The organism is Brevibacterium sp. W7.2, assembly GCF_018137945.1.
Taxonomy (GTDB): domain Bacteria; phylum Actinomycetota; class Actinomycetes; order Actinomycetales; family Brevibacteriaceae; genus Brevibacterium; species Brevibacterium sanguinis.
The window spans coordinates 1150433-1611805 of the sequence record NZ_CP073089.1 but is presented as its reverse complement, the minus strand read 5'-3'; the positions used below and the strand labels follow the sequence as shown (position 1 = coordinate 1611805).

The 461373-nt window shown below is 68.0% G+C and carries 408 protein-coding genes, 6 tRNA genes, 3 rRNA genes and 5 pseudogenes (2 of these 422 only partly in view); 137 read left to right on the top strand and 285 right to left on the bottom strand.

What is annotated here, in order from left to right:
- Window positions 1–155 carry the 5' end (the start) of a division/cell wall cluster transcriptional repressor MraZ gene (gene mraZ / locus J9315_RS07185; protein ID WP_040342214.1) on the bottom strand. Its footprint begins 277 nt before the window's first position, so only the first 155 of its 432 coding nucleotides appear in the window; the start codon lies at window positions 153–155; its stop codon lies off the left edge, out of view.
- A gap of 397 nt (window positions 156–552) precedes the next feature.
- On the opposite strand from mraZ, the gene J9315_RS07180 reads away from it, so the two are divergent.
- The 3 genes from J9315_RS07180 to J9315_RS07170 are packed head-to-tail and all read left to right on the top strand — an operon-like array spanning window position 553 to window position 5265.
- Complete coding sequence (locus J9315_RS07180) at window positions 553–1542, top strand: MoxR family ATPase (RefSeq protein ID WP_198499010.1); 990 nt, start codon at window positions 553–555, stop codon at window positions 1540–1542.
- A 4-nt stretch (window positions 1543–1546) separates the two neighbouring features.
- Window positions 1547–2695: a DUF58 domain-containing protein gene (locus J9315_RS07175; RefSeq protein WP_198499011.1), complete on the top strand. Its 1149-nt coding sequence runs from the start codon at window positions 1547–1549 to the stop codon at window positions 2693–2695.
- A complete protein-coding gene (locus J9315_RS07170) occupies window positions 2692–5265 on the top strand; it encodes a DUF3488 and transglutaminase-like domain-containing protein (RefSeq protein WP_232623620.1) in 2574 nt (857 codons plus the stop codon). The genes J9315_RS07175 and J9315_RS07170 overlap by 4 nt, the downstream gene beginning before the upstream one ends.
- Before the next feature lie 816 nt (window positions 5266–6081).
- Here the strand turns inward: J9315_RS07170 and J9315_RS07165 are convergent.
- Together J9315_RS07165 and dinB are read right to left on the bottom strand one after the other, a co-directional pair.
- Window positions 6082–6495, bottom strand: coding sequence for a DUF3040 domain-containing protein (locus tag J9315_RS07165; protein WP_198499012.1), 414 nt, complete (start codon window positions 6493–6495; stop codon window positions 6082–6084).
- A gap of 295 nt (window positions 6496–6790) precedes the next feature.
- A complete protein-coding gene (dinB, locus tag J9315_RS07160; RefSeq protein WP_198499013.1) occupies window positions 6791–8026 on the bottom strand; it encodes a DNA polymerase IV in 1236 nt (411 codons plus the stop codon).
- A 58-nt stretch (window positions 8027–8084) separates the two neighbouring features.
- Here dinB and J9315_RS07155 point away from each other — a divergent pair, with 58 nt between their 5' ends.
- Together J9315_RS07155 and J9315_RS07150 are read left to right on the top strand one after the other, a co-directional pair.
- Window positions 8085–8603, top strand: coding sequence for a hypothetical protein (locus tag J9315_RS07155; RefSeq protein WP_232623621.1), 519 nt, complete (start codon window positions 8085–8087; stop codon window positions 8601–8603).
- The gene (locus J9315_RS07150; protein ID WP_198499014.1) at window positions 8600–9778 is read left to right on the top strand and encodes a polyprenyl synthetase family protein; all 1179 of its coding nucleotides are present in this window, start codon (window positions 8600–8602) and stop codon (window positions 9776–9778) included. The genes J9315_RS07155 and J9315_RS07150 overlap by 4 nt, the downstream gene beginning before the upstream one ends.
- A 5-nt stretch (window positions 9779–9783) precedes the next feature.
- On the opposite strand, the gene J9315_RS07145 is transcribed toward J9315_RS07150, so the two are convergent.
- Complete coding sequence (locus J9315_RS07145) at window positions 9784–10134, bottom strand: Rv2175c family DNA-binding protein (RefSeq protein WP_137826473.1); 351 nt, start codon at window positions 10132–10134, stop codon at window positions 9784–9786.
- A gap of 128 nt (window positions 10135–10262) precedes the next feature.
- Here J9315_RS07145 and J9315_RS07140 point away from each other — a divergent pair, with 128 nt between their 5' ends.
- Window positions 10263–11378 carry a LysM peptidoglycan-binding domain-containing protein gene (locus J9315_RS07140; RefSeq protein WP_232623622.1) on the top strand — a complete coding sequence of 372 codons (1116 nt, stop codon included), beginning with the start codon at window positions 10263–10265 and terminating at the stop codon, window positions 11376–11378.
- Window positions 11375–13594 carry a PASTA domain-containing protein gene (locus J9315_RS07135; RefSeq protein ID WP_198499015.1) on the top strand — a complete coding sequence of 740 codons (2220 nt, stop codon included), beginning with the start codon at window positions 11375–11377 and terminating at the stop codon, window positions 13592–13594. The genes J9315_RS07140 and J9315_RS07135 overlap by 4 nt, the downstream gene beginning before the upstream one ends.
- 154 nt (window positions 13595–13748) lie before the next feature.
- Here J9315_RS07135 and J9315_RS07130 read toward each other — a convergent pair whose 3' ends face one another.
- From J9315_RS07130 to gcvH, 4 genes are read right to left on the bottom strand one after another with little or no spacing between them, the layout of a single operon-like run.
- Window positions 13749–15143, bottom strand: a complete 1395-nt coding sequence (locus J9315_RS07130; RefSeq protein WP_198499016.1) for a 3-deoxy-7-phosphoheptulonate synthase class II — start codon at window positions 15141–15143, stop codon at window positions 13749–13751.
- Between the two features lie 13 nt (window positions 15144–15156).
- The gene (locus tag J9315_RS07125; RefSeq protein ID WP_232623623.1) at window positions 15157–15609 is read right to left on the bottom strand and encodes a bifunctional nuclease family protein; all 453 of its coding nucleotides are present in this window, start codon (window positions 15607–15609) and stop codon (window positions 15157–15159) included.
- 40 nt (window positions 15610–15649) lie between these two features.
- On the bottom strand, window positions 15650–16573 hold the full coding sequence (locus J9315_RS17610) for an FHA domain-containing protein (protein ID WP_344258049.1): 924 nt from the start codon (window positions 16571–16573) through the stop codon (window positions 15650–15652).
- Window positions 16573–16977, bottom strand: coding sequence for a glycine cleavage system protein GcvH (gcvH, locus tag J9315_RS07115; protein ID WP_198499018.1), 405 nt, complete (start codon window positions 16975–16977; stop codon window positions 16573–16575). The genes J9315_RS17610 and gcvH overlap by 1 nt, the downstream gene beginning before the upstream one ends.
- 232 nt (window positions 16978–17209) lie before the next feature.
- Here gcvH and J9315_RS07110 point away from each other — a divergent pair.
- Window positions 17210–17283, top strand: a tRNA-Pro gene (locus J9315_RS07110).
- A 182-nt stretch (window positions 17284–17465) separates the two neighbouring features.
- On the opposite strand, the gene J9315_RS07105 is transcribed toward J9315_RS07110, so the two are convergent.
- Window positions 17466–18668, bottom strand: coding sequence for an MFS transporter (locus tag J9315_RS07105; protein WP_198499019.1), 1203 nt, complete (start codon window positions 18666–18668; stop codon window positions 17466–17468).
- A gap of 338 nt (window positions 18669–19006) precedes the next feature.
- Between J9315_RS07105 and J9315_RS07100 the strand changes: the two genes are divergently transcribed.
- Window positions 19007–20428 carry a sugar porter family MFS transporter gene (locus J9315_RS07100; RefSeq protein ID WP_198500992.1) on the top strand — a complete coding sequence of 474 codons (1422 nt, stop codon included), beginning with the start codon at window positions 19007–19009 and terminating at the stop codon, window positions 20426–20428.
- An 82-nt stretch (window positions 20429–20510) separates the two neighbouring features.
- Here J9315_RS07100 and J9315_RS07095 read toward each other — a convergent pair whose 3' ends face one another.
- A complete protein-coding gene (locus tag J9315_RS07095; RefSeq protein ID WP_198499020.1) occupies window positions 20511–21194 on the bottom strand; it encodes a VTT domain-containing protein in 684 nt (227 codons plus the stop codon).
- A 119-nt stretch (window positions 21195–21313) separates the two neighbouring features.
- Complete coding sequence (locus J9315_RS07090; RefSeq protein WP_198499021.1) at window positions 21314–22528, bottom strand: amidohydrolase family protein; 1215 nt, start codon at window positions 22526–22528, stop codon at window positions 21314–21316.
- A 199-nt stretch (window positions 22529–22727) separates the two neighbouring features.
- On the opposite strand from J9315_RS07090, the gene J9315_RS07085 reads away from it, so the two are divergent.
- Together J9315_RS07085 and J9315_RS07080 are read left to right on the top strand one after the other, a co-directional pair.
- The gene (locus J9315_RS07085; protein WP_211979136.1) at window positions 22728–26663 is read left to right on the top strand and encodes a Pls/PosA family non-ribosomal peptide synthetase; all 3936 of its coding nucleotides are present in this window, start codon (window positions 22728–22730) and stop codon (window positions 26661–26663) included.
- The gene (locus J9315_RS07080; RefSeq protein ID WP_232623624.1) at window positions 26611–27981 is read left to right on the top strand and encodes a M1 family metallopeptidase; all 1371 of its coding nucleotides are present in this window, start codon (window positions 26611–26613) and stop codon (window positions 27979–27981) included. Before J9315_RS07085 ends, J9315_RS07080 begins: the two co-directional genes overlap by 53 nt.
- Here J9315_RS07080 and J9315_RS07075 read toward each other — a convergent pair.
- From J9315_RS07075 to J9315_RS06940, 28 genes are all read right to left on the bottom strand, one after another.
- A complete protein-coding gene (locus J9315_RS07075) occupies window positions 27952–28656 on the bottom strand; it encodes a GNAT family N-acetyltransferase (protein ID WP_198499023.1) in 705 nt (234 codons plus the stop codon). The genes J9315_RS07080 and J9315_RS07075 overlap by 30 nt on opposite strands.
- On the bottom strand, window positions 28653–29969 hold the full coding sequence (locus tag J9315_RS07070; protein WP_198499024.1) for an MATE family efflux transporter: 1317 nt from the start codon (window positions 29967–29969) through the stop codon (window positions 28653–28655). Before J9315_RS07070 ends, J9315_RS07075 begins: the two co-directional genes overlap by 4 nt.
- A 50-nt stretch (window positions 29970–30019) precedes the next feature.
- A complete protein-coding gene (locus J9315_RS07065) occupies window positions 30020–31219 on the bottom strand; it encodes an acetyl-CoA C-acyltransferase (RefSeq protein WP_137826483.1) in 1200 nt (399 codons plus the stop codon).
- Between the two features lie 90 nt (window positions 31220–31309).
- Window positions 31310–32053 carry an SDR family oxidoreductase gene (locus J9315_RS07060; protein ID WP_198499025.1) on the bottom strand — a complete coding sequence of 248 codons (744 nt, stop codon included), beginning with the start codon at window positions 32051–32053 and terminating at the stop codon, window positions 31310–31312.
- Window positions 32054–32643: 590 nt separating this feature from the next.
- Window positions 32644–33270, bottom strand: coding sequence for an L-threonylcarbamoyladenylate synthase (locus tag J9315_RS07055; protein WP_198499026.1), 627 nt, complete (start codon window positions 33268–33270; stop codon window positions 32644–32646).
- Window positions 33271–33549: 279 nt separating this feature from the next.
- Window positions 33550–34755 (bottom strand): AI-2E family transporter, encoded by a 1206-nt coding sequence (locus J9315_RS07050; RefSeq protein WP_211979135.1) that lies wholly within the window; start codon window positions 34753–34755, stop codon window positions 33550–33552.
- A complete protein-coding gene (der, locus tag J9315_RS07045) occupies window positions 34756–36267 on the bottom strand; it encodes a ribosome biogenesis GTPase Der (RefSeq protein WP_198499028.1) in 1512 nt (503 codons plus the stop codon). It lies immediately after the preceding gene.
- Window positions 36264–36923: a (d)CMP kinase gene (gene cmk / locus J9315_RS07040; RefSeq protein WP_198499029.1), complete on the bottom strand. Its 660-nt coding sequence runs from the start codon at window positions 36921–36923 to the stop codon at window positions 36264–36266. Before cmk ends, der begins: the two co-directional genes overlap by 4 nt.
- Window positions 36920–38017 (bottom strand): prephenate dehydrogenase, encoded by a 1098-nt coding sequence (locus J9315_RS07035; protein ID WP_198499030.1) that lies wholly within the window; start codon window positions 38015–38017, stop codon window positions 36920–36922. Before J9315_RS07035 ends, cmk begins: the two co-directional genes overlap by 4 nt.
- Window positions 38014–38853: a pseudouridine synthase gene (locus J9315_RS07030; protein ID WP_249121053.1), complete on the bottom strand. Its 840-nt coding sequence runs from the start codon at window positions 38851–38853 to the stop codon at window positions 38014–38016. The genes J9315_RS07035 and J9315_RS07030 overlap by 4 nt, the downstream gene beginning before the upstream one ends.
- An 18-nt stretch (window positions 38854–38871) precedes the next feature.
- Window positions 38872–39483 (bottom strand): SMC-Scp complex subunit ScpB, encoded by a 612-nt coding sequence (gene scpB / locus J9315_RS07025; RefSeq protein WP_198499032.1) that lies wholly within the window; start codon window positions 39481–39483, stop codon window positions 38872–38874.
- Complete coding sequence (locus J9315_RS07020; RefSeq protein ID WP_232623626.1) at window positions 39480–40352, bottom strand: ScpA family protein; 873 nt, start codon at window positions 40350–40352, stop codon at window positions 39480–39482. The genes scpB and J9315_RS07020 overlap by 4 nt, the downstream gene beginning before the upstream one ends.
- A gap of 83 nt (window positions 40353–40435) precedes the next feature.
- Window positions 40436–41293, bottom strand: coding sequence for an AAA family ATPase (locus J9315_RS07015; RefSeq protein WP_198499033.1), 858 nt, complete (start codon window positions 41291–41293; stop codon window positions 40436–40438).
- Between the two features lie 40 nt (window positions 41294–41333).
- Window positions 41334–42281: a site-specific tyrosine recombinase XerD gene (gene xerD / locus J9315_RS07010; RefSeq protein ID WP_198499034.1), complete on the bottom strand. Its 948-nt coding sequence runs from the start codon at window positions 42279–42281 to the stop codon at window positions 41334–41336.
- A 6-nt stretch (window positions 42282–42287) separates the two neighbouring features.
- Window positions 42288–43004 (bottom strand): NUDIX hydrolase, encoded by a 717-nt coding sequence (locus tag J9315_RS07005; protein WP_198499035.1) that lies wholly within the window; start codon window positions 43002–43004, stop codon window positions 42288–42290.
- A 12-nt stretch (window positions 43005–43016) separates the two neighbouring features.
- The gene (locus J9315_RS07000) at window positions 43017–44696 is read right to left on the bottom strand and encodes a CTP synthase (protein WP_198499036.1); all 1680 of its coding nucleotides are present in this window, start codon (window positions 44694–44696) and stop codon (window positions 43017–43019) included.
- Window positions 44693–45841: a group 1 glycosyl transferase gene (locus tag J9315_RS06995; RefSeq protein ID WP_198499037.1), complete on the bottom strand. Its 1149-nt coding sequence runs from the start codon at window positions 45839–45841 to the stop codon at window positions 44693–44695. Before J9315_RS06995 ends, J9315_RS07000 begins: the two co-directional genes overlap by 4 nt.
- Window positions 45842–45860: 19 nt before the next feature.
- Window positions 45861–47015: a glycosyltransferase family 4 protein gene (locus J9315_RS06990; RefSeq protein WP_198499038.1), complete on the bottom strand. Its 1155-nt coding sequence runs from the start codon at window positions 47013–47015 to the stop codon at window positions 45861–45863.
- The gene (locus tag J9315_RS06985; protein ID WP_198499039.1) at window positions 47012–48754 is read right to left on the bottom strand and encodes a lipid II flippase MurJ; all 1743 of its coding nucleotides are present in this window, start codon (window positions 48752–48754) and stop codon (window positions 47012–47014) included. Before J9315_RS06985 ends, J9315_RS06990 begins: the two co-directional genes overlap by 4 nt.
- A complete protein-coding gene (locus J9315_RS06980; RefSeq protein ID WP_198499040.1) occupies window positions 48751–49638 on the bottom strand; it encodes a hypothetical protein in 888 nt (295 codons plus the stop codon). The genes J9315_RS06985 and J9315_RS06980 overlap by 4 nt, the downstream gene beginning before the upstream one ends.
- A 1-nt stretch (window position 49639) precedes the next feature.
- Window positions 49640–50590 carry a copper transporter gene (locus J9315_RS06975; protein WP_198499041.1) on the bottom strand — a complete coding sequence of 317 codons (951 nt, stop codon included), beginning with the start codon at window positions 50588–50590 and terminating at the stop codon, window positions 49640–49642.
- Window positions 50587–51837 (bottom strand): putative cytokinetic ring protein SteA, encoded by a 1251-nt coding sequence (gene steA / locus J9315_RS06970; protein WP_198499042.1) that lies wholly within the window; start codon window positions 51835–51837, stop codon window positions 50587–50589. Before steA ends, J9315_RS06975 begins: the two co-directional genes overlap by 4 nt.
- A gap of 15 nt (window positions 51838–51852) precedes the next feature.
- On the bottom strand, window positions 51853–53556 hold the full coding sequence (gene recN / locus J9315_RS06965; RefSeq protein ID WP_211979133.1) for a DNA repair protein RecN: 1704 nt from the start codon (window positions 53554–53556) through the stop codon (window positions 51853–51855).
- Window positions 53557–54498, bottom strand: coding sequence for an NAD kinase (locus J9315_RS06960; protein WP_211979132.1), 942 nt, complete (start codon window positions 54496–54498; stop codon window positions 53557–53559).
- Complete coding sequence (locus J9315_RS06955; RefSeq protein WP_211979131.1) at window positions 54495–55382, bottom strand: TlyA family RNA methyltransferase; 888 nt, start codon at window positions 55380–55382, stop codon at window positions 54495–54497. The genes J9315_RS06960 and J9315_RS06955 overlap by 4 nt, the downstream gene beginning before the upstream one ends.
- Complete coding sequence (locus J9315_RS06950) at window positions 55379–55543, bottom strand: hypothetical protein (RefSeq protein ID WP_211979130.1); 165 nt, start codon at window positions 55541–55543, stop codon at window positions 55379–55381. Before J9315_RS06950 ends, J9315_RS06955 begins: the two co-directional genes overlap by 4 nt.
- Entirely contained in the window at window positions 55536–56564 is a 1029-nt protein-coding gene (locus tag J9315_RS06945) for an HAD-IIA family hydrolase (RefSeq protein ID WP_211979129.1), read from the bottom strand. Before J9315_RS06945 ends, J9315_RS06950 begins: the two co-directional genes overlap by 8 nt.
- The gene (locus J9315_RS06940; protein WP_211979128.1) at window positions 56561–57715 is read right to left on the bottom strand and encodes a hypothetical protein; all 1155 of its coding nucleotides are present in this window, start codon (window positions 57713–57715) and stop codon (window positions 56561–56563) included. The genes J9315_RS06945 and J9315_RS06940 overlap by 4 nt, the downstream gene beginning before the upstream one ends.
- A gap of 12 nt (window positions 57716–57727) precedes the next feature.
- On the opposite strand from J9315_RS06940, the gene J9315_RS06935 reads away from it, so the two are divergent.
- From J9315_RS06935 to J9315_RS06920, 4 genes are all read left to right on the top strand, one after another.
- On the top strand, window positions 57728–59422 hold the full coding sequence (locus J9315_RS06935; RefSeq protein ID WP_211979127.1) for a hypothetical protein: 1695 nt from the start codon (window positions 57728–57730) through the stop codon (window positions 59420–59422).
- A gap of 52 nt (window positions 59423–59474) precedes the next feature.
- The gene (locus J9315_RS06930; protein ID WP_211979126.1) at window positions 59475–60959 is read left to right on the top strand and encodes an aldehyde dehydrogenase family protein; all 1485 of its coding nucleotides are present in this window, start codon (window positions 59475–59477) and stop codon (window positions 60957–60959) included.
- 11 nt (window positions 60960–60970) lie between these two features.
- The gene (locus J9315_RS06925; RefSeq protein ID WP_249121052.1) at window positions 60971–62533 is read left to right on the top strand and encodes a GMC family oxidoreductase N-terminal domain-containing protein; all 1563 of its coding nucleotides are present in this window, start codon (window positions 60971–60973) and stop codon (window positions 62531–62533) included.
- A gap of 448 nt (window positions 62534–62981) precedes the next feature.
- Window positions 62982–63515 carry a hypothetical protein gene (locus J9315_RS06920; RefSeq protein ID WP_211979124.1) on the top strand — a complete coding sequence of 178 codons (534 nt, stop codon included), beginning with the start codon at window positions 62982–62984 and terminating at the stop codon, window positions 63513–63515.
- Window positions 63516–63762: 247 nt separating this feature from the next.
- Here J9315_RS06920 and J9315_RS06915 read toward each other — a convergent pair whose 3' ends face one another.
- Complete coding sequence (locus tag J9315_RS06915) at window positions 63763–63954, bottom strand: hypothetical protein (RefSeq protein WP_211979123.1); 192 nt, start codon at window positions 63952–63954, stop codon at window positions 63763–63765.
- Between the two features lie 289 nt (window positions 63955–64243).
- Between J9315_RS06915 and J9315_RS06910 the strand changes: the two genes are divergently transcribed.
- Window positions 64244–65032: a helix-turn-helix domain-containing protein gene (locus tag J9315_RS06910; RefSeq protein ID WP_211979122.1), complete on the top strand. Its 789-nt coding sequence runs from the start codon at window positions 64244–64246 to the stop codon at window positions 65030–65032.
- On the opposite strand, the gene J9315_RS06905 is transcribed toward J9315_RS06910, so the two are convergent.
- Window positions 64980–65999: an amidohydrolase family protein gene (locus tag J9315_RS06905; RefSeq protein ID WP_211979121.1), complete on the bottom strand. Its 1020-nt coding sequence runs from the start codon at window positions 65997–65999 to the stop codon at window positions 64980–64982. The genes J9315_RS06910 and J9315_RS06905 overlap by 53 nt on opposite strands.
- A gap of 114 nt (window positions 66000–66113) precedes the next feature.
- Entirely contained in the window at window positions 66114–67403 is a 1290-nt protein-coding gene (locus J9315_RS06900) for an MFS transporter (RefSeq protein WP_211979120.1), read from the bottom strand.
- Window positions 67404–67617: 214 nt separating this feature from the next.
- Here J9315_RS06900 and J9315_RS06895 point away from each other — a divergent pair, with 214 nt between their 5' ends.
- The gene (locus J9315_RS06895) at window positions 67618–68073 is read left to right on the top strand and encodes a GNAT family N-acetyltransferase (protein ID WP_211979119.1); all 456 of its coding nucleotides are present in this window, start codon (window positions 67618–67620) and stop codon (window positions 68071–68073) included.
- Window positions 68074–68168: 95 nt separating this feature from the next.
- Here the strand turns inward: J9315_RS06895 and rrf are convergent.
- The 3 genes from rrf to J9315_RS06880 all read right to left on the bottom strand — a co-directional run bounded on the left by rrf (window position 68169) and on the right by J9315_RS06880 (window position 73458).
- Window positions 68169–68288, bottom strand: a 5S ribosomal RNA gene (gene rrf, locus J9315_RS06890).
- Between the two features lie 134 nt (window positions 68289–68422).
- Window positions 68423–71533 (bottom strand): 23S ribosomal RNA (locus J9315_RS06885).
- A gap of 395 nt (window positions 71534–71928) precedes the next feature.
- Window positions 71929–73458, bottom strand: a 16S ribosomal RNA gene (locus tag J9315_RS06880).
- The 16S, 23S and 5S rRNA genes sit together here, the layout of an rRNA operon.
- 629 nt (window positions 73459–74087) lie before the next feature.
- On the opposite strand from J9315_RS06880, the gene J9315_RS06875 reads away from it, so the two are divergent.
- Window positions 74088–74930 carry a formate/nitrite transporter family protein gene (locus J9315_RS06875; protein ID WP_211979118.1) on the top strand — a complete coding sequence of 281 codons (843 nt, stop codon included), beginning with the start codon at window positions 74088–74090 and terminating at the stop codon, window positions 74928–74930.
- A 9-nt stretch (window positions 74931–74939) separates the two neighbouring features.
- On the opposite strand, the gene J9315_RS06870 is transcribed toward J9315_RS06875, so the two are convergent.
- From J9315_RS06870 to J9315_RS06860, 3 genes are all read right to left on the bottom strand, one after another.
- The gene (locus J9315_RS06870) at window positions 74940–75341 is read right to left on the bottom strand and encodes a YccF domain-containing protein (protein WP_025780405.1); all 402 of its coding nucleotides are present in this window, start codon (window positions 75339–75341) and stop codon (window positions 74940–74942) included.
- 280 nt (window positions 75342–75621) lie between these two features.
- Entirely contained in the window at window positions 75622–76908 is a 1287-nt protein-coding gene (tyrS, locus tag J9315_RS06865; RefSeq protein ID WP_211979117.1) for a tyrosine--tRNA ligase, read from the bottom strand.
- A 154-nt stretch (window positions 76909–77062) separates the two neighbouring features.
- Window positions 77063–78619, bottom strand: a complete 1557-nt coding sequence (locus J9315_RS06860) for a helix-turn-helix domain-containing protein (protein ID WP_211979116.1) — start codon at window positions 78617–78619, stop codon at window positions 77063–77065.
- Window positions 78620–78936: 317 nt separating this feature from the next.
- Between J9315_RS06860 and J9315_RS06855 the strand changes: the two genes are divergently transcribed.
- The 3 genes from J9315_RS06855 (at window position 78937) to J9315_RS06845 (ending at window position 83454) form a co-directional block, all read left to right on the top strand.
- On the top strand, window positions 78937–80028 hold the full coding sequence (locus J9315_RS06855; protein ID WP_062861863.1) for a Zn-dependent alcohol dehydrogenase: 1092 nt from the start codon (window positions 78937–78939) through the stop codon (window positions 80026–80028).
- Between the two features lie 90 nt (window positions 80029–80118).
- Window positions 80119–81624, top strand: coding sequence for an aldehyde dehydrogenase family protein (locus J9315_RS06850; protein ID WP_211979115.1), 1506 nt, complete (start codon window positions 80119–80121; stop codon window positions 81622–81624).
- 123 nt (window positions 81625–81747) lie between these two features.
- A complete protein-coding gene (locus tag J9315_RS06845; protein ID WP_211979114.1) occupies window positions 81748–83454 on the top strand; it encodes an AMP-binding protein in 1707 nt (568 codons plus the stop codon).
- Between the two features lie 13 nt (window positions 83455–83467).
- On the opposite strand, the gene J9315_RS06840 is transcribed toward J9315_RS06845, so the two are convergent.
- The 8 genes from J9315_RS06840 to argC form a co-directional block, all read right to left on the bottom strand.
- A complete protein-coding gene (locus J9315_RS06840) occupies window positions 83468–83707 on the bottom strand; it encodes a hypothetical protein (protein WP_211979113.1) in 240 nt (79 codons plus the stop codon).
- Window positions 83708–83819: 112 nt separating this feature from the next.
- Window positions 83820–85241 (bottom strand): argininosuccinate lyase, encoded by a 1422-nt coding sequence (gene argH / locus J9315_RS06835; protein WP_211979112.1) that lies wholly within the window; start codon window positions 85239–85241, stop codon window positions 83820–83822.
- 133 nt (window positions 85242–85374) lie between these two features.
- Complete coding sequence (locus J9315_RS06830) at window positions 85375–85896, bottom strand: arginine repressor (protein ID WP_211979111.1); 522 nt, start codon at window positions 85894–85896, stop codon at window positions 85375–85377.
- Window positions 85896–86816 carry an ornithine carbamoyltransferase gene (gene argF / locus J9315_RS06825; protein ID WP_211979110.1) on the bottom strand — a complete coding sequence of 307 codons (921 nt, stop codon included), beginning with the start codon at window positions 86814–86816 and terminating at the stop codon, window positions 85896–85898. Before argF ends, J9315_RS06830 begins: the two co-directional genes overlap by 1 nt.
- Before the next feature lie 30 nt (window positions 86817–86846).
- Window positions 86847–88130: an acetylornithine transaminase gene (locus J9315_RS06820; protein WP_211979109.1), complete on the bottom strand. Its 1284-nt coding sequence runs from the start codon at window positions 88128–88130 to the stop codon at window positions 86847–86849.
- On the bottom strand, window positions 88127–89155 hold the full coding sequence (gene argB / locus J9315_RS06815; RefSeq protein WP_249121051.1) for an acetylglutamate kinase: 1029 nt from the start codon (window positions 89153–89155) through the stop codon (window positions 88127–88129). The genes J9315_RS06820 and argB overlap by 4 nt, the downstream gene beginning before the upstream one ends.
- On the bottom strand, window positions 89152–90327 hold the full coding sequence (argJ, locus tag J9315_RS06810) for a bifunctional glutamate N-acetyltransferase/amino-acid acetyltransferase ArgJ (RefSeq protein ID WP_211979108.1): 1176 nt from the start codon (window positions 90325–90327) through the stop codon (window positions 89152–89154). The genes argB and argJ overlap by 4 nt, the downstream gene beginning before the upstream one ends.
- On the bottom strand, window positions 90324–91433 hold the full coding sequence (gene argC / locus J9315_RS06805; protein ID WP_211979107.1) for an N-acetyl-gamma-glutamyl-phosphate reductase: 1110 nt from the start codon (window positions 91431–91433) through the stop codon (window positions 90324–90326). Before argC ends, argJ begins: the two co-directional genes overlap by 4 nt.
- Before the next feature lie 44 nt (window positions 91434–91477).
- On the opposite strand from argC, the gene J9315_RS06800 reads away from it, so the two are divergent.
- Together J9315_RS06800 and J9315_RS06795 are read left to right on the top strand one after the other, a co-directional pair.
- Window positions 91478–92452 carry a quinone oxidoreductase gene (locus J9315_RS06800; protein WP_211979106.1) on the top strand — a complete coding sequence of 325 codons (975 nt, stop codon included), beginning with the start codon at window positions 91478–91480 and terminating at the stop codon, window positions 92450–92452.
- 1021 nt (window positions 92453–93473) lie between these two features.
- A complete protein-coding gene (locus tag J9315_RS06795; protein ID WP_211979105.1) occupies window positions 93474–94733 on the top strand; it encodes an SHOCT domain-containing protein in 1260 nt (419 codons plus the stop codon).
- Between the two features lie 274 nt (window positions 94734–95007).
- On the opposite strand, the gene J9315_RS06790 is transcribed toward J9315_RS06795, so the two are convergent.
- Entirely contained in the window at window positions 95008–96318 is a 1311-nt protein-coding gene (locus J9315_RS06790) for an ISL3 family transposase (RefSeq protein ID WP_036316278.1), read from the bottom strand.
- Between the two features lie 449 nt (window positions 96319–96767).
- On the opposite strand from J9315_RS06790, the pseudogene J9315_RS06785 reads away from it, so the two are divergent.
- The 3 genes and pseudogenes from J9315_RS06785 to J9315_RS06775 all read left to right on the top strand — a co-directional run.
- A pseudogene (locus J9315_RS06785) lies at window positions 96768–97075 on the top strand (integrase core domain-containing protein); the annotation flags it as partial.
- Between the two features lie 343 nt (window positions 97076–97418).
- The gene (locus tag J9315_RS06780; protein ID WP_249121050.1) at window positions 97419–98471 is read left to right on the top strand and encodes a plasmid recombination protein; all 1053 of its coding nucleotides are present in this window, start codon (window positions 97419–97421) and stop codon (window positions 98469–98471) included.
- 20 nt (window positions 98472–98491) lie between these two features.
- Complete coding sequence (locus J9315_RS06775; protein ID WP_211979103.1) at window positions 98492–99415, top strand: hypothetical protein; 924 nt, start codon at window positions 98492–98494, stop codon at window positions 99413–99415.
- 263 nt (window positions 99416–99678) lie between these two features.
- Here the strand turns inward: J9315_RS06775 and J9315_RS06770 are convergent, their stop codons facing one another.
- Window positions 99679–100005 carry a hypothetical protein gene (locus J9315_RS06770; protein WP_211979102.1) on the bottom strand — a complete coding sequence of 109 codons (327 nt, stop codon included), beginning with the start codon at window positions 100003–100005 and terminating at the stop codon, window positions 99679–99681.
- Window positions 100006–100303: 298 nt separating this feature from the next.
- Between J9315_RS06770 and J9315_RS06765 the strand changes: the two genes are divergently transcribed.
- Window positions 100304–100666: a DUF5655 domain-containing protein gene (locus J9315_RS06765; protein WP_211979101.1), complete on the top strand. Its 363-nt coding sequence runs from the start codon at window positions 100304–100306 to the stop codon at window positions 100664–100666.
- A 70-nt stretch (window positions 100667–100736) separates the two neighbouring features.
- Here the strand turns inward: J9315_RS06765 and J9315_RS06760 are convergent, their stop codons facing one another.
- The 9 genes from J9315_RS06760 to J9315_RS06720 all read right to left on the bottom strand — a co-directional run bounded on the left by J9315_RS06760 (window position 100737) and on the right by J9315_RS06720 (window position 112557).
- Window positions 100737–103889, bottom strand: coding sequence for a type I restriction endonuclease (locus J9315_RS06760; RefSeq protein ID WP_211979100.1), 3153 nt, complete (start codon window positions 103887–103889; stop codon window positions 100737–100739).
- A gap of 10 nt (window positions 103890–103899) precedes the next feature.
- A complete protein-coding gene (locus J9315_RS06755) occupies window positions 103900–105120 on the bottom strand; it encodes a hypothetical protein (protein ID WP_211979099.1) in 1221 nt (406 codons plus the stop codon).
- The gene (locus tag J9315_RS06750) at window positions 105117–107000 is read right to left on the bottom strand and encodes a class I SAM-dependent DNA methyltransferase (RefSeq protein WP_349251977.1); all 1884 of its coding nucleotides are present in this window, start codon (window positions 106998–107000) and stop codon (window positions 105117–105119) included. Before J9315_RS06750 ends, J9315_RS06755 begins: the two co-directional genes overlap by 4 nt.
- A gap of 485 nt (window positions 107001–107485) precedes the next feature.
- Window positions 107486–107896 (bottom strand): hypothetical protein, encoded by a 411-nt coding sequence (locus J9315_RS06745; protein WP_249121049.1) that lies wholly within the window; start codon window positions 107894–107896, stop codon window positions 107486–107488.
- A gap of 89 nt (window positions 107897–107985) precedes the next feature.
- Window positions 107986–108624 carry a DUF6308 family protein gene (locus J9315_RS06740; RefSeq protein ID WP_211979098.1) on the bottom strand — a complete coding sequence of 213 codons (639 nt, stop codon included), beginning with the start codon at window positions 108622–108624 and terminating at the stop codon, window positions 107986–107988.
- An 84-nt stretch (window positions 108625–108708) separates the two neighbouring features.
- Window positions 108709–109356, bottom strand: coding sequence for a hypothetical protein (locus J9315_RS06735; RefSeq protein WP_211979097.1), 648 nt, complete (start codon window positions 109354–109356; stop codon window positions 108709–108711).
- Between the two features lie 244 nt (window positions 109357–109600).
- Window positions 109601–110311 carry a hypothetical protein gene (locus J9315_RS06730; RefSeq protein WP_211979096.1) on the bottom strand — a complete coding sequence of 237 codons (711 nt, stop codon included), beginning with the start codon at window positions 110309–110311 and terminating at the stop codon, window positions 109601–109603.
- A 52-nt stretch (window positions 110312–110363) separates the two neighbouring features.
- A complete protein-coding gene (locus tag J9315_RS06725) occupies window positions 110364–111167 on the bottom strand; it encodes a hypothetical protein (RefSeq protein WP_211979095.1) in 804 nt (267 codons plus the stop codon).
- A 331-nt stretch (window positions 111168–111498) separates the two neighbouring features.
- Entirely contained in the window at window positions 111499–112557 is a 1059-nt protein-coding gene (locus tag J9315_RS06720) for an ankyrin repeat domain-containing protein (RefSeq protein WP_211979094.1), read from the bottom strand.
- Between the two features lie 362 nt (window positions 112558–112919).
- On the opposite strand from J9315_RS06720, the gene J9315_RS06715 reads away from it, so the two are divergent.
- Window positions 112920–113981, top strand: coding sequence for a 2,3-butanediol dehydrogenase (locus tag J9315_RS06715; RefSeq protein WP_211979093.1), 1062 nt, complete (start codon window positions 112920–112922; stop codon window positions 113979–113981).
- A gap of 127 nt (window positions 113982–114108) precedes the next feature.
- Here J9315_RS06715 and J9315_RS06710 read toward each other — a convergent pair whose 3' ends face one another.
- Together J9315_RS06710 and J9315_RS06705 are read right to left on the bottom strand one after the other, a co-directional pair.
- Complete coding sequence (locus J9315_RS06710) at window positions 114109–116124, bottom strand: AarF/UbiB family protein (RefSeq protein WP_211979092.1); 2016 nt, start codon at window positions 116122–116124, stop codon at window positions 114109–114111.
- 56 nt (window positions 116125–116180) lie between these two features.
- Complete coding sequence (locus tag J9315_RS06705) at window positions 116181–117140, bottom strand: LysR family transcriptional regulator (RefSeq protein ID WP_211979091.1); 960 nt, start codon at window positions 117138–117140, stop codon at window positions 116181–116183.
- Between the two features lie 149 nt (window positions 117141–117289).
- On the opposite strand from J9315_RS06705, the gene J9315_RS06700 reads away from it, so the two are divergent.
- Both J9315_RS06700 and J9315_RS06695 read left to right on the top strand, forming a co-directional pair.
- Window positions 117290–117997, top strand: a complete 708-nt coding sequence (locus J9315_RS06700) for an amino acid racemase (RefSeq protein ID WP_211979090.1) — start codon at window positions 117290–117292, stop codon at window positions 117995–117997.
- 246 nt (window positions 117998–118243) lie between these two features.
- Window positions 118244–119797 carry a sodium:solute symporter gene (locus J9315_RS06695; RefSeq protein ID WP_211979089.1) on the top strand — a complete coding sequence of 518 codons (1554 nt, stop codon included), beginning with the start codon at window positions 118244–118246 and terminating at the stop codon, window positions 119795–119797.
- A 55-nt stretch (window positions 119798–119852) separates the two neighbouring features.
- Here J9315_RS06695 and J9315_RS06690 read toward each other — a convergent pair whose 3' ends face one another.
- The 7 genes from J9315_RS06690 to pheS all read right to left on the bottom strand — a co-directional run bounded on the left by J9315_RS06690 (window position 119853) and on the right by pheS (window position 129368).
- A complete protein-coding gene (locus J9315_RS06690; protein ID WP_211979088.1) occupies window positions 119853–120533 on the bottom strand; it encodes a hypothetical protein in 681 nt (226 codons plus the stop codon).
- Between the two features lie 67 nt (window positions 120534–120600).
- On the bottom strand, window positions 120601–121911 hold the full coding sequence (locus J9315_RS06685; protein ID WP_036316278.1) for an ISL3 family transposase: 1311 nt from the start codon (window positions 121909–121911) through the stop codon (window positions 120601–120603).
- Window positions 121912–122103: 192 nt separating this feature from the next.
- Window positions 122104–122340 (bottom strand): DUF2188 domain-containing protein, encoded by a 237-nt coding sequence (locus J9315_RS17605; protein ID WP_211979087.1) that lies wholly within the window; start codon window positions 122338–122340, stop codon window positions 122104–122106.
- Window positions 122341–122589: 249 nt separating this feature from the next.
- Window positions 122590–124806, bottom strand: a complete 2217-nt coding sequence (gene pabB / locus J9315_RS06675) for an aminodeoxychorismate synthase component I (RefSeq protein ID WP_211979086.1) — start codon at window positions 124804–124806, stop codon at window positions 122590–122592.
- Window position 124807: 1 nt separating this feature from the next.
- Window positions 124808–125689, bottom strand: coding sequence for an SDR family oxidoreductase (locus J9315_RS06670; protein WP_211979085.1), 882 nt, complete (start codon window positions 125687–125689; stop codon window positions 124808–124810).
- 55 nt (window positions 125690–125744) lie between these two features.
- Window positions 125745–128321 carry a phenylalanine--tRNA ligase subunit beta gene (gene pheT, locus J9315_RS06665; RefSeq protein WP_211979084.1) on the bottom strand — a complete coding sequence of 859 codons (2577 nt, stop codon included), beginning with the start codon at window positions 128319–128321 and terminating at the stop codon, window positions 125745–125747.
- Between the two features lie 3 nt (window positions 128322–128324).
- Window positions 128325–129368 (bottom strand): phenylalanine--tRNA ligase subunit alpha, encoded by a 1044-nt coding sequence (gene pheS / locus J9315_RS06660; RefSeq protein WP_211979083.1) that lies wholly within the window; start codon window positions 129366–129368, stop codon window positions 128325–128327.
- A gap of 168 nt (window positions 129369–129536) precedes the next feature.
- Here pheS and J9315_RS06655 point away from each other — a divergent pair, with 168 nt between their 5' ends.
- A complete protein-coding gene (locus J9315_RS06655) occupies window positions 129537–131174 on the top strand; it encodes an acetolactate synthase large subunit (protein WP_211979082.1) in 1638 nt (545 codons plus the stop codon).
- 101 nt (window positions 131175–131275) lie between these two features.
- Here J9315_RS06655 and J9315_RS06650 read toward each other — a convergent pair whose 3' ends face one another.
- Window positions 131276–131935, bottom strand: coding sequence for a pentapeptide repeat-containing protein (locus J9315_RS06650; RefSeq protein ID WP_211979081.1), 660 nt, complete (start codon window positions 131933–131935; stop codon window positions 131276–131278).
- Window positions 131936–132008: 73 nt separating this feature from the next.
- Here J9315_RS06650 and J9315_RS06645 point away from each other — a divergent pair, with 73 nt between their 5' ends.
- A complete protein-coding gene (locus J9315_RS06645) occupies window positions 132009–132428 on the top strand; it encodes a VOC family protein (protein WP_211979080.1) in 420 nt (139 codons plus the stop codon).
- 518 nt (window positions 132429–132946) lie between these two features.
- Here the strand turns inward: J9315_RS06645 and J9315_RS06640 are convergent.
- The 4 genes from J9315_RS06640 to infC all read right to left on the bottom strand — a co-directional run bounded on the left by J9315_RS06640 (window position 132947) and on the right by infC (window position 135396).
- On the bottom strand, window positions 132947–133768 hold the full coding sequence (locus J9315_RS06640) for an RNA methyltransferase (protein ID WP_198499095.1): 822 nt from the start codon (window positions 133766–133768) through the stop codon (window positions 132947–132949).
- 146 nt (window positions 133769–133914) lie between these two features.
- Window positions 133915–134304, bottom strand: a complete 390-nt coding sequence (gene rplT / locus J9315_RS06635) for a 50S ribosomal protein L20 (protein WP_137825246.1) — start codon at window positions 134302–134304, stop codon at window positions 133915–133917.
- A gap of 102 nt (window positions 134305–134406) precedes the next feature.
- Window positions 134407–134613, bottom strand: coding sequence for a 50S ribosomal protein L35 (rpmI, locus tag J9315_RS06630; protein ID WP_063250542.1), 207 nt, complete (start codon window positions 134611–134613; stop codon window positions 134407–134409).
- A 96-nt stretch (window positions 134614–134709) separates the two neighbouring features.
- Window positions 134710–135396, bottom strand: coding sequence for a translation initiation factor IF-3 (gene infC, locus J9315_RS06625; protein WP_249121075.1), 687 nt, complete (start codon window positions 135394–135396; stop codon window positions 134710–134712).
- 263 nt (window positions 135397–135659) lie between these two features.
- Here infC and J9315_RS06620 point away from each other — a divergent pair, with 263 nt between their 5' ends.
- On the top strand, window positions 135660–136031 hold the full coding sequence (locus J9315_RS06620) for a DUF1844 domain-containing protein (RefSeq protein ID WP_137825247.1): 372 nt from the start codon (window positions 135660–135662) through the stop codon (window positions 136029–136031).
- A gap of 199 nt (window positions 136032–136230) precedes the next feature.
- Here J9315_RS06620 and J9315_RS06615 read toward each other — a convergent pair whose 3' ends face one another.
- The 4 genes from J9315_RS06615 to J9315_RS06600 form a co-directional block, all read right to left on the bottom strand.
- Window positions 136231–136980: a TetR/AcrR family transcriptional regulator gene (locus J9315_RS06615; protein ID WP_211979079.1), complete on the bottom strand. Its 750-nt coding sequence runs from the start codon at window positions 136978–136980 to the stop codon at window positions 136231–136233.
- A gap of 534 nt (window positions 136981–137514) precedes the next feature.
- On the bottom strand, window positions 137515–137976 hold the full coding sequence (locus J9315_RS06610) for a hypothetical protein (protein WP_211979078.1): 462 nt from the start codon (window positions 137974–137976) through the stop codon (window positions 137515–137517).
- A 273-nt stretch (window positions 137977–138249) separates the two neighbouring features.
- Window positions 138250–139893 (bottom strand): AbgT family transporter, encoded by a 1644-nt coding sequence (locus tag J9315_RS06605; RefSeq protein WP_211979077.1) that lies wholly within the window; start codon window positions 139891–139893, stop codon window positions 138250–138252.
- A 227-nt stretch (window positions 139894–140120) separates the two neighbouring features.
- Window positions 140121–141392, bottom strand: a complete 1272-nt coding sequence (locus tag J9315_RS06600; protein WP_211979076.1) for a M20 family metallopeptidase — start codon at window positions 141390–141392, stop codon at window positions 140121–140123.
- Between the two features lie 178 nt (window positions 141393–141570).
- On the opposite strand from J9315_RS06600, the gene J9315_RS06595 reads away from it, so the two are divergent.
- The 3 genes from J9315_RS06595 (at window position 141571) to J9315_RS06585 (ending at window position 145496) form a co-directional block, all read left to right on the top strand.
- The gene (locus J9315_RS06595) at window positions 141571–142893 is read left to right on the top strand and encodes an MFS transporter (RefSeq protein ID WP_211979075.1); all 1323 of its coding nucleotides are present in this window, start codon (window positions 141571–141573) and stop codon (window positions 142891–142893) included.
- Window positions 142894–142938: 45 nt separating this feature from the next.
- Window positions 142939–144168, top strand: coding sequence for a PucR family transcriptional regulator (locus J9315_RS06590; RefSeq protein ID WP_211979074.1), 1230 nt, complete (start codon window positions 142939–142941; stop codon window positions 144166–144168).
- A 68-nt stretch (window positions 144169–144236) separates the two neighbouring features.
- Window positions 144237–145496, top strand: coding sequence for an amidohydrolase family protein (locus J9315_RS06585; protein ID WP_211979073.1), 1260 nt, complete (start codon window positions 144237–144239; stop codon window positions 145494–145496).
- Between the two features lie 89 nt (window positions 145497–145585).
- Here J9315_RS06585 and J9315_RS06580 read toward each other — a convergent pair whose 3' ends face one another.
- The 8 genes from J9315_RS06580 to J9315_RS06545 form a co-directional block, all read right to left on the bottom strand.
- Window positions 145586–146932, bottom strand: a complete 1347-nt coding sequence (locus J9315_RS06580; RefSeq protein ID WP_211979072.1) for an amidohydrolase — start codon at window positions 146930–146932, stop codon at window positions 145586–145588.
- Between the two features lie 40 nt (window positions 146933–146972).
- Entirely contained in the window at window positions 146973–147719 is a 747-nt protein-coding gene (locus J9315_RS06575) for an SseB family protein (RefSeq protein ID WP_211979071.1), read from the bottom strand.
- Between the two features lie 4 nt (window positions 147720–147723).
- On the bottom strand, window positions 147724–148452 hold the full coding sequence (gene priA, locus J9315_RS06570; protein ID WP_211979070.1) for a bifunctional 1-(5-phosphoribosyl)-5-((5-phosphoribosylamino)methylideneamino)imidazole-4-carboxamide isomerase/phosphoribosylanthranilate isomerase PriA: 729 nt from the start codon (window positions 148450–148452) through the stop codon (window positions 147724–147726).
- A 93-nt stretch (window positions 148453–148545) separates the two neighbouring features.
- Complete coding sequence (hisH, locus tag J9315_RS06565) at window positions 148546–149256, bottom strand: imidazole glycerol phosphate synthase subunit HisH (protein WP_211979069.1); 711 nt, start codon at window positions 149254–149256, stop codon at window positions 148546–148548.
- Window positions 149256–149855 (bottom strand): hypothetical protein, encoded by a 600-nt coding sequence (locus J9315_RS06560; protein ID WP_211979068.1) that lies wholly within the window; start codon window positions 149853–149855, stop codon window positions 149256–149258. Before J9315_RS06560 ends, hisH begins: the two co-directional genes overlap by 1 nt.
- Complete coding sequence (hisB, locus tag J9315_RS06555; RefSeq protein ID WP_211979067.1) at window positions 149852–150448, bottom strand: imidazoleglycerol-phosphate dehydratase HisB; 597 nt, start codon at window positions 150446–150448, stop codon at window positions 149852–149854. The genes J9315_RS06560 and hisB overlap by 4 nt, the downstream gene beginning before the upstream one ends.
- Before the next feature lie 150 nt (window positions 150449–150598).
- On the bottom strand, window positions 150599–151732 hold the full coding sequence (locus tag J9315_RS06550) for a histidinol-phosphate transaminase (RefSeq protein ID WP_211979066.1): 1134 nt from the start codon (window positions 151730–151732) through the stop codon (window positions 150599–150601).
- A gap of 9 nt (window positions 151733–151741) precedes the next feature.
- Window positions 151742–152053 (bottom strand): LysM peptidoglycan-binding domain-containing protein, encoded by a 312-nt coding sequence (locus J9315_RS06545; protein WP_249121048.1) that lies wholly within the window; start codon window positions 152051–152053, stop codon window positions 151742–151744.
- Window positions 152054–152296: 243 nt separating this feature from the next.
- Between J9315_RS06545 and lexA the strand changes: the two genes are divergently transcribed.
- Complete coding sequence (lexA, locus tag J9315_RS06540) at window positions 152297–153052, top strand: transcriptional repressor LexA (RefSeq protein ID WP_211979064.1); 756 nt, start codon at window positions 152297–152299, stop codon at window positions 153050–153052.
- 583 nt (window positions 153053–153635) lie between these two features.
- On the opposite strand, the gene J9315_RS06535 is transcribed toward lexA, so the two are convergent.
- Genes J9315_RS06535 through hflX form a run of 3 tightly spaced genes read right to left on the bottom strand, consistent with a single transcriptional unit; the run spans window position 153636 to window position 157380 of the window.
- On the bottom strand, window positions 153636–153890 hold the full coding sequence (locus J9315_RS06535; RefSeq protein WP_211979063.1) for a hypothetical protein: 255 nt from the start codon (window positions 153888–153890) through the stop codon (window positions 153636–153638).
- 32 nt (window positions 153891–153922) lie between these two features.
- Entirely contained in the window at window positions 153923–155908 is a 1986-nt protein-coding gene (locus tag J9315_RS06530; RefSeq protein WP_211979062.1) for an ATP-dependent DNA helicase, read from the bottom strand.
- Entirely contained in the window at window positions 155905–157380 is a 1476-nt protein-coding gene (hflX, locus tag J9315_RS06525; RefSeq protein WP_137825264.1) for a GTPase HflX, read from the bottom strand. The genes J9315_RS06530 and hflX overlap by 4 nt, the downstream gene beginning before the upstream one ends.
- A gap of 92 nt (window positions 157381–157472) precedes the next feature.
- Between hflX and J9315_RS06520 the strand changes: the two genes are divergently transcribed.
- Entirely contained in the window at window positions 157473–158087 is a 615-nt protein-coding gene (locus tag J9315_RS06520) for a methyltransferase (protein WP_211979061.1), read from the top strand.
- A gap of 48 nt (window positions 158088–158135) precedes the next feature.
- Here the strand turns inward: J9315_RS06520 and dapF are convergent, their stop codons facing one another.
- From dapF to J9315_RS06460, 12 genes are all read right to left on the bottom strand, one after another.
- Window positions 158136–159113, bottom strand: coding sequence for a diaminopimelate epimerase (gene dapF, locus J9315_RS06515; protein ID WP_211979060.1), 978 nt, complete (start codon window positions 159111–159113; stop codon window positions 158136–158138).
- On the bottom strand, window positions 159110–160048 hold the full coding sequence (gene miaA, locus J9315_RS06510) for a tRNA (adenosine(37)-N6)-dimethylallyltransferase MiaA (protein ID WP_211979059.1): 939 nt from the start codon (window positions 160046–160048) through the stop codon (window positions 159110–159112). Before miaA ends, dapF begins: the two co-directional genes overlap by 4 nt.
- 1 nt (window position 160049) lies before the next feature.
- Window positions 160050–160703, bottom strand: a complete 654-nt coding sequence (locus tag J9315_RS06505; protein WP_211979058.1) for a hypothetical protein — start codon at window positions 160701–160703, stop codon at window positions 160050–160052.
- Between the two features lies 1 nt (window position 160704).
- Window positions 160705–162201, bottom strand: coding sequence for a tRNA (N6-isopentenyl adenosine(37)-C2)-methylthiotransferase MiaB (gene miaB, locus J9315_RS06500; protein ID WP_211979057.1), 1497 nt, complete (start codon window positions 162199–162201; stop codon window positions 160705–160707).
- 46 nt (window positions 162202–162247) lie between these two features.
- Window positions 162248–162997, bottom strand: a complete 750-nt coding sequence (locus tag J9315_RS06495) for a regulatory protein RecX (RefSeq protein ID WP_211979056.1) — start codon at window positions 162995–162997, stop codon at window positions 162248–162250.
- Between the two features lie 79 nt (window positions 162998–163076).
- Window positions 163077–164162: a recombinase RecA gene (recA, locus tag J9315_RS06490; RefSeq protein ID WP_211979055.1), complete on the bottom strand. Its 1086-nt coding sequence runs from the start codon at window positions 164160–164162 to the stop codon at window positions 163077–163079.
- Window positions 164163–164404: 242 nt separating this feature from the next.
- The gene (locus J9315_RS06485; protein WP_137826353.1) at window positions 164405–164632 is read right to left on the bottom strand and encodes a DUF3046 domain-containing protein; all 228 of its coding nucleotides are present in this window, start codon (window positions 164630–164632) and stop codon (window positions 164405–164407) included.
- Window positions 164632–164961, bottom strand: a complete 330-nt coding sequence (locus tag J9315_RS06480; RefSeq protein ID WP_137826352.1) for a helix-turn-helix transcriptional regulator — start codon at window positions 164959–164961, stop codon at window positions 164632–164634. The genes J9315_RS06485 and J9315_RS06480 overlap by 1 nt, the downstream gene beginning before the upstream one ends.
- A gap of 175 nt (window positions 164962–165136) precedes the next feature.
- On the bottom strand, window positions 165137–165712 hold the full coding sequence (locus tag J9315_RS06475; RefSeq protein WP_211979054.1) for a CinA family protein: 576 nt from the start codon (window positions 165710–165712) through the stop codon (window positions 165137–165139).
- Window positions 165702–166466, bottom strand: a complete 765-nt coding sequence (gene pgsA / locus J9315_RS06470; RefSeq protein WP_211979053.1) for a CDP-diacylglycerol--glycerol-3-phosphate 3-phosphatidyltransferase — start codon at window positions 166464–166466, stop codon at window positions 165702–165704. Before pgsA ends, J9315_RS06475 begins: the two co-directional genes overlap by 11 nt.
- 140 nt (window positions 166467–166606) lie before the next feature.
- On the bottom strand, window positions 166607–169357 hold the full coding sequence (locus J9315_RS06465) for a DNA translocase FtsK (protein WP_211979052.1): 2751 nt from the start codon (window positions 169355–169357) through the stop codon (window positions 166607–166609).
- 281 nt (window positions 169358–169638) lie between these two features.
- Window positions 169639–170271, bottom strand: a complete 633-nt coding sequence (locus tag J9315_RS06460) for a winged helix-turn-helix domain-containing protein (protein WP_211979051.1) — start codon at window positions 170269–170271, stop codon at window positions 169639–169641.
- Between the two features lie 160 nt (window positions 170272–170431).
- Between J9315_RS06460 and J9315_RS06455 the strand changes: the two genes are divergently transcribed.
- Window positions 170432–171841: an MFS transporter gene (locus J9315_RS06455; protein ID WP_211979050.1), complete on the top strand. Its 1410-nt coding sequence runs from the start codon at window positions 170432–170434 to the stop codon at window positions 171839–171841.
- 668 nt (window positions 171842–172509) lie between these two features.
- Here J9315_RS06455 and aceB read toward each other — a convergent pair.
- Complete coding sequence (aceB, locus tag J9315_RS06450) at window positions 172510–174114, bottom strand: malate synthase A (protein WP_211979049.1); 1605 nt, start codon at window positions 174112–174114, stop codon at window positions 172510–172512.
- 212 nt (window positions 174115–174326) lie between these two features.
- Entirely contained in the window at window positions 174327–175142 is an 816-nt protein-coding gene (locus J9315_RS06445) for a DUF899 family protein (protein WP_211979048.1), read from the bottom strand.
- A gap of 298 nt (window positions 175143–175440) precedes the next feature.
- On the opposite strand from J9315_RS06445, the gene J9315_RS06440 reads away from it, so the two are divergent.
- Window positions 175441–177246, top strand: coding sequence for an L-lactate permease (locus tag J9315_RS06440; protein ID WP_211979047.1), 1806 nt, complete (start codon window positions 175441–175443; stop codon window positions 177244–177246).
- A 744-nt stretch (window positions 177247–177990) separates the two neighbouring features.
- Here the strand turns inward: J9315_RS06440 and J9315_RS06435 are convergent.
- Window positions 177991–179637 carry a ribonuclease J gene (locus J9315_RS06435; RefSeq protein ID WP_137826361.1) on the bottom strand — a complete coding sequence of 549 codons (1647 nt, stop codon included), beginning with the start codon at window positions 179635–179637 and terminating at the stop codon, window positions 177991–177993.
- 34 nt (window positions 179638–179671) lie between these two features.
- Window positions 179672–180595 carry a 4-hydroxy-tetrahydrodipicolinate synthase gene (dapA, locus tag J9315_RS06430; RefSeq protein WP_211979046.1) on the bottom strand — a complete coding sequence of 308 codons (924 nt, stop codon included), beginning with the start codon at window positions 180593–180595 and terminating at the stop codon, window positions 179672–179674.
- A 136-nt stretch (window positions 180596–180731) separates the two neighbouring features.
- Here dapA and J9315_RS06425 point away from each other — a divergent pair, with 136 nt between their 5' ends.
- Window positions 180732–182027, top strand: coding sequence for an AAA family ATPase (locus J9315_RS06425; protein ID WP_198499110.1), 1296 nt, complete (start codon window positions 180732–180734; stop codon window positions 182025–182027).
- Window positions 182028–182045: 18 nt separating this feature from the next.
- Here J9315_RS06425 and J9315_RS06420 read toward each other — a convergent pair whose 3' ends face one another.
- From J9315_RS06420 to J9315_RS06410, 3 genes are all read right to left on the bottom strand, one after another.
- Window positions 182046–182681: a TetR/AcrR family transcriptional regulator gene (locus J9315_RS06420; RefSeq protein WP_211979045.1), complete on the bottom strand. Its 636-nt coding sequence runs from the start codon at window positions 182679–182681 to the stop codon at window positions 182046–182048.
- Window positions 182678–184657, bottom strand: coding sequence for an FAD-dependent oxidoreductase (locus tag J9315_RS06415; RefSeq protein WP_211979044.1), 1980 nt, complete (start codon window positions 184655–184657; stop codon window positions 182678–182680). The genes J9315_RS06420 and J9315_RS06415 overlap by 4 nt, the downstream gene beginning before the upstream one ends.
- Before the next feature lie 149 nt (window positions 184658–184806).
- Complete coding sequence (locus J9315_RS06410; protein WP_211979043.1) at window positions 184807–185685, bottom strand: neutral zinc metallopeptidase; 879 nt, start codon at window positions 185683–185685, stop codon at window positions 184807–184809.
- Between the two features lie 56 nt (window positions 185686–185741).
- On the opposite strand from J9315_RS06410, the gene J9315_RS06405 reads away from it, so the two are divergent.
- The gene (locus J9315_RS06405; protein ID WP_211979042.1) at window positions 185742–187097 is read left to right on the top strand and encodes a heparan-alpha-glucosaminide N-acetyltransferase domain-containing protein; all 1356 of its coding nucleotides are present in this window, start codon (window positions 185742–185744) and stop codon (window positions 187095–187097) included.
- Window positions 187098–187142: 45 nt separating this feature from the next.
- Here the strand turns inward: J9315_RS06405 and J9315_RS06400 are convergent, their stop codons facing one another.
- The 20 genes from J9315_RS06400 to J9315_RS06305 form a co-directional block, all read right to left on the bottom strand.
- Complete coding sequence (locus J9315_RS06400) at window positions 187143–187592, bottom strand: tetratricopeptide repeat protein (protein WP_137826337.1); 450 nt, start codon at window positions 187590–187592, stop codon at window positions 187143–187145.
- Complete coding sequence (gene dapB / locus J9315_RS06395) at window positions 187592–188332, bottom strand: 4-hydroxy-tetrahydrodipicolinate reductase (protein ID WP_211979041.1); 741 nt, start codon at window positions 188330–188332, stop codon at window positions 187592–187594. The genes J9315_RS06400 and dapB overlap by 1 nt, the downstream gene beginning before the upstream one ends.
- Window positions 188333–188489: 157 nt before the next feature.
- Entirely contained in the window at window positions 188490–189095 is a 606-nt protein-coding gene (locus tag J9315_RS06390) for a GNAT family N-acetyltransferase (protein WP_211979040.1), read from the bottom strand.
- Between the two features lie 133 nt (window positions 189096–189228).
- Window positions 189229–189855 (bottom strand): superoxide dismutase, encoded by a 627-nt coding sequence (locus J9315_RS06385; protein WP_009378466.1) that lies wholly within the window; start codon window positions 189853–189855, stop codon window positions 189229–189231.
- Between the two features lie 123 nt (window positions 189856–189978).
- Window positions 189979–191145, bottom strand: coding sequence for an acyl-CoA dehydrogenase family protein (locus J9315_RS06380; protein WP_211979039.1), 1167 nt, complete (start codon window positions 191143–191145; stop codon window positions 189979–189981).
- A 55-nt stretch (window positions 191146–191200) separates the two neighbouring features.
- Window positions 191201–192838 (bottom strand): thiamine pyrophosphate-binding protein, encoded by a 1638-nt coding sequence (locus tag J9315_RS06375; protein ID WP_211979038.1) that lies wholly within the window; start codon window positions 192836–192838, stop codon window positions 191201–191203.
- Window positions 192835–195006, bottom strand: a complete 2172-nt coding sequence (locus J9315_RS06370) for an acetate--CoA ligase family protein (RefSeq protein WP_211979037.1) — start codon at window positions 195004–195006, stop codon at window positions 192835–192837. The genes J9315_RS06375 and J9315_RS06370 overlap by 4 nt, the downstream gene beginning before the upstream one ends.
- A gap of 8 nt (window positions 195007–195014) precedes the next feature.
- On the bottom strand, window positions 195015–196190 hold the full coding sequence (locus tag J9315_RS06365) for a Glu/Leu/Phe/Val dehydrogenase dimerization domain-containing protein (protein WP_211979036.1): 1176 nt from the start codon (window positions 196188–196190) through the stop codon (window positions 195015–195017).
- Between the two features lie 91 nt (window positions 196191–196281).
- The gene (locus J9315_RS06360; RefSeq protein ID WP_211979035.1) at window positions 196282–196884 is read right to left on the bottom strand and encodes a TetR/AcrR family transcriptional regulator; all 603 of its coding nucleotides are present in this window, start codon (window positions 196882–196884) and stop codon (window positions 196282–196284) included.
- Window positions 196885–196893: 9 nt separating this feature from the next.
- A complete protein-coding gene (locus tag J9315_RS06355; RefSeq protein WP_282959873.1) occupies window positions 196894–198198 on the bottom strand; it encodes a pitrilysin family protein in 1305 nt (434 codons plus the stop codon).
- 35 nt (window positions 198199–198233) lie between these two features.
- Window positions 198234–200465: a polyribonucleotide nucleotidyltransferase gene (locus tag J9315_RS06350; protein WP_198499124.1), complete on the bottom strand. Its 2232-nt coding sequence runs from the start codon at window positions 200463–200465 to the stop codon at window positions 198234–198236.
- Window positions 200466–201782: 1317 nt separating this feature from the next.
- Complete coding sequence (gene rpsO / locus J9315_RS06345; protein WP_137826052.1) at window positions 201783–202052, bottom strand: 30S ribosomal protein S15; 270 nt, start codon at window positions 202050–202052, stop codon at window positions 201783–201785.
- Between the two features lie 93 nt (window positions 202053–202145).
- Window positions 202146–203084, bottom strand: coding sequence for a bifunctional riboflavin kinase/FAD synthetase (locus tag J9315_RS06340; protein WP_211979033.1), 939 nt, complete (start codon window positions 203082–203084; stop codon window positions 202146–202148).
- 65 nt (window positions 203085–203149) lie between these two features.
- Window positions 203150–204064 (bottom strand): tRNA pseudouridine(55) synthase TruB, encoded by a 915-nt coding sequence (gene truB, locus J9315_RS06335; RefSeq protein ID WP_211979032.1) that lies wholly within the window; start codon window positions 204062–204064, stop codon window positions 203150–203152.
- A 30-nt stretch (window positions 204065–204094) separates the two neighbouring features.
- Window positions 204095–204853, bottom strand: coding sequence for a ligand-binding protein SH3 (locus J9315_RS06330; RefSeq protein ID WP_249121047.1), 759 nt, complete (start codon window positions 204851–204853; stop codon window positions 204095–204097).
- 336 nt (window positions 204854–205189) lie between these two features.
- Window positions 205190–205627: a 30S ribosome-binding factor RbfA gene (gene rbfA / locus J9315_RS06325; RefSeq protein WP_211979030.1), complete on the bottom strand. Its 438-nt coding sequence runs from the start codon at window positions 205625–205627 to the stop codon at window positions 205190–205192.
- Between the two features lie 105 nt (window positions 205628–205732).
- Window positions 205733–208612, bottom strand: coding sequence for a translation initiation factor IF-2 (gene infB, locus J9315_RS06320; RefSeq protein ID WP_211979029.1), 2880 nt, complete (start codon window positions 208610–208612; stop codon window positions 205733–205735).
- A 134-nt stretch (window positions 208613–208746) separates the two neighbouring features.
- A complete protein-coding gene (locus J9315_RS06315; RefSeq protein WP_211979028.1) occupies window positions 208747–209022 on the bottom strand; it encodes a YlxR family protein in 276 nt (91 codons plus the stop codon).
- Window positions 209023–209192: 170 nt separating this feature from the next.
- Window positions 209193–210155, bottom strand: a complete 963-nt coding sequence (gene nusA / locus J9315_RS06310) for a transcription termination factor NusA (RefSeq protein WP_137826046.1) — start codon at window positions 210153–210155, stop codon at window positions 209193–209195.
- Between the two features lie 230 nt (window positions 210156–210385).
- On the bottom strand, window positions 210386–210862 hold the full coding sequence (locus J9315_RS06305; RefSeq protein WP_232623634.1) for a ribosome assembly cofactor RimP: 477 nt from the start codon (window positions 210860–210862) through the stop codon (window positions 210386–210388).
- A 143-nt stretch (window positions 210863–211005) separates the two neighbouring features.
- Between J9315_RS06305 and J9315_RS06300 the strand changes: the two genes are divergently transcribed.
- Both J9315_RS06300 and J9315_RS06295 read left to right on the top strand, forming a co-directional pair.
- Window positions 211006–211965 carry a hypothetical protein gene (locus J9315_RS06300; protein ID WP_198499130.1) on the top strand — a complete coding sequence of 320 codons (960 nt, stop codon included), beginning with the start codon at window positions 211006–211008 and terminating at the stop codon, window positions 211963–211965.
- Entirely contained in the window at window positions 211962–212981 is a 1020-nt protein-coding gene (locus J9315_RS06295) for an aminoglycoside phosphotransferase family protein (RefSeq protein WP_198499131.1), read from the top strand. The genes J9315_RS06300 and J9315_RS06295 overlap by 4 nt, the downstream gene beginning before the upstream one ends.
- Before the next feature lie 637 nt (window positions 212982–213618).
- Here the strand turns inward: J9315_RS06295 and J9315_RS06290 are convergent.
- Together J9315_RS06290 and J9315_RS06285 are read right to left on the bottom strand one after the other, a co-directional pair.
- On the bottom strand, window positions 213619–214428 hold the full coding sequence (locus J9315_RS06290) for a TSUP family transporter (protein ID WP_198499132.1): 810 nt from the start codon (window positions 214426–214428) through the stop codon (window positions 213619–213621).
- A gap of 10 nt (window positions 214429–214438) precedes the next feature.
- Entirely contained in the window at window positions 214439–216349 is a 1911-nt protein-coding gene (locus tag J9315_RS06285) for a proline--tRNA ligase (RefSeq protein ID WP_198499133.1), read from the bottom strand.
- A gap of 331 nt (window positions 216350–216680) precedes the next feature.
- Here J9315_RS06285 and J9315_RS17430 point away from each other — a divergent pair, with 331 nt between their 5' ends.
- Window positions 216681–217538 (top strand): NUDIX domain-containing protein, encoded by an 858-nt coding sequence (locus J9315_RS17430; RefSeq protein ID WP_249121046.1) that lies wholly within the window; start codon window positions 216681–216683, stop codon window positions 217536–217538.
- Window positions 217528–217920: an RNA-binding S4 domain-containing protein gene (locus J9315_RS06270; protein WP_198499135.1), complete on the top strand. Its 393-nt coding sequence runs from the start codon at window positions 217528–217530 to the stop codon at window positions 217918–217920. Before J9315_RS17430 ends, J9315_RS06270 begins: the two co-directional genes overlap by 11 nt.
- Window positions 217921–217934: 14 nt before the next feature.
- Here the strand turns inward: J9315_RS06270 and J9315_RS06265 are convergent, their stop codons facing one another.
- A complete protein-coding gene (locus J9315_RS06265) occupies window positions 217935–218813 on the bottom strand; it encodes a DUF4081 domain-containing GNAT family N-acetyltransferase (RefSeq protein ID WP_249121045.1) in 879 nt (292 codons plus the stop codon).
- Between the two features lie 10 nt (window positions 218814–218823).
- On the bottom strand, window positions 218824–219972 hold the full coding sequence (gene ispG, locus J9315_RS06260) for a flavodoxin-dependent (E)-4-hydroxy-3-methylbut-2-enyl-diphosphate synthase (RefSeq protein WP_198499137.1): 1149 nt from the start codon (window positions 219970–219972) through the stop codon (window positions 218824–218826).
- A gap of 305 nt (window positions 219973–220277) precedes the next feature.
- On the opposite strand from ispG, the gene J9315_RS06255 reads away from it, so the two are divergent.
- Window positions 220278–221687, top strand: a complete 1410-nt coding sequence (locus tag J9315_RS06255) for an APC family permease (RefSeq protein ID WP_211979026.1) — start codon at window positions 220278–220280, stop codon at window positions 221685–221687.
- Window positions 221684–223129, top strand: coding sequence for a serine hydrolase domain-containing protein (locus tag J9315_RS06250; RefSeq protein ID WP_211979025.1), 1446 nt, complete (start codon window positions 221684–221686; stop codon window positions 223127–223129). The genes J9315_RS06255 and J9315_RS06250 overlap by 4 nt, the downstream gene beginning before the upstream one ends.
- Before the next feature lie 37 nt (window positions 223130–223166).
- Here the strand turns inward: J9315_RS06250 and J9315_RS06245 are convergent, their stop codons facing one another.
- Complete coding sequence (locus tag J9315_RS06245; protein ID WP_211979024.1) at window positions 223167–224723, bottom strand: site-2 protease family protein; 1557 nt, start codon at window positions 224721–224723, stop codon at window positions 223167–223169.
- Window position 224724: 1 nt separating this feature from the next.
- Window positions 224725–226014, bottom strand: coding sequence for a 1-deoxy-D-xylulose-5-phosphate reductoisomerase (gene dxr, locus J9315_RS06240; protein WP_232623636.1), 1290 nt, complete (start codon window positions 226012–226014; stop codon window positions 224725–224727).
- 96 nt (window positions 226015–226110) lie between these two features.
- On the opposite strand from dxr, the gene J9315_RS06235 reads away from it, so the two are divergent.
- Window positions 226111–227310 (top strand): acyl-CoA dehydrogenase family protein, encoded by a 1200-nt coding sequence (locus J9315_RS06235; RefSeq protein WP_198499141.1) that lies wholly within the window; start codon window positions 226111–226113, stop codon window positions 227308–227310.
- Between the two features lie 292 nt (window positions 227311–227602).
- On the opposite strand, the gene J9315_RS06230 is transcribed toward J9315_RS06235, so the two are convergent.
- From J9315_RS06230 to rpsB, 8 genes are all read right to left on the bottom strand, one after another.
- A complete protein-coding gene (locus tag J9315_RS06230; RefSeq protein ID WP_198499142.1) occupies window positions 227603–228286 on the bottom strand; it encodes a hypothetical protein in 684 nt (227 codons plus the stop codon).
- Window positions 228279–228839 (bottom strand): DivIVA domain-containing protein, encoded by a 561-nt coding sequence (locus J9315_RS06225; RefSeq protein WP_137826032.1) that lies wholly within the window; start codon window positions 228837–228839, stop codon window positions 228279–228281. Before J9315_RS06225 ends, J9315_RS06230 begins: the two co-directional genes overlap by 8 nt.
- Before the next feature lie 105 nt (window positions 228840–228944).
- Entirely contained in the window at window positions 228945–230258 is a 1314-nt protein-coding gene (gene rlmN, locus J9315_RS06220) for a 23S rRNA (adenine(2503)-C(2))-methyltransferase RlmN (RefSeq protein ID WP_332839527.1), read from the bottom strand.
- Between the two features lie 101 nt (window positions 230259–230359).
- Complete coding sequence (locus J9315_RS06215; protein ID WP_198499143.1) at window positions 230360–231346, bottom strand: phosphatidate cytidylyltransferase; 987 nt, start codon at window positions 231344–231346, stop codon at window positions 230360–230362.
- The gene (gene frr / locus J9315_RS06210; RefSeq protein WP_137826030.1) at window positions 231346–231903 is read right to left on the bottom strand and encodes a ribosome recycling factor; all 558 of its coding nucleotides are present in this window, start codon (window positions 231901–231903) and stop codon (window positions 231346–231348) included. Before frr ends, J9315_RS06215 begins: the two co-directional genes overlap by 1 nt.
- A gap of 168 nt (window positions 231904–232071) precedes the next feature.
- The gene (pyrH, locus tag J9315_RS06205; protein WP_137826029.1) at window positions 232072–232824 is read right to left on the bottom strand and encodes a UMP kinase; all 753 of its coding nucleotides are present in this window, start codon (window positions 232822–232824) and stop codon (window positions 232072–232074) included.
- Between the two features lie 164 nt (window positions 232825–232988).
- Window positions 232989–233816, bottom strand: a complete 828-nt coding sequence (tsf, locus tag J9315_RS06200) for a translation elongation factor Ts (protein WP_137826028.1) — start codon at window positions 233814–233816, stop codon at window positions 232989–232991.
- A gap of 33 nt (window positions 233817–233849) precedes the next feature.
- A complete protein-coding gene (gene rpsB, locus J9315_RS06195; protein ID WP_198499144.1) occupies window positions 233850–234815 on the bottom strand; it encodes a 30S ribosomal protein S2 in 966 nt (321 codons plus the stop codon).
- Between the two features lie 768 nt (window positions 234816–235583).
- On the opposite strand from rpsB, the gene J9315_RS06190 reads away from it, so the two are divergent.
- Entirely contained in the window at window positions 235584–236543 is a 960-nt protein-coding gene (locus J9315_RS06190) for a D-alanyl-D-alanine carboxypeptidase family protein (RefSeq protein ID WP_232623637.1), read from the top strand.
- 12 nt (window positions 236544–236555) lie between these two features.
- Here J9315_RS06190 and J9315_RS06185 read toward each other — a convergent pair whose 3' ends face one another.
- The 18 genes from J9315_RS06185 to smc form a co-directional block, all read right to left on the bottom strand.
- Window positions 236556–237491 (bottom strand): tyrosine recombinase XerC, encoded by a 936-nt coding sequence (locus J9315_RS06185; RefSeq protein ID WP_198499145.1) that lies wholly within the window; start codon window positions 237489–237491, stop codon window positions 236556–236558.
- A gap of 64 nt (window positions 237492–237555) precedes the next feature.
- Window positions 237556–238824 (bottom strand): DNA-processing protein DprA, encoded by a 1269-nt coding sequence (dprA, locus tag J9315_RS06180; RefSeq protein ID WP_249121044.1) that lies wholly within the window; start codon window positions 238822–238824, stop codon window positions 237556–237558.
- The gene (locus J9315_RS06175) at window positions 238821–240494 is read right to left on the bottom strand and encodes a YifB family Mg chelatase-like AAA ATPase (RefSeq protein ID WP_198499146.1); all 1674 of its coding nucleotides are present in this window, start codon (window positions 240492–240494) and stop codon (window positions 238821–238823) included. The genes dprA and J9315_RS06175 overlap by 4 nt, the downstream gene beginning before the upstream one ends.
- Complete coding sequence (locus tag J9315_RS06170; protein WP_198499147.1) at window positions 240491–240877, bottom strand: YraN family protein; 387 nt, start codon at window positions 240875–240877, stop codon at window positions 240491–240493. Before J9315_RS06170 ends, J9315_RS06175 begins: the two co-directional genes overlap by 4 nt.
- Before the next feature lie 175 nt (window positions 240878–241052).
- Complete coding sequence (locus tag J9315_RS06165) at window positions 241053–241370, bottom strand: DUF2469 domain-containing protein (protein ID WP_137826023.1); 318 nt, start codon at window positions 241368–241370, stop codon at window positions 241053–241055.
- A gap of 30 nt (window positions 241371–241400) precedes the next feature.
- On the bottom strand, window positions 241401–242168 hold the full coding sequence (locus J9315_RS06160) for a ribonuclease HII (protein ID WP_211979023.1): 768 nt from the start codon (window positions 242166–242168) through the stop codon (window positions 241401–241403).
- The gene (gene lepB, locus J9315_RS06155; protein ID WP_211979022.1) at window positions 242168–242869 is read right to left on the bottom strand and encodes a signal peptidase I; all 702 of its coding nucleotides are present in this window, start codon (window positions 242867–242869) and stop codon (window positions 242168–242170) included. The genes J9315_RS06160 and lepB (J9315_RS06155) overlap by 1 nt, the downstream gene beginning before the upstream one ends.
- A gap of 54 nt (window positions 242870–242923) precedes the next feature.
- Window positions 242924–243490, bottom strand: a complete 567-nt coding sequence (gene lepB, locus J9315_RS06150; RefSeq protein WP_211979021.1) for a signal peptidase I — start codon at window positions 243488–243490, stop codon at window positions 242924–242926.
- 85 nt (window positions 243491–243575) lie between these two features.
- The gene (rplS, locus tag J9315_RS06145; protein ID WP_137825202.1) at window positions 243576–243917 is read right to left on the bottom strand and encodes a 50S ribosomal protein L19; all 342 of its coding nucleotides are present in this window, start codon (window positions 243915–243917) and stop codon (window positions 243576–243578) included.
- Between the two features lie 172 nt (window positions 243918–244089).
- Window positions 244090–244893: a tRNA (guanosine(37)-N1)-methyltransferase TrmD gene (gene trmD / locus J9315_RS06140; RefSeq protein ID WP_211979020.1), complete on the bottom strand. Its 804-nt coding sequence runs from the start codon at window positions 244891–244893 to the stop codon at window positions 244090–244092.
- Between the two features lie 8 nt (window positions 244894–244901).
- A complete protein-coding gene (gene rimM / locus J9315_RS06135) occupies window positions 244902–245402 on the bottom strand; it encodes a ribosome maturation factor RimM (protein ID WP_211979019.1) in 501 nt (166 codons plus the stop codon).
- 140 nt (window positions 245403–245542) lie between these two features.
- Window positions 245543–245773 carry an RNA-binding protein gene (locus J9315_RS06130; RefSeq protein ID WP_009378338.1) on the bottom strand — a complete coding sequence of 77 codons (231 nt, stop codon included), beginning with the start codon at window positions 245771–245773 and terminating at the stop codon, window positions 245543–245545.
- A gap of 1 nt (window position 245774) precedes the next feature.
- Window positions 245775–246239 (bottom strand): 30S ribosomal protein S16, encoded by a 465-nt coding sequence (gene rpsP, locus J9315_RS06125; RefSeq protein ID WP_198499153.1) that lies wholly within the window; start codon window positions 246237–246239, stop codon window positions 245775–245777.
- A 155-nt stretch (window positions 246240–246394) separates the two neighbouring features.
- Window positions 246395–247996, bottom strand: a complete 1602-nt coding sequence (gene ffh, locus J9315_RS06120) for a signal recognition particle protein (RefSeq protein ID WP_211979018.1) — start codon at window positions 247994–247996, stop codon at window positions 246395–246397.
- Window positions 247997–248203: 207 nt separating this feature from the next.
- Entirely contained in the window at window positions 248204–249424 is a 1221-nt protein-coding gene (locus J9315_RS06115) for an ammonium transporter (RefSeq protein WP_211979017.1), read from the bottom strand.
- Between the two features lie 185 nt (window positions 249425–249609).
- Complete coding sequence (gene ftsY, locus J9315_RS06110; RefSeq protein WP_211979016.1) at window positions 249610–250752, bottom strand: signal recognition particle-docking protein FtsY; 1143 nt, start codon at window positions 250750–250752, stop codon at window positions 249610–249612.
- A gap of 123 nt (window positions 250753–250875) precedes the next feature.
- Window positions 250876–251277: a hypothetical protein gene (locus J9315_RS06105; RefSeq protein ID WP_211979015.1), complete on the bottom strand. Its 402-nt coding sequence runs from the start codon at window positions 251275–251277 to the stop codon at window positions 250876–250878.
- A gap of 181 nt (window positions 251278–251458) precedes the next feature.
- Window positions 251459–255019 (bottom strand): chromosome segregation protein SMC, encoded by a 3561-nt coding sequence (gene smc, locus J9315_RS06100; RefSeq protein ID WP_211979014.1) that lies wholly within the window; start codon window positions 255017–255019, stop codon window positions 251459–251461.
- 155 nt (window positions 255020–255174) lie between these two features.
- Here smc and J9315_RS06095 point away from each other — a divergent pair, with 155 nt between their 5' ends.
- Both J9315_RS06095 and J9315_RS06090 read left to right on the top strand, forming a co-directional pair.
- Window positions 255175–257112, top strand: coding sequence for a BCCT family transporter (locus J9315_RS06095; protein ID WP_249121043.1), 1938 nt, complete (start codon window positions 255175–255177; stop codon window positions 257110–257112).
- A gap of 265 nt (window positions 257113–257377) precedes the next feature.
- Window positions 257378–258364: an Abi family protein gene (locus J9315_RS06090; RefSeq protein ID WP_211979013.1), complete on the top strand. Its 987-nt coding sequence runs from the start codon at window positions 257378–257380 to the stop codon at window positions 258362–258364.
- Window positions 258365–258522: 158 nt separating this feature from the next.
- On the opposite strand, the gene J9315_RS17425 is transcribed toward J9315_RS06090, so the two are convergent.
- From J9315_RS17425 to merA, 6 genes are all read right to left on the bottom strand, one after another.
- A complete protein-coding gene (locus tag J9315_RS17425) occupies window positions 258523–258615 on the bottom strand; it encodes a zinc finger domain-containing protein (protein WP_249121072.1) in 93 nt (30 codons plus the stop codon).
- A 702-nt stretch (window positions 258616–259317) separates the two neighbouring features.
- Window positions 259318–260211, bottom strand: a complete 894-nt coding sequence (locus J9315_RS06080) for a cytochrome c biogenesis protein CcdA (RefSeq protein WP_092107228.1) — start codon at window positions 260209–260211, stop codon at window positions 259318–259320.
- Between the two features lie 3 nt (window positions 260212–260214).
- Entirely contained in the window at window positions 260215–260742 is a 528-nt protein-coding gene (locus J9315_RS06075; protein ID WP_092107226.1) for a TlpA disulfide reductase family protein, read from the bottom strand.
- The gene (locus tag J9315_RS06070) at window positions 260739–261035 is read right to left on the bottom strand and encodes a hypothetical protein (protein WP_092107224.1); all 297 of its coding nucleotides are present in this window, start codon (window positions 261033–261035) and stop codon (window positions 260739–260741) included. Before J9315_RS06070 ends, J9315_RS06075 begins: the two co-directional genes overlap by 4 nt.
- A 29-nt stretch (window positions 261036–261064) precedes the next feature.
- Entirely contained in the window at window positions 261065–261727 is a 663-nt protein-coding gene (gene merB, locus J9315_RS06065) for an organomercurial lyase MerB (RefSeq protein ID WP_092107222.1), read from the bottom strand.
- 49 nt (window positions 261728–261776) lie between these two features.
- Window positions 261777–263198: a mercury(II) reductase gene (gene merA / locus J9315_RS06060; protein ID WP_211979012.1), complete on the bottom strand. Its 1422-nt coding sequence runs from the start codon at window positions 263196–263198 to the stop codon at window positions 261777–261779.
- Between the two features lie 104 nt (window positions 263199–263302).
- Here merA and J9315_RS06055 point away from each other — a divergent pair, with 104 nt between their 5' ends.
- A complete protein-coding gene (locus tag J9315_RS06055; protein ID WP_144588261.1) occupies window positions 263303–263692 on the top strand; it encodes a heavy metal-responsive transcriptional regulator in 390 nt (129 codons plus the stop codon).
- A gap of 327 nt (window positions 263693–264019) precedes the next feature.
- Here the strand turns inward: J9315_RS06055 and mutM are convergent, their stop codons facing one another.
- From mutM to J9315_RS06030, 5 genes are all read right to left on the bottom strand, one after another.
- Window positions 264020–264859, bottom strand: coding sequence for a bifunctional DNA-formamidopyrimidine glycosylase/DNA-(apurinic or apyrimidinic site) lyase (gene mutM / locus J9315_RS06050; RefSeq protein WP_092107218.1), 840 nt, complete (start codon window positions 264857–264859; stop codon window positions 264020–264022).
- 191 nt (window positions 264860–265050) lie between these two features.
- A complete protein-coding gene (locus J9315_RS06045; RefSeq protein WP_249121042.1) occupies window positions 265051–265806 on the bottom strand; it encodes a DNA-formamidopyrimidine glycosylase family protein in 756 nt (251 codons plus the stop codon).
- 19 nt (window positions 265807–265825) lie between these two features.
- Window positions 265826–266530 (bottom strand): ribonuclease III, encoded by a 705-nt coding sequence (gene rnc / locus J9315_RS06040; protein WP_144588257.1) that lies wholly within the window; start codon window positions 266528–266530, stop codon window positions 265826–265828.
- A 3-nt stretch (window positions 266531–266533) separates the two neighbouring features.
- Window positions 266534–266737 (bottom strand): 50S ribosomal protein L32, encoded by a 204-nt coding sequence (gene rpmF / locus J9315_RS06035; protein ID WP_144588255.1) that lies wholly within the window; start codon window positions 266735–266737, stop codon window positions 266534–266536.
- 2 nt (window positions 266738–266739) lie between these two features.
- Complete coding sequence (locus tag J9315_RS06030) at window positions 266740–267258, bottom strand: YceD family protein (protein ID WP_144588252.1); 519 nt, start codon at window positions 267256–267258, stop codon at window positions 266740–266742.
- A 236-nt stretch (window positions 267259–267494) separates the two neighbouring features.
- Here J9315_RS06030 and J9315_RS06025 point away from each other — a divergent pair, with 236 nt between their 5' ends.
- The gene (locus J9315_RS06025; protein ID WP_211979011.1) at window positions 267495–267950 is read left to right on the top strand and encodes a hypothetical protein; all 456 of its coding nucleotides are present in this window, start codon (window positions 267495–267497) and stop codon (window positions 267948–267950) included.
- A 3-nt stretch (window positions 267951–267953) separates the two neighbouring features.
- On the opposite strand, the gene J9315_RS06020 is transcribed toward J9315_RS06025, so the two are convergent.
- The 5 genes from J9315_RS06020 to J9315_RS06000 form a co-directional block, all read right to left on the bottom strand.
- Window positions 267954–269141, bottom strand: coding sequence for an MFS transporter (locus J9315_RS06020; protein WP_211979010.1), 1188 nt, complete (start codon window positions 269139–269141; stop codon window positions 267954–267956).
- Window positions 269142–269144: 3 nt separating this feature from the next.
- Window positions 269145–269633 (bottom strand): pantetheine-phosphate adenylyltransferase, encoded by a 489-nt coding sequence (gene coaD, locus J9315_RS06015; RefSeq protein WP_144588246.1) that lies wholly within the window; start codon window positions 269631–269633, stop codon window positions 269145–269147.
- A gap of 36 nt (window positions 269634–269669) precedes the next feature.
- The gene (locus tag J9315_RS06010; RefSeq protein WP_198499168.1) at window positions 269670–270131 is read right to left on the bottom strand and encodes a hypothetical protein; all 462 of its coding nucleotides are present in this window, start codon (window positions 270129–270131) and stop codon (window positions 269670–269672) included.
- On the bottom strand, window positions 270128–270643 hold the full coding sequence (locus tag J9315_RS06005) for a hypothetical protein (RefSeq protein WP_211979009.1): 516 nt from the start codon (window positions 270641–270643) through the stop codon (window positions 270128–270130). The genes J9315_RS06010 and J9315_RS06005 overlap by 4 nt, the downstream gene beginning before the upstream one ends.
- A 78-nt stretch (window positions 270644–270721) precedes the next feature.
- Entirely contained in the window at window positions 270722–271468 is a 747-nt protein-coding gene (locus J9315_RS06000; RefSeq protein WP_211979008.1) for a GntR family transcriptional regulator, read from the bottom strand.
- Between the two features lie 102 nt (window positions 271469–271570).
- Here J9315_RS06000 and J9315_RS05995 point away from each other — a divergent pair, with 102 nt between their 5' ends.
- From J9315_RS05995 to ehuA, 4 genes are read left to right on the top strand one after another with little or no spacing between them, the layout of a single operon-like run.
- On the top strand, window positions 271571–272455 hold the full coding sequence (locus J9315_RS05995) for a transporter substrate-binding domain-containing protein (RefSeq protein WP_211979007.1): 885 nt from the start codon (window positions 271571–271573) through the stop codon (window positions 272453–272455).
- A 15-nt stretch (window positions 272456–272470) separates the two neighbouring features.
- The gene (ehuC, locus tag J9315_RS05990) at window positions 272471–273262 is read left to right on the top strand and encodes an ectoine/hydroxyectoine ABC transporter permease subunit EhuC (RefSeq protein WP_211979006.1); all 792 of its coding nucleotides are present in this window, start codon (window positions 272471–272473) and stop codon (window positions 273260–273262) included.
- Window positions 273259–273918 carry an ectoine/hydroxyectoine ABC transporter permease subunit EhuD gene (ehuD, locus tag J9315_RS05985; RefSeq protein ID WP_211979005.1) on the top strand — a complete coding sequence of 220 codons (660 nt, stop codon included), beginning with the start codon at window positions 273259–273261 and terminating at the stop codon, window positions 273916–273918. The genes ehuC and ehuD overlap by 4 nt, the downstream gene beginning before the upstream one ends.
- Window positions 273905–274717 (top strand): ectoine/hydroxyectoine ABC transporter ATP-binding protein EhuA, encoded by an 813-nt coding sequence (gene ehuA, locus J9315_RS05980; RefSeq protein WP_211979004.1) that lies wholly within the window; start codon window positions 273905–273907, stop codon window positions 274715–274717. The genes ehuD and ehuA overlap by 14 nt, the downstream gene beginning before the upstream one ends.
- An 86-nt stretch (window positions 274718–274803) precedes the next feature.
- On the opposite strand, the gene rsmD is transcribed toward ehuA, so the two are convergent.
- The 4 genes from rsmD to thiL form a co-directional block, all read right to left on the bottom strand.
- The gene (gene rsmD / locus J9315_RS05975; protein ID WP_211979003.1) at window positions 274804–275388 is read right to left on the bottom strand and encodes a 16S rRNA (guanine(966)-N(2))-methyltransferase RsmD; all 585 of its coding nucleotides are present in this window, start codon (window positions 275386–275388) and stop codon (window positions 274804–274806) included.
- 72 nt (window positions 275389–275460) lie between these two features.
- Window positions 275461–277608 (bottom strand): ATP-dependent DNA helicase RecG, encoded by a 2148-nt coding sequence (locus J9315_RS05970; protein ID WP_211979002.1) that lies wholly within the window; start codon window positions 277606–277608, stop codon window positions 275461–275463.
- The gene (locus J9315_RS05965) at window positions 277605–279236 is read right to left on the bottom strand and encodes a DAK2 domain-containing protein (protein ID WP_211979001.1); all 1632 of its coding nucleotides are present in this window, start codon (window positions 279234–279236) and stop codon (window positions 277605–277607) included. Before J9315_RS05965 ends, J9315_RS05970 begins: the two co-directional genes overlap by 4 nt.
- A gap of 6 nt (window positions 279237–279242) precedes the next feature.
- Window positions 279243–280295: a thiamine-phosphate kinase gene (thiL, locus tag J9315_RS05960; protein WP_211979000.1), complete on the bottom strand. Its 1053-nt coding sequence runs from the start codon at window positions 280293–280295 to the stop codon at window positions 279243–279245.
- 34 nt (window positions 280296–280329) lie between these two features.
- Here thiL and J9315_RS05955 point away from each other — a divergent pair, with 34 nt between their 5' ends.
- On the top strand, window positions 280330–280923 hold the full coding sequence (locus J9315_RS05955; RefSeq protein ID WP_211978999.1) for a DUF3515 domain-containing protein: 594 nt from the start codon (window positions 280330–280332) through the stop codon (window positions 280921–280923).
- A 29-nt stretch (window positions 280924–280952) separates the two neighbouring features.
- On the opposite strand, the gene J9315_RS05950 is transcribed toward J9315_RS05955, so the two are convergent.
- The 7 genes from J9315_RS05950 to leuC all read right to left on the bottom strand — a co-directional run bounded on the left by J9315_RS05950 (window position 280953) and on the right by leuC (window position 288048).
- The gene (locus tag J9315_RS05950) at window positions 280953–282074 is read right to left on the bottom strand and encodes a D-alanine--D-alanine ligase family protein (RefSeq protein ID WP_211978998.1); all 1122 of its coding nucleotides are present in this window, start codon (window positions 282072–282074) and stop codon (window positions 280953–280955) included.
- A gap of 72 nt (window positions 282075–282146) precedes the next feature.
- A complete protein-coding gene (locus J9315_RS05945) occupies window positions 282147–282680 on the bottom strand; it encodes a YbhB/YbcL family Raf kinase inhibitor-like protein (protein ID WP_198499180.1) in 534 nt (177 codons plus the stop codon).
- 46 nt (window positions 282681–282726) lie between these two features.
- Window positions 282727–283740 (bottom strand): NAD(P)H-dependent glycerol-3-phosphate dehydrogenase, encoded by a 1014-nt coding sequence (locus tag J9315_RS05940; RefSeq protein ID WP_211978997.1) that lies wholly within the window; start codon window positions 283738–283740, stop codon window positions 282727–282729.
- Complete coding sequence (locus J9315_RS05935) at window positions 283737–284498, bottom strand: lysophospholipid acyltransferase family protein (RefSeq protein WP_211978996.1); 762 nt, start codon at window positions 284496–284498, stop codon at window positions 283737–283739. The genes J9315_RS05940 and J9315_RS05935 overlap by 4 nt, the downstream gene beginning before the upstream one ends.
- On the bottom strand, window positions 284495–285811 hold the full coding sequence (murA, locus tag J9315_RS05930) for a UDP-N-acetylglucosamine 1-carboxyvinyltransferase (RefSeq protein ID WP_198499183.1): 1317 nt from the start codon (window positions 285809–285811) through the stop codon (window positions 284495–284497). Before murA ends, J9315_RS05935 begins: the two co-directional genes overlap by 4 nt.
- Before the next feature lie 110 nt (window positions 285812–285921).
- Window positions 285922–286521, bottom strand: coding sequence for a 3-isopropylmalate dehydratase small subunit (leuD, locus tag J9315_RS05925; RefSeq protein ID WP_211978995.1), 600 nt, complete (start codon window positions 286519–286521; stop codon window positions 285922–285924).
- A 9-nt stretch (window positions 286522–286530) separates the two neighbouring features.
- Window positions 286531–288048 (bottom strand): 3-isopropylmalate dehydratase large subunit, encoded by a 1518-nt coding sequence (gene leuC, locus J9315_RS05920; RefSeq protein WP_211978994.1) that lies wholly within the window; start codon window positions 288046–288048, stop codon window positions 286531–286533.
- Window positions 288049–288236: 188 nt separating this feature from the next.
- Here leuC and J9315_RS05915 point away from each other — a divergent pair, with 188 nt between their 5' ends.
- The 4 genes and pseudogenes from J9315_RS05915 to J9315_RS05900 form a co-directional block, all read left to right on the top strand.
- Window positions 288237–288953 carry an IclR family transcriptional regulator gene (locus tag J9315_RS05915; protein ID WP_009378215.1) on the top strand — a complete coding sequence of 239 codons (717 nt, stop codon included), beginning with the start codon at window positions 288237–288239 and terminating at the stop codon, window positions 288951–288953.
- A gap of 7 nt (window positions 288954–288960) precedes the next feature.
- Window positions 288961–289764, top strand: a complete 804-nt coding sequence (locus J9315_RS05910) for a hypothetical protein (protein ID WP_198499186.1) — start codon at window positions 288961–288963, stop codon at window positions 289762–289764.
- A 152-nt stretch (window positions 289765–289916) separates the two neighbouring features.
- Window positions 289917–290963: a DUF4282 domain-containing protein gene (locus J9315_RS05905; RefSeq protein ID WP_211978993.1), complete on the top strand. Its 1047-nt coding sequence runs from the start codon at window positions 289917–289919 to the stop codon at window positions 290961–290963.
- 94 nt (window positions 290964–291057) lie between these two features.
- Window positions 291058–292191 (top strand): annotated as a pseudogene (locus J9315_RS05900) (IS1249 family transposase); the annotation flags it as partial.
- A 121-nt stretch (window positions 292192–292312) separates the two neighbouring features.
- Here the strand turns inward: J9315_RS05900 and J9315_RS05895 are convergent.
- From J9315_RS05895 to J9315_RS05875, 5 genes are all read right to left on the bottom strand, one after another.
- Window positions 292313–292385 (bottom strand) — tRNA-Glu (locus tag J9315_RS05895).
- A 41-nt stretch (window positions 292386–292426) separates the two neighbouring features.
- Window positions 292427–292498, bottom strand: a tRNA-Gln gene (locus J9315_RS05890).
- A gap of 125 nt (window positions 292499–292623) precedes the next feature.
- The gene (locus J9315_RS05885; RefSeq protein ID WP_232623640.1) at window positions 292624–293931 is read right to left on the bottom strand and encodes an alpha/beta fold hydrolase; all 1308 of its coding nucleotides are present in this window, start codon (window positions 293929–293931) and stop codon (window positions 292624–292626) included.
- Entirely contained in the window at window positions 293928–295394 is a 1467-nt protein-coding gene (gene gltX / locus J9315_RS05880; RefSeq protein WP_198499189.1) for a glutamate--tRNA ligase, read from the bottom strand. Before gltX ends, J9315_RS05885 begins: the two co-directional genes overlap by 4 nt.
- Window positions 295395–295463: 69 nt before the next feature.
- Window positions 295464–296270 carry a fumarylacetoacetate hydrolase family protein gene (locus J9315_RS05875; protein WP_198499190.1) on the bottom strand — a complete coding sequence of 269 codons (807 nt, stop codon included), beginning with the start codon at window positions 296268–296270 and terminating at the stop codon, window positions 295464–295466.
- A gap of 50 nt (window positions 296271–296320) precedes the next feature.
- On the opposite strand from J9315_RS05875, the gene J9315_RS05870 reads away from it, so the two are divergent.
- Genes J9315_RS05870 through J9315_RS05855 form a run of 4 tightly spaced genes read left to right on the top strand, consistent with a single transcriptional unit; the run spans window position 296321 to window position 302158 of the window.
- Complete coding sequence (locus J9315_RS05870) at window positions 296321–297373, top strand: FAD-dependent monooxygenase (protein WP_198499191.1); 1053 nt, start codon at window positions 296321–296323, stop codon at window positions 297371–297373.
- A gap of 50 nt (window positions 297374–297423) precedes the next feature.
- Window positions 297424–300150 (top strand): ATP-dependent helicase HrpB, encoded by a 2727-nt coding sequence (hrpB, locus tag J9315_RS05865; RefSeq protein WP_211978992.1) that lies wholly within the window; start codon window positions 297424–297426, stop codon window positions 300148–300150.
- Window positions 300147–301088: a 3-methyladenine DNA glycosylase gene (locus J9315_RS05860; RefSeq protein ID WP_332839528.1), complete on the top strand. Its 942-nt coding sequence runs from the start codon at window positions 300147–300149 to the stop codon at window positions 301086–301088. The genes hrpB and J9315_RS05860 overlap by 4 nt, the downstream gene beginning before the upstream one ends.
- Before the next feature lie 5 nt (window positions 301089–301093).
- Window positions 301094–302158, top strand: a complete 1065-nt coding sequence (locus J9315_RS05855; protein WP_198499193.1) for an alcohol dehydrogenase catalytic domain-containing protein — start codon at window positions 301094–301096, stop codon at window positions 302156–302158.
- Between the two features lie 31 nt (window positions 302159–302189).
- Here the strand turns inward: J9315_RS05855 and J9315_RS05850 are convergent, their stop codons facing one another.
- The 11 genes from J9315_RS05850 to J9315_RS05800 form a co-directional block, all read right to left on the bottom strand.
- Entirely contained in the window at window positions 302190–302768 is a 579-nt protein-coding gene (locus J9315_RS05850) for a hypothetical protein (RefSeq protein WP_198499194.1), read from the bottom strand.
- A 38-nt stretch (window positions 302769–302806) separates the two neighbouring features.
- A complete protein-coding gene (gene thyX, locus J9315_RS05845) occupies window positions 302807–303592 on the bottom strand; it encodes an FAD-dependent thymidylate synthase (protein ID WP_198499195.1) in 786 nt (261 codons plus the stop codon).
- 47 nt (window positions 303593–303639) lie between these two features.
- Window positions 303640–304074, bottom strand: coding sequence for a hypothetical protein (locus J9315_RS05840; RefSeq protein WP_198499196.1), 435 nt, complete (start codon window positions 304072–304074; stop codon window positions 303640–303642).
- Window positions 304071–304811, bottom strand: coding sequence for a peptidase E (locus tag J9315_RS05835; protein WP_198499197.1), 741 nt, complete (start codon window positions 304809–304811; stop codon window positions 304071–304073). Before J9315_RS05835 ends, J9315_RS05840 begins: the two co-directional genes overlap by 4 nt.
- Window positions 304790–305869, bottom strand: a complete 1080-nt coding sequence (locus tag J9315_RS05830) for a biotin/lipoate A/B protein ligase family protein (protein ID WP_198499198.1) — start codon at window positions 305867–305869, stop codon at window positions 304790–304792. The genes J9315_RS05835 and J9315_RS05830 overlap by 22 nt, the downstream gene beginning before the upstream one ends.
- 49 nt (window positions 305870–305918) lie before the next feature.
- Window positions 305919–308159, bottom strand: coding sequence for a prolyl oligopeptidase family serine peptidase (locus tag J9315_RS05825; protein WP_198499199.1), 2241 nt, complete (start codon window positions 308157–308159; stop codon window positions 305919–305921).
- A gap of 80 nt (window positions 308160–308239) precedes the next feature.
- The gene (locus J9315_RS05820; RefSeq protein ID WP_211978991.1) at window positions 308240–308884 is read right to left on the bottom strand and encodes a GNAT family N-acetyltransferase; all 645 of its coding nucleotides are present in this window, start codon (window positions 308882–308884) and stop codon (window positions 308240–308242) included.
- 181 nt (window positions 308885–309065) lie between these two features.
- On the bottom strand, window positions 309066–310682 hold the full coding sequence (locus J9315_RS05815) for an HNH endonuclease signature motif containing protein (protein WP_198499201.1): 1617 nt from the start codon (window positions 310680–310682) through the stop codon (window positions 309066–309068).
- A gap of 209 nt (window positions 310683–310891) precedes the next feature.
- On the bottom strand, window positions 310892–312478 hold the full coding sequence (locus J9315_RS05810; protein ID WP_198499202.1) for an MFS transporter: 1587 nt from the start codon (window positions 312476–312478) through the stop codon (window positions 310892–310894).
- Window positions 312479–312671: 193 nt separating this feature from the next.
- Window positions 312672–313763, bottom strand: coding sequence for a branched-chain amino acid aminotransferase (locus tag J9315_RS05805; RefSeq protein ID WP_198499203.1), 1092 nt, complete (start codon window positions 313761–313763; stop codon window positions 312672–312674).
- Between the two features lie 199 nt (window positions 313764–313962).
- Entirely contained in the window at window positions 313963–315003 is a 1041-nt protein-coding gene (locus J9315_RS05800; protein WP_198499204.1) for a 3-isopropylmalate dehydrogenase, read from the bottom strand.
- A 233-nt stretch (window positions 315004–315236) separates the two neighbouring features.
- On the opposite strand from J9315_RS05800, the gene J9315_RS05795 reads away from it, so the two are divergent.
- Together J9315_RS05795 and J9315_RS05790 are read left to right on the top strand one after the other, a co-directional pair.
- Complete coding sequence (locus tag J9315_RS05795) at window positions 315237–316088, top strand: CoA ester lyase (RefSeq protein WP_198499205.1); 852 nt, start codon at window positions 315237–315239, stop codon at window positions 316086–316088.
- 116 nt (window positions 316089–316204) lie between these two features.
- Window positions 316205–316828 (top strand): phosphatase PAP2 family protein, encoded by a 624-nt coding sequence (locus J9315_RS05790; RefSeq protein WP_198499206.1) that lies wholly within the window; start codon window positions 316205–316207, stop codon window positions 316826–316828.
- 10 nt (window positions 316829–316838) lie between these two features.
- Here the strand turns inward: J9315_RS05790 and J9315_RS05785 are convergent, their stop codons facing one another.
- Complete coding sequence (locus J9315_RS05785) at window positions 316839–317441, bottom strand: TetR/AcrR family transcriptional regulator (RefSeq protein ID WP_198499207.1); 603 nt, start codon at window positions 317439–317441, stop codon at window positions 316839–316841.
- Between the two features lie 62 nt (window positions 317442–317503).
- Here J9315_RS05785 and J9315_RS05780 point away from each other — a divergent pair, with 62 nt between their 5' ends.
- Window positions 317504–317962, top strand: coding sequence for a nuclear transport factor 2 family protein (locus J9315_RS05780; RefSeq protein WP_198499208.1), 459 nt, complete (start codon window positions 317504–317506; stop codon window positions 317960–317962).
- 14 nt (window positions 317963–317976) lie between these two features.
- Here the strand turns inward: J9315_RS05780 and J9315_RS05775 are convergent, their stop codons facing one another.
- From J9315_RS05775 to J9315_RS05765, 3 genes are all read right to left on the bottom strand, one after another.
- Window positions 317977–318582, bottom strand: coding sequence for a DUF805 domain-containing protein (locus J9315_RS05775; protein ID WP_198499209.1), 606 nt, complete (start codon window positions 318580–318582; stop codon window positions 317977–317979).
- Window positions 318583–318760: 178 nt separating this feature from the next.
- A complete protein-coding gene (gene serA, locus J9315_RS05770) occupies window positions 318761–320353 on the bottom strand; it encodes a phosphoglycerate dehydrogenase (RefSeq protein WP_198499210.1) in 1593 nt (530 codons plus the stop codon).
- A gap of 138 nt (window positions 320354–320491) precedes the next feature.
- Window positions 320492–321784 (bottom strand): GNAT family N-acetyltransferase, encoded by a 1293-nt coding sequence (locus J9315_RS05765; protein ID WP_198499211.1) that lies wholly within the window; start codon window positions 321782–321784, stop codon window positions 320492–320494.
- 207 nt (window positions 321785–321991) lie between these two features.
- On the opposite strand from J9315_RS05765, the gene J9315_RS05760 reads away from it, so the two are divergent.
- The 4 genes from J9315_RS05760 (at window position 321992) to J9315_RS05745 (ending at window position 327455) form a co-directional block, all read left to right on the top strand.
- Window positions 321992–322996 (top strand): ABC transporter permease, encoded by a 1005-nt coding sequence (locus J9315_RS05760; RefSeq protein ID WP_198499212.1) that lies wholly within the window; start codon window positions 321992–321994, stop codon window positions 322994–322996.
- The gene (locus tag J9315_RS05755; RefSeq protein WP_198499213.1) at window positions 322993–323991 is read left to right on the top strand and encodes an ABC transporter permease; all 999 of its coding nucleotides are present in this window, start codon (window positions 322993–322995) and stop codon (window positions 323989–323991) included. The genes J9315_RS05760 and J9315_RS05755 overlap by 4 nt, the downstream gene beginning before the upstream one ends.
- A gap of 67 nt (window positions 323992–324058) precedes the next feature.
- Complete coding sequence (locus J9315_RS05750; protein WP_198499214.1) at window positions 324059–325729, top strand: ABC transporter substrate-binding protein; 1671 nt, start codon at window positions 324059–324061, stop codon at window positions 325727–325729.
- Between the two features lie 4 nt (window positions 325730–325733).
- Window positions 325734–327455, top strand: a complete 1722-nt coding sequence (locus J9315_RS05745; RefSeq protein ID WP_198499215.1) for an ABC transporter ATP-binding protein — start codon at window positions 325734–325736, stop codon at window positions 327453–327455.
- 66 nt (window positions 327456–327521) lie between these two features.
- Here the strand turns inward: J9315_RS05745 and ilvC are convergent, their stop codons facing one another.
- The 3 genes from ilvC to J9315_RS05730 all read right to left on the bottom strand — a co-directional run bounded on the left by ilvC (window position 327522) and on the right by J9315_RS05730 (window position 331122).
- The gene (gene ilvC, locus J9315_RS05740) at window positions 327522–328553 is read right to left on the bottom strand and encodes a ketol-acid reductoisomerase (protein WP_137826545.1); all 1032 of its coding nucleotides are present in this window, start codon (window positions 328551–328553) and stop codon (window positions 327522–327524) included.
- Between the two features lie 122 nt (window positions 328554–328675).
- Entirely contained in the window at window positions 328676–329188 is a 513-nt protein-coding gene (gene ilvN / locus J9315_RS05735; protein WP_137826546.1) for an acetolactate synthase small subunit, read from the bottom strand.
- Window positions 329185–331122: an acetolactate synthase large subunit gene (locus tag J9315_RS05730; RefSeq protein WP_198499216.1), complete on the bottom strand. Its 1938-nt coding sequence runs from the start codon at window positions 331120–331122 to the stop codon at window positions 329185–329187. Before J9315_RS05730 ends, ilvN begins: the two co-directional genes overlap by 4 nt.
- 341 nt (window positions 331123–331463) lie before the next feature.
- Between J9315_RS05730 and J9315_RS05725 the strand changes: the two genes are divergently transcribed.
- Together J9315_RS05725 and J9315_RS05720 are read left to right on the top strand one after the other, a co-directional pair.
- On the top strand, window positions 331464–333275 hold the full coding sequence (locus J9315_RS05725) for an ABC transporter ATP-binding protein (RefSeq protein ID WP_198501002.1): 1812 nt from the start codon (window positions 331464–331466) through the stop codon (window positions 333273–333275).
- Window positions 333272–335143 carry an ABC transporter ATP-binding protein gene (locus J9315_RS05720; RefSeq protein WP_198499217.1) on the top strand — a complete coding sequence of 624 codons (1872 nt, stop codon included), beginning with the start codon at window positions 333272–333274 and terminating at the stop codon, window positions 335141–335143. The genes J9315_RS05725 and J9315_RS05720 overlap by 4 nt, the downstream gene beginning before the upstream one ends.
- A gap of 185 nt (window positions 335144–335328) precedes the next feature.
- On the opposite strand, the gene J9315_RS05715 is transcribed toward J9315_RS05720, so the two are convergent.
- Together J9315_RS05715 and J9315_RS05710 are read right to left on the bottom strand one after the other, a co-directional pair.
- Entirely contained in the window at window positions 335329–336135 is an 807-nt protein-coding gene (locus J9315_RS05715; RefSeq protein ID WP_198499218.1) for a hypothetical protein, read from the bottom strand.
- A gap of 406 nt (window positions 336136–336541) precedes the next feature.
- Window positions 336542–337132, bottom strand: coding sequence for a protein-L-isoaspartate O-methyltransferase (locus J9315_RS05710; protein ID WP_198499219.1), 591 nt, complete (start codon window positions 337130–337132; stop codon window positions 336542–336544).
- Between the two features lie 190 nt (window positions 337133–337322).
- On the opposite strand from J9315_RS05710, the gene J9315_RS05705 reads away from it, so the two are divergent.
- From J9315_RS05705 to J9315_RS05690, 4 genes are all read left to right on the top strand, one after another.
- Window positions 337323–337544 carry a helix-turn-helix transcriptional regulator gene (locus J9315_RS05705; protein WP_198499220.1) on the top strand — a complete coding sequence of 74 codons (222 nt, stop codon included), beginning with the start codon at window positions 337323–337325 and terminating at the stop codon, window positions 337542–337544.
- A 13-nt stretch (window positions 337545–337557) separates the two neighbouring features.
- Window positions 337558–338148 (top strand): hypothetical protein, encoded by a 591-nt coding sequence (locus J9315_RS05700; protein ID WP_198499221.1) that lies wholly within the window; start codon window positions 337558–337560, stop codon window positions 338146–338148.
- Window positions 338149–338206: 58 nt separating this feature from the next.
- Entirely contained in the window at window positions 338207–338725 is a 519-nt protein-coding gene (locus J9315_RS05695) for an adenine phosphoribosyltransferase (protein WP_198499222.1), read from the top strand.
- A gap of 226 nt (window positions 338726–338951) precedes the next feature.
- Window positions 338952–339773 carry an aldo/keto reductase gene (locus J9315_RS05690; protein ID WP_198499223.1) on the top strand — a complete coding sequence of 274 codons (822 nt, stop codon included), beginning with the start codon at window positions 338952–338954 and terminating at the stop codon, window positions 339771–339773.
- A gap of 137 nt (window positions 339774–339910) precedes the next feature.
- Here J9315_RS05690 and J9315_RS05685 read toward each other — a convergent pair whose 3' ends face one another.
- The 11 genes from J9315_RS05685 to cysK all read right to left on the bottom strand — a co-directional run bounded on the left by J9315_RS05685 (window position 339911) and on the right by cysK (window position 350969).
- Window positions 339911–340453, bottom strand: a complete 543-nt coding sequence (locus tag J9315_RS05685; RefSeq protein ID WP_198499224.1) for a MerR family transcriptional regulator — start codon at window positions 340451–340453, stop codon at window positions 339911–339913.
- 2 nt (window positions 340454–340455) lie between these two features.
- A complete protein-coding gene (locus J9315_RS05680) occupies window positions 340456–341391 on the bottom strand; it encodes an SDR family NAD(P)-dependent oxidoreductase (protein ID WP_198499225.1) in 936 nt (311 codons plus the stop codon).
- A 92-nt stretch (window positions 341392–341483) separates the two neighbouring features.
- Complete coding sequence (locus J9315_RS05675) at window positions 341484–342425, bottom strand: D-2-hydroxyacid dehydrogenase family protein (protein ID WP_211978990.1); 942 nt, start codon at window positions 342423–342425, stop codon at window positions 341484–341486.
- On the bottom strand, window positions 342425–344137 hold the full coding sequence (gene ilvD, locus J9315_RS05670; protein WP_137826555.1) for a dihydroxy-acid dehydratase: 1713 nt from the start codon (window positions 344135–344137) through the stop codon (window positions 342425–342427). The genes J9315_RS05675 and ilvD overlap by 1 nt, the downstream gene beginning before the upstream one ends.
- Before the next feature lie 146 nt (window positions 344138–344283).
- A complete protein-coding gene (locus J9315_RS05665; RefSeq protein WP_211978989.1) occupies window positions 344284–345231 on the bottom strand; it encodes a 2-hydroxyacid dehydrogenase in 948 nt (315 codons plus the stop codon).
- 58 nt (window positions 345232–345289) lie between these two features.
- Window positions 345290–345769, bottom strand: a complete 480-nt coding sequence (locus J9315_RS05660) for a MarR family transcriptional regulator (protein ID WP_198499229.1) — start codon at window positions 345767–345769, stop codon at window positions 345290–345292.
- 2 nt (window positions 345770–345771) lie between these two features.
- Entirely contained in the window at window positions 345772–346479 is a 708-nt protein-coding gene (locus tag J9315_RS05655) for a CE1759 family FMN reductase (RefSeq protein WP_211978988.1), read from the bottom strand.
- A complete protein-coding gene (locus tag J9315_RS05650) occupies window positions 346476–347705 on the bottom strand; it encodes an LLM class flavin-dependent oxidoreductase (protein WP_137826559.1) in 1230 nt (409 codons plus the stop codon). Before J9315_RS05650 ends, J9315_RS05655 begins: the two co-directional genes overlap by 4 nt.
- Window positions 347706–347985: 280 nt before the next feature.
- A complete protein-coding gene (locus tag J9315_RS05645) occupies window positions 347986–348843 on the bottom strand; it encodes a hypothetical protein (RefSeq protein WP_211978987.1) in 858 nt (285 codons plus the stop codon).
- 429 nt (window positions 348844–349272) lie between these two features.
- A complete protein-coding gene (gene epsC / locus J9315_RS05640; protein ID WP_211978986.1) occupies window positions 349273–349938 on the bottom strand; it encodes a serine O-acetyltransferase EpsC in 666 nt (221 codons plus the stop codon).
- A 101-nt stretch (window positions 349939–350039) separates the two neighbouring features.
- Window positions 350040–350969, bottom strand: a complete 930-nt coding sequence (gene cysK, locus J9315_RS05635) for a cysteine synthase A (protein WP_211978985.1) — start codon at window positions 350967–350969, stop codon at window positions 350040–350042.
- Between the two features lie 423 nt (window positions 350970–351392).
- Between cysK and def the strand changes: the two genes are divergently transcribed.
- Entirely contained in the window at window positions 351393–351965 is a 573-nt protein-coding gene (gene def / locus J9315_RS05630) for a peptide deformylase (RefSeq protein WP_211978984.1), read from the top strand.
- Between the two features lie 21 nt (window positions 351966–351986).
- On the opposite strand, the gene J9315_RS05625 is transcribed toward def, so the two are convergent.
- The 11 genes from J9315_RS05625 to J9315_RS05575 all read right to left on the bottom strand — a co-directional run bounded on the left by J9315_RS05625 (window position 351987) and on the right by J9315_RS05575 (window position 367229).
- Entirely contained in the window at window positions 351987–353045 is a 1059-nt protein-coding gene (locus J9315_RS05625) for a hypothetical protein (protein ID WP_249121041.1), read from the bottom strand.
- Between the two features lie 161 nt (window positions 353046–353206).
- Window positions 353207–354688, bottom strand: a complete 1482-nt coding sequence (gatB, locus tag J9315_RS05620) for an Asp-tRNA(Asn)/Glu-tRNA(Gln) amidotransferase subunit GatB (protein ID WP_211978983.1) — start codon at window positions 354686–354688, stop codon at window positions 353207–353209.
- Window positions 354685–356184, bottom strand: coding sequence for an Asp-tRNA(Asn)/Glu-tRNA(Gln) amidotransferase subunit GatA (gene gatA / locus J9315_RS05615; protein ID WP_211978982.1), 1500 nt, complete (start codon window positions 356182–356184; stop codon window positions 354685–354687). Before gatA ends, gatB begins: the two co-directional genes overlap by 4 nt.
- Window positions 356184–356423 (bottom strand): Asp-tRNA(Asn)/Glu-tRNA(Gln) amidotransferase subunit GatC, encoded by a 240-nt coding sequence (gatC, locus tag J9315_RS05610; protein ID WP_332839529.1) that lies wholly within the window; start codon window positions 356421–356423, stop codon window positions 356184–356186. Before gatC ends, gatA begins: the two co-directional genes overlap by 1 nt.
- Window positions 356424–356595: 172 nt before the next feature.
- The gene (locus J9315_RS05605; protein ID WP_211978981.1) at window positions 356596–358944 is read right to left on the bottom strand and encodes a molybdopterin-dependent oxidoreductase; all 2349 of its coding nucleotides are present in this window, start codon (window positions 358942–358944) and stop codon (window positions 356596–356598) included.
- A gap of 13 nt (window positions 358945–358957) precedes the next feature.
- Window positions 358958–359431: a hypothetical protein gene (locus tag J9315_RS05600; protein WP_211978980.1), complete on the bottom strand. Its 474-nt coding sequence runs from the start codon at window positions 359429–359431 to the stop codon at window positions 358958–358960.
- Window positions 359432–359493: 62 nt separating this feature from the next.
- The gene (ligA, locus tag J9315_RS05595) at window positions 359494–361656 is read right to left on the bottom strand and encodes an NAD-dependent DNA ligase LigA (RefSeq protein ID WP_211978979.1); all 2163 of its coding nucleotides are present in this window, start codon (window positions 361654–361656) and stop codon (window positions 359494–359496) included.
- 33 nt (window positions 361657–361689) lie between these two features.
- Entirely contained in the window at window positions 361690–362829 is a 1140-nt protein-coding gene (locus J9315_RS05590; RefSeq protein WP_211978978.1) for a hypothetical protein, read from the bottom strand.
- The gene (locus tag J9315_RS05585) at window positions 362786–364771 is read right to left on the bottom strand and encodes a prolyl oligopeptidase family serine peptidase (protein WP_211978977.1); all 1986 of its coding nucleotides are present in this window, start codon (window positions 364769–364771) and stop codon (window positions 362786–362788) included. Before J9315_RS05585 ends, J9315_RS05590 begins: the two co-directional genes overlap by 44 nt.
- Before the next feature lie 56 nt (window positions 364772–364827).
- Window positions 364828–366003, bottom strand: coding sequence for a tRNA 2-thiouridine(34) synthase MnmA (mnmA, locus tag J9315_RS05580; protein WP_211978976.1), 1176 nt, complete (start codon window positions 366001–366003; stop codon window positions 364828–364830).
- Window positions 366000–367229 (bottom strand): cysteine desulfurase family protein, encoded by a 1230-nt coding sequence (locus J9315_RS05575; RefSeq protein ID WP_211978975.1) that lies wholly within the window; start codon window positions 367227–367229, stop codon window positions 366000–366002. The genes mnmA and J9315_RS05575 overlap by 4 nt, the downstream gene beginning before the upstream one ends.
- Before the next feature lie 138 nt (window positions 367230–367367).
- Here J9315_RS05575 and J9315_RS05570 point away from each other — a divergent pair, with 138 nt between their 5' ends.
- The gene (locus J9315_RS05570; protein WP_137826071.1) at window positions 367368–367718 is read left to right on the top strand and encodes a hypothetical protein; all 351 of its coding nucleotides are present in this window, start codon (window positions 367368–367370) and stop codon (window positions 367716–367718) included.
- A complete protein-coding gene (locus J9315_RS05565) occupies window positions 367715–368167 on the top strand; it encodes a hypothetical protein (protein WP_211978974.1) in 453 nt (150 codons plus the stop codon). Before J9315_RS05570 ends, J9315_RS05565 begins: the two co-directional genes overlap by 4 nt.
- A 5-nt stretch (window positions 368168–368172) precedes the next feature.
- On the opposite strand, the gene J9315_RS05560 is transcribed toward J9315_RS05565, so the two are convergent.
- From J9315_RS05560 to J9315_RS05550, 3 genes are read right to left on the bottom strand one after another with little or no spacing between them, the layout of a single operon-like run.
- The gene (locus J9315_RS05560; protein ID WP_249121040.1) at window positions 368173–369897 is read right to left on the bottom strand and encodes a hypothetical protein; all 1725 of its coding nucleotides are present in this window, start codon (window positions 369895–369897) and stop codon (window positions 368173–368175) included.
- A 47-nt stretch (window positions 369898–369944) separates the two neighbouring features.
- The gene (locus J9315_RS05555; RefSeq protein ID WP_249121039.1) at window positions 369945–370889 is read right to left on the bottom strand and encodes a tetratricopeptide repeat protein; all 945 of its coding nucleotides are present in this window, start codon (window positions 370887–370889) and stop codon (window positions 369945–369947) included.
- Between the two features lie 22 nt (window positions 370890–370911).
- Window positions 370912–372504 carry a hypothetical protein gene (locus tag J9315_RS05550; protein WP_211979267.1) on the bottom strand — a complete coding sequence of 531 codons (1593 nt, stop codon included), beginning with the start codon at window positions 372502–372504 and terminating at the stop codon, window positions 370912–370914.
- A 200-nt stretch (window positions 372505–372704) separates the two neighbouring features.
- On the opposite strand from J9315_RS05550, the gene orn reads away from it, so the two are divergent.
- Window positions 372705–373370, top strand: a complete 666-nt coding sequence (gene orn, locus J9315_RS05545; protein WP_282959872.1) for an oligoribonuclease — start codon at window positions 372705–372707, stop codon at window positions 373368–373370.
- Here orn and J9315_RS05540 read toward each other — a convergent pair.
- The gene (locus J9315_RS05540; protein WP_211978973.1) at window positions 373367–374287 is read right to left on the bottom strand and encodes a hypothetical protein; all 921 of its coding nucleotides are present in this window, start codon (window positions 374285–374287) and stop codon (window positions 373367–373369) included. The genes orn and J9315_RS05540 overlap by 4 nt on opposite strands.
- Window positions 374288–374403: 116 nt before the next feature.
- On the opposite strand from J9315_RS05540, the gene J9315_RS05535 reads away from it, so the two are divergent.
- Entirely contained in the window at window positions 374404–375120 is a 717-nt protein-coding gene (locus tag J9315_RS05535; RefSeq protein ID WP_211978972.1) for a DUF2993 domain-containing protein, read from the top strand.
- A gap of 1 nt (window position 375121) precedes the next feature.
- On the opposite strand, the gene J9315_RS05530 is transcribed toward J9315_RS05535, so the two are convergent.
- Window positions 375122–376696, bottom strand: coding sequence for an MFS transporter (locus tag J9315_RS05530; RefSeq protein ID WP_211978971.1), 1575 nt, complete (start codon window positions 376694–376696; stop codon window positions 375122–375124).
- Between the two features lie 109 nt (window positions 376697–376805).
- Between J9315_RS05530 and J9315_RS05525 the strand changes: the two genes are divergently transcribed.
- From J9315_RS05525 to J9315_RS05505, 5 genes are all read left to right on the top strand, one after another.
- A complete protein-coding gene (locus J9315_RS05525; protein WP_211978970.1) occupies window positions 376806–378065 on the top strand; it encodes a histidine kinase in 1260 nt (419 codons plus the stop codon).
- Complete coding sequence (locus tag J9315_RS05520) at window positions 378062–378724, top strand: response regulator transcription factor (protein ID WP_211978969.1); 663 nt, start codon at window positions 378062–378064, stop codon at window positions 378722–378724. Before J9315_RS05525 ends, J9315_RS05520 begins: the two co-directional genes overlap by 4 nt.
- Window positions 378725–378825: 101 nt before the next feature.
- Entirely contained in the window at window positions 378826–379188 is a 363-nt protein-coding gene (locus tag J9315_RS05515; protein WP_211978968.1) for an antitoxin, read from the top strand.
- A gap of 153 nt (window positions 379189–379341) precedes the next feature.
- Window positions 379342–380676, top strand: coding sequence for a glutaminase (locus tag J9315_RS05510; protein WP_211978967.1), 1335 nt, complete (start codon window positions 379342–379344; stop codon window positions 380674–380676).
- Window positions 380677–380771: 95 nt separating this feature from the next.
- Window positions 380772–381584 (top strand): siderophore-interacting protein, encoded by an 813-nt coding sequence (locus tag J9315_RS05505; protein WP_211978966.1) that lies wholly within the window; start codon window positions 380772–380774, stop codon window positions 381582–381584.
- 38 nt (window positions 381585–381622) lie between these two features.
- On the opposite strand, the gene J9315_RS05500 is transcribed toward J9315_RS05505, so the two are convergent.
- The 5 genes from J9315_RS05500 to J9315_RS05480 all read right to left on the bottom strand — a co-directional run bounded on the left by J9315_RS05500 (window position 381623) and on the right by J9315_RS05480 (window position 386684).
- Window positions 381623–382066 carry a MarR family transcriptional regulator gene (locus J9315_RS05500; protein WP_211978965.1) on the bottom strand — a complete coding sequence of 148 codons (444 nt, stop codon included), beginning with the start codon at window positions 382064–382066 and terminating at the stop codon, window positions 381623–381625.
- Entirely contained in the window at window positions 382056–382457 is a 402-nt protein-coding gene (locus J9315_RS05495; protein WP_211978964.1) for a transporter suffix domain-containing protein, read from the bottom strand. Before J9315_RS05495 ends, J9315_RS05500 begins: the two co-directional genes overlap by 11 nt.
- Before the next feature lie 42 nt (window positions 382458–382499).
- The gene (locus J9315_RS05490; RefSeq protein ID WP_211978963.1) at window positions 382500–384704 is read right to left on the bottom strand and encodes a choice-of-anchor I family protein; all 2205 of its coding nucleotides are present in this window, start codon (window positions 384702–384704) and stop codon (window positions 382500–382502) included.
- Between the two features lie 199 nt (window positions 384705–384903).
- On the bottom strand, window positions 384904–385803 hold the full coding sequence (locus J9315_RS05485) for a dihydrodipicolinate synthase family protein (protein ID WP_211978962.1): 900 nt from the start codon (window positions 385801–385803) through the stop codon (window positions 384904–384906).
- Window positions 385800–386684 (bottom strand): ribokinase, encoded by an 885-nt coding sequence (locus J9315_RS05480; protein WP_211978961.1) that lies wholly within the window; start codon window positions 386682–386684, stop codon window positions 385800–385802. Before J9315_RS05480 ends, J9315_RS05485 begins: the two co-directional genes overlap by 4 nt.
- Before the next feature lie 99 nt (window positions 386685–386783).
- On the opposite strand from J9315_RS05480, the gene J9315_RS05475 reads away from it, so the two are divergent.
- Window positions 386784–387455, top strand: a complete 672-nt coding sequence (locus tag J9315_RS05475; RefSeq protein ID WP_198499256.1) for a DUF1345 domain-containing protein — start codon at window positions 386784–386786, stop codon at window positions 387453–387455.
- A gap of 12 nt (window positions 387456–387467) precedes the next feature.
- Here the strand turns inward: J9315_RS05475 and J9315_RS05470 are convergent, their stop codons facing one another.
- The 3 genes from J9315_RS05470 to J9315_RS05460 form a co-directional block, all read right to left on the bottom strand.
- On the bottom strand, window positions 387468–387881 hold the full coding sequence (locus J9315_RS05470) for a VOC family protein (RefSeq protein WP_211978960.1): 414 nt from the start codon (window positions 387879–387881) through the stop codon (window positions 387468–387470).
- Window positions 387882–387922: 41 nt separating this feature from the next.
- Window positions 387923–388561: a hypothetical protein gene (locus J9315_RS05465; RefSeq protein ID WP_211978959.1), complete on the bottom strand. Its 639-nt coding sequence runs from the start codon at window positions 388559–388561 to the stop codon at window positions 387923–387925.
- A 265-nt stretch (window positions 388562–388826) separates the two neighbouring features.
- Window positions 388827–388899 (bottom strand) — tRNA-His (locus J9315_RS05460).
- A 225-nt stretch (window positions 388900–389124) separates the two neighbouring features.
- On the opposite strand from J9315_RS05460, the gene J9315_RS05455 reads away from it, so the two are divergent.
- The 6 genes from J9315_RS05455 (at window position 389125) to J9315_RS05430 (ending at window position 394247) form a co-directional block, all read left to right on the top strand.
- Complete coding sequence (locus tag J9315_RS05455; protein WP_211978958.1) at window positions 389125–390915, top strand: hypothetical protein; 1791 nt, start codon at window positions 389125–389127, stop codon at window positions 390913–390915.
- 109 nt (window positions 390916–391024) lie between these two features.
- The gene (locus tag J9315_RS05450; RefSeq protein ID WP_211978957.1) at window positions 391025–392635 is read left to right on the top strand and encodes a hypothetical protein; all 1611 of its coding nucleotides are present in this window, start codon (window positions 391025–391027) and stop codon (window positions 392633–392635) included.
- Between the two features lie 3 nt (window positions 392636–392638).
- Window positions 392639–393376 carry an ASCH domain-containing protein gene (locus tag J9315_RS05445; protein ID WP_249121038.1) on the top strand — a complete coding sequence of 246 codons (738 nt, stop codon included), beginning with the start codon at window positions 392639–392641 and terminating at the stop codon, window positions 393374–393376.
- A gap of 95 nt (window positions 393377–393471) precedes the next feature.
- On the top strand, window positions 393472–393759 hold the full coding sequence (locus J9315_RS05440) for a DUF3618 domain-containing protein (RefSeq protein ID WP_137826388.1): 288 nt from the start codon (window positions 393472–393474) through the stop codon (window positions 393757–393759).
- Window positions 393752–394072 (top strand): co-chaperone GroES, encoded by a 321-nt coding sequence (locus J9315_RS05435; protein WP_140954658.1) that lies wholly within the window; start codon window positions 393752–393754, stop codon window positions 394070–394072. The genes J9315_RS05440 and J9315_RS05435 overlap by 8 nt, the downstream gene beginning before the upstream one ends.
- Before the next feature lie 102 nt (window positions 394073–394174).
- Window positions 394175–394247, top strand: a tRNA-Lys gene (locus tag J9315_RS05430).
- 138 nt (window positions 394248–394385) lie between these two features.
- Here J9315_RS05430 and J9315_RS05425 read toward each other — a convergent pair.
- From J9315_RS05425 to J9315_RS05390, 8 genes and pseudogenes are all read right to left on the bottom strand, one after another.
- A pseudogene (locus tag J9315_RS05425) lies at window positions 394386–395519 on the bottom strand (IS1249 family transposase); the annotation flags it as partial.
- 543 nt (window positions 395520–396062) lie between these two features.
- Window positions 396063–396749: a hypothetical protein gene (locus J9315_RS05420; RefSeq protein ID WP_211978956.1), complete on the bottom strand. Its 687-nt coding sequence runs from the start codon at window positions 396747–396749 to the stop codon at window positions 396063–396065.
- A 56-nt stretch (window positions 396750–396805) separates the two neighbouring features.
- Window positions 396806–397264, bottom strand: coding sequence for a hypothetical protein (locus J9315_RS05415; protein ID WP_198499262.1), 459 nt, complete (start codon window positions 397262–397264; stop codon window positions 396806–396808).
- A gap of 229 nt (window positions 397265–397493) precedes the next feature.
- Window positions 397494–398186 (bottom strand): FCD domain-containing protein, encoded by a 693-nt coding sequence (locus tag J9315_RS05410; protein WP_211978955.1) that lies wholly within the window; start codon window positions 398184–398186, stop codon window positions 397494–397496.
- Between the two features lie 114 nt (window positions 398187–398300).
- Window positions 398301–399122, bottom strand: a complete 822-nt coding sequence (locus J9315_RS05405) for a fumarylacetoacetate hydrolase family protein (protein WP_211978954.1) — start codon at window positions 399120–399122, stop codon at window positions 398301–398303.
- Window positions 399123–399210: 88 nt separating this feature from the next.
- Entirely contained in the window at window positions 399211–399750 is a 540-nt protein-coding gene (locus J9315_RS05400; protein ID WP_211978953.1) for a DoxX family protein, read from the bottom strand.
- Window positions 399751–399772: 22 nt separating this feature from the next.
- Window positions 399773–400687 carry a hypothetical protein gene (locus J9315_RS05395; protein WP_211978952.1) on the bottom strand — a complete coding sequence of 305 codons (915 nt, stop codon included), beginning with the start codon at window positions 400685–400687 and terminating at the stop codon, window positions 399773–399775.
- Between the two features lie 490 nt (window positions 400688–401177).
- Window positions 401178–401816 carry a GntR family transcriptional regulator gene (locus J9315_RS05390; protein ID WP_198499267.1) on the bottom strand — a complete coding sequence of 213 codons (639 nt, stop codon included), beginning with the start codon at window positions 401814–401816 and terminating at the stop codon, window positions 401178–401180.
- Window positions 401817–402203: 387 nt separating this feature from the next.
- Between J9315_RS05390 and J9315_RS05385 the strand changes: the two genes are divergently transcribed.
- From J9315_RS05385 to J9315_RS05355, 7 genes are all read left to right on the top strand, one after another.
- Entirely contained in the window at window positions 402204–403376 is a 1173-nt protein-coding gene (locus J9315_RS05385; RefSeq protein WP_211979263.1) for an NRAMP family divalent metal transporter, read from the top strand.
- Between the two features lies 1 nt (window position 403377).
- Complete coding sequence (locus tag J9315_RS05380) at window positions 403378–404148, top strand: 5-oxoprolinase subunit PxpA (protein WP_211978951.1); 771 nt, start codon at window positions 403378–403380, stop codon at window positions 404146–404148.
- Window positions 404145–404981, top strand: a complete 837-nt coding sequence (locus J9315_RS05375; protein ID WP_211978950.1) for a putative hydro-lyase — start codon at window positions 404145–404147, stop codon at window positions 404979–404981. Before J9315_RS05380 ends, J9315_RS05375 begins: the two co-directional genes overlap by 4 nt.
- Entirely contained in the window at window positions 404978–406603 is a 1626-nt protein-coding gene (locus J9315_RS05370) for an urea amidolyase family protein (protein WP_211978949.1), read from the top strand. Before J9315_RS05375 ends, J9315_RS05370 begins: the two co-directional genes overlap by 4 nt.
- 3 nt (window positions 406604–406606) lie before the next feature.
- The gene (locus J9315_RS05365) at window positions 406607–408361 is read left to right on the top strand and encodes a biotin carboxylase N-terminal domain-containing protein (RefSeq protein ID WP_211978948.1); all 1755 of its coding nucleotides are present in this window, start codon (window positions 406607–406609) and stop codon (window positions 408359–408361) included.
- Between the two features lie 142 nt (window positions 408362–408503).
- Window positions 408504–408980: a thioredoxin-dependent thiol peroxidase gene (gene bcp / locus J9315_RS05360; RefSeq protein ID WP_198499273.1), complete on the top strand. Its 477-nt coding sequence runs from the start codon at window positions 408504–408506 to the stop codon at window positions 408978–408980.
- A gap of 49 nt (window positions 408981–409029) precedes the next feature.
- Window positions 409030–409111, top strand: a tRNA-Leu gene (locus tag J9315_RS05355).
- Between the two features lie 177 nt (window positions 409112–409288).
- Here J9315_RS05355 and J9315_RS05350 read toward each other — a convergent pair.
- Window positions 409289–409525 (bottom strand): WYL domain-containing protein, encoded by a 237-nt coding sequence (locus J9315_RS05350; RefSeq protein ID WP_211978947.1) that lies wholly within the window; start codon window positions 409523–409525, stop codon window positions 409289–409291.
- A gap of 69 nt (window positions 409526–409594) precedes the next feature.
- Between J9315_RS05350 and J9315_RS05345 the strand changes: the two genes are divergently transcribed.
- The 6 genes from J9315_RS05345 to J9315_RS05320 all read left to right on the top strand — a co-directional run bounded on the left by J9315_RS05345 (window position 409595) and on the right by J9315_RS05320 (window position 412035).
- On the top strand, window positions 409595–409930 hold the full coding sequence (locus J9315_RS05345; protein ID WP_211978946.1) for a metalloregulator ArsR/SmtB family transcription factor: 336 nt from the start codon (window positions 409595–409597) through the stop codon (window positions 409928–409930).
- On the top strand, window positions 409923–410357 hold the full coding sequence (locus tag J9315_RS05340; RefSeq protein ID WP_211978945.1) for an SRPBCC domain-containing protein: 435 nt from the start codon (window positions 409923–409925) through the stop codon (window positions 410355–410357). The genes J9315_RS05345 and J9315_RS05340 overlap by 8 nt, the downstream gene beginning before the upstream one ends.
- Window positions 410358–410444: 87 nt before the next feature.
- The gene (locus J9315_RS05335; protein WP_111437581.1) at window positions 410445–410801 is read left to right on the top strand and encodes a nuclear transport factor 2 family protein; all 357 of its coding nucleotides are present in this window, start codon (window positions 410445–410447) and stop codon (window positions 410799–410801) included.
- Between the two features lie 49 nt (window positions 410802–410850).
- Window positions 410851–411198 (top strand): TfoX/Sxy family protein, encoded by a 348-nt coding sequence (locus tag J9315_RS05330; RefSeq protein ID WP_211978944.1) that lies wholly within the window; start codon window positions 410851–410853, stop codon window positions 411196–411198.
- Between the two features lie 61 nt (window positions 411199–411259).
- Window positions 411260–411724, top strand: a complete 465-nt coding sequence (locus J9315_RS05325) for a GNAT family N-acetyltransferase (protein ID WP_211978943.1) — start codon at window positions 411260–411262, stop codon at window positions 411722–411724.
- On the top strand, window positions 411721–412035 hold the full coding sequence (locus J9315_RS05320) for a hypothetical protein (protein WP_211978942.1): 315 nt from the start codon (window positions 411721–411723) through the stop codon (window positions 412033–412035). Before J9315_RS05325 ends, J9315_RS05320 begins: the two co-directional genes overlap by 4 nt.
- A gap of 7 nt (window positions 412036–412042) precedes the next feature.
- On the opposite strand, the gene J9315_RS05315 is transcribed toward J9315_RS05320, so the two are convergent.
- Complete coding sequence (locus J9315_RS05315) at window positions 412043–412504, bottom strand: ASCH domain-containing protein (protein WP_211978941.1); 462 nt, start codon at window positions 412502–412504, stop codon at window positions 412043–412045.
- A gap of 31 nt (window positions 412505–412535) precedes the next feature.
- On the opposite strand from J9315_RS05315, the gene J9315_RS05310 reads away from it, so the two are divergent.
- Window positions 412536–413240, top strand: coding sequence for a hypothetical protein (locus J9315_RS05310; RefSeq protein ID WP_119296932.1), 705 nt, complete (start codon window positions 412536–412538; stop codon window positions 413238–413240).
- Window positions 413241–413413: 173 nt separating this feature from the next.
- Here J9315_RS05310 and J9315_RS05305 read toward each other — a convergent pair whose 3' ends face one another.
- Together J9315_RS05305 and J9315_RS05300 are read right to left on the bottom strand one after the other, a co-directional pair.
- Window positions 413414–413998, bottom strand: coding sequence for a hypothetical protein (locus tag J9315_RS05305; protein ID WP_211978940.1), 585 nt, complete (start codon window positions 413996–413998; stop codon window positions 413414–413416).
- A gap of 68 nt (window positions 413999–414066) precedes the next feature.
- Window positions 414067–415320, bottom strand: a complete 1254-nt coding sequence (locus J9315_RS05300; RefSeq protein ID WP_211978939.1) for a methyltransferase — start codon at window positions 415318–415320, stop codon at window positions 414067–414069.
- Between the two features lie 111 nt (window positions 415321–415431).
- Between J9315_RS05300 and J9315_RS05295 the strand changes: the two genes are divergently transcribed.
- The 3 genes and pseudogenes from J9315_RS05295 to J9315_RS05285 form a co-directional block, all read left to right on the top strand.
- The gene (locus J9315_RS05295) at window positions 415432–415836 is read left to right on the top strand and encodes a universal stress protein (protein WP_211978938.1); all 405 of its coding nucleotides are present in this window, start codon (window positions 415432–415434) and stop codon (window positions 415834–415836) included.
- 334 nt (window positions 415837–416170) lie between these two features.
- On the top strand, window positions 416171–417340 hold the full coding sequence (locus tag J9315_RS05290; RefSeq protein WP_211978937.1) for an RtcB family protein: 1170 nt from the start codon (window positions 416171–416173) through the stop codon (window positions 417338–417340).
- A gap of 183 nt (window positions 417341–417523) precedes the next feature.
- A pseudogene (locus J9315_RS05285) lies at window positions 417524–417676 on the top strand (universal stress protein); the annotation flags it as partial.
- On the opposite strand, the gene J9315_RS05280 reads toward J9315_RS05285, so the two are convergent.
- A complete protein-coding gene (locus J9315_RS05280; protein WP_211978936.1) occupies window positions 417654–418310 on the bottom strand; it encodes a TetR family transcriptional regulator in 657 nt (218 codons plus the stop codon). The pseudogene J9315_RS05285 and the gene J9315_RS05280 overlap by 23 nt on opposite strands.
- Window positions 418311–418412: 102 nt before the next feature.
- Here J9315_RS05280 and J9315_RS05275 point away from each other — a divergent pair, with 102 nt between their 5' ends.
- Together J9315_RS05275 and J9315_RS05270 are read left to right on the top strand one after the other, a co-directional pair.
- The gene (locus tag J9315_RS05275) at window positions 418413–418790 is read left to right on the top strand and encodes a VOC family protein (RefSeq protein ID WP_249121036.1); all 378 of its coding nucleotides are present in this window, start codon (window positions 418413–418415) and stop codon (window positions 418788–418790) included.
- Between the two features lie 96 nt (window positions 418791–418886).
- Window positions 418887–419111, top strand: a pseudogene (locus tag J9315_RS05270) (RtcB family protein); the annotation flags it as partial.
- A gap of 44 nt (window positions 419112–419155) precedes the next feature.
- Here the strand turns inward: J9315_RS05270 and J9315_RS05265 are convergent.
- The 4 genes from J9315_RS05265 to sucC form a co-directional block, all read right to left on the bottom strand.
- A complete protein-coding gene (locus tag J9315_RS05265) occupies window positions 419156–420217 on the bottom strand; it encodes a beta-eliminating lyase-related protein (RefSeq protein WP_249121035.1) in 1062 nt (353 codons plus the stop codon).
- 166 nt (window positions 420218–420383) lie between these two features.
- Window positions 420384–421811 (bottom strand): collagen binding domain-containing protein, encoded by a 1428-nt coding sequence (locus tag J9315_RS05260; RefSeq protein ID WP_211978933.1) that lies wholly within the window; start codon window positions 421809–421811, stop codon window positions 420384–420386.
- A 602-nt stretch (window positions 421812–422413) separates the two neighbouring features.
- Window positions 422414–423316 carry a succinate--CoA ligase subunit alpha gene (sucD, locus tag J9315_RS05255; protein WP_198499292.1) on the bottom strand — a complete coding sequence of 301 codons (903 nt, stop codon included), beginning with the start codon at window positions 423314–423316 and terminating at the stop codon, window positions 422414–422416.
- 19 nt (window positions 423317–423335) lie between these two features.
- A complete protein-coding gene (gene sucC / locus J9315_RS05250) occupies window positions 423336–424505 on the bottom strand; it encodes an ADP-forming succinate--CoA ligase subunit beta (protein WP_198499293.1) in 1170 nt (389 codons plus the stop codon).
- Window positions 424506–424719: 214 nt separating this feature from the next.
- Between sucC and J9315_RS05245 the strand changes: the two genes are divergently transcribed.
- From J9315_RS05245 to J9315_RS05235, 3 genes are all read left to right on the top strand, one after another.
- Entirely contained in the window at window positions 424720–425214 is a 495-nt protein-coding gene (locus J9315_RS05245) for a MarR family transcriptional regulator (protein ID WP_137827097.1), read from the top strand.
- Between the two features lie 5 nt (window positions 425215–425219).
- A complete protein-coding gene (locus J9315_RS05240) occupies window positions 425220–425933 on the top strand; it encodes a GNAT family protein (protein WP_198499294.1) in 714 nt (237 codons plus the stop codon).
- Between the two features lie 175 nt (window positions 425934–426108).
- Complete coding sequence (locus J9315_RS05235) at window positions 426109–426819, top strand: hypothetical protein (protein WP_198499295.1); 711 nt, start codon at window positions 426109–426111, stop codon at window positions 426817–426819.
- A 7-nt stretch (window positions 426820–426826) separates the two neighbouring features.
- Here J9315_RS05235 and J9315_RS05230 read toward each other — a convergent pair whose 3' ends face one another.
- The 5 genes from J9315_RS05230 to J9315_RS05210 form a co-directional block, all read right to left on the bottom strand.
- Complete coding sequence (locus J9315_RS05230; RefSeq protein WP_232623648.1) at window positions 426827–427264, bottom strand: hypothetical protein; 438 nt, start codon at window positions 427262–427264, stop codon at window positions 426827–426829.
- Window positions 427261–428367 carry an adenosine deaminase gene (locus J9315_RS05225; RefSeq protein WP_198499296.1) on the bottom strand — a complete coding sequence of 369 codons (1107 nt, stop codon included), beginning with the start codon at window positions 428365–428367 and terminating at the stop codon, window positions 427261–427263. Before J9315_RS05225 ends, J9315_RS05230 begins: the two co-directional genes overlap by 4 nt.
- 41 nt (window positions 428368–428408) lie before the next feature.
- Window positions 428409–429554, bottom strand: coding sequence for a BMP family ABC transporter substrate-binding protein (locus tag J9315_RS05220; RefSeq protein ID WP_211978932.1), 1146 nt, complete (start codon window positions 429552–429554; stop codon window positions 428409–428411).
- 148 nt (window positions 429555–429702) lie between these two features.
- Entirely contained in the window at window positions 429703–431121 is a 1419-nt protein-coding gene (locus J9315_RS05215) for an amidohydrolase (RefSeq protein ID WP_249121034.1), read from the bottom strand.
- Window positions 431122–431365: 244 nt separating this feature from the next.
- Entirely contained in the window at window positions 431366–432004 is a 639-nt protein-coding gene (locus tag J9315_RS05210) for a helix-turn-helix domain-containing protein (protein ID WP_211978931.1), read from the bottom strand.
- 347 nt (window positions 432005–432351) lie between these two features.
- On the opposite strand from J9315_RS05210, the gene J9315_RS05205 reads away from it, so the two are divergent.
- The gene (locus tag J9315_RS05205; RefSeq protein ID WP_211978930.1) at window positions 432352–433560 is read left to right on the top strand and encodes a globin domain-containing protein; all 1209 of its coding nucleotides are present in this window, start codon (window positions 432352–432354) and stop codon (window positions 433558–433560) included.
- 267 nt (window positions 433561–433827) lie between these two features.
- Here J9315_RS05205 and J9315_RS05200 read toward each other — a convergent pair whose 3' ends face one another.
- The gene (locus J9315_RS05200; RefSeq protein WP_198499300.1) at window positions 433828–434937 is read right to left on the bottom strand and encodes a mannose-1-phosphate guanylyltransferase; all 1110 of its coding nucleotides are present in this window, start codon (window positions 434935–434937) and stop codon (window positions 433828–433830) included.
- A gap of 338 nt (window positions 434938–435275) precedes the next feature.
- On the opposite strand from J9315_RS05200, the gene sdhC reads away from it, so the two are divergent.
- The 7 genes from sdhC (at window position 435276) to J9315_RS05165 (ending at window position 442065) form a co-directional block, all read left to right on the top strand.
- Complete coding sequence (sdhC, locus tag J9315_RS05195; protein WP_137826173.1) at window positions 435276–435653, top strand: succinate dehydrogenase, cytochrome b556 subunit; 378 nt, start codon at window positions 435276–435278, stop codon at window positions 435651–435653.
- A gap of 1 nt (window position 435654) precedes the next feature.
- Complete coding sequence (locus J9315_RS05190; RefSeq protein WP_198499301.1) at window positions 435655–436104, top strand: succinate dehydrogenase hydrophobic membrane anchor subunit; 450 nt, start codon at window positions 435655–435657, stop codon at window positions 436102–436104.
- Between the two features lie 9 nt (window positions 436105–436113).
- Window positions 436114–437874 (top strand): succinate dehydrogenase flavoprotein subunit, encoded by a 1761-nt coding sequence (gene sdhA, locus J9315_RS05185; RefSeq protein ID WP_198499302.1) that lies wholly within the window; start codon window positions 436114–436116, stop codon window positions 437872–437874.
- The gene (locus J9315_RS05180) at window positions 437874–438665 is read left to right on the top strand and encodes a succinate dehydrogenase iron-sulfur subunit (protein WP_137826170.1); all 792 of its coding nucleotides are present in this window, start codon (window positions 437874–437876) and stop codon (window positions 438663–438665) included. Before sdhA ends, J9315_RS05180 begins: the two co-directional genes overlap by 1 nt.
- Window positions 438666–438810: 145 nt before the next feature.
- The gene (locus tag J9315_RS05175) at window positions 438811–440001 is read left to right on the top strand and encodes a serine hydrolase (protein ID WP_198499303.1); all 1191 of its coding nucleotides are present in this window, start codon (window positions 438811–438813) and stop codon (window positions 439999–440001) included.
- A 398-nt stretch (window positions 440002–440399) separates the two neighbouring features.
- Window positions 440400–440564: a hypothetical protein gene (locus J9315_RS05170; protein ID WP_198499304.1), complete on the top strand. Its 165-nt coding sequence runs from the start codon at window positions 440400–440402 to the stop codon at window positions 440562–440564.
- A gap of 376 nt (window positions 440565–440940) precedes the next feature.
- The gene (locus tag J9315_RS05165; RefSeq protein ID WP_198499305.1) at window positions 440941–442065 is read left to right on the top strand and encodes an aromatic acid exporter family protein; all 1125 of its coding nucleotides are present in this window, start codon (window positions 440941–440943) and stop codon (window positions 442063–442065) included.
- A 39-nt stretch (window positions 442066–442104) separates the two neighbouring features.
- Here J9315_RS05165 and J9315_RS05160 read toward each other — a convergent pair whose 3' ends face one another.
- The 7 genes from J9315_RS05160 to nrdH all read right to left on the bottom strand — a co-directional run bounded on the left by J9315_RS05160 (window position 442105) and on the right by nrdH (window position 448978).
- Window positions 442105–442308 carry a hypothetical protein gene (locus tag J9315_RS05160; protein ID WP_198499306.1) on the bottom strand — a complete coding sequence of 68 codons (204 nt, stop codon included), beginning with the start codon at window positions 442306–442308 and terminating at the stop codon, window positions 442105–442107.
- 117 nt (window positions 442309–442425) lie between these two features.
- On the bottom strand, window positions 442426–444123 hold the full coding sequence (locus J9315_RS05155; protein WP_349251976.1) for a multicopper oxidase family protein: 1698 nt from the start codon (window positions 444121–444123) through the stop codon (window positions 442426–442428).
- A 236-nt stretch (window positions 444124–444359) separates the two neighbouring features.
- A complete protein-coding gene (locus tag J9315_RS05150) occupies window positions 444360–444911 on the bottom strand; it encodes a hypothetical protein (protein ID WP_198499307.1) in 552 nt (183 codons plus the stop codon).
- Between the two features lie 206 nt (window positions 444912–445117).
- Window positions 445118–446089 carry a class 1b ribonucleoside-diphosphate reductase subunit beta gene (gene nrdF, locus J9315_RS05145; protein ID WP_137826161.1) on the bottom strand — a complete coding sequence of 324 codons (972 nt, stop codon included), beginning with the start codon at window positions 446087–446089 and terminating at the stop codon, window positions 445118–445120.
- Window positions 446090–446179: 90 nt separating this feature from the next.
- Window positions 446180–448306, bottom strand: coding sequence for a class 1b ribonucleoside-diphosphate reductase subunit alpha (nrdE, locus tag J9315_RS05140; RefSeq protein ID WP_198501017.1), 2127 nt, complete (start codon window positions 448304–448306; stop codon window positions 446180–446182).
- A 5-nt stretch (window positions 448307–448311) separates the two neighbouring features.
- On the bottom strand, window positions 448312–448725 hold the full coding sequence (nrdI, locus tag J9315_RS05135) for a class Ib ribonucleoside-diphosphate reductase assembly flavoprotein NrdI (protein WP_137826159.1): 414 nt from the start codon (window positions 448723–448725) through the stop codon (window positions 448312–448314).
- Between the two features lies 1 nt (window position 448726).
- Window positions 448727–448978, bottom strand: coding sequence for a glutaredoxin-like protein NrdH (gene nrdH / locus J9315_RS05130; protein WP_137826181.1), 252 nt, complete (start codon window positions 448976–448978; stop codon window positions 448727–448729).
- A gap of 615 nt (window positions 448979–449593) precedes the next feature.
- Between nrdH and J9315_RS05125 the strand changes: the two genes are divergently transcribed.
- From J9315_RS05125 to J9315_RS05095, 7 genes are read left to right on the top strand one after another with little or no spacing between them, the layout of a single operon-like run.
- Window positions 449594–450589, top strand: a complete 996-nt coding sequence (locus J9315_RS05125) for an AAA family ATPase (RefSeq protein ID WP_211978929.1) — start codon at window positions 449594–449596, stop codon at window positions 450587–450589.
- Between the two features lie 12 nt (window positions 450590–450601).
- Complete coding sequence (locus tag J9315_RS05120) at window positions 450602–451486, top strand: DUF58 domain-containing protein (RefSeq protein ID WP_137826157.1); 885 nt, start codon at window positions 450602–450604, stop codon at window positions 451484–451486.
- Window positions 451473–451925, top strand: coding sequence for a hypothetical protein (locus tag J9315_RS05115; protein WP_249121033.1), 453 nt, complete (start codon window positions 451473–451475; stop codon window positions 451923–451925). Before J9315_RS05120 ends, J9315_RS05115 begins: the two co-directional genes overlap by 14 nt.
- A complete protein-coding gene (locus J9315_RS05110; RefSeq protein ID WP_198499310.1) occupies window positions 451916–452890 on the top strand; it encodes a VWA domain-containing protein in 975 nt (324 codons plus the stop codon). The genes J9315_RS05115 and J9315_RS05110 overlap by 10 nt, the downstream gene beginning before the upstream one ends.
- Window positions 452887–454098 carry a VWA domain-containing protein gene (locus J9315_RS05105; protein ID WP_211978928.1) on the top strand — a complete coding sequence of 404 codons (1212 nt, stop codon included), beginning with the start codon at window positions 452887–452889 and terminating at the stop codon, window positions 454096–454098. Before J9315_RS05110 ends, J9315_RS05105 begins: the two co-directional genes overlap by 4 nt.
- Window positions 454095–454901: a hypothetical protein gene (locus J9315_RS05100; RefSeq protein ID WP_211978927.1), complete on the top strand. Its 807-nt coding sequence runs from the start codon at window positions 454095–454097 to the stop codon at window positions 454899–454901. Before J9315_RS05105 ends, J9315_RS05100 begins: the two co-directional genes overlap by 4 nt.
- A 20-nt stretch (window positions 454902–454921) precedes the next feature.
- Complete coding sequence (locus J9315_RS05095) at window positions 454922–456031, top strand: histidinol-phosphate transaminase (RefSeq protein ID WP_211978926.1); 1110 nt, start codon at window positions 454922–454924, stop codon at window positions 456029–456031.
- An 89-nt stretch (window positions 456032–456120) separates the two neighbouring features.
- Here J9315_RS05095 and J9315_RS05090 read toward each other — a convergent pair whose 3' ends face one another.
- A complete protein-coding gene (locus J9315_RS05090; RefSeq protein WP_211978925.1) occupies window positions 456121–457530 on the bottom strand; it encodes a PucR family transcriptional regulator in 1410 nt (469 codons plus the stop codon).
- 150 nt (window positions 457531–457680) lie between these two features.
- Here J9315_RS05090 and speB point away from each other — a divergent pair, with 150 nt between their 5' ends.
- The 3 genes in view from speB to J9315_RS05075 are tightly spaced (at most 42 nt apart) and all read left to right on the top strand, a layout consistent with a single transcriptional unit that may run on beyond the window.
- Window positions 457681–458691 carry an agmatinase gene (gene speB / locus J9315_RS05085; protein WP_211978924.1) on the top strand — a complete coding sequence of 337 codons (1011 nt, stop codon included), beginning with the start codon at window positions 457681–457683 and terminating at the stop codon, window positions 458689–458691.
- Window positions 458684–460345 (top strand): thiamine pyrophosphate-binding protein, encoded by a 1662-nt coding sequence (locus J9315_RS05080; protein ID WP_211978923.1) that lies wholly within the window; start codon window positions 458684–458686, stop codon window positions 460343–460345. Before speB ends, J9315_RS05080 begins: the two co-directional genes overlap by 8 nt.
- A 42-nt stretch (window positions 460346–460387) precedes the next feature.
- Window positions 460388–461373: the 5' portion of a sodium:solute symporter gene (locus J9315_RS05075; RefSeq protein WP_249121032.1), read on the top strand. 514 nt of this gene lie beyond the right edge of the window; 986 of the gene's 1500 nt are visible here — the first part of the coding sequence; its start codon is at window positions 460388–460390; its stop codon lies off the right edge, out of view.

Genomic DNA, 461373 nt, shown 5'->3' with positions numbered 1-461373 from the left:
TGCTCGGCTTCGAACTCCGTGGTGGGGAACAGGGTGAGGCAGTTCTCCTGGCCACGTGTGAGAACGAGTCCGGGCGAGAGCTCGTCGCGGAACTTCGCGGGCAGGATGAGGCGACCCTTGTCGTCGAGCTTCTGCATATGAGTGCCCAAGAACATGTCGTCTCACCCCTTTCGAAACCAATCGGCTCCGATAGCAACCACAGTACTCCACTTCCCTCCACCCATTCCAGCACCTGACCCCACTTTCGCCTGTGAACCCTATAAAAGCCCAGGTCAGACCCGTGGAGGAAAGTGGAAGAAATCTCCCGTCCGCGCGTCTCCGGGGGTCCTGAACTGGGCGATCTCGGACTCGGACGACCGCCTCGGCGCGCACCTCTGCCCCGAGAATCCGGGGATCGTCGCCGAGGTGGGGCGACGTGGGGAGGAATGTGGGGAATCCGGTGGGGCGAAGTGGAGGAGGTGGTGGAGGGCGGTGGGGAGGGAAGTGGGGAGGCCGGAGATCCTGAGAGGCGCCCGTGTGCGGACCGGGCCCCTAATAAGGGACAATGGACGCATGTCGACGAGCCAGGAAGCCACACAGACCAATTCAGTCATCGGTGCCGAGCACATCGAGTGGGTACAGCAGCTGACATCACGGGCGCGCACTGCGATGAACTCAGTGCTCGAGGGCAAGGACGAGGCCGTGGGCCTCTCCCTCATCGCCCTCCTCGCCGGCGGCCACGTGCTGCTCGAGGATGTGCCGGGCGTCGGCAAGACCCTGCTCGCGCGGGCGATGGGCAAGGTCGTCGACGGCTCGGTGCGCCGCATCCAGTTCACTCCGGACCTGCTGCCCACCGATGTCGTCGGCGTCAACCTCTTCAATCAGGAGACCCGGCACTTCGAGTTCCGCCGCGGTCCCGTGTTCGCCAACATCATCATCGCCGACGAGATCAACCGCGCGTCCCCGAAGACGCAGTCGGCGATGCTAGAGTGCATGGCCGAGGGCCAGGCGACGATCGACGGCGAGACGCACATGATGCCCTCGCCGTTCATCGTCGTCGCCACTCAGAACCCCATCGACATGGAGGGCACGTACGCTCTGCCCGAGGCCCAGCGCGACCGCTTCATGACGCGCATCTCGCTCGGCTACCCGTCGACGGCCGATGAGGTCGACCTGCTCGACAACCAGATCGAGCACGATCCGCTCACCGCGGCGCAGGCGGTGACGAGCCTCGAGCAGATCAAGCAGGCCCGCGACATCGTCCGCCACGTCTCGGCGAGCCCGGCGCTGCGCGAGTACATCGTCGCGATCCTCCAGGCGACGCGCAATGACCAGGCGATCGTGCTCGGCTCCTCGCCGCGCGGCGGCGTCCACCTGCTGCGCGCCGCGAAGGCCAGGGCCGCCCTGTCGGGTCGAACCTTCGTCACGCCCGACGACATCCAGGCGCTCGCGCCCTTCATCCTCGCCCACCGCATCATCCCGCGCGACGGCGACGACTCGGAACTCGCGGCCGACCTCATCGCCCGCGTGCTCGCGCGAGTGCCCGTCTCGACGAATCAGTGACGGCATGCGGCTTTCGACCTCGGGAATCATCTTCATCATCGCCGGAGCCGCGCTCATCGTCGGCGCCTACCGGTTCGCTCTGCCCGGCCTTCTCCCGGCGGGACTGCTCCTCATCGGGCTCGTCGGCCTCTCCGCCGCCCTCATCGGCTGGGGCACGCGCCGGATCTCGGTGACCCTGCACACTCCCCTGCCCGAGGTCCGGCTCCAACCCGGAGACGAGCGCTACCCGCTGGCGCCCGAGGGCAAGGAGGTCGAGATCGACGCCGTCGTCCGCAACACCGGTCACCTCGCGGTGCCTGCGTCGACGATCGACTTCGTCGCCGCCGACGGCTTCGGCGACTCGACCGTCGGCGAGGTGCCGCCGCTGGCCGGGGGCCGCTCGCAGAACGTCGTCACCTCCTTCACCCCGAACCGTCGCGGCCTCAGCGGCATCGAGGCGGTGCTCGTCACCGTCGCCGGTCCCTTCAGCCTCGTCACGGCGAAGAAGAAGGTGCTCGGCGCGCAGCCGATCGCCGTGGCCGTGCCCTCCCTCGGCGCCCGGATCCCCGGGGACACCGCGAACCGACCGGCGCGCCTCGACGAGGGCAAGATCCGCTCGGGCCACACGACCCGCGACTTCCACACCCGGGAGTACGTGCCCGGCGACGATCTGCGCCACGTCCACTGGCCGACGACGGCGAAGTCGGGTGAGCTCATGGTCCGCCACGAAGCCGAGGAGGAGACGCTCCACGCGCTCATCGTCGTCGATCTCGTCGGCGCCGAGGAGCCCCCGGACGACCTCGAGCAGGAGTTCCTCCTCGCCGCGGCGGCCGCCGCCGGTGTCGCCTTCCTCCGCGCGGACTACGAGGTCTGCATGATCACCCCCGGCCATGAGCTCCGGTTCCGGGGCCCGCGCGACGTCGACCGCCTGCGCCTGCTCACCGCGCTCGTCGAACCGGGACCGGCCCACCTGCCCTCCCACGACAACCCCAACCACGTCGTCATCTGCGCCGCCGATGACGCCCGCGCCCAGGCGATGGCCGCGCAGTTCACGCGCCGGATCCCCATCACCGTCCGCAGCCTCTCGGAGATCGATGACATGACGATGCTCGGTTTGAGCGAAGACCTGCCCGAATCCTGGACGACCTTCGACTCGAAGCGGGTCGTGCGATGAGCGCCGACGTCATGCAGCCCGACGTCGGGCAGCCCGGTGCTGTGCAGGAGGAGCGGCAGCGCTCCTCGACGTGGCTCGAGTCGCTGTCGGTGTTCGTCGCCATGGTGCTCACCGCCATCGGGCTCTCCGCGGTCTTCTCCGACTTCGACTGGCTGCTGCCGGTCCTCGTCGCCGTCTTCCTCATCGTCCTCGTCGGGGCGGTCTTCCGCAGCATCCCGGGGCTCAAGGCCACCGGCACCGCGGTCATCGCGCAGTGCATCGTCGGCGTCATCGCCGTCCTCGTCCTCTGCGCGCCCGACACACTGCTCGCAGGGATCATCCCGACCGGTGAGTCGTTCGTCGCCGTCATCGACCTCCTCTCGGCCGGGGTGAGCGACCTCTACGCCTCGACCCCGCCGGCGGAGAGCACGCCCGGCTTCACGGCGATGCTGACGATCGCGTTCACGCTCATCACGATCCTCATCGACGGACTCGTCTCCGACCTCGGCGCCCCGAAGGTCAGCGGCGTCCTCCTCCTCGTGCTGTGGATGATCCCGGTGTTCTTCGCCCCCGCCCAGGTGCGGTGGTGGCACATCGCGGCGATCCTCGCCGCGTTCCTCCTCCTCATGCTCAGCCCCTACTTCCCGCAGGCGAAGTGGCGGGGTGGGCTGACCGCCGTCGTCGCCGGCGCGGTCGCGATCATCCTCGGGATCGCCCTGCCGATGCTCCTGCCGCAGGTCCCGACGCTGCCCAACCGCGCGTCGAACAACCAGGGCGACCTCACGGTGACGAATCCGTTCCTCGACCTGCGCGCCGACCTCGGCGCCCGGGACGATTCGACGCTGTTCACGTACACGACGACGGCGGAGAACCCCGAGCCGATCCGCCTGACGTCGATCAACTCCTTCGACGGGCAGACCTGGGCGCCGACGCCGTTCGGGCTCGACCAGTTCGCGATCGCCGCCGAGGGCCTGCCGTGGCCGCAGGGTCTGCCGCGCAACCAGGGCTACTCCGAGCAGCGCATCGACTTCTCGATCGGCCAGTACGATCAGCAGTACCTGCCGACGCCCTACGCCCCGCAGCAGCCGGAGGGACTCGACCGCCGGTGGATCTACGACGAGTCCTCGCTGACGATCGTCGGCAACGGGGAACGCTCGGGCGGGCTCGACTACTCGATGGACTACCTGTCGATCGAACCCGATGTCAGCGTCATGCAGTCGGCGACCCCGGTCAACTCCGCGGAGTTCGAGACCGAGCTCGAAGTGCCCGAGACCCTGCCGCAGAGCGTGCGCGACACCGCCGACGAGGTCACCGCCGGGGCGAGCAACCAGTGGGAGGCGGCCGTGCTGCTCCAGGCGTACTTCCGCAGCGGCGAGTTCGAGTACTCGCTCGACGCCCCGGAGGAGGCCAGCGGGGACGCGATCTCCGACTTCCTCGTCGACAAGCGCGGGTACTGCGTGCAGTTCTCCTCGGCGATGACGATCATGGCCCGGACCCTGGGCATTCCCGCCCGGATCGGCGTCGGCTTCGCCTCCGGCACGGAGAACGGCGGCGAGTACCAGGTCTCGATGCAGGATTCCCACGCGTGGCCCGAGCTCTACTTCGACGGTGTCGGCTGGGTGCGCTTCGAGCCCACTCCGGGCGGACCGGCCGGGGCTCCCCCGGCGTGGACCGTCGCCGACGGCAGCGCCGATGAGGCGAACGAGGAGACCACCGAATCCGCCACCCCGACCGCGGAGCCGACGGAGAGCGCGTCCGAGGCCGCCCCGGCGACCGAGGAGGGACAGACCACCGAGGCGACGGATGCGGCGGCGGAGCCGGCGAACTCGAATCTCGGCACCGTGATGTGGGCCGTCATCATCGCCGTCCTCATCCTCCTGCTGCTCGCGATTCCCGCGCTGTGGCGGGTGCTCCAGCGCCGTCGCCGCACCGGTTCTCCGGTCGACCTCGAGAACGTGTGGACGGAGATCAGGGCACTGGCGACCGATTACGGTCAGAGCCTCGATCCGAGCCGCACCCTCCGCCACAACGAACTCGTCCTCGCCGGCGGTCCTGCCGTCGCCGAGGCGGGTGCTCGCGCCGCCCGCGGCGAGACGGGTGCCGGGACTTCCGGTGGGGCTGGGGACACCGGGTTTGACCGGGCCGGGGTTGCCGGGGTCTCGAGCGCCGGTGCTGCAGGCGCCGGTGCCGATGTCGGAGCCGGTGCCGGGACGCTGGGACCGTCTGGTCCGGGTCACGGCCGCACCGAGGACGGGCGCGTGCCTGCAAGTCAGGCGGCGGCCGGTTCGGACAGCGCAGGCGCGCCCGGCGGCTCGGCTGCGGGACGGCCCCCGTCGGCGCTCGGCCTCGACGCTCTGCGCAGCCCGGTTCCGTCAGCTTCCGGCATCCGCCGCCACGACGACACGGCGCTGTCGGCGTTCATCGACGCCCTCGAGGCGCAGCGCTACGGGGCGCAGGCCACGGACCTCTCCCCCGCCGAGGCGCAGGCCGTCATCGACGAGGTGCAGACGGATCTGTCCGAGCATGCGACGCCCGGCAGCCGGATCACCGCGAAGATCTGGCCGGCGAGCATCTTCACTCCCCCGAAGTGACCGCCCGCCGCGCGTCGACCGACCATAACGGCGATCGACCACTACCCGGAGCGCCGAATCATCCCTGTGCACGGCGATGATTCGGCGCTCCGCGGAGGTCAAGCGCAGCCGCGCGGAGTCCACGACGCTCCGCAGCGGACAAGCCGCTCCGCGTAGGGGTCAGCGCTTCCGCGCCGCCGCCCGCCTCCCCGCCGTTCGGCCTGCCCCGTCCGGCTTCCCGCCACCGTTTGGGCTCACCTGCGTTTCGAGGGCTCAGTTCTTTACCTGAGCCCTCCGGCCCGGACAGAGCTGCCGACGAAAGTCAGCGTGTCGGACCAGCGGCATCTGTGCGCGGAGTCGGCGGCATCTCTCCGAGACCTCCCCGCAGCCACTCGACTCGCCCACCTCGACTTTGCGCCAGGCCAAACCGAGATGGCCATGACAAGGACTGGCCATTTCAGCCTCAACTGGCGCACACCGCGGTTCGGCCTGACCCGTCCGGCTTCCCGCCACCGTTTGGGCTCACCTGCGTTTCGAGAGCTCAGTTCTTTACCTGAGCCCTCCGGCCCGGACAGAGCCCGAGTCCGCCGGGACCTGCATGAGGGCGGTGAGTATTCGTGCGCGCCGGGCGACGGAACGCACTGTGCGCTGGCGGCGGTGCGTTCCACCGCGGGCGGGTCGGGTAGGTCCATCTGCCCACGGGCGGCGACACGTCAAACTGCATGCGAGAGGGCAGGCGACGGCGAGTGGGGGCATGCGAAAGGGCACCGGGATGATTGCTCATCCGCAGTGCCCTTCGAAACTCAGAGGCTCACGACACTCACTGGTGCCGGACGCTCATTCCCCGCGCTGGCGCTTCTCCCAGCGGTCCTCCATGCGACTCATGAAGCCACCGGAGCTCTTGCCGTTCGACTTCGGCGCCGCCCCCGATCCCGAGGAGCTCTTCGCGCCATCGCCGACGCGTCCGGGACGGCTGAACGCCCAGTACATTCCCGCGACCATGAGGCCGAAACCGACGACGCCGAGGGCGATCCACGCGACCGCCTGATTGACCATCGAGATCGCGAAGATCGTCGCGGCGAGGCCGGCGAGGGCGACGAGGATGCCGACGACGAAGCGCTTCGCCGAGAAGCCCGGACCGCTCACGGCCGCCTGGGATTCCGAGATGTTGCGTGCGAATCGGGGGTCTTCGCTGCGCAGCTGCTTCTCCAGCTGATCGAGAAGCTGCTGTTCGTGATCGGAGAGTGGCATGTCGAACCCCCGTTTCCTTACTCTGGCCTATTGCCCCAATCATAGTCTCTGAACACTGAAAAAACATCTTCGGAACGGGGCAGGCGGGGGTATTCCCACCCCGTCCTCAGACTCACTGAGCGCGGCTGAACGCGCGCCCTGTGCGCAGTCCGTGACGCAGCCTCCGACTCCCGTCCCTCCGGGCGAACAACGGCCCTGGCCAGAGCCCCCGCGAGGGGCGATGACCTCCCTCTCACGCCATGTCCGAAACCCGCTGGTCGCGCCTCGGCGCCCCCGTCCCGGGCTCCCGTGAACGTCAGCGCTTGGGGTGCCGGCGCAGGAGGGAGGCCTGTGAGATCGCCTCGGTGCCGAACCGGCGCCGCACATCATCGAGGGCCACCTCTGCTTCGCGTCCGGCGTGCTCGGGTTCGTCCAACCGGGCTTGCCGGCCGCTGACGGCGAAGTCCATGAGCCCGGCAGCGCGGACTCCGAGCAGCCGGACGCCCTTGGTCCGCTGCGCCCGCAGTCCGCGCAGCGCCGGGCCGAGCGCCTCGTACATCTCCCGGGCCAGATCGGTGGGAGCTTCGAGGGTGATCGACCGGGACAGCGTCGTGAAGTCGTCGAGTCGGTACTTGAGCCCGAGCGTCGTCGCGACCTTCCCCTCGGCCCGCACCCGGTGCGCGACCTTGTCGCAGAGCCGCAGCAGCTCATGCTCGAGCTCCGAGAGGTCCCAGACGTCAGCGCCGAACGTGTGCTCGGCGCTGATCGACCGGTCCTTGACCTGCCGATCCATGCCGTGGGAGTCGAGTCCGTGCGCGCTGCGCCACAGGTGGTGCCCATGCGCCCCGAACACGCGCCCGACCCATGCTTCGTCCATCGCCGCGAGATCGCCGATGAGGCGGATGCCGTACTTCGCGAACCCCGCCTGCGTCTTCTCCCCCACGCCGGGCAGCGCCTCGATCGGCATCGGGTCGAGGAAGTCCCGGGTCGCGGCGAGCGGAACGAGCAGCTGGCCGTGCGGTTTCGCCCGCGCCGAGGCGAGCTTGGCGACGACCCGCGACCCGGCGATCCCGACGGATGCGCTCAGTCCCGTGCGCTCCTCGATCTCCGCGCGCAGCTGTGTCGTGATGTGGACCGGGGACCCGAGCCTGCGCACCGCCCCGGAGACGTCGATGTACGCCTCGTCGACGCTGACCTGGAGGACATCGGGGGTGACCTCGGCGACGAGGTCGAAGACCTGCTTAGAATACGCGGAGTACAGGCCATGGGAGGAGGGGATCACCTCGGCGATCGGACACAGACCGATGGCCCGGGACATCGGCATCGCGGCGTGGACCCCGAACTCACGGGCCTCGTAGCTGGCGGAGACGACGACGCCGCGACCGGCCCTGCCGCCGACGATGACGGGCCTGCCGACGAGTTCGGGACGCGAGAGCAGCTCGACGGAGACGAAGAACGAATCCATGTCGAGATGGAGCATCGTCGCTCCCGTGTCATCCGTTCCCAGGTGCTCGAGGTCACCGCCGGAACGGGCCAGCTGCTTGCGGCTCATGTCCCACCCACGGATCGAACTTTTCGGCTCCCGCACGGTCTGCGGGTAATCTGTGACCATGGTATCGCGCAGCACTGTCACGACGATGACGCTTGCCCTCGGCCTTGTCCTCGCCGGATGTTCGGGACCCAGCGACCCGACGTCCCAGTCGACGTCGACCCCATCGGAGTCCGCGACGCAGACCGACGCCACTGCCGCTCCCAGCGATGCGGGAACCGAGAGCCCGACCCCCACCGAGGCGGCCCCCACGCAGGCCGAGCTCCCCGACTTCATGGCCCCCTATGAGGGCGCCGAGGTGATCTCGAGTTCGCGCGCGCAGGCGGAGTCCGGCACGCTCGACCAGGTGAGCATCGTCATGCGGGCGGAGGCCGAACCCGACGACATCGTCAAGTCCTACACCGAGAAGCTGGAGCAGGCCGGGTTCGAGACGTTCGGCGACGGGTCGCTGACGAAGGCAGCCCAGGTCGTGAACTTCCGTCACAAGGACAACGACGGCATGCTCGTCCTCACCGTCAGCGACGACCCCGCCGACCCGAAGGCCTCGATCGTGTCGCTCGGCGGGACCATCGCTCCGTGACCTCGCCCGACCGCGTCGAGTCCCTCGACGCTCCCGCGGACATCGCCGCCGAGGTGGCGGCCGGCATCTCCTCCTTCCTCACCGCGAAGGCGGCTGAGTTCGAGGCGATCTCGCCCGATACGGCGGAGATCGGCACCGCGCTCATAGACTTCACCCGGGGCGGCAAGCGGATCCGCCCGGTCCTCCTGTGGTGGGGCTATCAGCTCGCCACCGGAGGCGGGCGCCGTCTCGGTGACGGGACGGACACCACGCGTTCGGCACTCGCCGAGGCGGCCGCCTCCCTCGAGCTCCTCCACGCCGCGGCCCTCATCCACGACGATGTCATCGACCACTCGGACACCCGGCGCGGCGAGCCGGCCCTCCACCGCCGCTTCGAGTCCCTCCACGCGGCGCTGGGCTATCAGGGCGAGGCGGAGCCGTTCGGGGTCGCCGCGGCGATCGTCATCGGCGACATCTGCCTGGCCCTGAGCGAGGAGATCTACGAGACCGCGTGCGACGCCCTCTCCGGGTCGGTCACGGCGCAGGCTCTGCGCGCGCAGATGCGCCGGGACGTCATGGTCGGACAGTTCCTCGACGTCCGCGCCGAGGTGATCCCCCTCGACGATGACCGCATCAGCGAACGGGCGTGGGAGGTGCTGAGCTTCAAGTCGGCGAAGTACTCCGTCGAACAGCCGCTCCTCCTCGGCGCGGCTCTCGGCGGGGCGAGCGACGAGCAGCTCGCCGCGCTCTCCCGCTTCGGCCTGCCGCTGGGACAGGCGTTCCAGCTGCGCGACGACGTCCTCGGCATCTTCGGCGACCCGGCAGCGACCGGCAAGCCCGCCGGCGACGACATCCGTGAGGGCAAGCGCACCGTGCTCATCGCCGAGAGCCTGCGCAGGATGCCCGCCGAACGGCGGGAGATCCTCGCCGCGCGCCTCGGGGTCGGCGACCTCAGCGACGCCGAGGTGGCCGAGACCGTGACGATGCTCGCCGAGGCGGGCGGACTCGCCGCCGTCGAGGAGCTCATCGCGATCAAGCACGGGGAGGCGCTGAGCGAGCTGCGCCGGTGGTCCGACGATGGGCAGGCGCTCGACGCCGCAGGGTCAACCGGTGCCGGGACGGCGTTCCGCCTCGGCGAGGGTGCCGTCGAACGGCTCGAGGACTTCGCGACGAAGCTGAGCTATCGGCAGCGCTGAGGCAGTCAGAACGCGAGCGCCTGGGCGCGGCGGCGGACTTCCTTGCGGTTGCCGGCGCGGAGCAGGTCGATCGGGCGTCCCGGCAGGGAGTCGTCGGGGGTGAAGAGCCATTTGATCGACTCCTCGGCGTCGAAACCGGCGTCCTTGAGAGTGCTCAGCGTGCCCTTGAGCGGGGTGAGCACCGCGCCGTCGACGAAGAACGCGGACGGCACCCGCAGCACCTTGGGGTCGCCGTGCTTGTACCCGCAGATCGCGCCGTCTTCGAGGAGTCTGCGCACCTGGGAGATGCCGAGACCGGTTGATTCCGCGATGTCCGGCAGGGTTTCCCAGTCCTGGACGAGTTCTTCCGTATTCACCCCTCAAGCCTAGCAAAATCGGGAAGAAACACGCCGCCATGCGGGCGGCAATCCCGGGTCCGGAGCGGGGTACTCGATACGCTGGTGGTTGAAACTTCCCCAGAGAAATGAAGCCGAACAGGTGACAGATGACTAGCACGCGACGGAAATCGCAGATTCCCATCACCGCCGCCCCTGACATCCGTGCTGCCTCACGCGTGAGTTCGACCGGCCCGATCCCCCGCCCTGCGGGAGCGGATGCCGACACCGCCGAGGCGGCCCCGACGCCTGCCCCGGAAGCGCCGTCCCAGCGGGGTGCGTCCCAGACGGGCACCGCAGCACAGGCTTCGACAGCGCCGACTTCGGGACCGCAGTGGACCGCGGGCACGCAGAGCGAGACCGTGCCCGTCACCCACGGCGGTCGCACCTACAAGGTCAAGCAGGGCGACACGCTCTACGCGGTCGCGAGCCGTCACGGCGTCTCCGTGCCCGCCCTGGCCGACCTCAACCGGATCTCGCCGCGGCAGAATCTCAGCCAAGGGCAGGTCCTCTCCCTGCCGGAGAAGAACGAACTGCCCGACACCGACCCGTCCCACGTCGTCACCCCGGGCGAGACGCTTGCCGGGATCGCCGCGACCCACGGGATCTCCCCGGGCACGCTGCGCCGCGCGAACGCGATGAGCGATGACTCGCTCATCCGCGTCGGCGAACTGCTCCTCCTGCGCGACGGCGCAGCGCGTCCGCGCCGCCACGCACCGGACGTCCCCAAGGCGCTGCCGCAGGTCGCCGGTGCCGAGGGCATCCGCCCGAGCGTCGTCCATGCCGCCCGCCTCAACAAGGCCACTCTGCTCGCCCGCACCCATCCGACCCCGGAGCAGGCGCGGTTCCTCGTCGCGCAGATCGCCGAGGAGCTCGGCGCCGACCCGGCCCTCATGCAGTCCGTCGCCGCCCAGGAGTCCGGTTTCCAGCACGCCACGGTCTCGGCCGGGAACGCGATCGGGATCATGCAGGTCACGCCCCGCTCCGGCCGGTGGGCCAGCGACATCGTCGGACGCAGCCTCGACCTGCTCGACATCGCCGACAACATCGTCGCGGGAACCGTCATCCTCGGCTGGCTCGTCGAGACCGCCGAATCCGAGACCGAAGCACTCGCCGGCTACTACCAGGACCTGCGGACGGTGCGCGAGGACGGACTGCTGCCGGAGACGAAGGCCTTCGTCCGCGCCGTGCAGATGCAGCGGGGCCGCTGGGAGGAGGCACGATGAACGCGCTGCCCGATCCGCTCATCGGCGTGGTCCTCAACGACCGCTACCGGATCGACGCGAAGATCGCCCGCGGCGGCATGGCGATGGTCTACCGCGGAACCGACCTGCGCCTCGACCGCGAGATCGCGATCAAGGTCATGCACGAGCACCTCATCTCCGATGAGACGTTCGTCGAGCGGTTCCGCCGGGAGGCGATCAACGCCGGTCGCCTCACCCACCCCAACCTCGTGGCCATCCACGATCAGTCACGCGACGGCGACATCGTCTACCTCGTCATGGAGCACCTGCCCTCGGTGACGCTGCGCCGGGAGCTCAAGCACCGCGGATCGTTCACCCCGCGGCAGGCGATCGTCGTCCTCGACGCGATCCTCGCCGCCCTCGAGGCGGTCCACTCCACGGGCATCATCCACCGCGACCTCAAACCCGACAACGTCCTGCTCGGCACCGACGGCCAGGTCAAGCTCGCCGATTTCGGGCTCGCCCGCGCCGTCACCTCGGCGACGACGACGAAGACCCTCATCGGCACCGTCGGCTACGTCGCCCCCGAGCTCGTCACCCGCGCCGGTGCCGACGCCCGCACCGACCTCTACACCGTCGGCATCATGTTCTACGAGATGCTCACCGGGACGCAGCCCTACACCGACGACGTGCCCATCCAGGTCGCCTACCGGCACGTCCACGACACGGTGCCGCCGCCGTCGGAACGGGTGCCGGGGCTGAGCCCCCGCCTCGACGCCCTCGTCCTCTGGGCGACGTCGAAGGACCCCGACGACCGGCCCGCGGATGCCGCTGAGTTCCGCAGCGCCCTCGCCGAGGCACGAGCCCACATGAGCGATGCCGAGCTCGATTTCGGTGACCCCGAGGCGGTCGCCGGGGAGCACTCCCCCGCCCTGACCGCGAGCATCGACCTCGGCTCGGATGTGCCGAAGGAGAAGAAGTCCCGCACCGACGAGATCCCCTACCTCGAAGACGACGAAGCCGACGAGGCCGCCGAAGAGGAGACACCCGACGAGGCGAGGGCCGGATTCGACGAGACCGCGAACCGACGCACTGCCGTCGGTGCCGGAGTCGCAGCCGGTGCCGTCGCCGCATCCGGCAGCGCAGGATCGGCCGGTGCCGGCGGTACCGCCACCGCACTGCGCGATGAATCGCCGACCGGTGGCGACGAGGCCTCCGGGGAGTCGTCCGCTGGGGACTCCTCCGATACGCCCGACCACGAGACTTCCGACGCCGACACCCCTGACCGCGACGCTGAGTCGACGGCGGCTCCTGTCCGCACGTCGAAGACGAAGAAGTCGAAGACCGGCGCGAGAACTGCGGTCGCCGCTGTGGCCGGATCCGGGTCCGGCACCGGCACCGCGTCTGCGCAGGCCGATCCGTCCGGGGGCGACGCGGACGAGGCGGGTGCCCCCGTCACGGCGGCGGCCGCCTCGACGGATCCGAAGCGCCGCAGGCGCCGTCGCCTGGCCACGACCCTCGTCGCCGTCGCAGCGGTCATCGTCCTCGTGGCCTGGCTCGTCATCGCCAACCTGCCGACCCCGACGTCGATCGTTCCCGGTCAGCTAGCCGGCAAACCCGTCGCCGAGGCGACCGCAGCCGTCGAGGACAGCGGGCTGACGACGGAGCGGCAGGAGGTCTTCGACGACCAGGTCCCGGCCGGCACCGTCGTCGGGTCCGAACCGGTCGGAGGCACGGAGCTCTCCCCCGAATCGACGGTGACGCTCGTCGTCTCGAAAGGCGTGGAGATGTTCGCGGTCCCCGAACTCGTCGGCCAGACCGGCGATGAGGCGAAGTCGGCGCTCGAGGACACCGGCCTCGCCGTCGGCGACGTCAGCGAGGAGTACAGCGACTCGGTCGACAAGGGGCGCGTCATCAGCGCCTCGGAGGACCAGGGCAAGGAGCTCACGCACGACACGGCCGTCGACCTCGTCGTCTCGAAGGGCCCCGAACCGATCGCCGTGCCCAACGTCGAGGGCCTGTCTTACGATGCGGCCTTCGCCACGCTGACGAAGCGCGGATTCCGCGTCGGCAAGGAAGAGGTCTTCTCCGACACCGTCCCCAAGGGCGACGTCGTCTTCCAGTGGCCCAAGAGCACCGAGGCGAAACCGTACAACTCCCTCGTCATCGTCCGCGTCTCGAAGGGCAAGGAGGAGAAGCCCGCCGACGAGAACAAGGACGAGAAGCCGCAGGACGAAGCCGACAAGGACGGCAAGTGACCGAAGCCCTGGCACAGCTCACGGGCTGATCCGGCGGCGACACAACAAGGGCGCCCCTCGCAGATGGTGATTGCGAGGGGCGCCCTTGTGTCCCGCAACCTGAGGTTGGGACGGGCCCGCGTCGGCTGGGCCCCGCGGTCGAGACCGCGCGGACTCAGCCCCGGCGCGTGAGGTACTCCGCGACCTGGAACGCCATCTCGAGCGACTGGTCGTGGTTGAGGCGCGGGTCGACGAGCGTCTCGTAGCGGCGGCGCAGGCCTTCGTCGTCGATCTCCGTCGCCCCGCCCATGATCTCGGTGACGTCGTCACCGGTGAGTTCGATGTGGAGACCGCCGGGGACCGTGCCGGCTTCCTGGTGAGCGGCGAAGAAGCCCTCGACCTCGGCCATGACGTCTTCGAAGCGCCGGGTCTTGTATCCCGTGCTCGAGGTGATCGTGTTCCCGTGCATCGGGTCGCTGACCCAGGTGACGTGCGGCAGCTGGTCGCCGATGCCGGCGAGGAGCTCGGGGAGGACGTCGTTGATCTTGCCGGCGCCCATGCGGGTGACGAAGGTGAGGCGTCCGGGCTCTGCGTCGGGGTCGAGCTTCTCGGCCAGCGCCATGGCGTCGGCGGCGGTCGCCGTCGGGCCGAGCTTGACGCCGATCGGGTTCTGCACCTTCGAGAGGAAGTCGACGTGGGCGCCGTCGATCTCCCGGGTCCGCTCCCCGATCCACAGGAAGTGGCCGGAGACGTCGTAGGGCAGTCCGGTGCGCGAGTCGATGCGGGTCAGTGCCCGTTCGTACTCGAGCAGGAGCGCCTCGTGGGCGGAGTAGAACTCCGTGGTGCGCAGCGCATCGAAGTCGGCGCCGCAGGCGTCCATGAACCGGATCGCCCGATCGATCTCCCGCGCGGTCTGCTCGTAGCGCTGGTAGCCGGGGTTCGACGTGAGGAAGCCGCGATTCCATTCGTGGACGAGCCGCAGATCGGCGAAGCCGCCCTGCGTGAAGGCGCGGATGAGATTGAGCGTCGAGGAGGAGACGTGGTAGCCCTGGAGCAGGCGGTTCGGGTCGTGCCGGCGCGACTCCTCGGTGAACTCGTAGCCGTTGACGATGTCGCCGCGGAACGACGGCAGCGTGACGCCGTCGCGGGTCTCCATGTCCGCGGACCGCGGCTTGGCGAACTGTCCGGCCATGCGGCCGATCTTGACGACTGGCATCGAGCCGCCGTACGTGAGCACGGCCGCCATCTGAAGCACGGTCTGGACGCGGGCACGGATCTTGTCGGCCTGGGCACCGGCGAAGGATTCGGCGCAGTCGCCGCCGGCGAGGACGAACGCCTCACCACGGGAGGCCGCGGCGATCCGCTGCTTGAGCACGTCGGCTTCTCCGGCGAAGATGAGCGGCGGGTAGCTGCGCAGCTTCTCAAGGGAGTCTTCGAGCGCTTCGGCATCGAGATACGTCGGCTGCTGCTTCGCATCCATCGTCCGCCAGTCGTCGAGACCGCTGAGGTCGTCGGTGCCGGCTGCGGCGATGTCGGTGTGGGCGAAGACCGGATCGATATGAAGGCTCACTGCAGTTCTTTCGTTACGTTTCTTCACCGGTCTCGAAGTCCTCCGCGGAGACGTTGTCGAGGAAGTCGCGGAACTGGGCGACTTCCTCTTCGTCTGCTTCGGGAGCTTCGATGCCGGCGTCTTTGAGGAGATCGGAGTCGACGTAGACCGGGCACTCTGCCGTCAGGGCCAGGGTCACGGCGTCCGAGGGGCGCGCGGAGATCGTCTTGCCGTCCTCGGTGTGGAGTTCGGCGAGGAAGATCTGTCCGTCGCGACCGGTGATGGTCACATCGGCGAGTTCGTCGTCATGGGCGGCGAGCACGTCGAGGAGCAGAGCATGGGCCATCGGCCGCGGCGGGGTCAGGCCCCGCTGCGCGATCGAGAGCGCATTCGCTTCGATCGCACCCACCCAGATCGGCAGGTAGTAGGCGGGCTCATTGGCCTTGAGCAAAAGGATCGGTTGGTTGGCGGGCATTTCGATGCGCACACCGACAACCTCAACTTCGACGTTTGACATTATCCCCCGGTCAGGAGCGCGGGCGCTGCTGGAAGATCATTCTGAACTTCCCGATCTGCACGTCCGCGCCGTTCTGCAGTTCGATGGAGTCGATGAGCTGACGACCGACATAAGTGCCGTTGAGCGACCCGGTGTCGCGCAGGGTGAATCCGCTCGGGGTGCGAATGAACTCAGCGTGCTTGCGCGACACGGTGACGTCGTCGAGGAAGATGTCGGCGTTCGGGCTGCGGCCCACCGTGACGACATCCGTGTCGAGGAGGATCTGCGAACCGGAGTCCGGTCCCGACACAACGACGAGGAGGGCGTCGGTGTCCTGGAGTCCGTCGAGGTCCGGCACGGGGTGGATCTCACCGGTGTGCGGGTCGAGGATTCCCTGGAACGGCTGCTGACCCGAGTCGCCGGCATTCTGCGCGCCCGGATACTGCTGGCCGCCCTGGTACTGCTGACCACCCTGGTTCTGCTGGTCATAGCCCTGCTGGCCGCCGGACTGCTGGCTGTAGCCCTGCTGATCGTACGAACCCTGCTGGCCGCCCTGGTTCTGCTGGTCATAGCCCTGCTGGTCGTAACCCTGCTGAGCGTACTGACCCTGCTGGTCATAGCCCTGCGGCTGATACTGACCCTGCTGGGTGTAGTCGTCCTGCTGGCCGTATCGGCCGGGAGGCTGCTCACCTGTGGGGTGATCGGCGTGCCGGCCGTGTCCGCCGTCGCCCTGGTTCTGCTGCGGCTGGTTCTGTCCGAAGTTCGGCGCGGCAGGCGCATCCTCAACCGGCGGCTGCCCGTAGGCAGGCGTGTTGCCACGACCGTCACGGCCCTGATCCTGGTCGGCGCCATCGTTTCCGGTGCCGAAGGGGAACTTCTTCGACTGCGGAACTTCTCCGTTGTCGTACCACGGCTGCGAGGGATTCCGGCGCCCTTGGTCATTGTTCTGCGACATTATGCCTCCTCGCTCTGCACGAGCTTATGGTACTGCTCCTCGTCCAACAGGCCCATCACCTGTTCGGGATCGCTCGCCTCGACGAGGTACATCCAGCCGTCCTCATAGGGAGAGGAGTTGACGGTCTCAGGTTTGTCGGAGAGCGCCTCGTTGATCTCGGTGACGGTGCCGGACAGAGGCGCGATGAGATCGGAGACGCTCTTCGTGCTCTCCACCTCTCCGCAGGAGTCGCCCTGGGTGATCGAATCTCCGACTGCGGGCAGGTCGACATAGACGACGTCGCCCAGCTGGGACTGGGCGAAATCGGTGATACCCACACGGTAGACGACGTTGTTCTCCGTGGTGTGGACCCACTCGTGGTCCCGTGAGTATAGGTAAGAGACTGGAAAATCCAGTTCCGCCATGTCGACTCCTCCAGCTTGTCGGTGTTCCAAGCATAGCCGCCTGGAGTGCTTACATAACAATCACGAAACAGAAATGTTACTGACCCTCTGACGACAAGTCAGCAGACCCCTGTCTCTCAGGTGACTACCTGGGATGATACTAGTTTGTCGAAGGTCACGAACCGCAATTTTGGAAGTTCGGGAGCGATCGTTATAGGCTTGACCACGTTGCCCCGGCACGGGTGCTGAGCAACGGGCTATGGCGCAGCTTGGTAGCGCGCTTCACTGGGGGTGAAGAGGTCGTGGGTTCAAATCCCGCTAGCCCGACCGATCGAATGTGTCGCGACTGATGTCGCGGCACATTTTTCATTTCCTTTCGATTCCCGCAGCACCCTCGCCGCCTGGTGCGCCCTCGGTGCGCCGCCCGGTGCCCCCTCGGCGCCGTGTGCGCAGCGATGCCGGGTCCGTTCTCGGCGTCGCCGGAACCGCGAACGAGCTCTCCTGCGCGGTCAGTCCTCCCGCTGCCGCTCACCGTCGAAGCGGCCGGCGAAGACGACGGTCGCCGCCCCGATGACCACGAGCAGCCCGAGGCCCCAGCGCAGGTTGGTCGCGGTGGCGATGACCCCGACGAGCGGACTCGTCGCCATGAACCCGATGCGCATGATCCAGTTGACGAGCGTCACTCCGGCCGCCCGCCCGGCACCGGGAAGGCGCGAGGCGGCACTGAGCGCCCCGGGCACGAGCGTCGCCGAGCCGTATCCGAGCGCGGCGAGCGAGACCAGCAGCTGCACCGGCTCGACCGCGGTCGCCGCCCCGAGACCTCCGAGAGCGATGAGGACGCCGCCGAGGCGGGCGATCCGTCCCGCCCCGAACCGGCCGACGAGGACATCGCCGGTGAAGCGGCCGACGCACTGGCTGCCGATGACGATGCTGAATCCGATCCCGGCCATCGTCACCGGCAGACCCGCGATGTCGACGGCGGCGAGCGCCGCCCAGTTGTTCGCGATGTCCTCGACCGCGGTCCCGCAGACCGCGACGATCGCCAGCGGCAGCGCGGCGATGAGGATCCGGCGCTTGCGCCCGGGTCCCGGGGCCGGTGCACGGGCCGCCTCGGCGTCGTCGATGATGTGCCTGCCCCACTGCCGGCCCTCTCCCCCGATGAGCCACCGCCCGACGATGACGAGGACGAGGCAGCCGACCGCGACGAGGAGGAGATGCAGCCGGATGTCCATGCCCGCCGCCGCGGCCGCTGTGGCCAGGGCACCGCTGAGCAGACCGCCGAGGCTCCACAGCGCATGCATCGAGGAGAGGATGATCCGCGACCGGTTCTCCTGGACGCCGATACCGACGACGTTCTGTGCGACATCGACGATGGCGTCGCAGACTCCGACGAGGAAGAGGCAGCCGGCCATCATCCAGCCGCTCGTCGACCATCCGGTGAGCGCGACGAACGCGACGAGGAGGACGGTGCCGCCGACGACGACCGCGTTCGCGCCGAAGCGGCCGATGAGCCGGGCCGGCAGGATGGAGGAGGCGATGGCCCCGACGGCGAAGGAGGCGACGACGAGCCCGAACTCCCACGCGCTCAGACCCAGCCGGGTGATGAGGAGCGGGTACCACGGCAGGAGGGCGGCGAACGCGGCGCCGTTGGACGAGAAGTAGATTCCCGCTCCCGCAACGCCCGCGAATCCCGGCGTGCTCCGCTGTCCCATCGTCTCTCCCTCCCGTGCTCTCCGGACTGCTGCGCCTCGGCCTGCTGTGCCTCGGCACGCTGTCCTCCGGGACCTCGGCGGTGCCGGGCGAGTCGCTGCGGTCCGTCACCGGCCGGCACAATGGTCCCCACCCTATCGATCCTGTCCGCCCGCGATCGCGAGCCACGCGTGCGGCCAGGTCGGCGGACACGGCAGCGCGGCAGTCGCCCGTGCCCGCCGACCTGGCGTACCCTGGGTGACGCACAGCACCCGGGATGATCGGTTCCGGGCGACCGAATCACCCAAGGAGACCTCCCGTGTCCACGTCTCAGAACCCAGCCGACAACCGGCTGCACGGAATGGAGCGGGTGTCCTCCCGCATCATCGGCATCTCGATCGCCGCCGCCCTCGGCGGGTTCCTCTTCGGTTTCGACACGGCGGTCATCAACGGCGCCGTCGACGCCCTGGCCACCGACTTCGGTCTCGACGCGTTCCTCAAGGGCTTCGCCGTCTCCTCGGCGCTCATCGCCTGCGCCGTCGGTGCATGGTTTGCGGGATCGCTCGCCAACCGCTTCGGTCGCCTTCCCGTCATGGTCGTCGCCGCGATCCTCTTCTTCATCTCCGCGATCGGCTCGGGACTCGCCTTCGGCGTCACCGACCTCATCATCTGGCGCATGGTCGGCGGCCTCGGCGTCGGCGCGGCCTCCGTCATCGCTCCCGCCTACATCGCCGAGGTCTCCCCCGCCCGTGTGCGCGGACGCCTCGGATCCCTCCAGCAGCTCGCGATCGTCTCCGGCATCTTCGCCGCACTGCTGTCCAATGCGCTGCTCGCCACGGTCTCCGGTGGCGCCTCGGCCCCGTTCTGGTTCGGCATCGACACGTGGCGGTGGATGTTCATGGTCGAGGCGATCCCGGCCCTCATCTACGGTCTCTCCGCCCTCGGACTGCCGGAGTCCCCGCGCTTCCTCGTCGCCCGTGGCCGCGAGGAGGAGGCGGCGAAGGTGCTCCGCGACTTCACCGGCGTCGTCGACACCGACGCCCTCATCGACCGCATCCGCCAATCGCTCAAGCGCGAGGAGCGCGAGTCGTTCCGCGACCTCATCGGCAAGCGGTTCGGCCTCAAGCCGATCGTGTGGATCGGCATCCTGCTGTCGGTCTTCCAGCAGTTCGTCGGCATCAACGTCATCTTCTACTACTCGACGACCCTGTGGAGGTCCGTCGGCTTCGACGAGTCGAGCGCCCTGCTCACCTCCGTCATCACCTCGGTGACGAACATCGTCGTGACGATCGTCGCGATCCTCCTCGTCGACAGGGTCGGGCGCCGCAAGATGCTCCTCGCCGGCTCCCTGCTCATGGGCGTCTCACTGGCGATGATGGCGATCGCGTTCTCCTTCGCCGAACTCGTCACCGCCGCCGACGGCACGACGAGCGCCGAGCTCGGTGCCCCCTGGTCGGTCATCGCCCTCATCTCCGCGAACGTCTTCGTCGTCGGCTTCGGTGCGACGTGGGGTCCGCTGACCTGGGTCCTCCTCGGCGAGATGTTCCCCAACCGGATCCGCGCCGCCGCCCTCGCCGTCGCCGCGGCAGCGCAGTGGGTCGCGAACTTCGCGATCTCGACGACGTTCCCGATCTTCGCCGACATCAGCCTCACCTTCGCGTACGGCTTCTACGCGTTCTTCGCCGTCCTCTCCTTCTTCTTCGTGTGGTGGAAGGTTCCGGAGACGAAGGGCATCGAACTCGAGGACATGAGCGAGGACGTCTCCCCCACCCACAAGCCCTGACCCGACCGCTCTCACCTCTCGCCGTAGGCGGTCGGTGGTCACCCGCGCCGAGGCGGTCGGAGCGTCACCTGCACCGAGGCGGTCAGGCGTTGTCGTCGGAGGCGCGGGACGACCGTGCCTGCCCGGCGCGCGCCTCACCGGAGCTGCCGGAGTCACTGAAGTCGCCGACGTCACCGGCGCCGGCGGCACCGGCATCAGCATCGCCGACGTCACCAGTGTCGGCGTCGGCACCGTCGGCGTCCGCGGCATCACCGGAGTCGGCCGCGTCAGGGTCGCTGGCATAGTCCATCTGAGCAGGGTCGTCCTTGCGCTTGAGGCCGATGATGAGACCGGCGACCGCGAGCGCGAAGCACGCGACGAGTCCGACCGTCAGGCCGGGGGCGAGCGCGTAGGCCTTCGCCAGCGCCTGGAAGCCGAGGAAGCCGACGGTCGAGTAGACGAGCGCCCACGCCGAGCCGCCGATGATGAGCGCCGGAATGTATCGGCGCGCGCTCATCCCCGAGGTGCCCGCAGCGAGGTTGAGGACCGTCTGGAGCCCGACCGTGAGGAAGCTCAGCGCGATGACGGGAGAGCCGTAGCGGTTGATCATCGCCTCCGCCTTGCGGTACTTGCGTCCCGACATGAGCCGGTCGACGCGGTCAATGCGGCGGATGCCGTTGCGGGCGAGACGCCCGAGCAGGTAGGTGCCCCCGGCGCGCGCGAGGATGATGCCGAAGAGGATGAGCCACGTGACGGCGACGGGGAACGACCAGTCGAGGGGGTTCATCGGCGCTGCGCCTCACCGTTCCGGGTGCTCTTCGTGCTCACCCTTCGAGTCTACGGCATCCCAGGTTAGTCCGCCCTAACCTGGGATGCGGCGAGACGAGGAATCTCAGCCGCACCCGCTCACACGCGCACGCCGCCGAGCCACACCTGGCTGACCCGGTCCTCGATGCCGCGGACGTCGTCGGTGCTGAGGTCCCCGTCGATGAGGACGAGGTCGGCGAGGAGGTCGGGAGCGATGCGCCCGCGGTCCTCGTGGCCGAGGAGGTCGGCGGCCACCGAGGTGCCGGCGGCGAGCGCCTCGGCCCCGGAGAGCCCGGCCCCGGCGAGCAGGCTGATCTCCTCGAGGTTCTCCCCGTGCGGGCCGACTCCGGCGTCGGTGCCCATCGCGATCCGCACCCCCGCCTCGTGGGCGCGCACGATCGAATCGTGGTGGGCGTCGATGACGGTCTTCGCCTTGTCGATGACCGACTGCGGCATGTTCGCCCCCGCCTCGGCGGCCTTGATGACGGCCCGCGGCGCCTGCAGGGTGGGGACGAGGAACGTGCCGTGCTCGAGCATGAGGTCGATCGCCTCGTCGTCGAGGTAGATGCCGTGCTCGATCGAGCGGACACCGGCGCGCACCGCGGCCTTGATGCCCGGTGCGCCCTGCGCATGGGACATGACGTGCGCTCCCTGGGCGGCCGCCTCGGCGACGATCATCGCGATCTCAGCGTCGGAGAACTGGGAGTGGCGCGGATCGTCCCGCGGGGAGAGGACCCCGCCGGTCGAGCAGATCTTGATGTGGTCGGCCCCGGCCCGGAGCAGCTCACGAGCCTTCCTCTGCACCCCCTCGACACCGTCGGCGACGCCCGAGGGGCGACCGGGGTGGGCGGCGAGGAACGGGGACTCGGCGCCGGAGACGAGGTGGTTGTCCCCGTGCCCGCCGGTCTGGGACATGATGTTGACCGCGATCGTCAGCCGCGGCCCGGGCACGACCCCGGTCTCGACGGCCGTCTTCGTCCCGAGGTCGGTGCCCCCGGCGTCGCGGACCGTCGTCACCCCGCCGGCGAGCGTGTCGGCCATGTGCCGCACGGAGTTGTAGAACTGGAGGGAGAACGGGTCGTGGAATGCCGAGACATTCGCCGCGCCCGCGCTCATGAGATGGACGTGGCAGTCGATGATGCCGGGCACGAGCGTGCGGTCGGTGGCGTCGACGAACTCGTCGCCGGCGTTGTGGGACCCCTGCCCCTCCTCGGTGATCGCGGTGATCCGATCGCCGTCGACGACGACATCGCGCCGTCCGGGGACGAACCGGGTGCCGTCGAAGACCTTCGCGTTCGTGAAAACCGTGACCATGGGCGCTCTCCTCAGCATCGTGGATGGGTGTCGCAGCGGGACCGGCCGACCGATCCCCGTGATCCTTCACATCTATCACGTCACCGTGTGCCACGTCATACCGGCGTTCACGTGCCCGACACCTTCTCCGGCTAAGATCATCAGCGAATACTCAGTCGGCGCTCACGGCGTCGACCTGGCAGCTCGATCCGGAAGTACTGTGACAGAACACGCCGCGCAATTCCCTGCCCAGCCCCGCCCCCGCGAGGATCGCACCCTCATCGATGTGCTCCTGGAGACCGCGGGCGCCCACGGCGACCAGCCCGCGATCGACGACGGCAGGACCGTGCTCAGCTACTCCGAGCTCATCACCGACATTCGCGACCTCGCCCTCAGCCTCGCCGAGGCGGGCATCGGTCCCGGTGACAAGGTCGGGGTGCGCGTGCCGTCGGGCTCCGTCGATCTCTACGTCGCGATCCTCGCGACGATGATGCTCGGTGCCGCCTACGTCCCCGTCGACGTCGACGATCCCGATGAGCGGGCCCGCACCGTGTTCGCCGAGGCGGCCGTGACCGGAGTGATCACCGAGGGCCGGGCGATCGAGGCCCGCACCGCGCGGGGGCCGCTCGAGCGCTCCGAGATGCGCGGGCCGACCCCCGACGACGACTGCTGGGTGATCTTCACCTCCGGGTCGACAGGCACCCCGAAGGGCGTGGCCGTCTCCCACCGCTCGGCTGCCGCGTTCGTCGACGCCGAGGCGGCCCTCTTCCTCACCGAGGAGCCGCTCGGTCCCGGCGACCGCGTGCTCGCCGGCCTCTCCGTCGCCTTCGATGCCAGCTGTGAGGAGATGTGGCTGGCGTGGCGGCACGGCGCCTGCCTCGTCCCCGCCCCGCGCGCGCTCGTCAAGTCCGGCATGGACCTCGGGCCGTGGCTGTCCTCGCGCGGCATCACCGTCGTCTCGACGGTGCCCACCTTGGCCGCCCTGTGGCCGGCCGAAAGCCTCGACGCCGTGCGCCTCCTCATCTTCGGCGGCGAGGCCTGTCCCCCCGAACTCGCCCGCCGCCTCAGCGACGAGGGCCGCGAGGTGTGGAACACGTACGGCCCCACCGAGGCGACCGTCGTCGCCTGCGCCGCCCTCCTCGACGGGACCGAGCCGATCCGCATCGGCCTGCCGCTCGACGGCTGGTCGCTCGCCGTCGTCGACGCCGCCGGCACCCCCGTGGCCGAGGGTGAGACCGGCGAGCTCATCATCGGCGGCGTCGGCCTGGCCCGCTACCTCGATCCGGCCAAGGACGCGGAGAAGTACGCGCCCATGCCGAGCCTCGGCTGGGAGCGGGCCTACCGGTCCGGCGACCTCGTCGTCAACGATCCCGCCGGCCTCATCTTCGTCGGCCGCGCCGACGAGCAGATCAAACTCGGCGGTCGCCGCATCGAACTCGGTGAGATCGACGCCGCCCTCCAGGCGCTGGCCGGCGTCGAGGGCGCGGCGGCCGCGGTGAAGACGACCCCGGCCGGCACGGACATCCTCGTCGGCTACCTCGCGAGCGCCGCCCCCGACGCGCAGGATCGGATCCCGGCATGGGAGGAGGCTCTGCGCGTCGAACTGCCGGCCGCTCTCGTCCCCTGCCTCGCCCTCATCGACGAGCTGCCGACGAAGACCTCGGGCAAGGTCGACCGCGCCGCCCTGCCGTGGCCGATGGGCGGGGAAGCGGAGACCGCGGACAGCACCGAGGTGTTCGACCCCGCCACCGAATGGATCGCCGACCAGTGGACGGCGGTCCTCGGGTCCCGCCCGGGTGCGGACACGGACTTCTTCACCGTCGGCGGCGGCAGCCTCGCCGCCGCCCAGCTCGTCTCCCGGCTGCGCGGCCAGCACCCGAGCGTCACCGTCGGCGACATCTACGCCCACCCGCGCTTCGGTGCGCTGGCCACCCTCTGCCTCGGCGATGACGGGGCCGCCGCCCCCGGACCGATCCGGGAGATCGGGCGGACGTCGAAGGGCATGCAGGCATTCCAGACGCTGCTCGCGATCCCCGTCCACATCCTCGGCGGGGTGCGGTGGGTCGTCATCGCCATGGTCCTCGCCAACCTCGCGAACCTCCTCGGGGCCGACGTGCCGCTGACGCCGTGGCCGGTCGTCATCACGCTCTTCCTCGTCTTCGTCACCGCGTGGGGGCGGATGCTCATCTCCGCCGGTGCCGCCAGGCTGCTCCTCGCCGGGCTGAAACCGGGCGTCTATCCGCGGTCGGGCTGGGTGCACAAGCGGCTGTGGCTCGCCGAGCACATCGCCGACCTCGCCGCGGCCGTCTCCGTCGCCAGCGCCCCCTGGGTGGGGTGGTATGCGAAGCTGCTCGGCAACCGCATCGGACCCGACGCCGACCTCCACTCCGCCCCGCCGGTCACCGGGTTCCTCACCCTCGAAGGGGGTGCGGCGATCGAACCCGAGGTCGACCTCAAGGGCTGGTGGGTCGACGGTGACCTCCTGCGCATCGGCACGATCGTCGTCGGGGAGAATGCAACTGTCGGTGCTCGGTCGACGCTCATGCCCGGCACGCAGATCGGCGCCGGGGCGCTCGTCGAGGCTGGGTCCGCGGTGACGGGCAAGGTGCGCCGCAACCAGATCTACTCGGGCTCCCCGGCCGTGCGCATCGGCAAGGCGAAGAAGACGTGGCCTGCCCCGCCGCAGCGCCGTCGCCTGCCGTTCCTCTTCTACGCCGCCGGCTCCCAGTTCAACGCCGCCCTGCCCTACCTCGCCGCGGTGCCCGGGCTCCTTCTCATGGTCGCCGTCTCCGGGATCGCCGTCGTCGAGAACCCGTGGCTCGTCCTCGCGTGGTCACCGCTGCTGGCGTGCGTGTGGTTCGTCTGCACCGCCCTGTTCATCCTCATCTCCGTGCGCGTGCTCGCCATCGGCATGGAGGAGGGCGAGTTCCCCGTCCGGTCGGCCCGCGGCTACCGGGTGTGGGCGACCGAGCGGCTCCTCGACCTCGCCCGCGATCTCCTCTTCCCCCTCTACGCCTCGATGCTCACCCCGTGGTGGCTGCGGGCGCTCGGGGCCAAGGTCGGTCCCGGCACGGAGATCTCCACCGTCGTCTTCGTTCCGAAGATGACGACGATCGCCGCCGGCGCGTTCCTCGCCGATGACACGATGGTCGCGAGCTACGAACTCGGCCACGGGTGGATGCGCGCGGGCCGGGCGAAGGTCGGCAAGCGGGCGTTCCTCGGCAACTCGGGCATCGCCTCACCGGGCAGGCGGGTGCCGAAGAATGCGCTCGTCGCCGTGCTCTCGGCGGCCCCGGCGAAGGCGAAGAAGGGCTCCTCGTGGCTCGGGTCTCCCCCGGTGCAGCTGCGCCGGGCCGCCGTCGACGCCGACGAGTCGCTCACCTACGCCCCGAAGCTCGGCGTGAAGATCGCCCGCGGCATCTTCGAGACGCTGCGGATCACCTCGGTGATGGTCGGCGGCGCGCTCGTCGCCGCGGTCATCCTCACGATCATCGCCCTCCTCGGCGTCCCCGGCGGACCGGCCTCCCCGGCCGGCGGCTTCCTCGCCTCCGTCGGGCTCGCCCTGCTCACGTCCGGGGTCGTCATGATGGTCGCCGGCGCCGTCGCCGCGGGCCTGGCGGTCATCGCGAAATGGGTCTTCGTCGGCCGCATCAGCCCCGGGGACCACCCGCTGTGGTCGTCGTTCATCTGGCGCGGAGAGGTCGCCGACTGCTTCGTCGAACTCGTCGCCGCCCCCTGGTTCACCCGCAACGCCGTGGGCACCCCGGCGATCGTGTGGTACCTGCGCGCGATGGGGGCGTGGATCGGGCACGGCGTGTGGTGCGAGTCCTACTGGCTGCCCGAGGCCGACCTCGTGCGCCTCGACGACAATTCGACGGTCAACCGCGGCTGCGTCGTCCAGACCCACCTCTTCCACGACCGGGTGATGAGCCTCGACGAGGTCACCCTCGAGGCCGGGGCGACGCTCGGACCCAACAGCGTCATCCTGCCCGCGGCGACCCTCGGGGAGAACGCGACGGTGGGGGCGACCTCGCTCGTCATGCGCGGCGAGTTCGTGCCGCCCCATGCGTACTTCAGCGGCAATCCTGTCATACCCTGGGTGGATGCACCTGAACTCCCTGAGCGCGCCCCGGTCGAGCACCCCGTCGATGCTTGATCCCTATACGCCGGGCGTCGGCAGTGCGGATCTGCTCATCGACCACTACGACATCGACCTCGACTACCGGATCGGGCCCAACCGGCTGGCCGGGAAGGCGCGGCTGACCGGCCGGGTGCTCACGGAGACGTCGACGATCGTCCTCGACCTCACGGGGATGCGTGTGACGAAGGCGAGCGTCAACGGCCGCAAGGTCCGCTACTCGCTGCGCGGGAAGAAGCTGCGGCTGAGCACCGAGGCGCTGGGGAAGAACCAGCCGGTGCGCATCGACATCGCCTACGAGGGCAACCCGCAGCCGGCGATCGGCACGTGGGGCGACATCGGCTGGGAGGAGCTCGAGGACGGCGTCCTCGTCGCCGGTCAGCCCGTCGGCGCCTCGACGTGGTTCCCCTGCAACGACCATCCCTCGAACAAGGCGAAGTTCCGGATCAGGGTGCTCACGGAGTCCGAGTACACCGTCGTGTCCAACGGCGACCTCGTCGAGAAGGTCCGCAAGGCCGGGCGCACGGCGTGGACGTTCCAGTCGACGACGCCGCTGGCGACCTACCTGGCGACCGTGCAGATCGGCCGGTACCGCAGCGCCGAGCTGCCCGCCCCGCCAGGGGTCGCCCCGAGTCCCGTTCCGCTGACGGTCTTCGCCGGTGAGGCCTGGCACACCGCCGTCGCGCGCCTGCCCGTCCAGCACGCGATGATGACCCTCTTCGTCGATCGCTTCGGGCCCTACCCGTTCGACCGCTACGACGTCGTCGTGACGAACGAGGAGCTCGAGATCCCGCTCGAGTCGCAGCCGCTGTCCGTGCTCGGGCCCAATCACCTCGGCCCCGAATGGGAGGCCGAACGGCTCGTCGCCCACGAGATGGCCCACCAGTGGTTCGGCAATTCGCTCACCCCCGGCAGCTGGTCCGACATCTGGCTCAACGAGGGCTTCGCGTGCTACGCCGAGTGGCTGTGGTCGGAGGAGACGGGGCTGATGAGCGCCGACGAGTGGGCCCGGACGTGGCATCGGGCGCTCAGCGCTTCCCCGCAGGACATCGTCCTCGCCGATCCCGGCGGCCCCGACATGTTCGACGATCGCGTCTACAAGCGCGGGGCGCTCACCCTCCACGCCCTGCGGCTGACCCTCGGCGACGACGTGTTCTTCGCGTGCGTGCGCGAATGGACGACGCGGCACCGGCACGGCAACGTCACGACGCGGGACTTCATCGACAGCGTCTCGCGCACCTCCGGTCGTGACATCGCCGAGGTGGTCCGTCCCTGGCTGACCGAGACCGCGCTGCCCCCGCTGCCGCTACCCCAGCTGCCGCACGAGCAGGTCTGAGTCGCCGCTGCGGCCGACGGGTTCGAATCCGCGGCCGCGGTAGAGGTGGGCGGCCCCGTTGCCGTCCTCGACGGCGAGGCTGACCGCGCGGACCCCGGAGAGCCGGGCGAGCGTGAGGAGGACGTCGAGGAGGGCCCCGCCGATCCCCTGCCCCTGGTAGGCGGGGAGCACGGCGATCGCGAGCTCCGGGATGTCGGCGGAGACCCACCCGTAGCCGGCGAAGGGGGCGGGCGCCTCGTCACCGGCCTCGGCGACGAAGTCAGCCTCCCCGGATTCGTCCTCGACCACCTCGGCGACGATCTCCCCGTCAGCGGACTCCTCGTCGACGACGGTCGAGGCGATGACGGTGGAGTGCGGTTCGAGCCCGGCGATGAACGTCGCGTCAGCGGGTTCCTCCTCGTCGCCGGTGATCGCGGCGGGGTCGGCATAGCGCAGCCACGCGAGGCCGACGATCTCCTCCCCGGCTTCGTCGTAGCAGGCCACGGCGAGGTCGCCTCGGCGCCCCCAGTCCGCGAAGTACGCCCGCGCATCGGGCCGGTCGACGAGGTCGGCGCGGGGAATCGTCGGCTTGTCCATCGACCAGTTGAAGGCGAGGTCGACGAAGGGGACGAACACCTCGTCGGGGGTGTCGGCCGGCAGGGGCCGGATGCGGGTGGCCAGATCGTGCTCGCTCATGTCAGTCCCTTCTCTACCGCGGTGCGGATCCAGGTGTGGTTGCGCACGCGCCAGCCCAGGGTGAGTGCGCGCAGGCCGATGAAGCCGAGGCAGAAGGTCGCCCACAGTCCCAGCGCACCGGGCCACAGCGCGGTGACGGGGATGAGGAGGAGGGCGTAGCCGATGACGGCGAGGAGCTGGGCCAGGGCGAGGTAGCGGGCGTCCTCGGCGCCCATGAGGACCCCGTCGAGGACGAAGACGTACCCGGCGATCGGCATGCCGAGGGCGAGGATCGGCAGGAGCCCGGTCAGCGTCGCGATGACGGCGGGGTCGGAGGAGAAGACGCGCGGGATGAGGCCGGAGCCGGCGAAGAGGACGAGCCCGACGATGATCCCGAAGACGATGCCCCAGAGGATGAGGCGGCGGTTGATCGCGGCGACGGCGTCGACGTTCCGCGCTCCGAGTTGGAGGCCGATGAGGGCCTGCCCGGCGATCGCGAGGGAGTCGAGGGCGAGCGCGAGGGCGAAGAAGAGGCTCTGGGCGACCTGGATCGCCGCGAGCTCCGTCGTACCGGCCGCGGTGGCGAGGACGACGAGGACGATGAGGGAGGCGCGCAGGCTCGCGTTGCGCACGAGCAGCCAGCCGGAGGTCTTCGCCGAGGAGAGGACGCCTGCCCAGTGGGGGCGGAAGCTCGCGTGGAAGCGGCGGGCCGCGCGCAGGCTGATGAGGAGGTAGACGGCGCACATGCCCGCCTGTGCGACGACGGTGCCGAGCGCAGAGCCGGCGACGCCGAGGCCGAGGCCGTAGATGAAGAGGGCGTTGAGGCCGATGTTCGCAATGCAGCCGACGGCGGCGACGACGAGTGGGGTGCGGGTGTCCTGGAGTCCGCGCAGCAGCCCGGTCGCGGCGATGACGACGAGCATGAACGGCAGCCCCCACCACGAGATCGCCAGATACGTCTGCGCTCCGGCCGCGACCGCGGCTCCCGGTCCGAACGCGGCGATCGCGGTCGACAGCAGCGGCAGTCCGGCGACGAGGAGGAGCACCGAGGTGACGAGGGCGAGCCAGATGCCGTCGAAGCCGGCGCCGACGGCACCGCGGGTGTCGCCGGCGCCCATCCGCTTGGCGACCCGCGGAGTCGTCGCATAGGCGAGGAAGATCATCAGTCCGAGCACGGTCTGGAGGATCGTCGAGGCGATCGCGAGCGACCCGAGGGCATCGGCGCCGAGGTGGCCGACCATGGCCGTGTCGGTGAGCAGGAAGATCGGTTCGGCGATGAGCGCGCCGAGAGCCGGCAGCGCCAGCCGAAGTATGTCCCTGTCGATCGCTGCCACGCCTGCGAGTCTATCCAATCGCAGGCGCGGCGGCGATGAACGGGGCGGCCTCAGACGACTTCGAAGAGACCGGCGGCGCCCTGCCCGCCGCCGATGCACATCGTCACGACGACGTACTTGACGCCGCGGCGCTTGCCTTCGATGAGGGCATGGCCGACGAGGCGGGCCCCGGTCATCCCGTAGGGGTGGCCGACGGAGATGCCGCCGCCGTCGACGTTGTAGCGCTCCGGGTCGATGCCGAGCCTGTCCCGGCAGTAGAGGGCCTGGACGGCGAAGGCCTCGTTGAGCTCCCAGAGGCCGATGTCGTCGATCGTCAGACCGTGACGCTCGAGGAGCTTCGGCACGGCGAAGACGGGACCGATGCCCATCTCGTCCGGGGCCACCCCGGCCACGGCCATGCCCCGGTAGATGCCGAGCGGGCTGAGTCCGCGCCGGGACGCCTCGGTGTCGGACATGAGGACGGCCGCCGAGGCGCCGTCGGAGAGCTGGGAGGCGTTGCCGGCGGTGACGCTCGGATGCTGCGAGGCAACTCCCGGATCGAGGACGGGCTTGAGTCCGGCGAGCCCTTCGAGGGTGGTCTCGGGGCGGTTGCCCTCGTCCTGGGTGAGCGTGACCTCCTCGGTCGAGGTCTCCCCCGTCGCCTTGTCGACGACGACCTTCGTCGTCGGCAGCGGCACGATCTCCGCGTCGAAGCGCCCGGCGGCCTGCGCAGCGGCGGTGCGCTTCTGCGATTCGAGGGAGTAGGCGTCCTGCTCCTCACGGCTGACCCCGTAGCGTTCGGCGACGATCTCCGCGGTCGCGAGCATCGGGTAGTAGATGCCGGGGACGTTCTCCTCGAGCCACGGATCCTTCGCCCGGAAGGTGTTCATGTGCTCGTTCTGGACGAGCGAGATCGATTCGACGCCGCCGCCGACGGCGATCGACTGCCCGTCGACGATGATCTGCTTGGCCGCGGTCGCGATCGCCATGAGCCCGGAGGCGCACTGGCGGTCGACGGACATCCCGGCCACGGTGACGGGCAGGCCCGCGCGCAGGGCGGCCTGGCGTCCGATGTTCGTGCTCTGGCTGCCCTGCTGGAGGGCCGAGCCCATGATGACGTCGTCGACCTCCGCGCCGTCGACGCCGGCGCGCTCGACGGCGTGGGCGATCGCGTGGCCGGCGAGCTCCTGGGCCTGCGTGTCGTTGAAGGCGCCGCGGTAGGCGCGTCCGATCGGGGTTCTGGCGGTGGAGACGATGACGGCGTCGACCATGACTGTCCTGCTTCCCTCGTGGCGATGGATGGTGGGGTGGTGCGGTTGCTGTGCGAGTGCTCTGACTGCCGGGCGGTGGCGGGTGCCCGCTCAGTTCCGGGGGCCGCCGGCGACGTAGATGACCTGGCCCGAGACGAATCCCGCACCCTCGGAGACGAGGAACGACGCGGTGTTCGCGATGTCGTCGGGGGTGCCGGCGCGGCCGACGGGGATCTGGCTGATCGCCGCCTTCTTGAAGTCGGCGAAGTCGACGCCCACCCGCTCTGCCGTGGCCTTCGTCATGTCGGTCTCGATGAAGCCGGGCGCGATCGCGTTGGCGGTGACGCCGAACTTCCCGAGCTCGATCGCCCACGTCTTCGTCATGCCCTGGATGCCGGCCTTCGCCGCGGAGTAGTTCGTCTGGCCGCGGTTGCCGAGCGCCGAGGTCGACGACATCGACACGATCCGCCCGAACTTCTCGGCGACCATGTGCTCCTGAACCGCCTTGGCCATGAGGAACGCCCCGCCGAGGTGGACGGAGAGCACCTTCTGAAACTCCTCGTAGCTCATCTTGAACAGGAGGTTGTCGCGGAGGATGCCGGCGTTGTTGATGAGCACGGTGGGTGCGCCGAGGCGGTCGGCCACCTCGGCGACGGCGGAGTTCACGGACGCTTCGTCCGAGACGTCGGCGGCGAGTCCGATCGCCTCGCCCCCGGCTGCGGTGATCGCGTCGACGGTCTCGTCGGTCGGCCCCATGTCGAGGACGGCGACCTTGAGTCCGTCGGCGCTGAGCTTCTTCGCGATCGCGGCGCCGATGCCGCGTCCGCCGCCGGTGACGATTGCTGTGCGTGCCATGGATGACTCCTTCAGTGACGGAACATGGGACGGTCAGTGGCGCAGCGTGAGGCGATCGTGCGCTGTGATGCACACCTCACTGCCGCTTCCTCCCACTCTAGACCATCACTGAACGAATGATTGCTCACCGGTGGACCACCTCGGCGCATACAGGGTCGTGGAGGACGTCGACGCGAGCCCACCGCTCACCTGTCCCACCGACGCCCTGGACCGGCAATTACGCCGCCACCCGACAGCCGACAGCCGCCACGCCATCGACGCCCCGAACCGACAAATACGCCGTCACCCGACGGCCGCCACGCCATCGACGCCCCGAACCGGCAAATACGCGCTGAGCAGAGGGCGTATTTGTCGGTTCACCGCGTCGAAGCCCAGTACTGGCCCGCACCTCGCACCGAGGCGGCCGGACCGACGCACCGAACCGCCACCAACTCCCCGACCCGGCAATTACGCCGTCACCCGACAGCAGCCACGCCATCGACGCCCTCGACCGACAAATACGCCGTTAGCAGAGGGCGTATTTGTCGGTTGACCGCGTCGAAGCTCAGTGCCACGGCGACGCCACCGCCACCAGCTCCGGCCGAACGCGCCTATTCGTCGAGGAAGCGGGAGACGTCGCCGGCGCCGACGCGGGCGACCTCGGGGTGCTTGCCGGTGAAGTCGATGACCGAGGTGGGCACGACACCGGGGGTGCCGGAGTCGATGACGACGTCGACCTCGTGGCCGATCTGGTCCATGACGTCGGCGGCCTCGGTGAGCGGATCCTCGTCACCGGGCAGGAGCAGGGTCGAGGAGAGGATCGGCTCGCCCATCGCCTCGACGAGCGCGAGTGCCGTCGTGTTCTGCGGGATCCGCGCGCCCACCGAGTGCTTCTTCGGGTGCATCATCCGCCGCGGCACCTCTTTCGTCGCCTTCATGATGAACGTGTACGGGCCCGGCGTCATCGACTTGATCGCCCGGAAGTCCGAGTTGTCGACGATGACGAACTGCCCGAGCTGCGCGAAGTCATGGCACATGAGCGTGAAGTGGTGCTTGGAGTTCAGCTGCCGGATGCGGGTGATCCGCTCGATGCCGTCCTTGTTCTCCAGGGCGCACCCGAGCGCGTAGCACGAGTCCGTCGGATAGGCGATGAGTCCGCCGTCGCGCAGAACCTGCGCGGCGCGCTCGATGAGTCGGGGCTGCGGGTTGTCAGGATGGATCTCAAGAAGTGTCGCCATGCTTCATGGTAACCATGGCCGGCCGCCCGTGTGAACGGCGCGGTCGACGATGAGATGCCCATCCGCCGAGGTGACTGCCCGTATCCGCGGACGTGCAGTGCCCGTCCGGGTGCGAGTCCCGCCGAGGAGGCCGCCCATGTCCGCGACCGTGCAGTGCCCGCCCGGGAGCGACTCCCGCCGAGGCGGTCGCCCGTGTCCGCGGACGTTCACTGCCCGTCCGGGTGCGACGCGCGCCGAGGTGACTGCCCGTATCCGCGGGCGTGCAGTGCCCGCGGGCGTTCAGTGACCGGGCCGGGTCTTTCGCGACAGCAGCCGAGCGCCGGGATCCGTCGGCCGCAGCGTGTTCGGGGTCTTGCCTGCCTCCGGGGTCGCGCGCGGACCCATGACCGTGCCGGGGTGGGAGTCCTTCGCCGTGTGCGGATCGGAGGCCAGGAGGATGTTCACCCACTTCGCGCGCGGGTCCGCGTCGACGAGGAGGGCCTTGACGAGCAGGGTCGCCGGCAGGGCGAGCAGAGCACCGAGCCAGCCGAGCACCCACACCCAGAAGAGGAGGGAGAGGAACGACACGAGCGGGGTGACGCCGACGGATTCGCCCGTGAACTTCGGCTGGATGATCGCCTGGATGACGAAGTTGAGGACCGAGTACGCGGCGATGACCCAGAGCGCGGACTGCCACCCGCTGTCGACGAGGGCGAGCAGCGCCGGCGGGACGAGGCCGATGATGAACCCGATGTTGGGGATGTAGTTCGTGAGGAACGCGAGCACACCCCACACCCACACGAGCGGAACGTCGATGATCGCCAGTGCCACGACGTCGAGGATCGCGACGATGAGACCGAAGATCGTCGCCACCACCCAGTACCGGCGGACGCCGCTGGCGAAACCGCCGAGTGCGGCGGCCAGGGACGGCTTGGCGTCGGCGAGCATCGTCATCCGCTGACCGATGCCCATCGAATCCATCGCGACGAAGAACACGGCCATGACGACGGTCGTGAGCAGGCCGGCGACGACGGAGACGTTCGTCAGCAGCGGAGTGACCGCGTCGATGACCGACCGCGCGTTGAATCCCCGCAGCTGCTCTTCGAGGACGTTCGAGGTCACCCCGAGCTGCGACAGCAGCGACATGAGGCTGTGATAGGTCGTCGTGATCTCCGTGCTGTAGCTCGGGATGAGCATGACGAGTTCGGCGATCGACCAGGCCGTGAGCCCGAAGAACGCGACGATCATGCAGAGGACGAGGACGACGGAGATCACTGCGCCGATCGCCCCCGGAACCCGGTGCCGGGTGAGGAACTTCTGCAGCGGGTAGACGACGATGTAGAAGTTGAGCGCGAGGAAGACGGGCGCGACGATGTCCTGGAGTCCCCGGAAGAACGTCAGGGCGTACGCGATGCCCGCGATCGTCAGGGCGATGACAAGGGCTCTGGCCGTCGGGCGCGCATGCCATGGCTGCTGCTGACCTCGAGCCTGGGTGTCATCGCTCAACTACCGACCTCGTCTCTTCTCCCTGATGCGCATCGACAGCTCGATGGGGGTTCCCTCGAAGCCGAATGTCTCGCGCAGTCGCCTGATGATGAAACGACGATACCCCGGTTCAAGGAATCCTGTGGTGAAAAGCACGAATTTCGGCGGCCGGGACTGCGCCTGGGTGCCGAAGAGGATGCGCGGCTGCTTGCCGCCGCGGACCGGGTGGGGGTTCGCGGCGACGAGTTCGCCGAGGAACGCGTTGAGACGTCCGGTCGGGATCCGCTTGTCCCAGTTCTCCAGTGCCGTCTCCATCGCCGGAACGAGCTTCTCTGCGTGCCGTCCGGTCTTCGCGGAGATGTTGACCCGCGGCGCCCACGAGACATGGGCGAGGTCGCGTTCGATCTCGCGTTCGAGGTAGTAGCGGCGCTCCTCGTCGAGGAGGTCCCACTTGTTGAAGGCGAGGACGACGGCCCGACCCGCCTCGGCGGCGGTCGTGACGATGCGGACGTCCTGCTCGCTCAGCGGCTCCTGCGCCTCGAGGAGGACGACGGCCACCTCGGCGCGCTCGAGAGCCGTCTGCGTGCGCAGGGCCGCATAGAAGTCGGCCCCGCTGGCCTGGTGGGCCCGCCGGCGGATGCCCGCCGTGTCGACGAAGCGCCACTGCTTGCCGCCGAGCTCGATGAGCTCGTCGACGGGGTCGCGCGTCGTGCCCGCGACGTTGTCGACGAGCACGCGCTCGGAGCCGACGAGCTTGTTGAGCAGGGAGGATTTGCCGACGTTGGGGCGCCCGACGAGCGCGACCCGACGCGGACCGCCCTCCTCGACGCGCGTCTCGACGGCGGAGACCTCGGGGAGGGTGTCGATCGCCTCGTCGAGGAGGTCGGCGACACCGCGGCCGTGGAGGGCCGAGACCGACCACGGCTGTCCGAGGCCGAGACCCCAGAGTTCGGCGGCCATGAGCTCGCCGCGCTCGTCGTCGACCTTGTTCGCGGCGAGGATGACCGGTTTCTTCTTCTTCCGCAGCATCTTCACGACCATCTCGTCGGTGGCCGTCGGGCCGGTCGTGGCGTCGACGACGAGGACGACGGCGTCGGCCATGTCGACGGCGACCTCGGACTGGATGGCGATCCGCGAGGCCATGCCCTTCGAATCGGAGTCCCAGCCGCCGGTGTCGACGAGGGTGAAGTCCTTGCCGTTCCACTCCGCGCGGTAGCTCACCCGGTCGCGAGTGACCCCAGGGACGTCCTCGACGACGGCTTCGCGCCGGCCGAGGATGCGGTTGACGAGCGTCGACTTCCCGACGTTGGGCCGTCCGACGATCGCGAGGACGGGATCGGCGCCGCGCTCCTCCTCTTCCTCGATGTCGAAGCCGAGGGAGTCGAGCAGCGCCCGGTCGTCGTCTTCGAGCTCATAGCCCTCGAGCCCGGCCTCGAGCGCGGTCGCCCGCTGCTCGGCCTCCTCGTCGCTGATCTGCTCGAGACGCTCGGCCAGTGCCTCGTCGGGGGCCTCGTGGAATTCCTCTTCGGTCATCGTGCTTCCTTCACCAGGTCGAGCACGGTCGTGACGACCTGCTCGAAGTCGAGATCGCTCGTGTCGAGGGTGTGGACGCCGTCGGCGGCGGTGAGGAAGCTCGTCGTCGCCGAGTCCTTCGCGTCACGGCCGGTCACCTGGGACTGGGTCGCGGCGACCGCCTCGGCGTCGTCGCTGCCGTGGAGCTCCTTGGCCCGGCGGGAGACGCGGACGTCGTCGCGGGCGGTCATGAGGAGGCGGACCGCGGCGTCGGGCGCGACGACGGTCGTGATGTCACGGCCCTCGACGACGACGCCCGGGCTCGCGGCCGCGATGATGTCGCGCTGCCGTTCGATGAGCTCGCTGCGGGCGTCGGGGACGGCGGAGACTGTCTGGACGTTCTCAGAGACCTCGGGGCTGCGGATCTCCTCGGTGACGTCGATGCCGTCGACGGACACGGAGAAGTCGTCGGGGTCCGTGGAGATCTCGAGATCGGCGCCGCGGACCTGTTCGAGGACGTCGACGGGATCGGTGACTCCGCGGTTGAGCGCCAGCCACGCCATCGCCCGGTACATCGCACCGGTGTCGAGGTAGGCGTAGCCGAGCCGGCGGGCGACCTCCTTCGCGGTGCTCGACTTGCCGACTCCGCTGGGTCCGTCGATGGCGACGACGCTCATGTGGTTCCTTCCTTCTCGATGGCGGATTCGGGGATCCGCCATCCCAGTGACTGCAGTCCGTGTTCGAGTTCGTTCGCGTTCGCCGGCATCACCGAGACGTCGACGATGCCGAGCCGGCGCCCGGGCGCGTGGTCCATCCGGAAGTCCTCGACGTTGATGCCGAGGTCCCCGATGTCCTTGAACAGGGAGGCCAGCGTCCCCGGGGTGTCGGGGATGAGGACCGTGACGACAGCATATGCGGTCGGCGCCTGTCCGTGCTTGCCGGGGATCCGGTCGTGACCTTCGTTGCCGAAGGCGATCGTCCGCGCGATCACCCCGGTCGAGCCGGGACCGAGCGCGAGGGCATCGATGACGGCGTCGAGTTCGCCGCGCAGGGCGACGAGCACGGCCCGGACCTCCTCGGCGTTGCCGGAGAGGATCTGCGTCCACAGGCCCGGGTCGGAGGCGGCGATGCGGGTGACGTCGCGCAGTCCCTGACCGGCCAGGGCCACCTCGTCGAGCGGGGCGTGGCGCAGCTGGGAGGCGACGAGGGAGGACACGACCTGCGGGACGTGGGAGACCTTCGCGACCGCGGCATCGTGGATGCGGGGGTCGAGGTGGGTGACCGAGGCGCCGGTCGCCTCGGCCATCTCCTCGACGGCGGTCAGCCGGCTCTCCGGGGTGTCCTCATCGGAGCAGATGACCCACGGACGGGCGATGAAGAGGTCGGGCCGGGCCGCGATCGCCCCGGACTTCTCCCGCCCGGCCATCGGGTGGCAGCCGATGTAGCGGTCGAGGGCATCGCCGGTGACGAGCTCCCGGACGGTCTCGAGCAGGCGGGTCTTGATGCTCGCGACATCGGTGACGGTGGCGCTCGGGTACGCGGTCAGCGCCCCGGCGATGACGCCGGCGGCGACGTCGGGCGGAGTGGCGACGACGACGATGTCGGGATCGGGTGCCGTGCCGGGTGCGACCGGCTCACCGGCGCCGAGGTCGGAGGCGAGCTGCTGCGCGGTCGGGGACGTGTCCTCGAGCGTGACGCTGTACCCGCGCCCGCGCAGGGCAAGGCCGAGGCTCGCACCGAGCAGCCCGGTGCCGATGATGTGGATCCTCACAGGTCGACGGCTTCGAAGAGCTCCCCGACCTCGTCGGAGCGCAGCGGACGGATCTTCCCCTGCCGCTGTTCGGCGAGCGAGATCGGCCCGAACTTCGTGCGCACGAGCCGTTCGACGGGATTGCCGATCGCCGCGAGCAGGCGGCGGACGACGCGGTTGCGGCCCGAATGGAGGGTGAGTTCGACGACGGAGCGGCCCGGGGTGGAGTCGACGAGACGGAACTCGTCGACCTTGACGATGCCGTCGTCGAGTTCGATGCCGGCCTTGAGCCGGGCCGAGGCGTCCTTCGCGAGCTGCCCCTTGACCTGCGCGAGGTAGGTCTTGGGGATCTCGTAGCGGGGGTGGGCGAGCCGGTTCGACAGCTCTCCGTCGTTCGTCAGGAGGATGAGGCCCCGGGTGTCCGTGTCGAGGCGTCCGACGTGGAAGATCCGCTCGGCGCGGTTGCCGACGTAGTCGGCCAGGGACTTCCGCCCTTCGGGGTCCTTCATCGTCGAGACGACGCCTGCGGGCTTGTTGAGGGCGAGGTAGATCTTCTGCGGGCTCGTCGAGATCCGCAGGGTGTCGACGTAGACGGACTGGGTGTCCGGGTCGATGCGGGTGCCGAGTTCGGTGACGACGCTGCCGTCGACCTCGACGCGACCGTCGAGGATGAGCTGCTCGCACGCGCGCCGGGACCCCAGCCCCGCCTCGGCGAGGACCTTCTGCAGCCGCACTCCCCCGCTGACATGGGCGTCCGAGGTCTCCCCGCCGCCCTTCGCGCCGGTGCTGGCGCGCTGCTTGCGGCTCGGTCGGTTGCTGCGCCCGCCGGGCGCCCTGGGATCGCGGTAGGGACTCATGGGGTCCATTGTCTCAAATCAAACGTCGTCTGGTGACATCTCGTCGCCGACTGTGGCGAGGACCTCGGTCTCGTCGGCGCCGAGTTCCTCGAGGTCGGAGTCCTCGGGCAGGAACGGGGCGATGTCGGGGAGGTCGTCGAGGCTCTGCATGCCGAGCGCGTCGAGGAACTGGTGGGTCGTCGTGTAGAGGAGCGCCGAGGTGGTCGCCTCCTTCCCGGCTTCGACGATGAGTCCGCGCAGCAGCAGGGTGCGGATGACACCGTCGACGCTGACCCCGCGGATCGCGGCGATCCGCGGCCGGGAGATCGGCTGCCGGTAGGCGATGACGGCGAGCGTCTCGAGGGCGGCCTGGGAGAGCTTCGCGCTCTGCCCGGCGGTGAGGAAGTCCTTGACGACGTCGTGGTAGTCCCCGCGGGAGAAGATGCGGAACCCGCCGGCCACGGCCCGGATCTCGAAGCCGCGCTGCCGGCGCTGCCCGTCGCCGTCGTAGTCGCTCGAGAGCTCCTCGATCGCCGTCATCACGGTGTCCTCGTCGATGCCGAGGGCCGCGGCGAGCTCCGCGGGCGAGACCGCTGAGTCGCTGACCATGAGGACGGCTTCGATGCCGCCGAGGATCTCGTCGTCGATCATTGCTCGTCCTCGCCTTCGTCGTCCGCCTCGTCCGCAGCGTCGTCCTCGTCATCGTCCGCCGAGGCGGGGCCCGGCTCGTCGCCCTCGTCGGCGCTCCATGTCCCCTCGGTGCGCAGGTCGACCCCGTCCTCGGGTGTGTCGGTGCGGGTGATGAGGAGCCGGCCGAGCGGTTCGTCCTGCTCGAAGTCGCAGAGGCCGACCTTGAAGAGCTCGAGGAGGGCGAGGAACCGCGCGACGACGACGAGGGTGTTCTCCGCGGTGTCGAGGAGCTCCTGGAAGTCGAGCTCGCCGGCGCGCAGCAGCCCGAGGATGTGTCCGCGCTGTTCGGAGACGCTGACGAGCGGCAGGTGGATGTGGTCGACGGCGACCGTCGGCGGCGTGTGGTCGCGCTGGAGGACGGTGGCGAAGAGTCCGGCGAGCTCACCGGGACCGATGCGGATCTCCAGCGGCGGCAGCACGTCCTGGAACTCCGCGTCGAGTCCGACGTCGCGGGGCACGCGGATGGCCCCGGCGGTCATCGCCTCGGCTAAGTGGGCGCTGACGGACTTGTACGCCCGGTACTGGAGGAGCCGGGCGAAGAGGAGGTCGCGGGCCTCGAGGAGTTCGAGGTCGAGCTCCTCCTCTCCCTCCTCGTGCGGCAGCAGCCGCGCGGTCTTGAGGTCGAGCAGGGTGGCGGCGACGAGGAGGAACTGGGAGATCTCCGCAAGGTCGGCGGCCCCGTCGCGGTCCCCGCCGGAGCGCAGACTCGTCGTGTACGCGATGAACTCATCGGTCACCTCGGCGAGGGCGATCTCCGTGATGTCGAGACGGCGCTTCGAGATGAGACCGAGCAGCAGGTCGAAGGGACCGGAGAAGTTCTCCAGCTCCACCTGGAAGCCCGTGGGCGCGTCCTCGGCACCGGTTTCCCCGGGGAGGTGATCCCCGGGGACGGCGTCCGCGGTGACGGTCTCGCTCAGGGCGCGCCTCCGCGGGCGATGAGCTCGCGGGCGAGCCTGCGGTACGCCTCGGATCCGGGGTGCTTGGGGGCGAAGCTCGTGATCGGCTCGGCCGCGACGGAGGCGTCGGGGAACTTCACGGTGCGGTTGATGACGGTGTCGAAGACCTTGTCCTCGAACGCCTCGGAGACCCGGCTCATCACCTCTTTCGAGTGCAGGGTCCGCGAGTCGAACATCGTCGCGAGGATCCCGTCGACCTCGAGGGAGGGGTTGAGGCGGTCCTGGACCTTCTCGATCGTCTCGACGAGAAGGGCGACGCCGCGCAGGGCGAAGAACTCCGTCTCGAGCGGGATGATGACCCCGTGGGAGGCGGTGAGCGCGTTGACGGTGAGCAGGCCGAGCGAGGGCTGGCAGTCGATGAGGACGACGTCGTACTCGCCGGCGACCTTCGCAAGGACGCGGGAGAGGACCTGTTCGCGGGCGACCTCGCCGACGAGCTGGACTTCGGCAGCGGAGAGGTCGATGTTCGCGGGCAGGACGTCGATGTCGTCGAACTCGGTCTCGACGATGACGTCGTGCGGATCGAGTCGCGGGTTCATCAGCAGGTTGTAGATGCTGATGTCGAGGTCGTAGGGGTTGATGCCGAGTCCCACCGACAGGGCGCCCTGCGGGTCGAAGTCGACGAGGAGGACCTTGCGGCCGTACGCGGCCAGGGAGGCGCCCAGGTTGATCGACGACGTCGTCTTCCCGACACCGCCCTTCTGGTTGACCATGGCGATGATGCGTGCGGGCCCGTGCGAGTCCAGCGGGGCGGGTTCGGCGAAGTCGTCGACGCTCTTCGCTGTGGGGAGATCCAACGCCTGTTGCGGATTCATCACTCGGTCGGCCACCTTTCGTTGCGTGCTGTGCATAACCCTACCGCGCTCGGGGGTGCGAGGTGGCGTAGACCTCGCGCAATGTTTCCTCCGACACCTTCGTGTAGATCTGCGTCGTCGTCACCGAGGCGTGCCCGAGCAGCTCCTGGACGACGCGGATGTCCGCCCCGCCGTCGAGGAGGTGGGTGGCGAAGGAGTGGCGGAACGTGTGCGGGGAGACCTCGGTCTCCAAACCGGCGAGTTCCCCGGCGGCGACGACGATCTTCCATGCCGTCTGCCGCGACATCCGCGTACCGCGGGCGTTGAGGAAGAGGGCCCCGGCGGGCGCGCCGGAGGTCGCCTTCGCCGCCATCGTCGGGCGCACGCGGGTCACCCAGGCCCCGAGGGCGGCGGCGGCATGGGATCCGAACGGGACGATCCGCTCCTTCCCGCCCTTGCCGTAGAGGCGGATCAGCCCGGTCTCGAGGTCGAGGTCGTCGAGGTCGGCGCCGACGGCCTCGGAGATGCGGGCCCCGGTCGCGTAGAGGAGTTCGAGGAGGGCAGCGGCCCGCAGCTGCGCCGGCTCCTCCCCCGCCGTCGTCGCGAGCATCGCCTCGACCGCGGACACGGACAGGGCCTTCGGCAGCCGCAGACCCTCCCGCGGCGGACTGACCTCGGAGGCGGGATCGGCGTCGGTGAGCCCGTCGGCGTGGGCGAAGGCGTGGAAGCGGCGGACCGCGACGAGGGCGCGGGCCCGGGTCCGCGGGGCGAGACCCGAATCCTGGAGATGGAGCGCGAACTCCTCGATATGGGTGCGGGTCACCTCGCCGAGGCGGCCGATCCCCGCCGTCGCCAGCCACGTCCCGTACCGGCCGAGGTCACGGGCGTAGGCGTCGATCGAGTTGAGCGAGAGTCCGCGTTCGAAGCGCAGCGCGCCGAGGTAGCCGGCGAAGGCGCGCTCGAGCGCCGCGGGCAGTTCGGGAAGGAGTTCGGCACCGTGCCTGGCCATGCCGGCTCAGGACTCAGCCGAGGGCGGGGCGCCTGAGGCCGCCGCGTCCGACGGCGGGGCCGAGATCGACCCGGCCGGAGGTGCGTCGCGGCCGTCGACGAGGAGCCGGGGCGCGCCGATCGGACGCGTGTGCGCGTTCTCGCCTGCCGCCTCACGGCGAACGACGTCGGCGACCTGGAGGATCGCGAGCTGGGCCACGGAGTTCGTCAGGCGGCCGTCGGCGATCGCCGCGAGCGCCTCGTCGAGGTCGACCCAGCGGTAGACGAACCCGGCCTCCTCGTCGCTGCGCTCATGCCGGTCGGCGGTCGGCACCGGGGTGAGGTCGCGGGCGAGGTAGAGCCGCATCGTCTCGCTGCTGCCGCCCGGGGAGAGCACGGAGTCCGAGAGCACCCGCCAGGAGCCGGCGCGCAGGTCGGCCTCCTCGGCGAGCTCCCGCTGGGCGGCCGTGAGCGGGTCCTCGCCGGGAATGTCGAGGAGTCCAGCCGGGACCTCCCAGAGACGGGCCCGGACGGGATGGCGGTACTGCTGGACGAGGAGGATCTCGTTGTCCTCGTTCAGGCACGCCACGGCCACGGCACCCGTGTGCACCATGAGGTCGCGCACGAGTCCCGTGGCTTCGGGCAGGTCGAAGGTCTCGCGCCGGATCGACCACACGGCACCCTGGTACGCCTCGGTGGATGCGGTGATCTCCGGGGTGAACGGGATGTCGTGGAGGTCATTCACCGGCGCGGTCCCTCACCGGTTGGCCAGGGCGGCGGCGACGAGTCCGGCGAAGAGCGGATGCGGCTTCGTCGGGCGCGACTTCAGCTCGGGGTGCGCCTGCGTCGACACGTAGTACGGGTGGACGTCGGCGGGCAGCTCGACGAATTCGACGAGCTCACCGTTGGGTGAGGTGCCGGAGAACTGCAGCCCCGCCTCGGCGAGCTCATCGCGGTAGGCGTTGTTGACCTCGTAGCGGTGACGGTGGCGTTCGCTGATGTCGGTCGCCCCGTACGCGCCGGCGGCGACGCTGCCCTCGGTGAGCTTCGCCTGGTACGTGCCCAGGCGCATCGTGCCGCCGAGGTCGCCCTCGCCGTCGACGATCGACATCTGCTCGGCCATCGTCGCGACGACGGGGAACTGCGTGTCGGGGTCGAACTCCGACGACGACGCGCCCTCGATGCCGGCGGCGTTCCGGGCGTACTCGATGACCATGCACTGCAGGCCCAGGCACAGGCCGAGCGTCGGAATCCCGTTCTCGCGGGCGTAGCGGAGCGCACCGACCTTGCCCTCGATGCCGCGGACGCCGAAGCCGCCGGGGATGCAGATCGCGTCGAGACCCGACAGCGCCGCGGCCGCACCGGCCTCGGAGTCGCACTCATCGGACTGGATCCACTCGATCTTCACGCGGGCGTCGTTGGCGAACCCGCCGTGGCGCAGCGCCTCGGTGACGGAGAGGTACGCGTCGGGCAGGTCGATGTACTTGCCGACGACGCCGATGCGCACTTCGTGCGCCGGATTGTGGACGCGTTCGAGGACCCAGTCCCACTTCGTCCAGTCGACGTCGCGGAAGGGCAGGTTGAGACGGCGGATGACGTAGACGTCGAGACCGCCGTCATGGAGGACCTTGGGGATCTCGTAGATGCTCGAGGCGTCGACGCAGGGAACGACGGCTTCGAGGTCGACGTCGCTGGCCGAGGCGATCTTCGCCCGGATCGAGTCCGGCAGGTCGCGGTCGGAGCGGAGCACGATCGAATCGGGCTGGATGCCGATCGAGCGCAGGGCGGCCACGGAGTGCTGGGTCGGCTTCGTCTTCAGCTCCCCCGAGGGCCCGAGGTAGGGCACGAGGGAGACATGGATGAAGAAGACGTTGTCGCGGCCGACGTCGTGGCGGACCTGGCGGGCGGCCTCGAGGAACGGCTGGGACTCGATGTCGCCGACGGTGCCGCCGATCTCGGTGATGATGACATCGGGACGGTCCTCGGCGGGACGTTCGGCCTGCGCGCGCATCCGGGACTTGATCTCGTCCGTGATGTGCGGGATGACCTGGACGGTGTCGCCGAGGTAGGCGCCGCGGCGCTCCTTGGCGATGACCGAGGAGTAGACCTGTCCGGTGGTGACGTTCGCGGCACCATCGAGGTCGATGTCGAGGAAGCGCTCGTAGTGACCGATGTCGAGGTCGGTCTCCGCTCCATCCTCGGTGACGAAGACCTCACCGTGCTGGAACGGATTCATCGTTCCCGGGTCGACGTTGAGGTAGGGGTCGAGCTTCTGCATGGCGACCTTGATGCCGCGCTGAGTGAGCAGGTGTCCGAGGCTCGATGCCGTCAGACCCTTGCCGAGAGAGGAGGCGACGCCTCCGGTGACGAAGATGTGCTTGACTGTGTTCGGCTCTTGGGCCCCGATACGATTCACCACGGAATTTGATTCTATCAAACCGGCTGTCGGGAATTCGACGCGGCGTCGGCCTCGGCGTAGACGCCGAGGAGGCTCGAGGCGATCTGACCGGGGTTGTCGACGTCGATGACCCGCTTCTTCGCGGCGATCGCCTGCGCGCCGCGGGCGGCGGGGTCGTCGAGAAGATGATTGATCTCACGCAGCAGGCCGTCCGTGTCGTCGGGGGCGACGATCGGCGCCGAATCGCCCCAGATGCCGGCCCGACGCTCGTTGCCGATGAAGATCGTCGGCTTCGACAGCTGCATGAGGTCCTCATGGCTGAGCCCGGTCATGGACTCCGCGGCGATGACGACATCGGCGGCGGCGACGACGTCGACGAGGTCGTCGGCCGGGGCGACGATGACGCCGCGGTCGGCGAACGAGTTCGCCACGGTCCTCCGGTCCCGGCCGGTGCCGGTGAGCACGGTGACGGCGCGGCGGTCGCGGCGGCGGGAGTTGATCTGGCCGGCGGCGTCGAGGACGGTGGCCAGTGCCGTGTGGTCCTTGAGCGCGATCGGGCTCGCGATCATCCACGTGCCGTCCTTGATGCCCAGCTGCCTGCGCACCTGCGCCCGGGACATCGTCACCGTGAGGTCGGTGTCGATGTCGGGGGTGACGAGTTCGGCGCGTTCGACGAGCGGGACGGAGCCGGCGAACCATTCGACGACGGGTTCGGTGGTGCCGAGCACGGCGGTCGCGGTCCGGGCGACCACCTCGGCGCCGGTCTTCTCGATGACATCGGCGGGGTCGAAGTTCTCCACCGTGGCCACGGCCGTCGGGTGGAGCCGGGAGGGCAGTCCCGTGAAGCCGAGACCGGCCAGGGTGGCGGCGTGGAGGCCGTGGGCGTGGACGATGTCGACGTGCGGGTAGTGCTTGTGGAGGATGAAGGCCGAGTTCGGGTCCGAGGGGCTCAGCCGCCGCTTGGCCGTCAGCGGGATCTCCCGGTAGTTCTCCCGCAGGTCCGCTGGCACGTCGATCGTCTCGAGGAGGTCCGGGTGAGCGGCGAGTCCGACCTTGAAACCGGCCTTGAGATGGCCGATCACGGCGATCTTCGCGACCTCGGCGACGGGTCCCGTCGTCTCGGCGAGCACGTGGAGGATCCTCGTGGCGGTGCTCAGCGGCTGGATCTCGGCGGTGTGGCTCATTCCCTCATCCTCTTTCTACTCAGTTGCCTTCAAGCCTACCTGGGGCGACGGGCGCTTCAGCGTAGACGGCCAGGATCTCTGCGGCGACCGCGGCCTCGTCGGGGAGTTCGGCTCCCCGCGCCCGCGCCCGGTCCCCGAGCTCGGTGCGCCGGCCGGGGTCGGCGGCGAGGTCTCCGATCGCCTCGGCCAGTGCCGCGTCGTCGTCGGAGGCGATGAGGATCCCGGCGTCGCCGACGAGCTCCGGGGTCCCCCCGGTGGCGGTCGCGATGATCGCCTGCCCGGAGAGCAGAGCCTCCTGGAGGACGAGTGCGCGGGCCTCCCAGCGGCTCGTGAGGACGGAGATGTCGGCGGCGGCGATGAGTTCGGCGATGTCGTCGCGGGGTCCGAGGAAATGGAGGGCGGGCAGCGCCGAGGCGGTCGCCGCGGTCGCGTACTGTGCGCGGATCTCGGCGAGCACGGTCTCATCGGCGGCACCGGCGACGAGGACGACGAGGTCACCCGAGTGCTTCCCGAGGCGGGCGAGCGCGCGGACGAGCATGGCGTAGTTCTTCTGCGGGGCGACGCGGCCGACGGCGAGGACGATGGCGGCGTCGGCGGGGAACCCGTACTCGGCGGCGAGCGCCTCACGGGTCGCGGTCGCCTCGGCGGTGCTGACCTCGCGCACCGGCGGTGCGGCGGCGGGCGCGAACCGGGCGTCGCGGGCACCGAGGTCGTGGGCGCGGATGACGAGGTCGGTACTCGCGGCCAGCGTGACGTCGGCGCCGCGGGCGAGCAGCCGCTCAATCCCGGTCTCGATGCGGCCGCGCAGTCCCGTGCCCGCCGCCTGGTTGTGGAGGCTGACGATGAAGCGCGGGCGGGGGCGCAGCAGGCGGGTCGCGAGAAGGGCGAGGAGGCCGGCGCGGAAGCCGTGCGCGTGGACGACGTCGGGGCCGAAGCGGCGGAGGATCCTTCGCAGCGCGGTGACGAGCCCGGTGTCGCGGGGGCCGACCCCGGTGCCGACGTCGAGGGCGGCGAAGCGCACCCCGGGCAGCGCGGAGAACCCGAACTGCTCGTCGGTGGCGGCGGGGCCGACGACGCCGACCTCGTGACCGGCCGCGGCGACGTCGCGGGCCAGGGCCCGCACGTGGGTGCCGACTCCTCCGGTCGAGGTGCCGATGACGTAGACGATCCTCATGGGTTCTCCTCGTTCGGGGTCGGTGAGGCGCCGGGGACGTGGTCGGTGCCTGCGGGCGGACCGGTCACCGGCGGCGTGGGCGCGGTGGAGCGGCGGGAGGCGAGCAGGCCGCGCACCTCGGCGAGGTAGCTGCGGTCGAGGAGGACGATGAGTCCGAAGACGAGGCACCCGATGAGGGCGGCGAGGATGCCGACGACGACCGAGGGGGCTGCCGTGGTGCCGAGGAGCCCGGCGAGCCAGCGGGCGGCGAGCGTGCCGATGACCGACGCGATGCCGGCCGCGACGAGGGAGAGGACGCTGCGGCGCAGCACCCCGGTGAGTCCGCCGGGGCCGAGGACGCGGCGGATCGAGATGAGCAGGGACACGGCGGCGGCGGTCATGCCGAGGACGTAGCCGAGGCAGATCGCGACGAGGGTGCGGTCCGGGTTGCCCTGCGCGTTCGTCACGGCGATCGCGGCGATCATGCCGACGATGACGAGGACCCAGCCGATCGTCGTCGCCACGGCGGCGTGGCGGGAGCGTTCGAGGGCGTAGAAGATCCGCGAGCCCCACGCGATGAACGACCAGCCGGGCACGGCGAGGGCCATGACGACGATCGCCGCGCTCATCGCGGAGAACGGGGCGGAGTCCTCGCCGCCGACGGCGTCGATTGCGGTGAAGAAGTACTCGAGCGGTCCGGCCGCGCTCATGAGGATGACGGTGCCGAGCAGTCCGATGGTGATGATGACCGCCGAGGTGGTCGCCGTGAGCGAGTGCAGCCGGGTCCGGGCGGCCTCCCGGTCGCCCGCGGTCGCCGCGGGGTCGCCGGCGCGGCCCACCCACGTCGAGATCGTCGGGAACATCACCGTGACGACGGGGATCGCGAGGACCGCGTAGGGCAGGAGGTAGACGGCGTTGATGTAGTTGAAGAGGACGAACGTGCCGGTGCCGCCGGAGCGGTTGGACAGGAGCATCGTGACGAGCACGGCCCCCTGCTGGGCGAGCAGGGCCGCCATCCCGGCGCCGGCCAGGCGCAGGGCGCGCCGGGCGACACCGGGCGGGAACGTCCACGTCGGGCGGATCCGCAGACCCGTCGAGCGCATCGGCAGGGCCAGGGGCAGCGCGAGGGCGGCGACGCCGGCCGTCGTTCCCCAGCCGAGCCATCCGATGTGGGTCTGCCACGTCGCGTCCGTGCCGCCGACACCGGCGTAGGTGATGTAGGAGCCGATGACGACGAGGCTGGAGAGCAGCGGGGCGAACGCGGGCCAGAGGAACTTCCGGTGCGCCTGGAGGACGCCGGTGAGGACGGCGCCGATGCCGTAGAGGACGAGCTGCGGGGCGAACATGAGGAGGAGGACCGCCGTCGCCGTCTGCTGGGTGCCGGCGCCGTGGTCGCCGGGCGGGATGAGCACGGCGGCGATCGGCTGGGCGAAGACGGCGACGAGGAGCGTCAGCGGCAGCGTCACGCTCACCGCCCACGTCAGCAGCGCCGAGGCGATCCGGCTCGCCGTCTCCCGGTCCGCCCGGGCCAGGGGCACGGCGAGCAGGGGGATGACCGCGCCGGCCAGGGCGCCGCCGGCGACGACCTCGAAGAGGATGTTCGGGACCTGGTTGGCCGTCTGGTAGGCGGTGCCGACGGTGCCGGCGCCGACCGAGTTCGAGAAGACGAGCCAGCGGAGGAACCCGACGAGCCGGGTGATCAGGGTGATGATCGAGACGAGCAGCGCCGCCGAGGCGAAGAGCCGGACGAGCCTGTTCACTTCACCTCACGCCCGAAGGCGTCGATCTCCCGCAGTCCGGGGGTGGATTCGATGATCGACGTGAACGAGACCTTCTCGCTGAGCAGGGTGAGGCCGACGAGCACGCCGAGGACGACAGCGCGCTGACCGGCCGTCGAGTTCGCCGCGACCGTCGTGCCGAGGGCGGCGCCGAGGGCGTTGGCGCCGGTGTCGCCGAGCATCGCGGTCCCGCCGAGGTCGTCGGGCCAGGCCGCTGCGGTCGTTCCGGTGACGACGGCGGTCGGCACCCAGGTGACCCCGCGGCGGTGCGGCATGAGGCCCGCCACGAGGAGACCGGCTTTGAGCGCGCGTCCCGGACGGAGGTCGAGGAGGTTGAAGAGGTTCGCCGATCCGGCGATGACTCCCCCGGTGACGACGGTGTCGACGGTCGCAGCGATCCACGAGCGCTCGTGCGCCGGCTGCGCCCACTGCGGGAGTGCCGCGGCGACGATGTTCCGGCGGCGATGGGCGTCGGGGCCGAGGACGGCCGCGGCGATGATCGCGGCGGCCGGGATGCCGGTGACCTTGAGCGCCCCGGTCGTGACCTCCCCGCGGGCCAGAGCGCTGAGGTGACCGCGCAGGCCCTTCGAGCTGCCGGATTCCATGAAGTCGTCGACGGCGCCGAGGGCACCGGAGGCGGCAGTGGCGAGCAGGGTCGCCGCCCGCTGGCGGGGGTCCTCGATGAGGACGCTGCCGGCGAGCAGGCCTGCGGCCACGGCGGGGCCTTCGAGGAGGGTGACGTCCTCCCCGGCGTGGTTGGTGCGGACGACGCGCGGGTGCCTGCGCAGCGGGGAGGACAGCAGGGCCTTCGTCACGCCGTACCCGAGGAGTCCGGCGACGGCGGAGGAGACGATCGTGCGGATCATGTCAGACCTTTCCGGGCAGGACCGCTTCGGCGTCCGAGGCGAAGCCCCAGTGGCCGTGGGTGCCGTTGTTGGCCGCCGCGATCGCGCGGACGGTGATGATGGGTCCGGCGCCGAGGCCGAGGCCGTCGACGGTCGAGGCCCGGGACTTCTCGGTGCGCAGGACGTTGACGAGCCCGTTCTGGGCGGAGCCGGCGTCACCGGCGACGACGACGGCCTTCGATTCGGCGGTCAGGGCGTTGACGAAGTCGGTGATGACCTCGCGGGTGGCCTTGTCGCCGGTCGCCTCGGGGCTCGGCTGCGTCTCGTCGGCGAGCTGGGAGTTCTCGTCGTCGATGATGACGAAGAGCTCGGTCGTGCGGTGGTCGGTGTCGCTGCGCAGCCGGCCGGCGTCGATGAAGGCGTTGTAGAGGTCGGTGGCCTTCGCCTCGGCGTCGTCGCGCTCCTGGCCTTCGGTGATCATCGAGGCCCGGCCGGTGAGGGCGATGACGAGCGCCGAGCGCAGCGCGGTCGCATCGTCGGCGGGCAGACCCGGGACGATGCCGCGCAGGGTGGTGAGGAAGTCACCGGAGCCGTCGACGGTGAGCGTGTCCACGACGAAGGCGACGTCACCGGCGATCTGACCGCCGGCCTCCTGGATCCGGTTGGTCACCTGTTCGACCTGCTCGGCGTTCGCCTCGGGGCCGGTGATGACGCTGATCTGCGTGTCGTTGAGGGTGCCGCCGATGAGTTCGGGGGCCGCGGCGGAGACGAACTCGTTCTGCTTCTCGATGTTGCCGCCGGCGGCCTCGAGCTGGGTGCGCAGGTCGTCGCGGTCGGTGCGCAGGGCGTCGACCTGGCTCTGCAGGGACTCCCCGATGGGCTCCTTGAGGGGGCCGGCGCCGAGGACGATGCCGACGGCGAGGGCGAGGAACACCGAGACGAGGGAGACGAGATGGTAGCGGAAATCGATCACGAGGCAGTCCTTGAGTCGAGAACGGCGCGCAGGGCACCGGAGGATTCTGTCGCAGCGGTGGGGTCGCCGCCGAAGAGGGAGCCGATCCAGCCGAAGACGCCGTCGAGCTGCGCGGCGATGAGACCGAGGAAGGTCTGACCGGCCGCGGTGGCGGCCATCGCGACGCCGAGGGCGACGAGGCCGGCGATGATGAGGACGGTGAGCTGGAGGCTCGAGATGCGCTGGCGGTAGAGGAGGGAGACGCCCTTGGCGTCGATGAGCTTCGACCCGACACGCAGGCGGGTGAGGAACGTCGAGGCCATGCCCTTGCGGCCCTTGTCGAGGAACTCCATGAGCGTGTCGTGGGTGCCGACGGCGACGATGAGGTCGGCGCCCTTGTCGTCGGCGAGCAGCATCGCGATGTCCTCGCTCGTGCCCGAGGCGGCGAAGGCGACGCAGTCGACGCCGAGGGCCTTGACGCGCTCGGTGCCCGGGGCGTGGCCGTCGCGGTAGGCGTGGACGACGATCTCCGCGCCCGAGGTGAGCGCGGAGTCGGACACGGAGTCCATGTCGCCGACGATCATGTCGGGTTTGTACCCGGCCTCGAGGATCGCGTCGGCACCGCCGTCGACGCCGATGAGCAGGGGCCGGTATTCGCGGATGTAGGGGGCGAGGATCGCGAGGTCCTCTTTGTAGTGGTAGCCGCGGACGACGATGAGGGCGTGCCGGCCGTCGAAGTCGGTGCGGACCTCGGGGACGACGAGTTCGGCGGAGAGGAGGTCGGAGTCCTTGCGGATGTACTCGATCGTGTTGTCGACGAAGTCGACGAGCACGGAGTTCATCCCGGCTTCGGCCTCGTGCATGTCCTCGGCGATCGTCTCCGGGGTCTGTGCGACGCCTGCGGCGACCTCCTTGCCGTCGAGGTAGACGGTGCCGCCGTCGATGCTGATCTCATCGCCTTCGGTGATCGCGTCGAAGATCTCCGCGCCGGTGGCGTCGATGAGCGGGATGCCGGCGTCGACGATGATCCCGGGCCCGAGGTTCGGGTAGCGACCGGAGATCGACTTGTCGGCGTTGATGACGGCGACGGGGCGGCAGGCGACGAGGGCCTCGGCGGAGACGCGGTCGATGTCGGAGTGCTTGATGACCGCGATGTCACCGGCGGCCAGGCGCTTCGTGAGGTCCTTCGTCCGGCGGTCGAGTTTGGCCGGAGCCGGGTCCGATCGGGTCGGGACCGTGGGGGTCTCCCTCATTCTGCGCGCTTTCATGGTTCGCCCATTCTCTCACGAAGGCGTCGGCGCACCGGCTTTGACCTGCCGGGCGGAGTCGAGGAGCTCGGCGGCGTGGGCCTTCGCCGAGGCGGAGTCCTCCATGCCTGCGAGCATCCGCGAGAGTTCGCTCACACGTTCGTCCTCGCTCAGTTCGCGGACCCCGGAGCGCACGGTCTCCGCGTCGTCGTCCTTGACGATCGTCACGTGCGTGTCCGCCCACGCCGCGACCTGCGGGAGGTGGGTGACGACGATGACCTGAGCGTGGCGGGCGAGGGCGGCGAGCCGCCGGCCGATCTCGACGGCGGCCTTGCCGCCGACGCCGGCGTCGACCTCGTCGAAGACGTAGGTCGGCACCCCGTCCTCGGCGGCGCGGACGACTTCGATGGCGAGCATGACGCGGGAGAGCTCACCGCCGGAGGCGACCTTGCCGATGTCGTCACCGGGCGAGGAGTCGTGCGGGGCGAAGGTGAGGCGGATGTCGTCCATGCCGTGACTCGTCGGTTCCCGTTCGGAGATCTCGAAGGCCACGGCGGCCTTCGGCATCGACAGGGCGGTGAGCTCGCGGCTGACCGCGGCCGAGAACGTCTCAGCGGTCGCCTCGCGCAGGGCCCGCAGGGCCAGGCCCTTCTCCCGCATGGCCGCCTCGGCGGCGGCGAGTTCGGCGTCGAGCTGGTCGAGGTCGCGGTCCTCGGTTTCGAGTTCGGTGAGTTCGGCGGCAGCGCGGGTCTCGAAGTCGAGGACGTCGGCGACGGTCTCCCCGTAGGGGGCGAGCGTGCCGAGTTCGGCGCGGCGGGCTTCGGTCTCCTCGAGCGAGGTCTCCCCCAGTTCGTCGAAGCCGGAGAGGTAGGAGCTCAGTTCGGCGGCGGCGTCGGAGAGGCGCAGCACGGTGTCGGAGAGGCCCTCGCGGATGCGGACGAGTTCGGGGTCGGAGCTCTCGACGTCGGTGAGTGCGCTGATCGCTTCGTGGACCCGGTCGACGGCGGCACCGGTCTCGTCGAGTTCGGAGCCCAGCAGGAGGTCGTGGGCGCCGCCGACGGCGCGGGTGATGTCGGCGGCGGCACCGAGCTTTGCGGCCAGGGCGGTGAGCGCCTCGTCCTCGCCGGGTTGGGGGCGGACGGTGTCGATCGCGTCGAGGCAGCCTTGGAGCCAGAGGATGCGTTCGCGTCTGGCGGCGGTGGAGTCCTTGATCCGCTGGACGCGGGCCTCGGTCTCCCGCCAGTGGCCGAACGCGGTCCGGTACGCCTCGGCGGCGTCGGCGAGTGCGGGTCCTCCGGCTGAGTCGAGGAGGCGGCGCTGGGCGGTCTGGCCTTTGAGTCGGAGCTGTTCGGACTGGCCGTGGAGGGTGATGAGGTCATCGGCGATCTCGGAGAGCACCCCGATGGGCACGGTCCGGCCGCCGGCGGTGGCCCGGGCTCGGCCTTTGCTGGCGACGGTGCGGGAGATGATCGCTTCGTCGTCGGCGCTGCCCCCGGCCTCTTCGATGCGGGTCTGGACGGGTTCGGGCACCTCGGTGAAGATGCCTTCGACCTCGGCCTTCTCCGCGCCCGTGCGGACGACGCCGGCGCCGACCTTCTCCCCCATGAGCAGGCTGAGGGCAGAGACGAACATCGTCTTGCCGGCACCGGTCTCACCGGTGACGACGGTGAATCCGGGGGCGAGTTCGACCTCGGCTGCGGCGATGACGCCGAGGTGGGAGATGCGCAGTTCGGAGATCATTCAGCCTCCCTCGATCGGTCCCCGCCACCCGGAGACGGGGAGACGGAACTTCGCGACGAGGCGGTCGGTGAAGGGACCGGTGTGGAGGCGGGCGAGCTTGATCGGGGACTCCGAGCGCTTCGCTTCGACCCGGGCCCCGGCGGGCAGTTCGAGGGCCCGGCGGCCGTCGCACCAGAGGACGGCGGCGAAGTCGGGGTTCGATGGGGTGATCTCCACGCCGAGGCGGGAGTTCGGGTTGACGACGAGCGGTTCGGTGAACAGCGCGTGGGCGGAGATCGGGACGAGGAGGAGCGCTTCGACCTCGGGCCACACGATGGGCCCGCCGGCGGAGAACGAGTACGCGGTCGACCCGGTGGGGGTCGCGAGGATGACGCCGTCGCAGCCGAACGCGGAGACGGGGCGGGAGTCGACGCCGAGGACGACGTCGATCATCCGTGACTTCGAGGTCTTCTCGACGGTCGCCTCGTTGAGCGCCCAGGCCGAGTAGATCTGCTCGCCCTCATGCCAGACGCTGACGTCGAGGGCGAGCCGCTCCTCGACGAGGTAGTCGCGTTCGGAGGCACGGTGGACCGCCTCGGCGAGGTCCTCCTTCTCGCTTTCGGCGAGGAATCCGACGTGGCCGAGGTTGATGCCCATGAGCGGGACCCCGGAGCCGTGGAAGCGTTCGGCGGCGCGCAGAATCGTACCGTCGCCGCCGAGCACGATGACGAGTTCGCACTTGGTCTTCCACGTCGCGAGCTGGCTGGCGCTGATGATGACGCAGCGGGAGAGGAGGTCCTGGTGGACGTCGGGGTAGGAGCTGCGGGAGGCGACGTCGAGGATCTCCTCGTCGAGGACGACGGGGGTGATGCCGTCGTCGAGGAGGGCCTTCCACACCTGCACCGCGGCGACCGCGGAGTCCTCGCGCTGCGGGTGGAGCAGCACCATGATGTACCGGCTCACGACTCTCCTTCCATGATCTCCTCGAGGCGGGCGCGGACCGCCGCCGTATCGAGCCTATCGGACGCAGGTGGGGTGGATTCGGGTCGAACACGCAGGAAGTACTCCCGGTTTCCGCTGGGTCCCGGAAGCGCCGAGGCGGCGATGTCGGTGACGCGGGCCCCTGTCGCGTTGATCGCGTCGAGGACGGAGGTGATCGCGCGGCGGCGGTCGGCGGGCTTCGTGACGACGCCGTGCTTGTCGAGGACGGAGCGGGCGAGTTCGAACTGGGGTTTGACCATGAGGAGGAGTTCGCCGCCGGGGCGGACGGTGGCCAAGAGGGGTTCGAGGAGGAGGCGCAGGGATATGAACGAGACGTCGGCGACGACGAGGTCGAGGCCGTGGGCGGGCACATCGGAGCCTGCGAGGGCACGGAGGTTGAGGCCTTCGCGGACGTGGACGCGGTCGTCGGTGCGCAGGGACTCGGCGAGCTGGTCGTGGCCGACGTCGACGGCCCAGACCTCGGCGACGCCGCGGCTGAGGAGGACCTGGGTGAATCCGCCGGTCGAGGCACCGGCGTCGAGTGCGGTGAGCCCGTCGAGGCGGTCGATGCCGAAGTCGGTGAGGGCGCCGAGGAGTTTGTGGGCGCTGCGGGCGACCCACGGGTCGGGGTCGTCGACGGTGAGGGTGTCTGCGGCGGTGACTTCGACGGCGGGTTTGACCACGGTGGTGCCGTTGACGCTCACGCGGCCGGCGGCGATCTCGCGGGCGGCGCGGGAGCGGGAGGGCAGCAGGCCGCGGTCGACGAGTGCACGGTCGAGGCGGGTCCGGGGCTGGGGTCCGTGCGGTGGAGCGTCGCCGGGGCCGGGGTTTGGCTGGCCGGGAGGGGTCGGGCCGGGGTGGCTCACAGAGCACCCACCTGGGTGTCGAGGTCGTCGAGGAGGGCGGAGATCGCGGTGTGCCGGTCGGCGGCCGGGGCCTCGGCGGCCGCCGCGAGATCACGCTTCCACGCCTCGGCGGGGACGTCCTTGTTGATGCTTCCCGGGGTCGGGGCAGGGGTCTCAGTCATCGATCCTCCTCGGCAGATTTCCCGGCTCAATGCTCTCACCGGCGTCAATCGCCTGCCACGCCAGACGCAGGGCGTCTTCGATCGCAGCCGGGTCGGTGAATGCCGCCTCGGCGAGGTGGAGCTCCCTGCCGCTGACGGTGGGGGCAAGCTCCACGTCGTGTCCCTCTGCGCCCTGCGGTCGCACCGTCGCTGAGTCGAGCACGCGCGGCAGGTCGTCAAGCGTCGGCAGGATGACCGTGGGCCTGCGGATCGGGTCCGCGGCCAGCGCGTCGTGGAGGTCGTGGACGCCGGTGAGGACGAGGGCGGTGTCGAAGCCGGCCCGGTTGCCGCCTTCGATGTCGGTGTCGAGGCGGTCGCCGACCATGAGTGGGCGTGCGGACCCGAGCCGCTTCCCGGCGTGGTTCATGACGTCCGGGGAGGGTTTGCCGACGATGCGCGGACTTCTGTCGGTGAGGCGGGAGAGCATGTCGAGGAAGGCGCCGTTGCCGGGCACCCTGCTCGCACGGCCGACCATCGAGAAGTCGGGGTTCGTCGCCCACCAGTCGAGGCCGGTGGTGATCGCCTCGGCGGCGCGGACGATGCCTGCGTAGTCGATGTGCGGGTCGAGTCCCTGCGCGAGGGCGACGGGAGAGTCCTCGAGCGAGTCGACGATCGTCAGGCCCGCTTGGGTGAGCGCCTCGGAGAGCCCGGTCGTGCCGACGAGGAGGATCTTCGCGCCCGTGCCGTATTCCTCGCTGAGGCGGGCCGCGAGGACCTGCGGTGAGGTGATGACATCGGTGGGGGCGGTGGGGATGCCGAGGTCGGAGATGTGGGCGGCGACGACCTCGGCGGTGCGGGTCGCATTGTTCGTCACGTAGCCGACGGGGATGCCGCGGTCGTGGAGTCCGGTGATGCCGGTGACCGCGCCGGGGATGGCCTCGGGGCCGTGGTAGACGACGCCGTCGAGGTCGAAGAGCACGCCGTCGATCGGCGTCCCCGCGGGGACGCCGTGGTCTCGGGCGTGCTCAGCGGCCTTCGTCACCGATCTCCGTTCGCCGAGTCCGATCCCTCCGGCTCGTCGGTCCCGGTGTCGGTGGTAGCAGTGTCATCGGCCGCGGTGTCGCCAGCGTCGCTCGGCGCTTCGGCGGAGTCGGCGATCACGTCACCGTCGGTCGCATCGGAGACGCCCGCTTCAGCGTCGTCTGCTTCGGCGTCATCTGCTTCAGCGAGGAGCTCGTCGAGTTCGGCTTCGATCTCGTCCTCGGAGACTTTGACCTTCTTCAGCTCCTTCTCGGAGACATGCGTCTTCGAGGCGGGCGCAGCAGCGGCCGGCTCATCGGGGTCCGCGGCGGGAGCAGCGTCCTCGGCCGGAGCAGCGTCCTCCGCGGCGACAGCTGCTGAGTTGTCGGCAGCGGATTCCGCGCTGGCCGCCTCACCGGTCGAGGTCGGAGCTTCGTCGTCCGTCGAGCCGGCCTGCCCGGCATCTGCGTACAGCGTGCCCTCGTCGGTCGTCGTAGTCTCGTCCGACACCGTGCCGTTCGACGCGGTGTCGTTCGACGCGATGTCATCCACTGCCGCGTCGCCTTCCGCGTCGGTGTCGGCATTCGAATCCACCTCAACGTCGGCGTCAGCATTCGAGTCAGCGTCTGCGTCGTCGGGGCCCTCGAGATCCTCGTCGGGGATCTCTTCGACGGTCTCGATCTCGACGCCGAAGTTCGGGTCGGGCTCTTCGTCTCCGAACAGTGTTCCCGTGGCCTTCGCGGTGCGGCGGGAGAGCTCTTCGTACTTGTCGGCGAGTTCGGTCTCACCGTGGAGGCGCAGCACCTCGGCGTAGGCGGACATCAGGCGGACGAGCGCACCGCTCGGACGCTGGGTGAAGTCCTCTGCCTCGATGAGCGCGCGGGCTGCATCGATGTCGCCGAGGTCGGACTTGGCGCCGGCGGCGACGATGACGAGCTCGGTGCGGGTGTCATTGTCGAGTTCGGCTTCCTTGGCCCATTCGAGCAGTTCGAGGGCCTTCTCCGGCTTGCCGCGGCCGCGTTCGGCGTCGGCGATGAGGGCGATGTTCTCGTTCGACCCGGAGATGCGGCGGTGCGTGCGCAGTTCGCGCACGGCCTCGTCATACTTCTCCACGTGGTACGCCGCGATGCCGAGTGCTTCACGGACGAGGCCGACACGGCCGGCGCGGGCCATTGCGGCCTTCGCGTGTTCGTAGGCGCGTTCGGGGTCGACGTCGAGGAAGCCGCCGGTCGCAACGAGGTGCCTGGCGACGGTCTCGGCGTTCTCCTTGTCGAGAGAGCGCAGCTGGCCGCGGATCTCCTTGTCGAGTTCCTTGCCGGTGATGTCCTCGGGGATCTCGGGTTCCTGGAGGCGGGGGCGGCGAGCGCGCTGCTCGCGTGCGTAGTCGCCCGTGTCGGTAGCGCGGGAGGCGCGACGGTCGTTGTTGTTGCGGCCGTAGCCGCCGCGATCGCTGCCGCGTCCGCCCTGGTAGCCGTCCCGGCGATCGTCGCCACGACGGTCGCCGCGGTAGCCACCCTGACGGTCATCGTCGCGGTTCCCGCGGTAACCACCACGACGGTCATCGTCGCGACGGTTGCCCTGATACCCACCACGGCGGTCACCGTCGTTGCGACGATCTCCGCCGAAGCCGCCTCGGCGGTCATCATCCCGGCGCTGGCCCTGGTACCCGCCACGTCGATCATCGTTGTTGCGGCGATCTCCGCCGAACCCACCCCGACGATCATCATCACGACGCTGTCCCTGGTAGCCACCTCGGCGGTCATCGTTGCCCCGGTTCCCGCGGTAACCACCCTGACGGTCATCGTCACGACGCTGGCCCTGGTACCCGCCTCGACGTTCGTCATCGCGACGGTTGCCCTGGTAGCCGCCGCGACGTTCACCGTCGTTGCGGCGATCTCCGCCGAACCCACCGCGACGGTCGTCGTCGTTGCGACGCTGTCCCTGGTAACCGCCACGACGCTCACCATCGTTGCCGCGGTTTCCGCGGTAACCGCCCTGGCGGTCTTCGTCACGACGCTGGCCCTGGTAGCCGCCGCGACGTTCACCGTCGTTGCGGCGATCTCCGCCGAACCCACCGCGACGGTCGTCGTCGTTGCGACGCTGGCCCTGGTAGCCACCCCGGCGGTCGTCATCACGACGATTGCCCTGGTACCCGCCACGGCGATCACCGTCGTTGCGACGGTCCCCGCCGAATCCACCGCGGCGGTCGTCATCACGACGATTGCCCTGGTACCCACCACGGCGCTCACCGTCGTTGCGGCGATCTCCGCCGAAGCCACCTCGGCGATCATCGTTGCCGCGGTTCCCGCGGTAACCGCCCTGACTGTCATCGTCACGACGATTGCCCTGGTAACCACCGCGACGGTCGTCGTCGTTGCGACGCTGACCCTGGTAGCCGCCTCGGCGGTCGGAATGTCGTGGCCCGCGCGAGGACGACGAGTCCTGTCGGCGGTTGTGCTGGCTGTCTCGCGAATCCCCTTGGGCCACGATTCTCCCTATAAAGACTTTTCAATGATTCCGCACCATTCTAGTCCACACTCGCGTCAGGCACCTTGTGGGCGGGGACACGTCCTCACCTGCATCCGCGCGCTCGGATCGTCCGCTCCCCCGCCCTCGAATCACAGCCATTCCCACCTCGGAGTCCGCTCCGATCGCTCTGTTAGACTCGTCGCGAACCGATCAGAGAGCCTCGTCTTCCGGGGCGACCACCGATTCACACGCAGTCAGTGGGGTTTTCATGGCCGCAGAAACGACAGATGTCGTCAACCTGCTTCTGCATCCGGGATTCGCAACCGCCTCGGCGAAATCTCCGTCACCGTCGACGGATTCCTCTCCACCACCTTCAGCCCACCTGTCGGCGCATCGTGCCGGCGGCTATGATCGCTGACCACACGAACGCATCCGAACGATCGCACCAGGAATAGGAGACATCGTGCCCAACACACTCTTCATCGATGGACAGTGGGTCTCGGCCCAGGACGGCCGCACCCGTGAGATCCGCAATCCTGCCGATGACACTCTCGTCGCCGTCGTCGACGAAGCCAGCCCCGCCGACACCGAGCTCGCGATCGCCGCGGCCCGCCGTGCCTTCGACTCCGGCGTCTGGTCAAGCGTGCCCGCGAGCGAACGCGGTGACTTCCTGCTTCGCTTCGCCTCCGTGCTGCGCGAGCGCAAGGAGGAGTTCGCCGTCGCCGAGTCGCTGGACACCGGCAAGCGGATCATCGAGTCGCGCATCGACATGGACGACATCGCCAACTGCTTCGACTACTTCGGCAAGCTCGCCGCCAACGATGCCGGTCGCATCGTCGACGCCGGCTCCGACGCCGTCGTCAGCCGCATCTCGTACGAACCCGTCGGCGTGTGCGCGCTCATCACCCCCTGGAACTACCCGCTGCTGCAGGCCGCGTGGAAGATCGCCCCGTGCCTGGCCGCGGGCAACACCTTCATCCTCAAGCCGGCCGAACTCACCCCGCACACCGCGATCATGACGATGCAGGTCATGGAGGAGCTCGGGCTGCCCGCCGGGGTCGGCAACCTCATCCTCGGCGCGGGTGCCGATGCCGGTGCCCCGCTGTCGACGAGTGAGGACGTCGACATGGTCTCCTTCACCGGCGGCCTCATCACCGGTCGTCTCCTTGCCGCCAATGCCGCAGCGACCGTGAAGAAGGTCGCGCTCGAACTCGGCGGCAAGAACCCCAACGTCGTCTTCGCCGACGCCGACCTCGATGCGGCTCTCGACAATGCGCTCAACGGCGCGTTCGTCCACTCCGGCCAGGTCTGCTCGGCCGGTGCCCGCCTCATCGTCGAGGAGTCGATCGCCGAGGAGTTCGTCGACAAGCTCGTCGAACGGGCCTCCCAGATCCGCCTCGGCGGGCCTTTCGATCCCGATGCCGAGACCGGACCGCTCATCTCCGCCGCCCACCGCGACAAGGTGACGAAGTACGTGGAGAAGGGCGTGGCCGAAGGGGCGCGTGTGCGCTGCGGCGGCAAGTGGGGCGAGGGCGACCTCGAGAACGGCTACTACTACCTGCCCACCGTGCTCGACCAGGTCGAACGCGGCATGTCCGTGGTCTCCGATGAGGCGTTCGGCCCCGTCGTCACGGTCGAGACCTTCTCGTCTGTCGACGAGGCGGTCGACACCGCCAACGACACCATCTACGGTCTCGCCGGTGCCGTGTGGACGCAGGATGCGGGCAAGTGCCAGGAGGTCGCGGCGAAGCTGCGCCACGGCACGATCTGGATCAACGACTTCCACCCGTACCTGCCGCAGGCGGAATGGGGCGGCTTCAAGCAGTCCGGGTTCGGCCGTGAGCTCGGACCCACCGGCATGGCCGAGTACCAGGAGGCCAAGCACATCTACCACAACCTCGAGCCTGCCGTCACCGGCTGGTTCCCCGTGCACACCGAGAGCGAATGAGGAGAGTCCCCGTGGATACCACGCACAGCTTTGACTACGTCGTCGTCGGAGGCGGATCGGCCGGTGCCGCGGTCGCCGCTCGCCTGAGCGAGGACCCGAACGTCACCGTCGGCCTGCTCGAGGCCGGTCCCACCGATGTCGACGAGGATGTCATCCTCCGCCTCAACCGGTGGATGGAGCTCCTCGAATCCGGGTTCGACTGGGACTACCCGATCGAGAAGCAGGAGCACGGCAACTCGTTCATGCGCCACGCGCGGGCGAAGGTCCTCGGCGGGTGCTCCTCGCACAATTCGTGCATCGCCTTCTGGGCGCCGAAGGAGGACCTCGACGAGTGGGAGACGAAGTACGGGGCCACCGGCTGGGGCTCGAAGGACACCTTCGGCCTGTACAGGAAGCTCGAGAACAATGAGCTGCCCGGTGACCACCACGGCCATGATGGTCCGGTGCGTCTGATGAACGTGCCCCCGGTCGACCCGTGCGGCATCGCGCTCCTCGAGGCGTGCGAGCAGGCCGGCATCCCGAAGGTGCAGTTCAACGAGGGCGAGACCGTCATCAACGGGGCGAACTTCTTCCAGATCAACCGCAAGGACGACGGCACCCGGTCGTCCTCCTCGGTGTCCTACCTGCACCCGATCCTCGACCGTGAGAACCTCACGATCCTCACCGACACCCAGGCCAAGGAGATCGAGTTCGACGACGAGAACAACGCCACCGGCGTCCTCGTGGTCAACAACGCCTTCGGCAAGACCCACCGGATCGAGGCGAAGAAGGAGGTCATCGTCTCCGCCGGTGCGATCAACACCCCGCAGCTGCTCATGCTCTCGGGCATCGGTCCGGCAGACCACCTCGCCGAGGTGGGGATCGAGACCCGTGTCGACGCGCCGGGAGTCGGTGAGAACCTCCAGGACCACCCCGAGGGTGTGATCTCGTGGGAGGCGAAGAAGCCGATGGTCGAGGACTCGACGCAGTGGTGGGAGATCGGCATCTTCTCCCCCACCGAGGATGGACTCGATCGTCCGGACCTCATGATGCACTACGGTTCGGTGCCCTTCGACATGCACACGGTGCGTCAGGGCTACCCGACGTTGGAGAACACGTTCTGCCTCACCCCGAACGTCACGCATGCGCGCTCGCGCGGCACGGTGCGTCTGCGTTCGTGCGACTTCCGTGACAAGCCGCTCGTCGACCCGCGCTACTTCACCGATCCCGACGGTCATGACATGCGCGTGATGATCGCCGGCATCCGCAAGGCCCGGGAGATCGTCTCGCAGGATGCGATGTCCGAGTGGGCCGGTCGCGAGCTGTTCCCCGGCACCGAGGCGCAGACGGATGAGGAGCTCGAGGACTACATCGTGCGCACCCACAACACCGTCTACCACCCGGTGGGCACGGCGAAGATGGGTGCGGCCGACGACGTCTCGGCGCCGCTCGATCCGCAGCTGCGGGTCAAGGGCGTCAATCGTCTGCGCGTCGTCGACGCCTCGGCGATGCCCGAGATCACCACCGTCAACCCGAACATCACCGTGATGATGATGGGCGAAAAGCTCGCAGAGATGATCAAGTCCGGGCAGTGATGTCCCGCTGATCGCCGAGGCGGTGGCTGCGCAGGCGGTCGGTGACCGCCCACGTGCTGTTCGCGTCGCAGGGCCGGTCGTTCACCAGTGAGGTGAGCGGCCGGCCCTCTGCTGTGCCGCGGTCACGCAACCCGGTCCGGGACAACCGCCCTCTCCGCCACGGCTCCGATGCGCACCGTGCCCGCGCCGACGATCACCGTGGCTTCCAGCGCCGACAATGCATGCCGGCAGATCGCCGCCGCCCGCCTCATAGCCCAGCGAAAGACCGGCGTGCGCGTGGCGGGCAGTCTGGCGTGACGGACCCGTCCGAGGCTCACTGAATGTGTGGATGCCGGAGCGAGCCGAACTTACAACGGCCCGTAAGCGAGGGAGGTGGAAGAACGTGTTTCCTTTCCACACGCAGAGTGCGCGCAGGCTGAGCGCTCTTGCAACGTCAGCTGTCTTAACCGTGGCCGCGCTGACCGGGTGTGGTCCGACCGACCGGTCCGAGCAGGCACCGGATCGTACCTCTACCGTCACGGTCGCGTCCGGCTCGAAAGGTGAGACGACCGTCGGCTGCGACGCTGCGCGGCAACAGGCAGCCGAAGCGGCGAAGAATGATCTCACCTTCGGTCCCCTGAGCTACCCTGGCCTGGCGCGCGGCTACCCGACGATCGACGGGAAGCCTGCAGACGTGGGGCCGGATGGCCTGGCCTACTACAAGATCGGCACATATCTCGACGCTGGCGCGGAGGCCACGGTGAGCGTCGACGCGGAAGCGCGTGATTACGCCGGTATCCGCACTGAGGGCGGTCGTGTCGGAGGCTATTCGCAGGTCACTTATCAGAGCTGCCCCAAGCTCCCAGCCGACACCGTGAACTGGTGGGTCGGTGGCTTCCTCCTCCGCGATCGAGACTCCGCCTGCATGCCGCTCGACGTCACAATTCCGGGTGAGAAGGTTGAACACGTCGATCTCGCTTTCCCCGTCGGCGCATGCAATTGAGCACGCTGCGCCCGCATAGTCAGCATCGTCATGGGGTGGGGGCTGCAGGGTAAGCGATGGGTTGCCTCTCGTACCGCCGCCTCCTCTGGGCGGCAACGTGGCAGCGCCATGGCAACTCTGACGGCAGAGTAGTGCTGCGCCAGTTGAGTCGAGGATGGCCAGCTGCGCAACTGGCGATCACGAACTCAACTGGCGCACACCCGTACGAGAACGCTGCTTCGGTGGTGCGCTTCGCTCGCTGTCGCGCTCACTCCGCCTCGGTGCCGCCCTGTTCGTCGGGCCCGCCGGGTTCGAAGCCATCGGGTTCAGAGCTATCGGGTTCGGAGCTATCAGGTTCGGCCGCGTCGTCTGTCTCGAGTGTCTCTTCCGAGGACTTGAACGTCTCGAACCACCAGCCCAGCAGTTCTGCGCCGGCCGAGAACACTTCGCCGATGTCCATCGAGAGCTCCCTTCCGGAACCTCGTCGTGCAGGCCTCGAATGGTGCGCCTGGTGGGAACACAGCCTAACCGACGCGTGCCCGAAATGGTCGCATCGCCGCATCTCACCGGGCCGGAGACCACCTCAGCACTGCACTGAGCACCGAGGGACCGCCTCGGCGATTCATTCACTCTGCGTCTTGATCCAGACGTGATCGGCTCTGTGTTTCGGGACCGTTCGACCCTAGGCTGGAGGGCACACTGCACGAGCGGCCAACCGCTGAGGGGACCGGCACCGGATGGATTCGACGATGGAGAACCTCGACTTCCGTGCGCTTCCGAACACGTTCATCCAGTCGATCGATCGTGCGCTGCTCATCGTGAAGATCCTCCGAGATTCCGCGCCGCTGCCTCTGCAGGAGATCACCGCGCGCACGGATCTCTCGCCGTCGACGTGCCACCGGATCCTGCAGATGCTCGTCTACCGCGACTTCGCCGTCCAGCTCGATGATCGGCGCTACACGGTCGGGCCGGCCGTCACCGCGCCGTTGCGGGTCAGCGATGAGTTCCATGCGCTGCAGGAGAACGCGCGCGAGCCTCTGCGGCGGCTCGTCGAAGAGATCGGTGAGACGTGCAACCTCATGGTGCGCACCGGAACCAGCGTCCGCATCGTCATCTCGATCGCCGGGAGCACCGAACCGTACGTCGGGAGTCGGGAGAATGCAGTCCTGCCTGCGGCGACGACCGCGGGAGGGCTCACGCTGCTCGCCCAGCTGCCCGACGAATGGCTCATCCGGGTCTTCTACAACCAGCAGCGCGACCCGGCCTCACCGCTGCGCCGGCATTTTCCGACGGCCGCGGACTTCATGCGGATGATGGAGCAGGTGCGCTTCGACGGATACGCCCAGGTCTCAGGCCTCACCGAGCGCGGGGTCGATGCCCTGGGCTTCTCGCTCGGCCGGTTCCAGTCGGTCGAGCCGGTCGCCCTGAGCGTGGCGACCCCGAGCGTGCGCGCCGCCGTGCTCTCGGCGACGCGCACGCATGAGGCTATCGCCCGGTGTACTGCGGAGATCGAGGAGCACGCGCCTCGACCGGACTGAGTCCGAAGAGCCGCTGCGCATTGCCGGCGGCGATCTTGTGCTTGTCACGATCGTTGAGTTCGACCCGATCGAACCATGTCGCCGCTTCCTCCATCGACTCGAACGGGTAGTCGGCGGAGAACATGATCCGATCCGCACCGACCTCCTGGATCGCGTTGAGCAGGGTCGGCGTGCGGAAGTTCCCGCTGGTGGTGAGGTAGAAGTTCGTGCGCAGGTAGTGCCCGAAGGAGTGTTCGACGTCGAGGCCGCGTGGGGCGACGGCGAGACGGTGATCCGTGCGCCAGATGTTGTACGGCAGAAGCTCGCCGAGGTGGCCGAGGATGATCGTGAGATTGGGGTGGCGGTCGAAGAGGCCGGATCCCATGAGCCGCAGCGCGTGGGTGCCGGTCTCGACGGAGAACGCCCACGATGATCCGTACAGCCACGGGTGCCCGTCGTACTGAGGGCTCTTGGAGGCGAGCGGGTCGCGCGGGTGGAGGTAGACGGGGACGTCGAGTTCGGCGACGGTGGCCCAGAACTCCGCGTAGCGGGGATCGTCGAGGTAGACGACGGTGTCCTCGTCGTCGACTTGGGAGAAGCCGTTGATGAGGGCGCCGACGAGGCCCAGGTCGTTGACGGAGCGTTCGAGCTCCTCGGTGGCGCGGTCCGGATCCTGCATAGGCAGGGCGGCGAAGGATTCGAACCGGTCGGGGTTCGCCCCGACCTGGTCGGCGGCGTAGTCGTTGAGCCTCTGCGCCCAGTCGACGGCCTGCGTGCGGTCGTACAGCGATTGGATGCCGGGGGCCAGCAGGGAGAGGATGACCTTCTCGATCTCGAGTTCGTCCATCTGCCGCAGTCGAGCTTCGTGGATGTCGAGCAGTTCGGCGCGGCGGCCGGGCCACGCCTGCGGGGTGAAATGCTCCTCCGACTGCTGAACGATGTTCGGGTCGGTGGCGCCGAAATGCTCTTCGAGGGCGATCTTCTTCATGGTTGCTCCTAGTTTGAAGGTGGTGGTGAGCTTCGGGGTGGTGTTGGGGTCGGGGTGCCCGGCATTGGCGGCGGGACCGCCTCGGCGATCAGGCCGTCGGGACCGCCTCGGCGATCAGCCCGCCGGGACCTTCGACGCGTCCGAGTCGACCGCCTCGTCGCCGGAGCCGAGTGCGGCACGGCGGATGACGAGGATGAGGGCGACCATGAGCACGGCGGCGATGATCGCTCCCCCGGCGAAGACCGAGTACACGGCCGCGACCCCGGCGGCGGTGCCGATGAGCAGACCGCCGGCCTGCGGGGCGAGGACCGCGCCGAGCCTGCCCATGCCCAGTGCCCAGCCGAGAGCGGTGCCCCTGACCTGCGCCGGATAGGTGTTGTTGATGGCGCCGATGATCAGGCACAGCGAGCCGTGGGTGCCGATGCCGGCGACGACGAGGAGGAGGTAGGTGACCGTGGTGGGCAGTTGGTCGGAGATCATCACGATCATGGCGATTCCCGTTGCTGCGGTGGCCACCGACGCGGCGGCCAGTGAGCCGAATCGTGTGCCCGCCCAGGCGGTGAGGATCGAACCGATGACCGCGCCGAGGTTGAGGGAGAGGGTGAAGGTCAGCGCGGATCCGAGGTCGTAGCCTTGGGTCTCGAGCAGGCGGGGCAGCCAGGTGCCGAGTCCGAACCACACGAAGAGCACGGCGAGTGCGGCGATCGCGAAGAGGACGGAGATGAGCGCGTACGGGCCGGCGAAGAGGGAGCGCTTGGCGGTCGCCTCGGCGCCGGCACGGGCGGTCTCATCGGCCCGGGAGGGCAGGTATTTCAGGGCGAGGGGGATGATGAGGAGTGAGACGAGGGTGAGGAAGAACATCCATCGCCATCCGAGGGTGGGGATGACGATGAGGCCGGTGAGGGCGGCGAGGACGCCGCCGACGGGGACGCCGGACATCATGATGGTGGCGACGGTGGCCCGCCAGCGTGGGGCGACGAGGCCGGCGACGAGGGCGTTCGAACTCGGGAGGAGGCCGCCGAGGCCGACGCCGGCGAGGAAGCGGAGGATGCCGAAGAGGACGGGTGAGTCGACGGCACCGCAGAGGGCGTTGAGGACGGTGAAGGCGATGGTGCAGGAGATGACCATGCGTTTCTGTCCGAAGCGATCGCCGAGGCGGCCGCCGAAGAGGGCACCGATCATCATGCCGACGAAGGCCAGGGAGCCGAGTGTGCCGATCGAGGCGTTGGTCAGGCCCCAGCCAGTGGCCTCGATGAGCGAGGTCTGGACGGTGCCGTAGACGATGAGGTCGTAGCCGTCGGAGACGACCAGCAGCCATGACACGAAGATCGCTGCGATCGGGACCAGCTTGGTGCCGTGTTCATTGAGCGCGGACGGTGTGCCCGCGGGGTTCGGAGTGCTCATTGCCATCTCTTCTCAGATCCTCACCGTTGAGGTGCGCATGCAGACTCTCTGCGACGCAATGGACGTTACGGGCGTTCCGTGACTGGTTGGCTCAGATGCCGCCCGAATTCCACATCATGAAAACGACCGGTCTGAACAGGGGTCGGTGAGCCGGGGTGCGGTGTTCGGATGCGCAGTTGACCGTGGGTCCGGTCTGGGATTCGATGAGTGCATGATGACGATTGTGCCCGCCGACTTCGATGATCCCCAGTTGGCTGACTTCCTGCAGCAGCATCTCGACGATATGGCGCCGACAGCGCCGGCCGAGTCCAGGCATGCACTCGATCTCTCCGCGCTTCAGGTTGATGAGGTGCGCCTGTGGGTCGCCTACGACGAGAGCACGGTGGTCGGCACGGTCGCTCTTGCCCAACTGCTCCCCCGCCATGAGGAGCTCAAGAGCATGCGCACCTCTCCCGAGCATCGTGGCCGAGGCATCGCTTCGCAGCTGCTCGATCGCGTCCTCGCGGATGCGCGTTCGCGCGGGATCGAGCAGATCTCCCTGGAGACGGGGAGCATGGAGTTCTTCGCCCCGGCTCGAGCGTTCTATCGCAAGGCCGGCTTCGCCGAGGTGGCACCCTTCGGTTCGTACGCTCCGGATCCGAACAGCATCTTCATGACGTTGACGCTGTGATCGGTGCGGCCGGGGGCGGTGAACCGAAACAGGTCGTGAATGCAAAGAAGGAGGGGACCCCGCCCTAATGGGCAGGATCCCCTCCTCAACGAATATTGCGGCAGTCACTTACTCTCCCACAACCACCAAGTTGCAGTACCATCAGCATGACATGGGCTTAGCTACCGGGATCGGAACGGTTAACCGGGCGTTTCCCCACCACTATCACCACCGCAAAACCATCAGACACACCACACACGAACCGTGTGTGGTAGTGGTCCAAGAACCGTACAGCGAACGCGAACACCAACCATGTGGCTCTCATCAAAAAACTTCATGCAACATTCCGCACACACCAACCCAAAAGGGGTTGTGTGAGTGATCGGCGTATTAGTACCAGTCAACTCCACACCTTACAGTGCTTCCATACCCGGCCTATCAACCCAGTGTTCTCCTGGGCACCTCCCCCCAATAGGGATGGAAATCTCATCTCGGAGCAGGCTTCCCGCTTAGATGCTTTCAGCGGTTATCCTTCCCGAACGTAGCCAACCAGCCATGCACCTGGCGGTACAACTGGCACACCAGAGGTTCGTCCGTCCCGGTCCTCTCGTACTAAGGACAGCCCTCCACAAATTTCCTACGCACGCAGCGGATAGGGACCGAACTGTCTCACGACGTTCTAAACCCAGCTCGCGTACCGCTTTAATGGGCGAACAGCCCAACCCTTGGGACCGACTCCAGCCCCAGGATGCGACGAGCCGACATCGAGGTGCCAAACCATGCCGTCGATATGGACTCTTGGGCAAGATCAGCCTGTTATCCCCGAGGTACCTTTTATCCGTTGAGCGACCACGCTTCCACAAGCCATGGCCGGGTCACTAGTCCCAGCTTTCGCTCCTGCTCGACACGTCCGTCTCACAGTCAAGCTCCCTTGTGCACTTACACTCGACACCTGATTGCCAACCAGGCTGAGGGAACCTTTGGGCGCCTCCGTTACTCTTTAGGAGGCAACCGCCCCAGTTAAACTACCCATCAGGCACTGTCCCTGAACCCGATCAGGGTCCGAAGTTAAGGAATCCAGAATGGTCAGAGTGGTATTTCACTTGCCGACTCCACCCGATCTGGCGACCAGGCTTCAACATCTCCCACCTATCCTACACAAACCACACCGAAGCCCAATACCAAACTATAGTGAAGGTCTCGGGGTCTTTCCGTCCTGCTGCGCGTAACGAGCATCTTTACTCGTAATGCAATTTCGCCGAGTTCGTGGTTGAGACAGCAGAGAAGTCGTTACGCCATTCGTGCAGGTCGGAACTTACCCGACAAGGAATTTCGCTACCTTAGGATGGTTATAGTTACCACCGCCGTTTACTGGGGCTTAAATTCTCCGCTTCACCCTTACGGGTTAACGGGTCCTCTTAACCTTCCAGCACCGGGCAGGCGTCAGTCCGTATACATCGACTTACATCTTCGCACGGACCTGTGTTTTTAATAAACAGTCGCTTCTCTCTGGCCTCTGCGACCACCACCAGCTCCACACCGCGTGGGTGTTTCACCAGGATGGCCCCCCTTCTCCCGAAGTTACGGGGGCATTTTGCCGAGTTCCTTAACCACGATTCTCTCGATCACCTTAGTATTCTCTACCTGACCACCTGTGTCGGTTATAGGGTACGGGCAACACACACCCTCACGTCGATGCTTTTCTCGGCAGCAGAGGATCACCAGATCACCCCACCATTGTGGGGCGCCCATCAGCTCTCACACTCGTGTGGGGACGGATTTGCCTACCCCCACGTGCTACGACCTTAGACCACGACAACCATCGCGTGGCCTGGCTACCTTTCTGCGTCACACCTCACGCTGACCGACTCCACACTCAGGTCCTCGCCCACAATGCCAACCAGGCACCCGAAGGCACCACGGGCACGCGGGGGAGTTAGTGTCATGTGTTTTGGTATTGTCGGTTGTGTGTCGGTACCAGAATATCAACTGGTTGTCCATCGACTACGCCTGTCGGCCTCGCCTTAGGTCCCGACTTACCCAGGGCGGATTAGCCTAGCCCTGGAACCCTTGGTCATCCGGTGGACGGGTTTCTCACCCGTCTTTCGCTACTCATGCCTGCATTCTCACTCGTGACGCCTCCACCACTCGTTCACACGGCGACTTCACTGGCGACACGACGCTCCCCTACCCAACACCACACCATTACGGCTATCTGTGGTGCTGCCACAACTTCGGCGGTGTACTTAGCCCCGCTACATTATCGGCGCTCAATCACTTGACCAGTGAGCTATTACGCACTCTTTCAAGGGTGGCTGCTTCTAAGCCAACCTCCTGGTTGTCTTCGCAACTGAACATCCTTTCCCACTCAGCACACGCTTAGGGGCCTTAGTTGATGGTCTGGGCTGTTTCCCTCTCGACAATGAAGCTTATCCCCCACTGTCTCACTGCCACGCTGAACCTTACCGGCATTCGGAGTTTAGTTGACGTCAGTAACCCGGTGGGGCCCATCAGCCATCCAGTAGCTCTACCTCCGGCAAGAACCACGCAACGCTGCACCTAAATGCATTTCGGGGAGAACCAGCTATCACAGAGTTTGATTGGCCTTTCACCCCTAACCACAGGTCATCCCCTCCATTTTCAACTGAAGTGGGTGCGGGCCTCCACAACATCTTACTGCTGCTTCACCCTGCCCATGGCTAGATCACTCCGCTTCGGGTCTAGGACACGCGACTGATATCGCCCTGTTCGGACTCGCTTTCGCTACGGCTACCCCACACGGGTTAACCTCGCCACGCACCGCTAACTCGCAGGCTCATTCTTCAAAAGGCACGCCATCACCACAACCAATGGTGGCTCTGACGGATTGTAAGCACATGGTTTCAGGTACTCTTTCACTCCCCTCCCGGGGTACTTTTCACCATTCCCTCACGGTACTGATCCGCTATCGGTCATCAGGAAGTATTTAGCCTTACCAGGTGGTCCTGGCAGATTCACACGGAATTCCACGAGTTCCGTGCTACTCGGGGACATGCATCACACCGGGGTGACCTGTTTCGTCTACGGGACTCTCACCCACTGCGGTCCTGTTTCCCACCAGGTTCGACTACAGATCACACACATCAGCGTCTCGGTCATGCTGAACCGAACACACACACCCCACAACACCCAAACAGCAACACCAGCACGCTCTCACACTGTCAGGGTTTAGGCTCATCCAGTTTCGCTCGCCACTACTCCCGGAATCATTCTTATTTTCTCTTCCTACGGGTACTGAGATGTTTCACTTCCCCGCGTTCCCTCCACACACCCTATATATTCAGATGCGGGTCACCACACTCACATGTGGCGGGGTTTCCCCATTCGGACATCCTCGGATCAACGCCCGTTTATCGGCTCCCCGAGGCTTATCGCAGATTTCCACGTCCTTCATCGGCTCCTGATGCCAAGGCATCCACCATGCGCTCTTACACACTCACACCACCCAGACGGGTTGGTGTTCGTGTGTGCGAAAATTTTCACACTAAGATTTTTTGACTCAAAGAAAATCACACTACACACCAGCCGTGATGGCTGGTGCTTGATGCTCGCGTCCACTATACGATTCTCAAACCACTACCAAACACCACCCCCAGCCGGCAGCCGAACCGGCTCCTGGTCGGGGTTGGGTTGGGGCCTGTGGAACCACACTTGCGGTTCCAGGACCCAACAGCGTGCCTGTCCTATCCCACCCCTACCACTCACCGTCACCCGAGGCATTTGGCCTGGCAACGCTGTGTGGACGAGCGAGAGGAATGTGATGTTCCACCCTTGAGCGACCCACCCGAACCACGCTCTGGGTTCGTTGGTGGGCACCATGCTTGGTGTGCTCCTTAGAAAGGAGGTGATCCAGCCGCACCTTCCGGTACGGCTACCTTGTTACGACTTAGTCCCAATCACCAGTCCCACCTTAGACGGCCCCCTCCCCATACGGGGTTAGGCCACCGGCTTCGGGTGTTACCGACTTTCGTGACTTGACGGGCGGTGTGTACAAGGCCCGGGAACGTATTCACCGCAGCGTTGCTGATCTGCGATTACTAGCGACTCCGACTTCACGTAGTCGAATTGCAGACTACGATCCGAACTGAGACTGGCTTTAAGGGATTCGCTTGCCCTCACGGGTTCGCCTCTCTCTGTACCAGCCATTGTAGCATGCGTGAAGCCCAAGACATAAAGGGCATGATGATTTGACGTCATCCCCACCTTCCTCCGAGTTGACCCCGGCAGTCTCCTATGAGTTCCCACCATCACGTGCTGGCAACATAGAACGAGGGTTGCGCTCGTTGCGGGACTTAACCCAACATCTCACGACACGAGCTGACGACAACCATGCACCACCTGTACACCAACCCCAAAGGGGAAGGACTGTTTCCAGACCGGTCTGGTGTATGTCAAGCCTTGGTAAGGTTCTTCGCGTTGCATCGAATTAATCCGCATGCTCCGCCGCTTGTGCGGGCCCCCGTCAATTCCTTTGAGTTTTAGCCTTGCGACCGTACTCCCCAGGCGGGGCACTTAATGCGTTAGCTACGGCGCGGAGAACGTGGAATGCCCCCCACACCTAGTGCCCAACGTTTACGGCATGGACTACCAGGGTATCTAATCCTGTTCGCTCCCCATGCTTTCGCTCCTCAGTGTCAGTTACAGCCCAGAGTCCCGCCTTCGCCACCGGTGTTCCTCCTGATATCTGCGCATTTCACCGCTACACCAGGAATTCCAGACTCCCCTACTGCACTCTAGTCAGCCCGTACCCACTGCACGCGCAACGTTAAGCGTTGCGTTTCCACAGCAGACGTGACCAACCACCTACGAGCTCTTTACGCCCAATAATTCCGGACAACGCTCGTACCCTACGTATTACCGCGGCTGCTGGCACGTAGTTAGCCGGTACTTCTTCTGCAGGTACCGTCACTTGCGCTTCTTCCCTGCTGAAAGCGGTTTACAACCCGAAGGCCGTCATCCCGCACGCTGCGTCGCTGCATCAGGGTTTCCCCCATTGTGCAATATTCCCCACTGCTGCCTCCCGTAGGAGTCTGGGCCGTGTCTCAGTCCCAGTGTGGCCGGTCGCCCTCTCAGGCCGGCTACCCGTCGTCGTCTTGGTGAGCCATTACCTCACCAACAAACTGATAGGCCGCGAGCCCATCCCCAACCGAAAAAACTTTCCACCACCAGACATGCGTCCGATAGTCGTATCCGGTATTAGACCCAGTTTCCCGGGCTTATCCCGAAGTCAGGGGCAGGTTACTCACGTGTTACTCACCCGTTCGCCACTCATCCACCAACAGCAAGCTGTCGGCTTCAGCGTTCGACTTGCATGTGTTAAGCACGCAGCCAGCGTTCGTCCTGAGCCAGGATCAAACTCTCCATAAAAATTTATGTTACGTAAGAATCCCAGCAAGACAGCCGGAACCGTCACGGGGTGACAGTCCGGCTCATCAAATAAAATCCCGACCAAGCACACGACCCACCCCACTACTGTGAACGGTTCGGCGAAGAACCACCCACACGGGGTGAACCACGTTTGATCAGGTGATTGTCTTACCAGAAAATAAAATGTTCTGGCATCACAACTTGTTCAAACAAACACGCTATTGGATTCTCAAACCACAAACACACACCCATCACCACCACCCGAAAAACGGGCATGTTCACTGGGGGTATCAGTTTCATTATTCGTCACCCACCCGATGTTCTGACCCTCGGAACAAACCGTGTTTGTCCTGGTCAGACCCGGTGGAAACTCTGTCCTGTAGACGTTGTTTCCGGCGGGGCAACGAGATATAACTCTAGACCACCCCACACCGCCCGTGCAACTCGAAAGCGGAAATTCCGCTGTGACACCCGTCACTGGCCGCAAATGCCCTGTTTCCCGCCCACTTCCGAAGGCACGGCTGCACGGTTCCGGCTTCCCGCCAGGCTCTCGCCGGCGGCAGACGATTGTGCTCACCATGCAGGTGATTCCCAGCGTTTGAGCGTGTCCCGACCCCTACACTGACGGAATGACTCAGAAGGAGCAGCGGGAACGTCTCGGCCGCAACGACCTCGATCTCGAAGACGCCCTCATCGACGAGGCGGCCAATACCGTCTCGGAAGGTGCAAAGCGGCTCAACCGGAAGTGGCCGGAACTCATCGTCACCGGGCTCTTCGGCGGCGTCGATGTCGGGCTCGGCATCCTGGCCATGGTGCTCGTCAAGCAAGCGACCGGGTCGACGATCCTCGCCGGAATGGCGTTCGGCATCGGCCTACTGGCGTTGAAGCTGGCGCATTCGGAGCTGTTCACCGAAGAATTCCTCCTTCCGATCAACGCCGTGATCGCCGGCCAGGCGAATTGGATCCAGGTGCTCCGTCTCTGGCTGACCACTCTCGCGACGAACCTGATCGGCGGAGCGGTCTTCGCCTGGTTGATCGTCATCGCCCTCCCGGATTACCACAAGACGATTGCGGATATGGCGCTCGGCTGTATCAACCAGTCGTCGCTCATCGTCATGCTCGCCCTCTCGCTTCTGGCCGGCGCGACGATCACATTGTCGACACGGATGCAGCAGGGAACACAGAACGACGTCGTCAAAGCGATCGTCTGCATGATCACCGGTCTGCTGGTCATCGGGGTCAGCATGTTGCACGGAGCCATCAATGCGATCGTCATCGTCGCCGCCATGATGACGGGCGCTGACATTTCGATCCTCGATTTCCTGCAGTGGTTCGCAATCGTGATCCCGTTCAATATGCTCGGTGGCCTGCTGATCATCACCTTGCCCCGAATCGTGCGCACTCGCCGCGTGCTCTGGGCAGTGCGCAGAGGCCGCATCTCGCTCGAGGAACTCGAGCAGCAGAGCGCTTGAGTCGTTGAGTCAGGCTCCGCGGTAACCGGGCATCAGCCGGTCGCTGTCGACGATCTGTTTGCCCAGCGGCATGAGAGAGACGGGGATGAGCTTGATGTTCGCCCAGCCGAGCGGGATGCCGATGATCGAGATGAACAGCGGGATCGAGGTGACGACGTGTCCGATGGCGAGCCAGACGCCGGCGACGATGAGCCAGATGATGTTGCCCAAGGTGGTCGCCACTCCGGCCGGGCGGGTTTCGATGACCTCGCGACCGAAGGGCCAGAGTGCGTAGTTGCCGATGCGGAAGGACGCGATTCCCCACGGGATGGTGACGATGAAGATGCAGGCGATGATGCCGGCGGCCCAGTATCCGAGTGCCAGCCAGAGGCCGGAGAAGATGAACCAGATGATGTTGAGCAGGGTGCGCATGATCTCCTCGTGCGTTCGTCAGTCGGTATTCGTTCGGTTATCCGTCATCTGCCAGTCTGCTCGATGACCGCATGCTTTTCCATGGTGCTGGCCCCATGATGCCGATCAGGTTGACCGCACGAACCCGCCGACGAACCTCCCACAAACTATTTGCTTGTATTCGACGATGACAAGGATTCCCGTTGTCGCGCGGGCTCAGTCGCCCCGGACCGTGCATTTTGGAAACGACAATGCCGCGCCCTCCGAGAGAGGACGCGGCATTGTCAGAGTCTGTCGTTGATCAGCCGACGATGTCGACAGCACCGAGGGTCTTCTTGCCTCGGCGCAGGAGGACGACTCCTCCAGCTTCTGTCGAGAGCACATCATCGGAAGTCAGGGTCTGCTCCTGGTCGGCGACCTTGACGTTGTTGACGTACGCTCCCCCGTCCTTGATGGCACGGCGAGCCTCACCCTTGGACTTGACGATGCCGGAAGCGACGAACGCATCAGCAACAGGCAGGCCTTCGGCCAGCTGGGTCGTCGACACCGCACCCCGCGGCAGCTCGGAAGTTGCCGCACCCAGCGTCGACGAATCAAGGCCGGTGAGCTCTCCCCCGCCGAAGAGGGCGGAGGCCGCGGCGATGGCCTGTTCGTACGCCTGGCGTCCGTGGACCAAGGTGGTGACATCCTCGGCGAGGGCCTTCTGTGCCACACGGGTGTGCGGGGCCGCGGTGAACTCGGCCTCGATGGCCTCGATCTCCTCGAGCGAGCGCAGCGAGAACACCTTGAGGTACTTGACCACGTCGCGGTCGTCGGCGTTGAGCCAGAACTGGCTGAATGCGTACGGGCTGGTCAGCGACGAATCGAGCCACACGGTGCCGGATTCAGTCTTTCCGAACTTCGTGCCGTCGGCCTTCGTGATCAGCGGGGTCGCCATTGCGTGGACGGTCTTCTGGTCGACGCGGCGGATGAGGTCGACGCCGGAGGTGAGGTTGCCCCACTGGTCGGATCCGCCGGTCTGCAGGGAGCAGCCGTAACGGCGATTGAGCTCGAGGTAGTCGTTGCCCTGGAGGATCTGGTACGAGAACTCGGTGAAGGAGATGCCGGCTTCGCTGTTGAGGCGGGCGGAGACGGATTCCTTCGCGAGCATCCGGTTGACCGGGAAGTGCTTGCCGATGTCGCGGAGGAAGTCGATGGCGGACAGCTGCGAGGTCCAGTCCAGGTTGTTGACGATCTGCGCGGCATGGGGACCGTCGAAATCGAGGAACTTCTCGACCTGGGCGCGGATCTTCGCCACCCATTCCTCGACGACCTCACGAGGGTTGAGCGTCCGCTCCCCCGACATGCGCGGATCGCCGATGAGGCCGGTGGCACCGCCGACGAGAGCCAGCGGGTTGTGCCCGGCCTGCTGCAGGCGAGCGGCGGTGAGCAGCTGGACGAGGTTGCCCATGTGCAGGCTCGGTGCCGTCGGATCGAAACCGACATAATAGGTCAGCGACTCCTCGGCCAGGGCTTTCTGCAGGGCGGCCTCGTCGGTGGAAACTGCGACGAGCCCACGGGCCTTGAGTTCGCTGAAGATGTCGGTCACTTCGGTCCTTTCGAATCTGAGCATTGCCATGTGCGGCAGCGCCGCCAATGCTTGACTGGTAGTGCCGCTTCGAGAGCGGCACATGGTCAATACTACGGCGAACAGAAGAGCAAGTGGGAAGCGAGGAGCATCACGCCGTAAGGAACGAACGGTGTCACCCGGAGATGCGGAATTCGCGCAAGCGCCGATACAGCGTGGTCCGGCTGATTCCCAAAGCCTTCGCAGCCTGATACTTATTGCCGCCCAAGGACTCGAGCGTCTTGACGATCGCGTCGCGTTCCAACCGTTCAATTCCTGTCACCGACGAAGCGCTCTCCGACCTGAACCGGGCGGGAAGATCGGCAACTCCGACGACCGCGTTCGCGCGGTTGACCAGAACCTCACGCAGTACCTTCCCCAGCTGCGTGAGGTTGCCGGGCCAGTCGTCACGCTCAAGTGTCTGGAGACAGGCTTCGCTGAATTCGACCGGCCTGCCGCCGTTGATCTGTCGGGCAAGTCCGCGGACGATCGCCGGGAACTCAGCTGTCCTCTCCCGCAGTGGGGGCAGGTGGACTGTGGAATCAGCCATCGCCAGGAGCGACCTCAACGACTGGTCAGACTTCCCCGCCGGAGTCGACGTCACGACCACAGTGCCTTTCCGATCCGACTCGAGCAGACGACGCAATACGCCCAACTGCCGGTCCGAGAGCAGGTCGATATCGTCGACGATGAGAGCGTCAGCCTGAGAACCCGATGGGGATTGCAGGCAATCTGGCCAGTCCTCAGGTTCTCGCCTGAGCAACTCGATTCCCTCGACTCGCTCGGTGGACGCACCCCGAACGACCTCAGTCGCTGCCGAGGTGCGACCGGTACCCGCATCACCGACGATGGAGATGACTCCGGTCCGGCCTTTCGCATTCTGCAGGCGGGAACTCCATACCAACCCGAATGAGTTGTTACGGGGCCCTCCTCTCGGCACTGTCCGTCGCCCTCGCCAGAGGGGCTTCATGGTGACGACAGCCTGTTCATGCCCGACCGGAACGACGTCGAGATCAAGCATGCGGCCTCCCCCGACGTCGACCGTGCGATGACGCTCGGCCGTTCCCAAGCTCGAGAGGATGTCTGTGCGAAGCGAGTTGAAGTCGACGACGTCGAAGAGGCTCTCGGCCAGGCGATTGCTCAACGCCGTATCCTCTCCCAAGGCGCACACCGCACTTGTCGAACCGCGCGATACCCGGACGAACTCCTCCATCAGGCGGTATTCGTCGCGATAGGTGTTCTCAGCCAGCTGCTTTTCGATCTGCCGGACGACGATCCGGCCGAAGCCTTCGAGAAGGGACCCTGTCGCAGCGGTCGGTGCGGTGACGTTGAGAACGCCTTCGAGCCGCTTGCTTCCGGCGTGGATGACAGGTATCCCGAAACAGGAGAACTCACGGAACGCCTCGACAAAGTGTTCATTCCCGTCAATGGCGATCTCGCCTCCGATCTCCAAGGCGGTGCCGATCCCGTTGAACCCCACCTTCTCTTCGCTGAGATCGGCGCCGACGACAAGTCCCCGGCGCTGCGCCTCGATGCCGGTTCTGCAGTCGACATCACCGACGGTCTGAATCAGCCGTCCGCTGCGATCTGCGAGGAGCAGCGTGAGATCCAGGCCGGCAAGATCATGTGTCATCACGTCGAATGCCGCCTCGGCGGCTTTGAGCAGAGCACTGCCGCTGTTCTTCGCGGGCACCGGCGACGGCTCAGGGCTCGAAGAGCGGTTCACACCCGACAGCTCGGACCTCAGCCATCCGTACTCAACCTGTTCGCTCCTGTGCGGCACCCTTGACCTCCATTGACCCAGACCCCATCAGCTGTTGTCCGCCCTGAAGTTACCGCAGTTGCCCGAAGACGACAACGAGGCGGTTCGCCCTCCGGACGGCGCGGCCATCTGCGCGGTGTTACAGAGCAGTGTTCCATATCTGCACACTTCGAGATGTGATGCCGATCATAGTCTGACCGAAGGAGCCGCGCCACGGTTCCATTTCGCACATTGGAAGGACACAGAAGATGAAAGCTTCATTGGCAACCGCGATCGGCGGAGAGTTCACTGTCCACGACGTCGTCATCGATGATCCACAGGGCCGTGAGGTACTGGTGGATGTGAAGGCGAGCGGCCTGTGCCACTCGGACCTCCACCTCATCGATCACGATTTCGGGCTTCCGCTTCCCGCCGTCGGCGGACACGAGATCTCCGGCGTCGTCCGTTCGGTGGGACCGGGCGTGACCAGCATGAGCGTAGGCGACCATGTCGTCGCCTGCCTCATCACCTTCTGCGGCGCCTGCGCAGAGTGTCTGTCCGGCAAAACCACTCTGTGCTCCAACCCGACGGCAGTGGCCAGAAAAGAGGGTGAGAAGCCTCGCGTCTCGTTCCCTGACGGTCAGGAGATCGCACAGTCGGTCAACGTCGGCGGATTCGCCGAACAGGTCCTCGTCCACGAGAACCAGCTGGCGGTCGTCAACAATCAGATTCCGTTCCCGCAGGCCGCACTGCTCGGCTGCTCTGTCGTCACGGGTGCCGGAGCCGCCATCAACACTGCGCACGTCCGCCCCGGCGACACGGTTGCCGTCATCGGCACCGGAGGCATCGGCCTCAATGCGATCAGCGGGGCACGACTGGCCGGTGCGAAGCACATCATCGCTATCGACATCGTCGACAGCAAGCTCGAGGCCGCGAAGAAGTTCGGCGCCACCGACCTCATCAACTCCTCGACGACCGATCCCGTCGCCGCCGTCCAGGAACTCACGGGCGGAGTCGACCATGCCTTCGAAGTCATCGGGCTGGAAGCCACTCAGCGCCAGGTGCAGCAGCTGACCAAGCCGGGCGGCACTGCTTACCTCATCGGCATCGCTCCTCCCGGAACGACGACCGAGTTCACTTCCTCCCTCGACTCGCTGTTCGCGCAGCGTCGCCTCCAGGCGGTCCTCATGGGCTCGTCGAACGTCAAACGCGATATCGCCCTCTACGCCGACCTCTATGTGCAGGGACGCTTCGAACTCGATCACCTCGTCAGCCGCGAGATCTCCATCAACGAGATCAATGACGGCTATGAGGCGCTCAAAAAGGGCGAGGTCATCCGATCGGTCATCACCTCGTTCTGAAACCGACGCGACGACAACTCACCCTCACCACAGTTCCCGCTGACCATCGACGATCAGCAGGACGAATCCGATCACGACAAGGAGTCGACGATGACAACCACCGTAGAATCCCCAGCACGTTCCCCTCGCCTGCAGGAATTCCTCGCACAGCCTCAGAAGATTCTCATCGACGGGCAGTGGACCGATGCCGGTTCCGGCGAGACTTTCACCACCTACGACCCGGCCACGGGTGAAGCCCTCGCCACGGTCCCCCGCGGAGCCGCCGAGGACATCGATCGGGCGGTGTCTGCCGCACGTCGTGCCTTCGACACCACCGATTGGGCACGTTGGCGTCCGGCCCGGCGCGAGAACCTCCTCTGGAGGATCTCCGAACTGATCCTCAGCCGTGCCGATGATTTCGCAGAGCTCGAATCGCTCGACAACGGCAAACCGCTGGGAATCGCCGCAGCGTTCGACGTCAGGTCGTCTGCTGACTGCTTCCGCTACTACGCCGGATGGCCCTCGAAGATCCAGGGATCGGTGAACAATCCGTCGATGCTCCTGGCCCCCGAGGATGCCGAATTCCATTCCTTCACGCGCAGAGAGCCCGTCGGAGTCTGCGGACAGATCATTCCGTGGAACTTCCCCCTGCTCATGGCCGCGTGGAAGATCGCCCCGGCCTTGGCGACCGGAAACACTGTCGTCCTCAAACCGGCCGAACAGACTCCTCTGACGGCTCTGCTGCTCGGACAGATCCTCGTCGAAGCTGGTGTTCCCGACGGTGTGGTGAACATCGTGACGGGCCACGGTGAGGCCGGTGCAGCACTGTCGGAACACTCCGATGTCGACAAGGTCGCTTTCACGGGATCCACGGAAGTCGGAAAGCGGATCGTCGCCGCCTCTGCTGGGAATCTCAAGAAAGTCTCGCTGGAGCTCGGAGGCAAATCTCCGAACATCGTCTTCGCCGATGCCGACATCGACAGTGCCGTCGGCGGCGTGATCCAGGGCTTCACCTTGAACTCTGGTCAGGCCTGTGAAGCCGGCACTCGCGTGTACGTCCACGAGTCCATCTACGACAAGTTCAATGCGGCCCTTGCCGAACAGGTGAAGGCGCTGGCTGTCGGGCCGGGCAATGATCCCAAATCAGTCATAACGCCGCTCGTGTCGCAGGAGCAGTTGGATCGTGTTGTCGGCTACCTCGAGGCGGGCAAGCGGGCGGGAGCCGTTGCGCTCGTCGGCGGCAACCGTCACGGCGACACCGGCTACTTCGTCGAGCCGACTGTCTTCACTGGCACAAGCGAGGACATGTCGATCGTGCAGGAGGAGATCTTCGGACCGGTGGCGGTCTCGATCCCCTTCTCCGGTGATGACGAGGTCATTGCCGCAGCCAACCGCAGCGAATACGGCCTGGCGGCGGGTCTGTGGACGCAGGATCTCAGCAGGGCGCACCGCGTTGCCAGCCGACTCAACGCCGGATCCGTGTGGGTCAACACTTATCACGCTCTCGACAGCGCGCTGCCGTTCGGCGGCTTCCACCAGTCCGGATGGGGTCGCGAGCTCGGGCCCGAAAGCATCGAACTCTACACCCAGGTGAAGTCAGTCACCATCGCCATCTGAATCGACCGAACCGGTGAGGCGAGCGGCGGAGACAGCCGCTCGCCTCACCGCTCCCCGGCTGTCCGCAATCGGCGGCGGCCGGACCCGGTCGACAACAGACCCCGAAACCTATAGGAGGCCACAATGACGGTGACCGATGAATTCAGAGCAGCCCGGGATCAGCTGATCGAGCTCCGCAGCGACTACGACGCAGCGCGTGAGGCGTTCGAGTGGCCGCGGTTCACGCACTTCAACTTCGCCCTGGACTGGTTCGACAAGATCGCTGTCAACAACGACAACCCCGCTCTGTGGATCGTCGAGCAGGACGGCACGGAGGGCAAGTGGAGCTTCGCGGAACTGGCTGCCCGGTCGAACCAGGTCGCCAACCACTTCCGCCGGGCCGGGATCAAACGCGGTGACCATGTCATGGTCATGCTCAACAACCAGGTCGAGCTGTGGGAGACGATGCTCGCCGGCATCAAACTCGGTGCCGTGCTCATGCCCGCCACCACCCAGCTGGGTCCCATCGACCTGACCGACCGTGCCGAACGCGGTCAGGCCGACTTCGTCGTCGCGGGCGTCGACGATGCCGCGAAGTTCGATGACGTTGATGTCGAGGTCGTGCGCATCATCGTCGGCGGTCAACCCACCCGGCAGCAGGACTACGCCTACGCCGATGCCGCTGAGGAAAGCACCGTTTTCGACCCGCAAGGATCGTCGCGGGCTGATGACCTGCTGCTGTTGTACTTCACCTCAGGCACGACGTCGAAGGCGAAGATGGTCGCCCACACCCACGTGTCCTACCCCGTCGGGCATCTGTCAACCATGTACTGGATGGGACTGACCCCGGGCGATGTGCACCTCAATGTCGCCTCACCCGGATGGGCCAAGCACGCGTGGTCGAATATCTTCACCCCGTGGATCGCCGAGGCCTGCGTCTTCCTCTACAACTACTCCCGGTTCGATGCCAACGCCCTCATGGAGACCATGGACCGAGTCGGTGTGACGAGTTTCTGTGCCCCACCGACCGTGTGGCGCATGCTCATCCAAGCCGACCTGGGGCATTTGAAGACCCCACCGACGAAGGCCCTCGGTGCGGGTGAACCGTTGAACCCGGAGATCATCGATCGGGTCCATCACGAGTGGGGTGTGCTCATCCGGGATGGGTTCGGGCAGACGGAGTCGACTCTGCAGATCGGCAATTCCCCGGACCAGGAACTCAAATACGGGTCGATGGGCAAGGCCCTGCCCGGCTTCGATGTCGTTCTCATCGATCCCGCCACCGGTGAGGAGGGTGATGAGGGTGAGATCTGCCTGCGCCTGGACCCGCGCCCCATCGGGTTGACTACCGGGTATTGGTCGAATGAGGAGAAGACCGCCGAAGCCTTCGAAGGCGGGGTCTATCACACCGGTGATGTGGCTACCCGGGACGAGGATGGGTACATCACGTATGTCGGTCGGGCCGATGACGTGTTCAAGGCCAGTGACTACCGACTCTCCCCGTTCGAGTTGGAGAGTGTGCTCATCGAGCATGAAGCTGTTGCCGAGGCGGCTGTGGTGCCGTCACCGGACCCGGTGCGTTTGGCGGTGCCGAAAGCCTACGTCGTGGTGTCGGAGAAGTTCGAAGCCAACGCGGACACCGCCCGATCGATCCTCGCCTACTGCCGGGAGCATTTGGCTCCGTACAAGCGGATCCGCCGACTCGAGTTCGCGGAGTTGCCGAAGACGATCTCGGGCAAGATCCGTCGTGTTGAGCTGCGTGCCCGGGAGGATCAGCTGCATCCGTTCAGTGGTGAGCCGGTTGTCGAGGGGAATGAGTACGCGGACACGGACTTCGATCTCAAGAACTGAAGGCAGGCTCCTCTCACCCGCGTATAGAGGAGCGATTCCTCAACCGAACCACGAGCGCCGCGATCGCCCAGACCACAAGAACACCCAAACCGAGCACGCCGAAGATCTCTCCGAATATCGCGGCTATACCGGCTCCGATGTTGGCACCGCCCGCGACCGATCCAGTATTCCAATACAGTCCGAGACTGTACAGCCCCGCGCCGAGGAGGATGATCGCGACACCGCCGACGAGCAGTATTGTTCTTCTTCGCATGTCCAGACCTCCTGACGAGATCGTTGATGCGAAGGGCCGGTGCTCGGACGAACGGATTTTCTCCGCCTGTCCGGGCACCGGCCCTCATGTCAGTGTCTTATTCTTCAGCCTCTCACACGCTGCGCGCGGACCCCGCGAACTCCCGCAAACGAGCAACCTCGGCCTTCGCATTCGCGAGCTGCGCTTCCACAGCCGATCGAGCCGTGCCGCCCTTGGCGTTGCGCGAGTCGATCGACCCTAGAGTCGTGAGCACTTCACGAACGGCCGGAGTCAAATGTGAAGAGATCCCCGCAAAATCGTCATCGGTCAGATCCCACAGCTCGACGTCCCGCGACTCTGCCAACTGCACGCATGCGCCGGAGAGCTCATGGGCGACACGGAACGGCACACCTTCACGGACGAGCCATTCGGCGATGTCCGTGGCCAGGGCGAATCCGCGCGGAGCCAGGTACGCCATGCGCTCGGTGTCGAACTTCAGCGTCGCGATCATCCCCGTGAACGCCGGCAGCAGCAGCTCAAGGGTGTCGGTGGCGTCGAAGACCGGTTCCTTGTCCTCCTGCAGATCCCGGTTGTACGCCAACGGCAGCGCCTTGAGTGTCGACAGCAGCCCGGTGAGGTCGCCGATGAGACGACCGGACTTGCCACGAGTCAGCTCTGCGACGTCGGGGTTCTTCTTCTGCGGCATAATCGACGACCCCGTCGAATACGCATCGTGGAGGGTGACGAAGGAAAACTCCTTCGTCGCCCACGCGATGACCTCCTCGGACAGGCGGGAGAGGTCGATGCCGATCATCGTCGTGATGAACAGGTACTCGGCGAAGACATCACGCGACGCGGTGCCGTCGATGGAGTTCTCCACCGAATCGTTGAACCCGAGGTCCGCGGCCACAGCCTGCGGATCGAGCCCCAACGACGATCCGGCCAGAGCACCCGAACCATAGGCAGAGACACCCGCACGCGCATCGAAATCGACGAACCGAGCAACATCGCGCAACAGCGGCCATGCATGAGCGAGCAGATGGTGAGCCAGGAGCACTGGCTGTGCGTGCTGGAGATGTGTGCGTCCGGGCATCGGTGCCTCGGGATGCTCTTCCGCCTGAGCGATGAGCACCTCGACGGTGTCGAGCACGAGACCGGCGACCTCACGAGCATGGTCGCGCAGGTACATCCGACCCATCGTCGCGATCTGGTCATTGCGGGACCGCCCGGCACGCAGCTTGCCGCCAAGCTCGGGACCGGCGATCTCGATGAGCCCGCGCTCGAGCGAGGAGTGCACATCCTCATCGGACTCGGCGGCGACGTATTCGCCTGCTTCCACCCGACGCAGCAGCTCGTCAAGCGCCGAATGCATCCCGGTCAGCTCATCGTCTGTAAGCAGCCCCGCATGGTGGAGGACCTTCGCATGCGCCTTGGACCCGGCGATGTCGTACTTCGCCAGGCGCCAGTCGAAGTCCGTGGACTTGCTCAGCGCGGCCAGCGCGTCGGCGGGACCGTCGGAGAATCGTCCGCCCCACAGGCTCAGTCGTTCGCTCACAGATCGTCCTTTCCCACCAGCACGGATGCGCCGGTCCGTTCATTGAAATGATGAAGCTCAGTTGTCATTGTTCCAGTTTTCCCTCGCCGAGGCGGCCCCTCAGTCCCGCACGAAAGCGCGGCCCCCGGATGGCTCAATCCTCGCCCGCACCGCCCGCCGCGTATTCGAGGAAGGTCTCGGCCAGGGCCGCTCCCCCGACCGCGGCATCGGCGATGACAAGCACCGTGTCGTCGCCGGCGAGTGTGCCGAAGATGCCGACCATCGACGACCGGTCGATCGCCGAGGCTAGATACTGCGCGGCACCCGGCGGGGTGCGCAGCACGACAGTGTTGTCCTGGGAGACCGCGGAGACGAGCAGCTCCTCGAGGATCCGCGGCAGCTTCGCGTCAAGGCTCTCCCCCGTCGACTGCTGCAGGGAACGGTCCCCGCCCTCACCGGGAACGGCGTATACGGATCCCGCGGTGGATCGGATCTTCACGGCCCCCACCTCGGCGAGATCGCGCGACAGGGTCGCCTGGGTGACAGTAATGCCCTGCGTCGCGAGCGCCTCGGCGAGTTCGATCTGGCTTCGCACAGACTGGCGGGTGATGAGATCGATGATCTTCTGCTGTCGGGCAGTCTTCGTCAGCGGTGCACTGTTATTCGGCTCGGCCATCATCGCTCCAGGAGGTAGGTCATGAGTGCCTTCTGCGCGTGGAGGCGGTTCTCGGCCTCGTCGAAGACCACCGAGGCGGGGCCGTCGATGACCTCGGCCGTGACCTCTTTGCCGCGGTAGGCGGGCAGGCAGTGGAGGAAGATCGCGTCGTTTCCGAGGTTCATGAGTCCCTGGTTGACCTGGAACTTCGTGAATGGCGAGGCCTCGTCGTCGCGCCCGGCGGAGTCCTGCCCCATGGACACCCAGGTGTCGGTGACGAGAACGTCGGCGCCGGTGGCGGCGGCAACGGGGTCGTCGGTGACGGTCAGCGATCCGCCGGTCTGGGCGGCGAGAGCTTCGGCTTCGGCGACGATCGCGGTATCGGGCTGGTAGTCAGCGGGGGCGGCGATGCGCACGTGCATTCCGGCGTTGACTCCGCCGAGGGCGTAGGAGTTCGCCATGTTGTTCGCCCCGTCGCCGAAGTACGTCATGGTCTGGCCCTTGACGTCGCCGCGGTGTTCGCGGATGGTGAGCAGGTCGGCGAGGATCTGGCAGGGGTGGAAGTCATCGGACAGGGAGTTGATGACGGGTACGGAGGAGGATTCGGCCATCTCTTCGAGGCCGGCCTGGGCGTAGGTGCGCCAGATGATCGTCGAGACCATCCGGGACATCACCTGCGCGGTGTCGGCGATGGATTCCTTGTGTCCGAGCTGCGCTTCACCGGGGTTGATGATGAGCGGCTGCCCGCCGAGCGCGGCGATGCCGGCGGCGAACGAGACCCGGGTGCGCGTCGAGGTCTTGTCGAAGATGACGGCGGCGGTCTGCGGGCCGGCCAGCGGGGTCCGCGAGTAGGGGGCGGCCTTGAGTTCGACGGCGAGGTCGAGGACCTCGGCCTGCTCGGCCGGACTGAGGTCCGTGTCCTTGAGGAAGTGGCGTGTCATGGTGGGTCCTTTGGAAAGTGTGGGTGGGGATCAGCCGGTGATGAGCTCAGGCAGAGCGTCGATGAACGGGGTGAGTTCGTCGGTGGTGATGGTCAGCGGCGGGGCGAGGCGCAGTCGTCCCGGTGCTACCGGGTTGATGATGAACCCGGCTTCGAGGGCACGGGCGGCCACGGCCTTCGAGTCCGGGACCTGGCCGTCGGACTGCCCGGCCGCGCCGTCACCCGACGCACCGGCTGTCAGCTCGAGCCCGAGCAGCAGCCCCTTGCCGGTGATCTCTCCGATGCCGTCGACCTCCGCCAGCTGGGCCTTGAGCCAGTCGCTGACCTCGGTGACATGGTCGAGCAGCTTCTCCTTCTCGATGGTCTCGAGCACCGCGAGCCCTGCAGCACACGACAGAGGGTTGCCGCCGAAGGTCGTGCCGTGCTGACCGGCTTCGAGCAGCTTGGTGTTCGCATCGCCGACGGTGATGGTTGCGCCGATCGGCATGCCGCCGCCGAGTCCCTTCGCCGAGGTGATGATGTCCGGGGTGACGCCCTCGCCGATCTCGGGATCCTGGTGGGCAAACCAGGAACCGGTGCGGCCGATGCCCGACTGCACCTCGTCGAGGATCATGAGCGCCCCGACCTTCGTCGTCAGTTCCCGCACCGCGGTGAGGTAGCCGGCGGGATGCGTCCGCACGCCGACCTCGCCTTGGACCGGTTCGATGAAGACGGCTGCGGTGTTCTCATTGATCGCCGCTTCGAGCGCTTCGACGTCTCCGTAGGGAACGTGGACGACTCCAGGGACACCGGGAGCGAAGGGTTCGCGGTAGGCTTCCTTCGCGGTCAGTGCGAGGGCGCCCATGGTGCGGCCGTGGAAGGCGCCTTCGACGGCGATGATGAAGGGGCGTCCCCCGCCGGCGGCGCGGCGGGCCATCTTGAAGGCCGCCTCGTTGGCTTCGGTTCCCGAGTTCGAGAAGAACACGGCTGAACCGGCAGGCAGGTTGAGGACTTCGTGGAGTTTCTCTGCCAGGCCGATCTGGGCCGGGGAGGTGAAGAAGTTCGAGATGTGGCCGAGCGTCGAGGCCTGCTCGGTGATGGCGTTGACCCAGGCGGGGTGACAGTGGCCGAGGGCGTTGACGGCGATGCCGGCGAGTAGGTCGAGGTACTGCTTGCCTGCCGCATCCCACACGTAGGAGCCTTCACCGCGGACGATGTCGAGCTGCGGGGATCCGAACACCGGGGACAGGACACGGGAGAAGTCGTCCCGCCACGTTTGGGCCTGATCGGAATCCTGCCCGGCCGAAGAAGCCTGCGTACCCGTCTGATCACTCATGAACGTCCTCCGTTGCTGTCGTTGCTCGCGTTCAAACCATCCGTCGGGGCCGCCTCGGCGGGGTTCGCTTGGTGCCCGTCACCCAGCGGTGCGGGTTCGACGATGGTGTCCTCGACCATGGTGCCGATGCCTTCCGAGGTGAAGACCTCAAGGAGGAGGGAATGCGCCATCCGGCCGTCGATGATGTGGGCCTGCTTGACCCCGTGCTCGATCGCTTCGAGCGCCGCGGTCATCTTCGGAATCATCCCCGAATCGAGCGACGGCAGGAGTTCGCGCAGCTTGTCCGGGTCGATACGGGAGATGAGCGAGGACGTGTCCGGCCAGTTCGCGTAGAGGCCGGGCACATCGGTGAGCATGATGAGTTTGTGTGCCTTCAGCGCCTTCGCCACCGCCGAGGCGGCCAGGTCCGCATTGATGTTGAGCGGCTTTCCCGCTTCTCCCCCGATTTCAGAGGCGATGGAGCAGATGACGGGCACCCGTCCGGCGTCGAGGAGTTCGCCGAGCACGGTCGTGTTGACCTGGGCGATCTCGCCCACCCGGCCGAGGTCGACGGTCTGTCCGTCCACCTCGGCGACGGTCTTGTGCGCGAGCAGGAGGTCGGCGTCCTCACCGGAGAGGCCGATCGCGGCGTTGCCGTTCATGTTGATGCGGGAGACGATCTCCCGGTTGACCTGGCCGGCGAGGACCATGCGGATGACCTCGGCGGCTTCCTCGCTCGTCACCCGCTGCCCGGCCTTGAACTCGCTCTCGATGCCGAGGCGGGCGAGCATCGAGGAGATCTGCGGGCCGCCGCCGTGGACGACGACGGGGCGGATCCCGGCGAAGCGGAGGAAGGCGATGTCGTCGGCGAAGGACTGCTGGAGCTCCGGGGAGATCATCGCGTTGCCGCCGTATTTGATGACGATCGTCGCCCCGGCGAAGGTCTTGATCCACGGCAGCGCCTCGGTGAGCGCTTCGGCCTTGACCTGGGCGGCGGCGAGCCGGGCGGCGGTGGATTTCGTGGAGAAGTCGGGGTGGGTGCTCATGTGGAGTAGGCGCTGTTCTCTTCGACGTAGTCATGGGTGAGGTCGGAGGTCCAGATGGTGGCCTCGCTGTCACAGGCGTGGAGGTCGATGACGACGTCGACCTCACGGCCGAAGGTCACCTCGGCGGGGTCGGCGTAGGGCCCGGAGGCGCGGCACACTTCCGTGCCGTTGATCGTCACGTCGATGGCGGTGGGATCGAAGTCCGCCGAGGTGGTCCCCACCTGAGCGACGACACGACCCCAGTTAGGGTCCTCCCCGAAGATCGCGGCCTTGAAGAGGTTCGACCGGCCCACTGCCCGGGAGACGGTGACGGCGTCGTCGGTGGAGGCCGCACCCCGGGTGGTGATCGCGATGTCGTGGTGGGCGCCTTCGGCGTCGACGTGGAGCTGGCGCATAAGGTCAAGGCAGAGCTCACCGAGGAGGCCCTCGAATTCGCCCGTGTCGACGGTCGTGTCCGCGGCGCCGGAGCTCATGAGGATGACGGTGTCGTTCGTCGACATGCACCCGTCGGTGTCGAGGCGGTCGAAGCTGACGTGCGTGGCTGTGCGCAGGGCCGCGTCGAGGGTGGGCTGGTCGAGCGGGGCGTCGGTGGTGAGGACGACGAGCATCGTCGCCAGGCCCGGGGCGAGCATGCCCGCGCCCTTGGCCATCCCGCCGATCGTGTAGCCCGGGCCCTCGCGGGTTGCGGTCTTCGCGACGGTGTCGGTCGTCATGATCGCCTCGGCGGCGTTCTGTCCTCCGGTCACGGAGTCCTCTGCGGCGGCGACGAGCTGCGGGAGGTGGTCGAGGATGCCGGCGCGGAACTCCTCTCCCCCGACGCCGATGAGCCCGGTCGAGCAGACGAGGATTTCATCGGCCTGCGTCGGGGTGCCGGAGTCGGTGAGGAGGGTCGCGGTCTCTTCGGCGGTGAGCTGGGTGGTCGCGAACCCGTAGTCGCCGGTGTAGCAGTTCGCGCCTCCGGAGTTGAGGACGACGGCGCGGGCGTGGCCGGTGGCGGAGACCTGCCGGGACCAGATGACGGGGTTGGCCTGGCAGCGGTTCGACGTGTAGACGGCGGCGACGGTGGTCGCGGGGCCGTTGTTGACGACGAGTGCGAGGTCCTTCGTTCCGCTGGGTTTGAGTCCGGCGGTGAGGCCTGCTGCGGTGAAGCCGAGCGGTGCGGTCACGCTCATGGGGCGACTCCTTCCAAGGGCAGGTGGGTGGTCTCTTCGAGGCCGAGGGCGAGGTGGATCGATTGGAGGGCTTGGCCGGCGGTGCCGCGGACGAGGTTGTCGAGCGCCACGACGACGAGGACCTTCTCGGCCCGCTGGTCGTAAGTGAATTGGATCTGGGCGACGTTCGAGCCGGTGGTCGCCGCGGTGCGCGGCCATTGGCCCTCGGGCAGGACGCGGACGAAGGGTTCGTCGGCGTAGGCGTCGGCGAAGGCACTGGTCAGCTGGGCGGTCAGCGCCTCTGCGTCGATGGTGCCGTCGGCGGTCCGGGGTGCGTCGGCTGTCGGGTCGGCGGTGAGCGTTGCGAGGATTCCGCGGGACATCGGCACGAGGGTCGGGGTGAAGGAGATCCGCACCGGTCCGTCGGAGGGGTCGGCGCCGAGGACGCCGTTGAGGTTCTGTTCGATCTCGGGGACGTGGCGGTGGGTGCCGCCGGTGCCGTAGGGGCTGGCGTCGCCGAGGATCTCGGCGGCGGTGAGGTGGGGCTTGAGTGCTTTGCCGGCGCCGGAGACACCATTGGCGAGGACGGCGTTCAGCCCTGTCGGGGCGATGAGTCCGGTGGCGATGAGCGGCGCGAGGCCGAGGGTGACGGCGGTGACGTTGCAGCCGGGGACGGCGATGCGGTTCGTCTCGGTCAGCTGGGTGCGCTGCTTCTTACCGTCGGCGAGCAGGAGTTCGGGGAGGCCGTAGGTCCAGGTGCCCTGGTGGGCGGAGTGGTAGAAGGCCTCCCACGCTTCGGGACTGATGAGACGGTGGTCGGCGGCAAGGTCTACGATCAGGGTATCGGGGCTGGTCTCGGCCAGTTCCGCGGCGATCGCCCCGGATTTGCCGTGAGGCAGAGCGAGGACGACGACATCGTGGCCGGCGAGCACCTCGGCGGTCGAGTCTTCGATGACGAAGTCCGCATACCTGGGAAGGTGGGGCTGGTGTCGGCCGAGCAGCTCCCCGACCGAGGAGTGACCGCACACGGTGGTCACGGTGAGGTGGGGGTGGGTGCTGAGCAGGCGGAGGACTTCCCCGCCTGCGTAGCCGGTGGCGCCGGAGACGGCGACCGTGAGAGCGTTCATATGAATAACCATACAGCATCAGTAAATAATATGCAGGAGGCGTGATGACCCAGGCAGTACGTGCGATGCAGGCCGGTGGACCCGAGGTGCTCGAGGTCGGTGAGATCGAGACGCCGAGGCCGGGGCCGGGCGAGGTGCTCGTCGACGTCGAGGCGGCGGGGGTGAACTTCATCGACACGTACCGGCGGTCGGGGGTCTATCCGATGGACTACCCGCATGTCGTCGGCGTCGAGGGCACGGGTCACATCGCCGAGGTGGGCGATGGGGTCGAGACGTACAAGGTCGGCGATCGGGTGGCGTGGCACGAGGGACCGGGGTCGTATGCGACGCAGGTCGTCGTGAAGGCGGACAATCTCCTCACTGTTCCGGAGACCGTGAGCGCCGAGGTGGCAGCGGCGATGCCGTTGCAGGGTCTGACGGCGCAGTACCTGGCGACGACGTCGCATGCGATCAAGCCGGGTGATACGGCGCTCGTTCATGCCGGGGCCGGTGGGGTCGGGCTCATCCTCACGCAGATCATCAAGCATCTGGGCGGCAATGTCATCTCGACGGTGAGCACCGAGGAGAAGGCGGAGCTGTCCCGCAAGGCCGGAGCCGATGAGGTGTTCCTCTACGGTCCGGATGTCGATGTCGCGGCGAAGGTGCGCTCGCTCACCGAGGGTGAGGGCGTCGAGGTGGCCTATGACGGGGTCGGCAAGGACACGTTCGACGGCTCGTTGGCGTCGCTCAAACCCTTGGGCTCGATGGTGCTCTTCGGCGGGGCGTCGGGTCAGGTGCCGCCGTTCGACATCCAGCGGCTCAACTCGTCCGGCGGCATCTTCCTCTCCCGGCCGTCGCTGGCGTGGATGGTCGCGACTCCGGAGGCGCTGGCGAAGCGGTGGGCGATGGTCTCGAGCGGAGTCGAGAAGGGCTGGCTCGATTTCCGCATCGGCGAGACCTTCCCGCTGGCCGAAGCCGCTGAAGCGCACCGGGCGCTCGAGGGACGTAAGACGACGGGGAAGGTTGTGCTAGTCGCCTAATAGGCCACCTACAAACTCCCAACCTCAGACAACTGACCCATAAGAACCACATCCCCGATAACAGATAACATTAAACACTCAATATCGAAACAAATCGGTCGATGTAATTTTTAGCTCACAAGCAAACGAAATAAGTCAAATCATCAATGCTACAATAGACGCCGGAAGATGTGTAATGATCAAAAATTCAGAGAAAATCAGAGAGCCCGTCGTCAAAATCGTGCATTTCGACCGGCAGTATTCTTTGATGAATGACCAACTTACCAGACTGCAACGCGACACTGAAAATTTAGTCCAATGCCAATCTGTGCCTCCATGCGCGGAATCCTGGGCCCAGTTCACTCGTGCAATCACCACGTCCAAAGCAAACATTTTGATTCCGACGTTGCATGGGCGCTCCGATGGGACCATCGGCCCCGGTCCAAGTGACAGCTTCAGAGATCCTGCTGAGATCTTCTCCAAAGACAGCATTCAGGCCGAGTCCCTAATTTTATATTGCTGCAACCAATGGGATAACCGAAATAAGTGGAAGTCGATCGCCCCGAACTCAAAAATTGCCCTTCACGATAGCAATGTCTCAGGAATTATTAGAATAGTCAATTTTATGCTAGCGCCGACTTCTAGAAGGATTCCGAACAATTGGAATATTATCTGACCAGCTGGATGACCCGCTTTGAACTCTCTCCTCACAATCGTGTCTGCACGTTACAATCGTGTCTGCACGTTTTCAGGCACCGGATACTGCGAACCGTCGCTTCAATGCCGTTCAATGAAGTCCGTTGGTGGAAACCTCCATGCAGTCCACTCAAAGATTCTGGATGCGCCCAAGCAGGCTCCCATTCGCGGTTCTCTTGGTCAGAGCAGGGACTCACTGGAAGGCGACGGTACCCGTTCCCGTTTGCAGATGAAAGTAGCGATGCAACACACGGTGCCGGTCCGGCCTTCTCCTGTAGACTTCGCCTGACGTAAATGTGCGAGGTGCCGGGTGGATCCGCGGTACCGATGACGAGAGGCCCATCGTATGAGCATGAACCTGTGTCGAGTTGACCGGCGAACCTCGGTTGTTATGGACGATGATCGCACCCACATTCGCCTCGAACGCAAAGGCGAGACGAAGTCCGAATGGGCAATCAACGAACTCGATCACATTCACGTGGCGATGCCGAAGAGCATATGGAGCACCGGCTACTTGCGATTTGTTCGTGCTGGTCACAAGGTTGAACCGGGTGAGAAATACTCGCCTCATAGTGATCCTGATGCTGTCGTCGTCACTGAAGTCGCCAGCCTGCAGGCAGCCGCTGCGTTGCTCGAACGGAAGGGAGGCGGGCTAGGCGTTCCCATCGTCGTCGACGGTGAAACGCACCAATCGTCCCAGGCAGTCGGTGCTACCGCTCGCTCGGTGCGCACGAAGAAAGGCCATGAGGTCGTGCGGCTTTCTGAGACCGCCATCGCTATTGACGACGGGCGATTGGAGCTCGATATCAGCGACATCGACGAGATCCGGGTGAAGAATTCGACCTTCGGATTGCGCTTCCTCCAGCTCGTCCGTAAGGGCGACATCTCAGCATGGCCCGACACTCTCCCAGACTCCGAGTTCCCAAATGCCGTCGACACTTCACCTGTATACGGCACCGAGTCATGGAACAGTTTTCTCCGCATCATTGAATCGCTTTACCCCGAACGACTAGTAAGGCTGCACAAGCGAGAAGAACGCGATGCCGCGTTGCAGAAGCTATACGCGCGCTCGACAGAAAACACCGGCGAGATTACCTACAGCTCGCCGGTGTCACGTGCTTTCGGTATCAAAGTCTACAGCCGAGAGATCTGGCTTGGAGATCCGTTTCGAGCGAATAGCATCGGCGGCCCGATCGCTGGAGCTCACGCCGAGTATTCGGTCTCCGGTAACATAGTCACTTCCACGCGGACGGTGAGCTCTTTGGCTGGGAACACGCATGTGCAACGGCCACAAGATGAAAGGATCTTCCAACTCAAAATCATCGGTCCGAGCGTGTCAATTGCTGCGACGGCCAGCGCCAACAGTGTCAGCGACTCAGGAGTCGTCGAGCTGGTCAATGCAATAAACGCCGCCGCTGCTGCGGCTAGCAGGCGCGCTACCCCGACGCCGGATCCGCCCCTGCCCCCAAAGCCGAGGAGACAGCCTTCCGCAGGTGCGGACACCGGGACGGAGTCACAGGAGGGTCTGCGTCGGCTCATGAAGCTCTACGCTGCGGGTTTGATCGACGAAGCCGAATTTGCCCAGGGTAGGGCCGACCTGGAATGAGTCTCGCTTATGCAAGTATGTCGGCCTGTTGGACGAACCCACCGCGGTTGGCCACATACCCTTCCCCGATAGTCCCAGGTTCCGCGATCGTGATTTTCATTCTGTAAAGAACTAGTTTCGCCATTTTTCTGGTCGAGTCGAGCACTTGAGCGCCGGCGACGGTGATGCCGACGACCGGTGCGTAATTCGATGGCCAGTGAACACGACAGTAGAGAGTAGCCCCATGTTTGCACACCAGAAGTAGGTAAGGTATTAGTTGCTCAGCTTTAGTGGCTCATCGCAGTTGAGGGTGTAGTCGGGGTCTGAATCCGCCGGCCTCGAGTAGAGATCGGGCGATGTAGTGGGTGAGGTTGCGGAAGCCGAGGGCGGAGCCGCGGAGGTGTTCGAGTCGGCCGTTGATGGCCTCTGTCGGCCCGTTCGAGGTCCCGGGCCGGTCGAAGAAGGCGAGCACGTCTGCGGCGCGCTGCTTCAGCGTCCGGCCGAGTGTGCGGATCTCGACCAGCGCGTCTGGGACGCCGCTGGCGACCGACTCGATGACCGCTCGCATCCTCTGCTTGCCCGTGGTCTTGTTGGGCTCGCGGTAGGCGGCGACCATCCGCTGGTAGATGCCCCAGGTCGCTTCGACCTGGACGTGCTCGTCTGCCGCGAATACCGTGTCCAGCCGGGCGCGCTGGGTGTCGGTGAGCAGGTCCGCGCCGGTCTGCAGGGTCCGCCGCGCCCGGTAGAGCGGGTCCCCGGCCCGGCCCCGGTGCCCGAGGGTGTGCTGCTGGACGCGCTGCCGGCACCGGTCCAGTCCCTCACCTGCCAGACGGATGACGTGGAACGGATCCATGACCGGTACTGCGGTGGGTAGCTCTTCGGCGGCAGCGGTCTTGAACCCGGTGAACCCGTCCATCGCGACGACCTCCACCCCGTCCCGCCACGCCCGAGGACGATCGGCCAGCCACTGCTTGAACACGGCCTTCGACCGGCCCGCGACCATGTCCAGCAGCCGCGCGGGCCCGGACTTGTTCCGGGCCGGGGTGAGGTCGATGATCACGGTCACGTACTTGTCGCCGTGGCGCGTGTGACGCCACACGTGCTCATCGACCCCGATGGTGGTGACCCCGGCGAACCGGGCCGGATCGTCGATCAGCACCCGCTTGCCCTCGGCGATGACCGCCTCGTTGGCGGTATGCCAGGACACTCCCAGCCCGGCAGCGACGCGGCTGACGGTGAGGTGGTCCACGACCACACCGGTCAGCGCCCAGCCCACCCCGCCACGGGTGATCTTCGCCCGCGGCGCCGCGGCCTTCGACGTGTCCTGCCGCCACGTCCGACGGCAGGTAACACACCGGTACCGGCGGACCCGGACCATCAAGGTCGTGGGCCGGTGCCCGAACGGCTCGTGCGCCAACCGGCGGATCACCGTGTCTCGGGGCACGCCCTCGGCCCCGCACTCCCTGCACCACGGGTCCGGCTCCAGGACCCGGCACTGGATCACCGCACGATCAGGCTCAACCCGCTGTCCGACGGCCTCGAGGCCGAGCTCGTCGAGACGGCAGAACGTGGTCAGGTCAGGGCGAACGAAGGTAGCGTGATCCATGTCGAGGTCCTCAGGATGGGCAGTGTCAGAACTTCCATCCTCGGAGGGCCTCGACCCCTATCCAGCGACCGACGCGCCCAACCCGACTACACTCTCAGCTGCGAAGAGCCGCTTTAGTTATACCCACCGACGGAGACCGAATCTACGGCTTTTCCGGAGCCCTGAACATCTCTTCGACGGCCTCGGGCACTTCCGGTGTGTACGTGATGTCCTGCTCACCAAATCGGCCAGTGAACCCCCGCAACGGCCGTAAAATGGTGATGATCTTCTTCGACGACGCCCCGTTCGCGTCCTACATGAGCCTCGATACAGTCAACAATGTGAACACGACTGTCGAGTGCACCTCGATCGCATTCCTGGTGCGGTGGAAAATCGGGCGGGCTCGAAGGTCGGTCGGGACTGCTGAAGGTTTGGTTGTGGCACGCAGGGGCGGTGACGTGGCCGGTTGCGTGGTCCACTCCGATCGTGGCAGCCAGTTCCGATCGAAGAATTCACCTGCGCCTTAGCCCGTCATGGACTGGTGGGGTCGATGGGCAGGGTCGGCGCTGCTGGCGATAACGCGGCCATGGAGAGCTTCTTCGCGCTGTTGCAGAAGAACGTTCTTAACCGCCGCCGGTGGGTGTCGAGGCAGCAGTTGAGGATCGCGATCGTGACCTGGATCGAGCGGACGTATCACCGACGTCGACGACAAGACAGGTTGGGTCGATTGACACCTGTTGAGTACGAAGCAATCATGAAGTCACCTGCAGTTGCAGCGCGACACACGAACTGTCACCTCTCCTTACATCATTCCCTCTGTCAGGGCTCCAGTGGAGCGCTGACGGATCGCCGGATCGAGGCCGCGCCAGCGGCTGAGTGCCCCCGCGCAGCGGGCCCTCGGAGGGCCCCGGAAACCGACCCAGCGGAGTGGTCGGTGTATGGGCTACACCTACCGTTCCGGAAGTTGTCGCAGAGGCTCCACATCAGGGCGCAGGGTCCCAGATGGGGAGGGGCGATATTCTCCGGAACGGTGGGCCCCGCGGGAGCGCCGCCGGAGGCATCGCGGAGCGCATCACCAACAGGCGATGTGGTTCGCGATCTGACCACCGGAGGTGGTCGCAGTGAGTTACACGGCTACCTTCGATGCGAGCCACAAGGTGAAGGCCGCCGGAAGTCATCGGGTCGCTTCCGCCCGCCAAATCGCGCGAGATGTGGACCAGGCCGCCGGCTTCGACTTCGGTCATCGGAACCCGAACATCGACCCGACACGCACGTGGATGAACATCACGATGGTCGACGACGGAAACGGCGGTTGGCGGACTCCGGTGGTGACGCAGGCTGCCGACGGAAATGACAGGCCGCCGTCGGCGGAGCTACTGGACTACCTCGATACACGCCTGGCGACGGTCAAGAAGAGGATTAAGGCGGATGCCGTCGCGATTCGACCGCTCATCCTGCAGCTCGATCCGAAGTGGTTCGCCGAGCACAATCCGGACTGGCGCGACGATGGCTTGAACGCCGAGGCGGAACGCTATATCGAGTCGCAGATCGCATGGGCCGTTGCGGAGTTCGGCCATGAGAACCTGCCTGGCTTCTCGGTGCACATGGACGAGACGCATCCGCAGCTGCAGCTTCTGACGGTCCCGGTAACGGAGGACGGGCGGCTGAGTCAGAAGGACTTCTTCAAGGGGCCCGGCGATCTCCAGCGCCAGCACAAGGAGCATCGCCAAGTCCTCGCTGATTCCGGTTACGATGTCGAGTTCAAGGTCACCGCGCGCTCGAAGGAGCATCTGAGTAGCTCTGAGTACGCGACGAGCGCCCATCGGCTGTTGGCAGGCAAGACAAAGCTTGCACGCGATCAGGACGAGCTGAACGCCCGCGCCGTGAAAGTTCGTGTCCGCGAGTCGGACGTCACCGCGGCAGAGCGTGACCTCATGGAATGTAAGACGCAGGCCGAGCAGGAAGGGCGCAAATCAGGCTTCGAACGCGGATATGAAGCAGGCCGTGCGGCCGGTGAGGAGTCGGTGCGCGCCGATCTAATCGCCTTGGACATCCTGTCGGCGAATGTTGATACACCGTTGCTCCCACGACGACGGGCCCCCAAGCCACCGCCCGAGAAGTTGACCCCTGCGCGAGAACGGTATCTTTCATACACCCGACAGCTGAGCAAATAACCAAACCTAAGGAGACTCCAATGACCACCATCAAGATCACCAACCAGGATGCTGCCGACGAGGCCCGTGCGCTGTCTCTCGACGTCATCGAAACCGTGCTGGGCGCATTCGCTCGGCTTCCAGAGAGCGTCCCTGTGGGGGCTGCCCTTGCGTCCGTTCATATCCGGTTGCGTGAAGTTGAGACACGCCCTTTTCGGGTGCAGCATCCGTATGAAACAGCCGAACTGACTGCCGATCACAACGCCATGGCAGGCGCTGACCACGAACTGGCGGTCACTGAGCTGACATGCTTCCGCACTACGGAGCTCAGGGAAGACCTCACCATCGAGCAGACGACCCACCGCCGCGAAGTTGTCCTCGCTGACCTGGCAGAGCGTCGCGAGAAGCTGGCGCGCCCCCTGGGCCTGCTCGGCTCCCTCTTTCGAGGCCGGGCGGAGGCCAGGCGTGCCGAGCAGCGTGCTGAGCAGGTTAACGCGATCGTGCGTGCGCTAACCAGCCAACCACTGGCCCCGCCCACCTTCGAGGAAGTGACGGGCACGATCCTACATGTCGCCGGCCTGGCCCCGGAACAGGTGCCTGGGCTGAAGGAGCTTCAGGAGCAAGGTGTTGTACTGCACCGAGAGGTCATCAAACGCTGGGAGACCATCCTGATGCTGGTATGGGAAGCCATCGCGACTGAAGACAGCGGTGCCGACGCGGGCCTCGATATGACCCAGCGCCGGGCACGGTTCAACGTGGCGAAGAAGGCTCGACGGCAGGAGGAGGCCGCAACCGAGGTTCGCCTCAGGCAGGTTGAAGCCAGGAAGGCCGCCGAACGCGCTGCCAAGCGTGCGCAGATTGACCGTGAGATCCGGGAGCGGCAGGCACGAGAGCAAATGTACCACCGCTCCTGGGAGCCGACCGATAAAGAGCAGCCTGAGGACGATGGCCCATCGTTCGTCTGACCTCGACCTCACCGAAGGCAACCGTCGCCCGCGACGGGCGGCAGCCATTACCCTCGGTGCCAGACGAAGACGCTCGACACCGCACGGCGCTGGGGGTCTTCTCCAATTTAGCAATGACCGCAGCGGTGACATCGTTCCCGGATACGACGAGGCCCAGGCGAGAAACTCTCTCTCACCTGGGCAAACGTCGGGCTGACAGGATCCAAACCTGCGACCCCCGCGATCATCGTGCTCATGAAGGCCCTTTGGCGGGCCCCGAAACACTAATCGTGCCCCGAAATCCGCCGCCTCAGACTCTCGGAGAGATCAACGGCGCGGGAATGGCGGGCGATCCTGGGACACAGGTCTGGCCGTGCCAGCGCTGCCTTCGCCAGCAAGATGGGATCGCCGATCTCGTCCAACATAAGGTCGTCCTCGTCGAACCACTCGACGATCAGCTCGGCGACGGCGTCGCGGAGGGCTTCAAGGTCGCGCCGCCGTGCTTCCCTCTCAGTGAGCTCGGGAGCACCGCGCCACCATCGGAAGGCTTCGGCGTGGGCTCGGGCGTTTGACTCGGCAGACAAGGTGGCCTCCTGGGCGTCGGTGATCATCTGTCACGATGACGCCCGAGGCGGCCTAACCGCTGAGATGCGCTACTTCTTGCCCCCAGAGGTTAATCCGCTGCGGAACTCCACAAAGTTCCGGCACTAACAGCCATCAAATTGTGACCAGGCGACACCGTCCCCTTTCGGTCGCCGCCACAGGGCCAGCTCGCCCACGACGACCAGCGCTGCAGGGCGACGTACTTCTGATCGACCGACTGTACGCATCGTCACGACTTCACTCGGCAACGACGAAATCGATGCGTACAATGGTTGACCGAGGTGATCTCCGTCAGGAGGACGCGCGATGACAGGACCCGACACACTGTTCCCGGGCTCTCTTCGAGCTCACTACGAAGCCTTCGCCTCATCGATCGCAGCGGCCGGAGGGGCAGAGGAGCAATTCGCCCGCACCCAGGTGGCATACCGCGTGAAGCGCCAGTTCGCGTGGCTCACACCCGTCACTCGAACACGGTCGCTTCTGACGCTCGACATGTACGAACCACACGAGGATCCGGTCGTAGACGAGATCATCCCGTTCCGCGCGGACAAGTTCACACACCAGATCACCGTCGACTCCGCCGAGACGATCACCTTGGTCGCGAACCGGAACTGGTTCGAACTGGCCAGGGCCTGGGGCGGCAAAGATGGCTCCTCAGCTACACGTTGAAGCGGAACTCCAAGATGTCTCGCTCTTATATCTGTTCGAAGCATCGCGCCGCTCCGCTGCATAGTAGAGATCACGAATTATCGGCAGCTTGCTCTGCGCTGTCGTCGCGTCGCAGCTTCTTTTCCGTCTGATGCCGGAGTTCCCAGTAGACAAGGTCTGAGATCTCCTTAACAACCTGTCCTCTGCGGTGAGGGCTCTCAAAGAACTTCTCCAAGATGGTGTTCTGGGTGTCCTGGTGATCGAGCACCGCGTTAGTGACAGCCGTTTCCATCGTCTGGGACTCGCGGAACTGCTCCTTGGAGTTGGCGTTGACCTGATCCTTAATCGCTTCGTTCTGTACGAGGATCGTGACTACGCCCTGCACCCACGACTCCACTGAGCCGGGGTCGAAGTCCTCATCCTCGAACAGTGAGTTGATGTTGCCGAGGATCTCTTGCCACGCCACCATGTGCGGGTCGCGTGCACGCCCGCCGCCAACGCCCATCGGATTGAGCTTCTCTCCATCGCCGACGAGCGGAATAGCTCCTTCACTCTTTCGGGTCTGTTTGATGTGGGTTAGCTCGATGGTGTTGAAGTCCAGCTCCTCTGGGGTCTTGCGACCTGTGAGGCGGGGCCGCAGTAGGCGGAGGAAGAGCGCGAGCTTCTCCAGGTCGGTGTCCTGGTAATCAACGATCTGCGACAGGAAGTCGTAGAGCCGCACGAACGAGCCGACGTCTTTGCGAAACAAGTCGAGCTCGTCGACTTCAGCCTTGGCTCTGTCGATCACTGCTGCGACGTAGCGGTCGTTGAACCTGTCGGCTGCCCGCTTCAGCGGTGCGGTGTGCTTCCCGTGATCCTTGTCGATGATGAACGCTCGCGCGAATTCGTCCACGTCGCCGCTGGTGTAAATCCCGACGGTCTCGATCTTTCGTGCGAGGTCATGTACGAGATCAGGGTCGGTAGTCTCTACGATCTCAGCAGTCCGGTAGTACGGCAGGAACGCTTCGAGGATCGTGTCGGCGTCGTTGACGAAGTCGAGAATGAACGTGGTGTCCTTACCTCGGGCGGGCAGGGTGCGGTTCAGGCGTGAGAGGGTTTGGACGGCTTCGATTCCGTCGAGGCGCTTGTCCACGTACATCGCGCATAGCAGCGGCTGGTCGAACCCGGTCTGGTACTTGTTCGCCACGATCAACACCCGGAACTGGTCCCCGGCGAATGCCTGCGGGATGCCACGTCCGCGCAGGTCGGGGTTCGTGTTCGCTTCGGTGTAGGGCTCCTGCACGCTCGGCATGGTGTCCTCTATCTGCTCCGAGGTCAGGCTGCCGGAGAACGCCACCAGAGTGCCGAGCTGGTAGTCATGCTTGTCGATGTAGGCGTCGATCGCCATCTTGTACTTCAGCGCGGCAGCACGGCTCGAGGTCACCACCATGGCCTTCGCGTGACCGTAGAGCAGGTGCGCGACATTCTCCCGGAAGTGCTCGACGATGATCTGCACCTTCTGGGCGATATTCGTCGGGTGCAGGCTCACCCACCGCATCAGACCCTTCTTCGCGGGGCCCTCATCCACCAGGTCATCCCCGTCCGCAGCGTCGCCGGTCTTGCGAGCGAGCTGGAAGGCGGTCTTGTAGGTGGTGTAATTACGCAGCACGTCAAGGATGAAGCTCTCCTCGATCGCCTGCTGCATCGTGTACACGTGGAATGGTGCCGGTTTCCCGTCCGCACCGGGGCGTCCGAACATCTCCAGCGTCTTGCCCTTCGGAGTCGCGGTAAACGCATAGAACGAGATGTTCTGTGCCGTAGCGCGGGCAGCCATCTCGGCAGCGAGCACGTCCTCCACGCTCACCTCGCCGCCATCCTCGAGCGCCTCGACCTCGGCCTGTGACAGGACTTGGCGCAGTTTCTGGGCGCTCGTACCCGTCTGTGAGGAGTGGGCCTCGTCCGCGATCACCGCGAACTTCCGATCCGCGAGCCCACCCTGCTCTGCGAGTGCCTCCAAAACGAACGGGAACGTCTGCAACGTAACGATGATGATGAGCTTGCCGCTACTGAGCTCCTGAGCAAGAAGCGCCGATTTCGAGGAAGCCGATGCCTTACGAACCTCGTCAGCGTTGATTGTTCCCACAACGCCCCTGGTGTCCTCAATCGACTTGATGGCTTTCTGCAACTGATCGTCAAGCACGGTTCGGTCGGTGACAACGATGACCGAATCGAACGTCTTCGAGTTATCGCTGTTGTGCAGATTCGCGAGACCGTGCGCGAGCCACGCAATCGAGTTCGTCTTCCCTGAGCCTGCCGAGTGCTGGATCAGATACTTCTTACCGGGACCCTCAGCCTGCGTGATGTCCAGCAGGCTGGTGACCGCCTCCCACTGGTGGAAGCGCGGGAAGATTATCTGCTGGCTACGCGAGCGAGCGCCGGTAATCGGATCGACCTTCTCGGTGATCTGCAGGTTGACGAAATGTTCCAGGATTTGCAGCCAGTTGTCACGCTGCAGCACCCGCTCCCACAGATACGACGTCGCAGCACCCTCAGGATTGACCGGATTTCCCGCACCCCCGTTGTTACCGAGGTTGAACGGCAGGAACACGGTGTTCGCACCGTCGAGTTTCGTGGTCATATGAATCTCGTCCGTGGAGACCGCAAAATGAACCAGCGCACGGGCGCCGAACTTAAACAGCGGCTCACCCTTAGGCGGGCGATCCCTGCGGTACTGGCGCACCGCAGAATCAATCGACTGCGTGTTGTCCGTCTTCAACTCAGCCGTCGCAACCGGCAGACCGTTGACGAAAAACACCAGGTCGATGGAGTCATGTGGGCGCTTCGCAGAGTGGTGCACCTGCCGGACCACGCGGAGTTGGTTCGCCTCGTAGTGTTCTTGAGCCCCGGGATTCATTGAGGTCGCGGGCTTGAACGCGCACATCGAGAACTTCGCTGGAGTCCTCCTAAATCCTCCACGCAGCACCGCAAGCAGGCCGCCTCCATGTTCGAGGGGCTGATCCAGTTCCTTCACCAGTCGCTCGAGCAGTAGCCGCTTAGCGAGCTCAGTCTCCACTTGGGATTCGGTGTCCGGCACGACGCGCGCCCACTGCTCAGGCTGCGTCGCCTGCAGCCAAGCAAACACATCATCCGGGATCAGAGCTCGCTCCTGGTCGTAACCAGCGAACCCCTCCTCGTACAGCCAACCGTGTGCCGCAAGGTGCTCGCAGATCTCCGTCTCGAAACTCTTCTCGTGCTGAACACCCATGATTTTCTCCCTAAGCCTCGATCTGCCCCGTCACCGCAGCTGTAATCAACGCCGAACGCCGCTCCTGTAAGAGTCCAATTGCCCGCTCGATGGTGGCCTTAGCATCAGCGAGCGCTGCTGCGCTTGCATCAAGTTCCGCAACAATCCTTTGCTGTTCTCTCCTGGCTGGTAGCGAAAGTGGGACCTGCCCGAAGGTCTGCCAATTTCGGAAGTCCACTGCTCGTTGGCGGACACTGGGTGCCTGAGTAGACAAAAATCCGCTATGTCCAAGGTAACGAAGTGAGTAGGCGATGAAGCGGAGATCATCATCCTCGTCACGGAGTCGACATACGTGATAGACGGGCGTGGACTGCCCATCGCTATCGGAGACGCCGACAGCACCGGCGAAGCCATCGAGGCCGTGGAACACGAGGTCGCCCGCCGCAATCCCTTGATACCCGGCCTCCGTCTCGGAGAACGTGAACCCTTCTTCACGACGGTTCGAGCGCAGAGTCACCCCACCGTCACGAAACGCAGTAACGACGCCAGCCCCCGCAACCACTGCTCGGTCCATTTTCACAAGCAGCCGCTTCAACGGGCGCGTCTTCACGGCAGTAAAGCCGGTGAAGGCAGCATGCCAGCGAGCCTCATTCCGAAGGTCGAGCAGGCCCAGGAGTTCGCGTTGTTTGGTTATGATGTGGTCAATCTTCACCGTCTCCGCATCAAGGAACCGAACAATCTGGTGTTGCTTCTCGAACGGCAAAAGCGGGAATGGAAGCTCTTTCAGCCCCTCCCATCCGAGGGATGCTCGGACTCCGTCCTCACCGAGGTTATTGAAGACTCGCCGAAAGTAAAGGTCCATGAAATACCAGTATGCGTAACGTGGAAGAACCTTCTCGGAAGGTTGAACAACGATGTATGCGGGACTTACGAGTCCTTCGTCGTCGGACAGACCGACACGGCTCGTAGAGACGTTCTGGAGGTCAATGAGCTTGAACACAAGTTGACCCGGCTTCAGCAGCTGGTAGGAATCAAATGATTCCGGCTGCAGGCCATCATTCGCCTCTCGCGATCTGGGAAGCACACCGTTCATGGTTAACGACAGGCGTTGGTATGCGTCAGCATCTCCTGCGCCTGGGATTTCCCGGAACTTTTCAAATAGGTACCCCACCGGAAGGATCTCTAGCTCGGCGTTGGCTGGTGGAGTTCCAAACCAAGCTGGGAGGGGTTCCCCTCGGAACTTCAACATCACTCCGTCACCTCGTTCAATAGCTCAAGAATCTCGCTGGTGACCTGGTGGAGCTCTTTATCAATCTCCTCAAGTGGGCGTGGTGGCTGGTAGCGGTAGAAGTGGCGGGTGAAGGGGATCTCGTAACCTATCTTGGTTTTCTTCTCATCCACCCAGGCGTCGGGTACATAGGGTTTGACCTCGGTATCGAAGTAGGCCTTGATGGTGTCCTTGCGACCCTCATCCGTGTGGGTATTGCCGTTATAGGTGAACGGGACCCGTTCGGTGTCGCGCAGGCGCGCGTCGGGCTGCTTCTTGCCTCGGGCGTTCGTGATGACCCCGCCGTCGTCGCCGCGTTGAGGGCGCTCCACGGCGATGCTCCAGTAAGCGAACTCTTCGATCGGGACGATCTTGCAGTGCGCGGTCTCGACATAGTCGGCGTAGAGCTGCACGATCGTGGCGCGGTTGCCTTTGGTGAGTTCACGGCCCTTGTCGCCGAGCTTCTTGCGCATTTTGGCATAGAACTCGGTGCCGTCGATCAGCTGCACTTTGCCTTGGCGCTCTTCGGGCTTGTTGTTATCCACGATCCAGATGTAGGTCGCGATACCGGTGTTGTAGAACATGTCAGTCGGCAGCGCCACGATCGCGTCGATGAGGTCGTGCTCGAGGAGCCACTTGCGGATGTTTGACGGGCCGGACTCTGCGCCTCCGTTGAACAGGGGGGAGCCGTTCATGACGATGCCGCCACGGCCACCACCCTTGATCTTGGGGCGGAGCTTGCTCACTACGTGTTGTAGAAACAGCATCTGTCCGTCGCTGACGGCGGGCACGTTCTGCTTAGGCTTGTCACCGCCAGCGTAGAAGCGGGATGCGTTGCCGAGGTCTTTAAGGTCGTCTATGACGGCGGATTGGCTGGCTTTCCAGTCGTCGCCGTACGGTGGGTTCGACATGCAGTAGTCAAACGTCTGGCCAGCGAACTTGTCGTCGGCAAGGGTGTCACCGAGCTGGATATTGCTGGAGTCGTACCCCTTGATGAGCAGGTCGGACTTGCACACGGCGTAGGAGTGGTCGTTCCACTCCTGTCCATAGAGTCGCAGTTGCGCTTGCGGGTTCAGTCCGGACTTGTCGGAGCTGCCGATCAGGTGCTCTTCTGCGATGGAGAGCATCCCACCTGTGCCGACCGTAGGGTCATAGATCGACCGGATAGCGCCCGGAGTGCTCAGCGCCTCGTCGTCACCTTCGAAGACAAGGTCCACAAGGAGGCGGATGGCATCACGTGGGGTGAAGTGCTCGCCGGGCGCCTCGTTGGAGGATTCGTTGAAGGTGCGGATGAGGTACTCGTAGAGGTCACCCATCTCGGCGTTGGTGACCGTCTTGGGGTGCAAGTCGATGTTGGCGAAGCGTTCCACAACGATGTACAGAATGTTCTTTTCGGCCATCGTGCTGATCTCGTCGGCAAGCTTGAAACGCTCGAAGACGTCCATGTTGTCGGAGAACCCATTGACGTACTGTTTCAGGTTTGCCTCGAGCCCTTTCGAATCCCCGAGCAGGGTCTTCAGTGTCCAGGGACTGGTGTTGTAGAAGGGCAGGCCGGTAGCGCGCCGGACCTGCGCGGACAGCAGTTCAGGATTGTTCCCGAAGCGCTCCACCAACGGTTCGATGATTGCTTGGTGTTCTGCGAGAACGCAGTCGAGACGGCGCAGGATCGTCATGGGCAGGACGACGTTGCCGTACTGGCTAGCCTTGTACGGGCCTCGCAACACGTCGGCGGTGCCCCAGATAAATGCCCCAAGTTGACTCATCCGTTTTTCTTCTTTCAGTCCACTAGCGAGTATGACGTCGACGATGTCACCGACCTGGCAATCAAATGGATCGCGTTCAGCCCACAAGGCTGGCGAGCTCAACCAACCTGCAGTTGGCCTCCTGTTCGCCCTCGATGCCCTCGATATCGCCGCGGCAATGGGCTCATCGACGACGTCGTAGTCGTCGAACGAGTAGCACCGTGCCTAACCGAGCCTCTGGCAACCCGCTCATTCACCATGACCGTCTACTTCTTACTCCCAGACGGAATCCCTGTACGGAACTCCACCGCGTGCCCGTCGTGCATCATGCCCTCAATCCTCAAGTTGAAGTCCAAAGTCAGTGCCGGAGTCAACAGTAGCCGAACGCGCATTCTTGTTGTCCACCGACTACCTTCGAGCATGAATCGACTTCCATGCTCTGGAACTGAGACAATACCGGTCTCAGAGATTGACACGAAAACGTGTGACTTCACGCAAGCTCTGGTTGCCCGAGCGGCGGCGACTAAGCACGGCGCTTCAGTGAAGCGGTAGCGCACCGAATGTTGAATAGCTTGGCTCACCGGAAAGAGACCCTACCCCAACGAGTCTCAGGCCATCCGCTGCCGCAGCGCCGGCGCCAACACGAGCGCGGCCAAGACACTGCCGGCCAGGAGCACCCACGCCCCGAAGTACGTGAAGAGCTTGAGCTCCGGCGCCAACTGGGGTCCGAAATCGGCGGCCATGAGGATCACTCCGCCGAGGATGAGCGCCGTGGAGACGATCACCTGAATGAACTGCTCGACCGTGGACTTGAGCAGGTTCTTGATCATCGCGATGTTCAACTCGCTCGTGCCGACATCCAGAGTGCCGTCCTGGAGGTGGCCAGCGATGCGGGCGACCTGGGCCGGCAGCTCCGCCATCTGCGGCAACGTCGCCGCGAAGTAGAGGGTGATCTCCTGCCGGTCGATTCCCAGACCCCCGACCTGCCGGAGCAGGTCCTTCCCGTTCTGCGTCACCATGGTGAGCAGGTTGAGCCGCAAGTCAGGCTATTGGGATCGGGTTTACCGTTTCGGAAAGCCCGAATTCTCAGTATCGACAGGTCGCCGGCTCAGGCCTCCGGGTTGGCCTTACCCCACATCCACAGCATCACGTCGAACACACGGAGAGTCGACAGATCCGGCCGACCGATCTCAGTCCGCAGCACGGTCGCGCGTTCCTCGAGGTAATCACTTTCAGCGTTGAACGCCTCCCACCACAACCGCCACGAGTCGCCTCGTCCCAGTCCGATTACGCGGTTCACTACTGAATCCTCGATCGGAATGAGCGCCGGTCGTTTACGAGCCATGATCTTGCTGGTTGTCGTCGGCCCGATTCCCCACCGGCGTTGACCTGGCAGATTGCGTCGAAGCAGGTCCCACAACTCCAGTGCCTTCGACTCGGTTCCCAGATGCCGCTCGAAGTCTGCTTCGGAAAGAGATCCAATGCCTACGTTCGGGATCTGGTCGAGCAACCCTGTGAACGTCGCTGCGTCTTGTCCAAGGATGGCGATTCCAGCCTTCGCCGGGACGTTGACACTCAAGGTCGAGACTGAATACAAGTCAGCTGCGGTGATGACGTTCTCTTTACCCGGTTCGGCACCGATCGACTCGAAATGCGCCCCGGTGTAAGCACCTTTTGCGTAGTACTCCCTGAGCAGATCTGCAGCATCAGTTTCGGTGATTCCGTGCACCGCGTCGAGGATTCCCATTCCGTCCACCTGTCATGATCATTGTCGAATTCTTCCGTCGTGGCCAATCGATACTCTACCGATGATGTGACTCGCCGCGTGCTGTCACTCGCCGGGAAGGAAGTATGGAGTTGGGTCAAGAGTTACCTCGGAAACCATTTGCTCCCCGTCGACGAGATCACTCAGCATACGAGTGCCAGCTCTTGCAATGGCTTCCTGAGCAGCAATCAACATCGACGAGAGCTCCTTCTCAATATCAGACAGGTGAGCTTCACGCTTCCTGACCTTGATTCCAGTGTATTTGCCGTTGCGATTGGGGCCGAACCGTGTCGCTTCGGCAGGATATGCTAACGCGTCCTGCTCTGTGTCATTCGCAGGCAAACCTTCGGAGATGGTCAGAAGTTCAGTTACGAGCTCGTTGTTTCGAACTGCACGATCGAACGCCCGTCGCACGTAGAGCTGGGTGAGCGCGTCCAACGCATCAATGAAGCCCTTCTCAATAGGAGTTCCCGCGTCCGCTTCCAGGACGTCGAAGTAGTGAACCGCCAATTGGCGAAAGACGGGAACGAGTCGCTCGCGTTTGTACTGCATCGACTTACGGAAGTAGTTCTCCCTGTGTTCGAGATCTGTGAGGTCGAGTTCAACGGCATCAAGGTCGTCAGCGAGTGTTGAAATTTCGGGGGACATACGCTCTATCGCATCACGAACAGATCTGAGGTGCTCCAAATCGTCGAGCGCGCGTGCATCGTCCATGAGCTCTCGGTGGAGATTTGATGCCACCAGGCGCACCCTGTCTACATTCACTGGTCCTCCTATCATCGACGGCATCGCACTCGCTTCGCCAGCTGTTCGATCACGACCTTAGACCGCGGTCCTGACACGAGATTCCTCGGCGGAACGGAAGTTCTCGTCTTCAGCCCTGATCGACACAAGTCGAACTGCTTCTCACAGACAACGAGAGAAATGCTTGGACTGGCAGGAACAATGCGCGTGCGCCCTATGGATGAGCCGTGTCACTCGTCGCCGAAGGCGGACGCTCCATCTGTGCCCTGAGTTCTGCTCGGCGTTCGACCCGTGCGAGTCGCTTCTTTTGCCACTCCTCGATCGCTGCGATCACAGTCGTTCGGAAGGTGTCCATGCCCTCGTCGATGTCGACGAATCGCACTTCTCGGTCGTTGACCCGCACCCCGTAAACTCTGGTTTGCGTTTCGTCTCGCAGCACGGTCACATTACCGCTGTCTGACGAGAACGGTGTTGCCTCTCGCAGATCATTGAGTTCCAGCTGATTTGAGAAGTGCGTCAACAGGTGCGCTACGTTGTTGTTCTTATTCATGAGCCCCGCGTGGGCGTCGGCGAACCGGGCAATGATCGCGTTTCTAGCTGCCGAACACGCAGTGCCGAGGTTGCCCGCGGGAGTCGACTCGGCGAACGTCGCAAGGCGCTCGATCTCCCCTTCTGCAAGTTCGAGAAAGACAGATTCCAACTCAACTGCTGTTTCCCACACCAGATATCTGAGTTCGTTCAGACGCTCCTGCCCGGCAGCCTCAGCGTGGGCACTCGACCAAGCGCCACCGCATACGTGATCATCTTCGAAGTCCATCTGTCGCAAGGCAGGAATCTGGGCGGCCAACAAGCGCTCTTCGGACTTCAGCCGTTTAATGTAGGTTCTCAACCTATCAGCTCTATCAAACAACGACTCCTCAGCCATAGGTTCACCCCTCCTGGTTCTTACACAAATTCCGACAGATTGGCATAACTATTCAACTATCCGGCGTGCAGTCATTAGTTTTGTCTCCATCAGGGTTATCGTCAGGGTTGACGATGTAAGGCCGAATCGACTCTTGATACAAATATTCTTGGTGTTCGTCGATTGAAAAGATCTCCCGCTCCATAGCGCGCGCACTTTGAGACAAAGATATTTCTTCGACGAGTTTCTTCGATTCCTTGGCAATTCTCGTGATGAACTCCGTGTTGACCACTTTCTCATCAGCAGCCTTGATCTCTCGGTCGCCCACACGAATGCCGTTGTTCGGTTTGTCAGGTCCCTCAGAAAGTAGAACTGCACCTATGCCGGATTGAGGCTGGAGACCCCCTTTAGCCTGGACTGGAAAGTTGAGATCATCCGAGAATTCCAGAAGCCGCTGCACTGTTGAGTTCTTGATTTCCACTTGTGCTTCATACTGCCTGGCGATCGAATCAAGAAGCGAAGTTACGGCAAACGCGCACTGGTCAGCTAAACCACCAAGCGGAGAATCTTCGTGGATTTCGCACAACCTCTCCAACTCACTGTTCGCGTATTTGAAATAGATGTCTCGGAAGTTCGACACCAGTGAATCGCGAAACGTATTCATCGAAGTGCGGATCAAATCGCCCTCTGAGGGGTTCACGCTTAAGCTTGCCGGGTTACACGACTCCACATTGTCTTCGGTTCCCCAGGTATGAACGCTGCAGCAACCACTTTCTGGTTGCTCTCGTTCCATCGCGGCGAGTCGATCGTCCACCTCGCTGAGCGCGTGACTGAGTCTCGAAAGCTCGAGAAAATACTCATTGCCATCCGCGCCCATATCGGCTCCCTCATCACGCTGACATCCGGGTACTCGGGTGTGTCGTTTTGAGGCTAACGTTCGCCCATGACACAGGATCTTCTTAGGGGCGAACCTGACGTGCTTCATTTAGGTAGGTAGCGAGGATCTCGTCGGCGTTATTGCAGGTCAGCAGGCCGAAAGATAAAAGTTGGGGACTAATCGAGTCCCCAGGATGAGTGCACGAGGCTGCGATTGAAAAATAGTCCCATCATGTCCGGGGTATCCGCGGTCCAGATCGTGGCAAGACACCACGGCAAGCTCACCGTCAGCAATCAACTAGGACTACTGCATTTCCAAACTCACCACGTCATCACCGCGTGTAGTCAGGCATGTCCAGCCCAGTCCGCTCCGGGTTCTGGAGCACCCACGACACTGCTGCTTCAGTGAGCACATCGACGGCCGCCGGATCGTATCGACCGCCGCCGACCCCTTTGATCGCCCGGTCCACATCCCGCAGAGCCTGTCCTGTCAGCGGCTCACCGGTGCGCACATATCGCGCGTACGCCTGTGCCATCGCGTCGAAATCGCCATCCCAGTTCGCTCCGCCGTTGTTGAGCAACTCGTAGCCGACGCAACCCGCGATGCGAATGACTTCGCCCTGCACGCTCTCCGCTGGACCGTTTCCCGGCACAAGCATGTCCCAGAGCTCCGAGAACTGCTTCTTCCACCCGGTCGCAGTCACAGTGATCGGCTCGCCTCCAGCGAGCGAGCGCGGGCGCGAGGGCAGCTCAATGTCGAACATCTCCAGCAGTGCGATCATCGCCTCAACGGTCTCAGGTCGCGCGTTGCCGGCCGCTTCGAAGCGGCGAAGGTCCTTCATCGCTTTCGACAGGTAGGGGCGCGCGTCCTCGCTCAGTTCTCCTCCGTGCTCGACGAGGAGCTCGACGACCGGCAGACCCTGTTCGACCTTGAGGGGGTCGCAGCGAATGGCCGCATGGTCGAGGGCGGTCCACCCCATGGTGTCCTCCTCGTGAAGCGACGAAATCGCGCCGGCCTCAAGGAGAAGTCTCACGACGTCAAGGCGGTGGTTTTCGGCCGCCGCGGCCAGCGGTGTGTGCGTGCTTCCAGAGCGGATCGGATCGGCACCCCGTTCCAACAGTTCACGGACGACCTCGGCGTCCCCGGCTCGGGCACGTGTAACCAGCGGCGAGTTCCCGAAGCGGCTTGCCGCCGCGATATCGGCTCCCTGATCCAGCAACCAGCGCACGCCGTCAACGTCCACGGTGCTGAAGGCGAGCGCCGTCTGCTTGTCATACCCACCACGGGCATCGACTGATCGCCGCTCGAAGATCTCCTGCAGTTCACTGAGTGTGTACGATTCTCCGAAATTGCGGAAGTCCTTCGGCAAGGTCACAAGCTTCTTCGCCATGGCTCTCCTTCATCCACCGTGAAGTGCGACTGCTCTCAACTGTCCCAGGCTATCCGGTGCCTCAGTGCCGGAACCAGGACTGATGCGGCAATGCCGCCGCCCGCCACATTTGGAATGAAAGTATCTCGCGGCGGTCCGTGGGCGCAGGAGATCGCCTCACCGCGGACAGGCACCCATCACGGCAATCGCCTCGGCGAACGGGATGGCAACAGACCCTCACGGTTCGGAGGTTCGCGGAGTTCAGGGGGTCGATCCTCCACCCAAGGTCAGCTGGCCCGTTCCCGGCAGTGTCGCAGAATCCGCCGCTAGACTACAGGCATAATCCCGTTATCGAATCGCTAGACGACCAGAAGGGACTGACCGTGAAAGCTGCACGCTATTACGACCGCAAAGACATTCGGATCGAGGACATTCCGGAGCCCGAGCTCCTCCCCGGGACCGTCGCTATCGACGTCGCCTGGTGCGGGATCTGCGGAACGGACCTGCACGAATACCTCGAAGGACCGATCTTCATCCCGCCCGCAGGGCACCCGCACCCCATTTCGCACGAATCGGCGCCGGTGACGATGGGACACGAATTCTCTGGCACGATCACCGCCCTCGGCGAAGGCGTGACCGATCTCAAGGTCGGCGAGAACGTCGTCGTCGAACCGTACATCATCGCCGAGGATGTCGATACCAGCCCGGGACAGAGCTACCAGCTGTCGGAGAACATGAACTTCATCGGCCTCGGCGGCCGCGGCGGCGGTCTGGCGGAGAAGATCGTCGTCGAACGCCGGTGGGTGCACCCGATCGGGGATATCCCGCTCGACGAGGCAGCTCTCATCGAACCGCTCGCGGTGGCCCATCACGCAGTCTCACGCTCGGGTGCCACGGCCGGTCAGGTCGCAATCGTCGGCGGCGCCGGACCCATCGGACTCCTCACTGCCGCCGTACTCAAAGCCACCGGGCTCACCGTCTACATCTCCGAACTCTCCGAGGCTCGCAAGTCGATGGCGGAATCCACCGGCGTGGCTGACGCGGTCCTCGATCCGCGGGAGGGCAACGTCGCCGACAAGGTCCGCGAACTCACCGAGGGCCGCGGCGCGGACGTCGGCTTCGAATGCTCCTCAGTGCCCGTCGTGCTTGATACGATCCTCGACGCCGTCCGGCCTGGTGCTGTCGTCGTCAACGTCTCCATCTGGGGACACAAGCCAGAGGTCGACATGCCCAAGCTCGTACTCAAGGAGATCGATCTGCGGGGAACGATCGGCTACGCAGGAGATCACCCGGCGACCATCGAGCTCGTGCAGAGCGGCAAGATCAAGGTCGCCGATTTCATCACCGGTCGCATCGGCCTCGACGAGCTCATCACCGGCGGCTTCGACGAGTTGATCAACAACAACGAAGAGAACGTGAAAATCATCGTCAACCCGCGCGCATAGGCTCCACTCCCGCGGAACTGACACGGCCCGGGACCTGGGCTCTCCTCCAGGTGCCGGGCCGTTGTTGTGCGCCGGTTGCGTCAATGTCGCAGTCAGCGCAGTCGGTGTCAGACGCCGGGCGACACCCCTACCCCAGACTGTCCCACGCCATCCGCTGCCGCAGCGCCGGCGCCAGCACCAATGCCGCCAAGACACTGCCGGCCAACAGCACCCACGCCCCGAAGTACGTGAAGAGCTTGAGCTCTGGCGCCAACTGGGGCCCGAAGTTCGCGGCCATGAGGATCACTCCGCCGAGGATGAGCGCCGTCGAGACGATCACCTGAATGAACTGCTCGACCGTCGACTTGAGGAGGTTCTTGATCATCGAGATGTTCAGCCCGCTCGTGCCGACATCCAGGGTGCCATCCTGCAAGTGCCCGGCGATGCGGGCGACCTGCGCGGGCAACTCCGCCATCTGCGGCACCGTCGCCGCGAAGTAGAGCGTCATCTCACTGCGATCGACTCCGAGTCCCCCAACTTCGCGGAGCAGATCCTTGCCGTTCCTCTTCACCAGCGCCAGCAGGTTCATCTGCGGATCGAGCTTCATCAGCGACCCCTCGAGCGTGCTGATCGCCCGGAACGCCGTCGCCACCGACGTCGGCATCGGGAACCCGTAATCGACGACGAAGTCGATGAGCTCACCGAAAAGCGCCGCCGACGTCGACCCTGGGCGACCGTCGCCGTACTTGAGCATGATCTGCCCGATCTCCCGTTGCAGCTCGCGCAGGTCGACATCACTCGGTGTGCCGAGCAGCTCAAGGATCGCCGCCGTCGCCGCATGCGAATTCTGCGAATCGAACGCCATGAGCAGCAACGCAATCGCCCGCCGGTCCCGCTTGTCGATGAGCCCAACGGCACCGAAGTCGACAAGCCCCGCCCGCCCGGCGGAGGAGACGACGATGTTGCCCGGGTGAAGGTCGGCGTGGAAGATCCCTTTGCCGAGCACCTGCCGGACGACCATGAGGAAGAGGTCCTGGGCGATCTCGGCCCGCGCGATCTGCGACAGCTCGGAGACCACCTCGGAGGCGTGGGACAGGGGCACACCCTCGACGAGGTCCATGACGATGACGTACTCCCCCGACAGCTCGGGGTAGACATTGGGGATGTGGACGACCGAGGGCCGTGACGAGTTCTGCCGCCCCGCCTCGTCGGCCTCCCGCAGCGCTTCGATGTGGGCGAGCTCGCCCCGGTAGTCGAGCTCCCCCATGAGCGAATCGACGAAGCTGTTGGCGAGCTTGACGACCCCGACCTTCTTCGCCCAGTCCGTCGACCGCTCGAGTCGCACGGCCAGGGTGAGGACGATATCGGCGTCGGCCTTGACCTGCTTGCGGATCTTCGGCCGCTGCACCTTGACGGCGACGACCTGACCCTCCCACGTCACGGCACGGTGAACCTGGGCAACCGACGCGGCCGCGAAGGGGACCTCGTCGAACTCGGCGAACACCTCGGCGACGGGACGGCCCCATAGGGCCTCCAACTGCCCTTTCACCTCGGCGAAGGGAACCGGGGGCACACCGGCCTGGAGTTTGGAGAACTCTTCGACGAACTCGTGCGGGATCATGTCACCGCGAGTCGCGATGAACTGTCCGAGCTTGACGAACGTCACCCCGGCCGCGGCCAGCGCGTCACGGGTCGTCGCCGCGATCTCGCGCAGGGACACCCGCAGCGTCGGGATGCGGGGTTTGAGGTACCGGCCGAGGCCGAAGCGGATGAGGATCTTCTGGACCTGGGCGAGCCGGTTGACGCGGCGATACCAGGTGGGCACCTTCGGCACGGAGCGCAGCACCGATGACATCGTGCCGGTCGGCATGACGAGTTCGATGGCGAGGAGGATGAACATCTGGATGACGATGAACCACGCGAAGAGGAGGAGGAAGACCATGATCGCGGGGAAGCTCATGTCGAGGCCGGGGTAGGCGTTGTCCTCGGAGATGCCGAGGAGCCGGTACGCCTGCAGGGTGATCGGCCAGATCGAGAGGCCCATGATGAGGGAGACGACGATGTTGCGGGCGGCGCCGGTGCCGACCGGCATCATCCGCCTGACGAGGAATCCGACGATGACAGCGTTGATGAGACCCAATCCGATGGAGTAGAGGATCGTCATCCGCACTCCCCTTTCGTCGCCCTAATCCTCGTTGCCGTCGTCACCAGCCTAATTGATCACCTCTGATGAACCTGTGGATCGTCATTGAGAGTTCGCAGTGCATCGAGGAGGTCGGTGATCTCGCCGGCGGTGGCCAGCTCGGTGGGGACAAGGGCGCTGATGCGGCGGGTGCCGACCTCGGGGATCGAGATCGCCGCGATGCCCTCGACCGCGGTCGTCCGCCGGGCGCTCTGCGGGAGCAGGGCCACGCCGAGGCTGTTCGACACGAGCGCTTGGATTGCTCCGGGATTGTCGGTGATGTGCCGGGTGCGGGGTTCGAAACCGGCACGACGGCACAGGCGTTCCGCGGTCGAACGGCAGCGTTCGCACCCCATGATCCACGGCAGCTCGGCGACGTCGGTGAGCGCGTGGATCTGTCCGGCCCGGTTCCAGCGTTCCGGAACGAGGAGGTCGAGTCGATCCTCGCCGAGGTCGACGACCGTGGCGTTGTCGAGCTGAGGTGGGTCTTCGTCCTCGTGGTGGAAGACGAAGGCGACGTCGATCGCGCCGTTCTCGAGCAGGGTGAGCGCTTCGGGCGGTTCGGCTTCGACGACTTCGTAGGAGTGGCGGGTGGCGCTGTCCGGTCGGGTGTCGTCGCCAGTCTCGAGAGTTCCGAGGGCCGCGGCGAGGGGTCCGATGACGAAGCTCGGGAAGCCGGCAAGGCGGACGTTGCGTCCGCCGAGTCCGAAGGCCGTGGCGAGGTCGCGGCGCAGTCCGGTCACCGAGGCGGCGACCTCGGTCGCGCGGATGAGGGCGAGCTGGCCGGCCGTGGTGAGCACGATGCCGCGCGGGGTCCGGTCGAAGAGCGAGACGCCGAGGTCCTTCTCGAGGGCGCTCATGTGCTGGGAGAGCGCCGGCTGCGACCACCCGATCTCCCGTGCGGCGGCACCGAGGCTGCCGGCCTGGGCGACAGCGCCGAAGAGGAGGAGTCGTTTGGGGTCGCCGGTGGTGAGCGCGTGGTCGAACTGCTGAGACATAAGTTCAGCTTATGCCAAGTCAGCGTGAACTGGGTCTACTCGTGATCTTCGTGGTGCGGGAGACTGGAAGACATAAGGAATGCGGATCATGCGGCCGGACGTTTTCGGCGCGGATCGCGTGCGGGAACAGGTATCGAAGGAGATTGACGGTGCGGAGAATCGGACTGCTCGGCGGAATGAGCTGGCACTCGAGCATCGAGTACTACACGAAGATCAATGCGGCGGTCGCCGAGCGCCTCGGAGGTCACCATTCGGCGCAGATCCTCCTCGACTCGTGCGATTTCTCCGGGATCCGTGACCTCCAGATCGCCGAGGACTGGGAGGGCGCTTCAGCTGCTTTGGCTGCGACCGGTCAGCGCCTCGTCGACGGCGGCGCCGAGGCGGTGGCTATCGCGACGAACCTCATGCACAAGACGGCACCGACGGTCGAGGCCTCCGTCGACGTCCCGCTCATCCACATCGTCGATTCGATCGCGGCGATGGCGAAGGATCGCGGGTATTCGACGCTGGCGGTGCTCGGCACGAAGTGGACGATGCTCGACGGTTTCTACACCGAGCGCCTCGAGGCGCAGGGCATTGCCACCCTCATCCCCGATGAGGAGACGTGCCTCGAGGTCGATCAGATCATCTGGGACGAACTCACTCAGGGCCGATTCACCGAGGCCTCGCGTGCCCGCTACATCGAGATCATGCAGTCGCTGGCCGATCGCGGTGCCGATGCCGTCGCGCTCTCCTGCACGGAGATCGGTCTCCTCGTCCCGCCGGACGTCGCTCCCCTGCCGGCGATCGATTCCGTCGATGCCCATGTCGCGGCGATCGTCGAGTGGATGATGGCGGACGAACTTGTCTCCGCGTGAGATCGGCGCTGGTCCGCTGAGGGCTGCGGTCGTTTCGGTTTCTTCGGTCGCCTGAGGACTGCGGTTCTGTGAGGACTTTGGTCCTCTGAGGATTTAGTCTTCTGACGACCGATGCCCCAAAAGCAACCAAGCTTGTATCCAAAGATTCATTCCGGTAGGTTTCCCGCGTAGGACATCCCACGTTTTATGTTCACTTCGGGACCCGAGGATTGAGGCGTCCCGATCGACCTTCATCGGAGGAGGAGCATGGACGCTCCAGGTCTTGGCGGGCTCAATTGGGCCGTGATCATCATCTATCTCTTGGCGACGCTGGCCATCGGCGTGTGGTTCACTCGCAAGGCCGGTGAGAGCACGGATGCGTTCTTCAGAGCCGATGGGCGTATCCCCGCGTGGGCGGCCGGATTCAGCATCTATGCCACGACGCTGTCGGCGATCACGTTCATGTCAACTCCTGAGCAGTCGTTCCTCAATGACTGGTCCTATGCGGCCGGCAATATCGCGATCTTCCTCCTCGTGCCGGTGCTCGTCGCGTTCTACATTCCGTTCTTCCGCAAGCTCGACGTCACAACGGCGTACGAGTATCTTGAGGCGCGTTTCGGGCCGAGCATCCGAGTCCTGGGGTCGGTGCTCTTCGTGCTCTTCCACATCGGTCGGGTGGCGATCGTCGTCTATCTGCCGACTTTGGCGATCAGTTCGGTCACCGATATCAGCCCGGCGCTCATTGCCGCGGCCGTCGGTGTGCTCTCGGTGATCTACACGTTCCTCGGCGGGATGGAGGGCGTCATCTGGTCGGACGTCGCTCAGGCCATCATTCTTCTCGTTGGGGCAGGGGTCATCCTCGTCTTCGGCATCGCTGCCATCGACGGCGGCATGGCGACGGTTGCCTCAGATGCGGCAAATGACGGCAAGTTCATCACGGCTGACAATTGGACGATCGGCGGGGCTGCCGCGGCGATTCCGATCATCTTCCTTGGGTCGGTCTTCAACAATCTGCATCAGTACACGGCGAGTCAGGATGTCGTGCAGCGGTATCAGACCACGGATTCTCCGAAGGCGGCGGCGCGGTCGCTCATGGTCAACGGGTTCCTTGCGCTGCTGACGATTCCGCTCTTCTACGGGATCGGGACGGTTCTCTACAGCTACTACCGACATGCCGGATCGCTTCCCGAGGATTTCAACACCTCGGCGCTCGTCCCGTACTTCGCGGTCAACGTGCTGCCGGCGGGAATCTCGGGACTGCTCATCGCGGCGATCTTCGCGGCCGCACAGTCGACGATCTCGTCGAGCCTCAACTCGATCTCAGCGTGCGTCACCGTCGATCTGCGCGACAGGTTCTTCCCGCCGCGCGATGGTGTTGCCCGCTCAGGTGTGGGGTTCTCTCGGATGGTCATCGTCGTGGTCGGTGCAGCCTCGGTCGCCGTGGCGCTCTATCTGGTAGCCACCGATCAGGCCGAGACGTGGGATCTGTTCCTCAGCATCACCGGGCTCTTCGGCGTTCCACTGGCCGGGGTCTTCGCTCTCGGGATCTTCACCAAGCGCGCCAACACGTTCGGAGTGCTCAGCGGTTTGCTGCTCGGAGCCGGTCTGGCCTGGTACGTCCAGAACATCGTCGGTCTCAATCCGTTCGCGATCTCGATCGTCGCGTTCGTGGCATCGGTGGTTCTGGGCTATGTGATCTCACTGCTGACAGGTTCGCTAGCAGGTCGCACGGATCGCGACGTGCTGCCGCTGACGATCTACGGGAAAAATCGCCGCATTCGCCCCGAAAGCCAAGAGTTCGTTAAGGGCAAGCAAATCTAATACTGCGCTTCGAACACTAGTAGGCTCGAGAAGATATCAGTTGCCAAATGACTGCTTACTTAGAATCGGCCTGACACGGCATAAGCAAGCTGTTATTCAGAAAGTTTTCAATATTGACAGCCAGGCCTCCCGTAAGCGAATTTCTGATGATCTTCTGAAAAAGTCCCCCGGAATACACTTTGAAAGTCCGCCTGCCCTCCACTTCTAAAACCTGAATAGATTTCCCAAGTTTCGGTGAATTACCATTCAAGACTTCAGCCACCAAAGTTCTCAGACTGTCGCGGGCCGTACTCCCAAAGGCCGCGATGGAAATCATTGCGACTGACATCAGGCCCATAACAGTAGAGAACACAATAGCCGCAATATTCGATGGAGCCGATCCGAAATTTCCACTGACTCCAGTAATGAATACACCGAAACTGGCTGCCACTACCACAATACCGAGTGTGCTGTGAAAAGTGAAGGCTAGCCTGTCCGAGGGTACCAACTCATTAGCTAAGCGCCGGTTCAAATCGGACCTAACTGCATGTGCAAACACCGCCTTGACCTGCCTTGACTTATTAGGATCAAGAACGCCGGCCTCCAATTCCAGCGCCTCCGCTAACTCCGCTTCCGATTTCCATGAAGTCAAGAGCTCGGCCCGTCTATTAAATCGGAATCTCCCTATAATCGCCCCAAGAGCAGTCGCCATGATCGAAGATCCGAAGATTGCCACTATGGCAGCTACCCAATCCATGCTCCTCCTTTATGATTACAATAGCTTTACCTTATCGGCTTTGTACGGAATCTCGACCTTTAGAGGCTCATCGCAGTTGAGGGTGTAGTCGGGGTCTGAATCCGCCGGCCTCGAGTAGAGATCGGGCGATGTAGTGGGTGAGGTTGCGGAAGCCGAGGGCGGAGCCGCGGAGGTGTTCGAGTCGGCCGTTGATGGCCTCTGTCGGCCCGTTCGAGGTCCCGGGCCGGTCGAAGAAGGCGAGCACGTCTGCGGCGCGCTGCTTCAGCGTCCGGCCGAGTGTGCGGATCTCGACCAGCGCGTCTGGGACGCCGCTGGCGACCGACTCGATGACCGCTCGCATCCTCTGCTTGCCCGTGGTCTTGTTGGGCTCGCGGTAGGCGGCGACCATCCGCTGGTAGATGCCCCAGGTCGCTTCGACCTGGACGTGCTCGTCTGCCGCGAATACCGTGTCCAGCCGGGCGCGCTGGGTGTCGGTGAGCAGGTCCGCGCCGGTCTGCAGGGTCCGCCGCGCCCGGTAGAGCGGGTCCCCGGCCCGGCCCCGGTGCCCGAGGGTGTGCTGCTGGACGCGCTGCCGGCACCGGTCCAGTCCCTCACCTGCCAGACGGATGACGTGGAACGGATCCATGACCGGTACTGCGGTGGGTAGCTCTTCGGCGGCAGCGGTCTTGAACCCGGTGAACCCGTCCATCGCGACGACCTCCACCCCGTCCCGCCACGCCCGAGGACGATCGGCCAGCCACTGCTTGAACACGGCCTTCGACCGGCCCGCGACCATGTCCAGCAGCCGCGCGGGCCCGGACTTGTTCCGGGCCGGGGTGAGGTCGATGATCACGGTCACGTACTTGTCGCCGTGGCGCGTGTGACGCCACACGTGCTCATCGACCCCGATGGTGGTGACCCCGGCGAACCGGGCCGGATCGTCGATCAGCACCCGCTTGCCCTCGGCGATGACCGCCTCGTTGGCGGTATGCCAGGACACTCCCAGCCCGGCAGCGACGCGGCTGACGGTGAGGTGGTCCACGACCACACCGGTCAGCGCCCAGCCCACCCCGCCACGGGTGATCTTCGCCCGCGGCGCCGCGGCCTTCGACGTGTCCTGCCGCCACGTCCGACGGCAGGTAACACACCGGTACCGGCGGACCCGGACCATCAAGGTCGTGGGCCGGTGCCCGAACGGCTCGTGCGCCAACCGGCGGATCACCGTGTCTCGGGGCACGCCCTCGGCCCCGCACTCCCTGCACCACGGGTCCGGCTCCAGGACCCGGCACTGGATCACCGCACGATCAGGCTCAACCCGCTGTCCGACGGCCTCGAGGCCGAGCTCGTCGAGACGGCAGAACGTGGTCAGGTCAGGGCGAACGAAGGTAGCGTGATCCATGTCGAGGTCCTCAGGATGGGCAGTGTCAGAACTTCCATCCTCGGAGGGCCTCGACCCCTATCCAGCGACCGACGCGCCCAACCCGACTACACTCTCAGCTGCGAAGAGCCCCTTTAGAGACCTAGCGAATAAATGATCCGTGGGTCGGGGCGAACACCTTCCCCTGCCCCACCCCGACACACGGTAGCACCATTAGCCCTTTACATTACGAGGATCATTTCCCGGAGGAATTGTATTCTTATCCCTAATACGGCCATCGAGACCATGGATTTGAACCTCACCGCCTCCATTGTTTGCGGAGTATCCTCGTGCCGCGATGTACGCATCGGACTGAGTGTCGTGGACTGAAGATGCCCGCGAGTTCCCGAGGCCGATCGCCGCCCACTGATCGCCGCGTTTAACAACCGCATAGTTTCCGTTAGTGCTCATGTTTTCACCTCCTTCCCACCAACATGGTCAACCTGACGAGCACGACGGTCGTCGCCCGTCAGCCGGAAGCCTACAGCATCTCTCGTACATTTGTTCTATACGACACGCCGTGGCGGCAGAGCGTGCGATGGCCGACTTTGTCAGACGAAAGATAGCAGAATCGTTAGTATCTCGCGTCTATGAAGTCGTGCCCATATTTGCTAGATGGCTCTCAGGTCGGGCTTCAGGAAAGGTGCGTTTTGGCGCGGGCTACCCGCGAGCACGCATTCGGACAACAGGGGCTACTTTGACGATGGCTTCCAGGTATTCTTCGCGAGGCTCGGAAAGAGAAACAATCGCACCGCCGACACCATAACTGAACTTGTGTGACGCGTTTACTCCAGTGCGGATGAGGACGCTGAGGTCTACTGCCCCGTCGAGGGAGAAGAAACCGATTGCTCCGCTGTAGACGCCCCTGGGACCCCGTTCGAGATCGTCGATGATCGACATTGTGCGATGCTTCGGGGCTCCCGTCATGGAGCCTGGAGGGAATGCTGCTCGAACGCAGTCCACAGCAGTCGCTCCACGGCCCACCTGCGAGCGCACCGTTGACACCAGCTGATGAACCGTCGCATAGGTTTCGACGTCGAAGAGCTTGGGCACCTCGACCGATCCCAGCTCGGCGGTGATGCCGAGATCGTGTCGGACCAGATCGACGATCATGAGATTCTCGGAGCGGTCCTTGACCGACGATCGCAGATCATCCTTAAGAGCCTCGTCCTCCTCAGGGCTGCTCCCCCGCGGTCGAGTCCCCTTGATCGGCTTCGACTCCGCCTCGCCACCTGCCGAAATCCGCAGGAAGCGCTCCGGCGACGTGCTCAGTACGCTCACCTCGGGCGATCGCAGAAACGCACCGTACGGCGTCGGATTGTCCCGCCTCAGTTCGACGTACGTCTCCAGCGAGTCACGTGTCCACGGCGTCTCGAGCATATTCGTCAGACAGACCTCGTAGGTCTCCCCGTCATTGATAAGTCGCTGCGCCTCGGCGATGAGCGCGAGATACTCCGCCTTCGAATGCCGGGCGCTAAGTCCAGGCATGCCGGCGAAGTCCTCCTCGGCGCCGCTTCGATGCTCGTGTCCTTCTGTAGCAGCGGCCTGCTTCTCGACGTCGGCGTGTTCGTCCGCTGATCTCGCAGCAGTTACTGATTCATCATCGAGTGACGAGGGGCCGATGGCCTCGGCTACTTCATCGAACCACGTTTCGCATTCGCTGCCATCCACGCCGTCTCCGCTGAGCGCCAGCAGATAGACCGTGCTCGTCTCGTTGTCGATGACGAGGGCACGATCGAGGAACATCATGAGAGCGTCCGGAGTGTCGGCCTCATGCTGGAGCGGCGAACCGACCTCAGCCTTGAGCTCGTAGCCCAGATACCCGACCCACCCGAGTCGGAACGCGAACGGCAGACCACTGTCGTCCTCGGCGTAGGTGAGGTCGACCGCGCCGAGGTCGTCCTTGAGCCAAGCGAAGAATCCCGATTCGATGGTTTCAGTGCCGCGTCCCGACCGCACCTCGAGCGTCCCCGTGCGGACATCTGCTCTCACCGACCGGCTCAACGGTCCTGTCGGGGCGCCCATGATCGAGAACTTCGAATCGGGATGACCGGGCATGTTGCCGTCGAGCCAGACTGCCTCGGGCTCGGCGGCGAACAAAGTGCTGAAAATGGTAGACGCCGATGCAGTCAAAGGCAGCTTACGCACGTGCACCTTGAAGGTGAGTCGCCGTGGATGAGTCACATCGGCAGCGACGCTATTGACCGGTTCATTACGAGTGAGCGGGTCTCCCGGGGCCACGTCGACAGAACGAAGTAAAGCAGCGCCGGCCCCTCGCGACGAGACCTGCTCCGCCCACCATCGCTCAGTCAATTTCCGGAAGTTCCGCAAAAGGTCAGCCGCGTGCTCGGTGACGATCGACTCAGGATGGAACTGCACACCCCACTGCGGTCGCGTCGTGTGCGCCAGCCCCATGAGCACACCGTCAACCGACCATGCCGTGGGCACAAGGCTCGACGGCAACTCGGTCACCGCGAGCGAGTGATACCGCGCCGCCTCAAACGGCGACGGCAATCCAGCAAACAAATCCGTACCCGGATGCTGAATCGCCGACACGCGCCCATGCCGCGGCTCCGGCGCGTGCTCCACCGTTCCGCCGTGAACATACGCAATTCCCTGATGCCCGAGGCACACGCCGAGCACCGGAATCTCCGCATGTGCAATGACATCGGCACAGATCCCGAAGTCAGCCGGCTCGACCGGCGTCCCCGGCCCCGGTGAGATGACGACATTGTCGAATTCCTCAAGCACGGCCAGCGAGTACTCGGCCCATTCGTTGGGCACGACGACCGGCTCGCAGCCGTTCACCTCGGCGAGGAGATGGAAGAGGTTGTACGTGAACGAGTCCGCGTTGTCGATGAGGAGGGTGCGGATCATCTCACCCGAGAACCAGGCGACGGGTCGAGTCGGAGAGACCGCTGGCCGCCTCGGCGAGGAGAGACTGCTCTGTATCGGCACCGGCACGGACATACCGGCCGGTGAACGCATCGAGCGAGCCCGAGGCCAGGGCCAACGCGAGGTCGGTGACCTGCTGCGGCGTCGTCCAGTCACCGGCGGTGCGGTGATCGTGGACGGGCATCGACTTCGTCATCGACGTCTCGACAACACCGGGCGCCATCTCGAAGATCCGCAGACCCTTCTCATGCCCGAAGTGGACGACCGAATCGGCGATCCGGAACAGCGACGCCTTCGACGCCGAGTACACCGAATATGCCGGCGTCCCCGTCGCCCCGGACCCCGAGTTGAGGTCGATGATCGCACTCGTCCGACCGGTCGCCTCGGCGGCGGCGATGAGCACGGGGGCGAACGCGTTGACCATGAGCGCGACTCCGAGGACGTTCGCCCCGACGACGCCGGCCAGGCTCTGCGGATCGGCATCCCAGAGCGGACCTTCCGTCGATTCGATCCGCCCGGCATTGTTGATGAGCACCTGCAGACGCTGCCCGGTCTCCTTCTCCAGGCTCGTCACCTGGGACTTGAGCTCGGCGACCGAGTCGACGTCGTCGACCGTGAGCCCGAACCCAGTGACCTCTCCCCCGGTGGCGAGCGCCACTTCAGCCGCGGCCTCCCGGGCCTTCGTCGCCGAGGTGGCCGTGAGGACGACGCGGTAGCCGGCCTTCGCGAACGCTTCGGAGAGGTGACGCCCGATGCCGCGGGCACCCCCGGTGATGAGCGCGATCGTCTCACTCGGCACCGCGGTGGCCGCGCCGCCGGCCTGCTGGCCGGGCAGCTTCGTCCTGTACGGAAGGTTCTCACTCATGGGTCGGTCTCCTCACTCGTCGACTGGTGATCAGACGGATCACCTGCGCACCGTGTCAGCTGCGCACCTGCGCACCGTGGCGCTCGGTCGCGAGCACCGTCGCGGCCTCCCGCATCGCCGAGGCCTCATCGGCCTTGAGCGTGCGATCCGGGGCCCGGAATGTCAGCCGGAACGCCAGCGACTTCTTGCCCTCGGGCAGCTGGTCACCGGTGTAGAGGTCGAAGATCTCGAGCGCCTCGAGGTCGTCGCCGGCCCCTTCGGTCAGCGTCGCCGCCAGGGTCTGTGCGGGCAGGTCGGCATCGACGACGAGCGCGACGTCCTGCCGGGACACCGGGTAGGTCGAGAGCGCGCCGTCCCACGTCCGCAGGTCCGCCTGCGCCAGCAGCGCATCGAGGTCGATCTCGAAGGCGACGGTGCGTGCCGGCAGGCCGAGGTTCTCGATGACCTTCGGGTGGAGCTCACCGGCGTATCCGAGCACGCCGCCATCGGCGAGCGTGAACTTCGCGGCCCGCCCCGGATGCCAGGGGGCGCCGCGTTCGGCCTCGACGCTGACCTCGTCACCGCTGACCGCGGCGATCCGGCGGACGATGTCGATGACATCGGCGGCGTCGGCCCGCCGGCCCTTGCCCCACACTCCGGGGAACTCCGCATGTCCGGCGACGACGCCCGCAAAGTGGTAGGGCTGCGCCGGCACGGAGGCGTAGATCTCCTCGAGCTGCTCAGCCGTCGGGTGATACCCGGGCAGGTAGCGCGGTCCCGGCGTGGTCGGCAGGTCCGCTGCCGAGGAGACGAGTCCGGCTTCGAAGAGCGCGACGTCCTTGGCCCCGCGACCGAAGTTGCGGGTCGCGACGTCGAGCAGCGTCGAGAGCAGGGTGGTGCGCAGCAGCGGCAGGTCCTCGGACATCGGGTTGGCCAACCGGATGTGCAGGCGCCGGGGATCGTCGCCCTCGAGCCGCATCTCGTCATCGCGCTTCGCCGAGGTGAACGGGTAGCTGAGCACCTCCGTGAACCCGTCCGCGGTGAGCAGATTGGAGATCCGGCGGCGTGCCCGCTGGGCGTCAGTGAGTCCCGCACCGGCACGTGCGGCCGGCTGAACCGAGGGAATCCGGTCGTAGCCGCCGGTGCGCGCGACCTCCTCGACGAGGTCGATGTCGGCGGTGATGTCCGAACGCCAGCTCGGCACGGTCACCCGCAGCACCCCGTCGCCGCGGTCCTCGACACCGGCGCCGATGCCCTCGAGCAGGGAGATCGCCTCGGCGGCGGAGTAGTCGACGCCGACGACGGAGGAGACCCGGTCGACGGCGAGGTCGATGACGGTCGGTTCCGGTGCCTCGCCGATCTGCGTCGTCGCGGCGCTGAGCGTGCCCCCGGCGAGCTCGACGAGGAGGTCGGCGCAGCGCCGGGCCGCCACCGGTCCCAGCCGCGGGTCGACGCCGCGTTCGAAGCGACGCGAGGCCTCGGAGGAGAGCTTGTGCCGCCGCGAGGTCCGGGCGATCGAGATCGGGTCGAAGTGGGCGGCCTCGATGACGACGTCGGTCGTCGCGTCATTCACCTCAACGGCCGCGCCGCCCATGACCCCGGCGAGGCCGATGATCTTCGACGAACCGTCGGCGCTGCGATCGGTGATGAGAAGATCTTCGGCATCGAGGGTGCGCTCGACGTCATCGAGCGTCGTGAACTTCTCCCCCGCCTCGGCGCGCCGGACGACGATCTCCTCGCCCAGCAGCGCGGTGTCGTACGCGTGGAGGGGCTGCCCGAGTTCGAGCATGACGTAGTTCGTGATGTCGACGACGAGGCTGATCGGGCGCATGCCCGCCTCGATGAGGCGCCGGCGCATCCAGTACGGCGTCGTCTTCGTCGGGTCGATGCCCGTGACCTGCAGGGCGGTGAAGACATCGGATCCGGGCACGCCGTCGATGGGACGGGCGTCGTCGATGGCGACAGGGAAGCCGTCAGCGGTGGGGGCGCTGACCGCGGCGACCTCGGGGCTGCCGATGTCGGTGAACGACTGCCCCTTCATCTGCGCGTACTCCCTGGCGATGCCGCGCATCGACAGCTGGTACCCGCGGTCGGGGGTGACGTTGACGTCGAGGGTGACATCGTCGAGGCCGAGGAGGCCGATCGCGTCGTCGCCCGGTTCGCCGGTCAGCCCGAGGTCGGTGAGCACGATGATGCCGTCGTGATCCTCGCCGAGGCCGAGCTCGGCGGCCGAGCAGATCATCCCGTCCGAGGTGTGACCGTAGGTCTTGCGAGCCGCGATCCGGAAGTCACCGGGGAGGACGACGCCGGGCAGGCTGACGACGACGAGGTCGCCGGGCACGAAGTTGTGGGCACCGCAGATGATGCCGCGGCTCGGACGCTCCTCGCCGGGCTGCGGGTCCTTCGGATCATCGGTGGCCTCGTTGTGCTCGGGGCCGACGTCGACCCGGCACCAGTTCACGGTCTTGCCGTTCTTGTGCTCCTCTTTGACGAGGTCGAGGACACGACCGACGACGAGGGGGCCAGTCACCTCGGCGCCGAAGTAGTCCTCCTCTTCGAGCCCGATCGCGGCGAACTCCGCGGCGAGGGCGTGGGCATCAGTGTCGGCCGGGTAGTCGACGTAGTCGGCCAGCCAGGAAAGTGGGACGCGCATCTCTCAAGCCTTCATTCCGAAACGGGCCGAGAAGCGCACATCGCCTTCGACCATGTCGTGCATATCGTTGATTCCCTCGCGGAGCATGAGCGTGCGCTCGATGCCCATGCCGAACGCGAAGCCCTGGTAGACCTCGGGGTCGATGCCGGCGGCGCGGAGAACATTGGGGTGGACCATGCCGCAGCCGCCCCATTCGATCCAGCCGGGACCGCCGACCTTGTTGGGGAACCAGAAGTCCATCTCCGCGCTCGGTTCGGTGAACGGGAAGAAGCTCGGGCGCAGGCGGGTCGTCGACTCCGGGCCGAACATCTCCCGGGCGAAGCCGTCGAGGGTGCCCTTGAGGTTCGCCATCGTCAGACCCTTGTCGATCGCGATGCCCTCGATCTGATGGAAGACCGGGGTGTGGGTGGCGTCGAGCTCATCGGTGCGGAACGTCTTGCCCGGGCACACGACGTAGAGCGGGACTCCGCGTTCGAGCAGGGACCGCGACTGCACCGGCGAGGTGTGGGTGCGCAGGACGAGACCGGCCTCGGGCGGGTCGACGAAGAACGTGTCCTGCATCTGGCGGGCCGGGTGGTCGGGGCCGAAGTTGAGGGCGTCGAAGTTGAGCCATTCCGCTTCGATCTCGGGTCCCTCGGCGACCTCCCAGCCGAGGCCGACGAAGTAGTCCGCTGCCTGTTCCTGGATGAGGGAGAGCGGGTGGCGAGCGCCGAGCCCGCGCCGATCGCTCGGCAGGGTGACGTCGATGGCCTCGTCGACGAGGACTGCGGCGTCGCGTTCGGCCTCGAGCTCGGCCAGGCGCTCGTCGTGGGCCTTCTTCACCCGTCCGCGGGACTGGCCGACGACCTTGCCGGCGGTGGCCTTGTCGGCCTTGTCGAGTCCGCCGATCGCGCGGTTCGCCAGTGCCAAGGGAGACTTGTCGCCCATGAAGTCGATCTTCGCCTGCTTGAGGTCATCAAGGGTGGCGGCGTCAGCGAATGCGGTCAGTGCCGTGTCCACGGCAGCCTGCACGGCTGACTCGTCCAAGGGGTCCAAGTGGTCTGTCATCGATGTCCTTTGCGCGTGTGCCTATGCCGCAGAACAGTCTATCCCTTCGCCCCCTCCCCCGACGGTCGGCGTCCGGGTGCTGACCACGTTCCGACGCCGAGGCGGTCCTCCGTGTCCGATTCGTCACCCACCCGTGCTCTGCGGGTCCAGTCGCGCTAGTGTCGAGACATGACGACGAATCCAGTCAAAGCCTCCGATGTCATGGTCCAGGCGCTCGAGAACGAAGGCGTCGAGAGGATCTTCGGGATCCCCGGGGAGGAGAACCTCGACTTCGTCGAGTCCCTGCGCGAGTCCTCGATCGAACTCATCATCACGCGTCATGAGCAGGCCGCCGCCTTCATGGCCGCGACCTACGGCCGACTCACCGGCATGCCGGGCGTGTGTCTGACGACGCTCGGGCCGGGGGCACTCAACCTCGCGACCGGGGCCGCGTACGCCAACCTCGGCGGGATGCCCGTCGTCATGATCACCGGTCAGAAGGGCATCCGGACCGCGGAGCAGGCGCGCTTCCAGATCGTCAACACGGTCGCCGCGATGGGCCCGCTGACGAAGTCGACGCATCAGATCACCTCGGCGACGATGATCCCCACCATGGTCAGGGAGGCGTTCCGGGTCGCGCAGGACGAACGTCCGGGGCCTGTCCACCTCGAGCTGCCCGAGGACATCGCCGCCACCCCGGTCTACAACTACGAGCTCATCCCACCGCACCGGATGATCCAGCCGGTCGCCCCGGACGCCTCGCTCGAAGCGGCCGCGAAGATCATCCGGGAAGCCGAGCGCCCCCTGCTCATGCTCGGCGCCGATGCCTCCCGCGCCGGCTGCCGACTCCCCCTCGCCGAGTTCGTGCCCCGCGTCGGGATCCCCTACTTCACGACGCAGATGGGCAAGGGATCGGTGTCGGGGTCGAGCGAGCTCTACATGGGCACGGCGGCGCTGACCGAACGCGACTACGTCCACGATGCGATCGAGAGCGCCGATGTCATCGTCACCATCGGCCACGACACGACGGAGAAGCCGCCGTTCACGATGGACGAGGACGGACCGACCGTCGTCCACCTCAACTTCCGCGCCGCCGTCGTCGAACAGGTGTACTTCCCGCAGCTCGAGGTCGTCGGGGATCTCGGCCCCACGCTCAACCGGCTCGCCGACCTGCTCGAGGGTCAGGTGCCCAATGCGCAGGCGCTGCTGCCGATGCGCTCGGGGATCCTCGCGAAGATCGAGGAGGGCTCGACCGAGCACCGGTTCACTCCGCAGCGGATCATCCACGATGTCCGCGCCATCATGCCCGTCGACGGCATCGTGGCGCTTGACAACGGGATGTACAAGATCTGGTTCGCCCGAAACTACCGCACCACCAGGGCGAACACTCTGCTGCTCGACAATGCGCTGGCGACGATGGGGGCCGGGCTGCCCTCGGCGATCGCCGCGAAGCTCACGCATCCCGAGTGCCGGGTCATGGCGGTCGCCGGCGACGGCGGGTTCATGATGAACAGCCAGGAGATGGAGACCGCGGTGCGCCTCGGCCTCGATCTCGTCGTCCTCATCCTCGAGGACAGCGGCTACGGGATGATCCAGTGGAAGCAGGCCGTCGACGGGTTCCCGGACTTCGGACTGCAGTTCGGCAACCCCGACTTCGTCACGTACGCCGAGTCGTATGGGGCGAAGGGGCGTCGCCTCGACGACGTCGATGACCTCCAGGGGGCGCTCGAGACGGCGTTCGAGGAGGGCGGCGTCCAACTCATCGTGATCCCCATCGACTACTCGGAGAACCAGCGGGTGCTCACCGAGGAGCTGCAGAACCGGTGATCACCGGCGCATGAACCGCGTGAGCTTGGGGCTCTGCGTGGCCGTGGGCTCCGGGGTGTCGATGTCCGTCGCCGAGGCGGCTGATCCGTCGGCGGGCCCGCTCACTCGACGATGATGCCGAGTTCGCGGGCGAAGAGTTCGGCGAAGACCATGAGCTGCTGGTCGTCGATCGTCGCTCCGCGGAGCGCCTGGATGCCGGTGATCCTGTGTGGGGCGAGTCCCCGCAGGTCGACGCTGCGCAGCGTCGAGCCGGCGAGCTGGAGGCTGCCGACCGTCGAGCCCGGGAACGCGACGCGGGTGGCCGTCGCCATGTCGAGGTCGAGTTCGTCGATCGCGCAGCCGCGGAACTCGACATCGGTGAGCTTCGCCGAACGCAGGTTGAGGTAGGAGATCCGGCAGTTGTCGATGACGACTTTCTCCCATACGCTGTCGTAGCAGACGCCGGCACCGATCCGGCATCCGGAGACCTCCGTGTGGACGAGGTTCGCCCGCGGCATCATCAGAGTGTCCGCGCGGGAGTCTGTGAGCCGCACCCCGGATAGCCGGACGCCCGTGAGGTCGGCGTGCCCGTCCGACCCGCCGAACGTCACCCGGGTGAGCGCGGAGTCGAGGAACGTCGCGCCCTTGGCATCCGCCTCGGCGAGGTCGAGGTCGGTGAAATCGAGCCCTTCGAAGAACTCGTCGGACCCGATATCGCCGAGGAGGCCCTGAGCGAGTTGTCCATGCGTGATCGTGGGTGGCTTCGGTGCGGCAGTCGTCATGGGTGCAGACTATCGGCGGGCGGTGACACGGCTTCCCCTGCCCTACCGTGTTCGTCCCCACTAGACTGCAGGCATGAAGCCACTGACGACGATCCTGTCATTGCCCGTCGCCGACCCGCAGGCCACCGCGAACTTCTACGTCGATGGACTCGGACTCGAAACCGACGGAGTCGAGGACGGTATCGTTGCATTCGAACTGCCCAATCTTTCGATCTTCTTCATCGCCGCAGACGAATACGGCCAGTACCTCGAGCTCTCAGGCCAGCCCGGTTCGAAGTACCCTGTCCCGGGCGCCAGCATCATCTCCTGTGCCTTCGCCACCCGAGCTGAGATCGATGAGGTGCTCGACCGTGCTGTCGCCGCTGGCGGGTCAGCCGATGGGGGTCAGGACGTCGATGGTTCGTACATGGGCTACTTCGCTGACATCGACGGCTACATCTGGGAACTCGTCGCCAATAATCAGACCTCCAAGGCCGCAGATGCGGCGGAATAGTTTCGCAACTGGCGGCCGGTCTCGGAGGGCTTTCGCGCACGATGAACGCACAGTCGTCCGCGATTCAGTGTCGGTAGGAAGCTGAGGCGTCCGCCATAGCCGCCTTCGGAACATCGATGATCCCCAGTCTCTTCACTGCTGCGGCGTAGACGAAATCTTCCTTGAGAAGTGTCGTCGTCATGGGTGCAGACTATCGGCGGGCGGTGACATGGCCGTCACGGACGGCGAGCAAGTGGTGGGCTGGTTCAACAGGTGGCGTGAATATCGACGGTTCGGCGACGAGGTCGCCGCTCGTTCAACAGGTGGCGTGAAAATGTCGTCCCCAAAGCCCACATATTCACGCCAAGTGTTGAACGAGCGAGAACTCGCCATGAGCGTGCGTGAGACCCCTGTCCAGGACGCTGCAGCTGCGGCCCAGAAGGCTGAAGCCGCGGCCCGCTCGCCCGGTCGCGGCCCCGAAACGCCTCTGCTGACCGCCTGCTCAGCCGCGGCCGCCGACCCGCACGGCGGCCACGCCTTCACATCCGCTGGTTGCGGGCGGATTCGAAGATGCAGATGCCGGCGGCGGTTGCGAGGTTGAGGCTCTCGGCCTGACCGTAGATCGGCACGGCCACGGCGGCGTCGGTGACCTCGAGGTCTTCGGGCCGCATCCCCCACGCCTCGTTGCCGAAGACCCACGCGGTGCGTGCGGAGAGGTCGAGGCCCGACTCCCACGGGTGGTGGAGGTCGTGCGCGGCGTCGTTGCCGTCAGCGGCGAGGACCTGCAGGCCACGGGCACGGGCGAGTTCGGTCACTTCGGGGAGGCCGACACCCGTGACGACGGGGACGTGGAAGATCGACCCGGCGGTGGCGCGGACGGTCTTGTCGTTGTAGACGTCGACGCTCGAGGACGTGAGCACGACGGCGTCGGCCCCGGCGGCATCGGCGAGCCGGATGATCGTGCCCGCGTTGCCCGGGTCGCGCACCTGGGAGAGGACGACGATGAGCTGCGCGTCCTTGTCGACGACGGAGGTGAGCTCGACGTCGAGTGCCCGGCACACGGCGACGACGCCCTGCGAGTTCACGGTCGAGGCGAGCTCGGTGAGCACCTCCTCGGTGACGGTGGAGAGGAAGATCCTCGACCCGGCCGCCGCCTCGGCGAACTCCGGATGGCGCTCAGCGGCCGCCTCGGTGATGAAGAGCTCGTCGACGGCACCGTCGGTGGCCAGGGCTTCGCGGACGGCCTGCGGACCTTCGGCGAGGAACCGGCCGGCGGCCTTGCGCCCACGGCGGCTGAGCAGCTTCGCGGCGTTCTTGATCCGCTTCGACTGCGGCGAGGAGATGACATCGGGCAGCTTCATGGCGCACCTTCGTGATCGGGGTGGGAGAAAACAGGGTGGGAGAACAGACCAACGGCCCCGAACGCAGGGGTTCGGGGCCGTTGGGACAGCGTCAGCGCGCATTCACTGCGTCAGCGGGCTGTCCAAGCGTCAGTCCGGGCGGGACGTCAGGCTGCCGGGGTCTTCGCGGCGTTGACGTCGGCCGGGAGGGCGTCCTTGGCCACCTTGACGAGGTGGGCGAAGGTCGGTGCGTCGTTGACGGCGAGCTCGGCGAGCATGCGGCGGTCGACCTCGACACCAGCGGCCTTGAGGCCCTGGATGAAGCGGTTGTACGTCATGCCGTTGGCGCGGGCGCCGGCGTTGATGCGCTGGATCCAGAGGCGACGGAAGTCACCCTTGCGAGCGCGGCGGTCACGGTAGCTGTAGACCAGCGAGTGGATGACCTGTTCCTTGGCCTTGCGGTACAGGCGCGAGCGCTGTCCGCGGTAGCCGCTTGCCCGGTCGAGGATGACCCGGCGCTTCTTGTGGGCGTTGACTGCCCTCTTCACACGTGCCACGTGTTACTCCTTTGATTCGTTGCGTCCGGATCTCAGTCCGGAGTCTGGTTCAAGCTGTGGGGATCGGTCCGCAGCGGACCGTTCGGCCTCAGAGCGGCCGAGTCACTTGCCCTTGAGCTTGCCCAGAAGCTTGCGGGCCTTGGCGCGATCGCCGCCGGTGAGGACCTGGTCCGTACCGACACGGCGCTTGCGGCTCGAGGACTTGCCCTCGAACTTGTGCTGGTTGTTCACGCCTTCGCGCATGATCTTGCCACTGCCAGTCACGCGCATGCGCTTCTTGGCGCCGCTGTTCGTCTTCTGCTTCGGCATCGTGCCGTTCTCCTTTGCATTTCGTTGTGGGCAAGGGGGCGCCCACAACTACTTCACCCACCGGACACAGGTGTCCGGCAATTCGTTACCTGTTGCTCACGCCTCGGGCGCTGCGTTCTTCTCCGCAGCGACCCGATCGCGTCGGGACTTGACCTCGGCGTTGCGGCCCTTGGCATCAGAGGATGCCTTGCGGGCTTCGGCCTTGGCGTCGGATTTGGACTTGTGAGGAGCGATGACCATCACCATGTTGCGTCCGTCGACCCGCGGGGCGGATTCGACGGTGCCGAGTTCCGACACATCTTCGGCCAACCGGTTGAGCAGCTTGATGCCCATCTCGGGACGGGACTGCTCGCGCCCGCGGAACATGATCATGACCTTGACCTTGTCGCCGCCGGACAGGAACCGCGTCACGTGACCCTTCTTCGTCTCGTAATCGTGTTCGTCGATCTTGAGACGGAAGCGGATCTCCTTCAGCGCGGTGTTCGCCTGGTTCTTCCGGGCTTCCCTGGCCTTCTGGGCAGATTCGTACTTGTACTTCCCGTAGTCCATGAGTTTGGCCACGGGGGGCTTCGCCTGCGGGGCGACCTCGACGAGATCGAGATCTGCCTCTCGGGCGAGATCGAGTGCCTTGCGAATGGCAACGATACCGACCTGTTCACCATTGGGTCCGACCAACCGGACCTCGGGAACCCGAATCCGGTCATTGATGCGCGTCTCGCTGATGTGTTCACTCCTTTTTAGCTCAAATGGTGTCGTGGCAATGAAAAAGGCTCCCATCGACACGAATGCCAAGGGAGCCTGCACACACGATCACCGGGGTCTGAGACCACAGGATCTTTCCGTGAATACACCTCGACCCGCTGCCTTCATCCCCGATTTCCAACGAGGGGAAGAACATCAGATCTTCGGACCCGATCGCTCGTCGCGATCCAGGTGGGAGTCAGACTCCGCTTCGCACCGTATCCAGTGTACTACGGTTCATGACTCTTCGCACATCGCCACCCCTCCCGGCCACCCGGGACGTGGGAATGTGCCAAGCTTGACCCATGACCTCTCAAGACCCCAATACCGCCGAGGCGGTCGGCGACGTCACCCGCGACATCGCCGAGGTGCCCGCCGTCGAAATCATCACGTCTACGGCCGTCCATCTCATGTCCGCCGCCGCCGTGAAGACCGGCCTGGCCGAGGACACCCCCGGCCAGTCCGCCGCCGACCTCATCGACCTCGATGAGGCTCGCAAGCTCATCACCGCACTCGCCGGCCTCGTCACCGGTGCCGCCACCGTCATCGGCGACCATCACGCCCGCCCGCTGCGCGACGGCCTCCGCAGCCTGCAGCTGGCCTTCCGCGAGGCCTCGACGATTCCCGACGAGCCCGGCCAGGGTCCCGGAGAGAAGTTCACCGGCCCCGTCCGCTGATCGAGTCGAGGCTCGCTCCTTTGGGGCTTGGCTCTTCGCAGCTCGTCGCCTGACGCTTTTTTGTCCCTGACGGCTCCCGTTCACTGAGCGGGGGCCGTCAGTGCATTCACGGTCTCACCGCGTGCGTGGTCTCACCGCGTGCACGGTCTCACCGCGTGCACGGGCTCACCGGGTTCGCGGGCTTACCGCGTGCACAGTCTCACCACCCGAGTTCGGCGATGACCGCGGTCATGAGGTCGTCTTCGACGTCATCGAAGCCGGGACCGAACTGCCCGAACCGCAGCGAGCTGATGAGTCCGATGATCGCCACCCACGCGGTGACTGCCCGAAGCGTCGTGGCGGCATCGACGTCGATGCCGAGAGTGGCGAGTTCGGCGGCGACGCGCTCGACACCCGGGTTCGGCTGCGCGCAGGCAACCTGCCCGCGCACGGCATCCGCTGCGCCCGCATCTGCGGTGCCAGCTGCACCCGACCCTGGTGCGCCTGCAGTGCCCACCTCTGGGGCGTCCCCCGAGTCCGCAGCGCCCGCCTCGTCGACGAGGGTGACAAGCGTGGCCATGACGCGCGTGCCCAGCTCGACCGTCACTTCGCGCGGCGCCGCATACGCGGCGATCGGCGTGCCGTAGATGAGTGCCCAGCGCCGTGGGAACCTCCGCGACCACGCGAGCATCGCCAGCCCCAGCGTCGGCACCGACCTGTCGCGTTCGAGGGCGGCATCGACCGCCTCGGCGATCGAGGTGAAGGCGTCGGCGATGAGGATCGTGAGGAGTTCGTCGCGGGTCTTCACGTAACGGTAGACAGCGCTCGAGACGATGCCGAGCTCACGCGCGATCGCCCGCAGCGAGAGCGCCTCCGCCCCCTCGGCGTCGAGCATCCGATTGCCGATCTCGACGATGCGCGCTTCGGTCTCCGCACGCGCCTTCTCTCGCGGAGTCCGCTTCTTCTCCATTCCCTCACTCTACGGTGAGAGAGCACCGGAATTGAATGTGAGCACTGCTCTTGTTTTATCGCTGCGACGGGTCTACGCTCATATCGTCACCAACAGAGAGCAGTGCTCACATCTCGTGGCTGCTCGCCAGACGAAGGGAACACCGCCATGCGCTCAGCACTCGTCCTCGGCCTCGGTCAGATCGGCGCCCAGATCGCCCGCGACCTTGCCGCCGCCGGCACCGATGCCCGTGTCATGACCCGCTCGGCGCCGCCCGCCGAGGCTCTCGCCGTTCCCGCCAGCACCATGGGGTCGATCACGTGGACGCAGGGCGATGCGTCGAACGCCGCAGCTGTCCGTTCCGCCGCCGAGGAGGCGAATGCCGAAGCGATCTTCGCGTGTGTCCACGCCGCGTACGACTCGCGCGTGTGGGCGACGACCCTGCCCGGCCTTGAGGCGGCGATCATGGATGCGGCGGCCGAGCTCGGCATCCCCGTCGTCTTTCCCGAATCGGTCTACGCGTTCGCCGGGCTGGACACCCCGATCACCGCCGACTCACCGTTCTCCCCGGTCGACGACAAGGGCCGCATCCGCCGGCAGCTCATCGACGCCAGCGAGGCTCACCCGGCGCAGGTCGCGAGCGTGCTCGCCGGCGACCTCATCGGAGCGACGGCCACGCCGACGAGTTCGGTCGTGCGCCTGTGCCTCACCGACCGCATCGCCGCCGGCCGTCGGGCAGTCGTGCTCGCGCGCACCGACGTTCCCCACGGGATCACCGTCATCGGCGACATGGCTCGGACGATGATCGGCGCGGCTGCCGAACTCGCCGACAGCGCCGCCGAGGTGGTCGCCGGCCAGGTTGATGCGGAGGCCGAGATTGCCGATCCCACGACCACCGTCGCCGGTCCCACGACAGCCGTAGCCGGCCCTGCCACCACCGTGACCGACTCCGTCGATCAACCAGCCACCGCCGACGTTCCCCGGCAGCGCACTGTCACGACCGGCGCGGGACGTCACCGTCTCGTCATCGCTCCGAGCGCCAATCCCACACTCGCCGACATCGCCGCGTACACCCACGAAGCCATCGGCTCACGCCCGAGACAACCCGTCGCCATCCCCACGCCGTCGTCCGAGCCGCCGGATGGTTCGACCGGACGATGTTCGAACTCGCCGAACTCGCCCCGATCTGGCGCCGCCCCTGCCTCATCGAGGCCGGCACGGCCGCCGACTGGCGCCGCGGAATCGACGAGATGCTCGCGTGAGGAGGGGCCACCTCGGCGAGGATCGACCTCAGCTCTGCCCGAGGAAGATCCCGTTGCCGGGACCGAGCGGCAGGTCGAAGAAGTACCAGATCGCCAGCAGGCCCGCCCACGCGAGCCAGAACGGGATGACGAACGGGAACATCCGGGAGATCACGGTGCCGAGGCCGGCATTCGGCTCGTAGCGGCGGACGAGACCGAGGAGGACGATCATGTACGGGTTGAGCGGGGTGATGACCTGTGTGGCGGAGTCGCCGACGCGGAACGCAGCCTGGATGAACGCGGGCTCGTAGCCGAGCAGGGCGAAGAGCGGGACGAACACCGCTGCCATGAGCGTCCACATCGACGATCCGGAGACGATGAAGAGGTTGAGCACACTCGCGAGCAGCATGAATCCGATGATCGCGGCGAAGCCGGTGAGGCCGATCGATTCGAGCCCGGACGCGCCGGCCACGGCGATCCACGAGCCGATGCCCGACCAGTTGAAGAGGGCGATGAACTGGCCGAGGATGAACGCGAGGATGAGGAACGACATCATGTCGACGAACGACTGACCCATCATCTTGACGATGTCGTTCATCGACCGGATCGTGCCGACGACGAGACCGTAGACGACGCCCATGAGCATGAAGTACGCGAAGACGATGAAGACGATCGAGGACAGCAGCGGGGACCGCGGCAGGAAGCCTCCCTCCTCGTTGCGCCACGGGGAGTCGGGGATGAGGACCGCGAAGAGGATGACCGCGGTGAGGGCGAGCGCGGCGAGGACAGCCCAGCGCAGACCCCGCTTCTCCGCCGGCTCGAGCGTCGGACTCATCGCCGTCTGCGCGGCCTCCATCTCCTGCGCCGACACGGAGTTCTCCGCGTACTCCGAGCCCGCGGCCTGGTACTTCTTGTCGAGTCCCTGCGTCGTCGCATCGACGTAGTCGCGCGGCACGCCCTTGCGGACCATGTTCGGTTCGATGAGCTTGTCGATGATGAGCCCGGCGATGAGGGCGAGGACGATCGAGGCGACGATGTTGAAGTAGTAGTTCGAGACCGGGTTGACCGCTTGGTACTCGACCCCGGGCAGCGTCTCCATCACCGAGGTGGTGATGCCGGCGAAGAGCGCGTCGAGGCTCGTCGGCACGATCGACGTCGAGTACCCGGCGCCGGTCGCGGCGAACCCGCCGATGAGACCGGCCATCGGGTGCCGTCCCGCGGCCTTGAAGACGAGCGCGGCGAGCGGCGGGATGATGATGAACGCCGAGTCGGCCATGATCGACCCGACGACGCCGACGAACCCGACGGCGTAGGGCAGCAGCCAGCGCGGGCTCTTGCCGAACGCGACGCGGACGGCCGCGGCGAGCATCCCCGACTTCTCGGCGACGCCGACGGCCAGCAGGATCGGCAGCACCGTCGCCAGCGGCGGGAACCCGATGTAGTTCTCGCCCATCGTCGTCGTCAACCACGCCAGGCCCTCCCCGGTGAAGAGGCCCCTGATCGCGACGACCTCGTCGCTGCCGGGGATCGTCACCGACACCCCGGCGAGCGCCATCGCCGTCGAGATCGCCCCGGTGAGGAGGAAGAGACCGAGGAAGAGCGTGAACGGCTCGGGCAGTCTGTTGCCGATCCGCTCGATTCCGTCGAGCATCCGCTGCCCGATTCCGACTTTCCCTGACGCCTGCGTTGACATGGCTCTCTCCTATGAACGCGCTGTGTTCGGGAGGAAACCGGTGAAGGGCCCGAACCGCCGAGGTGGTGCTCACTGAACTCGCGACTGCCCTGTCCGCCGGCATTGTCCGACGATCACAGTGCTGTCGTGGAACAGTCTGGCACACCTCGGTGTCCGAGCTCACATGTGCGGATGCGTGCGCGGGACTCTGCGCGGGTGAGTGCGCGGGACTCTGCGCGAATGCCTCCTCAGGCGCGGTGGATCCGGCGCACGGCGAGCTCGGCGAGCAGGGCCGCCCCGTCGGGGAGGACGGAGTCGTCGAAGCGGGCGAGCGGCGAATGGTTGCTCGGGGCCGTCGCCGGGTCGCCCGTCGCACACGCTCCGAGGAAGAGGTACGTCCCTGGCACCTCGTCGAGGACGAAGGAGAAGTCCTCGGCCCCGGCGTCGGGGGTGGGCTTGAGGGCGAAGCGGTCCTCACCGAAGACGTCGGCGACGGTCTCGGCCATGAACGCGTGCTCATCGGGGTTGTTGACCGTGAGCGGGTAGACGTTGCGCATCGTCACCTCCGACTCCAGTCCGTGTGCCGCGGCGACGCCCTCCATGAGCGGGACGACGAGTTCGGCGAGCAGGGCGCGCGACTCCCGGCTGAATGAGCGGATCGTCGCATTGAACTCCGCCGAGTCCGGGATGATGTTCTCCTTCGTGCCCCCGGCGATTCGCCCGACGGTGACGACGACGGGGTCCCAGATGTTGAAGCGCCGCGTCACCATCGTCTGGAGTGCCGTCACCGCTTCGCAGAGGGCGGGGATCGGATCCATCGTCGTGTGCGGCGCAGAGCCGTGACCGCCCGCCCCGTTGAACCGCACGGTCAGCGAATCGGGGGCCGACATCAGGGTGCCGGGGCGGCCGGTGAAGACCCCGCGGGGGATCTCGTGGGCGAGCACGTGGAGACCGTAGGCGGCGTCGGCGCGCTTGCCGGCGGCGTCGAGGACGCCCTCGGCGATCATCTGCTCCGCCCCGCCGTCCATCTCCTCGGCGGGCTGGAACATGAAGACGACGTCACCGTCGAGTTCCTCGCGCATCGCGTGGAGGATCCGCGCGGCGCCGACGAGTCCGGCGGTGTGGAGGTCGTGCCCGCACGCGTGCATCGTCTCCCCCGTCGTCGACGCGAAGTCCTCACCGCTCTCCTCGACGACGGGCAGACCGTCCATGTCCCCGCGCAGGAGGACCACCGGCCGGTCCGCCCCGGTGCGACCGCCGGGCTTCGTCCCGCGCAGCACCGCGGTGATGCTCGTCAGCTCCTCGCCGAGGCTGATCTCGAGGTCGAGTCCCTCGAGCACGGTGAGCACCCGCTGCTGCGTCCGGGGCAGCCGGCGGCCCAGTTCGGGCTCCCGGTGGAGGTCGCGACGCAGGGCGATGAGGTCCTCGGCGAAGCTCTGCGCCAGCTCCCGAGTCCGGGATGCGGGGTGTGCGGCGGTCGTGGTCGGCAGGGTGTCCGTGGGCGATTCTGTGGGTGTCATGGGCAATAACGTAGGGTCGGCGGCTGCGGCCCGGCAACGGTTCGCGAGCCGCTCGGCCAAGGTCTCGACAACTGTCGTCTCCCCGCCCGCCAACACGCGACAATCCGTCATTGTTCCGGTCAGAGCCGAGGCGCAAGGATTGAGACACTCATCACACACCAGGTCACTCAGGGAGGCAATGATGCAGACCAAGGCCACAGACTCACCGGACTCACCTCCGAAGAAATCGTCCCCGCTCCCGCTCATCGCGGGCACCACGGTCGGCAACTTCGTCGAGTGGTTCGACTTCGCCCTCTACGGGTTCGCGGCGACGATCATCGCCGCGACGTTCTTCCCTCCCGACGGCGGTGCCGGCGCCCTGGCGGCGACGTTCGCCGTCTACGCCGCGGCGTTCGTCATCCGTCCCGTCGGCGGGTACGTCCTCGGTCGCATCGGGGACCGCTACGGCCGCCGCCGCGCCCTGTCGATCTCCGTCATCATCATGGGCCTGGCGACCGCGGCCATCGGACTCATCCCCAGCTTCTCCGCGATCGGCTGGTGGGCACCGGCGCTGCTGCTCGTCTTCCGCTGCCTCCAGGGGTTCTCCGCCGCCGGCGAGTTCGTCGGGGCGACGACGTTCCTCATGGAGCATGCCCCGCAGGGTCGTCGCGGCCTGTGGTGCAGCTTCGTCACGACCTCGACGTGGCTCGGCACCGTCGGTGCCACCGCACTCATCCTCGTCCTCCAGGCGAGCTTCGGCCCCGCCTACCAGGAATGGGTGTGGCGCGTCCCGTTCGTCTTCGGCGGACTCATCGCGATGGTCGGCCTCTACGTGCGCCTCCGCCTCGCCGAGACCCCCGTCTTCATCAAGACCGAGGAGAAGATCGACGATGCTCCCCGCCTGCGCGACCTGTGGGCCAAGCAAAAGGGCATCATCATGATCGTCTTCGTCTACAACGTCTTCCTCGGCATCCTCACCTCCTCCGTCGTCGGCTACCTGCCGAGCTACCTCATCTCCGAGCTCCGGTTCGCCCCGCTCCAGGCGACGATCACCGTCACCGGCATGCTCATCGTCGCCGCGATCACCAGCCCGATGATCGGGGCGCTGGCCGACAAGTACGGTCGCCGCCGTCTCCTCATCCCCAGCGTCGCGATCGCCGCCGTCGCCGTCGTCCCCGCGTACGGCCTCCTCGGTGTGGCGGCACTGGCCTGGCTCGGCATGATCGTCATGGTCGTCGCGACGAACTTCGTCGGCGTCGTCGGCAGCATCAGCGTCCCCGAGCTCCTGCCCCCGCAGTTCCGCTTCGTCGGCCTCGCCCTGCCCACGGCGATCGCCTACGCGATCTTCAGCGGCACCGCTCCCCTCGTCAACTCGAGTCTCATCTCCGCCTTCGGCACCGCCCTGGCGCCCGGGTTCTACACCCTGGCGATCGGTGCGATCGCGTTCCTCGTCCTCGCCCGGTGGTTGCCGGAGACCCGGGACTCCTCGATCGCCCACGGTGCGCAGCTGCGCACCCGCTGAGACGACATGGACTGGGCCGCGTCCGCGTCCTCTACTCTTGGAGGCATGCAAGATGAGGTCCAGTCCATCGTCGATGCCCTGAGCACGGCGCTGGGGCGCACCGTCTCGGTCAGCGACTACTCGATCCGCCACATCGCCCACTCGAGGCAGATGGGAGCCGTCGACCAGGCCCGCATCGACTCGGTGCTCCGCCGCCGCGTCTCGCCCCAGCTCCAGGAGTTCATCTACTCCCAGGGCGCCCGTCACGCCACCGGGCTCTTCGAGGTCGCAGCGAACGAGAGCCTCGATGCCCGCATCGCCCGCTACGGCCACCCCATCAGCGCCGATGGTCGGACCCTGGGCTTCATCTGGCTCCTCCGCAGCGAAGGCCCGCTCGGTGCGGAGGAGGAGAAGACCGTCGCCGAGGCGGCCGCCTCGATCAGCCGGGAGCTGCGGAGACAGGCCCACGCCGGCAGGGCTCGGGACACCGCCCTCAAACAGCACCTCGCCGATGCCCTCTCCCCCGACCCGGAGGAGCGGACCAAGGGTGCGGAGGCACTCGCCCAGGAGAGGCTCTTCGGCGCCCAGGCCTCGACCCTGCTCGTCCTCGACTTCTCCGGCACCGCCTCGGCGAGCACCGCCCAGACGGGGATGAGCACCGCGCTCATGCTCGAACGCTTCACCGACTGGTTCTCCCTGGCCCCGGGCCTCTTCCACGACTTCGCCGACCACAGCGTCGTCCTCCTCGGCGCGGAGTTCCCCGACGATTCGGTACGGCAGTGGTGGCGGGGCGAGCTCACCGACCAGGACGTCATCGCCCGGGTCGGCATCGGCCTCGGCGACGCCCTCGACGACCTCCGCGACGCCGAGGCGACGTACGCGGCCTACCGGCACGCGCGCACGGCCGCGCGCATCGCCCTGACCACCGACACCGCCCCGGTCGCCCTGCGCCGCTTCGCCGAGCTCGGCTACTACGGACTCCTGCCCGAGGCGGGCCCGGAGGCCCTGGCGACCCCGGTCGCCGCAGTCATCGCCGCCCTCGTCACCGATCATCCCGAGCTCGCCGAGACGCTCGAGCGCTACCTCGACGCCGCCGGCGACGTCCGCGCCACCGCCTCGGCGATGTACCTCCACCGGGGCAGCCTCTACAACCGGCTCAAGCGGATCGAACAGCTCACCGACCTCGACCTCGGCAGCGGCGGTGACCGGCTGAGCGCCCACCTCGGCCTCAAACTGCTCCGCACGACTGGACAGCTGTCGTGGCCGGAGTCCGTCGAACACGACAGTCAGCGATAGTCGCACGCGCCGGGCCTCGAGATAATCGAGACACGACCACCGTTTCAACGACGAGATCAGAGGTAACCATGGCGATCTGGCTGGCCAACCCCACTGTGATTCCCTGCACCGGCGACGAGACCGACAAGGGTCCGGGCACCGCACCGCGGGAGGTCACGGGAATCCGCATCGACGATGGCCTCATCGATCGCATCGGAGGGTCCGCCGAGGCGGGGGACGAGGTCATCGACGCCGCCGGCCTGACGCTCACCCCGGGTCTCATCGACGGGCACACGCATGCGGGCATGGCGAGTCCCGTCGATGCGAGCCTGCGCCACGACCTGCCCGTCGCCGTCCTCGCCGCCGACATCTTCCACGTCTGCGGTGAGGCCCTCGACGCGGGGTTCACGACGCTGCGCGACTGCGGCGGCCTCGACCTCGGCGTCCCCCAGGCGATCGCGAGCGGCCGTGTCCGTGGCCCGCGGATCGTCCAGTCCGGTCCGATCCAGGCCCAGACCGGCGGGCACGGCCACTACTCGAGCGAATGGGAGCCGACCGAGTACTTCGACACCCATGCGATCCCGGGGCTGCGGACGATCGCCCTGCTCGCCGACAGTCCCGACGAGGTCCGCAGGAACGTCCGTGAGTCCTTCCGCCGCGGGGCCGACTTCATCAAGATGTGCGTGACCGGCGGGGTCCTCGGCTTCCGCAACAACGTCGAGGCCACCCAGTTCACGTTCGACGAGATCGCTGCAGCCGTCCACGAGGCGACCGCCCGCGGCACGTACGTCACGGTCCACGCCCACAACGCGACGGGCATCCGCACCGCCATCGAGGCCGGGGTCAAGTGCGTCGAGCACGGCACCGGCATCGACGCGGAGACAGCGCAGCTCATGGTCGAGAACGGCGTCTCCCTCGTTCCGACGTTCGCCACGGCGTACGTCTACCTCACCGGGTCGAGCGCCTCCGGGGTCGAACACGACTTCTCCGCCCAGATCGACGGGGTCATCGCCGGGATGGAGTCGTCTCTGCGCGAAGCCAGGAAGGCCGGGGTGCGCATCGGTCTCGGCTCGGATCTCACGGGACTCAACCAGGTCAACCGCGCCGAGGAGATGAAGCTGCGCTCGCAGCTCGAGTCCCCGGAGGCCGCGCTCATCTCCGCGACCCGGATCAACGCGGAGCTCTGCGACCTCGGCGAGGTCACCGGCACGATCGAGGAGGGCAAGCGCGCCGACCTCGTCGCGTGGACGGCGTCCCCGCTCGAGGATCCCACCCGCTTCACCGACCGGTCGACGATCGCGCATGTCTTCCTCGACGGAAAGCGCGTGGCGGGATCGGCCGCCGGGTGATCGTCGGACGCCGGCAGTCGCTTGCGGCTGCCGGTTGTCGGTCACGGCTGCCGGTTGTCGGTCGTGCCGGCCGGCCGCGCTGAACGCGTTCAGTCGAAGTAGTGCTCGACGTCGATGGCGCCGCCGGCGCGGGTGAACTCCGCGTCGACCTCGGCGGCCAGAGCATCGTCGACGAGGTAGTCAAGCGCCGTGCACGCCAGCCCGTAGGCGGCATCGCGCGCGGCGGCCTCGGCGGCCGGGGTGATCGCTGCCGCGGCGAACTCCCGGGTGTGCAGGGCCACCTCGGCGTCGGCGGTCCTGATGAGCGGGTGGATGCCGGGGATCCGGTAGGAGACGTTGCCGAAGTCCGTCGAAGCCGCGATCGACTCGTCGAGGACGCCCGCCGGCAGCGGCGAGCGTCCGCGCTCCTCCTCGTGGAGAGCCCAGCGCGTCGTCAGCGCCGCATTGCCGCGCACCGGCAGCGACGGCGGGTGTTCATCCCACGTCACCTCGACCCCGGTGCCGGTCATCAGCGCCGCCCCCATCGCCGCCTCTTCGACCCGCTGCGAGAGCTCCTTGAGCGTCTCCGGGTACTTCGAGCGGACGTAGCACTGGACGGTCGCCGATTCCGTGATGATCGAGGGCCTCGTCCCGCCGTCGGCGATGACGGCGTGGAGGCGGGAGATCGGCGGCATCTGCTGCCGGAGCAGGCCGAGGCCCTGATAGAAGAGGGTCGCGGCGTCGAGTGCGTTGCGTCCCATGAAGGGCTGCGCCGAGGCGTGCGCGGCGACTCCCGTATACGTGACCTCGAGGAGGCGACGGCCGAGCCACACCTGGTCGGCGCAGTCGTAGCCGTACCCGTGGACCATGATCGCCGCGTCGATGCCGTCGAAGGCACCGGCCCGGGCCATGACCTCCTTGCCCGAGTGCCCCTCCTCGGCGGGGGTGCCGAGGAGAACGACGGTGCCCGGCACAGCCGCAGGATCCCTCTTCACGAGTTCGTCGAGTGCGAGGAACGCCCCGACGGCGGCAGCGGCGATGAGGTTGTGGCCGCACGCGTGGCCGATCTCCGGCAGCGCATCGTATTCGGCGAGGATGGCGATCGTCCTGCCCGAACCGGAGCCGGTCGTTGCGCGCAGGGTCGTGTCGACGCCGAAGAGGCCGGTCTCGACGGCGATGCCGCGGGAGGCGAGGACGGCGGCGATCGCGGCGACGGATTCGTGCTCCTCGTACGCGGTCTCGGCGAGGCCGTGGATGGTGTGGAGGAGTTCGGTGATGTCGGCGCCGACGGTCTCGAGTCCCTCCGCGATCGCCTCGGTGCTCGTCGTCGGGGCACCGGTGAAGGTGTCGGTCCACTCCCCTGCCGCACCGACGCGGGCCTGCGTCTCGGCGGAGATGTGGTCGAGGTAGGACTCGTCGGGAACGGCGGGGCGGCTGAGATCGCGCAGGGGGCTCATGTCACTCAAGCATAGGAGACCCAGCGCCCACAGCCGGGCGCTAGGCCGCGGTGAGCTGGAGGGCGAGGGAGTCCACGCGGTCGATGATGAGCGCATCGACGGCGAGCGCGTGCTGGAACCGGTCGAGTTCGCTGTCGTCGACGTCACCGCGGACGCCGAGGCGGATGCCGAGTTCCGGTCCTTCGACGTGGACGCGGGCGCTGCCGGGACTGAGACTGATCGTCGCCAGCCATGGGAAGGCCTCGGCGATCGTCGCGATCGCCTGCCCCACCTCGGCGTCGGCCCACGACGGCGACCACGGCTGGCCCTGCGCGAATGCGAACAGCGCGGGACGCCGCAACAGGAACGACCGTGCGGTGCCGGGGTCGAGGACGACGAGCTGGGATTCGGCTTCGACGGCGCCGAGGACGAGGCGCTCGGCTTCGATCGGCACCGGCCGGGCCTCGGGGTGCCAGGAGGTCAGCGGGGGGATCGCGGAGAACCCGGGCGTGCACTCGCGACCGTCGGCGGCTTGGAGGCGGACCATCGCCATGTCCGAGGAGTTGTCGACCATGAGCCCGTTCTCTCCGACGCCGTGGTCGACGGCCAGGGGCACGATCGGCGCGTAGAGGCGGGTGCCGGACAGGGCCGTGACGACGCCGCGGTGGGATTCGGGGTCGAGCGGTGCCGCGGCCACGGTCTCGAGAGCCGCGAGCAGGGCCGCATCGGCCTCACCGGTGTCTCCGGAGAACGGGTTCGGGGCGAGGCTGCGGCCCTCCCACGGCTGGCCGGCCGAATCGGTCGACATGGTCTCAGCGTCCTGCGACGTCGAGGGCCTCTTCGAGCGTGAACTGCCCGGCGTAGAGGGCCTTGCCGACGATCGCGGAGTCGACGCCGGCGGGGACGAGGCTGCGGAGGCTGCGGAGGTCATCGAGGCTCGAGACGCCGCCGGAGGCGGTGATCGGCTTGTCGGTGCGCGTCGACATCGATTCGAGGAGGTCGAGGTTGGGTCCCTGGAGGGTGCCGTCCTTGCGGACGTCGGTGACGACGTAGCGAGCGCAGCCGGCTTCCTCGAGGCCGGTGAGCACCTCGAAGAGGTCCCCGCCGTCCTTCGTCCATCCGCGGGCGGCGAGCGTCTGCCCGCGGACGTCGAGGCCGATGGCGACCTGGTCGCCGAAGCGGGAGATCATCTCGGCCGTCCACTCGGGGTTCTCGAGGGCCGCGGTGCCGATGTTGACGCGTTCGGCCCCGGTGTCAAGCGCTCGTTCGAGGCTTTCGGTGTCGCGGATGCCGCCGGAGAGTTCGACCTTGATGCCCACGGCCTTGACGACCTGGTTGAGGAGGTCGGAGTTCGATCCCCGACCGAAGGCCGCGTCGAGGTCGACGAGGTGGATCCACTCGGCACCGCGCTCCTCGAAGTCGTGGGCGGCGTCGATCGGTGAGCCGTAGTCGGTTTCCGTGCCCGCTTCGCCCTGGACGAGGCGGACGGCTTTGCCGTCGGCGACGTCGACGGCGGGGAGGAGAACGAGCTTGTCAGTCATGGTGGCCTTTCCTGGGTCGCAGTCGGTGGTGCGGTGGTGGATGCGACGCTGAGTCAGTGATTCCGGGACCGGGCCGGTCCCGGGGCGTGCGGGTCAGTCGTTCGGCGCGGATGCTCCGGGCGAACCGGGGCTGTCGGGCGACTCTGGATTGTCGGGCGACTCGGGATTGTCGGGCGACTCGGGGTCCCTCGGCGTTGCGGAGAACGTCGCAATCCAGTTGCGCAGGAGTCCGGCACCTGCGGTCGCGGACTTCTCCGGATGGAACTGGGCCGCCCACGTCGTCCCGTCCTCGACGGCGGCGACGAAGTCCCCGCCGTGGGTCGCTGTCGTCACGAGCGTCCCGGGCGGGTGCTCGGTGGCGGCATAGGAGTGGACGAAGTAGAACTTCTCGTCCTCGATGCCGGAGAACATCTGCGATCCGGGGGCCGCTGTCACGCCCGTCCACCCCATGTGGGGCACGACCGGCGCGTCGAGCGCGGTGACCTCACCGGGCCACAGGCCGATGCCCTCGGTCTCCTCCCCGTGTTCGCGTCCGCGGGAGAAGAAGACCTGGAGGCCGACGCAGATGCCGAGGAGGGGACGACCGGCGGCGTGCCGGTCGCGGATGAGGTCGACGGCGCCGACGGATTCGAGCCCGCGCATCACGGCGGAGTACGCGCCGACTCCGGGCACGAGCAGACCGTCGGCGGCGTCGATGACCGCGTGGTCGGCGGTGAGGGTGACGTCGGCACCGGCCGCCTCGGCGGCGCGCACCGCGGAGCGGACGTTGCCGGCACCGTAGTCGAGCACGGCGATCGTCGTCATCAGCGCTGCCTTCCTGAGAGGACGCGGGAGATCCGCCACAGCGAGAACCCGAGGACGATCGCCCCGACGACGGCGACGATCCAGGCGACAGCGTTGCCGCCGAGGCCGACGGTGACGCCGAAGGCGAGGACGAGACCGGCGAGGACGGCGACGACGATCCACATGAGCGCGGTGCGCGCGAGCGCGGCCCGTCCCGGCGTCATCGTCGCCGCGCTCGCCTGGAGCTTCGACATCGACGAGGTCGGGATGTTGCCCTCGACCTCCTCAGGCGTGACGGTTTCGAGGAGGATCTGCTCGGTGACGTCGGGGAGGTTGCGCAGGGCGAGTCCGGCCGGGACATCGGATTCGCGTGCCCCGTGGCGGAAGTGGCCGGCGTCGATCTGCTCGTCGCTGCGGACGAGGAGGAGGACCTCGTGTTTGCCGGCGAGCTTCGAGATCGCAGCGGCCGCCTCGTTGCCGGCTTCGACACCGGTGTCGGAGAGCACGATGCCGGTGAAGTCGCCGATGGGCACGATGGTGCCGGAGATGTTCGAGAGCACGCATGCGGCGGCGAGCTGGTCGGGGACGCCGAACGGGGTGACGACGACGGTGGTGCTCACAGGACTCCCTTGGTGCTCGGGACAGCGGTGGTGCGGCCGTCGGGTTCGACGGCCTCGCGCAGGGCGCGGGCGAAAGCCTTGAACTGGGCTTCGACGATGTGGTGCGGGTCGCGGCCGCGCAGCAGGTCGAGGTGGACGGTGAGTCCGGCGTGGAACGCGATCGACTCGAGCGCGTGGGAGGTCATCGAGCCCGTGAAGTGCCCGCCGATGAGGTGGTACTGCTGACCCTCGGGTTCGCCCTGGTGGACGAAGTAGGGGCGGCCGGAGATGTCGATGACGCAGCGGGCCAGCGATTCGTCGAGCGGGACGAAGGCGGCACCGTAGCGGCGGATGCCGGCCTTGTCGCCGAGCGCCTCGGCGATGGTCTGCCCGATGACGATCGCGGTGTCCTCGACGGTGTGGTGGACGTCGATGTCGGTGTCGCCGGAGGCGCTGATGTCCATGTCGATGAGCGAGTGCTTCGCCAGTGCGGTGAGCATATGGTCGAAGAACGGCACCGTCGTCGAGATGTCTGCTCTGCCGGTGCCGTCGAGATCGAGGGCGACGGACACGGTCGACTCGGATGTCGATCGGTCGCGTTGGGCCTTCCTCATAGTGAGCCTTTCTTCGCTCTGGTCATCACGCGACGCATGGGTGCGCCGCTGTCCATTGTCTCAGTCCCTGTCCGCATCGTGCACAGCGGTCTCGCCACAGACCATCTGCGATCTCGTCGCCGAGGCGATGGTGGCGGTCTCCGACGGGCGTCAGCGATGGCTGAGCAGCGTGTCCGGTGCGGTCGCGACGATGTCGTCGAGGGCGGCGAGGAACGCGGTCGTCTCCGCTTCGGTGCCGGCGTTGACCCTGGCGTGGTGGGGAATGCCGATGTCGCGGATGAGGACTCCGCGGTCGAGGAGCTTCTGCCACAGGTCGGCCGGTGAGGCGATGTTGCCGAAGAGGACGAAGTTCGAATCGCTCGGGTAGACGGTGAAGCCGAGGGCGGCGAGGCGCTCAGCGATGGCCGTGCGCGAGTCGATGAGCCGGTCGACATTGCCGAGGAGGAGGTCGGCGTGATCGAGCGCCGTGCACGCGAGCACCTGGGTGATGTCGGAGAGGTGGTAGGGCAGCCGCACGAGGCGGAGGGCGTCGATGAGTTCGGGGGCCGCGATCGCGTAGCCCAGCCGCAGTCCTGCGCAGGCGAAGGCCTTGCTCATTGTCCGGGAGACGACGAGGCGCGGTCGCCCCTCGAGCAGGGTCATCGCCGAGGGCAGGGCGGGACGGGAGAACTCGGCGTACGCCTCGTCGACGATGACGATTCCCCGGCAGTTCTCGTATGCGGCGGCGATGACGTCGAGGCCGATCGAGGTGCCGGTCGGATTGTTCGGGGTGCAGAGGAAGACGATGTCGGGATCGACGCGGGCCACCTCGGCGGCGACGGATGCGGCGTCGAGTTCGAACTCCTCGTCACGGGAGGCCGCCACCCAGGTCGCGCCGGTGCCGGTCGTGATGAGCGGGTGCATCGAGTAGCTCGGGGTGAAGCCGAGAGCGGTGCGTCCGGGTCCGCCGAAGGCCTGGACGATGTGGGAGAGGACCTCGTTCGAGCCGTTGGCCGCCCAGATCATCTCCGGGACGAGGTCGACCGAGCCGCCCGCCCGTTCATTGACGCCGTCGAGGTAGGTGACGAGGTGCTCACGCAGCGCCGTGAATTCCCGGTCGGGGTAGCGGTTGAGTCCGGCGAGGTGGCCGTCGACGGCCCGGCGCATCGCCTCGGTGACGACCTCGGGGATCGGATAGGCGTTCTCGTTGACGTTGAGCTGCACCGGAACGTTGAGGTGCGGAGCGCCGTAGGGCTGCTGACCGACGAGGTCGGAGCGGACCGGCAGAGAGTCGATGTTTCCCACACACCGATTTTAGCGCTGGGGAACGTCGAGGCTCTGGCCGGGGTGGACGACGGGGCTGTCGAGGTGGTTGAGCTCGACGATGTCGGCGACGACCTCACGGGTGTCGCGGTCGAGGCCAAGGTTCGAGGCCACGGTCCACAGCGACTCGCCCTCGCCGACGACGACGGCGTCAGCGGCGACTCCGACGACCTCTCCCTCAGCGACCGCCTCGGCGGTGAACGTCTGGGTGGAGATGAAGAGCGTTCCGCCGATGATGGCGAGAGCGCACAGGGCGGTGCGGAGCAGGCGCACGGCGCGGCGGCCGCGGACGGTCAGACGCATTTCGTGATTCTTCTCAGACATCGCTTTACCTCTTTCTTCGTACGATTCCACCCGCAATGGGTAGAACGTCTGTTCTATTCAACATGCCAATCGAACAAATGTCCAGTCCATCTCGAACATTTATGAGACAATGAGCGAGAACCAGCGTTGTTGATCGATCTCGAACAACCATCCCAGGCGGCACTGACACGAGATCTCTCGAAGCGCTTCGACCGGTGGGATTAGAACGAAGGGGAAGAGGCAATGGTGCAGAACAAACGAGGCAGAGGCAGGCCGCGCAACGAGGATGTGGCCAGCGAGATCGCGGCTGCGCGCAGCGAAGAGGACGAGGTCGAGATCCCCGACGGGCCGACCGGAGCCGGCGACTTCCGACTCTCCCCCCGGCAGCGGCTCGTCCTCGAGACGATCGAACGCGCCGTCGTCACCAACGGCTACCCGCCGAGCATGCGCGAGATCGGTGAGGCCGCGGGGCTCGCATCGCTCTCGAGCGTGGCGCATCAGCTCTCGCAGCTCGAGCGGCTCGGCTATGTCCGTCGCGATCCCAAGCGCCCTCGGGCGATCGAGGTCGTCAATCCCTTCGAAGAGGAGGAGGCGGAGCGCGCGAAGTACGAGGAGCTTGCGAACAACACCGTCCAGGTCCCCGTCGTCGGCCGCATCGCCGCCGGTGGTCCGATCCTCGCCGAGCAGGAGGTCGACGACGTCTTCTCCCTGCCGACGCAGGTCGTCGGCTCCGGAGAGATGTTCCTCCTCAAGGTCGTCGGCGATTCGATGATCGAGGCGGCCATCTGCCACGACGACTGGGTGGTCGTGCGCAAGCAGCACACCGCCGACAACGGACAGATCGTCGCCGCCCTCCTCGACGGCGAGGCGACGGTGAAGACACTCAAGCGCAAGGCCGGACGTCAGTGGCTGCTCCCGCAGAACAAGGACTACGACCCCATCGACGGCACGTATGCGCAGATCATGGGTCTCGTCGTCGCCGTCATCCGCCGCCTCTGAGAGCTGTTACCGAGCACGGCCTGCGCGGAGCGACTGCGCATATCGCGGGCACTGCCTGCACAGTTCGCCTGCTCGAGCACTGCCTGCGCCCGGCGACGAGTGCCCCCGACCGTTCACGGTCGGGGGCACGCGTGCGTTCCGCAGGGTCCCCGGGCGCGGACGACCACCTCGGCGGCCGGGCACGATCGCCTCGGCGGGGCCGGATTTCGAATCCCGCACACGCAGCCGCACGGACAACCCGTGCACGCGGTGGATCAGCGGCTCCGCGTAGGGGGTGCGAAGCTGCGCGGTGTGTGCCACTCCGGGTTGTGCGTACGAAACTGCGCGACGGATCTGCGGCTCCGCGGTGGTCGTCGCGCTCCGGGTGCCTTTCGACCGCCTCGGCGGGCTCAGATTTCGAATCCCGCACACGCAGCCGCACGGACAACCCGTGCACGCGGTGGATCAGCGGCTCCGCGTAGGGCCTACGAAGCTGCGCGGGGTGACTGCCACTGAGGGTTGTGCGTACGAAACTGCGCGACGGACCTGCGGCGCAGTTGAATCGACGGATCTGCGGCGCAGCCGAATCAGAGACTGAGATCGTTCACAGACCGTTCTGCACATCGGTCAGGGAGTCGGCAGTCGGATAGCCCTGTGTCGAGTCGCCCATTCCGAGCAGAAAGACCAGGGTGAGCACCATGGCAGCACCGCCGAGAACGAAGGCCACAACTGGCCAGACGTTGAGATAAGTGGCGCCCATGAGCAGCCCGATGCCCCCGGCGGCGAAAAGGGCGAGACCCGTGAGGAGACTCGCCAGCCAATGTTTCCGCTGGGGCTTCTTCTTCCGTTTGCGCGCCATGGCGCGAACTGTACCACCCGGCCCCGCGGACCTCATCCCGTGGCTGCGTCGTCGTCCTTCGCGTCGGCGAGCCGGCCGAGGGCGGTGCGGACGAGCTGCGCGTCGGTCGTCGGCCACATCTGCGGCATCGAGTTGACGAGGTAGCCGGCGTACCGGGCCGAGCGCAGCCGCGAGTCGAGCACCGCGACGACGCCCTTGTCGGCCGTCGAGCGGATGAGGCGCCCGGCACCCTGGGCCAGGCGCAGTGCGGCATGCGTCGCGCTCACCGCCATGAACCCGTTGACACCGCGCTTGTCGGCGTCCCGGGCCCGCGCCTGCATGAGCGGATCGTCCGGACGCGGGAAGGGGATCCGGTCGATGATGACGAGCCGGTTCGTCCTCCCCGGCACGTCGACGCCCTGCCACAGCGACATCGTCCCGAAGAGACACGCCTCATCGTCGGCGGCGAACCGGGAGACGAGCGACGGCAGACCGTCCTCGCCCTGGAGGAGGATCGGAACATCGACCCTGGCACGCAGATGCTCGGCGGCGGCATTCGCTGCCGCCTTCGAGGAGAAGAGTCCGAGCGCCCCGCCACGGGACGCGGTGACGAGCGCTTCGAGTTCGGCCAGCGCCTCCTCGCTCAGCCCGCTCCGACCGGGTTTGGGCAGGTGAGAGGCGACGTAGATGATGCCCTGCCGGCCGTAGTCGAAGGGTGAGCCGACGTCGAGGCCGTCCCACCTCGGCGCATCCGGTCCGAAGAGACCGAGCGAGGCGGCCACGGCGTCGAAGTTCCCACCAAGGGCGAGCGTCGCCGAAGTCGCGACGACGGTGGAATCCTCGAAGATCCCATTGCGCATCGTCCCGGCCACGCTCAGCGGGGCGACGACGAGGTTCGTCGTCTCGCGTTCGCGGAAGGTGCTGCGGCTCAGCCACACGACGTCGTTCTTGCCGGGGTCGCAGAAGCGCTCGGCGAGTTCGAAGATCTCCTGGCACCGGGCCTTGGCCATCTGCCGGCCCGCATCGGCCTCCTCCCCGCGTCCGCCGATGTCGTTGATGATCTGCCGGGCGGAGTCGCGGATCTGCGTGAGGGCGAGTGCCAACGGCTCGGCGACGGAGAGCATGAGCCCCTCCTGGACACCGGCGGTGGCGCGTTCGAAGGCCGCCGAGGCGGTGTCGAGCATCGCGACGACCCCGTCCTCGACCGTCGTGTTCTTCCGCACCGCCGAGGTGGCTGCCGACAGCATGCCCGTGTTGATCTGGCCGGACAGGGCGTTCGTCACGCGGTCCTTGAGTTCGTGGGCTTCGTCGATGATGATGACGTCGTGTTCAGGCAGGACGGAGTTCTCCCCGAACGCGTCGATCGCGAGCAGCGCGTGGTTCGTCACGATGATGTCGGCCTCCGAGGCCGCGGTCCGCGCCTGTTCGGCGTAGCACTCGGTGAAGAGCGGGCAATTCGACCCGAGGCAGTCGAACGCGTTGACCGACACCTGCGCCCACGCCTTGTCGCTGACGCCGGGCAGCAGATCGTCCCGGTCGCCGGTGTCCGTCGTCTTCTCCCACGTCCGGATCCGCTGGATCTCCTCACCGAGGCCGGACCGGTCCGCGGGCTTGCGACCGGCGGCGGCATCGGCGCCGAGGTCGAAGAGCATTCCCTCGTCCTCATCGGGATAACCGCCTTCGAGCTTGTGCTTGCACACATAGTTGCGCCGCCCCTTGAGCAGCGCGGCCTTCGGCAGCGGGTCGAGCGTCTTCTTCAGCGCCTTGAACAGGCGCGGCAGGTCCCGGTGGATGATCTGCGTCTGCAGTGCCAGCGTCGCCGTCGAGACGACGACCGTCCCGCCGGTGCGGCTGGCGTACTCGGCGGCGGGCACGAGGTAGGCCAGCGATTTGCCGGTGCCCGTGCCCGCCTGGACGAGGAGGTGGATGTTCTTGTCGAGCGACGAGGTGACCGCCTCGGCCATCTCGGTCTGCCCCTCACGGGGCGCTCCGCCGATCGCCCCGACCGCGGTCTGGAGCAGATCGGAGACGGTGCTCACTCGCCGATGACCAGGTCGGGCCTGCGGAACTCCTCGAGTTCGGCGGCGAGTTCGGCCGGGACCTTCGCCTGCATGCCCGTGCCGCCGGCGCCGTGCTCCTCGTGCTCGACGGTGCCGAGCGCGTAGATCTTCGACACGAGGTCGCCGCGCTCATACGGGATGAGGACGGTGATCTCGATGTTCGGCGAGGGCAGCTTCTCCTCGATCGTCTCGACGAGTTCGGCGATGCCCTCCCCCGTCGCCGCGGAGACGAACCGCGCTCCGGGGTATTCGGCGCGCAGCGCGGTGACGACGTTCTCGTCGGCGAGGTCGACCTTGTTGAAGACGAGGAGTTCGGGGATGTCACCGGTCTCGACGTCGCCGAGGACCTCGCGCACGGCGTGGATCTGCCCGTGCGGGTCCGGGTGCGAGGCGTCGACGACGTGGAGGAGCAGATCGGAGTCGGCCGCCTCCTCGAGTGTCGACCGGAACGCCTCGACGAGCTGGTGGGGCAGGTTCCTCACGAATCCGACGGTGTCGGTGTACGTGAACGTGATGCCCTCAGCCGTCCGCGACTGCCGGACGGTCGGGTCGAGGGTCGCGAACAGGGCGTTCTGGACCATCACCTCGGCGTCGGTGAGCCGGTTGAGCAGGGAGGACTTGCCCGCGTTCGTGTACCCGACGATGGCCACCGACGGGATGTGGTTGCGATTGCGGTTCTTCCGCTTCGTGTCCCTGGCCGGCGCCATCCCGGCGATCTCCCGGCGCAGCTTCGCCATCCGCGTGCGGATGCGACGGCGGTCGAGCTCCATCTTCGTCTCACCGGGACCGCGCGAACCGATGCCGGCACCGCCGGCGACCCGGCCACCGGCCTGGCGGGACATCGACTCACCCCAGCCGCGCAGACGCGGCAGGAGGTATTCGAGCTGCGCGAGCTCGACCTGGGCCTTGCCCTCGCGGGACTTCGCGTGCTGGGCGAAGATGTCGAGGATGAGCGCGACGCGGTCGACGACCTTGACCTTGATGACGTCCTCGAGCCCGCGCCGCTGGCTGGGGGCGAGTTCGGAGTCGATGATCACGGTGTCGGCGCCGACGGCTTCGACGATCTCCTTGAGCTCGGCGGCCTTGCCCTTGCCGAGGTACGTGCCAGGGTCCGGCTTCTCCCGGCGCTGGACGATCGCATCGAGAACTTCGGAACCTGCGGTCTCGGCGAGCGCGGCGAGTTCGCGGATCGAGTTCTCCGCCTCGTCGAGCGTGGTGTTCCACAGTCCGGCGAGCACGACGCGCTCGAGCCGGATCTGGCGGTATTCGACCTCGGTGACATCTTCGAGTTCGGTGGAGAGTCCGGCGACGCGCCGCAGGGCGGCACGCTCGGCGAGATCGAACTGGGAGTCCTCGTCAGCGGGGGTTCCCTGCGGGCTCAGCGCCTGAGCACCTCTGGCGAGGACGCGGTCGAGCATGGCATCTCGACGCTCTTTGTCGGTGGACGTCATTCATTCCTTTGTTCGTGTGTCGTTGTCGTCTGCATTCTGTGCAACGCATTCCGACGTCGTTCTATTCTCCCACAGCCGACTAGACTGCAACTGTGGCAGAGCACTATTTCACGCAGAGCCCGACGAGCGACGCGAAGCGCCGGGAGATCACCCTCGACCTCGCCGGTCGCACCGTGACCGTGGAGACGATGAGCGGGACGTTCTCCCCCACCCGGCTCGACCCCGGTACCGCCGTGCTCCTCAAGCACCTTCCCGCTCCCGCCCCCGGCGACCTCCTCGATCTCGGGGCCGGGTGGGGTCCGATCGCGCTCCATTCCGCGCTCCAGGCGGCCGACGCCGAGGTGGACGTCCGCATCTGGGCCCTCGACGTCAACTCCCGGTCACTCGCATCGACGGCGGGCAATGCGGCCCGCCTCGGGCTCGAGACGATCCGTCCCGTCACCGCAGACGAGATCCCCGCGGACCTCGAGTTCTCGACGATCCGGTCGAATCCGCCCATCCGGATCGGCAAGGAGGCCCTCCATGAGCTGCTGGAGACGTGGCTGCCCCGGCTTGCCCCCGGCGGGCGCGCGGACCTCGTCGTGTCGAAGAACCTCGGCGCCGACTCCCTTCTCGGCTGGATCTCCACGATGCTCGGTGAGGGGTTCACCGCTGAGCGCACCGCCTCGGCGAAGGGGTTCCGGATCCTCACGATCCACCGGGACTGAAGCGCCCGCGGATACGGTGTGGCTTCCGGCGTCGAGCGCCCACAGACTTCAGTCGAGGGTGCCGCTCGCGACGAGGACCGCGGGACCGGCCAGCGTGACGGTTCCGGCCGTGCCGGTCTGATCAGGGGTGATGCCGATGCGCAGGCGACCGCCGGGAACGTCGACGCGCCACTGCAGGGGCGAGGCTGCGCCGGCCCAGTGATGGGCGGCGATCGCGGCCGCACACGCACCGGTCCCGCACGAACGGGTCTCCCCGACGCCGCGTTCGGACACGCGCATCCGCAGGGCGCCCTCCCCGCCGGCGACGTCGCTGCGGGCCGGTTCCATGACGATGTACTCGACGTTCGACCCGTGCGGCGGCACCGGGTCGAGGACGGGATAGTCGCGGAGGTCGGCGGCGGCGAGCTCGGCCGCCTCGGCGAGTGCCACGACGGTGTGCGGATTGCCCGTCTCGACGGACAGTCCCGGGCGGGCAACGTCGATGCCGTCGGTCGTCACGAGCACCTCTGCGCGGTCGTCGAGTGACCACGCGCCCATGTCGACGGTGTACCACGCGTCCTCGGGCGAACCGGGAATCCGCACGGTCGACGCCTCGGTCGCAGGGTCGGTTTCACCGAGCGCGGGGTTGAGGGTGGTGCGGACGGTCTTGATGCCGTCGCGGGTGGCGACCTTGATCTCCGGGGCGTCGGCGGGGACGCGACCGGTGGTGACGAGGGCGTGGGCGAAGACGCGGACGCCGTTGCCGCACATCTCCGAGAGGCTGCCGTCGTGGTTGTAGTAGTCCATGAACCATTCGGCGCCGGCGGCGGCCTGTTCGGCGGCGCCGGGGATGCCGCTGTCGGCGGAGCGGACGATGCGGATGACGCCGTCGCCGCCGAGCCCGGTCTGCCGGTCGGCGAGCAGAGCGACGGTCTCGGGGTGGAGCGTGAGGTCACCGTTGTCGTCGTCGAGGAGGACGAAGTCGTTCTCGGTGCCGTGCCCCTTGTGGAAGCGGGTGCCGGAGAGTGCGGCGAACGGTGAGGTCATGCCTCCATCCTAACGATCGCCAGTGCCCGGCTCAGCGGTGACCCCGGGGACTCCGGTGCCGCTGCCCCTGCCTCGCTCATGTCGATCCAGGTGATGCGCGGGTCGCGGCGGAACCACGTGTCCTGACGCCGGGCGAACTGACGGGTGCGCACGATCGTCGACTCCTGCGCCTCGGCCGCGCTCATCGCGCCCGCGAGATGCTCCTGGATCTGTGCATACCCGATCGCCCGGGAGGCTGTGCGACCGCGGGTCAGCCCCTGGTCGAGCAGGGTGCGGACCTCGTCGACCCAGCCGGCCTCCCACATCCGGGCGACGCGCGTGGCGATGCGTGCGTGCAGGGTCGCCCGGTCGACGCCGAGTCCGAGGTGGATCGTCGGTTCGATCTCCGTGTAATCGGGCAGGGAGGCGCTGAAGGGCCGGCCGGTGAGTTCGATGACCTCGAGGGCGCGGACGATGCGGCGTGCGTCTCCGGTGCCGATCTTCTCCGCGGCGACCGGATCGAGGCCGGCGAGCCGGTGGTGGGCGGCCCACCGGTCGGCGGCGACCTCGGCCTCAAGGCGGGCGCGCACCTCAGGGTCGGTGCCGGGGAACTCCATGTGGTCGGTCGCGGCGCGGGCGTAGAGGCCCGAGCCGCCGACGAGGATCGGGCGCCGCCCGCGCGTCCGGATATCGGCGATCGCCTCCCGGGCCGCGGTCTGGAAGGCCTGGACCGTGGCCTCCTCGGTGACGTCGAGGATGTCGATGAGGTGATGGGGCACCCCGCGGCGCTCGGCCACCGGCAGCTTCGCGGTGCCGATGTCCATGCCCCGGTAGAACTGCATGGAATCGGAGTTGATGATCTCCCCGTCGAGGCGTTCGGCGAGGTCGAGGGCGAGGTCGGACTTGCCCGTCGCGGTCGCGCCGACGATCGAGATGATCGGTGCCGGGGCGGTCATCTCAGCCTTCGGCCACGGCGCACAGGGTGCGCACGTCGTGGACGGTCGAGTCGTGGACGATCGTCACCTCGCGGGTCCCCGGGGTGCCGACCTCGGGGTGGTCGAGGGCGGCGCCGAGGAGGTCGAGGTCGGCGTGGACGGCGCGGGCGCCGCTCACGGCGGTCCGCAGGGTCGGGGTGTCCCAGCGTGCGATCGCGGCGGCGACGTCGGCGTCGAAGTCGCTCGCTCCGGGCACGGGGGCGAGTGGGGCATCCGCCGAGGCGGCGCCGGAGAGGTCGATGGGCGCGAGCATGTCCTCGCTCGTGCCGGCCGCGCCGATGGTCACGCCGACCTCGTGCGCGTGGAGTGCGGCGATGGCCAGGCCCGGATGCGCGGTGCGGCAGGCGTCGCGCTCGTCCTCGTCCAGGGCGGTGACGGCGTCGACCCAGGCGTCTGCCTCGAGGAGGTCTCCGGTGCGGGTGTCGATACCGCGGTCGATGCCGAAGCCGCCGAGTCCGAGGAGGACTGGCAGGGTGTCGACCGGCAGGGCCCACGCCGAGGCGATCGCCAGGACGTCGAGGATCGCTGCGCGGGCAGCAAGGGAGCGTCGGGGTTCGGTGCGGTCGATGTGCGACAGCAGCACGGGGGTGGCCGGGATGAGCGCGAGGCGTCGCATCTCAGGTGCGCGGGCGGATCGTCGGCATTCCGAGCACGGTGGCGCCGCCGGGGGTGACTCCTGCGGTCGGGGTGCCGCAGCTGTCGGCCTGTGCGCGATCGAAGGCGTCTCCGGCGCGCGACGGCCGCACGCTGACGCCGGAGTCGGCGAGGAGGAAGTACGGCTTCGCGTCGGTGACCGTTGCCGTGACGAAGTCTCCGGGACGCGGCAGCTCGAGGCCGGCCGGCGGCGAGACGTGGACGAGCCGGTTGTCGGCGGCGCGTCCGCTCAGGCGCGGGGAGTCGGCGTTCGGCAGGCTTGTGACGAGGACCTCGACCTCGGTGCCGATGAGCGCCTTGTTCTCCTCCCACGCGATCTCGTCCTGGAGGGCGATGAGGCGTTCGAACCGCTCCTGGACGATCTCCTTGGGCAGCTGGTCGGGCATCGTGGCCGCGGGCGTGCCGGGACGAATCGAGTACTGGAAGGTGAAGGCCTGGGAGAACCGGGCACGACGGACGATGTCCATCGTGCCGGCGAAGTCCTCTTCGGTCTCGCCGGGGAAGCCGACGATGATGTCGGTGGTGATCGCGGCGTGCGGGATTTGCTCCCGGACCGTGTCGAGGATGCGCATGAAACGGCTCGTCCGGTAGGACCGGCGCATCGCCTTGAGAATCCGGTCGGAACCCGACTGCAGGGGCATGTGCAGCTGCGGCATGACGGTCGGGGTCTCGGCCATCGCGTCGATGACGTCGTCGGAGAAGGCCGCGGGGTGCGGACTCGTGAAGCGCACGCGTTCGATGCCCTCGACATTGCCGACGGCGCGCAGGAGCTTGGCGAACGCGCCCTTGTCACGGAATTCGGCGCCGTAGGAGTTGACGTTCTGCCCGAGCAGGGTGACTTCGACGACCCCGTCGGCGACGAGGGCTTCGACCTCGGCGAGGATGTCGCCGGGACGGCGGTCCTTCTCCTTGCCGCGGAGGCTGGGGACGATGCAGAACGTGCACGTGTTGTTGCAGCCGACGGAGATCGACACCCACCCGGAGTGCTGGGATTCACGGCGGCTGGGCAGGGTCGAGGGGAAGACGTCGAGACTTTCGAGGATCTCGACCTGGGCTTCGTCGTTGTGCCGGGCGCGTTCGAGGAGCGCGGGCAGCGACCCCATGTTGTGGGTGCCGAAGACGACGTCGACCCAGGGGGCCTTCTTCACGATCGTGTCGCGGTCCTTCTGGGCCATGCAGCCGCCGACGGCGATCTGGAGGCCGGGGTGGTTCTCCTTGACCCTCGCGAGTCGACCGAGGTTGCCGTAGAGGCGGTTGTCGGCGTTCTCCCGCACCGCACACGTGTTGAAGACGACGACGTCGGCCTGGGCGTCGACGTCGGCGCGGACGTATCCGGCGTCGTCGAGGAGGCCGGACAGGCGTTCGGAATCGTGGACGTTCATCTGGCAGCCGTAGGTCTTGACCTCGTAGCTGCGCGCATGCGCGTCGGTGGTGTGCGGGGCGTCGATGAGTTCAGTCATGGCCCCACCATTCTACCGCCGCGCCCGTGTCTCCGCTGTCGCCGACTCAGCCCTCGGCGAGCACCTCGCGGGTGACCTTGAGGCAGATCGTCGAGGAGAACCCGCGGCGGGCGAGCATCCCGAGGATCCGGCGTTCGCGCACCTCGTGGTCGAGGCCGCGGGTCGACCGCGCCTTCTTCTCGGCGACGTCGCGGGCGAGGCTCTCCTCACCCTCGGCTCCGCCGTCGACCTCGTCGACGACGCCGACGATCGTGTCCTCGTCGATGCCCTTCCGGCTCAGCTGCCGGCGCAGGGCCGAGCGGGAGAGCTTCTTTCCCTCACGCTGGGCCTTGGCGAAGCGGCGGGCGAACTCGGTGTCGTTAAGGAGGTTCGAGCGTTCGAGCTTGGTGATGAGCCGGTCGATCGCGGCCGGGTCGAAGTCGCGTTTCGCGAGCTTCTCCCGCAGCTCGGTGCTCGAGTGGTCGCGCATCGCGAGCATGTTGAGCGCCGTCTTCTTCGCCTTCGCATAGGACTCGGCGAACTCCGGGGAGTCCCCGACGTCGGGGGCGAGAGAAAGAGCATCGGCCCGAGCGGGCTGCTCCCCCGCCTCGGCGATCGCATCTCTCGCCGACGCGACATCATCTCTCGTTGGTGCGACCTCGTCGCCCGCCGCCGCGAGCCCGGCGAAGAACCCCGACTCCCCCTGCGCGTGACGATGTTCGAGGTCGGACATCGCCGCGCGCAGGGCGCTGAGCTGAGCGGGTTCGGGCCCCGGCTCGCCTGGACGGCGAGCATCGGAAGTGCGCTCTTCGGTCATGGGTCTCCCCCAGTCATGAGGTCATGAGGTCATGAGATCGTGCCGACTCCGCGCACAGGTCGCGCGGTCCGGCACACGGTCACGAGATCTCGACGTCGTCCGTCTCCTCGGCGGCAGCGGACTCCGTGGTCTCGTCCTCGACCTTGATGAGGCCCATCTTGTGCTTGATCTTCAGCTCGATCTCCTCGGCGAGGCCGGGGTTGTCGCGGAGGAAGTTACGGACGTTCTCCTTGCCCTGGCCCAGCTGGTCGCCGTCGTAGGTGAACCACGAACCGGACTTGCGAATGATCCCGTTGTCGACGCCCATGTCGATGAGGCTGCCTTCGCGGGAGATGCCGTGGCCGTAGAGGATGTCGAACTCGGCCTGCTTGAACGGCGGGGCCACCTTGTTCTTGACGATCTTCGCCCGCGTCCGGTTGCCGATCGCATCCTGGCCCTCCTTGAGGGTCTCGATGCGGCGGACGTCGATGCGCACGGAGGCGTAGAACTTCAGCGCCTTGCCGCCCGAGGTCGTCTCCGGGGAGCCGAAGAAGACGCCGACCTTCTCACGGAGCTGGTTGATGAAGATCGCCGTGGTCTTCGACTGGGCGAGGGCACCGGTGATCTTGCGCAGCGCCTGCGACATCAGGCGGGCCTGGAGACCGACGTGGCTGTCGCCCATCTCGCCTTCGATCTCGGCCTTCGGCACGAGGGCGGCGACGGAGTCGATGACGATGATGTCGAGTGCGCCGGAGCGGATGAGCATGTCGGCGATCTCGAGCGCCTGCTCACCGGTGTCGGGCTGGGAGACGAGGAGCTGATCGGTGTCGACGCCGAGCTTCTTCGCGTACTCGGGGTCGAGCGCGTGCTCCGCGTCGATGAACGCGGCGATGCCGCCGGCCTTCTGGGCGTTCGCCACCGCGTGGAGGGCGACCGTCGTCTTGCCGGAGGACTCCGGTCCGTAGATCTCGACGACGCGGCCGCGCGGGAGACCGCCGATGCCGAGCGCGATGTCGAGAGCGACCGAGCCGGTCGGGATCGACTCGATGGGCTCCCGGACTCCTTCGCCGAGGCGCATGATCGCGCCCTTGCCGTAGTTGCGGTCGATCTGGCCGAGCGCGGCGTCGAGCGCCTTGGACTTGTCGCCGCCGGTGGGGATCTGCAGGTTCTTGGGTGTACGCGCCATGACCTCTCCTAAAGTGTTCGCAAACTGTGAGACCAAGGCTAGAAGATGGCACTGACATGACGACAGGGAAGCGATCTCCCCTGTGGACAACCGGCCACTCGTGGTCACAGGTCCCGTGATTCGCTCACCATCATAGCCGATATAAGAACATGTGTTCGAAATGTTGCGGCGTGTCGTTCGAAGATTGTCGGCACCCCTGCGCGCCGGCCACACCAGCCAGCATCTCCGCCAAGCTCAGCAGCTCAGAACGGCCGGGACCGCGGCTTCTCCTTGCCGAGGCGCCGCGATTCGGGCACGCCCATCGAATCGCACACGGCGATCCAGATGTCACGGGGTTCGATGCCCTGGCGGAAGGCCTCGGCGGCGGTCACCGAGCCGAGGCTGCTCAGAGTGAGGTCGGTGTGGAGGGATGCGGCGCGCGCCTCCCCGAACTCCTCGTTCATGAGGGTCCAGTAGAGCGTGTGGCGCATTACGGCTTGGCAGCCAGCCGCGGGGTCGGGTAACCGCCCGGGTGACCGAGGATCTTGTCCGAGAGCTCCTGCGGGATGGTGTCGGGGATGGCGACACCCTCTTCGAGGGCGAAGCGGTCCGAGACCTCGCTGAGCAGCGCCGAGACCGGCAGCTCAAGAGCTTCGCAGATCGCGGAGAGGAGCTCCGAGGAGGCTTCCTTCTGTCCGCGTTCGATCTCGCTGAGGTAGCCGAGCGACACGCTGGCTCCCGTGGAGACATCGCGCAGCGTCCGTCCCTGACGGCGGCGAGCGGAACGCAGGGCATCGCCGATTTCAACTCTCAGTAACATTGTGCGTCCCTCCCTTTGATCGCGCGATCGTGGATTCAACTTTACAGCCCGGTCGCGCGGGGGCGCCAACCTGAGCGGGTGAGATGGGGGTATTGCCAGTCCTTTCGGAGAAACCGGCGCGGTGGCATGTCTGTGCGTATGTCATCTTGAACACTCAACCATCGCACAAGGGAAGTTATTCCGCGCCGGTGTCCGTGCCGGCAGAGTCCGAACCAGCAGCCGCCCCACCGCTTCCCGCCCCACCCGTGGCCGGGTCGGGTCCGAATGCGAGCTTCGCGACGAACTCGCCGAGGCGCTCGACCATGGCCGCGACCGTGGCCGACCGGATCGCCTCCCGGTCCCCGGTGAAGCGGTGTTCGACGACGTGGGCGCGGGAGCCGAACGCGATCGCCGTGTAGACGAGGCCGACCTCCTTGCCGTCCTGCGGGTCCGGTCCGGCGACTCCCGTGCAGGAGACGCCGATGTCGGCGACGCAGGCGCGGGCGGCGCCGACGGCCATCTGCGCGGCGACGACCTCGTCGACGGGTCCCGTCTCCTCGAGACGCTCGGGGTCGACGCCGGCGAGGCTCGCCTTGAGGTCGGTCGCATAAGTGACGAGGCCGCCGCGAACGACTGCGGAGGCGCCGGGGACGTCGACGAGGGTGGAGACGAATCGGCCGGCGGTCAGGGATTCCGCCGAGGCGACCGAGAGTCCCAGCTGCGCGCAGGTCGCGATGATCTCCCGGGACTCCGCGAGCAGGTCACCGGCCATCGCCGGTCCGCGGTCCCTCGGAATCCTCGGCCTCGTCCGGTCCCGATCCGGGTCCGCCGGCCTCGCCGTGACCGGGCTGCCGGACCGAGCCGCCCGCAGACGTCCCGTCGGACGTGGGACGATCGGTCGCCTCGCCGCCGGAATGGGCGGTGCGGGCCAACCGCGCCGCCTGGATGCAGTAGTCGATGCCGGTGACGATCGTGACGACGATCGCGGCAGCCATGACGACCCACGCGACGACGATGAGGACCATCGCCACGGGGACGGGGACGATGAACGCGAGCGGCTTGAGCAGGAGGAACAGCCCGATCGCGACGGTCTGGAGGACGGTCTTGAGCTTGCCGCCCTTCGAGGCGGGCATGACGGCGATGCGGATCATGAAGAAGCGCAGCACGGTGATGCCGAGTTCGCGCACGAGGATGATGACCGGCACCCACCACGGCAGCTCGCCGACGAGCGCGAGCCCGATGAGGGCCGCGGCCATGAGCGATTTGTCGGCGATGGGGTCGGCGATCTTGCCGAAGTTCGTGATGAGGTTGTATTTGCGGGCGAGGTCGCCGTCGATCTTGTCCGTGGCCATCGCCAGCAGGAACACCGCAAGCGCCCACCACCGAGTCGTGAGGTCCTGTCCCCCGTCGTTGAGGAGGAGGACGAGGAAGACGGGAACGAGGAGGATCCGCACCACCGTCAGGGCATTCGGGAGGTTCCAGGCGCTCGGTTCGGCAGTGGGCGGGGTCTCGGGGCGATCGTTCACACCTCAACCCTATCCGAGACCGCAGCCGGGAGCGCGGATCGCAGCCGTGAGCGCGGACCGCAGCCGGGGCCATGCAGCCGAGGCAACGCAGCGGACAGCACGAAGCCGGCCACCCCGATCGGTGGCCGGCTTCGCGGTCGTCAGCGTCCCGTCAGCTGCCAGGCGTCCTCTCCGGAGGCCTCGACGACTTCGAGTCCGGTCTCCGGGTCGATGTCGCCGACCTGGAGGTCCTCGGCGTGTCCGACGCCGTTGGCGTAGGGATCGGTGCGCGCCGAGGCGGCCGACCCTCCCGCGGACGACGGACCGTGGTCGCCGCGATCGTCGCCGGTCGCGCCGTAGCCGTCCTCGTCGTCGAAGTCCTCGGCGAAGTCGTCGGCGGCCGATGGCGCACTGCCGGCCCCCGCCTCGGCGGGCGGGGTCTCCCCCTTGATGACGGCGAGGGTGGCCGGGAGATCCTCGGGGCGGACGAGGACGTCGCGGGCCTTCGAGCCCTCGGAGGGTCCGACGATGCCGCGGGACTCCATGAGGTCCATGAGGCGGCCGGCCTTCGCGAAGCCGACGCGCAGCTTGCGCTGGAGCATCGACGTCGAGCCGAACTGGGTCGTCACGACCTGCTCGGCGGCCTGGAGGAGGAGTTCGAGGTCGTCGCCGATCTCCTCGTCGATCTGCTTCTTCGGCGCCTCGACGGCGACGTCCTCCCGGTAGTTCGGGGTGAGCTGGCCCTTGACGTGCTCGACGACCTTCTCGATCTCCGACTCGTTGACCCACGCGCCCTGGACGCGCATCGGCTTCGCGGCGCCCATCGGGAGGAACAGGGCGTCACCCTGGCCGATGAGCTTCTCCGCGCCCGGCTGGTCGAGGACGACCCGGGAGTCGGCCAGCGACGAGGTCGCGAACGCCAGCCGCGAGGGCACGTTGGCCTTGATGAGGCCGGTGACGACGTCGACGCTGGGGCGCTGCGTGGCGAGCACGAGGTGGATGCCGGCGGCGCGGGCGAGCTGCGTGATCCGCTGGATCGAGGCCTCGACGTCGCGCGGGGCGACCATCATGAGGTCGGCGAGCTCGTCGACGACGACGAGGAGGTACGGGTAGGGCTGGAGGACGCGCTCGGACCCGGCGGGCACCTGGACGCGGCCCTCGCGGACGGCCTTGTTGAACTCCTTGATGTGCTTGAACCCGAAGTTCGCGAGGTCGTCGTAGCGGGCGTCCATCTCGCGCACGACCCATTCGAGCGCCTCGGCGGCCTTCTTCGGGTTCGTGATGATCGGGGTGATGAGGTGCGGGATGCCCTCGTAGATCGTCAGCTCCACGCGCTTGGGGTCGACGAGGATCATCCGGACCTCGTCGGGGGTCGCACGCATCATGATCGAGGTGATCATCGAGTTGACGAAGCTCGACTTGCCGGCGCCGGTGGCACCGGCGACGAGGAGGTGGGGCATCTTCGAGAGGTCGGCGACGACGAACCCGCCTTCGACGTCCTTGCCCACGCCCATGACCATCGGGTGGTCGGTCTTGCGGGCGGCCTTCGAGCGCAGCACGTCGCCGAGGGCGACGTTCTCCCGGTCGGAGTTCGGGATCTCGATGCCGATGGCCTTCTTGCCGGGGATCGGCGAGAGGATGCGGACATCGGCGCTGGCCACGGCGTAGGCGATGTTCTTGCTCAGCGCCGTGACCTTCTCGACCTTCGTGCCCGCGCCGAGTTCGACCTCGTAGCGGGTCACCGTCGGGCCGCGGGAGAAGCCGGTGACCTGGGCGTCGATCTTGAACTGCTCGAGGACGTCGCGGAGGGCCTCGACGACGCGGTCGTTGGCCTCCGAGCGCTCCTTGGCCGGGGGGCCGGGAACGAGGTAGTCGGAGTTCGGCAGGGTGTAGGTGACGTCGCCGGCGAGCGTGAGCTGTTCGACGCGTTCGGGCAGCTGCTCGGTGGGAGGCGGTGCCGGGGTGTTCGTCGTCGGCACCGGCGCCGAGGCGGCGGCGGAGCTGGTCTGGTGCGCGACGGTCGGGGCGTCGTCGGACATCCCGATGGCCTTCTTCAGCGCCGAGGCCTCGCGTTCGGCCTTCGTCGGGCGGCGCTCCCCGGGCTTGAACTTCGGCTCGGTGTCGATGACCGTCGTGTCGGCCTCTTCGTCGGAGACCTCCTCCTCGCGGATGTAGGCCTTGTCGTAGGCCTTGTCGGCGAGGTCGTCGTCGACCGGCGGGTCGAGCTCGGGGATCTCCGTCTTCTTCTTCCGGCTCCGGCGCTTGGCGCCCATGACCGGTTTGAGGCTCGAGGTGTGGGTGTTCTCGGCGACGAGGTCGGTGGCACTGGCCTCGGCGTCGGCGGTCTCCGGGGCGGGGCGGGCACCGCCGGTGAGGCGCTGGTAGAGCGCGGTCAGTCGCCGCGGGATCGCCCGGACGGGGGTCGCGGTGATGACGAGGAGGGAGAAGAGTCCGAGGAGGACGAGCAGCGGCACGGCGACGTAGACGGTCGTCGCGACGACGAGCGGTGAGGAGACGACGAAGCCGAGCGCCCCGCCGCCGTTGGCCATCGCCTCGCGCGAGTTGACGAACGTCGGGTTGCCAGCCGCGATGTGGGCGAGTCCCGCGGCCGAGAGCAGCAGGAGGATGATGCCGATGAGGATCCGGTTGTTGCCGCGGTTGTCGTCGCCGCGGAGGAACAGGCGGATCGCGTAGCCGGTGAAGATCACGGGCAGGGCCAGGGCCACGCGGCCGAAGGTGCCCTCGACGACGTTGCGGACGACGTCGCTGATCGCGCCGGGGATGTTCCACCATTCGAAGGCGGCGATGACGATCGAGAGGCCGATGAGGAAGAACGCGGTGCCGTCCCTCTTCGTCGGGGACTGCTCGTCCGGTTCGTCGCTGAGGATCTTTCGCGCACGGTTGCCGGCCATGTGGGCCACTCCCCTCCACGCACCGGTGACAACGTTTGTCCCGGGGTCTTCGGTCCCCGCTTGTCCGGAACCACCCTTCGCCTTCGAGGCAGAGCGCTTGCCGGTGCCAGAAGCGGGGGAAGTCGTTCTGGTCGCCATGCTCCATATCCTAAGGTGATTCGGCGCGCGATCCCGGCAAATCCGCAGGTTTCGGCGCGCCTTGGCGGCGCTCTCCGGTCGACCGCGAGCACCGACGCGGTGACACTGCAGTTACGCCCTTAGGAAAGGGCGTATTTGTCGGTTCACCGCGTCGGCGGCTGTTCGCCGTCAGAGGCGCCGAGGCGGTCGCCGGGAGCGCTGGGGCGCGCGCTCGGGTGCATCGCGACGAAGACCGCCCACTCGCGCACCTCAGCACCGTCGTCGCGATCGACGGAGTTCTGTGAGCGGAAGTCCTCGAGCAGGTCCTCGAGGCGCTGCCGGAACTCGTCGACCTCCTCGGCGGTGAGCATCGCGGCCATCCTGCTCATCGTCCGTTCGCTGGAGGGCGCGGCGGCGAACTCGGCGGTGAAGGCCTCGATCATCGGATTCGCCACTTCGTCACCGAGATCGAGATACCAGCTCTTGCCCGTCGCGAGGTAGGGGATCTCGCGAGCTCCGCGCCGACCGCGACGCACCTCCTGAGCCTCGAGGAACCCGGTGTCAACGAGCATCCGCACATGATGGAGCGCGGTCGCGGGATTGAGGCCCGCCGCCTCGGCGATCTCCCGGTTGGTCAGCGCCTCGGAAAGGGTCAGGCGCAGGATGCGGATGCGCACGCTCGAGGCGAGCGCCTTCGCCTCGGCATCGGTGGCGTCGCGGCGCTCGATCGCTCGGGCCACGCGCTCGGCGTCACGCGGCGGTCGATCCGCGTCGCCGCCTCCTGCCTCCGCACTCATGCCCTCCACGCTAACCAACGATTGGCAGAAGTCAATGACTGTATTGCCGGATGAGCGCTCCGGTGCCACACTGGTGATTGAGAGAACTCAATCACTGCCGATCGCCGGCCCTTCGGCGATCGCCGATCACTGCTCATCACCCTGACTCGAAGAAGAGCCGATGACCCCACACGACCCCACCGAATCCCGGCCGGACCATGCGACCGACGGCCCCATCCCACCGAGTGCACCCACGGTGCCGACGAGTCCGCCGCTACCGCATCTGCCGACCGCATCGCATGAGGAGCAGTCACCGACGGCTGACCGAGCCCCATCACGCTCTCTGTGGCGGCACCATGACTTCCGGCAGCTGTGGATGGGCGACACGGTCTCCGTCTTCGGCAACCAGTTCGTCCTCTTCGCCCTCCCCCTCATCGCCGTCCAGCTGCTCCACGCGAACGCCTTCGAGATGGGGGTCCTCGCCGCGCTCGAATCCGCGGCGTTCCTCCTCATCAGCCTGCCTGCCGGCGCCTGGGTCGACCGGATGCGCAAGAAGCGCATCATCGTGGCCGGCGACCTCGTGCGCGCCGGACTCCTGCTGACGATCCCCCTGGCATGGGCCCTCGACCTGCTCTCGATCGGCCAGCTGTGGATCATCGCCGCCCTTGTCGGCGTCGTCACCGTCTTCTTCGACGTCGCCAACCAGTCGTACCTGCCCGAGATCGTCGCCGGCGACCAGATCAGCGACGGCAACGGGAAGCTCCAGGCGAGCCAGCAGACGGCGTCCGTCGTCGGACCATCCGCGGCATCCGGTCTCGTCGGGCTCATCGGCGGACCCCTGACGGTCGGAGTGACGAGTGTGTGCATGGCGCTCTCGAGCCTCTTCGTCAGCCGGATCCGCCACCAGGAGGACCGGCCGGACGCGGGCACCGACACGACGCTCATCGCCGACATCCGCGAGGGCCTCGCCTTCGTCCTCAGCCACCCGCTGCTGCGTCGCATCGTCGCCTGCACGGGCCTGACGAACCTCGCGTCCTCCGCGGTCTTCGGCCTCCTCGTCCTCTACGCGCTGCGCACGCTCGAACTCGATGAGTTCCAGCTCGGGCTCGTCATGTCGATCGGGGCTGTCGGCGGGATCCTCGGAGCACTGAGCTCGTCGTGGGTGCAGAAGGTCGTCGGCGAGGGCCGGTCGATCGCCGTCTCGGCCGTGATCGGCGGCCTCTGCTTCCTCACCGTGCCGGCCGCCTCAGTGCTGCCGGCCCTGCCGACCCTGCTCCTCGGCTGGCTCGTCCTCTCGGGGATGGTCGTCGTCTACAACGTCGCGCAGGTGAGCTTCCGCCAGCGTCTGTGCCCGAAACCGCTGCTCGGGCGGATGAACGCCTCGATCCGCTTCCTCGTGTGGGGACCGATGCCGATCGGCGCGTTCCTCGGCGGGACCATCGCACACGCGATCGGCATCGTACCCACCTTGTGGATCTTTGCGGGCCTCGCCGTGCTCTCCGCGTTGCCCGTGCTCATCTCGCCGCTGGCCGGGATGCGCACCCTCCCCCGCGAACTCGACGCACTCGCGAACTCCACCCCCGCGTCGTGACACGTGGGGCCGCCTCGGCGAACCTGCACGGTCTGCGGGGACCGTCTCGGCGAGGGACCACCGTCCGGCACCTCACCTCGGCGAACTATTCCAACGCAGTGAACCGACACCTACGCGCCGAACCGACGCCTCGAACGCGGCACGGCGCTGTCCTCCGGACGCAGAGTGTCGATCATCGAGTCCGAAATCAACACTCTGCGTCCGGAACTCTCAGCGCCCCGGGTGCCACCGGGCTGGGCACCGACTTCAGGACGTTCTGGGCAGAGAGAACGCGCCGAAACCTGTCCAGAACGACCTCGATTCGGCCGCAACGCCCAACAACCCAGCCCAGAACAGTGCCGCAGGCCCGGCCGCGCCACCCGCCGACGCCCTGGCGCGACACATACGCAGTGAACCGACAGTTACGCGGTGACACAACGGGCTGGGAAACACTGACGCGGTGAAACGGCAAATACGCCCTCAGCTGAGGGCGTATTTGCCGGTTCACCGCGTCAAAGCAACGGAGCCGTCCGAACGGCCGCGCGAACCAGACCGGGCGGGGCCGACAGGGCCGCGCGAACCAGACCGGGCGGGGCCGACGGGGCCGCGCGAACCAGACCGGGCGGGGGCGACAGGGCCGCGCGGACGACCCGTCCGAGTCGACCGCGCCGCACGACCCGACCCCGGGCTCAGTCCATCTTCGCGTACGCAGGCAGGGTGAGGAAGTCGACGTAGTCCGGCGCCACGGCCACGGAGAGGAAGAGGTCGGTGGCGTCCTTCCAGTCCGCGGGGTCACCGGGGAGGCCGGCGACCTCCTCGGCGACGAGCTTCTCGACGAGCTCCCGGGTCACCGTCTCACCGGTGTCGAGTTCGACCCCGGCGTCGAGCCACTGCCACACCTGCGAGCGGGAGATCTCCGCGGTCGCGGCGTCCTCCATGAGCCCGTGGATCGCGACCGCGCCGTTGCCCTCGAGCCACGCCCGCAGGTACTGGATGCCGACGTTGATATTCGTCCGCAGCCCCGCCTCGGTGATGGCGCCCGGCGTCGACTTGACGTCGAGGAGTTCGGCGGCCGTGACGGAGACGTCCTCGCGCTTGTTGTCGATCTGGTTGGGCTTGTCGCCGAGGGTCTCGGTGAAGACCTCCTTGCACAGGGCCACCATGCCCGGGTGCGCGACCCACGAGCCGTCGAATCCGTTGCCGGCCTCACGGGACTTGTCCTCGCGGACCTTGGCGAACGCCGCCTCGTTGGCCGCCGGGTCCTTCGCCGGCACGAACGCGCTCATACCGCCGATCGCGTGGGCCCCGCGCTTGTGGCACGTGCGCACGAGCAGCTCGGTGTAGGCGCGCATGAACGGCACCGTCATCGTCACGTCCGAGCGGTCGGGCAGCAGGTAGTCGGCGCCGCGGGAGCGGAAGTTCTTGATGACGGAGAAGATGTAGTCCCAGCGCCCGGCGTTGAGCCCGGCCGAGTGCTCGCGCAGCTCGTAGAGGATCTCCTCCATCTCGAACGCCGCGGGGTAGGTCTCGATGAGCACCGTCGCGCGGATCGTGCCGCGGGCCAGGCCGAAGGCGTCTTCGGCGTACTCGAAGACCTGGTTCCACAGCCGCGCCTCGAGGTGGGACTCCATCTTCGCGAGGTAGAAGTACGGGCCCTTGCCCTTCTCGATCTGCTTCTGACCGGCGGTGGCGAAGTAGAGCGCGAAGTCGACGAGCGATCCCGAGGTCTCCTCACCGTCGACGAGGATGTGCTTCTCCGGCATGTGCCAGCCGCGGGGGCGCACGACGATCGTCGGCAGCTCCTCGTCGGGGGCGAGCGTGTACTCCTTGCCCTCGGGCGAGGTGAAGTCGATCTCGCGGTTGAGGGCGTCGAGGAGGTTGATCTGACCGCCGATGACCGAATCCCACTGCGGGGTGTTCGCGTCCTCCTGGTCGGCCAGCCACACCTTCGCGCCCGAGTTGAGCGCGTTGATCGTCATCTTCTTGTACGTCGGACCGGTGACCTCGACGCGACGGTCCTCGAGCCCGGGCGCCGGCGGGGCGACCTGCCAGCTCTCGTCCTCGCGGATCTCCTTGGTCTCGGGAAGGAAGTCGAGATCGACCCCATTGGCGATCTCCTGCTGGCGAACCCGACGAGCTTCGAGCCGCTCGAGCCGGTCGCCGTTGAACTTCCGGTGCAGCTCGACGATGAGCTTGAGCGCTTCCGGAGTGAGGACCTTCTCCGCGCCGTCCGGCAGTTCGCCGGTGATCTCCATCCCGGCGGGAATGTCGAGGTTCTCGATATGAGCAGTCATCGGTGGTTCTCCTTTTTGTCGCACCGGGGCCGGTGCGTCGAGTATCGCGGGCAGCGGGGTTTGGCCGGCGAAACTTTCACATCGTGAAATTGTTTGTTCACACACCGAAAGAATATGTTGTGATACACATCTCGTCAAACCGCCGTTCCCGGCTCCTCGACTCACCTCGCCGAGGTGGCTCCCCCGTCCGCGTCGACCGCTGCGTCCGCGCGTCAGTGGTTGTGGCCGTTGCGTCCGAGCGAGGTCACCGGCGCCGCCCCGTGGCGGGTCCACTGGGGCACCGGTCGACTCGTCGGTCCCCACGTCGCGGCACCCGTGTCGTCGGTGCGCCAGTACCAGCCGACCGGGGTGCCGCGCCCGCCCACCGGCGATCCGGCGTCGGGGACCTCTGGCCAGCCCTCGGGCACCTTCTCCCAGCCCTCGCGCCTGCCGAGCGGAGTCATGTCGAGCAGACCGAGGAACCCGGTCACCGGTTCGACACCCCGTCCGGTCGTCGCATAGGTGAGGAACACCCGGTCGCCTCGGCGCACGAAGCTGAGCAGGGAGCCCATGTCCCCGCCGAGCGGCTCGTCGAGACCGCGCACGGAATACCACGGCTGCTCATAGCCCATGAAGTGGACGAACGGGCGCACCTCGGACCAGGCGCCGGAGGTGAGGACGGCGAACGAGACGCCGCGGGCGTTGAGGTAGACCGAGTCGCGCAGACTCCATGCCACCGCGGTGCAGCCTTCGCACTGTCCCTGGTGGGGTGCCCCGTCGTACCACATGTGCTTGTAGACGATGAGCTCGTCGCGGCCGTCGAAGAGGTCGCGGAAGGCGACCGGGCCGTCCTCGCCGTGGACTTCGGCGTCCCCGTCGATCTCGACCATCGGCAGTGTGCGGCGGGCGGCGGCGATGGCGTCCGCCTCGGCGGTGTGGGCCTTCTCCCGGTCGAGGATCTCCGCCCGGGCATTGCGCCACGTGTCGGCGTCGACGACCTCGGGCAGTCCGGGGACCTGGTCAGCGGACTCTCTGCTGATGTACGTCATGACAACCGACTCCTTCGTCCCCGGCCTGGTGCCGTGCCTGCGTTCGCCGCTGTCCGACAAGCGCCACTGCTCTGACACTATCGACACTCACGCGGGGACTCAAGAGCCCGGCGGCCCGCCCCGCGTGGTTCCTTGACCACCTCCGTCCCGCACAGGACAATGACCTCAACGCCGTGGTCGTCCGCGGCCGCACCGGTGGCACCGTTGCCGTCCCTCCAGGTGACAGCGTCACCGTTCCTCCGCGTGGCACGTGTGCCACTCCTCGAAGTGGCAGCGCCGCCACGGATCGGACACGACGATGGACAACCTGGCCGTAGCCGCACTCCTTGCCCTCACCCCGATCCTGCTCGCGGGGATCCTCCTCATCGGCTTCCGCTGGCCGGCGAAGTACGCGATGCCGATCGGCCTCGTCGCCGCCGCGCTCATCGCGAACTTCGCATGGCAGATCGAGTGGGTGACGATCGCCGCCTCCGTCGTCCAGGGCCTCCTCGTGGCCATCGGCCTGCTGTGGATCGTCTTCGGGGCGCTGCTCCTCCTCGCGACGATCACCCGGTCGGGAGCGATCGAGACGATCCGGGCCGGCTTCGTCTCGATCTCGCCTGACCGGCGCGTGCAGGTCATCATCGTCGCGTGGCTCTTCGGCTCGTTCATCGAGGGCGCCGCCGGCTTCGGCACCCCCGCCGCCGTCGTCGCCCCGCTCATGCTCGCCCTCGGATTCCCGGCGATCGCCGCCGTCCTCGCCGGCCTCATCATCCAGTCGACGCCGGTGAGCTTCGGGGCGGTGGGCACGCCGATGATCGTCGGCATCGGCACGGGGCTGGCCCAGGAGGACGGGAGCATGTCGCCCGACGTCGCCGCCCGCGCCGCCCAGCTCGGGCTCGACCAGTCCGGCTTCATCGCGCACACGGCTGTCCAGGTCGCCCTCATCCACGCCGTCTGCGGCATCCTCATCCCGCTCCTCCTCGCCTGCCTGATGACGGGGTTCTTCGGAGAGCGCCGCCGCTTCGCCGACGGGCTCGCCGTCGCCCCGTTCGCGATCTACTCGGCGTTTGCGATGATCGTGCCCTACCTCCTCGTCGCCATCTTCCTCGGTCCCGAGTTCCCCTCCCTCCTCGGCGGGCTCATCGGTCTCGCGATCGTCGTGACGACCTCGCGGATGGGCTTCCTCATGCCGAAGAAGATCTGGGACTTCGCGCCCCGCAGCCAGTGGCCGGCGTTCTGGATGGGCACCGTCGACCCCGCCGACGAGGCCGCGCACCTGACGAAGAAGATGTCCCTGGCCCGGGCGTGGGCGCCCTACCTCATCGTCGTCGCCCTCCTCCTCTTCACCCGCAACGTGCCGCCGGTCAAGGAGTTCCTCAACGGTCCGGCCGTCATCAAGGTCGAGGGCATCTTCGGCACCCCGATCAGCCAGAACATGGATCTCCTCTGGTCTCCGGGCGCAATCTTCGTCCTCGCGTGCGGACTGACCTACCTCATCCACCGGATGACGCGCGAGCAGATCGGGTCGTCGTGGTCGATCGCCGGCGCGCAGATCGCCGGCGCCGCCGTCGCGCTCCTGTGCTCCCTGCCCCTTGTGCGGGTGTTCATCAACTCAGGCCCGGACTACAACAACGCCGGGTTGGAATCGATGCCGGTCACCCTCGCCGAGGCGGCCGCCTCCACCGTCGGCGACGCCTGGCCGCTGCTCGCCCCCTTCATCGGGGCGCTCGGAGCGTTCGTCGCCGGGTCGAACACGGTCTCGAACATCATGTTCTCCCAGTTCCAGTTCTCCACCGGCGTCGCGATCGGCGCAGCCTCCCCCGAGACCGTCGTCGCCGCCCAAGCGGTGGGCGGGGCGGCCGGGAACATGGTCGCCGTCCACAACGTCGTGGCCGCCTCGGCGACGGTGGGTCTCATCGGGCGCGAGGGCGAGCTCATCCGGCGCACCTCGATCCCCATGCTCGTCTATGCGCTCACTGCCGGTGCGCTCGCATTCATCGGCATCAACGGCCTCGGCGCGAACGCCGGCACGGTCGTGCTCTGCGCGATCATCGTCGGTCTCGCCGTGCTCGTCGTCCTCGCCCGCCGGTCGTCCGGGAAGCCCCTCGTCCCCGCGACGTGAGGGGTTGGCGGGCCGGTTTCCCCGGGAGCGACTTCCGGCTGGGACACCGACTTCAGGTCGTTCTGGACAGAGAAAACGCGCCGAAATCTGTCCAGAACGACCTCGACTCGGCCGCGACCAGCCCGCAACCACCCCAGCAGGGCGCCGCACGCCCGTCCGCCACGCGCACCGACGCACTGGGGCGACAATTACGCAGTGACCCGACACTTACGCGCCGAACGGACGCTTCGATCGCCCCGCGACGCCGTTTCCCGGACGCAGAGTGTCGATGATCGAGTCCGAGATCGACACTCTGCGTCCGGAACTCACTATGGCTCGGGTGCTGCAAGGCTGAGCCACCGACTTCAGGGCACTTTGGACAGAGAAAACGCGCTGAAATCTGTCCAGAACGACCTCGACTCGGCCGCGACCGCCCGCAACCACCCCAGCGCGGCGCCGCACGCCCGACCGCCCCTTGCACCGACGCCCTGATACGGCAAATAAGCGGTGAAACGACAAATACGCGCTGAACCGACGCTTCGAACGCCCCGCGGCACTGTCCTCCGGACGCAGAGTGTCGATGATCGAGTCCGAAATCGACACTCTGCGTCCGGAACTCACTGCGGCCCGGGTGTCATCGGGACGGGCACTGACTTCAGGTCGTTCTGGACAGCGAAAGCGCGGTGAACCGATTCCGGCGCGGTGCAGAGCACCTCGCTGATCTCGGCTCACCGCGCTCTCACGGTGGACTCAGGGCACAGAGTCTCAGACGATGACGACCATCGGGACGATCATCGGCTTGCGGCGAAGCTTCGAGGACACCCAGCGGCCGACGGTGCGGCGGACGACCTGCTGCAGCTGGTACTGGTCGGTCGTGCCGGACTCGAGCGCCTCTTCGATCGCCTTCGTCACCTTCGGGATGATCGAGTCGAAGACGTCGTCGGACTCGGCGACGCCGCGGGCGTGGATCTCCGGGCCGGCGATGACGGTCTTCGTCTGGCTGTCGACGGCGAGGAAGATCGTCACGAAGCCCTCACCGGCGAGGACGAGACGGTCCTTGAGGTCCGCCTCGGTGATCTCACCGACGGAGGAGCCGTCGACGAAGACGTAGTTGCAGTCCACGGCCCCGACCACCTCGGCGTGGCCGTCCTTGAGGTCGACGACCCAGCCGTCGTCGGCGAGGACGATGTTGTCGGGATCGACTCCGGTCGCCTCGGCGTGGCGGGCATTGGCGAGCAGGTGCCGCCATTCGCCGTGCACGGGCATGACACCGCGGGGCTGGACGATGTTGTAGCAGTAGAGGAGCTCGCCGCCGGACGCGTGACCGGAGACGTGGACCTTCGCATCGGCCTTCGAGATCACTTTCGCGCCGAGCTTCATCAGGCCGTTGATGACCTTGAACACGGAGTTCTCGTTGCCGGGGATGAGCGAGGACGCGAGGATGACGGTGTCGCCGTCGCCGACCTCGATGCGGTGGTTGCGGTTGGCCATCCGCGACAGCGCGGCCATCGGCTCGCCCTGGGACCCGGTGCACATGAGGACGACCTGGTCATCGGGCAGGTCGTCGACGTCCTTGATGTCGATGAGGACGCCCTGGGGCACGTGGAGGTAGCCGAGGTCCGCGGCGATCTTCATGTTGCGCACCATCGACCGGCCGACGAGGGCGACCTTGCGACCGTGCGCGCTCGCGGCGTCGAGGACCTGCTGGACGCGGTGGACGTGGGAGGAGAACGACGCGACGATGATGCGGCGCTCGGCGTGGCCGAAGAGGTTTTCGAGGACGGGACCGATGTCCTTCTCAAGCGCCGTGAAGCCGGGCACCTCGGCGTTCGTCGAGTCCGTCATGAAGAGGTCGACGCCCTCCTCGCCGAGGCGGGCGAAGGCACGGAGGTCCGTGATCCGACCGTCGAGCGGGAGCTGGTCCATCTTGAAGTCGCCGGTGTGGAGGATGTTGCCGGCGCCGGTGCGGATGAAGACGGCGAGCGCGTCGGGGATCGAATGGTTGACGGCGACGAACTCGAGGTCGAAGGGACCGAGCTGGTCCGTGTCACCGGCCTTGACGACGCGGGTGACCGCCTTGATGCGGTGCTCCTTGAGCTTCGCCTCGATGAGGGCGATCGTCAGCTTCGATCCGAGGATCGGGATGTCGGGCTTGCGCTTGAGGAGGTAGGGCACGGCGCCGATGTGGTCTTCGTGGCCGTGGGTGAGGACGAGGCCGACGATGTCGTCGAGGCGGTCGTCGAGGTAGGAGAAATCGGGGAGGATGAGGTCGACACCGGGCTGCTCCTCCTCGGGGAAGAGGACGCCGGCGTCGACGATGAGGATCTTGCCGTGGTATTCGAACACGGTCATGTTGCGCCCGACCTCGCCGAGGCCGCCGAGGGCGACGATCCGGACGGCTTCCGGATCCATCTTCGGCGGCAGCGCGAGTTCTTGGGTCAATGCATTATTCACTGAGGTAACCACTCCTGGTCAGTTGGGCGGTGACGAACGCCGTCTGCTCCTCATCTGCTGGGAGCAGCGGCATCCGGGTACCGCGGTTGTCAAGTATTCCTTGGGCCTGCAGTGCGGCCTTCGCCGAGAGGACTCCCGGCATGTGGTTCATGAGGGCATCGACGATGCCGGCCGACTCGGTGCTGAGTCGGCGTGCGGTGTCGAGGTCGTTCGCGGCGACCGCGGCGACCATCGGAGCGAAGCGGTCGGTGCACACGTGACCGGCGACGGAGACGATCCCGACCGCGCCGATCGCGAGCAGCGGCAGGTTGAGCGCGTCCTCGCCCGAGTAGTAGGCCAGCGGCGAGGCGGCCATCACCTGGGAGGAGGCGAAGAGGTCGCCCTTGGCGTCCTTGACCGCGAGGATGTTCGGATGCTCGCCGAGGCCGATGAGCGTGTCCGTGTCGATCGGGACTCCCGACCGGCCCGGGATGTCGTAGAGCATGACGGGCAGGTCGGTGGAGTCCGCCGCCTCCCGCATGTGGGCGGCGATCGCCGCCTGCGTCGGCTTCGAGTAGTAGGGGGTGACGACGAGGAGGCCGTCGGCCCCGGCTTCCGCCGATCGCCTGCTCAAGTCAACAGTGTGGGCGGTGACATTGTTCCCGGTGCCGGCGATGAGCTTCGCGCGGGTGCCCACCGCGCCGCGGACGACGCGCAGGAGCTCGATCTTCTCCTCGTCGGTCGTCGTCGGGGACTCCCCCGTCGTGCCGGAGACGACGAGCATGTCGTTGCCGAGGCTCACGAGGTGATCGGCGACCTTCTCCACGCCGGCCCAGTCGATGCTTCCGTCGTCCTTGAACGGAGTCACCATTGCCGTGCCGACGGTACCGAACGCATCGATTGCGGCGCCCGCCGCACTGTCCCCGAGAATCGCCATGCCACAAGGATACCGCTGAGCACCCTCTCCTCGCGGCACCGGCTCGGGGTGCGCCGCGGCCCGGGCTGGTGAGCTGAGATGCAGATCACATAGGCTGTGCACACGCCCCGTGCGACACCCACCGAAGGAGAGTTCGATGAGCCGCACCCGCATCCGCGACTTCCACGACGACGACCTCGACGGGATCGTCCGTCTCTGGGAGTCCGCGCAGTCCTCGACGTCCGCACCCGTCTACTCCCTGCCCGAGGTCATCGCCTCCTGCCAGAACGACCATGCCGTCGTCGCCGTCCAGGGTGAGGAGATCGTCGGGGCCGCGGTCGGCCGGGCCGCGCATGCGCAGGGGTGGATCGTCTTCTTCCATGTCCTCGCCGAGGTGGAGCAGACCGATGCCGCCGAGGCGGGTCTCCTCGATGCGCTCGAACGCCATTTCATGCCGCTGGGCCTCGGCAAGCTGTCGATCCTCGTGCCCGAGGAGTCCCCGGCGTTCGCCGGCCTGGAGTCCAACGGCTTCCAGGTGCGCTCGCAGCTGCGGTACCTCGAGCGGCAGATGCCCGTGCAGCGGCGCGAACTCGATCTGCTCCGCAGCGTCGGCGGGCGGATCCTGCCCCGTCACCTGTGGGACGCGGTGAGCGGGATGCAGCAGGAGAAGGACATGCTCGAAGACCGCCTCGTCGTGCCCCTGGCCGAACCGGACCTCGCGGATCATTTCGGTGTCGTCCCGCCGCGCGCGGTCATGCTCTTCGGCCCCCCGGGCACCGGCAAGACGACGTTCGCGAAGGCCGTGGCCTCCCGCCTCGACTGGCCGTTCGTCGAGCTCTTCCCCTCCCGGCTGTCCGGGGAGCCCGGCGGCGTGGCCGCGGGGCTGCGGTCCTCGTTCGAGCAGATCGGCGAGCTCGAGCATGCCGTCGTCTTCATCGACGAGGTCGAGGAGATCGCGTCGAAGCGCGGCGGGGAACCGCCGTCGCCGACGCAGGGCGTGACGAACGAGCTGCTCAAGCAGGTTGCGGAGTTCCGGGATCGGGAGGGGCGGCTGCTCATCTGTGCGACGAACTTCGTCCGCGCCCTCGACGCCGCGTTCCTCCGGCACGGCCGCTTCGACTACGTCATCCCGATCGGCCTGCCCGACGAGACGGCGCGCCATGCGATCTGGAGCCGGTACATTCCCGATCATGTCATCGCCGACATCGATGTCGATGCCCTCGTCGATGCGAGCTCCGGGCTCACCCCGGCCGACATCGAGTATGCGGCCAGACGCGCCTCCCAGGAGGCGCTGGCGGCGTCGCTCGGCAAGGACCAGGTGCCCATCGACGCGCGTTCGGACGTGCTGACGACGGAGAACTACCTCGAGGCGCTCCGCGCGACCCGGGCCACGGTGTCCGAGGAGACGGTCCGCGAGTTCCGCGACGACGTCCAGACCATCGCGAGGCTCTGAGCACGCGGGTGCCCGCGGTCAGGGACGCCGTGTCACTGCGGTCGAATCGACCCTCAGCAGGGCGGCGGCCGTCGCTTCGAGGGTCACGCTGATCTGGTCGGGGGTGAGGCCCTCCCGGCCGGCGGCGATCGCGAGGTCGAAACCGTCGATCTGGGCGATGAGCGTGTCGACGATGAGGCTGGTGTCGGCCTGGGGTGTCAGGCTTCCCTCGGCGATGCCGAGGTCGATGAGGGAACGGAAGTGCGCCCGCCAGCGGGCGAACACCTCGGCGACGGACTGCTCGAGGATCCGGTTCCGGCGGGCGGCCGCAACGAGTTCGACCCACACGATCGCCCGGTGCTCATACGACTCGACGGTCGGGACCGCGGCGAACGTCGCCCGCAGGCGATCCCACGCGCTCCCGTCGACGCGGGCGAGGCGCTCGATCGCGTCGATGACCGAGCGGCTGTGCGACGACAGCGCCTCGAGAAGGAGATCGTCGCGGTTCGCGAAGTAGTACTGGACCGTGCCGACGGACACTCCGGCCGCTGCGGCGACGTCCTTGAGCCGGACGGCGTCGGGTCCGCGCCGGACGATCTCGGCGATCGTCGCCTCGAGGATCGCCGTCCGTCTCGCGGCGACCGCTGTCGGATCGAGCTGGGGGCGCGGGCTCATGCGCTCGCCGCCGCAGTCTGCGCGAGGTTCTTCGCGGCGACAAGTCCCTCGTACACGGCCTCCTCGACCGTCCGCGGCGCCCGGGCGTCCCCGATGACCTCGACGCTCGCCGGTCCGAAGTCGAGGTCGGGCACCGCCGCCCGGGGAGCTGCGGACACGATCGTCGCCGCGACCCCGTCGACTTCGTGGACGATCTCGCACAGCGTCGACTGGAGGTATCCGGTGTCCTCATCGACGCCGACGAGGCGGGCGTCGCCCAGGAACTCCACCCCGACCCGCAGCGCCTGGGAGACGAGCAGGGTGCGGGTGTACTGCTGGATCGCGGCGCCGGCGAAGTTCGCGGCCGTGGCCAGCGTGACGAGATGCCCGGACTCCGCGAGCCTGAGCGCGATCCCGAGCCCGATCCAGTCGCCCTTCCAGTCCGCGACGAGGATGCGTCCGGCCGGCAACCGCGGCTGCTCACTGAGGTACTCGCGGGCCCCGATGACGAGGGCGTCATCGGCGATCTCGAGGGTGGGCATCCGCTCGACCGCCCCGGTGGCGACGATGACATGGTCGGGGGCCACCTCGGCGAGGATCTCCTGGGTCACCGGCGTCGAAGTGCGCAGTTCGGCCCCGGCCCGGGCCGCCTCGGCGGACAGGTTCGTCGCCGCCCCGCCGAACTCCGCGCGATAGGGCAGGGTCTGGGCGAGCAGCACCGCCCCGCCGAGGTGGGGCTCGGCTTCGCAGAGGACGACGTCATCGCCCTGTTCGGCGGCGACCGCGGCGGCCTTGAGTCCGCCCGGTCCCCCGCCGATGACGAGGACGCGGCGCGGCCGCCGGACGTGCGGGCGGGGCAGGAAGGTGAGTTCGCGGCCGGTTTCGGGGTGCTGGATGCACGAGATCGGCACGCCCATCTGGAAGTGGCCGATGCACGCCTGGTTGCAGCCGATGCATGCGCGGATCTCGTCGACGGCGTCTCGGGCGGACTTCTCGGCGAGGTCGGGGTCGCAGATCATCGCCCGGGTCATGATCGCCATATCGGTGCGGCCCTCGGCGATCGCGGATTCGGCCTCATGGGGCTGGTTGATGCGGCCGGCGACCATGACGGGCAGGTCGGTGACCTTCTTCACCCGCGCCGAGAGGGACGTCGCATAGCCGGGTTCGATCTGCATCGACGGCACGATGTGGACGGCGCCCTGGAGCGTCGAGGAGTCGCCGGCGGTGACGGAGAAGTAGTCGAGGGCGCCCTGCTCGTCGAGGTGGCCGATGAGGTCGAGGATCTCTCCGGCGACGAGGCCGTCCTCGGTCTTCTCCTCCCCCGAGATGCGCAGGCCCACGACGATGTCGGGACCGACGGCGGCGCGGACGCCGGCGACGACCTCGGTGAGGAAGCGGCGGCGATTCTCGGGGCTGCCGCCGTAGTCGTCGGTGCGGGTGTTGATCCGCGGGTTGACGAACTGGATGGGCAGGTAGCCGTGGCTCGCGACGATCTCGACGCCATCGATGCCGCTTCCGGCGATGCGCGCCGCCGAGCTCGCGTATCCGGCGATGATGTCTCTCACCTCCGCGGTGCTCAGCGCCTCGGGCACGACCTTGAAGCGCTCCTGCGGTGCGTCGCTCGGTGCGACGGCTCGTGGTGCCATGCCGTCCTGACCCTCCATGACTTCGCGCCCGGGGTGGAAGAGCTGGGCGAAGATCGTTCCGCCGTGCCGGTGGACCGCCTCGGCGACGGCGCGGTAACCGGGGATCGCGGAGTCGTCGGTGGCCATGAGGACGTGGTTGGTGTACCGCGCGGTCTCGTGGACTCCGGAGACTTGGAGGACGATGAGTCCGCAGCCGCCGCGGGCCCTCGCCTCGTGGTAGGCGACGAGGTCGGGGCCGATCTGCCCGTGGTCGTCGAGGACCGTGTCATGGCCGGATGAGACGATGCGGTTTCGGATGGTCCGTGACCCGAGGGTGATGGGTTCGAAGAGATGGGGAAAGAGGTGAGACATGATCGTCCTTGATCGATGCGCGAGGTGAAGCCGACCAGTAATTCATATCACGGTATGGATAACTGGGGAAGGGGCGCTCACGGCTGCCTCGGAGCCGGTTGGTTCATAGCAGACTGCCTGAGAGCTGGTAGGTTCAGAGCCGCCTCGCCTCAGAGCTGGCTGCCGGGCACGGCGAAGGCGTCGCAGCTGCCGAGGCCCTTGTTGTAGCCGTCGGTGAACCACCGCTGGCGCTGTTCGCTCGTCCCGTGGGTGAAGCTCTCGGGGTTGACCATGCCCGACTGCCCCTGGATGTAGTCGTCGCCGACGACGAAGGCGGCGTTGAGGGCGTCGTCGATCTGCGTCTGCGTCGGCGGCTCGAGGTACGGGGTGCCGTTGTCGTCGGTGAGGGTCGTGACGTCGCCGAGCCAGGCCCCGGCGTAGCAGTCGGCCTGGAGTTCGGTGCGCACGCCGTTGCTCTCGGGGCCGGTGCCGTTGTTGGGGTACCGGTCCATCGTCCCGGTGATGTTCTGGATGTGGTGACCCCACTCGTGGCCGACGATGTAGAGCTGGGCGAGCTCGTCGGCGGAGGCGCCGAAGCGATCGCGCATCACGCCGAAGAACGTCGGGTCGATGTAGACGCCCTGCTCGGGCGGGCAGTAGAAGGGACCGACGGCGTTCGAGGCGGTGCCGCACTGCGTCGACGTCTGCCCGTCGACGATCGTCATCTGCGGCGGCGTGTATCCCTCGACCTGCTGCGACCAGTAGTCGTCGAGGACGACCTGGGCCCCGGCCATCCGGCAGTCGGTCGACTTGTTGGCATCGGCGCCGGTGTCGCATTGGGCCATCGCGGCTTCGTTGGAGATGTTCCCTCCGCCGCCGCTCTCGAGCGCGGGATCGTCGATGAACCCGCTGAGGTCGACGCCGAGGAGAGGCCCGACGAGGAAGACGAGGAGGCCGATGACTCCGACACCGCCGCCGGCGATCGCCGTGTTGCGTCCGCGACGACTCGTCCGGTTCGAGCTGATGTCAGCATTCGGATTGAAGGTCATGGCATTAACATACCGTTCACACCCGGCCCAGGGGGCTCACATGTGAGAATCGTTCCATGAGCACTCAACCGGCGACCGCCTCGGCGCGGTTCGTCAGCAGACTGAGCCCGCCCGGCCGCCTCGTCGGTCTCGACGCTGCCCGCGGACTGGCGCTGCTGACGATGATGGTCACCCACATCTTCCCCCTCACCGATGAGATGGGCGACCCGACGTGGGCGGCGATCTTCTCCGGTCGCGCCTCGGCGCTCTTCGCGGTGCTCGCCGGCTGCTCGCTCGTCCTCTCGACCCGCGGCACCCTTGAGGCCACCGGTCGTCTCCGCGATGTGGCGCCCGGAGTCCTCGTGCGGGCGGCGTCGATCATCGTCGTCGGGCTCTTCCTCGGAGCGATCACGACGAACCTCGCGGTCATCCTCGTCAACTACGGCGTCATGTTCGCCATCGCGCTGCTCTTCCTGCGGCTGCGGCCGTGGGCGCTCTTCACGCTCGCGGGGCTGTGGATGGCCCTCAGCCCGCTCGTGTCGATGTGGGTGCGCAGCACGTACGGTCTCGAGACCTCGTACTCGGCGATGTCGTGGTTCGACTTCGCGTCGCTCGGCCCGATGCTCACCGACCTCGTCTTCACCGGCTACTATCCGATCCTCCAGTGGATGGCCTACATCCTCCTCGGCATGGCGGTCGCGAAGATCGACATCGGCCGGCACCTCACGGCGCTCTTCCTCGCCGGGGTCGCCCTCTTCGCCATCGGCCGCGGCGGCTCGTGGTTCCTTCTCGACGTCGCCGGCGGCCGCGCCGAGCTCGAAGCCCTCGCCGCCACCTCGGGGGCCGACCTCAACGCCGCGCTCTTCATCAACAGCTACGGGGTGACACCACCGGATTCGTGGTGGTGGCTGGCGATCGCGGGACCGCATTCGGCGACCCCGTTCGATCTCATCTCCACCGCCGGCACCTCGCTCGCCGCGATCGCCGTGCTCCAGGCCGCCGCGATCCTGCTCGGCCGGCGGTCATGGCTGCTCGCACCGCTGAGCGCTCCGGGATCGATGCCGCTGACGGTCTACGCCGCCCACGTCGTCCTCGTCGAGATCACGCACCCCTTCTACCAGCCGGCACCGATGATCGAGCAGGCCGACCCGGCGAAGATCACGACCGAGTACGCGATCCACGCCCTGACCTTCATCATCCTCGCGATCGTCTGGAAGGTCTTCGTCAGTCCGCGCGGTCCGCTCGAGGGCGTCATCGCCTCCCTCGTCAAAGCCGTGAGTCCGGTGCGCGCGGGCAGTGGTCAGGGCGCCGAGGCGGCACCGGGCGCCGCGACCGCTGCTCCTCCGGCGCACCGGCCGGATCTCCCGGTGAACCCCGACCCTCCGGCGCATCCGGATCCGCCCGCGAATCCGGGTCCCCCGGACCGGCGATAGGCAGCGCCCCCGAGCCGGCGGCAGAACCGCCCGGAGCCAGAGCGCCTACGCCTGCCCGGCTCTCTCCATCGAGATCGCCTTGCGCATCGTCGCGCGGGCACGGCGCCGGTCGCCGCTCGCGTCATAGGCGCACGAGAGACGGAACCACGAGCGCCAGTCATCCGGTGCGGCGTCGGCTTCGGACTGGTACTGGGCGAACGCCTCGTCGGCGGCCTCCCGCACGATCCGGCCGCCGGGCGTGCGCGGCAGGTCGTCGACGGGCAGTCCTCCCTCGGATTCGAGGATCTTCGCGAGCCGCTCCATCCGCGACCCGAAGAGGAGCTCCATGATGAGCGCCCACGCACCGACGATCGGCAGCACGAGCAGGGCGATGCCCATGAGCTTGGGGATGAGCTCGGGTTCGCGCAGGAGGATCCACGCCCGCTGTCCCATGAGGACGAAGTAGAACGCGAGCACGACGGAGACGATGATCGCCCCGATCTTCGCTTTCGACATCAGAGGTCGAGGATGCTCTCGAGGCCGTGCAGAAGCCCGGTCCGATCGCCGATCGCACGCACGGCGGTGATGATGCCGGGCATGAACGCCGAGGTGGAGAACGAATCGGTCCGAATCGTCAGGGCCTCGCCGGCGGCACCGAAGTGGATCTCCTCCGAGGCGGTCATGCCGAGCTGGCGGATCGCGTGGACGTGGATGCCGTCGATGACCGCACCGCGGGCGCCGTCGGGGTCGGTCTCGGTGGCGTCGGGAACGGCAGGCAGGCCGGCGTCGCGGCGGGCAGCGGCGATGCGCTGCGCGGTGTGCACGGCGGTGCCCGAGGGGGCGTCGAGCTTGCGGGGATGGTGGATCTCGACGACCTCGGCGGAGTCGAAGTAGGGGGCGGCCACCTCGGCGAAGCGCATGGCGAGCACCGCCCCGATCGAGAAGTTGGGGGCGATGAGGACGGCCGTGTCCGGGTGGTCGGCGAGGAGGGCGGTGAGCCGCTCGAGCCGGTCGGCATCCCACCCGGTCGTGCCGACGACGGTGTCGATGTCGTGTTCGACGAGGAACCGGACGTTGTCCTCGGTGGCCTTGGGCACGGTGAGTTCGACGGCGACGTCGATGTCGAGGTCGGTGAGCGTCTCCAGTGAGTCCGAGCTGCCGAGCGCGGCGACGAGGTCGAGGCCCTCGGCCTCCTCGACGGCCTGGACGGCTTGGGCTCCCATCCGTCCCTGTGCTCCGATGACGGCTACCCTCATGTGCGCTCGCTTCCTCCGACGGTGATCTGCGGGCGGTTTCGCCCGCAGGCCAGTCTAGCGAGTCCGCTGCAGTCGGTCGTTCAGGTCGTCACCGCGCCGAGGCGGTCCGTCCCCACTCGCGATGGGCAGCCGACCCGTCGCCACGGGCCGCCGGACCCTAGCCGCCGGCCGCCGACCCGTCGCCGCCGGCCGCCAGACCCTCGCCGCCGGCCGCCGACCCATCACCGCGAACGATGGGCAGCCGTCCGCCCGGCGACCGCGGGTCCCCGCTCAGCCGCGCAGCCACCTCGGTGTCGTAGCGGACGCCGCCGTAGTCGAGGCGCTGCCGTTCACGTCCTTCGACGAGGAACCCGGCGGCCGCGGCGACGGCTCCGGAGGCCGGGTTGTTCACGCGGTACCCGAGTTCGAGGCGATAGACACCGAGGTCGTCGTGGAGGACGTCGACGAGTGTGCGCAGCGCGGAGGAGGCGAGGCCCTGCCCCCGCGCCTCCGGGCGCAGCCAGTACGAGATCCACGTCGTCGAGTGGCGTCGTTCGGTCCCTGTCGCCATGACATTGCCGAGGATCCTCGTACCGTCGACGATGGCGAAGGCGCGCGCCGTGCCGTCGGCCTCGGCGGTGAGAATCGACTCGATCCATGTGCTCGCCCCTGCCGCGGTGTGGTCCTCGGGGATGTTGCGCTGCAACTCGGGATCGGCCACGGCGTAGATCTCAGCGAGCGCCTCGGCGTCGGACGGCGACCATGATCGCAGGTGAGCAGTCATGGGCTCACCCTACCGGTCGCCCTCGAAACAAGCAGCGGCCCGGACTCCGTGATGGAGTCCGGGCCGCCTGATGAGCGCGAGCGTCAACGCTGAGACCCGCGTCGGCCTCACGCGCTCAGCTCAGGAGAGCGCCTCAGCCGAGGAGCAGTCCCTTGGTCTGGTTGACCGCGCGGTCGAAGCGAGCGCCGGCGTCCTCCCAGTTGACGATGTTCCACCAGGCCTTGACGTAGTCGGGCTTGACGTTCTGGTAGTCGAGGTAGAACGCGTGCTCCCACATGTCGAGCTGGAGGATCGGGGTGCCGCCCTGCTGGATGTCCGACTGCTGGTCGTGGAGCTGTTCGACGAAGAGGTTGCCGCCGAGCTGATCGTAGACGAGAACGGCCCACCCGGAGCCCTGGATCGTCGTCGCCGCGGTCGTGAAGACCTCGCGGAACTTGTCGAAGGAGCCGAACTGGTCATCGATCGCAGCCGCGAGTTCGCCGACGGGCTTGTCGCCACCGTCCGGGGACATGTTCTGCCAGAAGATCGAGTGGTTGACGTGACCGCCGAGGTTGAACGAGAGGTCACGGATGAGCTTGGGCAGGTTCGCGAGGTTGCCGCTCTCGCGGGCTTCGGCGATCTGCTCGACCGCGGTGTTCGCGCCCTTGACGTAGGTCGCGTGGTGCTTGTCGTGATGCAGCTCCATGATGCGAGCCGAGATGTGCGGCTCGAGAGCGGAGTAGTCGTAGGGCAGCTCCGGAAGTGTGTACTGCTCAGCCATGAGATTCCTCCTGAAGAGAATTGATGCCCGCCTTGGCCGGCGGCTTCATTTTCGACCCTATATCAGGGCCTCATCTCGAACAACACAAGGTTAGGTCAGGCTATTCCGGGACTCGCCGAGGTTTCAGCGGAGGCTGCGCGAGATGAGCAGGCGCATGATGTCGCTCGTGCCCTCCTCGATCTCCTCGAGCTTGGCGTCGCGCATCCACTGCTCGACGGGATGCTCGCGCGAGTAGCCCCAGCCGCCGAGGGTCTGGACGGCCGCCCAGGTGGAGAACATCGCCGTCTCCGAGGCGCCCAGCTTCGCCATCGCCGCTGCGGCGGTCACCCGCTCCCGCGGCACGGCGTCACCGGCGTCGATCATCCGGGCGGCGTTGAGCACCTGCAGCCACGCGGCGTCGATGCGCGCGGACATGTCGGCGAGTCGGAACGCGACCGCCTGATGGTCGATGATCCGCTTCCCGAACTGCTCGCGCTCGCGCGCATAGTCCCGGGCGTATTCGTACGCCGCCCGGGCCGTGCCGAGGGCGGCGGCGCCGAGGACGACGCGGGAGATGTCGAAGGTGCGCATGAGCCCGTAGAACCCCTGGCCCTCCGCGCCGAGGCGGTTGTCCTCGGGGACGAACGCGTCGGAGAGGAAGATCTCCCGGCACACGATCGCCCGCTGCCCCATCTTCTTCATCGGCGCCCCGAACTCCATGCCCGGGGTGTCCTTTTCAAGGAGGAACGCGCTGACCCCGCGGGCCCGCTGCGCAGGGTCGGTCTTCGCGAAGACGACGTAGAAGTCGGCGAGCCCGGCATTCGAGATCCACGCCTTCTGCCCGTTGAGGAGGTATCCGCCGTCGGTCCGATCGGCGCGGGTGATGATCGACGCGGAGTCCGATCCGGAGCCGGGTTCGGTCGTCGCGAGCGCCGTGAACTTCGGCCTCTCCCCGGTCAGGGGCCGCAGCCACGCCTCCTTCTGCGCGTCGGTGCCGAGCGCGAGCACGGGGTCGGCGAAGAAGCCGTTCGAGCACACGAAGTTCCCGATCCCCGGATCCCCGAAGCACAGCTGCTCCTGGACGAGGCACTGCGTGAACACGTCGGTGAACCCGCCCCCGCCGTACTCCTCGGGGATCATGAAGTCGGTGATCCCGAGCTTCGCCGCCGCGGCGAAGAGGTCGACCGGCGATTCGGTGTCGGCCTCGTCGACGGTGCGGCCCGCCGGTCGGATCTGCTCGACGGCGAAGGTCCGGCACAGGTCGATGACGGCGGACTGCTCCTCGCTGAGCGGCCACGGGGTGTAGGTCATAGCTCTCCTTCGTCCCCCGCCGGATGCGGGGGTGGATGTCGGGTCGGGTGGGTCCTCAGCGGCCGAGCATGTCCTCGGACGCCCGGGAGTCCTCCCACAGGTGGATGAGGGTGGGTCCGGTCCGCTCCATCGCCGAGGTGAGGGCGGCGGTGAGTGCCTCGGCGCCGTCGACGTGGACTCCGTGGGCCCCCATCGCCGAGGCGAGGGCCGGGAAGTCCGGTCCGCGCAGGGCGACGCCGGTGGGCACGTCGCCGCGGTCGGCCATCTCGTTGCGGATCTCCCCGTATCCGCCGTTGTCGACGATGATGAGCGCGAGGCTCGCCTCGTCCTGGACGGCGGCGGCGAGTTCGGGGATCGTGAACATCGCTCCCCCGTCGCCCTCGATCGCGATGACGCGGGCCGCGGGGTCGGCGAGCTTCGCCCCGATCGCCGCCGGCAGCGCGAACCCGAGCGTGCCCGCGCCGGCCGGATAGAGATAGCGGTCGCCGAGGCGGGCCGCCCAGCCGGTCTGCACGCCGTAGTAGCAGCTCATCGTCTGGTCGGCGGCGATGACGACCGGGGACTCCGCGGCCTGGGTGAACGCGGTGAGCCCCTCCGACAGCACCGCCCACGGCTGCCCGTCGCGGGCGGCCGCGACGCGGGCGATCTCCGCGACCTCGGCCGGCCAGCCGCCCGACGCCACCGCCTCGGCGCCGCTGCGGTCCCGCACCCGCTTCACAGCGGCGGCGAGAGAGGCGGCGGCCTCGGTCGCGTCGGCGACGAGGGGATGGCTGACCGCGGCATTGCCGAGCATCTGCGTCTCGTCGATGTCGATGCGCACGACGGTGTCGGGCAGGGGCAGCGGCTCGGGCCAGAAGTCGCTCGGGGCGAGTTCGGTGCCGATCGCTGCGACGGCATCGGCGCGGGCGAGGATGTCGGGCAGCTCGGGGAGGAACCCGATCGCCCCAAGCATGAGCGGATGGTCACCGGCGATCGCGCCCTTGGCGTTCGCGGAGAGGATGATCCCGGCACCGAGCGCCTCGGCGAGGGCGACGATCCCCTCCCCCGCACCGTGGGACCCGCCGCCGGCGATGACGAGCGGACGCTGGGAGGCGGCGAGCGCCTCGGCGGCGGTGGCGATTCCGTGCTCGTCGAGCACGGGCAGGGGCCGTGTGACGGCGGGGTGGATGATGCCGGGCCCGGTCGCCTCGATGAGGTCGAGCGGGATCTCGAAGCTCGCGGGCCGGGGCCGGCCGGAGCGAATGAGCGTGAGCGCCTGCGCGACGGCCAGCGGCACCTCGCCCACATTGGTGACCCGGTGACTGTCGCCGAGGATCGCCTCGATCGCGAGCGCCTGGTTGCGCACCTCGTGGAGGAGGCCGGTGCCGCGGCCGGGATGGGTCGAGGGCATGCCGGGGCTGATGAGGAGGACCGGCACGGAGTCTGTGAACGACTGGAGCAGCGCGGTCAGCGCGTTGAGCACGGCGGGTCCCGTCGTCGTCACGACGACCTGGACGTCACCGGTGACGCGGGCGGCTCCGTCGGCCATGAACCCCGCCCCCTGTTCGTGGCGGGGCGAGACGATCTCGATGCCGTGCTCGCTCAGCTGCGCGAAGATCTCGAGATTGTGGGTGCCGGGGATCCCGAAGACGCGGGTGATGCCCTCGGCGGCCAGGGCTGCGGCGAGGTGGCCGCCGCCGGTGAGTTCGCTCATGCGCTCGTCTCCGTTCGGATGTCGGTGCTCGGGTGGGTAGGGATGGCCTGGCCCGGGCCGTGGGTGTCGGTGCTCGGGTGGGCAGGGGTGGCGGAGTCGCCTGCCGCGTCCGTCTCCTCGGGCTCATCGGTCTCCTCGGTCTCCCCGGACTCGGTGATGACGAGGGCGTCGACGGCGAGCGCCCCGGATGCGGCGACGCGCACGGGGTTGATCTCGATCTCCGTGATCGCGTTCGACCCGGCGATGAGCCGCGAGACGGCGACGACGACGTCGGCGAGGCTCTCGACGTCGGCGGGTGGCCGGCCCCGCCAACCTTGGAGGAGCCGGTGGATCTTCAGCCGCGCGAGCATGTCGAGGGCCTCGGTCCGCGACACCGGGGCGAGTTCGAGACGGGTGTCCTCGTAGAGCTCCGTCTCCGTGCCCCCGGCCCCGACCATGACGATGGGACCGAAGTTCTCGTCCTGCCGCCCGCCGACGAGGATCTCGACGACGTGCTCGCGCCGGTCCATCTCCTCGACGATGTACTCACCGGCACCGAGGCGGCCGACCATCTCCGTGTGCGCGGCGTGAAGCGCGGGCAGGTCCGGCAACCCGAGGACGATGCCGCCGACCTCCGTCTTGTGCGCGGGCCACCCGGCCTTGAGGACGAACGGCGGGGTCAGACCCGCTGCCGCGACCGCCTCGGCGAGGTCATCGGAGTCCCCCACCCGCACCCCAGCGGGCACGGCGACCCCGGCCGCCGCGATCGTCTCCCGGGCCGCGCTGTAGCCGGTCCCCCACGGGGTCAGTGCCGCCGACTGTTCGAGCGCCTCGGCGATCCGACCGGAGTGGGCGGCGTAGAACGCGGCGAGCGAGAGCACCCGCATCGTCGTGTCGATCGACCGGTAGCAGGGGACGAACCGCGCCCACAGGTCGGTCACGGCCGGGGAATCCGCGCTCATCGAATGGACGAGCAGGGGTTTGCGCAGCTCCGCGGCAGCCTCGCCGAGCACGGCCACCTCGGCGAGTTCAGCCGCTTCCAGCTCCGGTGTGTCCTCCCCGTAGGCACCGAAGTACCCGGTGAGGACGACGGCGTCGACGCTGTCGTCGGTGAGGAGCTCGCGCACGACGCGGGCGTAGACGCTCAGGTCCTTCTCCCCGGCCCCGTCGAGGTCGATGGGGTTGTCGATGTGCCCGGCCTCGGGGATGACGGCCTCGACGCGGGCACGGGTCGCCGCAGTGAGCGGATCGACGGTGAGGCCGTGGAGTTCGGCCATGTCCGCGGCGATCGCTGCCTGACCGCCCGAGTCGGAGACGATCGCGACCCGGCGACCGCCCGGCAGCCATGAGGAGGCGAAGTACCCGGCGAGTTCGACGATCTCCGACGGTGAGGACAGGCGGATCGCGCCGGCCTTCCGGCAGGCCGCATCGACGGCGTCGATCGCCGAGGTGAGTGCCCCGGTGTGGGAGCGCGCGAGCCGTCTGCCGGCGGTCGAGGCTCCGGTGGTGAGGATCATCGTCGGTTTGCCCGCTGCCCGCAGGCCCTGGAGGGCAGCGACGATCGCCTCTCCCCCGCTGAAGGATTCGAGGTAGACGGCGACCTGACTGGTGGCGGGATCGTCGACGAGGGTGTCGAGGATCTCCGCCGCCCGGACATCGGACTGCCCGCCGATCGAGGCGAACCGGGAGATCCCGATGCCGCTGCGGGCCGAGAGTGTCGCGATCTCCGAGCCGAGCTGCCCGCTCTGGGAGACGACGGCGAGCGAGCCCGGCGTGAAATGGCCCCACGCGAGGAGCAGCTCGTTGCCGGAGTCGACGAGGCCGAGGGAGCCGGGGCCGATGAGCCGGGCACCGGCGGCGGTGATCGTCGCGGCGAGCTCGACGGCCCGGGGCACCCGGGTGGAGACGATGAGGAACGCGCGCACGCCCGCCGCGAGCGCCTCGGCGACGACGGGCTCGACCCCGGCACCCGGAATCGAGATGACGAGGAGCTCGGGGGCCTCGGGCAGATCGGACAGGCGCGCGTGCGTCGGCACGCCCTGGATCGAGGTGGCGCTCGAATTGATGAGGAAGACGCGCCGTCGCCCCGCCCCGGTCAGGGCTCCGGCGGCGAGCCAGAAGCCCCACTTCGCCGGATTGTTCGAGGCTCCGAGGACAGCGACGCTGCTGGGATCGAAGAACTGGTCCACGTCGCGCCCTAAGCCTGACCCATCGGGCGGTCGAGGTCGGCGAGGGCGGCGAGGTTCGCGTCGACCCGGGCCTGAGCGGCGACGCGCGGGGTGACGCCGGATTCCCGCGCCGCGGTGATCGCCTCGGTCGTCAGGTTCCGCAGGGTCTCAACGATGAGGGCCCGGCTCTGCTCCCACGAGCCGTCGATGTCTCCGAAGTACACCCACCACCACCAGGCGTTCGTCGCGGAGTTCGCGAGGAAGTCGGGGACGACGGTGACGCCGCGGGCCGCCAGGGCCTCCTCCGCCTCGGCGGTGACGGGCATGTTCGCGGCCTCGACGATGTGCCTGGCACGGACGCGGTCGCTGTTGTCGGCGGTGATCGCGTAGCTCACGGCCGCGGGCACGAGGAGGTCGGCCTCGGCGGCGAGCCAGTCGTCGCGGTCGCCGACCTGGTCCTCCGGGCGCAGCGCGTCCCGGGAGACGCCGCCGTAGGGGTCGCGGGTGGCGAGCAGCGTCTCGACGTCGAGGCCCGCGGGGTTGGAGACGAACCCGTCGGCATCGGCGATGCCGACGATCCGCACCCCCGCCTCGGCGAGGAAGCGCGCGGTCGCCCCGCCCATCGACCCGAATCCCTGGATCACCGCGGTCGTGTCCGCCGGTGACCGACCGTCGGCCTCGAGGGCGGCCAGCGCCGAGGCGGCCACTCCGAGTCCGCCGACGAGTTCGTCCTGGGCGACCCCGTCGACGATCGTCGAGAACGCCGTCAGTGACCTCTGCTCGGCTGCGGCGGGGTCGGCGACGAGCTTCTCGACCGCGCTCAGTCCGCTGCCGAGGCCGCAGCGCTCGAGGATCTCGTCGATGTCGTCCTGCCGGACTCCGAGGTCCTCACCGAGCGCCCAGTACGCGTGCATGAGCGGGTTGACGGCGACGAGGAAGCGCTCGAGGACGTCGACGGCGCCCTCGGCGCGGGGGTCGAAGTCGATGCCGCCCTTCGCCCCGCCGACGGGGACGTACCGGCGTCCGGGCACGAGGTGGATCGCCTCTTTGCGGGTCATGCCCTCGGCGAGTCCGCGCACCTCCTCGAGGGTGCACCCGGGACGCATGCGCAGGCCCCCGGAGGCGGCGCCGCGCACGAGGGTGTCGATGACGACGAAGCCGTGGGTGCCGGTGATCGGGTCCTGCCAGGTGATGTCCATGAACATGGGGCCTCCGAGGGACGGGCGGATGGAGGTCTTACTGAATAGCGGTTCAGTAAGCGTCTCACACCAGTCTGCGGCCGCAGGGCGCCACGCGTCAAGACCGGGGGCGGGCGCGTCCGAGGGCGGAGTCGGCGAAGTCGCGGACCCAGTCGAGCATGAGTGCCCGGGAGTCGGTCTCGGAGGTCATCAGCCGGATCGAGAGACCGTCGAGGTGGGCGAGGATCTTCGTCACCGCCTCGGCGATGTCACCGGGGGCGACGGTGAATTCTCCGGTCTCCGCACCGGCGCGGACCACCTCGGCGAACACGGTCTGCCACGCGCGATCGAGACGGGCGAGCGTGGCCCTGATCTCCTCGTCGAAGAGCGCCGCGGACCATGCGTCCATCCAGATCGTCCAGCTGCGCGTCGACCCGCTCGGCAGGTACCACGCGAGGAGGTCGTCGAGGATCTCCTGCGCCGGACGGTCCGCGGCGGCGATCGCCCGGGCCCGGTCGAGGTCGTTCTCACCAGCGAAGGCGAATGCCTCGGTGACGAGGGCCTCCTTCGTCGCGAAGTGGTAGATGACGAGGCTCGCGCTCAGGTCGAGGCGGCGGGCGACGTCGGCGACCCGCAGGGCGCGCAGCCCGGTCGCCTCGATCTCGTCGATGGTCGCGGCGAGGATCTCCTCGCGGCGCACCTCGGCGCGTTTGCGACCCATGCGCCGGCCTCAGTCCCGCAGTGCGACGTCGGTGGCCGGGCCGACGAGGGAGAGCGCCTTCGGTCGCACGAGGAGATCGCCGGCCATGGCGCTGACCTGGTCGGGGGTGACCGAGCGGATGCGCTCGATGAGGTCGAAGGGCGCTTCGAGCGGGATGCCGAAGATCTCGGCCCGGGCCAGGCGGTTCATCCGCGCCGCCGAGGATTCGAGTCCGAGCACCATCGACCCGGACAGCTGGGAGACGATCTCGTCGAGTTCGGCACGGCTCGGCGGGAGCTGCGCGAGGCGGTCCCATTCGGTGAGTGCCAGGTCGAGGACGGCCTGCCCGTTCTCGGGGCTGCAGCCGGCGTAGATCCCGAACGTCCCGATGTCGGTGAACTGGCTCGCGGTCGCGTTGACCGCGTAGGCGAGCCCCCGCTCCTCGCGGATGCTCTGGAACAGCCGCGAGGACATGCCGCCGCCGAGCAGGGTGAGCAGCACCGAGTAGACGAACCTGTCCGGGTGGCCCTCGGGCAGACCCTGGCATCCGAGCAGCATCCCCAACTGCTCGGTGTCCTTGGTCGTGTGCGAGCGGCCGGTGCGGAATTCGGGCAGGGCGCGCGCCGAGGCGGCCGCATGCGGGTGCCCGATGACGCCTGCGCCCGGCGAGGTCTCGACCTCTTCCGGCAGGGCCACGGTCGTCGCGAACGCTCCGGTCTCGGTCAGTGCCCGTTCGACCATGCCGACGACCTCGGAGTGCTCGGCGCCGCCGGCCGCGGCGATGATGAGCTGGCCGGGCACATACGTCGAGGCGTAGTGGTCGAGCAGGGTGTGGTGGCCGAGCACCCGGATCTGGTCCTTCGTCGCCCCGACGGGACGGGCCAGCGGGTGGTCTGAGAAGACGAGGGCGTCGAAGTCGTCGAAGAGGACGTCGCCGGGATCGTCGGCGGCCATCGCGAGCTCTTCGATGATGACCCCGCGCTCACGTTCGAACTCGACAGGGTCGAGCGTGGAGTCGGAGACCATGTCGAGGAGCAGCGAGGTGATCGCCGGGAGGTCGGTGACGAGGCAGCGGGAGTAGTAGCACGTGAACTCCTTGGCCGTGATGGCATTGGAGTCCCCGCCCGTGCGGTCGAAGGCCGCGGCGATCGTCTTCGCGTCCTTCGTCGAGGTGCCCTTGAAGAGCATGTGCTCGAGGAAATGGGTCGAGCCGGCGGTCGCCGCGGTCTCGTCACGGGACCCGGCGGCGACCCAGATGCCGATCGTCTCGGAGGCGAGACCCGGCATGTGCTCGGTGGTGACGGTGAGACCACCGGGGAGGACAGACCGTTCGATGCGGCTGTCCTCCCCGGTGTGCGTGGAGCCTGGTATCAGTTCTCCGACTCCTCGTCCGCCTCGGCGTCCGCGTCGTCATCGCCGTCGACGACGGGAGCGAGCGAGAGCTTGCCGCGGTCGTCGATCTTCGTGATCTCGACCTGGACCTTCTGGCCCACGCCGACGACGTCCTCGACATCCTCGACGCGCTTGCCGTCGTTGAGCTTGCGCAGCTCGGAGATGTGGAGGAGCCCGTCCTTGCCCGGGGTGAGCGAGACGAACGCGCCGAAGCTCATCGTCTTGACCACGGTGCCGAGGTAGCGTTCGCCGACCTCGGGGACCTGCGGGTTGGCGATCGCGTTGATCATCGAGCGGGCCGCCTCGGCGGAGGTGCCGTCGGTCGCGCCGATGAGCACGGTGCCGTCGTCCTCGATGCTGATGTCCGCGCCGGTGTCCTCCTGGATCTGGTTGATCATCTTGCCCTTGGGGCCGATGACCTCGCCGATCTTGTCGACGGGGATGTTCACCGAGATGATCCGCGGAGCCGTCGCCGCCATCTCACCCGGGGCGTCGATGGCCTCGGCCATGACGTCGAGGATGACCATGCGGGCCTCGCGGGCCTGCTTGAGCGCGGCGGTGAGCACCGAGGAGGGCAGACCGTCGAGCTTCGTGTCGAGCTGGATCGCGGTGACGAAGTCCCGGGTGCCGGCGACCTTGAAGTCCATGTCGCCGAAGGCGTCTTCCGCGCCGAGGATGTCGGTCAGGGCCGCGTACGCGGTCTGCTCGCCCTGGTCGGTGGAGATGACGTCGGAGACGAGGCCCATCGCGATGCCGGCCACCGGAGCCTGGAGGGGCACACCGGCGTTGAGCATCGACAGCGTCGAGGCGCACACCGAGCCCATCGAGGTCGACCCGTTCGAGCCGAGGGCCTCGGAGACCTGGCGGATCGCGTACGGGAACTCCTCACGCGAGGGCAGGACCGGGGCCAGGGCGCGCTCGGCCAGAGCGCCGTGGCCGATCTCGCGGCGCTTCGGGCTGCCCACCCGACCGGTCTCACCGGTCGAGTAGGGCGGGAAGTTGTAGTGGTGCATGTAGCGCTTCGAGGTCACCGGCGACAGCGAGTCGATCTGCTGCTCGAGCTTCAGCATGTTGAGCGTCGTGATGCCGAGGATCTGGGTCTCGCCGCGCTGGAAGAGCGCCGAGCCGTGGACGCGCGGGATGACGCCGACCTCGGCCGAGAGCGGACGGATGTCCTTGAGCCCGCGTCCGTCGATGCGGACCTGCTCGGTGAGGATGCGCTTGCGCACGACCTGCTTCGTCAGGGCGTTGAGCGCCGCGGCGATCTCCTTCTCGCGGCCCTCGAAGCGCTCGCCGAGCTTGTCGAAGAGCTCTGCGAGGAGCTCTTCGCCGGCGGCTTCGCGCTCCTGCTTGTCAGCGATCTGGAAGTTCTCGGTCTGCTTCGCCTCGGCGAGGTCCTTGACGGCCTCGAAGACGTCGTCCTGGTAGTCGCGGAAGACGGGGAACTCGACGGTCGGCTTCGCGGCCTGGTCGGCGAGTTCCTGCTGGGCGCGGCAGAGTTCGGCGATGAAGGGCTTGGCGGCTTCGAGACCTTCGGCGACGACCTCCTCGGTGGGGGCCTTCGCGCCGGTCTTGACGAGGTCGATCGAGTTCTCGGTGGCCTCGGCCTCGACCATCATGATGGCGACGTCGTCACCGACCATGCGACCGGCGACGACCATGTCGAAGACGGCGTCGTCGAGCTGCGAGAAGTTCGGGAAGGCGACCCACTGGCCGTCGATGAGCGCGATGCGCACGCCGCCGATGGGACCGGAGAACGGAAGACCCGAGAGCTGAGTCGACATCGACGCGGCGTTGATGGCCAGGGCGTCGTAGAGGTGGTCGGGGTTGATCGACATCACGGTGACGACGACCTGGACCTCGTTGCGCAGACCCTTGACGAAGGACGGGCGCAGCGGACGGTCGATGAGGCGGCAGGTGAGGATCGCGTCGGTCGAGGGGCGGCCCTCACGGCGGAAGAACGAGCCGGGGATGCGGCCGGCGGCGTACATGCGCTCTTCGACGTCGACGGTGAGCGGGAAGAAGTCGAAGCCCTCACGGGGGTGCTTGCCGGCGGTGGTCGCCGAGAGCAGCATCGTGTCGTCGTCGAGGTAGGCGACGGCGGAGCCGGCGGCCTGCTTGGCCAGGCGGCCGGTTTCGAAGCGGATGGTGTGTGAGCCGAAGCGACCGTTGTCGATCGTGGCCACGGTGGTTTCAGGGGTGGTACCCACGTAGTCTCCTAGTTCGATGCCGACGGACGGGCGGGTGCGCCTGCCGCGCCGGCGGACAGTGTCGTGGACGCCATGGAACCAGGGCCGGTCATCGATCGGGGCCCACGGATGAGGGCGTCTGCGCGGGCATCTGCCATCCTCCGGAGGCCACTACCGAGGACCGAAACGTCCATGGCATAGGTGTCCGCCGGTCAGTCTACCGCAGTTGCCGTCATCCGACCGTGGGTCCGCGCACAGCTGAACTCCCGGTCACGGCCGGGGTCTCGCGGGTGCGCGCGAGGGTGCCGAGAGCGCTGCCCGTCGTGCGCTGCGTGCCGGCTGGAAGTCGATCTGCCGGCGAGAAGTCGTTGTGCCGGCCGGAAGTCCTGTGCGCGAGAAGTCGTTGTGCCGGCCAGAAGTCGCTGAGCCGCCCAGAAGTCGTGTCCGCGAGAAGTCGTTGTGCCGGCTGGAAGTCGATCTGCCGGCGAGAAGTTCGCGACACACCACCGACTGCCGGCCAGAAGTAGAATCGTCCGGCCACTAGTCGAGCGCCATTCGACTTTTGGCCGACAGTCGCTCCGCTCACCCCGTGTCGCAATACCGGCGCCGAAGCCCTGACGCACCCTCGCGCGAGAAGTCGTTGTGCCAGCCGAAAGTCGCTATGCCGGCGAGAAGTCGTGTCCGCGAGAAGTAGTTGTGCCAGCTGGAAGTCGATCTGCCGGCGAAAAGTTCGCGACACACCACCGGCTGCCGGCCAGAAGTAGAATCGCCCGGCCACTAGTCGAGCGCCATTTCACTTTTGGCCGACAGTCGCTCCGCTCACCCCGTGTCGCAACATCGGCGCCAAAACTCTGACGCTCCCGCGCGCGAGAAGTTGTTCGCTGGCGGAAAGTCGCTGAGCCGCCCAGAAGTCCTGTCCTCGAGAAGTCGTTGTGCGAGCCGAAAGTCGATCTGCCGGCGAGAAGTTCGCGACACACCACCGACTGTCGGCCAGAAGTAGAATCGCCCGACCACTAGTCGAGCGGCATTCGACTTTTGGCCGACAGGCACTCCGCGCACCCCGTGTCGCCGGAGCGCACTGCACCGTTCCACCACCGCCATGCACCGTTACAGCACCAACCCGTACCGTCACAAGCACCGCTCTGCACCGGCGCCACGCCCCCGGCCCAGCCAGCCCCTCCCCCGGCAACGACGAACGCCCCGCCGAGAAGGGCGGGGCGTTCGTGCGAGCTGACGGACTCAGCGCAATAGCAACCTCAGCAAGGAAGCAGCCTCAGAGAGCCGGCCGCGGATCCGGGTCGACCCGAATCAGCGGCGCTGGACGCAGCGGCGCTGGAATCAGCGGCGCAGGCCGAGGCGCTTGATGAGCGAGCGGTAGCGCTCGATGTCGACCTGCTGGAGGTACTTGAGCATCCGGCGGCGCTGACCGACGAGGAGCAGCAGGCCACGACGCGAGTGGTGGTCGTGCTTGTGATCCTTGAAGTGTTCGGTGAGATCCGTGATCCGGCGGGTCAGCAGGGCAACCTGAACCTCGGGAGAACCGGTGTCGCCCTCGTGAGTTCCGTATTCCTTGATGATCTCTTGCTTCGTGGCAGTATCGAGAGCCATGGAGTTCTCCTTACGTATCGTTGCGCGGCGCCGGAACAGGTCAGTTCCAGCCCTCTGGGACCGCGGCCGGTGAAAACGGCAGAGATCAGCTTATCAGGTGTGCAGGACCTCGCGCACATCGGCGATGTCCTCGTGCATCTGCGCGATGAGCGCGTCCATGCCCGTGAAGGTCACCTGTCCGCGGATGCGCGCGACGAAGTCGAGGGTCATGTGCCGGTCGTAGACGTCGAACTCCCCGAACTCCTTGTCGAGCACGTAGGCCTCGACCCGGCGGCAGTCACCCTGGAACGTCGGGTTCGTCCCGATCGAGATCGCGGCGGGGAACGGATGCTCCTCCCCCTCGAAGCTCGCCCAGCCCGCGTAGACGCCGTCGGCGGGAATGAGTCCCGCGGCGTCGGCGGAGAGGTTGGCCGTGGGGAACCCGAGGTCGCGTCCGCGGGCGTCACCGTGGACGACGGTGCCCTCGACCCGGTGGTAGCGACCGAGCTGATCGGCCGCCTCGGCGACATCACCGGCGATGATCTGGTCACGGATCCGCGACGACGAATACCGTCCCCCGCGCCCGACCTCATCGATCGTCACCGTGGTGAATCCCATCTCCTCGCCGAGGCGGCGCAGGGTCTCGATGGTCCCGGAGTTGTCGTGGCCGAACCTGACATCGTCGCCGACGACGACGCACCGGCACTTCAGCCCCTCGACGAAGTACCGGGCGACGAACTCCTCCGGCGTCTGCGCGGCGAACTCGAGGTCGTAGGGCTGGACGAAGAGGACGTCGATGCCGGTCTCGGCGATGAGCGCGGACTTCTGCTCCGGGCTCGTGATCATCAGCGTCGGGGTGTCCGGGCTGTGGATCGTGCGTGGGTGCGGGTCGAAGGTCATCGCCACCGACGTCAGCGAATGCTCGACGGCCTCGGCGGCGACGGCGCGGAGGACTGTCTGATGCCCACGGTGGACGCCGTCGAAGTTGCCCAGGGTGATGACGGTGCCGGGGTCGAAGTCCGGGACCTCGTCCAGGCCGTGATAGATCTCCACTCGAGCGCTGCTCCTTCCGTGCACCGACTCAGAGTATCGCAGGCCGGGATGGTCTGCGAACCGGCTCACGCGCGGTCGATGGCGAAGGCGGTGCGCGACTTGAGACTGCCGTCGGCGCGCACCTCGGCGACGGAGACGAGCTCGCCGTTAAGGAGTGCCGCGACCTCGTCGCCGGCGACGTCCCATGGGCCTGCCAGGGCCTTGCCCTGCATGAGCGCGGTGGCCTGCGCCGCGTCGACCTCGACGTGGGGCAGCAGGCCCGCGGTCGCCTCGGCGAGGGAGATGAGCGGGGGCGCAGGAGTGTCGAGATCCTCGGGGATCGTCACTGCTTGGCTGAGCGCGAAGGGACCGACGCGGGTGCGGCGCAGCGCGGTGAGATGACCGTGGACGCCGAGGTCGGCGCCGAGGTCCCTCGCGAGCGCCCTGATGTACGTGCCCGAGGAGCAGTCGACGACGACGTCGAGGTCGAGGTGTCCCGCCTCGGGGTCGCGGCGGATCTCGAGGACGTCGAAGCGGGTGATCTCGACCCGGCGGGGCTCGAGGACGACGTCCTCGCCGGCGCGCACCCGCGCATACGAGCGCTTGCCGTCGACCTTGATCGCCGAGACCGCGCTCGGCACCTGGTCGATGACGCCGCGGAGCCGACCGACGCCGGCGTCGATGTCACCGTCGCTGACGGCGCTGAGGACCGCGGGATCGGCGAGGACGTCGACCTCGGAGTCCGCGTCGTCGGTCGGAGTGCCCGCGCCGAGGCGGATCGTCGCGTCGTAGGTCTTCGTCGCGCCCGTGATGTGCGTGAGCAGCTTCGTCCCGCGGCCGAGTCCGAGGACGAGCACGCCGGTGGCCATCGGATCGAGGGTGCCGGCGTGGCCGACCTTGCGGGTGCCGTACCAGCGGCGCAGCCGCGAGACGACCCCGTGGGAGGTCAGGCCCTGTGGTTTGTCGCAGACGAGGATGCCCTGCGGGGAAGGTTCGGTCACCGGTGTCAGGCGATCGTGCTCAGGCGGGGATCAGTTGAAGGAGGCGTGGACGTGGTCCATGTGGTTCTGCGTCGCCGAACCGCGGTCCTCCATCGACTTCCAGCCGCTGCCGGGCATCCAGATGCGCTGTTCGAAGATGACGTACTTGACGTTGAGCGCCTTGGCGTTCTTGATGAGGTATTCGGAGATCCGGTCCCCGGTCGGGCCGGAGATCATGATGTCGACGGCCTCGCCGGTGTAGTGGTCGGACGTGCCCGACCCCTGGCGGCGGCCACCGTAGGTCTTGACCTCGGGGAACTTCGCGCACACGGCACGGTAGCCGTTGACGGCGTTGGGCAGGAGCGTCGATTCGATCGACGACGACACCTTGCACGGCGGGGTCTCCACGCCGCTCGGGGTGCTGCCGCTGCTCTTCGAGTCCGAACCGCTGTCCTTCGACGGCGAGGAGGACGGCTTCTCGTCCTTCGACTCGGTCTCCGCGGTGGGCTTCGGCTTCGGCGTCTTGACCTCGAGCGTGGTCTTCGACGTCTTGTTCTTGTACTTCGGGTCCTTCTTGACCTCTTCGATGTACTTCTCGCCGGCTTCCGCGCGCTGCGCGTCGATCTCGTCCTGGCTCACGGCCGAGGGGGTCGAGGCGGGCTCCTGCTGCGCGGTGCTCGCGGCTTCGGTCGTCACGGTGCCGGTCTCCGGCGGGCCCATGACGACGGTCGATCCGACCACGGCTGCCGTGGCGGCCGCCGGCACGGCGATCGCTGCGACGACGGGCCGCTGCTTGACCGTGGCGAGCACGGACGTGGCCGTCGAAGGGGCCTCAGCAGAGTGACGGCCGCTCGAGCGCTTGGTCGCGGGAGTGAGGTCCCGGATCAGTTGCTTGGCGAAGCCGGGCTTTGGTGAAGAGTGCTTACCCAATGCAGAATTCCCTTAACAGAGTCGTAATCAGATCGTTACCCGAAAAAGTCTAGGGCATCGCGGAAAGATAACAAAACTGTTACGAGGGATTTTTTCGCCCAGTGTGGCGAAGCTCGCGTTCGCACAATGCGACGTGCCACCTCCGCCCCAGTTCAGCGGCCCGCCGTCGCGGTGCGACGACAGGCCGGAGGGCTCCTGACGAGGGCGAGGAAAGTCTCAGATTTCGTCGGTGTCGGCCTCGGCCTTCCGATACGGATCGGCATCGCCGGCGTGCTTCGCGTCCTTCTTGAGATCGGCGATGCGCGCATCGTCGGCTGCGGCGCGGGCGAGCAGGTTGTCGAGGCGCTGGGCCTCCTCGGGGACGGCGTCGGCGACGAACTCGAGGCTCGGGGTGAGCCGGATCGTCAGCCCCTTGCCGACCTCGGAGCGGATGAAGCCCTTCGCGGACTCGAGGGCGGCGGCCGTCGACTCGAGGTCGGAGCCGTCGCCGTAGACGGTGTAGAAGATCGTCGCGTGCTGGAGGTCGCCGGTGACGCGGACGTCGGTGACCGTGACGAAGCCGAGGCGCGGGTCCTTGAGCCTGCGTTCGATCGTGCTCGCCACGATGACCTTGATCTGGTCGGCGATCTTGCGTGCGCGGGTTGCGTCTGCCATGTCCTCATCCTCTTATCCGTGTCGGGCGGTTGCCCGGAAGTGAAAGTCTAAACGGAGCGAAGCGGCCGGTGCACAGGTGCACCGGCCGCTTGTCCAGCATCGCGATCAGTCGCGGGGCTTCTCCTGCATCTCGAAGGTCTCGATGATGTCACCGACGCGCAGGTCGTTGAAGCTGCCGAGTCCGATACCGCACTCGTAGCCCTCGCGCACCTCGGTGGCGTCATCCTTGAACCGCCGCAGCGATTCGACCTTGAGGTTGTCCCCGATGACCACGCCGTCGCGCGTGACGCGCGCAGCGGAGTTGCGGGTGATGACCCCGTCGCGGACGATCGAGCCGGCGATGTTGCCGAACTTCGAGGACCGGAAGACCTCGCGGATCTCCGCGGAGCCGGTCTGGACCTCTTCGAACTCGGGCTTGAGCATGCCCTTGAGCGAGTTCTCGATGTCGTCGATCGCCTGGTAGATGACCGAGTAGTAGCGCACGTCGACGCCTTCGCGGTCGGCCAGGTCGCGGGCCTTCGCCTCCGGCCGGACGTTGAAGCCGATGACGATCGCGTTGTCGACGGTGGCGAGGTTGATGTCGTTCTCCGTGATCGCACCGACGCCGCGGTGGATGATGCGGAGGTCGACCTCGTCGCCGACGTCGATCTTGAGCAGCGAATCCTCGAGCGCCTCGACGGCACCGGAGACATCGCCCTTGAGGATGAGGTTGAGCATGTCGACCTTGCCCTCGGCGAGTGCCTTGGTGAAGTCCTCGAGGCTGATCCGCTTGCGGCCACGGGCCTGGGCGGCGTTGCGCTCGATGGCGTCGCGCTTCTCGGCGATCTGCCGGGCGGTGCGGTCGTCATCGGTGGAGATGAACGAATCACCGGCGCGCGGCACCGAGGACAGACCGAGCACCTGGACGGGACGCGAGGGTCCCGCCTCGGCGACGGAATTGCCGTTCTCGTCGAACATCGCACGGACGCGACCGAAGGCCGTGCCGCAGACGATCGCATCGCCCTGACGCAGGGTGCCGGACTCGACGAGGACGGTCGCGACAGCGCCGCGGCCCTTGTCGAGCTTGGCTTCGATCGCGATGCCGCGGGCGGCCTTGTTCGGGTTCGCCCGCAGGTCGAGAGCGGCGTCCGTGGTCAGCAGCACCGACTCGAGGAGCTCGTCGATGCCCTCGCGCTTGAGCGCGGAGATCGGGACGAACATCGTGTCGCCGCCGTACTCCTCGGCCACGAGGTTGTACTCGGTGAGCTGCTGCATGACCTTGGCCGGGTTCGCACCCTCCTTGTCGATCTTGTTGACCGCCACGACGATCGGCACATCCGCGGCCTGCGCGTGGTTGAGCGCTTCGATCGTCTGCGGCATCACGCCGTCGTCGGCGGCGACCACGAGGATCGCGAGGTCCGTCGACTTCGCACCACGGGCACGCATGGCGGTGAACGCCTCGTGACCCGGGGTGTCGAGGAACGTGATGCGGCGCTCGGCGCCCTCATGCTCGACCTCGACCTGGTAGGCGCCGATGTGCTGGGTGATGCCGCCGGCCTCGCGGGCGACGACGTTGGCCGACCGGATCGCGTCGAGCAGCTTCGTCTTGCCGTGGTCGACGTGACCCATGACGGTGACGACCGGGGGCCGGGCGACGAGATCGTCGTCGTCCTCCTCGGCGGCTTCGGCATCGAGGTCGATGTCGAAGGTCTCGAGCAGCTCGCGGTCCTCGTCCTCGGGAGAGACGATCTCGATCTTGTAGCCGAGCTCCTCACCGAGGACCTGGAAGGTGTCCTCGTCGAGCGACTGGGTGATCGTCGCCATCTCGCCGAGGTGGAAGAGCACCGTGACGAGGTTCGTCGGGTCGGTGTTGATCTTCTCGGCGAAGTCGGCGAGCGAGGAGCCGCGGCGCAGGCGCAGCGGAGTCTCGCCGTCACCGCGCGGAACGGTCACGCCGCCGATCGACGGCGCCTGCATCTGCTCGAGCTCGGCGCGCTTGGCCCGCTTCGACTTCCGGCCCTTCTGGCGCGGACCGCCGCCGCGACCGAACGCGCCCTGGGTGCTGCCGCGACCGCGACCGGAGCCGCGACCGCCGCCACCCGGGCCTCCGCCCGGTCCGCGACGACCTGCCGGTGCGCTGCCGGGAGCGCCCGCGGGGCCTCCCCCGGGTCCGCCGGCCGGAGCGTTGCGTCCGCCTCCGCCGCGTCCCCGACCGGGGGCCGGCTTGTTGAGCGCGGAGTTCTTCATCATCGACGGGTTGGGTCGCGGGGCTCCCGGACGCGGTCCGGCGGCGCCGGCCTCACCGGCGGGACGAGCCGGACGCTGACCCGGCTTCGGCATACCCTGCGAGTTCGCGAACGGGTTGTTGCCGGGACGGGCACCGCCCTGGCCGCCCTGACGGCTGCCGGGCTTCGGGCCGCCCGAGCGTCCGCCCGGCTTCGGCATGCCCTGCGAAGGCGCGAACGGGTTGTTGCCGGGACGCGCTGCCTGTCCGCCCTGGCGACCGCCGGGCTTCGGTGCGGCACCACCGGGCTTGGCGGCACCGGGCTTCGGCGCACCACCGGGCTTGGGAGCCGCGGGACGGGCAGCCGACTCGTCGGCGGCCGGCGGTGCGGCAGGAGCCTCCGCCTCGGCGGCGGGCTTCGCAGCGGGCTTGGCGGCGGGCTTCGCCGCGGGCTTCGCGGCAGCCGGCTTCGCGTCGGCGGTATCGGCCTTCGGTGCCGGCTTGGCTCCGGGCTTCGCGGCAGGCTTCGCCGCCGGGGCGCCGGGCTTGGCCGCAGACTTCTGGCCGGGCTTGGCAGCCGGCTTCTTGGCGGAATCGCCGCTCGCCTTGCCGGAGGCAGGCGCGGAATCGGCGAACGCCTCCTTCACCCGTCGGACGACGGGGGCTTCGAGCGTCGAGGAGGCGGAGCGAACGAATTCGCCCATGTCCTGGAGTTTCTCGAGGACGATCTTGCTGGTTGTGCCGAGCTCTTTCGCGAGCTCATGGACACGGGGCTTTGCCACAGTTCTCCTGTCCGGGTTCTTTCCCGGTCAGGAAAGAACCTCATCAGTGAAGAGCAGGTCTCATTACACTGCTCTCTCGAATTCCGGTGAGGGTGTCATCGCACGACACTCACTACTTGTCAGCCATTCTTAGCTCACCCGTTCTTCTGGGGTTCGATGTCCAGCTCCGGGAGATCCGAAGCGGTGATCTTCGTTCGAAAGGCTCGAGCGAAGGGTGCCGGGGTCCGCGCCTTCATCAGGCACTCGACGTCCGGGTGGATCCAGGCGCCACGTCCGGGCAGTGTCGCTGACACGTCGCGGACGATGGCCGGCTGCTCATCGGGTCGATGCACGAAACGCGCGAGTTCGTCCCGGTTCGCAGTCTTCCTGCAGGCGATGCACGTCCTTCGAGGTGCACTGCCGACATTCACAGTCAACAATTCTACCGCACTTCTATTCCGCGCCGCGCCACCGGCGACTGTGTCCGGGGTCACGGAGGTGCCGCCGGGTTTCCTCAGGGACCCTTGTGACCTCGGTGCACGGCCTTCCCGACGACCGCCTCGGCGATGGCACCTTGGTGACGGCGGGCCGGCCTGCGGTCTCAGTCCTCGGCGACGATGTCGATCTTCCAGCCGGTGAGCTTCGCGGCGAGTCGGGCGTTCTGCCCCTCCTTGCCGATCGCCAGGGACAGCTGGTCGCGGGGGACGACGGCCCGGGACTCCTGGGCACCGGCGTCGAGGATGTCGACGCGCGTCGCCTTCGCCGGGGAGAGCGCATGGGCGACGAACTTCGCGGGGTCGTCGCTGTAGTCGACGATGTCGATCTTCTCCTGGCCGAGTTCGTTCATCACCGCGCGCACCCGGGAGCCGAGCTCGCCGATGCACGAGCCCTTCGCGTTGACGCCGGGCTTCGTCGCGCGGACCGCGAGCTTCGTCCGGTGTCCGGCCTCCCTGGCCAGGGAGACGATCTCGACGGTGCCGTCGGCGATCTCCGGGGCTTCGAGCGCGAAGAGGCGGCGGACGAGGTTGGGGTGGGTGCGCGAGACCGTCACCGAGGTGCCCTTGGGTCCCTTGTGGACGTCGGCGATGTAGACGCGCAGGCGCTTGCCGTGGCCGTACTCCTCGCCGGGAACCTGTTCGTGCGGGGGCAGCACGGCTTCGACCTCGCCGAGGTCGACCTGGACCATCTGCGGATCCCTGCCCTGCTGGATGGTGCCGGAGACGATCTCTCCCTCGCGGCCCTTGAAGCTGCCGAGCACCGATTCGTCCTCGACGTCGCGCAGGCGCTGGTGGATGACCTGGCGTGCCGTCTGCGCGGCGATGCGGCCGAACCCGGAGGGGGTGTCGTCGAATTCGCCGATCGGGTTGTCGTCGTTGTCGAACTCGACGGCCCAGATCCGGACCTCGCCGGTCTTCTTGTCGAGTTCGGCGCGGGCATCCTGCCACGCACCCTCGGTCTTCTGGTAGGCAAGGAAGAGCGCCTGTTCGATGAGTTCGATCAGGGTGTCGAACGGAATCTCGCGCTCACGTTCGATGACGCGCAGAACATCGAGGTCGATATCCATGGCCCATATCCTCTCCGGCTCCAGCGAACGGGGTCGCCCACGAGCATTGAATTGTCGGTCTTCACTTATGCAAGCACACCATTCTATCCCACACCAGCACCGCGGATCGGTCGCGGGCAGTGCGACGACAGCCCCGCCTCGGCGCCCGCCGGATCAGCGGTTGTGCCGCCCTGCCCCCGCCTCGGCGCGTGCCGGATCCCCCGCCGGATCAGCGGCCCTGCCGGGACAGATCAGCGGAAGCGCAGTTCGACGTGGGCTTTGACGATGTCGCCGAGGCCGACGGTGCGCTTCTCGCGGCGGGCCGGATCGGTGCCGGTGATCGCGTCCTCGCCGACCTCCTCGAGGTCGAGTTTGAAGTTCTCCTTCTTCGTGCTGACATCGAGTCGGCGCCCGAGCACCCGTTTGAAGTGGCGCGGGCACTCGAGCCTGCGGGTCGCCCCGGGGCTGGTGACCTCGAGCTGGTAGGGCTTGTCGCGGAAGATCTCCACGGTGTCGAGGGCGTCGCTGACGATCTGCGTCGATTCGGCGATCTTGTCCATCGACATCGGCTCCGCGCTCGACTCGTCGAGGTCGACGACGACGGTGAGCGTGCGCCGCTGTCCGGCGGCGACGGCCTTGACGGATTCGAGGTGGAATCCGGCCGCGGTCAGGGGACCTTCCAGCAGCTCTTCGATCCGGGCGACGTCCTCGTGCATGCTCTCCACCATCTCTTTCTTCTCGCTCGTTCATCTCCGCTCGGGCGAGGAGTTCAGGAGGCCCGGGAACGCCTGCCGATCTCATCGCTCGCGTGGGTTCATCCCACCCTATGCGACAGCCCGGACGTACGTTAAGCATCCGCTACGATTGGCGTATGCGTTTCCCCGTCAGTCGCCGTTCCGTCCTCATCGTCGGCGCGGCAGGAGCGGGGCTCTCCCTCCTCTCCGGCTGCGGGCTGCGCATCGACGCGCCCCCGGAGGTTCCCGAGCTCGATGCCAGCGCAGAGCTGCGCAACCGCATCGCCCGGATCCTCGCATCGACGAACGTCGCCGACGGGGATCCCGCCACCGCCGGGGAGGACCTGCAGAAGTTCCGGGACGCGATCGGCCCCGTCTGGGCGCCCCCGACCGAACTCGCCACCTCCCCTCCCCCGACGGAGCAGGGGCGCACCTACATCCAAGCCGCCGAGGCGGTCTCCACAGCCGTGTTCGACGCGCTGGCTGATCTCGGCTCGGGTCTCATCCCGGTCCTCGTCGACGTCGCGACCGGCTGTGCGCTCACCGCCGGCACCGTCGACGGAGCCATCCGCGACGGCGCCGACGGCCGTCTCCGCGATGCCTTCGCCGCAGTCGATGGCGACGCGACGCCGTCTCCGACCGCCGAGGCCGGCGACGCCGCCGGAACCCCGAGCGCCCCGGCCGCGGCGGAGTGGAACACGATCCTCGACCAGGCCCGCGCCGCGGCGTACGGCTACGAACGCCTCGCGGTGCGCTTCGACCGGCAGAGCCCTGAGCGCGCCGAGGCGGTCGCCCGCCTCGAATCGCTCGGCTCCCTGGCCGGCGAGATGCTCGAGAGGCTCGGCGAGGAGGATGCCCAGCCCGACACCCCGGCCTGGCAGCTCGACCCTTCCCCGACCGATCCGGAGTCGGCGGGACAGCTCGCCCTCAACCTCGAGGATGCGGTCGCCGCCGCACTGCTCCCCTGGCTGCAGACCGACCCGCAGGCCGCCCTGCGGGTGTGGGAGTCTGCGCGCACGCGCGCGGTCTTCGCCGCCCCGCAGCCGCTGCGCTATTCCTATGCCGGCGGGGCCGAGCAGGCGGAGGCGGACCGGTGAAGGTCCCACCCGTCCTCTACCGCTCGACGAAGGACATCATCGGCGAGGGGCGCACCGAGGCGTGGGTCTCCGCGCTGGACTTCATGGCCAACGAGGTCGTCGACCGGTGGAATCTGCGCTTCGACGACGTTCCCGGAGCCCCGTGGGCCGGATGCGAGAGCCTCGTCATTCCCGTCCTCACCCAGGAGAGCTACCAGGGGGTCCTGCGGTTCGCGGCCCCCACCTCGGCGCACACCGCCGCGCACGCGCAGGCCCTGCGGGCGCTGAAGATGTGGAACGGGCACGGTGCAGTGCGCGTCATCAGGGACGACCGCAGCTTCCGGGTCACCCTGCAGGAGCGGCTGCGGACGAAGGACAATCTCTCGGTGCTGCCGCTGCCCGATGTGCCCCCGGTGTGGGGTGCGCTGCAGAAGTCGCTCGAGATCCCCGCCGGCCCCGACTTCATCCGGGTGCAGGACCTCGCGGCGGGGTGGCTGACGACGTTCGACACGGATGCCGCGATGCTCAGTGGTTGGTCGGAGACGGTTCGCGACGACGCCCGTCTGCTCTCGATCGCGCGGACGTGGATGCACACGCTCGCGACCTCGGAGGAGAGCACCCTCATCCACGCCGACCTCCACTACTACAACATCCTCGCCGGCAACCCGGACGCCTCGGGAGTCGCGACGTGGAAGGCGATCGACCCGCAGCCGCTGTCGGGTCCCACGGCGTACACGGTGGCGCCGGTGCTGTGGAACCGCCTCGGCGAGATTCCCGCCCGCACGCCCCGCGACCAGGCAGGATGGCTGCGGGGCTTCGCCGCGGACCTCGCGCTCTTCGCCGGCATCGACCCGCAGTACGGGATCGGGGCGGCGATCGCCCGCGAGGTGACGAACATGTTCTGGTATCTGCGCTCGGCCAGGGGCGGGACGAACGGGTCCCTCGCCGATGCCGCGCGGTCGCTGTGGGTGGCCCGCGCGCTCTCCGGCGCCGACGTCAACGGCGTCGACGCGCACGCCCTCAAACCCATCGGGTGACCGGCCGCACGGCTTCCGCGCCGCCACACGCAACCAGCGCCTCCACGCACAACCTCGCCCTCCACGCGCAACCTTCCACCTCGTGCACAGCCCTCCGTCCTGACGCAACCTTGCGCCGCACGCAAAACCTCCCGCTGCACCTACAACCCTCCTCTCTACACACAACCTTGCGCTCCGACTTCAGGACCCAGAGTGTCGATTTCTACGCGGCGGATCGACACTCCGCGACCTGAACTTTCCCGGCACACGGTCTGGGTGGCCCTGGGAATTCTGCGCCACATTCGAGGTGATCATCGGCCCGAAATCGCCATGGAGGTGGCGCACAATCTCCATGGGAGCGCCGCACATCGTACCTCCAGCTCCGCGCACAACCTCGCCCTCCACGCGCAACCCTCCGCTCCACGCGCAACCTTCCGCTCCGACTTCAGGACCCGGAGTGTTGATTTCTACGCGGCGGATCGACACTCTGCGACCTGAACTTTCCCGGCACACGGTCAGAGGCGCAGAACGACCCGCGGTCAGAGGCACGGGACGACCCGTGGTCTGGGACCCAGGGCGACCCGCGGTCAGGGGCGCAGGACGACCCGAGGTCAGGGCGCAGAATTGAGGGCTGAGAGCCGAGAGCCTAGGTCCGGTTTCACCGGATGAGGTCGGCGACGACGTCGTAGCCGAGCTTGAGGACCATCGCGGAGACGACGACGATGAAGACGACGCGCACGAAGCCCGACCCCTTCGCGATCGCCGTCCGCGCCCCGATGATCCCGCCGGTGACGTTGCCGGCGGCGACGACGAGACCGAGCAGCCACACGACCTGGCCGTCGGGCACGAAGTAGACGAGCGCCCCGAAGTTCGTCGCCCAGTTGACGATCTTCGCCGTCGCCGAGGCCTGGAGGAACGAGAAGCCGATGATCGAGACGAACGCGATGACGAGGAACGACCCGGTGCCCGGCCCGAGCACACCGTCGTAGATGCCGATGACGAGGCCGATGAGCCACGACACGGCGTGGTGGCGTTTCGAGGACTCCTCGAAGCGGAGGCGGGCGTCGGTGCCGAGGCTGGGGTTGAGCAGGGTGAAGATCCCGACGGCGATGAGCGCGGCGAGGATGATCGGGGTGAAGAGCTCGGCGGGGACGAGCGTCGCGAGCTTCGCCCCGAGCACGGCCCCGAGGAACGCGGTCGCCGCCGCCGGGATCGTCGCCGACCGGTCAGGGGTGACGCGTCGCAGATACGTCACCGCCGAGGCGGTCGTCCCCGCGATCGATCCGACCTTGTTCGTCGCGACGGCTTGGACCGGGGTCATCCCCGGTACGAGGAGCAGCGCGGGCAGCTGGATGAGTCCCCCACCGCCGACGACGGCATCGATCCAGCCCGCCAGGGCGCCCGCGGCCAGCAGCCACAGGAGCATGACGAGGGTGACGTCGAGGCCGCCGGTGAGGACTTCGCTCATCGTCGGCGGGTCACTCCGTCCGGGCGGACTCGGCTTCGGCGGTGTCGGCTGCGACCTCGGCCGAGTCGACGGCGGCGTCGATCGAGTCCTCGATGACGGCCTCGTCGGCTGCGGCAGCGGCGGCGGCATAGGCGGCGCGGACCTTGGCCACGGTCGTGGGGACCACCTCGGCGACGGGAAGCTCCTGCTTCTCACCGGCGAAGACGTCGCGGACCTCGATGACTCCGTCGCTCAGGCCGCGGCCGACGACGACGACCGTGGGGATGCCGATGAGCTCGGCATCGGCGAACTTGAACCCGGGCGAGACCTTCGTCCGGTCATCGAGGAGGACGCTGACGCCTTCGGCCTCGAACTGGGCGGTGAGCTCCTCGGCGGCGGCGTTGATCTCCTCGCCCTTGCCGGCGGCGATGATGTGGACGTCGGCGGGTGCGAGGTGCTGCGGCCAGAGCAGTCCGCCCTCGGTGTGGTACTCCTCGGCGATGCAGGCCATGACCCGGGTGACGCCGAGGCCGTAGGAGCCCATGGTCACGGTTGTGGCCTTGCCGTTCTGGTCGAGGACGGTGAGGTCGAGGGCTTCGGCGTACTTGCGGCCGAGCTTGAAGATCTGGCCGATCTCCACGCCGCGGGCGAGCTCGAGCGGACCCGAGCCGTCGGGGGCGGGGTCGCCGATGACGACCTCGGCGGCTTCGATCGTGCCGTCAGCGGTGAAGTCACGCCCGGCGACGAGGTCGAAGACGTGCTTGCCGTGTTCGTTCGCGCCGGTGATCCAGCGAGTGCCGTCGACGATGCGGGGGTCGAGGAGGTAGCGGATCTTCGTGCTGCCCTCGGTCCCCAGGACCGGGTTGTCGAGGTCGAGGCCCGGGCCGATGTAGCCCTTGACGAGTTCCGGGTGGAGGCTGAGGTCCTCGGCGGTCGCGGCTTCGATGTCGACTTCGCCGTTGCTGAGCATGCCGGTGCCGGCGGCGCGGTCGAGGTCGACCTCGCGGTCACCGGGCAGGCCGATGACGATGACCTCACGGGTGCCGTCGGGGTGGGTGACAGCGCAGACGACGTTCTTCAGGGTGTCCGCGGCCGTCCATTCGCGGTCGGAGCGGGGGTGGTTCGCGTTCGCGGCGGCGACGAGGGTCTCGATCGTCGGGGTGTCGGGGGTGTCCTCGACGTGGGCGGCCGGTGAGTTCTCGTACGGGATCGCCTCGGGCACGATCGAAGTGACGGCTTCGACGTTGGCCGCGTAGCCCCCGGGCGAGCGGACGAAGGTGTCCTCGCCGACCTCGGAGGGGTAGATGAACTCCTCGGTGCCGGATCCGCCCATCGCCCCGGGGGTCGCCTTGACGGGCAGGCTCGGGATGCCGAGGCGGGCGAACGCCCGGATGTAGGCCACGCGCATCGCCTCGTAGGAGGCGTCGAGGCCGGCGTCGTCGATGTCGAAGGAGTAGGCGTCCTTCATGATGAACTCGCGTCCGCGCAGCAGTCCGGCGCGGGGGCGGGCCTCATCGCGGTACTTCGTCTGGATCTGATAGATCGACAGCGGCAGATCCTTGTACGAGGAGTAGAGGTCCTTGACGAGCAGGGTGAAGAACTCCTCGTGCGTGGGCGCGAGGATGTAGTCGTTCTTCTTCCGGTCCTGGAGGCTGAAGAGGTCGGGTCCGAAGGCCTCCCAGCGGCCGGACTGCTTGTAGACCTCGGCGGGCAGCAGGGACGGGAAGTGGACTTCCTGCGATCCGGCCCGGGACATCTCGTCGCGGACGATCGCCTCGATCTTGCCGAGCACCGCGAGTCCCAGCGGCAGCCACGTGTAGATGCCCGGGGCCGACCTGCGGATGTAGCCGGCCCGGTGGAGCAGCTTGTGGCTGGCGACCTCGGCGCCGACCGGGTCTTCCTTCTGAGTCCGGACGAACAGCGACGACATGCGCAGGGCCATGGATGTTTCTCCTCGGGCGACGTGGGGGTATCAGTCCGAACATTATCCGCCTGCGTGCACGCGCGTCCATTCGCCGATCATCGGGGCGCGGCCGACGTCGGTGCGTGTCCTGTCATCGATCCCTCCCTTCGCCGAGGCGGTCCCCCGCAACGCGGTCGCGGGCCCCTTCGCCCGCGGCCGCCATGGAGCGCACCCCCGGCCGCCGCGGTGTGCGATCCGCGGCCTGCGCCGTGTGCGTTCGGCGGCCTGCACGGTGTGCGTTCGGCGGCAGTCGGCGGGCGAACTAGACTGGTCAGCGCTGCCGAATCCCGCTGACCCGATCATAAAGAGCATGCCTGACACGACAACCCTCTCGCAGTTCCCCCGACCCTCGGTCGCCGTTGACACTGCCGTCCTCTGCCCCGTGCCCGGTCGTGGGCTGCACGTGCTCCTCACCCGGTCCCGGGACGGTCGGTGGCAGCTGCCCGGGTCGATTCTGCGTCCGCAGGAGCGCCTCGCCGAGGCGGTCGCCCGGTGTCTGCGCGAGAAGGCGCAGCTCGTCGACCGCTCCCCCGTCCAACTCCACGTCTTCGACCAGCCCGACCGCGATGACCGCGGATGGGTGATCTCGGTCGCCCACCTCGACGTCCTCTCCGCCGCCGATGTCGGCCTCGCCGACGGGGACACCGGCACCGCGAACGGCGATGACGCTGCCAGCGACCGTCCCCGCACGAAGGCAGATGCACGCGGGTCCGAGCACGCGGCCGACTCCACCGCAACCGGGGCTGTCGAAGCGGGTGCCACCGCCGAGACCGCGGAGGCCACCGTCGACTCCCCCGACACCGCGGGTGCCACCGCCGAGTCCGGTCGGCGGAAGCTCGTTCCCGTCCACACGGTCCACGAGCTCAGCGAGGAACATCAGGAGATCGTCCGCGTCGCCGTCCACCGCCTCCGCGCTCTCCACGAGCGGACCCCTGACCCCTTCGGCCTGCTGCCCGCGGAGTTCTCCCTCCGGCAGCTCCGGGCCCTCCACGAGGTCGTCGCCGGTGAGGAGATGCAGGCCGACACGTTCCGACGGACGATGCTGCCGCTGCTCGACGCGACGGGGCGCGCGGTGACGCAGGGACGCGGGCGGCCGGCGCAGACGTTCACGCGCCGCTCGGAGATCGCGCTGCGACAGGATGCCAGGGGCGGTCTCGATGGAGATTGACCGGACGCCCGGGGCGGCGGTGCGCATCGACGTGTGGCTGTGGACGGCGCGGATGTTCAAGACCCGCAATCTCGCCACGCAGGCGTGCCGCGGCGGACATGTCCAGGTCGACGGGCAGCGGGTCAAGGCCGCGCAGAAGGTGACGATCGGGCAGGAGGTCCGCGTCCGCAAGGCCGGCACCGAGTTCATCTGGAAGATCACGGGCATCCTCCCCACACGGCCGGGTGCCGCGATCGCCGTCGGCGCCTACGAGGATCTCACTCCCGCGCCCGACCCTGCGCTGCGCGGTTTCGTCCCGAAACGCGACAAGGGGCTGGGGCGGCCGACGAAGAAGGACCGCCGCGACCTCGACAGGCTCCGCGGCCGCGACTCCCAGCGATAGCGAGGCCACGCGCCTCAGTACATCACGGTCGCGAAGGTGCCGACCTGATCGAAGCCGACGCGCTTGTACATGCGCAGAGCCGCCTCGTTGTAGTCATTGGCGTAGAGGCTGACCGTGGGATGCCCGGCCGCCCGCGTCTGCGTGACGACGGCGGCCATGCCCGCGGCACCGAGCCCGTGGTTGCGCGTGTCGGGATGGACCCACACGCCCTGGACCTGGACGATGCGCGGCGAGCGGATGCCGATGTCGGCCTTGAAGAGGACCTGTTCGGCACGGTCGGTGGCGGGCCACCTCGGTGCCGGACTGCCGCTGGGCAGGGTCGGGGAGATCCGGACGAAGCAGTTGCCGCCGCGGATGATGCCGCGCACGCGTGCGAGGTAGCTCGACTCGCCGCCTTCGATGGGCGAGAAGCCGACCTCCTTCGTGAACATGTCGACGCTGGCGGGGAAGACCGTCGGCAGCTGTTCGAGGGTCGCCAGTCGCACCTCGGGGTCGGGTTCGACGTCAGGGTCCGAGCTGATCGCCAGCAGAGGCTGGCGTTCGCGCACGCCGCGCGGCCTGCCCCAGCTCAGGCGGCTGTCGAGGTCCATGATGATCTCTCGCCGCCCGATGAGCGAACACGACGACCGGCCGTCGGCGTTGAGCTTCGCGGCGAGCACCGCGTTCGTCTCGGGGCTCGCGTTGACGGGGATGATATTGCCGCCGACCCAGTAGGCGGCGACGGGCCGGTCGCCGTCGAAGACGCCGTAGATCGTGCCGCCCGGGGAATTCGTCGCCGCGGTGCCGGTGACGTCGAGGAGGGCGAGGAGGTAGACGTTCTCGCAGGGATTGAGGGCGAGCAGGCTGGTCAGCCATGCCGTGTGCCGGTGCCCGAGGGGAGCTAGTCTCAACACATCGGCTCGATCAGCCGACGACGACTTCCGGCGGCCCGGACGGGATGTCCGACTCCTCGGCGATGCGCATGGCCTCTTCGATGAGGGTCTCGACGATCTGCGACTCCGGCACGGTCTTGATGACCTCGCCCTTGACGAAGATCTGGCCCTTGCCGTTGCCGCTGGCCACGCCGAGGTCGGCTTCGCGCGCCTCACCGGGTCCGTTGACGACGCAGCCCATGACGGCCACGCGCAGCGGAACCTCCATGCCCTCGAGGCCCGAGGTCACCTTCTCCGCGAGCGTGTAGACATCGACCTGAGCGCGACCGCACGACGGGCACGAGACGATCTCGAGCTTGCGCGGCTTGAGGTTGAGGCTCTCGAGGATCTGGTTGCCGACCTTGACCTCTTCGACGGGCGGGGCAGACAGGGACACGCGGATCGTGTCGCCGATGCCCTTCGACAGCAGCGCGCCGAACGCGGTGGCGGACTTGATCGTGCCCTGGAACGCCGGTCCCGCCTCAGTGACGCCGAGGTGGAGCGGCCAGTCGCCGCGTTCGGCGAGCATCTCGTACGCCCGGACCATGATGACCGGGTCGTGGTGCTTGACTGAGATCTTGAAGTCGTGGAAGTCGTGCTCCTCGAACAGGGAGGCCTCCCACACCGCGGATTCGACGAGCGCCTCGGGAGTGGCCTTGCCGAACTTCTCCATGATCCGTTTGTCGAGCGACCCGGCGTTGACCCCGATCCGGATCGAGGTGCCGGCGTCCTTCGCGGCGGCCGCGATCTCCTTGACCTGGTCGTCGAACTTGCGGATGTTGCCGGGGTTGACGCGCACGGCCGCACAGCCGGCGTCGATCGCGGCGTAGACGTACTTCGGCTGGAAGTGGATGTCGGCGATGACGGGGATCTGCGACTTCTGGGCGATCGCGGGAAGGGCGGCGGCGTCGTCGGCGGACGGGCAGGCGACGCGGACAATGTCGCAGCCGGAGGCGGTGAGCTCGGCGATCTGCTGGAGGGTGGCGTTGATGTCCGTCGTCGGCGTCGTCGTCATCGACTGGACGCTGATGGGGTAGTCGGATCCGACTCCCACCTTGCCGACGTGGATCTGCCGGGTCTTCCGCCGAGGTGCGAGAACGGGAGGCGGAGGAGCTGGCATGCCGAGGTTGACCGATGTCACGAAGACGATCCCTTCATTGGGGCTGTGCGGCTGGATCGGCAGCCGTGACAGCCCGATAGTACGAGTCCCTCTCATTGTAGGACGACAACCATCGTCCCGGTCGGTCGGCTCCGGTGTGATCGCTCACGACCTGGAGGTTCCCTGTCAGCGCCGAGGTGGGGCGACGTCACCGGAGCGCGCTCGGTGACCGCGGGCGGGGTCCGTGCAGCGGTGACCGTGGGACGCAGCGCGGTATCGGGCAGCCGCGTCAGGGGCGTTCGGTAATGTGCGGTGACAAGAACAGACAGCCTGAGGATGGAGGTCCCATGACGGACTTGAAGCGGAGTCTCGGCACCGTCCAGCTGCTCGCCTTCGGAGTCGCCGGCGTCGTCGGAGCGAGTTGGATCTACACGAACTCGACGTTCTTCGATGCCTACGGGGCCGGGGGCGTCATCCTCGGCCTCTGCCTCGGTGTTGCTCTGGCGGCCTGTGTCGCGCTGGCCTACGCCCGCCTCGCGCAGGCGTTTCCGCGCGCCGGCGGTGAGGTCGTGTTCTCGTTCGCCGCGCTCGGGCGCGGCGCGTCGTTTCTCACCGGATGGATGCTGCTCGGTGCCTACGTCTCCTCGCTGGCCTTCTACGTCACGGCGTTCGGCTACCTGCTCGGCCGCTTCGTTCCCGGCCTCAACACGATTCCCCTCTACACGATCAACGACGAGACCGTGTACCTGCCCGGCCTGGCGATCGGGATCGGGCTGACCTTCGCGTTCTTCGCCCTCAACTGGTACGGGATCAGTGTGGGTGCGCAGGTGCAGATCCTCATGTTCGGCCTCATCATCGCCGGTGGCCTCGCCCTCATCGTCACCGGGTTCACAGCCGGCAGCCCGGACAACTTCTTCCCCGCCTTCGCCCCCGAAGCGACTCCGGTGGCGGACACGCTGCGCTTCGTCGTGCCGGGCATGACGTTCCTCTCCGGGTTCGGACTCGTCGCCGTCCTCGCCGAGGATGCCAAGATCTCCCCGCGCCGGATCGGTCGCACAGTGGTGTGGACGGTCATCATCGCCGGCAGCTTCTACGTTCTCGTCCTCCTCGCGACGGCATGGGTCCATCCCTGGGAGGAGGTCGCCGGCATGGAGCTCGGCACCGTCGACGCGTTCCGGGCCGCCGGGTTCCCCGCCCTCGGCGGCGTCGCCTACGCGATCGCGGTTCTCGGGCTGCTCACCAGCTTCCTCGGTCTCTTCGTCGCCTCGTCCCGGATACTCGTCGCCATGGGCCGCGCCGATCTCCTCCCGCGCCGCCTCGCCGCCGTCGACGAACGCTCGGGAACTCCGCGCACCGCGCTGATCTTCACCCTCGTCATCACCCTGGGCCTGGGCTGGCTGGGCCCGGGGGCGGTGACGTGGTTCCTCGACACCGGCGGCATCTATCTGGGTGTCGTGTGGATCATGGTCGTCATCGCCAACCTCCGGCTGCCTGCCTCGCGCGCCCCGAGGTCGGCGCTCGCCACGGGATTCTCGCTCCTCGGCGCGATCGGCGCTCTCGGCGTCATCGCTCTCGCGCTCTGGCCGGGAACCGGATCCTCACTGGTCTGGCCGCACGAGTACATCATCCTCCTCGTCTGGATCGTCCTCGGAGTCGTGCTCTTCGCCCTGTCGCGACGCACCGACCCGCGCGATTCCCTCGCGACTCTGCTCGGTCACGACGGCAGCGAGACGCAATCTCCGGTGGAGCGGCGATGACCGCCCCGGTCGCGCCCGACATCGATGTCGTCCTGCGTCGCCTCCTCCGTGCCTCCGACGAGCTGTCGGCCCTGGGCGGGGAGTTGGCGTACGGCGTTCTCGAGCGGCATGGCGTCCAGAACGCCGAGGCGAAGCTGACCAATGCCCACCGGCCCTACCGCATCGCGTCGATGACGAAATCGTTCACCGCTGCGATGATCGGGTCGCTCGAGGCCTCGGGCCTCAACCTCGACTATCCGATGTACTTCCTCGTGCCGGATCTCAAGGGCACGGCGGTCGGTGAGCTCACCAGCCGTGAGTGCCTGACGATGGGCACGGGGTTCGGCAAGGACGATCCGTGGGCGGACCGGATGGAGTCGATGAGCACCTTCGACTTCCTCACCTATCTCCAGGGACCGCTCGTGCCGATCGCCGAACCCGGCACCGGCTTCGAGTACTGCAACCTCGGGTACGCGCTGCTCGGCCTCGCCGCGGAATCCGTCACCGGCCGCACGCTGCCGGAGATGGTGGCCACCGAGGTGACCGTTCCCCTGCAGATGACCCGCACCGGCTTCGATGTCGCCGACTTCCCTGATCTCGTCCCAGGCCTGCGCATCGACAGGCGCGGACGCGCCCACGTCCTCGAACCGACGAGGCCTGGCGCGTTCTCCGCGATCGGCGGCATGGTCTCGACCGCCGCCGATGTCTGCAATTGGATGAACGTCCACCTCGACTCCCTCGACGCCGAGGCGAGCAGCGCCCCCGGGGCCTGGTCCACCGTGCTCACCGCGGGCCAGCGGCCGCACCGCCCCATCGCGGTCGAGACGAGCCGCCTGCACACCGAGGACGTCGCCTACGGCTACGGGCTCATCCACCGTGAGGACTCCCGGTTCGGACCGGTGCTCGGCCATTCGGGCGGCTACCCGGGCTTCGGCTCCCATATGAGGTGGTTCCCCGGGCTGAACCTCGGGATCGTCGTCCTCGGCAACACCACGTACTACCCGGCCGAACGCATCGTCCGCGACGCCGTCGACGCCGGCTGGCTCGCCGCGATCGGGCGCGCCGACGAGATCCCGGAGGTGCCGGCGGACGTCCCTCTCACCTCGGCCCCGCCGGCCCTCCCGCGCGAGAGCACGCCCGCGCCGACCCACCCGCTGCCGGCGGGACCGCGCACCGGCCGGACCGTCCTCGGGGCCGCCGCTGCGGTGCTCGACTGGGATGATGCCTTCGCCGACGCCCGCTTCGCCGTGAACATGGACCTCGACGAGCCGCGCGAGGAGAGGAGGGAACGCCATGCCGCCTGGTGCCGCGACCACGGCGTCGGCCCGACCACACCGGTGACCGTCGACGACCTGACGATGGAGAACCGCCTGCTGGGAACCGTGGCGATCACGGACACGGCGTCGATCACGGTCCGGCTCGACCACCTCGGCGATGTCCAGGCGATCACCCTGAGCGACTGAAAGTCCCCCGCCACAGAGGCTCCGGGTGCGACCGCCCCTAGCGGGCTGAGTTGAAGATCGCGTCGAGGGTGATCGGTTTGACGAGGTCGACATAGACGAGGAGCGCGGTCATGCAGAGCATGAGGCCGATGACGACGTACGTCAGCGGCAGCAGCTTCGCCGTGTCGAAGGGTCCGATCTTCCCGCGCCCGCGCCACCGGTTGATCCGGCGCCTCGCGCCTTCGTAGAGCGCGACGGCGATGTGTCCGCCGTCGAGCGGCAGCAGCGGGATCATGTTGAACGCGAAGAGGAAGATGTTGAGCGAGCCGAGCACGCCGAGGCCCAGCTGCGCCTTCTCGACGACCTGCAGGTCATCGGTCGAGACGATCTCACCGGCGACGCGACCGACGCCGACCATGCCGACGAGACCCTCGGGGTCGCGCTCCTTCGCACCCGTGGCGACCTGCGCGATGTCGACGAGTTTGACGGGTAGCGTGACGATGGCCGTGAACACGCCGGTGACCTGGTCCCACACCGCTCCGGGGAATTCGCCGAGCGGCAGCGGCTGACGCTCCTGGACGGGGCCGATGCCGAGGAAGCCCTCCGTCACCGTCTGCGGGGTGCCGTCGGGGTTCGTCATGAGGTTGCCGCGGTCGTCGACGCGGGGGCGCTCGTGGGCGATGATCGGCACGCTCACCGTCTGCGCGGCACCGTCGCGGACGAAGTCGACCTCGACGCTCTCCCCCGCATGATCCTTGATGACCGAGGACAGTTCGTCCCAGTTCTCCGTCTCCACACCGGCCACCGAGGTGATCCGATCGCCGGGTTCGAACCCGGCCTCCCACGCGGGAGTGAGCTGGTCACCGGGCAGACACGCGTTGCGGTCCGCGGTCGGTCGCTGGTTGGCTTCCGAGGCGGGGACCGCACATTCGACGACGGTCTGCACCGTCGTCGTCGGGGTCATCACGCCGATGCCGAGCAGCGAGATCGCCATGATGACGATGCCGAGGACGAGGTTGACGAAGGGGCCGGCGAACATGACGACGAGCCGTTTGGGCACGCTGAGAGCGTAGAACGTCCGGTGCTCCTCTCCCGGCTCGATCTCGTCGTTCGACATCTCCCGGGCGTCGGCCATCGTGTTCTCGAACAGCCGCCCCTTCCGCTTCGTCCGCGGACGCAGGTTCGCCTCATCGCCGGCACCGAGGTGGTCGCCGGGTGCGGTGGCGTCGTGCGGGGTGGCCCCGTCGATGGGAGCGGTGGCGTCATGCGCAGCGGTGGCGTCGCCGAGGTCGGCGGCCGACTGTCCCTGAGTGGCCGACTGCCCGGCGGTGCCCGACTGCAGGGCGGGTGCCTCGGCGCGCTGCTTCGTCGCATCGAGCGGCGGGTACATACCCGGCATCGCGATGAAGCCGCCGAGCGGCAGCGCCTTGATCCCGTACTCGGTCTCACCGCGCTTGAACGAGAAGAGCGTCGGCCCGAATCCGACCATGTAATGGGTGACCTTGACCCCGAACCGCTTCGCCGGGGTGAGGTGGCCGAGTTCGTGGAGGGCGATCGAGATCGAGATGCCGAGGAGGAAGAGGATGATCCCGACGATGAAGAGGACGACGGTCATCTCACTCCCCGCCGGTGCTCACGCCGACGCCGGCCGGCTGCGAACCGGGGGCCGCCGAGGCGGTGCGGACCGCATCGCCGTCCGCGGCCTGGGCTGCCACGTGCTCGCGCGCGAAGTCCCGCGCCCAGGCGTCGGCGGCGAGCACGGTCTCCACCGTGTGCTCGGGTGCCGGCTCATGCGCCGCGAGTGCCTTCTCGAGACCGGAGTCGATGCCCGTGAAGGGAATGTCCCCGGCGATGAAGGCGGCGACGAGCACCTCGTTGGCGGCGTTGAACACCGCCGGGTAGCTGCGAGCGCGCTTTCCGGCTTCGATGGCGAGCCCGAGCGCGGGGAACGCGACATGGTTGACCGGCTCGAACGACCAGTGCATGGGCTGGCCCCAGTTGTTCGGGACCGCACCGGAGGTCACCCTGCGCGTGCTCCCGTCGTCCTGGGTGCCGAGGGCGTAGGCGATGGGCAGGCGCATGTCCGGAGGGGAGATCTGCGCGATCGTCGAGGCATCGGTGAACTCGACCATCGAATGGATCTGGCTCTGCGGGTGGACGACGACCTCGATGCGGTCGAAGTCGATGTCGAAGAGGAGGTGGGCTTCGATGACCTCGAGGCCCTTGTTGACCAGGGTCGCCGAGTTGATCGTGATCATCGAGCCCATCGACCAGGTCGGGTGCTTGAGCGCCTGGGCGGGCGTGACCCGACGCAGGGCGTCGCGGGTCATGCCGCGGAACGGGCCGCCCGAGGCGGTGATGACGAGCCTGCTCACCTCGCCGTGCGTGCCCGAGCGCAGAGCCTGGGCGATCGCGGAATGCTCGCTGTCGACGGGGATGAGCCGGGCCCCGGTCCGCTTCGCGGCATCGAGGACGAGGGAGCCGCCGATGATGAGGGACTCCTTGTTCGCCAGGGCGACATCGGTGCCGGTCGCCAGCGCCGCGAGCGTCGCCCCGAGCCCGGCGGCTCCGGTCACCGCGTTGAGGACGATGTCGGCAGGTCGGCTGGCGACCGCCTCGGCGGCATCGTCTCCGAGATGGATTTCCCGAACGGGAACACTGATTCCGCGCTCAGCGGCGAGTTCGGACAACCGGTTCCGCACCTCGTCCTCGCCTCCTGCCGGAGGAGTCGTCAACCCGATGACGGGGACGGAGAAGTCGAGGGCCTGTCCCAGGAGGAGGTCCATCTGGGACCCTCCGGCAAGCCCGACGACTGCGAAATCGGTTGCGTTCTCAGCCAGGACGTCGAGGGCCTGCGTACCGACCGATCCGGTCGACCCGACTACAATGATCTTACGTTCGCTCACGCCTACCGATGATGCCAAAGTTCTCTGGGAAATGACTCGACAGCGGCTTTCTCGGCGTGGGCGATGCACATGCGATCAATGGCGAGAGAGGTATAGATGAGTGCAACGATGAGCCCCGACGAGATCCTGGGACTGGATTCGGTCTTCGACGCCGATGACCTCGAATTCGCGCACGTCGTCCGCAAGTGGCTCGATGAGAACGTGCGGGAGAAGATCGGCGACTACTTCCTCGATGCGACCATTCCCGCACGTGAACTCGCCGAAGGCCTCGGAGAGCTCGGCGTCCTCGGCATGCACCTCGACGGCTACGGCTGCGGTGGGTCGACGGCCACGCAGTACGGGCTCGCCTGCCGGGAGCTCGAGGCCATCGACTCCGGTCTGCGCTCGCTCGTGTCCGTGCAGGGTTCGCTCGCGATGTTCGCCATCCACCGCTACGGATCCGAGGAGCAGAAGCAGGAATGGCTGCCGAAGATGGCCGCCGGCAAGGCTCTGGGCTGCTTCGGCCTCACCGAACCCGATGTCGGCTCCGACCCCTCGGGCATGAAGACGACGGCGCGCAGGGACGGATCCGACTGGATCCTCAACGGCGCGAAGATGTGGATCACGAACTCGCCGGTCTCCGATGTCATGGTCGTGTGGGCCAAGACCGAGGACACCGATGAGAAGGGCCGCCCGGTCATCCGCGGCTTCGTCGTCCCCACGAACACCGAGGGAGTGCAGACCCCGGAGATCCACCGCAAGATCTCCCTGCGCGCCTCGATCACCGGTGAGATCGTCCTCGACAACGTCCGCCTCCCCGAGGATGCGATGCTGCCGGAGGCGAAGGGCCTCAAGGCGCCGCTGTCGTGCCTGTCCGAGGCGCGCTTCGGCATCGTCTTCGGCGTCACCGGCGCCGCCCGCGACGCCCTGCTCTCGGCGATCGAGTACACGGGCACCCGCATCCAGTTCGACCGCCCGATCTCCTCGTTCCAGATCTCGCAGCAGAAGCTCGCGAAGGCCTTCGGCCAGTACTCGCAGATCACGCTGCTCGCCGCCCACCTCGGTGAGCTCAAGGACTCGGAGAAGGGTGTGCGTCCCGAGCAGATCAGCCTCGGCAAGATGGTCAACGTCGACACCGCGATGAACGTCTGCCGCGACCTGCGGGCGCTCTTCGGCGGTTCGGGCATCACGAGCGAGTACCCGCCGCTGCGCCACGCGGTCAACCTCGAGACCGTCCTCACCTACGAGGGCACCCACGAGGTCCACCAGCTCACGATCGGTCGCGCGCTGACGGGGATCAACGCCTTCGCGAACTGACGCGCCGCTGCGACGTCAGCGCGAGTTTCGACGTCAGCGCCGCTGCGACATCAGTGCGACTGTCGGCCAGAAGTACGAATGCGGGAGACCAGTTCCCCGCACTCGTACTTCTGGCCGACACCTCTGTTTGTCAGCGCACTTCTCGCAGACAGAACGACGTCTGGCTGGCACTCGCACTTTCGGCGCACACACCTGCGGCGAGCACTGAGCACACCTTCGGCGGGTTCAGAGACATTCGGCACGCAGAACGACGTCTGGCGCCCAGCAACGGCGCCCAACAGCACCGCCGGCATCACTGCTCGTCGATGACGGTCTCCTGCAGCCACTCCACTCCGTCGGCGGCCGCAACGGCGCCAGCGTCGGTGAGGGCGATCGTGCGGTTCGCGTCGAGGGGGACGACGACGGCGGATTCGACGCGGGAATCGCGCATCGCCTGGTCGAGGTTCGCCGTCTGCCCGTCAACGGTGATGCCCACGCCTTCGAAGCGCGAGCGGATGACCTTGACGACGGCCCGCCCGGGTGCGATCGCGTCCGCGTCGATCGGGTGGATGCGCACGACGGTCACATCATCCGCACGGTCGTCTCCGGCACTCTCGCCGCTGCGGACGTCGACGACCATCCCGATGCGCAGGGCCGCGAGCGTGCTCAGTGCGCGTGCCGCCGCGGGCACCTCGGCGTCGATGCGCACCTGCGTCCGCTCCGGGTCGACACCCATGGCGCGCAGGATCCCGCCGAGCTTCGCACTGCGGTCGAGCACCTCGGCGCGATCGAGCTCGACGGGCTTGGACAGGGCGCTGATGAGCCGCGGATCGGTGACCTCACGGCCGTCGATCAGCGGCGCTTCGGGTGTGTCTCCGGTGACGACGATGTCATCGGCACCGCCCATGGCGATCGGATGGTCGAGGACGTCGTAGACCGGGTTGAGGGTCCCGGCGTCGTCTCCGGCGGGCTTGGTGAACCAGTGGATGTCAGTCAACGGAGGCCATCACCTCGACGACGCGGTCGATGAACGCGTCGACCTGGTCCTCGTCGTAGGCCTTGTTGCCCTTCGCCGTCTTGAACAGGACACGGCGCACCTGGTCGACGCTCATCGCCACTCCCTGCGTGAAGTAGGAGTTGACCTTCTCGCACATGTCGTCGACCTGGGCGATGTCGTAGCCGATGACCCCGGGGGCCGGGTTGTCGAACCGCTCCCCCGCGTCGCGGACAAGCCGGCCGCGCAGCGACGCCGCGACGCGGGTGAGCTCCTGCACCCAGGCGTCCTGTCCGGACTGGGCGATGAGACGGTCGCGGGCCTGCTTGGCGAAGGCGTCCTCGAGGCGGTCGAGGGCGGCGTCGACGACGGCGACATGGTAGCCCTTGCGGACGAGGTCGAAGCCGACGGTGCGCACGGCACGCGAGTCGAGGTCACCGGGCTGCGGGGTCGGCCGTTCGAACGATTCCCGAGCCCGTTTGAAGAAGCTGTCGACCTGTTTGGGGTCGTAGCCGTTCTTCCAACCCGACATTCGAGGGAACGTCGTGTCCGCCATGATTCCTCCAGAAGCGAATCGCACAATAAGTCGTTTCCACCATGATAGATGGAGTGTCCTGCCGATGCCGTGTCAGCGGCGGGCCCGTGGGCCGCCTGCCTGCGTTCAGTCAGCGGCGGCGAGCTGTCCGCAGGCTCCGTCGATGTCGGAGCCGCGGGTGTCGCGGATCGTCGTGGGCACGCCGGCGTCGACGAGGCGGCGGACGAATTCGTTCGCGACCTCCGGTTCCGAGGCCGTCCACACCGATCCCGGCGTCGGGTTGAGCGGGATCGGATTGACGTGGACCCAGCCGCGGCCGCGCGCGTTGAGCTTCTTCGCGAGCAGATCGGCGCGCCAGGCATGGTCGTTCATGTCCTTGATGAGCGCGTATTCGATGCTCACGCGCCGGCCGGTGACCTTGTAGTAGTTGTAGGCGGCGTCGATCGCCTCGTCGGCATTCCAGCGCGTGTTGACGGGGATCATCTCGTTGCGCAGCTCATCGTCGGGCGCATGGAGGCTGAGGGCGAAGGTGACGGGGATGTCCTCGGCGGCGAGCTTGTTGATGCCGGGCACGAGCCCGACCGTCGAGACCGTGATCCGCCGGGCCGACATGCCCAGGCCCTCGGGTGCCGGGGCGACGAAGTGCCGCACCGCGTTCATCACGCGCTTGTAGTTGGCCAGGGGTTCGCCCATGCCCATGAAGACGATGTTCGTCACCCGTTCGGGCCCGTTCGCCGAGGCGGCCCCCGCCTGACCGGCGCCCGCCCCGGTGGCGCCGTCCGGGGTCTCCCCCTGCTCTTCGTCGGCTTCGGCGCCGAGGGCGACCTCATCGTCGCCGACCGCGCCCGACGTCAGGGGTGCGAGCTCACCGGCGGCGATCGCCTGGTTGGCGCGGATGACCTGTTCGACGATCTCGGCCGTCGACATGTTCCGGGTCAGCCCCTGCTGGCCGGTCGCGCAGAACGGGCAGTTCATGCCGCAGCCGCACTGACTCGACACGCACAGGGTGATGCGGTTGCGGTAGCGCATGAGCACCGATTCGACGAGGGCGCCGTCGAAGAGCCGCCAGAGGAACTTGATCGTGTCGCCGTTCTCCGTCGTCAGGCGGCGCACCTCGGTGAGCAGGGGCGGGAAGAAGCGCTCCGCCAGGGGTCCGCGTACGTCCTTGGGCAGGTCGGTCATCGACTCGACGTCGGTGTGGTACCGGGTGAAGTAGTGGTTGGACAGCTGCTTGGCACGGAAGGCGGGCAGCCCCATCTCCTCGACGGCGGCGATGCGCTCGTCCATCGTCATGTCCGCGAGGTGCTGCTGCGGCTGCGCGACGCGCGGTGACTTGAAGTTGAGCAGCGGACGACCGTCGCGCATCGGGGTCGTCGACGTCGTGCCGTCGGCATGCTCGACGACGGGTCGGACTTGTCTGCTTCCACCTGATGCACTCACCCGCCCATTGTCTCATGGTCTGCGGACAGGCGGGTTGTGGTCGGGACCACCCGGGACCGGCCCGCGACCGCCTCGGCGGCCGCCGCCTCGGTGGGTTGGACTCAGAGGAAACCGGGCAGGACGGAGAACATCACGAGCGCGACGGGGGCGGTCGGGAGGATCGAGTCGAGACGGTCCATCACCCCGCCGTGTCCGGGCAGCAGCGTACCCATGTCCTTGAGGTCGAGATCGCGTTTGATCATCGACTCGCTGAAGTCGCCGAGGGTGGCGAAGGCGGGAATGACGACGCCGATGATCAGGCCCGTCCAGAAGGGGGCGCCGAGGAGGGTGACCGCGAGCGTCGTCGCGACGGCGGCGGTGAAGACGACGGATCCGGCGTAGCCCTCCCACGACTTCTTCGGCGAGATTCGGGGGGCGATCGGATGCTTCCCCCAGAGGACGCCGAAGACGTAGCCGCCGATGTCGGAGGCGACGACGCTGGCGAGGAAGATGATGACGTAGAGGTTGCCGTCGGGCAGGGTGAGGAGATAGACGACGAAGCACGCCATGAGGCCCACGTAGGTGAGCGCGAAGAGGGAGAGGGAGACGTCCTTGACGGCGTTCTTCCGGCGCTCAACCATCGTGAAGAGCATGACGGCGCCGGCGCTGGCGGCGAAGGTCACCCACAGGGCCTCGCGACCGCCGAAGTACGTGGCGACGACCATGCAGGCCGCCGAGATCATCACGGGAATCCGCGAGACGAGGGAGCCCGAGCGCGAGAGCGCGTTCGCCAGCTCCCACATCGCCGCGACGATGGCGATGAGGATGACGAAGATGAAGGATTCGGGGAAGAAGATGAGGGAGACGAGGACGACTCCGCCGATGAGCAGTCCGATGCCGATCGCGGCAGGAAGGTTGCGACCTGCCCGCCCGTAGTCCTTCGGCGCCGGCGCGACCTCGACCTCCACCTCGGCGGCGGAGTAGACCGTGTCGGTGCCGCGCAGGTCACGCCTCTTCGGGAACGGGGCCTGCGCAGACGCGCCCCGATCCGACCCCTCTGCCGGGGTCGGATCGGATGCGGGAGTCCCAGGTGTCGACAACGCGATCATCAGACCTCGAGGAGCTCAGCTTCCTTCTGATCGAGGAGCTTGTCGATCGAGTCGACCTTCTTCTTCGTGATGTCGTCGAGTTCGGAGATCGACCGGGTGACCTCGTCCTCGCCGGCTTCGCCGTCCTTCTTGATCCGCTCCAGGGTCTCCTTGGCGTGGCGGCGGATGTTGCGGATCGAGACCTTGCCGTCCTCGGCCTTGCCCTTGACGATCTTCACGTACTCCTTGCGGCGCTCCTCGGTGAGTTCGGGGAGGACGACGCGGATGACGTTGCCGTCGTTGGCGGGGTTGGCGCCGATGTCGGAGTTGCGCAGCGCGTTCTCGATGTCGCCGAGGGTGCCCCTGTCGTAGGGAGTGATGAGGATCGTGCGGGCTTCCGGCGTCTGGAACGAGGCGAGCTGCTGGAGCGGCGTCGGCGCTCCGTAGTATTCGATCTCGATGTTCGCGAAGAGCGCGGGGTTGGCCCGGCCGGTGCGGATCGACGCAAAGTCCTCTTGCGTGAATTCCACGGCTTTGTCCATCTTCTCCCTGGCCTCTGCCAGTGTTTCTTCAATCACGAGACACTCTTTTCAGTCGATTGGAGCTGTGTGAACATTCTATGTGTCCGAGCTCGCGTTTGGCGCACTCGGACCACGGCGGATTCGCCTCCGCCGGTGTGTCGGCTGCGGGTGCCTGACCAGCGGATCCTGGTCGGCAAGCCACCGGGGATGACCCCGCCGCGCAGGCTACTTGACGACGGTGCCGATCTTCTCGCCGGAGATCGCCTTGCGCAGGTTGCCCTCCCCTTCCATGCCGAAGACATGCATCGGAAGCCGGTTGTCCATGCAGAGGGAGAACGCGGTCGCGTCGACGACCTTGAGGCCCTTCTGCAGAGCCTCCTGGTAGCTGATCTCGTCGATCTTCACCGCGTTGGGGTCGAGCTTCGGGTCGGCGGTGTAGACCCCGTCGACGCCGTTCTTCGCGATGAGCACCTCGTCGGCGTGGATCTCGAGCGCCCGCTGGGCTGCCACCGTGTCGGTGGAGAAGTAGGGCAGGCCGGCACCGGCGCCGAAGATGACGACGCGGTTCTTCTCCATGTGCCGCATCGCGCGGCGCGGGATGTAGGACTCGGCGACCTGGGACATCGGGATCGCGGTCTGCACGCGCGTGTCGACGCCGAGCTGCTCGAGGAAGTCCTGGAGCGCGAGGCAGTTCATCACGGTGCCGAGCATGCCCATGTAGTCGGCGCGGGTGCGGTCCATGCCGCGCTGGGAGAGTTCGGCGCCGCGGAAGAAGTTTCCGCCGCCGACGACGATGCTCACCTCGACATCGTCGACGGTGGGGGCGACTTCCCGGGCGACGGCAGCGACGACGTCGGGATCGACGCCGATGCTGCCTCCGCCGAAGACCTCGCCTGAGAGCTTGAGCAGCACCCGTCGACGGTGGGTGCGCAGGGGTCGGCTGGCATGGCTCGATTCGTGTACCGGGGTCGATGTCATTGAGGTCCTTCTTCCATGCGGGCGGCGCCGCCTTGTGGGCAGCGCCGTTCCGGGGTGGTTCGTCTGGGTCAGTCTAGCGAAGACGGGGCCGGACCGAATCGGTCCGACCCCGTCATCGGATCACGCGGGGATCATGGTGATCCCGTCAGCGATCGTGCTGCGGTTCAGGCTCCCACGCGGAAGCGGAGGAAACCGGTGGCCTTGAGGCCGGCAGCTTCGAGGACCTTGCCCACGGACTGCTTGGGATCCTTGGCGAATCCCTGGTCGAGCAGGCAGTTCTCCTTGAAGAAGCCGTTGACGCGGCCTTCGATGATCTTCGGCAGAGCCTGTTCGGGCTTGCCTTCGTTCTTCGCGGTGTCCTCGGCGATGCGGCGCTCGTTCTCGACGAGCTCGGCGGGGACGTCCTCACGGGAGAAGTACTTCGGAGCCATCGCGGCGATGTGCACGGCGACATCGTGGGCCACGGTCTGGTCGTCGCCTTCGTAGCCGAAGAGAACGCCGACCTGCGGGGGCAGGTCCTTGTTCGTCCGGTGGAGGTAGGACTCGACCTTCTGGCTCTCGAGACGACCCACGCGGCGCAGGTCGACCTTCTCGCCGAGGGCGGCGCCGGACTCGGTGATGAACTGGGCGACGGTCTTGCCGTCGGCCTCGACCGAGAGGAGGGACTCCGCCGACTCGGACTTGTTCGACACCGCGAGGGCGAGGACTTCGTCGGCGAGGTCGATGAAGCGCTGCGACTTCGCGACGAAGTCGGTCTCCGAGTCGAGCTCGATCATGGTGCCGACTCCGCCGTCGACGAAGCTGGCCACGAGTCCGTCGGAGGTGGCGCGGCCTTCGCGCTTGGTGGCGCCCTTGAGGCCCTTCACGCGGAGGAGCTCAACGGCCTTCGCCTGATCGCCGTCGGCCTCGTCGAGGGCCTTCTTGACGTCCATCATTCCCGCGCCGGTCTTCTCGCGCAGTTCCTTGATGTCAGCGGCAGTGTAGTTTGCCATTCTTTCTCCTAGTGGTGGTGGAGGTGAGTGAGATCAGGACTCGGTGGAGTCAGCGTTCGCTTCGGCGTTCGCCTCGGCGTCGGCTTCAGCGGTGGCGGCGTCGGCCTTGGCCGTCTCGGCCTCGGCGTCGGCAGCGGAGGTGTCACCGGCGGCGGCGTCAGCGGTGGCTGCGTCCGCGGCGACCTTGGCCTCGGCCTCGGCGGTGTTGGCTTCGCCCTCAGCGGCATTGCCTTCGAGGAGCTCGCGCTCCCACTCGGGCATCGGCTCGACGGCGGAGACGTTCTTCTCACCGGACTCGTCGTCGCCGGAGTGGCGTGCGATGAGGCCCTCGGCCACGGCGTCGGCGATCACGCGGGTGAGCAGGGACACCGAGCGGATTGCGTCGTCGTTGCCCGGGATCGGGTAGGTGACGTCGTCGGGGTCGCAGTTCGTGTCGAGGATCGCGATGACCGGGATGCCCAGCTTCTTCGCCTCGTCGACGGCGAGGTGCTCCTTCTTCGTGTCGACGATCCACACGGCCGACGGGGTCCGCTGCATGTCGCGGATGCCGCCGAGGGTCTTCTCGAGCTTGTCCTTCTCACGACGGAGGATGAGGAGTTCCTTCTTCGTGTGCGAGGAGCCGGCAACGTCGTCGAAGTCGATCTCTTCGAGTTCCTTGAGGCGGCGCAGACGCAGGGAGATGGTCTGGAAGTTCGTGAGCATGCCGCCCAGCCAGCGCTGGTTGACGTAGGGCTGGCCCACGCGCTTGGCCTGCTCGGCGATGGATTCCTGAGCCTGCTTCTTCGTGCCGACGAAGAGGATCGAGCCACCGTGCGAGACGGTTTCCTTGACGAACTCGAACGCGGTGTCGATGTAGCCCAGCGACTTCTGCAGGTCGATGATGTAGATGCCGTTGCGCTCGGTGAAGATGAAGCGCTTCATCTTCGGGTTCCAACGACGGGTCTGGTGTCCGAAGTGGACGCCGCTGTCGAGCAGCTGGCGGATGGTGACGACGGCCATGCCGACGCCCTCCTTTCTCGAGCACCCTGCTGCGGGTGCGTTGTGCCACGGTGAGCCGCCGGCTGTGAGCCGACGACGCCTGTGACGGTTTCGGTTGATTCCTGGCATCCGGTTCATCCGCCCCACACGCACTGCAGGCGTGCACCAAGGGATGGAGAAGAAATCGGATGCGCGTAGTCAGAAGACACGCTTCTGCTGGAGCCAGTCTATCGCGGGTGACCAAGCCATTTCCAATCGGTCCCCCGCGCCGAGGCGGCCCTGCGGTCCCGGGTCCCGATCGAGGTGACGAGGGGGCTGGGTCTGCGGGGCGGCGGCGCGGAATCGACTCGCGTTCAAGCGCCTGTGGATGGTCGATTCGGTGGTCTCCGCGGGGACGCGGCACTGCCCCGTGACCGGGTGACGGTGCGTCCCCGTCGCCGAGGTGGCCCGCGGTTCGCCACGAGTCGCGGCGGGCGGGTCGCGGAGGGGCGTGTCGTGGCGGCGCGTATCGTGGCGGGGCGGTGACACCACGCTACCGACTGCGCGCATCGGCCCCGCCGGCCGCGCTGGGCTCGCCCGCACTCGCGTGCGGCGGTCTGTGGATGCCGGTGTGACTCATGTGCACCTGAACTGTGGAGGCTGAGAGGCCGTCCACAGGCGGTTGCGACGGCAGTGACACGCGTGTCTGCCCGCGGTTCGATGGACGGCATGTCGCATCCTCCCCGACCGCTCACTCCTCGCCGACCGCTCAATCCCCGCCAGCGCGTCCCATCTCAGAATCGCTTCGGAGTGACTGCGGTCGCGACGTTCGTCGTCACCGTGCTCGTCGTCCTCGCCCTCGGTCTGCCCGCCACCGCGAGAGCGGACCAGACCGGCGCGGCGGCGACCACGTGGGTCTCCCCCGTGCCCGTCATGGAGATCGTCACCGCCTTCGATCCGCCGCAGGAGACCTGGTTGGCAGGGCATCGGGGCATCGACATCCGCGCCCTGCCGGGTGAACCGCTGCGGGCTCCGACGAGCGGGGCGGTGCGTTTCCGCGGTTCGGTCGCGGGCACCGACACGGTGAGCATCACCACCGACTCGGGCCGCACCGTCTCGTTCCAGCCGGCGACGACCGACCTCGCCGTCGGTGACGCATTCGCAGCGGGTGAGCGGATCGGCGAGGTCACCGACGGGGCGCACTGCGACGAGGACTGTCTCCACATCGGGGTGTGGCCGACTGAGAGCGACCGCGCGTACGTCGATCCGGCGCCGTTCTTCGGGCAGGACGCCTCGGTGCTCCTGCCGCTCTCCCGCAAGCCCGCCGAGGAGCCGGCCGGTGACGACGGCGACTCCGGGGCCGGGTCCTGGGGCGGGCACCGGAACGGCCGGATCCCCGCCTCGGCGATGTGTGAGCTCAAGACCGCCCCGGGACAGCTGCTGCGCTGTGATGCGCAGGCGGCGTTCGACCGGCTCTCCTTCGCGTTCGAAGCGCGGTTCGGTCGGCCGATCTCCGTCACCGACGCCTATCGCGACTACGACACGCAGGTCGTCCTCAAGAAGCGCAAGGGCCGGATGGCGGCCACACCCGGGACCTCCAACCACGGGTGGGCGCTTGCGGTCGATCTGGGCGGTGGGATCAATGCGTTCGGCAGTGCCGAACATGAGTGGATGCGGGCGAACGCACCGACCTTCGGCTGGGTGCACCCGGCGTGGGCACGACAGTCGGGATCCCTGCCCGAACCGTGGCATTGGGAGTTCCGGAAGTGAGAGGCGGGGAGGCTACGCCCGGGGGTGCGCCTGCCGGTAGGTCTCCTGCAGTCGCTGCATCGACACGTGGGTGTAGATCTGTGTGCTGCTCAGCGTCGCGTGCCCGAGGAGTTCCTGGATCTGGCGGAGGTCGGCGCCGTTGTCGAGCATGTGCGTGGCCGTGGAATGACGGAGACCGTGCGGCCCGATGTCCGGGGCCTCCGGGTTGAGGGCGCCGTACCGGTGGACGAGGTCGCGGACCTGGCGCGCCCCGATCCGGCCACCGCGCCGGCCGAGGAAGAGGGCGTCTCCGCTCTTCTCAGTGGCGACCCTCTCCCGCATCCGCAGCCATGTCTCGAGGGCCTGGCCGGCGGGTGTTCCGAACGGCACGCGACGCTCCTTGTTGCCCTTGCCGAGGACGGTGATCATCGAGCGCTGGTCATCGACGTCGGCGCGGTCGAGTCCGCAGAGTTCGGAGACGCGGACCGCGGTCGCATAGAGCATCTCGAGGATCGCCGCATCACGGGCCCGCATGGCCTCATCGGTCTTGTCCTCGGGCGGCGTGTCGTCCCCTGGGTCCGGACCGGCCGCCTGGCCCGCTGCGATGAGGTTCGCCGCCTGCTTCGGCTTGAGGACGGTCGGAAGGCGGGAGTCCTTCTTCGGGGTGCGCAGCCTGGCCGCGGGATTGGTCGCCAGTCCCAGGGAGTTCACGCAGTAGCCGAAGAACGATCGCAGGGCGGCGATCTTGCGCGCCACCGTCGACTTCGCGGCTCCCGCATCATCGAGGGCGATGAGCCACGACCGCAGCTCATCGAGACCGATGTCGGCGACATCGGCGGTGCGGACGTGGGCGAAGAAGTCCGTGATGTCGGCGACGTAGGCGCGGCGCGTGTGGTCGGAGACATCACGGGAGCGCAGGTGGTCGGCGTAGGCGTCGACGACCTCGGGGAAGCGGTGTGCGTCGGTCACAGTCCCCAGACTACGCGGTTGCGCAACCGCGAGGGCGGAGGCCACGACTGCCGACCGGCTGCGGTCAGCCGCCTCGGACCTTCGTCCAGCCGGAGCCGTGCCGCCGGCTGAGCCCTGCGAGTTCGAGGAGGGCGAGCGCGGAGAGGGTGTCCTGGACGGTCAGTCCGGCTCGTGCCGCGAGCGTCCCGACGTCGAGTTCCTTCGTCGCCGACAGCGAGGTCAGGCAGATCTTCTCCCGCTCGCTGAGGTCCTCGAGCCGGTCATCGCCGCGTGAGCCGTTATCCGGGGCTGGTGCGAAATCGAGCGGCAGTTCGTCGTCGTCGAGGAGGTCGAGGACGTCGGCGGCCGTCGTGACGAGTTCGGCCTCGTGATGGCGGATGAGCCGATGCGTTCCCGCCGATGACGCCGAGTACACCGACCCCGGATAGGCGGCGACGGCACGGGAGAGTTCGAGCGCATGCCGGGCGGTGTTGAGCGCCCCGCTGCGCCACCCGGCTTCGACGATGACGGTGACGAGGGCGGACGCGGCGATGAGCCGGTTGCGCAGGAGGAAGCGGTGCCGCATCGGCGTCATCCCGGGTGCGGTCTCCGAGACGATCGCTCCCCCGTTGAGGACCTGGGCGAAGAGATCGGCGTTCGCCGCCGGATAGAACCGGTCGACGCCTCCGGCCATGAAGGCGATCGTCGGGGCGTCCCGGGCGATCGCCGCCCGGTGCGCGGCCGCGTCGATGCCGAACGCACCGCCGGAGACGACGGTGATCCCCTCGGCGCCGAGATCCCACGCGAGGTCGGACGCGCACTTCGTCCCGTACCCGCTCGCCGCCCGCGCCCCGACGACGGCGACCGCACGGCGCAGCGTCGCATCGAGCCTGGCCTGTCCGCGCACCCACAGCGCCAGGGGCGCCGCCGGCCCGAGGTCGTCAAGGCACCGCGGCCACTCGTCGTGACCGGGGATGACGAGTCGCCCACCGAGGCGCAGCATTCCCTCGAGGTCGTGGTCGCCGTCGGCATCGGCGGAGCGCACCGCCCACCGGGCGAGCGCCTCGGCGAGCTGAGTCCCGGCGGCCGGTTCCCCGACTTCGGCGCTCAGGTGGGTCGCGGCGTCCCCGGTGCTCACGGGTTCGGCAGCGACGGCGCGGATGATCTCGAGGGTCGCGATCGGGCCGACGGCGTCGACGACGGCCCTGAGCAGTCCGTCACCGGGTTCGCCGATCCGCAGCAGGGCGGCGAGCGCGCTGCGCTGCCGCGACTCGCTGGCCGCGGCCTCAGCGCTGCCTTCGCGAGCAACAGTTATCCGTTCGTCGTCCATGTCTTCGTCCTCCGTCTCGCTCACGTCTCCTGCGTCCGCAGTGCCAGTGCCACGGCGATCCTGTCGGCGTCGGGAGCCTCGGCACCGGCGAGGTCCGTCAGCGTCGTCGCGACCCGCAGCACCCTGTCGTAGCCGCGCATCGTGATCCGGCCGGTCTCGAGCGCCCGGTCGAGACCGCGCAATACCTCGGGCCGCATGCCGAAGTGGTCGCGCAGCCACGAGCCGGGCGCATTCGCGTTGAGCGACCAAGCACAGTCGGCATAGCGCGCCTCCTGGGCGTGCCTGGCCGCGTGCACGCGGTCGGCCACGACAGCGCTCGCCTCCTGGTCCCCGCCGAGGCGGAGGTCGGCGGGCGAGACGGGGAAGAGTTCGAGCTGCAGATCGACGCGGTCGAGGAGCGGACCCGACAGCCGGTTGCGGTAGCGGCGCTTGTCCATCGGCGTGCACTGGCATGCGCTCTGGCCGCCGGCCGGCATTCCGGCGCCGCACGGGCACGGGTTGGCGGCCATGACGAGTTGGAACGCGGCCGGGAGCACCATCGACCCCCACGCGCGGTGGATGTGGACCTGCCGGGCCTCGAGCGGCTGGCGCAGCGCTTCGAGCACGTCCCGGGAGAACTCCGGCGCCTCATCCATGAAGAGCACTCCCCGATGGGCTCGGCTGAGGATCCCGACGGTTCCCGGTCGGCGTCCGCCGACGAGCGCCGAGGCGGTGCTCCGGTGGTGGGGCGCCTCGAACGGGGGACGGTGGTCGAGTTCGTCACCGGCGGTGAGTTCCCCGCGCAACGACCGGATCGCGGCGACCTCGAGGGCTTCGGCGTCGGACAGCGGCGGGAGGATTCCCGGCAGGCATTGGGCGAGCAGGGTCTTGCCCGCTCCCGGTGTGCCCCGCATGAGCAGGTTGTGGCCCCCGGCCGCGGCGACTTCGAGACCGAAGCGCGCCTCCTCCTGGCCCTGCACCTCGGCGAGGTCGTGGAGGTCGGGACTGTGGGCCGCGGGACCGGCGACGTCGATGACCGGCGGCAGCGCGGGCACGGTGAGTGCACCGCCGTAGAGGTTGACGAGTTCGGCCAGCGAGGAGACGGGGATGACCTCGATGCCGCTGATGAGACCGGCTTCGCTCGCGTTGCCGGCGGGCACGACGAAGCGGTCGAACCCGGCGAGCAGACCGCTGTGGAGGGTCGGCAGCACCCCGCTGACCGGGCGGATCCGACCGTCGAGTCCGAGCTCCCCGCAGTGGATGACCCGCTCTGTATCGGCAGAGGTGATCGTTCTGCGCGCCCGGAGCACGGCCACGGCGATGCCGAGGTCGAATCCGGTGCCGATCTTCGGGACGCTGCCGGGAGTGAGGTTGACGGTCAGGTGCTCGGTGGCCACCGGGGTGCCGAGGAAGGCCAGTGCCGCTCGCAGCCGCTTCCGGGATTCGCTCACCGAGGTGTCCGGCAGTCCGACGATGTCGATGCCGGGCAGGCCGGCACTCACGCTGGCCTCGATCGAGACGATCTTGCCGGTCAGTCCCCACAGGGCCACTGCCGAGGCCCGCCCGACGATGGTCGTCTCCGGGGTCGCCACCACGAGCGGGGGCGGAGGTTCCGAAGGGTCGACCTCTTCGGCGGCATCGAGCCAGGGGTCGGCCTCGGCAGGGGGCTCCGGGTCGAACTCGTCGTCGCCGGTCACCGGCAGCGGCTCGCTCATGAGTCGACCTGCACGTTCTTCAGGTGGGAGAGGACGACGCGCGGCTCCATGACGATGCCGATCGCATCGATCCGGGCGGCTGGGAAGAATTCGGTCTGGGCGCGCAGCCACAGTCCCGAGAGCATCCGGATCTTCCGCAGCTTCACCGGCGTGATCGCCTCGAGCGGGGATCCTTGCCGCATCGTGCGGCGGGTCTTGACCTCGACGAAGACGACGGCGGCGCCGTCCCTGGCGATGATGTCGATCTCACCGCGCGCACAGCGGACGTTGCGGGCGAGGATGACCATGCCCTCGGCTTCGAGGCGCGCCACGGCGAGGTCCTCCCCGGCACGGCCCAGGGCGATCTGCCGCTCGCCTCGCGTTGTCCCTCTCGTTCCCGACATGCCCACCACGGCACCACGTTCGATCTCGCCGAGGGAAGAGCAGAGGATCGGCCTGTGGATGACGCGTGGGCGTCCACAGGCCCAGGGCACATGAGTGAGCGGGCGTCCACACCTCGACCGCACACAAGTCGGAGAGGACTCACCTCACCGCCGGGGACTCACCCCGCGCGCCGGGTCACCGCCCGATCGAGGTCGGGGGTTCGAGGTCGGACTTCGCGATCTCCTCGATGTTGACGTCCTTGAACGTGAGCACGTGGACCATCTTGATGAAGCGGGCCGACCGGTAGCTGTCCCACACCCAGGCGTCGCGCAGGGTCAGCTCGAAGTAGACGTCGCCGGCGTCGTTGTGGGCCTTGAGGTCGACGTGGTTGGCGAGGTAGAAGCGCCTCTCCGTCTCGACGACGTAGGCGAACAGGCCGACGACGTCGCGGTACTCCTTGTAGAGCTGGAGTTCGAGCTGGGCCTCGTAGTCATCGAGATCGTCTGCGCTCACGGGGTTCCTCTCTTCGTCTCGGGGACAGGGTCAGGACTCGGGGACAGGGTCGGTATCAGGAGCAGTCCGCCCGCCGCCGGCCGGTGGCACGGCGTGCAGGCGGAAGCTTCGGCGGTGGTGGACGCTCGGTCCGTGGTCGACGATCGCCTGCCGGTGGGCGGCGGTGCCGTAGCCGACGTTGGACTCCCAACCATACTGCGGGTGCGCCTCGGCGAGGCCGATCATCGTGTCGTCGCGCTCCACCTTCGCCACGATACTCGCCGCCGCGATGACCGGAACGCTGCCGTCGCCCTTGATGATCGTGCGCACCGGCGGCAGATCCATGTCGGCGCAGGCGCCGAATATCCCCAGGCAGTCGAGCGTGAGTGGGGCCGAGAGCCAGTCGTGCTTGCCGTCGAGGAGGACCATCGTCCGCCCCTGCCCCTCGCCCAGGCCCTGCCCGTCGACAAGCCCCGGCACCCGTGCGAGGGCCCGCCGGGCGGCGAGTCCGAGGGAGAGCGTCATCCCGAGTGCGTCGATCTCCGCAGGCAGCGTCGACCCGACCGCACTCGCCTGCGCCCAGTCCTGGACCCGCGCGGTGGCGGCAGCACGGGAGACGGCATCGAGCTGCTTCGAATCGTGGATGCCCTCGGGCACCGGACTCGCGCACACCTCGGTGAGCGAGAACACGGCGACGCCGACGCTCACGGGACCGGCCAGCGCTCCGCGCCCCACCTCGTCGACGCCGATGACGGTGTCGAAGCCCTCGGCGAGCAGCGCCCTCTCCACCGTGACGTCGTGCAGTCCGTGTGCTGCCATCAGTTGACGGTGATTCCCTGCGGCGCCGGGACGTCGGCGAAGACGTCCTTCGGGTTGGACACCCACGCGAAGCTGCTCAGCGGCCAGTTGATGAGGAAGACGGTGCCGACGACGTTGTCGGCAGGCACGAACGGCTGTCCGTCGAGGTGGTAGCGGGAGTCCGCGGAATTGCCGCGGTTGTCGCCCATCACCCAGTAGCTGCCGTCGGGCACGGTGACGGAGAACTCCATCTCCGAGGGCTGCGTGCCCGGCGCCAGGTAGGTTTCGTCGATCGGGGTCCCGTTGACGAGGATCCTCCCCTCGGCATCGCAGCATTCGACGGTGTCCCCGCCGACGCCGATGACGCGTTTGATGAGCTGGTTGCCTGCGTCCGAGGGTGCGAGGCCGATGAACTCGAGGAACGGGTTGGGCGCGTACCCGGAGGATTCGGAGCCTGAGAGCCAGTCGTCGGGGTCGTCGAAGACGATGATGTCGCCGCGGTCGGCGGGACCGAACTTCGGCGCCAGCTGGTTGACGAGGACCCGGTCGTCGATCTGGAGGGTCTCCATCATCGACCCGGAGGGAATGTAGAAGGACCGAACCACCCAGGTCTTGAGCGCCGTGGAGATGAGGAGGGCGATGACGATGATCACCAGGGTCTCGAGGAGTCCGCGGAGGAGCTTTTTGGACGCACGTGGGGAGGGCTGTGGTTCGGAGGTCATTCGTTCGCTTTCGCATCGGTGCGCGACCTGCGCGGGCTGGCTGGAACGAGCGTATCAGTCGATCGTCGAGCCGTGCCCGATGACGGTGCCGATGACCCGGTCGAGGGGGATGAAGCCGCCGCCGGGTCGTCCGAGCAGCGCGCGCGAGTCCGTGGAGTCGTCGCGGTTGTCGCCCATCACCCACATCGTGTCGGCCGGCACGGCGATGGAGAACGGCACCTGTGAGGCGGGCAGCGGGGCGTAGTCCTCGGTCAGCGGCTCGCCGTTGAGGAGGAGCCGGCCCTCGGCGTCGCAGCACTCGAGGGTGTCCCCGCCGAGGGCGATGACGCGTTTGACGTAGTAGACGTCGCGGCTGCCGACACCCACCCAGGAGCCGATCCTCTGCAGCGGGGTCGGCAGCGGGTCGTCGATGAAGGAGCCGCGTCCGTCGAAGACGACGATGTCGCCGCGCTCGATCGTGCCGGCCAGCGCGTCCGGGCGCCACACGGCGATCGTGTCGCCGACGGTCAGGGTCGGCTGCATCGATTCGCTGGGGATGGTGAAGCGCTGCACGACGAATCCGCGCACCGAGGCGCCGAGGATGACGATGACGACGGCGATGATGCCGACGATCCTCCACATCCGGGCAGAGACGCGAAAACGCGACCCGGAGGTCGCGTTCTCGTCAGCGTTCTTCACGTTCGCCGGTGCCAGGCAGCCGGGGCGCTCAGGCCTTTTCGCGGATGCGAGCGGCCTTGCCGCGCAGGTTGCGCAGGTAGTACAGCTTCGCGCGGCGGACGTCACCGCGGGAGAGTACCTCGATCTGCTCGACGATGGGCGAGTGCACCGGGAAGGTGCGCTCGACGCCGACGCCGAAGCTGATCTTGCGGGCGGTGAAGGTCTCGCGGACGCCGTCGCCCTGACGGCGGATGACGACACCCTTGAAGACCTGGATGCGCGAGCGGTTGCCCTCGACCACGCGGACGTGGACGTTGAGGGTGTCACCGGCGCGGAAATCGGGGACGTCGGTCTTCAGCGAGGCTGCATCGACAACATCGAGCTTCTGCATTGTGCTTCTCCTGTGGCCCCTGCTCCAGGTCGAGGACACGCATGTAGGACCGGAAAGAACCGGTATTCGGATCGTCTGTCGGGATCGCTCCCCAGGTGCCGGCCGAGGACTCCGGCCGGCGGCGCGGACATCCGACCCCCTGAAGCAGGCGGATGCCAACAAACGCGACGATCTATTCTGTCACGGCCGGGTCGGAAGACTCAAACCGGTCGAGGACCTCGCTGTCGCGGGCGTCCAGGTCGTCACGGTCGTCGAGCAGGTCGGGCCTGACCTCGGCGGTGCGTTCGAGACGTCGGTCACGTCGCCACCGGGCGATCGCCGCATGGTTGCCGCTGAGCAGGATCTCCGGCACCGCATGACCGCGCCAGACCGCCGGCTTCGTGTAGATCGGGTACTCGAGGAGGCCGTCCTCGTGGCTCTCCTCGGCCAGGGACTCCGGGTTGCCGATGACGCCGGGGATGAGGCGGCTGACGGCTTCGATCATCACCATCGACGCGACCTCGCCCCCGTTGAGGACGTAGTCGCCGATGCTCATCGGCCGCACCTCGAAGTCCTCCCGCGCCCAGTCGAGCACGCGCTGATCGATGCCCTCATAGCGACCGCACGCGAAGACGAGGTGCTCGGCTGCGCTGAGCTCCTCGGCGATCCGCTGATCGAAGACCTCCCCCGCGGGGCTCGGGACGATGAGGATCGGCTTCGCCGGGCCCGCGCCGAGGCTGCCGACCGTCTCCGCAGACCCGGGCTCTCCGGCCTGCCGGATGTGGTCGAGGGCGAGTGCCCACGGTTCGGCCTTCATCACCATGCCGGCCCCTCCCCCGTATGGGGAGTCGTCGACGGTGTTGTGGCGGTCGAAGGTGAAGTCGCGCAGGTCGTGGACGGTCAGGCCGAGCAGTCCCTGGTCGATCGCCTTGCCGATGAGGGAGAGCCGCAGTCCGGCCAGGTAGTCGGGGAAGATCGAGACGACGTCGATGCGCATGCGCAGGCTCACTCCGCGTCGAGGAGACCGGCGGGCGGGGTGAGCATGATGCGCCCGGCTTCGATGTCGACGTCGGGGACGATCGCTGCGACGAAGGGCACGAGCACCTCGTGTCCGTCGACGTGCCGGAGGTGGAGGAGGTCCTGTGCGGTGCCGTTCGTGACGTCGACGACCTCGCCGACCTGCGTCTCGCCGACGTACGCGGCCAGTCCGATGAGGTCATCGAGGTACCACGCCTCTGCGTCGTCGTCCTCGTCGTCCTGGGGGCTGAGGATGAGCGTGTTGCGGATCTCCTCGGCGCGGGTGCGGTCGGCCACCTCGTCGAAGGTGAGGAGGAGACGATCACGGTGCCAGCGCGCGGACTTGAGCGTGAGTTCGCCGATGTCGGGGTCGGTGGCGAACGTCATCCCGGGCACGAGCCGCTCCTCGGGGCGGTCGGTGCGCACCTCAACGGTGAATTCGCCTCTGATCCCGTGCGGCTTGCCCAGCCGGGCGATCACCGTGTCCATGCGTGCTCCTCGTGGTCGGGGGACTGCGTTCTCATCAGCCTTCAGTGTAGTTCGGACGCCGCCGTGGGCTCCGCGGCCGCGGATGAATGCCCGAGGGGGACGTCGGCTGCCCGCCGACGTCCCCCTCGTGTGTGGAAGATCTACGCTTCGATGAGGTCCACCCGCACCGACTCACGGCCGGCGAGGGAGTTGATCACGGTGCGCAGGGCCTTCGCGGTGCGACCCGCGCGGCCGATGACCCGTCCGAGGTCGTCGGGGTGAACCCGGACCTCGAGCGTCGTCCCGCGCTGGGACGACCGGGATCGAACTGCGACGTCGTCGGGATGATCGACGATGCCGCGAACCAGATGTTCGAGCGAATCTGCCAACATGTCAGGCGTTGTCCTCCGCGGCGACGGCCTCGGCTTCGTACTCCGCCTCGGTCGCCTTGGCGGCGTCGTCGGCGGCCTCGTCCTCGGTCTCGACCTCAGCCTTGTCGGAGCCCTTCTTCGTGATGGCTTCCTTGATCACCGAATCGGCGTTGGGAGCCACGTAGGCTTCCTTCTCCGGCTGCGGCTGGACGGTGTTGACGGCTTCGCCCTCACCGGTGAACTTCTGCCAGTCGCCGGTGAGCTTGAGCAGGTTGCGGACCTGGTCGGTCGGCTGGGCGCCGACGGAGAGCCAGTACTGCGCACGATCCGAATCGATCTCGATGACCGAGGGATTGCGGGTCGGCTGGTAGATGCCGATCTGCTCGATCGCGCGGCCGTCGCGACGGGTGCGCGAGTCGGCGACGACGACACGGTAGAAGGGTGCACGGATCTTGCCCATGCGGGTCAGACGAATCTTGACTGCCACTGTAGTGGTGTCTCCTTTTGTGTTCTGTTTGCACAGAGGCACCGCACAGTCGTGGGGTTGACGTGACGGAGTCTGCGACCTGGACTATCGACTCGAGGCAGAAGAGAGGGCCCGCGCCGAGGCGAAAGTACAAGAGATCATTGTGCCAGAAAGGCCTACTTCTTTCCACCTGGGAACATGCCGCCGAATCCCTTCGGCAGCTTCGCGAGATCGAGGTCATCGTCCCCGCCGAGGTCGACGCCGCCGAACGCGGAGCCGACCGGGTCCCTGGTCTTCCCCGACTTCCGGTCGAGCGCGGCCTGCGCCTGCTCGGCGCGCTTGGCCGGGTTGCCCGACTGGCCGCCCTTGCGGCCCTTCTTCTTCCCCGCCGCCTTCTTCTTGCCCTTGCCGGCGCCGCCACCGGGCATTCCGCCCATTCCGGGCATGCCTCCCATGCCGGGCATCCCCGGCATGCCGCCGCGCCCCATGCCGCGCATGAGCTTCTGCGCCTGCGTGAAGCGCTCCATGAGCTGGTTGACCGCGGTCACCGTCGTCCCGGCGCCCCGGGCGATGCGGGCCCGGCGTGAGCCGTTGAGGATCTTCGGGTTGCTGCGCTCGTACGGTGTCATCGATCTCACGATCGCCTCGACCCGGTCGACCTCGCGCTCGTCGAAGTTCTCGATCTGATCCTTGTACTGGCTCATGCCCGGCATCATGCCGAGCATCTTCTTCATCGACCCCATCTTCTTCAGACCCGACATCTGCGTGAGGAAGTCGTTGAGGTCGAAGTCCTCACCGGACTCGAACTTCTTCTGGAGCTTCTCAGTCTCCTTCTCATCGAAGTTCTTCTCGGCCTGCTCGATGAGCGTGAGGATGTCGCCCATGTCGAGGATGCGGTCGGCCATCCGGTCGGGATGGAACTGCTCGAAGTCCGTCATCGACTCACCGGTCGAGGCGAACATGATCGGCTTGCCGGTCACCTCGGCCACCGAGAGCGCGGCACCGCCGCGGGAGTCGCCGTCGAGCTTCGAGAGGACGACACCGGTGAAGTCGACGCCGTCGGCGAACGCCTCGGCGGTCGTCACGGCGTCCTGACCGATCATCGCATCGATGACGAAGAGGACCTCGTCGGGGTTGACGGCCGCGCGGATGTCGGCGGCCTGCTGCATGAGCTCTTCGTCGATGCCGAGGCGACCGGCGGTGTCGACGATGACGACGTCGTGGAGCTTCGACTTCGCGACGTCGATCGCATCGGTGGCGACCTTGACCGGGTCGCCGACGCCGTTGCCCGGTTCCGGCGCGTAGACGACGGCACCGGCGCGCTCACCGACGATCTGCAGCTGATTCACGGCGTTGGGCCGCTGCAGGTCGGCGGCGACGAGCATCGGTCGGTGGCCTTCGGACTTCAGCCAGTGGGCGAGCTTGCCCGCCAGCGTCGTCTTGCCGGCGCCCTGGAGGCCGGCGAGCATGATGACCGTGGGCGGGCGCTTGGCGAACGTCAGCCGCCGGGTCTGCCCGCCGAGGATGCCGACGAGTTCCTCATTGACGATCTTGACGACCTGCTGGCCGGGGTTGAGCGCCCCCGAGACCTCGGCCGACAGGGCCCTATCGCGGATGCGACCGGTGAAGGCGCGGACGACGGGCAGGGCCACGTCGGCATCGAGGAGGGCACGACGGATCTCGCGGATGGTGGCATCGACGTCGGCTTCGGAGAGCCGACCTTTGCCGCGCAGATTCTTGAATGTCGCGGTGAGCCGATCGGAGAGAGAGTTGAACACGTGCAGGCCTTCTTCGTCAGTGTTGGTCGACTCTCTAGACTAACAACTCCCCCTGGGCGGGGCCGAATCCCTTTCAGATGCCAGAACACCCCACCCACGATGTCTGCTGGGACCGTGGGTGGGGTGAGCTGTGAGCACTCCGGCGTACTCCCCCGCGCCGGGCGGCCGGCGAGACCGACCGGCATCCCCGCGCGGGAGCCTGGGGCGTCAGCGGAACGAGTAGGCGCGTTCCGCGTGTTCGAAGTTGTCGATGCCGCCGAGCTCGTCGCGGGGATCGATGCGCAGGCCCATCGTCGTGCGCAGCACGAGGGCGATGACGAGCGTGACGAGTCCGGCGTAGACGAGCGCCACGAGGCAAGCGACGATCTGCGCGGTGAGGAGTCCGAGGCCTCCGCCGTAGAAGAGTCCGGCGGCCGTCTCCTCGCTCGGCACGGCGAAGAAGCCGATGAGCACGGTGCCGATGATGCCGGCGACGAGGTGGACGGCGACGACGTCGAGGGCGTCGTCGTAGCGCAGGCGGTTCTTCGCGACGACCGCGAAGTAGGCTCCGGCGCCGGCGGCGATGCCGATGAGGATCGCAGCGTAGGGTTCGACGTCGGCACAGGCCGGGGTGATCGCGACGAGGCCGGCGATGAGTCCGGAGACGCTGCCGATGCTGCTCGGTCGTGAGGCCCGCAGGCGTTCGATGGTGATCCACGTGATCATGCCCGCGGCCGGGGCGACGAGGGTGTTGACCCAGATGAGTCCGGCCTGCTCGATCGTCGAGGCGGCTCCGCCGTTGAACCCGAACCAGCCGAACCACAGGAGAGCTGCGCCGAGGACGGTGATGGGGATGTTGTGCGGCTTGTGCGGGGTGGAGAAGCGTGCCCGGCGGCCCATGACGACGACGAGGACGAGGGCCGAGATGCCGGCGTTGATGTGGACGACGGTGCCGCCGGCGAAGTCGATCGCGGGTCCGAAGACGCTGCCGATCGCGCCGTCGGCCGACAGTATTCCATCACCCCAGACCATGAAGGCCAACGGGCAGTAGACGAGGGTGACCCAGGCGGCGGAGAAGACCAGCCACGTGGAGAACTTCGCGCGGTCGGCCACGGCCCCGGCGATGAGGGCGATCGCGATCATCGCGAACGTCGACCCGTAGCCGATGGAGATCAGTGTCTCCGGCTGGTTGGCGACGGCGTCGGCGAGGCCGAGCTGGCTGAGCGGGTTGCCGACGATCCCGGCGATCGAGTCGCCGGAGCTCAGGCCGTAGCCGTAGAGCACCCAGACCAGCGCCCCGACGGCCATGGCCGAGAAGACCATCATCATCATGTTGATGCTCGAACTGATCCGAGTCATCCCTCCGTAGAAGAAGGCCACGCCGGGGGTCATCAGCAGCACGAGCCCCGCAGCGACCATCATCCACACATTCACTGCATCGAGTTCCATGTCTCTGTCTCTCAATCGTCTCAATCGGTTCCGGTGCGCCCAGTCTTCAGGGACGAGGTCACGGGAATGATTCGACGATGTTTCGAGAATGTGACGAGGGCCTCAGGTGAGGCGGAATGCCTGGTCAGAGGCAGTGAGAAGCCCGCTGAGACCGATCGTTCGACTGTCTCAGCGGGCGGGATGGCTCAGTCGAGGAGAGCGTCGACGAACCCTTCGGCGGTGAACGGGGCGAGGTCGTCGGCACCTTCGCCGAGGCCGATGAGCTTGACCGGGACCCCGAGCTCACGCTGGACGGCGATGACGATGCCGCCCTTCGCAGTGCCGTCGAGCTTCGTGAGCACGATGCCGGAGATGTCGACCGCCTCGGCGAACACCCTGGCCTGCTGCATCCCGTTCTGCCCGGTCGTCGCATCGAGGACGAGGAGGACTTCGTCGATGTCGTGGCCCTCGCCGAGGGGACGGGTGGCCACGCGCTTGACCTTGCGCAGCTCGTCCATGAGCCCGACCTTGTTCTGCAGGCGACCAGCGGTGTCGATGAGGACGACGTCGGCGTCCTCCGCCTTGCCCTTCTCGACGGCGGCGTAGGCCACCGAGGCGGGGTCGGCGGCCTCCTCGCCGCGCACGGTCTCCACGCCCACGCGTGAGCCCCAGGTCGTCAGCTGGTCGGCGGCGGCCGCGCGGAAGGTGTCGGCGGCGCCGAGGAGGACGGATTTGTCCTCGGCGACGAGGACGCGGGCGATCTTGCCCACCGTCGTCGTCTTGCCGGCGCCGTTGACGCCGACGACGAGCATGACGGCAGGATCCCCTGCGGTGCCGGAGGTGGCGAGTTCGCGGTCCATCGTCGGGTCGACGAGCTTGATGAGCTCCTCGCGCAGCAGTCCCCGAACCTCGTCGGGGTCGCGGGTGCCGAGCACCTTGACGCGTTCGCGGAGGGTGTCGACGAGTTCGGAGGTCGGTTCGACGCCGACGTCGGCGAGGATGAGGGTGTCCTCGATCTCCTCCCACGTCGCCTCGTCGAGGGTGTCGCGGGAGAGGAGGTTGAGCAGTCCGCGGCCGAGCCCGGAGTTCGACTTCGCGAGTCTCTCGCGGAGGCGGACGAGGCGGCTGGCCGGTTCGGTCGGCACCTCGGAGCCGGCCGCTTTCTCCTTCTCCTTGGCCACGGCCTCGGTGATCTCGTCGATCGTCAGTTCGCCGGTGAAGTCGGCGTCGATCGACTGGTCCTCGCCGAAGCCCTTGCGTCGGGCGTTGATGCGCAGGCTGATGCCCAGCGCCACGACGAGGATGAAGACGATGGCTGCGACGATGAGCAGGATGATCGGCTGGTCCATTGCGGGACGTCCTCCTTGGTCTGCTGTCCTAGCGCCGTAAGGGTTACGGCCTGGTCTCCGTGAACGTGTCACGGGCGGTGCCGCGCGCGGACAGTCCCCTGCCCAAGGCGGTCAGGGGTGGTCTCAGGTGCCGCGGGAGCCGAAGAGCAGACCGGCGGTGGTGCGCCAGCCGGTGCCCGAATCGGGGATCTTCCAGTGGCGGGTGCGCGGCCGGACGGTGAGCAGCGATGGTGCCGCATGTCGGCGCGGCTGCGGGCGGAGCACGTACGAGTGGTCGCGGATCGCGGTGACGGCGGCCTGTTCACGGGTGGCCAGGTGGGAGGTGCCGTCGTCGTGGCCGAAGAACTCGTGGACTTCGTCGTCGTAGCCGGTCCACTGGCCGGGCAGTCGGAAGCGCTGCACATCCGAGGAGTATCGCAGCCGTCCTTCCGCGCGCAGCCCGGGAAGGGCGACGAGGAGGACGACGACGAGGGCGAGGGCGAAGGAGATGGCGAGTCCGACGATGACGACGAGTACTGCATTCATGCCAGGCAGTCACCCCGTGGTTCAGCCGACTCGGCCATGGACGTCCCGCTCCTCATAAGTTCTCGACAGTGCTTCTTCGTCCCACAAGTCTATAGTCCCTGCACAGGGCTGAAGTCACACGGGGTGGCGTGGCCGCTGGAGAATTCCCTGGGACTCCGCTGAATGCCGCCGACACGCAGGCTCACTCCTCGGGGCGGGTCGGGATGCGCTGGGAGATCACCTTCGAGACGCCGTCGCCGTGCATCGTCACCCCGTAGAGGGCGTCGGCGATCTCCATCGTCCGCTTCTGGTGGGTGATGACGATGAGCTGGCTCGAATCCTGCAGCTCCCTGAACACCGTGAGCAGACGGGAGAGATTGAGATCGTCGAGGGCGGCTTCGACTTCGTCCATAACGTAGAAGGGGCTCGGCCGGGCCTTGAAGATCGCGACGAGCATCGCCACGGCCACAAGCGAGCGCTCCCCGCCGGAGAGCAGCGAGAGGCGTTTGACCTTCTTGCCCGCAGGCCTCGCGTGGACGTCGACGCCGGTGGTGAGCATGTCGTCGGGGTCGGTGAGGCTGAGGCTGCCTTCGCCGCCGGGGAAGAGGCGGGAGAAGATGTCCTCGAACTCGCGGGCGGTGTCGGCGTAGGCCTCGGCGAAGACGCGTTCGACGTGCCGGTCGACCTCGTCGACGAGCTGCATGAGGTCCTTGCGCGAGGATTCGATGTCGGCGATCTGCTTCTCGAGGAACTGGTGGCGTTCCTTGAGCGCTTCGTACTCCTCGAGGGCGAGCGGGTTGACCGTGCCGATCCGCGCCAGCTGCTTCGAGGCCTCCTTGTGCCGCTTCTCGACCTCGGAGCGGACGTAGGGCCTCTCCTCCTCCCCGTCCTCGAAGCCGGGCACGGGGGTGTCGGGTCCGAAGAGTTCGATGAGCCGGTCGATGCCGAGTCCCGTCTCCTGTTCGGCGCGGTGCTCGATCTCCTCGAGCTTGAGCCGGTACCGCTCCTTCGCGAGCTCGGCCTCCGCGGCGGCGTCCTTGAGTCGGCCCAGTTCCTTCCGCGTCTGACCCAGTTCCTCGCCGAGGCGGCCCTTCTCCTCCCGCAGGCCCGCGCGCTCGTCGACGAGGACTCCGATGGTCTCGGCGAGTTCGGTCACGGTGGCGGCGGCGAGTGCTGCTGCCTCCTCGGCGACCTCGGCGATCGTCAGCGCCGAAGCGGCGGCGGTGGTCTTGCGGGCGATGGCCCGTTGCGCCTGTTCGCGGGCGGCCTCCTCGGCGGCGGCCTGCCGGGTGAGGGAGTCGACGCGGTCGCGGAGGAACCGTGCGCGGTCGGTTGCGGCCTTGTGTGCGATGCGGGTTTCGATGACGTCTTCGGAGGTCTGGGAGACCTCACGGCTGAGCGCGTCCCGGTGTGAGGTGTCGACGACCTCGTCGACGTCCTCGACCCCGGCCAGGGCCGCTTCGGCGGTGTCGGCGTCCTGCTGGGCTGCGGCGAGGCGGCGGCGGAGTTCGGCGTCGTTCTCCCCGGCCCGGCTCAGGCGGGTCTCGTCGGCGGCGATCTCACCGGTGATCCGGGAGACCTCCTCGGCGGCGGCCATGATCTGCGCGTCCGAGGAGTGGAGGGCCTCGAGGGCCGCGGCGGTGACGGGTTTCGCCTCGGCGAGCCTCCGTTCGGTCGCGGCGATGTCGGCGTCGAGCCCGGTCACGGTCGCTTCGAGGCCGGCGATCGTCTCCTCGGTCTCGGTCAGCGCCGTCTGCGAGGCGAGCCGGGTGCCCGAGGCGGTGCGGGCGCGGCTGACGCGGGTCGAGGTGATGACCTCGCCGTGGACGGTGACGGCGGTGAGCTGCGGGTCCGCGTCGACGACGGCGAGCGCGGTGGCCGCGTCGGGGGTGCACACGACGGCGGTCAGGGCGCTCCTGACGAGGGTGTCGAGGGCGGGGTCGTCGGCGCGGACGAAGTCGGCCAGGCGCTGGGGCCCGGTGTCACCGCCTTTTCCGGATCCTCCCGCCGAGGCGGTCGCCTCGGCTGTGCCCGCAGGGGCCGGGTGGGTTCCGCTGGGGATGGTCAGGGAGACGTTGGTGTCCTCGCCGAGGTGGTCGAGCACCGTCAGTGCCGCCTGCCCGGAGTCGACGATGACGCCGCTCACGGTCGTCGACAGGGCCGCGGCCACGGCCATCTCGTAGCCGGTGGTCACCGTGAGCTTCTCCGTCACGGCGGTCTCGACCCCGGGCAGGCCGGAGGAGACTATGTCGTTCAGGTCGGCTTCGAGTGCGGTGCCGAGTGCGAGGGCTTCGGCACGGGCGCGGGCGGAGGCGAGTTCGGAGGCCGCCTCGGCGCGCTTCGCCTTCTCCTCCCGCAGCTGCGTTTCGAGGTCGGTCTGGGCTGCCTTCGCCGTCTCATAGGTCTCATCGAGGGTGGTCTCGCCCTCTTCGACGGTCTCGACGGCGGCTTCGGCGGCGGTGAGGGCTTCGCGTCGGTCGACGAGTCGGGTCTCGATCGTCGCGATCTCGCTGCGGCCGGCTTCGATGCGGGCCTGCAGGTCGGTGATGCGGGAGCGTGCCTGCTCCTGCCGGGAGTGGAGGCTCGAACGGTTCTTCACCGCCTCGGTGATGGCGATCTGTGCGGCCTTGACGTCGGCTTCGGCCTCCCGCAGGGCGGCGGCGAGTTCCTCTTTGCGGGCGTTCGCGGTCTCGAGGGCGGCTGTCGAGTCGGTGACGGCCTCATCGGCGGCGCTGAGCTCCGATTTGATTCCCTCGGCCTGGCTGCGCAGCTCATCGGGTGAGCGGCCTTCGCGCCGGCCGAGGCTGGTGACCTCGGAGAGGAGGTGGGAGCGTTTGTCGCCGGCGCGGCTGGCCAGGCCGCTGGCGCGCACGGCCTGGGTCTGGGTGCGGGATTCCGCGGTGCGCATCTCCTCGAGGTCACCTTCGACGTTCGAGAGCCGGGTCTCGATCTCGGTCAGCCGGGACTCCGCCTGCGCGCGGCGGCCTTCGAGGTCGGCGATCCTCTCCGTGTGGTCGCCTCCCCCGTCGGAGGCGGCGAAGAGGGAGGCCTGCAGGCGCACGGCGTCGTCGGCCAGCAGCCGGGCGGTGGCATCGCGGAGAGTCGCCTGGACGGTGGCGGCGCGGGCGGCTGCCTGAGCCTGGCGTCCCAGCGGTCCGAGCTGCCGGTTGAGTTCGGTGCGCAGATCGCCGAGGCGGTCGAGGTTGGTCTGCAGGCCGGTGAGCTTGCGGACGGCCTTGTCCTTGCGGCGGCGGTGCTTGAGGACGCCGGCGGCCTCCTCGATGAAGCTGCGGCGTTCGATGGGGTCGGCGTGGAGGATCGCGTCGAGGCGGCCCTGGCCGACGATGACGTGCATCTCCTTGCCGAGGCCGGAGTCGTTGAGGAGCTCCTGGATGTCGAGGAGGCGGGCGGGTGCCCCGTTGACGGCGTATTCGCTGCCCCCGGTGCGGAAGAGGGTCCGGGAGATCGTCACCTCGGTGTAGTCGACGGGGATGGCTCCGTCGGAGTTGTCGATGGTCAGGGTCACCTCGGCGCGGCCGAGGGCCTGGCGCTTCGAGGTGCCGGCGAAGATGACGTCGTCCATCTTCCCGCCGCGCAGGTTCTTCGCCCCCTGTTCGCCCATCACCCAGGAGAGAGCGTCGACGACGTTGGACTTGCCTGACCCGTTGGGGCCGACGACGCAGGTGATGCCCGGCTCGAACTTCAGGGTCGTGGCCGAGGCGAAGGATTTGAATCCGCGCAGGGTCAGGCTTTTGAGATGCATCGTGTCCTTAAGCATAGCGGGGGCCGGACCTGCCGCCCGGACACCCTCTTGCCTGGGTCACAGATTTTGGTAGTGTGCCTCTCACCTCGCCGTCGAGACCAGGAAGGATCGCCGCGCACGGCCGTCTGAGGCGACCCGATGCGGCAACCGAACCCATGAGCGATCCATCGAACACCTCCGGCAGCGGCAACGTCGACGACTCCGGCCTCGGGGCCGGCAACGGCTTCGACCGCACGCGCGAACTCATCACCCACCTGCAGAATCCGCCGACGAAGAAGCGGTATCTGCGCCGCATCGGCCTCGACAAGCCGGTCTTCTTCACCGCCGGGTTCCTCGCGGTCGCCTTCGTCGTCTGGGGCTTCATCTCGCCGGAGAGCCTCGGCGTCGTCGCCGGTGCCGCCCTGACCGGGGTGATGGACAACTTCGGGTGGCTCTTCGTCATCGCCGCCACGGTCTTCACGATCTTCGTCATCGTCGTCGCCGTCAGCCGGTTCGGGCGGATCCCGCTCGGCAAGGACGGGGAGAAGCCGGAGTTCCGCACCTCCTCGTGGATCGCGATGATGTTCGCCACCGGCATGGGCATCGGCCTCGTCTTCTCCGGGGTGGGCGAGCCCCTGTTCTTCTACATGTCTCCCCCACCGAACACCGTCGACGGGTCGACCGCCGAGGCGATGGGCACGGCCATGGGCACGACGCTGTTCCACTGGACCCTCTACCCGTGGGCGATGTATGCGATCGTCGGCCTCGGCGTCGCCTACGGGTCGTTCCGGCTCGGGCGCTCCCAGCTCTTCTCCTCGATGTTCACCCCGCTCTTCGGCGAGCGCGTGGTCAACGGGGTCGGCGGGAAGATCATCAACATCCTCGCGATCCTCGCCACCCTCTTCGGCTCCGCGTGCTCGCTCGGGCTCGGGGCCATCCAGATCGGCGGCGGCATCCAGACTGCAGGCATCCTCCCCGATGTCTCCTCCCCAGTCCTCGTCCTCATCATCGCGATCCTCACCGCGGCCTTCGTCGCCTCGGCCGTGTCCGGGGTGGAGAAGGGCATCCAGTGGCTGTCGAACATCAACATGGTCCTCGCGGTCATCGTCGCCGCGATCGTCTTCATCGGCGGGCCGACGCTGTTCATCCTCAACGTCATCCCCTCCTCGGTGGGCTCGTTCATCGAGGATCTGCCGCAGATGGCCTCGCGGACGGCGGCCAACGGGGTCGGCGTCAACGAATGGCTGTCCTCGTGGACGGTCTTCTACTGGGCATGGTGGATCTCGTGGTCGCCCTTCGTCGGCCTCTTCATCGCCCGCATCTCCCGCGGACGGACGGTCCGCCAGTTCGTCACCGGCGTCCTCATCGTCCCCTCGGTGGTCTCGACGATCTGGTTCGCGATCTTCGGCGGCGGCGCCATCGGCATCCAGGAGCGCGCCGAACGCGGTGAGGGCACTGTCCGGGCGCTCGCGAGCATCGTCGACGGCGAACCGGACATCAAGATGGACACGATCCTCTTCGACCTCCTCGGCGCGCTTCCCCTGCCCAACCTCATCGCGATCATCCTCATGATCGTCACGGTCATCCTCATCGCGATCTTCTTCGTCACGGGAGCCGATTCGGCGTCGATCGTCATGGGCACGCTCTCGGCCAACGGGGCCCTCGAACCGGGCAGGCGGCTCGTCATCTTCTGGGGTGTCGCGACGGGTGCGGTCGCGGCGGTGATGCTTCTGGCCGGGGGCAGCGATCCCTCCGAGGCGCTCAACGGGCTGAAGAACATCACGATCGTCTCCGCGCTGCCGTTCGTCATCGTCATGCTTCTGCTCTGTGTGGCGCTGTGGAAGGACCTGTGCCAGGATCCCCTCGTCATCCAGCGGGAGCTCGCGACCCATCTGCTCGACCAGTCCGTGGCGACCGGCGTCAACGAGTACGACGGCGGCGTGTTCGGTCTGGCCACCTCGGAGTTCAGCCAGGTCCCCGCCGACGAGGAGGGTGCGGAGGAGGCGGATGCCTCCCGGACTCGCACCGGCGTCGGGAAGGGCGGGGACGCTCCTCCGCCGACCGGCCACGACACCGATGATCCCGACGCTGAGGCGGACGATCGTCGATCGTGAGCCAGTCCCCGCCGAAGAGCGCACATTCCTGGCTGACGCGGCCATTGACGAGCAGCGAGCGGTCGAAGTACCCGGATTCGACGCGCACCCAAGGTAGGGCGGAGTCAGACACGCTGAGGACAAATTCAACAGTCTCGGCCGACGCCGTCGTTGCTCACCGTCGAAACAGAGCATCAGTCATCGTGCTAAAATCGTTTCATCATGATCAGTCCGTTGCCGCAAGGCGCGGGCTGATTTTCTTTGCAGGAAGGACCATCACGTCACTATGGCGGAGTACGCGAAGCCGTGGCTTTCCGTCGACGAACAGATCGATCGACTGGCGGGCCACGGGATCACGATCGAGGACCGCGGCCGGGCAACGTCCCTCCTGGAGGCGACCGGCTACTACCGCCTCACCGGCTACCTCTACCCATTCCGTGAGTCAGAAACTTGGATCGACAGCGAGCACAACGTGCGGACCCGCGTGCTCAGCAGATACAGGGCGGGAACGAGACTTGAACATGCCGAAGAGATCATCGACTTCGACAGGCGGTTGCGGATGCTCGTCATGGACGGCGTCGAGCGTATCGAGGTCGCGATCCGTATGCGGATCGGCTACGTACTCGGCAGGAGGTCCCCGTTTGCCTACGAGGACCCGGACAGCTTCATTGAAGCCTTCACCACCGAGCGCACAGATGCCCGCGAGCCCGCACCCAGCAGGCAGGTGCAGTGGCTCCAGCGCATCAACAACCGGAAGGCCAGTTCCGACGAACAGTTCGTCGAGCACTTCCGAGCGAAATACGACGACCGGATGCCGGTGTGGGCGCTCACCGAGATCCTCGAGCTGGGGCACCTGTCCATCCTCTATCGTGGCATGCACCAGCAGGACGCCGAGGAGATCGCCCTAGCATTCGGTGTCCCAACGAAGAAGATAATGACCAGCTGGCTGGCCAGCCTCAACTACGTCCGCAACGTCGCAGCGCACCATTCTCGGCTGTTCAACAGAAAGCTCCAGCACGCACCTGCACGCCCGAAGGCGGGACAGATCCCTGCCCTCGATCACCTCCGCGAGGAACAGACGGCGAAGGGGGTCTTCGGCACCTACAATGCCCTCGCCGTCATCGCGTACCTCCTGCCATCCATCGTACCCGGCACCGACTGGCCGAACCGACTGGCGACACTGCTGAGTGAGTTCCCGTCTTCGCACGCCTTGACGACCACCTCGATGGGCGCACCCAGCGACTGGGAGTCGCTCGAGCTTTGGCGAGGGTGACTCTGCAATCGCCGCAACTCATCCACCGCGGACCGGAAACGGCTCAACCGAGTACGCGCCCAGAAATGGCACATACTCCGCGAGGCAGCCAGGATCCTACCGCCGCAGATGAGCAAGCCCGGGTGAACCAGACGTGAGCACACGCCCCACCCGTCAGCTCACCGGTACCGCGGCGGCTTCTGGCAGTTCGGACAGAAGTGACTCCCGCGACCGGCGACGGTGAGTTTCGCGATCTCCCCGCCGCAGCGCACGCATTCCTGACCGCCGCGGCCGTAGACGAGCAGCGAGCGGTCGAAGTACCCCGACTTCCCACGATAGATACATTGAAAAACTGGGAGCCTCTGAAGGTGGCGTTTCCGCTGGTCAGAGGATACTTCACGGTGCGACGACGCGTGAAGGACGCGCACTGCCTACACACCAGAGTACGGCCTCAGGACTTCAACATGTCAACGGCCCGGTCGAAGGAAGAATCGGGCATCCGTGACCGTGCGCACAGGACGCCTCCGCCAACGAAGATGGGCACTGCGTCGGCTACGACGCAGTCCCGGCCTCCCCTTCTCTTCTTCTCTTGGCGTCCTGTTCGAGCAGGTGGTCCGTGAAGACCTTGGCGATGAACGTCGTCTGCTCCCGCGTCAGCGGCGGCGCGGCCTGGCGGATCTTCCGGACGTGCTCGGCGTGCGCGGTCAGGCCGAACGCCCGGGTCCAGGTCGGAGACCCGGATCAGCGTCTTGATGACCATGCGTCCGTCGCGGCCGTCCACCTTCTCGGTACGGGCGGGGAGCCTGCCCTGCCAGACGCGCCGCCAGATGCTCTTGCTGCAGCCGTGGCGCTCTGCCGAGGCGGCGACGTCGAGCCATTCGTCCACGGCCATCGGCCAGGGTTGTGGTCACTCGGTTTCTGCGCTCTGCCGGTCGTCGGCAGAGCGCGCTGGCTCCGGGGCGCAGCAGTCTGCCTCAGTCTTCCGGAGGCTGGCGCGGCGGCGACGGCTGAGGGTCCCGATCAGCAGCACGACGATCACGGCGGCGACGGCTGAGGGTCCCGATCAGCAGCACGACGATCACGGCGGCGACGGACACTCCGGTGACGACACCGACGTGTCCTTGGACCCAGCCCGACACCGCAGTGGCGACTCCGGCGACGGCGTTGGTGCGACTGGAGGCGGCAGCGTCGCCGGTGGCGGCCGGGTACCAGTACCAGGCCAGATAGGCACCGGTGAGTACGAGGACGAAGGCAGTAATCCTGGGCCCATAGCGCGCCAGCGATGCGATGCGTCGCGACAGCGCCGAACCTGCTGCGGCGGCGGCAACGGCGACGATCAGCAAGACGGTGGCAGAGCCCGCGGCGTACACGCCGAACACGAGGAGCAGCCCTGCGAAGCTGGCTGTGGCCTGGGCCTGCGCGATGACGGCCAGGAGTACGCCGAAGGTGCACGACAGCGACGCCACGGCGTAGCCGACCCCGAAGAGGACCATGCGTGCGGTGCTCGGAGGGCGGTCCGTGACTCGGGAAGGGATGCTGGGCAGTCGGAGCGAGAAAGACCGGCCTGTCAGCATCGCCGCGCCGAACAGGACGAGCACGACGCCGACGGCGAGCCCCAGCACGGGAGCGGCCTGGATCAGGCTCCGCGCTCCGGCGCTCACAGCGATGCCTGCCAGCGCGAGCGTTCCCGCGAACCCGATGGTCACCGCGACGCCGGCACGCAGCGACCGCAGGAGTCGCACCGGTGCCGGGGAGGAGGAGGCGTCCCCGAGCGCGTGGGTGATCCACGCCGGGAGCAGGGCAAAGCCGCAGGGATTGACCGGGGCGATCATCCCGGCGGCGAAAGCGAGCGCGAGAAGTCCACCCATGGCTCAGGCCCCGGCCTTCTCGAGCTCGGCGACGATCGTGTCGGCGGCGGGGTCGGTGGCGCGGAATGTCACCTTGCCGTCGGCGTCGACGATGATCAGGGTGGACAGCGCGGCGACGTCGAAGCGCTGCGACAGGACCGCGCCCTCGTCGATGGCGGCGGGGACGTGTTCGGCCTCGACGTACTCCATGAAGCCCTCAATGGTCTCCTTGGGCTCGCGCGGATCCATGTCGACGGCGAGGAACTGTGCATCAGTGCCGTTGTCCTCGGCGCTGGCGGCGGCTTCACCGAGGGACCGGACGCCGCCGACGCATTCGCCGCAGCCGACGGAGAAGAAGAACACGGCGGTGGGCTTCCCAGCGGCTGGCAGGCTGACCTGCTGGCCGTCGATACTGGTCACGGGTGCGGGCGAGCCGGCGTCCGCGGAGGACCCGTCCTCGTCGGCGCTACCACAGGCGGTCAAGGTCAGCGGCCCTGCGAGCAGGAGGCCTGCGAGCGAAAGGGTTGTGCGGCGGGTGAGGGATATCGTCATCGGTTCTGGTCGTCCTTCGGGTCTGCGGGCTGGGCGGGGTCGGTGGTCGGGCAGCAGTCGGGTCCGGTGCGGCCGTGGTGGGCTCGGCGACGGGCGACGACCAGCAGGACGAGCGCGACGAGCGCGATGCCCGCGCCGATCACCCAGGGGTTGCCGAGGAGGCCTCCGACGCCGGCGAGCACTCCCCCGGCTATGAGCAGTGGCAGTGCGCAGCAGAGGGCCATGAGCAGCACGGCTCCTGCCCCGAAGAGCAGGCCTCCGCCACCTGGCCGGTCATAGTGTTCTGATGTCATCTGTATCTCGAATCTCTCGAAGTCTTGGGTCAGCAGCAGCGGCGGCAGTCGTCGGCCGCCGAGACATCACCCTGGGACCGGTCGAGCAGGCGCGCGGCGAGTTCGGCTCCGATCCGATGCGCCTCGGCCACCGGCACCGCCTCGGCCCCGGGATGCTCGGCGAGCCACTCGGCAGCGTCGCCAACAGAGGTGAAGTAGTGCACCTGGTTGCAGAACGACGATCGGATCGAGGTGATCTGGTCCGGATTCATCAGCGAGACCACGGCAGTGGCGGGCTCGATGCTTATGGCTCCGGCGACCGGATCGACGGCGACGCGGATCATCTCGCCGCTGGCCGGGGAGACCGACTCCACGCGCGCTGGGCGGCCGAGAAGCGCCGGGAAGACCAGGGTGTCCAGCGCGCACCAGGTGTAGAGCCCTTCTCCTGACGCGGTGAACCGGTGCGGGGTGGGCCGCAGGGTGAGGCCCTGGCCGACGATCCGACCCAGGTCGTCGTACTCGGTGTCGGGCACCGCTGCCAGCCTGGTCCTGACCTGCTCGGGTGTGCGGCCCGCGGCCGTGGCGAGCTGCTCGACCGTGACGGGATCGCCGTCGGCGAGAAGCCGAAGCAGCGGGACGAGCAGGCCGGGGTCGAGACCCGTCTCCTCGGTGCGGCCGAGCCGCTCGGGAAGTTGCTTACTGAGGTCGGACATTGCGGGTTCCTCCAGTTCTGAATGCGGGCGGTGTACTGTCGCGGGGTTCTCACGCGCAGCAGGAGAGCTTCGAGACGTCGGTGGTGAAGGCCTTGGCGGCGATCCGGATGCCCTCGGCCATGGTCAGGTACGGAGCCCAGGCGTCGGCGACCTCGGCGATGGTCTTGCCGAGCACGTGGACCCCGGCGGCGGCCAGCTCCCCCGCGTCCTTGGCGACCGCGGTCAGCCCCAGGATCTCCCCGGTGTCCGCGTCGGCGACCATCTTGATGAAGCCGCGGGTGTCGCGATTGACCAGCGCGCGGGGCACGTAGTGCAGGGGCAGGACGCGGCAGTCGCAGCGGATCCCCGCCTCGAGGACCTGCTTCTCGGTCATCCCGACCGCGCCGATGGCAGGAGAGGTGAACGTCACCCGGGGCAGCCTCGCGTAGTCCACCGGCTTTTGGGCATCTGTGAACGCGTTCTCAGCCACGAGGGTGCCGTGGTGGGCGGCGACATAGACGAACTCGGGGTGCCCGGTGACGTCCCCCGCGGCCCAGACCCGGGGGTTGGACGACTGCAGCTGGTCAGAGACGACGATCTGCCCGGCGTCGCCAGTCTTCACCTCCACCGCCTCGAGGTTGAGTCCCTCGGTGACCGGCCGTCGGCCGAGCGCGACCAGAACCTGGTCGGCGCGGAAGTCCTGCGATCCGCCGGACACGTCGGCGGTGACGACGACCTGTCCGTCCGCGTCGCGGGCGACGCGGGTCGGGACCACTCGGCGGACCACTCGGATGCCCTCGTCGGAGAAGACCTCGGCCAGGGCATTGGACACCTCCAGCTCCTCCTTCGACGCCAGCCGGGAACGGACCAGCAGGGTCACCTTCGCCCCGAGACGCGCATACAGCTGGGCCTGCTCCAGCGCCACGTAGCCGCCGCCGAGCACCAGCAGCGACTTCGGCACCGCCGTCAGCTCCATCGCCGTGGTCGAGGTCAGGTACCCGGCCTCTTCCAGGCCCTCGATCGGCGGGGCCCATGGCCGGGATCCGGTCGCGACCAGGTAATGGTCAGCCTCGATGGTCCCGACGGCCCCGTCGGGTCCGACGACCTCCAGGACCGGCGCGTCGGGGGTGCCGGCGAACGAGGCGTCGCCCTTGCGGACGTGCCATCCGTACGCCTCGGCGACATCGACGTACTTCTCGCCTCGCAGGCTCTCGACCAGGTCCTGCTTGCTCCCGATCAGCGCCGGCATGTCCACCGGTTCCGCGGCCGCGACGATGCCCGGGAACCGACCAGACGCGTCCATGGCGACGTGGCGGGCCTCGGCGGCGGCGATGAGCGCCTTCGACGGCACGCAGCCGGTGTTCACGCACGTGCCGCCGAAGGTTCCGCGCTCGATCATCACCACCGACTTGCCGAGCGTGTTCGCACGGATCGCGGCGGCGAACGCTCCGCCGCCCGATCCGATGATGGCGAGGTCGTACTTCGTAGGCATCCCTGCTCCTGTCAGTCCTTGGTCTTCTGTTCCGTCATCAACTATGCTGGACCTTCCAGTACAGGGGAAGGTCAAGTACGGCCGCGACACGATCGGAGGACGGCGTGAAGATCGGGGAGCTCGCACAGGCGGCCGGCACCACGGCCAAGACCCTGAGGTTCTACGAGGAGCAGGGGCTGCTACCGCCGCCCGGGAGGACGTCGTCGGGGTACCGTGACTACCCGCCGGACGCGATCGCACGTGTCGACTTCGTCCACCGCGGCCAGGCCGCCGGCCTCACCCTCGCCCAGATCCGCCAGATCATGGACATCCGCGACGCCGGACGTGCCCCGTGCGACAACGTGCGCGACCTGCTCGACGCGCGCCTGCACGACATCGAGCAGCAGATCTCCCAGCTGTCCGCACTGCGCGACACCATCACGGACCTCCGGGACGATGCAGCGCACCCCGAGCCGGAGACCTGCAGCGCCGATCAGGTGTGTCGCTACCTGTAGGTCCTCGTCAGACGTCGAAAGTTGTGAAAGGAAGACCGTCAGTCAGCCTCGACGGCTTCGTCGATTGAACGGGTCTCATGGACCGCCGCTGCAAGTCAGTGCCCACCCCGAACTGGGCAAATCGCCCTGTCCTCACCACTGCCGGTTCGTGCCGTGGAACTGCAGTGTCCGCATCGACGCCCACGCGCGGTGCGAGAGAATACCGTGACCGGAGCGCTTCTGGAGCGACGGTGATCGTCCTACATTGACGTATCGGGAAACGAGGCGACGCCATGGCGATGTAGCCCGATCCCCTGTTTGTGATCGCGTCGCAGGCGACCGATCGAACTAGCGTTTCCGCTGGCAGACAGGGCAGAAGAAACTCGATCGGTTCATGAACTTCTCCCGCACGATCGACGTCCCGCAGCGCATGCAAGGCTGGCCAGCAAGACCGTAGGCATTCAGGCTGCGGGCAAAATAGCCGCTGCTGCCGGCCACGTCGACATAGAGGGAGTCGAACGATGTACCGCCCTGGGCAAGAGCAGCGGCCATGACCTCCCGCGCCGCATCGACCAGCGCTGAGATCCTTGGCTTGCTCAACGACGAGGCTGCCGTCTCCCCCTGCTCCTTGGCAGCCCACAGTGCCTCGTCGGCGTAGATGTTCCCGATGCCGGACACCACCGTCTGGTCCAGCAACACGCGCTTGATCCCGGTGCTCCTGGCCTTGATCCGCGCGACTGCCGCCGGCTGGTCGAACTGCGGGTCGAAGGGATCCCTCGCGATGTGGGCGATCAGCGAGGGCAGCACCGCTCCGCCCTCGTCGTACAGCAGATGGCCGAACGTGCGCTGGTCGTCGAACCGCAGATCGTGGCCTCCGTCGGTGAAGGTGAAGCGCGCCCGCTCGTGCGCGGCGACTGCGGCATCAGGGGACGAAATGAGCATCTGCCCGCTCATCCCCAGATGCATCAGCAACGCATCTGCACCGTCCAGGATCAGCCACAGGTACTTGCCGCGGCGCGCAGTCCCCGTGATCGTCGCACCGACCATCCGTGCTGCGAGATCCGCCGGACCGCCCACATGACGTCGCGCCGCACGCGGATGCAGAACAGTCGCCGAGGCGATCGTCCGGCCACGGACATGATCGTCGATCCCCCGACGCACGACCTCGACCTCAGGCAATTCAGGCACAGGCCACACCTCGCAGACTCCGCGACCCGACTTTGTGTCGGTGCGCTACTAAATGGGCTGGACCGTTGAGCTGCTTGTCCAGAGCCCTTCGTGCCAGGTCAGACCGCAATATCGCTTGTCGACGCATGGCCGATGCCCGGCACAGACAATCGCGACCTTCGTGTGCACGGCTTCCTTCGACTCGCTCTACGTCAATGTCGAGGTAGCCGGACTCCCCGTTGACGTTGACGTAGAGGTCGTCGAAGCTCGTTCCGCCCACAGCCAGGGCATCGCCCATGACGGTCGTCGCCGATTCGAGGAGCTGCCAGGCGGTTCCGCCGCGTGCGGGCGGCGATCGCCAGCGGATGGATGCCCGCACGGAAGAGCGCTTCGTCAGCGTAGATGTTGCCGACCCCGCTGATGAGAGTCTGATCGAGCAGGGCCGCCTTGATCGGGCTGCGCTTGCGCGCCAAGGCCGCCAGCGTCGCGTCGATGTCGAAGACGTCCTCGAGCGGATCAGGTGCGATGTGGATCGCCGAGGCGGGCACAAGCCGACCGTGTGCGGCGACGAGCGGCTGCACGCTGAGGTGGCCGAAGATCCGCTGGTCGACGAAGCGCAGATCGAAGCGCTCCTCGCCCCGTTCGAGGCGGAACGCCGCACGCGTGTGCCGGTGCGCCTCCTCCACGGCGAGGTGGACACGCATCTGCCCGCTCATCCCGAGGTGGACGAGCAGTCCGTCCTCCCCATCGAGGGTGAGCCACATGAACTTCCCGCGCCGCTGCGCCCCAGTGATGCGACGGCCGGTGACGGTGCGGACGAAGGCTGCGGCAGCGCTGTCATCGACCCGCCGCGCCGAGGTGGTGCCGAGGATCCGGGGATCGACCACCTCGGCGCCGGTGATGAGGGCACCCGCGGTCCATTCGTCGACGCCGCGGCGGACGCTTTCGACCTCGGGGAGCTCGGGCATCGCAGCCGTGAACTGCGCGTCAGCGCTTGTAGTCGGGGTAGAGCGTGCGGATCGCCTTGACCGCGACTTCCGCGGCAGCCGCCTCGGCGGCCTTCTTCGACGATCCGTCGCCTGAACCCCAGCCGTTGTCGCCAAGGCGGGCGTGGGCGGTGAAGACCATCGCATGGTCGGGGCCGGTCGAGGTGATCTCGTAGCTCACGGCACCGAGGCCCAGGTCGGCGGCGGCCTCCTGGAGGGTGGTCTTGAAGTCCATGCCGGCGCCGAGGTTGACGGCGTCGGCGAGCATTCCGTCGATGAGCCGGTGGACGAAGGCGAAGGCCGCGTCCCGTCCCGAGGAGACGAAGGTCGCCCCGATGAGGGCTTCGACGGTGTCGGCGAGGATCGAGTCCTTGTTCCGTCCGCCGGTGAGCTCTTCGCCCTTGCCGAGGAGGATGTGGCGGCCGATGTCGTGGCGGCGGGCGATCGCGGCCAGGGCACGCGTGTTGACGACGGCCGAGCGCATCTTCGCCAACTGCCCCTCGGGCAGGTCAGGGTTGTCGTAGTAGAGCGATTCGGTGGCCACGAGGCCGAGGACGGAGTCGCCCAGGAACTCGAGGCGCTCGTTCGTCGGGATGCCGCCGGCTTCGAACGCGAAGGAGCGGTGGGTCAGCGCAAGACGAAGAGTCTCGGGATCGATGTCGATCCCGAGACTCTTCTGCAGTTCTGCTGTGGTATCAGTGTCCACAGGTCAGACGTCAGCGACCTTGCGTCCCTTGTACTCAAGGAACAGCGGGGTGCCGGCTGCGTCTTCGACGACCTTGGCCTGGTGGGGGCGCGAGTACACAACGCGACCGTTCTCCACAGTCTTGACCAGGTTCGGAGCCTGTGCCTTCCACTGCGAACGACGGTGGCGGGTGTTGCTGCGCGACATCTTACGCTTGGGAACAGCCACGTCTAGCTCTCTTTCTTCTCATCCAACAAGTTCTGAAGCTGTGCGAACGGCGAATCGGATTCGCTCTCGCCCTCCTCGATGTCCTCACCGAGGGTGTAGCTGAACTCTTCGCTTCCGTCCTGCGAGGGACTGAAGGGCAGAGCCATCACGACAGCGTCTCTGATCGCGGGTTCGAGGTCGAGGTGATCCCGGTCGATGACGTAGGAGTCCTCGTCGCCCTCGGCCTGCTCATAGACGTACATCTCGTTGATGTCGACATCCATGGGCAGCTCGATCTCGTCGAGCGTCCTCGCGTCCTCGCCGCGAGCCACGGTCGAAACCGTGCCCGAGACGTAGATCCCCTCGGAAACGCTCTCGAACATGAGCTCGAGGTTCATCGGCGTTCCTTCGGCGACCCCGATCACTTCGATCTTGAGATCCGCCGGAGCCGGCACTGTGGCGTTGACACGTTCCCACTCACCCGGATGACCGAGCAATCCCATGGATCGGAGATCGTAGACGAACTCTGACCGCTTCTTCATGCTCTCTCCTCCGTATGCGAATGAGATGCCGCTCCTGCGTTCACACGCGACTCACCATTCTAATCAACTCCGCCGACCATTGCCAATCGTCGCCCGGACCTCGCCGAGGTGTTCCTCGTCACCCCGATTCCGTGCCGTTGCGCCAGGCTACCGCACCTCAAGGCATGAGCGCCGAGGAATTTCCCTGCCCGAGTCGGTACTGTGATCGCGTGACGTCGAAACAGACCATCAACACCATGAGCACCATCTGGGTGTCCATCGTCGCCCTCCTCTTCACGGTGACGACGATCCTCGCCATCTCGGCCGCGATCGATGTCGCCAAGATCTTCGTCGTCGGCGTGGAGACCGGACAGTTCAAAGCCCTCACCCGCGACTGCGGTCTGCCGAAGAACGGCGAGGTCATGTGCGCCTGGCGCGGAACCTACACCGGCACCGACGGCACAACGGTGGACAACGCCCTCCTCGGCGAGGACCTCTCACGCGAAACCGCGAGCGAACCGCAGCAGGTGCGCTGGAACGGCGATGAGGACAGGCCCGTCGTCTACCTCGACGACCCGCGTTCGGTGTGGAAGAACCTCGCCATCATCGCCTTCATCTGGTCCGTCTTCACCGGCCTCTACGCGTACCTGATCATCAGCAGCCTCAGCCGCCGACGCAGGAAACTCGAGACGCTCGGCAACCCGAATCCCTGACCCTCACCACTTCTCGTGACTGTTGCGCCATGTCACCCCGCCTGCGAGGAGGAGCAGCGCCCCGGAGATCGTGAAGACGACACCGGAGCCGGCGATGATCGTGAGCACCGAGGCGATCGAAGGGATCGCCACCTGGCTCAACCGATTGCCGGCCAACCGGATCGAGAGCACCGCCGCCCGGTTCGCCGGGTCCGAGAGCGTCGAGACCCACGTCATCGTCAGCGGCTGGGTGAGCCCGAAGCAGAACCCGGCGATCGCCAGCAGGATCGCCAGGCTCCACGTCTGGGTGAGCACGGGGATGAGGATGACGCAGATCCCCGCCGTCGCCGAGGCGGTCCACAGCAGCGAGAGACTCCCCCACCGACGGGCGAGCATCCCGATGATCATCCGCGAGATCACCGAGGCGAAGGTCCGCAACGCGAGCAGCCACGTCACCGTCGTCACGCTCAACCCGTTCTCCTGCCCGATGAGCGGCAGGTACGCGGTCATGAGGTCGACGGCGGCCAGAGTCGCCATCGACGCGAGGATCGCCGGCTTCATACCCCGGATCCGCAGCAGTGCCCACGGGGTACGGACATTTTCGGCCGCCTCGGCGCGGGAGACATGCGGGGTCCGCCCGCGGAGCATGACGATGACCGCCGCGATGAGGGTGAGCGCGGAGAACCCCGTCATGAACCACAGGGCGCCGACGATGTGCGGGGACCCGCCGGTGGCGTCGGCGATCATGCCGGCCAGGGGCAAGCCGATCGTCTGCCCGATCGACACCCCCAGGGTGAGGTGGCCGAATTTCGCGGTCAGGCGGGAGGCCGGGAAGCTCTGCGGGATGAGCGCCTGCGAGGCCACGGTGGTGAGCAGCTGACCGAAGCCGAGGCTCATCGTCGCGACGAGAAGCACGCCGAGGTTGGGGGCGATGGCCGCGAGTGCGACGGGGAGGATCGAGAGCACGGTGCCCACCCAGAGCACCGCGGTCGCATACCCCCGGTCGACGAGGCGGCCGACGAAGAGCGCGGTGAGCAGCGGGACGAGCGAATAGCACGCCGTCATGAGGCCGAGCACGACCCCGGTGCCGCCGAGTTCGAGGGTGCGGTAGGAGATGAGCACGCGCACGCCGTTGTACGTCGCGTGTGCGAGGACGGTGTGGACGACGAGGCCTGTGAACCAGGCCCGGGACGAGGAAGGAGTCGCCTGCATGCCTTACGAGTCGGCGCTCAGCGCGGCGAGCACGGGCTCGGGCACAAGGCCGGTGATGTCCCCGCCGTTCCTGTGGACCTCTTTGATGAGCGAGGAGGAGACGTGTTCGAACTCGGGGTTGCCGGGCACGAAGATCGTCTCGAGGTCGGTGAGGTGCTTGTTCATCAGCGCCATCGGCAGTTCGTAGGCGAAGTCCGTGCCCGAGCGCAGGCCCTTGACGACCGCGGGTGCCCCGATCCTGGCGCAGTAGTCGACGAGGAGGCCGCCGGGGACGACGTCGATCGTGATGTTCCCAGCATCCCGGGTGCGCTCATCGGCGTCGAGGGAGGCGCGGATGAGCTCGGCGCGGGTGTCCGGATCGAACCGGCCCGTCTTCGACGGGTTGTGGACGACGGCGACGACGACCTCGTCGAAGAGCTTCGCCGCACGGGCGATGATGTCGAGATGACCCATGGTGATCGGATCATAGGAACCGGGACTGACGACCTTCATGGCCTCATCGTATCCCGCCGCCTCGTCGCGGCGCGGTCAGTCCGCTTGCCGTCCGAACGGCAGTCCGCGCTCGCGCTGGATGAGCCACGCGTGCCACACAGCGCCGGTGACGAGCATGGCCCCGCAGAAGATGAGGGAGTGCACGGCTTGGAACTTCACCGCCAGCTGGGGTGACCCGTCCCCCACCGAGGTGGCCAGCACGCTCATCGCGAGCACCGAGAGCAGGGCGGCGCTGAGGCCGACGAGACCCAGCCAGCCCAGGCGCATGACGGTCGTCAGCGGCAGGGCGGTGCGGGCGATGACGATTCCCAGGCCGAGCGCGGCCGCCACCGCGCTGGCGCCGAAGAGGAGACCGAACCACGCGACGATGACCGTCGATGACCCGACGGACGGGCGGACGAGGACGATGACGACGGCGATGGCGATGAGGAGGACGACGAGGGCTTCGCCGACGAGCACCCGGAAGCGGGCGGGGAACGAGGTCGGCGAGGCGGTCATGGCCTCATCGTATCCCGCTCAGGCGTGGCGCGAGCCTGCCCTGAACGGTGGGTTCGGACACCCTGCCAGATATGCCACGCGATCGCCACAGCCATCATCGCCCCGAAGAGAAAGAGGAAGTGGACGCCGTGGAGGACAACGACGGTGTCGGCTGTCGCGCCCCCGGAGCCGATGGAGAACATGACCGACCAGAGCACGGCGAGTCCGACTGCGGCGGCACCGACAGCGCCGATCCCGAGGACGGACTGAGCGCGCGACCGCGTGGTCCTGCGCCGCAGGACGAATCCGATGATGAGCGCCGCGATGACGACTGCGACGAGATAGATCATCCCGAACCATGCAGCGATGATCTCGTACGGAGAGACGATGATCGTCGCGAGCACGAGGATGAGCACAGTGCCGACGGCGGCTGTGCTCACCGCCTCCCGGACGAACGGCCAGAACCCGCTCCTCGGGTACGATGCGTCGGGTGCGGCTCGTCCGGCTTCGACGACGGCGTGAGCGGTCATCATCTCAACTCCTCAGCTGCGGTCTCACTGTCGACTCTACTCCCCCGGCATCCGGCAGAGACGTCCGGCCGAACCGGGAGGTCAGCCCCGCAGGCTCGACCACTGGTCATCGCCGGCGGCGGTGCCCTCCCCGCGGACGACGACGGGCTCGGGGTCGGACTTCTCGTGGTGAAGGCGGGCGACGGCTTCGGCGGAGATCCTGCCGATGAGCTCGACGGCAACGCCTTCGTCGCCGGCGGCGATCGCCGCGGCGAGGCTGCGGTGGACGTCGACGAGATCACAGCGGACCTCGTAGCCGTCGGGGGCCGACAGGGAGAGCAGGCGGGTGTGGACCATCGATGCCTGCATGAGGGAGCCCAGCCTCGGCGAGCCCGAGCACGCGACGATCGCGTGATGGAAGTCGAGGTCGGCGTCGCCGATGGCGCGCGCGACATTGCCGTCGATGGCCGCCTCGAGATCGGCGAGCGCATCCTCGATGAGCGCCGTCCGCCGGTTCCCGCGGATGATGAGGCGGGCCGCCTGGACTTCGATGGCCTCCCGCACGGCGTAGACGTCGTCGATGTCGGCGGCCTCCATCCGTTTGACCCAGGCTCCGCGCCCCGGGGCATGACTGACGCTTCCCTCGCTGACGAGGCGCTGGAGCGCTTCGCGCAGGGAGGGGCGGGAGACGCCGAGGAGCTCCGCGGTGCGCACTTCGCTGATCGACTGCCCCGGCAGCAGACTGCCGCGGTAGATCGCGTTGCGGATCTCCTCGGCGACGAGATCGATCGTCGATGAACGCACGACTCTGCGCAGCACGGGCAGCTCGGACGTGCGCGGATGACTCATGTCACAAGGATATAACTTTGTCAGACAGTGTGACATCCGGACAGACAGGGGATTGAATGGACGCTGAGATGCACGTCACAACGTTCTGAGAAAGGACCTGTCATGACAGTCATGAAAGGACTCGCCGCAGCGACATCGATCCTTGCACTCACCCTCACCCTGGGCGCGTGCGGCGGAAGCGACTCGGACAAGAGCACGCTCCAGCAGGCCATCGACGACGGCGAGATCACCGTGGGCTTCGCCGGTGAGGCCCCGTACAGCTTCGAAGAGGGCGGAGAACTCCAAGGGGCGAGCGTCGCGCTCGCCCGCGAGGTCTTCTCCAACCTCGGCGTCGAGAACCTCGACGGCGTCAACACGGAGTTCGGCTCCCTCATCCCCGGGCTCAACGCCGACCGCTTCAATGCGATCTCCGCCGGGATGTCGATCCTCCCCGAACGCTGCGAGCAGGCCGCCTTCGGCAACCCCGAGTTCATGTACACGACAGCCCTGATGACGAAGAAGGGCGCCGGCGAGGGTCTGACCAACCTCGACGACGTCAAGGCCAAGGGCCTCAAGCTCGCGACGATGACCGGAGCAATCGAAAGCACGCTTTACGCGAAGAAGCTCGGCATCGAGACCCAGCAGGTCGGCACCCCGCAGGACGGCATGGACGCTGTGACGACGGGCCGGGCCGATGTCTTCGCGCTCACAGGGATCTCGCTCAACTGGATGGCCCAGAACTCGCCTGACGCCGACGTCGAGGTCAGCGAGTCCTTCGTCCAGGAGATCGACGGCGTGCCCCAGGTCGGCGCCGGTGCCACGGTCTTCCGCACCGACGACACCGAGCTGCGCGATGCGTGGAACGAGGAGCTCGACAAGATCGTCAGCGACGAGCAGGCGTACCTCGACATCGTCGGCCAGTACGGCTTCACCGCGGCGGAGCGCCCCGACGGTTCGATCACCACCGATCAACTGTGCAAGGGCGAACTGCCGACCGCGAGCTCCTGACCCCGACCGCACCTCATGACCGACAAGTTCACAGCACTCCTCGACTTCCTCCCGCAGGTGTGGGAGGGAATCCAGGTCACGCTCATCCTCACGGTCGCCGGAGCCGCCGGCGCCCTGGTCATCGCGATCGTCCTCGGACTCGCGATGACCTCGGCGCACGGCTGGCTGCGGATCCCGGCCAGGATCATCGTCGAGTTCTTCCGCGGCACGTCCCTGCTCGTGCAGCTCTTCTGGCTCTTCTACGTCCTCCCGCTCTTCGACGTCCAACTCGACCCGATGCTCTGCGGCATCGGCGCGCTGGCGCTCAACTACGGTGCCTATTCCGCCGAGGTGGTCCGGTCGTCGATCGCGACCGTGCCCAAGGGCCAGTTGGAGGCGGCGATCGCGCTCAGCCTCTCCCCGGCCAGGCGGATGCTGCGGGTGATCTTCCCGCAGGCGTGGGCGCTGATGATCCCGTCCCTCGCGACCCTGCTCATCCAGCTCCTCAAGGGCACTGCGGTCGTCTCCTTCATCACGCTCTCGGACCTCAATGACAAGATCGGCCAGCTGCGGATGTCGACGAACGACACGTTCTTCGCGTACTCCGTCGGCCTCCTCATCTACTTCGTCATCGCGTGGCTGCTCCAGGAGTTCATGAACTTCCTCGAACGACGGGCCGTCAAGCGCCTCGGCAGGCGGCGCCCGAATTCGCGCACGGACCGTCGGGCCGCCCGGCGCGAGGCCCGCGTCGGTGCCACGCAGGTGGGCGGCCCGCAGACCGCCGCCGGGCAGAGCACTGGCAACGTCGGATACGGAGCGCCGCTGTGAACTGGAACTGGGAGTTCGCCGCCGAGGCTCTGCCGATCCTCCTGCGCGGCTTCGTCAACACGCTCATCGCCACGGTCGTCGGCACGATCATCGCCGTCATCCTCGGCCTCATCCTCGCCGTGGCGATCCGCTCCCTGCCGCGGTGGATCAACTGGGTCGTGCGTCTGTTCGTCGCGTTCGTCCGCAACACCCCGCTCGTCGTCCAGCTCGTGTTCGTCTACACCGGGTTCGCCGAGATCCCGGCGCTCGCGAGCATTCCGGCGCTCGCGATCGGCTCCGCGGTCATCGGCATCCACTATGCGACGTACATGTCGGAGAGCTACCGAGCCGGCATCGACGCGGTCCCACCCGGCCAGCGGGAGGCGGCCATCGCCCTCTCCCTGCCGCCGGTGCGCACCTTCACCGCGGTCACCCTCCCGCAGGCCCTGCGGGCGACGATCCCGTCGCTCGGCAATTACGCGGTCGCGATGTTCAAGGACACCCCGTTCCTCTTCGCGCTCTCCGTCGTCGAACTCGTCACCTCGGCGCAGCAGTTCGGCGCCTCGAAGTTCGCCTACACGGAAGCCTTCACCCTGGCCGGCCTCATCTTCCTCGCCGCCAGCTACCCGACCTCCCTCCTCATCCAACGATTGGAGCGGCGCCTTGCCACCTACTGACATCACCCCGTCCCCGCACATCGACACCACCGCCGGGGCACCGGCGATCGAGTTCCGGGATGTGGAGAAGCGGTTCGGAACGACGACGGTGCTCAAGGATCTCAACTTCACCGTCGCCCCGGGAGAGCGCGTCACGCTCATCGGCCCCAGCGGGTCGGGCAAGACGACGATCCTCCGCCTCGTCATGACCCTCGAAGAGCTCACTGGCGGGTACATCTACATCGACGGCCAGCCGCTGACCTTCGCCGAACGCGACGGGAAACGGGTCGAGCTGCCGAAGAAGACGACGCGGCAGATGACGACGCGCATCGGCATGGTCTTCCAGCAGTTCAACCTCTTCCCCAACATGACCGTCATCGAGAACATCATCGAAGCCCCCGTCCATGTGCTCGGGAAGTCGAAGGAGGAGGCCGTCGCCGAGGCGAAGTCGCTGCTCGAGCGGGTCGGACTCTCGGAGAAGGCCGATGAGCATCCGAGCCGACTCTCCGGCGGGCAGCAGCAGCGCGTCGCGATCGCCCGCGCGCTGGCGATGAGCCCGGAGATCCTCCTCCTCGACGAGGTGACCTCGGCCCTCGACCCGGAACTCGTCGGCGACGTCCTCGCCGTGCTCCGCGACATCGCCGAGACCACGGACATCACGATGCTGCTGGTCACCCACGAGATGCAGTTCGCTCGTGAGGTCTCGGACCGCGTGATGATGTTCGACGGCGGCCTCGTCCTCGAGGAGGGTCCGCCCGACCTCATCTTCAACGACCCGAGTCACGAGCGGACGAAATCGTTCCTCTCGAGCGTGCTCTGAGCCGCCCCACTCATTCCGACGCGGTGAACCGACAAATACGCGGTCAGCTAACGGCGTATTTGTCGGTTGAGGGCGTAATTCGCCGCTCAGGCGCCGGCGTCGACCTCGAGCTGGGCGAAATGCAGCGCGGTCTCGCCGAACGTCTTCGAGCGGAAGACCTCGAGGCCCTCGGGCATCGTCGGCTCCGGCGCCCGGGACGAGCGTTCGATGACGACGATCGACTCCTCGTCGAGGTGGCTGCGCAGTCGGCTGAGCACCTGCGTCACCGCGTCCTCCCCGAGCGGGTAGGGCGGGTCCATGAAGACGAGGTCGAAGACCCGGGCCTCGGGGTGGGCCGGATCGGGCAGGGTGCCGAGGAACTGGATGACATCGGCGCTGCTCACCGCCGTCGAATGTCCGATGCCGAGCTTGTCCGCGTTCGCCTCGAGCGCCCGGATCGAGGCGAGGGACGAGTCGACGAAGACGACCTGTGCCGCCCCGCGCGACATCGCTTCGAACCCGAGCCCGCCGGAGCCGGCGAAGAGGTCGAGGACGTTGGCGGCCTGGAGCACCCCGTAGCCCTCGAGCATCGAGAACAGCGACTCCTTGACCCGGTCTGAGGTCGGTCGCGTGGCGTTGCCGCCCGGGGTGACGAGCCGCGATCCCTTGTGCGCTCCCGCGATGATCCTCATAGCGCCCTCCTCAATCGGTCCGGATACTGTCGGTCCGGATGGTGACAGTCCGGATGCGGACAGTTCAGATACTCAGTTTGCCTCAATGAAATGTGCGGAGTCGGCAGGCAGCACCCGCTGGCGGAACGCCCGCAGCGCCGGCATGTCCTCGAGGAACGGGTCGAAGTCGACGATCCTCTCCGCCTCGGCGCGGGCGGCGGTGAGGATGTCGGTGTCGCGGAGCACCGAGAGATGGTGCAGCGACGACCCGCCCCACTGCGAGGCCCCGAGCACATCGCCCTCACCGCGCAGATCGAGATCGTACTCGGCGAGCGCGAACCCGTCGAGGGTGCCGGCGACGGTGCGCAGCCGGTCGAAGCTCTCATCGGCCTCGGAGAGGTCGGTGAGCAGGAAGCACATCGCCTCCGACCCGTCACGACCGACCCGGCCCCGGAGCTGGTGGAGCTGGGCGATGCCGAAACGGTCCGCCTCGGCGACGACCACCATCGTCGCCCGCGGCACGTCGACGCCGACCTCGATGACGGTCGTCGAGACGAGGATGTCGATCCGGCCGGTCGCGAAGGCGTGCATGACCTCGTCCTTCTCCGCCGTCGACATCCGCCCGTGGAGGAGACCGAAGCGCAGACCGGCGAGTTCGGGAGCCGCCTTGAGGGTCTCGAGGAACTCCTCGATGCCCGGGCGGATCCCGGTCACCTCTCCGGTCTCCGCGTTCTCGATGTCGCTCGGTTCGATGCGGGGGAAGACGACGAATGTGCCCTTGTCCGCCTTGGCGGCCTGCCGGACGAGTTCGAGGATCCGCGACATCCAGTGCGGATGGTCGCTCAGAGACACCGCATGCGTGGTGATGTGCTTGATGCCCGCCGGCATCTCCTCGAGCGTGGAGACGTCGAGGTCGGCGAAGACCGTCATCGCCACGGTCCGCGGGATCGGGGTCGCGGACATGACGAGGGTGTGCGGCACCGTCATCCCGCCCTTGGCCCGCAGAGCCTCCCGCTGCTCGACGCCGAAGCGGTGCTGCTCGTCGACGACGATGAGGCCGAGACTGTCGAACATCGTCGAATCCGACAGCAGCGCATGCGTGCCGACGACGATGTCGATCTGGCCCGTCGCCAGATCGAGGGCGAGCTGCTTGCGCTCCCTGGCCGGCATCGACCCGGTGAGCAGGGCGACCCGCACCTGGTCATCGCCGGAGAGCAGCGGGGACAGCGCCATCTGCTCCCCGAGGAGCTTCTCGATCGACGCGAAGTGCTGGGAGGCGAGCACCTCGGTGGGGGCGAGCATCGCCGCCTGCGCCCCCGAGTCGACGGCCATGAGCATCGCCCGCAGCGCCACGACCGTCTTGCCCGAGCCGACGTCGCCGTGGAGGAGGCGGTGCATCGCCGTCGACTGCGCGAGGTCCCCGGCGATCTCCTGACCGACCCGCTCCTGGGAGGCCGTGAGCGCGAACGGCAGGCCTGCGTCGAAGCGCCGGGACCGTTCGCCGACCCGCAGCAGCGGGGTCGCCTCGAACTGCTCGTAGGCCACCCGCCGGGACACGAGCTCGGTCTGCAGGGCGAGCGCCTCCTCCCACTTCCACCGCAAGTTCGCCCGTTCGGTCGCCGCCGTCGTCGTCGGCCGGTGCATGTCGTTCAATGCTGTGCGCAGATCCGGCAGCCCGTACGTCTCCCGCAGCGCCCGGGGCAGCGGATCCTCGAACTCCTCGGGCCCGGCGACGTCGAGGAGGACCTTGATCGCCTTCCACAGCCTGGTCTGCGCGATCCCCTTGACCCGGGGGTAGATGGGGAACGGCGAGTTGAGGTCCTCAGGCGTCCACTTCGTGTCGTGCTCGTCCCGGTTGAGCCACACCGGCGAGCCGAGGGTGAGCTGCCCCCGATACTCCTCGACCTTGCCGGCGAAGACGACGACGAGGCCGGGGGTCAGCTGCGCGTCGAGCCACTGCTGGTTGAAGAACGCGATCTTCATCGACCGCTTCCCGTCGTGGACGATGACGTCGGTGATCGTCCCCCGCCGCTGCCGCATCCGCCGGGTGTCGACGGAGAGCACCTCGGCCTGGATGATCGCGGTCTCCCCCAGCGGCAGCTCGCCGAGCGGCGTCTTCTCCCCGGGCACGAGGAATCGCCTGGGGAAGAACCGGAGGAGATCCGTCACCGAGGTGATCCCCCGCTTCTTCAGGCCCGTGAGGTCCCGTTTGGAGAAGTAGTCCGCAAGCCGCGCGCTCATTCGACTCCCATGATGAGCAGGGTCGCCCGGTCCCGGGAGTCGATCTCCTGGAGGCGAACGTGGTCGTGTGATTTCCGCAGCCATTCTCGCAGGTGGGAGAGCACCTCGGCGGAGCATCCGGGTCCGTGGACGACGGTGAGGAGCTCCCCGCCGGCGCCGAGGAGGCGGTCGGCGAGCTTGACGACGAGCGTGGAGAGCTCCGTGCTCTGCGACTTCGCCTTCCCGTCGATGACGACGCGATAGAACTGCGAGGGATGCGCCCCCGCGGTGTCCTCGTCGACGACGTTGAGGGCGCCGGTGACGGCGTGGATCTCGAGCTGCTCGGCGGAGACGATCGTGCCCATCCGGGTGCCGGCTGCCGCGTCGGTCATGTCGGCGAAGATCTCCCCGACCGGGGCGAACGGGTCGTAGACGGCGAGCGCCGAGAGCAGGGTGGCGACGTTCCGGGAGCGGACGAGGTGCGCGCTGCCGCGCAGCCCCGCCAGTGCCGAGAGCGCCCCGGACGAGCTGGGGATGACGATGACGTCGCGCTCCTCGGCTTCGACGACCTCGGCCACGGCGGTCGCAAGGTGGTTCGGCCCGGTCCCCCGGCCCATGCCGGGCACGGCCTCGGGGTCGACGACCGTCGGGTCGAGGACCGTGGCGCCGTTGAGCGCGCAGTGGAGCTGGAGTCCGGTGCCGCGGACGAGCGCGATGAGCGCCGTCTCCCCCGCCTCCTCGTGGAGGCGCAGATCCTCCATGTCGAGGCGGGCGATGCCGTCCTCGCCGAGGCGGTCGAGGACGGCCGCGGCCGCGGTCTCGTCGGCGACGTGGACGTGGACCTTGACCCCGTTGATGACGATCGACGTGCCGCCGAGCCCCTCGAGCGCCTCGGCGAGGTCGCCTGACGGGGTGCGTCCGAGGACCGCGACGATCTCGAGCTCCTCGGCACGGGCCTCGTGGACGATGCGGGGGGCCTTCGCGACCTCCCCGATCATCGACCCCTGGCTCGTGCGGCCGGAGACGGTCGCGTAGAGGAGGTCGAAGAGTTCGACGATGCCCGTCGATCCCGCGTCGACGACCTCGGCCTCGCGGAGCACGGAGAGCTGACCGGTCGTCTCGCGCAGGGCGTCGCGGGAGCGCATCCGCACGGCGGAGATGAGATCGACGAGGGCGGCTCCGTCGTCGGCCTGTTCGCGGGCTTCGGTCGCCATCGCGTCGAGGACCGTGAGCATCGTCCCGTCGACGGGCCGGGCCACGGCCTGTCGGGCCCGGTGGGAGGCGAGTTCGAGGGCGAAGGCGAGCGCTTCGGGCGTCGCGACGGTCACCCCGTCGAGGGCGTCGGCGACTCCCTGGAGGGCGACGGAGAGGATGAGACCGGAGTTGCCGCGGGCACCGCGTTCGGCCCCGGCGGCCATCGCCTTGACGACCTCGGGCAGGGTGACCGGTCCGGTCAGCTCCTCGACGGCCCGGTAGGCCGCGCGCAGGGTCTGGTACATGTTCGTCCCCGTGTCGCCGTCGGGGACGGGGAAGACGTTGAGTTCGTCGATCTCGGCGCGCTCACGGCGCAGCCGGTCGACGGCCCTCCGCGCCCATCTGGCGGCGAGGCGTCCGTTGAGCCCGATGGCCGGATTGGGTCCCACGTCCATCGTCCGTCACTTCCCGAAATGGCTGAAGCCGCTCGTCGGCACGGGTGCGCCGTCGAGGCTGACCCCGCTGCCTGCCTGCATCTCACCGATCCTCCGCCAGCCTACCGGGTGAGGACCGGGGTGGGCCGCCGACGCGACGAAGCCGTGGTCCTCCCCGCCGTCGAGGACCCAGTGGAGGGCCAGCGCCTCGGCGTCCGACCAGGCCTGTGCGCTCTCCGCCTTCGCGTTGTTCCCCTGTGCGGCGATGACGTACTCCGCGGCCGACAGCAGCGGGGCGAGGAGCGGGTCGAGGGCGGCCCGGTCGAGGTCGGCGTGCACTCCGGAGGCCTTCGCGATCCGACCGAGGTCGGTGCTCAGACCGTCGGAGGCGTCGATCATCGCCGAGGCGACGGGCCCTTCCGGACCCCCCGCGGCGATGAGCGCGGCGATCGCCGCGTAGTCCGGCTGCGGGGCGAGCTGGGCGTCGATGAGGGCGGTCAGCTCGCCGGGCAGCTCGTCCGGGCGGGCGCCGGCGAAGAGCAGGTCGAGGCCGGCGGCGGCGCGACCGAGGGTGCCGGCGAGCCAGATGCCGTCACCGGGCCTGGCCCCGGCCCGGGTGATCGCGTGACCGGCCTCGGCGGACCCGAGCGCGGTGAGCGCGACGACGATGAGGCCCGAGGACGAGAGGTCGCCGCCGATGACGGGCACCGCGGTCCGCAGCGCCTGCCCTGCCCGGTCGGCTTCGGCGACGATGCCCTGGAAGAGCGCTTCGAGGTCGGCCACCTCGGTGGTGTCGGGGACGGCGAGGGAGACGAGGAGTCCGTGCGGGAGGGCCCCCATCGCGCACACGTCGGCGAGGTTCTGGGCGGCGGCTTTGACGCCGAGCGCGTGCCAGTCGAGCCACGTGCGCGTGAAGTCCTCGTTCTCGACGAGCATGTCGGCAGTCGAGACGAGCCGGCCCGTGAGATTCGTCACGGCGGCGTCGTCGCCGGGGCCGACGATCTCGACGGCACCTGCGCGTCTGTGGGCGAGAAGGCGGTCGAGCACGTCTGCTTCGCCGAGTTCGGACAGTTGTGGCATACATCCAACCCTATAGGGACGATACGGTAGTTCCATGCGTTCGTTCCTCCGCCGGTCGCCCGGCTCGCAGGCTCAGTCCAGCTCGCCCGTGCTGCGCTCCGCGGCCGCCGTGACCCTCGCCCTTCCCGTGCTCGGCATCGCCCTGTCCGGCTGCGCCCGCACGGTCGTCGTCGAACCCGCGGCGGATGCCGCGAACCCGCAGTGCGCGGACATCATGCTCCGCCTGCCCGACGAACTCGACGGCCAGCAGGTGCGCGACACCTCCTCGCAGGGCACGAAGGCGTGGGGCGATCCCAACGTCGCCGTCGTCCGCTGCGGCGTCACCCCGCCCGGTCCGACGACGGACCAGTGCGTGAGCGTCAGCGGCGTCGACTGGATCTCCAAGGGCGGGGAGGACGACGACACGTGGGTGTTCACGAGCTACGGACGCACCCCGGCCGTCGAGGTCCTCGTCAACCGCAAGCTCGCGTCGGGCTCTGATGTGCTCGCCACCGTCTCCCCCGCCATGCAGGTCTTCGAGGCCCAGGACGAATGCGTCGGCGCCGAGGATGTCGGTGAGATCCCCGGTCAGCCGAGCACCCCGCCCGGTGACTCCGGCGTCGAGGTCTCCCCCGCCCCGACCCCCTGAGGGTCAGCCCCGCGGACCCTCGTTGAGCGTCAGTCCCGCGTGCGGCGGGCGTGGTCGATGAGGGCGATGCTGATGAGTTCGCTCACCAGGCTCGGGTAGTCGATCCCGGAATTCGCCCACATGAACGGGTACGCCGAGGTGGGGGTGAACCCGGGCAGCGTGTTGAGTTCGTTGATGATGACCTCACCGGAGTCCGTGACGAACGTGTCGGCGCGGGCGAGCCCCGTGCAGTCGAAGAGGCGGAACACCGCGGCCGAGAGCTCCCGGATGCGTGCCGTCGTCGCCTCGTCGACCCGGGCCGGGCAGCTCAGCTGCGCATCGGCGAGGTCGAGGTACTTCGCGTTGAAGTCGTAGAAGTCGTGGTCGCCGGAGACTTCGATCTCCCCGGGGTAGGAGGTGCGCACCTCGGCGTCGAAGAGGGAGCCGAGCACCGCGCATTCGATCTCCCGGCCGATGACCTGCGGTTCGACGATGACCTTCGTGTCATGGGCGAACGCCTCGAGCAGAGCCGCCTCGAGGCCGTCGGGACCGGCGACGCGGCTGACGCCCATCGAGGAGCCGGCGCGGGCGGGCTTGACGAAGACGGGGAAGGTCAGGGCCGCCACCCGGGTCTCGACGTCGGCCCGGTCGGTCTGCCACATCGTCTCGGTGACGAGCTCCCACGGGCAGGTGGGGATGCCGGCGTGGGCGAGCAGCGTCTTCGTGTAGTGCTTGTCCATGCTCGCGGCAGAGGAGAAGACCCCGGAGCCGACGAACGCGGTGTCGCTGAGCTCGAAGAGCCCCTGCAGGGTCCCGTCCTCGCCGTACTGGCCGTGGAGGACGGGGAAGAAGACGTCGACGGTCTCGAGTTCGGTGACGCTGCCGTCGGCGTCGCGCTGAAGCAGCGGGGCCCCGACCGCGGAGACGCGGGGAATGATCTCGGTGCCGTTGTCGGTGACCTCGGGCATGTTCGCCGGGTCGAAGTGCATGTCGGCCCAGTCGTCGACAATGCGCCACACTCCCGACTTCGTGATGCCGATCGGCAGGACCCGGTAGGCCTCGTCGTCGATGGCGCTGATCACCCCTGCCGCCGTGACGCAGCTGACGGAGTGTTCACTCGAGCGTCCTCCGAAGAGAACTGCGACGAGCGGCCGGTGATCGGTGTCTGACATATCGGTCCTTGATCGGGGATGGAACTCATCGTCCCCGCACGCCCGAGCGTGCGGGGACTGGGAAACTCTAGCTCAGTCGGCCTCGTATGTGCATTCGAGCCACGCGCGGCCGATGCCCTTGAAGTACATGTTGAAGCCCGCGAACGCCGGCGTCGAGGAGGCGTCGATCCCCAGCGGCTCGGAGAGTGCGGTGACGATGAAGTAGTAGCGGTGGGGTCCGTGTCCCTCGGGCGGGGCGGCGCCGACGAAGCGGGGCTGTCCGGCGTCGTTGGGCAGGGTCACGGCGCCGGCGGGCAGGAGGTCGGCCTCCGGGTTGCCGGCGTCGGTGGGCAGGGAGGTCACCGAGGCGTCGAGGTCGATGACGGCCCAGTGCCAGAATCCGGAGCCGGTCGGGGCGTCGGGGTCGTAGCAGGTCACGGCGAACGCCTTCGTCTCCGCGGGGAAGCCCGACCACGACAGCTGCGGGGACTTGTCCTCACCGCCGGGCACGCCCATGATGCCGGAGGCCTGCGGGGCCGGGAGGGCCGCCCCGTTCTCGATGTCGGTGCTCGTGATCTCGAAGGTCGGAAGCTCGGGAAGGTTGAAGAACGGTGAGTTGACGCTCATGGGTGCTCCTTGGGCTCGTGCGGATCGATCGGCAGCCGTGACGGCCTCAGGCCGGCGGGCCTTCGTGCTTACGCTTCCGAGACAACAGCAAAGCGGCGAGTTCGTCAACCCGCAGACGCCCGGCGAGAACCGCGCTGACCGCCTCGGTGATCGGCAGGTCGACACCGTAGCGGCGACCGAGGGCGAGCACTGCGGGAGAGGACTTCACACCCTCCGCGGTCTGCTCGGTGTGCGCGATCGTCTCCTCGAGGCTCATCCCCTCGCCGAGGTGGCGGCCGAAGGTGCGATTGCGCGAGAGCGGGGACGCGCAGGTGGCGACGAGGTCGCCGAGTCCGGCGAGTCCGGAAAGGGTGTGCGCCTCGGCGCCCATCGCCGCGGCCAGCCGGGAGGTCTCGGCGAGTCCGCGGGTGATGATCGAGGCCTTCGAGTTGTCGCCGAGGCGCTGGCCGTCGGCGATGCCCACGGCCAGGGCGATGACGTTCTTCACGGCCCCGCCCATCTCGACGCCGACGACGTCGGTGTTCGTGTACGGGCGGAAGTACGCGTTCGCGCTGATCTCGGCGACCGCCTCGGCGGTGGCGATGTCCGAGGCGGCGACGACGGTTGCGGTCGGCTGCCGGTCGGCGATCTCCTTCGCGAGGTTGGGTCCGGACACGACGGCGATCCGACCCTCGGCGATGCCGGTCACCTCGGCGATGACCTCCGACATCCGCTTGCCCGTCTCGACCTCGATGCCTTTCATGAGGCTGACGAGGATCGCCCCGTCGCTCAGGTGGTCCTTCCACCGGCTGAGGTTGTCGCGCAGGGTCTGCGCGGGCACGGCGAGGATGACGATGTCCGCCCCGGTGACGGCCGCGATGTCGTCGGTCGTCGCGGTGATGAGGTCGGGCAGCACCCGGTCGCCTAAGTACCTGGCGTTCGTGTGGGCGGTGGTGATCTCCTCGGCGGTCTCCGCACGGCGGGCCCAGAGGGTGACGGGGAACCCGGCATCGGCGATGACGGCGGCGTACGTCGTCCCCCACGATCCGGCGCCGAGCACGGCGATCTTGGGCGTGCTCACGAATCGGCCTCCTCGGTGCGGAAGCGGGCCGGCAGCTCACGGCCGGAGAGGTCGGCGACCATGCCCGCGATGGTGTCGGTCAATCGCTTCGTCAGCGCTGTCATCGAACTCTTCTCTTCCCTGTGCTCCCAGAGATCCTGGTAGTCGATCGGCGGCCCGAACCGTACCACGGAGGTGTGGCTGAGCGGGCGGAAGCGCGGTCTCAGCGTGCCGCGCGGTTTGACGTCCTCGAGCCCCCAGTGGGCTGCCGGGATGATGGGGGCACCCGTCTCGAGGGCCAGCCGGGCGGTCCCGGACTTGAAGTGCTGGGGCCAGAAGTGCTCGTCCTTCGTCAGCGTGCCCTCGGGGTAGATGACGACGATCTCCCCCTTCGCCAGTGCGTCCTTCGCGTACTCGAGGGAGTCGCCGGCCTGCGCCGAGGCGCGCAGCACGGGGATCTGACCGAGTCCCTTGAGGACGATGCCCAGGGGGCCGGAGAACAGCGTCGACTTCGCGAGGAAGTGCGGCAGCTTGCCGCTGCGCCACAGGCCGAGGCCGACGAGGATGGGGTCGAGGTGGTTGGCATGGTAGGCCGCGACGATCGCCCCGGTGTTCTCCGGCAGGTATCCGGGGTTCTCGATGCGGATCTTCGAGGTCAGGCGGAAGAGCCCGTACGCGGCGGAGGCGACGACGAAGGCGACCCGCCGCTGGGAGCGGACGTCGCCGGGTGCGAAGGAGACGATGTGGCCGCCGGGTGCATCCCCGCCGGTCGCGCTCATGCGGAGACCTCGGCGCCGAGTCCGAGCAGCTTGTCGAGGAAGTTCTCGTACCCGCGGTTGATGAGCTCGATCCCGTGGACTTCGCTGCGCCCCTGTGCGGCCAGGGCCGCGATGAGGTGGCTGAAGCCCCCGCGCAGGTCGGGGACGTCGATGCGGGTGCCCTTGAGGTCGACGGGCCCGGAGACGACGGCCGAATGCGCGTAGTTGCGGCGCCCGAACCGGCACGGGGTGCCGCCTAGGCATTCGCGGTAGAGCTGGATCCTCGCCCCCATCTCGACGAGGGCGTGGGTGAAGCCGAAGCGGTTCTCATAGACGGTCTCGTGGATGATCGACAGGCCCTCGGCCTGGGTCATCGCGACGACGAGCGGCTGCTGCCAGTCGGTCATGAAGCCGGGGTGGACGTCGGTCTCGAGGGCGAACGAGGCGAGCCTGCCGCCGGGATGCCGGAAGCGGATGCCGGACTCGTCGACCTCGAACTCGCCGCCGATCTTGCGGAAGATGTTGAGGAACGTGATCATCTCCGGCTGCGAGGCGCCCTCGACGAAGATGTCCCCGCCGGTCGCCAGGGCCGCCGAGGCCCACGAGGCGGTCTCGTTGCGGTCCGGCAGGGCCCGGTGGATGAAGCCGTGGAGGGTGTCGACGCCCTCGATGCGCACGACCCGGTCGGTGTCGACGGTGATGATCGCGCCCATCTTCTGCAGCAGCGCGATGAGATCCATGATCTCGGGTTCGATCGCGGCGTTGCGCAGCTCGGTCACGCCCTCGGCGCGCACCGCGGTGAGCAGCACCTGCTCGGTCGCCCCGACCGACGGGTACGGGAGTTCGACCTTCGTGCCCTGGAGGCGGCGCTTCGTCGTGAGCATGATGCCGCCGGCGGTCTTGTCCACCTCGGCGCCGAACTGCCGGAGCACATCGAGGTGGAAGTTGATGGGACGGTCCCCGATGTGGCAGCCGCCGAGGTCGGGGATGAACGCCTGCCCGAGGCTGTGGAGGAGGGGACCGCAGAAGAGGATCGGGATCCGCGAGGAGCCGGCATGGGCGTCGATGTCGACGATCGAGCCCTGCGCGACCTGGGAGGGGTCGAGACGCAGCTCGCCGTCGGCGTGGGCGCCGTCGGGTCCCGGGGTGACGCTGACGCCGTGGAGCTCGAGGAGTCCCGTGACGATCTCGACGTCGCGGATCTGCGGGACGCCGCGGAGCACGGACGGGGTCTCCCCGAGGAGGGAGGCGACCATGGCCTTCGGCACGAGGTTCTTCGCGCCCCTGACCCGCACGGTTCCCCCGAGCGGATTTCCGCCGCGGACTTCGAGCATGTTCCTCCCCTGGTCGCTTTCCGGACTCGTCCGCGGACTCCTGCGACGGTGACCCGCCGGCTGTCCTCGGACTCGTCCAAGACTAGCGCAGACGACCGTGCGACCCGGCCTCAGACCTTCGCGGGCAGGGTGCGCGGCTTGTGGACGGGACGCCTGGCCTCGAACGCCGCGATCTCGTCCTCCTTGGCCAGGGTGAGGCTGATGTCGTCGTGGCCCTCGAGCAGCCGCCAGCGCGTGTAGTCGTCGATCTGGAACGGGACGGTGACCGTGTCGCAGGTGACGGTCTTCTCACCCAGGTCGACGCTGATCGGGGTGCCCGGATGGTTCTCGATGATCTTCCAGATGATCTCGATGTCGGCCTGCTCGAGCTGCGCGGCGAGGAGACCCTCCTTGCCCGAGTTGCCGCGGAAGATGTCGCCGAAACGCGAGGAGAGGACGACCCGGAACCCGTAGTCCTTGAGCGCCCACACGGCGTGTTCGCGCGAGGATCCGGTGCCGAAGTCGGGGCCGGCGACGAGGACGGACCCGGAGGCGTAGTCGGGGTCGTTGAGGACGAAGTCCTCGGCCGTGCGCCACCGGGAGAAGAGGGCGTCCTCGAATCCCGTGCGGGTCACCCGCTTGAGGAACTTCGCGGGGATGATCTGGTCGGTGTCGACGTTCGAGCGGCGCAGGGGCACGCCGACGCCGGTGTGGGTCGTGAAGGCTTCCATGGCTGCTCCTTACGCGGTCGCCGAGGCGCTGGTTCCCGTCGCAGCGGGATCGCCCGCCGAGGTGGGGGTCAGGGTGAGGGTGGGACGATCGTCCCACGGCACGGGGGCGGCATCGCGGGGCAGGTCCTCGACGTCGGCGGGCGAGGACAGCGTGCCGCGCACCGCCGTGGCCGCGGCGACGAGCGGGGACACGAGGTGCGTGCGCCCGCCCTTGCCCTGTCGGCCCTCGAAGTTGCGGTTCGACGTCGAGGCGCAGCGCTCCCCTTCGGCGAGCTGGTCGGGGTTCATGCCCAGGCACATCGAGCAGCCGGCGAAGCGCCATTCGGCGCCGAAGTCCTTGAAGATCCGGTCGAGGCCCTCGGCCTCGGCCTCGAGACGCACCTTGGCGGAGCCGGGGACGACCATGAAGCGCACGGAATCGGCCTTCTTCCGGCCGCGCACCACCTCGGCGGCGGCCCGGAGATCCTCGATGCGGGAGTTCGTGCACGAGCCGAGGAAGACGGTGTCGACGGCGATGTCGCGCAGCGGCGTGCCCGGGGTCAGGCCCATGTAGGCCAGGGCGTTGGCGGCGGCGATCTTGTCGTTCTCGTCGGCGAAGTCCTCGGGCGCGGGCACGTTCGCCGACAGCGGCAGGCCCTGACCGGGGTTCGTCCCCCACGTGACGAAGGGCTCGATGTCGGCGGCCTCGAGGACCACCTCGGCGTCGAAGGTCGCGTCCTCATCGGTGTAGAGGGTCTTCCAGTACGCGACCGCCTCATCCCATTCCACGCCCTCAGGGGCGTGCGGACGGCCCTTGACGTACTCGAAGGTCGTCTCGTCGGGGGCGACCATGCCCGCCCTGGCCCCGGCCTCGATCGACATGTTGCAGATCGTCATCCGGGCCTCCATCGACAGGGACCGGACCGCCTCGCCGCGGTATTCGAGGACGTAGCCCTGACCGCCGCCGGTGCCGATCTTCGCGATGATCGCGAGGATGATGTCCTTGGCCGTCGAGCCCGGCGGCAGCTGGCCGTCGACGGTGATCGACATCGTCTTGAACGGCTTGAGGCTGAGCGTCTGCGTCGCGAGGACGTGCTCGACCTCGGAGGTGCCGATGCCGAAGGCGAGCGCCCCGAACGCGCCGTGGGTCGAGGTGTGCGAGTCGCCGCAGACGACGGTCGTGCCCGGCTGCGTGAGGCCGAGCTGCGGTCCGACGACGTGGACGATGCCCTGATCGGCGTCGCCGAGGCTGTGGAGGCGGATGCCGAACTCCTCCGCGTTCTTCCGCAGGGTCTCGATCTGCGTGCGCGAGGTCGGTTCGGCGATCGGCTTGTCGATGTCCCACGTCGGCGTGTTGTGGTCCTCGGTGGCGATCGTGAGGTCGGGGCGGCGCACGGGGCGCCCGGCGAGTCGGAGTCCGTCGAACGCCTGCGGACTCGTCACCTCGTGGACGAGGTGGAGGTCGATGTAGATGAGGTCGGGTGCGCCGTCCTGACCTGGGGAGACGACGTGATCGGCCCAGACCTTCTCGGCCAATGTGCGTGGCATGGTTCCTCCCGCCGGAGCGGAGATCCTCCGCCCGGGTAGTGCTCTGGGGCGGCGGCCGGAGTGCGACCGCCTGAGGCGACCGCGGTCGCGGTGCGCCCCGCCTCGTTCGAGGTGTGGAGTGAAATCTACTCGCCCGTATCGCATTTCGAACTTGCATCTCGCTCATTGAGACGCGCACAATGGTCTCTATGACAAGCAATGGTAGCGGCGTCGGCGTCATCGACAAGGCCGCAATGGTTCTCTCCGCCCTTGAGGCCGGACCCGCGTCTCTCGCTGAGCTCGTCTCGCTCACCGGACTCGCGCGACCGACCGCTCACCGTCTCGCCGTCGCCCTTGAGTTCCACCGCATCGTCGGCCGCGATCTGCAGGGCCGGTTCGTCCTCGGACCGCGTCTGGCCGAACTGTCCTCGGCCGCCGGCGAGGACCGGCTGCTCGCCGCGGCCGGGCCCGTGCTCGGGCAGCTGCGCGATCAGACGGGTGAGTCGGCTCAGCTCTTCCGCCGCCAGGGCGATCTGCGTCTGTGTGTGGCCGCGGCCGAACGGCCCGTCGGCCTGCGCGACTCGGTGCCGATCGGGGCGACCCTGAGCATGCGCGCGGGCTCGGCCGCCCAGGTCCTCCTCGCGTGGGAGGAGCCGGACCGGCTCCACACCGGTCTGCGCGGGGCCCGCTTCTCCGCGACGATGCTCTCCGGCGTCCGGCGCCGCGGCTGGGCCCAGTCGATCGCCGAACGCGAGCGCGGAGTCGCCTCGGTGTCGGCGCCCGTCCGCGGACCGAGCAATCGCGTCGTCGCGGCCGTGTCGATCTCCGGCCCCGTCGACCGCCTCACCCGGCAGCCGGGCCGCCTCCACGCGAAGGCCGTCGTCGACGCGGCACGTGCGCTCACCGAGGCGCTCGTCCGCGGGTGACCCGACCGTGGCTGACCCGTCCGTCACCGACCCGGCGCGGCACCAGCCCGATCACGTCGACCTCGAGCACGGTGTCACCCGTGCCGTCGTCACGCGGGCGGGCGCCGGACTCCGGTCGCTGACGGTCGACGGCCGTCCCGTCGTCGTCTCCCCTTCGGCGGCCGGGCCGGTGACCGCGGCGGCGGCCGGGGCGGTGCGGATCGGGGAGTTCTCCGATGCCGCGTGGACCGTCGCCGCGCGGTCTGCGTCGACTCTCACTCTCAGTGCCACCGGCGATCACGGTCAGGTGGCCGCCTCGGTGAGATTCGCACTCACCGACGACGGTCTCGAAGCCGCTCTCCACGTCCGTTCCCCGTCCGCCCTCGACATCAGTGTCCGTGCCTGGTTCGACCCCGGCGGCGCAGCCGTCGATGAGGCCGCCCTGCGCCTCGACTCCGCGGGATGGCTCGGCGGGACCGCGGTCGCGCCTGAGCGCCTCGACCGCGCGGCGGCAGCGTTCGACACGGGCTCGTGGGTTCCGCGCGACCATGCCGCCGCGGTCGACGCGTGCGTCCTGTGTCGGGACTTCCGCGCTCTGCGCAGTCTCGACGGGGTCGTCCTCGACGATCTGTTCACCATGGCACCGGGGACCCGGTCGCAGTGTCGGATCAGGCGCGCCGACGGGGCCTCCACCCTGTTCTCCGCGAGTTCGGGCTTCGATGTGTGGCACGTGAGCACCGGGGACGGACTCACGCCGTCGCGAGCGGCGCTCGCTGTGGCCGCACGCTCGACCGCCGCCTCGGCGCTCGAGTGGTCCGTGCGCCTGGCCTGAGGGAGAACCGGCCACCTTCGGCGTCGGCTCACAGCACCGTGTGAAACGCATCGGAACTCGCGTGATCTCGCCCTGATAGATTGCGAATACGCAGGTGGGCGGCGTCACACCGCCCCGTGATCCTGAAACCGACCGCGAAAGAGGATGCGACGATGTCGACATCGCACGACCCGGAGAAGAGCAGCTCCGAGACTCCCCACCACTCCCCCAGCGCCGACAGCGCCGTCCCGCGAGGCGCTGCGCCACGAGGCGAGACCGCACCGACCGACTCCGCGCCTCCCCTCCACGCCGACGAAACAGCATCGAGGGCCGGCGAGACCGCACGCAGCGCCGCCGACGAGTCAGCGCCCAGCGCAACCGCCGACCGTGCCGCCGACAACGGTGCCTCTGACCCTGTTGCCACTGACCCTGATGCTGCTGACCAGCACTCGACGCTGCAGTACCAGCCGGGGCATGCCGACGGCGACCAGCGCGCCGCTGATCTCTACGGACACAGCCAGCACAGCGCCGGCCAGCACAGCGCCGGTCAGCAGCCCGGCTCGCCGCAGACACCCGGCCACTACTCCGGCGGCCACTACTCCAACGGTCAGGTCGCCGCTGATCAGCCGGCGGGATCGCAGCAGCCCGGAGCTCATCAGTACGGCTCTCAGCCCGGGGCCGCTGCGCCCGGCTCTCAGCCCGGAGCCCACCCGTACGGCTCTCAGCCCGGCAGTTACGGCCAGCAGGCAGAGTACGGCCAGCAGGCAGAGTACGGCCAGCAGGCGGTCTACGCCCAGCCGACCGGATATGGTCAGCCGACCGGATACGGCCAGCCCAGCACTGCCACGCCTGCGGACCAGCGCGGCTTCTTCAAGTCGCTCTTCGACTTCCGCTTCAACACGTTCGTCGCCACACGCTGGGCGGGGATCATCTACATCCTCGCGATCGTCGTCGCCGTCTTCGCCTGGATCGCGACGATCATCAGCGGCATCGCGGCCGGATCGGCGTCGCGGGTCGCGATGAGCTACTGGGAGCCGGAGCCGTCGTTTAGTCCGTGGCCGCTGCTCTTCGCGATCCTCTTCGGCTGGATCGTCCCGTCGCTGTGGGTGATCTTCGTCCGCCTCGCCCTCGAGCTCATCGTCGCCAGCGTCAAGACCGCCGAGCACACGAAGCGCCTCGCCGACTCGATCGGGGTTATAGGCCAAAAAGTGTGTCCGTGATCGTCCCGGATCCCAGCCACACCAAGGACAATCACCTGATTGCTTAGCTCTGATCGCTTAGCATTCGTAGGGTGCTTGCAATCGACCGAAATGTCAGATCTGTCAGACAACGCTGAAGAAGAACGGCACGACCAAGGCCGGAACCACCCGGTACAGGTGTCCCGCCTGCGGAGCCTCCAGCAGCGCCAAACGCCGAGGATCGACACAACGATTCGAACTGCGCGCCTTCCTCGACTGGCTCCTGGGACCAGCACCACAACCAGCCCACACACCACTGGGCAGCCCCCGAACGTTCCGGCGCCGCACATCCTGGTGCTGGACGATCCACCCAACAGTGTCCCCGACCTCTGAAATCCATGATCAGATCATGCTCGATGGCACCTACACCAACGGGTGGTGCGTCCTCATCGCCTACACCGGCACTCACGTCATCGACTGGCAATGGTGCGACCACGAAAAGACCGCGTCCTGGACGGCACTCATCTCAACCATCCCTGCACCCCGCTACGCCATCGTCGATGGCAACGGGCCGTTGACAACGACGATCGAGAGACTCTGGCCACAGACACGAATCCAACGCTGTTACTTCCATATCCAGCACGCCTGTAACACGCATTTGACGAGGACGCCGACCCTGCCGGCGAACAAGGAACTTCAAGCGATCTACCGGGCCCTGTCGAAAGTCCAGACGTGGGATCAGGCTGCAGCGTGGCTGGCCGAGTTCGCGACATGGGAAGCGAAATGGGACCGTATGCTCAAACAGCGAACCTATGCCCGCTCCAGCACGAGCAGACCCGCCCACGTCAGGCCCGGGCAGACATGGTGGTACACGCATCTGCGCACGCGCCGGGCCCACGGGTTCCTGGCCAAACTCATCGCGAAGAACCATCTGTTCACCTGGCTCGAGGCCGCCGACGAAGGGGTCGTGATCGCGAAGACGACGAACGCGTTAGAAGGCGGTATCAACGCTGGCATCAAGCATCTCAAACGTCACCACCGCGGACTGTCTGAAGACCACGGACGACGAGCCGTGGATTGGTACTTATGGGACCGAACACAGGCCCACAGTGACCCGTGGACTCTGGCGAAGTCGCAACTGAAAACGCTAGCGACAACGCCTCTGAAGGAGCCGGTCGCCGAGCCTGTAGGTCCCGCCGTCTATGACACGGGGTTCTCGTGGGAAGACGGGATCGGTATCCAGTCAGGATGGGGCGGACGACGTCGGTGACACACCCGGCACGGACACACTTTTTGGCCTATAACCCCTCGATCGGCCGCTGACCGGTCGCACATCCGACAATGGAAATAGAGTGAGCCCCGCACCGAGAATTCGATGCGGGGCTCAACCGTACCCCCGAGCAGATTCGAACTGCCGTTACCGCCTTGAGAGGGCGGCGTCCTAGGCCACTAGACGACGGGGGCCGAAGACACGTCCGAGAAGGTGACTCCTGCGAACGGATCCGCTGGGCTACCAGGACTCGAACCTAGACTAAGTGAACCAGAATCACTCGTGCTGCCAATTACACCATAGCCCATCGTTTTCCAAGGCTGATTTCCTTGGGCAACGAGTCATAACTCTACACAACCCCGCGCCTGGGAGCCAAATCCTCAGCGCCCGTTTTCGTGTGACCTTCTTAACACCGCCGAGGCGGTCGGCCGATCACTCCCGAGCGAGCGTGATGAGCCGGTCGAGCACCCGGTAGCCGTCAGCGCGCAGACCGTTGTGCTCGTACTCGTTCGTCACCCACGGACGCACCCCGGAGAGCAGCTCGGCGGTCGCCAGCGAGTACTCACACGGCACGTACGCATCCTCGAAGTAGACGGCTGCCGCTCCCCTGACCTGGGACGACCTCAAGGCCTCGACGTCGTAGAGCGCCGGCCACCGGCGGGCGGCGATGAGCTCGGCGACCTCGGCGAACGGGGCGAGCTCGGGATCCTCGACGAAGGACTCCGGACCCGCGTGCTCTCCGGCGAGCAGCGTCGGATCCGCACTCACCGAATCGGGCATCGCCCGCCTCGCCGCCCAGTTCGTCACGGTGCCGTCGGCCCAGCACGATTCGTGGACGACCGCGTAGAGCGGGTTGCGTCCCGAGAACGGCAGGGCACCGGCGAGATCGTGCCGCAGTCCCGCCGAGGCGGGGTCGAGATCGAGGAGGTAGTGGAGGGCCTCGGGCCCGTCGGAGGCGCCGAGGTAGTGCCCGAGAAGTCGGAGCCGCTCCGTCGTCGCCCGTGCCCCACCGGGCAGGGCCAGACCGTCCTCGGCCGCGGCGAGGGAAGCCAGGGACGCGATCCGCTCCCGGTCGCCGGGGAAGTCACGGTAGTGCTCCTCGGATTTGCGGATCATCGTCGCCCACGTCGTGCGGTAGACGTCGACGGGGTCGACGCCGATCGCCGGCAGCCCGCCGGTGAAGTACACCTCGGTGAGCGACTCGGAGTGCGCGGAGACGTAGCGCAGCGCGGTGAATCCGCCGAACGACTGCCCGAGCAGCGACCACGTCTCGACGCCGAGCGCGGTGCGCAGGATTTCCGCATCCTCGACGATCGAGTCCGCGCGATAGCAGCTGAGCACCTCGGCGATCGCCTCCGGCTCAGCGCCGCTGAGCATGTCGAGGCCGGTGATCGCGCCGTCGACCGAGCCGATCGGGCTCGACTTCCCCGTCCCTCGCTGGTCGAGCATGACGACCTGGAAGTCCTCGAGCGCCCTGGCCAGCCACGATCCCCCGCCCACCGGGGTCGTCGGACGGGGTGCCTCGAAACCGGGCCCACCCTGGAGGAAGACGAGATAGGGCTTCGTGCTCTCGGCCTCGTCGGCGACGATCCGCGCGAACACCTCGATCTCCGCCGAGGCGACCCCCGGGTGACCGGCCAATGCCGGTGCGTCCGTCAGCCGGGAGAAGTGGTCGAGCGGGACGGTGATCGTCACATCGCGGAAGTGCAGTCCCCCGCGGTGCCTCTCCTCGACGTTCACAGCTGCGCCGCCAGAGCCCGCAGGCGCGCGAGCGAGGAGTCCTTGCCGAGGATCTCCATCGACTCGAAGAGCGGCGGGGAGACGCGGCGGCCGGAGACGGCGACCCGCAGCGGACCGTAGGCCAAGCGCGGCTTGATCTCCATCTCCGTGACGAGCTTGGCCTCGAGCACCGCCTGCAGGTTCTCCGTCGTCCAGTCGTCGACACCCTCGAGGACCTCGAGCGCGGCGGCGAGCACCTCCGGCGCGGAGTCCTTGAGGGTCTTCAGGCCGTCCTCGGTGATGACGAGTTCGTCGTCGGGGGTGAAGAGGAAGGCGAGCAGGTCAGGCGCCTCGCCGAGGAGGTTCATCCGGGTCTGCACGAGCGGCGCCGCCTCGTCGAGGATCGCCAGCTGAGCGTCCGTCGGCTCCTCGGCAAGCACCTCGGCGGCCTGGAGGTACGGAATGAGACGATCACGGAAGTCGGCGGGGGCGAGCATCCGGATGTGATCGGCGTTGATCGCCGTGGCCTTCTTGATGTCGAAGCGCGCCGGATTGGGCAGGACGTCGTGGACGTCGAAAGCCTGCGTGAACTCCTCGACGGTGAAGACGTCGCGGTCGGGTCCGATCGACCAGCCGAGCAGCCCGAGGTAGTTGATGAGCCCTTCGGGGATGAACCCGTTCTCGCGGTGGAGGAAGAGGTTCGACTCGGGGTCGCGCTTCGACAGCTTCTTGTTCCCCTCCCCCATGACGTAGGGCAGGTGACCGAACTGCGGGGTCGCCTCGGCGATGCCGATGGCCTTGAGCGCTTCGTAGAGGACGATCTGGCGCGGCGTCGACGAGAGCAGATCCTCACCGCGCAGCACGTGCGTGATGCCCATGAGGGCATCGTCGACGGGGTTGACGAGCGTGTAGAGCGGCTGCCCGTTCGCACGGACGACGACGAAGTCGGGGATCGTGCCGGCCTTGAACGTGATGTCGCCGCGGACGAGGTCGGTGAACGTGATGTCGTTATCGGGCATCCGCACCCGCCACACGGGCTCGCGGCCCTCCGCGCGGAATGCGGCGATCTGGTCGGCCGTGAGGTCGCGGTCGAAGCCGTCGTAGCCGAGCTTGGGATCCCGTCCGGCCGCCCGGTGCCGGGCCTCGACCTCCTCGTTCGTCGAGTACGACTCGTAGATGAGACGTGCGGCCTTGAGCTTCTCGATGACGTCTGCGTAGATGTCACCGCGCTGCGACTGGCGGTAGGGGGCGTCGGGTCCGCCGACCTCGATGCCCTCGTCCCAGTCGAGGCCGAGCCACTTCATCGCCTCGACGACCTGGCCGAAGCTCTCCTCCGAGTCGCGGGCGGCGTCGGTGTCCTCGATGCGGAAGACGAACGTGCCGCCGGTGTGCTTGGCGTACGCCCAGTTGAACAGCGCGGTGCGAACCATGCCGACGTGCGGGGTTCCGGTGGGTGATGGGCAGAAGCGGACTTTGACGGTCACGGGCGATCCTTCGGTGGTGTGATGGTGCTGGTCAGGTGTGATGGTGGGGCCGCCGAGGCGGTGGTGTGCTCAGGCGTCCATGACGGGGTTGGTGAGCACGCCGAGTCCGTCGATCGCGATGTCGACGCGGTCCCCGGCGACGATCCGCCCGACTCCGGCGGGGGTGCCGGTGAGGATGACGTCGCCCGGCAGCAGGGTCATCGTCTCCGAGATGTGCTCGATGAGCGTGGGGATGTCGAAGATGAAGTCCGCGGTCGTGCCGTCCTGCTTGAGCTCGCCGTTGACCCACGAGCGGATGGTCGCGTCGTCGACGTCGAGCTGGGTCTCGATCCACGGGCCGAGCGGGCACGAGGTGTCGAAGCCCTTCGCGCGGGTCCACTGGGTGTCGGACTTCTGGAGATCGCGCAGGGTGACGTCGTTGGCGGCGGTGAAGCCGAGGACGTGGTCCATCGCGTCCTCCGCCCGGACGCCCTTGGCGACCCGGCCGATGATGACGGCGAGTTCGCCTTCGTAGGAGACGTATTCGCTGATCGCGGGCAGGCGGATGGGGTCGCCGGGGCCGATGACCGAGGTGTTCGGCTTGATGAACGTCACCGGTGTGGTGGGCACGTCGTTGCCGAGCTCGGCGGCATGGTCGGCGAAGTTGCGGCCGACGCCGATGACCTTCGACCGCGGCAGGATCGGCGAGACGAGGCGGACGTCGTCGAACTTCAGCCGCTCACCCGTCGACTGGGCCGGGGAGAAGAACGGGTCGGAGTCGAGGACGGCGAGGCTGAGGCCCGAGGTGTCCCATGTCCCGTCCTCGATCGGCGGAACGTCGCCTTCGACGACTCCGTAGGCGGGTTCGTCCTTGTGCACAAATCTCGCAATACGCATGGCCCCCAGTCTAATCGCCGAGGCGGCGATGGTCGCGCTACCCTGAAGCCATGACGACGGTGCGGATCATCGGCGGCGGGATCGCAGGCGCGACGCTCGCCGCGACCCTCGACCGACCCGACTGGTCGGTCACCGTCCACGAACGCGACCCGGCCGCCTCCGTCCTCGATACGGCGTTCGCGCTGTTCCCGCAGGCGATGGCCGCGCTGCGGTCCGCCGGTCTCGGACCGGCGATCGAGGCCGCCGGCATCAGGGTCGATGCGGCGCGGATCCTCACCGCCGACGGCCGTCCACTGGCCCGGGTCCCCCGCCTCAGCGCGGTGATGATCGGTCGCGCGCAGCTCCATGCCGTGCTCACCGCCGCCCGACCGGCGACGACCCGGCTCTCCCCCGCCGAGGCGGTCGCTCCCGAGGCCCTGGACGCCGATGTCCTCGTCGGGGCCGACGGTGCCCGGAGCACGGTCCGAACTGCTGTGTGGGGTGCGCGCTCGGGTCCGCGGAAGCCTGCGCTCACCGTCATCCGCGGGGTCGTCGACGCGGATCTCTCCGGAAGTGGAGTCACCGAATACTGGGGCGAGCGCATGCTCGTCGGGATCACCCCGCTGCCGGGTGTAGAGGCGTCTTCGGGGCGGCGGACGAACTGGTTCGCCGCGTTCCCCGAGCAGCGGTTCTCCTCGGTCGCCGACGGACTCGACCGCCTCCGCGCTGCGGCGCGCTCCTTCCCGGCCCCGGTCGCCGAGGTGCTCGCGGCGGCGACGCCCGACCAGACGGTCATCAGCGGCATCCACGTGTCTCGGCCGCTGACGTCGTTCGTCCGCGGGCGCACCGTGCTCATCGGGGACGCCGCGCATGCGATGCAGCCGAACCTCGGACGCGGGGCCTGCGAATCGATCTGCGACGCCGTTGCCCTCGCTGGCCTCCTCAACACCCATCCGCCGGACGCGGCGCTCGGGCTCTATGCGCGCCGACGCCGCATCGCCCCGCAGGTCATCCAGCGGGTCGCGAGTCTGGCCTCCGCGCTCGCGCTGGCCGGTGGTCGTCCCGCGCGGGTGCGCGACCGCGCGCTCACCGCCCTCGCACGGATCGGGCCGGCTGGGTCCTGAGAGGTCTGTTGAGTCCTGAGAGACCGGCTGCGTCCTGAGAGACTGGGGGCATGCACTCCTTCGACCTCGAGACGATCGGCGCCGGACTGCCCGCCTCTGCACTCCTCGGGCAGCTGCCGCCGGCCGAGGCGTATCCGCGACTCGTCGTCGAGGCCCCTCCCGGAACCGGCAAGACGACACTCGTGCCCCCGCTCATCGCCGAACACCTGCGTGCGTCGCTGAGCCGGACCGGGGACCTGGGCCGGACGGCCGGTCGCGTCATCGTCACCCAGCCGCGACGGATGGCCGCCCGTGCCGCGGCGCGCCGGCTCGCCCAGCTGACGGGGACCCGCCTCGGCGAGGATGTCGGTTTCACGGTCCGCGGCGAGTCGGCGGTGTCGGCCGGCACGCAGATCGAGTTCGTCACGACGGGCGTGCTGCTGCGCCGCCTGCTGTCCCATCCCGAACTCTCCGGGGTCTCCGCCGTCATCCTCGACGAGGTCCACGAGCGCCAGCTCGACACGGATCTCACGTTCGCGATGTGCCGGGAGCTCATCGACCTGCGCGAGGACCTCGGTCTCGTCGTCATGTCGGCGACCCTCGATGCGGCACAGTGGGCGCAGCGGCTCGGCACGTCCGCCGACCCTGCGCCCGTGCTGTCCGTGGAGGCGCAGCCGCATCCCCTCGACATCGTCTGGGCCCCGCCGCCGGAGCGGGCGCTCGATGCCCGCGGGGTGAGCCGCGGCTTCCTCGACCATGTCGCGCGGACGACGGTGGAGGCGCTCGACGCCGCCGGTGGATCCGACCGTGCCGGTGGATCGACGGAGGCGGGCGACGTCCTCGTCTTCGTCCCGGGCGCTCGAGAGGTCACCGAGGCAGCGGCCCGGATCACCGCGCTCCTCGACCGGTCGGAGGCCGTGACCGTCCACACCCTCACCGGACAGACACCGGCGAAGGAGCAGGACGCGATCCTCCGACCGCGCAGTGCCAGCACCGCCGGCAGCACTGAACACAGCGCCGCGGCCGAGCGCCGGATCATCGTCACCACCTCGGTGGCGGAGTCGGCGCTCACCGTCCCCGGGGTGAGCATCGTCGTCGATTCGGGACTCGCCCGCGGACCCCTGCTCGACACGAAGCGTCAGATGTCCGGCCTCGTCACCACGCGGGAGTCGAAGGCCTCAGGTCGGCAGCGTGCGGGCCGTGCGGCACGGCTCGGTCCCGGCGTCGCCTATCGCTGCCTGTCCGAGGCCGAGTGGGCGGCGCTGCCCGACCACACTGCACCGGAGATCGCGACCTCGGACCTCACCGGGGCCGTCCTCGACCTCGCGGTGTGGGGCGGTGACCTCGACCTGCTTCCCGACCCGCTCCCGGCGACGGCGCTGCGGCGGGCGGTGGGCAGCCTCGTCGGACTCGGGGCGGTCGAGGTCAACGGTTCGACGGCCGGCTCAGACCTCTCCGTCGCTGACCTCTCCGTGACGGAGCTCGGGCGGGCGATCGCGCGGATCCCCGCCTCGGTGTGGGCGGCTCGCGGACTGCTCGACGGTGCCGCGATGCTCGGACCCCGCGCGGCCGCCGAAGCCATCGCCGTCATCGAATCCGATCGCCGCGCGCCCGGAGCCGACCTCACGGCGCTGCTGCGCGATCTCCGATCGGATCGGCGCTTCCGCAGCGAGACCGACCGGTTCTCCCGGCTCGCCGCACACTTCGGGACCGCCGACTCTGCCGACGACGACTCTGCCGCCGGTTCTCCGGCGCGCGAGGGCAGCGGCGCGGGCCGAGGCTCCCTGCGGACCGCTGACCTCGGCCTCGTCGTTGCCCTGGCCTTCCCGCATCAGATCGCGCGACTCCGCAGCGCCGCCCATGCCGATTACCTCCTCGCTTCGGGCACGGCCGCGAGCCTGCCCCGTGACTCCTCGCTGACCGGCAGCGAGTGGGTGGCGATCGCCGAGGTCGGCCTTGCCGGCGGTCGCCCCATCATCCGGGCCGCAGTGCCCATCGACGCCGACACCGCGGAACTCGCCGGGGCGGGTCTGCTGACGACGACGGAGACCGCGTCCTTCGATGAGGGGCGGGTGCGTGCGGTCCGGCAGGCCCGCCTCGGCGCGATCGAGCTGACGTCGACCCCGATTCCGGCGAGCCTCGAGCTCGCACGAGAGGCGATCGCCGCCTCCGTCGAGGAGCGCGGGGCACGCGAGGTGCTGCGGCCGAGTGCGACGTTCGAGCAGCTGCGGGGTCGCCTCGGTCTGCTCCGTGGAGTCCTCGGACTACCGTGGCCCGATGTCCGGTGGTCGCACCTGGCGCAGAACCTCCCGCAGTGGTGTCCGGCCGCGCTCGACCGGATGGCTCGGGGTGCCGATCCGTCCCAGGTCGACCTCATCGGCGCGCTGCGGACCCTGCTGCCGTGGCCGGAGGCGGCCCGCCTCGACGAGCTCGTGCCCACCGCGCTCGAGGTGCCGAGCGGCTCCCGGATCACCCTCGCCTATCCCGACCCGGACGAGGCCGATGACGGAGACGACCATCCATCGGGGCCGGTCCTCGCCGTCAAACTCCAGGAGGTCTTCGGGTGGACCGCGGTCCCCCGGGTGGTCGAGGGGCGGATTCCCGTCGTCCTCCACCTGCTCTCACCGGCCGGGCGGCCGCTCGCGGTGACGAGCGACCTCGCCTCGTTCTGGGCGAACGCCTACCCGCACGTGCGCGCCGAGAACCGCGGCCGCTACCCCAAGCACCCATGGCCGGAGGATCCGCTGACGGCGCCTGCGATGCGCGGGACCAAGCGGTCTGGGACAATGGGACGGTGACTTCGACCCTGCCCGCGACCGCCGACCCGGCCCTGCCCGGAAGGATCCTGCCCGGCACCGAGCTGCCCGCCTCGGTGTGGCGGACCCTGCGTACCGAGCACGAGGCCGCGGTCGCCTCCCGCACCGACGCCCACACGGCGCGGCGGCTGAGCGGGGAGAAGCACCCGGTCGAGGACTTCCTCTTCACCTACTACCCGTTCAAGCCCGGCCAGGTGGCGAAGTGGAACCCGGGGGTCAGCGTCCGACTCGCCCTCGACACCCCTGCGGACCGCGAGTGCTTCGACCGCCGGTGGTACCGCACCGATCCCACCGGCTCCTGCGCCGAGGTCGACCTCGAGTCCTGGCGAGCCGACCGCGGCGACGGGGCGAGGTTCATCGCCTCACTCCTCGACTCGACCCTCCACCGGGAGGCGAACTTCGGGTGCTTCGGTCTCCACGAATGGGCGATGGTCTACCGCCTCAGCGACGAGGAGCGCCGCCACCAGCAGGTGCCGCTGCGGCTCAGCCCCGCCGAGACCGACGCCGTCGTCGAAGGACACCGCATCCGCTGCACCCACCACGATGCGTTCCGCTTCTTCACCCCGGCCGCCGTACCGCTCAACACGCTGCAGCCGACCCGGGCGGGCATGGTCACGACCGAACAGCCGGGGTGCCTCCACGCCGGTATGGACCTCTACAAGTGGGCGATGAAGATCGGACCGATCGCCCCCTCGCCCCTCGTCCTCGACTGCTTCGACCTCGCGCTCGACATCCGCACCCTCGACATGGAGGCCTCCCCCTACGATCTGCGCGGCTGGGGCTACGGCGTCGTCGCGATCGAGACCGCCGCCGGCAAGGCCGAGTACATGAACCGGCAGCAGGAGTTCTCCCACCGGGCCCAGGCGCTGCGGCGCCGCCTCCTCGATGCCCTCGCGACCGCCGACATCCACCCCCGCTGACCGATATGCGCGCCGTCGTCATCGAGGAGTTCTCCACGCCACCCGTGGTCCGCGACCTCCCCGCGCCCGTGGCCCCGGAGCACGGCGTCGTCCTCGACGTCGAAGCCACCGGAGTCTGCCGAAGCGATCATCACGCCTGGTCAGGTCATGATTCGACGGTGAGTCTGCCCCATGTGCCCGGGCATGAGCTCGTCGGTCGGGTCGCCTCGGCGGGACCGGAGGTCGCGGGATTCCCCATCGGTCAGCGGGTCACGGTGCCCTTCGTCTGCGGGTGCGGGACCTGCCGGTGGTGCCGCTCGGGCCAGGCGCAGGTCTGCCCCGATCAGACGCAGCCGGGCTTCACGCATTTCGGATCGTGGGCCGATCAGGTCGTCATCCACCACGCCGACGCCAACCTCGTCGCCGTGCCCGAGGAGCTGCCGGCCGCCGCGGTCGTCGGCCTCGGCTGCCGCTTCGCCACGGCCTTCCACGGCCTCCGCGTCCGCGCGGAGCTCACCGCAGGCGAGACCGTCGCGGTGTTCGGCTGCGGCGGGGTGGGGCTCTCGGCGATCATGATCGCCCGTGCGGTCGGAGCGCAGGTCATCGCCGTCGATGTCAGTCAGCCTGCGCTCGCGCGGGCGCGGGAGCTCGGGGCGAGCCGGACGGTGGATGCCCGCGATCTCGGCCCGCATGAGCTTGCCGCCGAGGTGGTCGCGCAGTTCGCCGACGACTGCCCGGACGGGGTCGCGGTGACCGTCGATGCCCTGGGACGGCAGGACACGATCACCTCGGCGATCGCCTCCCTGGCACCGCTGGGCAGGCATGTGCAGATCGGGCTGCTCGACGGCGAGCCCGTCGTCGATGTCCCCCGCGTCATCGCCCGCGAACTCAGCATCCTCGGGTCCCACGGCATGGCCGCCGCCGAATATCCCGAGCTCGTCGACCTCGTGACCGCAGGCGATCTGCGGCCGCAGGACCTCGTCGCCGACGTCATCGGCCTCGACGAGGCACCCCAGGCGATGCTCGACATGGATGATCCGAGCCGGCAGAGCGCCGGGATGACGATCATCGACCTCAGGCGCTGCCGCTGAGCGGACCCGAGGTCAGCCGGCCCGGTTCAGCTCACTCCATGACCGCGAGGACGACCGAGTGCTCCTGACCCGGCCAGCGGCCGAGGAGGAGGCCGGACTCGGTGCCTTCGAGCGGTGAGTCGAGGGTGAGTTCGGTGAGGAGATCGACGTCGCCGGCGCCGACGAGCGGGCCGGTGCCGTGGACATGGGCCACCTCGGTGATCTCCTCGACGCGGTTGCCCTCGTCGTCGACGAGGTACTGCTTGGCTCCGGTGCCCGCGGTGGCGATCGTCGCATCGAGCCGCCGCCGGAACAGGGGGTCGCCCATGCCCGCGTAGACCCAGCGGGTGCCGAGCACGGAGTGGTCCATCGTCGTGATGAGGGCCTCCTCGGCGCCGTCGAGAGGCGCCCCGCGATACGTCAGCGGCACCTGGAACGTGCGCGCGCCGCTGGAGACGATGTGGACCTCGAGCCCGACCTCACCGGCGGGGTCGTCGAGGCGGTAGGAGGTCACCTGCTCCAGCGGCTGCCGCTCGAGATCGAGGTCGGCCGCCCAGTCCTGCCCGGCCACCCAGGTCGTGATGACCTCGAGCTTGCCGGGGCTGAGTTCGGCGTTGAAGATGTCAGCCATAACGGTGCCTCTCCTCGGTGGCGGTGGGTGCGGGGTTCTCAGGCCTTGCGGGTCCCGGGGATCCATTCCCCGTCGACGATCTCGTAGTCGGCGAAGATCGCGGGGGCCTCGGCCTGCATGATCTCACCGATCTTGTTGAAGACGAGGCGGATCTCCTCCTCGGCGCCCTTCGCGGTGCGCATCTCGATGACGTGGCGCAGGGAGCGGAGGTTCGCGGTGTAGACGATGCCGGTGGCCAGGCCCTCGGGCGCGAAGCGGCGCATGAACGACGTCATGTGCTTCTTGTGCGCGAACTTCGTGCCCTCCTCGTCGAGGCCGAAGTGCTCGGCCATCCACTTCTGGTGCTCCTCGAGGGTGTCGAGCACCTGGAGGGAGCGCTCCATGAGCTCGGGGTCCTCACGCGCCCAGTCGGGGAACCAGAACGGAATGTCGGCGAGGCGGACGTAGCGCAGCGACTCCTGCGAGAACGCGGATCCGGCGCGGTGGCGGATGAGCTCGTGGGTGAGCACGCGCGAGACGTTGTGGAGGACGAACGTGAAGTTCGCGTGCTCGAGGACCGATCCGTGCTGGGAGGAGATGACGTTGCCGAGGTACGAGGCCGAATCCGTGCGCACCCGCGAGACGTTGGGGTTGAGTCCCGGCTCCCACGAGCGGTAGCACATGCGGCCGGAGAACTCGAGGAGATCCTCGGCGTCCGGGGACTCGGCGGCTTCGACCCGATCCGCCCATGAGGAGCCGCCGACGTCGTCGAGGTAGGTCCTCATCGCCTCCCAATCGATGCTGGGCTTGGCGAGCAGTTCAACGGACGGTTCGACCTGGCGCATGGTGCTCCTTGGAGGTTGAGGACGACGTTCGCCACAATCCTACAGAGTCACCGAGGCGGTGATGCGTTCGGTCCGGAGCGGTTCCGCCAGGCGAGGACGGCCAGCAGGATGCCGCCCCCGCCGAAGAACACGACGCCGACCGCGGCGATAAGCGCGAGGGTTCGCTGGGAGAGGTACGCGGAATCGAACGGCACTCCGGTCAGGGCGAGGATGAGGATCCCGGCGCACGCGGCCGCGAAGCCGAAGCACCCGAGAATGCAGGCCAGCAGAGCGGTGCGCGCACTCACCCGCGGCAGGCGCATGATGCCGGCGAGCAGGCAGCCGGAGAAGAAGAGGATGACGAGGATCGCGACGACCTCGCCGGTCAGGGCCAGGATTCCGCCGAAGAGGACGAAGACTCCCGAAACGACGATGAGGGCGATCGCCTCCCGCCGCTGGCTGCGCTCCCAGCGCTCTTCGGGTGAGAGCTTCCGCCGGATCATGTCGGCCCGCCCAGCCGGGTCGTCGCCACGGGGGTTTCGGAGGCGCGGTCGATGAGGAGGGCTCCGGCGCCCGGTTCCTCGGTGAGCGCCGAGGTGAGCGTTCCGTCCTCGAAGACGAGTGCCGTGCCGTCGTCGATGCCGTACCCCGGCCCCGGCAGTGCACCTTCGCCGATCCAGGTGCGGAAGGAGTCGGCGCGGCCCTCCTCTCCGTGGAAGTGCGGGCAGGCGCTGCCGGCGAGGAACCCGAGGCCGTCGCGCAGCGGGGCGAGCGGACCGAACGAGTCCGTCGAGGAGCCCTCGAACCAGCAGTTCGCGCCCGCACTGATGCCGGCGAGGATCGTACCGTCGGCCGCGGCTCTGCGCAGCACGGTGTCGACGCCGTGGCGCCGCCACAGGGCGAGCAGGTTGACCGTCGATCCCCCGCCGACGTAGACGAGATCCATGTCGAGCAGCATCTCCGGGTGCGCGTAGTCCCATGGGTTCTGCCCGAACAGGGAGAGCACGCGGGTGCGCGCCCGGCCTGCGAAGGCCGCCTCGAAGCGCTCACAGTAGTCACGGCTGTCGCCGGCGGCGGTGGGGATGAAGCAGACGGCGGGCAGGCGGCCTGGCCGGTTCGCCCCGGCCCGCGCGAGCAGCCAGTCGTCGATCGCCGATTCCCCGGTCTCGGACATCGAGAACCCGCCCCCGCCGAGGGCGACGATCGTGCCGGGCATGCTCACGGGACCCGGTGCGTCCATGCCTCGGTGCCGAACTTCTCGGTGACGAGCTCGCGCGCGCGGGTCAGCTCCGCCTCGGTGTACGTGTCCTCGGTGGCGCCGTAGCGGTCGATGAAGGTCCGGGCCATCGTGTCGATGATGGCCTCGCGGGACTCCCCCGTCTGGCTGCGCAGCGGGTCGACGCGCTTCTTCGCACTCGCCACGCCCTTGTCCGAGAGCTTCGCCTCGCCGATGCGCAGGATCTCGACCATCTTGTCCGCGTCGATGTCGTAGCTCATCGTCGCGTGGTGGAGCAGCGTGCCGTCGCGCAGGCGCTTCTGCGCGGCACCGCCGATCTTCCCGGCCGTCGAGGAGATGTCGTTGATGGGCTTGTAGAACGCGTCGACGCCGAGACCCTGCAGGGCCGCGAGCACCCACTGGTCGAGGAAGACGTAGGACTCCTGGTAGTCGAGACCGGCGACGAGCGAGGGCGGCACGAACATCGAGTAGGTGATGCAGTTGCCGCCTTCCATGAACATCGCCCCGCCGCCGGAGATCCGGCGCACGACCTCGACACCGTACTTCTCGACGCCTGCCGGCCGGATCTCGTTGGCGTAGGACTGGAAGGCGCCGATGACGGTGGCGGTGTCGTCCCATTCCCAGAACCGCAGGGTCGGCGCCCGGCGACCGGCGGAGACCTCTTCGAGGAGGACCTGGTCGAGGGCGACGTTGACTCGCGTGGGCAGGACGTCGCCGCGGATGAGCTGCCAGTCGAAGTCGGTGAAGTTCGCGGCCGAGCCGAGGGCGCGGCGCACGACGGTGGCGACATCGGCGGTGGAGAAGCCGTGCATCGCGAGTTCGGACCCGTACGCAGCCAGGGCCGCGTCGAGGCGGTCGCGCAGCTGCGTGTTGTCGGCGGTGACGCTTGCCCCGATGAGCGCGGGAGCGAGATCGAAGTAGGCGTCCTCGGGTTCGAGGAAGAAGTCGCCGGAGATCTGCAGGCCGGTGATGACCTGCCCGTCGGTCTCGACGTCGGCGACGACGAGTTTGCCGCCGATCACCTTGTATTCGGCGTGGAACTGCTGGGTCTCATTCGTCATGGTTCCACGCTACGCCGCCCCACGTGAGGCGGCCAGTCCGGTCACTCGGTCACTGTCCGGTCAGGGACCTCCAGAGGAAGCGGTAGCTCAGCGCCCGGACGAACGCCGCCTGCTTGTTGTCCGAGGCCGCCGCATGCCCGCCCTCGGTGTCCTCGAAGAACCAGACGTCGGGGATGTCCATCGCCTGCATGCGGGCGGCCATCTTCCGCGCCTGGACGGGTCCGACCCGGTCATCCGAGGTGGCCGTCCAGAAGAGGACCGGCGGATAGTCGACGTCGGCGGCGAGGAGGTGGTACGGCGAGAAGGTGCGGATGAACTCCCAGTCCTCCGGCACGTCGGGGTCACCGTATTCGGCCTTCCACGAGTAGCCGGCGCTCAGCTTCGTGTAGCGGCGCATGTCGAGCAGCGGCACGCCGCAGGAGACGGCGCCGAAGAGCTCCGGGTACTGCGTGAGCATGTTCCCGACGAGGAGGCCGCCGTTCGATCCCCCGGCGCAGCCGAGGTTCGCCGGGCGGGTGACGCCGCGGTCGATGAGGTCGCGGGCGACGGCGGAGAAGTCCTCGTAGGCGCGCATCCGGTTCTCCCGCATCGCCGAGGTGTGCCACACCGGACCGTACTCTCCGCCGCCGCGGATGTTGGCCAGCACGTAGACGCCCTTCCTGCCCGCCGGCAGCGACGAGTCGCCCGTCGTCTCCCGCGACAGCCAGCCGAGGCCGACGATCGGCGAGTAGACGGGGGTGCGGCTGACTTCGAATCCGCCGTAGCCGTCGAGGAGGGTCGGGTTGGCGCCGTCGAGGGTGAGTCCCTCCTCGGCGATCTGGAAGTACGGGATCCGGGTCCCGTCGGCGCTCGTCGCGAAGTGCTGTTCGACGCTGAATCCGGTGGCGGGGAAGAGCGCGGGCGAGGATTTGATGACGGCGGTGTCCGCGCCGTCGGTGCCTGCCGCGTCGCGGTCGGTGCCTGCCGGGTCAGGGTTGGTGCTTGCCGCGTCGCGGGCGCCGCCGAGGCTGCCGTAGGACAGGGTCGACGGGGTGAGGAACCCGGTGCTGACGAGCCAGAAGTCGTTGGCCGTCGCGTCGTCGTCGGGGTCGACGGGGCTGAGGCTGACCATGTGGTTCGCGGGCACTCCCGGCAGCGGCGTCGACGCGAAGTCGGCGGCGGGGTCGAGGACGAGGAGTTCGGACTGGACGTCGCGGAGGAGTTCGAGGACGAGGAAGTCACGGGTCTTCGCCCAGGATCCCAGGGCGGTGTGGTCGTCGGGCGCGAAGATGACGCGAGGTCGGATCGTGCCCGCCTTGACCTCGGCGGTGGGGGCGACGGCGAGGCCGCCGGCGGGAACGACGACGTCCCCGGCATCCCAGGCCGTCTGCGGCCGGAAGAGCACGTGGTCGTCGTCGACGCCGACGGAGACGTCGGTCGGAACGTCGACGCTGATCCAGGCGTCCTCCCACGCCGAGGCGGTCGCCGGCAGGCTGCCGCCGTCGGCCCTGATGTCGTCGAGGTCGATGAAGCTGGCCGTCGAGTTGAAGAAGTCGATGGCGTCGATGACGACGGCGCGGTCGCGGGTCCGCTGCTGCGGGGCGCCGACGTCGCTGCCGACGAAGATCGCGACGTGGTCGCGGGGCACTTCGGCGACGATGGGGGCCTCGGCGATCGCCTGCCCGCGGCGCAGGGCGCGAGCCTGGCGGGGGTAGGACGAGGTGGTCAGCGAGTCGGGTCCGGTGTCCGTGGCCACGAGGATCGTGTCGGCGTCGAGCCACGCGAAACGGGTCTTCGCGGCGGGGATGTCGAAGCCGTCGGCGACGAAGGTCTTCGTCACGAGGTCGAACTCGCGCACCCGGTGGGCGTCGCCGCCGTCGGGCGAGAGCGACACGAGGGCCCGAGTGTGGTCGGGGCGCAGCACCGAGGCACCGGCCCAGACCCATGGAGTGTCTTCGGTGCGGGCGAGTTCGTCGACGTCGAGGAGGACGTCCCACTCCGGGTCCTCGGAGGCATAGCTGTCCCAGGTGGTGCGGCGCCAGATGCCCTTCGGGTGGTCCTTGTCGCGCCAGAAGTTGACGTAGTGGTCGCCGCGTTTGGTGACCATGGGGATTCGGTCGTCGGAGTCGAGAGCCGTGAGGATCTCGTCGGACATCTGGTCGAAGAGTCCGTCGCGGAAGTGTTCGAGGGTGGCAGCGTTCTGGTCGCGGACCCAGGCGAGCTGTTCATCGCCGTCGATGGCCTCGAGCCAGAGGTTCTCATCGTCGGGTTCGGGAGACTGGACACTGGATTCCGGCGAAGCACTGTTCATGCTTCCATCCTGCCAGCTCAGCCGAGTGACTTTCGACTCAGATCGCGTCTCTCGAAGTGGTATGGGTCACAGCGGCGGGGTCACAGCGGTGGGCGGTGCAAGACGAGGCCGGGGCGACCGTTGGGGGCCTGGGGTCCGTGCCCGAGCGCGGTGAAGCCGAGACTTTCGTAGAGGCGGCGCGCGGGGCTGTCGATGTCATCGGTCTGCAGCCAGCAGCCGTAGCCGGCGATCGCGCTCAGCCAGGTCACGAGGGTGATGCGCCCGAGGCCGGAGGCCCGCAGGCGAGGGTCGCGGGCGAGGAGGTTGAGTGCGAATGTCCATTCGAGCGTCGGGGCGGCGTCGCCGAGGCGGTCGCGGAGTTCGTAGGCCCATTCGTAGTTCTGCTCCTGCCATGCCCAGAAGTGGCCGTAGGCGATCGCGCGGAGTCTGCCGTCGCCGGCCGAGCGAACGAGGGCGGTGAGGACCGGGCCCTTGCGCACCGAGGCGTCGTAGACCTTCGCGAAGTGCGCCGCGTACTTCGGATCCTCGTTGAGCGGCGGTTCTGCGGCGGCGGCGCCGTAGAGTTCGCCGACTTCGTCCGGGGGCGGAAGCACACCGTGCACGCCGGCGGCCGATGCCACCGGCTCCCACGTGTCGCCGAGGCCGCCGGGAAGCCCCCACACGAGTTCGACAGGCAGTGTTGCGTCCGCGGCCGTCGGTGCCCCGGTCCCGGGAAGGTCGTTCATACTACAACCTTAACGACTTGAGTAGTCATTGCACTGAACACCAGGCAAACTGATGTCGCAGTCTGGCGAGAGAATCGTCAGGGAGCTGCGATTCGACTTCGGGTTGCCGGTTGACATCGGGCTGCCGGTCGACATCGGGCTGCCGGTCGACATCGGGCTGCCGGTCGACAGCCGCGCGTCATCAGGCACCTGTCCGTGCCTCGACCTCTCTGGCCAGCCGAGACTCGACCGTGCTCTCCCCCGGCCGCCGACTCGCTCGCGGCGCTCTCCGCCGTCGCCGACCCGACGTCCCGCATTGACCACCCGGTGACTGTTCTCGATCGTGCGGAGTCACGACAGACCGGTCCCCTCGAGTCAGTGCCGCGGTGAACTCGCCGGTGATGCGCCATCTGGACTCCGGCGACACCGGAAATGCTTCGATGATCTGCCAGATGACATGTGAGTTCGCCTCTTCCGAGACCTCTGACGTGACGAGTTCACTCCCACGCGCTTCTGCCTCGCCTGCTTCTCTCTCGCCGCCCGGGTCGCGGGCATTCGGTTGTCGTCCGACGCTCGATCTTCGACCGTCGATCGGGCGGGTTCTCACTGTGTATCGGTGGCCGGTCGGCGTCGTGACGATGAGTTCGTCGGCGGTGGCTCGGTGCCTCCACCCCGCGAGCTCCTTCGTGTAATTGCAGGCGGCGCACAATCCTGAAGCGTTGTCCCAGGTGGTGGCTCCGCCATCAGCGACAGGCGTGGCATGGTCGGCATGTTTGATCAGGGCGTCGCACCACGGAGTCCGGCACACGTCATCGCGGACGAGGACCATCTGGCGCAGCAGGCCCCCGAACTCCCGGCGCTTCGAATCCATGGCGACCAGCTGACCATCGGCGGGCCGAGTGTAGAGCCTGCGCAGGAACACGCCCGCGTCGTTCTCGGCGATGAGCGACCGTGCCGCACCGGCCGGAATCGGGCCGAATCCCGGCAGCCACGCCGGGTCGTCGCCGGCGTCGAACATCGTCTCGTCGTTCATCACGACGAGCACGTCGAGCGGGACCGCATCGGCGCTCTCCTGCCCGGTCACGCGCTCGACGAGCAGGTCCGCCATCGTCTGGCTCTGCGTGCTGCCACCGGATGCACCGGTTCCCACTCGCGCTGCCGCCGATGTCGAGAGATTCGCGAATGCGGCGACAGCCTGCTGCATCGGCAGGAATGCGGTGAGGTAGGCCATGTTGCCCGGAGCCGGTCGGACGGTGACGCGGCGTTCGGTCGTGCAGTGATCGAGGTGGTCGACGGCCGCGACCTGGTCGAGCTTCTGTGCCAGCATCCGCACTTCGCTGCTGAGGCGCCCCACCCCCACCTCGGCGAGACGATCGGCCATCTGCTCATCGAGCTCCTGCTTCTTCTCCCGTGGCAGCCAGGAGGACTCCCGCGCGACGGCTTGAGCCTTCTCCTCCGAGATCTCTCCCTGCGACAGGGCCGCGTACGTGTGCGGCAGGTCCATGAGCAGGGTGCGAGCGAATCCGATGAGTTTGCTGCCGCGCGCACGCGACACCTTGCGGGCGAGACCGATCTCCGCGCCCACTCCCCTGCCCTGCCGTGCGCTGGGCACACCGTCCTCGGCCTCCCGGTTGCGGCGGTGCATGTCGAAGGTGAGGGCCTCGCGTGCCTGAGCGGCAGCGGCGGCCGAGGTCAGCTCCTCGAGCGCGGTGATCCGCTCGATCGCCTCACGCTCGGTCGTCGCCGGAGGCAGGGCGGACAGCGCTTCGCGCCAGCGGACGATGTCCGCGATGACGTCTGAAACGGTCTCCGACTCCATGACACAACCCTAGAGGTCGGTCCTGACACGACCCCGTCGAACACTGTCACCGCAGGTCAGTCCGCTGACGACGGAGTGGGCGACAGGGCGTCGGACGCCCGGCACCCCTCTCACCCGAGTCGCCGCGGCACCGACAGTCGCGGTCGCGTCGCAGCATCAGCAATCAAGGGCGCGCCGGAGCAACCGCAGAATCGGCAGTCACGCCCGGCTCAGACGAGCTTCTCCCCCGTCGTCTCCCGCGCGAGGAACCCCATGAGCACAACGGCGGCGACAACGAGCACCCCGGTGAGGGCGAACGTCGTGACGAGACCGAGCACAGGCCACATGAACGCTCCGAAGACCAGAGGGGCGATGCCGGTGGCGATCCGCGACGCCGCTGACGCCCAGCCGAAGCCGGAGCCGCGCAGCCGGGTCGGATAGAGCTCGGAGACGTAAGTGTAGAGCGTCGGGATGGCGATCTGGATGACGAATCCGAAGCCGATGATGCTCGCCTTCGCCGCGAAGCTCAGCTCCGATCCGGAGGCCTCGATGAAGACGGCCACGCACACGAGGAGACCTGCCGAGACGATCGCCGTCACCCCGAGCACCAGTTTGCGCCCGAGCCGCTCGACGACGAGCGCAGAGACGACGACACCGAGGATGCCGACAGCGGTCATCGCACCGGTGACGAGGAAGGCCGCCTGGTCGCCGAGTCCCTGCTTCTTGAGGATCCCCGGCAGCCATGTCAGTGCCGCGTAGTAGACAAGGAGGACGGAGACGAAGAGCGCCCACGACACCAGCGTCGTCTTCGCCGAGTACTGCCACAGCTGAACGAGCTGACCGCTGGCAGCCCGCAGCTGACCACTGACGGAGGTGATGAGACCCGCGGAGTTCCCTTCCATGCCCGAGGAGTCACCCGGGGTGACCGCAGGATCCCCCTGCCTGCCCGCGGAGTTGCCCTGCGTGATCGCCGCGTCCTCCCGCAGAACGGCAGCGTCAGTCCGGGTGTGGTCAGTCCGGGTGCGATCAGCTTGGGTGCGGTGCCCGGTCCCCTCGCCGAGGCTGTCGTGGCCGTCGCGGGCGGAGACCGCGGCTGGCACGTCGTGCGTCCAGGTCGTGACGTTCGCTCCCGTGCGCTCGACGAGCCTGGCGATGATGGCGTCGGCCTCGGCTGTGCGCCCGACTGAGGCGAGATAGAGAGGTGATTCGGGGATTCCGAACCGCACGGCGACCGTGAGCAGGGCGGGAATGATCATGACGAGCATGATGAGCCGCCAATCGCCCATGGTCAGCAGCCACGCGGAGACGAACGCGCACAGTGAGGCGCCGATCGGCCACCAGCCGTCCATCGCGGTGAGGACGCGTCCGCGGTGCCTGCTCGGAGTGAACTCGCCGACGAGTGCGTAGTCGACGGGGATGCATCCGCCGAGCCCGAACCCGGCGAGGAACCGGAACGCGATGAACCACCCGAACTCGGGCGCGAATGCTCCGGCGACGGTGAAGATCGAGAAGACGAGGAGCGTGAGCGTGAATGCCTTCTTGCGGCCGATGACATCGGCGATGCCGCCCCAGACGAAGGCACCGAGGGCCATGCCGATGAGGTTGGCCGTGGCGATCCATGCCGCCTCGCCGACGCTCAGGTCCCAATGCTCGCTGAGCAGGGGGATGAGGAATCCGTTGAGGGCGACGTCCCAGGCGTCGAACATGAAGCCGAGACCGCCGATGAGGAAGATCGCGCCCTGCGTGTTCCATTTCCACGGCAGGTTCGCGATGACGTCAGAGGCGGTGGGCGTCGAGGTCGAGGCTGCGGCTGTCACGAGGACACAGTACAACGTTTAACGCACAGATGCGCAAAACATGCGCCGGCGGCGGGATATGCGCCAGGGCGATACCCCGCTCGACGCGTGCCGGACCCAATCCCACCTGATATGCACAGAGGCGGATCCCGCTCGCGACCACGATGGTCATCGAGCCGGATCCGCCCCCGGAGAGCAGGTGGCGCTCAGCTCCTCACGCGAGCCGCACGAGCCAGTTGTTCTTGTCCTCGGCGCGACCGTACTGGATGTCGAGCAGCGCCTTGCGCAGCGCCATCGTCTTCTCCCCGGGCTCGTCGCCGTGGTCGATCGTGAACTCGTCGGAGACGAGCTTGCCGATCGGCGTGATGACGGCGGCGGTGCCGCACGCGAATGCCTCGACGATGTCGCCGTTCTCCGCTCCCTCACGCCACTCCTCGATGGTGATCGGCCGCTCGACGGGCTCGAGGCCGAGGTCGGGGGCGAGGTCGAGCAGGGACCGCCGGGTCACACCGTCGAGGATCGTGTCGCTGAGCTCGGGGGTGAGCAGCTTGCCGTCCTTCGTCACGAGCATGAGGTTCATGCCGCCGAGCTCGTCGATGTACTTGTGCTCCTCGGCATCGGTGAAGAGCACCTGCTGGCAGCCGTTGTCCGCCGCCTCCTGCTGGGCGAGGAGGGACGAGGCGTAGTTGCCGCCGCACTTCGCGAAGCCCGTGCCGCCGGAGCCGGCGCGGTTGAGCTTCTTCGACAGCCAGATCGACACCGGCTTGATGCCGCCGGCGAAGTAGGGGCCGGCAGGCGAGGCGATGACGTAGTAGTCGACCTCGTGGCTCGCCCGGACACCGAGGAACCGCTCGGAGGCGATCATGAACGGACGCAGGTAGAGGCTCGACTCGTCACCGTCGGTGCCCGGCGTCGGCACCCACGCCTCATCCGTCGACACGAGCGCCTTGAGCGAGTTGATGAAGTCCTCTTCGCTCAGCTGCGGCAGCGCGAGGCGCTCGGCGGAGCGGTTGATGCGCACGGCATTGCGATCCGGGCGGAACGTCCACACCGAGCCGTCCGCGTGACGGTAGGCCTTGAGGCCCTCGAAGATCTCCTGCGCGTAGTGGAAGACCGCGGCCGCCGGGTCGAGGACGATCGGACCGTAGGGTTCGACCTGGTGGGCCTGCCACCCGTCCTCGTTCGTGTACCGGATGTGGGCCATGTGGTCGGTGAAGTACTGCCCGAACCCGGGATCCTTCTTGATGTCCTCGCGCACCAGCTCAGGCTGCGGCTGGATGTTCTTGAGGACGGCGAATTCAGTCATCAGAGCTTCTTTCCCAGTTGTGAGGCGTAACACGTCTCAGGGTAGTCCATCCGACGACCCGGTCATCCATCGGGGGTCGACTCCCACCGCGCCGAGGCGGGGCGTCCCTCCGCGACGAGGTGACCTGTGTCCCCGGCGGGCGCCCGGGGCCCGTCCCGGCGGGCCCGAACGATCCATCCCGCGGGCCCGGCCGCCCGGTTCACCCCAGTCGGGCGGCGATCGCGTCACCCACCTCGGCGGTGGTCCGCGGGGTGCCGTCGCGCTCGGCGAGATCGGCTTCGACGGCCGTCTCGATCGCGGCGGCCACGGAGTCGAGTCCGAGGTGGGAGGCCATGAGCGCACCCGAGAGGATCGACGCGGTGGGGTCGGCGATCTGCTTGCCGGCGATGTCCGGCGCCGAACCGTGGATCGGTTCGAAGAGGCTCGGCGCGGTGCCCTCGACGTTGAGGTTGCCCGAGGCGGCCAGGCCGATGCCCCCGGTCACCGCGGCGGCGAGGTCGGTGAGGATGTCACCGAAGAGGTTGTCGGTGACGATGACGTCGTAGCGCTCGGGGTCGGTGACCATGTAGATCGTGCACGCGTCGGTGTGCTCGTAGTTGACGGCCACCTCGGGGAACTCCTCGCCGACCTTCTCGACGACACGGCGCCACAGGTGCCCGGCATGGACCATGACGTTGTGCTTGTGGACGTAGGTGAGCTTCTTCCGCCGGGCCTGCGCCCGCTCGAAGGCATCGCGCACGGCCCGCTCGACGCCGTACCACGTGTTGACCGACACCTCGGTCGCGACCTCGTGCGGGGTGTCCGTGCGCACGGAGCCGCCCATGCCGGTGTACGAGCCCTCCGTGCCCTCGCGGACGACGACGAAGTCGATCGCGGGACGGGCGGCGAGGGGACTCTCGACGCCGGCGAAGAGCTTCGCGGGACGGAGGTTGACGGCGTGGCCGAGCCCGAAGCGCATCTTGAGGATGACCCCGCGCTCGAGGACTCCCGAGGGCACGCTCGGGTCGCCGCACGCGCCGAAGAAGATCGCATCGTGGTTGCGCAGGGCCGCGAGTTCGTCATCGGTGAGCGTCTCGCCCGTCTCGTGCCAGCGCTTGGCCCCGACCTCGTAGTCGGTGAGCTCGAGGGCGACCGGCTCCCCGGAGAGCTCGATCGCGCGCTGGAGGACCTTGAGCCCTTCCGGCACGACCTCGGTGCCGATTCCGTCGCCGGGCATGACCGCTATGGAGTACGTCTTCATGCCCGCCAGACTAGAGCCCATCTCATCATGCAACCAGCCCATATCACTATGTGAACAGATCGCCTCGGCGCCTCCCGATCCTCCCACAGGTCCGAACGTGGACAATTTCACGTCTCAATCTTCGTCTGCGGCTACAAAATCCTTGGTCGACCGACGAAAATGGTGGTCAGCCGTCGCGACTCGACCGCGGCCGCAGACTCGCCGACTCACCGCTTCCGAGAGAAAGTCGATCCTTGACAGAAACGATCCGCAATCGTCGCGCCGCCTCCCTCCCCGCCAAGCTGTCCCGCTCGTGGCTGCTCGTCAATGCGGCGAAGGAGGCTCTGTTCGCACCCGCGCAGGCGTCCGAGGCCGATTCTGTCATCTTCGACCTCGAGGCCTCGGTGGCCGAGGACAAGAAGCTCGAGGCCCGCGACAACGTCGTCCGCGCCCTCGAGTCCGGCATGTCGGCGTGGGTGCGGATCAACAAGATGGAGTCGGAGTTCTGGGACGACGACCTCGCGGCCGTCGCCATGCTGCCCGGTCTGCGCGGGGTCATGCTGCCGGAGACCGAGCGCCCCGAGCAGGTCTCCTACACCGCGATGCGCGCGAAGGCCGGCCTGCCCGTGCTCGCGCTCCTCGAATCCGCCCGCGGCGTCGAGAACGCGACGAAGATCGCCGAGGCGCCCGGCACCTTCCGCCTCGCCTTCGGCACGAACGACTTCCGCAAGGACACCGGATTCTCCGGTGATCCGATGGCCCTCGCGTACGCCCGGTCGCGCCTGACCATCGCCTCGCGCATGGGCGGGCTGCCCGGCGCGATCGACGGCCCCTCGGCCGCCGACGCCAGCGATGAGCAGGTGCGTGAGGACGCCGACGTCACCCACAACATGGGCATGACGGGCAAGCTCGTCCTCAACATCGACCAGGTCAACGCCCTCAACGAGGCGATGAGCCCGAGCGAGGACGAGCGCACGTGGGCCCGCCAGATGCTCGCGGCGGCCGAAGGCGGCACGGAGATCACCGACGGCTCGTACCTGCCGCGTCTGGCGCGCGCGAAGAAGATCGCGTCGCTCGCCGACACCTACGGTCTCTGGAACGCCTGATCAGCGCCGATGCGCCCGGGGCCGGGCAACCGGCCCCGAACCCCCGTCTGCCCTCCCAGGCACCGTCCGCAGTCGCCCCCACACCGCGGTGGGCGCTGTGGTCGGTGCTGCCGGCCATGCTCCTCGTCGGCGCGTTCGGCCTCTGGCTGCGCCTGACCCACACCGGGCCGACCCCGCTCGATGTGTGGTGGGCCCACCTCGTCAAGGTGCCGCTCGATTCGGTGCCGTACTGGGTCGCGGTCACCCTCGCCGAGGTGGGCGGCGGCAACGGGGCGATGATGTGCACCGCGCTGGCTGCCGCGATCTTCATCCTGCTGCGCCGGTTCCGTGCCGCTGTCGTCATCGTCACGACGATGCTGCTCGGCGTCGGCCTCTCCGAGCTCATCAAGCTGCTCGTCGAACGGGCCCGCCCGGGCGATCAGCTCTACTCGTCGCTGGGCTACTCCTATCCGTCCGGTCACTCGATGGGCGCGGCGGCGCTGGCCTTCGGGCTCGCGCTCATCGTCACGCGGGCGGCGACGAGCACCCGTGCCGATCCCCTGCGGCTCCGCTTCCACTGGTCGCTGCTGCTCGCGGCAGGCTGGGTGCTCGCGATGATGTGGTCGCGCACCGCACTCCAGGTCCACTGGCTCACCGACACGATCGCCGGCGTCCTCGTCGGGCTCACCGCCGCGATCCTCGCCGATGCCCTGTGGACGTGGATCGGTCTGCGCACCCGCTCACCGCTGCTGCTCCGTTAGGCCCTCTCCGCTAGCCCCTCTCCGTCCGCCCCGCCCCGGCAGCGCCGAGCACGTCGAGGGCGGCGCTGACCGTCTGCGCGACGAGGCGGTCGTCGATCGGCGGCAGGCCCGGGAGGACCAAGCGCATGAGGAGCGGCCCGGTGAGGAGATCGGCGAGCCAGTCGGGGTCGGCACCGGGGGCGATCTCTCCGCGGTCGACGGCCCGGGCGAGGATGACTCGCGTGAATTGCCGCCTCGGTGAGAGGTAGGAGTCGAAGAACGCCGCCGCGCCGGACACATCGCCGGCGATGTCAGCGGCCCATCCGGCGAAGCCGCGGGTGACGACGGGGTCGGTGAAGAGCCGCTGCTGCCGAGCCTGCACCTCCGTGAGGTCGCCTGCGAGGCTGCCGGTGTCGATGTCGGTGTCCGTGCCGTGGCGGGCGGCGAGCACGAGCGGCACCACCTCGGCGAGATTGCGGAACCGGCGATAGAAGGCGGGCTTGTTCGTGCCCGCCCGCTCGACGACGAGATCGACGGTGACGGACGCGTAGCCGCGTTCGATGACGAGATCGGTGAGGGCGCTGACGATCTCGGATTCCGTTGCGCTCTTGCGCGGGCGACCGGTTCGGCTCATAGTGTAACCAATAGTAACGTTAATCGATGCGGACGACCCCTGGTCGCCGGTGAGGGGTTCCCATGTACAAGCGCATCGTCAGGGCCCGCATCCGCGCGGTCTTCGACCAGATCAGCCGCGGTCAGGTCATGCCCATGGTCGACAGCCTCGCCCCGCGCTTCGTCGACGTCTTCCACGGCGACCATGCGCTCGGCGGTCGGCGCACCACCCGGGAGGCGATGATCCGCTGGTGGGAGCGGGTGACGAGCATCCTGCCCGACGCCCGGTTCGCCGTCGACGACGTCATCGTCGACGGCGGACCGTGGCACACGCGGATCGCCGTGCGCACCCGCGTCTCGGGCTCACTGCCCGGCGGCGGCCGCTACGAGAACACGATGTTCCAGTTCCTCACCCTGCGGTGGGGGCGGATCATCGCGGTCGAGACGCTCGAGGACCTGCAGGTCCTCCAGCGCGCGCTCGCCGAGGTGGCCGCCGCGGGCAATCCGGACGCTGCGGCCGCGCCGATCACGGACTCGCCCTGACCGGCGAGTCGGCCTCAGTGCGCGCCGACGGCGTCGAAGCGCGCGCCTTCGGGCTTGGCCTCGAGCAGCATGAAGACGAGGACGATGAGCGGCCCGGCGAACGGGACGAGCGCGATGAAGAGGAGCGCTCCGGGCATGTTGACGTCGTGGAGACGGCGGACCATGAGCGCGAGCATCGGCACGATGACGGCGAGGAAGACGACGACGAGGAGCGCGAGACCGAGCCAGATGAGTGTCGCAGCCGGCGCGTGGTTCATGATGCCCGGGGACTGTTCGAGGGTGATCGCCTCACCGGTGGTCTGATCGACCCCGAACTCGGTGATCTTGGGGTTCGCGGCCGCCCACGCGAGGCCGATCGACATGCCGATGATGATGAGCGCATACGGGATCGCCATGGCGATGGCGACGAACAGGTAGACCCACCAGAACTCGCTGCGGGAGGCACGGCCGGAGAACACGGAGTACTTCTTGAGGAAGCGGGAGACCGCCTGCTTCGGACGGGCACCGCGCAGCGGCAGCGCGAGATCGCCGAGGCTGCCGGCAGCGGCCGTGCCGGCCACCGGGGCCTGGTGGGTGTCCTGCCCGGGAGCGGGCAGAGGGGACTGGGGGGAGTTGGTCATCGGGTTCCTTCATGGGAGTGGAACCGGCCCGACGCAGGCCACCCGAGGACGACCAGCGCGGGACCGGCGATGGTCGATGCAGTCACCGAGGGTTTCGATGTGCGCTGACCATCATAGCGGTGCCCCGCACCCGCCTGCGCGGATACGGGGCACCGAGTGTGGTCTGCGTCGGGTCCGCTCAGTCCTCGTCGAGCGAGACCGCGGAGAACGCCGAGGCGTTGACTGCGCCGGCGACGGCCCGCACGACCTCCTCGGGCACCGCCGAATCGACGGCCATGACCGAGAGCGCCTCGTTGTCCTCCGACGACGGTGAGACCTGCATGCCGGCGATGTTGATCTCGTTGGCGCCGAGCGCGAGCCCGAGCTGACCGATGATGCCCGGACGATCCTCGTAGCGGAAGATGAGGAGGTTGTCGGTGAGCTCGATCTCGAGATCGAAGCCGTCGACCTCGGTGAGCTTCTGCACGAGCTTCGGACCCGTCACGGTGCCGGCGACGGTGATCCGCTGTCCGTCCCCGGTCGTCGCGGTCAGGCGGGTGATGTTGCGGAACGATTCGCAGTACGGATCGGTCGTCAGCTCGACCCCGATCCCCCGCTCCTCGGCAAGCAGCGGGGCGTTGACGTAGGAGACCTGGTCGGAGACGACGTCCTTGAACAGGCCCTTGAGCGCCGAGAGCTTGAGGACGGAGACGTCCTTGTCGGCGATCTCGCCGTTGACCTCGACCTTGAAGTGCGTGACCGAGGATTCGGCGAGGGCGTTGACGACCCGGCCGAGGCGCTCGGCGAGCGGGATCCCGGGACGGACGTCCTCGTGGATCGCCCCGCCTGCGACGTTGACGGCGTCGGGGACGAGCTCACCGGCGAGCGCCTTGCGCACGGACTTCGCGACCGCGACCCCGGCCTTCTCCTGGGCCTCGACCGTCGACGCGCCGAGGTGGGGCGTGACGTTGACGGCGTCGAGGTCCATGAGCGCGGACGGCTCGGGCGGTTCGACGTTCCACACGTCGATGCCGGCGCCTCCCACGGTGCCCGCGGCGACCGCCTCGGCGAGCGCCTCCTCATCGATGATGCCGCCGCGGGCGACGTTGACGAAGCGGGCGCCCGGCTTCGCGAGCGCGAACTGCTCGGTGCTGATCATCCCGATCGTCTCGGGCGTCTTGGGCATGTGGACGGTGACGAAGTCGGAGACCGCGAGCAGCCCCGGCAGGTCGACGACCTCGACGCCCATCTGCGCGGCGCGCGCCTGCGTGATGTAGGGGTCGTAGCCGACGAGGCGCATCCCGAAGGCCTTCGCGCGTTCGGCGACGAGACCGCCGATGCGGCCGAGGCCGATGATGCCGAGCGTCTTCTCGTAGAGTTCGACGCCGGTGAACTTCGAGCGCTTCCACTCCCCCGCCTTGAGCGAGGTGTTGCCGGCGCCGAAGTACCGGGCCGAGGCGAGGATGTGGGCCATCGTCAGCTCGGCGGCGGAGATGATGTTCGACGTCGGGGCGTTGACGACCATGACACCCGCCGAGGTGGCGGCCGGGACGTCGACATTGTCGAGGCCGACGCCGGCGCGGGCGATGACCTTGAGGTGCGCGGCCGCGGCGATCGCCTCGGCGTCGACCTGGGTGGCCGAGCGGACGAGAATCGCATCGGCGTCGACGATGTCGGTGAGCAGGCGGGAGCGGTCAGCGCCGTCGGTGTGACGGATCTCGAAGTCGCCTCCGAGTGCGTCGATGGTGGCCGGTGACAGGTTTTCGGCGATGAGCACGATGGGCTTGGGCACTGAGTTACTCCTTCAGGGAACCGGGACGGGCTCATCATATGAGACTGCGTGAATACCTTCACAAAGTCTCAGGATCTGGGAACACCGTCCGCGCCCCGAGCACCCTGGACACCTGGAGCACCTCGAGGCGCCTCAGCGTCAGAATCCGTTCGGCGAGTACGGCATCCGCTCGAGACCGAACATCGACTTCGCCTGGACGGCGGCTCCCGGCACGTTCTCCTCGATGCGACCGGCGCGGACGAGGATGACCGGGTCCGCCCCGCCGAAGTAGAGGGAGCCGAGTTCGGCGATGCCGAGGCTGAGGTCGGCCGGCGTCGCCTCCGAGACCGGTTCGACGACGGCGCTCTGCCCGTCGGAGGTGACGCGGAAGCGTCCCCCGGTGAGCTCCTGCGGATCGTCGATGTCGAGGACGAGAGTGCCGGGCACGAACCATGCGCGGGCCTCGAGGGCGGCCCTGACGTCGAGGATCCGGATCCAGATGTTGTCCTCCGTCGACGTCGTCTTCACGCGGCGGGAGTCCGTGAGCAGCCACGGCAGCGGCGAGTCCTCGGCGGATTCGCCGAACTTCACCCGCGTCGAGAGGTCAATCGCGGCGAGGAAGGACCACAGGGAGGCGTACGCGGCGTCGGTGACGGCGACGAAGTCGATGAGCTCGATCGTCGGCGGGGTCGTCGACCAGCCCGCGAACTTGTAGGAGACGTAGCCGTCGGGTTCGCCGTCCTCCCCGAAGTGCAGGGCGGCGCGGACTCCGCGATCGGCCTCTCCGGTCTCGGTGTTGAGCGCGCCGGTGGCCCGTTCGACGTAGGTCTGCTGCCGCTCCATCGCCCCCGGCGAGGTCTTCATGAACTCGCCGTAGATCTTCGGCGCGAGTTCGCGCAGCACGCTCGGCAGACACATCTCCACCCGCCGGTCGGGTTCGCGGATCATCTGGAAGCCCGGCGAGGTGTCGACCTCGATCGCATGCGACCACGTCGCCACGCCGAAGCCGTAGCGGGAGTAGATCCCGCCCTCGGTCGCGGTCAGCGCCGCGAACGGGTAGCCGGCGGCCTTCGCCTCGGCGAGGTCGGTGGTGATCATCGACCGGAGCAGGCCCCGGCGGCGATGGGTGGGCCGCACGGTCACCCACGTGATGAGGTGCGCAGGCACGAGCCGCCCGGCACCGACGTTGACGAGCTTCTCGAACCACGCGAAGGTCGCGACGGGGATGTCGGCGTCGAGCGCATAGTCGTATTCGTTATCGGCGTAGACCGCGGTGAGACGACGATCGTCGTCGATCGCCCGCTGCACACGGGCCTTGAGCGCCGCATCGGTCGACCGGGAGTCGTGGAACCCCACGCTCGTCGACGCGAAGTAGCCCTTCGTCCTGGCATCCGGCTCCCCCGTGGACTCGTCGAAGGCGGGAGTGAAGCTCTCGAATCGGTAGTTCGTCACGGTGTCGTCTTCCTCGAGTCGGCCAGGGTTCCCTGCCTGCGACTCTAGCACCGGGGCCCCTGGTGACGAACGGAGGAAACTGCGCTACTGTCACGGAACTTCATGAGTTTGCTCAGACGACGATCAGGCGCATAATTGTTGAGCAGTTCGGCGATCCCGGACGCGACCGAGCCCACCGTCCGACCGACCACGAATCGAAGGACCACGATGACAGCAGCCCCGCCCGAGCGGCCGGGACGCGCGCCCCGCACAGACACCGTCTGGGCGCGACTGAAGCGCTCCCGACCAGCGATGATCGGCCTCGGGCTCGTCGTGTTCTTCGTCCTCCTCGCCGTCCTCGCCCCGGTGTTCGCGGCCCTGACCGGCAACAGCCCCTACGCCTACAACCCCGAGCTGCTCGCCCCCGACACCGCCCCGGCCGGGCCGCTGGGCGGGATGAGTGCTCAGCACTGGTTCGGCGTCGAGCCCCGCACCGGACGCGATCTCTTCGCGATCGTCTCCTACGGCGCGCAGGTCTCCCTGCTCATCGGACTCGCCGCGACGCTCGTCTCCGTCATCGTCGGCGTGGCGATCGGACTCATCGCCGGCTTCTACGGGCACCTCGCCGACCGGCTGCTCTCCCGGTTCACCGACATCGTCTTCGGCTTCCCGTTCCTCATCTTCGCCATCGCGCTCTCGGCGACCGTGCCCGCAAGCTTCCCGCGCCCGCTCCTGCTCATCCTCGTCATCGGCTTCTTCGGCTGGCCGCCGGTCGCCCGCGTCGTCCGCAGCGAGACGCTCTCGCTCAAGGAGCGCGGGTTCGTCCGCGCCGCCGCCGCGCAGGGCACGAGCAGCGCGCGCATCCTCGTCCGCGAGATCCTCCCGAACCTCGCCGCGACGATCATCGTCTTCACGACCGTGTCGATTCCCGGCAAGATCGGCGCCGAGGCGGCCCTGTCCTTCCTCGGCGTCGGCGTCAACCCGCCCACCCCGTCGTGGGGCCGGTCGATCTCCGATGCGATCTCCTGGGTCCAGGTCGACCCGATGTACCTCATCTTCCCCGGCATGGCGCTCTTCCTCGTCACGCTCGGGTTCAACATGTTCGGCGACGGACTCCGCGACGCCCTCGACCCCACCGCCGAACAGGGCCCCGAGCGCAGTGCCGACCGCACCCCTGACCGCGGCCCCGACACCCCGAGGATCGACCCGATGAGCGCAGGAGGCCAGCCGTGAACCGCGTGAAGTTCGCCGCGTCCCGGATCCTCGGGGCCGTCGTCGTCCTCATCATCATCGCCGCCGCGTGCTTCGCGATCTTCTACCTCATGCCGACCAATCCCGCTCAGCTCTCGTGCGGCAAACCCTGCTCCCCCGAGCGCCTCGCCGAGGTCGAGGCCTACCTCGGCGTCGACCAGGCGTGGTGGAAGCAGCTCTTCGACTTCCTCGCCGGCATCATCGGCGGGCGGACCTTCGGCGAGGGAGCGGCGGCGATCCACTGCAATGCCCCGTGCTTCGGGTACTCGTTCCGGCTGCGGGACTCGGTGACGAACCTCATCCTCCAGCGGCTGCCGATCACCGTCTCCCTCACCCTCGGTGCCGCGGTGCTCTGGGCGATCGGCGGGATCGCGGCAGGACTCATCGCCGCACTCCGGCGCGGCCGGTTCACCGACTCCGCGGTCATGGGGGCGGCGATCACGGGAATCTCCGCACCGACGTACCTGCTCGGCCTCCTCGGCGTCCTCCTCTTCGGGTTCACCCTCAACGTCCTCCCGATCGGCGGCTACGTCCCGCTCACGGAGAACCCCCTAATGTGGGCCTTCCACCTCATCCTGCCGTGGATCGTGCTCGCGATCGCCAACGGCGCGATCTACGCGCGGCTCACCCGCGGGCAGATGCTCGACGTGCTCAGTCAGGACTACATCCGCACGGCCCGCGCGAAGGGCCTGAGCGAGACCGTCGTCGTCGGCAAGCACGGCCTGCGCAACCTCGTCGTGCCGCTGACGACGCTGTTCGCCATCGACATCGGCGGCCTGCTGGGCGGAGCGGTGATCACGGAGAAGGTCTTCGCCCTCGGCGGGGTCGGCACCCTGCTGCTCGAGTCGGTGTCGAGCCTCGACATCCAGGTCATCGTCGGCGTCACCCTCTTCGCCGCCGCCGTCGTCATCATCGCGAACCTGCTCGCCGACCTCAGCTACTCGATCCTCGACCCGCGGATCGGAGCACGCGCATGATCCCGCACTGTCGCCGCCCACGGCTCCTCCTCACCCCCTCTCCGCTCATCTCACGCAAAGGACCATCATGAAGCGCTTCGGCCTCCTCGCCGCCACCCTCGCCCTGGGGCTCGTCCTCACCGGGTGCAACGCGAATCCCGAACTCAACGACGACTCGCAGGGCAACACGCTCGGCGAGACGCAGAAGGGCGGGACCCTCAACATCTTCTCCGAGGACCCCGACATCGACTTCGACCCCGGCAAGAGCCAGGGGCTCGCGATCACCTCGCTCTCCCTCGTCCACCGCCGGCTCACGACGTGGGACATCCAGCCCGACCAGCCGGGCGAGGTCGTGCCCGACCTCGCCACGGACACGGGCACGGTCAGCGACGACGGCAGGACGTGGACGTTCACCCTCAAGGACGGGCTGAAGTTCGAGAACGGCGACCCGATCACGACCGCCGACATCAAGTACGGCATCGAGCGGTCGTTCTCGACCGAGCTCTCAGGCGGCCTGAGCTACCACAAGGGCCTCATCGAGGGCGGCGACGACTACGCCGGCCCGTTCACCGGGGACGACCTCGCCTCGATCGAGACACCGGATGAGAAGACGATCGTCTTCCGCCTCAACTCGACGTTCGGCGACTTCCCGTGGATCGTCTCGATGCCCGCCTTCTCCCCCGTGCCCGAGGGCAGCGACGACCCCGGCACGTACGGCCTCGATCCCGTCGCCTCGGGTCCGTACAAGGTCGAGTCGAACCAGTCCGGCGCCGAGGCGGTGCTCACTCGCAACGACCAGTGGAATGAGGAGACCGATCCGGTCCGCACGGCCGGCCCCGACCAGGTCGTGTTCAAGCTCGGCCAGGACGCCTCGGTGACCTCGCAGGCGCTCATCTCCGACTCCGGGGACGCGAAGAACGGGTTCTCCGCGAGCTTCGTCCCCGCCTCGCAGCTCGCGCAGGTCCAGAACGACCCGAACGCGCAGTCGAGGCTCGTCACCTCGGGGCCCGGCGCCCTGTCCTACCTCGCGATGAACACCGAGCGGGAAGGGCTCAAGGACCTCAAGGTGCGGCAGGCGATCAACTACGCCGTCGACAAGAACACGTACCGGATCGCCGGCGGCGGTGAGATCTCCGGTGACTATGCGACGACGCTCATCACCCCCGGCATTCCCGGTCGCGTCGACTACGACCTCTACCCTGCCGGTCCCGAGGGTGACGTCGAGAAGGCGAAGTCCCTCCTCGCCGAGTCCGGTGCCGACCTCGGCCCGCTGACGCTGCTGACGAAGAACTCCGCCACCGACGTCGCCCAGGCCGAGGCGATCCAGCAGGCACTGGCCCGGGTCGACATCACCGTCGAGATCAGGTCCGTCGACACGAACACCTTCTCCGCCGATGCGACGAACGACGAGGGCGACTACGACCTCGCACTGACCTCATGGCAGCCGGACTACCCGTCGCCGTTCGGCAACATCCAGCCGCTCTTCGACTCCTCGCAGATCGGCGGCGGCAACTACAACATCTCCCGCTACTCGAACCCCGAGGTCGACGACCTCATCCAGCAGGCCACCGGGACTGTCGATGCGGCCGCGGCCGAGAAGATCTGGGCCGAAGCCGACAAGCGGATCATGGAGGACGCGCCGATCGTGCCGCTGACGTACAACCGGAACTCGTTCCTCCACGGCTCGAACGTCGAGAACTTCATCATCGGCGAGTTCCCGGCCTACCCCGTGTACTTCAAGGCCTCGCTGAAGGGCTGACCCGATGAGCGCGACCACCCCCGCCCTGAGCTACCGCGACTACTCGGTGTCCTTCGGTGCCCGCACCGTCACCCGGGACGTGTCCTTCGACCTCGTCCCCGGGTCGATCCTCGCCCTCGTCGGCGAATCGGGGTCGGGCAAGTCGGTCACCGCGCTCGCTCCGCTCGGCCTCGTGCCCGGCGCGAGCCAGGCCGGATCCGTGGTGCTCTGGGATCCCGCCGGCCCGGCCGGAGGCGGGGTGGGGCTGACCGGGGCGATCGAGCTCGTCGGTCTCGACTCCGCGGAGCTGCGTCCGATCCGGGGCGAGCGGGTCGGCGTCGTCTTCCAGGAGCCGATGAGCGCGTTCAATCCGATGTTCCGGGTCGGCCATCAGATCGCCGAGGCGGTCCGGGCCCACGCCGGCAGCGACGGTGCGGGCGGGGCCGGGCGCGGGGACATCGGGCAGCGTGTGCTCGCGCAGCTGAGCGCGGTCGGCCTGCCCGATCCCGAGACGGTCGCCGAGGCCTACCCGCATGAGCTCTCCGGCGGTCAGCTGCAGCGGGCGATGATCGCGCTCGCGACGATCAACTCCCCGCAGGTCCTCATCGCCGACGAACCGACGACGGCCCTCGACGTCACCGTGCAGACGGGCATCCTCGACCTCCTCGTCGCCCAGGCCCAGGCCGGTCAGGCCGTGCTCCTCATCACCCATGACATGGGCGTCGTCGCCGACATCGCCGACCGGGTGGCCGTGATGAAGGACGGGCGGATCGTCGAGACCGGGTCCGTCGAGGACATCTTCGACCGTCCCGCCTCGGACTACACGAAGCAGCTGCTCGCCGCCGTGCCGAGGCTGAGCGCGGTCGTCGATGCGCAGACACCGTCCGCCGCGCGCCCGGACGACCCCGAGCCCGCCGCGGACGCCGTTCCCGCCGGCACCGTTCCCGCCGCCGAACTTCGCGACGCCACCGTCGTCCATCGTTCGTCCGGCCGCCAGGTCACCGCGCTCGACGACGTCAGCCTCGTCATCCCGGCGGGTCAGATCACCGGTCTCGTCGGGGAGTCGGGGTCGGGCAAGTCGACGATCGCGAACGTCCTCACCGGTGGTCAGGCGCTGACCTCGGGCGAGGCGTTCGTCGCCGGTGAGCGCGTGTCCACCCGCCCGAACCGCCGCCAGCGCCGGCTGCGCGCCGAGGTCGGCGTCGTCTTCCAGGACCCGCGGGGCTCGCTCAATCCGCGACGCTCGGTCGGGTCGCAGATCGCCGAACCCCTGAGGGTGCACACGGATCTCAGCGGCCGTGACATCGACGCCCGGGTCGATGCGCTGCTCGCCGACGTCCAGCTGCCGACCGACTTCGCCGCCCGTTTCCCGCACGAGCTCTCCGGCGGACAGCGGCAGCGCGTGGCGATCGCCCGTGCCCTCGCGCTGCGCCCGAAGCTGCTCATCGCCGACGAACCGACCTCGGCGCTCGACGTCTCCGTGCAGCGCGGGGTGCTCGCCCTCCTCGGTGAGCTCCATGCGTCGCTGGACTTCGCGTGCCTGTTCATCAGCCACGATCTCGCCGTCGTCGAACAGCTCGCCAGTCACGTCGTCGTCCTCAAGGACGGTCGCATCGTCGAGCAGGGCCCGAGCCTTCAGGTGCTCACGGATCCGGGCGAGGCCTACACGCGCCGCCTCATCGAATCCGCGCCCGTGCCCGATCCGCGCATCCAGGCGGCCAGGCGCGCCGCCCGCCTCGCCGCGTAGAACCCGCCACGACGACGAAGGCGCCGCCGGAATCCCTCCGGCGGCGCCTTCTCGCACTCGTCACTCTCAGCGAGCGGCAGTGCCCTCGGTGTAGTCGTCGTCGGTGTCCTTGAGCCAGGCGAACATCTTCCGCAGCTCCCGGCCGGTGGCCTCGATCGGGTGCTTCTCCTCCTTGGCGCGCAGCGACTTGAACTCCTCGCCGCCGTTCTTCTGGTCGGTCATGAAGCGCTCGGCGAAGGTGCCGTTCTGGATGTCGACGAGGACGCTCTCCATGTTCTCCTTGACCTCGGGCGTGATGACCCGGGGACCGGAGACGTAGTCGCCGTACTCGGCGGTGTCGGAGATCGACCAGCGCTGCTTGGCGATGCCGCCCTCGACCATGAGGTCGACGATGAGCTTGAGCTCGTGGAGGACCTCGAAGTACGCGATCTCCGGCTGGTAGCCGGCCTCGGTGAGGACCTCGAAGCCGTACTGGACGAGGTGGGAGACGCCGCCGCAGAGCACGGTCTGCTCGCCGAAGAGGTCCGTCTCGGTCTCCTCGGTGAACGTCGTCTTGATGCCGCCGGCGCGCAGACCGCCGATCGCCTTCGCGTAGGAGAGGGCGAGCTCCCAGGCGTGTCCGGTCGCGTCGACCTCGACGGCGACGAGCACGGGCACGCCGCGGCCGTCGACGTACTCGCGGCGGACCACGTGGCCCGGGCCCTTGGGCGCGATCATGACGACGTCGACGCCCTCGGGGGCCTTGATGTAGCCGAAGCGGATGTTGAAGCCGTGGATGAAGACGAGCGTCTTGCCCGGGGCGAGCTGGTCCTTGATCTCCTTCTCGAAGATCTCCGCCTGCACCTGGTCGGGGGCGGCGATGGTGATGACATCGGCCCAGGCGGCCACCTCGGCGGGGGTGCCCACTTCGAGCCCTTCGGCAGCGGCCTTGTCCCGGCTCGACGAGCCTTCCTTGAGTCCGACGCGGACCTGCGCGCCGGAGTCGCGCAGGCTCAGTGCGTGGGCGTGGCCCTGACTTCCGTAGCCGATGATGGCGACCTTCTTGCCCTGGATGACGGACAGGTCGGCATCGTCGTCGTAAAAGCGTTCTGCTGCCATTGTTGCTGCTCCTTAGAGTTTCGGGGTGCTCACCCCATTGTTTCACAGTTCGGTACAGTTGCTCACCCATTGAGACGGTCGGTGTTCCACGGCGTGGAACGTCGGCCACCCTCAGAGCGAGGTCAGTTGCGCAGGGCGCGGTCGGTGATCGACTTCGGTCCGCGTCCCACGGCGACGACGCCGGACTGGACGATCTCCTTGATCCCGAAGGGCTCGAGGACCTCGCGCAGGGCTTCGACCTTGTCGAGCTCACCGGTGGCCTCGACGCTCACCGAGTCGGTGGAGACATCGACGATCGAGGCGCGGAACATCTCCACGGCGGCAGCGACCTGCGGCCTGGTCGCCGCATTGGCCTTGACCTTGTAGATGACGTGGGCCCGGCGCACCGACGCCGCCGGTTCGAGCTCGACGATCTTGATGACGTTGACGAGCTTGTTCAGCTGCTTCGTCACCTGTTCGAGGGCGACGTCGCGGACGTCGACGACGACGGTGATGCGCGAGAGCTCATCGTGTTCGGTCACGCCGACGGCGAGGCTGTGGATGTTGAAGCCGCGGCGGGCGATGAGCCCGGTGAGACGCGCGAGCACACCGGGCTTGTTCTCGACGAGGACTGAGAGCGTGTGCCGGTTGTTCATTCCAGGCCTCCTTCGATCTGCGCCACGGAGCGCATGGTTCCGTCTTCACCGGCGGCCGCCTCGGCGATCGCCGCTTCCGCCTGCTCCTCCCCCTCGTCCTCGAAGTCCGGGCGGATGCCGTTGGCGTACTGGATCTCGTCGTTGGAGACTCCGGCGGCGACCATCGGCCAGACCATGGCATCGGGCGGGACGGTGAAGTCGAGGACGACGGGCCGGTCGTTGATCTCGAGAGCCTTCTCGATCGCCGCGTCGACCTCGTCGTTGCTGTCGACGCGCAGCGCGAAGCAGCCGTAGGCCTCGGCGAGCTTGACGAAGTCGGGGATCCGAATCGTCTCGTGCCCGGTGTTGAGGTCAGTGTTCGAGTAGCGGCCGTCGTAGAAGAGCGTCTGCCACTGCCGCACCATGCCGAGGGAGGAGTTGTTGATGATCGCGACCTTGATGGGGATGTCGTTGAGCGCGCAGGTCGCGAGCTCCTGGTTCGTCATCTGGAAGCAGCCGTCCCCGTCGATCGCCCAGACGACGCGGTCGGGTTCGGCGGCCTTCGCGCCCATCGCGGCGGGCACGGAGTAGCCCATCGTGCCGAGGCCGCCGGAGTTGAGCCACGAGCGGGGGCGTTCGAAGTCGACGAACTGGGCCGCCCACATCTGGTGCTGGCCCACGCCTGCCGCGTACACCGCCTCGGGGCCGGTGAGGGCGGAGATGCGGGAGATGACGTACTGCGGATCGCAGAGCTCGCCGTGGGAGGAGTACCCGCGCGGGTACGTCTGCTTGAGGCGCCGGAGGAACCGCCACCACGGCTCGCGCTGGCGCTCGAGGGCTTCGGGGAACTTGCCGCGCAGCTCGGTGAGGATCTCCGAGAGCACTTCGCGGGCGTCGCCGACGATCGCGACCTCGACCGCGCGGTTCTTCCCGATCTCGGCGGGGTCGATGTCGGCGTGGATGACCTGGGCGTCGGGGGCGAACGAATCGAGGTTGCCGGTCACCCGGTCATCGAAGCGGGCGCCGATGGCGATGAGCAGGTCGGCCTTCTGGAAGGCCGCGACGGCCGGCACGCTGCCGTGCATGCCCGGCATTCCGAGGTGGAGCGGGTGCGAGTCGGGGAAGGCGCCGCGGGCCATGAGCGTGGTGACGACGGGGATGTTCGTCGCCTCGGCGAGTTTGAGCAGCTCCTTCTCCGCCTCGGAGCGGATGACGCCGCCGCCGATGTAGAACACGGGACGCTGCGCCTCGCCGATGAGCCGCGCGGCCTCGCGGATCTGCTTGGCGTGGGGTTTGAGGATGGGCCGGTAGCCGGGCAGCTGCGGCTCCTCGGGCCAGACGAAGGGGGCCTCACCGGTCTGCGCGTCCTTCGTGATGTCGACGAGGACGGGTCCGGGGCGACCGGTCGTGGCGATGTGCGCGGCGTTGAGGATCGCGGAGGGGATGTCCTCGGCCTTCGTGACGAGGAAGCTGTGCTTCGTCACCGGCATCGTCATCCCGACGATGTCGGCCTCCTGGAAGGCGTCGGTGCCGAGCAGCTTCGAGCTCTGCTGGCCGGTGATGGCGAGCAGCGGCACGGAGTCCATGTGGGCGTCGGCGAGCGCGGTGATGAGGTTCGTCGCCCCCGGTCCCGAGGTCGCGATGCACACGCCGAGGCGACCCGAGGCCGCCGCGTACCCTTCGGCGGCGTGGCCGGCGCCCTGTTCGTGGCGGACGAGGATGTGGCGGATCTTGTCGGTCTCGAGCAGCGGGTCGTAGGTCGGAAGGATGGTGCCGCCGGGAAGCCCGAAGACGGTGTCGACGCCGAGGCGCTCAAGGCTGCGGACGATCGCCTGCGCGCCGGTGAGGACCTCCGGCGCCGAGGATCGCCGGATGCTGGTCGGGGTCGCGGTCACCGGGGGTGCGCTCTGCGCAGTCCCGGCGGCCGCCTTCTGAGCCGAGGGCGTGGCTGCCATCGTGTCGTATCCTTCCTGGGTTGACCCGCTCGCGTTTCGTCCCTGCATGAAAAAAGCCCCTCCGGTTTCGGTAGGGGCGCGCGGAACGTGTCGTACTGACAGGCTACGGATGATCCGCGCGCTGGCTAATGACGACGACGAGAAGGTGAGTCATGCCTCAATGGTTCACCGCCCCACCGGGAGTGTCAAACGGCAGAAACGATCGTCTCGCAATTCGGGATCAACGATGCTTGATGGATGAGATCGACCGCCTCGGCGAGGCAAGGACCGTTCTCCCCGCCGATCGGCGAAACTCCACTTCAGAGCACCATGGACGCGGGAGTAACCGCGGACTAGGCTTGATGTTCGTGCGCCCCCTTCTACGCTTCTGGCCCGATCTGCGCGCGCGGATCGGCATCTACATCGTCGTTCTCGTCCTCACCCTGCTCGCGAACGGCATCCAGCTCATCGTCCCGGTCATCACCGGGTACATCATCGACGGCCCCATCACCTCGGGTGATCTCTCAGGCCTGTGGCTGCCCGTGCTCGGGGTCCTCGGCATCGGCATCGCCGAGGCGGTCGCCCTGTGGGCGCGGCGGATGATCGTCGCACCGGTGGTCTCGGCGTGGGAGATCCGCTGGCGTGCGCGCCTCTTCGACCGGCTCCAGTACACCTCGGTGGCGATCCACGACTCGTGGGAGTCGGGACAGCTGCTCTCGCGCGCGACGAACGACCTCTCGCAGCTGCGGCGGTTCTTCGCCTTCGGACTGCCGTTCCTCCTGGCAACTCCGATCGTCATCATCGTCGGCACGATCATGCTCACCGTCCTCCAACCGGTCTTCGGCCTCATCATGCTCGTCATGGCGGTGCCGACGATCATCGCCGTGGCGATGTTCGAACGGCGGTATCGGGAGACTTCGCGGCAGTCCCAGGACGCCGTCGGCGAGATCACGACCGATGTCGAGGAGTCGATCCAGGGCATCCGGATCCTCAAGTCCTTCGGCCGCTCCCCGTGGGCCGCCGAGCGCTTCTCCGTCCTGGCGCGGAAGTTCCAGGGCCTCGAGGTGCGCAAGGCGAAGCTCGACTCGTGGTTCTGGAGCGTCCTCATCCTCCTGCCCACCCTCGCCCAGGCCGCGATCGTCGGCATCGGGACCTTCGGCGTCGTCCAAGGCTGGACGACGATCGGCACCGTCGTCGCCGGGGTGACGATCTCCATGGTCCTGCGGATGCCGATCGAGATGCTCGGGTTCCTCCTCGCCGATGCCATCATGTCGATCACCGCGGCCGGCCGCTACTGGGAGGTCATCGACATCCGCCACGACATCACCGATGCCGCAGGCGGCATCGACGACGACCCCGCTGTCGGCCGCCACCGCGGGGAGCTCGTCTTCGACGACGTCGACTTCCACTTCTCCGACACGGACCGTCTCACGCTCTCGGGCCTCGACCTCACGATCGAGCCCGGGCAGACGCTCGCCCTCGTCGGCACGACGGGCTCGGGCAAGACGACGCTCGCCTCGCTCGTGCCCCGGCTCCAGGACGTCACCGGCGGGGCCGTGCGCATCGACGGCGTCGACATCCGCGACCTGCCGGTCAACGAGCTGCGCCATCTCGTCTCCGTCTCCTTCGAGGACCCGATCCTCTTCTCCGCGAGCGTCCGCGACAACGTCGTCATGGGCGCCCCGGGCTCCGACGACGATGCCGTGTGGCAGGCGCTGGAGATCACCGCGGCGGACGACTTCGTCTCCCGTCTGCCCGAGGGCCTCGACACGCAGGTCGGCGAGCAGGGACTCTCCCTCTCCGGGGGACAGCGGCAGCGCCTGGCCCTGGCCCGGGCGGTCATCGGCAGGCCGCGCATCCTCGTCCTCGACGACCCGCTCTCGGCCGTCGACGTCGACACCGAGGACCGCGTGCAGCTGAAGCTGCGGGAGATCCTGCCCGATTCGACGACGCTCATCATCGCCCACCGGCCGTCGACGGCCGCACTCGCCGATGTCGTCGCCGTCCTCGACGAGGGCCGCATCGTCGCGCGGGGCACGCATGAGGAGCTCCTCGAGACCTCCCCGCTCTATCGCGAACTCATGGGAGCGGGCATGCAGGCGACCGCCTCGGCGCGCGGTGAGGGAGCGACCGCCTCGGCGGGGAACCGGCCGACGGAAGGGGGCCTGGCATGAGTGCGCCGCGCCTGGCAGAGGACGACGGGGTCGAGGAGCTGCCGCCGGACATCGCGGCCAAAGCGCGGGCGCTGCTGTTCTCGCTCGTGCGCCCGCACCTGCCGATGGCCGTGCTTCTCCTCGTCATCGTCGTCCTCACCTCGGCCACCCTCGTCATCGGGCCGCTCTTCATCGCCGACGCCCTCGACACCGGCATCCCGCAGGCCGTCGCCGGCGACCCGGCGGCGCTGACGCGGGCGATCACGCTCTTCGTCGCCTCCGCCGTCGCCTCGGCGGTGCTCGCGTTCACGGCGACCCGCCTTGTCGGCATCACCGCGCAGAAGATCATCTTCACCCTGCGCCAGCGCGTGTTCACCCATGTTCAGCGCCTTGACCTGGGGTATCACGAGAAGTCGACGTCGGGCCGCCTCGTGTCCCGGCAGACCTCGGACATGGAGTCGGTCCAGCAGTTCCTCTCGTACTCGCTGTTCGAGACTGCGCTCGCGCTGCTCCAGATGGTGTTCATCGCGATCACGCTCATCGTCCTCGATGTGCCGCTGGCGATCGTCGTCTTCGCCGGGTTCATCCCGCTGTTCTTCATCACGAAGGCCGCGCACCGGACCCAGCGCGGGGCGTACCGGCGCACCCGGACGTCGATCGCGAAGGTCATCGTCCACTTCGTCGAGACGATGGGCGGCATCCGCGCCGTCCAGGCCTACCGGCGCCAGCCCGACCGTCGCGGCACTCTGCGCGAGCAGGACACGGCGTACCGGGACGCCAACACCGATGCGCTGCGGGGCGTCGCGTGGTTCGCCGGGTGGACGCGGCTCGTCGGCAACGTCACGCAGACGGTCATCATCGTCGTCGGCGCGTGGCTCGTCATCGAGGGATGGACGCAGATCGGCGTGCTCGCCGCGTTCATCCTCTACCTGCGCCGGTTCTACGGTCCGCTCGACGAGCTCGTGCAGTCGTTCAACCTCTACCAGTCGGCGTCGGCGGCGCTCGAGAAGATCGCCGCCGTCCTCGACACGGATCCCGGCGTCCCGGCACCGGCCCAGCCCACACCCCTGCCCGCGCACACGGAGACCGGGGCGGCTGAGTCGGCGGGGGCGGCCGGGGCGGCTGAGTCGAATGGGTCATCCACCTCGGCGACGGGACGGTCGATCGACCTCACGGACGTCCGCTTCGCCTACGCCGACGGACCCGATGTCCTCCCCCGCTTCGACCTGACGATCCCGGCGGGGCAGATCGTTGCGCTCGTCGGCGCCACGGGTGCCGGCAAGTCGACGCTCGTCAAGCTCGTCACCCGGTTCTACGATCCTTCGGAGGGCACGGTCAGTCTCGACGGGGTCGACCTGCGCGACCTCGATGACGCACAGCTGCGCTCGAGCGTCGTCATGGTCACGCAGGAGTCGTTCCTCTTCGCCGGCACGATCGCCGACAACATCCGGATCGGCAATCCGGAGGCCACCGACGCCGAGGTGGTCGCCGCCGCCCGGGCGGTCGGGCTCGACCCCTACATCCGCCGCCTGCCCGACGGCTACGACACCGACGTGAAGAAGCGCGGCGGCCGGCTGAGCTCGGGCCAGCGGCAGCTCGTGTCGTTCGCCCGGGTGTTCCTCGCCGATCCCGATGTCGTCGTCCTCGATGAGGCGACCGCTCACCTCGACATCCCGTCGGAGAGGCTCGTGCAGAAGGCGCTCGCGACGGTGCTCGAGGGCAGGACGGCGATCATCATCGCCCACCGGCTCTCGACCGTCGAGATCGCCGACCGCGTGCTCGTCATGGACGCCGGGCGCATCGTCGAGGACGGCACGCCCGAGGAGCTCATCGCCGGCACCGGTCGCTTCGCCCAGCTCCACCGCGCCTGGCGCGACACCCTCGTGTGAGGGGCCCGGCGGCGTTCGCGGCGTCCGCTGGCGATCGACGCCCCGAACCGACAAATACGCCCCGAGCCGACGTCCGCCCGTCTTCGACGCCCTCAACCGACAAATACGCCCTGCGCTAACGGCGTATTTGTCGGTTCACCGCGTCGATACTGCCGCGTGCGGAGTGTGACCGCGTATTTGTCGGTTCACCGCGTCGGTGCCGCCGGTGTACGGGCGCTGACGAGCCGTGCCAGATCGGTGAACGGGCGCCGGCGCCACAGGTCCTTCCAGAAGATGCGGACGACGGTGTAGCCGAGAGCCCTCAGCTGCCGCTCGCGTTCGCGCTCCCTGTCGAACGCGTGACGGGGGTCCGTGTCGTCGATCGTGTATTTGATCCGGCCGTCGAACTCGAGGATCGTCTTCGATGCGGCGTGGAGGAAGTCGACCCGAGCGACGAAGCGACCGTGGGCGTCGGCGATCTCCACCTGCGGCTCGAACCCGGTGAGGCCGACCTCGTGGAGCCTCACCGCGCTGATCGACTCTCCGGGTGACTCGCGACGCGGATCGGCGAGGTCGAGAGCCGCCGCGACGCGGAATCGGCCGCGAGTCTCGCGGCACTTCGCGGCGGCGTCGCGCAGTCCGTCCGGCGTCACCACGTGCCGACGCAGTGCGTCGTCGAGCATGGGCACGCTGATGTCGAGGTCGCAGTCGCGGGCGACATCGATGAGCGTGCGCTCCCGTGTCGTCAGGGCGACATCGCCAAGGCGGTCGATCTGTCCTGGAGGAACGTCGCGCCGTCGTATGAACAGGTGGGCGTGCCGCTTGTTCGTGGAGGTTCGGATGACTTCGACGAACGGCTTGTCCATCTTCACGATGGTGAAGTCCCACAGCAGAGCGGCCGACAGATGGGAGAAGACCTCCACGTCGTGGCGACCCGACTCCCCCGACCGACCGTTGACGACATCGGCACGGGTGCGGATGAGGACCTTGGCCCGAGCGAGCACGTCGCGCACGTCTCCCACTTCCTCGAACAACTCGGCCTCGCCGAGCGTGACCGCGTCCGCGATCCTGGCGTGCCTGGGATTGTCACACAGGCGCTTGACCGCGAACCGCCCCCGAGCGACTCGCTCCAGGCAGCAGTCGGCTGCCACGCTCACGTCGCGGTCGGAGCAGCCGAGACGTCTCAGGTCGGCGGTCGTGAACACCTGATACATGACATCATTCTGCGCCTATCGATACCAAACGTCAATATAGCTGAGCAAATGCGTCACAGTGCACTCACACTGTGCTTCGACGTGAGTAGCGCGGACAGGCCTGAGCAGCCAGCGCGCGACACATTCCGCTGCGACGCCCCGAACCGACAAATACGCCCTGCGCTAACCGCGTATTTGTCGGTTCACCGCGTCGGTGTCCGCCGCCTCACTCCGTGATGAGAGGGACGAACCGGTAGCGGCCGTGCCGGGTGATCGTCACTGCGCCGGCGGCCGCGCCCGTGCGTTCGACGCGGAGCATCACCTCGGCGACCGGGATGACCATGACTCCCCCGACAGACAGCTGCGCGACGAGGCTGTCGGGCAGTTCATCAGCACCGGCGGACACGAGGATGCGATCGAACGGCGCGCGCTCGGGTCGGCCGAGCACCCCGGGCGTCGCCTCGGCGAATTCGAGGCAGTCGATGCCGAGCCCGGCGACGGCGGAGATAGAACGATCGAGGAGCTCCCGGTGACGCTCGACGCCGATGACGCGGCCGCCGGGCCCGACGAGCGCGCCGAGGAGGGCGGTCGTCCATCCCGAGCCGGACCCCAGATCGAGGACGGTCTCCCCCGGTTCGACGCCGAGTAGCGCGAGCATGTCGGCGACGGTGCTCGGCTGCGAGTTCGTCTGCCCGCACCCGATCTCGAGCGGCACATTGCTGTCCGACCAGCCCTGCTGGCCAGCGGGCAGGAAACGGTGCCGCGGCACCTGCGCGAACGCCTCGGCGAGCGTGACCGGTTCTGAGCGAGCGCTCATGGCACGAGGATACGCCCACATTTCGGCGCGCACGATGGCAGGAATGAATTCCGGCAACGACCCCGTAGAGCACAACGACTCTTGCCAGGCATGACACGGCATGGCAGAGTGAAAAATGTCAACGATCATTGACTTCGAAGGATCTGTTCACCGCCTTCGGGCATGACGAAGCCGCTGCACGGAGGTGCGGATGAATCCCACTCGGGTGAGGGCGCGCCGCCGTGCATTCGGGTTCACTCAAGCCCACCTCGCCGAAGCGGTCGGGGTCTCTAGACAGACCATCATCGCCATCGAGGGCGGCGACTACTCCCCGAGCGTCCATCTCGCACTCCGCATCGCCGCGGTGCTCGAAACGAGCGTCGAAGATCTCTTCGAGGTCGAGTCAACGAGGAAGAACACCACCCCACAGTGAAGGAGAGAGACTGATGAGTTCGACTCCCGACGAACACGACAATGAGCGCTCCGCTCACGGTTTCGACCGCGATCCGGGGAGCCGCAGGACGTCTGCGCTGGCGGCCCACCTCGACTCCGGGCTGGAACGGGTCTCTGGAATCTCCGATATGCCGGAAGCCGACGAGCGTGAGCGCGACGTCATCTTCCGATCCCTGGCCATCGGCTTCACCGTCTTCCGCTGGACGTCAGTCGCAATTGCGCTCCTCTTCCTGGCCTCCGGCCTCTGGTGGGCGACCGTAGTCGTTCTCGCTTCGGCGGACCTTCCGTTCTGGGTCGCTCGCTTCCATGCCCGGCGGCGAGGGGTGAACCTCTATCGCCAATCCGGCCTTGCCCGAAGAGAGTGGACCACGAGATCCACTCTGATGATGTTGGGTGTGTTCGCTGTGATGCTCGGACTCATCGCCTTTCAGTCGACAGTGGGCCACCCGCTTCTGCCATGGTCGTGGAGCGTCGGGGCTCCGACCGAGTTGGAATCGTCGGCACCTCCGATCGTCGGCGCTGCGGTCGGGCTGATCATCGGCTGGAGCCTACGCCGCAAGAGGTCGCGTGCGGCTCTGAAATAGGAGTCGAGGCGCGACGGCGCCGCGTCGGGAAGCGAGCGGCCGCGAGTACAGTTGACCCGTGACGAATGCAGAGCTCGACCGCGCGCGGACCCTCATCACCTCGATCCCCGACTACCCGGAGCCCGGGGTGAACTTCCGCGACATCTCCCCGCTGCTCGCCGACGGCACCGCGTTCAACGCCGTCACCGATGCGCTCATCGCGCCGTTCGTCGGGCACTTCGACTTCGTCGGCGGACTCGAGGCGCGCGGATTCCTCTTCGCCGGGGCGATCTCGGCGAAGACCGGTGCGGGCATCCTCCCCATCCGCAAGGCCGGCAAACTGCCCAAACCCGCCGCGGCCGTGTCCTACACCCTCGAGTACGGCACCGCGACGATCGAAGCCCCCGACGTCCTGCGCCCAGGCGATCGCGTCCTTCTTGTCGACGACATCCTCGCCACCGGCGGGACGCTCAGCGCGGCGCAGGCTCTCGTCACCGAACTCGGCGCCGAGGTGGTCGGCTCAGCCGTCGTCCTCGAGCTCACCGACCTCGGCGGTCGTGCCCATACCGGCGACGTCCACACCGTGTTCGCGGACTGAACCGCCGGCCGCGCTGACGCGGCAATGCACCCTGCCTGCACCACCGCCTCGGCGCCGGAGAATTCACGCTCAGCGCAATCGGAGAAATCATCCAGACTTCGGGAATGATTCGGGCGGTGAGTGTCGTTGTACGCTCTGTTGTGTGCCGGATACCGGCGCGCGACTTCGGGTCGAGGCGTCCCACCGGGCGCCGACCAGACCATCATCCGTGACGAAAGGCGACACCATGTCGGTACCAGATCTCACCCTCAATGACGGCTTGACCATCCCGCAGCTCGGCTTCGGCGTCTTCAAGGTCGACCCCAAGGAGACCGAGCGCATCGTCACCGATGCCCTCGAAGTCGGCTACCGTCACATCGACACCGCCGCTGTCTACGGCAACGAAGAGGGCGTCGGACGCGCCCTCGCCGCTTCGGGCATCCCCCGCGACGAGCTCTTCATCACCACCAAGCTGTGGAACGACCGCCACGGCGCCGCCGAATCGCGCCGCGCGCTCGAGGAGAGTCTGACGAAGCTCGGACTCGACTACGTCAACCTCTACCTCATCCACTGGCCGACCCCGGCGCAGAAGAACGCCGTCGAGACCTGGGAAGCGTTCCCCGGCTACCGCGACGAGGGCCTCACCCGCTCGATCGGCGTGTCGAACTTCGACTACCGCTACCTGCCGGAGATCCTCGACACCGGCATCATCCCGGCCGTCGACCAGATCGAGCTGCACCCGCAGTTCCAGCAGATCGACACCCGCCCCCTCCTGGCCGAGAACGACATCAAGATCGAAGCCTGGGGACCGCTGGGTCAGGGCAATGTCGACTACGCGTCGACCGTGATCGGCGAGATCGCCGAGGCACACGGCAAGTCGTGGGCCCAGGTCATCATCCGCTGGCACCTGCAGCGCGGCCACATCCTCTTCCCCAAGTCGAACAACCGCGAGCGCATGGCGCAGAACTTCGACGTCTTCGACTTCACCCTCACCGACGCCGAGATGGCCTCTATCGACGCGCTCGAGAACGGCGGTCGCGTCTCGGCCGATCCCGCCGACGTGAACTGACGTACGGAAGCGAGCTGACCTCGCCGAGGTTGTGCGGACTGACGTGGTCCGCTGAGGTCCGCACCGGCTGAGTCCGGTGCCACAACACCATGAGAACGCGGGCGAAATTGTTTCGCCCGCGTTCTGCGTTGGTGGGGTCAGCTCGGATCAGGGGCAGGTCGTTCGCCGTCGCCGCCGTCACCGTCGGCAGGGTCCCCGCCGAGCACGTCACCGGTGCGACCGCCGTAAGCGGCGATCTTGTATTCGGTGGCGGCCAGCGACAGGGTGAGCTCGCGGATACGGCGACGGATCGTGTCGCGGTGCTCGATGAGCAGGTCGAGCCTCTCCGGCACGGTCGTCTCCCCCGCCTCGACGAGTTCGACGTAGTGGGCGAGGTCGCGCATGGGCATCCCGGACAGCCGCATCCGGGTGAGGAACACCAACCGCCGCTGAGCCTCGGCGCCGTAGACACGATGCCCGGCTGTGTCCCGGTCCACCGCGACGAGCCCCTTGCTCTCGTAGTACCGCAGGGTGTGGGGTGAGAGGCCGAGCAGCTCGGAGATCTCCGCGATCGACAGCGAAGCGGCCTCGTCACCGCTGTTGACCATCCGGTGGATGATCTCGACCGGCAGCGTCCCGTCGACCTCGGCGAAGTCGCCCAGGTCCGCGAGGATCCGGCTCATGAGATCGTCGGTCGCCATGCTCACACCGCCCGCTGTGAAGGTCGCATGCCGGGAAAGTCAGCGCTCTCCGCCACGGCGGCCAGGCGCTCGACCTCGGCCGCACCTCCACTGTACGCCGCCCGCAGACGTCGCACCGCCTCGGCGCCGAGAGGCAGACGCAAGGGCAGCTCACCACTGCCTTCAAGGCTCGCCTCGACCAGATCGACGATGATCGCCGCCGCACGGACTGGGTCTCCCTCCTGCCGGCCGTCGACCTCGGCGAGATCCGTGCGGGCTGGTCCGACGATCGCCGCATAGACGTCCGTTCCCGCGGTCACCCCCAGCGAATGCGCGGTATTGAACCCGGTCCGGAACCGTGAGGGCTCCACGAGCATCACGCCGATGCCCAGCGGACCCACCTCGGCGGCCAGTGCCTCCGACCAGCCTTCGAGCGCGAACTTGCTCGCCGAGTAGGCCCCCGCCGCGGGAAACGACACTCGCCCTCCCTGACTGCTCATCTGGACGATCGCACCACGGCCCCGCGCCCGCATGAGCGGCAGGATGGCGCGGGTGAGAGCGGCGGCCGCGAAGAAGTTGAGCTCGAGCTGCTCCCTGAGCGCGCTGAGGCCGATCTCCTCGACAGCCCCGACGATCGCCCGCCCCGCATTGTTGATGAGGACATCGACGTCGAGGTCGGTCAGTGCCTCCCCCACTTCGGCGACGGCGGTCTCATCACGGAGATCCGCGGTGAGGACGGTGAGGCGCTCCCCGACGTCCGCCTTGAGCTTCTGCAGGGACTCCGGGTCGCGGACCACGACGACGGCATCGTGCCCGCGCGCCAGCACCTCCTCGGTCAGTGCCCGCCCGAACCCCTGCGAGGCACCGGTGATCGCCCAGCGCCGCCGGTGCTCGGACGGCTCGCGTACCTCTGTCGTCGTTGTCGTCGCTGCTGTGTTGGTCTCGATGTGTGAGTTCATGACAGCGACGCTACAAGTTCGAGCGCACTCGAACGCAAGGCCGAGCGCCGAAGAAGTTCGCTGCCCTGGTGGCTCGCGCCTCTCCGCGTCCCTTACGTCAGCACACGGATCGGCTCACCGGCGATCCACGCCGCGATGTCCTCGACCGCCTGCGGGTAGAAGATCCGATACGTGCCCTCGGTGACATAGCCGAGGTGCGGGGTGAGCACGGTCCGCGGGCTCGTGCGCAGCGGATGGTCGGCGGGCAGCGGCTCGGTGTCGTAGACGTCGAGGCCCGCCCCGCGGATCGCTCCGGAGTCGAGCGCGTCGGTCAGCGCCGCGGTGTCGATGAGCCCGGCCCGCGAGGTGTTGACGAGGATCGCGCTCTGCCTCATCAGCGCGAGCTCGTTCGCCCCGATGAGCCCGCGACTGCGGTCGCTGAGCTTGTAGTGGATCGTCACGACGTCGGAGGTCTCCAGCAGCTCTTCCTTGCCCACGGCGCGCACCCCCACCTCGGCGGCGCGTTCGGGCGTGAGATTCGCACTCCACGCGACGACGTCCATCCCGAAGGCCTGCCCGATGCGGGCCACGCGCGATCCCAGGCGACCCAGACCGATGACGCCGAGGCGGGACCCGGCCAGGTCTGCTCCGATCGTCTCCTGCCATCCTCCGGCCCTCATCCGCGCATCCTCGGCGGGGATGCTGCGGGCCACGGCGAGGATGAGCCCCCACGTCAGCTCCGGTGTCGCCGTCCGCGGCGCGTCGGTGCCGCAGACCGTGATCCCGTGCGCACGGGCGGCGTCGAGGTCGATCGACGCGTTCGCCGCCCCCGTGGTCACGAGCAGCCGCAGGTCGGGAAGCGCCGCCAGACGCTGCGCATCGAAGACGGTGCGCTCACGCATCGCGACGACCACCTCGGCGCCGGAGAGCAGCGCTGTCAGGTCAGCGGTGCCGGTGACCGGACGCGTGACGACGGTGAAGTCGGCCGGCAGCGTCGCCCAGTCCGCGAAGGACCGGGCGACGTCCTGGTAGTCGTCGAGGACGACGATGCGCATCAGCCGCAGACGGCTCCGGTCGACGCCGACTGGACGAGCTTCGCGTACTTGCCGAGCACCCCGGTGAGCCGGTGGTTCTCCGGGATCGTCCACGCCTTGCGCCGTTCGGCGAGCACCTCCTCGTCGACGTGGAGCTCGATCGAGCGCGCCGCGATGTCGACGGTGATCCGGTCCCCGTCCTCGACGAGGGCGATCGGCCCGCCGTCGACGGCCTCGGGGGCGACGTGACCGATGCACAGCCCGGTCGAGCCGCCGGAGAAGCGACCGTCGGTGATGAGGAGGACGTCCTTGCCGATGCCCGCTCCCTTGATGGCTCCGGTGATCGCGAGCATCTCGCGCATCCCCGGACCGCCCTTGGGCCCTTCGTAGCGGATGACGACGACGTCGCCCTTCTTCAGCTCGCCGCCGAGCACCGCGTCCATCGCCGGCTGCTCCTGGTCGAAGACGCGCGCGGTGCCCTCGAAGACGTCGGCGTCGAAGCCCGCGGACTTCACGACCGCGCCTTCGGGGGCGAGCGACCCGCGCAGCACCGTGAGGCCGCCGGTCGCGTGGATCGGGTTGTTGAGCGCCCGGAGGATCTTCCCGTCGGGGTCCGGCGGGTTGATCGCGGCGAGGTTCTCCGCCACCGTCTTGCCGGTCACCGTCATGCAGTCGCCGTTGAGCAGACCCGCATCGAGGAGGGCCTTCATGATGACGGGCACCCCGCCGATCTTGAACACGTCGTTCATCACGTACTCGCCGAAGGGCTTGACGTTGCCGAGGTGCGGCACCTTGTCGCCGATCCGATTGAAGTCGTCGAGTTCGAGCTCGACGCCCGCCTCGTGGGCGATCGCCAGCAGGTGGAGAACGGCGTTCGTCGAACCGCCGAAGGCCATGACGACGGCGATCGCGTTGTGCAGCGACTCCTTCGTGATGATGTCCTTCGTCGTGATCCCCCGGCGCAGGAGTTCGACGACGGCCTCGCCGGACTGGCGGGCGAAGATCATCCGGTTGCGGTGGATCGCCGGCGGCGCGGCCGATCCGGGCAGGGACATCCCCATCGCCTCGGCGGCCGAGGCCATCGTGTTCGCGGTGTACATGCCGCCGCAGGCACCCTCACCGGGGCAGACGGCACGTTCGATGGCGTCGACGTCCTCGCGGGTGATCGTGCCGGCCCGGCATGCGCCGACGGCCTCGAACGCGTCGATGAGCGTGACCTCCTTCTCCGTGCCGTCGGAGAGCTTCGCGGTGCCCGGCATGATCGAGCCGTTGTAGAGGAAGACGCTCGAGAGTCCGAGGCGGGCGGCAGCCATGAGCATGCCGGGGATCGACTTGTCGCAGCCGGCCATGAGGACGGAGCCGTCGAGGCGCTCGGCGCTCATCACGGTCTCGACGGAGTCGGTGATGACCTCGCGCGAGACGAGCGAGTAGTGCATGCCCTCATGTCCCATCGAGATGCCGTCGGAGACGGAGATCGTCCCGAACTCGAGCGGGTAGCCGCCCGCGGCGTGGACGCCTTCCTTCGCGGCTCCGGCGAAGCGCTGGAGGGAGAGGTTGCACGGGGTGATCTCGTTCCACGACGAGGCGACGGCGATCTGCGGCTTCGACCAGTCCTCGTCGCCCATGCCGACGGCGCGGAGCATGCCGCGCGAGGCGGTGCTCTCGAGCCCGTCCGTGACATCGCGGGAACGCGGTTTGATGTCCGGTGCTGAAGTGGGGGTATCAATGCTCATGGGGGCACTCTACGCTTCCGTCCGGCATACGTCGGCGCGGTTCTCGCATGGTGGAACCAACGTTTCGGGCCGCGCGTGGGTCCCACGTGCGGCCCCGTGCAGGGCCGCACCCGGGGCCGCCCAGTGCCCCGCCCTCCCCCGCGGCCTCAGTCGAGCTCGACGACGTTGAGCAGCTTCTCCCCGTCGTTGATCCGGCGCACCTGTTCGGCGAGGATCTTCACCACACGCGGTTCGAACGCCGAGGTGTCGCCGCCGACGTGCGGGGTGATGAGCGTGTTCGGGGTTCCCCACAGCGGGTGGTTCTCCGGCAGCGGCTCGGGATCCATGACGTCGAGGGCGGCATGGAGGCGGCCGGTATTCAGCTCCGCGACGAGGGCGTCGGTGTCGACGACCTTGCCCCGGGCGACGTTGACGATGAGCGCGTTGTCCGGCAGGGACTTGAGGAACTCGGCATCGACGAGGTGGTGCGTCGAATCCGTCAGCGGCGTGATGAGGACGACGACGTCGGTGTGCGGGAGCAGATCGGGCAGCTCGTCGACACCGTGGACGACCCCGTGATCGTCTTCGCGGGCGGTCGTGCCCACCCGGGTGAGCTCGACCTCGAACGGGGCGAACCGGTCGGCGATCGCCCGCCCGATCTCACCGACGCCGACGACCATGACGCGCCGGTCCTGTAGCGAACGGTAGCGCTGATGATTCCACGTCCGCGACACCTGGTTGCGCACCGCATCGTCGATCCCGCGCAGGCTCGCCAGGGTCAGCGCGAGCGCGAGCTCCGCCGTCCCGCCCGTGTGGACGCCCGACGCCGTGGCCACCTCGATGCCCTGTTCGGGCAGGTGGGCGACAGGATCGTACCCGGTCGTCTGCGTGATGACGAGGCGAAGATTGGGCAGCTCGCCGAGGAGGTCGATCGTTCCCGCCGAATCCATGTACGGCAGGACGACGACGTCGACATCGTCCTTGCTCAGCTTCGCCGACTTCTCCTTGTCGGAGTAGACGACCAGGTCGACGTTGGCCCGCTGGTGGGCGGGGATGCGCGCGATGACGCGGTTGCGGAGTTCGGAATCGGGGAACGCGATGGTCGTGATCGTCATACGGCCATTGTGACACGGGCCTCACGGCCGCAGGCAAGCCCGATTGCTCCCCTGGTCCTCAGTCGAGGCCAGCGGCGATCCGGGAGAACACCGTGCCGATGATCTCCAGCTCCTCGTCGCTGACCTGCGAGAGGACCACCTCGTCGATGGCCCGCCGATGCAGCCGGGCGGCGTCGAGGAACCGCCGGGCCCCCACCTCGGTGAGGCGGACGTTGTGGGACCGGCGGTCGTCGGCACACGTCGTCTTCTCGACGAGACCGGCGTCCTCGAGGACCTTGATCCGGTAGTTGAGCCGCGACGGGGAGAACACGAGACCCTTGGCCAGCGCCCCCATCGTCAGCGTCCGATCCGGCGCCTCCCACAGCAGCAGGAGGGCGTTGTAGTCGCTGACCGTCAGCCCCGCCTGCTCCTTGAGGCGGTCGTCGAGCTCCTGCCGGATGCGCTGGGACGTCTCGAAGTACGTCCGCCACGCCCACTGCGCGCGCTCTTCGCGGCCGCGCCCGAAGCGGATGACCGGGGCGGCTGTCGTCTCACTCATCGTCAGCCCTCGAGCAGCTGCGCGAACGGGGTGATGCGGTTCGGGTCGAACTCGTCGTCGACGCCGCGCTTCTCCCCGCGTCCGATCGTGATCCGATGCGGGGCGAGGCTGTCGGGACCTTCGTTCCCGTCGACCTCGTCGCCTTCGCCGCCCTCGCCACCGGTCAGGCCCCGGATCGACGCGGTCAGTGCCACGAGCTCCTCCCCGGCCTGCCTGACCCGCGAGTTGAGTGCGCGTCCGCCCTCGGCGCTGCCCCAGTCGTCGGTGGCGGCGAAGACCGTCGTCGGCACGACGATGCCCTTGAGGTAGGACAGCATCGGCCGCATCGCCGTCTCCCCGGCGAGCGAATGCCGCGAGGTCCCGCCCGTCGAGGCGATGAGCACGGGCGTGCCCGCCAGTGCCTTCTCGTCGATGAGCTGCCAGAAGAGCGTGTGCAGCCCGACGGGGGCGACCTTGTAGACCGGGGTGACGGTGATGATGGCGTCCGCCTCGGCGACCTTGAGGTAAGCCTCCTCAAGCTCCTCGGAGCGGAATCCGGTGAGCGCCATGTCCGTGAGCGCGGTGCTCAGGCTGCGGACGTTGATGTGCTCGGTCTCGACCGTCAGCCCTGCTGCCCGGCCCGCCGAGGCGGCCGCATCGACGATCCGATCGCTGAGCTTCTGCGTCGTCGAGTCCTCGCTCAGCGAGGTCGTGACTGCGAGGATCTTCATTCGGTCTGCGCTCCTGTCTCCGCTTCGGCCTTCTTCTCGGCGTCGGCCTTCGCGGCTTCCTGGCGAGCCTGCTCGGCCTCGGCCGCGCGGGCTTCGCGATCCTTGTACGCCTGCGATCCGGGTCCGCCGCCGGGGATCGGGTCCCGGCCCTCCTTGTGCCGCAGCACGAGCGACTCGTGGGTCGGGGCGTCGGGCACGTCGGCGGGACGGTTCTTCGCGAACTCCTTGCGCAGGACCGGCACGACTTCCTCGCCGAGGAGGTCGAGCTGTTCGAGCACGGTCTTGTGCGGCAGGCCCGCGTGGTCGATGAGGAACATCTGACGCTGGTAGTCGCCGGCCCAGTCGCGGAAGCTCAGGGTCCGTTCGATGACCTCCTGCGGGGATCCCACGGTCAGCGGCGTCTGCTTCGCGAAGTCCTCGAGGCTGGGGCCGTGGCCGTAGACCGGGGCGTTGTCGAAGTAGGGACGGAACTCCTTGACCGCGTCCTGCGAGTTCTTCCGCATGAACACCTGCCCGCCGAGTCCGACGATCGCCTGGTCGGCACGACCGTGACCGTAGTACTCGTAGCGCTGACGGTAGAGCTGGACCATCCGCGCGGTGTGCGAGGTCGGCCAGAAGATGTTGTTGTGGAAGAAGCCGTCGCCGTAGTACGCGGCCTGCTCGGCGATCTCAGGGCTGCGGATCGAGCCGTGCCACACGAACGGCGGAACGTCGTCGAGCGGCCACGGGGTGACGGTGAACCCGTTGAGCGGAGTGCGGAACTTGCCCTCCCAGTCGAGGTTCTTCTCCCGCCACAGGCGGTAGAGGAGGTTGTAGTTCTCGACGGCCAGCGGGATGCCCGCGCGGATGTCCTTGCCGAACCACGGGTAGACGGGACCGGTGTTGCCGCGGCCCATGATGAGGTCGAGGCGTCCGTCCGCGAGATGCTGGGCGTACGAGTAGTCCTCGGCGATGCGGACGGGATCCGTCGTCGTGATGAGCGTCGTCGCGGTCGAGAGCTGGAGCTTCTCGGTCTGCGCGGCGATGTTGGCGAGCAGCACGGGCGGATTCGCGGGAGCGACGAACGGCGGGTTGTGGTGCTGTCCCGTCGCGAAGACATCGAGGCCGACCTCTTCGGCCTTCTTCGCAAGCTCGACCGTGTTCTTGATCCGCTGGTGCTCGGAGATGGTGGTGCCGTCGGTCGGGTCAGTCGTGACGTCGCCGATGGTGAAGATACCGAATTCCATGACTGCTCCTCGTCTCTGTGACCGGCCGTTGGGGCCAGCCTACAGTGGTTGAAACTTCAGTTTTGAAGCAACTTGTTGAAATCTTAACAGTCAAGGTTCCGGATGTATTCCCGCGCCTGGCGAGCGCGTTCTCAGTGGGGAGGAATCAGGATTCCGGCGGGCTCGGGGTCGATGAGATTCTGCCCGCCGAGCGAACCCCGGAATGCGTCTCCGAGGTGGATCCAGCTCGAATTCGGGCCAGGAATCGAGCGGGATCCACCTCCGCAGGCAGTCTCCTTCGTCAGATGGACGCACCTCGGCGGCCCAAGTGGGCTGCCAGGGTCCGTGCGAAGGCAGTCATGTCGGTCCTCTTCGTCACGCGCAGAACGATCCACCCCTCGGCTTCCATGAGTTCGCGGCGCCGGATGTCGGCAGCGAACCGCGCCTCCGAGGTGCGATGCTGGTCGCCCTCGTATTCGATGGCGATCCTGAGGTCGGGATAGCCGAGATCCGGATGCAGCAGACAGTCTCCGATGGTGCTGCGCAGCGGCGGATGGACTGCCGGTTCCGGGAAGCCCTCGCCGATCAGCCACAGTCGCAGCCACGTCTCGCGCGGGGACTCGACCGTCGGGCGCATCAGTGACAGCGCCCGCTCGATTCTGCGCCGCTCCGTGACACGGGGACGCTCGAGGATCCTCGTGCTCAGCTCCTCAATGCCGATGTAGGGGCCGCCGGCCTGTCGACCGATCGCCGCATCACCCAGCTGCACCAATTCCTCTGTGCTCAGCGACGGCGCCAGCTGCACGACGAGAAGCGGAATGCTCACCAGCGGCAGTTCGAGCAGCGGTATGTCATCGGCCTCATGGAACATCGAGCGGTGCAGGATCACTCCCGGCCGCTCGATTTTCAGACCCCGCGAGCCGCTCGATACGTGAATCGCCTTGTCGCGGAGGCGGTGGGGCATGGGCAGTCCGTACAGCTGCGCGGCAGTCGCGTGGCTGCCGGCGACGCCGGGGTGGAGCAGCCGCAGTCCACGCAGCCTGACCAGAGTCACGAGCCAGTCCTCATCGGCCCAGAGCGGCGCGGGGATCTCCGTCTCGTCCTCGACATCGATCCACACACCGCGGAAGATCTGGATGTACCGTCCCTTGGTGCCCACCGCGTACCGCGAGACTCCACGCTGCTGCGGCGATCCCATCATGAAGGGCGTGGGGGCCTTCCGAAACCGCACTGATTCGTTCAACGAGGTCCACATACGGACAGCATCGGTGGGGCCGCCCGATGAGCGCCAGCCCCAGTGAGAGGCCTGTGGATGGAGAATTCTCATCCACAGCGAAATGAGCATGAGTCACAGTGGTCCGTAACCACCCCGTGCAGTGGAGAGGGATCGACGATGCGCCGTGATCCCGACCCGACCCCGCCGTGATGACTGCACGGTGGAAGGTCGAGAGCTACCCGGAGCAACGCTACCGAGGTGGATTCCGCTCGAGATCCGGCCGGGAATCGAGCGGGATCCACCTCGGCGATGACTCTGTCGGGTTGACCGATCCTCGCCGAGGTGGGGCGCAGACCCAGCAGTGACCCTCGGTCAGATCCAGATGGCGGGGTCGAAGAGCTCGAAGTCGGCGTCCGCCGTCTCCTGCGGCTCCGGTGCCGGAGCGGCACCGGTGCGCTTGGGGCGCACCGTGGCGGGGATGCCGACCGCGCTCGATTCGGCGGGGACGTCTTTGACGACGACGGCGTTCGCCCCGACCGAGGAGTTGTCGCCGACGACGACGGGTCCGAGGATCTTCGCACCGGCGCCGACGAGGACGTGGTTGCCGATCGTGGGGTGCCGCTTCGTCTTCTCCATCGACGTGCCGCCGAGGGTGACCTGGTGGTAGAGCATGACGTCGTCGCCGATGTCCGAGGTCTCGCCGATGACGACGCCGTTGGCGTGGTCGATGAAGAAGCGCCTGCCGATCGTCGCCCCGGGGTGGATCTCGACCCCGGTGAGGGTGCGCACGACCTGGGAGAGGAGCCGCGCGGGGACTTTGAGCTCATCGTGCTGCCACATCCGGTGCAGCCCCCTGTGCGCCCAGATCGCGTGGAGGCCCGGGTAGGAGAGCATCGAGACGACGTCACTCGAGGCCGCCGGGTCACGGCGCTTGACGGTGTCGAGGTCCTCCCGCAGCGCGGCCCGGACCGTGGGCCTCGTCAGACCGTATGCCGCCGCACCCGCCGCTGCGGCCGCCGCCGCCCACAGTGCCTTCATGTCCTCATCTCCTCATCCCGCGTGCTTCTCATCCCCTCAAAGAGTGCTCAAGGGGCGCCGGTGACCGACGCCCCTTGAGCGATCCCGTGCTGTCGTCTCCCTCAGTCGTCGAGGTACTGGGAGAAGAGCGGCGTTGAGAGGTAGCGCTCGCCGAAGTCGGGAAGGATGACGACGATGCGCTTGCCGGCGAACTCCGGCCGCGAGGCGACCTGTTCGGCGGCGACGAGCGCGGCACCGGAGGAGATGCCGACGAGCAGGCCCTCCTCCTTCGCGAGTTCACGGGCCCGATCGAAGGCGGCATCGTTGTCGATGTCGATGACCTCGTCGTAGATCTCGGTGTCGAGGATCGCCGGGACGAAGTTGGCGCCGATGCCCTGGATTGTGTGCGGACCGGCCTTGCCCTCGGTGAGCAGCGGCGACGCCGAGGGCTCGACGGCGACGATGCGGACGTCGGGCTTCGCCTCGCGCAGGGCGGCTCCCGCACCGGAGATCGTGCCGCCGGTGCCGATGCCGGAGACGAAGACGTCGATGTCGCCATCGGTGTCGGCGAGGATCTCAGGACCGGTCGTCGCCTTGTGGATGGCGGCATTCGCCTCGTTCTCGAACTGACGCACGAGCACCGCGCCGTCGGCGGCGATCTCCTCGGCCTTCTCGACCGCGCCCTTCATACCCAGGGCCTTGTCGGTGAGGACGAGTTCGGCGCCGAAGGCGCGCAGCAGGGCGCGGCGCTCCTTCGACATCGACTCGGGCATCGTGAGGACGACCTTGTAGCCGCGGGAGGCCCCGACCATGGCCAGGGCGATGCCGGTGTTGCCCGAGGTCGCTTCGACGATCGTGCCGCCGGGCTGGAGCTGACCGGACGCCTCGGCGGCGTCGATCATCGCCACGCCGATGCGGTCCTTGACCGAGTTCGCCGGATTGTAGGATTCGAGCTTCGCGATGATCTCGGCCCCGGTGCGCTCGCTGGCCTTGTTGAGGCGGATGAGCGGGGTGCGACCGACGAGTTCGGAGACGTTGCTGTAGATGGTCAAGTCATGTCCTTCCAGATGTCCGTGGGCAGTCGAGCCTCGGCTGCGGCTGTCATCTCGTGGAACGAGACGTCACACGCCCATCTTAACCACGCGGCCCCGGCGATCGCCTCCTCACAGGTTGCTCAACAATCAGTGTTCGCTGGGGGCGAAATCCTGCGTCACATTCCGACGCACGGGATGAATAGCCTGGCACCACGCGAGGACGAACATGCCTGAGCGTTCGGGAACCCAGTGATGCGCCGATAACCGCTGAGCAATTACAGGCGCAGTGGGCTCGCGCGGGCCCCTCGCCCGTCGACCGAGCAGCGCCGCGCGCAGGCAACCTCAGCGCGAATTCTGAGACAACTCAGGGAGTCTGCGGATGACGAAGCTCTCGTGCTCGGCACCCCGCTGACTCCGGCCGCACTCGATACGATGGAGACCATGACCGTTCATCCCATCGTCATCTACGGCGAACCCGTGCTCCACCGCCCTGCCGACCCCGTCACGGAGTTCGATGACGCCCTTAGGACACTCGTCGCCGACATGCACGAGACCCTCGATGCGAGCAACGGGGTCGGTCTCGCCGCACCGCAGATCGGCGTGGGCCTGCGGATCTTCGTCTACCACGCCGAGGATGACGCCGGGGTGCGTCGTCGCGGCACCTTCGTCAACCCCCGACTCGTCGCCTCCCGGGTGCCCGACGGTCGCCCCGACCCTGCCGAGGACACCGAAGGATGCCTGTCGGTGCCGAGCCTCGACTACCCGCTCAAGCGCGCCGACCGGGTCACGGTCACCGGAGTCGACGAGGCGGGCGAGCCCGTCTCGCTCAACGCCGAGGGCTGGTTCGCCCGCGTCATGCAGCACGAGTTCGACCACCTCCAGGGCACCCTCTACGTCGACAGGCTCGACAAGCGCTGGGCGAAGAAGTGGAAGAAGGAGCAGACCGCCGCCGGGTACGACGAACCGGGACGGTCATGGATGCCGGGAGTCGACCCCGATCCGTTCGGCCACTGACCGCTCAGGCCAGCAGCCTGCTCACTGTGCGGGCGCGCCGTCTCCGGTCTCGAGCGACTTCTGCGCCGCGGCCAGGCGGGTGTCGAAGTCGTCGAAGGTGTCGGCGGTCTCCTCGAGTTCGGTGAGGAGACCGGAGACGACCTCGGCCTGGGAGTCCGCGTCGATACGCAGCTCCCGGAACTGCCAGTCGGCGGAATCGTCGGCGGCGGTGCGGGAGAGGACGTCGAGGACTCGGTCGCCGAGCTCCCGCGAGCGCTCGGAGTTGTGGAGCAGCACGAGCTGCTGGTCGAGCTCGAGCAGCCGCAGATAGTAGTCGTGCATCGACACGACGCGATTGGCCATCGAGGTGAACGCGACGGCGAGCTTCGTCAGGTACGCATCGACGGTCTTCGCCGTGCCCGAGTCCTTGATGCTCTCGATCTCCTCGCGGAGGCGGACGAGCTCGCGCAGCCGCACGCCGATCGACGCCACGGCGTGGTCGAGGTCGACGCGGGAGACGTGGTCGGTGAGGATCGGATGCGTCCAGGCGCGGGTGCGCACGATCTTGCGGGCGATGGTGACGGCGAGATGGAAGAGACGCTGCTCATCGGTGTCGCGTCCCTCCTTCCGGCCGGGCTGGAAGCCGAGGCTCGCCGGTGTCAGCCACTCGGCGTGGGCCGCGCGCTGCCGGTTGCGGCGATTGAGGCGACGGGGATCGCGCAGGTACTTCGGTCCCGTCACGGCGGCGAAGACGCCGGTGCCCACGGCCGTGGCCCCACCGAGGACGCCGAAGGTCAGGGCGGCATCGAGGTACCCGGCGAGCAGCGCAATGCCGCCGGGAGCGGCGAAGCCCGTGGTCACGGCGGCACCGGTGGCGGTTCCGCCCTTGAACACCGCGGAGGTGCGGAAGAAGTTCCGGCGCATCGCGCCGGTGAGCATGATCGCGCTCGGGGCGCCGGCCGTGTACCGGTAGCCGCGGGCCTTCCAGGCGGTGAGGATCTCCTCATTCACGCTGTCGGGCACGAGCACCCGGTAGATCGGCACGGTTCTGCCGCATTCGTCCTTCCACAGCGACTTCCACGCATGTGCCACTGCGTCCACCTCCACGCTCAGCAGGGGGCGAGCCGGCTCGGCGGCCGACGCGCGCTCCGGGGAGAATGCGAACAGCCACACCCTCCGACTCTCTGCGGGAACCCCGGGGGGTTCCCTTTGCTCAGAAGTCTAGAGGGTGTGGCTGGATCAACGCTGAGTCCGCCTCGGCCTCAGCCGTTGATCTTCGCGAGGATGAGCTCCTTGGCCTTGCCGGCGTCGGCCTGACCGCGGGTGGCCTTCATGATCGGCCCCATGAGCGCGCCGATGGCCTGCATCTTCCCGCCCCTGATCTTCTCGACGACGTCGGGGTTGCCGGCGATCGCCTCGTCGACGGCGGCCTCGAGCGCACCGGTGTCCTCGACGATCTCGAGACCGCGGGCCGACATCACCTCGGCAGGGTCGCCCTCACCGTCCGCGACTCCGGCGAGGACCTCCTTCGCCAGCCGGTCGTTGAGCTTGCCGTCGGCGAGCAGAGCCGTGAGACCGGCGACCTGGGCCGGAGTGACGAGCTCCGTCGGGTGGATCTCACGCTGGTTGGCGAGTCTCGCGACCTCACCGGTCCACCATTTCCGGGCGGCAGCCGAAGGCGCCCCGGCGGTGACGGTGTCCTCGATGGCCTCGAGGAGGCCGGCGTTGACGATGTCGCGCATCTCGAGGTCGGAGAAGCCCCATTCGGCGGTCAGCCGGCGGCGCTTCTGGGCGGGCAGCTCGGGCAGCGACTCCTTGATCTCGGCGACCCAGTCGCGGGAGGGCACGAGCGGGACGAGGTCCGGCTCCGGGAAGTACCGGTAGTCGTCGGCGTCGGACTTCAGGCGCCCCGAGGTCGTCTCACCGGTGTCCTCATGGAAGTGGCGGGTCTCCTGGACGACCTTCTCACCGGCGTCGAGGACCGTGGCCTGGCGGGCGATCTCGTAGCGCACGGCGCGTTCGATCGAGCGGAACGAGTTGACGTTCTTCGTCTCCGTGCGGGTGCCCAGCGGTGCCTCGGGGCTCTCCCGCAGCGAGACGTTGACGTCGGCGCGGACGTTGCCCTGCTCCATCCGCGCCTCGGAAACGCCGAGGGCGCGGAAGATGTCGCGCAGGGTCCGGACGTAGGCGGCGGCCACCTCGGCGGCCCGCTCCCCCGTGCCCGTGATCGGGTGGGTGACGATCTCGACGAGCGGCACCCCCGCCCGGTTGTAGTCGACGAGCGAGTGGTCGGCTCCGTGGATGCGGCCGGTCGCCCCGCCCACGTGCGTGTTCTTGCCCGCGTCCTCCTCCATGTGGGCGCGTTCGACGGGGATCGTGAACTGGGTGCCGTCCTCGAGTTCGACCTCGACCTGTCCCTCGGAGGCGATGGGCTCATCGGACTGGCTCGTCTGGAAGTCCTTGGGCACGTCCGGGTAGAAGTAGTTCTTCCGGGCGAAACGGCAGGATTCGGCGATCTCGCAGCCGAGCGCCAGACCGATCCTGATCGCGTACTCGACGCCCTTGGCGTTGACGACGGGCAAGGAGCCGGGCAGACCGAGCGAGGTCGGGGTGATGTTCGAGTTCGGTCCGCCGCCGAAGGTGTTCGGGGCCGCGTCGAACATCTTCGTCGCGGTGCCGAGCTCGACGTGGACCTCGATGCCGATGACCGGATCGTACTTGGTGATCGCCTCTTCGTACTTCACTTGGTCAGTCCTTCCGCAAGGGTGTCGAGGACACGGGATCCGGCGGCTTCGAGAGCGGCCTCGAGGGGGCCGGCGACGGCGTACATCCGCCGGTCCTCACGCGCCGGGGCGAGCACCTGGAAGCCGACGGGCAGACCGTCGGCGAGGCCGGCGGGCAGGGAGAGGCCCGGGATGCCGGCGAGGTTCGCCGGCAGGGTCGCGACGTCGCCGAGGTAGAGGGCCATCGGGTCGGAGGCGGACTCCGCCCCGAACTTCAGAGCCGTCGTCGGGGCCGTCGGCGAGACGAGGACGTCGACGGATTCGAAGGCCTTCGCGAAGTCCCGCTGGACGAGGGTGCGGATCTTCTGCGCCGACCCGTAGTAGGCGTCGTAGTATCCGGCCGAGAGCGCGTACGTGCCGAGGATGATGCGGCGCTTGACCTCCGCGCCGAAGCCGGCGGCACGGGTCGCGGCCATGACGGTCTCCGCGGTCACCGGTCCCTCGGTCGGTTCGACGCGCAGACCGTAGCGCATGCCGTCGTAGCGGGCGAGGTTCGAGGACACCTCGGAAGGCATGATGAGGTAGTACGCGTCGAGCGCGTAGGAGATCGAGGGCACGTCGACCTCGATGATCTCCGCACCCGCGGCAGCGGCGACGTCGAGGGCTGCGGTGAACGCGTCGCGGACCCCGGCGTCGTAGCCGTCGCCGATGAGCTGCTTGATGACACCGAGCTTCTTGCCCTTGAGCGTTCCGTTCTGCGCGAGCGCGACGAAGTCGTCGACCGGGTCGGGCAGCGAGGTCGAGTCGAGCGGGTCGTGTCCGGCGAGCAACATGTGCAGGGCTGCGGCATCGGCGACGCTGCGGCCCATCGGGCCGACCTGGTCGAGGCTCGAGGCCATCGCGATGATGCCGTAGCGCGAGATCGACCCGTAGGTGGGCTTGACGCCGACCGTGCCGGTGAAGGCGGCGGGCTGGCGCACGGAACCACCGGTGTCGGTGCCCACCGACAGCGGGGCCTGGAAGCCGGCGAGCGCGGCGGCCGCACCGCCGGAGGAGCCGCCGGGGACGTGCTCGAGGTTCCACGGGTTGCGGGTCGTGCCGAAGGCCGAGTGCTCGGTCGTCGAGCCCATCGCGAACTCGTCGAGGTTCGTCTTGCCGAGGACCGGCAGGCCCGCGGCCCTGACCTTGAGGTGGACGGTCGATTCGTACGGGGGAACCCAGTTCTCGAGGATCTTCGAGGCCGCGGTCGTGCGCACGCCCTCGGTGACGACGAGGTCCTTGAGGGCGACGGGCACACCGGCGAGGGCGTGGAGGTCCTCACCGCGGCTGCGCCGGTCGTCGACGTCCTTGGCGGTCGCCAGGGCGAGGTCGTCGGTGACGGTGATGAAGGAGCCGAAGTCCTCCTCGGTGTCGCGGATGCGGTCGAGGTGGGCCCGAGTGACCTCAACGGAGGAGAACTCGCCGGATGTCAGACCTGCGGCGAGTTCGAGGGCGCTCTTGGCGATGAGTTCGCTCATCATTCCTCCCCGAGGATCTGGGGGACGAGGAACTTGTCGTCGGCTGCGGCCGGAGCGGCGGCGAGCGCCTGCTCGCTCGTCAGGGTCGCACCGACCTCGTCGGGACGGAGCACGTTCGACAGGGCGATCGGGTGGCTCGTGGCCGGAACGTCGTCACCGACGACCTCGTTGACCCGCGCGACGTTCTCGAGGATCGTCGAGAGATCGCCGGCGAGTGCGGCCAGTTCGTCTTCGCTCATGGCGATCCGCGACAGCGACGCCAAGTGCGCCACCTGTTCGGGGGTGATTGCGGAGGACTCCGTCATTCCCTGCCTTTCATCGTCGTTCAACACTGCGCTCCAGTCTAATGTCTCAGCCCGCGCCCACCGGCACGCTGTGACCGTGACCCGTCCCTCGCCGAGGCGGCTGTGCTCACTCCGCGAAGACCGGCGGTCGACTCGTCACCGTCACCGGCGGCAGCCCGGCGGCATCGACCGGTTCGACGCGCACGAGCGTCGACAGCGCCGCGGGCCCCTGCGCGAGCCGGGACGTCCCGTGGTCAGCCGTGAGGACATTGGGGTTGCCGTGGATCTCGAGCGAGGCGGGGTCGGTCGGGTCCGCGGCCTCGTACCAGGCTCCTGCGGAGAGCTGGATGACGCCGGGGCTGATGTCCGCGCTCAGTGCGGCCCCGGCCAGGCACGCGCCCCGGGAGTTGACGATGCGGACGACGTCGCCGTCGGCGATGCCGCGGGCTGCGGCGTCGGCGGGGTTGAGGCGGCAGGGTTCGCGTCCGGCGATCTTCGCCGCCTGGCTCGTCCCACCCGTGTCGAGCTGGCTGTGGAGGCGCTGTCCCGGCTGGTTGGACACGAGATGCAGCGACCCGGCCGGGGCGTCGGCGGCGCCGAGCCACTCGGTCGGGGGCAGCCACGCGGGGTGTCCGGGGCAGTCGTCGTAGCCGAAGGCGTCGATGGTCTCGGAGAAGAGCTCGATCCGTCCCGACGGGGTCGACAGCGGGTGGCCTGCCGGGTCGGCGCGGAAGTCCGCGAGGAGCACCGTGCTGCCCTGCGGGACGTCGACTCCCCCGTCGGCCCAGAACGTGGCGAAGTCGGGCAGCGCGATGTCGTGGTCGGCAGCGGCCTGCCGGGTGCGCGTGTAGAGGTGTGCGATCCACTCCATCTCGGTCCGGCCCGCGGTGAAGGACTCGTGCGTGCCGACCCGGGCCGCGAGTGCTGAGAAGATGTCCCAATCGGCGCGGGCCGCGTGGCGGGGACTCAGTGCCCGGTGCATGGCGACGATGCGCTTGTCCCCCGAGGCGGCGCCGAGGTCGTTGCGCTCAAGGGTCGTCGTCGCGGGCAGGACGATGTCGGCCTGCCGGGCCGTGGCCGTCCAGAAGGGTTCGTGGACGACGATCGTCTCCGGCCGCTGCCATCCGCGGCGCAGCCGGTTGAGGTCCTGATGGTGGTGGAAGGGGTTCCCGCCCGCCCAGTAGACGAGGCGGGTGTCGGGATACGTCCGCCGCTCGCCGTTGAACTCGTAGTCCTCACCGGGGTGGAGGAGCATGTCGGCGATCCGGGCGGCCGGGATCGGCGCGGTCACCGGGTTCTCCCCGACGGGCAGGCGCGGCGCGGGGAACGGGTACTGCCAGTTGCCCATCGTCCCTGCGGCCCCGTACCCGAATCCGAATCCCGCCCCGGGCAGGCCGATCTGTCCGAGCATCGCCGCGAGCGCGAGCGCCGCCCAGTACGGCTGCTCCCCGTGGTCGGCGCGCTGCAGCGACCAGGCGACGGAGATCATCGTCGTCGTGCCCGCCATCTCACGGGCCAGTTCGCGGATCGTCTCCGCGGGGATCCGGGTGATCCCGGCCGCCCAGTCCGCGTCCTTGGCGATGCCGTCGCTCTCACCGAGGAGGTAGGGGCCGAAGCGCTCCCACCCGACGCAGCGGGTGGTGAGGAACTCCTCGTCGTGGAGGTTCTCGGCCAGCAGCGTGTGGGCGAGTCCGAGCATGAGCGCGGTGTCCGTGTTCGGTCGCACCGGCAGCCACTGCGGATCGAGGAAATCGGGGGCGTCGTCCCTGAGCGGGGAGACGGAGACGAACCGGCAGCCGTTGTCGTGGGTGGCCCGCAGCCGGTCGGGGATCGGGTGGTCGGAGAGTCCTCCGGATTCGAGCTGCGTGTTCTTCAGCGCGATCCCGCCGAACATCACCCACAGCCGGGTGTGCTCGGAGACGACGTCCCAGCTGCTGAGCCGACCGTTGGCGAACTGGGCGGGCCCGAGGACGTGCGGGAGGATCATCGCCGCCGCACCGAAGCTGTAGTTGCCGACCTGCGAGGTGTGTCCGCCGAAGGCGTTGAGGAACCGGTGGAGCTGGGTGCGCGCGTGGTGGAAACGACCCGCGCTCGCCCAGCCGTAGGACCCGCCGAAGATCGCCGCGTTCCCGTGCTCGCCGCGCACGCGCTCGAGTTCCCCGGCGACGAGGTCGAGGGCCTCATCCCAGTCGATCTCGACGAAGGGCTCGGCGCCGCGCAGATCGGTTCTGCGCTCATCGGTGCGGCGGGTCTCGGGTTCGCCCCGGCCCTGGCGCTCGGCGCGCACTGCGGTGAGCCAGGAGCGTCGCACGGCGGGTCTGCGCACCCGCAGGTCGGAGTCGACGGAGTCGGCGAAGTCGTGGATGAGCCGGCTCGGTCGGGCATCGGTGTCGGGTGGAACCACCTCGACGAGGGTGTCGTCGTCGACGACTGCTGTGAAGGACCCCCAGTGCGAACTGTGCGGAACAGTGCTCATGGGGTCCTCTCTATCACACGCTCACGCGCTCGGGCCAGGTTCTCTCACCGCGGATGTAGCCGGCCATGTCGCCGAGGACGCGGTCGGCGTCGGCCTGGGTGAACTCGCCGGCGCGCACCCCTGCCTGGAGGTCCGCGGCGAGTTCGGTGATCCGCGCTTCGACCGACTCTCCTCCCGTCCCGGCGGCCAGCGTGAGGTTCGGTGACGTCGCGGCCGTGACGGCGGCGTCGGCGGTGCGCGGGGCGAGCGCGAGCGGTTCGGGTCTCTCGAGTCCCTCACCGCGCTCGGCGCTGCCGAGCAGTCCCCCGCTCCACGGTTCGCCCTGCTCCTGCGGAGACTCGGCCGCCGCGGTCGGCGCCGTGCTGCGCTTGGTGTGGTGGTCAGGGCTGAGGACGAAGTCGGCGAGACCCGCTCCCAGAGGTGCCGCGGTGAGAACTGCTGCCAGAGCGACCGCGGTGCCGGCGATCAAGCGGGGGAATGCCTTCATGGCTCCCACTCTGCCAAACCATTCTGTCCCCATTCTCCGCTCCGCCTGAGACGTTCCTGGTCTCAGGCAAGGGACCCGGTCGCCAGCAGCGTCCGGAAGCCGTCTTCGTCGAGCACGGGCACACCGAGCGATTCGGCCTTCTCGAGCTTCGAGCCGGCGTTCTCCCCGGCGACGACGTAGTCGGTCTTCTTCGACACGGAACTCGCAGCTTTGCCGCCGGCGGCGAGGATCGCCTCCTTGATGCCGTCGCGGGTGAACGTGCTCAGCGACCCGGTGGCGACGATCGTCAGCCCGGCCAGGGTCTGCGGCGCGGTCTCACCGACCTCGTCCTCCATCCGGACTCCGGCGGCGCTCCACCGGTCGACGATCTCGCGGTGCCAGTCGACGGCGAACCAGTCGCGGATGCTCGCCGCGATCGTCTCCCCGATCCCGTCGACGGCGGAGAGCTCCTCGAGGCTCGCCTCGCGGATGGCGTCGAGGGAGTGGAAGTGGGCGGCAAGCGTCCGCGCGGCAGTCGGTCCGACGTGGCGGATCGAGAGCGCCACGAGCACCCGCCACAGGTCCTGGTCGCGGGCCTTGTCGAGTTCGGCGAAGAGCTTCTTCGTGTTCTGGCTCGGGGCACTCGGCTTCTTCGCCGTCCCCCGGGTGAAGAAGTACGGGACGAGCTCCCGCTCCCCCGTCTCGACGCCCTTGACGCGCTTGTTGCGCCAGATCTTCACATCGGCGAGGTCGTCGGGGGTGAGGTCGAAGAGTCCGGCCTCCGAGGACAGCGGCGGGGTCTCGGGTTCGGCGGGCGCGGTGAGCGCGAGGGCGGCCTCCTCGCCGAGGGCTTCGATGTCGAAGGCGGCCCGGGAGGCGAGGTAGAAGATCCGGTTCGTCACCTGCGCTGGGCACGACTGCGCGTTCGGGCAGCGGACGTCCTTGTCGCCCTCCTTCTGCTCGCCGAGGAGGGTCCCGCAGGACGGGCAGTGCGTGGGCATGACGAATTCGCGTTCGGATCCGTCGCGGGCGGCGACGACGGGGCCGAGCACCTCGGGGATGACGTCTCCGGCCTTGCGCAGGGTGACGGTGTCGCCGATGAGCACGCCCTTGCGCTTGACTTCGTAGCCGTTGTGCAGCGTTGCGCGTTCGACGGTGGAGCCGGCGACGGTGACGGGTTCCATCACCGCGAACGGCGTGACCCGGCCGGTGCGTCCCACTTGCACCTGGATGTCGAGGAGCTTCGTCGTCACCTCCTCGGGCGGGTACTTGAACGCCGTCGCCCAGCGCGGTGCCCGTGAGGTGTAGCCGAGGGCCTCCTGGACGGCGAAGTCGTCGATCTTGACGACGATGCCGTCGATCTCGTGGGAGACGTCGTGGCGGTGCTCACCGTAGTAGGCGATGAACTCCTCGATCTCCTCGACGGTCTCGAGGACCTTGTAGTACTCGCTGATCGGCAGCCCCCACGAGCGGAACTGCTCGTAGACCTCAGACTGCTCCTTCGGCTCCGGGTGCGAGGCGTCGGCGGGCGTCCACGCGGCGATGCCGTGGACGAGCATGTGCAGCGGACGGCTCGCCGTGACCGCCGGGTCCTTCTGCCGCAGCGATCCGGCGGCGGAGTTGCGGGGATTGGCGAACGGGGGCTTGCCCTCGGCGACGAGCTGCGCGTTGAGTTCGGCGAAGGCTTCGACGGGGAAGAACACCTCCCCGCGGATCTCCACCTCGGCGGGCGGGAACTCCGTGTCGAGGTGCTGCGGGATGTCGGAGATAGTCCGGACGTTCGCGGTGATGTCCTCGCCGATGCGCCCGTCGCCGCGGGTCGCGGCGCGGACGAGTTCGCCGTCCCGGTAGAGGAGGTTGACGGCGAGTCCGTCGATCTTGAGTTCGCAGAGGAACTTCGACTCAGCGCTCACCGCGCCGCTGACCCTGTGGTACCACTCGCGCAGCTCGGCGAAGTCGAAGACGTTGTCGAGGCTGTACATGCGCCCGATGTGCGTGACCGGGGAGAACGTCGTCGTGTCGACGGATCCGCCGACGGTCTGCGTGGGCGAGGAGTCGGTGACGAGCTCCGGGTACTTCTCCTCGAGCGCTTCGAGCCGGCGGGAGAGCTCGTCGTATTCGGCGTCGGAGACGAGCGGCGAGTCGTCCTTGTAGTAGGCGGCGCGATGCGACTCGATCTGCTCGGCGAGTGCGGCGTGAGCCTTCGCCCGGGCAGCGGCGTCCTGCAGGTCCAAGGTGTCGTCCATGGTCGTGTCTCCGTCTCGCTGTGTCTGGCTCATCTATCCCTCCGTCAGGGCTCGCCGCAGTCCTGCCGCCAGCCGCATCGCCGGCTCATCGGCGCGGTCCGGCGTCGCCGCCGGAGCGAGCAGCGGCGGGTGCCCCAGCGGCAGCTCCTCTCCCGTGAGCACGCCGAAGCCCGCGAGGCTCGCGGCACCCATGCCGACCCGCTGCCACGGTTCGGCGATGCGGTCGAGCCACTGCCGCACGTCACCGGGTCGGGAACCGGCGTCGGCGGGCAGGCGGATCCATGTGCCGACTCCCGCCTCGGCGAGGATCGCCAGCTGCTCCCATCCTGCTGCCCTCAGACTAGCCAACGGCACGGACACGGCGCCGGCACCGGTGGAGCGGACCACCTCGGCGGCGGGGATCTCCTTGCCGCGCAGCCGCAGGGGCGCGAGGTCGGGCAGGCTGAGCAGGGACGGCGGCAGGTGCCCGAAGGTCGAGGTCAGCGCCGCGTGGACCTGTGTCTCGCTGATCGCGGGCAGGCTCGCGAAGCCGGAGACGGTGGGCCAGGTGCCGGTGAGGACGGGGTCGAGGCGCATCTCGGCGAAGCGGATGACGGTGCGCAGCCCGAGCCTGCGCAGCCGTTCGGTGAGGCCGGCGATGCCGAAGGCGTAGGCCTGGACGACGTCGCGGCGGGCTCCGGCGTCGCCGAGGACGCGGGCGCCCGAGGGCAGGCTGAGCGCGGTGACGAGCGTCCAGGGTCCCGGCAGGGACACCTGCACGGCACCGGGGAAGCCCTCGCCGTATTCGGCGACGGCGTCGAGGGCTTCGCCGAGCCCGGAGGACTCGAGACGCTCGTCCCGTCCCGCCGCGGCCGTCAGCCTCCACCCGTAGGACGCGCGGTCGACGTGGAGGTCGGTGAGCAGGCCGACGGCGCGGCCGATCGCGTCGGCGCCCCACCGGTCCCCGGAGCGGTGGGCGATGAGCGGGACGGGAGGCAGGCCCGAGGCGAGGACGTCGAAGCCCGCCGAGGCGGCCCGCCGGGAGACGTCACCGGGCCGGGACGCGGCGGCCGGGTCGGAGCCGCCGAGACTGTCCCCACCGGGAATCCACACCGACGTCGTCGTCGCCGACGGAGTGAGTGACTGCGTCTCAGCGGTGCCTGCGGCTGCGGGGGATTCCGAAGACGTCGACATAGAATCCGAACTCGCTTTCCAGGGAATCGATGATGGTCTCGGTGCGGACGAAGCCGTGGGATTCGCCCTTGTACAGACGGTAAATGTACTCCACTCCGGCCAGTCGGAGCATGTCGACGAACTCCTGCGCCTGATTGGGCGGGACGATCGGGTCGCGGTCGCCCTGCATGATCGCCACGGGCACCCTGATGTCGCTCGTGCGGTGGATCGGCGAGCGGGAGAAGAGCGCGTCCTGCGCCTCGGGCCAGGGGCCGACGAGACCGTCGACGTAGTGCCTCTCGAAGTCGTGGGTGTCGATGACGAACCGCATGAGGTCGGTGACCCCGAAGTACGAGGTGCCGCACGCGAAGACATCGGAGCTGATGAGCGCCGACAGCGCCGTCCAGCCCCCCGCCGAACCGCCGGAGATCGCGATCCGCAGCGGGTCGGCCAGTCCCGCATCGATGAGTCCCTCGACGGCAGAGACGATGTCGGCGACGTCGACGATCCCCCACTGTCCGCGCAGGCGCTCGCGCCAGGCGCGGCCGAAGCCCGTCGACCCGCCGTAGTTGACCTCCATGACGCCGATGCCGCGGGAGGCGAAGAAGCTCATCCGCGCCGACATGTCCGCCGTCGCCTGCCCGGTCGGTCCGCCGTGGGCGATGACGACGTAGGGAGGGCGCTCCCGGTCGAGGGCGATGAAGCGGGGATTGTGGGGCTCATGGAGGACGACGGGGACGCCGCCGAGGACCGTCGTGCGCGGGTGCGCGTAGTAGTCGTCGTGGGCGTCGAGCCGCTCCGTCGCGATCTCCGTGAACGCCCCGGTCACCCGGTCGACGGCGATGAGCGCGCCCGCGCAGTCCGGTGACTTCGCGGTGAGCAGGACGTGGGTGCGGCCGAGATCGTGGAGTTCGATGCTGCCCAGCGTCGCGATCTCCTCGACGACCCGCGCCGAGGCGGCGGTGGCGCTGGCGTCCCCGACGGGAGTGGCGGCAGCGTCGTCGCGCGCCCGCACGAGGGCGGCCATGTCCGACTGCGCGTGCGCCCACACCTCGGCGCCGTCACCGAGGTGCCACAGCGCCCCGAGCTGCCACAGCGGTCCGCCGATCTCGGTTCCCGTGTCGAGGACGGGACTGAGGTCGGTCACGGAGAGGTCGACCGCCTCGGCGGCAGACGACCCCGCCACCCCGCTGAGGTCGAGTTCGTAGAGGGCCCAGTGCCCCTGATGGTCCGAGCACAGCCGCAGCGTCGTCGGTCCGCTGAACTCCGGCTGGAGGAGGGCCACCTCACTGCCGTGGAGGACGGCGGCGACGGTCGGGTCGCCCCCGGTGCCGAGGTCGACGACCCACAGGCTCGTCTCATCCCACGGCATGTGCGGGTGCTCCCACCCGATGAAGGTGAGAAGTCGGCCGTCGGCCGAGATCCGCGGCCACGCCATGAAGTGCGCCTGCGTCGCGAGCTCCCGCATCGTCCCGAAGCGGGTGATGAGCACGATCGAGCGCCGCCGCACCGTCGATCGGCAGTCCTCGCGCACGCAGAGCAGCCCCCACGGGGTCATGTGGAGGTCACCGTAGCGGATGAGACCCGAGGTCTCGGGGGTGAGCGCGTGCGGCGACCGGCCGGGGATGAGCTGCCAGACGCGCTGGTCGGCGGCGTTGACGAAGTAGACGATGTCGCTGTCGGGGTCGAGCGCCCAGGCCCCGCCGCCGTATTCGTGGACGGCCGAGCGGATGTTGAACGGCTCCGGCAGGATCCGCTCCCCCGGCCCCGGGTGCGACAGGGAGGTGCGGACGAGTCCCGTCCGGGAGTTCTCGGCGGCGAACTTCGCCGAATAGTAGACGTGCTCGCCGCGGAAGGCGGCTTCGAAGATCGGGGCTGCCCCGGTGGCGACCTCCGCTGCGCTCAGCGGCGAGGACCACGTGCCGTACGGCGCGGTGACGACGTCCTGGGGCGATTCCTTCATTCCCCCAGGCTACCGCCCATAGCGGGCCCGTCACCGGTGGGCGTCACCGGTGCGCATCACCGCGCGCCGAGGCGGTCCCTGGCGGTGACGTCGATCGTGGCCTGACCGAGGACGCGGGTGCCGCGGTAGACGACCATCGTCTGTCCCGGGGCGACACCGGAGAGCTCCTCGGCGACGTCGACGTGGAGGAGCTGGCCGGCGGGCCGGGCCGCCGGCACCGCGGCCTCGTGGGCGGGCACCTCGGTGACGACGTCCCCGAGCCACGCGCGGGCGGGCACGGGGTCGGAGTGGGCGCGGATCTGGACCTCGCAGTCGATCCCCGTCTCCGGTGTGGTGCCGATGTCGGCGGGGGCGGGTCCGGCCCACGAGGTGCGGATGCCGGTGAGGTGGGAGACGCCGAGGTCGGCGCGGGAGCCGACGGTCACGGTGTTCGAGGCGGGGTCGAGACCGGTGACGAAGCGCGGCTTGCCGTCGGCGGCCGGCTTCTCGATGCCGAGCCCCTTGCGCTGGCCGATGGTGAAGGTCATCGCACCGTCGTGCTCTCCGAGGACTTCGCCCTCGCCGTCCTTGATGAGCCCCGGGCGCATCGGGATCTTGTCGGCCAGCCAGGCCTTCGTGTCGCCGTCGGGGATGAAGCAGATGTCGTAGGAGTCGGGCTTGTTCGCCACCGAGAAGCCGCGCTCGGCCGCCTCGGCGCGGACCTCGGCCTTCGAAGCGGTCGCTCCGATCGGGAAGTAGCAGTGCTCGAGCTGCTCGCCGGTGAGGACGCCGAGGACGTAGGACTGGTCCTTCGCGAGGTCCTCGCCGCGGTGGAGCTCGGGGCGGCCGGCGGCGTCGCGGACCACCTCGGCGTAGTGCCCGGTCGCGATCTGGTCGAAGCCGAGGGCGAGCGCCCGGTCGAGGAGGGCGGCGAACTTGATGCGCTCGTTGCAGCGCATGCACGGGTTCGGGGTGCGGCCGGCGGCGTACTCGGCGATGAAGTCATCGACGATGTCCTCCTTGAACCGCTCGGAGAAGTCCCACACGTAGAAGGGGATGCCGAGCATGCCCGCCACTCGGTGGGCGTCGCGGGAGTCCTCGATCGTGCAGCAGCCCCGCGAGCCGGTGCGCAGAGTGCCGGGCATCCGGGACAGGGCGAGGTGGACGCCGACGACCTCGTGGCCGGCGTCGACGGCACGGGCGGCGGCGACGGCGGAGTCGACTCCGCCGGACATCGCGACGAGGACCTTCATGCGCTCTCCTGACTCTCGTGGGCCGTCTGCCGCCAGCGCGGCGTCGCCGAGACCATGCCGGCCCGGCGGGCCTGGTCGACGACGGCGGGCAGCGCCTCGAGGAGCGCGTCGATGTCGGAGACGGCGGTGTCGTGGCCGACGGTGAAGCGCTGTGCGGAGCGGGCGACGTCCTCGCTCATGCCCGCGGCGAGGAGGACATGGGAAGGGCGGGAGACGCCGGCCGAGCAAGCCGATCCCGTCGACGTCGCGATCCCGCGGGCGTCGAGGCCGAAGAGCAGGGAGTCGCCCTCGCAGCCGGCGAACGTGAAGTGGGCGCTGCCGGGCAGACGGCCGGTCCCGCGGGGGCCCGACAGTGTCGCGCCCTCGATCGTCGCCTCGACACCGGCGATGAGGCGGTCGCGGAGGTCGGAGAACTTCGCGGCCCGCGAATCGAGGTCGGAGGTCGCGAGGTCGACGGCCGCGGCGAAGGCGACCGCGCCGGCGACGTCGAGGGTGCCCGAGCGCACGCTGCGCTCCTGACCGCCGCCGTGGAGGATCGGGGTGGGCGCGGCGGCGCGGTCGAGGAGGAGGGCGCCGATGCCGACGGGACCGCCGATCTTGTGCGCGGTGATCGTCATCGCCGTGGCCTCCAGTGCGGCGAAGTCGAGCGGGATCTGCCCGAGCGCCTGGACGGCGTCGATGTGGAACGGGATGCCGAGGTCCCGGGCGAGGCGACCGAGTTCGGCGATCGGCTGGATCGTGCCGATCTCGTTGTTCGCGGCCATGACCGACAGCAGCGCGGTCCGGTCGGGGTCGCGGCGCAACGCCGCCTCGGCGGCGGGCAGGTCGATCCGGCCGGTCTCGTCGACGTCGAGGAGGACGATCTCCGCGCCCTGGGACTCGAGCCAGTCGACGGAGTCGAGGATCGCGTGGTGCTCGATCGCCGAGGTGAGGACGAGGGGTCGGGCGGGCTCGGCGAAGCTGCCGTTGTTGCGGGAGAGGTAGAGGCCCTTGACGGCGAGGTTGTCGGCCTCCGTGCCGCCGGAGGTGAAGACGACCTCGGAGGAGCTCGTCGCCCCGAGTGCCCGGGCGATGTCGTCGCGGGCCGTCTCCAGCCGCATCCGCCCGGCCTGACCGACCGCGTGCAGCGACGACGGATTGGCCCGGCGGCTCAGCTCGGTCGTGTAGACGTCGAGCACCGCCTGGGGCATCGGCGAGGTCGCGGCATGGTCGAGATAGATCGGCACGTCGAGTATTTTAGGCGCTCGGGCCCGGCCCCGGCCAGGTTCCGTGCCCGATCTCACCCGCTTCCGTGCCCGATCTCACCCGGTTCCGCCGCTCGGAGCGGTCTTCGCCGCGGGGCCCTGCGGACTAAACTTGTCCGGGTGTTCACCGTTTTCACGCTCGTGCTCTATGCCGTCGCCGCCGTGCTCACCGTGTGGGCGATCGTCGAGACGATCCGCAACCGACCTGCGGGACCGCTGCTGCTCGGCTGCTCCGCACTCCTGCTCCTCCTCCTCATCGTCGAGCTCGTCATCTCGATCGCGACCTTCGGAGGCACCGACGGCGTCGACCCGCTCCTCTACTTCGGCTATGTCATCACCGCGATCCTCGTCATCGCGCTCGCCGGGTTCTGGGCGTTCGCGGAGCTGAGCAGGTGGGGTCCCGGCGTGCTCGCCGCCGCCGGGCTGACGGTGATCATCATGATCGAGAGAATGGACCAGATTTGGCTGTGAACAGACGCACTCGCCCGGCACCGCGCTCACCGTACTCGGCGATGCATTCGGGACCCGGTCGGGCCCTGACCGCGGTCTACGGGATCTTCGCGCTGTCGGCGACCGCGCGGGCCGGCTACCAGGTCATCCGCGAATTCGACGTCGCCCCGGTCGCCTACACGCTCTCCGTCATCGCCGCCGGCATCTACATCCTCGCGACGGTGTGCTTCGTCATCGGCAACCGGGTCACGCACCGCATCGCGATCGCCGCGTGCCTCATCGAGTTCGCCGGCGTCATCATCGTCGGCATCCTCAGCTTCACGCATCCCGAGGACTTCGCGAAGCCCTCGGTGTGGTCGAACTTCGGCTCAGGCTACGGCTTCATCCCGCTCGTGCTTCCCCTCATCGGCCTGTGGTGGCTGCTGCGGGTCGGCCGGCGGGTGCGCGAGGAGCAGACGGACCTCGTGTGATCTCCTCACTCGATCCGTGAGGAGAGGATGTCCCAGTCGGTGTTGAGTGCGGTGATCGTCTCCCCGTCCTTGAGCAGGACGTAGGGCTGGGCGGTGTCGACCTTGACGGTGTTGCCGTCCTTGTCGTTCGTCTTCACGGCCTCGATCGTGTCACCGAGGTCGACCGAGTAGTCCTCGGGCACCTTGATCGTCAGGGTGCAGCGGATCTCGCCCATGCCGAGCGCCCCGTTCTCCGTCGTCAGCGTCATCGACCCGAAGTCGAAGTCCTGGTACGGGGTGCATTCGACGGTAACGTCGTCGAAGCCGGAGTCCTCGTTGCGCAGGCCGCCGACGTAGTCCTGGAAGGACTTGAAGCCGCCCTGGTCGAGTCCGGAGACGATGCCGCCGTCGACCTTGCCGTCCTTGAGGAACGTCGAGATCTGGTCGGCTGCGGTCGCCATCTCCTCGGTGAACGCCTGCGGGGCAGGCCCGACCGCTCCGCTGCCGTCGGCGAGCAGGGTCGGGGCCTGATCGGCGGGAATGAAGACCGCGGTGCGCACGAGCGGCTGCACCGAGGCGGATTCCCGGGTGGCCAGCTGCACCTGCGTGAGCTTCTCGTCCCCGCCCGTCGTGCCGAGGGCGTAGAACCACATCGGATAGTCGGTGAAGGCAGGTCCGCCGGCGACGACCTCGGTGAAGTTCGGGGCGCGCAGGTTCTGCTTCGTCTTGTCCGCGATCTGGATCTGCGCACGGGTGCGGTCGATGAGCGGGGCGCCTTGGATCGCTTCGAGTCCCTCGCCCTTGTCGGCGAGGATCTTGTCGAGCGACTCCGTGTACGAGGTCATGAACTCCCCGGCCTCGCCCGGGCGCACAGCGGTGCGCTCGTAGGGGGTGACCTGCGGGGTGTCGGGCTGGGCGATGGGCAGCGCACCGCAGCCGGACAGCGCCAGGCCCGAAGCCAGCGAGATGCCGGCAGCCGCGCGCACGCGGGTGTTCCGGCGCCGAGGCGGAGCCGCAGGTTTCGCCGGCTCCGCGGTCGGACTCCCGGCCGGGTTCTCGCTGCCGGTCGGCGCGGTGTCCGCGGTCTCCTGCCCGGTCGCCGAGGCGGACTTCCGGGACTTCCGGCGGGGCGCCTCGGTGCTGGGGCGGCGCTCCTTGAGCTTGCCGGACTGCTTGCGCGGGCGGATCCGTCCGTTCCACCAGCGGAGGAAGAAGTACGCGGCGAAGCCGAAGGCGATGATCGCGGCGGCCAGGCCGATGAGGCTGAGCGCGAGCACACCGGCCACGCGCATCTTCAGCTGCACGGTCGTCCCGTCGAGGTTCTCCCCCGCCGTCGCCGGCGCGATGACGAGGACCTGCGGGTCGGCATCGAGGTCGAAGGTCTTCGACACGGTCGCCCCGGTCTCCGCGGATGTCCACCAATCCCTGCCGGCGATGTCCGCGGCGGGCGCCGGGTCACCGGGGATCGAGCGATGGGTCGCCTCGTTGGGGAAGTCGACGTCGCTGATCTGGACCTGGGAGACCCCGTCGAGGTAGCTCGCGGTGTCGACGCCGTTCGCGGTGCCGAGGAAGAGTTCCTTGCCGTCGGCGTTCGTCGCCTCGATGGTGACGTTCGTGCCGGAGAACGGCACGATCGCCTCGTCGAGGACGACGGCGTACGACCCGTCGGAGACTTCGAAGGCCGGGGTCTCGGTGACTTCGTCGGTGCCGACGACGGACATGGCAGAGGCCACCAGCACGGTCAGGATCACGCCGGTGATCGTGAACAGGATGGCGGTGGTGAGGCGGACTATCTGGTTCAGAACAATGCCCTCATCAGTTTGGTGCGTGCTTTGGCGACGGCCGGGTCATCGGGTCCGACGATCTCGAAGAGGTCGAGCACGCGCAGGCGCAGCGCCTCCTTCTCCGGTCCCGTGGACGTGCGGATGAGCGAGATCAGGCGGTCGAACGCCCCGGCCGGGTTGCCGCTGACGACCTCGGCGTCGGCGGCGGCCTTCGCGGCCTCGACATCCGCGGGGTCGGCGTCAGCGGCGGCGATGAGCTCGTCGGGGTCGGCGTCGATGAGGCGGCGGCCGAGGCCGGCGCGGGCGAGGCCGAACTTCGCCTCGTCATCGGCCGGTGAGGCGGCCAGTGCCGCCTTGAAGAGGGATTCGGCGGTGTCGAAGTCCCCGGCGGCCAGGGCCTCCTCGGCCTCGGGATGCTTGGGGCCGGCCGGTTCGGGTTCGGCTCCCCCGACGACCGCGTGACCGCTCACGCCGTTCTCCGCGGCGAGGGTGAGGAGCTCGTCGAAGTAGGCCGCGATCTGCGGTTCGGGCAGCGTGCTCTGGAACAGCGGCACCGGCTGGCCCTTGATGATCGCGACGACCGTCGGGGTCGACTGGACGCCGAAGGCCTGGGCGACCCGCGGGTTCTGGTCGACGTCGACCTTCGCGAGCACGAGCCTGCCGCCGTAGGACGGGATGAGGCGCGCGAGGACGGCGGAGACCTCACGGCTTGCGTCACTGGCGCTCGAGGCGAGGTCGATGACGACGGGCACGCGCTCGGAGAGCGCGACAATGTCGTTGAAGACCGCTTCGTCGACGTCGAGGACGAGCGAGGGCAGCGGCACCGCGGTGGGATCCGCGGCCGGCGCACCCGCCTCGTCGGCGGGCATGTTCTTCGTGCGGACCGCGGAGAGGTCGAGCCCCTGCTGAGGGGTGCTGCCCGACTGCGGGCCGGGACCCTGATTCGGATCGAAAGACACGGGATCTCCTTTGCTGGGTGCGTCAGCCGAGCTTGGCTCCGCTGAGGGTTTCGAGGCCGCCGATGAGGCGGGGCTTGCCGTCCTGCGGCACGAGGAAGGTGAGCACCTGGTACGTCGTCGTCGTCACCGGCTGCTGCGTGCTGCTCTCCCCGGTGAGCTCCTTCTGCGGGGTGCTCAGGGTCAGCGTGCCCGTGCGGCCGCCTGTCGACTGCGGGGTGATCGTCGATTCGGCGGTGATGACGCCGGTGACGACCGCGGAATCGCCCGCCGTCTCCTGGGCGACGATCTGCTGTCCGGGCTCGTACGAGTACTTGACGCTGGCCTTGCCCTCTTCCGCGCTCTTCTTCTGCTCGTCCTGGTTCGCCCAGATCGACTTCGAGAAGTCGTCGGGCTCATAGAGCTTCGCCTCCTTCGACGAGGCGCCGGCGCCGAGGGCCTTCGCGTAGTCGGCGACGGCGGCCTGCGGGGTCATCGCGAAGCCCTCCGCGCTCGCGTCGAGCGGCTGCGAGCCCTGACGGGCGTCGGCGATCTCCGGCAGCTCGGTGCCGGGGACGAGAACGGTCTGCGACCACAGTTTGTAGTCGGCCCGGGCGTCGTCCTGGGTGAGGACGAGGAGCTGCGTCTGGTCGCCGGCCGAGGTGATGAGGCTCGTCATCCGCGGCCACGTGTCGGTCGCGGCGGTGAAGTTGACGACGATGTCGTCGGCGGCGATCGCCGGCGGCATCGTCTGGTCCTTGACCTTGTCCTTGACCGTGTAGACGGCGGTGCGCTGTTCGAGTGCGGGTCCGGTGGCGCGGGCCTCGAGCTTCTTCGCGTCGGTCTCCTTGTCCGCGGCGGCGATGTCGGTGGCGACGGCGCCGAGGATGCGCTCAGCCTGGCCGCTGCTCACCCCGGCCATCGGCGTCGTCGGGGCCGGTGAGGCTTCGGGGGTCGGCAGCTCGGCGGGGCCGCACGCGCTGAGCGCGAGGACCGGGACGATGGCGAAGGCCGTGCCGTATTCGGCGAGCTTGCGCCGGCGGTCCTGCCGGGCCTGGCGGCGGTTGGCTTCGCGCTTCGCGGTGCGACGGCCGAGGAAGAGGAGGATGAGGCCGATGACGAAGATCGCGCCGCCGGCGATCATCAGCGGGATCGCCCAGGGGGTGTCGGCGCGGTTGGGCCAGGACAGGGACACCGAGGTGACGTCGCCGGGGGCGCCGGAGCCGGCGATGAGGAACCCTGTGCGGTTGGGGTCGGAGTCCCAGTCGAGGCTCACGGTGTCGGTGCCGGTGACCTCGGCCTCCCAGAGGTCGGAGCCGACCGGGTTCGGCAGCTCTGCCTCGCCCTCCTTCGGCTCGACGGTGAGACCGTTCTCCGCGGCGAGTCCGGTGATCCGGGCGGCCGGGGAATCGCCGACCCAGGCGTCGATGCTCTCGATCGGGGCCTGCGCGATCGTGAGATCACCGGTGCCCTGGGCGGTCAGCGTCGCGGGCGTGTCATAGAGGTTGAGCATGCCCGGATCGACGATGACGGCCGGGGCCGACCCGTCGATCTGCGTCGTGGCGGTGATCGTGTCGGAGGGGGCCCACAGGGTCTTCTGGAGCAGCCCGAGCCCTGAGACAACGACACCCACCACCATGAGAATCACAGCAAGTGTGTAACGCACGCGAAAAACCTTCTCCTCGAGTCGGCACGATTCCTCCCACCCTGTCCGGGCAGAGGTCAGTACAAGTTTAGGTCACCGACGGCGGCGGTGTTCTGCGGATGCACTCAGCGTGTGTCAGCGGACACACAGACCCACTCGGCTTGTCCCGACCCGCACACCGTTAAGCTGGCAGCGTGAGCAACGACAGAATTGTGTGGATCGACTGCGAAATGACCGGCCTCGACGAGGCGCGTGACGAACTCATCGAGATCGCCGCGATCGTCACCGACTTCGAGCTCCGACCGCTCGATGAGGGCATCGACATCGTCATCCGGCCCTCGGCGGCGGCCCGGGCGAACATGAACGACTTCGTCACGAAGATGCACACCGATTCCGGGCTGATCACCGAACTCGACGCCGGCACGACCGTCGCCGAGGCGCAGGCCCAGGTCCTCGACTATGTGAAGACGCACGTCAAGGAGGCCGGCAAGGCCCCGCTGGGCGGGAACTCGGTGGGCACCGACAAGGTGTTCCTCAACAAGCAGATGCCCGACCTCGTCGCCTACCTCCACTACCGCATCATCGACGTCTCCTCGATCAAGGAGCTGTCGAAGCAGTGGTTCCCCCGCGCCTACTACCAGGCACCGGCGAAGCTCGGCGGCCATCGCGCCCTCGGCGACATCCGGGATTCGATCGTCGAACTCGAGTACTACCGCCGGGCCGTGTTCTCCGCAGAGGGGCCGACCTCGGATGATGCCAAGCGCATCGCCGCCGAGGTGGTCGCCCAGTACTCCGCGGACGCGGAGCAGCCGGCGGGCGACGCTGCTGAGACCCCCGCCGACGCGACACCGGCGAACTAGCTCGACTTCCGCTCCGGCTGCGCGAAGACGGCGGACGGGAACGCCCCCGACTGGACGAGCACCTTGACGAGCGTGCGGCTCGGGGCGATGAGCGAGGCGATCTGCTCGTCGCTGAGCACCGACCAGGCGGCGGCCACGGTGCCGTCGGTGAGGATCTCGACCTCCTCCTTGAGCTGACGTCCCGCGTCGGTGATCTGCGGCAGCGGATACCCGCGGTCGTCGGTGCCCACGGTGATCAGCCCCGCCTCGGCGAGTCCGTCCTGGGCCCTCTGCCACTCCTCATCGGTGTAACCGCGGGTCTTCTGCGCGGCCCGCGGCTTGAACGACGCACCGGTGGCGACGTCGAGCATGAGGGCGTCGATGCCGGCGACTCCGGCGGTGACGAGGGAGGCGACGTGCCCGTCGCCGCGGAACTCGCGCGCCACTGTGGCGAGATCCCAGAGAGCCTCGAAGGCCGTGGCCGGGGTGTGGGCGGCGACGGCGGCGGCGGTCGAGCCGGCCAGCGAGCGCCCGGTGAAGTCCATCGCCTCGCGCACGGGGGTGAGCGTCTCCGTGAGCTGGACGGCCGCCTCGGTGAGGAGGGCGATGTCGTCACGGTCGCCGAAGAGTCCGTCGAGGTAGAGGGACACGGCGTCGAAACGGGCGGAGACCATGACGTCCGGGGAGACGGTGTCCCAGATCCGCGGAATGATCGTCGCGATGAACGACGGCGAGTAGTTGTAGAAGGTGCCGGCGACGACGCCGGCGTTGACGCGACCCATCGGCGCCGAGCGGGCGGCCATGTTCGCCGGGATCCCGGGTTCGAGGCCGAGTTCGGCGAACGAGGCGCCGACGACCTCGGAGAAGTAGATCGACGAGTGGAACGAGTTGAGGCGACCGGAGAGGGTCCTGATGTTCTGCGTGCGAGTCGAGTCCATGGCCCCATCCTAGGCGGGGTGCGTCCCCGGCCGACAGGGCAGGCGATTGTCGGACCGGCACATCCGACAGCCAGGTCGCACGCATCCTGGGCAGGGACAATGGGAGAATGAGCGTCATGACGACTGGAGCAACCCGAGCCCATCCGAGCCGCCGGTCCCGCCGCCGTCCCCTCATCGTCTCCGCGATCATCGTCGTCGTCACCCTCGTCGTCGGGGTCATCGCCGCCGACCGGATCGTCGATTTCACCACCGAGCGCCGGATCGCCGAGGGGCTGGAGAACTACGGCGACGCGCAGGTCGACGTCAGGGGCTTCCCGATCCTCAACCAGTTGGCTGCGGGCAGGCTCGACGCCGTCGACGTCACGGCGACGCGGGCGACGTACGAGGACCTCGAGGTCACCGACGTCGACCTCAGCCTCTTCGATGTGCCCACCGACTCCTCGCGGCCGATCGGCACCGTCGACGGGGAGGCGACGATCCCGCTGTCGACGATCGATCGGCTCGCCGGGCAGAACGCCTCCCTGCCCGACGGGATGACGTTCACGACGACCGACGGGACGCTCTACCTCACCGGTTCCCTGCTCGGGCAGGACGTGCGCGTCGGGATCGATGCGCAGCCCGACGGGCGGCAGATCCTCGTCTCGGCGACGACGCTCACCCTCGGCGCGGCCGAGGTCGACCTCTCGACGATGCCGTCGTTCCTCACCTCGGAGATCTCCGACATCGTCATCGATCTGGGCGACATGCCCGAAGGCCTCGAGGTCACCGGCATCGACGCCGTCGACGACGGCATGCGGGTGAGCGTCCACGGCAACGGGGTGATGCTCGAGTAGGTCAGTCCGTCGAGGACTGAGGTGCCTTCGGCACGATCATCCGATAACCGGACCAGAGGATGTCGATGAGGACGACGATCGTCCAGATCCGTGAGATCGAGCCGATCCACCTCTGCATGTCCGTTCCCCCGGCGTTCCAGCTCAGCAGGGTCGTCACCGAGGTCCCGCCCGTGATCACCTCCCAGGGCCAGCTGGCGGCGACGAGGGCGAAGATCACCTGCGCGATCACGTAGATGCCGACATGGATGGCCAGGGTCGCTGCTGTTCTCTTCATGGCTGGACTCAGTCCCTTTCTCTCTGTGGTGGTGCCGCTGCGGCGGGTGTCGTTTCGACGAGTGCCGTGCTGGCGACTGTCGCGCGGGCGCTGGTCTCGAATGCGTTCGTCTGCCCCGAGGTCTGCGGCGGGGAAACGGCGCAGACCCCGCCACCCGGTGAGCGCGGCGATGATGAGGACGACCGCGGCGGCGATCGTCGCGACATGCCAGGCGCCGGCACCGAAGAGCGCTCCGGCCGCCAGCGTCCCGGCAGCGGTCCCGATGAGCTCTGCGCTCTGGGCGTACCCGAACCCAGCTCCCGCCCGGTGGCCGGAGACGACGGCGATGAGCCTGTCGAGCAGCGGTTCGAGCAGCGAGAAGCACAGGGCGGAGAGGACCCAGAGCACGGCGAGCGCGACCGGGCCGGGGCGGGTGACCATCGCCGCGGCGAACCCGGCGGAGCACGTGAGGCCGAGGAGGAGGATCCACCGCGGCTCGATGCGGCGGACGAGACGGTGGAGAGGACGCGGGGCGATGCTGAGCACGATCGCCCCCGGCAGGTAGACGAGCGCGATCTCTCCGAGCTCCAGCCCGAGCTCGACGGCGAGGTGGAGGATGAGGAGGAGTGAGATGATGCCCTCGGCGAAGGCGAGGACGACGACGAGCGCGAGGATGCCGCGCAGGGATCGCAGCAGATGTGCAGAGTCGGGCGTCGGGCGCTGCCGTGCCTCTCCCTGTGCAGGACTGTGCGTTCCGATCCGCGCGAGCAGGACCCCCGCGACGAGGCAGGCGACCGCGCACGCCAGGAAGACGGCCTGCGGTCCGGCGACCTGGAAGAGCGGGATGCCGATGATGAACGCGATCCAGGCGCCGGAGGACTCGTTCTCCATGAGCACGGCGAAGCGGTCATCGCCGATATCGCCCTCGGCGCGCTCGGCGATGAGGGCGCGCACCGCGACCCAGAAGAGCGCACCGGCGATGCCGCCGAGTGCGGCAGCGGCGAACGCCGGCGGCAGCGTCGTCGAGGCGGCGAAGACGAGGAAGGAGAGTACCCCGACGCCTGAGCCCGCCGCCGCGATCATCGCCGAGCTCCGCGGCGATCCGCACCGGTCGACGAGCCTGCCGGCCAGGGGCCGGATGAGGAGCGAGACGAGGAGCTGGACGGCGACGAGCGCTCCGGTCTCGGCCCCGCTCGCCCCGAGGTGCTGCGCGGCGACGACGGGGAGGACGAAGGCGAGGAGTTCAGCGGGTCCGCTGAAGAAGCCCGACGCCGTCGATGCCTGTGCCCGACCGGAACTCCGGGCCGCCTCGGTGCTGTTCATGCCGCCACGCTATGCGGGAGAGGGAAGCCCCGTCGTCGGGAGGAAGTCGCACGTCGACATCCGACTTTGGGATGATTCCTCCCGACGGCGTCGTCACTAGACTCGGATCATGTCCGATCAGCGGCACCTGTCAGTGCCGGGCCTGCCCGCATTCACCCTCGAGGATCTCCTCACCGCGCTCGTGCTCAGCGCGATCGGCGTCCTCTTCATCGTCCTCGGCCCCCAGAACCAGTGGTTCGACACCGACGTCGTCCCCGACCAGGTCGCTCAGCCCGTGCTCATCACCTGCGGATTCATCGGCACGCTCTACGCCCCGCGGGTGGCGATCTCGACGACGAGCTTCCTCATCGGCCTCGGTGTCGACGTCCTCGCCGGCGGCCACGACTTCGCTCTCTGGCTCGTGTTCCAGCTCGTCTTCGCCCTCGTCGGACACGCATCCCCGCGCGTGTCGACGGTCGTGTTCACCCTCGCAGGAGTCTCGACGATCGTCGCGGGCGTCGCCTCGTTCGCCTCCGGATTCGATCTGTCGACGTCGTTCCAGTTCTCGGTCCTCGCCGTCATCATCCTCTTCCTCCCGGCCCTGTGGGCGAGCAGCGTCCGCGAGCACCGCAACACCGCCGCCGCCGAACACGAACGGGCCGAGGCCGAGCGCGCCCGCGCGGACGCTCAGGAGCAGGCGGCGCGTCTGGCTGCCGAGAACGCCGCGGTGAGCGCCCGGCTCGCCGAGCAGAAGGTGCGAACTGCCGCCGCCGAGGACCTCCACGACCTCGTCGCCGGGCACATCTCCGCGATCGCCCTCCACTCCCAGGCGGCGCTGGCCGCCCACGATGAGAGGATCCGCACCGAGGTGCTCACCACCGTCCACGCCGCCGCCGACCGGGCGCTGAGCGAGATGCGCCGCATGATCGATGTCCTCCGCTCCGACGTCGAGGCCGATCCTCCCGTCGCGGCGTCAGCGGCCGAGGCGATCGCCCTGGCCAGGAGCCTCGGGGTCACCGTCACCGGGGCGGAGGCGCTCACCGCGCTGCCCGACCGGCAGGAGGCGGCGCTGCGTCCGGTCATCGCCGAACTCATCTCCAACGTCGTCAAGCACGCCAGCGCACCGGAGCTGACGATCACCGTCACCGAGGCGGGCGCGATCGCCGCGTCCAACCCGGTCGCGCTCTCCCCCACCGCGGGGGCGACCGACCGGGCGGGGCACGGACTCGACAACATCGCCCACCGGCTCGAGCGCCTCGGCGGGGGTGCCGCATTCACCCGGACGACGGACACGTTCACCGCCACACTCACCCTGCCGGGAGGCAGGACGGCCGCACCCGAGTCGCACGTCGCGCCGGAGCCGCCGAGACCGAAAGGACCCCCGCAGTGACCACCGTCCTCATCGCCGACGATCACGGAGCCGTGCGCGCCGGCATCCGCCTGCTCCTCGACACCGCCGACGGCATCTCCGTGGTCGGCGAGGCCGCCGACGGGCGCACGGCGGTGAGCATGGCAGAAGCGCTGCGCCCGGACATCGTCCTCATGGATGTGCGGATGCCCGTCCTCGACGGAGTCGCCGCGACCCGGCAGCTGCGGTCGGCCCCAGGCGCCCCGACGGTTCTCATCCTCACGTCGTTCGGACTCGACGACGTCATCCTCGCCGCCCTCCGCGCGGGGGCCGCGGGCTTCCTCCTCAAGAGCGCCTCGGCCGAGGAGCTCATCGGCGCCGTGCACCGCGCAGCCGCCGGGGACACCGTGCTCTCACCCGAGGTCACCGCGAGCGTCGTCACCATGCTCTCGGCACTTCCCGAGGAACCGGCACCCGCCGCGGCGCTGCCCGACGATCTCACCGACCGGGAGCGCGAGGTCCTCGCGGGGATCGCCGCAGGCCGGAACAATCGCGCCCTGGCCAATGAGCTCGGCATCACCGAGGCCACTGTGAAGACGCACGTCTCCCGAGTGCTCGTCAAGCTCGGCGTCGAGTCGCGGGTGCAGGCAGCGCTCGCCTACACCGCCGCGACCGGCCCTTCCGCGGACAAGTCGGGTTGAGGCGGGGCGAAGGCGGCCCACAGGACCGACTCAGCCTCGCGGACTAGGATCGGTGGCGACCATCACATCTGTGAAGCACACCTGTGAAGAAGGGCAGTCCCATGGGATTCGACAAGTTCATCAACAAGGCGAAGAACCTCGCCAACGACCCCAAGGTCCGTGAGAAGCTCAACAACCCCAAGGTGGAGAAGTTCAGCGATCAGGTCCTCGACAAGGCTGCCGGTGCCGCCGATTCGCTGACGAAGGGCAAGTACAGCGACAAGATCAAGAGCGCCCGCGACGCCGCGGACCGCGCGATCGGCCACGACGACCAGCGCCCCGGCGACGCCCGGCCCGGTGACCCGCGCCCCGGTGACCCGCGCCCCGGCGACGCCCGGCCCGGCGACCCGCGTCCGGGTGAGCAGAACCCGGTCGACTTCCGTGATCGCCGCGACCCCGAGGACCCGCAGAGCCCCCGGCGCTGAGCCGGTTCGGCACCACCGAGGATGCCCCGCACGGCTGCCGCCGTGCGGGGCATCGCGTGTCTCGGGTGGCCGATCCGGCGGCCTCGTGTGTGAGAATGGCAGTCGGCCCGCGCTCGTGCGGCCGACAGCCGACACTGCCCCGAAGGAGGTGCTGTGCGATCCCCCATTCCCGACTTCCTCGATGAGACGCTCGAGCGTCATCGCCACGACCGCAGCGGTGCGATGGCCGACTACATCCCCGACCTCGCGGCCGCGGATCCGAACAAGCTCGCGATCAGCATCTCGACGCTCGACGGCGTCCTCTACGACTCCGGCGACTCCGATTTCGAGTTCTCGATCCAGTCGATGTCGAAGCCCTTCATCTACGGCATCGCCCTCGAGGCCCTCGGCATTCCTGCCGTCCTCGACAAGGTCGGCGTCGAACCCACCGGTGAGGCGTTCAACGAGCTCTCCCTCGACAAGACCTCGGGCAAACCGCTCAACCCGATGATCAACGCCGGGGCCATCACCATCCACTCCCTCCTCGGCGGGGAGAACGCGACCCTGGCCGAGCGCACGGAGATCGTCCGCGCCGGACTCTCCCGGTTCGCCGGCCGGCAGCTGCGCGTCGATGAGCACATCGCCGCCGGGGAATGGCAGCAGGCCTACCGCAACATAGCGATCGCCAACATGCTCCGGTCCTACGACGTCATCACCGACGATCCCGACGAGGTCGTCCAGGGCTACATCAACCAGTGCTCGGTCCTCGTCAGCGTCCGGGACCTCGCGATGATGGCCGCCACCCTCGCCGGCGGCGGGGTCAACCCGATCACCGGCGAGCGGGTGCTCTCCCCGAGGGTCAACCGGCAGGTGCTCGGAGTGATGATGACGTGCGGCATGTACGACGCCGCCGGTGACTGGATGACCGAGGTCGGGGTGCCCGCCAAGAGCGGCGTGTCCGGCGGCCTCTTCGGTGTCCTGCCCGGCCAGGTGGGCATCGCGACGTATTCGCCGAAGCTCGACAAGCACGGCACGAGCGTGCGCGGAGCGAAGATCTTCCGCTCGCTGTCGGCCGACCTCGGCCTCCACATCATGAACGCACCGGAGCCCGCCCGCTCGATCATCCGCCGCGATCGGCGCTTCGTCGATGCGAAGGGCGACATGGTCCGCATCGTCAGCCTCCAGGGGCTCATCCAGTGGAGCGGCGCGGAGAACGTCATGCGCGAGATCGCCTCCCCCGACGACGCCATCGACGTCTTCGCCCTCGACCTGCGCCGGGTGTACTCGATCAACGAGGTGGCCCGCCGGATGATCGTCGAGGCGCTGCGGCGACTCGGCGAGGAGGGCAAGCAGGTCGTCCTCCTCGACCCGGAGAACTCGATGGGCTGCAGCGGACCGTCCTCGGCGCTGCCCGGGGTCGAGATCCTCGAGTCGCCGAAGCAGCTGCGCGATCTCGACCTGCGCGGGCTGCGGCGGGTGCGCGACGACTTCGCCGATCAGGTGTCCTGACCGCCTCGCCGGCTTGCGGTGGCGCGATGCCGGCGACCACCTCGGCGGGATTTGCTAAGGTGAACCTAACTCCACCTACAGCGAAAGGCCCCCGCATGTCGACTCCCGCCCCCGCCCGGACGAAGCGCCCGGATCGCCCGCAGGCCATCCTCTCCGTCATCAGCACGGAGACGGTGAGCCCGCATCTCGTCCGGATCGTCGCCGGCGGCGAGGGGTTCGACGCGATCAGGAACAACGACTCGACGGACAAGTACGTCAAGATCATGTTCGCCGATCCCGCGCACGGCCTCACCCCGCCCTACGACCTCGCCGCCCTGCGGGAGACGGCACCGGAGACCCTGCCCCGCAACCGCACGTACACGGTCCGGGAGATGGATGTCGCGGCCAAGCGGGTGACGATCGACTTCGTCGTCCACGGCGACGAGGGCATCGCGGGCCCCTGGGCGAAGGCCGCGCAGCCCGGGGACACGCTCGTCCTCATGGGTGCCGGCGGGGCCTACCGCCCCGTTCCGGCATCGCCGTGGCATCTGCTCATCGGCGACCACACGGCGCTGCCCGCGGTGAGCTCGGCGATCGAGGCGATGGACGCCGAGGCGACCGGCCACGTCCTCCTCGCCGTCGCGCACTCCGCCGACCGCCTCCTCCCCGCGGTCCCGGCAGGACTGACCGTGACCTGGGTCGACTCCGATGAGGACCTCATCGCCGCGGTGAGCGACCTGCCCTGGGCGGCGGGGACGCCGCAGGTCTTCGCTCACGGTGAGCGGGAGACGATCAAGGCGATCCGGCGGATCCTCAAAGAGCGGGAGGTGCCCCGGGAGGCGCTGTCGATCTCCGCGTACTGGGCGCGCGGACGGGCCGAGGACCAGTTCCAGGCCGAGAAGCGCGAACCCATCGGCCAGATCGAGTGATCGACCCGGCCGATGGGCGGGATGGGGTTCTCAGCGCGTCAGTCGGATGTGAACGCGCCCTTGAGTTTTGACAGGGCCGCGGCGATCTCGGTGAGATCCTCGGCGGAGAGCCGCTCGAGGTAGCGGTCGACGAGGAAGTCCTCGTAGCTGACCAGCGCGTCGCGGTACTTCCTGCCGCGGTCCTGCAGCTCGAGGACCTGCACGCGCCCGTCGCGCTCGCTGCGGCGGCGGGCGATGTAGCCGCCCGCCTCGAGGACGCCGAGATGCTGGCTGATCGCCCCCTTCGTCACTCCGAGGTCGGCCGCGAGCTCCCCCGAGGTGATCTCGGGGTTGTTCGCGATCCGCTCGAGGACCGTGTGCTGCTGAGCGGTGAGCTCGAAGTCGTCGTACTGCGGACCCTCCCCTTCGGAGACGCGCCACAGTTCGACCAGGAGCGTATTGATCCGCGCGGCGGCCGCGCGGGCCTCGGCCTCATCCGGCATGACGCGCCTGCCTCACGGCACCGACCACGGCGGGCTTCGCCGCCGGGGCGTCGGTCGCCGTGTCGCTCGACGTGTCGGTCACCGTCTCGGCCGTCGTCTCACTCACCTCAGTCGCGGGCTTCTTCTTCCGGCGGAGGATCTTCGCCTTGATCGCCTGGAACGCCTCCTTGCCGACGCACGCGATGGCGAGCAGCAGGACGCCTTCCCCGGCGGCGAGGACGCCGGCCACGAGTCCGACCTTGCTGCCGGCGTCGATGGGCAGGAACGGAGCGATCGGGATGATGAGGAAGAAGAGCGGATAGAGGATGAGCAGGGCGATTCCGAACTTGAAGCGGAGTGGTTTCTTCGCTCCCTTTGCGGGAGCCTTGCGGGTGCGGGGTTTCGTTGTCATGTCATTTAGTTTAGTTGACTAAACTAAATGAGTCAACTCGGGTCAGCGCTTCCTCCGCGTCACGACGAATGCGACGACGCCGATGGCGATGAGTCCGACCGCAAGCGCCCCCATGAGCAGGTACTGCCCGAGGTCGGCACCGGTGCGCGGCAGCGAGCCCGCGTTCTCGTCGCCGTCGTCGGCAGAGTCAGCGCTCGCGTCCGGATCGGCGCCCGCTGCCGCTGAGGCCGATGAGCCGCTCGCGTCCGCTTCGGCGCCCTGTGCGTCCGCGCCGCTCCCCTTCGCATCCGATCCGTCGGCGTCCTGGCCGCCTGCGGTCGACCCGGTCGCCGCGGTGGTGCCCTCAGCGCCGGCGTCCGCCTCGGCGCCTGCGGTCTCGTCTGCGCCGGACGCATCCGCGTCGGACCCGGCGGTGCTGTCAGCCCCGGCGTTGTCGCCGGCCCCGGCATCCGCCTCGGCGCCGGCGTTGTCCCCGGCCCCGGCATTGTCATCGGCGCCGGCATTGTCATCGGCACCGGCGTCCGACCCGCCACCGCCGTTACTGAGATCGGCGATCGAGTAGATGCTCGTCGTGCCGGACACCTCACTGCCGACGACGAGGGCGGCCTCCCCGGACGGCGATTCGTCGGGGCTGAGGAACGTGATGCCCTCCGGGCCGAGGTCACCGGCGCTGGCGAGCAGGGCCGTCGGATCCTCGGCGGCCTCGATCTCGTCCTCGACGGAGACGGAGAAGTCGCGGTTGTTGAAGTAGGTCGCGAACTTCGGCTGCGCGGGATCGGTGAGGTCGTAGGCGGCGATGCCGCCGACGCGCTCGAAGCCGATGAACGCATACGTCGTTCCGCCGACCTCGCCGATCGTCAGCGCCTCGGGCTCCGGACCCTTGTCGTCGCTGCGTCCCTCGAGGTTCGACTCGGAGTGGTTGGAGTTGAAGAAGTCGGGATTCGCCTCGGCGGTGAGCCGCTCGAACTCGTCACCGGAATCGGCGACGAGCTCACCGTCGGTCGTCCACACCGCGAACGAGCGGGCGCCGAAGGAGTAGAGCTCCTCGTAGCAGCTGCCGTCCTCGCTGAGGCCGAGGTCGGTGATGACGTTGAGGCGTCCGAGCTCGTCATCGCCGAGCCGGTCGGCCAGCGGCGAGGACTCGCAGACCGGCGCAAGGCCGTCGTCGCCGAGATCCTTGGCGCGGGCGGCATCGGAGAAGTCTCCCCATTCGCGGGAGTCGCCCTCATTGGCGGTGACGAGGTAGTCGGTGCCGCCTGCGGAGAACGTCGAGATCGTGTCGGGCATGTAGGTGCCCTTGAGTCCCGGGTATTCGGCGATGTTGATCGTCGGGGCGTCCTCGGGATCGCGGTCGGAGGGATCGAGGCCGTTGCCCGGCTGCCCGTGGTCCTTGAAGCCGAGAGGGAGGATCTCGGTGACCTCGGCGGAGGCGATGTCGACGACGGCGACCGAGTTCGCCTCCTGCAGCGTCGCGTACGCCTTGTCGCCGGCCACGGTGATGTACTCCGGTTCGAGGTTCCGCGACACCGGCAGGTCGCCGTCGGGGTTGGGGCCGAAGACCCGGACGTCGGCGGGCAGGGTCTTGGAGCCGCCCTCCTCGAAGTCGTTGAAGTCCGCGATCCGCACCGCGTCCTGGGACGGGGCGGCCACCTCGGCGGGGAGATCGACGACGCCGATCGACCCTTCGGGGTCCGTCGAGAAGTCGTCGGCGGGTTCGCCTTCGTTCGCCGTCAGCGCCCGGGTGCCGTCGGGGGTGAGGGCGACCATGTCGGGCAGGGAGCCGACGGTGACCGAGCCGAGCACCGTCGCCTCGGGTGAGTTCGCGTCGAAGAACAGCAGCGTTCCCGGCTGGGTCTTGTCCGCGTCTTCGAGGGCGATGACGCCGAGGCCGTCGTCGCGGATCGCCACCGAGTTCGCGACCCCGGTCCCGGTGATCTCGCCGGTCTTCGTCGGGTTCGTCGGATCGGAGGCGTCGATGATGTCGACGGTCGCCGCCTGGGCGTTGACGGTGAAGACGGTGTCGCCGTAGGTCGCGGTGATCTCTGCGGCGGATTCGTCGAACTGGCCGGTCTCATAGGAGCCGAGGAAGCCGAGTTCGACTTCAGCGTCCGGTGCCGAGGAGCTGATCGGGTCGGGCACTTCCGCCGCACTCGCCCCGGCACCGCCGGTGACGGTGAGCCCAGTGGTGAGACCGGTGGTGAGGAGAAGTGAGGTGAGGGCGGCGGTGATCGTCTTCGTATGCGTCATCGGGTCTCCGAGTCGTGGCGGCGGCAGGCGGCAACGGCCCGCCCACCTCCATATATGGGCAGGGAGTTGTCTCCGGCCGGAACCTCAGATGGACGGCAGGTGAAGAGCCGGGGTCGGTCTGCGCGCCGGTGACGCTGTGACCGGCAGGCTCAGGCAGGGCCGGTTGCCGGTGTCTGCGGACCAGCTGCCGGCGGGGACCTCAGCGCAGACCGAGGGCGTCGACGACCTCGGCGGCTGCGCGCTTGGCCTCGGCGTCGAGCCCGTGCAGGGGTGCGGGCAGGCTGTCGCCGGTGACGAGGCCGAGGTGCTCGGCGATCGCCGCCCCCACCCGGAGGCTCCCGCCGTGGGCGGCGAAGAGGTCCCACAGCGGCTGGAGCTCGGCGGAGAGCTCGCGGGCGAGGTAGGCGTCCCCGGACTGTGCGGCGCGGGTGATCGCGAGCATCGGCTCGGGCAGAGTGCCCCCGATCGCGGAGAACCACGCATCGCAGCCGGCGAGGAGGCCGTCGGCGCCGTACGCGTCGACGGAGACGCCGATCGCTGTGCCCTCCGCGGTCGCCTCCCGGATGTCGGCGACCCGCTGCGTCCACTCCCCCTCAGACAGCGGCAGGCCGGGGATCTTGATCGCGGCAACGCCGTCGAGCTCGCTCAGCCGTCCGTAGAGGTCGGTCGTGAACGTGAAGTGCGTCGTCCCCGGATTGTCGTAGACGATGACGGGCAGGTCCGTCGCCGAGGTGACGGCGCGGAAGAGCTCGACGACCTCGTCCGCGGTGAGCGGGTGGTAGCTGATCGGGGCGAGGAGGAGTGCTGAGGCCCCGGCCTCCTCGGCCGCGGCGGCGTTGGCGAGCACATCGCGTTGGCTGAGCGCTCCGATCCCGACGATGACGGGGATGCCCTGGGCGCGCTCCACGGCGGCGCGGGCGACGAAGGCGCGGGTGCCGACGCTGAGGTAGGGGCCCACCCCGGTCGACCCGAGCGGGGCGATCGAATCGACGCCGGCGGTCACGAGGCGGTCGATGAGCCCGTCGAAGGCGACCTCGTCGAGGCTGCCGTCGCGGATGGGTGTGAGCGGGAAGGCGCTGAGGCCGGTGAGGGCGATCATGACGATGTCCGTTCTCTCGTCGTCGATGGGTCTCCGTCGAGGGTGGCGATGAGGTGTTCGAGCGGCGGGAAGGACGGTCGCGCGTCGGGACTGGCCACGGCGATCGCCCCGACGGCGTTGGCGACGCGCAGGGCGTCGGCGGCGGGGATGCCGGAGCGCAGGGCGATGGTCAGGGCCGCGCAGAAGGCGTCGCCGGCCCCGACGGTGCTCACCGGGGTGAGTGTCTCGGCGGGTGCGAACGCGATCTGCTCACCGTTCTCGAGCAGGGCCGATCCCTGCGCCCCGTAGGTCACGGCCACCCGGCGAGCCGTGGCCAGCTGCGGCAGCGCGGCGTACTCGGATTCGTTGACGATGATGAGATCAGCACGGTCGACGACCTCGGCGGGCAGAGGAATCGCGGGGGCGGCGTTGATGACGAACCAGCCGCGCACGGTGCGGGCGAGGTCGCTGATGACCTCGAGCGGGATCTCGAGCTGCGTGAGCACGGTGTCCGTCTCGTCGAACCTCAGTCCGGCGGCGCTGACCTGGGCGTTCGCCCCTTCGCACACGGCGATCGTGTTCTCGCCGCGGGCGTCGACGGTGATGAGCGCGGTCCCCGTTTCGGCGTCCACCTCGGCGATGGCACTGACGTCGACGCCGGCCTCACGCAGGTCCGCGGTCATCTCCCGTCCCGTCGGATCCGCGCCGACGGCCCCGACCATCCGGGTCACGGCGCCGAGGCGGGCCGCCGCGGCCGCCTGGTTCGCGCCCTTCCCTCCGGGGCTGCGTGACAGCGTGCCGCCGCCGACGGTCTCTCCGGGGCCGGGCAGGCGGTCGGTGACCGCGGTGATGTCGGCGTTGATGCTGCCGACGACGGTGAGCGGGAGGGCGAATGCGGACACACCTCACTCTAACCCCCGCCTCGGACACGGGAGGTGTCCCGGCGCAGGGAGGTGTCTCGGTGCCGAGGCCGGGGTCGTGGGATGACGTATATTCGGGCCATGGCCGATGATTCGACGGAAGCGCGCCCGACGGTTCGGCGCTACGGGGCGGGACAGTGGATCAGCGGGGCGGCGCAGACGCTCATCGTCCTCACGTGCGTCCTCTACCTCGTCACCAACACCCTGTGGGCGCTGCTGCTGTGGGAGGCGGTGACGGTCGTCTACCTCGGCGTCGGGCTCATCGTCGTGTGGAACGGCAGCCGACAGCCCGAGGCCGGAGATCGCACGGAGGCCCGAGCGGTCGTCAAGTGGCTGTGGATTCCCCCGCTGCTCGCCGCGGTCGTCGGGGCGAATGCGGCGATCACCGCGATGGTCACCCAGGACTCCGCGGACGGCGGCGCCGACCAGACGACGATCCTGTTCGCGGCGAGCGCGGGCATCATCCTCTCGTGGCTCATGCTCCACATCGCGTTCGCCGAGATCTATGAGGTCACCGAGGCGGCCAATGACGAACGGGAGCTGCGCTTCCCGACAGCCGACCTCCCGACGACCCTCGACTACCTCTACTTCTCCTACACGATCGGCACGTCGTTCGCGACCTCGGACGTCGAGGTGTGCGGGATCGCCGCCCGCCGCATCGTCCTGCTCCAGAGCATCATCGCGTTCTTCTACAACGCGCTTGTCGTCGCCGTCGCCTTCCAGGTCCTCCAGAAGCTTGTGACGATGGCCTGAGGAGCAGGAGACTCAGGCGACGAACACGCAGAAGGGGTGGCCTGCGGGATCGGCGAGGACGTAGAGAAGCTCGTCAGGGTCGTCCGCGCGGTCGAGGAGCTGGCGCGCCCCGAGGTCGAGGGCCCGGGCGCGGTGGGTCTCGAGCGCTGCGGTGTCGGGCACCGTGAAGTCGAGGTGGAGCTGCATGGGCACGGCCGGATCGGGCCAGGTCGTCGGGGTGAGCTCGTCGGTCTGCTGGATCGCGAGCGTGCGCCGGCCCTCGGCGTCGACGAGGACGAGCCAGTCGGCGTCGTCGGGTCCGCCGTCGACGGGCGGCTCGTCGCCGCTGCGGTAGCGCAGTCCGAGGAACTGCCGGTAGAACTCGGCGAGGGACCGCGGGTCCTCGGCGTCGAGGACGGTGTGGAGCAGGCGCGGGAAATCGCTCATGTCTGAGCCTAACTCAGGAGGCCTCGTTGAGGAGGCCCTGCTCAGGAGGCGGGAACCTCGAAGTCTCCGCGGAACTCGGGGATCGTCTGGTCCTCGCCGAGGACCTTCGCCTCGGGGCGGACGTACGCGCCCTTGAGCGTGTCGGCGGTCTGGCTCACGTAGACGGGGATGAAGCCGGTGTGCTCGCCGTCGCGGCGCGGCGCGCGTTCGAAGTAGGTGAAGCCGGCGGCCGTGAGCTCGTCGTCAGCAGTCGAGGCATAATTGACCTCCTCGCCGGCACTGTCGAGGTAGAAGTCCGAGGCGCTGATCGTGCCGCCGTAGTCCTCACCGGGAACGACCTTGACCTCGAGGTAGACCATCTCACCGTCGGGGTTGTCGGAGGCTTCGTAGTATTCGGTGGGATTGTTGCGGACCGCGGAGACGATGGTGATGACATCGCCGGTCTCACTGTCGGTGAGCTCCTGGCCGATCTCGACCTGCGTGCCCTCCCCAGCCGGAGCAGCCGCCTCGGTGGACGAGGCTTCGGGGGCGGCTTCGGTGGTCTCCTCGACGGCGACGGAGCCGGCTTCGGAATCGGCCGACTCCTCCGCGTCTCCGGCGGCACCGCAGGCCGAGAGAGTGAGCAGGGCAGCGGCGGCGAGAGCGGCGGAGCGGGCGACGAGTCTGGTGGGGCGGTTCATGATGTCCCTTTCACGGAATGGTCGTCACCGGCTCTCGGCAGGCGACTGATCGAACGAGATCGACGTTAGCCGCGCACACCCTGCCCACAGGTGCTCAACAGGGCACAGACGGTGACAGGACTGGAACATCGGACGCCCGAGGCGACCACCTCGGTGCGGGACCACCTGGGCGTGGGCACGCCTCGGCACGGGACCACCTCGGTGCGGACATGCGAGAAGCCCCGTGGATCCAGATTCCTCAGGATCCACGGGGCTTTCCCATCGGGGTGAGTAACGGGACTTGAACCCGCGACATCCGCGACCACAACGCGGCGCTCTACCAGCTGAGCTATACCCACCACACAGCCCGCACAGAGGTGCAGACAGCAAGATATAGCTTAACCGCCCAGGCCGCTGCCGGGCAAACCAGCAGGCACGGACGGGAATAATGAGACGCAGATCTCCTGACGTGCAACGATTCCGTAGAGATGTATAACGGTTTCGGAAACTCGGTGGGAGGTGCACGACTCATTCACTAGGATTGTCACCGCCCTGCCGTCGACCTGCTCAAGGACCCCTATTACATGCCACGTGCGCTGATCTCTGTCTCCCAGGACGGGTATGCCTACCTGTCCCTCGATGGGGCGACGAGTCGCTACACCGACACCGGTCAGGCCATGGCGTACCTCGGCGACTATGCGCGCGCCACGGAGACTCCGGTGACCGTGACGATCGGCGACGGCGCCCAGGGAGTCGACGTCGAGATCGACGTAACCGGCAGGATCGTCCCGGCGCAGACCACGGAGACCGAACTCGGCGCGACGAGAAGCGCCGCGCCCGAGCCGACCCTGGGGACCACCTCGGCGCGGGCCGCCGACGACACCCAGCCGATCACCGTCCCCGCCAGGATCGACTCCGAGGTCGACTCCCCTGGTCAGGGGTCCACTCCGGACGCCTCCCCCGCATCCGCCCAGTCCTCGACGTCCGCGCAGTCCCCCGCCGAGGCGGACGCCGCCCACCGCGCGACCGACGGCCACGACCGCGCCACCGATAGCACCGGGCCGGCGACGACCGATGCGGGCTCGACCGCGGATGAGTATCCGCTCGGCACCCCGTACTCGGGTCCGGCCGCACAGGCGCCTGCGGCACCGAAGCAGAAGCCGCCGCGCAAGCAACCGCCGCGCACACGCGGGCCGCGGTCGGGAAAGACGCGACTGGGCAGGCTCACGGTTCCCGGCCTCGTCCTCATCGGCATGGCCATCCTCATGATCGGCGCGTTCGTCGTGCCCAACATCGTGCCGACGAACGCCACGGACTCCCCGCAGACCATCGCCTCCGACCAGCAGCTCAACCCCGCCTCCGACATCTCGGTGGAGAAGACCGACGACATCGTCCCGAGCTTCGCGAACACGCCGACGTGGCAGGCGAAGATCCCGGGCACCGCCTCGGTGACGGCCTCCGACCGCGGTGTCCTCGTCGTCGACGGCGGCAACCTCGAGGTCCTCGACGCCGCCGACGGCACGGTCCGCTACTCCGGACAGACCGATGAGGCCCCGACCTTCGCCGTCGACACCCGCATCGACGGCCGCGCCGCCCTCCTGTGGCAGGTCGGCGACTCCGCGCAGGCGCTCTTCGACGGCGAGAGCACCCCGAAGACCTACCAGCTGCCGACGAACGCGCGGATCTCCTCCGCGGGCACGAGCGTGCTCGTCAAGTCCGGCAACAAGCTCGCGACCTTCGGCCAGGACGGCCTCATCGACATTCCCACCCCCGACAGCGGGTCGACCCCGATGGCCGTCGAGAACGGCGAGCTCTACAGTGCCGACTACGACGGGCCCGTCGTGGCGACGAACATCACCAGCGGCGACGAGCGCAGCATCGGGCTCGAATCCCCAGCCGACGGCCTGCGCATCATCAAATGGATCTCCGCCGGCCACGGCAAGGTCATCGCCCTGTGGGGCGAGCAGGGGGCGTCGACGAACAGCGGTCACCGCATCCAGCTCGTCGTCCACTCCCTCGAGGACGGCTCGATCCTCTCGACGGTGACGACGACGACCGACATCGTCGGCGAGATGTCGTGGGTCCGCGGTCAGGGCGGGCAGCGCGCCTACATCGGCCCGTACCTCTTCGACCTCGAAACGGGTCTGCTCCTCGTCGACACCTCCGGCCGCGACATCAACCTCTCCGAGCCCAAGGGCACGATCGTTCCCTGCACGATCGACAGCGAAGCGGCATGCCTCCTTGCCGGACAGGCGGCGTACCGGTCCGACACGCGACTGCTCGCCGTCACGGACGCGGGCAATCTCGCCATCGTCGACGGCCCCGACTCGACGATCCGGGCCTACCCGAAGAAGCCCGCGACCCCGGGCGGCTGACCGCGCGCTTTTACAGCGTTCGCTCAGCCACTATGATGGTGGCCGGCGCGCCTTCGCGTCATGCCACCCTGAAGGGACGTTGACCGGAATCTCCACCCGAAGGACCACAGTGTCGATCACCACTCGAGAGCTCAGCCGCACCGTGGCCGCTTTCGGCACTGCTCTTACCCTCGTGGCGCTGCCGTTGACGCTCGCCCCCACCCCTGTGCATGCAGCTCCGGCCGTCGCCGAGGCGGATGCCGGGTCAGCGGCGACCGCTGACTCCGATGCGGGTGCGGATGGGGCGAGCGCGGAGTCCGGCGCCGAAGCCGATTCCGGCTCGGGAACCGACGGCACCGCCTCATCGGGCGGGTCGGCCGACGGCTCCACCTCGGCGGACGGTTCGACCGCGAGCGCCGATGGCACAAGCCAATCCGACGGCGTCATCCCCGGCCCCGATGCGGACAGTGACGGCGCTGCCGACGGCGGCGGGACCGATGACCCCAGGTGCGAGGACCCGACCACCGCGCCGGACGGCGAGCCCTGCGCGGCGAAGACCGTTCCGCTGCGCGCCGGTTGGGACACTGACACGAAGCAGCTCAAGCTCCCCGACGGTGACGCCGGCATGCCCGAGAGCTGGGTCGGCGCCCAGTTCTCCGGTCCCCCGTCGCGGGCTCGTGTGCCGGCGCAGTCGACCGAGGCGCCCTCCGATTCCGATGCCGGGTCGGACTCAGATGCCGGGTCGGATCCCGGTGCCGCCGGCGACTCCCCGGACACCGACACCGGCGCCGAGGCGAACGGTGAGACCGATGACAGCGGCAACCCCATCGACAACCGAGCCCCCGCCGCAGTGCCGACGACGTTCTCGCTCAACGCGGCCGGTGAGGTCATCGACCCGGCGACGGACCGCCCGGTGACGTTCGCGAACTTCACCAGTGATCCGGAATGGGACTTCGAGGTCAGAGACGTCAACGGCACGAACACGATCACCGTCACCGGGACGCCCTACCCTGATTCCGACGGCGGATCGACGGGGTCGAACGACGGTTCCTCGACCGCCGGGGGCGGCGGCACCTCGAGTGGCGGTTCCGACGGCGGCCGCTCCGACGGCGGCGATTCCTCGACGTCGTCCGACGCGAACTCACCGGGCGACGACAGCGGCGCGGGATCGGAAGGCTCCTCGGGCTCGGACGGATCCGGGTCCCGCGGGGATTCGTCGGCGACTGCGGACGGACGCGCCGAGGCGGGAGCATCGGCTGAGGGATCAGCGAACTCCGCCGCGAACGGCGGTGACGAGCGCCCGAGCCCGTCACCGAGCACCGGTGCCGACGGAGCCGACGCGAATGCCTCGTCCGGTGCCGACGGAGGCACTGGCGCCGGCGACGAGGAGAACACCGAAGCCCCGTCGACGGGCAACGGGCAGGGCACCGATCGCGATGTCATCCCCGGCGATGCGGGCGACAGCTGGGTGCCCGGCGGCGGAAGCGCACCGCACCCGGACTATTCGGACCCGGTCCCCCGCAATCCCGATGTCCCGACTCCCGAGGACGACACCGACCTCATCACCGGCGGCGACCAGACGGCACCGCGCGGCAACAATCAGCCGGCGAGCTCGTTCGGCGAGTCGCTCATCTCGACGATCGTGAGCTCGTGGCCGGTCCTCGTCCTCGCCGCGTTCGGCATGGCCGCTGTCGGCTTCATCCTCTTCCTCGTCGGCCGCCGCAACAAGCAGCAGGACTGAGCGGTGGAGCCCCAGGCCGCTGAGCTGCGCGTCATCGCCGCAGCCGAGGACCTGGTGACGATGCTCGGTGAGGATGCCAACCACACCGTTGCGGCAGCGGCCATGGACACGCGTGGCCGCATCCACCTCGGCGTCAATGTCTACCACTTCACCGGCGGACCCTGCGCTGAGATCGTGGCGATCGGTGCGGCGGCAACCGCAGGCGCGGGTCCGCTCGTGACCATCGCCGCGGTCGGGGATCGGGATCGCGGGCTTCTCGCGCCCTGCGGTCGATGCCGTCAGACGCTTCTCGACCTTCACCCCGACATCCTCGTCGCCCTCCCCGGCGATGATTCGTCGCACCGATCAGCCGCCTCGGCGACGGTCGTTCCCATCGCTGCGCTCCTTCCCACCTCCTACCGGCATCCTGATGCAGGTCCCCTCCGGGTGCTGAGGTTCAATGCCCGCTACGCCGAGGCGGTCGAGAACGGCAGCAAGACCGTCACGGTCCGCTGGGGAGAGTCCCCCGTCGTCGGACCCGCGCTTGCGTACTTCGAAAACACCGACCGCGATCCGGTGCCCATCGAGATCCACTCCGTCGAGCCGACACCGCTGACCGAACTGACGGAAGCCGGTCTCGGCCTGACCGGGACGACGACCGCCGACGACTATCGCACCAGTCTGCGCGGGCACTATCCGGACATACCGCGCGATGCCACAGTCGACGTCGTGAGATTCCGGCACTCCGAGCCGTGTATCTGACACCGGGAGAAGTCAACGGCTAAGCTGGACGGCAAGGTCCTGTGACGCCCAGTCACAGGTGAACAATGCATTCGCGACTCGGAGGATTCGACCCGATGACTGACAACGTCTACACCTCAGATGTGACCGTCGACAACGCCACCCAAGCACAGCTGGCCGAATCGATCCGGCTGCGCGAGGAGCGGCTGACCGGCAACATCGACGAACTGGTGGGACGCCTGCACCCGAAAGCCCTGCTCAACCGCGCCGTCGACAAGGCGAAGTCGACCGTCATCAATGAGGACGGCTCCCCCAAGACCGAGGCCATCGCCCTCGGCGCCGGTGCCGTGCTCGGCGTCGCCGCCCTCATCGTCGGGTTCTCCGGTCGGGACGAGCGTGCCTGACACTGCTCTGCCGATCCGAATGCTCCACGACCGGATCCTCGTCGATCCGGGTGAGGAGGCCGGTGAGCGCAAGTCGGCGGCCGGCATCGTCATCCCCGCCACGGCCACGATGGGCAGGCGGCTGGTCTGGGGCGAAGTCGTCGCCGCCGGGCCGCACGTGCGGCAGGCCAACCTCGGCGACACCGTGCTCTACGATCCCGAAGACCGCGCCGAGGTGGAGCTCGAAGGTCAGGCGTACGTGCTGCTGCGGGAGCGCGACGTCCATGCGATCTCCGAGCCGGCCGAGCAGTCGAGCGCGGGAATGTACCTCTGACCTGCGACCTCAGTCACAAAACCGGAAAATCCCCGGATTCGGTTTGCACGCGAGGCGGGCTCCTGAGTAGTATTAATTCTCGTTGCGCAACGTGCGCGGCACGCGCCTCTAGCTCAATTGGCAGAGCAACTGACTCTTAATCAGTGGGTTCCGGGTTCAAGTCCCGGGGGGCGCACAGCACACAGGAACCGCCGTTCGGATCATCCGAACGGCGGTTCTTCGCATTGTGAGGGTTAATGATCAAATTGTGTGTATAGCCAGGGCGTGTCGACACTGGGGTTATAGGCCAAAAAGTGTGTCCGTGCCGGGTGTGTCACCGACGTCGTCCGCCCCATCCTGACTGGATACCGATCCCGTCTTCCCACGAGAACCCCGTGTCATAGACGGCGGGACCTACAGGCTCGGCGACCGGCTCCTTCAGAGGCGTTGTCGCTAGCGTTTTCAGTTGCGACTTCGCCAGAGTCCACGGGTCACTGTGGGCCTGTGTTCGGTCCCATAAGTACCAATCCACGGCTCGTCGTCCGTGGTCTTCAGACAGTCCGCGGTGGTGACGTTTGAGATGCTTGATGCCAGCGTTGATACCGCCTTCTAACGCGTTCGTCGTCTTCGCGATCACGACCCCTTCGTCGGCGGCCTCGAGCCAGGTGAACAGATGGTTCTTCGCGATGAGTTTGGCCAGGAACCCGTGGGCCCGGCGCGTGCGCAGATGCGTGTACCACCATGTCTGCCCGGGCCTGACGTGGGCGGGTCTGCTCGTGCTGGAGCGGGCATAGGTTCGCTGTTTGAGCATACGGTCCCATTTCGCTTCCCATGTCGCGAACTCGGCCAGCCACGCTGCAGCCTGATCCCACGTCTGGACTTTCGACAGGGCCCGGTAGATCGCTTGAAGTTCCTTGTTCGCCGGCAGGGTCGGCGTCCTCGTCAAATGCGTGTTACAGGCGTGCTGGATATGGAAGTAACAGCGTTGGATTCGTGTCTGTGGCCAGAGTCTCTCGATCGTCGTTGTCAACGGCCCGTTGCCATCGACGATGGCGTAGCGGGGTGCAGGGATGGTTGAGATGAGTGCCGTCCAGGACGCGGTCTTTTCGTGGTCGCACCATTGCCAGTCGATGACGTGAGTGCCGGTGTAGGCGATGAGGACGCACCACCCGTTGGTGTAGGTGCCATCGAGCATGATCTGATCATGGATTTCAGAGGTCGGGGACACTGTTGGGTGGATCGTCCAGCACCAGGATGTGCGGCGCCGGAACGTTCGGGGGCTGCCCAGTGGTGTGTGGGCTGGTTGTGGTGCTGGTCCCAGGAGCCAGTCGAGGAAGGCGCGCAGTTCGAATCGTTGTGTCGATCCTCGGCGTTTGGCGCTGCTGGAGGCTCCGCAGGCGGGACACCTGTACCGGGTGGTTCCGGCCTTGGTCGTGCCGTTCTTCTTCAGCGTTGTCTGACAGATCTGACATTTCGGTCGATTGCAAGCACCCTACGAATGCTAAGCGATCAGAGCTAAGCAATCAGGTGATTGTCCTTGGTGTGGCTGGGATCCGGGACGATCACGGACACACTTTTTGGCCTATAACCCCGACACTGCTCCTTTCCGGGATCTGTGGCTTGTAGGCCAAAAAGTGTGTCTGTGCCGGGTGCGTCACCTACGTCGTCCGCCCCATCCTGACTGGATGCCGATCCCGTCTTCCCACGAGAACCCCGTGTCATAGACGGCGGGGACCTCTAGCTCCTCGACCGGCTCCTTCAGAGGCGTAGTCGCTATCGTGTTCGGTTGGGCCTTCGCCAAGCTCCATATGTCACTGTAGGCCTGGGTTCTGTCCCTATGAGTACCAATCCATGGCTCATCGACCGCGACCCTCGAACGGTCCGCAGTTGTTACTAGTGAGATGCAGGATGCCGACGTTGTTCCCACCTTCTGACGCATTCGTCTGGGTCAAACAAACTTCCAGCAGTCCGATACTCACTTGCGTATAGGATGTGCCGTTCCCATGAGTAGTCAGAAGCCCATCTCGCTCAGGGTCATCCATTTGGGAGCCTCAATAGTGTGCCTATGCTGCCAGGCGGGATGTTCGGGGTCGGAGCTAGTGTTCCACGCCTCCCATCTGTGAACCTCCATCCACCCTCCATTGCCAAATTGACTGGCGTAATAGAGTCGAACTCGGTTGTCTTGTTCATCCAAGTTTGACGCCACTCCCAGCTGGACGGTTGCTGACGTACTCGCATCTCCGCTGTAACTCACATGCTCACCTATCAGGCCCTTCTCCGGGTTTGGATCACCCAGTAGACGGTCGATCCAAGCTTCATGAGGCATGCCATCTTGAGTGTTCCAATTGACTCGAATCCGCGGAGCGACGAACGCGGACAAGTTCGAGATGGAAAGGTACACAGTTTCATTCGGCTGCAAGTAAGCACGTTGTTTCATCATCGGAAGCATATGAAGCGATAGCTGCGGTCGGGTCGCGGCAGCCAAAGCCTCATTCGCTTTCTGCGATTGCGCCCGGTTCTCTTTAGCAGTGCTCAATGCGAGAGCCGCAGCACCCAGCGTTCCCGCAGCTGCGAGCAACTGCGCCCATGAGCCGATCCGAACACTGAGCCCATTGCTTGAGTTGTGAACGATCAGCATCCATGTCACGACACTGCCGAATACGACGACAAGTGCCCAAACAAGCCAGGAGAGTTTCATACCGCAATGGTAGTCACCAGTCAGCAGAAGATCGCGGCCTATATCGGAGTGAGCGTCTAGCGTGACAGTTTCGCGGCTCGCTTGGCGGATAGCGCATTTTGCGAATTGCGATATTCGCGAGTGACTCTGCTCATCGGGCCACGAAACAACATGCCGGGGAACAGCTGCGGTTCAGTCCGTGGCTGAAAGGTGACTGCACTGATCAGAGCGGTACACGCTGCTTGCAGTTCAGTTGTAGCTCCGGTGCAAGAGGCGAGCTGGTCAAGTCGAGCACTCACCTGCATCTGCTTATCAATGTCACGCGCATTTGCGAACGATTCAATGAACTTGTCGAATGCCTCCCTCAGCTCGTCAGACTGCCGATCGATAGCGGCCACCCCGTGACTCTCACGAGCGATCAGCTGAGACGAATTCGCAGCCCGACCTGCCGCACGGTAAGCGACAATCGCTCCCGTGATGCTCGCCAAAGCTGCGATAACGGCCACAATGATCGTCACGAATGCTCCGACACTCATGCTTTCTCCCTTCGATCAACTACGTCTGTGTAGTTTATGACAGGCTCAGCCCCCCCCCCCCCCCCACCTTCACCCAGTTAGAACAATGAGTACCCAGAGAAACCCACGAGATCGATGAGCCCAATTCAGTGGGTTCCGGGTTCAAGTCCCGGGGGGGGCGCACAGCACACAGGAACCGCCGTTCGGATCATCCGAACGGCGGTTCTTCGCATTGGCGACCGGCGGGCCGTCAGCGGTGCGCCTCCTCGTGGAGCTCCATCGCCTCGGCGACCGCGTCGGGGTCACCGGATTCGATCGCCGTCAGCAGCGCACGATGACCCTCGACACGGGTCCGCTTCTGTGCCGGAGTCTTCGGCAGGATCGCCTCGGCGTGGCCGGCGATGTGGTCGAGCAGGCCACGGCAGATCGAGGCGAGGACCTCGTTGTCCGCGGCGGCATAGACCGCCCGGTGGAAATCCCAGATCGCGTGCGCGAGACCGAGGTCCTCATCGACCTTCGCCTCGATGACCCGCATGCGCTCGCGGAGGCGCGCAAGGTCCTCCTCGGTCCGGTTGAGTGCGGCATCGAGCACGACCTCCGGCTCGAGCGCATTCCTCACCACGGCGGACTGGGCCACCGACCGCGCATCGTCGCGGACGCGGATCATCGCCTGGCCGATGTGGACGAACGGATCGGGCTCAGCGGAGAACACTCCGCCGCCCGGGCCGGTGCGCATCGTGATGAGACCCTGCGCCTCGAGCATGCGCAGCGACTCGTTGAGGGTGCCCGGTGCCACCCCGATCTCCTTGCACAGGCTCTGCTTCGTCCCCAGATGCGTATTGGGGTCGGCCTTCTGGGACCGCTGCGCAAGGAGGTCAGCCACCTCGACGGCCCGTGACCGTCCGCTGCCCGCACTCACCTGCACATTCATCTCCCGCGCCATGCGCCCTCCATCATCGTCTCCGCACGCACCGCCATGGCACGTGCCGCCCTTGCATTGTACGGAAGCGGGGACGCGGTCGCCGCCGACAGCGACGCCGCGGCCCCGCCCCCGACCTCAGGAGTGCTCGACGATCTCGTTGCGCAGCTTCCCGATCGATTCGACCTCGACTTCGACGACGTCACCGGGTCCGAGGTACCTCGGCGGGGTGAGGCCGAGCCCCACTCCCCCGGGCGTGCCGGTCGCCACGACATCGCCGGGCAGCATCGTCACGGTATCGGTGATGTAGGCGATGAGATCCTCGATCTTGAAGATGAGGTCGCGTGTATTGCCGTTCTGCATCACCTCGCCGTTGACGGTCGTCGTCACGGTGAGATTGTCGACGTCGCCGATCTCGTCGGGCCGGTAGAGCTCGGGACCGATCGGACCCGAGCGGTCGGCATTCTTGCCGAGTGTGAACTGCGTCGTCGCGAGCTGCTTCTGTCGCGCACTGATGTCGTTGAACGCGGTGTAGCCGAGCACGTGGCTGCGGGCGGTCTCCTTGTCGGCCATCCACACCGTGTCCTTCATGACGAAGGCGAGTTCGACCTCCCAGTCGAGCCCCTCGTTCGCCGGGACCGGCACCGTCGTGCCGTCGGTGACGAGCGTCGACTCCCACCGGCCGAAGATCATCGGGAACTTCGGCAGATCCTGGCCGGCGCCGCGCTTCGATTCCTCGGCATGGCTATGATAGTTGATGCCCACGCAGAAGACCCGTGAGGTCTCCGGCACGAACGGGGCTTCGGTGAGTTCGGCACGCGCGATCGGTGCGGCATCCTCGGCGGGGGCATCGACCTCCCCCGCGTAGAACGCCTCGACGGTGCCGATGGGGTAGACGTCGTCCCCGCGGACCTCGCCGATGTGGCGGACCCCGTTGTCGAGATATCCGATGAGTGGCATTGTCAGTCTCCTTCGTGTCTTCGGTGCTGCTGCTTGTTGGTTCGTGTCTGTGCCGGCCCCACTGTGAGGACCGCCGATCTGCTGTCGTCTATGACTCGGCCCCCGCCTCGGCGTCGCGGACCGCACGTCTCGTGCGGATGACCATGGGAATCGCACCGAGGATGCCGACGACGATCGCCCCCGGCAGAACGACCGGGTAGAGGGCAGCGATCTGCGGCATGAGCACCGCGTCAAGCGAAAGGGCGCCCTGTCCTGTGATCCCGAGCATAGCGACGACCGCGGCGATGAAGAAGGGGTATTCGCCCCCGCCCAGCGCATTCCAGAATTTGCCGCTCACTGCGCTGAGCGCGGATCCGGCGACGATCATCGTCGCGACCGCCAGTCCCAGCCCGATCGGAGTGAGCAGGCCGAGCAGCAGGCTGACCGCGGCGATGAGCTCGAACACCGAGGCGACCCGGACCATGACGTGGCCCGGCCGCTGCCCGAGCTTCTCGAAGAGTCCCGCTGTCGCGACGGGTCCCGATCCCGAGAACCATCCGCACAGCTTCTGCGTCGAGTGGGCGAAGAGGATGGCGGCGAGGATCACCCGCAGTCCGGCGATGCCCCAGTCCATGCTCGTCAGTTCCATGTCGATCACGGTCCTTCCGGGTTCAGGCCGGGAAACTCGATTCGGGGGCGAGCGCGGTGTTCTGTTCGACCCACTCGATCGGCGGCCGTGATCCCCAGAGGTCGACGAGCTTCCAGTTCGAGAGGTTCTCGCCGGGGTCGACGACCCGCGGCTCCGCGTAGATGTCGTCGATGACCTCCATCTCCGCGATGCATTCGATGAGGAAGTCCGAGGAGTTCGTGAAGTACATGAAGAGGTTGTCGCCGGCCCCGTGACGACCCGGACCCCACGTCAGGCGCCGTTCGTCGGGAATGAGCGAATCGGCGATCCCGCGGAAGTCCTGGAAGCTGTTGAACTCCCAGCTCGTGTGATGGAGGCCGCCGACATCGCTGGCGACGATCGCCACCGTGTGGTGCCGTCCGTCGGCCCCGCGCAGCCACGCGATCTCATGCCCGGTGCTGCGCTCACTGAGGAGGAAGCCGCACGAGACGTTCATCTCGTGCGTCCAGCGCTCGGGGTCGGCGGCGGTGAAGTTGACGTGGTCGAGGCCCTTGGGGCGCATGCCCGGTCCCTTGTACCGCAGCGCCCGATCATGGCGCATCGGCGTGTGGACTTCGAAGACGTGGCTCTCGGAGGTCACGAAGGTCACCGACTTCTCGATCGCCTCCGATGACGGCGTCGTCGTCAGCACCTCGAGCCCGCCTTCCTCGCAGCGGCGCCTGACCTCGTCGATCGCATCGGCGCTGACGGCCTCGAGACCGCACTGCGCGTGCCGGTTCCCGTCGGCCTGCTTGATGATGTACTCGGCATGGCGCTGGTTGGAGGACATGAGGATCGTTCCGTCCTCGGCCCTCTCGACGACGCGCGCGCCGATCTTGTCGGCGGTGTCCTGCGCGAGCCCCTCGGGGTCCGCTGACTCCACCGTGACGTATCCCAGTCGCTGCACCAATGGTCTCATCGGGCCGCTCCTCTCTTCGGTCGGCGCCCGGGTTCAGCTGCGAACCACGGGGCCGATCACTTCGCTGTGATCCCTGACACGTCAATTAATAGTATTCAATATATTCAATGTCAAGGGGTGGGGGCGGCGACAGGGATGTCGGGAGCGCCTGTGCGCGGCCGCGAGGTGGCGGCGAAAGGTGGTGGCGACTGCAAAAGGTGGCGGCGCGTGCGAAAAGTGGTGGTGTCGGCAAATGCGAGGTGTTCGCGGAAAGTGCGGGCGTCGGCGAAAGGTGGTGGTGCCGGCGAGAAGTACATGAGCGCCCGACACCGCAGGCGAAAAATCGAAATGCCGGCGACTGGTCGAACGCATATCGACTTCTGGCCGACAGGGAGCCGGGCGCGTCGCGCACGCCGCCTCAGCCGCATCCCACCACTGCCCGCACCGCTCACCCCAAGAGCCGCGGCTCACCCCAGCAGGGGCACGTCACCCACGCCGCCTCAGCTTCGACTCACCCCTGGCCGGCGCGGGCGTAGGCGCCGAGGACCTGCCGCTCGGAATCGCCGAGGTAGGTGCCGAGCAGCGCAGCCGCCTGGGCCGGGCTGTCGTTGACGTAGGCATCGTAGACCTCCTCGTTGCGCTCGACGAACGGCGCGTGGAGGAAGTCGAGGAGTTCGACCTTGAGGAAGGCCAGCCGCAGCTCGGCGAGGACATTGCCGAACGAGCGCATGAGCCGCACGCTGTCCGAGAGCGCGACGACGCCGTTGTGGAACTCCATGTTCGACGTTCCCACCTGCAGCCAGTCGCCGGCCTCGGCCGCGGCCTTCGCCTCCTCGATCGCCCGGAGCATGCGCGCACCGGCCGGGTGTGCGCGGGGCGCATGGGCGAGCACGGTGCACTCGACCGCGCGGCGGACGCGGTAGATGTCGATGACATCGGCGGTGCTCGGCGACGCGACGGAGACCCCGCGGTTGGGGACGTGGTCGATGAGCCCCTGTTCGCCGAGGACCCGGAACGCCTCGCGCAGCGTGTTGCGCGAGACGTCGAACTCCTTGGCCAGCGCCGCTTCGGACAGGCGCGTCCCGGGTCGGAGCGAGCCTGCGATGAGGCGATCGGTGAGGCGATTGACCAGGGACGATTCGTGATTCACACCACCATCGTAGTCACTCACCTCACCGCACAGCCACACAGGCGCGGCCGAGTGCACGACAACCTCGGCGCCCGAATTGTGACGCACGTCTATTCTTGTTGAACAATCGGTGCTACATTGTTTACCAATATTCGGTGAACCTGTGGGGCACGACACAGCAGTCGGCTTCTGCGCGCGATCCGGAACCGCCTTCGAACTCACCGTGGAGAACGCATGTCACAGTCATCAGGGTCCCCGTCGCCGGATCCCGGTCCAGGTCCCGATCCCCGGCCAGCGCAGCAGAGCACCGAATCGGCCCACCTGCTCACGACCGCACAGACGGACTCGGCCGCGGCGGCGACGAAGTCCGCGATCAGCCGCAGCGCGATCGTCGGGGCGATCTTCCTCATGGCCACCTCGGCGATCGGACCGGGCTTCATCACCCAGACCGCGACGTTCACCGCGCAGATGGGGGCGGCGTTCGCATTCGCGATCCTCGTCTCGATCCTCATCGACATCGCCATCCAGCTCAACATCTGGCGGATGATCACCTCGTCGGGCAAGCGCGCCGCGCAGCTCGCCTCCTCCGCGGTGCCCGGCTCCGGCATCGTCCTCTCGATCCTCATCGTCGTCGGCGGACTCGCCTTCAACATCGGCAACATCGCCGGCGGCGGGCTCGGCCTCAACGCGCTGCTCGGGATCGACCCGAAGCTCGGCGGGCTGCTCACCGGCGTGCTCGCGATCGGCATCTTCCTCTTCAAACGCGCCGGCAAGGTCGTCGACGCCGTCGTCCTCGTCCTCGGCGTCGGGATGATCGTCCTCACCGTCATCGTCGCCATCGTCTCCCAGCCGCCCGTCGGCGAGGCCCTGCGCCAGAGCGTCCTGCCCGACTCGATCAACTTCGCGACCGTGACGACGATCGTCGGCGGCACCGTCGGCGGCTACATCACGTACTCCGGGGCCCACCGCTACCTCGACTCGGGCAAGACCGGACCGGAGAACGCGCCGTCGGTGATGCGCTCGGCGCTCTCGGGCATCGTCGTCACCGGCATCATGCGCTACGTCCTCTTCCTCGCGATCCTCGGCGTCGTCGCCTCCGGGGTCGTCCTCGACATCGAGAGCCAGGTCGCCAACCCCGCCGGTCAGGCCTTCGCCGCGGTCCTCGGCGATGCGGGCATCCGGATCTTCGGGGCGATCTTCTGGGCCGCGGCACTGAGCTCGGTCATCGGGGCGGCCTACACCTCGGCGACGTTCCTCTCCGCGTTCTCGAAGCGCCTCGGCGGCGGCTGGCCGCTGCAGCTGGCGACCGTGGCCTTCATCGTCGTCTCCCTCGTCGTCTACCTCATCGTCGGCACGGCACCGGCGACCCTGCTCGTCTTCGTCGGCGGCTTCAACGGCCTCATCCTCCCGATCGGTCTGACGATCTTCATGTACATCGGCTGGTTCCGCCCGCAGCTGCTGCGCACGGATTCCTACCCCAAGTGGCTGCTCGTCATCGGCACGGCGGCGACCCTGCTCACCTGGTACATGGCCGTTCAGTCGATCGGCCCCATCTTCGCCATGATCGGAATAGGAGCCTGATATGACGACCATCGACCTCAACTCCGACCTCGGGGAGAACGTCCCCGACCGGATCGTCAGCGACGACGATGCGATGCTCGGCATCGTCACCAGCGCGAACGTCTCGTGCGGGTTCCATGCGGGCAGTCCCGAAGGGATCAAGCACACCGTCGCCGAGGCGACCGACCGCGGCGTCATCATCGGCGCCCATCCCGGCTACGACGACTACGAGGGTTTCGGCAGGCGCCCCATGGACGTGCCCGCAGCGACCCTGCAGGCCCAGGTCGAGTACCAGATCGGCGCCCTCATCGGACTGGCCACGGCCGTCGGCGGCCGTGTCCGCTACGTCAAACCCCACGGCGGTCTCTACAACACGATCGTCCACGACGAAGCCCAGGCCCGTGTCGTCGCCGCCGCCGTCAGGGCCGTCGATCCGAGCCTCGTCCTCCTCGGCCTCGCCGGCAGCGTCGCCAACCGGATCGCCGCCGAGGCGGGACTGACCGTGGCCGCCGAGGCCTTCGCCGACCGCGCCTACAATCCCGACGGCTCGCTCGTCTCCCGCACCGAGTCAGGGGCCGTCCTCGACGATCCGGCGCTCGTCGCCGCCCGCGTGCTGCGCCTCGTCGAGACCGGGGAGATCGAAGCGATCGACGGGTCGACGATCACCGTCGACGCGCAGTCGATCTGCTTCCACGGGGATTCCCGCGGCTCGATCGAGATGGCCCAGGCCTCCCGCGACATCCTCACCGACGCCGGGGTGAGCATCGCCCCGTTCGTCGGAGCACAGCCGTGACACCGGCAGGGGCGGCGGCCGGGGCACCTCCCTCGACACCGGCGGAGACGTCGGCCGGGGCGGCGGCCGGGGTCGCGGCCCGCGCCCGCATCCGTGCCGGTTTCACCGGCCCCACCTCGGGGATGGCATCCGGGCTCGTCCAGGCCAACCTCATCGCCGTGCCCGCCGACTGGGCCTTCGACGTCCTCCTCTTCGCCCAGCGCAACCCGAAGCCGTGCCCGGTCATCGACGTCCTCGAGCCCGGCCGAGTCGAATCGGCGCTGGCTGCCGGCAGCGATCTGCGCACCGACCTTCCCCGCTACCGGGTGTGGGAGGACGGGCAACTGACCGCCGAGGTCGACGACGCCTCGTCCGTCTTCGCCGACCACCCGGACCTCGTGTCGTTCCTCATCGGCTGCAGCTTCACATTCGAGGCCGACCTCGCACGGACCGACATCCCCATCCGCCACCAGGAGGCCGGGCGCAACGTGCCGATGTACCGCACGTCGACCGCGTGCCGGCCCGCCGGGCGGATCTCCGGGGACATGGTCGTCTCGCTCCGGCCGATCCCCGCCGCACAGGTCGCCGAGGCGGTCCGCATTACCGACCGCTTCCCCGCCGTCCATGGGGCTCCCGTCCACATCGGCGACCCGGCGGCCCTCGGGATCCGCGATCTCGACGCCCCCGACTTCGGCGACCCGCCCGTCATCGAGGACGGCGACGTCCCCGTGTTCTGGGCGTGCGGGGTGACCCCGCAGGTCGCGATCGCCGAATCCGCCCCGCCGTTCGCCCTCACCCACTCCCCCGGGCGGATGTTCATCACCGACGCCCCCGAAAGCGACTACCGCCAGTGACCGTCTTCCGCACCGCCTCCCGCCGGCATCTCCTCGTCGAATCCGCCGACCTCGCCGCATCGATGCAGCTCAACCATGCCCTCGAGACGGCGGCGCTGCCCGGCGTCGTCGAACTCGTGCCCGCCGCGCGGACCGTGCTCATCCGCTTCGACCCGGCCCGCACCTCGGCGCCGGCCCTCGAGGAGGCCATCTCCGGACTCGACGTCACCGACTCCGCGACCGGGTCCGGGCGCACCGTGACCATCGACGTCCGCTACGACGGTGAGGACCTCGCCGAGGTGGCTGACCTCCTCGGCGTCTCCCCCGCCGAGGTGGTCGCCCGCCACCAGCGCGCCCGCTGGGAGGTCGCGTTCTCCGGGTTCGCCCCCGGGTTCGGGTACCTCGCCGGCGACGACCCGCTCTTCGACGTGCCCCGCCGGTCGTCTCCGCGCACCCGCGTGCCCGTCGGGGCGGTCGGCCTCGCCGGGGAGTTCACCGGGGTCTACCCCCGGGCCTCCCCCGGCGGATGGCAGCTCATCGGCCACACCGATGCCATCCTCTGGGACCTCGACCGGCAGCCCCCGGCGCTCTTCGTGCCCGGGACCATCGTGACGTTCGTCGACGCCGGGAGAGCGAGCGCGCGAGCGGCGGAGGCGCCTGCGTCGGCGGAGGCGCCGTCCTCGGAGGAGACGTCCGCGGCGGAGTCCTCAGCGTCCCACTTCCTCACCGTCATCGAGCCGGGCCTCCAGCTCCTCATCGAAGACCTCGGGCGCCCCGGGTTCGCATCGATGGGCGCATCGAGCGCGGGAGCCGCCGACCGTTCCGCCCTCGTCGATGCCAACCGCCTCGTCGGCAACGCCGAGTCCGCCGCGGTCCTCGAGAGCTTCGGCGGCAGGGTCAGCCTGCGCGTCACCGGTGACGGGGTCGCCGCGGTCACCGGCGCCGGCGGCCCGATCACCGTGACCGCCGCTGACACAACGGTGTTCCGCCACCGCCTCGGCGAGGCGTTCTCCCTCGTCGACGGGGACATACTCGAGCTCGGGCCGACCGAGACGGGTGCGCGTCGCTACCTGGCCGTCCGCGGCGGGATCATCGCGGACACGGCGCTCGGCAGCGCCTCGGCGGACACGCTCGCCCACCTCGGGCCCGCCGCACTCACGGCCGGGGACACGATCGACCTGGGCGATCCGGTCACGGCCCCGCATCTCGTCGATCCCGGGCCCCGCCTCGGCGCGGATCGGGTTCTGCCGGCACCGGGTGACCTCGTCGAGCTCACGGTCGCCCTCGGTCCGCGGGACGACTGGTTCACGTCTGCCGGCATCGACACCCTGCTCACGCAGGAGTGGACGGTCACGCACGAATCGGATCGGGTCGGTCTGCGGCTGGCCGGGGAGGTGCCGCTCGAGCGGGCGCGGACCGGTGAGCTGCCGAGCGAAGGCGCGGTGACCGGTGCCCTGCAGGTCCCGCCGAACGGCCAACCGGTGCTCTTCGGGCCCGACCATCCGCTCACCGGGGGCTATCCGATCATCGCCAGCGTCGACGACACCGACCTCGCCGCGCAGCTGCCCCCGGGGGTGCGCATCCGCTTCCGTACGGCCGCAGCCGCCGATTCCACCTCCTCTGACCCCTCCGACGAAAGCTGAGCCATGTCGACCATCCTCATCGCCAACCGCGGCGAGATCGCCGTCCGCATCATCCGCGCGTGTGCCGAGAACGGGCACACCTCCGTCGCCGTCTATGCCGATCAGGACGCCACGGCCCTGCACGCACAGCTCGCCGATGTCGCCATCGGACTGCCCGGCACGACCGCCGCGGAGACCTACCTCAACATCACGGCCCTCATCTCCGCGGCCCAGGCCTCCGGGGCCGAGGCCGTCCACCCCGGCTACGGGTTCCTCTCCGAGAACGCCGAGTTCGCCGCCGCTGTCGAAGACGCGGGGCTGATCTGGATCGGGCCGAGTCCGGAGGCGATCACCGCGCTCGGGGACAAGGTCACCGCTCGGCAGCTCGCGCAGAAGGTCGGGGCACCGCTGGCCCCGGGCATCGACCGGCCGCTGACCGGCGCCGCCGAGGTCGAGGACTTCGCCCGCGAGGCCGGTCTGCCGATCATCATCAAGGCCGCACACGGCGGGGGCGGGCGCGGGATGAAGATCGTCCGCGATTTCGCCGAGGTGGCCGGGGCCTTCGAATCGGCGACCCGTGAGGCCGTCGAGGCGTTCGGTCGTCCCGAGTGCTTCGTCGAGAAGTTCCTCGAGCATCCGCGCCATGTCGAGGTCCAGGTCGTCGGCGACGGGCGGGGCACCGTCGTCGCCGTCGGTGACCGCGACTGCTCGGCGCAGCGGCGCAACCAGAAGCTCGTCGAGGAGGCCCCTGCGCCGAATCTCACCGCCGAGCAGCGGGACCGCCTGCAGCGCTCGGCGGAGGCGATCTGCGCCGAGGTCGACTATCGGGGCGCGGGCACCGTCGAGTTCCTCCTCGCCGCCGACGGCACGATGACGTTCCTCGAGGTCAACACCCGTCTCCAGGTCGAACATCCCGTCACCGAGGCGGTCACCGGGGTCGATCTCGTCACCGAGCAGTTCCGCATCGCCTTCGGTCAGGGGCTGTCGCTGACTGAGACGCCGGAGGTGCGGGGGCATGCGATCGAGCTGCGTCTCAACGCCGAGGATCCCGGTCGCGGGTTCCTTCCCACACCGGGGCGCATCGAGGCGCTCACCGTGCCCGGCGGGCCGGGAGTGCGCTGGGATACGGGAGTACGCGGCGGTGACACCGTGCAGCCGGCCTTCGATTCGCTCTTCGCCAAGCTCATCGTCCACGGCCCGGACCGGGCGACGGCGATCGCCCGGACGATCACTGCCGCGCGCGAGCTCACCGTCACCGGGCCCGCGACGGTGCTGCCGGCATCGCTCGCGATCCTCCGCCATCCTGCGTTCGCCGGCGATGTCATCGGCATCGACACGCAGTGGATCGAAGCGGAGCTGCTGCCCGAGTTCGGCCCGCAGGACCGGCCGGCGCCGGTCGCAGCCGAGGGCCTGACGCGGATGGACATCGAGATCGACGGGCGGATGACGACGATCGGTCTGCCCGAGTCACTGCTTGCGGCCCTCGGGTCGGTCGGAGGATCTGCGTCGGCGGGTGCGGACGCCGGATCTTCGCCTGATTCCGCGGGGAATGCGGACTCCAATGACGGGTCGGCTCCGGTCACGGCGCCGGTGCCGGGCAGCCTCGTCGACTTCCTCGTCGCCGATGGCGCCGAGGTGGCCGAAGGCGACGAGGTCGCCGTGCTCTCGGCGATGAAGATGGAGACCCGCGTGACCGCTCCGGCAGCGGGGACGCTGTCGCATATCGCGTCGGTCGGTGACACCGTCGCCGTCGGGGAGGCGATCGCCAGGGTCCGGTGACGGGCTGTCGATAGGGCCGGAACGGTGGGCTGGGGCGGTGCACCGCCTCGGCGATGGTCGTGTCCTGCCGCGTGAGGGTCGTGTCCGGCGTCGCGGCTAGAGTGGAGGGGCAGCAACGATCGGATGCAACAGAGGAGATTCCATGCCACGTCTGTCAGTCGGCGACACCGCCCCGGACTTCACGCTCGTCGATCAGAACGGGAAGTCGGTGAGCCTGTCCGACTTCAGGGGTCAGCGGGTCGTCGTCTACTTCTACCCCGCAGCGATGACGCCCGGCTGCACGACCGAGGCGTGTGACTTCCGGGATTCGCTCTCGGCGCTCAAGTCTGCCGGTCTCGTCGTCCTCGGCGTCTCCCCCGATTCGCCGGAGAAGCTCAAGAAGTTCGAGGAGAAGGAAGGGCTCACCTATGAGCTGCTCTCCGACCCGGACAAGGCGATGATGGACGAGTGGGGTGCCTTCGGCGAGAAGAAGAACTACGGCAAGGTCGTCCAGGGCGTCATCCGCTCGACTGTCGTCGTCGATGCCGAGGGCAAGGTCGAACTCGCACAGTACAACGTCAAGGCGACCGGGCACGTCGCGCGGCTGCGCAAGGCGCTCGGCATCGACGCCGCCGCCTGATTCCCGTTCCGCCGCGTGCCCGTGCCCTGCTAGGCTTGGTGCGGCCTGCGCGCGAGTGGCGGAATTGGCAGACGCGCTGGATTTAGGTTCCAGTGTCTTCGGACGTAGGGGTTCAAGTCCCCTCTCGCGCACGTGAGGTGAACGGCTCCCGACCACGGTCGGGGGCCGTTCGGCGTCTCGACCCGCCTGGCGAGTCCGAGTTTGCGCCAGTTGGAACCGAGATGGCCAGTTCCTGCACTGTCCATCTCAGACGCGACTGGCGCAAATCCGATCGTCGCGTGCGGGATTCCCGCCCGGCGGCCGCCCGGTCAGCTCTCGCCGGCCACTGCCCGGGCCGTCGGCGGCGGAGCTCCGACCGCGGCGACGGGGATGTCGGTCGCCGCTTCTGCTGTGAGGTGCGCAGTGACGATCTGGTCGAGGACGAACCACCGGATGGCCTCACGCTCCCGACAGTGCGCGACGAGAAACCACCGCCTCGGCGCATCCCCTTCCCCCTGCTCTGCCCCGCCTTGCCGGCGGCTCTCCGCTCCACCCAATTCACTCATATCCATAAGTACAAATGAATATTTGTGTTATGGTGAGGGTGTCAGCGCATCCGATCACCGAGGACGGACATGAGTGCCGAAGCCGAACCCGAGCTCGACCGGGCGCTGCGTGCGCTCGCCGACGGGAACCGCCGGGCGATCCTGCGCGCGGTCCGCTCGGCACCGAAGCCGGTGGGAACGATCGCCGAGGAGGTCGGACTCTCCCAGCAGACGACGTCGCATCACCTCGGTGTGCTGGCGAAAGCGGGACTGACCACCGGGACCCGGGAGGGCACGCGCCACCTCTTCGCCGTCGACACCGACGGACTGGCGGCGGTGCGGTCGTATCTCGACGATTTCTGGCCGACGAAGCTCGCCGCCCTCAAGACCGCCGTCGAGAGTCGGGAGAGGGGCGGCAATGGCTGAGTTCACGGACTCCGTCGACATCGCCGCCGCGCCGGAGACGGTGTTCTCCTACCTGACGACGAACGAGGGCATGACGGCGTGGATGGGCGAGTTCGCCGACCTCGACCCTCGCCGAGGCGGTCGGTTCGCTGTCGACATCGCCGGCCATCCGGTGCGCGGCGAGTTCATTGATCTCGATCCGCCCCACCGTGTCGTCGTCTCCTGGGGTTTCCCCGGGAGTGCGGATCTGCCGGTCGGTGCCTCGACCGTCGAGTTCCGGCTCACGGCAACCGACTCGGGCACCCGCGTCGACCTCATCCATTCGGACCTGCCCGAAGCCGAGGTGCCCGGCCACGCCCACGGCTGGGCGCACTTCCTGCCGCGGCTCGTCGTCGCCGGCGCCGGTGCCGTCAACGACCCCGACGATTGGCGGCCGCTGCCGGGTTGATGATCGCACGGTTCGCTCGCCGAGTCACTCACGTTCCACCGCACAGGATCCACCACTCAGGTTCCACCACTCGAAGAGGAGAGAACAATGGCAGAGAACACCGCAGCGGACGTCGTGCAGCAGTACCACGATGCATGGACGAACAACCGGATCGACGAGGCGATGGCCCTCGTCGCCGACGACATCGTCTGTCGGGCACCAGGTCAGGACATCACCGGCATCGAGGCCTACACCGAGTTCATCGGCGGTTTCGCTCCGATGCTCACCGGCGTCGAGGAGATCGGCGAATTCTCCGACGGGGACCGCATCGTTCGTCTCTACTATCCGCAGACCGCTGAGACCGGCACGACTCCGGCGGCCGAGCTCTTCACCGTGCGCGACGGCAAGATCACGGAGACCGTGCTCATGTTCGACCGCCTCTCCTACGGCCCTCCCCCTCAGTGATGCTGCGCCGGAGATCGTCGTTGCCGTCATCGCCGGGTGTGAGCCGATGATGACCCCGGAGCAGACGCGCCTCGTCGACCGTGTGCGCACCGCGCTCGCCGAGGAATCCGTCGTGCGCGAGGTCTCGATGTTCGGCGGTCGCTCGTTCATGGTCCGCGAGAAGCTCGCCGTGTGTGCGCTGAAGTCAGGTGCCCTGCTCGTCCGCGTCGATGCCGATCGGCACGCCGAGCTGCTTGACCGCCCCGGAGCCGCGCAGGCCGAGATGGGTGCCGGACGAACAATGGGGCCGGGCTGGATCGAGGTCGCGGCGGCGGCACTCGACAGCGAGGCCGACCTCACCTGCTGGGTCGACGTGGCGCTCGAGCACAATCGGGCGGTCACCGGAACACGCGGCTGATTCCGGCGCGGAGCTGGCCCGACTCTTCCTCATCGGGCAGGTTCGGTCCTACAGTGACCTCATGAGTGCGAATGCAGAGGTGACCGTCCGCCCGGTCGAATCAGCCGATGAGGCCCGCTGGCGCGAGCTCTTCCGCGACTACCGCGAGTTCTACCACCTCCCCGAATCCGAGGACGTCGTCGCTCGGGTCTGGGGCTGGGTGAGCGATCCGTCCCACGAGAGCGAGAGTCTTGTCGCCGAGGCGGACGGTCAGATCGTCGCGATCGCCGACTACCGTCGCTTCTCCCGGCCCTCGACCGGCACGATCGGGATCTGGCTCGACGATCTCTTCACTGCACCCGAGGCCCGCGGCACGGGGGCCGGGCGCGCTCTCATCGCCCGACTCCAGGACATCGCCGCTGCCGAAGGACGGTCCGTCGTCCGCTGGATCACCGCCGATGACAACACACAGGCCCAGGCCCTCTACGACAAGGTCGCAACGAAGACGCACTGGCTCACCTACGACGCAGCTCCCACCGCATCATGACCGGCGCTGCCTCGGCAGAGATCCTGCTCTGCTGCCTGATCTGGGCACGTGAGGGCCTGGCCGATGACATGCATGCCTACGAATCCGACGTCCTGACGCTCATCCCCGAGAACGGCGGCGAGATCCTCTCCCGAGCACTCTGCGACGGTGCGGACGGCCACCCCGACGAGGTGCAGTTCTACCGATTCGCCTCGCAGGACGCCCTCGACTCCTACCTCGCCGATCCCCGCCGCGGCGGGCAGGCAGCTGAACGTGAACGCGTCGTCGCCCGAACGGAGCTCTTTCCCGTCCGGTTCGCAACCAGCGCGTGAGGCTCGCCTAGTCAGCGGCGAACACGAGCCGAAACCGTTCGCACACGACCGGCATGTCGGGCCGAAACCCGGCCGGATGGGCAGCTTGGGCACGCCAGAAATCCTCGTGCACGGCTCTCCAGTGAGCCAACGAACGATCACCCTCGCCTTCGGCCCACGCATGCTCCGCGGTCACCTCGGCGAAGGGAAGGATCTCCACCGCCGAGGTGACGATGACAGCCCGCGGTCGGTCCCGGCCATCGAGGACGATGCTCGCATCTCCAGCTCGGGGAACGGGCTCTCCGTCGACATCGTAGTCATCGAGGGCCGAGGCGGTCGCCGTCTTGACGCCGGCGAGGACGAGCGCGAGCAGGTCGTCGGCCTGCGCGGGACCCGCACCGAAGGCCCACGCCGCGGGAACGGCCGGGGGCAGGGACGGCTCGGCTGCCCGCGCCGTGGCCCAGAAATCGGCAAGCCTCGTGTCGTCCATGGAGCGACCCTACCCCGGTAATGTTGCTCCCATGCTTGAGACAGACCTCCTGCGATTCGTCGGCGCCGCCGTCAGCCTCATCGGGCTCGGCCTCGTCATGGGCATCAGCCCGACGACGATCGCCGAGTCCCTGCGCGTCCTCACCGACGTCCCGCGGGCGAAGCGTGCGATGGGCTTCATGCTCCTCGGTCTCGTCATCGGCGCCACCGTCATCCTCCTCGCCCTCCAGGTCATCGACCCGCACACGCTCGAGACCCTCGTCAGCCGCGACGTCGAGAAGGTGCTCGTGCGCCGCGGCGTCGACCTCGCCGCGGGCGTCCTCTTCCTCATCGCCGGCATCATCATGGCCCTCCGACTGCGCCGTCCGCCGAAGCCGAAGAAGCCGCACAAGAAGCCCACCGGCAAACCGTGGGCGATGATCGTCATCGGCGTCTCGAACACCGTCATCAGCTTCAGCGACTTCGCGACGATGTACATCGTCGCCCGCATCGTCCGTGCCGTCAGCGAGGACATCGCCGTCCGCGGCGTCACCTTCCTCGTCTTCATCGCCGCGATGATCGCACCGTACGTGCTCCTCACCTGGGCGTGGAACCGCTTCCCCCGGATCTCCGACCGCATCTCCGGGTTCTTCGCCCGCCTCGCCGAGGCGGACCTGCGACCGTGGGCAACCGGCTTCACGCTGCTGGCCGGTCTCGTCTTCCTCGCCATGGGCATCTGGGGCGAGCCGAAGCTCTGAGCGGCCGTTCGTGGTCGCAGAACCGAGCCCGCGTCACCGATTCGGCTGTTCCGCCTCGGTGTCGTGACCGCAAACCGTGCGTGGAGAGAGCCAGACGGCGTCCCACTCAGGCAGCTGCCGCCAACCGCGAGCGCAGGCCGTCACGTCGTGCCGCTTCCGGCGGCCGCCACCGCTCAGTCGAAGATCGTCAGGTCACCGCGCCAGCGCGGGTAGTCGGCGGGCAGACCGGAGCCGGAGAACTCGATGCTCAGGGCGGTCTCGATGTCGGTCTCGCTGAGCACGTTGATCGTCGGCAGGTCGAGGAGGAATGCGGCGTTCGCGGCCTCGAGCGCGGTCGCCGCCTCGGCGGTGTCGAAGGCCGAGCGGAAGGCCTCGTCGTCGAGGTCCTCCTCGATCGCCCGGACGACGAGGTCGAGGTGCTCGCGCGCGCCGATGAGCTTGAGTCCCTGCAGCGCGAGCTCCCTGGCGGTGCGGGGCACGCGGTCGCGGTACCAGGCCCACCCGCGTTCGGTCACCGCGGCCCGGTAGAGGTCGACGTAGCTGCTGCGGACGGAGTCACGGGAGAGATCCTCGATCGTCCCCGCACGGTCGAGCGAGCGGGCGACGAGTTCGCGATTGCAGTCGACGACCTCGGCCGGCGTTCCGTCCAGCGCCGCCTTCGTCAGCAGCACGGGATGCGAGGTGTCGGTCGTGCACTCGAGGATGTCGTCGACCTCGGTGTATTCGATGCGGTCGTAGGCCACGCTGTCGTCATTCATGCCCCGACGGTAGGCCTGCCACGTGAACAGCAGGTGACATGGACCACAATGCCGCTTGAGAGGACCGGTCAGTCGGCCGCCCGGCTGATGACGACCGTGAACTTCGCGGTGCGCGCCAGCTGCTCGCTCGGACCGATGAGCGACTCGAGCCGGTCTCGGTAGCGCAGATGCGAGTTGAAGACCGTGACCACCCGTCCTCCGGGCCGCAGGTGCGCGGCTGCGGTGCGGATGAGCTCGCCCGCCGTGTCCGTCTCGATCGTCGTGCCGTGGTGGAACGGCGGATTGAGGAGGATGAGGTCGAACTCCCCGGTGAGAGCATCGACGTCGGTGGCATCGGCGAGGATCGTCGCGACGTCGGATCCGTTGGCCGCTGCCGTCTCCTGCGCCGAGGCGACCGCCGCCCGGGAGATGTCGACGCCGACTCCCGTACCCGCCCCCGTCACGCGCAGTGCGGCGGTGAGCAGCCACCCGTTGCCGACGCCGAGGTCGAGAACGGAGGCCGGACGCGTCAGGGCGGCAGGCCCATCCGGGGCAGCGACCGCCTCGGCGAGGGCGGTGAGCAGCAGCGTCGACCCCTCATCGGCCTTCGTCCCGGAGAAGCACGCCCCGTGGGCGCTGACCTCGAGCGGGCCGGTCTCGGTCGTCTCGATCGTGCCGCGGCGCGGGAAGGCCGTCAGCGACGGCGTCGACAGCGGACGGCTGCCGATGATGAGGCGGTGCTTCCCGATGCCCGGGGAGACGTCGACCCGCCCGAACCCGCGCGCGAGCTCCTTGTTCACCGCCCGGCTCATGACGTCGCTGCGGCCGATGACGATGAGCGTCGACACGAGCGGCTGGAGCACGGCGACGACCTCGGCGAGCGCGCTCGTCGCCTTCGGCGCGTTGACGACCGCCCACACCTCAGGCTCCTCGTCGGCCTCGGACGAGTGTGCGGCGTCCACCTCGGCGAGCCGCGCGGACACGTATTCTCCCAGGTCAGCGACCGCCTCGGCGCTGGGAGCCGCAGCCGCCACGGCTCCCGCCTCATCGAGACGGTCGTTGAAGGTCGCGACGGGAGCGAACTCGGTGAGCACGCGCGCCTGCAGGCCGTGCGGATCGTCGACGACGATGATCCGGGCAGGGGCGTCGGCGGGCGAGACGTGCGTGCCGTCGGTCGTCCGACCGGAGACGTCGAGGGACCCGCCGCGGCGACCGATAACGTAGTCGGCGAGCAGCCTGGCCTGCGGCAGACCGGGGGTCTGCGCGGTCAGCGGCAGACGGGCGAGGATCTCGTCGCGGGTGCGCAGAGCCTGGGAATCGGGGGCGAGGAGGGAGCCGGGCATCCGCTCAGTCTAGTGCGGCGAGGTCACGGCCGCGCTGACGCCGCCGCTGCCAGGGTGAGATGTGCTACTAATTGAGGGAGCTCGAGTCCCCACACGCATCCAGGAGTGAACATGACCATCCTCGTCGGCTATTCCCCCTCGCCCGAAGGCAAGGCTGCGGTCGCATTCGGCATCGAACAGGCCCGCGCGTTCGACGACACCGTCATCGTGCTCAACGCCGGCATCGGTGAGACTCCCGACGAGCGGGGCGTGGCGACGAACGCCGACATGGATGAGCTCAAGACGACCCTGCGCGACTCGGAGGTCTCCCATGAGATCCTCCAGTTCCTCCGCGGCAACGACCCCGTCGAAGAGCTCCTGGCGCTGGCCGAGGCGACCGACGACACCCGCATGATCGTCATCGGCTCCCGCCGCCGCTCCCCTGTCGGCAAGCTCATCATGGGCTCGACGGCGCAGCGGATCATCCTCGAGGCCGAGGTGCCCGTCGTCTCCGTCAAGGCGCAGAGCTCCCGGTGACAGCCATGGACACGACTCCTGCAGTCGTGTATGGTCGGACTTCTGCGCCGCCTCGGTGCAGATGACACCCACCGCCGCGCCACCTCGGCGCGGCGGAGACACGAAGGATGACACTGATGGCCACTCTCGCCCTCAAGCGTGAGCAGAAGGGATCGACGCACGTCGAATCCCGCCGTCAGCCGACCCTTCGGTCGCGCGACATCTGACTCCGACGTCAGACTGCCCCGCACCGATCACCGGTCCGGGGCTTTCCTCTTCTCGCAGCTGTGTCCTCCTTGGCCTCTGCGGTGGTGATCGTCCCGGACATCACCACTGAAAATGCAAGGAAGGAACAATGGAGAAACTCGACAGACGGCTCATCTCCTGGGCCTCTCTCCTCGATGAGAGGACCCGGGAGCAGGCGCACCAGACGGCGCGCATGCCGTTCATCTACCCGCACCTCGCACTCATGCCCGATGCCCACCTGGGCAAGGGCGCGACCGTGGGGTCGGTCATCCCGACGCTCGGCGCGATCATCCCGGCCGCCGTCGGCGTCGACATCGGCTGCGGCATGATCGCGGTGCGCACCCAGTTCACCCGGTCAGAGCTCGCGGCACGCGACCTCACAGCGCTGCGGGAGGCGATCGAGCGCGCCGTGCCGACCTCTGCCGGTGCCTACAACCGGAAGATCGTCGCCACCGCGGCCCCGCGCATCACCGAACTCGAGGAGCTCGCGGAGAAAGCGGACTTCGACCCCGCCTCCTACGCCGGGCACTGGCGCCACCAGCTGGGGTCCCTGGGATCGGGCAATCACTTCATCGAGGTCTCCGTCGACGAGACCGACCGGGTGTGGATGTTCCTCCACTCCGGCTCCCGGGGCATCGGGAACAAGATCGCAACTCACCACATCAAGGTCGCCGCGAGGCTCAACCGGCAGTGGTGGATCGATCTGCCCGACCCCGATCTCGCCTACCTCGTCGAAGGCACCCCTGAGTTCACCGCCTACATCAGGCAGCTGAAGTGGGCCCAGCACTTCGCGCTGCTCAACCGCGAGGAGATGATGGATCGGGTGGCCAGGCAGCTGTCCGAGACGATGGGCGAGCCCGTCGTCGAGGCGGAGCGGATCAACTGCCACCACAACTTCACGCAGTCCGAGGAGCACTTCGGCAAACGGGTGTGGGTGTCGAGGAAGGGTGCGATCGAGGCCGACGCCGGGCGGCTCGGGCTCATCCCCGGCTCCATGGGCACGGCCTCCTACGTCGTTGTCGGCAAGGGCGACCCGGTGTCACTCAACTCCTCCCCGCACGGCGCCGGTCGGCAGTTCTCCCGGAGTGCTGCGCGGAAGACGTTCACGCAGGAGCAGCTGCGGGAGGCGATGGTCGGCATCGAGTACCGCGACACGGATGCCTTCATCGATGAGATCCCGCAGGCGTACAAGCCGATCGACCAGGTGATGGCCGATGCGGGCCCGCTCGTCGAGGTCCGGCACACCCTGCGTCAGCTCGTCAACGTCAAGGGCGACTGAGAGCGCCGAGGCGGGGCCTGCGCACTGTGACATATGTGCAGGCACCGCCACGGCGGTTGGGGTCAGCCCGCTTCCCGGGCCTCAGATCACGCGTCGCCGTCGGCGGCACCTGACTGCGCGAAGGACTGCCGATACTGGGACGGGCTCGTGCCCACCGCCCGTCGGAAGTGCTCACGCAGCTGGGTGGCCGAGGCGAACGACGACAACCGCATGATCGTCATCGGCTCGCGCCGCCGCTCCCCCGTCGGCAAGCTCATCACGGACTCGACGGCGCAGCGGATCATCCTCGAGGCCGAGGTGCCCGTCGTCTCCGTCAGGGCCGACGGGAAGAAGTAGATCTCTGCTCAGCCGTGGGGCTGGTGCCCGTCTCGTCGCCTGAGGAAACAGTCGTCGCAGGAGTGACAGCCGCCAGCAGACGATCGAGGGCAGCGTGCGAGTGCTCTCTGGCCTTGTCGGCATTGCTGTGCTGTGCGATCCAGAGTGCGGCCTCGTTCATCGCACCCGAAAGTTGAGCGGCCACTGCTTCAAGGAGGTCCTCATCGAGTCCGACCTCGCGAAGCGCTTCACGCAGGTGCCTGACTGAGTTCACATCATCCAGGCGACGCCATTCCTCCCACCCGAGAACCGAAGGCGCATCCACAAGGAGAATGCGCACCGCCGGCCCGGCGGTGATCGCATCGATGAACGCGTGCGATCCTGCGACCAGCTGCGCTCCGGGATCGGACCCCGCGGAGTCAGCCGCCTCGACCACAGCAATTGCGATTCTCGCTTGAAGCTTGGCAGCGACCGCCTGGAACACGCCAACCTTGTTCCGAAAATGGTGATAGACGGCCCCACGGGTGACGCCGGCGGTCTGGGCGACATCGCTCAACGAAACATCGGAGAAGCCACGCAGGGAGAACAGTTCTTCCGCGATATCAAGGATCTGCTGCGCGGTTCTCGCAGCGTCGGCTGCGGAAGCTCGAGGCATGGGGTTCCTTTACGTACATTGAGTATGTATTCTCGTGATATTACATACTCATTGTACGTAAAGGAGAGTCCAATGTCTGCGACCAGTTTCTACCCCGTGCTCATGTCCGATGATGTCGCCGCTGCCGTGGCCTTCTATCGCGACGAGCTCAGTTTCGAGATCACATACGAGTCGGATTGGTACACCAGTCTGCGTCTGGGCACGTTCGAACTGGCGATCCTTGCCCACGACCACGAGACCATTCCCGAGGGATATCGGACAACGCCACGAGGCGTGATCGTGAATCTCGAGGTCGACAATGTCGACGAGGTCTATGACCGCATGATTCGGGACGCCGAGAACGATCCGATTCTCACCCTGCGCGACGAGGCTTTCGGACAACGCCACTTCATCGTCGCAGCTCCTGATGGCGTTCTCCTCGACGTCATCCAGCCGATCCCGCCAAGCGCTGAGTTCGCGGCAGCATACTCGACGAACTGAGATGGGCCGCCGGAGAAGGATCGCGGCCTTTCAGAAGGCCGATCACCCGCCATGCTCGTCTGTAGCGTCAAGGCAGATCGCTCCCAGTGACATCGCTCCCCGCACGGCGCCGGTCGGCAGTTCTCCCGGAGCGCTGCGCGCAAGACGTTCAACCAGGAGCAGCTGCGGGAGGCGATGGTCGGCATCGAGTACCGCGACACGGATGCCTTCATCGATGAGATCCCGCAGGCGTACAAGCCGATCGACCAGGTGATGGCCGATGCGGGCCCGCTCGTCGAGGTTCGGCACACCCTGCGTCAGCTCGTCAACGTCAAGGGCGACCGAGAGCGCCGAGGCGGTTCGCCGTCGTCCGGACGAGGACCAGCTCACTCCCCGACGATCGCTGAGACGAGGGCGTCGACGTCCTCGGGCGTCGTGTCGAAGGCGCACATGAGGCGGACGACGTTCGGCTGCAGCGGCCAGTCGGCGAAGGCGAAGCGCTGCCGGGTGCGGGCGGCCACCTCGGCGGGCATGCGAACGAACACGACGTTCGCCTCCACCGCTTGGACGACGGAGAGCCCGGGCACACGGTTGTCGGCGGCCGCCTCGGCGAGTCGATCAGCAAGGTGCACGGCCATGTCGTTGGCACGGTTCGCCGAGGTGCGCCACAGCTCGCCGTCGTAGAGGGCGCCCAGCTGGGCGGACAGGAAGCGCATCTTCGACGACAGCTGCAGGTTCATCTTCCGCAGGAACCGCATCCCCTGCCCGATCTCCGGGTTGAGGACGACGACCGCCTCGGCGCCGAGGAGGCCGTTCTTCGTCCCGCCCAGGCTGAGGATGTCGACGCCGACGTCGGTGGTGAGCTCGCCGAGGCCGGTGCCGAGGAACGCTGCCGCATTGCCGAGGCGGGAGCCGTCGATGTGGAGGATCATGCCCTGGTCGTGGGCCGCCTCGGCGATCGCGCGGATCTCGTCTTGCGTGTACGTCGTGCCCCACTCCGTCGACTGCGCAATGCTCACGGCCAACGGTTGGGCGTTGTGCTCGCTGCCGCGGCCGATGACGGCGTCGGCGATGATGTCCGGAGTGAGCTTGCCGTCGACGGTCGGGGCGCCGATGATCTTCAGCCCGCCGACCTTCTCGGGGGCGCCCGTCTCGTCGTAGTTGATGTGGGCGCTGACCGCGGTGATGACGGCCGCCCACCGCGGCAGCGCGGACTGCAGTGCGAGCACGTTGGCGCCGGTGCCGTTGAACACGGGGAACGCCTGCGCGCCGGGACCGAAGTGCCCGCGCATGACCTCGTGGAAGTGCGCCGTCCACGGATCACCGCCGTAGGCCGGGGTGTGACCGACGTTCGCCTCGACCAGCGCCGCCATCACCTCGGGATGGGCGCCGGCCCAGTTGTCGGATCCGAAGTTGCGCGGGTGATCGGCGGGATCGGAGCTGACCACGGGCGCGGTGATGGAGGTGGGGTTCTTCTGTGCATTAGCGGATGCAGATGAGGTCGTGGCGTCATTGTTCACCCGCTCAGCGTATCGCTGACTGCACGCAGACAGCGAAGAGGGAGCGACCGCGGTCGCTCCCTCTTCATTCCCCCTCAGATGGTGCTCGGCTGGATCAGCTGTCTGCGCTGATCTTCCGACGCCGGACGAGTGCCATCGTCACGAGACCGGCCACGAGCAGGGCTGCGCCTGCGGCCAGCGTGCCGATGCTGTCGACACCGGTCCGGGGCAGGTCGCCACCGGGGCCGGGAGCCGTCGGCTTGTCGGACGGGGTGTCGCCCGGTCCGGGAGCCGTCGGGGTCTCGGTCGGAGTTTCCGTCGGGGTATCCGTCGGAGTCTCGGTGGGAGTTTCCGTCGGAGTCTCAGTCGGGGTCTCGGTCGGGGTCTCGGTCGGAGTTTCCGTCGGGGTCTCCGTGGGAGTTTCCGTCGGAGTTTCCGTCGGGGTCTCCGTGGGAGTTTCCGTCGGAGTTTCCGTCGGGGTCTCCGTGGGAGTTTCCGTCGGAGTTTCCGTCGGGGTCTCCGTGGGAGTTTCCGTCGGAGTTTCCGTCGGGGTCTCCGTGGGAGTTTCCGTCGGAGTGGGCTGCTCTTCGTCACCGTCGCCGGTGCCGCCGCCGCCCTGACGCACGACCTCGCCCTTCTTGATCACGGTCTCTTCGCCCTCGATCTCGAACCGCGCCGAGTTCGTGTACGAGTCGGACTTGCCGCCGTCGGTGACGGTCGTGCGGTAGATGACGGCGTAGACCCAGCCCTCTTCCGAGGTGAAGTTCACGGTCGCGCCATCGTCAGAGACGGTGTAGAAGTCCTGGGGCTTCGGTCCCCAGCCCACGGGCTGGCCGTTCTCGTTGAACGTGTTCGTGCCCGACAGACGGGTCTCGCCCGGGATCAGCTCGATGTTCTCGCCGCCGAGGTCGGTGACGGTGACCTTCTGGCCGCCCTTCATGCCGCCGGCAGGCGACTTGATGTTGACGTGCCACTGGATGTAGTTCTCGTCGTAGTTGTAGTTGCCCCACTTGTACGAGTCCTGTCCCTTCCACTCGCAGTCGCCGACGCACGGGCCATCGGGCGGAGTGACGGTCACGGTGTCCGAGACGTCGCCGAAGTCGTAGGTGACTTCCTTGGTCTCGGTGGTCTCGGTCTGCACCGAAACCCAGAAGTAGAAGGTGCCCTGGATGTTGAGCGGGTTCGCGTTGAGATAGTCCGAGTCGAGATCGCAGTAGAGCTGCGTCTCGGTCACGGTGCACTGTCCCATGGTCACGCCATCGGGATCCTTGAGTTCGAAGGAATCAGTGCGTCCCTGGAGCTCGTCGGGAAGATCGACGACGAAGCCGGCGGGCGTCTGAGGATTGTCGGGAAGGCTCCACGTGCCGTCGATGCGAGCAGTCGACCCGCTCTTGATCGACTCCTCGTGGAACTTCAGCGAATCGATGTTCGCGTTCGTCTGATATGGCGGTGCTGCCACAGCGGGGATCGCAATCAGCGCGGTTGCCACGAGGGCAAGCATCGCGAGGATTGCGGCAGCTGCGCGAGATGTCGCAGTTGTCATGTGATTCCTTTGTGTTGGTCGACGCAGACCGGCACCGATGGTGCAATCCGGGAGGGGGACCGGGGTCAGCGTCGAACGGGGACTGAGCTTCCAAGGTAACAACTTGGATACGATCTCCACAAATCATGCGAGTTTCCCGGGTGTGGCGGATCGCGATGCTCACGCGCGCCCGAAGTCGACCCCAACGTGGAGCTGCACAGACAACCCGTGCACACGGTGGATTCGGAGCTCCGGGTGCCTCTCGGCGAGCTACGGGTTGTGCATGACGCTGCGGGTGCGGAATGACGCTGAGGGTTGTGCGGGGCGCCGGGCGCGCACGGGACCGTCGACCGCCTCGGCGACGGATGCGCACAAGACTCGGCGACCGCCTCGGCGCAGCGTGCGCACGGAACCGGCGATTACGTCGGTGCAGAGTGCGCACGGGACCGGCGACCGCCTCGGCGAGGGTCGGCCCGGACAGCACGAAGCCCGCCTCCGGGTCAGCGGAGGCGGGCTTCGGACTGATCACCGCGGTGCGCACTGAGCGCACGCAGTGCGCACGTGGTGCACCGCGGCAGCGCCTGATGCCGCGGACGAACGGTCAGCGCATCAGGCGCGCAGGCTCACTTGGCGTTGAGGAGTTCGCGCATGAGCTCGGCGGTCTCGGTCGGGGTCTTGCCGACCTTGACGCCTGCGGCTTCGAGCGCTTCCTTCTTCGCCTGGGCGGTGCCCGAGGAGCCGGAGACGATGGCGCCGGCGTGGCCCATGGTCTTGCCCTCGGGAGCGGTGAAGCCGGCGACGTAGCCGACGACCGGCTTCGTCACGTTCTCCTTGATGTAGGCTGCGGCCCGCTCCTCGGCGTCGCCGCCGATCTCGCCGATCATGACGATCGCCTCGGTCTCCGGATCGGCCTCGAACGCCTCGAGGGCGTCGATGTGCGTGGTGCCGATGACGGGGTCACCGCCGATGCCGATCGCGGTCGAGAAGCCGAGGTCGCGCAGTTCGTACATCATCTGGTAGGTCAGCGTGCCGGACTTCGAGACGAGTCCGAGCTTGCCCTTCTTCGTGATGTTCGCCGGGATGATGCCGGCCAGGGACTGCTCGGGCGAGATGATGCCCGGGCAGTTGGGGCCGATGATCCGGGTCGCGTTGCCGGCCTTCTGGGCGCGGGCCCAGACCTCGGCGGAATCCTGGACCGGGATGCCCTCGGTGATGATGACGAGCAGGCCGATGCCGGCGTCGATCGCCTCGATCGCCGCGTCCTTCGAGAAGGCGGGCGGGACGAAGGCCACGGACACGTCGGCGCCGGTCTTCTCCATCGCCTCGGCGACGGAGGCGAAGACGGGAAGCTCGATGTCGTCGCCGTTCTTGTCGACGTGCTTGACGGTGGTGCCGGCCTTGCGGGCGTTGACGCCGCCGACGACGTTCGACCCGGCTGCGAGCATGCGGGCGGTGTGCTTCGTGCCCTCGCCGCCGGTGATGCCCTGGACGATGATCTTCGAATCGGAATTCAGGAAGATAGACATGGGTGTGAGAGACCTTTCCTTACTTGGCGGCTGCCAGTTCGGCGGCCTTGTCGGCTCCACCGTCCATGGTGTCGACCTGGGTGACGAGCGGGTGAGCGGCCTCGGCGAGGATCGCCCGGCCCTCTTCGACGTTGTTGCCGTCGAGGCGGACGACGAGCGGCTTGGTCGCCTGATCGCCGAGGATCTCCAGGGCCTTGACGATGCCGCGGGCCACCTCGTCACAGGCGGTGATGCCGCCGAAGACGTTGACGAACACGGCCTTGACCTGGTCGTCGCCGAGGATGACGTCGAGTCCGTTGGCCATGACCTCGGCCGAGGCGCCGCCGCCGATGTCGAGGAAGTTCGCGGGCTTGACCTTGTCGTGCTTCTCACCGGCGTAGGCGACGACGTCGAGCGTCGACATCACGAGGCCTGCGCCGTTGCCGATGATTCCGACCTCACCGTCGAGCTTGACGTAGTTGAGGTCGAGTTCCTTGGCCTTGAGCTCGAGCGGGTCCTCGGCGTCGATGTCGCGCAGCTCTTCGTGGTCGGGGTGACGGAAGTCCGCGTTCTCGTCGAGCGAGACCTTGCCGTCGAGGGCGAGGATGTCGCCGGCACCGGTCTTGACGAGCGGGTTGACCTCGACGAGCGTGGCGTCCTCCTTCTCGAAGACGGTCCACAGGGAGGTGAGCACGGGGGCGACCTTCGCCGCGGTCTCGGCGTCGAAGCCGGCCGCCTCGGCGATCTCCTTGGCCTTGGCATCGTCGATGCCGTCGATGGCGTTGACGGGGATCTTCGCAAGCGCTTCGGGGCGTTCGACCGCGAGCTGCTCGATCTCCATGCCGCCTTCCTTCGAGCACATGGCGAGGTAGGTGCGGTTGGAGCGATCGAGGAGAACGGAGAAGTAGTACTCTTCGGCGATGTCCGCACCTTCGGCGATCATCACCTTCTTCGTGATGTGGCCCTTGATGTCGAGACCGAGGATCTCTTTCGCACGTGCTTCGGCCTCGTCCGGATTCTTCGCGACCTTGACGCCGCCGGCCTTGCCGCGGCCGCCGATCTTCACCTGCGACTTGACGACGACCACGCCGCCGCCGAGCTCTTCAGCTGCCTTCTTCGCTTCTTCTGGTGTCGTGGCGACCTGAGCCTTGAGCACGGGCACTCCGTGCTTCTCGAACAGGTCACGCGCTTGATACTCGAAAAGATCCACGTGTCTTCCTTCGTTTCGTCTGCAGGGATTTTCCACCCAGCATTCGTACGGGGTCGTTTGGCCCCGCAAGAGCGTTGACGGATGCAACAACCACGCACCACTTTATTCCCAACAGCACCCGAGCATCCAAACACGCAGGCCGCGAACGTAACGAATATCTCGTCAAAAAGTATCTTGGTCGTCAAGATTCTTGATCTGGACGTAAAATCGGATCATGGATGAGGTGGATCGGATCGTCGCCGCGTGGCGACACGAACGTCCTGACCTCGATGTCTCCCCCATGGAGATCCTCTCCCGCGTGAGCCGGCTGTCGCGCCAGCTCGACCGCGCACGGAAGTCGAGCTTCTCCGACTACGGCATCGAGAGCTGGGCCTTCGACGTGCTCTCGGCCCTGCGCCGCTCCGGCGAGCCCTACCAGCTCTCCCCCTCGACGCTCCTGCAGGAGACGCTCGTGACGAGCGGGACCATGACCAACCGCATCGACCGCCTCGTCACCGCCGGCTGGGTCGAGCGCCTGCCCGATCCCGACGATCGCCGCGGGGTGCTCGTGCGCCTCACCGAGGCGGGGCGGGCGACCGTCGACTCCGCCCTCGCCGATCTCCTCGTCAAGGAGCGCGACATCCTCGCCGGGCTCACCCCGGCCGGCCGGCGCAAACTCGCCTCCCTGCTCCGGGAGCTCTCGACCGGCTTCGACGGCGACGAGGACTGAGAACGATGACCGATCCCTCTTCTGACGCCGAGGCGACCGCCGCCTCCCTGCAGAACTGGACTCCAGTCGCGCCGCCTCGGCGGGAGACGATCGTCGGGACGTCCGTCGATCTCGTGCCGCTCGATCCCGCCCGGCACGGCGACGCCCTCTTCGCGGCGGCGATCGCCCCCGGCGCCGAGGAGCGCTTCGCCTACCTGCCCGAGCATCCGCCGCGCGATCGGGCGGAATTCGGCGCCTGGCTCGACACGGCTGCCGCCTCGGCCGATCCCCTATTCTTCGCCGTCGTCGACCGCGCGACCGGCCGTGCCGAGGGTCGTCAGGCCCTCATGCGCGTCGACACCGCCAACGGCGTCATCGAGATCGGCAACATCCTCTGGGGTCCGGCGATCGCCCGCACCCGTGCGGCCACCGAGGCGTTCTTCCTCACCGCCGATGCCGTGTTCGCGGCCGGGTACCGCCGGTTCGAATGGAAGTGCAACAACGCCAACGCACCGTCGAAGCGGGCGGCCGCCCGGTTCGGCTTCACCTTCGAGGGCGTCTTCCGCCAGCACCTCATCGTCAAGGGACGCAACCGCGACACCGCATGGTTCTCGATCCTCGACTCCGAGTGGCCCCAATTGCGCGAGGCGTTCGTCGCCTGGCTGGCTCCCGACAATTTCGATGAGACGGGCACTCAGCGTCGCCGGCTCGAGGATGTCAGGTCCGGCCGGCAGCGCTGATCGTCGATGACGGCCCTCCCAGCGCGTCCTGCCCCGGTGTGAGCCGACCGCCGATTACGCTGGAGGGCGGGGTCGGTCCTCGGCGCGGAACCGCAACGGATGCCGCGCCGTCCCCCGATGCCTCCCACCGGTCCCATCCGACCGCGTCCGCTTCCCACGACCCGCACGAGGAACCATGCGCTTTCGCTCTCTCGCCGTCCTGACCACCGCCGCCGTTCTCGCCACCTCCGCGTGCGTGCCCACGTCGAACGAGACCCGGCCGCAGCCGCGACCGTCGGTGAGCGAGGAGGAGGTCACCCCGATCGCCACGCCCGACGACGCCCCGGCCGTCACCGTCGTCGATTCCTCCCCCGGCGGCGCGAAGGACGCCGACCCGCTGTGGCAGGGACTCTCGACCGCCGCGGCGGACCAGACGCCTGCCTACCTCAAGGTCTGGGTGCGCACCGCGAACCCCGATCTCCCCGAGTCCGGCGAGGTCACCGTCACCTCGGACACGCCCAACAGCGTGAGCGTCACCGTCGACGGCGCGAACGTCAACCGCGACCGGTCGCCGTTCCTCCAGATCCACGGCCTCTTCGACGTCGAGGAGATCGGCGAGTCCGCGTACACGCTGACGACCGTCAACTCCGACGACATCCCCGAGCTCGACCCGCAAGGACCGAACGACGAGGCGCGCTGCACGGCCGATGACGCGCAGGATCGGATCTCCCTGGCCGCCGAGGACCTGTCGGCTGACCCGAGCAGGCGCGAGGAGTTCCGCCAGCAGTGGGGCGCCTCCCCGATGGTGTGGTGGGGCATCCAGAAGACCGCCCAGAGCCTCGGCGAAGAGGGCGGCGTCGCCGGCGACTTCCTCACCGAGGCGTGCGGGGAGTACCTCGGTCAGTGACGTCCGCTCAGTCGGCGAGCGCGCGGTTGTAGGCGTCGACGACCGGCGGGGTGAAGTAGCCGAGGATGACGGCGATGGCCGTGATGAGGCACGCGAGGCCGAACCACAGGGAACCGCCGATCGTGCTGAAGCCGAAGACGATGACGAGGAGCTCGAACGCGATCGCCGCGGGCCGGGCCCAGCGGTGCAGACGCCACGACCCGCGGGCGGCGGCGAGCAGGCCGGCGGTGAAGATGAGGAACATGACGGCGAGCCCGATGAGGGAGGTCGCCAGCGATCCCGCGGAGAACGCCGTGACGATGAACGACACCGCGGTGCCCGCGAGGACGAGGGCCTGAAGAAGCAGGACGATGACCGGGATGAGCATCGCCCGCGGCGTGGGAACGCCGTGTCCGGCGGGTTCGACTCCCCCGCCGGATCCGGCGTCGGTGCTCCCCGGTCTCACACCGTCACCCGGGCGAATCCGGGGATGAGGATCTCGTCGAGCATGCGCTCGCGCACGTCGAGGGGAAGGAACGCCGCGGTCACGGCATTGACGGTGGCCCACTCGAGGTCGGTCTGCGTCCAGCCGGCCTCGTCGACGAGCAGCCGCATCTCACGGGTCATCGAGGTCCCGGACATCAGGCGGTTGTCGGGGTTGATCGTCACGGCGAAGCCGAGGTCCTTGAGCCCGGTGATCGGGTGGCTGGCGATCGTCCCGCCGATGTCGGTCTGGAGGTTCGAACTCGGGCACAGCTCGAGCGGGATCTGCTGGTCGAGGACCCAGGCGGCGAGGCTGCCGAGCTGACCCTCCCCGTCGACGATGTCCATGTCCTCGACGATCCTCGCCCCGTGCCCGATGCGCTGCGTATGGCAGACGGTGACCGCCTCGTGGATCGACTCCTTGCCGGCGGCCTCGCCGGCGTGGATGGTGAGCGGAACGTAGGCCTGGTGAAGGGCGTTGAACGCCGAGAGGTGCGCCGACGGCGGGAAGCCGTTCTCCGGTCCGGCGATGTCGAAGCCGACGACGCCGGTGTCCGCGCCCTTCTCCCGGTGGCGGATCGCGAGTTCGGCGATGGCCATCGAGTTGTCGGCCTGGCGCATCGCGGTGAGGATCTGGCCGACGGTGATGAGCTTGCCCTCAGCGGCCGCCTCGGCGACACCGGCCTCGAGACCCTCCTGCACCGCTTCGACGACCTCGTCGAGGTCGAGTCCCCCGGCGAGGTGCTGTTCGGGGGCCCACCGGGCCTCGGCGTAGAAGACGCCGTCGGCAACCTGGTCGAGCACCCATTCCCTCGCGACGCGGATGAGGCCCTCCCGCGTCTGCATCACCGCGGTCGTGTGGGCGAACGTCTCGAGATAGCGGACGAGGTCACCGGAGTTCGCTGAATCGGTGAACCACTGCGCCAGGGCGTCGGGCTCCGTGGCGGGCAGCTCGTGGCCGATCTGCGCGGCGAGTTCGATGATCGTCGCCGGCCGCAGACCGCCGTCGAGGTGATCGTGGAGGGAGACTTTGGGCAGCTGCAGGATCGGATCGTCGTGGGCGACGCCGGCGGGAGTATTCAACACGAGGCAAGTCTATCCGTCATCATCGCAGCAACGGGTCGTTCTCACTCCTGCGTCGGGTCGATGTCGCCGCTCTTGATCCGCTCGCGCAGGTCGGTGATGCTGCGCCCGGCATCGGAGACCCGGCTGAGGAAGCCGTCCTCGGCCGAGATCCCGATCCCGCCGTTGTCGATCGTGCCCTCGTACCGGCGTTCGGCGACGAGGATCCCGTTCATCTCCTCCGGGTCGACGTCGCCGGGTTCGACGATCTCGTCGGGGTTCTTGCTCTGCGGCCACTCGGGGAACATCGTGCGCAGGCCGCGGCGGATGTTCGGTTCGATCGTCGCGACGACGGCATCGCTGAAGCCCCCGGAGGCCCCGTACCAGATGAGCTTCGGCAGCACCGGCGGTTCGCCGTCGCCGGAGGGGTCCGGGGTGGCGGTGGCCGCAGCCGTTCGCGTCTCGTCGGCGGCTCCGAGGACGCCCATCGCCGCCGCCGATCCGAAGGGCACGATGACGTCGGCGTCGGCCCGGGACGCGGAGTCGAAGAACTCCCGTCCGCCCTCCTCGGTGTCGTCGACCGTGCGCGCGGCGATCCGCGAGTCACGGAACGAGGTGACGTCCGCGGTCTCCTCGTCGGCCTCCTCGTTGTAGAGGGCGACTCCCGCGTCGAAGGCGGAGAGGATCTCCTCGGCCTGGGGGAAGCCACGGGAGACGAACGCCGCGACCTCACCGGACTCGCTCGCCGTCGCCGCGATGTAGCCGGCGATGAAGGCCGGGGGCACGAGGTCGAAGTCGATGCTGAGCACATTGTCGGGCAGGTTCTCGCGCCCGCTCGCGACCCCGAGGAAGAGCGCCTCAGGGTTCTCCCGCGCGTAGGAGTCGAGTTCCTTCGCCCCGCCCGGTCCGACGACGGTTGTGAGCGTGCACTCCTCCCCCGGTGTGCGGGCGAGTGCCGCCGAGGTGGCCGAGACATCCGAGACCCGCTGGCTCGAGGTGGCGGTGAAGACCCCGGCCGAGCGGGCGAGCTCGGTCTCGGCGAGGGTGAGCGCCCCGGCGGAATGGTCCTCGAATCCGGCGGGTGCGGAGATCATGCAGGCCGTCGTCGGATCCGGGGCCGCGGCGGGGGTCGTCACCGAGCACGCACTGGCGCCGAGGAGGCTGAGCACGCCGAGGCAGGCGCCCACCCTGGTCACGAGCTTGGTTCTCATGACAGACAGGGTATCCGGCTGGGCTGAGTGCCGTCCGTCAGGCCGGTCGCGGGCGGGGAGGCTGGTGGTGGGCGGGGAGACTGGTCGCGGGCGGGCAGGCTGGTCCTGGGTAGGCCGGCGCTGCCCAGCGGACTGGAGGTGCCCAGCGCTATCCGGTTGGCTGGAGCGCCTCGCGCCGGCCGTCGAGAACCTTGAGCGCGGTGGCGGTGAAGATCCGTGCGGCGATCGGCACGCTTCCCTCGTCGATGAGGAGGTCGCCCTGGTGGATGTCGTACGTGATGCCGCCGGGGGTGCGGGTGCCCATGCGCACGAGCGCGCCGGGGCAGTGCGTGAGGTACCACGCGAAGTCCTCGCCGCCCATCGACTGCGGGGTCAGCTGCACGGAGTTCTCGCCGAGTTCGGTCCGCACGGCCGACTCGATGAGGGCGACCTGGTCCTCGGTGTTGACCACCGGGGGGACGCCGCGGCGGTGCTCGAGGTCGACCTTGACCCCGTACGGGCCGGCGATGCGCTCGACGAGCTCGGGGAGCACCTCGGCGACCTGATTCCATCCGTCGACGTCGAGGCACCGCAGCGTCCCGCGGAGGATCCCCTCCGAGGGCACGACGTTCGCGGCGTGACCGGCGCTGATCTCGCCCCACACGAGCGAGATCGCGTGGCGGGGGTCGATGAGGCGTCCGAGCGTCGAGGGCAGGTCGGTCGCGAGCTTGCCGAGGGCGTAGACGAGGTCCTCGGTGAGGTGGGGCCTCGAGGTGTGGCCGCCGTGGCCGGTGAGCCGGATGGTGACGGTGTCGCCGGCCGCGGTGATCGCGCCGATGCGCGATCCGATCCGGCCGACGTCGACGTTGGGGTCGCAGTGGACGGCGTAGATCTCCGGCACGTCGTCGAGGGCGCCCTGCGAGATGACGCGCAGCGCCCCACCCGGGGTGACCTCCTCGCCGGGTTGGAAGATCAGGCGCACCCGTCCGCCGAGGCCGCCCGGTGTCGTCTCGTGCGCCCTCTGCAGGGCGATGCCCGCGCCGAGGAGGCCGGTGAGGTGGACGTCATGACCGCACGCATGGGCGACCCCGGGCACGGTGGAGGCGAAGTCCTCGGTGATGAGGTCGTCGATGGGCAGGGCGTCGATGTCGGCGCGCAGGGCGAGCGCGATCGGTCCCTCGCCTACGTCGCAGACGAGCCCCGAGCCGTCGAGGCGTCGTGGGGTGAGTCCGGCGGCCTCGAGCCGGGCGGCGAGCTTGTCCGTCGTCGCGAACTCCTGGAACGACAGCTCCGGGTGCGCGTGGATGTCGCGGCGGAACTCGAGGAGCTCGGGCGTGAGCTCGGCGATCGCGGCTGCGGTGGTGGCGTCGGGGGCGGGGTGCGCGGCGTCGGTGCGGGCGACGTCGCTGCCAGCCGCGCTGGTGCGAGCGGCATCGCTGCCAGCCGCTTCGATCCCATCCGCATTCGGGCGCGCGGCATCGGTGTCGGCCGCATTCGGACGGGGGGCGTTCGGTCGGGCGGCGCCGGAATTCGCCGCCTCGGTGTGCGGTGCGCCGTCCGCGGTGCGGGGATCGGGGTTGAGTGACATTGAGGCCATGCTAGACACTCGGACGCGGGTGTGGGCCCCGGGTGACCAAATTCGACACGATCGGTGACGTCGAGTGACCGCCGGGATCGGCGGTGATCGACGGTTTGCGCCAGTTGAGTCTGAGATGGCCAAGGCGGCCTTGGCCACTTCGGATTCAACTGGCGCAAACTCAACCGGGACAGATTCACTCAGCCCATCGGGGTCGTTCAGCACAGCGTGATTGCGCAGCCAGGGCACCTGACGCTCAGGCCGGTTGGGTCTGATGGCCGGTCGTCTGCAGGCGGAGTTCGCAGGTGGTCGCGGTGAGGAACGGCTGGACCTCGGCGACCCGCAGCGGCCCCGGCACCTGCGCGAGGACGTCGTGGAGCAGGCGCGCATGCACGGCACACGCCATCGTCCGCTCGTCCCCGACGAGCTCGAGGTGCGGACAGGCGGCCAGCGCGATGCCCAGACCGGTGTCGTCGGCGACGGGCTCGAGCCCCGAGTCGTCGAGATGATCGACGAGCGCGTCGAACTGCTCCCCCGCCCCGTCGCCGAGCCTCCGCACGGACTCGGGCACACACGAGTAGCCGACCCGCGCGAGCACCGGTCCGAGCGCCTTCGCCCGCTCGATCCGACTCTTCGCCGCCGGGTTCATCTCCGCATCGTCGACCGCGCGGTAGACCGTCGGCGGCCTCCCCCGCATTCCCGACGGTTGCGGCCGTGCGCTGACGAGCCCTTCGTCGATGAGGACGCCGAGGTGGTCCCTGGCCGTGTTGATATGGAGGCCGACCGCCTCGGCGAGGTCCTTGAGCGTGCGGTCGGGCCCCTGCTGGACGGCTCCGAGCAGGCGGACGCGACTGAGTTCGGTGAGACCGCGGTAATCGGTCGTTCTGCGCGGCATGGGGACATCCTCGGAGTCGGAGAGTCGTGCACTGCACCTGTGATTCTACGTCGTGTAGAAAAGTGTGGCCAGCCTCGCAGGTGACGCTGCCCGCGCACTCCGCACCGTCACGTGCGGACGAATGAACACCGGCACGCGTGGACGAATAAACACGGTCGAAACCTGCGCGGGCCGCCTCGGCGCACCGGCACTCTGGAACCATCGGAGCGACCGACACCGGCGGAACCGTCCGCCGCGGCCGCTCCCGGGAGCCCCGGAACCCCACGCCTCCGCTCCCGTCAACCAGCATCTCCCCACGTCACCCGGGCGCCCACCCAACGCCCCCGCACTGACCGAGAAGGATGACCATGGAACTCAGCCCCCGCTCCCACGAGGTCGTCGTTGCGACCGCCGGCGTCGTCGCCGAGCACGCCGACGAGATCACCTCGGTGTTCTATCCGACGATGTTCGAGGCGCACCCGGAGCTGCTCGGCATCTTCAACTTCGCCAACCAGGCGATCGGCGAGCAGCCGAAGGCGCTGGCCTCCTCGGTGGTCGCGTTCGCCGTCCAGCTCATCGATCCCGACGCCACGGACTTCACGCCCGTCCTGCGGCGGATCGCGCACAAGCACGTGTCCCTCGGCGTCCGCGCCTCCGAGTACCTCATCGTCGGCCACTACCTCCTCGGCGCGGTGAGAACCGTCCTCGGCGATGCCGTCACCGAGGAGGTCGCCGCCGCCTGGGACGAGGTCTACTGGCTGTTCGCGACCGCGCTCATCGCCGAGGAGGCCCGGCTCTACGCCCTCGGCGGCACCGAGCCCGAGCACCCGTGGCGGAACTTCCGGGTCGTCGAGCGCTTCGACGAGTCCGACGAGGTCTTCTCCCTCCTCCTCGCCCCCGTGTCCGGCGCGGTCCCGGCCCACCTCACCGGGCAGTATGTGGCGATCCTCGTCGAACTGCCCGACGGATCGACGCAGCCGCGCCAGTACACGATCTCCTCCGGCCCGCGCGGCGACACGCTGCGGGTGACGATCAAGCGGGTGCGCGGCGTCGGCGGTGCCCCGGACGGCGTCGTCTCGGGGTGGCTGTTCGACAACGCGCAGCCGGGCAGCGTGCTCAAGGTCTCCCAGCCCGCCGGCGACGTCGTCCTCGAGGAGTCGGACGCCCCGCTCGTCCTCGTCTCCGCCGGCATCGGGATCACCCCAATCGCCGCGATCATGGAGGACCTCTCCCGGCGGCAGCCGCACCGGACCGTCCGCCTCTACCACGCCGATCGGTCGCATGCCCATCATGCGCTCTACGCCGGCCTGCGCCGGCAGGTGCTCGCGATGGCCGACGCGCAGGCGATCAACTGGTACGAGGAGGGCGCGACCGAGGCTCCGACCCTCCATCCGGCCCGCAGCGGTTTCATGGATCTCAGCGGACTCGCCGTGCCCGCCGAGGCGGAGGTGTTCATGTGCGGTCCGCTGCCGTTCATGCAGGCCGCCCGCGCCGAGTTCATCGCCAAGGGCGTGCCCGCCGAGCGGATCCACTACGAGGTCTTCGGCCCCGACCTCTGGACCCAGAGCCCGGCGTAGGGGCCACGCGGCGCCGCGTATGGGGAGGTTGCCCCTCCTGAGAGTCCTGCGAGTGCCTTCCGGCTCACCTTGTTTTCGAGGGCTCTGTTTCTGACCAGAGCTCTCGATAACAGGGTGAGCCGGACCGCGCATGCCTGGCTGCGAGGCGCCCTTTCGGCGCAAATGAGGCTCCTCAGACCGCCCGAGACTCCTCAGACCGGCCGCGACTGCGCTGACCACCAGAGACCCGGCTGACTGCCCGAGACCCCTCCGACCGACACCCCCTCCTCAGAGCAGGTCGTCGAGTCCCCGCTCGCCGGCCAGGGAGACGGCCTTCTTGACGTCCTGCGCGTGGGAGCGGGAGGTGATGAGGAGGACGTCCTCGGTGTCGACGACGACGAGGTCCTCGAGGCCGACGATCGCGACCGTGCGGGGCTGCTCGGAGAAGACGACCCCCGAGGCGTCGACCTCGAGGAGGTCGCACGAGCCGCCGATCGAGATGACCCCGCGCGGCTCCCCGGGCACGGGCTGGCGGAGCCGGGCTACGGAGTCGAAGTCCCCGACGTCGTCCCACCCGAAGTCGCCGGGGATGACGATGACCCGACCGGCCTCGGCGGCGGGTTCGGCGACGACGTAGTCGATCGCGCGCTTCTCGAGCCCCGGCCACACCTCGGCGAGGACGGACTCCTGGGCATCGGTCCCCCACGCCTCGGCGATCCGGGACAGGCCGGCGAAGAGCGTGGGATCCTCCTCGGCGAGGATCTCGAGGAGTGCTGAGGCCTTGGCGATGAACATCCCGGCGTTCCACCGGTAGCGGCCCGAGTCGACGTAGCGGCGGGCCGTGCTCGCCGCCGGCTTCTCCGCGAACGCAAGGGCGCGGCGGGCGGTCGGGGCACCGGCGATGCCGAGGAGGCTGCCGGTCTTGATGTAGCCGTATGCGGTCGCGGGGTTGCGCGGCATGATGCCGACGGTGACGATGTCGCCGGATTCCGCGGCGACGCACGCCTGTTCGATGACGGAACGGAATTCGTCGACGTTCGTGATCGAGTGGTCGGCGGAGAAGGACCCGACGATCGCCTCGGGGTCGGTTCTGTGGATGAGGAGGGTCGCGAGACCGATCGCGGCGGCCGAGTCCTTCGGGGAGGGCTCTGCGACGATGCGGCTCGGGCACAGCTGGGGAAGCTGCTCGGCGACCTGCTCGGCGTGGCTCTCACCGGTGACCACCCAGACCTTGTCGTCGCCGACGAGCGGGGCCACTCGGTCCCAGGTCGACTGGAGGAGGCTGCGACCGGTGCCGAGGACATCATGGAGGAATTTCGGGGACGCCTTGCGGGAGAGCGGCCAGAGTCGGGTGCCCGATCCGCCCGCGGGGATGATGGCGTGGAAGTGCGTGTTCACCCCCTCAGTGTCTCAAAGTTCGGGCATGACATCACCGATGTTGTCCGCCGTGTCGGGGTGAGGAGAACCAGAACACATCGTCAACGGAACACCCGCGTCAGACCGGGTCACCGCCTCGGCGACAACGGATTTCGCACCCCCGGTCCGCGCCCGCGATTTACCGCACACGTTTGTGCGGTAATTGTTCGCCGTGAGACGCGGTGTGACCGATTGTGAGAGAACTGCCAGGGTGACAATGTGATCCAGCCCGCTCAATGGGGAGCCGACTGGCAACTGGGCGGTCTTCGGCGTACTTTCATGATGTACATCGTCGATTCATCCAAGATGGAGGATGCTCCGTGGCCCAAGCGTCTACGAGCACTCTGTACCGAGGTGGAGAAGGAATGTGGTCCTGGGTCGCGCATCGCGTGACAGGGGTCGGGATCTTCTTCTTCCTGTTGGTTCACGTGCTTGACACTGCACTCGTTCGCGTTTCCCCCGAGGCGTACAACGCCGTCATCGGAACCTACAAGACTCCGGTCATGGCCTTCGGGGAGATCGCACTCGTCGCCGCGATCGCCTTCCATGCGTTCAATGGCCTGCGGGTCATCCTGATCGACTTCTCCAAGGGCGGCCCGAAGAACCAGCGGAAGCTGTTCTGGGGTGTCATGATCCTCTGGCTGATCATCATGATCGCGTTCGTCCCTCGCCAGCTGATGCACACGTTCGGAGGCTGACATGAGCACAACATCGATTCCGGCTCCGCGCACCGGGTACTCGCGCAACAAGTCCACGAGCTCGAAGTTCGAGATGTTCGCGTGGCTGTTCATGCGCATCTCGGGCGTCATCCTCGTCGTCCTCATCTTCGGTCACCTCTTCGTCAACCTGTGGGCCGGCGAAGGCGTCCAGCAGATCGACTTCGGCTTCGTCGCCGGCAAGTGGGCCAGCCCGTTCTGGCAGATCTGGGACCTCCTCATGCTGTGGCTGGCGATGCTGCACGGCACCAACGGCCTGCGCACGATCATCATGGACTACGCCGAGAAGCCGCGCACGAGCATGGCGCTCCAGCTCATCCTCTACATCGCCTCGGCCGTCGTCCTCGTGCTCGGCACGCTCGTCATCTTCACCTTCGATCCCTGCCCGGCCGGAGCCGACCCCGCTCTGCTCGCGTCGTTCTGCCAGGCCTAAAGGAGAAACATGCAGGTTCATCACTACGACGTCGTCATCGTCGGCGCCGGTGGCGCTGGCATGCGCGCCGCCATCGAGTCGGGCCAGCGGGCACGCACCGCGGTCCTGACCAAGCTCTACCCCACGCGTTCCCACACCGGCGCCGCCCAGGGCGGCATGTGCGCGGCACTGGCCAATGTGGAAGAGGACAACTGGGAATGGCACACCTTCGACACCGTCAAGGGCGGTGACTACCTCGTCGACCAGGATGCCGCCGAGGTGATGGCGAAGGAAGCCATCGACGCCGTCCTCGATCTCGAGAAGATGGGGCTGCCGTTCAACCGCACGCCCGAGGGCAAGATCGACCAGCGCCGCTTCGGCGGTCACACCCGCGACCACGGCAAGGCGCCGGTGCGCCGCTCGTGCTACGCGGCCGACCGCACCGGCCACATGATCCTCCAGACCCTCTACCAGAACTGCGTCAAGCACGGCGTCGAGTTCTACAACGAGTTCTACGTCCTCGACCTCGTCATGACCGAGGTCGACGGTGAGCGCCGCCCCGCCGGCGTCGTCGCCTACGAACTCGCCACCGGCGAGATCCACGTCTTCCAGGCGAAGTCGGTCGTCTTCGCGACCGGCGGCGTCGGCAAGGTCTTCAAGACCACGTCGAACGCCCACACCCTGACCGGCGACGGTATGGCCGTGACGTACAACCGCGGCATCCCGCTCGAGGACATGGAGTTCTTCCAGTTCCATCCCACGGGCCTCGCCGGACTCGGCATCCTCCTCTCCGAGGCGGCCCGCGGCGAGGGCGCGATCCTGCGCAACTCCGAGGGTGAGCGCTTCATGGAGCGCTACGCCCCGACGATCAAGGACCTCGCCCCGCGTGACATCGTCGCCCGGTCGATGGCCAACGAGGTCCGCGAAGGCCGCGGTGCGGGACCGAACAAGGACTACGTCCTCCTCGATCTCACCCACCTCGAGCCCAAGCACATCGACGAGAAGCTGCCCGACATCACCGAGTTCGCCCGCACCTACCTCGGTGTCGAGCCCTACACGGAGCCGGTGCCGGTGTTCCCGACCGCGCACTACGCGATGGGCGGCATCCCGACGAACATCGAGTCCGAGGTGCTCGCCGACAACGACACCGTCATCCCCGGCCTCTTCGCGGCCGGTGAGTGCGCGTGCGTGTCCGTCCACGGCTCGAACCGCCTCGGCACGAACTCGCTGCTCGACATCAACGTCTTCGGCAAGCGCGCGGGCATCGCCGCCGCCGAATACGCCAACCGCGCCGAGGTCATCGAGCTGCCCGAGGACTCGCAGGCCGACACGGTCGCCGTCCTCGAGCGCCTGCGCAACTCCGACGGGCCCGAGCGCATCGGCGCGATCCGCAAGGACCTGCAGGAGATCATGGACGCCAACGTTCAGGTGTTCCGCACCGACGAGACGCTGCGTGCGGCTCTCGCGGAGATCGAGAAGCTGCGTGAGCGCTACGACAACGTCGGCATCCAGGACCGCGGCAAGCGCTACAACCTCGACCTCCTCGAGGCCGTCGAGCTCGGCTTCCTGCTCGAACTCGCCGAGGTCATCACCGTCGCGGCCATCCACCGCAAGGAGTCCCGCGGCGGACACTTCCGCGAGGACTTCCCGAACCGCGACGACGAGGGCTTCATGCACCACACGATGACCTACCTCGACCCGGATTCGGAGGCCGAGGGAGTCCCGGGCATGCGCCTGGAGACCAAGCCCGTCGTCGTCACCCGTTACCAGCCGATGGAGCGTAAGTACTGATGAGCACCGATACCGAAACCCCGGAGCCGGCATCGAAGGTCGACCTGCCCTCGCACCTGAGCGGTGAGGGCGGGGAGATCCCGTCCTTCGACTGCACCTTCCGCATCGCGCGCTTCGACCCGGAGACGGACGAGGCACCGCACTGGGAGGAGTACAACGTCACGATGTACGGCACGGACCGCGTGCTCGATGCCCTCCACAAGATCAAGTGGGACATCGACGGTTCGCTGACCTTCCGTCGCTCGTGCGCCCACGGCGTCTGCGGCTCCGATGCGATGCGCATCAACGGCCGCAACCGCCTGGCCTGCAAGACCCTGCTCAAGGACCTCGACACGTCCAAGCCGATCACCGTCGAGGCGATCAAGGGCCTGCCGCTGGAGAAGGACCTCATCGTCGACATGGAGCCCTTCTTCCAGTCGTACCGGGAGATCATGCCGTTCCTCATCACGAGCGGACACGAGCCCACCCGTGAGCGCCTGCAGTCCTCCGAACAGCGCGAGGCCTTCGACGACACGACGAAGTGCATCCTCTGCGCCTCGTGCACCTCGTCGTGCCCCGTGTTCTGGACCGACGGGCAGTACTTCGGTCCCGCGGCCATCGTCAACGCGCACCGCTTCATCTTCGACTCGCGTGACGAGGGCGGGGACATGCGGCTTGAGATCCTCAACGACAAGGAAGGCGTGTGGCGCTGCCGCACGACGTTCAACTGCACCGATGCCTGCCCCCGCGGCATCGAGATCACCAAGGCGATCGCCGAGGTCAAGCAGGCGATCCTCCAGCGCGCATTCTGAGTCCGCGCTGAGGTCGACCTGACCCCAGCAGCGCCGAGGCGGCCGTGCACTTCACCGTGTGCGGCCGCCTTCGTCGTCCCGGAGTTCTCCTCCCGGTCACGGAGTCTGAGGATCCGCGACGCCCGGGATCCGTACACTGGTGCGCATGCGTTCTCCGTCCTCGTCTCCTTCCTCGGCGCTGGCTCACCTGCGCACCGCGGCCGCGGCCGCACTCGCGCTCCTCCTCGTCGTCGCCTCGCTCGTCCTCTTCCCCGGCACTGCCCAGGCCGCACCCGAGCCGACCGAGAAGATCTACGTGAGCCCGGACAACCTCGGCGATGGCGCGCAGCCGCCCCAGCCGATCGGCACATCATGGCTCGTCGGCGACCTCGACACCGGTGAGCTCCAGGTCGCGGAGAACATCGACGTCAAGCACGCGCCGGCCTCGACGATCAAGCTGCTCACCGCGCTCGCGCTCATCGACGTCCTCGATGACCCCGAGCAGAAGGTCGAAGCGGAGTTCGAGGACATGGAGATCGACGGGACGAAGGTCGGTCTCATGCAGAAGAACGACTACACCGTCGACACGCTCTTCCACGCGATGCTCATGTCGAGCGCCAACGATGCCGCGAACGCCCTCGGCCGTGCCGCTGGGGGCCAGGAGAAGGCCGTCGCCCTGATGAACGCGAAGGCGAAGTCGCTCGGCATGACGAACACGAATGCGATGAACACCTCCGGCCTCGACGACCCGAACCAGTACACGACCGTCGCCGACATGGCGAAGCTCGCGTACGCGGTGACGGAGAATCCGACGCTCATGGAGATCATCGGGACGACGACGTACTCGTTCCCGGGAGGCACGAACCCGGAGACGAAGGAGAAGTTCAAGGGCTACGAGATCCAGAACCACACGCAGATCGTCGGCAACGTCGAGGGCGGGCTCGGGCTGAAGAACGGGTACACGACGACGGCGAAGGGCTCCTACATCGCCGTCGCCGAACGCGACGGCAAGCGCGTCGTCTCAGCACTCCTCGGAGCGGAGAACAATTCGCGTCAGGCCGCCGTCGACCTCCTCGAATGGGACTTCGCGCAGACGTCTCCGGAGACCGTGGCGACGGTTCCCGTCGGCGCCGCTGCCGCCCCGACGCCGACGGCCACCGCCTCGGGCAGCGGCAGCGATGCGGGAGACAGCTCCGACAGCCAGGCGGACGACGCCGGCGCGGCGAGCGATTCCTCGGCCTCGGCGACCGGGGGCGTCGACCTGCTGCCGCTCGGCCTCCTCGGCGGGGGCGTCATCATCCTCGGGCTCGCGGGCCTGCTCTGGTTCCGGCTGCGCAAGCGCCACCGCACGCAGTGATGGGAGCGGTCGTGCGGGCTCCACGGGCGCCCGTTCTGCCGCCGCTTCGGCCCGGCGCCGCCGCCGTTTTGACTTCGCCGCCCGCGCCGCGTTATGGTTATCTCTTGCGCTGACGTCATCGGCCCAGTTCATCGGAGTGCATCGACCGATCGGGCAGCGACGGCAGGCCGCTCAAGACGGCCGCCGGATCCGCTCCAGCCGACTGACATCGTGTCTTGTCTCAGCGCATCTCCCCCACCGTGAGGGACTGACCCAGATCACGGCGACCTCCCACAGGCCACTTCGTCGTCGACGTCCTGTGAGGTCAGGCGACTCCCCCGTCGCCACCGCAGACCACCTGGCGAAACGGCATGCGTCGACGCATGTCCGTTCGCCGACGAGAGAAAGGAATGGAACCCATGACTGAGTTCCCACAGTGGGTGCAGCGTGCCGTCGAGCACGCCGGCCTCATCGACCCGGAGATCAGCACCGCGGACGGAGAGGTCACGATCAGTGACTCGACCGGTCGCACCGTGCTCTTCACGGGGTCGTCGCTGCGTGAGACCACGCCGCTGGCCGCCTGAGAGATGTCCCCGGTGAGCCCGCGACAGGGTCTGTGCTGCCGGGTTTGACGCAGCACTGACCCGACGGGCTTCACCTGAGCGCCCGGCTTGCACTCCTCCCAGCGAGGGGTGCAAGCCGGGCGCTTCTGTCTGCTTGCGTTCCCGATTATAAGTAAGTTACCTTGTTTTCGGCGCATCCTCACGGCGGGCTTTCGCACGGTGCCGGAAGCCCGCCGAGGTGGACCGCAGCCGGCCCCGGCCCGTACCGCTGACCGCGGTGCTGACCGTGCAGCAGACCGCGGTGCTGACCGTGCAGCAGACCGCGGTGCTGACCAGCAGTGCTGGCCTGCGCTGCGCCGACCCCGAACACTGCGCGAAAGCGAGGCGGCCTCCGTTTATGACCTCACCTCCCAGCGGCATCATCGAGTTCTTCCGTCGGCCCGAGGTCGTCACCGATATGCTCCAGATCGCCAAGACGGTGATCGCTGCGACCCTCGGCTGGTGGCTGTCGGTGTGGGTGCTCGACTCGCAGATGCCGTTCCTCGCCCCGTGGGCGGCTCTGCTCACCGTCCATGCCACGATCCATCGGACACTCGCCCGTGGGGCGCAGACCATGGTCGCCTCCGTCGCCGGTGTCGCCCTGTCCTTCGTCGTCGGCCACTTCCTCGGCGTGAGCCTCTGGACCTTCGGCTTCGCAATGCTCGCCGGGGTCGTCCTCGCCCGCGTCCCGTGGATCAGGGATGAGGGCATCGCGATTGCGACGACGGCGATCTTCGTCCTCGGCAGCGGGTTCGGCAGTCAGCAGCCGTTCCTCGACGAACGCCTCATCGAGCTTGCACTGGGCGTCGGGGTGGGCGTGGCCGTCAATCTACTCATCGTCCCACCGCTGCGCGATGAGCAGGCGGCTATCCACATCGACGGCATCAACCGCCGGATCGGCGAGGTGCTGACGAACATGAGCGACGAGTTCTCGACCTCGTGGGACACCGACCGCGCGCACGTCTGGTTCGTCGAGACCGAAGCGATGAGCAGAGATCTCGACGCAGCGTGGCAGACGGTCAACCTGGCCAACGAGAGTCGCCAGGCCAACCCGCGTCCGCGGCTGCGATCCCTGCGCCGTGCGGTGCTCCGCAGTCGCGACGCAGACGCCGTCGAGGAGGAGCTCAGTCCCGAGAACATCCTCCGGCGCCTCGACGAAGGCGTCTCCCACCTGCGCCACCTCACCCGCACCTTGGAGGCGGCCACCTATGACGACAGCAGATGGGATGATCGGTTCCGCACCGAATGGGCGGACATCGTCCGTGCGGCCGGCACCGCGATCGCCGACCCGGACATCGGCGTGGACTCGATCCATGATCGCCTCGACGCGCTGTCGGTCGGGATCGCCGATGGCGACGACCTGCCGAAGACAGCGTGGCCGCTCTACGGCGCACTCATCACGAGCGTGCGCCACATCGCCGTCATCGTCGACGATGTCGCCACTGCGCGCGAGGTCCGCAGCACAGCCCGCCGAGGCGGGTGACCGCAGGCAGATGCGCGCCACCTGCCTGCGGTCAGCAGCTCAGGACTGCGGGTGGTCCTCGTCGTCGAAGCCGACGTCGATCGACTGCTCGGCCACATCGGCGATATCGGCCTCGACGACAGCAGGTGCCGACCCCGTCGGTTCGGCATCCTCACCGGTGAGGACCTCGGTGGACTCGATGTCCTCGGACTGCTCCTCCCGATCGGCTTCGGGCACTTCGCTCAGCGACGGATCCGTACTCACGATCTCCTCCTCGGTGCGGGGCCACGGCCGCGCCGCCGCAGAACGCAGCGACGGCGGGTACTCGTGATGGTAATCGTGTGGGTGCGCATGTCAAGGACGACCGCCCCCACTCAGCACTCACTCCTCGTAGGCGATGACGCTCATCATCCCGGCCTCACCGTGGTAGATGTTGTGGCAGTGCGTGAGCCACCGGCCCGGATTGTTCGCATCGAACTCCACGGTCAGCGTCTTTCCCGGCAGGACGATCGCCGTGTCCTTGCGCGGTCCCCCGCCGGTGAGCTGGAACGTGTGCCCGTGGAGGTGGAGGGGATGCCACATGTCCGTCTCGTTGACGAAGGAGAGGCGCACCCGCTCCCCCTCGGCGACCGCCTGCGCAGTGTCCATCGGCTTCTCGTGGTCATACGGCGTCTCGTCGAACGCCCAGTCGTAGGCGGCCATCGACCCGGTCAGCCGTAGGGTGAGCTCCCGGTCGGCGGACTTGGCCGGCAGGGCGACATCGCTGCGGGCTTTCAGCGCCTCGGCGGACAGAGGTGCGGCCGCAAGTTCCGCGACGTTCCCGTCGGTCGGCGGCGCCTCGCCGGACCCCGTGCGGACGACGGCGTGGACGCGCTCCTGCTTGCCCTCCGCCTCGGCGACAAGAGCGAACACGCCGTCGCCCAGCGTCACGACTGCGTCATAGCGCTCCCCCATGCCGAGGAGGAGCGACTGCGTCTCGGCGGCCTTCCCGTCGACGGGGAAGCCGTCGGTGTGGGTGACCGTGAGCGAGTGCCCGGTCAGGGCGAGGCGGAACGCGGTGTCGCCACCGGCGTTGATGATCCGCAGCCTCACCTTCGCGCCCGGCTTGGCCTCGAAGGTCGCTGGGTCGTCGGCGGGCCGACCGTTGATGAGGTACGTGGGGTAGTAGACGTCGCCGGCGTCGCCGCCGAGGACGTCCGAGGCGGCGCCCATGAGCATGTTGCCCATCCGCATCGGCCCGCCCATGCCGCTGTGGTCCATCCCGCCCATGCCGCTTATGTCGCCTGAGTCTGAGCCGCCCATGTTCCCGTGGTCCATGCCGCCCATGTCGCCCGAACTGGAGCTCGAACCGCCCATGCCCTGCCGGAGTTCGGTGAGCACCTCGGCGGGAGTCGCGGTCACTCCGTCGAGCCAGTCGTCGAGGATGATCACCCACTCGTCGTCGTACTCGAGCTGTTCGTCGGGGTCGTCGACGATGAGCGCGCCATAGAGGCCGCGGTCGATCTGCGCGCCGACGTGCGGGTGGAACCAGTACGTGCCCGGGTCGGGGGCGATGAAGTCGTAGGTGAACGACTGACCGGGGGCGACGGGGTCCTGGGTGAGCATCGGCACGCCGTCCATGTCGTTGCGCAGCGCGAGACCGTGCCAGTGGATCGTCGTGTCCTCGGTGAGGTCGTTGGTGAGTGTGGCTTTGAGCCGGTCTCCCCGGCTCATCCGGATGACCGGGGCGGGGATCTCCCCGTAGCTCCACGTCTGTGCGGTGGTCGTGCCGAGCTTGAGCGCCGAGGCGGCCGCCGTGAGGGCGACCTCCACTGTCTTTCCCGTCGTCTCACGGTCGTCCTCGACGTCGGCGACGCGTTGGGAGTCGGGCATGAGGAAGGCTCCTTCTCCCCGCGGGGTGCATGCGGCCAGGGCGAGCACGCTCAGCGATCCGACGAGGAAGCTGCGGCGGCCGGGACGGCGTGACGGGCGTGCGGGGTGGACGTGCTCGGGGGTTGTCGGGGTCGCTTCCGTGAGCGATGGACTGGTCGGCAGTCCGTCGAAGCGGCGTTCGGTGGTGTTCTCTGATGAGTGGTTCACGGTGTGTGCTCTGCTTTCGTTCGCAAGCCCATTCCGCGCATGCCTTCGTTCCAGGAAAGAGCGTCTGAGGGCGCTCAGGTCCGTGGTGCCCAGCGGGGCGCAGGTTGCGCGCGCTCAGGTCAGCCGTGGTCGCAGTCGTGTGCGATCACGGTTTCGGCTGGTCGGGGACTGGCGCGAATGGGCCGAGTTCATCGGTCGGCTGATGCATCGAGAAGCCTCGATGCGGGGACGCCGGCCTACGTGCGACTGATGCAGAGGTCGGTGATACTCGGCGCGCGGGCGTGCCCAGGTGCCGGGTTCGGTACGAAGGGGGTGGCGCAGTGCCACAGGCCGGCGCGGGGAAGCAGAATCGCGGTGCGCCGCAGCATCCGCAGGGCGATGATGAGCAGGACGACGCCGACGATGCACATCGTCGCGAGTGCGCAGACCATCACACTGTCACCGCATCCCGAACCGGTGCACTGGCCGGAGGCGGCGTCGTCATCGGCCGCCACGCCGGGGTCACTGTCGGGGGCCTCGCCCGCGGGCGGTTCACCGTGGGCAGGCATGGCGTCCATCGCCATCGAGTCCGCGCTGTGGCCCATCGCCGCAGGTGACTCAGTGCCATCCCCGTTCGTCGACGAAGCGCCCATCGGGGATGCATGCGACATGCCCATCGAGGCACTGGGTTCCATGCTCATCCCCATGCTGATGGGGAGCACGACGATGCCGATGACAGCGGCGACCGCGGCGACGAGGTTGAGGATCGCTCCGGCGAGCTGAGGTCGGGTGCGTCGACGATCCTGCATCGCGCCCTCCTCCCGCCGATTGCCTGAATACCCTCTGAGGGTATCGTCTCGGATTCCGCCGGGCAACGTCGGCACGCCGTAGCCGGGACGCCCTGTCGACGGTGCCCGGCGCGGTCCGCGCAGCGACGCACTCCCTCGTGTGAATGCGGCAGCGGCCCGCCGCGAGCAGAGTCGCTCGCCACGGGCCGCCGGTGATGATCAGAGACTCAGAAGTCCCAGTCCTCGTCCTGGGTGTTCTCGGCCTTGCCGATGACGTAGGACGAACCCGAGCCGGAGAAGAAGTCGTGGTTCTCGTCGCTGTTAGGCGAGAGCGCCGCGAGGATCGCCGGGTTGACGTCCGTGACCTCCTTGGGGAACATCGCCTCGTAGCCGAGGTTCATCAGCGCCTTGTTGGCGTTGTAGTGGAGGAACTTCTTGCAGTCCTCGGCCAGCCCCACCGAGTCGTAGAGCTCGTGGGTGTAGGAGACCTCGTTCTCGTAGAGCTCGAAGAGGAGGTTCATCGTGTAGTCCTTGAGCTCCTGACGGCGCTCAGCGGACTCCTGCTCGAGACCCTTCTGGTACTTGTAGCCGATGTAGTAGCCGTGCACGGCCTCGTCGCGGATGATGAGGCGGATGAGGTCGGCGGTGTTCGTCAGCTTCGCGTGCGAGGACCAGTACATCGGCAGGTAGAAGCCGGAGTAGAAGAGGAACGACTCGAGCAGCGTCGAGGCGACCTTCCGCTTGAGCGGATCATCCCCGCGGTAGTAGCTGAGGATGATGTCGGCCTTCTGCTGCAGGTACGTGTTCTCCCGCGACCAGCGGAACGCCTCGTCGATCTGCTTCGTCGAGGTCAGGGTCGAGAAGATCGACGAGTACGACTTCGCATGCACGCTCTCCATGAACGCGATGTTCGTCAGCACCGCCTCCTCGTGCGGGGTGACCGCATCGGGGATGAGCGAGATCGCACCGACGGTGCCCTGGATGGTGTCGAGCAGGGTGAGACCGGTGAAGACGCGCATCGTCAGCGTCTTCTCCTCCTCGGTCAGCGTCGCCCACGAGGGGACGTCATTGCTCAGCGGCACCTTCTCGGGCAGCCAGAAATTGCCGGTGAGGCGATCCCAGACATCGTCATCGACCGGGTCGACGACGCGGTTCCAGTTGATGGCATCGACGTGCGAGGCCAGGGTCAGGTTTTCCAACGCGATCTTCTCTCTGTCTTCGAAAGGTGGTGCGAGGTGCCGCGGAGTCGGCGTCAGCCGACCCGCGGCACACCAGCGGATGTCACACGGTCACAGCATGCAGGAGACGCAGCCGTCGACCTCGGTGCCCTGCAGCGCGAGCTGGCGGAGGCGGATGTAGTAGATCGTCTTGATCCCCTTGCGCCACGCGTAGATCTGCGCCTTGTTGATGTCGCGCGTCGTCGCCGTGTCCATGAAGAACAGCGTCAGCGACAGGCCCTGATCGACGTGCTTCGTCGCCTCGGCATACGTGTCGATGATCTTCTCGTAGCCGATCTCGTACGCGTCCTGGTAGTACTCGAGGTTGTCGTTGTCCATGAAGGGCGCCGGGTAGTACACCCGCCCGATCTTGCCCTCCTTGCGGATCTCGATCTTCGAGGCCACCGGGTGGATCGACGAGGTCGAGTTGTTGATGTAGGAGATCGATCCCGTCGGGGGCACGGCCTGGAGGTTCTGGTTGTAGATCCCGTGCTCGGCGACCGCGGCCTTGAGCTCGCGCCAGTCGTCCTGCGTGGGAATGTGGACGCCCGCCTCGGCGAAGAGCTCGGCGACCCGCGCGGTGCGCGGCTGCCAGACCTCCTCGGTGTACTTGTCGAAGTACTCGCCCGTCGCGTACTTCGAGCGCTCGAAGCCGGCGAACGTGCGTCCGCGCTCCTTCGCGATCTCCATCGACGCCCGCACGCAGTGGTAGGCGACGGTGTAGAAGTACATGTTCGTGAAGTCGAGCCCCTCGTCCGATCCGTAGTAGACGTGCTCACGGGCGAGGTAGCCGTGGAGGTTCATCTGCCCCAGCCCGATTGCATGCGACATGTCGTTGCCGCGGGCGATCGACGGCACCGACTGGATATCGGAGGTCTCGGCGACGGCGGTGAGGCCGCGGATCGCGGTCTCGACGGTCCGGCCGAAGTCGTCGGAGTCCATCGTCAGGGCGATGTTGAGCGAGCCGAGGTTGCACGAGATGTCCTTGCCGACGACGTCGTAGCCCAGGTCCTCGTCGTACTGGCTCGGTTCGGAGACCTGGAGGATCTCCGAGCAGAGGTTGGACATGATGATCTTGCCGTCGATCGGGTTCGCCCGGTTCACCGTGTCCTCGAACATGATGTACGGGTAGCCGGACTCGAACTGGATCTCCGCGAGCGTCTGGAAGAACTCACGCGCGTTGATCTTCTTCTTCCGGATCGACGCGTTGTCGACCATCTCCTCGTACTTGTCGGTGACGTCGATGTCGGAGAACGGCACCCCATAGACGCGTTCGACGTCGTAGGGGCTGAAGAGGTACATGTCCTCGTTGCGCTTCGCGAGTTCGAACGTGATGTCGGGGATGACGACGCCGAGCGAGAGGGTCTTGATGCGGATCTTCTCGTCCGCGTTCTCCCGCTTCGTGTCGAGGAAGCTGTAGATGTCGGGGTGGTGCGCGTGGATGTAGACGGCACCGGCGCCCTGACGCGCACCGAGCTGGTTGGCGTAGGAGAAGGAGTCCTCGAGGAGCTTCATCACGGGGATGACGCCCGAGGACTGGTTCTCGATCTTCTTGATCGGCGCACCGGACTCGCGGATGTTCGTCAGGCTGAAGGCCACGCCGCCGCCGCGCTTGGACAGCTGCAGGGCGGAGTTGATCGAGCGGCCGATCGACTCCATGTTGTCCTCGATGCGCAGGAGGAAGCACGAGACGAGTTCGCCGCGCTGCTTCTTCCCGGCGTTGAGGAACGTCGGGGTCGCCGGCTGGAAGCGGCCGGTGATGATCTCGTCGACGAGCTGTTCGGCGAGCGTCTCGTCCCCGCGGGCGAGGAAGAGCGCGACCATGACGACGCGGTCCTCGAAGCGCTCGAGGTAGCGCTTGCCGTCGAAGGTCTTGAGCGTGTACGAGGTGTAGAACTTGAACGCGCCGAGGAACGTCTGGAAGCGGAACTTCTGCGCATACGCGCGCTTCGACAGGGCTTCGATGAACTCGAACGAGTACTGCTCGAGGACCTCGGGCTCGTAGTAGTCCTTCTCGACGAGGTAGTCGAGCTTCTCCTTGAGGTCGTGGAAGAAGACGGTGTTGTTGTTGACGTGCTGGAGGAAGTACTGGCGAGCGGCCTGCTTGTCGCGCTCGAACTGGATCCGCCCATCCACGTCATAGAGGTTCAGCATGGCGTTGAGCGCATGGTAGTCGAGATCCGTCTCTTCGCGGATGATGTCCTCTACATTGCGGTCTTCAGCGAGCTCACGCACAGTTTGTCCAATCCTTGATTCACAGCTGCGACGTCCTCGGGGGTCCCGAGGAGTTCGACCCGATAGAGCACGGGCACTTGGCATTTCACGGCGATCTTGTGCGCCGCGCGGCAGTATTCTGCGCCGAAGTTCGTGTTTCCGGCGCCGATCACGCCGACGAGGTGCCGGCGATTCGATTCGATATTGAGGAACTTGACCACCTGCTTGGGGACGGCCCCGCGGTTGGGACCGGCCCCGTAGGTGGGGGTGACGAGCACGAACGGCTCATCGACCAGCAGCGTCTCGTCCTTCGTCAGCAGGGGCAGACGGCGGGCGGGATGATCGAGTTTTCCGACGAAGCGGTGGGTGTACTCGGAGCTGCTGGAGTAGTAGACCAGGAGCATCTCAGGCCACGACGGTCGCCGTCGTCTGCTGGCCGGCCAGGGCGGCGATCTTGTCCGGACGGAATCCCGACCAGTGGTCGTTGTCGGTGACGACGACCGGAGCCTGCATGTAGCCCATGGCCTTGACGACGTCGAGGGCGTTCTCATCGACGCTGAGATCGACCGAGGTGTACTTCAGGCCCTTGGCATCGAGCGCGCGGTAGGTGGCGTTGCACTGGACACAAGCGGGCTTGGTGTACACGGTGATCATGATGACTCCTCGATTCTGTGCTGCGGCTTGGGTTTCCCACGGTCGGCCACGCCGTTTCCGCGGCCTCCCGACGTGGGAGGGATCACGGTGAAGGGGACCGGCTGTGACCACTAGATGTTGTGTTCGGGTAAAACCCTACCCCTATATCCAGTGTTACACCAGTGTCATTTACACCATCCACAAGGTGTGTTCTCAGCCCTCCACAGTCGTCCACAGGGTGTGAACGACACCTGTGTAGTTCGGTCACCTGCGCGGACACGGGCGACACCGCGGATTCCGCCGAGATCCCGACCGCGCCGGCCCGAGGTTATCCACCGTCGTCCACAGGAAAAATTCCTCCCTGTGGGCATGTCGTTCGGCGTGTCGGATTCGACCGCGACGTGATCGGTTCCACCCCTCTGACCACCCCTTTCCGTGGTAGCCGACCACCGAGCCGACGGACCCTGCCAACCGGGCGACCGCCTCGGCGATTCCTCTGTTCCCACGTGTCCACACTATGTGTCGGTACTGACACGGATTCACCCAGTCACATGTCAGGGTCGGCCCATATCCTTGTGGAGACGGCCATCACAGCACCGGCCGCCGCACCACGACGACACCGAGAGGGCCTGAAGACGCATGACGGCAACGGCAACGGCCAACACGCAGGAGATCGCGCACGCCAAATCCCTCCTCAGCGGACTCGAGTCCTATCTTGACCACTTCGTCGTCGGCCAGCAGCGACTGCGCGAATCCCTCCTCATCGGTCTCCTCTCCGGCGGGCACCTCCTCCTCGAGAGCGTCCCCGGTCTCGCGAAGACGACCGCGGCGGCGGCTCTGGCCAACGCCGTGGACGGGAAGTTCTCCCGCATCCAGTGCACCCCCGACCTGCTGCCGGCCGACATCATCGGCTCGCAGATCTACAACGCCCGCGAAGGCTCGTTCAACACGGTGCTCGGACCGGTGCACGCCAACATCGTCCTCCTCGATGAGATCAACCGGTCCTCGGCGAAGACACAGTCGGCGATGCTCGAGGCGATGCAGGAGCGGCAGACGACGATCGGCGGGCAGCGCTTCGACCTGCCCAAGCCCTTCCTCGTCATGGCCACGCAGAACCCCATCGAGCAGGAGGGCACGTACCAGCTGCCCGAAGCGCAGCTCGACCGGTTCATGATCAAGGACCTCCTCACCCATCCCAGCCCCAACGAGGAGGTCGAGATCCTCTCCCGGCTCGACTCCGGAGTCTTCGACAAGGACTCGGTGCCCGCAGCGAGCTGCACGCTCGAGGACGTGATGACGATGCAGCGCTACGCCCGCACCATCTACATCGACCCGTCGATCACCCGTTACCTCGTCGAACTCGTCCACGCGACGCGGAACACGCAGAAGTACCTCGGCCGGCTCGCCCCCTACATCGAGTACGGTGCGAGCCCCCGCGCCTCGATCGCGTTCACCAACGCCGGCCGGGCGCTCGCGATGATCCGGGGCCGCAACTACGTCATCCCCGAGGACATCAAGGACCTCGCCCACCGCGTCCTCGCCCATCGCATCCAGCTCAACTTCGAAGCCGCGGCGGAGAACATCACGAGCGCCCAGGTCGTCGATGCCCTCCTCATGGCCGTGCCGACCCCGTGACCCGGTGACGACATGACGGCTCTGCTCAATCGGATCAAGGCGCGGATGACCATCCACGCCCACCGGCGCACGCGCAGACTCCTCGACGGCGACTACTCGTCGGTCTTCCACGGCCACAGCCTCGACTTCGACGACCTGCGCGACTACATCCCCGGCGATGAGATCCGCGACATCGACTGGAAGGCCACCGCCCGCCACGCCGATCCGCTCGTCAAGCGCTACGTCGCCCACCGCCGCCACATCCTCGCCCTCGTCGTCGACTCCTCGCGCGGTTTCGACGCGATCACCTCGGCGGGCGCGGACAAACGGCACCTCGCGATCCTCATGGCGGGGATGACCGGCTACCTCGCGGTGCGCCACGGCGACGACGTCATGCTCATCCACGGCAACGCCGAGCAGACCATCGCCTCGCCTCGCAAGGGCAGCGAGGCCCACCTCGAGAATCTCCTCCAGCAGATCCTCGCCGAGTCCGGCACCGCGGTCGACGGGTCGATCAACACCCAGCTCAAGTGGATCGCCGACCACATCACCCATCGCATGCTCGTCGTCGTCATCTCCGACCAGGCCCCGCTCGGACCTGAGGAGGAGGCGACGATCAAGCGCCTGCGCGCCCAGCACGAGATGCTGTGGATCACGATCACCGACGCCGATCTCGCGGAGCTCGCGACCGCCTCGGCGCCCTATGACGTCGCCCGCGCCGAGGTGGGGCTGCCGATCTCGGTGATGTCCGATCCGAAGGTGCGCGGGGAGTTCGTCGCCGCCGAGGCGGCCCGCCGGCGCCAGCGTCTCGACCTGCTCACGAAGCTCGGCATCTCCCACACCGAGGTCGCCGACCCCGAGCAGGCCCTCGGCAATCTGCACGCACTGCTCTGGAGGCATCGTCGTGGGTCCCGCTGAACTCATCGGTCCGCTGCAGATCTCGGTGTGGTGGTACGTCGCCGCCGCCGTCGTGCTGCTCGCGGCGCTCATCAACTTCTCCGCCCCGCTGCTGCGCGCGGCCTCCGGTGCCGGAGTCCAGAAGCCGTCGCGGATCCCCATCCCCGTGCGCAGCACGTACATGTCGCGGATCTCCGCCGTCGAATCCGACCTCGCCGCGGGCAGGACGGATGTGCGGGAGGGCGCGAAGGAGCTGGCGAAGATCGTCCGCGAGTTCGCCCGCGACGCGTGGGGCGTCAAAGCCGAGCACCTCACCTACCGTGACGCCGCGGTCGCCGGGCTCGACGACCTCGCCGATTCCCTCTGGGGCCTCTACGAAGCCGAGTTCGCCGAGGACGAGGCGACGGACCTCAGCCCGCAGATCGCCGAGGCGAGGAAGCTGGTGGCGCGATGGTCCTGATGCTCTGGTGGCTGGCGCTGGGCCTCCTCGTCCTCGCCGGCATCGCCGTCTTCGTCTTCCGCCGTCCACGGCGCACCGAGTCCTCCCTCGCCGTCGCCCACAGCGGCCGGATGACGCAGCTGCCCGGCTTCCGCCGGGCGATGCGCCGGAAGTTCCTCACCACGGCCGCGTTCCTCGGGGTCATCGCCATCACCGGACTCGGCGCGCTGGCCGGGGTGGCGCGTCCGGCGTGGGTCGAGACGGTCAACCCCGAGAAGAAGCTGCGCGACGTCATGCTCTGCCTCGACGTGTCCGGGTCGATGCTCGGCTATGACGCGGATCTGCTCGCCGCCTACCAGCAGCTCGTCGACCGCTTCGATGGCGAGCGCATCGGGATGACGGTGTTCAACGCGACCGCGGTCTCGGCGTTCCCGCTCACCGACGACTACGACATGGTGCAGAACTACCTCGAGGAGGCCGAAGAGGGCTTCCGGACCTGGGGATCGGAGGGCACCGACTACTCGTGGTCGACCTCGCCGCCGAACATCGGCGGATCCTCGCTCATCGGCGACGGCCTCGTGTCCTGCATCGACAACTTCGACCGCAAGGACGAGGACCGCTCCCGCTCGATCGTCTTCGCCACCGACAACATGCTCGCCGGCGAACCCCTCTTCGAACTCGACGAGGCGACGACGATCGCCATCGACGCCGGCGTTCGCGTCTACAGCCTCTCCCCGCCCTCGATCCTCGCGACGACCCAGACCCAGGAGCTGCGCTCGGTCTCCGACCGGACCGGCGGCGAGCAGTTCGAGATGGGCTCGGCGACGACGATCGACAGGATCGTCTCGGAGATCCAGAGCCAGGAGGCGGAGAACACGCCGGGACGCTCGTACACGATCGTCCACGACATGCCCGCCGTGCCGCTGGCGATCGCCGTGTTCGGGCTCATCGGCGTCTTCGTCCTCGCATGGAGGGTGCGCTCATGATCTTCGACCCGCTCTTCGGCTGGATCGGCGTCGGCGTCGTCGTCGCGATCCTCCTGGCCCTGTGCATCATCCCGCTCGTGCGCGGGGACGGTCCGCGGTGGAAGTGGGGCGCGCGCATCGGCGTCGTCGCCCTCCTCGGACTCGCCCTCGCCCGGCCCGGCTTCCCCGTCGAGTCGACGACCGAGGAGTACGAGGCCGCCGCCGACGCCTACTTCCTCGTCGACACGACGACGTCGATGGCAGCGGAGGACTACGACGGCGACGGCACCCGCCTCGACGGCGTCAAAGAGGACATGCTCGAACTCGCCGAGCAGCTGCCCGGTGCGCGCCTGAGCATCATCACCTTCGCCTCGACGGCCTCGACGGCGATGCCGCTGACCACCGACCATGCCGCGTTCGCCTCCGCCGTCGACGTCCTCTCCCCCGAGATGTCGCAGAACTCGAACGGGTCGTCGATCACGGAGGCCGGCGACGAGCTCGAGGAGCGGATGAGCGCGAACGCCGAGGACCGTCCCGACAACCAGACGCTCGTCTTCTACTTCGGCGACGGCGAGCAGACGGCGCAGGGCAGCCCCGATTCGTGGTCGTCCTTCGCCTCCCGCATCGACAGCGGCGCCGTGTTCGGCTACGGCACGAGCCAGGGCGGACGGATGAAGGAGACCCAGCCCTTCGGCTACGGGCCCGGCGGCAGCGGTCACGACGGCACGGGTCAGGGCGGCGACCAGGGCGGCACCGAGGAGTACATCCGCGACGCCCAGGGCAATCCGGGGATCTCGCGGATCGACGAGGGCAACCTCCAGCAGATCGCCTCCGACCTCGGCCTGCCCTACCACCTGCGCGACGCCTCGACACCGCTGGCCTCGGCCTACACCGCTCCGACCTACGATCAGCGGCTCGTGCAGAAGGACGGCCGCCTCACCGTCGACGAATACTTCTGGGTGCCGCTCATCCTCGTCTTCGCGTGGATCGCCGTCGAGATGGTCTTCGGTGTCCGCGAGCTCATCCGCGTCCGCTCGGTCATGCCCCCGCGCCGAGGCGGTCGCCGGGCGCACGCAGCACCGCCGCACCCGGGTGGTCCGGGACCCGGCGGCACCGGCTGGGGCGGTCCCGGTGGCGCGGGTCCTGGCGGCGCGGGTCCCGGCAATCCCGGTGCCGGAGGCGCACCTGCCCGCACTCAGCCTGAGCCGGCGAACGGAGGACGGTCATGAACAGGATCACGGGTCTGTGGACGCGACGGCGCCTGGTGACGAAGGTCAATCTCCTCATCGGCACCGTGCTCACCCTCGTCTTCGCCTATATCGCGACCATCGTCTACTTCGGGGCCTCCTCCCAGGTCCGGTACGACTCGAACGACTTTCCCGGGGCGGAGCGGGCCGCGACGACGTTCCTCGCCCTCAGTCCGCTCGAGCGTCACATCGGCTACTTCAACCGCGGCACCGCGAAGGCCGCGGTCGGCAGCTTCGAACCGGCGCAGGAGGATCTCGAGACCGCGCTCGACCTCACGCCGCCGCGCGACGAGTGCGCGGTGCGCATCAACCTGTCCTACGTCTACGAGAAGCTCGCCGACCAGGTCGTCGACCAGGACGAGAAGAAGTCCGGCGAACTCTACGACCAGGCCCTGCAGACGCTCGCCGACGCGCCCGCCGAATGCCGCCCCGACAACAGCGAATCGCAGCAGAAGAGCGACGAGGCCACCGAACGCGTCCAGGACAAGAAGGACGGCGGCCAGTCGCAGGATCAGAGCTCCGGCGGCGACGATTCGCAGGACTCGCAGGGCGATGACCAGCAGAACGAGGGTGACAGCTCGGACGGTCAGACCGACCAGGGCGATCAGGGTCAGAACGACCAGGACAGCGAGGACCAGTCGGAGAACAGCGACTCGGGCCAGCAGACCGAGGAGGAGCAGAAGCGCGACGAACTGCGGCAGCGCGGTGAGGATTCGAACCGCGAACAGCAGCAGCAGGGACCGTTCGGCAGCGGAGGACGGACGACGCCCGACAAGCCGTGGTGAGCGTGTGCCATCATGAGTCCATGACGACTCCCGAGCCCTCCGTCGAGCCTGCCCGCCTCCCGCATCTGCGAGCAGCCCTCGAGACCTTCCCGCCCTACATTCCCGGCCGCCAGCCGCAGGAGGTCCCGGGGCTCGCACCGCTCAAGCTCTCCTCGAACGAGAATCACCTCCCGCCGCTGCCGGCCGTCAGTCAGACCATCGCCGAGCACGTGTCCTCCCCCGCCTCCTACCCCGACGACGCGGCCACCGCACTGCGCACGGGCCTGGCCGACCGCCTCGGCGTGGGCGTCGACAACCTCATCGTCACCACCGGTGCCAGCGAACTCCTCGTGGCCCTCACGCAGATCACCTCCGATGCGACGACCGAGGCGATCTACCCGTGGCCGTCGTTCGAGATGTACCCGCAGACGACGGGGCTCGCCGGAGCCACCCGCGTCGAGGTGCCGCTGCGACCCGACGGCACCCACGACCTCGCGGCGATGGCGGAGGCGATCACCGAGGCGACGACGCTCATCATCCTCTGCTCCCCGAACAATCCGACCGGGCCCGCCCTGCGCGAGACCGAGGTCCGGGAGTTCCTCGCCCAGGTTCCCGATCGCGTGCTCGTCGCCCTCGACGAGGCGTACTGGGAGTTCGCGACCGCCGAGGGCGTCGTCGACGGGCTCGGCCTCGTCGCCGACTTCCCCAACGTCGTCCTGCTGCGCACCTTCTCCAAGGCCCACGGCCTCGCCGGGCTGCGGGTCGGATACGCTGTCGCCGCACCCGGCATCATCGCCGGTCTGCTCAAGGCCGTCATCCCGTTCGGCGTCACCGACCTCAGCCAGGCGGCGGCCCTCACCTCGCTGCAGCACTGGGACGAGGTGATGGCCCGCGCAGCCGAGATCGCCGAGCTCAGGGACTGGTTCGCCGCCGAGCTGCGGGGCCAGGGCTGGGACGTGCCGGAGGCGCAGGGCAACTTCGTCTGGCTGCCGCTCGGCGAGCTCTCCGACGCCTTCGAAGAGGCCAGCGTCGCCCGTGCGGTGGCCGTGCGCAACCTCGGCGACGGGGTGCGCATCAGCATCGGCGACCGCGCCGGTCTCGACCGGGTCCTCGAGATCACCGCGGACTTCCGCGCCGCGCACTTCGCCTGAGCGCTGCAGGTCCAGCGTCACGGGATCGCGGCGCGGCGACCTACCGGTATAGCGGGATCGCGGCGCCGCGAGCTACCGACGCTATGGGCTCACAGTTCCGCGAGTTCGAGGGCGATCGCGACGGCATGGACCGTGTCGGGACGGGAGAGGTCGCGGCCGAGGAGCCGTTCGATCCGCTGCAGCCGCGCCCGCACCGTGTGCCGGTGGATCCCGAGTTCGGCGGCCACGGCATCACGGACCCCGCCGGAGGCGATGAACGACCGCAGGGTGACCAGCAGGTCCTGACCGTCCTGCGAGGCCAGCAGAGCACCGAGGACCTCATCGACGAAGCGCACCGCCGCCGCCTCGTCGATCACCGACAGCAGGGCCCTGACATCGGAGTTCACCGTGTCGTTCTGGGTCCGCCACACCGTCCACGTGTGATGGACCTGCGTCAGCGGCAGCGACTTGACGAACAGCCGGTCGACCCCGGTCACCTCGGCGACCCGGGCGACGAGGGGATCGCCGGAGTGGAGGACGCCGATCATGGACCCGGCCCGGGCGGTGAGCGTGCCGCCCCCGAGATCGCCGAAGAGCTGCTCGGCGACGTCCCCGCGGACCCCGCCGACGATCGTGAACTCGGCACGCGAGAGCGCCGGGGTGCCGGTGCGCAGCACCCATTCGGCGCGCGCCTCGGATGCCGACAGGGTCGTCGAGAACAGCGTCGACTCCCCGCGGCGCAGCGGCTGGTCGATCACCGAGAGGCCGAGGAGCGCGGCGGCGGTCGCGAGCAGCAGTCCCCGGGTGCGCGAAGCCACCGCCGCGTCCCGCCCTGCGAGGATCCACCCGCTGACCCGGTCGTCGCCGATCGGCACCGCCTCGTAGCGACCGCCGGCGGCACGGAGCAACCGCGGGGCCAGTGACGTCCCGACCGCCTCGGCGATGAGTTCGGCACGGACATCGGCCGGCGCGTTCTGCCCGGTCAGCCCCCTGCCGGTGGGGGAGACGAAATGGACCTCGGAGCCCAGGGCGGCGGAGAGCTCGGCGACGAGCGCGGCCGGACCCTGCCGCGCGAGCGCCGTGGCGAACCGCCGGCCCGCGCTCCCGGCCCGGCTGACTTCACGGTTCGACTCCTCCTCCCGCATCCGCGTGAACGCGTCGACGACGGCGACGAACGGCACGGGTTCGGGCACGCCGAAGAGCGCGAGGTCGTGAGCGCGGGCGTGGTCGACGAGCGAGGGCGGCAGCTCCACCGACGGCAGGTCGCGCCCCAGGCCGATGCCGAGGGCATGGACGCCCACTCGCTTGAGTCTCGCGATGTAGTCGCCGGCGGAGTCCGCGGTGAGATCCTGGCCGACGCCGATCGTCAGGAGCACCTCTCCCCCGGCCAGCCATTCGTCGACCTCCGGCAGCTCGGAGGAGTGGACGATCGTGACCTCCCGGGACCGGGCTCCGACCGGGTCGACGGCGATCTCGAGGGCGAGTTCGCGCCGCGCCCACAGCTGTCCCAAGGTGACCATGACGCCCAGTCTATCCACTGTGGACATCCGAGGTGTCGCTTCTGTCCAAGCTGGATATCTGTGACCGGGATGACACGTCCTAGGCTGATGGCACATCAGTCCCGAACCGCGCCGGTCTCCCCGGCGTCGTGCCCGCTGCAAGGAGAGTCAATGCCGTCTCAGCCCCTCGGCCCCGCCGACTACAGCCAGACCCCGCGCTTCGCCGGACCCCCGACCTTCGGACTCCTGCCGCGCCTCGACGAGGTCGAAGCCCAGCGGCCGGGCGAGAAGATCGACGTCAAGGTCGTCGGCATCCCCTTCGACGCCGGAGTCAGCTACCGGCCCGGCGCCCGGTTCGGACCGGCCCATATCCGCCAGTCCTCGAAGCTGCTGCGCCCCTACAACCAGGCCACCGGCGTCCACCCGTTCACGTGGCAGCAGGTCGCCGACTGCGGTGACCTCGGCGTCAACCCCTTCGACATCGAAGAGGCGATCGCCACGGTCGAGGAGAACGCCGACGCCCTGCGCGCCGACGGCGCGAAGGTCCTCACCCTCGGCGGCGACCACACCCTGGCCCTGCCCAATCTGCGCTCGCTGCACAAGACCCACGGCAGGATCGCCGTCCTCCACTTCGATGCCCACCTCGACACGTGGGACACGTACTTCGGCGCCCCCTACACGCACGGCACCCCGTTCCGCCGCGCCAGCGAAGAGGGACTCATCGACCTCACCGCCTCGATGCACGTCGGCATCCGCGGGCCCCTCTACGGCAAGAAGGACCTCGAGGACGACGACGTGCTCGGCTTCCAGATCATCCGCAGCGACGACTACCAGTTCACCTCGGTCCAGGACGTCGTCGCCCGCATCCGACGCCGCCTCGGCGACGCCCCCGTCTACCTCTCGATCGACATCGACGTCCTCGACCCGGCGGCCGCCCCCGGCACCGGCACCCCCGAGGCCGGCGGCATGACGAGCCGTGAGCTGCTCAACACGATCCGCGGCCTGCAGGGGCTCAACGTCGTCGGGGCGGAGATCGTCGAGGTCGCTCCCGCCTACGACCATGCGGAGATCACCGGCATCGCCGCCGCCCATGCCGGCTACGAGATCCTCTCCCTGTGGGCGGCCGACGCCAACGGGATGACCGAGCCCTCGGGTCCGAGCGGAGGAGTCCACAGTGCCTGAGGCCGATCGCTTCCGCAACGGCGGCAGAGCCGTCGTCGCCGCACTCGCCGCCCACGATGTCGACACGATCTTCGGGATCCCCGGCACCCACAACCTCGAGTTCTACCGGCACTTGCCGGAGTTCGGGATCCGCGCGGTCACGCCCCGCCACGAGCAGGGCGCCGGCTACGGGGCCGACGGCTACTTCCTGCTCTCGGGCAAGCCCGGGGTCGTCATCACGACCTCGGGACCGGGGCTGACGAACGTCGTCACCGCGGCGGCGACGGCGTATGCGGAGTCCCGCCCGATGCTCATCCTCTCCCCCGGTGTGCCCACCGGGCTCGAACGCGCCGACATCGGAATGCTCCACGAGACGAAGGACTCCTCCGGGGCGCTGTCGCACCTGCTCGTGTCCTCCCAGCGCACCCGCACCGCCGAAGGTGCGGCCCAGGCCGTCGCCGAGGCGTTCGCGCTGTTCGCGTCATCCCGTCCCGGTCCCGTCCACATCGAGGTCCCCCTCGACGTGCTCGAGGGCGACTGGCACGGCAGTGTGCCCGCGCCGATCCCGGCGAGGCGACCCGAACTCGACCGCCAGGCCGTCACCCGTGCCGTCGACGCGATCCGCACCGCCGCCCGTCCCCTCATCGTCGCCGGCGGGGGTGCGCGCTCGGCTGCCGCTGAGGTCCAGGACCTCGCCGAGGCGATCGACGCTCCCGTCGTCACGACCGCCAACGGGAAGGGCATCGTCGCCGAGGACCATCCGCTCTCGCTCGGATCGAATGTCCGCTTCCCGAGCGTCCAGGCCGAGTCGGCTGCCGCCGATGTGCTCATCGTCGTCGGCTCCGAACTCGCCGACTCCGACCTGTGGGGCGGGGTGATCGGCGCGCAGACGGCTCCCGGGGTCCGCGACGACCGGGCTGAGCAGGTCGTCATCCGCTGTGACATCGACCCCGACCAGTTGGGGAAGAACCTCCGCGGGGACATCCTCGTGTGCGCCGACGCCGGGGAGTTCCTCTCGGCTCTCATCACCACGCTCGACGACGCTCCCGAGACCGAGTCGGGGACCGCCTCGGCGGGGGAATCCGGGGCCGAGCGCACGGCTGCGCTCAGAGAATCCGGGGCCGATGATTTCGATGCCGAGTCGATCGGGGCACGGGTGACCCGCCTCGTCGCCGACGGCGCAGGATCCGATGTCGTCATCGCCGGGGACTCGTCCCAGGTCACCTACGACGGGACGGTCCACGCGCTCGAAGCGCACACCCCCGACCAGCTCCTCTACATGCCGGGCTTCGCCACCCTCGGGTACGGGATTCCCGCCGCGATCGGGGCGAAGCTCGCCGCTCCGGACCGACCGGTCGTCTGCCTCCTCGGCGACGGGGCGGCGATGTTCTCCATCCAGGAGATCATGACGGCGACCGAACTCGGCCTCGGGATCCCCTTCGTCATCGTCGACAACGGCGGGTACGCCGAGATCGAGGCCCAGATGGTCGACCGGGACATGATGCCCTTCGCCGTCGAACTCGCCCGCCCCGACTTCGCGAAGCTCGGGGAGTCGATGGGCGGGGTCGGGGTGACGATGGCCGAGTCGCAGATGCCGGCCGAGCTGCCCGACGCCGTCGCCGCGGCACTGTCCCGCACCGTTCCCACGATCATCCACATCACCGTCGGCACCTGAGCCTGCGGCACCGAAGAACCCACACGGAAAGAAGGAGTCACCGTGGACTCACTCGTAGTCATCGTCTACCTGGCCGCAATGGTCGGCTTCGGCATCTGGGGCCGATTCAAGGCGAAGAACCAGGACGATTTCCTCGTCGCCGGCCGCCGGCTGGGCGGACTGCTCTACACGGGCACGATGTCCGCCGTCGTCCTCGGCGGGGCCTCGACGATCGGCGGGGTGGGCCTCGGCTACACCGCGGGCCTGTCGGGGATGTGGCTCGTCTTCAGCATCGGCCTCGGTATCATCCTGCTCTCGCTGCTCTTCGCCCCGAAGATCCAGAAGCTCGAGATCTACACGGTCTCGCAGATGCTCGAACTGCGCTACGGCAAGGGCTCACGGCTCGTGTCGGGGGCGATCATGACCGCGTACGGGCTGATGATCTCGACGACGTCGACGGTGGCGTACGCGACGATCTTCCACGCGCTCTTCGACCTCGACAGGTTCTGGTCGGTCATCATCGGCGGCGGCATCGTCATCACGTACTCGATGCTCGGCGGCATGTGGTCGATCACGCTCACCGACTTCGTCCAGTTCCTCATCCAGACCGTCGGCATCTTCCTCATCATGCTTCCGCTCGTCCTGCAGCGGGCCGGCGGCCTCGGCGAGCTGTTCTCCGTGCTCCCGCCCGAGCAGACGTCCCCGGTGGGCATCGGCTGGCAGGCGATCCTCGGCTACATCCTCATCTACACGCTCGGTCTCCTCATCGGCCAGGACATCTGGCAGCGCGTGTTCACCGCCCGCACACCGGCCGTCGCCCGCTGGGGCGGGCTGTCGGCAGGCGTGTACTGCCTGCTCTACGCCGTCGCCGGTGCGCTCATCGGCATGGCCGCACTGCGCATCGTGCCCGGCATCGCGGTGCCCGACGATGTCTTCGTCGCCGTCGTCGATGCCTCGATGTCCCCGGTCGTCGCCGGCTTCGTCCTCGCCGCGGCCCTCGCGGCGATGATGTCGACGGCATCGGGGTCGCTGCTGGCCGCGTCGACCGT

What these genes read in the sequence shown, in the direction of transcription:
- J9315_RS06650 (WP_211979081.1), bottom strand. Translation starts at nt 131,935, where the DNA reads ATGACGACTGCCGCACCGAAGCCACCCACGATCACGCATGGACAACTC.
- J9315_RS05855 (WP_198499193.1), top strand. Translation starts at nt 301,094, where the DNA reads ATGCGCGCCGTCGTCATCGAGGAGTTCTCCACGCCACCCGTGGTCCGC.
- J9315_RS05515 (WP_211978968.1), top strand. Translation starts at nt 378,826, where the DNA reads ATGGGATTCGACAAGTTCATCAACAAGGCGAAGAACCTCGCCAACGAC.
- argF (WP_211979110.1), bottom strand. Translation starts at nt 86,816, where the DNA reads ATGACACGCCACTTCCTCAAGGACACGGACCTCAGTCCGGCCGAGCAG.
- J9315_RS06440 (WP_211979047.1), top strand. Translation starts at nt 175,441, where the DNA reads ATGGACAACCTGGCCGTAGCCGCACTCCTTGCCCTCACCCCGATCCTG.
- J9315_RS05850 (WP_198499194.1), bottom strand. Translation starts at nt 302,768, where the DNA reads ATGGCTGACATCTTCAACGCCGAACTCAGCCCCGGCAAGCTCGAGGTC.
- J9315_RS05320 (WP_211978942.1), top strand. Translation starts at nt 411,721, where the DNA reads ATGACCGGCGCTGCCTCGGCAGAGATCCTGCTCTGCTGCCTGATCTGG.
- J9315_RS06030 (WP_144588252.1), bottom strand. Translation starts at nt 267,258, where the DNA reads ATGAAGAAGCGGTCAGAGTTCGTCTACGATCTCCGATCCATGGGATTG.
- J9315_RS06390 (WP_211979040.1), bottom strand. Translation starts at nt 189,095, where the DNA reads ATGACTGCTCACCTGCGATCATGGTCGCCGTCCGACGCCGAGGCGCTC.
- J9315_RS06460 (WP_211979051.1), bottom strand. Translation starts at nt 170,271, where the DNA reads ATGAGTGCGGAGGCAGGAGGCGGCGACGCGGATCGACCGCCGCGTGAC.
- J9315_RS06255 (WP_211979026.1), top strand. Translation starts at nt 220,278, where the DNA reads ATGACGGACTTGAAGCGGAGTCTCGGCACCGTCCAGCTGCTCGCCTTC.
- J9315_RS07100 (WP_198500992.1), top strand. Translation starts at nt 19,007, where the DNA reads ATGGAGCGGGTGTCCTCCCGCATCATCGGCATCTCGATCGCCGCCGCC.
- J9315_RS05835 (WP_198499197.1), bottom strand. Translation starts at nt 304,811, where the DNA reads ATGGACGCACCGGGTCCCGTGAGCATGCCCGGCACGATCGTCGCCCTC.
- J9315_RS05400 (WP_211978953.1), bottom strand. Translation starts at nt 399,750, where the DNA reads ATGGAACTGACGAGCATGGACTGGGGCATCGCCGGACTGCGGGTGATC.
- J9315_RS06545 (WP_249121048.1), bottom strand. Translation starts at nt 152,053, where the DNA reads ATGCGTCTGACCGTCCGCGGCCGCCGCGCCGTGCGCCTGCTCCGCACC.
- J9315_RS05210 (WP_211978931.1), bottom strand. Translation starts at nt 432,004, where the DNA reads ATGCCGCGCAGAACGACCGATTACCGCGGTCTCACCGAACTCAGTCGC.
- dapA (WP_211979046.1), bottom strand. Translation starts at nt 180,595, where the DNA reads ATGGCGATTCTCGGGGACAGTGCGGCGGGCGCCGCAATCGATGCGTTC.
- J9315_RS05945 (WP_198499180.1), bottom strand. Translation starts at nt 282,680, where the DNA reads ATGAGCGTCAACTCACCGTTCTTCAACCTTCCCGAGCTTCCGACCTTC.
- merB (WP_092107222.1), bottom strand. Translation starts at nt 261,727, where the DNA reads ATGTCCGACCTCAGTAAGCAACTTCCCGAGCGGCTCGGCCGCACCGAG.
- gcvH (WP_198499018.1), bottom strand. Translation starts at nt 16,977, where the DNA reads ATGGCGGAACTGGATTTTCCAGTCTCTTACCTATACTCACGGGACCAC.
- J9315_RS05955 (WP_211978999.1), top strand. Translation starts at nt 280,330, where the DNA reads ATGCGTTCGTTCCTCCGCCGGTCGCCCGGCTCGCAGGCTCAGTCCAGC.
- dapF (WP_211979060.1), bottom strand. Translation starts at nt 159,113, where the DNA reads ATGACCTCACCGTTCGCCGCACTCTCCGGCACCCGCTTCCACAAGGGG.
- J9315_RS06410 (WP_211979043.1), bottom strand. Translation starts at nt 185,685, where the DNA reads ATGACCTTCAATCCGAATGCTGACATCAGCTCGAACCGGACGAGTCGT.
- J9315_RS06070 (WP_092107224.1), bottom strand. Translation starts at nt 261,035, where the DNA reads ATGACATCAGAACACTATGACCGGCCAGGTGGCGGAGGCCTGCTCTTC.
- J9315_RS05525 (WP_211978970.1), top strand. Translation starts at nt 376,806, where the DNA reads ATGTCCGATCAGCGGCACCTGTCAGTGCCGGGCCTGCCCGCATTCACC.
- priA (WP_211979070.1), bottom strand. Translation starts at nt 148,452, where the DNA reads ATGACTGACAAGCTCGTTCTCCTCCCCGCCGTCGACGTCGCCGACGGC.
- J9315_RS05750 (WP_198499214.1), top strand. Translation starts at nt 324,059, where the DNA reads ATGAAGCGCTTCGGCCTCCTCGCCGCCACCCTCGCCCTGGGGCTCGTC.
- J9315_RS07170 (WP_232623620.1), top strand. Translation starts at nt 2,692, where the DNA reads ATGAGCGCCGACGTCATGCAGCCCGACGTCGGGCAGCCCGGTGCTGTG.
- J9315_RS05875 (WP_198499190.1), bottom strand. Translation starts at nt 296,270, where the DNA reads ATGCGTATTGCGAGATTTGTGCACAAGGACGAACCCGCCTACGGAGTC.
- J9315_RS06840 (WP_211979113.1), bottom strand. Translation starts at nt 83,707, where the DNA reads ATGCGAAGAAGAACAATACTGCTCGTCGGCGGTGTCGCGATCATCCTC.
- J9315_RS06305 (WP_232623634.1), bottom strand. Translation starts at nt 210,862, where the DNA reads ATGGTGGAGAGCATGCACGAGGACGTCGCCCGGATCGAAGAGCTGCTG.
- J9315_RS05490 (WP_211978963.1), bottom strand. Translation starts at nt 384,704, where the DNA reads ATGACGCATACGAAGACGATCACCGCCGCCCTCACCTCACTTCTCCTC.
- J9315_RS05385 (WP_211979263.1), top strand. Translation starts at nt 402,204, where the DNA reads ATGGCCACCTCGGCGATCGGACCGGGCTTCATCACCCAGACCGCGACG.
- J9315_RS05675 (WP_211978990.1), bottom strand. Translation starts at nt 342,425, where the DNA reads ATGCGCATCGTCGTCCTCGACGACTACCAGGACGTCGCCCGGTCCTTC.
- J9315_RS05345 (WP_211978946.1), top strand. Translation starts at nt 409,595, where the DNA reads ATGAGTGCCGAAGCCGAACCCGAGCTCGACCGGGCGCTGCGTGCGCTC.
- J9315_RS17605 (WP_211979087.1), bottom strand. Translation starts at nt 122,340, where the DNA reads ATGAGCACTAACGGAAACTATGCGGTTGTTAAACGCGGCGATCAGTGG.
- J9315_RS06465 (WP_211979052.1), bottom strand. Translation starts at nt 169,357, where the DNA reads ATGGCCGGCAACCGTGCGCGAAAGATCCTCAGCGACGAACCGGACGAG.
- J9315_RS06685 (WP_036316278.1), bottom strand. Translation starts at nt 121,911, where the DNA reads ATGGATCACGCTACCTTCGTTCGCCCTGACCTGACCACGTTCTGCCGT.
- J9315_RS06850 (WP_211979115.1), top strand. Translation starts at nt 80,119, where the DNA reads ATGACAACCACCGTAGAATCCCCAGCACGTTCCCCTCGCCTGCAGGAA.
- J9315_RS05295 (WP_211978938.1), top strand. Translation starts at nt 415,432, where the DNA reads ATGACCATCCTCGTCGGCTATTCCCCCTCGCCCGAAGGCAAGGCTGCG.
- J9315_RS05550 (WP_211979267.1), bottom strand. Translation starts at nt 372,504, where the DNA reads ATGGTGGTGGGTGTCGTTGTCTCAGGGCTCGGGCTGCTCCAGAAGACC.
- J9315_RS05780 (WP_198499208.1), top strand. Translation starts at nt 317,504, where the DNA reads ATGTACAAGCGCATCGTCAGGGCCCGCATCCGCGCGGTCTTCGACCAG.
- J9315_RS07090 (WP_198499021.1), bottom strand. Translation starts at nt 22,528, where the DNA reads ATGGTCACGGTTTTCACGAACGCGAAGGTCTTCGACGGCACCCGGTTC.
- J9315_RS05590 (WP_211978978.1), bottom strand. Translation starts at nt 362,829, where the DNA reads ATGTCGACGTCTTCGGAATCCCCCGCAGCCGCAGGCACCGCTGAGACG.
- J9315_RS05965 (WP_211979001.1), bottom strand. Translation starts at nt 279,236, where the DNA reads ATGGACGTGGGACCCAATCCGGCCATCGGGCTCAACGGACGCCTCGCC.
- J9315_RS06845 (WP_211979114.1), top strand. Translation starts at nt 81,748, where the DNA reads ATGACGGTGACCGATGAATTCAGAGCAGCCCGGGATCAGCTGATCGAG.
- J9315_RS05500 (WP_211978965.1), bottom strand. Translation starts at nt 382,066, where the DNA reads ATGCCGGATGAGGCCGAGGCCCGCGCGGCCGCCGCGCGGATCAATACG.
- J9315_RS05395 (WP_211978952.1), bottom strand. Translation starts at nt 400,687, where the DNA reads ATGAGACCATTGGTGCAGCGACTGGGATACGTCACGGTGGAGTCAGCG.
- J9315_RS05120 (WP_137826157.1), top strand. Translation starts at nt 450,602, where the DNA reads ATGACGGCTCTGCTCAATCGGATCAAGGCGCGGATGACCATCCACGCC.
- J9315_RS05315 (WP_211978941.1), bottom strand. Translation starts at nt 412,504, where the DNA reads ATGGACGACACGAGGCTTGCCGATTTCTGGGCCACGGCGCGGGCAGCC.
- J9315_RS05240 (WP_198499294.1), top strand. Translation starts at nt 425,220, where the DNA reads ATGACCGATCCCTCTTCTGACGCCGAGGCGACCGCCGCCTCCCTGCAG.
- thiL (WP_211979000.1), bottom strand. Translation starts at nt 280,295, where the DNA reads ATGCCACAACTGTCCGAACTCGGCGAAGCAGACGTGCTCGACCGCCTT.
- J9315_RS06655 (WP_211979082.1), top strand. Translation starts at nt 129,537, where the DNA reads ATGACGACGAATCCAGTCAAAGCCTCCGATGTCATGGTCCAGGCGCTC.
- J9315_RS06720 (WP_211979094.1), bottom strand. Translation starts at nt 112,557, where the DNA reads ATGGCGAAGAAGCTTGTGACCTTGCCGAAGGACTTCCGCAATTTCGGA.
- J9315_RS05110 (WP_198499310.1), top strand. Translation starts at nt 451,916, where the DNA reads ATGGTCCTGATGCTCTGGTGGCTGGCGCTGGGCCTCCTCGTCCTCGCC.
- J9315_RS06400 (WP_137826337.1), bottom strand. Translation starts at nt 187,592, where the DNA reads ATGTCGAAAGCGAAGATCGGGGCGATCATCGTCTCCGTCGTGCTCGCG.
- J9315_RS06640 (WP_198499095.1), bottom strand. Translation starts at nt 133,768, where the DNA reads ATGAAGCTGCCCGATGTCATCTCCTCGCCGCAGTCGAAGCGGATCAAG.
- J9315_RS06005 (WP_211979009.1), bottom strand. Translation starts at nt 270,643, where the DNA reads ATGATGACCGCTCACGCCGTCGTCGAAGCCGGACGAGCCGCACCCGAC.
- J9315_RS06475 (WP_211979054.1), bottom strand. Translation starts at nt 165,712, where the DNA reads ATGGCCGGTGACCTGCTCGCGGAGTCCCGGGAGATCATCGCGACCTGC.
- der (WP_198499028.1), bottom strand. Translation starts at nt 36,267, where the DNA reads ATGACCGAAGAGGAATTCCACGAGGCCCCCGACGAGGCACTGGCCGAG.
- J9315_RS05905 (WP_211978993.1), top strand. Translation starts at nt 289,917, where the DNA reads ATGTCGACATCGCACGACCCGGAGAAGAGCAGCTCCGAGACTCCCCAC.
- J9315_RS05290 (WP_211978937.1), top strand. Translation starts at nt 416,171, where the DNA reads ATGGAGAAACTCGACAGACGGCTCATCTCCTGGGCCTCTCTCCTCGAT.
- J9315_RS17610 (WP_344258049.1), bottom strand. Translation starts at nt 16,573, where the DNA reads ATGTCGCAGAACAATGACCAAGGGCGCCGGAATCCCTCGCAGCCGTGG.
- J9315_RS05100 (WP_211978927.1), top strand. Translation starts at nt 454,095, where the DNA reads ATGAACAGGATCACGGGTCTGTGGACGCGACGGCGCCTGGTGACGAAG.
- J9315_RS06800 (WP_211979106.1), top strand. Translation starts at nt 91,478, where the DNA reads ATGACCCAGGCAGTACGTGCGATGCAGGCCGGTGGACCCGAGGTGCTC.
- sucD (WP_198499292.1), bottom strand. Translation starts at nt 423,316, where the DNA reads ATGTCTATCTTCCTGAATTCCGATTCGAAGATCATCGTCCAGGGCATC.
- J9315_RS05935 (WP_211978996.1), bottom strand. Translation starts at nt 284,498, where the DNA reads ATGAGCGCGACCGGCGGGGATGCACCCGGCGGCCACATCGTCTCCTTC.
- J9315_RS06250 (WP_211979025.1), top strand. Translation starts at nt 221,684, where the DNA reads ATGACCGCCCCGGTCGCGCCCGACATCGATGTCGTCCTGCGTCGCCTC.
- dinB (WP_198499013.1), bottom strand. Translation starts at nt 8,026, where the DNA reads ATGAGCCGCAAGCAGCTGGCCCGTTCCGGCGGTGACCTCGAGCACCTG.
- J9315_RS05380 (WP_211978951.1), top strand. Translation starts at nt 403,378, where the DNA reads ATGACGACCATCGACCTCAACTCCGACCTCGGGGAGAACGTCCCCGAC.
- trmD (WP_211979020.1), bottom strand. Translation starts at nt 244,893, where the DNA reads ATGCGCATCGACGTCGTCTCGATCTTCCCCGACTACCTGGCCGGACTG.
- J9315_RS05785 (WP_198499207.1), bottom strand. Translation starts at nt 317,441, where the DNA reads ATGAGCCGAACCGGTCGCCCGCGCAAGAGCGCAACGGAATCCGAGATC.
- J9315_RS06300 (WP_198499130.1), top strand. Translation starts at nt 211,006, where the DNA reads ATGCGTTTCCCCGTCAGTCGCCGTTCCGTCCTCATCGTCGGCGCGGCA.
- J9315_RS06415 (WP_211979044.1), bottom strand. Translation starts at nt 184,657, where the DNA reads ATGTCTCACCTCTTTCCCCATCTCTTCGAACCCATCACCCTCGGGTCA.
- J9315_RS05725 (WP_198501002.1), top strand. Translation starts at nt 331,464, where the DNA reads ATGTTCGTGCGCCCCCTTCTACGCTTCTGGCCCGATCTGCGCGCGCGG.
- J9315_RS06405 (WP_211979042.1), top strand. Translation starts at nt 185,742, where the DNA reads ATGAGCACTCAACCGGCGACCGCCTCGGCGCGGTTCGTCAGCAGACTG.
- J9315_RS05310 (WP_119296932.1), top strand. Translation starts at nt 412,536, where the DNA reads ATGCTTGAGACAGACCTCCTGCGATTCGTCGGCGCCGCCGTCAGCCTC.
- J9315_RS05760 (WP_198499212.1), top strand. Translation starts at nt 321,992, where the DNA reads ATGACAGCAGCCCCGCCCGAGCGGCCGGGACGCGCGCCCCGCACAGAC.
- aceB (WP_211979049.1), bottom strand. Translation starts at nt 174,114, where the DNA reads ATGACTGCTCATATCGAGAACCTCGACATTCCCGCCGGGATGGAGATC.
- J9315_RS06830 (WP_211979111.1), bottom strand. Translation starts at nt 85,896, where the DNA reads ATGGCCGAGCCGAATAACAGTGCACCGCTGACGAAGACTGCCCGACAG.
- J9315_RS06895 (WP_211979119.1), top strand. Translation starts at nt 67,618, where the DNA reads ATGACGATTGTGCCCGCCGACTTCGATGATCCCCAGTTGGCTGACTTC.
- J9315_RS06080 (WP_092107228.1), bottom strand. Translation starts at nt 260,211, where the DNA reads ATGGGTGGACTTCTCGCGCTCGCTTTCGCCGCCGGGATGATCGCCCCG.
- J9315_RS06020 (WP_211979010.1), bottom strand. Translation starts at nt 269,141, where the DNA reads ATGCAGGCGACTCCTTCCTCGTCCCGGGCCTGGTTCACAGGCCTCGTC.
- J9315_RS06695 (WP_211979089.1), top strand. Translation starts at nt 118,244, where the DNA reads ATGGACGCTCCAGGTCTTGGCGGGCTCAATTGGGCCGTGATCATCATC.
- J9315_RS07140 (WP_232623622.1), top strand. Translation starts at nt 10,263, where the DNA reads ATGACTAGCACGCGACGGAAATCGCAGATTCCCATCACCGCCGCCCCT.
- J9315_RS05680 (WP_198499225.1), bottom strand. Translation starts at nt 341,391, where the DNA reads ATGAACTCACACATCGAGACCAACACAGCAGCGACGACAACGACGACA.
- J9315_RS05325 (WP_211978943.1), top strand. Translation starts at nt 411,260, where the DNA reads ATGAGTGCGAATGCAGAGGTGACCGTCCGCCCGGTCGAATCAGCCGAT.
- J9315_RS07105 (WP_198499019.1), bottom strand. Translation starts at nt 18,668, where the DNA reads ATGGGACAGCGGAGCACGCCGGGATTCGCGGGCGTTGCGGGAGCGGGA.
- J9315_RS06615 (WP_211979079.1), bottom strand. Translation starts at nt 136,980, where the DNA reads ATGGAGAAGAAGCGGACTCCGCGAGAGAAGGCGCGTGCGGAGACCGAA.
- J9315_RS06270 (WP_198499135.1), top strand. Translation starts at nt 217,528, where the DNA reads ATGGAGATTGACCGGACGCCCGGGGCGGCGGTGCGCATCGACGTGTGG.
- J9315_RS05815 (WP_198499201.1), bottom strand. Translation starts at nt 310,682, where the DNA reads ATGGAGTCGGAGACCGTTTCAGACGTCATCGCGGACATCGTCCGCTGG.
- J9315_RS06365 (WP_211979036.1), bottom strand. Translation starts at nt 196,190, where the DNA reads ATGTTCATGGACATCACCTGGCAGGACCCGATCACCGGCACCCACGGC.
- steA (WP_198499042.1), bottom strand. Translation starts at nt 51,837, where the DNA reads ATGAAAGCGCGCAGAATGAGGGAGACCCCCACGGTCCCGACCCGATCG.
- J9315_RS05125 (WP_211978929.1), top strand. Translation starts at nt 449,594, where the DNA reads ATGACGGCAACGGCAACGGCCAACACGCAGGAGATCGCGCACGCCAAA.
- J9315_RS06115 (WP_211979017.1), bottom strand. Translation starts at nt 249,424, where the DNA reads ATGGAACTCGATGCAGTGAATGTGTGGATGATGGTCGCTGCGGGGCTC.
- J9315_RS05205 (WP_211978930.1), top strand. Translation starts at nt 432,352, where the DNA reads ATGGAACTCAGCCCCCGCTCCCACGAGGTCGTCGTTGCGACCGCCGGC.
- J9315_RS05530 (WP_211978971.1), bottom strand. Translation starts at nt 376,696, where the DNA reads ATGAACAGCACCGAGGCGGCCCGGAGTTCCGGTCGGGCACAGGCATCG.
- J9315_RS06580 (WP_211979072.1), bottom strand. Translation starts at nt 146,932, where the DNA reads ATGAGCCCCCTGCGCGATCTCAGCCGCCCCGCCGTTCCCGACGAGTCC.
- hflX (WP_137825264.1), bottom strand. Translation starts at nt 157,380, where the DNA reads ATGACGTCCACCGACAAAGAGCGTCGAGATGCCATGCTCGACCGCGTC.
- J9315_RS06710 (WP_211979092.1), bottom strand. Translation starts at nt 116,124, where the DNA reads ATGACGATCCTCTACTCCATCGGATTGGGTCTCATCAACGCTGTCATC.
- J9315_RS05235 (WP_198499295.1), top strand. Translation starts at nt 426,109, where the DNA reads ATGCGCTTTCGCTCTCTCGCCGTCCTGACCACCGCCGCCGTTCTCGCC.
- J9315_RS06360 (WP_211979035.1), bottom strand. Translation starts at nt 196,884, where the DNA reads ATGGGTCGCAAACGCGCCGAGGTGCGCCGCGAGGAGATCCTCGCCGCG.
- J9315_RS07165 (WP_198499012.1), bottom strand. Translation starts at nt 6,495, where the DNA reads ATGCCACTCTCCGATCACGAACAGCAGCTTCTCGATCAGCTGGAGAAG.
- gatA (WP_211978982.1), bottom strand. Translation starts at nt 356,184, where the DNA reads ATGAGCGAACTCATCGCCAAGAGCGCCCTCGAACTCGCCGCAGGTCTG.
- J9315_RS05485 (WP_211978962.1), bottom strand. Translation starts at nt 385,803, where the DNA reads ATGATCGCCCTCACCGGCCTCAGCGCCTTCCCGCTCACACCCATCCGC.
- J9315_RS05165 (WP_198499305.1), top strand. Translation starts at nt 440,941, where the DNA reads ATGACCTCACCTCCCAGCGGCATCATCGAGTTCTTCCGTCGGCCCGAG.
- J9315_RS05655 (WP_211978988.1), bottom strand. Translation starts at nt 346,479, where the DNA reads ATGAAGATCCTCGCAGTCACGACCTCGCTGAGCGAGGACTCGACGACG.
- J9315_RS07060 (WP_198499025.1), bottom strand. Translation starts at nt 32,053, where the DNA reads ATGGCACGCACAGCAATCGTCACCGGCGGCGGACGCGGCATCGGCGCC.
- J9315_RS05170 (WP_198499304.1), top strand. Translation starts at nt 440,400, where the DNA reads ATGACTGAGTTCCCACAGTGGGTGCAGCGTGCCGTCGAGCACGCCGGC.
- J9315_RS06690 (WP_211979088.1), bottom strand. Translation starts at nt 120,533, where the DNA reads ATGGATTGGGTAGCTGCCATAGTGGCAATCTTCGGATCTTCGATCATG.
- J9315_RS06175 (WP_198499146.1), bottom strand. Translation starts at nt 240,494, where the DNA reads ATGAGCGAGCCGCTGCCGGTGACCGGCGACGACGAGTTCGACCCGGAG.
- J9315_RS07095 (WP_198499020.1), bottom strand. Translation starts at nt 21,194, where the DNA reads ATGAACCCCCTCGACTGGTCGTTCCCCGTCGCCGTCACGTGGCTCATC.
- rplS (WP_137825202.1), bottom strand. Translation starts at nt 243,917, where the DNA reads ATGCAGAAGCTCGATGTTGTCGATGCAGCCTCGCTGAAGACCGACGTC.
- J9315_RS06575 (WP_211979071.1), bottom strand. Translation starts at nt 147,719, where the DNA reads ATGTCGACCGATTCGGCCGGCCAGCCGTGGGAGGGCCGCAGCCTCGCC.
- J9315_RS06870 (WP_025780405.1), bottom strand. Translation starts at nt 75,341, where the DNA reads ATGCGCACCCTGCTCAACATCATCTGGTTCATCTTCTCCGGCCTCTGG.
- J9315_RS07065 (WP_137826483.1), bottom strand. Translation starts at nt 31,219, where the DNA reads ATGGTCGACGCCGTCATCGTCTCCACCGCCAGAACCCCGATCGGACGC.
- J9315_RS06745 (WP_249121049.1), bottom strand. Translation starts at nt 107,896, where the DNA reads ATGGTGACGCAGAACGGGAAGGACCTGCTCCGGCAGGTCGGGGGTCTG.
- J9315_RS06535 (WP_211979063.1), bottom strand. Translation starts at nt 153,890, where the DNA reads ATGGCGCGCAAACGGAAGAAGAAGCCCCAGCGGAAACATTGGCTGGCG.
- J9315_RS06905 (WP_211979121.1), bottom strand. Translation starts at nt 65,999, where the DNA reads ATGAAGAAGATCGCCCTCGAAGAGCATTTCGGCGCCACCGACCCGAAC.
- J9315_RS05350 (WP_211978947.1), bottom strand. Translation starts at nt 409,525, where the DNA reads ATGAGTGAATTGGGTGGAGCGGAGAGCCGCCGGCAAGGCGGGGCAGAG.
- J9315_RS06600 (WP_211979076.1), bottom strand. Translation starts at nt 141,392, where the DNA reads ATGACACCCACAGAATCGCCCACGGACACCCTGCCGACCACGACCGCC.
- J9315_RS05365 (WP_211978948.1), top strand. Translation starts at nt 406,607, where the DNA reads ATGTCGACCATCCTCATCGCCAACCGCGGCGAGATCGCCGTCCGCATC.
- J9315_RS06990 (WP_198499038.1), bottom strand. Translation starts at nt 47,015, where the DNA reads ATGAGGATCGTCTACGTCATCGGCACCTCGACCGGAGGAGTCGGCACC.
- J9315_RS06225 (WP_137826032.1), bottom strand. Translation starts at nt 228,839, where the DNA reads ATGGCGGACACGACGTTCCCTCGAATGTCGGGTTGGAAGAACGGCTAC.
- J9315_RS05090 (WP_211978925.1), bottom strand. Translation starts at nt 457,530, where the DNA reads ATGGTCACCTTGGGACAGCTGTGGGCGCGGCGCGAACTCGCCCTCGAG.
- J9315_RS06775 (WP_211979103.1), top strand. Translation starts at nt 98,492, where the DNA reads ATGACCACCATCAAGATCACCAACCAGGATGCTGCCGACGAGGCCCGT.
- J9315_RS06485 (WP_137826353.1), bottom strand. Translation starts at nt 164,632, where the DNA reads ATGCGCCACACGCTCTACTGGACCCTCATGAACGAGGAGTTCGGGGAG.
- J9315_RS05710 (WP_198499219.1), bottom strand. Translation starts at nt 337,132, where the DNA reads ATGAGCGCTCGCTCAGAACCGGTCACGCTCGCCGAGGCGTTCGCGCAG.
- J9315_RS05995 (WP_211979007.1), top strand. Translation starts at nt 271,571, where the DNA reads ATGACAGTCATGAAAGGACTCGCCGCAGCGACATCGATCCTTGCACTC.
- J9315_RS06385 (WP_009378466.1), bottom strand. Translation starts at nt 189,855, where the DNA reads ATGGCTGAGCAGTACACACTTCCGGAGCTGCCCTACGACTACTCCGCT.
- J9315_RS05950 (WP_211978998.1), bottom strand. Translation starts at nt 282,074, where the DNA reads ATGTCAGACACCGATCACCGGCCGCTCGTCGCAGTTCTCTTCGGAGGA.
- J9315_RS05420 (WP_211978956.1), bottom strand. Translation starts at nt 396,749, where the DNA reads ATGAAACTCTCCTGGCTTGTTTGGGCACTTGTCGTCGTATTCGGCAGT.
- J9315_RS06765 (WP_211979101.1), top strand. Translation starts at nt 100,304, where the DNA reads ATGACAGGACCCGACACACTGTTCCCGGGCTCTCTTCGAGCTCACTAC.
- J9315_RS05700 (WP_198499221.1), top strand. Translation starts at nt 337,558, where the DNA reads ATGAGTTCGACTCCCGACGAACACGACAATGAGCGCTCCGCTCACGGT.
- J9315_RS05970 (WP_211979002.1), bottom strand. Translation starts at nt 277,608, where the DNA reads ATGAGCGCGCGGCTTGCGGACTACTTCTCCAAACGGGACCTCACGGGC.
- J9315_RS06980 (WP_198499040.1), bottom strand. Translation starts at nt 49,638, where the DNA reads ATGATCCGCACGATCGTCTCCTCCGCCGTCGCCGGACTCCTCGGGTAC.
- hisH (WP_211979069.1), bottom strand. Translation starts at nt 149,256, where the DNA reads ATGACGACGATCGCCGTGCTCGACTACGGTGCCGGCAACGTCCGCTCC.
- pheS (WP_211979083.1), bottom strand. Translation starts at nt 129,368, where the DNA reads ATGACAGACCACTTGGACCCCTTGGACGAGTCAGCCGTGCAGGCTGCC.
- leuC (WP_211978994.1), bottom strand. Translation starts at nt 288,048, where the DNA reads ATGCCACGCACATTGGCCGAGAAGGTCTGGGCCGATCACGTCGTCTCC.
- J9315_RS06915 (WP_211979123.1), bottom strand. Translation starts at nt 63,954, where the DNA reads ATGGACATCGGCGAAGTGTTCTCGGCCGGCGCAGAACTGCTGGGCTGG.
- J9315_RS05585 (WP_211978977.1), bottom strand. Translation starts at nt 364,771, where the DNA reads ATGAAGGAATCGCCCCAGGACGTCGTCACCGCGCCGTACGGCACGTGG.
- J9315_RS05790 (WP_198499206.1), top strand. Translation starts at nt 316,205, where the DNA reads ATGCTCCTCGTCGGCGCGTTCGGCCTCTGGCTGCGCCTGACCCACACC.
- bcp (WP_198499273.1), top strand. Translation starts at nt 408,504, where the DNA reads ATGCCACGTCTGTCAGTCGGCGACACCGCCCCGGACTTCACGCTCGTC.
- J9315_RS05730 (WP_198499216.1), bottom strand. Translation starts at nt 331,122, where the DNA reads ATGGCAGCCACGCCCTCGGCTCAGAAGGCGGCCGCCGGGACTGCGCAG.
- rpmI (WP_063250542.1), bottom strand. Translation starts at nt 134,613, where the DNA reads ATGCCGAAGCAGAAGACGAACAGCGGCGCCAAGAAGCGCATGCGCGTG.
- scpB (WP_198499032.1), bottom strand. Translation starts at nt 39,483, where the DNA reads ATGATCGACGACGAGATCCTCGGCGGCATCGAAGCCGTCCTCATGGTC.
- J9315_RS06505 (WP_211979058.1), bottom strand. Translation starts at nt 160,703, where the DNA reads ATGCGACGCCTCGCGCTCATCCCGGCCACCCCCGTGCTGCTGTCGCAC.
- lexA (WP_211979064.1), top strand. Translation starts at nt 152,297, where the DNA reads ATGGTGCAGAACAAACGAGGCAGAGGCAGGCCGCGCAACGAGGATGTG.
- J9315_RS05665 (WP_211978989.1), bottom strand. Translation starts at nt 345,231, where the DNA reads ATGACGATCACGACCATCGCGTTCCCCGATTCCGAACTCCGCAACCGC.
- rpsO (WP_137826052.1), bottom strand. Translation starts at nt 202,052, where the DNA reads ATGGCTCTCGATACTGCCACGAAGCAAGAGATCATCAAGGAATACGGA.
- J9315_RS05775 (WP_198499209.1), bottom strand. Translation starts at nt 318,582, where the DNA reads ATGACCAACTCCCCCCAGTCCCCTCTGCCCGCTCCCGGGCAGGACACC.
- J9315_RS06285 (WP_198499133.1), bottom strand. Translation starts at nt 216,349, where the DNA reads ATGGCCCTGCGCATGTCGTCGCTGTTCGTCCGGACTCAGAAGGAAGAC.
- J9315_RS06130 (WP_009378338.1), bottom strand. Translation starts at nt 245,773, where the DNA reads ATGTTGGCAGATTCGCTCGAACATCTGGTTCGCGGCATCGTCGATCAT.
- J9315_RS06705 (WP_211979091.1), bottom strand. Translation starts at nt 117,140, where the DNA reads ATGTCTCAGCAGTTCGACCACGCGCTCACCACCGGCGACCCCAAACGA.
- J9315_RS05505 (WP_211978966.1), top strand. Translation starts at nt 380,772, where the DNA reads ATGTCGACTCCCGCCCCCGCCCGGACGAAGCGCCCGGATCGCCCGCAG.
- J9315_RS05720 (WP_198499217.1), top strand. Translation starts at nt 333,272, where the DNA reads ATGAGTGCGCCGCGCCTGGCAGAGGACGACGGGGTCGAGGAGCTGCCG.
- J9315_RS06420 (WP_211979045.1), bottom strand. Translation starts at nt 182,681, where the DNA reads ATGAGCCCGCGCCCCCAGCTCGATCCGACAGCGGTCGCCGCGAGACGG.
- J9315_RS06010 (WP_198499168.1), bottom strand. Translation starts at nt 270,131, where the DNA reads ATGACCGCCTCGCCGACCTCGTTCCCCGCCCGCTTCCGGGTGCTCGTC.
- J9315_RS06605 (WP_211979077.1), bottom strand. Translation starts at nt 139,893, where the DNA reads ATGTCAACGCAGGCGTCAGGGAAAGTCGGAATCGGGCAGCGGATGCTC.
- rpsB (WP_198499144.1), bottom strand. Translation starts at nt 234,815, where the DNA reads ATGGCCGTCGTCACCATCCGCCAGCTGCTCGACAGCGGCGTCCACTTC.
- J9315_RS05180 (WP_137826170.1), top strand. Translation starts at nt 437,874, where the DNA reads ATGAGCACCGATACCGAAACCCCGGAGCCGGCATCGAAGGTCGACCTG.
- recN (WP_211979133.1), bottom strand. Translation starts at nt 53,556, where the DNA reads ATGATCTCCGAACTGCGCATCTCCCACCTCGGCGTCATCGCCGCAGCC.
- J9315_RS05600 (WP_211978980.1), bottom strand. Translation starts at nt 359,431, where the DNA reads ATGAAGGCATTCCCCCGCTTGATCGCCGGCACCGCGGTCGCTCTGGCA.
- sdhA (WP_198499302.1), top strand. Translation starts at nt 436,114, where the DNA reads ATGCAGGTTCATCACTACGACGTCGTCATCGTCGGCGCCGGTGGCGCT.
- miaB (WP_211979057.1), bottom strand. Translation starts at nt 162,201, where the DNA reads ATGACTGAACTCATCGACGCCCCGCACACCACCGACGCGCATGCGCGC.
- J9315_RS05535 (WP_211978972.1), top strand. Translation starts at nt 374,404, where the DNA reads ATGACGACTGGAGCAACCCGAGCCCATCCGAGCCGCCGGTCCCGCCGC.
- J9315_RS07135 (WP_198499015.1), top strand. Translation starts at nt 11,375, where the DNA reads ATGAACGCGCTGCCCGATCCGCTCATCGGCGTGGTCCTCAACGACCGC.
- mnmA (WP_211978976.1), bottom strand. Translation starts at nt 366,003, where the DNA reads ATGAAGGTCCTCGTCGCGATGTCCGGCGGAGTCGACTCCGCCGTCGCC.
- J9315_RS06090 (WP_211979013.1), top strand. Translation starts at nt 257,378, where the DNA reads ATGGCGGAGTACGCGAAGCCGTGGCTTTCCGTCGACGAACAGATCGAT.
- pabB (WP_211979086.1), bottom strand. Translation starts at nt 124,806, where the DNA reads ATGATCCGCACCCTCCTCATCGACAACGCGGACTCGTTCACGTACAAC.
- J9315_RS06375 (WP_211979038.1), bottom strand. Translation starts at nt 192,838, where the DNA reads ATGAGCGAACTCACCGGCGGCGGCCACCTCGCCGCAGCCCTGGCCGCC.
- J9315_RS05440 (WP_137826388.1), top strand. Translation starts at nt 393,472, where the DNA reads ATGACTGACAACGTCTACACCTCAGATGTGACCGTCGACAACGCCACC.
- J9315_RS06170 (WP_198499147.1), bottom strand. Translation starts at nt 240,877, where the DNA reads ATGTCGGGAACGAGAGGGACAACGCGAGGCGAGCGGCAGATCGCCCTG.
- J9315_RS05470 (WP_211978960.1), bottom strand. Translation starts at nt 387,881, where the DNA reads ATGAGCGATTTCCCGCGCCTGCTCCACACCGTCCTCGACGCCGAGGAC.
- J9315_RS06245 (WP_211979024.1), bottom strand. Translation starts at nt 224,723, where the DNA reads ATGACCGTCGTCCTCTTCATCGTCGGGATCATCCTCTTCCTCCTCGGC.
- pyrH (WP_137826029.1), bottom strand. Translation starts at nt 232,824, where the DNA reads ATGACATCGACCCCGGTACACGAATCGAGCCATGCCAGCCGACCCCTG.
- J9315_RS06435 (WP_137826361.1), bottom strand. Translation starts at nt 179,637, where the DNA reads ATGGATCCGGAAGCCGTCCGGATCGTCGCCCTCGGCGGCCTCGGCGAG.
- hisB (WP_211979067.1), bottom strand. Translation starts at nt 150,448, where the DNA reads ATGAGGAAGGCCCAACGCGACCGATCGACATCCGAGTCGACCGTGTCC.
- J9315_RS06940 (WP_211979128.1), bottom strand. Translation starts at nt 57,715, where the DNA reads ATGGCCCGCGCCGGCCGTGTCGGCCTCGTCCGTGAAGCACTCGGCATC.
- recA (WP_211979055.1), bottom strand. Translation starts at nt 164,162, where the DNA reads ATGGCGCGTACACCCAAGAACCTGCAGATCCCCACCGGCGGCGACAAG.
- J9315_RS05840 (WP_198499196.1), bottom strand. Translation starts at nt 304,074, where the DNA reads ATGATCCGGCGGAAGCTCTCACCCGAAGAGCGCTGGGAGCGCAGCCAG.
- J9315_RS05465 (WP_211978959.1), bottom strand. Translation starts at nt 388,561, where the DNA reads ATGAACCGCCCCACCAGACTCGTCGCCCGCTCCGCCGCTCTCGCCGCC.
- J9315_RS06735 (WP_211979097.1), bottom strand. Translation starts at nt 109,356, where the DNA reads ATGGACGATGCACGCGCGCTCGACGATTTGGAGCACCTCAGATCTGTT.
- J9315_RS05190 (WP_198499301.1), top strand. Translation starts at nt 435,655, where the DNA reads ATGAGCACAACATCGATTCCGGCTCCGCGCACCGGGTACTCGCGCAAC.
- J9315_RS05175 (WP_198499303.1), top strand. Translation starts at nt 438,811, where the DNA reads ATGCGTTCTCCGTCCTCGTCTCCTTCCTCGGCGCTGGCTCACCTGCGC.
- J9315_RS06025 (WP_211979011.1), top strand. Translation starts at nt 267,495, where the DNA reads ATGAGCACCATCTGGGTGTCCATCGTCGCCCTCCTCTTCACGGTGACG.
- J9315_RS05475 (WP_198499256.1), top strand. Translation starts at nt 386,784, where the DNA reads ATGGCCGATGATTCGACGGAAGCGCGCCCGACGGTTCGGCGCTACGGG.
- J9315_RS06455 (WP_211979050.1), top strand. Translation starts at nt 170,432, where the DNA reads ATGACCCCACACGACCCCACCGAATCCCGGCCGGACCATGCGACCGAC.
- J9315_RS05455 (WP_211978958.1), top strand. Translation starts at nt 389,125, where the DNA reads ATGCCACGTGCGCTGATCTCTGTCTCCCAGGACGGGTATGCCTACCTG.
- def (WP_211978984.1), top strand. Translation starts at nt 351,393, where the DNA reads ATGACCGTTCATCCCATCGTCATCTACGGCGAACCCGTGCTCCACCGC.
- ilvD (WP_137826555.1), bottom strand. Translation starts at nt 344,137, where the DNA reads ATGAGCATTGATACCCCCACTTCAGCACCGGACATCAAACCGCGTTCC.
- J9315_RS06235 (WP_198499141.1), top strand. Translation starts at nt 226,111, where the DNA reads ATGAGTGCAACGATGAGCCCCGACGAGATCCTGGGACTGGATTCGGTC.
- J9315_RS05260 (WP_211978933.1), bottom strand. Translation starts at nt 421,811, where the DNA reads ATGACAACTGCGACATCTCGCGCAGCTGCCGCAATCCTCGCGATGCTT.
- J9315_RS06995 (WP_198499037.1), bottom strand. Translation starts at nt 45,841, where the DNA reads ATGAGCCACACCGCCGAGATCCAGCCGCTGAGCACCGCCACGAGGATC.
- J9315_RS06075 (WP_092107226.1), bottom strand. Translation starts at nt 260,742, where the DNA reads ATGACGATATCCCTCACCCGCCGCACAACCCTTTCGCTCGCAGGCCTC.
- J9315_RS06725 (WP_211979095.1), bottom strand. Translation starts at nt 111,167, where the DNA reads ATGGGCGCGGATGGCAATGAGTATTTTCTCGAGCTTTCGAGACTCAGT.
- J9315_RS05830 (WP_198499198.1), bottom strand. Translation starts at nt 305,869, where the DNA reads ATGACGAATGAGACCCAGCAGTTCCACGCCGAATACAAGGTGATCGGC.
- xerD (WP_198499034.1), bottom strand. Translation starts at nt 42,281, where the DNA reads ATGGCCAGGCACGGTGCCGAACTCCTTCCCGAACTGCCCGCGGCGCTC.
- gatC (WP_332839529.1), bottom strand. Translation starts at nt 356,423, where the DNA reads ATGAGCGAAGACGAACTGGCCGCACTCGCCGGCGATCTCTCGACGATC.
- J9315_RS05870 (WP_198499191.1), top strand. Translation starts at nt 296,321, where the DNA reads ATGACGACGGTGCGGATCATCGGCGGCGGGATCGCAGGCGCGACGCTC.
- ilvN (WP_137826546.1), bottom strand. Translation starts at nt 329,188, where the DNA reads ATGAACAACCGGCACACGCTCTCAGTCCTCGTCGAGAACAAGCCCGGT.
- J9315_RS06000 (WP_211979008.1), bottom strand. Translation starts at nt 271,468, where the DNA reads ATGAGTCATCCGCGCACGTCCGAGCTGCCCGTGCTGCGCAGAGTCGTG.
- J9315_RS06215 (WP_198499143.1), bottom strand. Translation starts at nt 231,346, where the DNA reads ATGATCGCGTTGTCGACACCTGGGACTCCCGCATCCGATCCGACCCCG.
- J9315_RS05280 (WP_211978936.1), bottom strand. Translation starts at nt 418,310, where the DNA reads ATGCCTCGAGCTTCCGCAGCCGACGCTGCGAGAACCGCGCAGCAGATC.
- J9315_RS05800 (WP_198499204.1), bottom strand. Translation starts at nt 315,003, where the DNA reads ATGAAGACGTACTCCATAGCGGTCATGCCCGGCGACGGAATCGGCACC.
- J9315_RS06620 (WP_137825247.1), top strand. Translation starts at nt 135,660, where the DNA reads ATGACCTCTCAAGACCCCAATACCGCCGAGGCGGTCGGCGACGTCACC.
- hrpB (WP_211978992.1), top strand. Translation starts at nt 297,424, where the DNA reads ATGCACTCCTTCGACCTCGAGACGATCGGCGCCGGACTGCCCGCCTCT.
- J9315_RS06105 (WP_211979015.1), bottom strand. Translation starts at nt 251,277, where the DNA reads ATGAATGCAGTACTCGTCGTCATCGTCGGACTCGCCATCTCCTTCGCC.
- J9315_RS05825 (WP_198499199.1), bottom strand. Translation starts at nt 308,159, where the DNA reads ATGAACAGTGCTTCGCCGGAATCCAGTGTCCAGTCTCCCGAACCCGAC.
- smc (WP_211979014.1), bottom strand. Translation starts at nt 255,019, where the DNA reads ATGCATCTCAAAAGCCTGACCCTGCGCGGATTCAAATCCTTCGCCTCG.
- J9315_RS07030 (WP_249121053.1), bottom strand. Translation starts at nt 38,853, where the DNA reads ATGAGTCCCTACCGCGATCCCAGGGCGCCCGGCGGGCGCAGCAACCGA.
- J9315_RS07080 (WP_232623624.1), top strand. Translation starts at nt 26,611, where the DNA reads ATGCACCTGAACTCCCTGAGCGCGCCCCGGTCGAGCACCCCGTCGATG.
- epsC (WP_211978986.1), bottom strand. Translation starts at nt 349,938, where the DNA reads ATGAAGGCACTGTGGGCGGCGGCGGCCGCAGCGGCGGGTGCGGCGGCA.
- J9315_RS05915 (WP_009378215.1), top strand. Translation starts at nt 288,237, where the DNA reads ATGACAAGCAATGGTAGCGGCGTCGGCGTCATCGACAAGGCCGCAATG.
- merA (WP_211979012.1), bottom strand. Translation starts at nt 263,198, where the DNA reads ATGCCTACGAAGTACGACCTCGCCATCATCGGATCGGGCGGCGGAGCG.
- J9315_RS05330 (WP_211978944.1), top strand. Translation starts at nt 410,851, where the DNA reads ATGACCCCGGAGCAGACGCGCCTCGTCGACCGTGTGCGCACCGCGCTC.
- J9315_RS06480 (WP_137826352.1), bottom strand. Translation starts at nt 164,961, where the DNA reads ATGTTACTGAGAGTTGAAATCGGCGATGCCCTGCGTTCCGCTCGCCGC.
- J9315_RS06820 (WP_211979109.1), bottom strand. Translation starts at nt 88,130, where the DNA reads ATGAGTGATCAGACGGGTACGCAGGCTTCTTCGGCCGGGCAGGATTCC.
- J9315_RS06590 (WP_211979074.1), top strand. Translation starts at nt 142,939, where the DNA reads ATGCAAGATGAGGTCCAGTCCATCGTCGATGCCCTGAGCACGGCGCTG.
- pheT (WP_211979084.1), bottom strand. Translation starts at nt 128,321, where the DNA reads ATGCGCGTCCCACTTTCCTGGCTGGCCGACTACGTCGACTACCCGGCC.
- J9315_RS05105 (WP_211978928.1), top strand. Translation starts at nt 452,887, where the DNA reads ATGATCTTCGACCCGCTCTTCGGCTGGATCGGCGTCGGCGTCGTCGTC.
- J9315_RS06045 (WP_249121042.1), bottom strand. Translation starts at nt 265,806, where the DNA reads ATGCCCGAGCTCCCCGAGGTCGAAAGCGTCCGCCGCGGCGTCGACGAA.
- ilvC (WP_137826545.1), bottom strand. Translation starts at nt 328,553, where the DNA reads ATGGCAGCAGAACGCTTTTACGACGACGATGCCGACCTGTCCGTCATC.
- ligA (WP_211978979.1), bottom strand. Translation starts at nt 361,656, where the DNA reads ATGGACGACACCTTGGACCTGCAGGACGCCGCTGCCCGGGCGAAGGCT.
- J9315_RS06670 (WP_211979085.1), bottom strand. Translation starts at nt 125,689, where the DNA reads ATGAGTGAGAACCTTCCGTACAGGACGAAGCTGCCCGGCCAGCAGGCC.
- J9315_RS05405 (WP_211978954.1), bottom strand. Translation starts at nt 399,122, where the DNA reads ATGCCACTCATCGGATATCTCGACAACGGGGTCCGCCACATCGGCGAG.
- argB (WP_249121051.1), bottom strand. Translation starts at nt 89,155, where the DNA reads ATGAGCACCCACCCCGACTTCTCCACGAAATCCACCGCCGCCCGGCTC.
- J9315_RS05410 (WP_211978955.1), bottom strand. Translation starts at nt 398,186, where the DNA reads ATGGCGCGGGAGATGAATGTGCAGGTGAGTGCGGGCAGCGGACGGTCA.
- J9315_RS06740 (WP_211979098.1), bottom strand. Translation starts at nt 108,624, where the DNA reads ATGGGAATCCTCGACGCGGTGCACGGAATCACCGAAACTGATGCTGCA.
- J9315_RS05820 (WP_211978991.1), bottom strand. Translation starts at nt 308,884, where the DNA reads ATGAACGACCTTCCCGGGACCGGGGCACCGACGGCCGCGGACGCAACA.
- cmk (WP_198499029.1), bottom strand. Translation starts at nt 36,923, where the DNA reads ATGAGCGTCGTCGCCATCGACGGACCCAGCGGAGTCGGCAAGTCGAGC.
- dapB (WP_211979041.1), bottom strand. Translation starts at nt 188,332, where the DNA reads ATGAGGGTAGCCGTCATCGGAGCACAGGGACGGATGGGAGCCCAAGCC.
- J9315_RS07155 (WP_232623621.1), top strand. Translation starts at nt 8,085, where the DNA reads ATGGTATCGCGCAGCACTGTCACGACGATGACGCTTGCCCTCGGCCTT.
- J9315_RS06595 (WP_211979075.1), top strand. Translation starts at nt 141,571, where the DNA reads ATGATGCAGACCAAGGCCACAGACTCACCGGACTCACCTCCGAAGAAA.
- J9315_RS06730 (WP_211979096.1), bottom strand. Translation starts at nt 110,311, where the DNA reads ATGGCTGAGGAGTCGTTGTTTGATAGAGCTGATAGGTTGAGAACCTAC.
- J9315_RS05305 (WP_211978940.1), bottom strand. Translation starts at nt 413,998, where the DNA reads ATGAATGACGACAGCGTGGCCTACGACCGCATCGAATACACCGAGGTC.
- J9315_RS06855 (WP_062861863.1), top strand. Translation starts at nt 78,937, where the DNA reads ATGAAAGCTTCATTGGCAACCGCGATCGGCGGAGAGTTCACTGTCCAC.
- J9315_RS05660 (WP_198499229.1), bottom strand. Translation starts at nt 345,769, where the DNA reads ATGAGTGAGACGACAGCCGCCCCGGTCATCCGCTTCGGGCGCGGCCGC.
- rsmD (WP_211979003.1), bottom strand. Translation starts at nt 275,388, where the DNA reads ATGAGGATCATCGCGGGAGCGCACAAGGGATCGCGGCTCGTCACCCCG.
- J9315_RS06900 (WP_211979120.1), bottom strand. Translation starts at nt 67,403, where the DNA reads ATGAGCACTCCGAACCCCGCGGGCACACCGTCCGCGCTCAATGAACAC.
- J9315_RS06380 (WP_211979039.1), bottom strand. Translation starts at nt 191,145, where the DNA reads ATGACCTACACCCCGTGGCCGCTCAGCGAGGAGCAGTCCGCCGTCATC.
- J9315_RS06795 (WP_211979105.1), top strand. Translation starts at nt 93,474, where the DNA reads ATGAGCATGAACCTGTGTCGAGTTGACCGGCGAACCTCGGTTGTTATG.
- J9315_RS05705 (WP_198499220.1), top strand. Translation starts at nt 337,323, where the DNA reads ATGAATCCCACTCGGGTGAGGGCGCGCCGCCGTGCATTCGGGTTCACT.
- J9315_RS05540 (WP_211978973.1), bottom strand. Translation starts at nt 374,287, where the DNA reads ATGGACTCGACTCGCACGCAGAACATCAGGACCCTCTCCGGTCGCCTC.
- J9315_RS05415 (WP_198499262.1), bottom strand. Translation starts at nt 397,264, where the DNA reads ATGAGTGTCGGAGCATTCGTGACGATCATTGTGGCCGTTATCGCAGCT.
- thyX (WP_198499195.1), bottom strand. Translation starts at nt 303,592, where the DNA reads ATGCGCCAGGTCGAACCGTCCGTTGAACTGCTCGCCAAGCCCAGCATC.
- ftsY (WP_211979016.1), bottom strand. Translation starts at nt 250,752, where the DNA reads ATGGACCAGCCGATCATCCTGCTCATCGTCGCAGCCATCGTCTTCATC.
- J9315_RS07015 (WP_198499033.1), bottom strand. Translation starts at nt 41,293, where the DNA reads ATGAATCCGCAACAGGCGTTGGATCTCCCCACAGCGAAGAGCGTCGAC.
- J9315_RS06790 (WP_036316278.1), bottom strand. Translation starts at nt 96,318, where the DNA reads ATGGATCACGCTACCTTCGTTCGCCCTGACCTGACCACGTTCTGCCGT.
- J9315_RS05805 (WP_198499203.1), bottom strand. Translation starts at nt 313,763, where the DNA reads ATGACTGAATTCGCCGTCCTCAAGAACATCCAGCCGCAGCCTGAGCTG.
- J9315_RS06095 (WP_249121043.1), top strand. Translation starts at nt 255,175, where the DNA reads ATGAGCGATCCATCGAACACCTCCGGCAGCGGCAACGTCGACGACTCC.
- J9315_RS05215 (WP_249121034.1), bottom strand. Translation starts at nt 431,121, where the DNA reads ATGTCACTCAACCCCGATCCCCGCACCGCGGACGGCGCACCGCACACC.
- J9315_RS06645 (WP_211979080.1), top strand. Translation starts at nt 132,009, where the DNA reads ATGAAGCCACTGACGACGATCCTGTCATTGCCCGTCGCCGACCCGCAG.
- J9315_RS05220 (WP_211978932.1), bottom strand. Translation starts at nt 429,554, where the DNA reads ATGAGAACCAAGCTCGTGACCAGGGTGGGCGCCTGCCTCGGCGTGCTC.
- J9315_RS06445 (WP_211979048.1), bottom strand. Translation starts at nt 175,142, where the DNA reads ATGACGTACATCAGCAGAGAGTCCGCTGACCAGGTCCCCGGACTGCCC.
- coaD (WP_144588246.1), bottom strand. Translation starts at nt 269,633, where the DNA reads ATGAAGGTCGTCAGTCCCGGTTCCTATGATCCGATCACCATGGGTCAT.
- J9315_RS06290 (WP_198499132.1), bottom strand. Translation starts at nt 214,428, where the DNA reads ATGAGCGAAGTCCTCACCGGCGGCCTCGACGTCACCCTCGTCATGCTC.
- J9315_RS05245 (WP_137827097.1), top strand. Translation starts at nt 424,720, where the DNA reads ATGGATGAGGTGGATCGGATCGTCGCCGCGTGGCGACACGAACGTCCT.
- J9315_RS06950 (WP_211979130.1), bottom strand. Translation starts at nt 55,543, where the DNA reads ATGACTGAGACCCCTGCCCCGACCCCGGGAAGCATCAACAAGGACGTC.
- J9315_RS07175 (WP_198499011.1), top strand. Translation starts at nt 1,547, where the DNA reads ATGCGGCTTTCGACCTCGGGAATCATCTTCATCATCGCCGGAGCCGCG.
- leuD (WP_211978995.1), bottom strand. Translation starts at nt 286,521, where the DNA reads ATGGAAGCCTTCACGACCCACACCGGCGTCGGCGTGCCCCTGCGCCGC.
- murA (WP_198499183.1), bottom strand. Translation starts at nt 285,811, where the DNA reads ATGCTCGAAGTCCGCGGCGGAAATCCGCTCGGGGGAACCGTGCGGGTC.
- J9315_RS05095 (WP_211978926.1), top strand. Translation starts at nt 454,922, where the DNA reads ATGACGACTCCCGAGCCCTCCGTCGAGCCTGCCCGCCTCCCGCATCTG.
- J9315_RS07180 (WP_198499010.1), top strand. Translation starts at nt 553, where the DNA reads ATGTCGACGAGCCAGGAAGCCACACAGACCAATTCAGTCATCGGTGCC.
- J9315_RS07075 (WP_198499023.1), bottom strand. Translation starts at nt 28,656, where the DNA reads ATGAGCGAGCACGATCTGGCCACCCGCATCCGGCCCCTGCCGGCCGAC.
- miaA (WP_211979059.1), bottom strand. Translation starts at nt 160,048, where the DNA reads ATGACCGCCCCGGCACCGATCATCTCGATCGTCGGCGCGACCGCGACG.
- J9315_RS05335 (WP_111437581.1), top strand. Translation starts at nt 410,445, where the DNA reads ATGGCAGAGAACACCGCAGCGGACGTCGTGCAGCAGTACCACGATGCA.
- J9315_RS07055 (WP_198499026.1), bottom strand. Translation starts at nt 33,270, where the DNA reads ATGGCGACACTTCTTGAGATCCATCCTGACAACCCGCAGCCCCGACTC.
- J9315_RS05690 (WP_198499223.1), top strand. Translation starts at nt 338,952, where the DNA reads ATGTCGGTACCAGATCTCACCCTCAATGACGGCTTGACCATCCCGCAG.
- J9315_RS05150 (WP_198499307.1), bottom strand. Translation starts at nt 444,911, where the DNA reads ATGCAGGATCGTCGACGCACCCGACCTCAGCTCGCCGGAGCGATCCTC.
- argC (WP_211979107.1), bottom strand. Translation starts at nt 91,433, where the DNA reads ATGAACGCTCTCACGGTCGCCGTCTCCGGCGCCACCGGCTACGCAGGC.
- J9315_RS17430 (WP_249121046.1), top strand. Translation starts at nt 216,681, where the DNA reads ATGCCTGACACGACAACCCTCTCGCAGTTCCCCCGACCCTCGGTCGCC.
- J9315_RS05685 (WP_198499224.1), bottom strand. Translation starts at nt 340,453, where the DNA reads ATGGCGACCGACGATCTCATGAGCCGGATCCTCGCGGACCTGGGCGAC.
- tsf (WP_137826028.1), bottom strand. Translation starts at nt 233,816, where the DNA reads ATGGCAAACTACACTGCCGCTGACATCAAGGAACTGCGCGAGAAGACC.
- J9315_RS05605 (WP_211978981.1), bottom strand. Translation starts at nt 358,944, where the DNA reads ATGAGCACTGTTCCGCACAGTTCGCACTGGGGGTCCTTCACAGCAGTC.
- speB (WP_211978924.1), top strand. Translation starts at nt 457,681, where the DNA reads ATGCCGTCTCAGCCCCTCGGCCCCGCCGACTACAGCCAGACCCCGCGC.
- ehuC (WP_211979006.1), top strand. Translation starts at nt 272,471, where the DNA reads ATGACCGACAAGTTCACAGCACTCCTCGACTTCCTCCCGCAGGTGTGG.
- J9315_RS06160 (WP_211979023.1), bottom strand. Translation starts at nt 242,168, where the DNA reads ATGGCAGCACACGGACTGCACGACGTCACGGTGGAGAGGGCGCTGCTC.
- J9315_RS06495 (WP_211979056.1), bottom strand. Translation starts at nt 162,997, where the DNA reads ATGACCGAAGAGCGCACTTCCGATGCTCGCCGTCCAGGCGAGCCGGGG.
- J9315_RS06770 (WP_211979102.1), bottom strand. Translation starts at nt 100,005, where the DNA reads ATGATCACCGACGCCCAGGAGGCCACCTTGTCTGCCGAGTCAAACGCC.
- J9315_RS06425 (WP_198499110.1), top strand. Translation starts at nt 180,732, where the DNA reads ATGAGCCGCACCCGCATCCGCGACTTCCACGACGACGACCTCGACGGG.
- J9315_RS05340 (WP_211978945.1), top strand. Translation starts at nt 409,923, where the DNA reads ATGGCTGAGTTCACGGACTCCGTCGACATCGCCGCCGCGCCGGAGACG.
- lepB (WP_211979021.1), bottom strand. Translation starts at nt 243,490, where the DNA reads ATGTGGAGGATCGTCGGCATCATCGCCGTCGTCATCGTCATCCTCGGC.
- J9315_RS06910 (WP_211979122.1), top strand. Translation starts at nt 64,244, where the DNA reads ATGGAGAACCTCGACTTCCGTGCGCTTCCGAACACGTTCATCCAGTCG.
- J9315_RS06760 (WP_211979100.1), bottom strand. Translation starts at nt 103,889, where the DNA reads ATGGGTGTTCAGCACGAGAAGAGTTTCGAGACGGAGATCTGCGAGCAC.
- argJ (WP_211979108.1), bottom strand. Translation starts at nt 90,327, where the DNA reads ATGAGCGTGACCGCACCGCTCGGCTTCACCGCAGCAGGCCTCACCGCC.
- J9315_RS05300 (WP_211978939.1), bottom strand. Translation starts at nt 415,320, where the DNA reads ATGCCCGGCTCCCTCCTCGCCCCCGATTCCCAGGCTCTGCGCACCCGC.
- J9315_RS05745 (WP_198499215.1), top strand. Translation starts at nt 325,734, where the DNA reads ATGAGCGCGACCACCCCCGCCCTGAGCTACCGCGACTACTCGGTGTCC.
- nusA (WP_137826046.1), bottom strand. Translation starts at nt 210,155, where the DNA reads ATGGATATCGACCTCGATGTTCTGCGCGTCATCGAACGTGAGCGCGAG.
- J9315_RS05495 (WP_211978964.1), bottom strand. Translation starts at nt 382,457, where the DNA reads ATGACAACGAAACCCCGCACCCGCAAGGCTCCCGCAAAGGGAGCGAAG.
- lepB (WP_211979022.1), bottom strand. Translation starts at nt 242,869, where the DNA reads ATGACCTCCGAACCACAGCCCTCCCCACGTGCGTCCAAAAAGCTCCTC.
- nrdI (WP_137826159.1), bottom strand. Translation starts at nt 448,725, where the DNA reads ATGCTCCTGGTCTACTACTCCAGCAGCTCCGAGTACACCCACCGCTTC.
- J9315_RS05275 (WP_249121036.1), top strand. Translation starts at nt 418,413, where the DNA reads ATGTCCGATGATGTCGCCGCTGCCGTGGCCTTCTATCGCGACGAGCTC.
- J9315_RS05650 (WP_137826559.1), bottom strand. Translation starts at nt 347,705, where the DNA reads ATGGAATTCGGTATCTTCACCATCGGCGACGTCACGACTGACCCGACC.
- J9315_RS06585 (WP_211979073.1), top strand. Translation starts at nt 144,237, where the DNA reads ATGGCGATCTGGCTGGCCAACCCCACTGTGATTCCCTGCACCGGCGAC.
- rbfA (WP_211979030.1), bottom strand. Translation starts at nt 205,627, where the DNA reads ATGGCAGACGCAACCCGCGCACGCAAGATCGCCGACCAGATCAAGGTC.
- J9315_RS06875 (WP_211979118.1), top strand. Translation starts at nt 74,088, where the DNA reads ATGACTCAGAAGGAGCAGCGGGAACGTCTCGGCCGCAACGACCTCGAT.
- rimM (WP_211979019.1), bottom strand. Translation starts at nt 245,402, where the DNA reads ATGGACACGGTGATCGCCCGGCTGGGCAAGCCGCACGGGATCAGAGGC.